This window comes from Lactobacillus sp. ESL0677, from assembly GCF_029392875.1.
Lineage (GTDB): Bacteria > Bacillota > Bacilli > Lactobacillales > Lactobacillaceae > Lactobacillus.
In genome coordinates, this window is record NZ_CP113946.1 from 1,499,457 (window position 1) to 1,960,829 (window position 461,373).

Genomic DNA, 461,373 nt, shown 5'->3' on the forward strand with positions numbered 1-461,373 from the left:
TTGCAATGCATTCATATGAGCTACTTGCAGTTCTTCTAAAACTTCATCTGCATCATAATAATATGAATAAAATGTGCTACGATTAATTCCCGCTCTTTTACATAAATCAATTATTTTTACCCGTTGATTTGGCGTTTCATTAATCATCTTAAGATAAATTTGCTGGATTTTCTGCTTTGCATATTTATTAGCTTGATTACAATTATTTTTCATCACTAATTAAGCATACTATTTGCGTACGGCAATTCCAATGACGGATCAGCATTGAGTGTCATATCAGCAAACTTGCCTTCGTTATAAAGATTATAAGCAGCTGCACCAATCATCGCCGCATTATCGCCGCACAACTTCAGGTCAGGCAAAATCACTTTAGGCCGCATACTCTCTGGCAAGGCCGCAATCTCTTGACTCATGCGATCACGTAACCCGTGATTGGCTGCAACCCCACCACCCATAATAAAGGTCTTTGGTTGATACTCTTTAATTGCCCTAATAGTTTTGTGCGCTAATACATCAACAACAGCGGCTTGGAAGCTGGCTGCTAGATCATACTTGTTCAATTCCTGGTGAATTTGGTCAGCATGGTGACAAGTATTAATAAAAGCACTCTTCAGACCAGAAAATGAAAAGTCATAATCGGCATCTTCCATCATTGCCCGTGGGAAGTTAAACGTGTCCTGACCCTGATGTGCCCAGTCATCAATGGTTTTGCCAGCCGGATATTGCACGCCGAGAACCCGACCAATCTTGTCATAGGCTTCTCCCGCAGCATCATCACGAGTATCACCCACAATTTCAAAATGAGTTGGATCCTTCAATAAAACAATTTCGGTATGACCACCAGAAACTTGCAAGGCAAGAGCAGGATATTCAATTTCATCCGTTAATTGAGCTGCCATAATATGACCCATGATATGATCAACACCGATTAAGGGAATTCCCGTCGCCATCGATGCTGCCTTAGCCGCACTAACACCGATTAAGAGTGCGCCAACAAGTCCGGGACCATAAGTTACAGCAATGGCATCAATATCATTCCAAGTTGCATTCGCCTGCGCCAATGCCTCTTTGGTAATTTGGCTAATCACCTCAATATGATGGCGACTGGCAACCTCGGGAACTACCCCACCGAAACGTTGATGACTCTTAATTTGCGTTGCCACAATCAAACTCTCAATTTTACGACCATTTTTAATAACTGCTGTCGAAGTTTCATCACAGGAACTCTCATAAGCTAAAATTCGAATATCTTTTTGTTTGCTCAAAACTTAATCCCTTTCTTATCTTGCTTTTGTGTTAATTTCAGCACCATATTTAAGCCATCTGTCTGCGTTTCTTGATAATAATTTGGTCGTACAAAAGTTGTACTGAAGCCTAACTGGCGGTACAGCTTTTGCGCTACCAAGTTATCTATCCGAACTTCGAGGCTGACATATTCACAGCCCCACTTTTGCACTAAATCAATCATTATCCGCATTAAATGTGTTCCCAATCCTTGACCCTGCCAATTAGGCGCAACCGTCAAGTTAGTTATGTGCCCTTCAAGCTTATTAATGCGCACACCGCAATAGGCAATCAAGGTTGAAGACTGATAAACAACTAAATATAACAAGTTAGGCTTGGCTAGCTCTGATTGAAACACCTCGGCGTTCCACGGCGTTTCTCCATCATAAGCCTGAGTTTCAAGCAGCAACATATTGGAAATATCATCAGGCTTTGCTCGCATAACTTGAACAGTCTGACCAGCAACGACAAACACAAATGGCTGAAATTCTATCTTAAGTGGCTGTTTTTTAAAATGAGAAAAATAATTATGCTGCTTAAACTTCTTCCACATAATTACTGTCTGGCTCAAACGGCTTGCCCGTCTTCTTATGCCAATCGACCTCTGCCTGCGTCCGCCGTAAATAATTTGGCAGTAATTGGTCGGGATCTGTTGGTGTTGCTGCTAGTGCTAATTTACCAATCAAGCCAGCGTGAATGACATTTTGGTCATCAGTACCATAACTAAAAGGGACACCCAGTGCCTTAATTAATTCTTCTTGCTTAGTAAAGCCAGACCCAACAAAAATAATTTTATTAAGCGGCTTAACAGCCAAATATTCCTTAACTGCTTCGAGTAAAGCTGAAATATGATAGTGACCGTCAGCCAGCACATTAACGGGTTGACCGTCTTCATTAACATACCCACCAGCAAAGTAGTTATCATTGCGGGCATCAATTCCAGCCACAATCAACGTATCTTCATCAATACAGCTGGCAGCCAAAGCTTGCAAGGTTGAAATGCCAACAACTTCCTTATTTAAAATGCTAGCAAACATCTTAACCGTGGTAATGCCAATCCGCAATCCCGTATAAGAACCCGGCCCAATCGCAACAGCAAAGCGATCAATATCTTTTAATTGCAAGTTATTTTCTTGCAAAATTTCATTAATTAACGGATCAAGATGCTCACTATGATTACGCTCATCCTGCTCACTTTTTTCAATAATAACTGATTGGCCGTCATTTAAGGCTACACTCAAGTGATTGGTAGCTGTTGATACACTTAAAATTTTCATTTCAAATTACTTTTCCCTTTTTAAAAAATCTACCTTTTTATTTTAACACGAGAAAGGGCCTGCAAAACAAAGTAGGTAACAAACATTTGCACCCAAGGAGTAATTAATTCTTTAGGCAGCCGCTGAACCAGGGCCGCGTTAAAGTTTAAGCCGTACAAAATATGCACCCACAGAGTATTTAGGCCAAGATTAACAATGATCGTAACTAGCAAAGTTGCCAAGATAATCCGCCAAATTTTAACTGGTCGATGATAAAAAAACAGTCCGTAAATTAGTGGCCCGACCATTGCGCTGATTGTAAAACCAATGAAAAAGCCACCTTGATTACCAAAAATTGCAGAAGAAGCCAAATCACTAATTGCGCCGCCAACACTTCCCCATATGGGGCCAAAAATAAAGCCAAGCATCACGCTGCCGATAAAATCTAGACTGACATGAACAACTGCCGTACCAATACTAAAGCGATGCAAAATTATTTTGATTGCAATTACGACTCCAAGCAAGATTAAGTCACGCAGTTCTAGTTTCAGAGCTTTCTTTGAAATCATAGCCAACACTTCCCCTCATTAAAAAAGCATGACGACCAGTCATGCTCAATTAATTATATTATATTTTGCGCCAAGTTAGTTCACAAACGGCTCTAGACTTGTTTTCATCATCCTCAATCACGTGATAGGACTTAATGTCTTGGCCATCATCCTCAACCTTAACCAAGGCAAATACTTCCTGACCGTAAGTTACTTCTTGATTAAACTTGATGTCAACACTCTGAATGAGGTGCTGTTGTAAAAAGTCCCGATCCAAAGTATCAATGAACCAGCTAAAGTAATGACCATTGGTCATGTGATGATTGGTATCTAAGTCATCATAGCGAACACGGTACTGCCGCTTAGTTTGATATTCCGGTTGTGGCCGCAAGCGCGGAAAGTGAGGCAGCTTTTTCAATAACGGAATACCTAAATCAGCCATCATTTGTTCATCCGTTGACACCATCTTGCGCTTTTTCAAGTCAAACAAAACCCATTCACTCTTGACCGTAATGAGCACATTGCCTTGTTCATCAGCAAAATTAAAGTCCCGATACTCCAAAAAACGATTATAGCCAATGGCATCAGTAGTCACCGTAATCTTATCATTCGGTTGCGGCAAAGACTGAACATCAATATGATATTGCGTGACAACCCAGCCTAAGCCACGTTCAGTCAAAGAATTAGTGCTTGCCTCACCACCACTTAATTGGTGTTCGGAAACACTCATCATCAAGTCAACCATTGCTGGCAGCTTTAAATGTTTATTTTCATCACATTCATAAAATTCAATTCGTTTTTGTTCACTATATTTCATTAATTGCCTCTGTTTTGGTGATATTGATCGTAAAGTTCGTTTTTCGAAACATTGTTTAGCTGCGCCACCTTTTTAATGGCGAATTTTTTGCTTTCACCCTGCGCCACTTGCTCATCGACCAGCTTAATTAATTCCGGCCATGTTAGTTTTTTAGTTTCAGCTGTACTTGGTGATACCAGCATGACGAATTCGCCCCGTGGTGCATTTTCAGCAAAATAATCATTCAGTTCGGCAACCGTCCCCCGAACAAACTCCTCGTGAATTTTAGTTAATTCACGGGCTGCCACAATCTGCCTGTCAGGTGCAAACACCGTCGCCATGTTTTTCAACGTCTTAACCAACCGATGTGGTGCTTCATAAAAAATTGAAGTCGCATGGGCTGCAGCCATTTTTTCAAAATATGGTTTTTGTTCTCCAGCCTTGCGCGGCAAAAAGCCATAATATGTAAATGGTTGTGCATCAAAACCAGACGCAATCAGAGCTGTTGTAAATGCTGACGGTCCTGGCAATGGGACAACTGGAATATTATTTTTGATACATTCTTGAACCAAAATATAGCCAGGATCAGAAATGACGGGCATCCCCGCATCACTGATTTCCGCAATTACCGCTCCCTCTTGCATTAATTGAACTAATTCAGGCGCGCGCTGTTTGGAATTATATTTATGAAAGGACAGCATGTGATTGTGCACACCAATCTTTTCCAGTAAAATACCGCTAGTTCTCGTATCTTCTGCCGCAATATAGTCCGCATCTGTTAATACTTTTTTAGCCCGAATCGTAATATCTTCCAGGTTACCAATCGGTGTTGGTACCAAGTAAAGCTTACCTTTATCATCTGCATAACTACTTTGCCGCTGCATTATATCCGTCCTTTAACGTACTTTCTTTTTCTTCTTTTCACCGAAATTATCAAGAATGTCTAAACAAAACATGCAGTCAGAACTCGGATCACGATGTGAGCCATAATACATGTTGCAAATATGATAACCCGAGTTATAAATCTGCCGTAAAGATTCCAAGCCGCTCTGCGTCTTAACGGTGCCATTATGAGCATTCGCGTTTGTCATTTTGTCCATTTTTTCGCGTAAAAGTTGATTTTCAACCTTTAACTCGGTATTTTCCTTGAGTGTATCTAAAATATCATTTTCCAGGCTTTCGATTGTCTTGGTCATATTCATCATCGAATCGTGAAGCTGTTGTAACTTTGAATAAGAATCCACCATCAAACCACCTACCGTTTCCACTGCAAAGCCAGATAATCCAATAAGTTACGGAAATTAACATTACTATAACGCATTTTGTCAATTTTTAATAAATTTTTGAGCATTTTAGCTCCTGCCTGCTGATCTTTACTATTCAACTCTGCCTGCGCCATCTGCTTCAGCATTAACCAGACATAATCCTGACCGATTTTACTTTTAGCCATATCTGCCAATTGGTGCGCGCTAACGATTGATAAAAGATCGTATTCCAGCATTTCCTGATAAAAATATTTAATCGCTTGATCAAGTTTACGCGTGTCGCCAAGCTCAATAATTTGGTCATTGGTAAACCCATTCTGAACTAAAAATGCGGTTTTACCATCAGCTTGATCGTCAGACACAAAATTAATAATCTGGGTTCTGGAACGCACTGTTGGTAAAATTTGGTCCACATTATTGGTAATCAAAATTGTCACAACGGGAGCAATTGGTTCTTCCAAAAGATTAAGCAGCGCGTTGGCCGCTGGCAGTGTTAATTTTTGTGCTTCATTAATAATGAAAAAGCGGCAACTACTCTGAACTGGGCTTTTAGCCAGTTCTTCCTTTAATGGCCGAATCTGGTCAATACCTAAGCTCTGCTTGCCGGCGGTTGTTACCAGCAAGACATCCGGATGGTTACCCGAAATAATCTGCTGGCAATTTTGGCAAGTACCATCAGGCCGGTTTTCACTTTCGCCAGTACAATTAAACAAACAGGCAAGCCAATATGCCGTATTTACAGCCTCATCTTCATCACGGTCAACAAACAAATAGCTATGAGCCAACTGTTTCTGCTCAAAGGCACGTCTTAAAAAGGCTGCCTCTTTAGCACCCTTCTGGGTAAGATCAGTAGCCATTAAAATTGTTTAAACGCTTCTACTGGTAAAACAAAACAGGTTGCGCCGCCAACAGTAATCTTAATTGGCTGGCTGTTCATGTCAAAGCCGGTCACTACCATATTGGAGTTCATATATTCCTCGCGCGCCTTGGATTCCTCTTTAATAATCTGCAAAACTTCTTTTACATGGTCATCATCAATCCCAATAAGGAACGTTGTATTTCCTTGGCTTAAAAAGCCACCAGTTGTGGCTAATTTAGTCGCACGAATATTTTCTTTAACAAAAGTGTGCTGCAGTCGATTAGCATCTTCTTTTTGCACAATTGCGATTATTAACTTCATCAAAATCAGTCCTTTAGCAATTCTTTTGGTAAACGGTTTGCAATAATTTTAACACAATCTGATACTACTTGACTAAGAGGTCTATCAGCATTCACAACCGCAATTCGGTCGGAATACTGCTGATTGACCTGCTGATAACCCTGATAAACTTTTTGGTGAAAAGTTAATTTTTCTTGTTCCAAGCGGTCTTCTTGTCCGCCGTGATCTTTGGCAATCCGTGCTAAGCCTACCTCAGGCTGCACATCTAAGAAAATCGTTAAATCAGGTTCAATACCGCTCGTTGCAAAATCATTAATTGACTTAACAGCTTCAACTCCCAAATCTCGCCCAACACCTTGATAAGCTAACGAACTATCAACAAAACGATCAGAAAAGACAACCTCTCCCCTTTTTAATGCGGGGATAATCGTTTCTGCCATATGTTGACTTCGCGAAGCTGCGTAAAGTAAGGCTTCAGTCTTAGCACTCATCGCGGTATTGGCCGGATCCAAAATAAATTGGCGAATTTGTTCCGCTATTTTCGATCCACCGGGTTCACGAGTCACAAGATATTGTGGCGCTAATTTAGGAGCGATTTGACTAACAACTTGCTCTAAAACGGTACTTTTGCCGGACCCATCTGGCCCCTCAAAACTAATAAAAAAACTTTTCATAAAACTCTCCATGCCTCTATTTTACAGAAGTTCTTTCTATATTAACACCCCAACGTACTTTTAATTTTCACAAAAATAAAAAAGCCTACGCTAGTAGACTTTTTATTCAGAAATGGCATTCGTGTAACCACTAAATCTTGTATGCCTGTGGCGTGCCTCATTATACAAAAAGGAATACTTAGCCTGTAAAATTTTGTTAGCAATAATATTGTCGTCCGACATATCAAGCGTTGTCGAATCCAAGCTTTTCTGCACAGCCATTTCATCCTGCAACTTTTCAATCACGCCAATTAACTTATCGTCGCCCATTTGTTTAACTTTAGTTCGTGCCATTAGATTGATGTTCTCCCTTGGACTGCTCGTTTTAAGGTAATTGAATTGGCATACTCAATGTCGCTACCGACTGCCAATCCAGCTGCCAGCCGTGTTACCTTAATTCCCGCTGGTTTAATCAACTTGCTGATATACATCGCCGTTGACTCACCTTCTGGAGTTGAGTTTAATGCTAAAATCACTTCTTTAACACTATCCTGCTTTTGCAAGCGGACAATTAGCGACTTAATATTGACTTCTTCTGGGCCAATCCCATCCATTGGCGACAAGACACCATGTAGCACGTGGTAAAGGCCATTATATTCACCCATTTCCTCAAAAGCCATCACATCTTTAGGCTGCTCAACAACCATAATTGTTGACTGGTCGCGCTCGGAATTAGCACAGATTGAGCATGGATCTTGCTCAGTAATATTGCCGCAGATTGAACAACGCCGTAATTTTTCTTTAACATCTTTCAAAGCTGCACCAAAATCATAAACATCATCATCCGGCATGTCTAAAGTATAAAAAGCCAACCGAGTCGCTGTTTTTTCACCAATACCCGGTAATTTCATATATGAATCAATCAAATGCGCAATCGGTGTTGGATATTGCAATTAAATCATGCCCTTCGTGTACTTACCTAAACTAGCTTGGGTGGCTTGGTCAATTGCTGACAAGCCCTTATTAACAGCATCAATGACTAAATCCTGCAACATATCTGGATCATCAGGATCAATCGCTTCTTTGTTAATTGTAATTTCTTTTAATTTGCGATCGCCGCTAAAAGTTGCAACAACCAAGTCATCAGCAGACTTACCAACAAATTCTTGAGCAGTAATTGTTTGTTGTTCCTGCATCATCTGCTCTTGCATCTTCTTAGCTTGCTTCATCATTTGCTGCATATTCATTCCACCCATGCCGCCCATTGCGCCAAAGTTAGGTCTCTTACTCATCTTATTCTCCTTAATTTAATCTTTAATATTAACTGCATCGCCAAACAAGTCTTTGGCTTTCTGAACAACTTCATCATTTGCGGTTTCAATAGACTCACCAGCTGGTTCGTGGCTCGCGCCTTCTTTTTTCTTAGCCAGCAGCTCTTTACCATGCGTTTGTAAAAAGTCCTTGCGTACCTTGAGCCAATCCTCATCTGGTACCAAGACAATCTCATAGTCATGCTTGGTGAACTTTGCAATCTCACTAGTTAACTTGGTCAAAAAGTCATCATCCGCGCTCGCATTTTCAAACCACAAAGTGTACTTGCACTTCATCACCACTTGGTCGGGACTGGCTGCAACTGGCTGCAAAACATCAAGCAAAGCACGCTGAGAGACTGACAAGACTGATTGTAAGTCCGGCCAAACATCTTTCAGCGCAATTAAATCATGCTTAGTGGCATTTTCTAGCACATGATACACTTGCTTACGATTTTGCTCATTAGCACGTTTGGTATTTCGCACGCGTGGCTTCTTCTTAGGCTTTTCAACTATCGAATTAGCCTGTGATGTTTTCTTAACGGGCGCTGATGCTGAGTCAATATGGTAAACCTGATCACGACTATTGCTGCGCGGCTGACTAGATAATTTAGAAAATTTTTCGGTTAAATCGACCACTTGCTTTTTTAAAGCAGTAATTTCAGCTTGTAAATCGCCATTCTTACCAGTAGTTAAAGCAGCTGGACTTGAAGCAGCAGCCGGTAAAGCAGCACCTGACTGTTGCTCGTTAGTACTTGCAACCAGGAACACTTCCAGCGGAATCTGCTGCTGATTAGTATAACGCAAATCATTTAGTGCATCATTAGCCGCCGCAATCAGTTGAAAATAACGCTGCGCAGGAATGGTCGCAATCTGTTGCACAAAATCAGCACTTAAAAAGTTACTCTTGTTCTGCCCGTCAGCCTTGACTACTAGCAAGGCATTAGTCGCCATATCAATCAGTTCGTCCAAAATGTTTTTGGAAGTGGCACCATTTTGCAATTCTGCTTGAGCTAAGGTCAGCGCCTTAGCCGCGTCTTTTTCTAATAATGCTAGCAAAATTTCTTCGATTTTTTCTTTAGCAGCAAAACCGGTAATTTGCAGTGCATCATCGTAATTAACCGTATCTTTTTCATAGCTAAGTAGTTGGTCCAAAATGCTCAACGCATCCCGCATCCCGCCGTCAGCGACCTGCGCAATGACAGCTAATGCCTTGTCCTCATACTTAATCTGCTCTTGGTCCAAAATATACTTCATCCGCTGCTCAAGATCAGCTTGAGCAATTCGCTTAAAATTATAGCGTTGCGTCCGCGAAATAATTGTGGCTGGTACCTTCTGCAATTCGGTTGTCGCTAAAATGAAGACAACATGCTCCGGCGGTTCCTCCAAGGTCTTAAGCAAAGCATTAAACGCTCCCATCGACAACATATGAACCTCGTCGATAATGTAGACCTTGTACTTGCCTTGAGTTGGTGCATATTTAACCTTATCGCGAATTTCACGAATCTCATCGACACCGTTATTCGAAGCGGCATCAATCTCCATAATGTCGGGCATTGCACCCTTATCGGCAGCTAAACAATTAGCACATTCATTGCAGGGCTCGCCGTCTTGCAGATTAGTACAATTCAGAGCTTTGGCAAAAATTTTGGCACACGAAGTTTTACCAGTTCCCCGGGGACCGGCAAACAAAAAAGCGTGCGAAATCGTACCGCGCTTAATCGCATTTTTCAAAGTATTCGTAATATCTTCTTGGCCAACAACACTATCAAAAGTGCGTGGCCGCCATTTGCGGTATAACGCTTGATAAGCCATGTTCATCTTTCTCTAGTAAAAAACTCTTAACTCTTTTAAAGAGTTAAGAGTTTATTGATATCTAATAAAAGGCACATGCCTGAGCAACCTTAGTGCTGCTACCTTCCGGTCCTGACACGCTTCAGAAGTCAAACATTGCCCAATAGATATGATACCGTATTTAGTGTGAATTTTCCACTACTTTGCCGAATTTTTTGCTAATTTTTGCTGGCGCCGAATTTCTTGAAAAAAGTCCTTCAGCATCCTGCTTGCCTCCTCGCGATACAAGCCGCGCACGACATTCGGGTGATGGTTAAACTTCTCTACGCTAAACAAATCAACTACGCTGCCAGCAGCGCCGGCCTTAGGATCAAGTGCCCCGTAAAAGACGTTCTTAATGCGCGAGTTGATAATTGCGCCGGCACACATCGAACATGGCTCCAAGGTTACAAACAAACTGCAATCGATTAACCGCCAGCTATTCAGTTTCTGACAAGCCTGCCTAATCGCCATCATCTCAGCATGCTGCGTGCCATCTTGGTCAAGTTCACGCCGATTATAACCAACGCCAATCACTTGACCTTCAGAATCAATTACTACCGCACCAATCGGTACTTCACCTAAAGTCTGCGCCTTCTTCGCTTGGTCAAATGCCAGTTGCATGTACTTCTTCTTATCTTCACTAGAAAAATCCATTAGCTGTTTACTGCCTGCAAAATATAGTAACCCTTGTCCCGCGTTACAACAGTACAATTGCCAAAAGTAGCATTAAGCAGCTTACGAGCACTTGGCTCCCCCTGCTTCTTCTGAATAACAACCAGCAAGACGCCATTAGCTACCAAATGATCCTTGGCTCCGGCTAAAATACCAGAAACCACCTTCTTACCGGCGCGAATTGGCGGATTAGTTACAATAAGACCAAACTTCTTTTCTTCAGGAACATTTTGATAAATATCAGACTTGTAAATCGTGACATTGCTAATATGGTTTAGTTCCGCATTTTTACGGGCTAATTCTAACCCGCGCTCGTTAACATCAACTAAGTCAACCATTTGCTTGGGCCAAAATTTTGCCGCAAATAAGCCCAACGGGCCATAGCCTGCACCAACATCTAAAATATTGCTTGCTGGGAAAGTCACATCTGCCATTGCCTTAATTAAAACACCAGACCCATAATCAACCCGCATTTTTGAAAAAACACCAGCGTCGGTGTTAAACTTTAAATCCACGCCGCCTATATGATAGTCAACAACATGCTCGTCATGCTTGGCCGTTGGATTAGCAGCAAAATACATTTGATTTTTTTCGTTAGCCATTATTCGCTCATTTCTAAATTAAACTCTTTACTAATCATTTTACTACCATAACAACCGATAGTTAAAATGTTACTTTGGCAAAAATGTCCCCGGCGCAATATGTTGCAAAATACTGTAACCAACTTTCTTTTCCTTGGCTGCACTATTATTAGTTTGGTTCAAAAACATGACAATCCCAGTTTGATTATCAGAAGTTAATTGCACCCACATGCCAAAGTGTGTGCCGTGCAGATTACCATAAGCAATCTTCAGCTTACCAGATTTTTTAATATGCAGCCCGCCGGAATATGCCGTCGTCTTACTTGCCAGATTAGTTAAATATTGAAACTGCTTCTGCGTCAAAATCGTGCCGTTAGTTAAACCGCATTGAATTTGGTAATATTCCATTGGCGTCGTTAGCAGATTACCAGCACCCAGCATTTGTGAAGCAAATGCCTTCGTCAAGTAAACAGGATTGCGGTAATTGGCACCACCATTAGAATAGTATGATCCCGCAATCAACTTGGATTTAGGCAAGGATGCTGCCGTAAATGTACTTGTGAGGCCAAGTGGCTTAACAATTCGCTTACGTAAATTAGTCTGGTAAGATTGCCGCGTCTCCTGCCGGATAATTCCAGCCAGCAAGATATAATTCGCGTTATTATAATGATATTTACCAACCTTCGCAAACGAAAATTGATTGGCATTTGCGATCGTCATCTTAATTGCTGCACTTTCGGAATAATTATGATGCCGCCAAACTTCAGTATTTGGCGGTTTAATCCCCGAAGTGTGCGTCAATAAATTGCCCACCGAGATTTTCTGAGCATTCTTTAGGCTAGGAAACCAACGATCAATTTTTGTATTTTGGTCAAACTCCTGATTGGTTTCTTTTTTCTCATCCATAATTTGCACAATCATTGCACCCGTAATCACCTTTTGCAATGAACCAGTTGGGTACACGACTTTACGATTGCCGTTGCCAATTTTACGATTGCTCAAGGCATAGCCATAGCTAATCTTTTGGGGCACGCCATTTTTAATCACGACAATTGACCCGCGCACATGGTGCTTAGCCATGGTTTTTCTAACAAACTGGCGCAGCGCCTGTTTCTGAGACGTTGCCGCTTGAACCCGAACTGGCTGCACTGTCTGAAAGCTCAAGACACCAGCATTAAGCGTCATCACTAAGCCAATTATTCCAATTTTAAAAATATTTTGCTTCTTCACAGTTCTTCGTTAATATTCCCATTCATTCTTTTTAAACTTTTATTGCCAAACGCATACTCAAATAACAATAATGTTTTTGTTCCTGTTATTCAAGTTTAACAAAAGAGATAAACAGGTGTTTTACCATTTTATCTCTTTTCAGTGACAAAAGATGAGCTTATAATGAAGCTAATTGAATATGGGAGATAGAAAATGAAATTAAAACACACTTTATTAATCGTAACGGCTTTGATTACATTGGGCACCAGTTCGGCAATTACGCCACAGCCTGCTGCAGCAACTACTGTCAAAGCTAAAAAAATCAAATCTTATCCTAAAAATATGCGGGGCACTTGGTATTACTATGATACTTACACGAAAAAGCTCGACAAGGAAGTTTTCACTAAAAAGACCGCTAAGTTTTACGTTGGCAAAAAGAAGGTCGGCTACACCAAATTGCACGCTTATGTTAAGCATGACCCAGATACCAATGATAAGGCAATCTTAAAAAAGACAGCTCGCTGGGTTTATGCTGACGACACGACTACCGTAAATGGTATTATTTGGCTTAACATCCGTGGTTGGAATCAAGGGATGGGCGACGGTGAATACTATAACGTGGCCACCTTTGACGATAACGAAGTGCTGACCAGTGCTAGTGGCGCTAAAATCTGGGTTGACCATCATGCATACCGCACACCTGAACTGGCCAAAGCCTTGAAGAACAAGCATTATCAATATTTTAGTTATCAAAAATAAATAAAAGCACTTCGCAATGAAGTGCTTTTATTATTGTCCAAGATTAACTTGTTTCCTAAATCTGTCGTCATTTTAATTTAATACGTTACCCCAACAGATGAATAAATATAATCGTCTTCGGTTGCTGCACCAACGCCGATTGTCTTGTCATTTGCGTTAAGCAAAATATCCCGGTGACCCCAGTTGGAGTCGGCATCATTATAAATGTATTCATAGATTGCAACATCGGCAATTTCTACTGACGTACCACCAGTTGGTGATTGCTCTAGCTCGTTATTATTATGGTTTACAATCCAGCCCCACGGATCCATTGCGATACATTCGGCAATACTATGATAGTTAATACCTGCATTATCAAAGTAATTTTCCAAAATAAAGTTTCCAGCTGCATCTACGTGGTCAAAATTGCTTGGCAATAATGCAGACCGTTGCTGTACAACTTCGTCATAATGTGGATCTTCTGTTACTGGTGATAGATTGCGCTTCGCACGTTCTGCATTCAGATCCTTTAAAAATTCTGCCCGAAACTCACCAATTGAAAAGTCATCAATTGTATGTTTCTTGGGCTTTTTTGCTGGCTTAGTTGGTGCAGGCTTGGTTGGTGCCGGTTTCGTTGCATCAGCTGGTTTAATTTCACTTGGCTTAGTTGGAGTAGGATTTTCAACTGGTACAGTACTTGAACCTTGATTAGTTGAATTATTATTAGCTGGTGCTGCTGGCTTTGCTTTCAGCAGCTTAACCTTACTAATTAAGACATATCTACCGTGCCCAATTGCATAATACTTCTTGCCCCGAATCTTTTTCGTGCCATAAATTGTAATTTTCTTACCCTTTTTCAGGACTTTTTTACCAACACGATGACCTTTTTTATTGTAGACACGAGCATTTTTCTTAAGCTTAGCTTTCTTAGTTAATGCTGGAACATTCAATGTGGTCTTTGCAGTCACCGTATCGGCATTTACAGCATCATTGCTCAGAGCCAAACTTCCCCAAGTACACCCAAGAGCAACTGTTGCAATCATAATTTTGCGATAATTAATTTTCATTTTTCTCCATCCTTTTAAATACACAATATACTAAATATCATAGTTTTAATTTGGAATTTAGGCAATTTCCTGCAGCAATATTTATTTAATAATCACGCGCATCCCCGTTGGCGCATTGTGATAAAACCACCGCGCGTCACTGGTGCTTAAATGAATACAGCCATGAGAAGTCGGCTTTTTACCCAAACTTTTGGCAACCGACTTAATCGTTTTATGTTGCAAAGTGCACGGATTTTCATGAAACAGATATAGCCCACCTTGCAGCCAACCAACCGCATATCTGGCGCCCATTCCTTCACTAGCTGAATAAAACCACGGTGCGCGATAAGTATTTATCTTGTAATTGCCCCGTGGCGTTTGGTGATGTGCACCAGTAGAAACATAAAATTCATAGCGCGTCTTTTTGCCCCGCTTCAAATATGCCCGCTGCTTCTTAAGAGAGACAATGATGCGGTCCTTTTTGGCACTTAAGTGCTTGGGATACGGCTTAACTTCAGATGATTTTGTGTAGCTAATCGGCTCGCGCATATCCGCCTGTGGCACTTCATCACTAGCAGTGACTGACAATGGTCGACTCAATGCAAGACCGCCAATTACCAAGCTGACGCCTAGCAACCAAACTTTTTTAATCATTAATTTTTCTTTCCTAATTATTTACATTCCGATAAGCAAAACGCATTAACTTAACTGTATCGGAAAATTCATTTTCATCATTTAGCACAACTGTAATCAAGCCATCGCCTTTGCGGCAACTGCCAACAAAGCAGTAGCCAGCTCGCGGCGTCCAGCCAGTCTTCATCCCGTCAAGCTCAAAAGACTTATGGTAGTACTTGTGCCCCGGCAACATTCGGTTCTCGTTGACCAGCCATTGACCCGCAACCTTCATCGACCCAGTGGCAAAATACTTCATCAAACTGGGATAATCATGAGCGACGTGGTAAGCCACAATTGCTAAACTCTTAGCCGATAACAAATTGCCCGAAGTCCTGCCACCCTTGACGTAATAACCGTAACGAGCTAAGTCGTCATTTTCAAGCCCCGATGCTGAGACAAAGCGAGCCTTAATCTGCCACAACTTAGCCTGTTTGTTCATCATCGTAATAAATTTACGGTTTGACCCAGCAACCCACTGCCCTAAGCGAATTGCTGAATTATCGTCAGAGTCAATAATCGCCGATTCTAGTAACTGCTTAACCGTATACTTGCGGCCTTTTTTAGCATGAAAGCCGTCAAATCCAGGGTCAGCCCCCATTTTAATTAATGACTTGGAAAAGCTAAGCCGCTGCTTCCAATCTTGAGGGTAACTGGCCAACTTGCGTCTGGCTAAATAAATCGTCATTAATTTTCCTGTTGATGCAATTAAACGTTGTTTATTGGCATTTTTTTGCAATAAAATCGCACCAGTTTTGCGATTAAGCACAATATATGCCTTTGCTTTAGTCTTCGGCTTTTTAGCTTTTATTTGGTCGCCGCTCTGGCCAACTGTTGCAGCTTGATGATGACTATGACTATATAGCTGTGGATTATTCTCATCAGTTAATCCTGTACTAGTAGCCTTAACAGGAATAACTATGAAAATTAACAAACAAAATATTACAGCTATTCCAAGAGAGTAGCGCCTAGTTTTCAAGATTAAATTCCTCCTCCACGACTATCTATTAATATTTATTTTTAAAAATCAATTCATGTAGTTTATTATAGTATAAAATACTAACTGTGTATCGTATTTTTAAGAAAGGATTCCAATATGTCAATTAAAGTCAAACACTTCTTGACTGCTCTGTTAATCGGCGCGGCCTGTATTTATAGTGCCAACGTCAAAGTCATGGCTGCTACTCAAGAACCAGCACCAACTAATACTCCTAGTCAATCGTCACAAGATAATAACCAGCAACCTGCGCCAGCGAATCCAGCTGCTGCAAGCTCTGAACCTATTATTTATCAGCAACGGGGATCAGGCGTTATCTTTCAAACGCATTATGGCTTCAGCAAAAAGCTAAACAAAAAGGGCAAATCAGCTAAGGACTACTATAATAAGCATGTCAGCTATTCTAAAGTTGCCCAAACTGCTAAGGGGACTTTTGTTAAAACAAAATATGGCTGGCTAAATAAAAAGGCCTTCAATCAATATTTAATTACTAAAAGCAAATTAAATTACAAGATGAAAGTTGTTGCCAATGCTTCCCTGTACAACAAGCCAGCGCATACTAATGGTGCACGTAAAATCTGTAGTATCAAGGAGCTAGGACTGAAAAATAAATGGGTACATGTCAATATGATTGCGCACACTAATATCAACAGTGCTTATTATCGGTTTAGCTTTAATCAACAAAATTATTGGATTCAAGGAGCAAAATTAAAGTTCAATCTGAATGCATTAAAAGGCAGTAATCACCAGTTAGAGCGAGCTATTACCAAGGGTGAAAAGATGATTGGCCATTCTGTTTATAACGAAAACACACGCCATTATGATTGCTCAAGCTTTGTTAATTATCTCTACTCAAGCATTGGTCACCATTTAGGTTCGACAACTTTTAGCCAATGCAATAATGGTCGTAGTGTCAGCTACAAACATAAAAAGCGCGGTGACTTGATTTTCTTTGATGACCAATCTGACGGTCACTTAGCACACGTTGGAATTTATCTGGGCAAGGGACTTTTCTTACACGACAGCCCTTATACAATTACCAGCGGCGTTGATGTTTCTAGTTTACATGACGCATTTTGGAGCTCTCGTACTGCTAAATCCAAGATTGTCCATCATCCTGATGGTATTGTGAGAAGAATTGTTTAAAAGCAAACAAAAGCACTTCGATTTGAAGTGCTTTTGTTAATTATTAATTTCTTTCGTGAACTGTCTTAGAATGAGTCACTGGGAAAATCCGTTTAGCATAATAATATTGTTGGAAGTTAGCAGCAGTTACCGTTACACCCCAATTAGGCCATGAATGCAAAGCCTTGTTATTACCTAAGTAAATACCAACATGATAAACATCTGGTTTTGGTCGACCATAGAAAATAATGTCCCCACGTTTCAAGTGATTAAGACTTACTGTTTGCAAAGTACTGCTTTGGACAAATGAGCGGCAACCCCATTCGTGAGTTGAATGCCATTTTGGATTGGCCGGTGATGGGTCAATTCCAGTTGCATACATACATTGCATAATTAAGCCTGAACAGTCAACTGAAGTTCCCGGCTTCTTAGAAGTAAAGTCAATCCAAGCAGTGCCGGCATTTTTATATTGATAACCGCGTTTGATAAATGCCTTAACATAGTCACTTCTAGTTGATGCATAATTCAAACTCTTATCAAATGGACTAGTATAGTAGCCCTTTAAATGCAAACTCTTCATGTGCAATTGCCGATATTTCTTAGGAATTTGGTAACGACGCACTGTTGAAATGCCGATTTTATCACTCTTAGCTGAAGTTGCATTATCAGTTTCAGGAGCATACAAACGCCAAGTCGTATGTAAGTGGTGATACCAAACTGCAGGATAAGTTACCGTAACTTTACCATCGGCAGTAGTAGTGAATTTCTTTTCATCAACATACTGCTTGCCGTCCCACTTTTGTAAATATACTGGCCGAACTTCCTTACTATTTAAAGAAATTTGGTCTTCAATCTTATCTCCAGCAGTCCACTTATATTTAGTACTTACCCCACTAAAAGCAGTCACTGTTTTGCTAGGTTGAGAAGCATTACTATTGTTATCGGCTGGAGTAGTTGCAGGCTGAGTAGTGTTAGTACTGTCTTGACCCGAATTACTTGTTAGATTGGTTGAACTGACACTATCAGCTTCAACAACTGTTCCCGTTGTTAAACCCCCTAATAACATTACTGCTGCAACACCAGCAAATAATCGTTGGCTATATTTCATCTTTTTCCCTCCAAAATACAAATTTAAACTAACTAAAAAAATAATAGCATTAATTTTACAATAAGAAAACACTAATTTTGATATTTTAGTAACTTAATGCTCTTAAACCATCTCCGCGCCAGTGCTTAAGAAAGCTGCCATCACTCATTGCAGACTTTTTGCCTGTCCAAGGATCATTATAAAAAATTTGTCCATTATGATAGCCAGTCAGTGCCAAGGCATGATTAGAAAAGCCATCAACATCCTTAACCCAAGCAACAACTAAATGTGAATGTAGCAGTTTATTTTTAACGGCCGTTAAACTATCACCGGTCATGACCTTGGCTTTACCCAAGTAATGCTTAACAACACCCTTAATGCCATTCGGTGTTACCCAATAGCCACCTGGATATTCCTTATAAGGCGAACCAATAAAGCCTTTATCTGGATTACTGCTGCGCGGGGTTTTCTTGGCAACCGTAAATTTAGAAACCTTGACACCAGCGAAGTTCAACATCATTGTCACGGCAGTCATCTCGCAACCTGTTGGCAATTCTGGTCTTTGGCTAACTACCTTAGCATTATTTTTAATACCAGTAATCTTACCCTTTTTAATCCAATAATATGCTTTTTTAGTTGAAGCAGAATTTTCGCTCCGTTCACCATTTGCCTTGTAATAGCTATACGTTGTTTTATGTGGCGTCTTGCGAACACCCGTTAGCATCACACCATTTTTATTAAACAAATAATGGCTTTGCCCAATCTTAACGACGCCTTTAGCCTTTTTACCGGATTGATAGTAATATGTGCTCTTACCCTTGACTACCCAGCCCTGCTTTTGTGGCTTAGGCTTTGCAGGAGTAGTCGTCACGCTATTTTCACTAGTAGTGCTATCTTGCTCAGTATCATCAGTTTTACTTGTTTGTTCAACAGTATTCTGACTGTTAGCTGGGTCTATAGTGGCAGCCTTAACTGATGTTGTCGATTTCCAGCCCATTAATGACAAAGCAGCAATCATTGCAAAAATGAGTTTTTTATACATAATTTCCTTTCTGTAATCCTTTAAATAAAATTTAATACTAGTATAATTTACACTTTTATAAATTCAGTTTCAATATAGTTTTTTTAAATTATCATGTGTGCAATTAAGATTTTAATTACAAATAAAAATCCCTCGTGCATTAGCGCGAAGGATTTAATGCTAATTATTTAGCACTGGGAACACATTTGGGCTACAAATTGGCAAAAATAAAAACCGTACAAGCTCTAAATGTTGAGCTTATGCGGTTTCTTATGAGCTTTGTCCAGTTGGACTGTAACTATTTAAGGGTTACAGTAGCTCCAACTTCTTCAAGCTTAGACTTAATGTCGTTAGCTTCGTCTTCAGAAACGCCTTCCTTAACGTTCTTAGGAGCACCATCAACCATGTCCTTTGAGTCCTTAAGGCCAAGACCAGTAATGTCACGAACAGCCTTAATAACCTTAACCTTTTCTTGACCTGCTTCAGTCAATTCAACATCGTAAGTTGACTTAGCAGCAGCTTCGGCACCAGCACCTGCAGCAGCAACTGGAGCAGCAGCAGTAACATCAAATTCATCTTCAATAGCCTTTACAAGGTCATTTAATTCAAGAATTGAAGCACCTTTTAAGTCTTCAATAATCTTTTCAGTATCTAAAGCCATATTTAAGTATCCTCCGAAAAATTAGTATTAGATATAATTACAATCTTTTTATTCTGCAGCCTCGTCTTTTGAATCAGCAACAGCTTTAACAACACATGCGAAGTCGCGAACTGGAGCTTGCAATACAGATACAAGCATTGACAGTAAGCCTTCGCGGCCAGGAATAGCAGCAAGTTCCTTGATTTCTTCTTTAGAAGTCAATTTACCTTCAAGCATACCACCCTTAATGTTCAAAACATCAAAGTTATCTTCAAATTTAGAAACGATCCGTGCAGGTTCTGTAATGTCATCGGCATTATCAGTGTAAACAACAGCAGTAGGACCAACAAAAGTATCATCTAAGCCTTCGATACCGGCCTTAGCAGCAGCACGTCTCAAGAAAGTGTTCTTGATAACCTTCATCTTAACGTCGTTTTCACGAAGTTCCTTACGCATAGCAGTAACTTCTTCAACAGTTAAACCAAGGTAATCAATTACCAAGATGGCCTTTGCAGCTTTAAGTTCTTCAGCAAAAGCATCAACAAGCTTTTCCTTTGCAGCAATAGCAGCTTTACTCAATCGAATTCACCTCCATAAAATTCATTAATAAATCCTAAAAGGCCTAAAAAACTCCATGCCACAAAGACATGGAGTTTCGAAAAAATCTTCATTATCTTCTGGCCTCGGCGGGAAATTAAGGCATGATGCCACCCGAGTCTTAGGTAGAATTTACTTTATTAAGTATAGCAGGCCCAATTAAGTTAAGCAAGTATTTATTCTGCTTTTGGGTCAGCCAGTTCAAATAATTCCCCAGAAACCTTGTAAATAACCCAACTAGCCAAGTTGATAATGTGGTCGCCAATTCGCTTAAGCAATCTAATAATGACAAAATAACTGGCAGAAGCAACTGCCGCATTAGAATCCTTTTCAACGCCGTCAATGATAACTTTTCGAGCCTTTTGATAATTGGCTGTTACCACTTCCTGGCGATCAACCATCGCCCGTGCCGTCTTTTCGTCTTCTTGAACGTAAGCTGTCAAGACTTCGATTAACATTTTGCGAACTTCATGAGTCATCTGCGAAATGATTTTTTCAACCTCAGGAATTCGCGGATTGCCCTTCACTCTAACCGTTTCAACGGCCAAACTAATTGCGTTTTCGCCAATTCGTTCTAGGTCTGTGGCTGCCTTTAAAATACTGATGACAACCCGAAAGTCTGTGGCCACTGGCTGCTGGAGGGCCATTAGATCCAGCGCCTTTTTTTCAATTCTAATGGCCTCTTTTGGTACCACGTAGGCCTCTTTAATCATTTCTTGAGCTGTTTTTTTGTCGTGAGCGACAAACGAACGTGTCCCCTGATCAATCTGATCATTAACTAAGACGCCCATTTCCATAAATTGCGTATTCAGCTTTTTTAATTCATCTAAAAATATTTCGTGCATGGTTTTCCCTCGCTTTAGCCAAACCGGCCGTTTAGGTAATTACTTGTGATTTCTTTTTTAGGCGCTAAAAACATTTCTTCAGTTGTTCCTGACTCAATTAAATTACCATTCATCAAAAACGCAACTTGATCTGAAACCCGACTCGCCTGCTGCAAGTTATGCGTTACCATGATGAAAGTATACTTCGTTTTGAGAGTCATCAAGGTTTCTTCAATTTCAGAACTAGAAATCGGATCTAGAGCAGATGTTGGCTCATCAAGCAGCACTACTGCGGGTCTAACTGCAAGTGCTCGCGCAATACAGATGCGCTGCTGCTGACCGCCGGAAAAGGCCAACGCATTTCGATTCAGGCTATCCTTAGTTTCTTGCCAAATTGCCGCTTGTTTCAAACTTTCTTCGACGCGCTGCTGGATTAATTCTTTATTCTTAATGCCAGCAACTTTCAAGCCATAAGCTACATTATCAAAAACAGAAAACGGAAACGGTGTTGGCTGTTGAAATACCATACCCACATTTTTTCGCAGTTCAACTAAATCAAGGTGTGGCCGATAAATATCTTGCCCAGCCAGTAAAATATCTCCCGTAATCTTAATGTTCGCAATATTATCATTCATCCGGTTAAGACACCGCAGTAATGTTGACTTACCACAGCCTGAAGGTCCAATTAAAGCCGTCAGTTTTTGCTCCGGAAACGCTAGATTAATACCATGCAGCGCCTCAAAATCGCCATAATTTAATTTGACATTTTTGACTTCCATAATGTTCTTCATCGTTACACTCCTTTAGCCAAAACTGCCCTGGATGTAGTTCTCGGTAATTTCGCCCTGTGGATTAGTGAAAATATTGGTCGTTGTATCATATTCAAGAGCACGTCCTAAATGAAAGAATGCGGTATAGTCGCTAATTCGCGAAGCCTGCTGCATGTTGTGCGTCACCATAATCATGGTGTATTTACTGCGCAGCTGCTTGAGCGTATCTTCCAATTTCGCCGTAGATACCGGGTCAAGTGCACTAGCCGGCTCATCTAAGAGCAAAATTTCTGGCTTTAGCGCAATTGCCCGCGCAATACACAAGCGTTGCTGCTGACCGCCAGATAATGCTAAGGCACTGTTATCCAGCTTATCCTTGACTTCATCCCACAAGGCAGCAGCTTTTAGGCTTTCCTCAACAAGTTGATTAAGCTTGGCTTTATCCTGCTCACCATTGGCCCTTAGCGCGTAAGTGATATTTTCCTTAATCGACTTTGGAAAAGGATTAGGCTTCTGGAACACCATGCCGATTGCCTTTCGCAATTCATAAACGTTAATTTTTTTCTGGTTAATGTCAAGTTCATGAAACATGATATTGCCATCAACTTTGGCAACACGATCATTCAGCCTGTCTAAAGAACGTAAAAATGTGGATTTCCCGGAACCCGAGGCACCAATCAAGGCCGTGATGGTGTTCTTTTTAAAGCCCAAACTGACATCAAATAGTTTCTGCACCGTGCCACCATAAAAAACACTTAAATTGTGAGTATAAAGCGCACAATCATCATTATTGAAAGTTTTAATATATTTCGTTTGGTTTTGCCAATTTTCCATATAAATTCCTTATTTTACTTTAGCAGCAGTTAAATTCTTATAGAGCCAGTTGCCCAACAAGCGCGCACCAAAATTAAAGATAATCACAACAATTACCAATAATGCCGATGTCGCTGCTGAAACAAGATTCACATCAGGAATAATCCCCTCGGTGTTCACCTTCCAAATATGAACTGCCAAGGTTTCTGCTGGGCGCATCACATTCAAAAAGCTAGTTGAGCTGAACATGTTCCAGTTAGAATAATCAACGGTTGAACCGCTTTGTCCAGCAGTATAAATTAGCGCGGCTGCTTCACCAAAAACACGCCCAGCACTTAAAATAATTCCCGTAATAATCCCAGGTAATGCCGACGGCAAGACAACGCCGCGAATTGTTTTCCAATTTGATAGTCCCAGCGCCCAGCCTGCTTCGCGCTGTGCTTGCGGCACCCCATTAATTGCCTGCTCAATATTGCTAGTTAAGATTGGTAAATTGAAAAAGGTTAGTGCTAACGCACCGGCAATAATTGAAAAGCCTAGCCCAAACTGAACTACAAACAAAAGATAGCCGAACAAGCCAACAACAATTGATGGCAGCGAGCTTAAAATTTCAATCGTCGTTCTAATTAGTCGCGTTACCCATGTGTCCTGGGCATATTCAGCTAAATAAATGGCCGCTCCTAATGCAATTGGAAGTGAAATCAGCAGCGTTAAAACGAGTAAGTAAAGTGAATTGAATAGTTGGTCACGAATCCCGCCGCCAGCTTCAAATGATGATGAGGCAGATGTTAAAAAATGCCATGATAAATGTGGCACACCAGCAATTAAAATATTGCCTAAAATACCAATTAATACCAGAATAATAATCGCAACTAGCAGGTAAATTACCCCCGTAGCCAGTCGGTCGGTTCTTTTTGAATTCATCAGCTACCTCTTTTTCCAATAAGGCGAACTAGGAAGTTAAACGCCAATGACATGATTAACAATAGTAGTGCCAATGACCACAGAGCATTGTTAGGCAACGTGCCCATAACCGTGTTGCCCATTTGACTAGTCAATTGACTGGTCAATGTTGCTGATGGGCTAACTAGGTTATATGGCATTAAGACGGCATTACCGATAACCATTTGTACGGCTAAGGCTTCACCGAAGGCTCGCGCCATACCAAAAATTATTGCGGTTAAAATGCGTGGCCGCGCAGCTCGCAATACAACATGAAAAATTGTCTGCCAGCGCGTTGCTCCTAAAGCTGCAGACGATTTTCGCAAGTCTTGCGGAACAGCCTTAAAGGCATCAACCGTTAGTGAAGTAATTGTTGGTAAAACCATGACAAATAAAATTAACGTTGCAGCTAAAATACCAAATCCCGTGCCACCAAAAATACTGCGAGTGACTGTAACAATCACTGTCAAGCCCAAAAAGCCATAAACAACTGATGGAATACCAACAAGCAGTTCCATAACTGATTGTAAAAACTGTGCTTGCCTACCGGATTTATATTCGGTCATGAACAAGGCGATAGCAATGGCAAATGGCGTTGCTACTAAGGCAGCTAATAACGTCACCGCAAAAGAAGTAACAATCATTGCTGCAGCACCAACATGATCTTTGCCAGCACTAGGGTTCCAATTACTCGTCAACAAAAAGTTAAAAATGTTCACTTTATCGTCGACAAAAGTTGCAAGGCCTCGCACCCCAACAAAACCAATAATTGCTACAATTAAAATTCCAATAACTGCAATTGCTAGCGATGTCAAGCCTTTACCCCAGTGTTCTTGCCGCGTTTCCTTAGATGGACTAGTTAAGCGGGCAATATCAACACTTTCGGGAACAATCTTTTTAAACTTAACATGTGGTACCTTCTGCTCAGCAATCGCTTGGTCAACAACTTCTTGTAAGTCTTGTTCGTGTTTATTCATGTGCATTACCTATTTTTGTAATTCGATTTTGACTGTCGCGAGTAACCTTCATTTCATTAATGCTTAGATAACCAATTTTAGGTACCAGGTCACGTTGCACTTTTTTACTCAAAATATAAGTAATAAAAGCAGCAGTTTCCTTATCTGGCTTACCTTTGGTATACAGATGCTCATAGGACCAGAGCTGCCATTTATTAGTCGGGATATTTTGATTTGTTGGTCTTGTATGATCAATACTTATTTTTTGAATATTGGGATCATTTGCATAAGGAAAAGAAATATACGAAATTGTGCCTGGCGTTGAACTGACAATCTTTTTAACCGTACCGTTAGAATCCTGCTCTTGCGAATTGACGGCATCCTTACCCTTTAAAATTAAGTCTTCAAAAGTTGTCCTAGTACCACTGCCACGAGAGCGATTAATAACAATAATCTGTAAATTCTTACCACCAACTTGGCGCCAGTTCGTAATTTTACCGGTAAAAATTTCCATGAGTTGTTTTGAAGATAGATTACTAATACCAATCCCCTTATTAACAATCGGAGCAATCCCGACAACTGCTACTTGAAAGTCATGAAGCTTGGCTGCATTTATTCCTTTTTGCGTATCAGCAAACACATCGGAGGTGCCAACTTGCACCGCTCCAGCTTGCACCTGACTTAGACCAGTACCAGAGCCGCCACCTTGAACAATAATATTGCTATCAGGATTAGTTAAGTGATAATCATTGCCCGCTTGTTCAACAAGCGGCTGCAAGGCACTTGACCCCACAATCGTTATTTTGTTGCGGTCTTTACTGCAACCAACCAAAAAAATTGGTAACACCAAAATCAGAGCCATCAATTTACCTAAATGTAATTTATGCATACGTTTCCTCAATTTATAAATTAGATTTTGCTATAGTTTAACAAATAATGCGTAGCATACCAAATGATATCTACCTTTAAGGTATACGAAAAAAAAGCAATTTACAGAAATGTAAATTGCTTTTAATTGATTAATCTATATTAAATTAGTCCAAGTTTAATGGATCAAGCTTGATCCCTGGGCCAAAGGTTGCTGCAACAGCAACACTCTTAATGTATTGACCCTTGGCTGCTGCTGGACGTGCACGTAAGATAACGTCACGTAAAGCGTCAAAGTTTTCTACTAATTGTTCATCAGTAAATGAAACTTTACCAATAGCTGTATGAATAGCAGCTTGACGGTCAACACGGTATTCAACTTGACCAGCTTTAACGTTCTTAACGGCCTTTTCGATGTCCATTGTAACTGTACCAGTCTTAGGGTTAGGCATTAAACCCTTAGGCCCTAAAATACGACCTAAACGTCCAACCTTAGCCATCATCATTGGTGTAGCAACAACAACGTCAAAGTCCAAGTAACCGTTTTGAACTTTTTCTACTAAGTCGTCTGAACCAACTTCGTCAGCACCGGCAGCCTTAGCTTGTTCAGCTTGTGGGCCTTCAGCAAAAACAACAACCTTTTGGGTCTTACCAGTACCATTAGGCAATACAAGTGAACCACGAATTTGTTGATCAGCTTGCTTAGGGTCAACACTCAAGTTGTATGAAACTTCAACTGAAGCATCAAAACCTGCGTATGAAGTTTCTTTAACTAACTTCATTGCTTCAGCAACTGAATATAATTTCTTTGAATCTACTTTTTTAGCAGCTTCGACATATTTTTTACCATGCTTTGGCATGTGATTTCCTCCTTAATATGTGGTCAAACAAGCCCGAGCAGCTCTCCCACCTAAATTGTTATAAATAACAGGATTAGTCTTCGACTTCGATACCCATGCTTCTAGCAGTACCTTCGATCATCCGCATAGCAGCTTCGACATCAGCAGCGTTAAGGTCCTTCATCTTTGTTTCAGCGATTTCCTTAACTTGGTCCTTAGTTACCTTACCAACCTTCTTGGTATTAGGTTCACCAGAAGCCTTGTCGATCTTAGCAGCTTGCTTCAATAATACTGGAGCTGGTGGAGTCTTAGTAATGAATTCGAATGAACGATCTTCATACACAGTAATGACTACAGGGATAATCATGCCTTTTTGATCAGCAGTTCTAGCATTGAAGTCCTTAGTAAAACCAACAATGTTAATACCTGCTTGACCTAAAGCTGGACCAACTGGAGGTGCGGGTGTTGCAGCACCAGCTGGGATTTGTAATTTGACAACGTTAATAACTTTCTTTGCCACGGTCAAAACCTCCTTGATTCCGTGTGTGGTTAAAATGGAGAAGTTACCTACTTCTCCTCCCACAATAATAAAAGTACGTTAGTATCTTATCATCGTTTAGCGATAATTGCAATACTAACTTATTTTAATCAATCTTTTTAACTTGGTCGTAGTCTAGTTCAGTTGTAGTTGCGCGACCAAACATATCAACAGAAACAAATAACTTGTACTTATCTGGTTGAATTTCAGTGATTTTACCTTCAACACCGTTAAAGGCACCATCGATAATTGTAACTGTTTCGCCAACTTCAAAGTCAATTTGTGGCCGTTTAGCTGGTTCACCTTGTTGACGCAATAAGCGGTTAACTTCTTCATCAAGTAATGGTGACGGCTTAGAACCACCACCGTGGGAACCAACAAAGCCCGTAACGTTTGGTGTGTTTCGAACAACAAACCAACTTTCGTCAGTCATAACCATTTCAACTAAAACGTATCCCGGGAAAATCTTTTCTTCGACTTCCTTTTTCTTATCGTGGACAGTTTCAATCTTTTCTTGTTCAGGGACCATTACCCGAAAAATATAGTCTTGCATCCCCATACTTTGCGCACGTGACAACAGGTCAGACTTAACTTTATCTTCATAACCTGAATAAGTATGCAATACATACCATTGCTTCTTTGTTGTTTCAACCATTTAACACAATTTCTCCTTTTGATTTTTGGCAAACAAAAAAACCTCGACTGAGGTTCTTTCAACTAATGTCCATTATAACACGGATTCAAAATTATTTCTATTTACATCACTATCTGTGTCAAACTACTAAATGCTAAGTCAAGTAGACCCAAATATGCCGCAAATAAGATTGAAGTTACGATAACAATTGCTGTATCGTGACGGTTTTGTTTAGCAGTTGGCCAAGTAACTAACTTCATTTCTTGGACAACACTCTTAAAAAACTTAATCATTAACTCCTACCTCGTTTCCTTATGCACAGTCATTTTACCGCAATGCTTACAAAACTTTTTTAGTTCAAGCCGCTGAGTGCGATTTTTACTTGCCGTGATTGAGTAGTTACGCGAGCCGCAGACGCTGCAGGCCAAAGATGCTTTTTTCACTGCCATAATCTCACTTCCAAACTCTTTTATTCTAGCAAAAAAATACGGCATGAGCAATTAATATTGGCCAACAAATTTATTCACTGCGTAACTTTTTTTAAAAAATATCTGGCGCAAGTAGCTTGGTTGAGCAAAGATTTTGCCATCAAAACTAGCTGTATTACGCGATTTTTCAATTATCAATCTGATAAATATCACTATAAACGTTATTCGGTTCACAATATAATGCTGCAAAAGTATTGGTAAAAGCGGTTTCGGTAGCTGTATAATCTAATTGACACCAACATAAGGAGTATACATTATGAATAAACATCCACATTATTTATTAAACCAAATTTCTGGCCCCGATTACCTTAAAAAGTTAACGTTGCCGCAACTGGAAACGTTAGCCGAAGAAATTAGAACACTAATTATTGAAAAGGACACGGCTGTTGGCGGACACTTCGGCCCAGACCTAGGCATTGTTGAAATGACCATTGCCTACCACTACATCTTTGATGCACCAAAAGATAAACTAATCTGGGACGTTTCTCACCAGACTTATCCTCATAAAATGCTAACGGGGCGTGCACAAGCTTGGCTTGATCCCGACCATTATGAAGACGTGTCACCATATACAGACCCAAACGAAAGTCCCTACGATTATTACGCCGTGGGCCATACCTCAACCTCCATTGCCTTAGCAACAGGAATGGCAAAGGCTCGCGACCTTCTTGGCAATCACGAAAATATCACGGCGTTAATCGGTGATGGAGCAATGACTGGTGGTCTTGCTTATGAGGGCTTAAACAACGCGGCAATTGAGCCGCATAATCTAGCCATTGTTGTTAACGATAATCAATGGTCGATTGATAAAAACGTGGGCGGCCTGGTTACTGCTCTAAAGAAATTACGCGACACAAATGGCAAGTCACCAGAAAATCCTTTTACAGCAATGGGATTTGACTACCATTATGTTGCAGACGGCAACGATATTGCGACAATGATTGCAGCTTTTCAACAAATTAAAGACGTTGATCATCCGATTTTATTACATATTAATACGCTCAAAGGTAAGGGCTACACACCTGCGCTTAAAGATGAAGAAGCTTATCACTGGGCTTCTGCTGATCTGCTGTCAGGTAAAGACAAGGCTGCTACTAGTCCGACAGCTAATTCGGTTGCCATTACTACTGTTGAAGATGAAATTAAGGCTGGCAAGCAAGCAATGATTATCAATGCCGCAATTCCACGCAGCTTTGGTCTTGATGAATTTAAAAATAACTATCCTGACCACTACACTGATGTCGGAATTGCCGAGCAAGAGTCCGTTGCCTTTGCCGCTGGCTTTGCTAAAGAAGGCGCAATTCCAGTTTTATTTGAAAACTCAAGCTTCTTGCAGCGTGCGTTCGACCAACTGTCACATGATGTAGCCGCCAACGATTTACCCGTTGTAATGGTCATCGGCAATAATGGCATCACTACCCAATCAAAAACTCACCTTGGATTATTTGATCAAGTGCTAGTAGCCAACTTACCTAACTGGATTTACCTTGCACCAACGTCCCTTACTGAAGAACGGGCCATGCTCAAGTGGGCAATTAGTCAACGCCAACATCCCGTTGCCATTAAGCTGCCAACTAAGCCAGTCCCAGAAGATAGCACTAATATTTTAACTGATTATAGTACCATCCATTACCAAGTAACTCCTGGTAAAAATGTTGCTGTGATCGCACTTGGTGACTTTTACCAGTTAGGCCATCAAGTCGCCGCTAAAATTGGCGCTACTTTAGTTAATCCACTTGCAGCCAATATTTTAGACAAAGCTACACTGGATAAACTAGCACAAGAAAACCAAGTCATTGTCACAATCGAAGATGATCTAATTGACGCTGGCCTAGGACAAAAGATTGCTTCATACTTGGGTAACAAAGACGTTAAGGTTTTAAATTATGGACAAAAGCGCGTCTACACCGATCAGTTGCCGCTTGAAACCAATTACCACGATAACCATCTTACTGCTAACCAAATTATTAGCGACTTAAATTCCTTATTATAATTAATTGCCAAACAAAAAGCAGCTGCTCAAATAAGCAGCTGCTTTTCTAGTGGTCAAACTTAATGCGTAACCACCGGGCGTAGAACATTGTGATAGTCGGATTTACTTCTTAAGATTTTCGTTTACAAAGGATTCGATTTTATCATCAGTATCTTTTAGGAACGGAAGCATATCTGCCTCTGTCTTCATGGTATCTCTACCATTCTTTTCCATAAAATAGTCCCAAAGTGCATCTCTAACTGGAATATCAGAATCACTCCAGTCAAAAACTTCCTTCATGTGACGATCCAACAATGCAGTCTTTTCAATCTCTGCCATCTTAATTACCTCCTAAAAATTAATTCTACAAGGTCTATTATACCGCATTTTTACATAATTATATAATACTATTATTTTTTCACAAAAGTGTCTTACGCATTTTTTGCATTAATCGTGAGCGCGCACGCACTAGAGCCACCCGCTCTATTTGCAATTTCTGTAAAACCTCCTCTTGATGCCAAACACCCAAAACAATTAATAAAGTCTTAATTTCTAAATCCGATAGCTGAGCAAATAATTCGGTGAATTTTTCACTAACTGGAATTTCCGCCAGTTGCGTTGTCTTCTGGTGCAATTGCTCGATTCCCTTTTCCGTTGCTGCCTCAAGCGAGGTTGCCTGCGCAAGCGCGCGCCGCCTATATGCCATATCATGACGAAGCAGTGACCTAGCATGATTATAAAGTCTAGTCTTGAAGTAACTGCCAAACTTACCCTTGCTCTGCTCATAACTTATGGCCGCTTGGTAGCACACAATCAGCGCATCCTGATCCCAATCCTGACCATCATAACAACGCACAAAGTATTTTTGCTTAATACTATTAATTAACGGCCGATAAAAGTAACATAATTCTACCAATAAATCATCATTACCAGCTTGAATCTGCTTAATTAATTTTTGTTCGTATGCTTCTGTTAATTGCATCTCTTTCTCCTTATATTAATTCAAAAAACTAATTAAGGTGAGAATACTGACTTTTTTAATCGCAAAATATCGAACGTGCGTTCAGGCAGCGCAATCATATTTATTTGCTCAGAGCAGCAAAAACAAAAAATAGCTTTTGTTGAAAGCGCGTTAATTCAGAAAAAATTATCAATTTAAACAAAAAAACAGCTGCAATTACAAGCTGTTTAACTATATTATTTAAGTGGATTGCGACTATTTAGCATCTGATACAGTAAGACCCCAGTTGCCACACTAGCATTCAGTGACTGAACATGGCCCACCATTGGTAAAGTGAGCATCTGATCCATTTGCTCTTTCAAAAGTCGAGCAATACCCTTGCCCTCATTACCAATGACGAGCACTGTTTTCCCCTTAGCATTCCACTCACGATAATCAGTGCCCCGCATATCAGTGCCAAATAACCAATAGCCGCGTTTTTTCAACAACTGACTGGTTTGAACAAGATTATTAACGCGCGCAACTGGCACATAATCAATTGCTCCCGTTGATGTCTTAGCAACAACAGACGTTAAACCGGTCGCGTGCCGTTTAGGGATAATAATCGCATCAACGCCCGTTGCATCAGCTGACCGTAAAATTGAACCCAAGTTATGCGGATCTTCAATCGAATCAAGCATTAACAAAAACGGTTCTTTGCCTTGCTCATCAAATTGATCAAGTAGTTGCTCTAGGTCTGCATATTCAAAGCTGGCAACAGTCAAGACCAAGCCTTGGTGATTGCCCCCCTGCACTAACCGGTCAAGCTTAGTTTTAGGGACAGTTTGAATAACAATCCCCTTCTTTTTAGCCAAGCCATAGACCTCATTGGCAAAGCTATCCTGCACACCTTGCTGTAAAAACACCTTGTTAATTCGATCAGCATCCTGTGTCTTTAAGAAATCAACCCCAGCATGCCGACCGAAAACAAAATCTTTATCAATTGAAGTCATAGTTATCAATCCCGCCTTCCTCAACAGTCTGGATGCACCACGTTGTCAATTCACGGACGCGGTCTTTTTTCTCTAACAAATCCAAATAACCCCATACAGCTTCAAAGCCCGTTGACAACTGGTAAGTTGCTAGGCTCGTGTTTTTGGCCTTAGTATGAGTCTTCGCATTTCGTCCCCGGCGAAAAGTTGCCAGTTCATCTTCAGTAAGTAGCTGCTCATCCTGCAACTTGGTAATCAGCGCTGCCTGCGCCTTAGCCGAAACATAATGTGTTGCTTCGCGCTGCAATACCTGCGGCTTCACAATGCCGCCTTTTAATAAATGTCGTCTAATAAATAACTCGTATACAGCATCCCCTAAATACGCCAGCGTCTGTCCACTAAGCGTATCTGGATTAACTTTTTCTTCCGTTAACTTTTTAATTTTAGTCACGTGTCCACCTTGTTCCCTGTGGGGTATCCTGAATTGTAATCCCCAGCTCTTTTAATTGATCGCGCAATTGGTCGCTCTTAGCCCAATCCTTGTTTTTGCGTGCCTCATCGCGTGCCTTAACTAATGCCGTAATTTCCTTATCATCACTTGTTTGCGACTTTTGAATTAATTTAGCCGTATCAATGCCAAAAATGCTGAGCCACGCACCCAATAATTCTTTAGCTTGTGCCAACGCCTCTTTATCAGCTTTCACGCTATTGGCATTAGCGTTAACTAGCGGCAACAAATCATAAATCGCTGCTAAAGCATTTTGCACATTAATATCGTCATCCATTGCGGTAACAAACTTCGTTTGCGTTTCTTGGATAGCCTGCCGCAATTGGGTTGAAGTGCTTTCAGAAGTGGCATCCTCTAAGCGATAGTTAATATTAATTAGCGTATTTTTAAAACGCTGCAAAATATTCTTCGCCTGCTCCAGATTCTCCTGTGAGTAATTAATTTGCTTGCGGTATTGCACACTTGCCATAAAGAAGCGTAATACCTGTGGGTCAACTGTTTTAAGCAAGTCATGCACCGTCACAAAATTATGCAGCGACTTCGACATTTTTTCTTCATCATGACCAACAGTTACAAAGCCATTGTGCAACCAATAATTGACAAACTTTTGACCTGTTGCGGCTTCACTCTGCGCAATTTCATTTTCATGATGCGGAAATTCCAAGTCTTGACCGCCACCATGAATATCAATTGTCTTGCCCAGATATTTAGTCGACATTACTGAACACTCAATATGCCAACCTGGTCGACCTAGTCCCCACGGCGATTGCCACGCAATCTCATCAGGCTGCTTCTGCTTCTTCCACAGGGCAAAGTCGATTGGATCTTCCTTGCGCTGCTGCTCCTCATCATTGACATGCTCAGAGGCACCTTCTTCAAGTTCGGCAATGTTCTGACTGCTTAATTCACCATAATGCTTGAACTTTTTAGCACGGTAATAAACATCACCATCAGCTTCATAAGCATAACCATTTTTAATTAATTGTTCAATAAATTCGATAATTTCAGGAATTTCATGAGTTGCTCGGGGATGCTTAGTTGCTGGCTCCACATTTAGCGCCGTTGTATCTTCAAGGTAACATTTAATATAGCGAGCAGCGAGTTCTGGCACAGTAATGCCCTCAGTTCGCGCTTCATTAATCATCTTGTCATCAACATCTGTAAAGTTAGAGACGTAGTTCACCTTATATCCGCGATACTCAAAGTATCGCCGAATTGTATCAAATGCAATCACACTGCGTGCATTCCCAATGTGAATGTAATTATAAACTGTTGGGCCACAGACATACATCGAGATTTGTCCTGCAACTAGTGGCTTAAATTCTTCTTTTCTCTTTGTCAAAGTATTATAAATTTTCATGGCTAAGCCTCTCTTCTGTTAATAGCTATTCCCATTTTAGCAGAATCCAACCAACTTGCTAACCTCCAGGCAGGAATTGCCATCAATTTTGCTTTAATAGTTATTAAAAAATTATTTTGACTATTATTTTGAATTTTTCTGACTATAATATTAGTATCGAAACTAAATAACATATAGTATATGAAGGTGATAGATATGAAAATTACAATTACTAGATTTTTTCATCAACATTATTTTGTTTCATGCATGATTCTATATACAATAGCTAATTTTATTTTTGACACCATTGGTTTGGCTTTAGGTCACTCGCCTAAGATGTTTTTAGCTGATGCAATATCTGCATTAGTAATGATTGTTGGCGGCTTTTGGGTAGAAAAGCGCATCGATCCTAATAAGAACGAATGGAGCGAATTATTTACAATGGCTGGCTATGCTGTTGTTTATATTGTCATTTGTGTTGCTGTGCGACTTATTAGTATGTATCTTTTGCACGTCTGAGGTTAGATTATGAAAATCGCAATTAAGAACTTTTATTATCGCCATCGAATCGTTTCAGGTATGACATTATATGCCATAATGAATATTATTTTTGACATTATCGGACTATCCTTAGGACATTCACCCAAGATGATTTTAACTGATATGATAACTGCAATTGCATTGATTATCGGCGGTTTTTGGGTAGAAAAGCGCATCGATCCTAATAAGAACGAATGGAGCGAACTATTCACAATGGCTGGTTGCGCTCTACTTTATCTTGTAGTTTGTGGTGCTGTACGGCTTATCAGTATGTATCTTTTACACGTTTGAGGTTAGATTATGAAAATTATAATTAAGAATTTTTATCATAAACATCAAACTATTTTGGTTGTTTTAATAATTGGCCTTTGTAGTTTAGATACATATTGGAAATATTTGTTCTCTAACTCAATTAGGGCAACGATTTGTAGTGCTGTCCTTACAGCGCTAACAATGCTAATTGCGTATTGCGCCCATTTCTTTGCCTTTGACATCAACAATGCCACTTGGAAACAATTACTTTCTGCTGCGGGAATCTTTTTCCTGTGGCTAATTGTCGAATTTGGTGGTCAAGCCTTCCTAATACTAAATTTTTAACAAATAAAAATGCTACTTCAAATTAAATTGAAGCAGCATTTTATTTTACATTCCATGTACTTATTTACACCCACTCTATAAAGTCTGCTACTAAAACCAAGTTGCCGAACTTCGAGCAACATCTTCATTGATGTTTGGCTTACTCAACTGAATCAGCAATTGTACTCCTGCTTTAGATAATTGCCTTTTAAGGGCAAGCTCAGTCAAAGCAGATTGCACATTAGTTTTAACCAAATATAGATTTTCGTGCTGGTTTAATTTAATAATTGCTTGTTTAATAATGAACTGTTCATTGGTATTGGTAAGTTGCTGTTGTTGCAATAATTTAAGTAGCTCAAAGTTATGTTTAGATTTTTTCATTATCGCTCATGCTCCTACTCTTATTTATTAATAATATAACACTATTTTTTGTTTCGATTACAATATTTTGTTTTATAATATTCTTATTAAGATTAAAAACGTATAGTATAAATATAAAGCAAAGTGAAGTAATTACTGATGTTTGAAATTAACTTGACTAAAAAACAAATAATGTGGTTAATAGCAATTTTACAAGTAGCATTTGCCGGAATTGATTATTACATTAATCGTCCAAATGCAGATTTAACCAGTGTTATTGCTTACCTAGCAATTGGTCTTCTATTCTTAGGCTTATCTTTTTCCAAACGCTTAACTTCTGGAGAAACTATTAAAAAAGCCGACATGACCAAAAATCAAAAACTTGAACAAAAATTTGAACTTGGCTTTTTAGTTTTTATATTATTGATGACAATTATCGACTATTCGGATATTGGCTTTAATTTATTGATGATCGATTGCAGCATAATGGATTTACTAATGTCACCTCTACCTGATAAATCAATAGCAAAATAACATAAAAACGTATTATCTTCACCAGATAATACGTTTTTCATTGCCTTTTTTTAATTTCTTCTAAATAAACTAAGCTTGCGTTTTGACCAGTCTTGTTGCAACATCAATCTGCCATAACTCTTGCCAATATAATAGACGGCTAGAATAATTGCTACCATTAACAGCAGCAATGAACCTATAATTTCTATCACATTGACATTGCCGCCAAATACCCGCAAAGGCATAAAGTAAGATGAAAATAATGGTACATAGGACAAAATTTTAACCAAGACTGCATGAGGTTGCGTTGCGTATGTCAGTGCCAGAATAAAGGCAACAACACAAATCATTGTTGGCCATTGTGCCGCCTGAGACGCATTTGCACTAGACTTAGAAATGGCGCCGAAATACGCTGCCAGAATAACATAAGCAGTCACGCCCAAAATAATATACAACATTGCCGACCCTAATAAATTATGCAAAATTTGTCTAATCAAGCTCTGATTAGTAGTTAACCAATTGCGTGCAGACTTTATATGCTGTGCAAAAGGCCATGCAATAAAGCCAAAGGCAATATAAGATACCATTTGGGTAATAATCATTAGTAAAATAGCAATTACTTTGCCACAAAAGTATTTTTCAGGTGTAGTGCTCGAAAAGATAATTTCGATAATCTTATGTCCCTTATCGGCAACAACTTCCTGGGCCATAATTGAGGAATAAATTAAGATCACGAAATACACTACAAAAGTAACTACCATAAACGTAATCATTTTAATCGTCGTGTCATTAGCCTTGCCCGTAACCTGTTTGATTTTAAGCTGAGGCCGCGTTTGCAGTTCTTTGATTTGCTTAACAGTTAAACGAGCCTGCTGAACATTTACTGCAGTCTGCAACGCATTAATACTTGGAGCTAAATCCTCCTTATCAGGCGCATTATCAGAGTCGCCTTGATAAAATTCCGCTTGCAACCTGCCCTGTTTTTCATTAAGTACAAGATAGCCCTGCAGATCGTCTTTTTTAGTTAGCTTTTCTGCTTGTTTACTTGAAGTAACTGCACTTTTAACCTTCAATTTCTTATTTTGGCTAATGAACGCCTGTTTCAACGCCGGCTGCGAACTAACTACCGCAATTTTAGCGGTGCTGGAATCGCCGTTACTTGCCGTAAAGTAGCCTATTCCCATCCCAATAGCCAGAATTAAAAACGGCCCAAAAATTAAGGACAGAAAACTCCATGACTTAACTTGTCTTGAGTAGGTTTCGCTAATAATCGTCCATAATTTACTCATCATTCTTACCTGCCTTCATCCGGAAAATCTCGTCCAAGCTAAGTGCTTCTTGACTGAACTGCTCAATATATTGTCCTTGTGTTAGCTGAATAAAAATTTGCTTACCGGCTTCTGGCGTTGTCAGTTTAAGTAAATAATGTTGCGGCGACAACTTTCTCACACTTTTCACACCAGTAAGCTCAGCTAATTGCTGCTCAGTCCAATCTGTCGTCACAAACAAATTAATTTTACCGAACTGATTGCGCACCTCATTAACGTTGCCACGCAGCACTATCTCCCCTAGGTTGAGCATCACAAGCTGGTCACAGACTTCTTCGACATTAGCCATATTATGACTAGAAAAAATAATCGCGGCGCCATTTTCTTTTGCCGATAAGATTGCTTGCTTGAGCAATCCCGCATTTACCGGATCAAGACCGCTGAAAGGTTCATCAAGAATAATTAGTTTAGGCTGATGAATCAAGGTACAAATTAGCTGCACTTTCTGCTGATTACCCTTAGATAGCAGCTTAATCTTGGTCTTACGATCACCTTTAACTTCAAAGCGCTTGAGCCAATCATCAATTAAGCTCGAGCTAGCATTAAAGTCCTTCAATTTTGCCAGATACTTAATTTGCCGCTCAATTGTCAAATTAGGTAGCAGACTTCTTTCTTCTGGCAAGTAACCGATTTGATCAAAAGCTGATTCAGTAATCATCTGGTCCTGCCAAGTGATATTGCCTTCATAAGAAAATAAATTTAAGATACTGTGAAATAGTGTTGACTTTCCCGCACCGTTTTGCCCGATTAAGCCCAGAATTTGCCCTGGCTCAACAGTAAAAGAAACATCTTTCAGCGCGGCCAGTTCACCGAAATTTTTACTAACATGGTCAATTTTTAACATATTATCTCCTTTCATGACTTATATCAAAATTATATAAAAGTTAATATGTAAATACTAGGCTATTTTTGCTAATATCTTAATATTTATGATGGCGATATAACCAAGCTCCTACTAAAAATCCGGTGCCTAATCCTACCGACATGACAACGCCTCTAACTTGGCCAATAATTAGGCTCAACCCGATTGTTAGCCCAATTACCAATATGACTTCCACGTATTTTCCTTTATTGCTTGTCAAAAATTTCTGCCAGCCATATTCCAAGCCTAAAGATTGTGATTGATCAAAGCTATTTACGTCCATCAAGGCTGAGCACAGCGTCAGGTCGCTAATCCAGAATAAAATCATTGCTATAGTTGAAACATCATCTTTTGCAAGTACTGCACTTAAGCCAACAACTAACATTCCGATAACAGCAATCACCAGTTTTTTCTTAATTTGTTTCAGATTATTAACAACTTCACGCTTTTCCAGATTTTCGCGCATCCCAGAATCCTCTTTCAGCAGTTCATCAAGTGTAATCTGGTAATAATCGCTTAGCTTAATCAAGCTACCAATGTCGGGATAGGATTTTTCATTCTCCCAATTTGAAAGTGTCTGTCTAGTGATGGCAAATTCTTGTGCTACTTGTTCCTGCGTTAAATTTTTAGCGAGCCGCGCTTGCCTTAGATGTTCACCGAACCTCATTATTTGCTCCTCCATTACACCATTAATTTTGCTTAATTTTTGATGAAAGTTCAAGCAAAGATTCTTTGCATGCTGATTTATCAAGGTTTTTGCCAATTAAAAAAGGTCCTATTATTTAATAGAACCTGAATATAAAATCTATTTTGCAATCGTTAAGATAGTAATTAAAATTATACATTAATTTTCATTATAATAGTTAATCCACTCACTACTATTTCCTGCAACTTCAATAAAAATTAAGCCAACAGAGGAGCGCTCTCCTTTAAAATTATACCTTAATCCAACAGAAGCAAAAGAATAATTGTCTTTATATCCTTTTATAATTTTTTGGCCTTCAGTACTTTCTACTAGTCCATCAAACATTTGTTGTGCAACGTGTTCTGGTTGACGATCCTTAATATTAAATGAAATAGGAACAGTAACCTCATTTGCATTGTAATACGTAGGTTCAACAAAACCTCTTGTTCTAGACATTCCGTGTTTATTGAGCTCTGGTAAATAACCAGCTAAATTATCAGTATCTTCAGAGTCAACAGCATATTGGCAATCATATAAACCGTTAGGAGAAGATACTGCATTATTTACAAAATTATCCAACTCTTTATTTACTTTGTAAGCTTTATACCCAGCCTGTTCCCGATAATCTTGAATTTTTTGCCATAGATAACTCTTAATTTGACCCAATTCAGTATTATTAAAGTAAACTGCATAACCTAACTTATCGTTGCTATTTGATAACAAATAATTAATCTGATCTTGCGTTGGTTTATCTCCACCAATTCCATTTTCGAAATCGTTAGTAAAACTAGTGTTATTACTATTTGTCACACCATTGGTATTACCGTTATCAATTTCATTTTTGAAATTATTATTACTATCTATCACACTATTGGTATTGCCATTATCAATATCACTAACTAAAATATAGTGATTACCATCAATCAAATAATACTTCTTATCATTAATCATCTTAGTGCCATAGGTCATTTCCTTTAGCCCCTTTTTCAAAGTAATACCTGTTGACTTGCCTTTGCTGTCATAAACAGACGTTGGTTTATTGACAGTTACATAAAAGTTCTTTGTAGTTGATGCTGTAACACTAGAGCTAGTATTAAATGAAGAACTAGTATTAACTGGCGTTGGATTGCTTACTGTTATTATCTTGGCTTTTTTAGCTGTTGTCGCCTTGATATAGCGTCCTTTGCTAAGGCGGTAATACTTTCTACCATGAATGGTTACTTTGGCGTAGGCGGTGTAATAATGGCCCTTTTTCAAGACCTTCTTATCCTTGCGCTTACCACGCTTAGTGTAGACTTTAGCGTTCTTCTTGAGTTGAATTTTGAAAGTCTTAGCCTTTTTGGCAGCCTGCACCATTTGCGGCTGAATGTTACCATCATTAACAACTGCAACTGTACCAACACTTAATAAAGCTGCTGATGCTAAACTAATTAATACTCGCTTTTTCACAGATAATACCTCTAATCACTTTTTGTAAACATCGTTACGTTTAGCAACTTTTATAACCAAAACAATAAATTCCTGATCATGAATTTCAGCTAATATTCGATATTTACCTACTCTATATCTCCAATATGTCTGTAGATTACCTTCTAAAGCTTTACCCTGAAGCCTTGGATCACTTGTACCCTGAATATGTTCTTCAAGCCATTTTGCAATTCTCTTCTGTACAGACTTATCTAATTTTCTAAACTTATTAAAACCACGTTTAGAAAAAGTCCACGAAAACTTATTTGTCTTCATCGCCAAAAACTTCTTTCATCACTTCTTCTCGTGATACCGTTTCTGTCATGTTCTGGGCTTCCTTAACGCACTCGGCATAATCTTCTTGATCTTCTATTTTTTCAATAATAGCATCTCTCATATATGCCGTAACATTCAATCCTGAAAAATCTGCCGCCTCTTTAATTTTATTGTACACATTTTCTGGAAAACGTATTGATGTAACTGTCATTAGCAATTCCCTCCTTGTTTATATTATAACTCATATTAGACTTCAAATGAAGTCTAATTAATAAAATAAACAGTATAAATTACTTAGTCTTAACTTTAGAAGGAATTTGAAAACTTACAACAAACGCTTTAGATTAAGTTCAAAACTATTTCGTAATCTTAAAAATCTTATTCAGCTTTTCTTTAAAGCCATCATTTTTCTTGTACAAGTAGGTAATTATTCCACCAGCACCGACCAAAAGAACAGCTACAATCCAACCGGCATACTTAAACTCTCAAATCAAAAAAGCATTGCAATATATGCAATGCTTTTTATATTACTTATTTTCAATTTTTAATTTACATTATAAAAGCTTTCCCATTTTGAACTGCTACCAGAAACCTCGATAAAGACCACTCCTACACTAGTTTTCGGAGAAGTACCATGCCAATTATAATGTAATCCTATAGCAGCAAAAGCTAATTGATCATTATCACCCAAAATCATACTATTATAGTCTTTACTTTCTTTAAAACTATTAAAGATTTGTGTTGCAACATGTTCAGGATCTCTGTCTTTAAAATTAAATGAACTTGGTTGACTACTTCCAACTTCACCATGTCCATAATAATTTGGAATATCAAATGAATCAGAAATATCCATACCATTTTTAGACAGACTAGGCAAATACATTGCCAACTGATCAGCAGTTACAGCATTTAAATTGCTTTCATATTTCCATAGATTAGTTTCTGTAGAAGTAACATTGCCTACAAAATCTTCTAACTCCGTATTAGTTTTATAAGCCGGAAGTCCTTTTTCAATTCTATAATTTTGAATATCTTGCCACAAATATTTCTTAATTTTAGTTAATTCATTATCGCTAAAATAAACTGTATATCCTAGCTTATCATTATTAGCCAAAAGATAATCAATTTCTGCTTGCGTAGGTTTATCTCCACTTTCAGGACCATCAGTAGAATTAGGCTTATTATTAGAAATAGTACCAGTATTAACGTTACTAATATCCCTAACTAAAATATAATGATTGCCACCAATCAAATAATACTTCTTGCCATTAATCTACTTGTGCCATAGACTACTTCCTTTAATCCTTTTTTCAAAGTAATACTTGTTGGATTACCTTTACTGTCGTACACAGTTGTCGGCTTAGTTACTGTTACAAAAAAATTCTTTGATGTTGAAGTATTAGTGCTAGAAGAAGAACCAGTGTTAATCGAAGTTGGATTACTTACCTCAACTATATTTGCCTTTTTAGCATTTACAGCCTTGATATAACGCCCTTTACTAAGGTGATAATACTTCTTACCGCGAATAGTTTTTTTACCATAGGCAGTAGACCCTTATTTAAAAGCTTCTTACCCTTACGTTTACCATGCTTAGTAAAAACTTTAGCGTTCTTTTTAAGCTTAATCTTAAATGTTTTAGCTTTTTTGGCAGCCTATACAGTTTGTGGTGCTAAATTCTTCATTAGTAATTCCAACCGCACCAACACTTAGTAATGCTGCAGATAAACCAATTATTATTCTCTTCTTCATAATTTTTTCTCCCCACTTTCTCTAACATCATCTGTTAACAATGTTTCAGTAGATCCTTTTACCATTTTGATGAGCCTTTAACCTTACGCTTTTTAAAAAATTAAATATTTGCATACATCGGAATAATTTCTCTCAAAATATTATAACTCGATTAACCAAAAATTTATTCCAAAAAAATAACACGATTCTGATAAATATCAAAATCGTGTGTTAATAATATATAGAACATTTATTCTGCGTTTTGCCATTCTCGCCGAGAAATCAAATACATCAATAATGGCAAAATCACAAAGCCAAAGACAACTGCTAAAATTGCGTACCAGTTAATGCCAACTACTTGACCATTTACGATTATGCCAAATTGCACGCGCCAGTTATACTCGACTAACATAAATAGCACAATGATGACGGACAATACCGATGCCACCACATCGGTCAGCAAATTCTTATTTGCCGGCAAAATTTCACCTTTATTATGACCACGATAAAATTGAATGACCGCAACTGGCACGACCGCAAATTCCAAGAATCTGACGATAGACCCCAAAGTGACTAAATTAGTCAAATCATACTGGAAGGCCATCGGAATCAAAGTCGTGATTGCTGCTGAGATAAAAAACGTTCTAATTGGAAAATTACGCTTAGTTCTCTTGGTCAAATGCGTTGATAGTTGGTGCTCACGTGCCATTGCCTCCAAAAATCGCGGTGCACTAAAGCTATAAGCAAAATTTATTCCTAGCATTGAGATTAGTGCCCCAGCCAACACAATGTTGTTCAACAATGGACTGGCAAAAATTGTTGCCAGTGCTACCACTTGATTCGTCTTCATTAAAGCATTTGGATTTAGCAGCATAGCCACTGCTAAAACGCCAATGTAGATGAAAGCAATTAAAATTACGGCTAACGGAATTGCCCGTGGCAAATTTTTCTCGGGTTCTTCCATATCTTCAGCACCCGATGCCACGGCTTCAAAACCCGAAAAAGCATATAGTGCCGAAACGACTGCCATCATAAAGGTGCTAATAGTTACCGTCGGAACGATAACTTTGCCACCCTCACGAATGCGATCAACTGCGCTCAAATCATAATTACCACCAGTAGTCATTAAGATAATCGCTCCAGCAACAATTAAAACTACTAATGATAAAGTCTTACAAACTGTTGATAAATTCATAACGTACTTAGTGATCTGCTGACCAAATAAATTGATGATTAAATTCAATAACATTAATAACAATAAGCCAGCAGTAATCGACATAAAACGATTGGGATTGCCACCTAAAATTGCAATAATTGCCTTAACAATGCCAACCGAACTTGTGCACCACACGGCATCATTGGCAAAATAACAGGTAATACCAATATAAAAGCCAAATTTATCACCAAATGCGGCTTTAGCATAAGCATAGGAGGAGCCGGATTTATTAACGTATTTAGATGCGGAGGCAAATGGCAATGCTAGTACAGCTGCAAAAACTGCAGCTAAAAGATAGACCAGCAGTGACTTACTCCCCACCTGTCTAACTATCGTACCAGGAGTTAAAAAGATTCCTGACCCGATAATTAAGTTAATTGTTAAAAAGACAATCGCAATAAATCCTAACTTATCGCTTATTTGTTTATGCTTGCTCATTATCCCGCCCCATTTCTTGAGTATATTGTTAATATTATATTAGATTAATAAAATAATTGCTAGTTAAATATAATATTTTATCATCTTAATTTTGAGTTATATCTATTGCTTTCGAATTACAAAACAAAAAGCTGACCTACTTTAACAGTAAGTCAGCTTTTCATTTATTAATAAATTAAAGACCATTTTCGCTCATTTGCTTTAAGGTCAAGTCAAGGTGTTCAACCACTCTTGCTTTACCCAAAAGTTCCATAGCTTCCCCTACTCCAGGGCCAACCATTGATCTAGTTGTAGCAATTCGAATTGGCATAAACAAGCGTCTGCCCTTAATTCCAGTTTCACGTCGAGTTGCTTGAACGGCATTCATAATTTGTGGCGCCGTAAAGCGTGAAATCAAATTAATCTGCTTCTTAAATTCTTCAATTACAGGACGAGCTTCATCCTTACGGATTTCATCAATTTCTTCATCGCTCAAATCCTTTGGTGCATCAAAGAAAATTTTAGCCAAGTCAACGATCTGCTTAGTATAAGACATTTGTACTGAATAAATGTTAACTAATTGACGAACCCATTCCATCTTTTCTGGTGTCGGGTCTTGCTCAACTAAGCCAGCTTCTTGCAAGTTGTTCAATGACAAGTCTAGCAAGGTATCACGATCAGCCTTCTTGATGTACTGGTTGTTAATCCATTCCAACTTCTTTTGGTCAAAGGTAGCTGGGGACTTGGACAACCGTTCTGGATCAAATTGCTTAATCAATTCAAGTTGATTAAAGATTTCGTTTTCACCACCCGGTGACCAGCCAAGCAAAGTAATGAAGTTAAACATCGCATCTGGTAAGTAACCAAGGTCACGATATTGCTCAATAAATTGCAAGACTGATTCATCACGCTTAGATAATTTCTTACCCGTATCAGCACTGATAATTAAAGTCATATGACCAAACTTTGGTGGTTCCCAGCCAAGAGCTTGGTAAACAGCTAACTGCTTAGGTGTGTTTGAGATATGGTCATCCCCACGCAAAACATGCGTAATCTCCATCAAGTGGTCATCAATAACAACTGCAAAGTTGTAAGTTGGCATGCCATCGCGCTTTTGAATAACAAAATCGCCACCGATAGTGTCAGATTCAAAACTTAAATGGCCCTTAACAATATCGTCCCAAGCATAAGTAACCATTTCTGGAATATGAATCCGGACAACTGGCGTTAAGCCCTTAGCTTCAGCCTTTTCTTGTGCCTGCTTGATTTCATCAGCAGTCATACCTTCATATTCATAAGTGTAGTGCGGAGCAATTCCCATTGCTCGCTGCTCTTCACGTTGCTCTTCAAGCTCTTCTTCAGTCTTGTATGAGTAATATGCCTTACCTTCATCAATTAATTGCTTGATGTACTTGTTATAGATGTCTTTACGTTCAGATTGACGATACGGGCCAAAGTCGCCGCCCTTGTCTGGACCTTCATCCCAGTCAATACCTAACCAGTGCAGATTCTCCATCTGTGACTGTGAACCACCCTTAACGTTACGCTTCTGGTCTGTATCTTCGATTCTTAACACTAAAGTTCCCTTAGTGTGCCGCGCAAACAAGTAATTGAACAGCGCGGTCCGTGCGTTACCGATGTGCAAGTGTCCCGTTGGACTTGGGGCATATCTTACACGAATCTTTTGTTTAGCCAAAATTCATGCCTCTTTCAAAAATAGTAAATTCAAACAATTTTAGTTTACCCGTAATCAGCAAAAAGTTCAATATTTCCTAGCCTAAAACCAACTTTAATGCTTGCGGAATGCTAGAAACAGGAATTACTTCAATTCCTAAGTCCTTCAAGCTAGTCTGCATATTGTGCCGCGGAATAAAAATCCGCTTGAAGCCGACTTTGGCTGCTTCCTTAATTCGAACTTCAATTTTATTAACCCGGCGGACTTCGCCAGTCAGACCAACTTCACCTACAAAACAGTCGGTTGGTAAAATTTCTTGATTCTTATAACTGGATGCAATTGCCATCACAACAGCTAGGTCAACTGCTGGCTCATTCAAACGAATACCACCCGTTGCAGTCAGATAAACATCCTGATTTTGCAGCATTAAGTTGCCACGCTTTTCCAAAACCGCCAATAACAATGCGGCACGATTATAATCAATTCCCGATGTTGTTCTTTTGGCATAACCAAAGGCTGTCGGGGTTACCAACGCTTGAATTTCTGCTAATAATGGCCTTGTGCCTTCAAGCGAAACAACAATCGCCGACCCCGTGGATTTAGGCAACCGCTCATCTAAGAAAATTGCCGATGGATTAGTGACTTCTTGAAGGCCTTCATTGACCATCTCAAACATGCCAATTTCATTAGCAGCACCAAAGCGATTTTTAACAGAATGCAAAATACGATAGGCATGATGCTCGTCGCCTTCAAAATACAGAACGGTATCAACCATATGTTCCAAAATTTTGGGCCCAGCAATTGCCCCTTCTTTGGTTACATGGCCAATCACAAAGACTGTAATTGCATCCATCTTGGCAATTTTCATTAATTCACTAGTAACCTCGCGCACCTGCGAAGCTGACCCCGTCATCGAATCAAGGCTTGGCTCATTCATCGTTTGAATTGAATCAATGACTACAAAGTCAGGCTGCACGTCCGCAATTTGCTGGCGAATATCTTCCATGTCAGTTTCGGGAAACAGCAACATATCACTAGTGCCTAATCCCAAGCGATTAGCACGCAACTTAATCTGGTTAGCCGATTCTTCACCGGAAACATACAGTACCTTATGATCTTTGGCCAGATCACTCATAATCTGCAGCATTAGCGTTGACTTACCAATTCCGGGATCGCCGCCAATTAGAACTAGTGATCCGGGAACAATGCCGCCGCCAAGCACCCGATTTAGTTCCTCGGATTTAGTCTGGATGCGTTCCTCTTTTTCTGCTTTAACACTATTAAGTCGTACCGGCTCATTAACCCCGGTTTTTTTAATCAACCTACTAGGGCTGGCCTTACTTGACCGTGCTACTACCTGTTCAGTTTCTTTTTCAAACTGGTTCCACGCCCCACAATTGGGACAGCGTCCTAAGTAACTAGCCGAGATATAGCCGCACGACCGGCATTTATACTTAGTTTTGATTTTTGCCATTTAGTTTCCTTCCTTATTAGTTGAGCCAAAGCCATTGGTCCGCTGCCGGCTAACCGGCAAGTCATTATCAGTTTTTAGATATTGGACAAAAATCCCCTGTCCAATCCGGTCACCCTTGTGAATCTGCAGCGGCCGAACGCCATAATTAATCACCTGCATAAAAATTTCGCCCTCGTTATTGGGATTATTGTAATAGTCAGAATCAATCACACCAATCCCATTTGGCAGGCTTAAGTTACGCTTGAAAGTATTGGACGACCGGTTGGCTAACAACAACACCTCATTGTCAGGCATATAGGCTTTAACGCCAGTCGGAATCAGCAGCGGCTGCAAGATTTGGTCTGCTAGTTGATAATCAGGTTCATATAAGTGATGCCCGTTTCTAATTAAGCGAAAAATCCGCACAAAATTCAACCGCCAAATGCTAGGAATAATCATGTCCTTAGCGGCTTCTAAGTCATAACCAGCACTGGCGATCGTTTGTCGCCGCGGCAAATTAATATTTTTATTTTCATAACTCGATACGATCTCAAACCCCCGTGTTTTATTCATTATTTACTCCCTTTAACCTTTGTAAAACTATTTTACAATAGATTGCGAGCTTTAATTAAAATCTTCTATAATAAATACGTAAAAAGTCAAATTTATTTTGTAAAGGATACACCAATGGATAAGATTAACAATCCACACCAATTTTGTGAAATTTATGATGAGAACGACGTTCTTCTTTGTCACTGGACAATGGATAAGATTGAGCGCCAAGATGCCACTGTCTGGGTTATGAACCACTTTTTTATCAATCCCGCAGTAGACAGTAAGCAAATTTTAGCAGAGCAAATGGCGTCAGTCTTAGAAATTGCTCAAGAGTCACAACTGCCTGTTTGGCCGCTCGACCCGCTAGTAATTGACTACTTTAATCAGCATCCCGAATTTAACAAAGTTTGGTATCACAAGCCAGCGCAAAAATAGCTGTGCCTGTTAAAATTTAACTAACCCAAAAAATCTCGCAAGTATGATTCTTACGAGATTTTTCAGTAAAAATATTCTATTAATTACAGGAATTCTTGATTAAATTCTTTTGGAACTTAAATAGCAGACAGCAGCAACTGATTATGATTGCCAAGATGCCACTAACCGAGAAGACATTAATTCCGATATTCTTAACCATTGCTGTCAACGGATTAACGACAAACGGGCTAACAACACCGCCAACTGAATAAATGGCAACATAAACGCCTAATGCCATCGATACACTACTATCATCAACGGCAAGTGAAATCAGATAAGGGAACTGTCCCATTGCAATACTCATGGCTGCACCAACTAAAAAGCTGCCAATAAAGACAATAATTAATGAATGGATAAAGCCAATTAATAAATATGCTATGCCATAAAGTAAAAATGAAAGTGCAATTGACGAATATCTGAATTTCTTACCGATGATTCCCACAATTAAGCCACAGAGCATCCCACCAATTAGGGAAATTGTCGAAGTCAATGCGGCTTGCGATGTGGCACCTAAGTGCTGTTCGACAACAAATAATGAGATATTGTTATTTAAGACATTATTTAGCAGCATTGTTAAAAACGCCCATGATGCACAATAAAACACATACTTGTTTAGCTTAATTTTACCCGGTTCTTGATTTTGACTGGTATTACCAGAAACATCTTTGGGATGCAGCGGCAATAACAAGATAACGACTAACAGAATTAACAATGAAAAGAGATAAATCCAATAATTATTAACCCAACTACTTGCGGCGGCTAACTGACCACCACCCATGATGAAGACAACACCGCCAATGTTAATGAAGGTGGTTGAGATGCCCATCGTTGATTCGCGTTCTTTTTTAGGTAAAATTTGTGAAATCAAAACTTGCGTCAAATTAGTACAAGCTCCTTGACCCAAACCAACTAAGCAAGAACAAATTATTAAAAAAGCAAAACTTTCATGGAAGAATACCGGCAATAAGCCACCGATTACAACTAGTAGAATTGAGCCAATAGTTAAATTTTTTAAATTAATCTTGCTGGCTGTTAATTTACCAATGATTAAGCCAGCAACCATCATAAACAGGTTAGGCAGCGAGGTCAGCATCTGTACACTGGTATTGTTTAAAGCAAAATGCTGGGCAATCGCCGCATACGACGGGGTAATGGCTAAGGCTGCCATGCCGATCATACTAACTGCTAAAACACCAATACGCGTTTTAGTAACATATTGTTGAGAAACTTCCACTCTTTACCGCTTCCCTTTACAAATACTCAAGACTGCATTGCGACCAGAAAAGGCAGCATAGCCAGCTGTACTTCCCGGCAAAGTAACGGCGTAAGTATCACCAACTAGCATGCCAGCAGCGTCATTACCAACAGCATAGAGTCCTTCAAGAGGGTAACCATAGCTGTTTAAGACTTCGTTATCATTGTCAACCCGAATACCGCCAAGCGCACATGCCATCCCAACGCCGAGTTCAACAGCATAATATGGGCCCTTTTTAAGTGGTGTCAGATAATCTGCAGCTTTACCGAAGTCACTATCCTTACCTTGACTGGCAACTTCGTTATAGCGCTCGATTGTCGATTCCAAGTTAGGCAAGTTAAGCTTGTCAGCAAGTTCTGCAATTGAATTAGCTTTGGTTAAGTATTTCTCGTTATTTTTAAGATCGCGCTCAATTTCCGCGGTTAAATTATCTAACTTTTCTGGTGAAACCGGTGAGTTACCCAGTTCCTTATATAAGCCAACATTAGTCAAATGGTCCACGGCAGCTTGATCCAAAATTGAAAATATTCTCGCCTGCGTTAAAATACTGCTCCCGGCATGGCACATGTTGTCATTAACATCTTCATTGACGAACCGGTCACCACGCTCATTAACCCATAAGATCGCTTCTTGCGTAGCAGCTGCTGCCAATTGCGAAGCCATGTGCATAAACGGTGGTCTTGTTTTATCAAAAATGGCACCACCACCGTATTGGATTGCGCCCATTTGATAATGTTCAGCTCCTGCCTGCCATGCAAGCTGCATCCCATCACCAGTCGACTTGCCATCACTAACGGATAACAACCGACTGTTAAGTGGCGTCCGCTTCTTAACTAATTCTGGATTATCGATATAGCCACCTGTGGCAAGAATCACATCATCTGCTGCTAATTCGCGCATTTGACCAGTTGCTTCGTTCTTAATCATCAATCCAGAAACATGCCCATTGTGTTGCAAAATCTTTTGCGCACTGATACTTGTTACAATTTCGATTCCAAATTCATTAACTTTAGCTAGTAAAGTCGCAATTGCAGCCATACCACCACCAGTAAAGGTGTGAATTGTAGGCCAGCTCTTTCCTTGCGGACCAACTTTAACAAAGTCAACACCTAAATCATGCAGCCAATCAATGATTGCACCACTTTGGTTAATAAACTTCTTTAAGTGTGGTGCATTAGCTTCATAATGAGAATAATTTAGTTCATCTTGTAAAAGCTGAGTAGGATCAATTTCAATTCCCTCTTGCTTTTGCAAATAACTATCTACACCCATGGCGCCTTCAACATAATTGCCGTCGCCGCCTAATGTCCGGCCTTTTTCAATTATTAAAGTATCAAGATGGTTTTCACCAGCACTGACTGCCGCAGCTAGGCCCGACAGGCCACCGCCGACAATCACTAAATCATAGTGTGCTTTCTTAGGAAACATTAATCTGCCTCCTATTTCAAACCAACTGAAACACCACCATCACTCAGAATGGTTTGACCAGTCATAAAGGTTGCTTCACTAGCGACAAAGACATAGACTTTTGCGACTTCTGCTGCGGTTTCGTAGCGTTTCATTGGGACAGTCGGCAAAATCTTCTCAAGGAAGCCACCATCGTTTAATGGTGTCTTGGTTAAACCAGGGGCAACACAGTTTACGCGAATATTGTTTTCTGCATAATCAATCGCTGCTGCTTGAGTCATCCCCATAATACCGTTCTTGGCAGCGTTATAAGCGCCCATGCCACCTGGATTGTAGATACTACCTAAAGCACCAGCGTTAACAATCGAACCATAACCTTGCTTTAAGAAAAGCTTGATTTCTTCACGCATACATAAGAATGTCCCACGCAAGTCAAGGTTGATGGTCTTATCAAAATCGTCATCGGTTAATTCAGCAAATGGCTTAAGCACACCACCACCGGCATTATTAACGGCATAATCCAGCTTGCCATAAGTGTCGATGATTTTATTTAAACTGTCTACAATACTGTCAGTTTTCATGACATTTAAAACCAAGCCAGTAATTTTACCATCATATTTTTGGTTCAACTCTTTTGCTGCGTCGATAACGCTTAGGTTGTAGTCTGTTAATACAACATTTGCACCCTGAATCGCAAATTCTTCACTAATTGCATAACCAATTCCTTGAGCAGCACCTGTAACCATCGCAACTTTATCTTTTAACATTTTTCTTCTCCTAATTTAAACTCTTAATTGCTTCTTTAGCGGCAATCCAACCTGAAACAAAGGCAAAACCATTCGCAATTCCTTCATAACTTGGATAACCATCTGAATAAAGGCCATTAACATTATTACCAACAATATACAAATCCTTGATTGGTGAGCCATCTTCTCTAACCGGCTCGCAATTGCGATTGACATTCACGCCATCCAAAGTTCCCAAAATTGCACAATGTTCAATAATTGCGTAGAACGGACCATCATGAACACCAAAAAGCAGTTCGTCAGCTGGCTTTAAGAAAATATCGTCAGTTTTATTTTCAACCGCCTTGTTATATGAAGCTAGGCTGCGCTTCAAAGCCGCAACTGGCACATTTAACTTTTGTGCTAATTCTTCAAGCGTATCTGCCTTAACAACCTCACCGGTTTTAATAGCAGCATCAAAATCTTGTTGAATATTTGGCAGTGGGCCAACAGCAGTCCGTGGTTCTTCACCAACATCACAGAACTGTCTTTCAAATGTATCTTCTAACTCAACTTCATGATTCTTGAAGTAATCAAGTGTTGCTTGATCAAGAACAACATAATACTTACCATGAACGTTGTGTGCCGCATTAGCCCACATTGCAAAATCATAAACAACATCTTCATTGACAAAGCGGTTAGCCGTTTGGTCTAACCACAATAACGGCACGTTAGTTAGAGTCTCGACGCCGCTATCACGTTTCATTGGATTAATTTGCATACTTGGTGCACAACCATGAGCAAACAAGACTGGACTATGACGCAAATCAGCACCCAGCTTTTGCGATAACCGAATACCAACACCGGTTGACTTGTGTTCGCCCAAGTTTAGTAACTCGTCAGTGTCTGAATAGCGCTCACGCATCATTTCGTCGCTGCCGCAATATCCACCATCGGCAAAAATAACTTTGCTAGCTTCAATTCTGATTTGCTTACCAGTGCTGTCTTTGGCAATGACAGCCTTTAAGCCATTGTCATAGTCAAGGTCAACAGCTTCGGTTTCTGTTAACACAGAATTCCCCGCTGCTTCAAATTTGGCAGGTAATTTATCCCAATTAGCAATCTTTTTCTTAAAGTCATTGAACTTATGATAAACAAGTGGGTCATTTAAGTGAGCCTTTTGCTCACTTTGCTCAACAGTGACCGGCAAACCCATTTCGGTTAACCGTGCAATATTTTTACCAGATTCTTTTAAAAATCTGGCCAATAACTCACCATTAACAAAAAAGTGGTTATAGTCTGTCAAGCCTTGAAATGCTTCTTGATAGTTATACCTAACGCCTAACTTTTTCTGTTGTTCAGAATTAATTGCAAAGACACCGTGGGCACCAAACTTACCAGCACCTCCAACTTTATTTCCCTTTTCAATGAGAACAAACGGAATATTTTGTTGAAATAGTTCAAAGCTTGCAGAAATCCCGGATGAGCCCGAACCTACAACCACTACTTTTGTTGAAATAGTTTCCATTCAAATTCCACCTTTCTTGTGACTTTTATTACAATAAAAATTGTAAAACCAATCACAAGAAAACGCTAACACATAAAAGTTGCTACCGATAACTTAAAGTTATTGCCTTGGCGATTAATTTAGAGAATTCCTTTTGTTTACTAGTACTGAATGCCACAACAATTTCAAATTTACCTTTCAAATGTTCAGGTGATATTCTGTAAATATTTTCACAATAATCGACAGATTGAAAGGTACTAGGCACCATTGTCATGCCACCTTTATAATTAACATTTAAATACGCCGCAGAAAAATCATTTACCGCCGCTACTTCCTTGTAACCCCAACCATCTTGTGCATATGTCTCAAGCATTGCTGTTTGAATATTTAAAATCCCAGTTGAGCGCCAATCCTGCATATAGATTGTCGAATTTTGTGCCAATTTCTTTAGGTTCTGACCATATTTTTGGACAGCCTTAGAATTAAATACTAAGTCAAAGTCAACTTTCTCTAGCGGCAAAGTTACCACCTTACTGTTACCCGCAAACTCAAGCTGAAAGCCAATTAGTAGGTCATAATTATTTTTAAGCAGCCGACTGATACTGGTGTTGAATGCTTCCTCATCAAAGCTAACGACGTACTTTTTAGGCAAACAACTAGCAAGCCTAGCAGCATTATCCTCTAATCCTTGCAAAAAATGAATGCGCAATAATTTTTCAGGATGCTTATCCGGATTGTGCCAGATTTCGCTATAAGAATTAATAATTTCGACAGCTCGCTCATAGAAAAGTTCTCCAGTTGGCGTTAAAGAAAATTCGCCGGCTGTCCGATTAAGTAACTTGTGTCCTAACTCGTTCTCCAATTTTTTAATTGCTGAACTGACAGCAGTTTCGGAAACATAATTTCTTTTCGCAGCAGAAATAAAGCCATGTGTTTGAACAACATCTACAAAATACTTGACTGGCATTAAATTATAATTCATTGTTCTTCCCTTTTTGTTTAACCAATATATTATCCTTTTCACATAAGATAACATAAATTTACAGCATTAATTCAATTATCTTGTAAGAAAATATTGTTGAATTTACTGTAAGTATTGCGTGCTTTTAGCAAAATTACTTTTAAATTTAATTAATTGAGTAACAACTATGGCTTTTTTTGCTTAATATTCACATGATTAAAATTAGTTGTTGCATAAGCTAATAGACGTTAGCGCTGTTATAGGCTAAAATATTAGTTATACCAATTAACAAGGAGGAATATTTTATGACAAAAGAAATCACAAACGATGCTATTAGCAAATACACCCAAGATCTTGCTAAACATGCTGGTATTAACATTGCCAGTCATGCTGCCCAAGAAAATGGTATTTACAAGGCTAGTCAAAATACGCAAACCAAAATCGACTTAGACCCAACTTTTTCAGTTGAAATTGATACAGGTAAGCCAGCTGACCAAAAGCAATCAGGCCGCTGCTGGATGTTCTCAGCTTTGAACACGATGCGTCACCCACTGCAAAAAGAATACAAGGTTAAGGACTTTGAATTATCCCAAAACTTTACTAACTTCTGGGATAAATTTGAAAAATCTAACTGGTTCTTCGAAAACGTTATTGCCACAGCCGACAAGCCATTAGGCGATCGTAAAGTTACCTTTTTATTTGCTACCCCACAACAAGACGGTGGTCAATGGGATATGCTTTGCGGCTTAATCCAAAAATACGGGATTGTGCCAAAGACGGTTTATCCAGAAACAGCTAACGCCACAAATTCAAGTGCCTTAAACGACACCTTGAACACCTTACTACGTAAGGATGGCTTAGAATTACGCGACTTAGTCAACGATGGCAAGTCCGAAGATGAAATCCAAGCACGTAAGACAGAAATGTTAAATGACGTTTTCCGGATTTTGGCTATTTCACTTGGTGTGCCACCTACCAAATTTGACTTTGAATACAAGGACGATGATGGTAATTACCACAGAGAAGCTGGAATTACACCAAAGGAATTCTTCGATAAATATGTCGGCATGAACCTTGAGGATCACGTTTCAACTATCAACTCACCAACAAGCGACAAGCCTTATCACAAAGTCTTTTCAGTTGAATACCTTGGCAATGTTGTTGGCGGGCGGCAAGTTCGTCACCTAAACTTGAAGATTGACGAAATGAAAGAATTAATTATCAAGCAATTGCAGGCTGGCGAAGTTGTCTGGTTCGGCTCCAATGTTGGTAAGGATTCCGATCGCCAACTCGGCTTGCTTGATACCAACATTTACAAGCGTGACGAATTATTTGACGTTGACTTCTCAATGTCCAAGGCCGACATGCTTGACTCTGGTGAAAGCATGATGGATCACGCCATGGTAATTACTGGTGTTGACCTAGTAGACGACAAGCCAACTAAATGGAAGATTGAAAACTCATGGGGTACCAAACCTGGATTCAAGGGTTACTTCGTCATGAGCGATTCTTGGTTTGATTCATTTGTTTATCAAGCTGTTATCAACAAGAAGTTCCTGCCCGATGACCTGAAGAAGGCCTTTGATGAAGGCAGCAAGGATCCAATTCAACTATTGCCTTGGGACCCAATGGGTGCTTTAGCTTTTAAATAAAGAATTGTAAACAAAAAGCGCTACATTAAGTAACGCTTTTTTTGCTGCAGTAAAACTATCTTGATAATAATGCCAAGCCAAAAATACAAATAATTAGTAAAACATCGGCAACATGAATTTTTTCTTTTAAGGCAAAACTACCAAAAATAACACTGTATAAGTTAGTCATATTGAGAAAGACCCATGCAATTCCCGAATTCGGCGATGACGTTGCTAACGTATATGTCACCTGTGCCAGCAATGTCAAAATTGCCCGCGCTGCATAAATCCAGAAAACCTGTTTAGTAAGTTTTCCTGGCTTAAATTTAAGGCTATGATTTTTTACCCAAAAAGTGATAATTGTGATTATGCACCGAATGTAAATCGTCGCAATCGTAAAATAAATTAAATCAATTGGCTTTACCACGCCTTTAGTCAGAAGCGGTGAAAGAGCCGCCTGCACAATCAATAACGGGCCAATAACCATAAATGTTGTCAGCAAAGTCTTAACGCTTAATTCACTATGGCGTTGTTTAAAAATAATGTAACAAACCACAATTATTGTTGAGACAATTGAAATCAAATAAGCCGACTGACTAAAGTAGCCCATCGTCAAAAAGATTGCCACTGGAATAAACAGGTCGGTCATTTTACTCAAAACAATTGACTGCATAATCGTGACCTTTTTGAACACATAACTATAGCCGTAGGCAACTAATTGCGCAAGCAAGCCATAAATACCAATGTGCCACAAATATTCACCCGTTAATGTTGGCGCCGAAAACCGATTTAGCATCCCCATTAATAGCACGGTTACGAGCGCCGTACTGCACAGATTATTCAAAAAGTTAACATTAATTGAACTTTGCTTGCGATATCCCATTTGGTAGCGGTCAATTACCGAAATAATGCCGCGTGAAAACGACGACACACAAGCAAAAATAATTAACAAAAAATTACTAATAGCCACTAGTCTACCTCCAAAATTGAAGAATTTTCATTCTTCCACTTACTTTTTACCGATTCTGCTCCGTTAAAATGTTAATCATCACGCAAGATTTGCGGCCAAAGCAGTTTAAAGACTAAAGTGGTGTAATAATAGTACCAGCATCATATACTAAAATTACTTAAGTATGCTATCATATCAAAAATCAGTTACTATTTTCAAGTTAATATTTAAAAAAGCGCTACTTTTGCAGTAACGCTTTGTTTATTTTTCGGTAATTGTGACAACATCATCATTAACCATCACTACCCCGTGATTACTAATCGTCTTTAAAGGCAATCGAGAAGAATATTTGGCAAAAACTCGTTGCGACTTCCGTTTAAATGGAAAGCTTAAATAATGCGGCAAAGCATAAAAATCAACTAGGTTTAATGCGTGAAAATCATGTAAATTCGGGGCCTTTTTGGTGCTGTCCATCAAACTAATGTATTCAATATCAGGCGCCGTGATTGCGGCTCCGGCTGATTCGCCAAGATATAGTTTACCGGCATTAACCTCGCGAATAATCAAGCGGTCAGCACCCGTTCGCTTCAATTCCTGCAATAAATAAAAAGTATTGCCACCAGAAATATAAATTACATCGGCAGCTTGCAGGCCGGCTGCAATTTCAGTAGCAGAAGCAACCGCTACATCCAAAACGTTAACCTGCATGCCCAAATAGTTTGCCAGTAATTTACTTTCTGTCCGCACCATCGCATGATGGCCTCTTTCAACATTACTAGCCGTTGGAATATACGCCACGCTTTTACCGTGCAAATCACCCGCAAATTCGGGCAATAAATCACGGACATTATTTAACATTGATGCTAAAAACAATTTTGCCATTATTTTCTACTCCCCCAAGATTTTATTGGTAATCATTAAAGTCGATTACCTGATCATATTGCTTTAATTCATTTGCTTCATAATGATGGATCACCTCGATAAAAGTCAAGTCCGAATTAAGCAAATAGTGGTGAATTTTATTCGCAGTTGCCCGATCAAGCGAAGCATTAATTTCATCTAACAACAGAATTGGCCGTTTAGCTAAAATCGCCCGTGCTAGCTCAATTCGCGCTAACTGACCGCCCGACAACTGGTCGGCATTCTCACCTAATTGGTAATCGAAACCTTTTTCTTGAACTATTTCATCTAACTGCAACATTGAGCAAACCGCCTTAACTTTGGCTGCAGGAATTTTAGCTCCTAAAGTCAGATTAAACCACAAATTATCCGCAAAAATCACTGGCGTTTGGCTGGCATAAGCAAATAAATCCGTGAGCTGTTCAATTGTGTAATTTTGACCATCAACCGAAATTTTAGCAGCTTGGCCAAACTTGCCAGACAATAGAAACTGGAACAAGGTTGACTTACCACTACCCGATGGCCCAATGACTGCTATCTTTTGACCCTTTTTAACTTCTAAATTAATGCCATGAGCTAATTGCTGCTTTCTAGCTAAATCAATTTGCGAAAAAGCAACTATCTGCTTGAAGTCAGTTACCTTGGCAGTCTCACTCTGTTCGCCAAAAGCCAAATATTGTTTAATCTTAGCCACAATATTTTTAGTCGTTGAAAAGTGATTACGTTCTTGCATAATCGTTAAAATTGGGTTCACAAATGAGTTTGACAGCTGAACAACCGCAAACAATGCTCCTAGTGTTGTCTGTCCCTTAACAATTAGGTAGATTCCGACCAAAATTGGCAATAAAAATGTGCCAATTTCGGCAACAAGATTAACTAAAGCCTGTGAATTGTCATTTAACAAATTCATCCGTGCTAAAGCTTTTTCCAACTGATTAACGACTTGCTGGTTTTTAACGACACCACTTTGCTGGCGGCGATATAACCGCAAGGAGTCGGCTCCCGCCAAGAAGTTCTTAGTCTGGTTAACGTACTGTTCATTAGCATCAGTCCAAGAGTCTGATGCTTTTTGCAATGGCTTTTGGAAGAAACCGACAACAAACATTGGCACAGCAGACCCGACAAAGAACAAAATGGTGAGCAGCCAATTAATATAAAACGCGTAGCTTAAGGATAAAACCAGCATGCAGGAGCTCATCGTGATGTTAATTTCAGCACCGAACCGGTTAGTTTCAAGCAGCTTAAAGTCGCTTGTCAAAAAGCTCAATCCTGCTGAGTTTTCTGCTCTTTCTTCGTGCAGCATCCCATTAAAAATCTTAGTTCTTAACGTACTATTCGTTTGCCTAATTGCGTCATTTTTCAAATAATTGTAACCAAGTTTAGCACAAAAGACGATAAGAAAAAGAAGGCAAATCGTTATCAAAAATCGCGGCAATTTTTGCAACTGACCTGTTGTACCAATATTAACCAATGTTCCTGTCATATACGCCATCACGATATTTTCCGTGCTGGCAACAATCCCTAAAATGCACATTAAGACGAGCTTCGACTTAGAGTAGTATTTTATAATCATGAGTTCTCCTTCAAATAATTAAACTCAAATAAATCTATTTAAGTTAATTAAAATCTTTTTCTCAGTTAAGACAATAGTTTCTGTCCAAGTGGTCGCTCACCATGACTAAGTGGTCGTTTTTGCGTATTAAAAAAACGTTGAATTTCTTCAACGTTTATTTACTCTAGTTTAAACCAACACTCTGAGCAAAGCGCATGAATGCCGCTTGCCCGTCCTTTGTTTGCTTGAAGACGCCCGCATCTTCAAGCACTCTCGCAAAGACCTTACCAAGTTCTGCCTGCAAAATGGCATCAACATTGGCTGCTGTAATAGAATTTTGTGCCTTAATCTGTTCAGCCCACAGCAAATGCATTGCTGCAACCTTGTTCTTTTCACCTAGCAGAAACTTCCGCACTTCTTGCATCTCCGGCTCAAGCCGTGGTGGCAAAATCGCTAGCCCCATCACTTCTATTAAACCAATATTTTCTTTTTTAATATGTTGGACATCTTGGTGAGGATGAAAAATACCATCAGGATATTTATCCGAAGTTTGGTTATCACGCAATACTAAGTCAAGTACTAACTGGTCGCCTTGCTTGTGCGCAATTGGTGTAATCGTGTGGTGCGGCGTCTCACCAGTAAATGCCCGAACATCAACTTGTTCATCGCTATAATCGCGCCATGCCAACAAAATTTTGTTAGCCAGTGCCACTAATTGCTGCTTATTTTGACTGCGTAAGCGAATTACAGACATGGGCCACTTCACAATCCCAGCTGCAACATCATCAAAACCGGTAAAATTAATCTTAGTCTTCACCTTGGCTTTCATCATTGCAAAACTGTGACGACCACCCTGATAATGCTCATGAGCAAGAATTGAACCGCCAACGATTGGTAAGTCCGCGTTACTCCCAGCAAAATATCCCGGAAATTGTTCAATAATATTAAGCAGTCTCACAAACGTTTTTTCCGAAATTTTCATTCCTTCATGTTTAGCCGAAAGGAAAATACAATGCTCATTAAAATAAGCATAAGGAGAATACTGAAAACCCCAGACCTCATCGCCAATCTTAAAGCGAATAATCCGATGATTACTGCGGGCAGGATAATTAATTCGACCTAAATAGCCCTCATTCTCCTTGCACAATTGGCATAAGGGGTACCCTGTTGCCTTTACCGTCTTAGCTGCCGCAATTGCCCGCGGGTCCTTTTCCGGCTTAGAGAGGTTAATCGTGATTTCTAAATCGCCATATTCACTAGGAGTGACAAAATAAATATTTTTAGCAATTGCGCGCGTTTTGATATAGTCACTGCGTTTACTTAATTGATAAAAATCGGCAAGCGCCTGTTCCGGCTTTTCTTGATATGTCTGCCAAAATTTGTGGTTAACAACGCTCGGACGCGGCACTAACAAGTTCATTAACTGAGCACCTAACACATCTTGCTCATTAAGGGTCGGACCACAATTACCATTTTTCAAAGCAGCGGCAACCAGTTCATCCTTTAAATCAATTAACGCCGTACTTGTTGTCATCAATTCCCGTGCTTCGTCGCCGACTAACGCTAACACCTGATTAACCAAATAAATCTGATCTAGTTCTGTAGCATCACCTGCAGCAATTACTTGCGTAACAAATTGATCAACTAAATTTGTTTGCATTTTTTACATTCCCATCACTAACTACTTTAATACCTTGGCACCATCTGCAGTTTCAGCAAGATAAAACGATGGCGCGTAACCAATCACTTGCTCATATACAGTGCCGACACTTTGCTTAAATGCCTCTACATCTTTTTTATTAACCAGCGCAATTGCACAGCCGCCAAAACCAGCGCCTGTCATTCTTGCACCTAATACGCCTGGCTGCTGCCATGCTGTATGAACGAGCGTATCTAGTTCCTTGCCTGTAACCTCGTAGTCGTTTTCCAGAGATACATGCGAAGCATTAATTAGCCGCCCAAACTCTGCTAAGTCGCCTTTTTGCAAAGCCTGTTCAGCATATAAAGTCCGCTCGTTTTCCCAGACTGCATGGCGCGCTCTCTTGAGTAGCGTTTCTGAAGATAATAGCGAACTATATTGGTCCAAAGTTCTACTATCAAGCTCGCCTAAAGAATTAATATTTAATTCTTTTTGTAAGTCATGGAGCGCCTGTTCACACTCACTTCTGCGCTCATTATATTTAGAATCAGCTAGCTCACGCCGCTTGTTCGTATTCATAATGACGATTACATTATCCTGTAAATTAAGGGGAACCATACTATAGTCTAAAGTATTGGTATCAAGCAGGATTGCGTGATTTTGCTTACTCATCGCTACTGCAAATTGGTCCATAATTCCTGAATTTACACCAATGAAGTCATTCTCAGTTGAAACACCCATCTTGACAAGATCAAACGCACTAAAGTCAAGGTTAAACTGATCTTTTAAAATCACACCGATTAACATTTCCAGAGCAGCTGAAGAAGACAGACCTGCACCATCAGGGATATTGCCATCGATATAAATATTTAAGCCATGCGTGATTTGCGCACCTTTAGCTAATAAAAAATGCAACATTCCTTTAGCATAATTAGTCCAAGAGTCCTCTTTAACAAAATGGAGGTCATTCAAGTCAACATCAATTATGCCCAGCTCCGCAAAACTGGTGGAGTAAAGACGAAATGTCTGATCAGCGCGGGCACTCACAGCACCATAGATTCCCAGAGTGATTGCACACGGGAATACATGTCCACCATTATAGTCAGTATGCTCGCCGATTAAATTAATTCTACCTGGGGAAAAATAATAACCCTTAGGATTTTCGTGATATATTTCAGTAAACTTATCTTTTAATTCTTCTTTTTGCAATTTCATTCTATCTGCTTTCGTAAAAAACGCTTTCAAAAATATTACTATCTTATTGTACTATTTTTTATGGCTCCAGCAAATTGAAATTAATAAAATTTAAATGGCAAAACTAAGTGAACGTTAATCAATCGTAATATCACCAGTCGAGGAATCGACCTTAAGCGTTGCTTTACTACCGGAGTAATTTTTAATTAAATGATCATCTGCATCATCGCCAAAATACTCAATGTCACCCGTATCAACTGACAAATGGTACGTCATCTTCTTAGTGGCATTGTCAAAAGTAAAATCACCAGTATCTAATGAAAATGAATTATTACCTAATAAGCGCGACGTAGAAATATCCACATCTCCAGTATCAACATCGCCAATAACATTCTTAAGCTGACTAGCATCAATCTCAATGTCGCCCGTATCACTTGATAACTTGCAGCCATTTGCAATGATATGGTTAAAGTCAATATTTCCGGTATCAGAGTCAACTGCTATCTTTTGCAACTGTAAATTATTTAACTCAAAGTCACTTGTACTTGCTTGCGCAGTAATTTTAGTAAGTGAACTTTTGCGTGGAACCGTTATTTCGACCCGATATTTAGCAGTTATGTGCTTGCCATTAATAGATATGCCGCCAATATTGAAAAAGTGATTATGCAGCTGCCCATGCTGAGTAACCACTAATTCACCATTCTTGACATTAGTGGTAATTCTACTCTTCTGATTATCGCTAATCTTTACTTGATATTTCTTACCTTGTCGAATACTGACATCAGCTGTATCAACATCCACTTTGATTTTAGTAAATTTTTGCGGATAAACTATTCTGGTTTTCGTTGGTTGGCTATTTTCCTTACCTGAGCTACTACCTAGATGTCCTAAATAAATAACGGCAGCCAGCAGAACTACGATTAAACAAATTACCAAAGTAATAATTGCTTTTTTATTTTTCTTCATCTTTCACAATTTTCCCTTTCTATGCATACTAGTATGCTAATACACTAAATTCTAATTTATTAATATTCTTTAGTCAACCTAATTTTGCCTGCAAAAAAAGACGCTACATCTAAATGTAGCGTCTGCTAGTTTACCAAATATGCAACAAGCGTTCTGAGTGTAACTTACTCAAATTAAATTGGTGCACATGTTGTGGCCTACTCTGTGGTACTTTGTGCATAAAATCAGCCAAATTAACCAATCCAGTTGAATACGTCCATACACCTTTAACCTTTTTAATCGGATCCAGTAGCTCATTTCTGATCGGATAGGCTGAAATTAAAAAGTGCTTGTGATGAAATTTAAACACAAAATATGGTAAACGAAATTCCTTAATAACTTCCTCTTCTGTCTTACCGATTGTAATCACGTTACGGTAAGTACCATATTTTTCTGTAAAACGATCATTAAAGGAAAAGTAAAAATTAGAAATATGCACATGCGGAAAATCCGCCTCAGCAACCTTATCTGGAACAGCAATGACGTGTGCAAAATGATCTAAATCACTCTCCTTTTGTGACAGCACATTGCCCATCTGATTAGGATTAACTACGCGTGCCCATTCAGGCACCCGCCAATTATCCTTATAGGTCAAATACATTTCTCGAACCACATCTGGCTTGACCCAATCATATTGCCTGCGTACTTGATTGCGATTAAGCAAGTTACGCAAACTCTTGTGGTACATTAAATCAACGACGAATAATTCATAACGATAACGCTCAACCCACGGCTTATAGTGTTCAATACTATCAGAAACAACGTGGGTACTATCAACAATTACCGTTTCGCCGCGCTTCATCTTTTCTTCTACGAGGTAGTCAACTAACCGCTCTGTCTGCTTATTCGCATAGCGCGGAATTACTTGATGTAAGCAATCGGTATCTTCTTCATAAAAATAGGTTAAGTTCGCCAATAATAATCTAATTTGATCACGACTAATCGCGTATGGTTGTAAGTGATGGCGAGCAATGAATGAAGATTTACCGGAGCCGGGTGCGCCTCGTAATAAAAATATTTTACGCATGCCTTTTACTCCAAACTAAGAATGTAAAACTTATATAGTATCGTAATAAATTTTAACATACATCTGCCAAATTCCTTAATCAGAACTAAAAGCAATCTTAAAATTTAGCGTAAAATCTGTTTATCAACAATTTGTAAACGGGCATCTAAGGTATAACTAATTGGCTCTGCATTGGGAACCTCTACCTGCACAATGTCGCGGTCATTAATTCCTTCCATTTTTTTAATTAAGGCGCGCAAACTTGAGCCGTGGGCAACAATTAATTGGTCCTCACCGTTTTTCAATCTACTTGCAACTTCATTATTATAGTATGGCAATAAGCGCTGTTGTGTCTGATATAAGCTCTCAGTAAGCGGCAAACGGTGCAAGTCACAGGTATTATAGCGGCGATCCGTAATCTTTTTCCCTTCCGGCGGGATTGAATAAAAGCCGCGGCGCCATTCTAGAACTTGTTGCTTGCCATAAATTTGGCGAGACAGATCCTTATTGATACCACGGAGTTTGCCGTAATGCCGCTCATTCAGGCGCCACGTTTTGGTAACAGGTAAATACAGGAAATGACAGACATCAGCCACAACATTTGCAGTCACAATTGCTCGCGATAAAACTGAAGTATGAATATGTGTTGGCGCAAAGTCAGGAATTTGCTTAATTAGTTCACCAGCATGCCTTGCTTGATCTCTACCCTTAGCAGTCAGTGGCACATCGTTCCACCCAGTATAGACATTAGCTGAATTGGCCGTACTTTCACCATGCCTGACTAAAACTAACTTGACCATCTACTTGACCCAATGCAAAATCATCATTGCAATACCGCCGATGACAAAAATAATTCCTAAAATCATAAAGACTGTTGTACCACCCTGCTGATTATGCCGGCGGCGATTATATGAAAACGCCATGTCGTAAAGTCCGACAATCAAAACAATAATGGCTGTAAAAAGACTAACTTTCATTTCTATTTCCCCCTAATTTTCGTGATCATGGCCCGGCACAATCATCTCATCATTCTTGCCGCGTTCACACTCGGCTTGAAAATTGATATGATTAATCCCCAATTGCTGCAACTTTTTACTAATTTGCTGCGTTAACTTTTCAAATTCACTAGCAGTTAATTTTGCATCCACGTTAACGTGAGCATCAAGCATAATATAATTGTCGCTATAGCGCCATAAATGCACATGATGAATATTTTTTATCTCTGGAAAAGATAACACAATTTGATTCATTTGTTCAAGGTCAATATCAGGATTTGATTCCATTAAAATATTCGCTGCTTTTTTGGTAATCTGATATGCCTCATGCAGAACAAACACTGACACTAACATCGTCATAACAGGATCAAGCCAAGTAATTTGCCAAAAGTAAATGACCACCGCACCAATAACTACAGCAATGCTAGACAAGGCATCACTCATCATATGCACAAAAGTTGAGCGGACGTTTAAACTCCCCTGTGCATCCTGATACATCGCCAACATAGAAACAAAATTAGCAATCAAAACAATAATTGCGACTATCAGCATAATGCCGCCTTTAATTTGGCTAGGCTGCCAAAAACGCTCAATTGCCTCAACAAATAACGTAACACTGATTAAAATTAAAATAATTCCGTTAGTGAAGGCGGCCAATATTTCGGCGCGCTCATAGCCAAACGTTTTATTTTGATTGCGACTACGATTACTAATTAAATGTGCGACAAATGAAATGATGATCGCACCCACATCACTTAAATTATGGACAGCATCTGACAATAAGGCTAAAGACCCAGACACGAACCCACCAATAAACTCTGCAATGGTAATGATAATATTAAGTAGCGTTACATAAGCATAACGCTTAGTTGTGTGATCTTTCATTTTATGCATTCCTTTCCTTGCATTTAGTGTAACAAAAAAGTCTTACTGCTCCCAGTAAGACTATATATTTTCTGCATTAATATTGTAATCGACAATTTCAAATTTACCATTGTCATGGAGAATGCCGCGACTGACACTACCGTTATCAGGAAAAATAATATCGTGTAACCCATCACTTTGGTTCCAATACTTAATTCCCAAGGTTTTAATAAAGTCACCGTGTGAAACAAGCAAAACGCGCTTTTCATTTTTGGTTAAGTCACTTAATACATTAACCGCACGCACCATTCTAGCGTCAAGTTCTTCCTTATTTTCGGCTAAATGTCGTGGATCAGCTTCTTTGGTTGCCTCCCGAAACTCATAAATACCGACTTGATTAATGATTTTGGTCACGTTATCCTCATGACCCATACCAGCGGCCATGGCAACTTGCTCCCAAGTATGGTGAACATCATCACCCTCAAATGAACCAAAAAAGACTTCCCGAAATTCTGGCAGCTTTTTGATTTTGTTAATTTCAGATACCTGATTGGCATCTTTCATTAAGTGCACGGTATCAATTGCTCGCTTCAAATCTGAAGAATACATATTGTCAAAATGAACCTGACTTAAAGCCTGTGCAGTTCGCTTTAAATCGTTAATTCCTTTAACTGTCAATGGTGAGTCACACCAGCCCTGAACCTTATCAAGCTGGTTAAACATCGTTTCACCATGCCGAACTAAATAAACTTCTGTACTCAATTCGCATTCTCCTTTCACAATAGATTGTATTAAACTATAACATATATGCTTTGTAAAAGAAATACCCCGCCTGAATAAACGCTAGAGCTGCAATGAATATCCGGACAGCATTCGCCGGAACCTTACGTAAAATTCCCATTCCCAAATAACCACCGATAAACATGCCGATGGCAAGTGGAATAGCCTGATTCCAATAAATGTGTGACGTAAAGATAAATACAATTAATGCTACCAGATTAGCCAAGCCACAAATAACGTTTTTGATGGCATTTACAACAATAAACTTTTCATCAGTAATGTAGGTTAACAATACCAGCACAATAACGCCGCCGGCAGCACCAAAGTAGCCGGTATAAACACCCATTACAAGTAACGCTGCAATATAGAAAATTTCTTGCCAGAGCGGTCTTTTGTGTGGTTCTAAACTATGATGCTTGCCGGATGCTAGCACCATAATTCCCGAGCCAGCAATGAAGAACGGCACGAGCTTTTCAAAGACACTTGATGGAAATGATAGCAGCAAAAAGCAGCCTAAAAGCGACCCGACAACTGTAAACAAGCCATAAAAGCCAACTTGCTTCCAGTGTCCCTTAAGTTCCTTAGTTGATGAAATCGTCGAGCCAACGCTGGTCCAAATGAGAGCGGCATCGTTAGTAACATTAGCATAAACTGGCGGAATCCCTACGGCTAACAAGACTGGGTAAGACGCAAGTGATGCCATTGAAGCCACTGATGATAGTAGACCTCCTGCGACTCCTCCCAGCAAAATAAAGATTAATGTAAAAATTGACGGCATTTTTTAGCTCCTTTTTAGCAATAATATCTATTATAATGCAAGTAGAAAACAAATAAAGAAGGTAAACTAACAGTGACAAAGTTTGAAACATTGATAATTATTCCCGAAGGCAGTCTGTTAAATCAAAAAGTAGCCGAAAGAAATGCGCTCCGGCAAACTTTACGTGACCTCGGACGCGATTTTGGGCCTGCTGAACGAATTAGGTACACTAGTCTGCAGGAGCAAGTAAAGTTTCTCGGACAAGATGAGCGCATTCAGTTAATTTTGCAAACGTTCTGCAACGATAATTTACAAGATTCCCAGCAAATTTTTTGGCAAAAAATGACCAAACAGAAACAACTGGTTCAAGATGCAATTGCCTTTTTAGATGAAGTGACAGCTAAAGTTAATTTGGTAATGCTGGCAAAAGAACCACAAAAAATATTAGCACCCCGACTAGCAGAAAGTGAACTGCTCAATTATTTTTCTACCGTTTACTTCCCAGAAAATTCCGCTGCCAAATTGCCTAATAAAAATGTGTTTGTCCCTATTTTTCAGGAACACAACAATTTTAATCCAGCAACCAGTCTAGTTATCGGTACCAATCTCACCGAAGAAATTAAAGGTGCTGAAAATGCCAACTTGCAATCACTATGGCTAGCACCTAAAAAAAGTAAAATTCCAATTACCCCGCATCCCACATTGCACCTTAACAAGTTAAGCGATTTATTATTTTACCTTCAGCTCAGCTAGTTTATAATAAAAGTAACAGATTGTGAGGTATAAAAGATGACTAAAGTTGCGGTAGTCTTCGCAGATGGTTGCGAAGAAGTTGAAGGCTTGAGCGTGATTGACGTTTTACGTCGTTTAGGCGTGCAAGCCGACATGGTAGGATTAACTAGCAAGGATGTAATTGGCGATCACAATATTAGGTTAACTTGTGACAAAATCATCGATGATAGTTTGCTGGATTATGATTTAGTAGCTTTTCCGGGTGGTAAAACTGGCGCCGAAAATTTGCGCGACAATCAACTATTGAAATCTTTAATGGTGCAGCGCCACAAAAATCAACAGTGGGATGCTGCCATGTGTGCGGCACCAATTGCACTAGCGCGCTACGGCGTGTTGAATGACGCCAACTACACCTGTTATCCTGGATTTGATACTCAAACTAAGCATGATGCACCAAGTGGTAACTTTAAAGAGGACATTACAGTTACGGATTCTGATCATCGAGTAATCACCAGCCGGGGACCAGCAACAGCTTGGGCTTTTGCTTATGCAATTGCTGAGGCACTTGGAATTGATACTACAGCACTAAAGCAAGGCATGCTTTACGAGTATCTTGGTGACCACATTCAAGATAGTTTATAATAATACAACCCCACTACTAGATTTAGTAGTGGGGTTTGTATTCTAGGTTAACGCCAACTTAATTTAATTGTTACGCACCAATAAGATTATTGCTTTTTAACATTAATTGCCTCAATAAAGTTAAACTTACCGTCTTCATAGGTAAACTTGAGAATACAACAATTATGGAAGTTAGTTACTCGCTGCTTAATTTCATCATAAGGCAGCCATTTTTGCAAAAACATGAAACATGCTCCACCATGACTAACCGCTAAAACGCGGTGCACATCTGGCTGCTCCATGATCGATGTTAGCGTGCTATTCATTCGCTCCTGTACTTCAATATCAGACTCGCCGCCAAACTGCAGAAAAAAGTCACCATATGAGTGCCGACTACTGTCATCATGGGGATTAAGCTGCTCGCTTTGCCCTTCAAAAACGCCAAAGTTCCATTCCTTCAGGCCCTTTAATCTGGTATATGACTGGTCCGTAATATTCTCCAGGGTGTCACAGGCCCGCTCCTGCGTTGACGAATAAGCGTGGTCAAAGGTAATTTGATGCGACTTAAAGTACTGCCCGACTTCTTGTGCATCTTTAATTCCCTGCTGGGTTAAGGGGGAATCTGACCAACCCTGAATCCTGTGTAATTGGTTAAACAATGTCTGACTATGACGCATTAAATATAATTCTTTCATTTTGAATCCTCATTTAATAATACTGTCCCTGCTGGTGGATTTTCATCGATGGCACCAACAATTTTATGTGGAAAATATGGCTGCTCAATGTAAGCAATATCTTCATTAGTTAGTTTAACAGAAAGCGCATTTACCGCATCATCAAAATGGCTAATTTTGGTTGCACCAATAATTGGCGCTGTTACACCCTTGGACCATAACCATGCTAACGCAATTTGCGACATCTTCACCTGGTATTTTTGCGCTAATTCGTTAACTCGCTTAGCAATCTGCACATCATATTTCTTTGTATGGTCATACTTACCTCGTGCTACCCGGTCAGTCTTACTGCGCAAAGTATCAGCATCCCAATTAGGACGAGCAAGTCGGCCAGCAGCCAAGGGGCTATACGGCATCAGCGTGACACCCATTTGGCGACAAAGCGGTATCAATTCATGCTCATCTTCTCGGTAAAGCAAGTTATAGTGATTTTCCATTGCTGAAAACTGAGTCCAGCCATGATCCCGCGCAGCTAACTGCATATTGTAAAATTGATAGGCATACATCGCTGAAGCACCAAGCGCCCTAACTTTTCCGGCTTTAACCAAATCGTTTAGAGCAGACATAGTCTCCTCAATCGGCGTATCATAATCAAACCGGTGAATCATGTATAGATCCAAATAATCCGTTCCTAGTCGCTCTAAAGTACCGTCAATTTCACGTTCAATCGCTTTACGTGATAGGCGTCCAGGATTGAAATAAACTTTAGAAGCAATCACTACCTGATCTCTGGTAGTGCAATTTTTTAATGCTTTTCCTAAATATTCCTCACCGGTACCTGCAGAATAACTGTTAGCTGTATCAAAAAAGTTAATTCCTAAATCTAATGCATGGGCGACAACCTTCTCAGTATCACGTGGATTTAACGTCCAATCATGCATTGTCCCAGCTTGACCAAAACTCATGCCACCAACACATAATTTAGAAATTTTAATGGTCGTTTTACCTAAATTAGCATATTCCATAACCGCTCTCCTTTGATTTTTTGTAATCATTATAATTATTCAGAGCAATTTATGTCTAATACTTACTTAACATAGCTTATTATAGCAATTAGGCATAGCTAGTACTTCACCATAAAAATCGGCCGATAGCTTGATCAATTTGGGAATTTTCATGAAGTTGACTGTGCTGCCCGCCAGCTCCCTTAATTTCAATTTCGCGATAATTACTTACTTTCCCGCGCAACAAATACCGCAATGAACGAGCCGAAACAACACTAACATCCCCATCAGAATTGGTACCATCGCCTTTATTGCCAAAAATATTTAAGACTTGCACACCACTAGGATAATTTTGCCGATATTTTAATAAATAACGGTACGATGAATTGAGATATTTAGGGCGATTACTGGATAATAAATAATTACGATTTATCTTGTCGTCCATCCCCACAATACCATCAAAATGACCGCCAAGATTAACCTGCTTTTTTAACTTAGGTAATTTAGGATTACTGCCATACTTCACTTGGTAAAACATTGTCGTTAAGTTGCCCATCGAATGTGCTACCGTGTTGTAGTGCTTGATTTGGTATTTCTTCTGCAATAAGACAATAAGGTGGTAAAACCATTCCCGCGTTAAATAATAATTGCCATTTTTATTGTCAGCAAACACCAACTGAATTATCGGGTGCGGCGTGCCTTTGAGCCATGTTCCTCGCAGTACAATCGTACCATCACGCTTAACTTTGGCAGTCAGTACCTTGTGTGCATTGTTATGCTTTTCAGCATACGCAATCATACTGTCTGTTGATTTGCCACTGGCACCCCAACCATGAAGATAAATTGTCGGTGCGCTGTGTGATCGATCCACAACTTGGCCAACCTGATTAGTATTAGCCGAATAACTATTACGATTATTAACCGCATGCCAACAGATGATACCAATACTAAGTAAAATAATCACACTTATTCCAAGCCAAAACCAATTTTTCTTTTTCATTATTTTATTTCCCAAAAGTTTTATACTTATTCTAAAATTATTACCATAACTAACTTATTTCAATCAGAGGAACACAATGGAGCTTAGAGTCTTACGCTATTTTTTAGCAGTCGTTAACGAACAAAATATTTCCCGTGCAGCAGCCAAGCTGCATATCTCACAGCCTACAATTTCACGGCAAATTCATGAACTTGAACAAGAACTCGGAGTCAGATTATTTGAACGTGGCACCAGAACCATTAAGCTGACAGCTGACGGCGAGTATCTTGCCAATCAATCTAGGCAAATTTTAACGTTAGCTGATAAGACAAAAACTAACATCGGTAAAAATGCCGAAATTAGCGGCAGCATTTTTATCGGTTGCTCGGAGGCACCGATGCTCAATACAATAGCAGATGCCATTAACCGATTAAAGCAAATAGCACCGAATGTCATTGTCAATTTATATAGCTGCGATGCTAGTGAGGTACAACGCAAAATGCAAAACGGAGTGTTTGATTTTGGTTTTGTTCTTGATCCTTTTAATAAAACCAATTATAACTTCTTAACACTTCCAGGGGTTACAAAATGGGGTTTATTAACCAGAAATGATTCAATTCTAGCTACTAAAGCTAAAATCCAAGTTGCTGATTTAATTGGCAAGCCAGTAATTCTGCCGCAACGCCACACCAGTCAGACACTGTTAACTAACTGGTTAGGTCAAAGTGACCTTAAATTTCAAACCGTTGCCAAATATAATTTGCTCAACAATGCAGCGATTCTTGCACAGCACGGTGTTGGGGATGTGCTATGCCTTGATGGTATTGTTAATCTTGCTCAAACTAACTTGCTTTTTATTCCGCTTGAACCCCAACTAACTATTCACGCAAGTTTAATCTGGTCAAAAACTGCGGTCCTATCTCGTGCTGCCCAAATCTTTTTGACACAATTAAAAAAGCTGTTAAATCAAGAATAGCAACCAATAGTTGACGAAAATTAACCGCCAGTTTGTAGAAAGCAACTTTGCAATACGCTATACTTTAGTCAATATTAAAATAACAGGAGGAAAGTTATGAGCATTTTAAGTGAGCACCTTAGAGAGCAAAGAATTGCTAATCACTGGTCACAAGAACAATTAGCAAACAAAATGGAAGTTTCCAGACAATCTGTTTCCAAATGGGAGACCGGGGATGCAGTTCCTGATCTAGACAAATTAAAGCAGTTAAGTCAGTTGTATGCTGTATCAATTGATTATTTAGTTGGTAATGAAAAGCAAACGAATAATCAAACTAAGCCTAAATACATAAATCTCAGGGAACTGCAGAAAATTTATTTTATGATAACAACTGTAATTTATTGTGGTGCCTCTCTATATAATAGTGACTTATGGGGCAGCCTTTGGGTTATTTATCTTGTCAGTGGTCTGGTTTTTGAAATTCATAAATTTTGTTTAATTAAATATCTTAACTAAAAAGAACCTATTGATTATCAAATCAATAGGTTCTTTTTAAGCATGATAGCCACCAAATTTATACTTATTTTGATAGGGTACATGGGCCCATTTGGGAACCTCATCCCATGGCACTCTCGTAGCAATCTCATTTGGTACAAAAACAGAATCTGGTGTATTAGCTAAATCATGAGTTGGGGAATAATCATATTCCTCAATAATTTCGGCTGCATTTTGACAGGGATGGTAGCAACCAAAGGTGCATTCCAAGCTGCCCTGACCATGAGTATAATTTCGTACTACTTTAGCATAATTTTGCATTTGCTTAACTGGCGCAGACCCAGTTAAAATTTCAACGTCATCATTAGTACCCAGTTCTGGCTCATTAAAGGTGCCCTTCATTTGCTGAATATCACTAATTGCCCGACCAATTTGCGCTGAAGCAATCTCTAAGCGAAAATTATACCACGGCTCAAGTAATTGACAATTTCCCTTGGCTTTAAGCAGCATCAATCCTTGACGTACAGCTCGCCACGTAGCCTTACGAAAGTCTCCGCCTTGCGTGTGCTTATAATTATAATGCCCACTAACAAAACGGATTTTCATATCGGTAATAGGGGCACCAATTAAGACACCCAAATGTTCCTTATTTCGCAAGTCAAACATTACCTGCTTTTGCCAATTTGGCGCCAAAATTTCATTAGGACAGTCATTAATAATGATTAAGCCACTACCAGGCTTAGCTGGTTCAAGCACCACGTGAGTTTCCGCATAATGGCGTAATGGTTCAAAGTGCCCAGCACCTTCAACTGAATCTGTGACAGTCTCCTTATATAAAATCTTTCCTGTACCAAACTCAATTTTAAGATTATATCTTTCCTGCAACAATTGTTGCAAAACTTCCAGTTGAACTTCACCCATAATGCGCACACTAATGTTTTGACCTTGCTCATTCCAAACAACGTGAAGCTGCGGATCTTCATCTTCCAGCTCCTTTAGAGCCGTTAAGCAAGTATGCGGATCATTATCCTTAATATCAGCAACGTAAGTCAATACTGGCTGAACCTGTGCATCCCGACTGTCTTCTTCAACTCCCAATCCTTGTCCTTGATAAGTCTCACTTAAATTGGGAATAGTACAAATTTGTCCCGCTGTAACTTCTTGCTTAGTAGTAAATTTGTCACCCTGATAAATTCTTAATTGGTTAATTTTTTGATCAGTTAACAAAATTTGCTTTGGTTGCAGACTGCCACTCATTACCCGCAACCATGTTAAACGTTCATCTTTGGCATCGTGGGAAATTTTGAATACCCGTGCACCAAAGTCTGAAGCTTTCGACTGGTACTCCTGACTCCAAAAAGCAATTCCAGAAAGTAATTCTTTGATTCCCTGCAGTTTTAATGCAGAACCAAAATAGCAAGGAAAAACTTGTCTTTTTTTAATCATCTGCCGAATAGTTGCATCGCTGATAGTGCCTACAGACAAATAATCGGTTAAAATATCATCATCTTGAACAGCAATTTGCTCCTGAGTCGCAGCAGGTAGTTGCTTATTTTCTAATTCAAAATCAACACAGCCAGCTGCCAATTCTTTTTGCAATTGAGCAACTATTACTGCTGCTTGCGATTGGCCAGCATCCATTTTATTAATAAAAATAAAAGTTGGTACTTGGTACTGCTGAAGCAATTGCCACAATTTTCTTGTTTGGCCTTGTACACCAGCAGTAGCGGAAATTACTAAAATCGCATAATCTAATACACTTAGTACACCCTCTGTTTGCGCTAAAAAGTCAACGTGCCCCGGTGTATCAAGTAATGTTATCTTCAAGTCCTGATATTCTAAGTTTGCCTGATGAGAAAAAATAGTAATACCGCGCTTTTTCTCTAACCGATCAGAATCTAAAAAGACATTACCATTATCGACACGCCCTAATTTTCTAATTGTTCCCGTTTGATAAAGCAATGCTTCAGATAAGGTTGTCTTGCCCGCATCAACATTTGCTAATATACCTGCAACTATCTGTTTCATAATACCTCCTTTTCACAGCATCTTTATTTGCTTTTCCTTGCATAAACAAAAATCAAGTTAATTTTACTCTAACTTTTGCACAGATAACAGTATGCTTTTAATTTAAACAAAAAAAGATATCCCAATTGAGATATCTTTTTTGATAAACGTAAATCCAAAATTAACGTTTTGAGAATTGTGAAGCTTTACGAGCTTTCTTCAAACCTGGCTTCTTTCTTTCAACCATTCTAGGGTCACGGGTTAAGAAACCAGCCTTCTTTAAAGGACCACGGAAATCTGGGTCAACTTCAAGAAGAGCGCGTGCAACACCAAGACGGATTGCACCAGCTTGACCTGAGAAACCACCACCATTAACGTTAACTCTAACGTCGTATTGACCATCAGTTTCAGTCAAAGTCAATGGTTGCTTCAAATCCTTAACTAAGTTAGGGAATGGAATGTATTGATCAACATCTTTGTTGTTAACAGTAATCTTACCAGTGCCTGGTACTAAACGTACACGCGCAACTGCGTCCTTACGACGACCAGTACCTGCATATGCAACTTGTTGTGCCATTTATTTAACCTCCTAGATTAATTTATTAATGTCTAATTCTTCAGGCTTTTGTGCTTCATGCTTGTGATCAGCATCAGCATAAACATGCATCTTCATGAATTCTTGGTGACCAAGAGTGTTCTTTGGAAGCATACCCTTAACTGACAATTCAACTAATCTAACTGGGTTATTGGCAAGCAAATCACCAGCTGGAACAGCCTTGATTCCGCCACGCCAACCAGAGTGGTGGTAATAAATCTTGTCAGTAGCCTTTTTACCAGTTAACTTAAGTTTAGCAGCGTTGATAATAATAACGTTGTCACCAGTGTCAACATTTGGTGTGTATTGAGGCTTATTCTTACCTCTTAAAATAGTGGCTACCGCAGTAGACAGACGACCTAAAGATACATCTGTTGCGTCAATAACATACCACTTACGTTCAATTTCATTAGGTTTTGCTAATTGTGTAGTACGCAATGTAAATTCCTCCGTTTATACGTTGTTTGAAAACAATAAGTTGCCGGGGCCTATCATGGACAAACATACTGTTCTAGAATACGTCCTTTTTATTAAATTGTCAATATTAATCAACGTCTTGCCGATATTTTTTTGGTAAATCCTCATAAAAGACATGATAAAGAAACAAACCACTTGCCTGTGCGGTTTCTCTCACCTGTTCGCGATCTTTTGCTTTTATTACCCGGGGAATATCATCGAGCGGCCGCTTGCCATTGCCGATTTCTAGCAGAGTAGCAACTAAAATTCGCACCATGTTATATAAAAAGCCCGAGCAAATAAAGTCAAAAATAATTTCGTTTGCTTCTTTATCCTGAACGATATTAACATAATACATCGTTCTTACTTTGTTTTTAATTTGACCACCGCTAGCAGCAAAACTTGTAAAATCATGGGTACCAATCAGGTCGCGAGCAGCCAGCTGCATCCTTTTAATATCGACCGGATAAGGATAGTGTCCAGTATAAAAACGCTTGAATGGATCAACAAAGCGATCAAGACTTGCCCGATACCGATACCATTTTCCTTTAGCGCTATAACGGACATGAAAGTGCTCATCAACGATTTCACATTCTTTAAAGACAATATCTAAAGGCATGATCGAGTTGAGTGCACAGATCATTCTTTCTGGGGGAATGGCATTTCCCGAGTAATCAAAGTGGATTACCTGACCTACAGCATGTACCCCCGCATCAGTTCTCCCTGATCCTTCAACGATTATTTTTTTGCCCTTAGTCATTTTAGTCAGTGCATCTTCAATTGTTCCCTGAACAGTTCGTTGGTGCGGCTGCGATTGAAAGCCATGAAATAAATGGCCATCATACGCAAGTGTCATTTTATATCTTGTAATCATTAATGTGTCCTAAAAATTACTAACAACGCAATTAAAATTGCAAAATAACCTAAGTCTAACAAGTCAAACTTTGACCACTGCAGTATGCGATAGCGCGTTCTACCATTATCATCGCGATAGCCGCGGGATTCCATCGCTGTTGACAAATCAACTGCAGTTTCCAAAGAATTGATAAATAAAGGAACCAGCAATGGTGTAATTGCTTTAGCTCGCGTAATAAGTCCACCATTATTAAAGTCAGCGCCACGTGACCGCTGTGCATTCATAATTTTAACAGTTTCATCAAATAAGGTTGGTACAAAGCGCAATGCAATCGACATGACCAATGCAATTTTATCAACTGGAACCTTAATTAATTTAAACGGCGTTAATAGCCACTCCATTGCATCCGCAATTTCAAGTGGCATCGTTGTTACCGTCATAACTGTTGAAATTAAAATAATAACTGTAAAACGAATGAAAATATAAATTGCATTTTCAATACCATAGCTAGTTATCGCAAAGATTGTCCACTGCCAATAGACTTTACCACCAACTGTAAAGAACAGTTGCAACAGTGACGTAAAAAAGATTAGCCAGACTAATGGTCTAACGCCATCCCAAAATACTTTTGCTCTTAATCCAGTTGCTGCTACCGCAATAAAGCTAAACACGGTGATAATCGCATAAGTCAGCGGATTATTAGCCAAGAAAATAATTAAAATAAAAAAGATGGTTGCAAGTAATTTACCCCGCGGATCCATCTTATAAACAAGTGAATTTCCCGGTACATATCGGCCAATTAAAATTTTACTCACAGACTCACTCCTTTAAATTTTTTTCAATTCCTTGAACCAGCATTTCAGCTGTTAATGGTGGAGTTGAAAATTCAAATCCCGTTAATTTAGAAGCAAATAACGATGCCTGCGGTTCATCAAGATAATGCTGTTGCAGCCAAGAGCGATCATTAAAAATTACCTGAGGCTTATCATGCTTAATCATTTGGCCATGTTCCATTACTAAGACATCATCGGCATAATTTGCCACATCATCCATATTATGGGTTACCAAAATTACTGTATGACCTGCTTTTTGATATTCTGCAAACAAGTTCATCATTTGCTTACGAGCATGTGGATCAAGCCCCGCAGCAGGTTCATCAAGACACAAAATTTCCGGTTCATAAGCTAAGACACCTGCAATAGCTACCCTTCGCATTTGTCCACCAGAAAGCTCAAACGGTGACTTATTCGCAATACTTTCTGGTAAACCAACCTTTTTTAGCCAATTATGAGCAACTTTTTTTGCCTCTTCTTCACTATAACCAAAATTCTTTGGACCAAAAGCAACATCATTTAATACTGTACTTTCAAAAAGCTGCGCTTCAGGAAACTGGAAAACCAAACTGACATGGCGACGTAACTGCTTTAAATTTTTATTTGAGGTTTCCGGGGTAATCGTTGTACCAGCAATCTCAACTTGACCACTAGATGGTTTTAATAACGCGTTGAAATGCTGCATTAAAGTCGATTTACCACTACCAGTATGACCAATAATTGCTGTAAAACTACCATCTTGAAGTTCAAAGTTCACATTATCCAGACCCTTTTTTTCAAGTGGTGAATCTGGTGCATAAATATAACTCACTTGTTTGAATTTAATTGACATAAAAAATTAATCAACTCTTTTTCTGAATTTACAGTTTTAGGAAAATTAATATTCCGTTCCAAAAGCATATCTTTAACTTGCTCAAAAAATGGTACATCTAACCCTAATCTTTTAAGAAGTGTGGTTTGACTAAAAATTTTGCTGCTGGAACCTTGATCAATTAGTTTTCCATCATTCATAACAATTACTTGGTCAGCTAAACTAGCCTCATCAATATCATGCGTAATTGATATAACGGTTAAATCATATTCCTTTTTCATTTGGTGGACAATTTGCAAAATTTTATTACGACCTTCAGGATCAAGCATTGAAGTTGCTTCATCCAAAATGATAATTTTCGGTTTAATTGCAATAATACCAGCAATTGCCACACGCTGCTTTTGACCACCTGAAAGACTAGATGGCTCAGAGTTAGTATAATCAGCCATCCCCACCGCATTAATTGCCTCAGGAACAATTTTTAGCATTTCTTCACGAGGTACACCACGATTTTCAAGTCCAAAAGCTACATCATCTGCAACTGTCGCACCTACAAATTGATTATCAGGATTTTGAAAAACAATACCAACTTTATTTCGAATATCCCATACACTATTGTTATTAAGCTCGACGCCATCAACCTCAATACTAGCTTCTTCAGGATTATCAGGAACAAGCAAACCATTAATTAAACGGATAATCGTTGATTTACCACTACCATTATGACCAATAATTGCTGTCCATGTTCCTCTTTTAATATTAAAACCAATATTATCAATAGCTGGCTGCTTTGTATCTGGATATGTGAAAGTTACATCTTTGATTTTTATAATATTCTCTGTTGCCATTTTTTCTCCATATAAAAAGCCTAACATGATTATACCAAAAAAAAGGCAAAAAAAATCACCCATGAAGAGGGATAATTTACATTATCTAAGCTAGACTAAACTTTCGTCATCATCTTGACGCTTATTCTCACTTTCATGGATAATTCTTAATAGCTATTAAGTTTTGATTATCTTAAATTAAACCAATTCAAGGATAACCATTGGAGCGCCGTCACCTTTACGAGCTTTGGCTAACTTCATAATTCTGGTGTAACCACCATTACGATCTTTGTAACGAGGTGCAATATCACTAAAAAGTTTTTGCAATGCTGATTTAACAACAACTGCATCTTTTTCTTCATGGATATCTGCAAATTCATCACGTACAAAAGCAGCAGCCTTTCTTCTAGCAGCTAAATCGCCACGCTTACCTAAAGTAATCATCTTTTCGGCAGTTTTGCGAATTTCTTTTGCACGGGTTTCAGTAGTAACAATGCGTTCTTTAATGAACAATTGAGTTGTCATTTCGCGCAGCATTGCTTTTCTATGTGCGCTATCCCAACCTAATTTACGGTATGGCATCAGTTTACCTCCTTTATTTTTTAATCTTCTTGACGAAGTGAAAGTCCCAAGTCAGCTAATTTGTTTTTAACTTCTTCCAATGATTTCCGTCCCAAATTACGTACACGCATCATATCTGCTTCAGTCTTATCTGTTAACTCTTGCAGAGTATTGATACCAGCACGCTTCAGACAATTATATGAACGTACAGAAAGATCAAGCTCTTCGATTGTCATCTCAAGTTTTTTCTCTGCAGTATCATCTTCTTTTTCGATCATAACATCGTCAAATTTGGTATTTGCATCAGCAGTTTCGAACACTTTAAAGTGCGCTACTAAAATCTTAGCAGCAAAACTAAGGGCGTCATTAGGCTTGATTGAACCATCAGTCCAAATCTCTAAAGTGAGCTTGTCAAAATCATCTCTTTTACCAACTCGAGTTGATTCAACCTGGTAATTAACTTTTTTAATTGGTGAAAAAAGAGAATCGACAGGAATAACACCAATTGGCATATCTTCACTCTTGTTGTCACTTGCTGCAACATAACCGCGACCGTTCTTGACAGCAATTTGCATGTGCAAGTGACCACCGTCAGCAATGGTACAAATATATTGATCAGGATTTAAAATTTGAACATCAGCGTCAACTTTGAGGTCATCAGCAGTTATAGTAGCTGGACCTTCAACATCCAATTCAATTAATTTTTGCTCATCAGAAAATGATTTTAACTCAAGCTTTTTCAAGTTAAGAATCATTTTTACTACATCTTCTCTAACACCAGGAACTGTTGAGAATTCATGTAAGACACCATCAATTTGAACATAAACAAGTCCTGTACCTGGAATAGATGTCAGTAAAACTCTACGTAATGAATTACCTAAAGTAGTACCAAAGCCTCGTTCAAGTGGTTCAATAACAAATTTACCGTAAGACTTCTCTTGGTCAACAACGGTAATATTTGGTTTTTCAAATTCAATCATTACTAGGCCCCTTTCAAAACGCAACGTCCTTCATTAAGAAAAAAATTATACACGACGACGTTTTGGTGGTCTAGAACCATTGTGGGGAACTGGAGTGACATCACGAATTGCAGTAATTTCAAGACCAGTAGCTTGTAATGATCTAATTGCTGATTCACGACCAGAACCAGGACCTTTGACAGAAACTTCTACATGTTTCATACCTTGATCCATTGCACTCTTAGCTGCTGCTTCAGCTGCCATTTGAGCTGCAAACGGAGTAGACTTACGGCTACCCTTAAAGCCCAATGCACCGGCTGAAGACCAAGCAACTGCATTACCTTGAACGTCAGTAATCATGACTAAAGTATTATTAAACGTAGAATGAATATGGGCAACGCCTTTTTCAACGTGCTTCTTCACACGACGCTTACGTGCTGTTTTAGGCATCAATAAACCTCCTTATAAATTTTATTTATTCTTCTTACTACCCTTACGAGTACGGGCATTATTCTTGGTATTTTGACCACGAACTGGAAGTCCACGGCGGTGACGCATACCACGGTAAGAACCGATATCAATTAACCGTTTGATATTCATGCTAACTTGTCTACGCAAGTCACCTTCAACACGGTATTTATCAACTTCTGCGCGAAGCTTTTCTTGATCGTCTGGAGTCAAATCTTTTGAACGTATGTCTTCAGAAACGCCAGCATCCGCACAAATTTTTTGAGCTGTAGGCTCACCAATACCATAAATATATGTTAAAGCAACAACTATTCTCTTATCTCTTGGTAAGTCAACACCAGCAATACGTGCCATAAATTGCACCTCCTATTTTATTTTTAACCTTGACGTTGCTTGTGCTTAGGATTTGCAGAACAAATAACCATCACACGGCCATGTCTTTTAATAATTTTACAATGTTCACACATTGGTTTAACAGATGGTCTAACCTTCATGTTTACCCCCGTTATTACTTTATAAATCGATACGTAATTCTACCTTTTGTTAAATCGTAAGGAGAAAGTTCCACAGTAACACGGTCGCCGGGCAAAATACGAATGTAGTGCATTCTAATCTTGCCGGAAACATGTGCTAAAATCACAGCTCCATTTTCCAATTCAACTTTAAACATAGCATTAGGCAAAGTATCCACAACTTTACCTTTTACTTCAATGACATCATCTTTTGCCAAAGTCGTTCCTCCGCAATTAAACAGTCATACTTTGAAATTATAACACGGAACAGCAAATAAACAAGTTATTGCTATTTACTTAGTACCACATCAACACTTTCAAAAACTTTCTCAGGAGTTTGTTCACCATCAATAACAGTCAACAAATCTTTCTTTTGGTAAAAGTCTTTCAAAGGTGCATTCATCTTTTCGTTAACTTCTAAACGATTCTTGACCACTTCAGGCTTGTCATCTTCACGTTGATAAAAGTCATGACTACCACAACGATCACAAATACCTTTTTCTTTAGGCATCTTAGTAATCTTATTGTACGTAGCACCACAACTTTTACACATAAAGCGAGCTGACAAGCGATCGATTAAAGTTTGTTCTTTAACTTCAAGCGAAATTACACTAGTCAAAGGTTTATTAAGACGTTTAGTGATACCTTCTAACAATTCTGCTTGAACAGTTGTCCTTGGAAAGCCATCTAAAATATAGCCCTCTTTAATATCAGGTTGAGCTAATCGTTCTTCAACTAATTTAGCAGTAACTTCATCGGGTACCAAATTGCCCTTGTCGATATAACTTTTGGCTTCAAGACCAACTTTGGTTTCATTAGCCATTGCTTCCCTAAACATATCCCCAGTTGAAATATGAGTTAGGTGATATTTATCAACAATTTGCTCAGACACTGTACCTTTGCCAGCACCAGGCAAACCTAAAAGAATTAAGTTAATCATTTATCTATTTCCTATCTGATGAATCCTACATATTCACGCTTCATTAACAAACCATTAATCTGACGTGATAATTCAAGGACAACCCCAATAACAATTAAAAGACTTGTTCCGCCTAACCCAATTGAACTTGGTAAATCCCAAAAATTAGTAGCAAGCTGTGGCAGTAAAGCAACTAAACCTAAGAAAACAGATCCCACAGTTGATAATCTAATTAACAACTTCGAAACGTAATCTTGTGTATCCTTTCCTGGCCACACACTGGGAATATAAGCACCTTGCTTTTGCAAATTCTTTGAAAGCTTCTCAGGATTAACCTGAACAAAAGCATAGAAGAAAGTAAACAAAATAATCAAAAGTGTATAAATTATAACTCCTGGTGTAGTCTGCATACTAAACACGCTGGTCATTATCTTGTACCATTGTTGATCGCCTTGGGACTTTTGAAAGACCATTAAAATAGTTGCTGGTGTGATAATAAACGAACTTGCGAAAATTACCGGAATAACACCTGAAACATTAACTTTTAATGGCAAAAAGCTTTCTGAGCCACTTACAGTTGCTCTCTTTGTATATTGAATTGGAATCCGACGATCCGCCTGTTCAACCCACGTAACTAATTGTGTTACGACGAGAATTGCAATGATAATCGCGATGAAGAACACAATCCCTTGAATTCGATCACTCGCATTATTATTAATAATATCTTCCTTAAAAATCTGATATAGACCTCGTGGAAGACGAGCAATAATACCAGCAAAGATAATTACAGAAACACCATTACCGAGTCCTTTATCAGTGATTTCATCACCAAGCCAAGTCAATAACATTGTTCCAGCTGTCATAATAACAGCAATTTCAACATAGGTCTGCCACGATTGTGACTTTACAAGTCCCATTTGTGTTAAAGCGTTAAACCCAAGTGTAATACCGATACTTTGAACAAAAGCAACTGCTAATGACAACCATCTAGTAACTTGATTAGTTTTACGCCGACCTACTTCACCCTGTTTTCCCCATTCTACTAATGTAGGAACAATATCCATCTGCAACAACTGAATAACAATTTGCGCAGTAATATAAGGAGAAACACCCAGTGAAAAAATCGAATAATTATCCAACCCACCACCAGAAACAGTATCTAGCATGGGAACTAAACCAGTTTGTGCTACTTGAGTGATCGCTTTTGCATTTACACCCGGAACTGTAATATTAGCTCCTATGCGATACAACAGGAGAATAAAGAGCGTAAAATAAATTTTATTTCGAATTTCTTTATCCTTAAAAGCGTTCTTCAAGGTCGAAAACATTAGATCACCTCAACAGATCCGCCAGCAGCCTCAACTGCTTTCTTAGCAGCGGCAGAAACTTTGTTAACCTTTACGTTTAATTTGACTTTTAATTCGCCTTTAGCAAGTAATTTAACGCCTGATAATTCTTTCTTTACCAAACCGTTTTCTTTCAAACTAGCGACAGTTACTTCACTATTATCTTCGAATTTATTCAAGTCGTCTAAATTAATAATTGCATATTCTTTACGGTTAACGTTCTTAAATCCACGCTTAGGCATAGTTCTGAATAATGGCATTTGTCCACCTTCAAAACCTAAACGAGTATGGCCGCCTTGACGGGATAATTGACCCTTTTGTCCACGACCAGAAGTCTTACCGAAACCACTTGAAGTACCACGTCCAACACGTTTTTTAGTTGAGCGTGAACCAGCAGAGGCATGTAATTCATTAAGCTTCATTAATTTGGCACCTCCTCAATAATTATTTATTAACTTCTTCAACAGAAATTAAGTGGGCAATTTTCATTAATGCACCACGAGTAGCAGCGTTGTCTGGTAGAACAACAGTACTGCTGATTCTACCTAAGCCAAGAGCCTTAACAACTTTCTTTTGGTTAGGTAGACGGTGCGCAACACTTCTAATTAAAGTAACTTTTAATTCAGTCATTTATAGTCTCCCTAATCTAAATCTGCGTGGCGAAGCTTTTCAACTTCTTCACTTGTTCTAAGCTTTTTCAAGCCATCAATCGCTGCACGAACAACGTTGATTGGTGTGTTTGAACCAAGTGACTTAGAAGTAACATCAGCAATACCAGCCATATCCATAACGATACGAACAGCACCACCGGCAGCAATACCTGAACCAGCTGGAGCAGGCTTGAATAAAATACTACCTGAACCATAGTGACCAATTACTTCATGAGGAATGGTAGTACCAACCTTAGGAACATTGATCATGTTCTTCTTACCAGCTTCAACGGCCTTACGGATTGCTTCTGGAACTTCTTGAGCTTTACCAGTACCAAAGCCTACACGACCTTTTTTGTCGCCAACAACTACTAGGGCAGCAAATCTCATGCGTTGACCACCCTTGACAACCTTGGTGACACGATTAATTGCTACTAACTGATCTTCAATGTCGTCCTTATTTCTACGATTATTACGAGAATCGTTGCGGTTTGCCATGTATTATTCTCCTTCCCTAGAAATCTAATCCGTTTTCACGAGCGGCATCTGCCAAAGCTGAAATACGGCCGTGGTATAAGTAACCACTTCTATCAAACACAATGTTTGAAATGTTCTTAGCTTTAGCTGCTTCGGCAATAGCTTTACCAACAGCTTGAGCTTGTTCTACCTTAGTTGAACCTTTAATAGATTCATCCAAAGTTGAGGCACTTGCTAGCGTGACACCCTCTACATCATCAATTAATTGAGCGTAGATGTTCTTGTTTGAACGGAAAACACTTAAGCGTGGGCGCTCAGCAGTACCAGAGATCTTGCTACGAATACGTTTATGACGCTTTAAGCGCAATTTGTTTTTGTCTGGTTTTGAAATCACAATTTCACCTCAAAATTTATTTATTATTTACCTGTCTTACCTTCCTTACGACGTACATATTCGTCAACATAACGAATACCTTTACCTTTGTAAGGTTCTGGTGGACGTACATCGCGAATTTCAGCAGCAAATTGTCCAACATTTTGCTTAGAAATTCCTTCTACTTCAATATCAGTGTTTGAAGTAGCGTTTACGGAAACACCTTCAGGTGCAGTCATTACAACTGGGTGAGAGTAGCCAACATTCAAAGTTAACTTGTTGCCTTGTGTAGTAGCACGGTAACCAACACCGATTAACTTCAAAGTCTTCTTGTAGCCGTTAACTACACCTTCAACCATTGATGCTAAATTAGCTCTTTCAGTACCATGAAGTGCTTTATCATTTTCACTTGAACGTGAAAAATTGATCTTGCCATCTTCTTGCTTAAAAGTAATTTTAGGATCGAAGTATCTAGTTAATTCACCCTTTGGGCCCTTAACAGTAATATTGTCACCTTCCTTGGTAACAGTGACACTGTCTGGGACTTCAATTGTTTTTAAACCTATACGGCTCATTGATTGTTCTCCTTTCTGTCAGAATTACCAAACGTAAGCAATAACTTCGCCGCCAACGCCTTTTTGTCTAGCTTCTTTATCGGTAATTACACCAGCAGAAGTAGAAACGATGGCAATACCTAAGCCGTTAAGAACTTTAGGTAAGTTTTCAGCACTAACGTAATTTCTAAGACCTGGCTTAGAAATCCGTTTTAAGCCTGAAATGACACGTTCTCCGTTTGGACCGTATTTCAAGAAAACCTTGATAACACCTTGTTTATTGTCATCAGTAACTTCGTAATCACGGATGAAACCTTCGCGTTTCAAAATTTCTGAAATAGATTTTTTAATATTTGATGCAGGAATTTCAACTGAACTATGCTTTGCCATGTTGGCATTTCTAATTCTAGTCAAGTAATCTGCGATCGGATCTGTCATGACCATTTATGCTATCCTCCTAACCGTATTACCAACTAGCCTTTTTAAGACCTGGGATTTGACCTTTGTGAGCTAAATCCTTCAAGCAAATACGGCATAAGCCAAATTTACGGTAAACTGAGTGTGGACGACCACATCTCTCACAACGTGTATATTCACGTGAAGAAAACTTAGCAGGACGATGATTTCTAATTTTTTGTGATGTTTTAGCCATTAATGTCCTCCATTATTTTGCAAACGGCATACCAAATTGACCTAAAAGCTCACGAGCCTCTTCGTCAGTATTGGCAGTAGTAACGATAACAACATCTAAACCTCTGGTACGGTTAACCTTATCAAAGTCAATTTCTGGGAAAATCAATTGTTCCTTGATACCTAAAGTGTAGTTACCACGACCATCGAATGAACGACTTGAAACACCGCGGAAGTCACGAACACGTGGAAGTGAAACATTGATTAACTTGTATAAGAAATCATACATTCTAGTACCTCTAAGTGTAACCTTAGCACCAATTGACATTCCTTCACGTAAACGGAAGTTAGCAATTGACTTCTTTGCCTTAGTAACTAAAGGCTTTTGACCAGAAATTAAAGTTAATTCTTCAACTGCTTCGTCTAAGTTCTTAGCGTTGGAAACTGCGTCACCAACACCCATGTTCAAAACGATTTTTTCAATTTTTGGTACTTGCATAACAGAATCATATTCAAATTTTTCTTGTAATGCAGGAACAATCTTTTCTTTATATTCTTGAGCTAAATAACTTGCCATTTGTGTCCTCCCTTCTACTTATTAGTTTCTTCTTTTTTGCTTTCACCCTTAGCAATAACTTTAACGTTTGATGCATGAATTGAACCTTCTGATTCAACTACGCCACCGTTTGCATTGCTTTGTGAAGGCTTTTCGTGCTTCTTAATCGTATTAACGCCTTTAACAACCACACGGTTCTTTTTAACGTTAACAGAAAGAACTACACCTTCTTTGCCCTTATCTTTTCCGGCAATAACTTTTACTTTGTCACCAGTTTTAACAAACATCAGTGCACCTCACTTAATTATAAGACTTCAGGAGCAAGAGAGACGATCTTCATAAAGTCGTGCTCACGTAACTCACGTGCAACAGGCCCAAAGATACGAGTACCACGTGGACTCTTATCTGCATTAATAACTACGCCGGCATTTTCATCAAACTTAATGTATGATCCATCTTCACGGCGTGCGCCTGATTTTGTTCTAACAATGACTGCTTTAACAACGTCACCTTTTTTGACAACGCCACCTGGTGTTGCTTGTTTAACAGTTGCTACCACGATATCACCAATGTTACCAGTCTTACGTTTTGATCCACCTAAGACTCTAATAACTAAAAGTTCTCTGGCACCAGAGTTATCAGCAACTCTCAAACGGGATTCATTTTGAATCACTGTATAATCCTCCCCTCACTAAATCCGCAAAATTAAACAGATTTCTTAACAATTTCTACTAAACGAAAGCGCTTTGTACGAGATAATGGACGAGTTTCCATGATACGAACAGTATCGCCAACTTTAGCTTCATTATTTTCGTCTTGTGCATAGTATTTCTTAGAATATCTAATACGCTTCTTGTAAACAGGGTGGTTCTTGTAGGTATCAACTACAACAGTGATAGTTTTGTCATTCTTATCAGAAACTACACGACCTTGGTATACGTGACGATGATTTCTTTCGATTGATTCGCTCAAGTTAATAACTCCCTTCCACTAATCTTTCTTCAATGCTTCTTCACTAAGAATTGTTTTAATTCTAGCGATATTCTTGCGGACTTTACTCAGGCGAGCGGTATTTTCTAATTGACCCGTTGCTTGTTGGAAACGCAAGTTGAAAAGTTCTTCTTTGTATTGCTTTTCCTTTTCTAACATTTGATCAGTGGTTAGTGTTCTGATATCCTTAGCCTTCATTAGAATTGCCACCTACTTCCGAACTTTTAGTCACAAACTTACATTTAATTGGTAACTTAGTTGAAGCAAGACGCAAAGCTTCACGAGCAGTTGCTTCGTCAACGCCACCAATTTCAAACATAATTTTTTCTCTTTTTACTACAGCTACCCAACCAGCTGGTGCACCTTTAGCAGTGTATGACTTTTGTGGGAAAATTCTGATCCAAACTTTACCACCACGCTTCATGTAACGAGTCATCGCAACACGAGCAGCTTCAATTTGTTGATTAGTTATCCAGTGAGATTCAAGGGCTTCTAAACCATATTCACCAAAGGCAATGGTTTTACCACCTTTAGCAGCACCACGCATCTTACCACGGAATTCACGACGGTGTTTTACTCGTTTTGGTACTAAAGGCATTATTTGTTTCCTCCCTTCACAGCTTTTGCGGGCTTCTTGTTCTTAGTAGGCAAGACTTCACCGCGGTTGATCCAAACTTGAACACCAATTTCACCATAAGTAGTGAAAGCATTTACCCAAGCGTAATCAATATCAGCTCTTAAAGTTTGTAATGGAACCCGACCTTCTGTATGCCATTCTCTTCTTGCCATGTCGGCACCGTTTAAACGACCAGAGGTTTGTACTCTGATACCTTTAGCGCCAGCACGCATACTTCTTTGAGTAGCTTGACGGATTGCACGTCTAAAAGCAATACGAGCTTCAAGTTGACTGGCAATACTGTCAGCAACTAATTTAGCATCAAGATCTGGTTTCTTAATTTCAACAATGTTGACATGTACTTGTTTCTTAGTCAAAGCATTCAAGTCTCTTCTCAAAGCTTCAACTTCAGAACCACCTTTACCAATTACCATACCCGGTTTTGAAGTATTGATGGAAATATTGATTCTGTTAGCTGCACGTTCAATTTCAACAGTAGAAACAGAGGCATCCTTCAACTTCTTAGAAATGAATTTTCTGATGCGCAGGTCTTCATTTAAGGTTTCTTTATATCCTCTGTCAGCATACCATTTAGATTCCCAATCGCGAATAACGCCAAGACGGAAACCATTTGGGTTAATCTTTTGACCCATTAATATACCTCCCTTAATCGTTCTTTTCTGAAACTACTACAATTACATGACTTGTTCTCTTGTTAATTGGAGAAGCCATACCCTTGGCACGTGGCCGGAATCTCTTCAAAGTTGCACCTTCATTTACATATGCTTCTGATACGTAAAGATTTGCACTTTCAAGATCATAGTTGTGTTCTGCGTTAGCAATAGCTGAACGTAAAACTTTTTCAACGATTGGGGAAGCAGCTCTAGGCGTAAATTCCAAGATTGCTAATGCTTCAGCAACGTCTTTGCCGCGAATTAAGTCAACGACTAAGCGAGCTTTTCTTGCAGCAATTCGAACAGTTCTTGCTTCAGCTCTAGCTGAACTAATTTGTTCTGCCATTTAAGTGTTTCTCCCTTCTTTATTTTGCAGTGGCCTTATCGTCAGATGTCTTGTGTCCACGGAAAGTTCTCGTTGGAACGAATTCACCTAACTTGTGACCAACCATGTCTTCAGTAATGTAAACTGGAACATGCTTTCTACCGTCGTAAACAGCTATAGTCAAACCAACAAAGGAAGGGAAAATAGTTGAACGACGTGACCAAGTCTTAATAACTTGCTTCTTTTCTGCGTTTTCTTGAGCTTCAACCTTCTTCAACAATGATGCGTCTGCAAAAGGTCCTTTTTTAATACTACGGCTCATTAATTAACCCTCCTTCTATTATTTGCTACCCTTACGGTGACGAATGATCAGCTTCTCGCTAGCTCTCTTACTATTTCTAGTCTTAACGCCGCGACTCTTCTTACCCCAAGGAGTCATAGGTTGTGGACGACCAACTGGAGCCTTACCTTCACCACCACCATGTGGGTGATCGTTAGGGTTCATTACAGAACCACGTGATTGTGGACGTCTGCCTAACCAACGACTACGACCAGCTTTACCTAATTGAATCAATGAATGTTGTTCATTACCAACAACGCCGATAGTAGCACGACAAACTGACAAGATCTTACGAACTTCGCCACTTTGTAATCTGACTAATGCATATTTACCGTCAAAACCTAACACTTGAGCACTTGTACCAGCACTTCTTACCAATTGTCCACCCTTACCAGGTTTCATTTCAATGTTATGAATTGAGGTACCAGTAGGAATGTTCTTTAATGGTAATGCGTTACCTGGCTTGATATCTGCATCTGCACCAGATTCAACAATATCGCCAACTTTTAAGCCCTTAGGTGCTAGAATGTAAGTCTTGATACCGTCAGTGTAGTGAAGAAGTGCAATGTTAGCAGTTCTGTTTGGATCGTATTCGATAGATTTAACAACTGCTTTTGCATTATCTTTATTACGCTTAAAATCGATAACACGGTACTTTTGCTTGTGACCACCACCACGGTGTCTACTTGTAATATGACCATATGAGTTACGGCCTGCTGTATGTGATTGTGATTCAAGCAAGGTACGTTCTGGCTTGCTCGTCGTAATCTCAGCGAAGTCGGAAGAAGTCATATTACGGCGACCATTTGTGGTTGGCTTATAAACTTTAATAGCCAATTGACTGACCTCCTATTACTTATTCTCTTCTTTGTTTTCGTCTTTGAAAATCTTAATGTCGTTTGAATCGTCAGTTAAGGTAACAATTGCCTTGCGTGTACGAGCTGTTTTACCAGCATAGCGACCAACGCGCTTGTCCTTGCCACGAACGTTCATGATGTTAACTTTCTTAACTTTAACATCAAAGATTTCTTCAACAGCGATACGAACTTGAGTCTTGGTTGCAGTTAAAAGCACGTTGAAAGTGTACTTCTTATCATCCATTAAGTTCGTTGACTTTTCAGTAATGACAGGTCTTAAAATGATATCGTGTGCACTCATTTCTTTGAAGCCCCCTCAACATTCTTTTCAATCTTTTCTACAGCATCCTTAGTCAAGATCAACTTGCCGTAGTTAACAACGTCTTCAACATTTACGCCATTAACAGGAACAACCTTAACATTAGTTAAGTTTCTTGCTGAAAGTTGTACGTTCTTGTCGTCTGAAACAACTAAAACCTTACCTTCAACATTCAAGCTGCTTAACATTGACTTAAATTCTTTAGTCTTAGGTGCTGACATTGTCAACTGGTCTAAAACGATTAAATCTTGATCAATCAATTTTTGGGAAAGAACTGACTTAATAGCCAAACGACGTTGCTTTCTTGGCATTGAATATGCGTATGAACGTGGAGTTGGTCCGAAGACAACACCACCGCCGCGCCATTGTGGAGATCTAATGGAACCTTGGCGAGCACGTCCTGTACCCTTTTGCTTCCATGGTTTCTTACCACCGCCGCGAACAGCAGATCTATTCTTAACTTTTGAGGTACCTTGACGTTTGCCAGCTCTTTGTCTGATGATTGCGTCAAACACAACGCTTTCGTTTGGTTCAATACCAAAAACTGCATCATTTAAAGTAACTTCACCAGCATCTTTACCTTTTTGATCGATAACCTTTAAATTAGCCATTCTAGTCCTCCTTCCTATTTATTAATCTTAACAGCAGATTTAACAGTAATTAATGAGTTCTTAGCACCTGGAACATTACCTTTAATCAGCAATACGTTCTTATCTGCTACAACTTTTTCAATTACTAAGTTTTCAATGGTAACTTTCTTCATACCCATGTGACCTGGCAAACGCTTGCCCTTTGGTACACGGTTAATGATGGAACCCATTGAACCTGGAACTCTGTGGTATCTTGAACCGTGAGTTTCAGGTCCACGTGATTGGCCCCAACGCTTAATGTTACCTTGGTATCCATGACCTCTTGTAATTCCAGTAACGTCTACAACGTCGCCTTCCTTAAATGTGTCCACAGTAACTTCTGAGCCGACTTCGTAGTCCTTAAGCTCAACTCCGCGGATTTCACGAATGAAGCGCTTAGGCGAAGTCTTTGCTTTTGCAGCATGACCTTTTTCTGGTTTGTTGCTCAAAACTTCACGTTTATCTTGGTATCCTAATTGAACTGCTTCGTAACCGTCTGATTCAACAGTCTTAACTTGCATAACAACGTTAGGAGTTGCTTCAACAACAGTTACAGGAACAAGGATACCATCTTTAGTAAAGACTTGAGTCATACCGACTTTTCTTCCTAAGATTCCTTTGGTCATGATTACACCTCTTTCTTTTTAAAAATTATAATTTAATTTCGATGTCAACGCCGCTTGGAAGATCAAGCTTCATTAAAGAATCAACAGTCTTAGGTGTAGGATTTAAAATGTCGATTAAACGCTTGTGCGTACGCATTTCAAATTGTTCACGTGAGTCCTTGTTCTTGTGTGGTGAACGTAGAACAGTGAACAAAACCCTTTCTGTTGGTAGTGGAACTGGACCTGAAATTTCAGCACCAGTTCTCTTAGCAGTAGCTACAATCTTAGCAGCTGATTCATCGAGAATACCATGTTCGTATGACTTAAGTCTGATACGAATAGATTGACTTGCCATTGAATTACCTCCTTAACGTCTTCTTTTAAAAGATGACTAGCCTCCGCAAAAATTACCGGCCACACCTCTGTGGCAATGCAGCCTGGTGTGCCGCAACCTTTTGCATCAACGCTTACAACAATTACATGTGTTTAGAGCATAGCACTCCCCCAAACACACAAAGACTAGTATACCTGCTCTTTGTTGAAATATCAAGGATTTAGAGCATTTTAATTTAATTTTTTGCTTTTTCTTTCTATATTACTTAACTTTTTTATTATTATTTTTTTGAAAAAAACAGAAAAAAAGTCATTGGCATTACCAATGACTTTTAAAAATCTTATTTTTTATTTTTTAAACTAACAAGAATTAGTCAGCTTCGCCGCCGCGCTTCTTGATAATTTCTGCTTGAATTGACTTAGGAGTTGCTGCGTAGTGGTCAAATACCATCGTAAATGTACCACGACCTTGAGTTGATGAACGCAAAGTAGTTGCGTAACCAAACATTTCAGCAAGTGGAACCATTGAGTTCAATACCTTAGCACCTGAACGGTCTTGCATATTGTCCATCGTACCACGACGAGCAGTAATTGAGCCCATTACATCACCCAAGTATTCTTCTGGGGTGATTACTTGAACCTTCATAATTGGTTCAAGAATAACAGCACCAGCCTTAGGAGCAGCATTTCTCAAAGCAAGTGATGCAGCAACCTTGAAGGCAGCTTCAGATGAGTCGACTTCGTGATAACTACCATCGTAAAGCTTAGCCTTAACGTCGATCAATGGGTAGCCAGCAAGAATACCGTTCTTCATTGATTCTTGAAGTCCAGCATCTACTGAAGGGATAAATTCACGAGGAACAACACCACCGACAATGGCATCTTCGAATTCGTAGCCTTTACCTCTTTCGTTTGGTGTAAACTCAACCCAAACGTCACCGTATTGACCTTTACCACCGGATTGACGAACGAACTTACCTTGAGCCTTAGCTGGCTTAGTGAAGGTTTCACGGTAAGCAACTTGTGGTTCACCGATCTTAGCTTCAACGTGGAATTCGCGCTTCATCCGTTCGACCATGATTTGCAAGTGCAATTCACCCATTCCGGAAATCAAGGTTTGACCAGTTTCAGCATTAGTTTCAGCTCTGAAAGTTGGGTCTTCTTCAGTCAACTTTTGCAAAGCAACATCAAGCTTATCACGATCAGCCTTTGATTCAGGTTCAATCGAAACTTGGATAACTGGATCTGGAACTTCCAAACTTTCCAAAATTAATGGGTGGTCTGGATCAGTTAATGAGTCACCAGTAGTAGTGTTCTTCAAACCAATAGCACCAGCAATATCACCTGAGAATACTTCTGGAATTTCAGTTCTTGAGTTGGCGTGCATTTGCAACAAACGTCCAACACGTTCACGACTGTTCTTTGAAGCATTCAAAACGTATGAACCTGATTCAAGAGAACCAGTATAAACACGAATATAAGTCAAACGACCAACAAATGGGTCAGTAGCAATCTTGAAAGCTAAAGCTGAGAATGGCTTATCGTCTCCTGCTACTAATTCTTCTTCTTCACCAGTCTTAGGATCGTGAGCGATGTATGGCTTAACGTCAACAGGCGATGGCAAGTAGTCAACCACACCGTCAAGCATCATTTGTACACCCTTGTTCTTGAAAGCTGAGCCAGCAAATACTGGGAACAATTCCAAGTTCAAGGTAGCCTTACGAATAGCAGCCTTTAATTCATCAATGGAAATTTCGTCACCATTAAGGTATTTTTCCATAATGTCATCGTCAACATCAGCAACTTGTTCAATCAAAGCACTTCTACGCTTTTCAGCATCAGCCTTGTATTCGTCAGGAACTGGAATAGTTTCCCACTTAGAACCAAGCTTGTCTTCATCATAAACATCAGCAACCATGTTGATTAAGTCGATAACACCTTCAAAAGTTTCGGCAGAACCGATTGGCATTTGAACAGGTAAGGCATTGGCATTTAAGCGTTCATGTAAAGAAGTAACAGATTTATCGAAATCTGCACCAATCTTGTCCATCTTGTTAACAAAAACAATTCGAGGAACACCGTAAGTTTCAGCTTGACGCCAAACATTTTCAGTTTGTGGTTCAACACCAGCTTGAGCATCAAGAACAGTTACCGCACCGTCAAGAACACGGAGTGAACGTTCAACTTCGATAGTGAAGTCAACGTGTCCTGGGGTGTCAATGATGTTAATTCTGTAGTCTTTCCATTGCGCAGTCGTAGCGGCTGATGTAATGGTAATCCCACGTTCCTTTTCTTCGTCCATCCAGTCCATTTGGCTGTCACCTTCGTGGGTTTCACCAATTTTGTGGATCTTACCAGTGTAGTAAAGGATACGTTCAGTAGTGGTAGTTTTACCCGCATCAATGTGGGCCATAATACCAATGTTACGTGTCTTTTCTAATGGAAATTCACGCTTATTAGCCATAAATTCTTATCTCCTTAAAAAATATACCAATCAAATTAGAAGCGGTAGTGTGCAAATGCACGGTTAGCTTCAGCCATACGGTGAACATCTTCACGCTTCTTAACTGCAGAACCGGTGTTGTTTGAAGCGTCGATAATTTCGTTAGCTAAACGTTCATCCATTGTATGTTCATTACGTAAACGAGCGTATGAAACAAGCCATCTTAAACCTAAAGTAGTTCTTCTTTCTGGACGAACTTCAACTGGAATTTGGTAGTTTGAACCACCGATACGACGAGCTCTAACTTCCAAAACTGGCATAATGTTGTTCATAGCTTCTTCAAAAACGTCAAGTGGTTCCTTGCCGGTCTTGTCTTTAACGATGTTGAAAGCATCATAAAGGATAGAAGATGCCTTAGCTCTCTTACCATCAAGCATCAAGTGGTTGATTAACTTAGTAACAAGCTTTGAGTTATAAACTGGATCTGCTAAAACGTCTCTTTTAGTTACATGTCCTTTTCTAGGCATTATTTAACTCCTCCTTAATCTTTCTTAGCACCGTACTTAGAACGGCCTTGTTTTCTGCCATCAACACCAGCAGTATCAAGGGCACCACGAATAATATGGTAACGTACACCAGGAAGGTCCTTTACACGACCACCACGGATTAAAACAACCGAGTGCTCTTGCAAGTTGTGACCTTCACCTGGGATATAAGCAGTAACTTCGATTAAGTTAGAAAGACGAACACGAGCATACTTACGTAAAGCTGAGTTTGGCTTCTTTGGTGTCATAGTACCAACACGAGTTGCAACACCACGCATTTGTGGAGCTGGGTTGAATACTAATTCTTTCTTCATACTGTTGTAGCCGTAGCTTAAAGCTGGTGACTTTGATTTAGTCGTCTTTGAGTGACGGCCTTTTCTTACCAATTGGTTAATAGTTGGCATTAACTTTTTCCTCCTAAAAAAACTGTTTATTCTGTTCACACATCCAGGAGTTTCTTTTTTAGATCCTGAACTATCTTCAAAACATACAAAGACTATTGTACTCGTTTTTAAAGATAAATCAATCTTTATTCGTTTAAAAGTTAGTGTCAACTTTTTGTGGGTAATAAACTTTAAGCCTTTACCTGCTGCTATTTGTAGTTTTCGCTTTTAAATTATTTGCTCGGGTAAATCAAATATCTGCCCGCCATTAATGATCCCTTGATTCCAATAATGTGTCTTGGCCGTTTCGCCAAAGTCTGCTTGAAAATACTCATAATACGGTCTGTTCTTTGCCTTAAAACGATGGTCTACTTGCCTAATTCTTTGCTCTTTAGCAGCTTTTCGTTGCTCGTTAAGCAAATATTGGCTAATATCGCCGCCATTTAACTGGAAGATAATGCTTCTGGCTACACTTTCAGCTCCTACCTTACTCCAGCCCATTGGTCTTGAACTCAGCCGCTCTGACAAATAATGACTGATGTGGCCTTCAGCGGTGCAACGCTGATAAGCTGCTTCTTGCGTATTTAAAATTGCCTGCCAATTACCTAATAGATAAGTTTTAGCTTGGTTAAGAGCGGCAATTTGCGTTGATGTTAAGTCGGGATCACTAAAGCGAGTTTCAAAGTATAATTCTACTTTGTCCCGCTGACCGGTTAAAGCCCAATGATATAAGCGATAAGCAGCAGCTGCCTTAGTATTAACAGCGGCTTGACGGCAATACTTTAACAAATGAAAGCGATCCAAGACAAACTTACAGTTAGGTAAATATTTAGCGCCCGCCTTAATCCAAGGCGCGCCATCACCAGCAAGATAAAACTGCTTAGCTTGCGGATAATTAGCTTCTAAATAACATAGCACCTCGTCCCACAGTTGTTCATTGGCCATACCAGCATAAGTACCAGTAAAATATTTAGGCTTAATTAAGTGATGGCGCTTCTGGCTTTCATCATAGCCTTCGTGTAAGTACACTAACTTCATAAAATGGTTACTGCCATCTTGAAAGGCGACATGATCTTCATCTGCTTCTAAATAAACAATTTGCTTATTTCGTGCTTGCACCTGATCAGGTTGATTAGGCAATAGCTGGCCTGCACGATGAACAATATTCATGACTGTTGTTTTAGAATGGATTTCACTGTATTTAAGTAAATCAATGGCTGCCTGATAATGATATTTAGCTACGTTTTCTAAAACAGCCGCCTTAAAGCCTAAGGTCATCCGGCTATACTTGGTGAAAGCTAAGGCTTGATCAAGCCAAAAGAAATAATGTTGGTCTTGTTTATCTTGGTAATAAGTACGCTTAAAAGTTAATTGCCCATACAAAGTCTGCTTAATACATGTACGCATGGCTTTAACTTCATACTGCTTTTTGCGACTAGGCAACTGCTTATAACTAGCATCAAGCTGCTCAAGATAAGAACCAATTAGCTTTAAACCCCAATGGCGCAATTTCTGCATGAATGCTTCTAAGACATCATCGAAAGTAAGCTGACAGTCCAGCAGCTTATTAGTATCAGTAGTTAAATTATCTAACAAAAGCTGTAAATCTTGTAGTAAACTAGTCATATAGAAGAAAACCTTTCTGAATGTAAATTTTGTTCAAACTACATTTTAGCAGAAGGTTCTCTTCTATTTTTTATTTTCCCCACAAATACTTTACGCTAACCGTTTAAAAATTCAATTTTCGCGTACCTATTAATGAGGTAACAACATGAACTGGATTTATACACTAACTAATTTTTTAATCGGCACCTGCCTTGCATCCCATGCCGCTGTCGTTTGTGACCGTTGGGAAACTTCTGACTTTTTCTTAACTCGATCGCGTTGCAACATTTGCCAGACCGAACTCAGCATACTTGACGAATTGCCAGTGATTTCTTATCTTTGGCTTCATGGTAAATGCCGCTATTGCAGTCATTCAATCCCAATCAACTTGCCGGTGATTGAAATTTGCGGCGGGCTTGCCTTCAGCCAAATTGACTTCAGCCGAATTAATGGTTGGGCAACTACTATCCTGATTTTCAGTCTTCTACTTGCTGCCATCAGCGATTTTGAGAAACAAGAATTTCATTTGCTGATGCTTGCACCAGCCTTATGTCTAGCACTCTTCAAAAGTAAAGACCTACTTCACTTTCAATTTTTAGATTGTATAGAATTATTACCGATTTTACTATTATTGCTATTCTTCGTTTGGCAGCACAAATTGGGTAGTGGCGATTTGCTCATTTATCTTATCCTCGCTATCTACTTTAGCCCGCACACAGCAAACCTAACCTTTTTAATTGGCTCAGCATTATTAATTGTCCATTTTTACCTGAAAAAGCAAAAAGGGCAAAAGCAACAAGCCATTGCCTTTGTCCCCTATCTCTTTCTTGGACTAACTATTCAACTTTTATTCAAATAAAATAGCGTTCCTACTATTATATAGAAACGCTATTTATTTTTGAACTACTTTTGTGGTTCCTTAGCCTTGTCAGCTTCCTTCATCTTTTTCTCAATATCAGCGATTGAGTAAACAGATTGTGGCTTCTTAACATCAGCCTCAGGTTCCATATTACGGTAAATTGGAAGACCAGTACCAGCTGGAATAATCTTACCGATAATAACATTTTCTTTCAAACCAAGCAATGGATCGTTCTTGCCTCTGATTGATGCATCAGTCAGAACACGAGTTGTTTCCTGGAATGAGGCAGCTGACAAGAAACTATTAGTTTCAAGGGCAGCCTTAGTAATTCCCAAGATAACACTTTGTGCAGTAGCTGGGATACCACCAGAAATAATAACTGACTTGTTGCGTTCCTTAAAGTCACCAATATCCATTACAGCACCTGGCAATAAGTCAGTTTCGCCTGGATCAAGGATCCGAACTTTTTGCAACATTTGCCGAGTTAAGACTTCGACGTGCTTGTCAGAAATGTCTACCCCCTGCATTCTGTAGGCTTTTTGAACTTCAACTAAAATGTACTCTTCAGTTGTCAAGGTATCAGTTACTTGAATTAATTCCTTAGGATCAACAGAACCCAAAGTCAACTTGTCACCACGGTTAACAAAGTCACCTTCGGCAACAGCGACAGAAGCAGTATAAGGAATACTGTAACTTCTGGTATCAATCTTACCCTTAACAGTGATTTCACGCGTATGTTCAGCTGGGTTTTCTTGAATTGAATCAATGATACCATCAACTTCAGAAATGATTGCCCGACCTTTAGGGTTACGAGCTTCAAACAATTCTTGCACACGAGGAAGACCCTGAGTAATATCTTCAGCACCGGCAACCCCACCGTTGTGGAAAGTACGCAAAGTCAACTGTGTACCAGGTTCACCGATTGATTGAGCGGCAACAGTACCAACTGCTTCACCGACTTCAACTTCTTCACCAGTAGCCAAGTTCATTCCGTAACACTTACGACAAACACCGTGAGGTGTATCACAGATCAGGATTGAACGAATCTTGACATCAGTAACACCAGCATCACAAATCTTGTGAGCTAAGTTTTCATCCATCATTTCATTTGGACCAGCAAGTACTTCACCAGTCTTAGGATCCTTAACAGTTTCAGCAGTGAAACGACCAAGCAAACGATCGTACAAAGGCTCGATTAATTCGTCACCTTCCATGATGGCGTGAACGTGAATGCCACGATCAGTACCACAATCGTCTTCACGAATAATAACATCCTGAGCAACATCAACTAACCGCCGTGTCAAGTAACCTGACTGAGCAGTCTTCAAGGCCGTATCAGTCATTCCCTTACGGGCACCGTGAGTGGACATGAACAATTCCAAAACTGACAAACCTTCCTTGAAGTTTGACGTAACAGGAATTTCAAACAACCCACCGTTAGGAGTGGCCATCAAGCCACGCATTCCGGCTAACTGTGTAAAGTTAGAAATGTTACCACGGGCACCAGAGTCGGCCATGATTGTAATTGGATTACGTGGATCATAAATCTGCGCAATTTCGTTTTGAACTTGATCCTTACATTCATTCCAAATGCTAATAACCCGATCGTGCCGCTCTTGCTCAGTAATCAAGCCACGTCTAAATTGTTTAGAAACAACATCAACTTGCTTGTGTGCCTTAGCAACCTTTTCGTCCTTATCATTAATTTCTGGAACATCAGTCATCCCAATGGTAATTCCGGAAGTAGTTGAGCTAGTGTAGCCTAACTTCTTCAAATCATCAAGGTATTCTGAGGTTCTTTGAACCTTGTAATACTTGTAAATTGTCGCAATTGAATCAGACAAAAATGACTTCTTGAATGGTGTTGCAACTAATTCGTCACCAACACTGTCAATCTTTTCATGAATGTCTTCACCAGGTTCTAAGAAGTACTTAGGTGCTAGTGGATTGTTCAAGTTTTCTTCGGTTGGCTCATTAATGTAGAAGTAATCTTCTGGTGTAATTTGGTTAAAAATTACTCGACCATAAGTGGTAATGAAAATACCATGTTCATAACCCTTAGGCCATGATTTCTTCGGCATTGAATCAGCTGACATACCAATGATTGTATGGTAGTGAATATCACCATTATTGTATGCAACTGTAGCTTCTGCAGGTGAGTTGAAAATCATACCTTCACCCTCACGACCACGTTCAGCCTGAGTTAACCAGTAGTTACCCAACACGATATCCTGTGAAGGTGTAACGATTGGCTTACCATCTTTTGGTGCCAAGATATGATGCGCAGCTAACATCAACAACCGTGATTCAGCAACAGCTTCATCTGATAATGGAACGTGGATAGCCATTTGGTCCCCATCGAAGTCGGCATTGTAAGCTTCACAAGCTAATGGGTGCAAACGGATTGATTTACCTGGAACCAAAACTGGTTCGAAGGCTTGGATACTCAAACGGTGCAAAGTAGGGGCACGGTTTAACAGAACCGTTCTTTCCTTAATTACATCTTCCAATACATCCCAGACATCATCGTCTTCACGATCAATCTTACGCTTAGCACTCTTAATGTTAGAAGCAATCTTACGCTTAACTAATTCGTGCATTACGAATGGCTTGAACAATTCCAGCGCCATTGGCCGCGGAACACCACATTGATAGAATTTCAATTTCGGTGAAACGTCAATAACCGAACGACCTGAATAGTCAACACGCTTACCAAGCAAGTTTTGACGGAAACGTCCTTGCTTACCTTTAAGCATGTGTGACAATGACTTCAATGGTCGGTTACCTGGTCCAACAACTGGACGACCACGACGGCCATTATCAATCAAAGCATCGACAGCTTCTTGCAACATCCGCTTTTCGTTTTGCACGATAATGTTTGGTGCGTTTAAGTCAAGCAATCTCTTCAACCGGTTATTCCGGTTAATTACCCGGCGGTAAAGGTCATTCAAGTCGGAGGTCGCAAACCGGCCACCTTCTAGTTGAACCATTGGCCGTAAGTCCGGCGGGATAACTGGAACGGCATCAATAACCATCCATTCAGGTTTATTGCCTGAATCTTTGAAGGCATCTAAAATATCTAGACGTCTAATTGCCCGTGTCCGTTTTTGACCAGTTGCAGTTTCCAATTCTTTCTTTAAATCGGTAACTTCCTTAGCCAAATCAACTTTCCGTAATAAATCACGGATAGCTTCAGCACCCATCTTGGCAACAAAGCGACTACCGAATTTTGCCTTTTGTTCACGATATTCAGCTTCAGTCATTAATTGCTTAAATTCAAGGTCAGTGTCACCCGGATCGATTACGATATAAGCCGCAAAATAAATTACTTCTTCTAGTAATCTTGGTGACATATCAAGAATTAATCCCATCCGTGATGGAATACCCTTAAAGTACCAGATATGAGTAACAGGAGCAGCCAACTCAATGTGGCCCATCCGCTCTCTTCTAACTTTGGCAGAGGTGACTTCAACCCCACAGCGATCACAAACGATCCCGCGGTAACGAACACCCTTATATTTACCACATGCACAAGCCCAGTCTTTCGTTGGCCCGAAAATTCTTTCATCAAACAAACCGTCTTTTTCTGGCTTTAAAGTACGGTAGTTAATTGTTTCTGGCTTCTTAACTTCACCGTATGACCAGCTGCGGATCTTGTTAGGTGATGCAAGGCCAATTTGCATGCTTTCAAACTTATTTACATCGATCAAAAGTTTAACCCCCTACTTATTTAGAAATCTTGTTGTCATCGTCAGATTCGTCAATGGCAGTTTCAGTCTTCTTGACTTCCTTAACTAGCTCGTCTTCACCATCAGATTTGGCAGTTTCTTCGGCTAACTTCTTCTTTTGTTGCTCTTCAGCCATCTTCGACAAAGTATCAATATTCAAATGTTCATTTGAATCATCATCCATGTCACGTAATTCAATTTCATTATGATCCATGTCAAGAACGCGAATGTCCAATCCTAATGATTGTAATTCCTTAACAAGAACACGGAATGATTCTGGAACACCTGGCTTAGGAATTCTTTCACCCTTAACAATTGCTTCGTATGCCTTTACACGACCAACAACATCATCTGACTTGTAAGTCAAAATTTCTTGCAGAGTGTACGCAGCACCGTAAGCTTCAAGAGCCCAAACTTCCATTTCACCAAAACGCTGACCACCAAATTGTGCTTTACCACCAAGAGGTTGTTGCGTAACAAGTGAGTAAGGCCCAATTGAACGAGCGTGAATCTTATCGTCAACCATGTGAGTCAACTTCAGATAGTGCATGATCCCAACTGAAACCCGGTTGTGGAATGGTTCACCTGTACGACCATCGTAAAGAACAGTCTTACCGTCTTTATCGATTCCGGCTTGGTGAACTGTGTCCCAAACATCATCTTCACTAGCACCATCAAATACTGGTGTTGCAACGTGAATACCTAAGCTATTTGCAGCCCAGCCCAAGTGTAATTCCAAAAGCTGACCAATGTTCATACGCGAAGGAACACCCATTGGGTTCAAACAAATATCAACTGGTGTACCATCTGGCAAGTATGGCATATCTTCTTCTGGAACAACTGCAGCAACCGTACCTTTGTTACCGTGACGACCGGACATCTTATCTCCGACTTGGATCTTACGCTTCTGGGCAATGTAAATTCTAACCAAGGTGTTAACACCTGGTGATAATTCGTCGCCCTTTTCACGAGTATAAACCTTAACGTCGCGAACAATTCCGCCGCCGCCGTGAGGTACCCGCAAAGAAGTATCTCGAACTTCACGTGCCTTTTCACCAAAGATAGCGTGCAATAATCTTTCTTCAGCTGATAACTCAGTCACACCCTTAGGTGTAACTTTACCAACCAAAATGTCGCCATCGTGAACTTCAGCACCGATGCGGATAATTCCTTCGCCATCGAGGTCCTTTAACGCATCTTCACCAACGTTTGGCAATTCACGTGTAATTTCCTCTGGACCTAGCTTAGTGTCACGAGCTTCAGATTCGTAATCTTCAATACTGATTGAGGTGTATACATCATCCTTAACAAGTCGTTCTGACAACATAATTGAGTCTTCATAGTTGTACATGTTCCAAGTCATGAAGGCAATTACTGGGTTTTGACCCAAAGCTAATTCGCCGTGATCCATTGTTGGACCGTTAGCAATAACTTCGCCTTCAACAACTTCATCACCTAACTTAACGTTTGGTGTTTGGTTATACGACTTCGAGTTGTTTGACCGACGGTACTTTTCAAGAACGTATTCGTCCAAAGTACTATCAGCACGCCTAATTCGAATAGAGTTAGCATCAACATATTCAACTTTACCTGCAGCCTTAGCAATTAAAGCAGCACCAGAATCGTGAGCAGCACGATATTCCATCCCAGTTCCAACAAGAGAACTATGCGGATTAATTAACGGCGCAGCCTGACGTTGCTGGTTAGCACCCATCAAAGCCCGGTTAGAGTCATCGTTTTCAAGGAATGGGATACATGCAGAAGCAACAGACACAACTTGCTTAGGAATAACGTCCATGTAGTCAATCTTATCTGGACTAACTTCGACGTTGTCCTCCTTTGAACGAGCCAAAATCAATTCATCTTTAAATGAACCATCTGGATTAAGCGGTGTGTTAGCTCCGGCAATAATATAGTTATCTTCAACATCGGCTGTTAAGTAGTCAATCTTGTCAGTAACCTTGTGGGTCTTCCAAGAAACGCGACGATATGGTGTTTCAATAAAGCCATACTTGTTAATCACAGCGTATGTTGCCAAAGAGTTAATCAAACCAATGTTTGGACCTTCTGGCGTTTCAATCGGACATAAACGACCATATTGGGTATAGTGCACATCCCGAACTTCGTATCCGGCACGGTCACGTGTTAAACCACCAGGCCCTAGGGCAGACATCCGACGCTTGTGCGTTAATTCCCCCAGCGGGTTATGTTGATCCATGAACTGTGACAGTTGCGAGGAACCAAAGAATTCCTTGATGCTGGCAACGATTGGACGAATGTTAATTAATTGTTGAGGCGTAACAGTTGATGGGTCTTGAATTGACATTCTTTCCCGAACAACACGTTCCATTCTCGCTAAACCAATTCTGAATTGATTTTGCAATAATTCACCGACTCGACGAATACGACGGTTACCTAAGTGGTCAATATCATCAACATTGCCAATTTCATCTTGTAATAACAAGAAGTAATTGATTGAAGCCAAAACATCAGCAGGTGTTAAGTACTTAACACTCTTGTCAATGTGACCATTGGACATCATCTTGACAACACGTTCTGGATTTACCTTTGAGTAAACCTTGATTTCTTGAACATTAATTGGATCTGGCAGAACACCTTCCTTAGATGGTTCATAAGTAACCATTTTGAAGTCATCGCGGTCAAGGTACTTCTCTAAAGTATCCATTACTTCATGAGTAACAACAGTACCCTTCTTAGCAATAATTTCACCAGTGTCAGGATCAGCCAAAGTTTCAGCTAACGTTTGACCGTATAAACGGTTCTTCAATGATAACTTCTTGTTGACCTTGTAACGACCAACTGAAGCCAAGTCGTAACGACGCGGATCAAAGAAACGAGCATAAAGTAGAGACCGTGAAGAATCCGTTGTCTTCGGCTCACCAGGACGTAATCTTTCATAAACATCCTTTAATGCTTCTGCAACTCGTGAGTCAGCAGGGTTCTTATGTACATCCTTATCCAAAGTGAATTGTAAAGTATCACTTTGACCAAACACATCTAAAATATCACCGTCTGAGCCAATCCCCATTGCTCTGATTAATACAGTCAAAGGCAACTTACGAGTCCGGTCAACACGAACATATGAGATATTCTTAGCATCAGTTTCAAATTCAAGCCATGCCCCACGGTTAGGAATGACAGTTGTGCCAAAGATTTGGCGGCCATTCTTATCATAGTCACCTGAGTAATAAACACTTGGCGATCTAACTAACTGTGAAACAATAACTCTTTCGGCACCGTTAATAATGAATGAACCAGATTCAGTCATTAATGGTAAATCGCCAAAGAAAACATCTTGGGTCTTAATTTCACCGGTTTTTTGGTTAGTTAACTTCAAAGTAACGTGCATTGGTGCTGAATAAGTCGCATCATGATCACGGGCTTCATCAACGGTGTACTTAGGCTTTTGTAATTTATAACCCATGTATTCCAAAGAAAGCTTACCTGAGAAGTCACTAATTGGCATAATGTCGTCAAAGACTTCCTTAATACCTTCATCCAAAAACCACTTATATGATTCGGTTTGAACATCAGTCAAGTTAGGTAGTTTCAGCACTTCTTTAATCCGTGAAAAACTACGTCTTGTACGGTGTTTACCATAGTTCACTACGTGTCCATTTAACAAGGAGAAAACATCCTTTCTGTTAGAGAAAGCAAATATTACATTTCATTTACAAATTCAAAAGGCTGGAATTTTAAGCATAAAAAAGACAAAAACAACATTGTCGTTTTTGTCTTTTATTATTCTGCTGGACAATATATCAGCAAAATTCTGAACTTCAGCCTTTTTAATCACGCTTAAATATAACAAAATTTGCCTATTCTGTCAACTAATTTAGTTTATACCAACTAATTCTGCATCAACTGCTTTAACAACTTCAAACTTCAGCTTGTCATGATTGCTGCCAATCTTGAGTAAATCGCCAGCTTGCAGTGCACCTTTAATCAGCATTGAAGCAACTTCATCTTCAACATCAGTCTGAATTGCTCGTCTAAGCGGCCGAGCACCCATTTCTGGATTATAACCATCCTTGGCAATTTTATCCATTGCTGCTCGGGATAACTTAAGCTGAATACCCTTTTTAGCTAATCTATCGATTAACTTGCGCGTTAAGAGCGTAACGATTTGCCGCAATTGGCTAGCATTCAATTCATCAAAAATAATTGTCTCGTCAATTCGGTTCAAGAATTCTGGTCTGAAGAATTGCTTGAGTGCCTGCTTAACCCGTTCACGCCGCATCTTAATTTGGCTAGAATTATCGGCATTAAAGCCAACTGCCTGGGTTTCAAATAGTGAACGCGAACCTAGGTTAGAAGTCATAATGATAATTGTATTCCGGAAGTCAATTTTTCTTCCCTTAGAATCGGTTAAAAAGCCGTCATCAAGAACCTGCAATAACAAGTTAAACACGTCAGGATGTGCCTTCTCAACTTCATCAAGCAGAACAACTGAATATGGGTGACGTCTCACCTTTTCGGACAGCTGACCGCCCTCATCGTAGCCAACGTAGCCGGGAGCCGAACCAATTAACTTGCTGCTGGCAATCTGATCCATATATTCAGACATATCAATTCTGATTAAATTATTTTCTGAGCCAAACATTGCAGCCGCAATCGCTTTTGCCAGCTCGGTCTTGCCAACACCAGTTGGTCCTAAAAATAAGAATGAGCCAATCGGACGATTTTCATCCTTAATCCCGCTGCGGCTGCGGCGAACTGCCCGACTAACTGCTGAAACTGCCTTGTCCTGACCGATAATGCGGCGGTGCAAATCATTTTCAAGGTTGGCTAACTGCTTCAACTCGTTTCGGTTCATTTGCGTAACCGGAACGCCAGTCCAATTAGATACCACTTTAGCAATATCTTCCGACTTGACCACAGCTTTACTGTCAACTTTTTCTTCCAGTCGATTAGCCAGCTTGTCCCGCTTCAATTGCAAACTGTTTTGTCGGTCTTGCAGCTTAGCAGCTTCAACAAAGTTCTGGTTGACAGCTGCCTGATTCTTTTGATCAATTACCTGCTTAATTTGGTCATTAACCTGCATTAACTGATTGTCAGGCGCCTTGTTCGTCTTAATCTTAACTGCAGCACCGGCCTCATCAATCAAGTCAATTGCCTTGTCAGGCAAATAACGGTTAGAGATATAGCGACTGGACAAATCCACCGCATCCTCTAGAGCAGCCTTAGTAAATTTAACATGGTGGAATTTTTCATATTTAGCTTGTAAGCCAGTTAAAATTGCTAGTGATTCTGCTCGTGAAGGTTCATTGAGTCGAACTTGTTGGAAGCGGCGGGCTAAAGCCTGATCCTTTTCCACATACTTTTGGTATTCATCAAAAGTTGTTGCCCCAATCATTTGAATGTCACCGCGAGCAAGTGATGGCTTCAAAATATTAGCTGCATCAATTGAGCCTTCGGCGCCACCAGCACCGATTAAGGTATGCATTTCGTCAACAAAAAGAATAATTTTACCATCTTTGGTAATTTCTTTAATAATCTTCTTCATACGGTCTTCAAACTCACCGCGGTACTTGGTTCCAGCTACTAAGCCGCCCAAATCAAGCGAAATTACCCGCTTATTTAATAAGTCATGTGGTGCCTTTTTATTCACGATCGCCGTTGCGATTGCTTCAGCAACCGCTGTTTTACCCACACCGGGTTCCCCAATTAAGACCGGATTATTCTTAGTGCGCCGCGATAGGATTTCAATTACTCGAGCAATCTCTTGATCGCGACCAATCACTGGATCAATCTGTCCGTTTTCTGCACGTTCATTTAAATTAACCGAAACTTGGTCTAAAGTCGGCGTCGTGCTCTTAGGCTTATTATTTATTTCAGTTGGTGCTGCACCAAACCAATCATTATCAATTTCTGAGTTGTCCTCTTGACCAAGGCTGCGCTGAGCATCATCTCGCAAACCTTGAATATTAATATTCAGATTACGCAAAATAGTCGCTGCTAAAACTTGCTCACTAGAAATTAGCCCAAGCAAAATATGACTAGTCTTAACCTCGTTTGAACCACCACGCTCTGCTAATGTGCCAGCATATGCTAATGCCATGCTCAAACGCGGTGACATCTCCATATAACTAGTTTTAGCAGCAGAGCCATAACCAGTATAGCGCTCAATTTCTTCGCGAATAGCGGTAGGTGTAGCTCCCCAAGCCCGCAAATCCTTGCCGGCTTCGCCATCTGATTCAATCACCATCGCAAGCAGTACATGTTCAGTACCAATTAAGCGATGATGAAAATTCTGTGCTTGTTCACGTGCAATCTCTAATACTTGATTTGCACTTTTACTGTAAGAGTTCTTCATCATAGCACCACCTTAAAATGACATGAATATTGGTAATCTCTTTAAAGCCAATTGTAAAACCACTTACTTTAAATGGTTACTGTTCATGTCAAAAACATTGCAATTATTATAGCAAAGACAATGTACTTACGCTAATATTCTTTATTATAATCATTTATAGATAACAAAAAAACTGTCCGTTACCGAACAGTTGCTTATCGGGAAAACAGGATTCGAACCTGCGACCTCTACGTCCCGAACGTAGCGCTCTACCAAGCTGAGCTATTTCCCGTTTCAATAAAAAGACTCACCCAAGCGGTGAGTCTTTTTATTATGAAGCGGAAGACGGGATTCGAACCCGCGACCCCCACCATGGCAAGGTGATGTTCTACCACTGAACTACTTCCGCAAGACATTTATTATTATAGCAAATGAATTTGATTTTGCAAACCTTTTTTGCAAGAAAAAAAGGAAATTCTTCGAAAAGAATTTCCTAATTGCCCAAAAAGGCTAATCTAACAGCTTATTTTGCAGAATTATTTTTTGCTTTTTTCTTTAAATCTTCTTGAACTTCACGGTCAACGTCTTCAACTTTTTCTGGACGCATGGTTGGGAACAACAAAACATCCCTAATTGCTGGCGCATCCGTTAAGAGCATTACCAACCGGTCAATTCCAATTCCAAGTCCACCTGTTGGCGGCATACCGTATTCCATTGCCCGCAGATAATCTTCATCAATCAAATCAGCTTCATCATTACCAGCTTCACGTTCAGCCATTTGTGCTTCAAAACGCTCGCGTTGATCAATTGGATCATTTAATTCGGAAAAGGCGTTACCGTACTCCTCACCCATAATATAAATTTCAAACCGGTCAGTGAAACGCGGATCGTCAGCATTTTTCTTAGCCAATGGTGAAATTTCAACCGGGTGACCATAAACAAAGGTGGGGTCAACAATGGTTTCTTCACAATACTTTTCAAAGAAAGCATTAATGATGTGACCAACTTTCCAGAAGCTTTCAACCTTAATGCCGTGATCTTCAGCAATCTTGATTGCTTCTTCAACGCTCATCTTCTTCCAGAAGTCAACGCCAGTCTTTTCCTTAATTAAGTCAACCATGTGTACACGACGATACGGCTTGCCTAAATCAATTTCTGTACCTTGGTAGGTAACTTTACCATCTGGTGAAACAACTTCAGCAGCGGCCCGAATAATGCCTTCTGCTTCATCCATTACATCGTGGAAGTCAAAGTAGGCACAATAAGTTTCCAGTTCTGTAAATTCTGGGTTATGGTGCGTATCAATACCTTCATTTCTGAAGACACGGCCGATTTCATAAACTCGTTCCATGTCCCCAACCATTAACCGCTTAAGTGGCAATTCCAAGGCAATCCGCATATAAAGGTCAATGTCAAGTGCATTATGGTGGGTTACGAATGGCCGTGCTTCTGCACCACCAGGAATATCGTGTAAGACTGGAGTTTCAACTTCCAAAAAGTCTTGTTTATTAAGATAATCACGAATGGCTTGAATAATTTGACTGCGGTGAACAAAACGCATGTAACTATCATGATTGGTAATCAAATCAAGATAACGTTGCCGATAAATCTGTTCAACATCCTTTAAGCCGTGAAACTTATCAGGAAGTGGTCGTAAAGCCTTGGACAAGAAAGTCACATGGGTTGCCCGAATAGTCAGCTCACCTGTGTCAGTCTTCATGACTTCACCATCAATTCCTAAGAAGTCACCAATATCTGACTTTTTAAAAATTTGGTAGTTGTCTTCGCCAACCATATCTTTTCTAACATAAATCTGAATCTTACCAGTACGGTCATAAAGATCAGCAAAACCAACTTTACCCTTACCACGCTTAGCAAGCATTCTACCTGCTACCCTGGTTTTAGGCATATCTTCGTTTAACTCATCCTTATCATCAGCGTGATACTTTTCATTTAAAGTTTGCGCTAAATCTTGCCGCTCAAATCTTCTCATGCCATATGGCTCAATGCCATGTTCACGTAATTCTGCCAACTTTTGGCGACGAACGATCAACTGATCATTCATTTCATTCTTTGCCAATTACTTTTCCTCCATTACTTTATTAACCACGCCGAGCTGTTTTTTGTGCTTGACGCTTCTCATAATCTTCAACAAAATTATCCAGCAAGTCGTAAACTTCTTGTGCTGTCCATACCTCATTTATTTTAGCACGGGTTCGTGCTGAACGGGGAACGCCCTTCAAATAATAAGCAGCCTGCTGTCTAAACTCAGGTACCGCAATTTTTTCACCCTTTAAGTCAACCAAGCCTTGCAATTGGTGTTTGGCAGTTGCTACCTTTTCGCGCACAGTTTGCGGTGTTAGGCGCTCACCGGTTGCCAAATAATGGGTCATATCTTTCAAAATCCACGGATTACCCAAGGCGGCCCGACCAACCATTACTGCTGTTGAGCCAATTTCCTTTAATGCCTTTTCAGCTAATTCCGGTGTTGCAATGTCACCGTTAGCAACAAATGGCACATCAAGCACTTGGGCAACATCATGCAACGTTTCCCAGTCCGCATGTCCCTGATACATCTGTTTGCGTGTTCTACCATGCATTGCTATCATGCTGGCACCAGCTTCTTGAGCCGCTAGTGCATTCTCTACAGCAAAAATATGCTTACGATCCCAGCCAATGCGCATCTTAACACTCACAGGTTTTGACACGTTTTGGACAACTGCATGCACCATTTGATAAATCTTGTTCGAATCAAGCAACCATTTAGAACCGGCATCCGTTTTTGTGATTTTGGGTACTGGACAACCCATATTAATATCAATGATATCAGCATCGGTATGCTGGTCAATGTACTGCGCCGCCTGCAGTAATGTCTCTTCAGTTCCCCCAAAAATCTGAATACTCATTGGGTGTTCACGCGGATCAACCTTCATCATCGACATTGTTTTTTTATTTCGATAAATGATTCCATGATCAGAAATCATCTCGCAAACAACCATTCCAGCGCCAAATTCTTTACAAATCATCCGAAATGCCGAATTTGAAACTCCAGCCATCGGTGCAACAACCACACGATTAGGAATGGTAATATCGCGAATCTTCCAACTATTATCCACCAAATCATCCTTTCAAATACTTTAACATCATAACAAAAAAGACTAAATCAGCAAAATTTCACGGTGTCAATCACTTAAAAGAATAACTTGCAGTTATCTTATTTTGCAATAAAGAAATTGCTAGGAGCTACCCGGTTGTAATAACGCAAGAAGGCTTTTTTGCTGCGATCATCAACTGAGAAGTTAATCACACCAGCATTTTGCGCCTCACCAACTAAGGAAATATGTGGAATCCCTAATACATTTTGAACTAGAGAACGTGAAGCAGTCCCATGAAATACAAGCAGCACCGATTCATTTTCATGTTTTTGCACTAAATCATGCCAAAAGTCCATCAACCGGTCAGCTAAATGTTGATAGCTCTCGCCGCTGCAATAGTCACTGTAATCTTCTGTAAAATATCCTAATTCATCAAAAGCTTGGGGAAATTTTTGCTTAATTTCAAGCGCATCTTTGCCATCCCAATTGCCATAATTCATTTCTTTTAAGCGGTCGTCAAGAATAATTTGGTGCTGACCGCGATCGATAATTTCAGCCGTTTGCTTTGCTCTTGTAAGTGGACTGGCATAAACACAATCAATCTGACTAATATCAAAACTGTCGCGCAAGGCTTCAACTTGCTTAATACCAGTTTCATTAAGTGGCAAGTCAGTAGCAGAACCATTAATTTTCAGGCTTTTATTTGTATCGGTTTCACCGTGACGCACAATATAGACATTTAACATGTTGTTACACTCCTTTTCATCTTTGCTCAACCCTTTTATTATAATCAAAATTGGTATTAACCGCACCCTGATTTTGAATTATACTTAAAAAATAATAGAAAGGATAATGGTTGATGAATTTTATCAAAATAATTACACTTAGCTGCCGCTTTTTATTAGAATGTGCAACAGTAATTGGCATCTTCAGCGGCACGTTTATTAAGCATGACTTTCTAAGCAAAATTACCTTTGCCGCAGTAGAAATCCTTATTTCCTTAGTCTGGTCGCGCTACGGCGCACCACACTCACCTCAAGCCCTGACTGGTATTGCCAAACTAATACTAGAAGTCATTGTTTATACCCTTGGCAGTAGCTGTTGGGTCATCATCTTTGGTAAATCCATTGGCAGCATCTATTCTGCAATTGCAGTAATTGACCTGATCTTAATGTACCTACTCAAAATTGAACAACTCTAATTTCACAGAAGACACCGACTTAATATTCTTTGTCTTCTTTTTTCTTTGCCAAAATATCCTTTAATTCAGCTTCCGTATAGTGATACTTATTCCCGCAGAAGCTGCAGGTTAATTCAGCACCATGATCCTCGGCAATCATCGACTGTAATTGCTCAACCTTAAGGGTTTCCAAAATATCAGCATATTTTCCCTTTGAGCAATCACACTTAAAAGCTACCGGTTCTTTTGCCAAAATCTTGCAGTCAGTTCCTAAAATCTTGCGAGCCAAGTCTTCGGGTGTCATCCCCGCCAAAAATGAAGTTGACAGCGCTGGCAAATCATCAATATGCTTAATCGTCTTGGTAATCAAACTGTCACTAGCTCCCGGCAAAGCTTGCAGCATAAAGCCACCAGCTTCACCGATTGTATTATTCGGATTAACAAAAACTGACAAACCAACTGCTGACGGAATTTGTTCTGACTTAGTGAGGTAGTAAGCAACGTCCTCGGCAATTTCACCAGACACAATTGGCACTTGACCCGTGTATGGTTCCTTTAAGCCCAAGTCTTTTGTGATTTCTAACCAGCCTTGACCAACAGCCTTTTTAACATCGATATGACCATCAGCACGTGGTGGCAAAGCAATGTGCGGATTTTTTACATAACCTTTGACTGTTAAGTCAGACTGGGCCGTAACTATTGTTGGACCAACTGGGCCATTGCCAAGTAAGCGCACCGTCAATTCTTCCTGATCAGTCAATTCGGCTCCCGCTAATAAGACACCAGCAACTAAGGTCCGCCCTAAAACAGCAGAAGACGCTGACCAAGTATCATGTCTGGTCTGAGCTTCTTGGACTAAATCCTTAGCCGTTACCGTTAATAACCGTAAATTTTTTGTTTTATCAATTGCCTTAATTAAATAATCGCTCATTTTAGTTCTCCTAAAAAAATAGAGCCTGCAGTCAGGCCCTATTAATTATTAATCTTGTTGATCATCAGAAGAATGATCGTGATCCTTAGATGAAGAATCGGTATCAGTTTCATGAGTCTTCTCTGGATTTTCCGGATTTTGCTCTCCCACTTCCTCATTCTTCTCTAAAGGAGTTTCGACTACTTCTTCAGAATGAACATGTTTACTATCTTTATCTTCGGTTTCCTTTTCGGCAGTAATAGTTGCCTTATGGTTTTCTTTCTTTTCAGCAGCTGCCTTAGCTTCTTCATAAGTCAAAGCCTTAGACTCACTTGGGTATTCTGGCATCTTTTCTGGCATCTTACCCGTTGTATACAGTGACATAATCTGCTTTTCGTCTAAAGTTTCATACTTCAGCAACGCTTCAGCAATTACCCGGTGCTTGTCGCGGTTATCCTTGACAATTTCCACAGCCTTGGCGTGAGCCTCATCAAGAAGTTCTTTAACAGCCTCGTCAATCTTAGCCGAAGTTGCTTCACTGTATGGCTTAAAGCCGTAAGGATTAGTCTCGCCTTCTTTTTCAAGCTCAACCATTCCTAACGAATCGGTCATCCCATAATTAACAACCATACTGTGAGCAATTTGTGTTGCTTGTTCAAAGTCGTTAGAAGCACCCGTTGATTGGTCACCAACAACAACTTCTTCGCCAGCACGACCGCCCATTAGCCCAACAATTTGTTCCATTAATTGCTTTTTGGTTAATAAGAATTGGTCATCCTTTGGCAACATTAAATTATAACCACCAGTGCGACCATGAGGAACAATCGTAACCTTGCGAACAGTCCGTGAATCACTTAAGACCAACCCACAGATTGAGTGACCTGCCTCGTGGAAAGCAACACGTTCGCGTTCTTTCTTAGAAATCATGCTGTTCTTCTTAGCTGGTCCAGCAATTACTCGGTCTTCAGCTTCATCAAGATCAGAGGCAGTAATTTCAGTACCATTACGCCGAGCTGCAAGCAATGCAGCTTCATTTAGAAGGTTAGCAAGGTCAGCACCAACAAATCCTGGGGTCTGACGAGCAATTTCCTTTAAGTCAACGTCAGCAGCTAATGGCATGTTCTTGGCATGAACCCGTAAAATAGCTTCACGACCACGAACATCAGGTGTGCCAACCAAGACTTTACGGTCAAACCGACCTGGACGCAGCAACGCTGGATCCAAGACATCAGACCGGTTAGTTGCGGCAATTACGATAACTCCTTCGTTACCTTCGAAGCCGTCCATTTCAACCAATAATTGGTTCAAGGTCTGTTCACGTTCATCATTACCACCGCCGCTGGCATTACTGCCACGTCGACGTCCGATAGCATCAATTTCATCAATAAAGATAATACTTGGTGCGTTTTTCTTGGCATTGGTAAACAAATCACGAACTCGACTAGCACCGACACCGACAAACATTTCTACGAAGTCGGAACCAGAAATTGAGAAGAATGGTACGTTGGCTTCACCGGCAACAGCGCGTGCAAGCAAAGTCTTACCGGTACCCGGAGGACCTTCAAGCAAGACACCTGACGGAATTTTGGCACCAAGTTTAGTAAATTTAGCTGGATTCTTTAAGAATTCAACGACTTCAACTAATTCCTGCTTTTCTTCCTCTTCACCAGCAACATCGGAGAAGCGAACCTTATTCTTTTTAGGATCTTCAGGCTTAACGTGTGAACGACCAAAGTTCATTATGCCGCCGCCTGAACCGCCACGGCCACCGCCACCGGCCTGACTAATCATCATCCACATCATGACAATAAACAAGACAGTCGGCACTAACATCACAATTGTTGAAATCCAATTGCCTGATTGCGACTCTCCCTGAGTTGTCATCTTCGTATCGCTTTTTTGAGCTAAATCCTGAACATTAGCGACACTTGAATCATTCTGCAGCATTGTAGTTGAAAATCGTGTTACTTGTGCGCCCGAATTACCACTAAAGAAGTCAAAACTGTTTTTCGATTGGCCCTTACTTCCTTGTGCTGTCTTATAACTGCCTGAAACAGTATAAACCCCGTTAGCAGGCTGAACATTAAAGTTTTTAACTTTGCCTTGACGCAAGTCTTTGACAAATTCAGAGTAGCTAATATTTTCACTGCCACCAGAATTATCAGAGCCGCCAAGAGCCCAGTTGATACCTCCCAATAATAGAAGGAAAACAACTATATAGAACAGGCCATTCGATAGCAGCCGATTCCGGTTATTCTTCATAAAAAACCTCCGCAAAGTTTCTAGAAATATACGAATAAAAGTTTAACACAAATTTCACTAATGCTCTAATATTTTAAAGGATCTTATCATTTAATGTTATAAACATAATATTGGTCTGCGTTAAAACCAGTTTCTTGATTACTGTATGCATTTTCGACAAACAAGACCCGCTTATTGGCAACTAAAGTTAAGCAGTAGGGTCGCAATATTGCAGGAATGCCGTTTTGAGCGAACTTTTTCTTACTTTTGACATGGTGACCATTTTTCAAAAGCAATTTTACCCCTTGTGGTAAAGAGCAAGCTAGTAATTGTGCGGCAATCTGCGCCTTAAACTGCCCCACTAATTGACCAGCTGCATCGTAAGTTTGACTAACCATTAAGTGGCGCGATCCCCAGTTAAATTCGACATCCAATTTAACTGCCGTTGCCTGCGGGCGTGATGGCAACTTAACAGGCATGATGTACCAATATTTTTGATAATTAATTAATTCAAAGCCCGCCAATTTTTCGTTGACCCGAACATGCCACGTCCGCCAAATAAAGTTCTGCCAATAAACAATCTGTTCCTGACTAGAAAACGCGGCAAGCTCAGCCTGATTTTGCCGGTAGGCAAAACTCAGTATTTGTTCAGGCGGAGCAACTGCCGCAAATGCTCTTTTCGCAAGGGTAGTTAAGACGTTCATTTGTTCACTATAACGCAAAGCATTATGACCAATTACCGGATTCTCCTGTTTTAACAGCGGCACAACATGATGCCGCAGGCGATTGCGTAAAACATCATCTTCCGCATTCGTAGTGTCCTGAACAAAAGGCACCTGATGTCTGCCATCATATAAAAGCAGTTCATCCTTATTATAGGTCAGCAATGGCCGCAATAATTTAATTCCTTGCCGCTGACCAACCGCCGTTAAACTATTCATTTCGTTAGGATTACCAGAGCGAATAAATTTTAACAAAATATTCTCCAGCAAGTCATCACAATGATGAGCCGTTAGCAGATAATCGCCGTGCTCTTGCTGCATTACTTTTAACAAAAAAGAATAGCGAAAATCACGCGCGGCTGCTTCTATTCCTTTTCGCGGGTGTAGTTGAATTGGCCAAACAGTATTAATCACTTTAATCTGTCTGTCGCGACAATACTGCTCAATCACTTCAGCTTCCCTTTTAGAATCAGATCGCAATTGGTGATCCAAGTGAGCCGCGATTATTTTCAGCTGATATTTTGCCTGCACGGCGTTAATCATGGCAAGCAGCGCCATTGAGTCCGGACCGCCACTGGTGGCTACCACCAATGTCTTGTTAGCTAACGGCAAATTATTTTGCTTAAAAAAGTCTGCAATCTCAGTCGCCATAATTTATTAGTTCTTGATGCAATTTTTTAATTTCAGCTTCTGCGTCCGTGACTGTTTTAGTCAGTACATCTAAAAAATCGCCCTTTTTTACAGAAGAAAACTGGTTAGTATGATCAACAATTGTCGGGTCATTAACCCGCATCTTCGATAAACCAATTTTCCCTTTAAAATTGTGAATAATTACCACGCGAACGCTCTGACCAACGCGATAATTATGCCGCTCACGATCCCAATTATTGCCAAAATCACTGTGGTGTATTAACCCTGAATGCCGTTTAGGCAATGACACAAAAATGCCTAGATCGGTTATATTATTAACTACACCAGTTATCCGTTGTCCTACTTGATATTTCATTAATTATTATCTTTTTCTTCTGGAATATTGTAGATTGTTTCATTAGGTTTAGAATATAAAAATTTGAACCGCACCAGTTTAGCAACGTAATCCGGATCTTTGAGGTCATCACGTTTTGCAGACAGAGCTTGCTTTTCCTTATTAATCGTACTAAGCGACTTTTTAGAAGCCTGCACCTGACTGTTAATCCGACTAGTCTGCGCGTGCGTAACTGCAATCTGCACACCCAAAAAGACAAAGATAATTACAAAAACGGCAATTATCCGGTTACGCCGTACGCGGTGCACTTCTCGTTCTCTTTTTTCCTGTTTACGCCTTAAACGCGCCATTCGCTCTTCTGGACTAAGCGAATTATAAATACGTGGTCCTTTCATTTTTGATCCCCTATTATTAAAACAATACTATTTTAATTATAACAAGGCCACCTATAAAAGTCATTAATATCGAAAGCGATTAATCAATTAGTTCATAAAGCTCGCTTGCTTCTGCCTTTTTAGTAGTTTCACGGATAGCACATACCTTGGCCTTAACTTGCCGTGAACCATAACCGACCTCAATAATGTCCCCGACCTTCACATCATAGCTGGACTTAACAACTCGGTCATTAACCTTAATTCGTCCTTGATCCGCCATTTCTTTAGCAATTGGCCGTCTCTTAACCAACCGCGAAACTTTTAAAAATTTATCAATTCGCATTTTTAACCTCTATCTTTGAATAATGTCACTTGCTGCAGTCATAAACGTCATCAATTCGTTTGTCAGCATGCGACTATTTTCGTTGTCTGGTAATTCCAATAGAACTACCAGCCGCTTTTGCGGCGACAGACTTATTTTAGCCTTTAAGTTAACGTGTTCCAAGGCTTTAAAAATATTCGGCCCTTCTAATTCACGGCTAGCGTCGGATGAAAACTCGACTTTAACCCGATTAGCTGTTTTAACAATATTTAAGACTTGAGCCGAATCAGTCTCAATCTTTAAATTAGCCATTGCCAGCAGATTTTCAACCGGCTCCGGATAATCACCGAAGCGGTCGATTAATTCATCCTGAATTTGGTTAAGTTCATCCGCATCAGCAGCCTTAATTTTCTTATACGACTCAATCTTCTCTTCTTGATCGCCGATATAAGTGTCAGGAATATAGGCTTCCAGTCCCAAATCAATTTCTGCATTAGTCTTTTTAATCCGCTTTTTGCCCTTGCGCTCGCGCACCGCATCAGCCAGCATTTGCGAGTATAAATCGTACCCTACGCTGTCAATGAAGCCATGCTGCTGCGCGCCAAGCATGTTGCCAGCACCACGAATTGACAAATCACGCATCGCAATCTTAAAGCCGGAACCCAATTCCGTAAAATCACGAATCGCATCAAGTCGCTTTTCACCAATTTCCGTTAAGACCTTATTAGGTTGATACAAAAAGTAGGCATAGGCTAATCGGGCACTGCGGCCAATGCGACCACGCAGCTGATAAAGCTGACTTAAGCCGTAATGATCGGCATCTTCCACAATCATTGTATTCACGTTGGGCATGTCAATTCCAGTTTCAATAATGGTTGTGGTAACCAAAATATCAAATTCACGATTCAAAAAGCGGTACAGGATGTCTTCCATTTGATTTTGACTCATCCGCCCGTGAACACTAGCAATTCGCGCTTGCGGAATCAAATTTTGCAGCTGATTAACAACATCGTCGATATCACCAATGCGATTATGCAGGTAAAAGACCTGCCCGCCGCGCTGCATTTCGCGCAAGCACGCATCTTTAATCACACTCGGAATCTGTTCCATGACATAAGTTTGAATCGGATAGCGATTCGACGGCGGTGTTTCCATTACCGATAAGTCACGCACACCGACCATTGACATGTGCAGCGTTCGCGGAATTGGCGTTGCCGTCAAGGTTAGAACATCAATGTTAGCCTTGAGTTCCTTTAACTTTTCCTTATGCTTAACGCCGAAACGCTGTTCTTCGTCAACAATTAACAGTCCCAGATTTTTAAATTTAACATCTTTGGATAAAATCCGGTGCGTCCCAACCACTAGGTCAATCTGGCCATCTTTTAAACCAGCAATAATCTTTTTAGCTTCTGCTGCGGTCTGAAAACGAGACAGCATCGCAAAATTAACCGGAAAGTCCTTAAACCGATCTTGAATTGTTTCATAATGCTGCTGCGCCAAAATCGTTGTTGGCACCAAAAACGCCACTTGTTTATTATCTTGGATAGCCTTAAAAGCCGCCCGCAATGCTACTTCTGTCTTACCGAAGCCAACATCCCCCACAAGCAGCCTGTCCATCGGCTTATCCTGTTCCATGTCGTGCTTGATTTCCTTAATTGAACGCAACTGGTCCGGGGTTTCCACATACGGAAAAGAATCTTCAAATTGCCGCTGCAGCTCATCATCCGGTGAAAAGGCAAAGCCCTTTTCAGATTCACGTTTGGCATACAGCGCAATTAGATCATCGGCAATATCTTCAACCTTCGACTGTACCTTACGCTTTGTTTTAGCCCATTCGCTGCCGCCCAGCTTGTTAATGTGCGGGTGTTTACCTTCTGAGGCAACATACTTTTGCACCAAGCTTAATTGGTCGGCAGGCACAAACAATTGGTCACCATGCTGGTAGGTAATTGTGATGTAGTCACGCTTAATGCCCTGATTTTCCAGCGTTTTAATGCCTTCAAAGCGACCAATCCCGTGATTAACGTGAACAACATAATCGCCGGGCTTAAGTTCAGTATAATTACGCAAGCGTTGCGCATTTTCCAAAGTTTTAATTCGGCGCTTATGGTGCGTCGTCTTATTAAATAATTCGTGCTCGGTCAAGTAGACCAAATTAATTCTGGACAGTGTAAAACCGCTGTTAAAACCGCCAACAATAATCTGCGTTTGGTGTTCACTAATTGCTTCAGTGTTAACCACGGGCACATCAAGGTCAAACTCTGCCATTGTTTGACTAATCTGACGTGCCCGCTTATCATTATCCGCCTGCAAAACAACCGTTTGCCGCGTCTTTTGGTAAGATTCAATTTCGGTTTTAATCAGTGGCATCTGACTAAAAAATTGTTGTGGCTCACGGGTTTGCCAGTCAAACAATTGCCCCAAGCGAATGCGGCCCATACCCCGTTGAAAGAGCGAAAAGTAAATATGCGCGTGCTGGTCCTTAGTCCAATTTTGGTTAAAATTAGCGCGTAATTCCTGCCCTGGCAAGATTGCCCCAGTCTTTAATTCATCATCAATAAAGCCAGCATTTTGCTCATCAACTGTTTTAACTGCTTGATCAATTAGCGGCCAGTCATCTAGTAAAATTACGCCATCTGGTGCCAAATATGCTGATAGCGTACTCGGTTCCTTAATTAAAAAATCAACTAAAAAGGCATAATTTTGCGGCAGTGTGCCGTCCTTAAGCTCATCAAGCGTCTGCGTGAAATGATCCTTGACCGCTTTTTCTGGTGCCGGCGCATCAGCCATCGCCTTGACAATGGCTTTCGTTGCCCGAGCAAAGTCACTTGCCGTAAAGACCCGATCCTGTGCCGCCGCAACGGTAACTTGATCCAGAGTTGTTTGACTACGTTGACTAGCTAAGTCAAATTCCTTAATTGTATCAATTTCATCGCCGAAAAATTCCATTCTAATTGGATTTTCTCGGTCCAAGGGATAAATATCTAAAATATCCCCGCGTAAAGCAAATTCACCTGGACGAGCAACCAAATTTTCACGGCGATACCCGGTCTGCACGAGCCAATTGGTTAGAGCAGCCAAATCAAATTCTTTACCCGGCGCAAATTTACGCCGCGCCTCTTTGAAGGCATCTGGAGCCGATAACTTATACTGCAATCCTTGCGGTGTTGTTACCACAATCCCCGCTTGCTCGCTTAACAAAAAGTTGAGTGCTTGGATCCGCTGGCTAAGTTCGTCCGGCGAGCTTACCGCGGTTTGCGTGGCAATGGTCGCATCCACCGGAAAGCTTTGCACCATGCCACTAGGCATAATCGCACTTAATTCACTGGCTAACTTTTGTGCCTTGCTCTCATTTTCCTCAATTAACAAAAGCGGCTGCTTTAATTGGTAGACAATCTGTTTTAAAAGCAGACTAAAAGCACCGGCGGTGGCGCCAGTGATCAGGGAATTCTTAACTTGGGTAACTTTTTTAATAAAATCTGTTAGCCCTTGATCTTGCTCAAGTAAATTTGTTAAACGCATTTTAGTTATATTTATTCATCAAATATTGGCTGCTTTCGCCCGCAATGAAGTCATCGATAATCTGACTGCTTTTGGCAAAAGCGGCTGCCATTAACTCTTGCTGCTCCTTATTAAACGGGGACAACACCCAAGAAATCACACTAGCTTCTGTGACTTCTGCGGGATGCCGAATACCAATCTTTAACCGGTTAAAATTGCTCGTGCCTAAATCACGAATAATGCTTCTAATTCCGTTGTGGCCGCCAGACTTGCCATTGGCCCGAACACGAATCTTGCCCAGAGCCATATCCATGTCATCATGAATAATCAAAATATCTTGCGGCTCAACCTTAAAAAAGTGTGCGACTTGTGCAACAGAACGACCAGAGTCATTCATATATGTCTGCGGTTCAAGCAGGATAACATCTGTGCCTTTGATTTTTTGCTTGGTAAATTTGCCTTCAAACTTATCACGTTCAAGCGTAAGCCCATTTTCTGCTAGATAATGGTCTAAGGCCATAAAGCCCGTATTATGTTTTGTGCCATCATATTTTTTACCTGGATTACCCAGACCTGCAATAATTTTCATTAAATTTCCCCTTGTATTTAGTCGTATTAATAATAGCACATTCGCACCATTTATTTGGACCAGCAGCTACAATTCGCTGGCTGATTTTCACTTGAATTTTACAGGTTAGCAATTTGTTTTAATGTTTATTTAATCGTAAAACCATCTATGTTATAATTACGGGGATTATTTATACAAACGGAGGCAATCTCATGCTTATCAAATCTTTAGTTATTAAAAAAGATTACCTAACAACGGTTAACGAACACGCTACGCTTGAAGAGGCACTTAAAATTTTGGAAGATTCCGGCTTTCGGTGTGTGCCAATTCTTGACGATACTGGCACTATTTTCCGCGGTAATATTTATAAAATGCACATTTACCGGCACAAGTCCCAAGGCAAGGACATGAGTTTACCGGTTACTGACTTACTTAAAAATGCTACTAAAACAATTAAAGTAAACTCACCTTTTTTTAAAGTTTTCTTCACAATCAAGGACTTACCTTATATCACAGTTTTAGACGAGGGCGGTAAGTTTTACGGCATTTTAACGCACTCGCGCTTACTGGACATGTTATCCAACGCCTGGAATGTAAAAACCGGTTCTTACGTATTCACAGTGTTAACCGACAACAACCGTGGAAATTTAGCTAAAATGACTAAAGTCATTACTAAATATTCCAACATTGCCGGTGTCATGAGCTTAGACGCAACTGCTGCTGAGTCAGATGGCACCTTTGTGCGTCGGATTCTGTTCACCCTACCTTCAGGTGTTACTCTTGAAGTTCTTAAAACTATTGTGGGTAAATTGGAACACAAGGGGTATGTCGTGACCGAGATCGAAGATCTACAAGCAGGTATGACTATCATGAGTGATGAAAATCCCGGTGTTTATATCAATGATGCTGCAGAAGACAATGAGTAAAATTCACTAACCTAATAAAACCGCTGCTAAAGGTAAATTAGCAGCGGTTTTTGAATTTAAAATTTAATTACTCATGATCATAAATCCGTGGCAACCGATCATCTAATAAACAGGCAACTTCATAATGAATGGTGTCAACATAATCAGCTGCTGCCTTAATATTATTAGGTGCAGCCGGGTTATTATCAATCAGCACTACCTTAGTGCCAGCAGGCATTTCATGCGGCAAGCGCACCATTAACTGATCCATGCAAACACGGCCAACAATCGGGCAATATTCTTCCCCGACCTTAATTTTAAAGCCCTGAAACTTCCGAATAAAACCGTCAGCGTAACCCACGGGAACCGTCCCAATTATTTGGTCACCATCGGCAACATAAGTTGAGCCATAGCCGACACCTTGACCGCAGTGAATCATATGAACCTGTACCAACTCACTTTCAAATGACAGCGCTGGTTGCAATTTAATTTGAGCAGGTAAATCGCTGCTAGCTGGATTTGAAGATGGATTCAAGCCATAGAGACCAATGCCAAAACGCACTAGGTCGCTATGGATTTTTTTACCAAAAATGCTGGCTGCAGTATTATCAACGTGAATCCATTTCGGCTTAACCTTAAGCAAGTCTTTTAAGTGGTTAAACCGAACAACTTGCTGCTTAAAGTAAGAATCATCGCTACTATCAGCCGACGCAAAGTGGGTAAACATTCCTTCCACATAAAAACTGCACTCATGAGCTAACAAGAAATCATTGGCAGCCACAAATTCTTGATCCTCGCTAAAACCAATACGCCCCATACCAGAATCAATCGCCAAGTGAATCTTTAACTGCCAGTCAGTGGCCGCTAACTTTACCGCCGCTGCCTTTAGCCACGCCAAATCTGGCACTGTCAGTGAGACACCGTTTGCCGCTGCTAGAACCGCATACTCAGCTGGGGTTACCCCTAGCACTAAGATTGGCTGCGTAATACCAGCTTGCCGCAGCTCTAATGCTTCATCTAAAAGTGCAACACAAAAGCCCGCGGTACCTTCTTCAGCTGCCACTTGAGCAACCTTAACCGCGCCGTGGCCGTATGCATTTGCCTTAACTACGGCAAACAATTTTTGCCCTAATTCTAAGTGTCTTAATTCTTGTCTAACATTTTGTCTAATTGCATCTAAGTCGACATGAACTGCTGCCGGACGATGTATTCCTGGAACCATTTTATTTCTCCAACACAATTAATGTAATAATTTCGTGATTGTCATGGGTAATACTTGGAAAAATTTTGCCGCTGAACTTAGGCGAAGTCGTTACGGGATGTCCCCAATCATCCCACAAGGTTTCCACATCCTGCAGGCCAAGAGACTTACCAAGGCCTGTCCCCATTGCTTTAGAAAAAGCTTCTTTAATTGAAAACCGGCCACCAAGATATTCAACCTTGCGCTTGCCCTGCAATTTTTGGTATTGGGCAAACTCTTTGGGTGTCAACGCCCGTTTGGCAAAGTTATCACCCTTAGCGACAATCTTAGCAACTCGTTCAACTTCAACCGCGTCAATTCCTACGCCAACAATCATTTTCTCTACCTCACATTCCAAAATTATAATACAAAAAATGAGCTGTTCATCAGAACAACTCATTTTTAAATAAATCATTAATCTTTTTTATTCTTAATCACAAAGTTGTGACCGCCGCCACTGCGACGTGAACGGTTACCGCGATAACCGCCATGACCATGATCCCGATCACCACCGCGATGGTTGCGGTCGCCGCCACGATAACCACTACGGCTGCTGTGACCACCTCTTGAGCCATGACCGTAATGCCCACGACCGCGGCCGCCACTGCGACGACCACCGCCCTTATACGGCAATGGCTTTTCGGAACTAATCTTAACCTCAACCTTTGAAGAATCCTTAGATAAATTCTTGAGCAAGGCAGAAGCAAGATCAACTGCTGAATAGTTTTCTAACAGTTCATTAGCATCTTGGGTATACTTAGACAAGTCTTCCTTCATCAAGTCTTCAATCTTAGACTTGGCAACCTTTAATTGACCACGGAAAGCCTGGTCATCTGATGGTGGACGAAGTGGCTCCATCTTCTTCTTGGTTAGCTGCTCAATTGTCCGCATGTAGCCAATTTCGTTTGGCGTAACAAAGGTAACAGACATCCCATTTTGACCGGCACGACCGGTACGACCAATACGGTGTACGTATGAATCTGGATCTTGGGGAATATCATAATTGTAAACATGGGTTACACCTGAAATATCAAGTCCACGTGCGGCAACATCAGTTGCAACTAAGATATCAAGCTTACCAGCACGGAAACGTTTTAGAACACTCATCCGGCGAGCTTGCGACAAGTCCCCGTGAATACCAGCAGCGTTATAGCCACGTGCTTGCAGTCCACGGTTAACTTCATCAACGCGCCGCTTAGTCCGAACAAAGATAACTGCTAAGTCAGGACTTTCAACGTCAATTAACCGACACATAATGTCGAATTTTTCTGAATCTTTAGCCCGAACGAAGTATTGGTCAATTAAGTCAGCAGTTAATTCTTTTGCCTTAATGCGAACAATCTCAGGATTGTTCATGAATTTTTCACTAATGTGTAAAATTGGCTTCGGCATTGTTGCACTAAACAGCAAAGTTTGCTTGCGGTTTTTAACGTAGCTCAAGATACTTTCAATATCTTGGATAAAGCCCATATCGAGCATTTCATCGGCTTCATCAAGCACAATAGTGTTGACATCTTCTAAGTCAATTGTCTTACGCTTCAAGTGGTCAAGTAGACGACCAGGAGTACCAACTAAGATTGCTGGCACTTGCTTTTTAAGTGAGCGAATTTGGCGGCCAATATCAGCCCCGCCGTATACAACTTGGACACGCGCCTTTTCATCGCGGCCTAAACGGAAAAGTTCTTCTTGTGTTTGGATTGCTAATTCACGCGTTGGTTCAATAATTAACGCCTGAATAGTGTTATGTTGCTTTTCTAAGTTTTGTAAAATTGGCAAAGCAAAGGCAGCTGTCTTACCAGTACCGGTCTGTGCTTGACCAATTACATCTTTGCCCGCTAAGGCAAGTGGAATTGTTTGTTCCTGGATTGGAGTTGCTTCCTCGAAGCCTGAACGCTTAATCGCTTTTAGAAGTTCATCATTTAATCCTAATTCCGAAAATTTCACTAAATTCTCCTTATCTAAGCCGCTCTAATACTTTCTCAAGGTGCATCCCGTGTGAACCTTTTAAGACAACAATGTCGTGCGGCTTAATATCATTCTTCAGTGCCGCAATCATCTGCGGCATCTGATCCTCTTTATAATAATGTAAATTCTCTGGCGCATACTTGCCTTTTAGAGCAGTAGCTAAGTTGTTCATTTCAGCGCCAAATAAATATACTTCGTTAATCACTTGTGGATCAAGGCTATCAGCTAATCCAGCATGCAGCGTATCTGAGCGCTGGCCTAATTCCAGCATGTCACCTAAAACAGCAATGCGGCGGCTGCCTTCTGGAACTTGAATTTGACCAAAACTGGTTAAAACGGCTCGAACAGCGGTTGGATTAGAGTTGTAAATATCACTCATGATATCTTCACCAACGTCGCCTTTTTCCCACTCCATTCTGTTAGCAGTCGGAGTAAAGTTAGCCAATGCGGTAGCAATTTCTTCATCACTTTCGCCGAAATGTCGGCCAACGCAAAGAGCTGACATAGCATTAGAAACATTGTGCTTACCAATCATCGGGATTGAAAACTGCTTTTGTGAACTGTTAATTGTAAACGTAGCGTGGTGCTTATAACTTCTAAAGCCTGTCGCATAAACTGTATCATCTTTTGCAAAACCAAAGGTAACTTTTGCTTGGTTAATTTTAGCACTGCGCTCACGTAAAAGCGGTTCATCCCCGTTATAAATGAATTCCCCGTCCTCACGCAAAAAGTCAGTAATTTCCATTTTGGCATCCGCAATACCTTCGCGTGAACCTAAAAATTCAATATGGGCTTCACCAATCATAGTAATGACACTGACATCGGGATGAGTCAATTCACTTAAATGATGCAATTGTCCAGCGTGATCCATGCCCATTTCCAAAACCAAAATTTCAGTATTTGGCTTCATTTCCAAAATAGTCATCGGCACACCAATTTCATTATTGAAATTAGCATCTGTCTTGTGCACATTAAACCGCTTAGCAAGAACAGCCGCAGTCATATCCTTAGTTGTCGTTTTACCGTTAGAGCCCGTAATGCCGACAACGGTAGGATTAACCTTGTTTAAATAATATTGCGCTAATTTCTGCATGCTAAGCAGTGGATCATCGACCTCTAACACAGCAATAGTCGTTGGCTTATTAGCGTGACCTTTTTGCCACAATGTTGCTGAAGCTCCGTTAGCAATTGCACTATTAATGAAGTCGTGGCCATCGCGCTCGCCCTTTAAGGGTACAAACAAGCCGCCATCTGTTATTTTTCTTGAGTCAAAGGCAACCGAAGTAATAATTGTTTGCTCGTCGCCTTCACAAGTTGAATTGATTGCTTTGGCAATTTCTGCCAGTTGCATTTTCATCTATTTTTTCTCCTAAAAAAAGAAAGTCCATACAGCAATTATTACACTCAATCTTGATTTGGTATAACAATTTAGCTTCACATAAAAAAACAGCCCCAATGGGACTGCTTCCACCAGATCAAAGGTATTACTTGTTGTTCATACCATACTTCTTGTTGAACTTTTCGATCCGACCATCTGCTTGAGCAAACTTTTGCTTGCCTGTGTAGAATGGGTGAGAATCTGAAGTGATTTCAACGCGAATTAATGGGTAAGTTTTACCTTCGTATTCTATTGTTTCCGTTGGCTTCAAAGTTGAACCTGCAACGAACTTAGCTCCTGTAGCTGAGTCCATAAAGACAACTTCTTGGTAATCTGGATGAATGCCTTGTTTCATGTTTATTACTCCTTTTGCCATGACCTTATTTCAAGCCATAGATTAATCGATTAACGTTAACTACTCTAACATTTTTAGCGATAAAATTCAAGCATTAATCTTGTCGAACTTGAACTAGTTTAAAACAATGTCGCTTGGCTTAACTTCACTGCCAAAGTATGGCTTTAATTCCAAATTATAATCATTCACAAAGAATTTGTGTCCGTTTAACTTAGTAATTTCCTTGTTAGTCCACGTTAACAAAGACTTGTTGCCCTTCTTAACGGCTGGAGAAATAAACTGGTTCGGGCCGATATTCTTAATCCCAACAGTGTAGCTTGGGTTCTTCTTAACCCAAGCATAAAGGTAAGAATTGTCATCAGCTAAGGCTGCTGCCCGCTTATTCTTAATCGCATTGAATTGTTGCGTCTTAGAATCAAATTTTAATAAGTTAATGCCGCTCTTTTTAGTAAAGTAATTTTCGGCAGTAGTCCCCTTGGTGACAATTAAACTCTTGCCGGTTAACTGGCTAGCCTTCGTGATTGGTGCGCTCTTAGGTGAAATTACCCCAACAGAAACCTTCATGTAAGGCTTGGCGTAATCAACAACCTGCTTACGTTCCGGCGTAACTGTAAAGTTGGCCAAAACCAAGTCGGCTTTATTGGAATTTAGTGTGTCTACTCGATTGTTCGCATTAACTTGAACAAACTTAATCTTTACACCCATGTCCTTTGCCATTTGCCGAGCCAAACGCACATCATAACCAACGCGCTCGCCCTTAGCATTAACCCAGCCATATGGTGGCAAGTCGCCAAAGACAGCCACCCGTAACACGCCACGCTTCTTAATAGCGGTCACACTGCTATCGTTACTGCTGGCAGTGTGATTACTTGATGATCTGATGCCAAAGAAGGCTGCAATTGCAATAATTACTACAACTACCACACCGATAATTGTGTTTCTTGTTTTATTCTTATTCATTATTTCTCCTTAAAAATCCATACTTGTTAAAAATTCTTGTGCTCGGTCAGTTTGCGGCTTGGTAAAAAATTGCTTGCCCGGCGTATTTTCAATAATTTTACCGTTTTCCAAAAACAGTACTTGATCGGCAATTTGCGCCGCAAAGTTCATCTCGTGCGTCACGATAATCATGGTCATGTGGTCCTTTTTAGCTAAATCGGTCATGATTTGTAAAATGCCGCGCACCATCTCTGGGTCAAGTGAAGCTGTTACCTCATCAAAGAGCATTATTTCCGGATGCATGGCCAAGGCCCGCACAATCGCAATCCGCTGCTTTTGTCCGCCAGATAGTTCACGCGGATAAGCATCAACGTACTTAATTAAGCCCACACGCTCTAAGAGCTGCATTGCTTCAACTTTGACCTTTTCTGCCGGCCTCTTTTGCACTTTAGTTGGTGCCAGCAAAATATTGTCCATCACGGTTAAATTAGGGAACAGATCATAGCTCTGAAAGACCATGCCAATCTTTTGGCGTAAATTCTGCCATTCCTGATCAGTCGGCGTAATCTTTTGGCCTTTAAAGTAAATCGCACCTTCATTAAATTGCTCAAGGCCATTAAGACACCGCAGCAAAGTACTTTTACCTGAGCCTGATGGCCCAAGTAAGGTCAGAACCTCGCCTTCTTCCAACTTAAAGTTGATGTCGTGCAATGCTTGCCAATCACCATAAAATTTATTTAAATGTTCAACTCGTAAAATTTCTTTCGTCATTTATTTCACCTACTTTTTAGCAGCCAATCGCTTGGCCCAAGCTGATAATGGATAGTCGATTACAAAATATAAAATAAAAATCAAGCCATAAATCCAAAAGACGCCGTTGGGATATTGCTGGTTGTTGGCTTCGATAATCTGTTGACCAACTGCAATCACGTCAATGATACTGATTGTCATCAATAACGAAGTTGTCTTAATTACTCGCGTTGCCAAGTTAATGGTTGCTGGTAATTCCAGTTGGAATGCCTGTGGCAACAAGACGTAACGAAACAGTTGCACTCGACTTAAGCCCAGAGCTAGACCAGACTCTTTTTGTGCTAACGGCACAGACTCAATTGCCCCGCGCACAATATCACTAAATTCTGCGGCGACCCACAGGGCAAATGCCAATACCGCCATCCAACTAGCTGGCCAATTAATATGCAGCTGCCGCGGCAAAATATAGTAGGCCAGATATAGTAAGACAATTGTCGGTACAACCCGGAAAAATTCAAGGTAGAGTCGTAAAATAAAGCGCACAATTTTATTAGGTAAGGTTCTTAAAACACCAAAAACTGTGCCTAATATTAGCCCTAACACTAAGCTAACTGCCGCAATCCAGACAGAAGTCCATAATCCCTGCATTAGCCGTGCAAAGTTATCCCCAGCGAAGAAAACATTAATTGCCGAATGTGCCATAACGAACCCTCCTTTCCAAATAATTGAGCAGTAAAATAACCGGAATTAAAATAATCGCGTAAGCAATGACTAATACTAACAAGTATTCGTTAGAGCGGTAATACATTCCAATCAGGTCTAGTGCCGTGTTGGTCAATTCGGGAATGGCAATTACCGAGAAGATTGAGGTTTCTTTAATTAAAAAGATAATGTTCGCAGTCAATGCCGGCATGCTGAGGGCAAATCCTTGGGGAAAAACCACGTAACGTGCTAACTGCAACTTACTCATTCCTAAAGCCTTACCGTTATCAATCTGATTAGCACTGACACCAGTAAATCCACCGGTAAAACCCTCTGCCATATAAGCACCGCCCAAAAAGATTAGTCCAATAATGCCACATGTTTCAGCTGACATTTTTAAACCCAAAACGGGAAATGCATAATATAAGAAAAACAACTGGATTAATAGCGGCGTATTGCGTGCCAATTCCACATAAGCTGTAATAATTTGGCCTAGCACTGGCACCTTAAAATATTGCACCAAACTGCTAATTATACCGACAATAATCGAGCCCACAATTCCGACCAGCGACAACCAAAGAGTTAACACAAATGCTTTGCTAAAAATCGGTAAACTCTGCGTTATAATCTGCCAGCTCATTTCTTCCCCCACTTCCTAACAAAAAGACCTGTCAATTACGCAAATTAACAGGTCTTTATCAAAAAACTGCGAATACATTTAAATTCGCAGTCTTCCAACTATTAACTATCATTAAAGCGAAATTAACTGCAAAAACAGACTGTGGCCATTGATTTTAATTAAACATTCAGTGAGACAGTTTTGTGCTTTTTGCATGATGTTAATTCCTTTCTTACTTATTATCTGTAAGTATCTTATATGCTAACCTTGTACTTACTTTTTGTCAATTATTTAGTCTTGCCAAAATGCACGTGTTTGCATTAGGACACAAAAACCACAACTCTCTAGGAATTGTGATTTTCATTTTATTAAATATGAATTTATTCTAGTTTATTTAATTAGATAAATTCCGTTACGGCAGCAGCAACCAAAATAATGATTAACCCAGCAATCGTCACGGCCATCTCTTTTTTGGTCTTTTTCTGACCTAAGAACCAGATACCAGTTAGAGTTGCTAAAATAACCGAAGTCTGTGACAAGACAAAGCCTGTTGCTAGACCATTCATATTTGGCTGCGCTGAAATCAGATAGGTTAGAGCAGCAAAGGCGAAGAAGAAACCAGCAAAAATTTGCTTGTAGGAAACAACCTCCGTGAATGGATTCCCCTCTTTGTGTTTGACGGCAACATAGATGCCATACACAATCCCCGTCAGCAGCATCCCAATCGCTTGCGGCAAAAAGGCGTGTTGACCATCAATATGAGCAGCTTGTGGTGCAGCCGAGTAAGCCCAATAACCAATCTCACCAAACAATAGCCAAATGGTAGCCTTTTTAAGCAGGTTCGATTTTTGCGCGGTTTTCTTTTCTGACCAGACTGTCATGTAGGCACCAAGAATAATCGCTACTAGAGCAATTGTTCCAACTATCTTGGCAAGGATGCCCGGCCAATTACCCAAGGCAATCACGCCCCATAATGAGGCACCTAATAATTGGAAGGCAGTTGTAATTGGCATTGACCGCGATGAGCCAACCAAGCCAAAGGACATAAAGGTAACAATCTGCGCACTTGCCCAGCCAACTCCAGAAATAATTGACAATAACAGTGCAGTCCCAGTAGGCAAAGCATAGCCACCAACAAGTGCATAAACTAGGCCGAAGATGAAGGTGCCTAAGGTGGTACCTAAAATTTGGTTGGCAGGTTTACCACCAATTTTGGACGCGATTGTCGGGAACAAACCCCAGCCCAAGAGTGGACCAAGACCAACTAATAATGCGGTTGTATTCACTTTTTTCTCCTAGCTTTAAAAAACAACGTTACTTTCGAGTAAAATATTCGCAAATGGCGTCATTTCACCAGTTCTAACAAAAGCCTTACAATCCTTTAAGCTTTCTTTTAATTCATCATGCGTAATAAATTCAATTGGCGTATCTGGCAGGCGTTTCTTAATTTGTGCTAGCATTTCTGGATTTTCCGTTTTAATTTCACTAGCTAAAAAAATCCGTTGAATGCCCAATTCTTCAAGAACATTGTTGAGCACATCCATAAAGCTAGGGATGCCGTTAGTCACGGCCAAGTCAATCTTTTCTGTGCCCTTAGGAACAGGCGTGCCAGCATCACCAATTGCCAGCTTGTCAAAATGTCCCATCGTTGCAATTACTCGCGATAAATCTGAATTAATTACTTTTGTCTTTTTCATCTTAAACTACTTTCTACTATTAAAATTACTTAACTTGGTCGATTTCCTTCTTGTACGGAATTGATGGCTGGGCACCATAACGCTGAACCGTTAATGATGAAGCCTTGTTAGCGAAAATAATCGCCTCACGCAAGTTAGAAAAGTCCGGTTTTAATAAGCTGGACATGGCACCGATAAAGGTATCGCCGGCAGCGGTTGTATCGACAGCCTTAACTTTAAAGGCTGGAACCAACTCGCTCTGGCCGTTAAAGTCATAAAAGGCACCTTTAGAACCAATCGTAATAATTACCGCTTCTACACCAAGATCATGTAATTTGCCAGCAGCTTGCCGAGCGCTAGCCTCATCAACAACTTGAACGCCAGTAATCGTTGCCGCTTCAGTTTCATTTGGCGCAATCATATCAGTCAATTGCAGTAACTCCACTGGAATCTTAGCCATTGCTGGTGCTGGATTTAAAATCGTTTTAACACCGTGAGCACGAGCGATTTCAAAGCCCTTAATTGTTGCCCCAATCGGCGTTTCAAACTGGGCAATGACAAAATCACTATCCGTAATCAGCGCGCTCTTTTGCGCAATTGCATCAGCGTTAAACGCGTAATTGGCACCGGCATAAATCGTAATCGAGTTCTGCCCCTCATCATCAACTGAAATAAAGGCTTGGCCCGTTGACTCATCCTTAATTGTTGCAATTCCAGAAACATCAATCCCCTCTTGCTTGAGCAAGTCTAACATTTCAGTTCCTGGCGCATCATCACCAACAGCCCCAATAAAGCTAGTCGTGCAGCCAGACCGTGCTGCTGCAACTGCCTGGTTAGCACCCTTGCCACCAGCTGCTGAATAGTGTTCCTTAGCATGGATTGTTTCCCCCGGCTTAACCATCCGCTCAACACGCAGGTTGGTATCAAGGTTAATACTGCCGATAACAGTAACTTTATTCATCTTGTTCTCCTTTTAACAAACTGCCAAAGCATTTTAACTAATTTGCTTCTATCAAAATAATATCATACTTGTAATTGCTTTCAAATGTGCTAAAGAAAATTATTACAAACGTTCACGAACCGCAATCTTAGTTTTTTAACGCTATTTACCATATAATGTTGAAGTTACTTTAAATTAGTAAGGACGTAATTATGAAAAGACAACTCACATTATCCGCCGCACTGGCAACCGTCATGGGCACCATGATTGGTGGCGGCGCCTTTTTCAAAATCGCCAGCGTTTCGGCATTAACTCATAACGCTTGGTTAAGTATCCTTGTTTGGCCCCTAGCCGGATTCATTACCCTAATGGCTGGACTCAGCGTGGCCGAACTTGCCGCGATTTTTCCAGAAGACGGCGGCCCAGTTAAATATTTACAAGAAATTTATGGCCCTAAAATTGCCTTTCTCTTTGGCTGGTCGCTGATCATCGTTTATTATCCGGCCAATATTGCTGCCCTTTCAATTGTGTTTGCGACGCAGTTAAAACAAATCCCGAATTTTAGTAATTTTTCTACTACTGGCGTGGCTCTGATCGTCATGCTAGTTATCCTGCTAGTCAATTGGCTGGGTTCCAAATTAAGCAGCGAAGTCCAGAAACTGGCGCTAATAATCAAGCTATTACCAATTGCCGCAATCATCATCTTTGCGATCTTTAGCAGTAGCACCAATCAATTAGCTGGCGCACCATTGCCGCACTTGAACTCTGCTAATGGTGCTGCCTTTGGTCAAGCTCTGCTGGCCGTGCTTTTTGCTTATGACGGTTGGTTAAGCATCGGCAATCTAGCAGGTGAAATTAAAAATCCGGCCAAAACCCTGTCCCGTGCTATTACTTGGGGCGTGTTTGGAGTGACTATTGTTTATACCCTACTCAATTGGAGCTATGTTCGCATCGTGCCGTGGGCAAAAATCACTGGTAACCAGGCAGCCGCGCTACTGACAGCACAACATCTTTTTGGTAACTTGGGCGGTTTAATTATCAGCATTGGCATTCTGGTATCAGTCTTTGGTGCCATTAACGGTCACCTCATGGTCGGTTCCAGAATGCCGTACACTTTAGGACGGCAAGAGAAGTTGCCAGCAGCCCAATTTTTTGGCAAATTAAATCGTAAGACAGTTGTGCCTACCAACAGTATGCTCTTTGAATGCGCAATTGCTGCCGTCATGATCTTTTCGGGAACTTTTAACAGTTTAACCGACATGCTAGTTTATGTTTCGTGGATTTTTTCAATTCTGTTATTTATTGGCGTTTTTATTCTACGCCAACGCCAACCGGAATTAATACGACCATACAAAATACCACTGTTCCCGTGGCCACCAATTCTCGCTATTATCGGTGCCTTGTTCATTGTAATTAACACAACATTAACGCAGCCACTCCTTGCCCTTACCGGTATTTTGCTAACTCTATCTGGCTGGCCAGTGTACATTTGGACACAACACCACAATACTCATTAAAACAAATCAAAAAGGCTAAAAACTTCACGTTTTTAGCCTTTTTTCTATTTAATAACAATATCATCGTCACTAGCTTCAGCTTTAATTGTTCCAACTGAGTTAGCTACTTTCTTATTAAATTTAGTATAGTTAGCCGAGCTGCGATGAACCTTCTTGCCACGGAATTTAATTTGTCCTTCACCGGTTGTCAATAAATCATAGTTAATATTTGCTGGATTATGTTTCATTATTAATGAGCTCTGCTTGAGACCAAAAGTATTTTTACCAGTAAATTTATTGCGTGACATATTTAGGTCTACCTGATCCAAAGAAAATTTCATTGTGTCAACAATACTCTTATTTATTAGGACTTCGCCATCGCTATCAGAAATCTTACCATGGTGAAATTCTGATGAATAAGTTTCAAAGTCACCACCAACTATATTTGCCACTAACTTCTTTTTAACAACTAATTTATTCATTTCCAATACACAATTATCCAAATCAAATTTGCTATTATTAAAAGTACAATTATCAATATCCGTATCAGACATATCAGTACTAATTTGTGCTCGCTCTACCTGCAAATTATGCAGTTGTAAATCATCTTGCTCATTATAATCAGCAATATCAACTATTAATTTTTTCAAGTTTAAATCTGATACTTTTAAACTTCCTTGCGTATTATTATCTTCAATCTTAGTTAAGGCTGCTTTAGTTGGTACCGTAATTTCAACTTCTGGGCGTTGTTTATAAAACTTCCAATCAATCGTAATTGGATAGGTTTGGTGACGTTGACCGATTACGATTTTATCCTTTACTTTGTTAACAACGAGTAAATGTTCTTTAGTATCATTAACCTTGATCTGATACTTATTGCCGCGATGAATTCGATAATCGACTTCGCCAGTATTTAGTTCAACCTGACTAAATTTCTTATAAGATAAGGTTCGTGTATGTGAAAAGGTCTTGGCATCAAGCACTTGAAAGTTGGTTAAATCTGTCCCAACGACTGGTTGCAAACCGCCATTAATATAACCGGCAATTGTTAAAATCAAACCAATTATTAAAGTTGCAGCTCCTATTTTATAAAATCGCTTCATCATTTGGCCTCCTTGTCAGTTTTAGTTTGGTAATAGCGTTTTTTAAAGATTTTTCTACCCAAAAAGCGTGCAAATTGTGCACATTTAGCAGCTAAAAAGCGCACGACTTGGATAATTGCTGGAACAATAAACAGGCAAATGCTAATAACAATCAAGCCTGCTCCTAAATAAAAGAAACCTGGAGCCCAAGAACTCGCAACCAGCAAGTTCAAGCCAATAACAATTCCTACCACACCAGTAACTAGAAGTCCTAGAGTTAAACCAATAAAGCCAACCAAAATTCCAAGAAATGCACAGAATAATCCAAGAAAAATTGCAGTTAAAGTAATCCCGATGATTATTCCCGTTGGAATGGCACAAATACCAACAAAAATGCGCCAAATTGTGTGCAAACTTTGCGAAGAGGATACGGTATCTTCTGTTGTATCAGCGGCCTCAGTTTCAGATTGATCATTGATGACGTAATCAGCCGCAATCTTACGTGCCAATTGTTGCGGAGTACCTAATTCTTTTTCAATTGCAGCACGATTTTGAAAATCACCATCTAGCAAGAACTCACGGTAAAATTCCAACACATCATTGCGATCTCCAAGAGGCAAGGATGACAAATTTTCTTCAACTTCCAAAATGTAGTCATTAATTATTTGTTCCATTTTTCTCTCCCAATATTTGATTAACCTTTGTGCTAAAGTTTAGCCATTCTTTTTGCACAGCTGCTAATAAGGTCAAACCAGTTTCCGTCAACTGATAATAGCGCCGATTACGGCCCTGATATGGCTGATCATAAGTTGTCAGATAGCCGTTTTTCTTTAATCGTCTTAAAACAGGATAGATTGTTGATTCAGAAATATCGAATGTTCCTTGAACCTTCTGTGTCAATGCGTAGCCGTATAAATCTTCACCTTTTAAAAAAGAAAGAACAGCACCATCAAGTAATCGTGTTGGTATTTGAATTGCCATATTGTTTCTCCTCTCTATATTATATTTCATATAATATTATGGCAAACTAAAAAAGTCAACAAATATTTAAATAAGTTGACTTTTTTCTCAATAAAATTATTTAGATTACAACAAAGGAACCACTATTAAACTCAAGTTAAATAGTGGTTCTTAGTTATTAGATCCTATTCCCATTCAATTGTTGAAGGTGGCTTACTCGTGACATCATAGACGACGCGGTTAATGTTCGGCACCTCATCGACAATGCGCGTGGAAATTTTTTGCAAAGCATCCCACGGCAAACGGGCAAAATCTGCGGTCATGCCATCAATCGAGGTTACGGCACGAATGCCAATCGTGTAGTCATAAGTGCGACCATCACCCATCACGCCAACTGACTTGATGCCGGGCAAAACAGTAAAGTACTGCCAGACCTTTTCTTGCAAACCAGCCTTTTTGATTTCGTCTCGTAAAATGGCATCACTCTCACGTACCAAGGCCAACTTATCCTCGGTTACTTCACCTAAAACGCGAATCCCAAGTCCTGGACCTGGGAACGGTTGCCGCCAAACCAAATCGTGCGGGATTCCCAACTTTTCACCTAGTTCACGCACTTCATCCTTAAACAATTTGCGCAAAGGCTCAATCAGCTTAAAGTGCATATCTTCCGGTAAGCCACCAACATTATGGTGTGACTTTATTGTTTGTGCAGTGTTAGTGCCACTCTCAATCACATCAGTATAGAGTGTGCCTTGAGCTAAAAAGTCAGCATCAGGGATTTTTTGTGCTTCTTCATTGAAAACCTCGATGAACTCCTTGCCGATGATTTTACGCTTTTGTTCTGGGTCAGTAACACCCCGCAATTTATTCAAAAAGCGATCTTTGGCATTAACGCGAACAATGTTCACACCTAAGTCACGGCTAAGAGCTGCCATAACTTCATCGCCCTCGTTCTTCCGGAGCATGCCATGATCAACAAAAATTGCTGTCATTTGGTCGCCGATTGCCTTGTGCAATAAGGTTGCCGTCACGCTGGAGTCAACACCACCAGACAAACCCAAAATCACCTTTTTATCGCCAACCTCTGCACGAATATCAGCAATCTTCATTTCGATAAAGTCAGTCATTGACCAATCAGACTTGGCCTTGCAAACCTTGAAGGCAAAATTTTTTAAAATATCCAAGCCATACTGGGTGTTGCGCACCTCAGCGTGAAATTGGATACCGTAGAATTTAGCCGAATTGTTCGCAATTGCAGAAATCGGGCAATTTTTACTAGAAGCAACTGTCGTAAAGCCATCAGGTTCCTTAGTTACCAAGTCGCCATGACTCATCCAAACATATTCATCCTTTGGCAGACCACTAAACAAGACAGAATCAGGAGCTTCAACCTTAATATCGGCACGCCCATATTCCGAATTATCGGCCGGCTCTACCTTGCCGCCCAAGTAATATGACATCAGTTGCATCCCATAACAAATGCCCAAAATAGGAATCCCTAATTTAAAAATCTCGGGGTCAACTTTCAGCGCCTCTTCGGCATAAATACTATTCGGCCCACCAGAAAAGATTATGCCCTTAGGAGCAATTTTTTTGATTTCTGCCATACTAATATCGTGTGGCAATAATTCCGAATAAATGCCAAAATCACGCAATCGCCGCGTAATTAATTGATTATATTGACTACCAAAATCTAAAACAATAATTTCATCAAAATCACTGATATTTTTGTTCACGGCCATCCCCAAATCCTTTGTAAAACTATACTTTAAATTTAGTTAAACCATACTAGGAATTATGATTGCGGTCAACCATTTTCTTCCCAAAATATTTTTAAAAGCGAATTATATCCTATATATGCCAATAATAATTCGTTTTTTAAATAAAATTTATTCTTGCATGCACTGCTCATCTCTGTTAGAATTCATTCAACACATAAATATTAATCTGTATATTGTCGTAATCAGGTCGACAGTTTCTACTCAGAACCGAAATTCTGAACTATGGATTGAGCAGCATCTTTTAGTGGTCGTACTGACTACTTTTTAAGGGCTTCTTTTACCATAGTTTTGGTAGAAGAGGCCCTTATTTTTTTCAAGGAGGAAAACGTGAAGTTACTAGAAGACCGCATTAGACGTGATGGTGAAGTTTTGCCCGGAAATGTCCTGAAAATCAACTCGTTTTTGAATCATCAAGTTGATCCTGAATTGATGATTGCCTGCGGGCAAGAATTTGCCCGACGCTTTCAAGATAATGGCATTACCAAAGTCTTGACTTGTGAGGCTTCCGGCATTGCCCCGGGGATTATGGCTGCTTTTGAATTGCACGTACCGATGGTATTTGCCCGCAAGAAGAAGCCGTCGACACTTAATGATGCGGTTTACTGGGCCGACGTCTTTTCTTACACCAAAAAGATCACTAACAAGATCTGTGTCGAGCAAAAATTCCTGAGTGAAAACGACACACTGCTAATTATCGACGACTTTTTAGCTCATGGTGAGGCTGTTAAGGGCATGATTAATATTGCCGAGCAAGCTCATGCAAAGATTGCCGGCGTTGGTGTGGTCGTTGCCAAAACCTTTCAGGGTGGTAGCGATTGGATTCAAGATCACAATTATCGCTTAGAAGCTTTAGCCAATATTACGAGCTTAAAAGACGAAAAAGTACATTTTGCGGGTGAAGAATAATGGTGCAAAAAGAAGTCAGCCAACAAAAAGCTGCTATCTTAGGCTTACAACACTTACTTGCGATGTATTCCGGCGCTGTCGCCGTGCCGTTATTAATCGGTAGTGCATTAAAGTTCTCTGCTAGCCAAATGACTTATCTAGTTTCAATTGATATTTTCATGTGCGGCTTGGCCACCTTGCTTCAATTATTGCGTAACAAGTACTTTGGCATCGGCTTTCCCGTCATTTTGGGTTGCGCCATTCAAGCCGTAGCTCCTTTGCAGATGATTGGACAGAAGTTTTCGATTAATGACATGTACGGTGCCATCATTGTGGCTGGTATTTTCGTAATTTTGATTTCTAGTATTTTCGCTAAAATCAAGAAGTTCTTCCCCCCAGTTGTCACCGGTACGTTAATCACGACAATCGGCTTAACCTTAATTCCAGTTGCTGTGCAAAACATGGGCGGCGGCAATAGTAGTTCAAAAAACTTCGGCAATTGGCAAAACTTGCTGCTAGGCTTTGGCACCATGTTCATTATCTTAGCGTTTGAAATCTGGGCCAAGGGCTTCTTGCATTCGATTTCTGTCCTGATTGGACTAATTATCGGTACGATTATTGCCGCTTTCATGGGCCTTGTATCTTTTGCGCCAGTTTTGCAGGCTTCATGGTTCCATTTACCACAATTATTTTACTTCGGCGTGCCTCACTTTGAGTGGTCTTCCAGCATGACGATGATTATCATCGCACTGGTTTCAATGGTTGAATCCACGGGTGTGTTTTTTGCGACTGGCGACCTAATTCACCACAACGTTACTGAGGACGACTTGAAAAAGGGCTACCGTGCAGAAGGCTTAGCACAAATTTGCGGGGGACTGTTCAATGCATTTCCTTACACGACTTTCTCGCAAAACGTTGGCTTACTACAATTATCTGGGATTAAAACCAAACGCCCAATCTATTGGGCAGCAGGACTCTTAATGGCAATGGGTTTGCTGCCAAAAGTCGGCGCGTTAGTAACCATTATCCCTACCCCCGTTTTAGGTGGAGCCATGCTTGTCATGTTTACCATGATTGCCATACAAGGAATTAAAACCCTAATCAAAGTCGATCTCAGCGACAACAATAATGTTTTAATTATTGCAATTTCAATTGGCTTAGGTCTTGGTGTCACAATCTATCCACAGATTTTTCAAAATTTACCCCAAACAATTCAACTCTTTCTTTCAAATGGGATTGTGATTACCAGCTTATCGGCAACTATTCTAAACCTATTACTTAAAGGAGGCGGTGCCAGTAAACAATAATCTTTGATAATGTAGGTAAGTTTTCTTGCCCTTGGAAATACTTACTTGCGCCTAAAAAGGAGCTACTTCGAATTGAAGTAGCTCCTTTTATTATGTTATTCAAAATTGGCTGGTTAGTCTTAGTTAATATTACAATAGTGACAAAAATTCCGCACCTTGCGGCGTAGCTAAAAATATTGCGAACAATATAAATGTAATGCCACAAACTAATAATAAGCATTTAATCTTTTTCGACAACTTCTTTGATAAACTCAAAATAATAAAAATTAAACCTATCAAACAAGAAATTATCATTATCCAAAAACCCATCAATATTTTCTCCTAATCGATTTCTTTTATATATCCCTTACTAAGCATTAAGATTGTTCCAATTATTGCTAATCTTTTGTTCATCATAATTTCCTCCTAATTAATACCAGCCATTATATAAATTTATTACATTATCAACTAAAGAATTAAGAGCTCATTCATTCTTTAATTTTGTTATAACAAATCTTTTTCAATTATTGTTCAATGGTTCATATTTTCACATTCAAACATAAAATTTTTATTTTTCAAAAAACGATTAATAGTTTAAAATTTATTTATAAATCGCTTACATAAAACTAGAAAGAGGCTAGCAATGGAAATCTATGAACTACTAAAAAAGTATCGCCTTATTCAACATAAGTCCCAACAGAGTTGGGTTGGTAATATCGTCAGCCGCTCGTTTTATACCAAAGTAGAACAAGGAAAAAGTCACCTATCAGCAAATGATCTACTTGACCTACTTCACTACAATCACATCCCAACCGTTGATTTTTTTACCAAACTAAATGAAGTTGATCGCTCCCAGTATCATCAGAAAACTCAACTAAAAACTTTGATTACTAATGCTTTTTATCAAAATTCAAAGTCTAAATTAAAACAAATCGCAGATAAAATAATTAGTAGTAATTATCCTAATCAAGAAGAACAAATAGCCTTGATTAATGCCTATATTGCGTTAGTAAATAACGATTTTGATAGCTTAGATGAAAAAAGTCGTAGCTATCTGAAAGAAAAATTTTTAAACACAAAATTTCTGAGTAAGGACTACTTAACTATTTATCGCAATCTAATCCCACTATTTGAACTTGATCAAAATATTGCTATTGTCAAAAAAATTCTTAACAAGTTTTTGAATATTAATGAAATTGATATTCAAGCTTCATTAATAGTAATTTTAGCTAATATCACTTTCCTATGTGTCGAAAGCCAAAATTATCAAGATGCTGCCTATTTCATCGCATGTGCTGATAAAATTAATACTAGACCTGATAACTTTTTCTATAAAATGGGGATTTTACTGTCTAAAAACATCCTTGCATATCATAAAAAATCAGAAGAATCTTATCTAGAAAACTGTCAGGAAATTATCAAAATAACCAAGTTAAACGGTATGGACGCATACAGCCATGAACTTGAGGTTTACTTGCAAAACAATATTTAGCACATAAAAAGAGAGAACTATTTAGATTATTAAATAGTTCTCTCTTTTATAGTAATAGAAATTAATGCCAAAATGTTACCAGCTATTAAAATTTATTATTGTCTTTGTTATAATATTATTACAGAAAAGCTAAGGCGGTAGTTATTTGCTTTCAAAGAAAGTGGTGCTGATGGTGATTAAACACCTGCACTTCAAAATTCTGATGAAAGGAGGTAACCCCAGTGTCTGCTGCAGACGCTATTCAATTAATGCTTTCTTTTGGCACTTTCATTGTTGCCTTGATTGCATTAATTGTTGAGATTATTAAATTAATTTCCAAAAAACATTCTAAGCTTAGTGGTGGAGATAAGATCTGATCAATCTTGTCTTCACCACTTTTTATTTATAATAAAAGTGGGCATGAAGCTGATAAGTCGGAGGTTTTTTTGGCGCTTAGTCGTCGTACAAAAACTGGCAGCTTCATGATACTTTATTAGATCTGTTCAAAGAATGTTAAGGACATTAATTGTCGTGTACTAGGAAAGTAGATTAATAAAGCACTTAACACAATTTTATGTAAAGGATGGTATCAAATGGAAATTGTTTTTGGAATTGATATTAGCAGTAAAACCTTTAACGTCGCTATTGGCATTGATAATTCTATCGTTAAGGAATATAAGACGACTAACAATCGTTTGGGATTTAAAGAGCTATTAGTTGATCTTAAACAGTTTGAGCAACCAGAAGTTGTCTTTGAGGCGACTGGAACTTATTCTCGGCGTTTAGAAATGTTTCTTCAAGACTATGATTATGGCTATATTCGTCTTAATCCGTTAGATGCTAAGAAACAAATGGATAATTTTAGACACCGTAAGACCGACATTATTGATGCTAGAAATCTAGCTTTATCACAGTTTCAGTTTAAAAGGAAAAACACCTATCAAGCAAAGCCTGTTTACCAAGATTTAAAGGATTACAATCATTTTTATCAAGAACTCAATAATGATGTTGTTCGTACTAAAGATCGGCTTCATAGTGCTTTACAGCTAACATTTCCTGAAATTGAAACTCTGCTTAGTAAAACCGATAGTAAACTTTATTGGAATCTGGTTAAGAAATTTCCAATAAGCACCATAGTATTTGAGTATTCAATTGCGGAGTTAAAAGAAATAGTGATGCATGCCACTGACAAATGTATTTCTGATAAGCGGGCACTTAAAATCGCTGAAAAGCTATCTAAGTTAGCCAATGAAAGTTATCCTAGTGTAGATGAACAATCCGGTGTTGTAATGCAAGTAACTTATTTTGTAAATCAATTAATGCAGCTTGAGCAAGAAAAAGCTGTAGTCATCAAAGAAATGAGCGCCTTGTCTAAAGAATTGCCAGAATATGAAGAACTACTTAGTTTACCAGGAGTAGCGGCTACTACAGCCAATGAAATTATTGCCGAATTAGGTGATATCAAACGATTTAAGCGCCCTAATCAGATCAATGCTTATATTGGCATTGATCTAAAGCAGTATGAATCAGGAGAATATAAAGCAGCACGTCACATTAGTAAGCGTGGAAACGCTGTGGCCAGAAAGATACTCTATCAGGCAGTGATTAATATGGTATCTGCAGCGACACATGATTCTGGTAAAAATCATATAGCAGACTATTACCAACGAAAAAAGCAATCTTACCCAGTCAAAATGACCAAGAAGATTGCCATTGCTTCAATAGCTCGTCTAATTCGAACTATCTTTAGTTTAGTAAAGAATAGACAGCAGTATACATATTATCCAACTTTATCAAAGTAACACTACAAGACTATTTAAACTAACTATAATTACCATACCACCTTAATCAAAAAAATGTTAAGTTAAGGTGGTTTTTGGCATACAGAAGTGAGAATTAAAAATATGATAGTTGCGAGCAACTATCATATTTTTTTATTTATTACTTGACTAATCGTAGGAAATAAAATCGCCTTAGCTCTAGTGAAGTTAGCGATTTTATTTGTAAATCTATAAGTTTGCTACCGTCTTACGCGGTTTCTGTAAGGAGTTCTATTACTAGTAGAACTCCTTTTCTTTTTTTATTATAACACATTAATTGTACTTAATTGTCTCCCAACTACACTAATTTATATTGGCAAATAGCACTTTCATTGTTGCCTTGATTGCATTAATTGTTGAGATTATTAAATTAATTTCAAAAAAATAAATCGCCTTGGCTCTAGTGAAGCTAGCGATTTATTAATCATCGTTTAACATTGCTACCGTCTTACGCGGTTTCTGTAAGGAGTTCTATTACCAGTAGAACTCCTTTTCTTTTTTATTATAGCACATTAATTGTCACTGCCAACACTTCTGTTTCACCCCCGTTAGTGTCAACTTTTTGTGGGTAATAAACTTTTATCCTTTACTGTAATTAATTTAGAACAAAAAAGCATCGCAAACTAAACAACTGTCATGAAATTATTATTTTTTTAGATTGCCAGACCCAGCCTTCTTTTAATACAATAGTAGTTAAAGCAAACAGAAAGGACCTATTTATGAAACAAACAGAATGTACCACAATTTTAGTTGGTAAAAATGCTTCACTCGATGGCTCAACCATGATCGCACGTAGTGAGGATGGCGGTAGAACCATTATTCCTGAAGGATTTGAAGTTATTACACCAGACAAGCAACCTAAGCACTACGAGAGTGTCATCAGCCACCAAAAGATTGACGATGACGACTTGCCAGCTAATCCATTACGCTACACTAGCGCTCCTGACGTGTCAGGCGAAAGTGGCATTTGGGCAGCTGCCGGAATTAATTCAGACAACGTTGCCATGACTGCTACTGAAACCATCACCACTAATTCTCGGATTCAAGGGATTGACCCATTAACTGCAGAAGGTGGTCTTGGCGAAGAAGATTTTGTCACTCTAACATTGCCATACCTCCATTCAGCTCTTGATGGTGTTAAGCGTGTCAGTTATTTATTAGAAAAATACGGCACTTACGAAATGAACGGCATGGCTTTTGCCGACAATGATGAAATTTGGTACCTAGAAACTATCGGCGGTCACCACTGGATTGCACGTCGCATTCCTGACGATGCTTACGTGATTGCTCCTAACCGGTTAAACATTGACGAATTCCACTTTGGTCAAGATGGCTTCATGGCTTCTTCAGACTTGGAAGACTTAATCGCTGAATACCACTTAAATCCTGACCGTGAAGGCTACAACATGCGTCACATTTTTGGTAGTTCAACTATCAAAGATGCACATTACAACAATCCACGTGCATGGTTTGTTCACAACTACTTTGATCCAGAGTTTGGCGGTCAACCAAGCGATCAAGACCAACCATTCATTTGCCATGCTAACCGCAAAATTAGTATTGAAGACATCGAATGGGTTGAGAGTTCTCACTACCAAGACACGCCATACGATCCTTATGGTACTGGTACTGATGCCGAAAAGAAAACTTTCCGGTCAATCGCACTTAACCGTAATTTTGAAACTCATATTTTACAAGTTAGAAATGACGTTCCTGCCGAATTTGCTGGTGTTCAATGGCTTGCCTTTGGACCAAACAGCTTCAACTGCATGGTGCCATTCTACACCAACGTTTCAACCACCCCTGCTAGCTATCAAACTGGTGCTAAGTTTGACTTGAACAAGATTTTCTGGTTGAACAAGTTGACAGCTCAACTCGGCGACACCAACTTTAAGGTTTATGGCGAGTTAGAAGCTGACTTTGAACAAAAGTCGCAGTCAGAATGTCACATGATCCAACACCAAACTGACAAAAAGGCTAAAGACTTATCTGGTCAAGAATTAGAAGACTTGCTTGTAGAAGCCAACCAAAAGATGGCTAACCAAGTTTATAGCAATACCATTGACCTTCTTGGCAACATGGTTGATGAGGGTCACGGGTTGATGACCTTAAAATATGACTTGTTAGATTAGATTTTAAATAGTAAAAACAGCGGAGTAATTGCTCTGCTGTTTTTTTAGCCAAAAAAGCTTGAAGCATCTCTGCTTCAAGCTCTTTTGATTAACTTATTTTTCTGGTACATCTTGAATGGTAACATCAGCACCAAGCAAGCGAAGTTTCTCTTGGACACGGTCATATCCACGCAAGATATTGCCCGCGTTATTAATCACCGTTGTTCCGTCTGCCATCAAGCCCGCAATCATCAGGCAAGCGCCAGCACGGATCTCTCCGGCTGCCACCGTTGCGCCGTGCAGGTGCTCAGTTGGATGAACTAAAATTATATCATCTTCAGCCTTAATATCAGCACCCATCTTGCGCAACTGCTCAATGTGGCCAATGCGTTTAGGATAAATACGGTCAATAATGACGCCCTCACCAGTTTTTGCCGTTAACAAAAGCGGCGTCACTGGCTGCTGCAAGTCTGTCGCAAATCCAGGATAAGCTCCCGTCTTAATTTGCGTCATCTTAAGTTCACCAGCTGGATAGACAAACAACGAATCTTCATCGGCATCAATCACTACACCCATTTCCTCAACCTTAGCAAGGTATGAATCGAGGTGTTCCTCAATGATGTTATGGATTCGAATACCATTACCAACACAGCCAGCTAGCGAAATATACGTACCAGCTTCAATTCGGTCAGGGATAATTGTATGCGGCGTCTGCGCACGCAGCTGCTCTACTCCTTCAATCCGAATCGTGTCAGTCCCAGCACCACGAATAACAGCACCCATATTATTGAGAAAAGTTGCTAAATCAATAATTTCAGGTTCTTTGGCAGCATTGTCAATTACTGTTTGACCATGCGCGGTTACGCTGGCCATAATAATATTCATTGTTGCCCCGACTGATGGCATTTTCAGGTGAATTGTTGCACCATGAAGTCCACTTGCGGGAGACTTAATTGTTATTTGATCATTTTCATTTTTTACACATGCGCCTAAGGCTTCAAAGCCCTTAATATGCTGGTCGATGGGACGCGGCCCAATATCATCCCCACCGGGGAAGCCCACAACAGCCTTACCAAAGCGGCCGAGTAGTGCGCCCATAAAATAATAGGAAGCACGCAAACTCTTAATCTTACCGCTTGGCAATGGGCTCATCTTAATGTTTACTGGGTCAATATACAATGTCGTTTCGTGAAAGTCACTTACAACATCCATCTCACTCAATAAATCCATTAAGTTGTCGACGTCAGCAATTCTTGGAACACCTTCCAAGGTTACTGGTGTACGCGACAAAATCGATGCTGGAATCAGTGCCACCGTTGAGTTCTTAGCGCCACCGATCCAGACATCACCCTGCAGGGGCTTTCCACCATGAATTATCATTTGCTTCATTGGCGAAAAAATCCTTTTCTATTTTCGATTAATCATAATAATGTTAAAGGAATTTTACAGAAAAAACAAGAGAAGACCTCTGTCTTCTCTGTTCAAAAATCAGATTTTTGTATTATTCAAACTAATTAAAATTTTTCTGCTGGCAAACCACTGGCAGCACCAATGAATGCTTGGTAAAGTCCTTCAGGTCTTTGTGGTCTACTCAAAAACTCTGGGTGATATTGAGCAGCAACAAAGAACTTATTCTTAGTAATTTCAACAACTTCAACCAAATGATTATCAGGTGAAACACCAGAGATAGTCATACCAGCCTTTTCAAAGGCATCACGATATTCATTGTTGAACTCGTAACGGTGACGGTGACGCTCTTGGATAACATCTTGGTTATCGTAAGCAGCAGCCGTCTTGGTGCCCTTCTTCAAGGTAGCTGGGTAGAGACCTAAACGCAAAGTTCCACCGATGTTTTCTTCATCACGCTTGTCAGCCATAATATCAATCACATTATGCTTACCATTAGGCGTTACTTCACCAGTATTGGCATCCTTAATTCCTAAAACGTCGCGGGCAAACTCAATTGTGGTTAATTGCATCCCTAAACAAACGCCAAGAAACGGAATGTCGTTTTCCCGAGCATATTTAATTGCCGTAATCATGCCTTCGTAGCCCCGACTGCCAAAACCACCGGGAACAATTAAGCCATCTGAATCCTTCATCAAGTCAGCAATGTTGTCTTCAGTAACATCTTCAGCTTGAACCTTGTCAACTTCAATCTTGGTATTGTACAGATAGCCAGCATGTTGCAAAGCGTCAGTAACAGAAATATAAGCATCTTCAAGTTCAACGTACTTACCAACTAATGTAATCTTGGTTGTGTACTTTAGATTCTTAGCACGTTCGTCAAGCTTCTTCCATTCTTCCATGTCAGCTGCTGGTTTAGGACTCTCAAGATGTAAGAAATCACAGACTTTTTGATCCATACCTTGCTCTTGGAAGGCAAGTGGCAAGTCGAATAATGATGGCGCGTTAATTGATTCGATAATCCGGTCAACAGGAACATCGGTAAAGTTAGAAATCTTATCCTTATGCTCTTGGTCGATTGGCATTTCTGCACGTAACACTAGCATATTAGGTTGAATTCCAATGCTACGCAATTCCGCAACTGAATGTTGTGTTGGCTTGGTCTTCATTTCTTGAGCAGCGTGTAAATATGGTACCAATGTACAATGAATATACATCACATTGTCTTCGCCAACTTCACGACGCATCTGCCGAATTGCTTCCATGAATGGTGTTGATTCAATGTCACCAACTGTCCCACCGATTTCAGAAATAACGACATCAGAGTCTGTCGTAATGCCGGCGCGCATAATCTTTTCCTTAATCATGTCGGTAATATGCGGAATTACTTGAACTGTCGCACCGTGGTAGTCGCCGCGGCGTTCTTTTTCCAAAACTTCCTTGTAAATCTTACCGGTAGTAACGTTGGAATACTTGCTAGTCCGCACATCCACAATTCGCTCATAGTGACCTAAGTCAAGGTCAGCTTCCGTACCATCATCGGTAACGAAGACTTCGCCGTGTTGGTATGGGTTCATTGTCCCCGGGTCAATGTTAATATATGGATCAAACTTTTGCATGGTTACTTTTAAACCACGGTTCTTAAGCAAACGTCCAAGACTTGAAGCAGTGATTCCTTTGCCCAAAGATGAAACAACGCCACCAGTAACGAAGATATATTTTGTCATTAGCCAAACTCCTTTTTTAAGATATCTAGAAAAATAATTAATAAATAAAAAAAGCTCCCAATAAATGGGAGCATAGTTGCACATAAGGTGCCCAAATAGTATACTAGCGATTTTAAGCAAAGATGTCAAGAAAATTATTCGTCTTCGTCGTCTTCATCATCCTCGTCGTCGAGTTCGGATAATTGACCTTCGATACCATCTGGTAATTCTTCTTCATCGTCATTAGTAGTACCAAAGTCATCTTCATCACCACTAAAGTCGTCGGTATCGTCAGCGGCCGTGGCATCCAAATCTTCGTCTTCTGGATCATCATTATCATAGTCAATGATATCATCACTGCCCGTTGCGCTGGCCAAAAAGGCGTTAACCTTCTTATGGTGTGAACGAGTATCTTCCTCGTCCTCATCTTCTGGGTGGTTAACTTCTTCGTCAACAGATTCGTATGGGAACCATGATCTTAGTGCCCACACATTTTCACCCATTGAAATGAACTCACCATTAGTGTTCATATCTGTATAAAATTGCGGCAAACGTTCACGAATTTCTTCGTCACTTTCACCTAAGAATTTCTGCACGGCATTTACAATATCAGCAAAGGCCATTCTCTTATTATTATCTTCCAAAATTGCGCGAGCAACTTCAATCATTGATAGTTCGTTACGATTTTTGTCTTTAAAGTCGTTTAATCCCACAATTGCATTCCTCTCTTTTACCAATCTTTATTATTTTACTAGGCGTTTAAGTAAAAATCAACGTGACAGTGTAATTACCTACTAAGTATAGACCACTAAAGAGGTCATATTCAATTCGAAGTTCTTGAGAACCATCATTTTTAGAGAAAAATTTAATTTGATTGGTCGTACTAGTTAAGTCCATCTGGTACCCGGCCGCAACATAACAGCAAGGTTGCTGCTCGCCCAAACGAAAATGCAGCTGCGAATAATTTTGCTGGTCAGGTTGCCGGCGGATAATAACATCGCCTGTCTTAATTAAAATTTTAACCGGAATTTTGCCATCTTCAAGATAAGAAACACGGGTAATTGCGCCGTCCCGTCTAAGTTCGCCCTCTGCTTTTTTGGCAAATGATTCCGTCTCATTCTCTTGCCTAATTGTACTTGTGAAAGTCACTGTTACTTTAGCCATCCTGCTAAAACCCCATCTATCTTAAAACTTCGCCTGATTTTTGCTATAATTTAGTCAGTTAAAACTATTCTAAATGATATTTATCTAAAAATTAATAGTCAAGCTTGAGGAATTTTGTAATGGCAGAATTTAATAGTAAAAAATTAGCTAAGGAAGTGGTGCTGCGCGACCCTGTCCACGGCTACATCCACATTGAGGATCAGGTTATCTTTGACCTACTAAAAACCAAAGAATTTCAGCGTATGCGTCGAATTAAGCAATTAGGGCCAATCGCTTATGTCTTTCCCGGCGCAACTCATACCCGTTTTGAACATAACTTAGGCGTTTATGAATTAACTAGACGAATCTGCGATATTTTTGTTAAAAAGTACCCTACGCAGCGCCCAGGAGATGGACTCTGGGACGATCATAACCGCCTACTGGTAGAGTGTGCTGGTATGCTACACGACATCGGCCATGGGCCTTATTCTCATACTTTTGAGCATTTATTTGGCACAAACCACGAAAAGATTGGTCAAAAAATTATTACCGACCCAAATACAGAAATTAATCATGCCTTAAAGCAGGTTGCTCCCAACTTTCCGGAACTCGTTGCTAGCGTGATTGCGAAGACCTATCCTAACCCACAAGTGGTAAAAATGATTTCCAGCCAAGCAGATGCTGACCGCATGGATTATCTCGAGCGTGACGCCTACTTTACTGGCGTTACTTACGGCGAATTTGACCTCTCACGAATTTTGCAGGAGATTAGGCCATACCAAGACGGGATCTGCTTTAATTCGGATGGAATGCATGCCGTTGAAGATTACATTTCCTCGCGCTATCAGATGTACCAGCAAGTTTACTTTCACCGGGTGGGACGGTCAATGGAAGTTCTACTGCAACACCTTCTTGAACGCGCCAAAATCATATACCAGCAACAACGTTTGCAGGTGACACCGAGTTTGGCACGCTTTTTAGCTGGGAATTGGACACTTGCTGATTATCTAAAACTAGATGATGGTGTAATGGAAACCAACTTCTCCATGTGGACTAAGTCTGGCGACCCAATTTTAGCCGATCTTGCTAATCGCTACCTTTACCGCAAGCCGCTGGCAAGCGTCCAAATCGATCAAGAAACTAAGAATTTACTACCTAAATTAAAGGATTTAATTAAGCAAGCCGGCTTTGACCCTACTTATTACACGGCAACTAATTCTGCTTTTGACGAACCTTACGACGCCTATAAGCCATCAGGTAAGAATGCTAATAGCCAAATCGAAATCATGCAAAACGATGGACAACTAATTGAACTATCACAATTAAGTCCGTTAGTCCGTGCCTTAAACGGCACTATTCAGGGTGATGAGCGGTTCTTTTTTCCAAAAACAATGCTCTCAATTAGTGATGAGCCGCAAATCTTTGATCCCCTATACGAGCAATTTCAACGTTATATCAAAAACGGTGAGCTGCGCTATTTAAGACGCCCAAAAAGAACTACTAAATAAAAATTGAGCCTAACAGCTCATTTTTTATTTGGTCACATCTACCCATTCAAACGGTTGTGTATATTTTTCTAATTCTGCTAAAGTCAGCTTAATTGCCGAATTTGGTAGTCCTGCAGCTGGATAGATAACATCATGCTTCTTGATACTTTCATCAAGATAAACCTTAACATCAGGCTTTACGGCAAACGGACAGACACCACCAGCGGGATGACCAATCTTATCCTCTAATTCATCAAACTTAACCATTTTAGCCTTTTGACCAAAGGTGGCCTTATATTTAGCATTGGCAATACGTGCGCCGCCTTCTGTCACAATGACAATTGGATGCTCTTTTAATTGAAACGCCATCGTCTTAGCGATTTGATTAGGCTCTACTCCTAGCATATTGGCGGCTTCTTCAACTGTTGCTGTTGATTCATCAAAAAGATGAATGCGGTCTTGCATATGCCGCTCTTTAAAATAATTTTCAACTTCTGTATATGACATTATTAGGCAACTCCTTAAACTAAACTATATTAAATTATTATGAATTATTATTTAGAATAAGTAAAATAATTTTTTCAGTCAGCTAAGATAAATTTTAAGCAACTAAAACTTGAAAGCTGAATAATTAAAATACAAATTTAAAAGCCCTGTACTTTAGTCAACTTGTACAGGGCTTTTTGAAGCAATTTTATAATGGATGCCGCTTTTTAAAATCATTATAACCAGCAATGAAATTCACAACTTCGTGCATTCGATGATTAACAATTCGATTAATACGTACAAAAACAAATTGTGGATAACAATGATAGTGTCGATGCCGATAATAATCGTCCTTTGCTTGTAAATAGCCTAACTGATAATCATCAGCGTGCAAACTATTATTAGAATAAAATACCGCTTTATCAGCCTTTAAAGGAGCATCATCATAATCGCCTCGCTCATAATGAAATTTTACATAATCGTGTAATGCCTGAACTTTTTTAAGAAACATTTATCTTACCTCGATGATTTTGCCACCAACCAATTACCAAAAGCGGTATTAGCGTGATAATAAATGTTAAGGCAAATAATACTATATCCTCCAGCAGTGCTTTTCCAGCCAATAAATCGTTAAGAACATTATAAATATAATGAAAAGGAAATAGTTTTTGGAAATCAACTAGATGCTTAACAAAACCATTTTGCCAAAATAAATCTAATGGACTAACTAACAGCATCACACAACACATAATGGGAAAGTCCATTGCATCAAGTGTTTCTGCCTGAACTGACATTCCTAGAATAAAGCCAATGATACTCAAATAGATCCCAGCACAACTTAGCAACAAACCAAAAACAATTAACTTATTAGTAAGCGGCAAGCGATTACTTATTGAGCCAAGCCCAATGTTAACTGCAATAATTAATAAATTTAAAATTAATTGTAGTAACACCTGATCAAACAAGTAATGCCCCAATGAATAATATGATGTTTTAGCTTTAAATGCATAATATTGCCGACCAGAATTAATTCTTTTAGCAAAAGTTACAACTGAATTGCCACCAATGCCCCATAAGCAAGCAATAATAAAGATTCCATAATTAAGATCAACATGAGCAGGGGTCATATTCAACATCATGATATACCAAAAAGCAGGAATTACAATCGTAAATAATAAAAAACGTGGATTACATAGGACTTGTTTTAATTGTAGCCATTTAATCATTACTAGCCTCCTTGCCATCATTAAAGTGCCGATACCACTGCTCGATTGTCTGATGATGACTGTGAATGGTATCAACTGAAGCATCTTGAATAATCTCACCATCTTTAAGTAATACAACACGCGAGAAATACTTATCGATTTGATTAAAATCATGCGTAGTTGTCAATACGGTACTATTCACATGGTCTAAACACTGCCAAAAAAAGTCAATCGACTGTAAATCCATTCCAGCTGTTGGTTCATCCAAAATCAAAAATTTGCTTGGCTTAATTAGAGTTAGTAATAGTAATAAACGGCGTTTTTGTCCACCTGATAATTTTTTAATCATAATTTTTGCTTGCTGCTTAAGATTAAATTGCTCAAGCAAAACAGAGATTTGCTTACGATCATAAACTTGATCGATTGCTGCTTCTAGCTGAATTTGCTCATCTACTTTTAAGCCATCAAGTAAGACATTTTCTTGGGGCATAATCTTCAAATCCGTTTGCGGATTATAATAGAACTCAATCTTGCCACTATCTGGTTGTAACAATCTGGCGATAATTTTAATCAAAGTTGATTTTCCAGCGCCGTTACTACCAAGTAATGCAATTCGATCACGTTCCATAATTGTGAAGTTGATTTTTTTAAGTACCGGATAAATAAAGGACTTCTTTAAATCCGTCATTTTTAACAAAATATCACGCTTGGTTGGTGTTCCCAACAATAAATAATCCAGTGACACACCAAAAACTGCCGCGAGCATGATTAATTTGTTAATATCCGGCTCGGTTTCTCCTAATTCCCATTTAGAAATAGATTGCCGAGAAACATACAATTTCTGCGCTAAATCATTTTGCGATAAGCGCTGCTTACGCCGCAATTTAATCAATTGCTCAACAAAAATATTCTCCATTGCCAACATCCTTTCAAATTTGTTAGCCTCATTATCCCTTAATACTATTTTTTGCCAAGCAAATTTTAGCTGCCAAGCTGTCAACCTGCAGTTGCCAAGGCTGCTGCTACAATGTTTATCAAATTGATAATTTTTAAGTGGTAACTTTTTAACTTCCACCCGCATCACAGTTGATTTATATTTTGCACATTAAAATAAATCTAAAATTACTAATAAAAAAGCTGCCTCAATTGAAGCAGTCTTCTTATAATTTTATTTATTTTCTTGATATCTTGTATTAAACAAAGGACTTAATGGCTCGTGACGTTGAATACACTTGATGGCATCCCCCATCAAAGGCCCAACTGATACTAATAATGTCTTATCCAACTTCTTTTCAACTGGTTGATTGATTGAATCCGTCAAAACTAGGTTCTTAATTGGCGAGTCGTTCAAACGCTTAATTGCTGGTCCTGACAAAACAGCATGAGTAGCACTAGCATAAACTTCTGTTGCTCCAGCATCAATCAATGCTTTAGCTGCCAGCGTAATTGTTCCCGCAGTGTCAATCATATCGTCAATGATAATTGCACGTTTACCCTTAACGTTACCGATAATGTTCATTACCTCAGCAACATTGGCACGTGGACGACGCTTATCAACAATCGCAATTGGTGTACCCAAAAATTCAGCTAATTTCCGTGCACGAGTGACACCACCATGATCTGGTGAAACAACAACAGCATCCTTTTCCAAATGATTACTTAAGAAGTAATCAGCTAAGAGTGGTGCACCCATCAAATTATCAACTGGAATATCGAAGAAGCCTTGAATTTGTGGCGCATGCAAGTCAAGTGACAATACTCGTGTTGCTCCTGCTACTTGTAACATATCAGCAACCAACTTGGCTGTAATTGGCTCACGTGGACGAGTTTTACGGTCTTGACGTGCATAGCCATAGTATGGCATTACGATATTAATCGTCTGTGCACTAGCTCGACGAACGGCATCAATCATAATCAGCAGTTCCATCAAGTTATCATTAACTGGGGCACTGGTCGATTGAATCAAATAAACATCTTTACCACGAACAGATTCGTCGATATTAATTTGAATTTCACCATCGCTAAAGCGTTGAACGCTTGACTTACTTAGCGGTACACCAACCCGCTCAGCAATTTTTCCAGCGAGTGGGCCATTCGAATTCAGGGCAAACAACATCATGTTGTCTTTATAAGACATAATTTCCTCCGTAAAAAACATGCTAACAACTTATTATTTTACCAAAAGTTGTCTGAAAAAGTGACTATCTATACTTTATTATTCAACTTTAGCCTTTAACATTCAAGTCTCTAAAATCAGGATAACGCTAATTTGTTAATTTTTATCATTTTTGCAAGCACTAATTGACTCATTATTCAATAAAAAAGTTTTACACTCGTCTTGAAGTGTAAAACTTTTTAATTATTTGTTTTGTAAAACTTGACCAACATTACCATGATGCTCAGCTAGCAACTTAGCAGCCGTATCCCGATCAGTGCCTGTCTTAATCATGACAATTGCTAGAGAAACATTATTGTCTGTTTTCTTTAGTGTTGCCAATGCTTCATCAGTTGAAGCACCAGTTGTGACATTAATAATTCGACAAGCACGATCCACCAACTTAGAATTAGTCGGCTGCACATCAATCATGACATTTTGATAAACTTTCCCCTGACGAATCATTACGCCAGTTGAAAGCATATTCAAAATCATTTTTTGTGCCGTTCCAGACTTCATTCGTGTTGATCCAGTAACAACTTCGGGACCTACAACCGCCTCAATGGCAATATCAGCGTGATAACCAATTACAGAATCAGGAACACAAGCAACTGAAACCCTCAGCGCACCAACTTGTTTAGCATAATCTAAACAGCCAATTACATATGGTGTCCTGCCACTAGCCGCAATACCAATAACTGTATCAGTAGCAGTTAACTTTAGCTTACGCAAATCTTGCTCGCCAAGTTTAGCCGAATCTTCAGCTCCCTCTACCGCACAATACATTGCTTCTTTACCACCAGCAATTAGACCAACAGCCCGTTCAGGCTTAATACCATAAGTTGGTACCAATTCAGCAGCATCCAAAACGCCTAGCCGACCACTAGTACCTGCACCAACATATATTAATCGACCACCGCGCCCATAACGCTTGGCGGCCTCGTCAATTGCCTCAGCAATTTGCTCGTCTTGAGTTCCAACCGCTTCGGCGACCTTCTTGTCCTCATTATTGATTGTCTTAACCATCTCAATAGTCGACATCGTATCAATATGCATTGTTACAGGATTGCGCATTTCAGTTACTAAATTCTTGATTTCCATAATTACCTACTTAGTTCTTACTGTAATAACATTTTGCTCTGCGCTGACCTTACCGGGTACAACTGCAGACATTTGCTTAACTTGATCCATATTGGTCACAATCGTCATCACAACGGGATCCTTGCTAGCTTCTTTCACTGCTGCAATATCCATTTGTGCTAAGGCAGTACCGCGTTTAACTGTTTGCCCTTCCTTAACTTTAATATCAAAAGGAGTACCCTTTAAATCTACAGTATCAATACCAAAATGAAGTAAAACTTCCAAATTACCATTAGCTGACGTCATTGTAATTGCATGTTTAGTAGCCATTACTGTAACAATTGTGCCATCAACTGGGGCCACAATCTTACCGTCTTCTGGAATTACTGCATAACCGTCACCGACCATTTTTTGTGAAAAAACATCATCGTTAACAGCAGTTAATTCTTCAAGCTCACCACTTACAGGACTAACAAAGTTGACCGTTGCACTCTTAGATTGGCTTGGTCTAACAACTGGAGCAGCCTTAACTGGTTCAATGGGTGAACCATCCTCGTTTTTAGCAACCATCGCAGTCTTTGGAACACCAAAGAAGTAAGTAGCTATAAAACCACCAAGGTAAGCCGCAAGCAGTCCTAACATATATTTCAACCACATGTTATGTGCAATTAATGGAATCAAAGCTACGCCCGAAGTACCAATTGCGATTGCACCAACATTACCAAAGGCACCTAAAACGGCACCACCGATACCACCACCGATGCAGGCAGTAATAAATGGCCGACCTAGAGGAAGTGAAACACCGTAGATTAATGGTTCACCAACACCCAAAATACCAACTGGCAAAGCACCCTTGATTAATTTAGTTAATTGTTTGTTCTTACGGCACTTAACCCATAGGGCAATTGCGGCACCAACTTGTCCACCGCCGGCCATTGCCAAAATTGGTAATAGCGGTGTATAACCCATTTTTTGGATCATTTGTAAGTGAATTGGTGTCAAAATCTGGTGCAAACCCAACATAACCATTGGTAAGAAGGCCAACCCTAAGATAAAGCCAGCAACTGGTCCGCCAACTGCTAATACCCAGTTAATACCACCAACTAGTGAGTTAGAAACCCAACCAGCAATTGGCATCGTAATGAAAATGGTAAACAAACCCATAATTAGCAATGTCAAAAACGGAGTAAAGATAATATCAACTGAATCAGCAATATGCCGATGGAAGTATTTTTCAACATAAGATAATAACCAAACTGATAACAGAACACCGATAATTCCACCTTGACCGGCAGCAAGCGGCTGCTTGTCAAAGATATTTGGAATTGTAACTGGCGGAACAACTCCCGGCAGCATTACGATGCCACCGATAATCCCACCAAGTCCTGGTGTTGCACCAAATTCTTTGGCGGCATTAATCCCAACAAAGACATTCAGATAAGTGAATAATCCGCTAGAAAGCACACCTAAAACGGTAATTGCCAATGTCCAGCCGACTGGCAGCATCTTAGCCGTCAGCATGTTCTTCATAATTCCTGATAACCCGGAAATTAACCCGGCACCGATAAATGCTGGAATTAACGGAATAAAGATAGCAGAAATATGTTGCAATGCAGCACGCCACCATGTCTTCTTCAAACTAGCCTTATGAGCTGCATGAACCTCATTGGCCTTAGCCATGACATCATTTTTATCCTGTTCATAAGAACTACCCCTAGTTGCGCCACTTTCAGGGAACGGATCATTTTCCTTAACCCCAGCTGCGTCAACCATGCTTTGCGCAACTTTAGTATTAACTCCAGGTCCTAAAACTATCTCCAACGTTTCGCTTTCAACAACGCCTAAAACGCCATCGATTTTCTTTAGCCCTTCAATATCAACCTTGCTCATTTCACGAATCGAAATTCGAATTCGCGTCATACAATGATACAAAGTCGCAACATTCCCAATACCACCGATATGAGCATAAATTTCTTTACCCATTTCAGTATATTTGTCTGAACTCATTTTTTGCCTCCTAATTAAAAACAAAATTAGTATAGCCTTATTTAGACCAATTTACAATTTTATTTTTAAATTGGTATATATCAGTTACTCATTGGATTATACCAATAATAATAAAACTACTTAACTTTGAAAATTTGTCGGTAGTTTTCTACCTCTCTACGTGAAGCTGTTATTGCCTTTAAACTGCGATCAAAATCACGACTAAAGTAAAGGTAAAACAGTACGTTAATGACATAAAATTGCCCAGTAATCGAATTAGTTGCTCCAACTCGCACATCTGGCTCAATTGGCTTACAGGTTGTTAAGGCTAAATTCGCCTTCTTAACCAAACTGTTCTGACCAAACATCGTTAATGAAATCGTAAAAAGATGATTTTTGCGCGCATAATTGGCTAAATAAATGCACTCTGGCGTTTCACCGGAGTTAGAAATCAACCACAGAGTATCCGCCTTGGTAGCATTAGATAATTGCGGCAGTATAACGTTAATGTCCGTTTCGCAAACCACATTGTAACCAACTCGCGACCATTTTTGATAAATATTTTCAGCAGCAAGTGACGACGCGCCAACGCCAAAGACATAAATTGTGTCTGTCTTAAGCAAGCGTTTGACCACTCCTTGACAGGTACCCTCTTGCAATAATTCCCTGGTGTGATTCAAGTTTTCAATTTCATTTTTTACTAAGTGATTGCAAATTTTATCAAACGAGTCATTAGTTGAAATATCCAATTTTTCGTCAGTATCCTGATCTTTTTGACCAGCTAAATCAACTGAAATCATCACTTTCATTGCCGTATAAGATTCGATTTGCAAGCTCTTCACTAGCCGTGATACAGTCGCTGCACTGGTTCGTGAAGCAACCGCTAATTCATTGATACTCATTTTAACGGTTTTTTTAGGATGACCTAAAATATAGTTAGCAATTTTTTCTTCTGAAGTTGTTAAATCTCTGCGCGTAGCTTCCACACGATTTTTAAAATTCATTTTTGCACCCGATATTCTCTAACTTTTATTTAAATAAAATAACTTGTAATCAAAGTATTTAAACGCCAACCATCATCTTGCGTCTTCTAACTTCTAATCACATATAGTTAATGAATGCGATTTCATTATAAAACATCAAAAAATTAATTTCAATATCAAATGGATTTTTTGATAATTTTTTTCATTAATGCTGAAGGACAAATAATTCAATACATAACAATTTATCCCCAAGTTACAAACTTATTTTAGCAATAATCTGTTCATAAGTCTTAACAAAAATGCAAATATATTTTTTACTTTTGCAAATCAATTAAATGATAGTTAGCGCATAAAAAATTGTTTAAGCAGGAAAACTATGTCCAACCAAACAATAATTACAAAATTTATTCTATTTGCGTGTGCATAATAAAAATATTGGTAAATTAAAAAATAAAAAATGTTATTTTATTATTTTCATTTAAGGTAATTAAGTCTGGAGCTTTAAGTTTATTAGTGGAAAAGCATGAAGCTTTTTTACTATCTAATGTTATTTTATAAAAAAGTATACGCTTTACACCAAGAGAGTGCTACAATCTATATTAGAGAGAAGTTAACGTACATATTAAAAACTTAATCTCTAGGCAAACTGTTTTTAGACTTTTTTCTTAAAGTGGAACCTTTAAAAACCTAACATAATAACGTATGTATAAATTACACATTAACTAACAATCTTAAATACTTTTTTATACTACTCATCCTTCCACTCTATTCTTTGAACCAATTCTTCATTGCTGTCTAAAAATGTTTGCTGCGTAAAAAAGTGCATTACTTAATTTTAAGTAGTGCACTTTTTTATATTATTAATTAATTACTTCAAAGATAATTGTGCGATTAGCATCGATTTGTGCTAAAAGTGGTAAATCTTCCTCTATTACATGTCCGATAACATTTACGCGCTTATCCGCTGGCAAATCTACCTTAGCAACTTGCAACTCGCCTTGGTAACGCAAATAACGACTGTTATCACAAGTAATTGTACCTTGCGGGCGAGACGCAATTTCAGATTGCGGCTCTATGCTAAACAACTGCCGCCTTCTACCCTCAACTAAGCGCACAACATCCCGCGCAACATCAGGTCGATTATGCCACGTTTGTTCTGCTAATTGACTTGGTACCCCAGTTACATGCAAAGTAATGGCATCTTGCTTCAAATAATTGGTAAAACTAGTGATTGTCACAGGTTTAAGGCTAGGATCGCCAATAAACACACGATCACAACCCAATTTTTGTAATTCTAACGCGGCAGCCAACGGATTTTCCCCCCGCTGCTCTTCTAAAGTAGGTAGCCCAGCACCAATTGGTCCCCGCTTAATATTATCACCAGCAACAAAGGCCATCGTCTTCAGCCCATTTTGGTGCAGCCACGCATTCTTTTCCTTGAGCCATTCCCGATCAAGTCCAGTTTCAGGCCGTGGATAATAATTGTGCCAAGCTTCAAGATAATCGAAATTAGCGCCATGCTCACGCAAAGACGCAATGTCATCACTGCTGAGAGTGCTAGCATTTAAAGCAAGCGGCATTTCTTTTGACAATTTAGCAACAAGACTAAAGTCAATTCCATCGTCAATTCTTAAACCAGTTAAATTCAGCGCTTTAACTTGCTCAATATCCTCAATTGCCACGCCCAGTCTTGCCAAACCACTCTTTGACACATCCGCAATTACATCAAGATCAAGATTTTGACACCATTTCGTTAGCTCACTTAACCGCTGCAGTACAACCTGAGCGTCGTCTTCTGGAATATGCAATGACGTAAAAACAGTCGTAAACCCGGCATTCCGCATTGCAATTAAGTAATTATAATCTTGGGCAGTCAAATCAAGTCCCAAGTAGATTGAAAAACCTATCATTTTTTCCTCTTTTTCAATAGCGATGCTTATTTAGCCAATTAATCTTACCACATTTTTCTTCTCAACAAAAAAGCACCATCAAAATTATGATGGTGCAAATTTATTTTGCTTCTTTATTTAGTAGTTGTAGCGTAATCCGCAACATTTAATGTTTGTTGGAAGCCATTGGTACCGCTAATTGTCAAAGTCGTATTGTTATTACTAAATTGAACTGCACTAGCGTCAACATTATTGGCACTTGCTGCTAATTGGACAATTTGACTAGCTTCAGCCATTGTTAAATTGTTTAAATCAGCAACTATCACCTTTTTACCATTAAGGGCACTTTTTGCAGCCGTTAACTTAGCTAAGGCATCCTTAACCTGACTAACAGTTGCAGTTTGTGAACTGTTAACTTGACTAGCAGCTGCTGCAGCAGTGTCATAAGCGTCACGCAAAGACTTAGCAGCTAGCTTATAAGCATCGCTGCTCTTAACTGTTGCATCTTGGTTTAAAGCAGTTTGCAAGTCACTCTTATCCGTAGCTGTAGCAACCGTAATTGCTTCTTGCGCAGATTGTGAGGTATTAACTGGCGACAATTTGACACCACTAAGGGCACTAACATCATCATCCTTGATGAAGCCATTCTTATCACTTTGCAAAGCGTAAAATAATTCTGCCTTATTATCAGCAGCAACCCAAATATAGCGTAATTCAGTTACACGAGCTGTATAACCCTTAGGAAAAGTATTAGTTGCTTGTGCTACACCTTGAGCGTCATAAACGTGACTATCGCGTCCCAAAGTAATTAAAGTTGAGTTAGCATCAGCAGTCGGTTGGCTGTTTGCTGGCTTTAATTGGGTGCCAGTAACTACACCAACGTTACTCTTCTTAATCCATTGGTCCTTACCTGGGTAATTACTATCATTAATACGATAGTAAAGTTTGCTGCCAATATATTGCAATTGATCGACAGTAACCTGTTGGCCTTTTTTAACCAACTTTTTATTAGTATTGCCTTGACCATCATAAATATAGGCGTTGCGGCTCAGCGTAATTACTGTTGCAGCAGTTTGGTTATCACCAGTTGGCTTAGCTGGCTTATTTGGCTTTTGCGCCGGTTTACTATTAACAGGCTTTAATGTAGAAGAAGTAGATGCCACGTTAGCTGACTTGATAAATTGATTACTTTGGCCGCTAATTCTGTAATAGAGCTTAGAGCCAATATAGATCAATTGGTCAACTGTAACTTTAGTATTCTTTTTAATCTTTTTCTTGTTGGTCTTGCCGCTTGCATCATAGATATATGCGTTACGCTTGAGCGTTGCGGTAACCTGTGATGTCGAAGTAGTAGTCACCTTTTTGCCATCAACGTAGCCAACGTTACCTGCCTTAACAAAGGCGCCATTGCCAATTGCATAATACAATTTACCATTGATTCTCTTTTTACCAGAATAATTAACTGATATGCCCTTGGCAATCTTAGTGTACTTAGCTTCACCCATGTACTTCTTCAAGCGCTTGCCATTCTTATCATAAACATAAGCATTATGACTAAATTGAATTGTCCCTTTCTTTGAGGCGCTCTTATTAGTCGAAGATTTCTTGGCAGCTTGCACAGTAGTTGCCTGCACACCACTAACAATTGGGCTAGCGCCAAGCAATACTGCAGCCGAAACCATCATCAACTTATGATTAAACTTCATATATTTTACCTCACATTTTACTTTACCAAATTATTTAGCTTCTATTGTAACCTAAAAAATTACTAAGTAAATCATTGTTATCTATTCTTAATACAAATTAATTTAATTATACAAAATGCCCTACGGACGCAAACCTAATTACCGCTCGTAAGGCATCTTAAATAAAACAATTATTGCCAATCTTCACTCTTTGACAAAGAAAGTTTGTGCCAATAATCTGGCTTATTAACCTGACGACCGCGAGCAATTGCCATGTCATATTTAGCAACGTCTTTTGTAATCGTTGAGTCAGCGGCAACAAAGGCATGATCGGCCACATTAACGGGCGCAACCAAAGTGGCACCGGAGCCAATGAAAGCACGATCGCCAACCGTTGTATGGTCTTTTTGAACACCATCATAATTTGCAAAGATGGTGCCGCAGCCAACGTTAACGTCTTTGCCTAAAGTGGCATCACCAACATAAGTTAAGTGGCCCACCTTAGAATTTTGCCCAATTTCTGCATTTTTAACTTCGACAAAATTACCAATATGAGCACCTTCACGAATAATTGCTCTGGGCCGCAAATGCGAATTAGGACCGATATCAGTGTGGTCGTCCATTTGTGCCTGTTCAAGCGTTGATGAAGTGACTGTGACGTCATTACCAATCTTAGTATCCACAATTCTGGAACCAGAAGTAATCAAACAATCGCTGCCGATAATTGTATGACCCTTAATAACAACGTTAGCTTCAATCACGGTATCATTACCGATTTTGACATCAGTATCGATATAGGCAGTTGCTGGGTCAACAAAAGTTACGCCATTGCGCATGTGTTCTTCGTTAATTCGTTTTTGCATAATTTTGCTAGCTTGCGCTAATGCAATTCGGTCGTTGACACCTAAACTTTCGCTAAAGTCGGGCATCTTATAAGCACCAACACGTTCGCCATTGTTGCGCAAAATTTCCAAAACATCAGTCAGATAATATTCACCTTGAGCGTTGTGATTTGTAACTTGCTTGAGGGCACTAAAGAGCTTTTGGTTGTCAAAGCAGAACACACCAGTGTTGATTTCCTTAATCTTAAGTTCCTCAAGATTGCCGTCCTTTTGCTCAACAATCCGCAAAACATTGTCTTGGTCGTCGCGAATAATGCGGCCATAGCCATAAGGATTAGGTGCTTGCGCCGTCAGAACAGTAGCCGCATTACCCTTTTTTTGGTGGTAGTCAAACAGACTCTGAAAAGTTTGGCTGGTAAACAGTGGTGTGTCTCCAGTAATTACCAGTGTAGCACCATCTTGCCCCGCTAATTGCTCTTGCGCCGTTAAGACCGCATCCCCAGTACCTAACTGCTCTTTTTGCAAAGCAAATTCGGACTTGCCGTCCAGCACCTTTTCAACTTCCTCAGCGCCGTTACCAACAACGGTCACAATTTTATCGGGATTGATTGCTTGTGCAGCTTCAACAACGTGCTCAACCATCGCTTTACCGCAAACTTGATGCAAAACTTTGTACAATTTAGACTTCATGCGCGTACCCTTACCAGCGGCAAGGACAACTACAAACTTTTTCATTAAATTAACCTCGTTCTATTCTTAAATTACAACTAGATTCCAGTATATCATTTAATACTAAAAGCGGTTAAAATCGGTATGTACCGCAAAGTTGCCAGGCTCAGCCAGAATAACGCGTTTAGCAGCATCAACCTTTTTAATTTTCACTAAAGAAAGGTGACCTTCAATTAATTTAACATCATCAAAGTCGGCTTCACACAAAACGCAGATTCCAGCAATGTTACTATTAAATTCTTTAACCAATTGCTGCATCCCTGTTAGTGTCCCACCGGCCATCATAAAATCGTCGACAAGCAAAACGTTAGAATTCTCGCTTAGCACTCTAGTTGGTAATTCCATTTTAGATACCCGATCAAGTGAAGAAGAAATATAGTTAACAGACATGGCAGCACCTTCTGTTACCTTGGAACGCTTGCGGGCAATAATGAAGGGAACATTTAAATAGCGAGCAACTGCCTGAGCCAAGGCAATCCCCTTGGTTTCAATCGTCATGACAACATCAATATTTGAATAGGCGTAACGAGTGGCAATCAATTTACCAATTCGTTCCAAATCTTGCGGATTACCTAAGATATCGGACAGATAAACAAACCCTCCTGCCAAAATACGATCTGGATCTTCGATCCGAGAAGCTAGGTCAGTCAAGTAGTTTTGCGCATGCTTCTTACCCCAAAAAGGAACATACCTTACCCCACCAGCAGCTCCAGCCACTGTCTCTAAAATGCCATCTTGATTAGCAGCCAAAGTGTGCTTCAAAATAGTCAAATCTTCAGAAATTGATGACTTTGCGGCACCATATTGTTTGGCGAAGAATGGCAACGGAATTAATTCGTGTGGTCGCTCCATCAACCGCTTGGTCATATCAACTAATCTCTCTGAACGTTTCATAATTTCTCCTTTCTAATGTTTGCTTTTTTGCTTTTTATTACTATACTCCAAGCCATAAAAAAAGGCACCAACATTTTACAAAATGTCAATGCCAAAAAACTTACTTTTCTAAATTATGCTTCGGCCGCATTAGCTCCATCATCAAATTTTAATGTAATATTTTTGGTTAACAAATCAGTATAACTGTATGAAACATGCTTAAAATTATTTTGATCTTGGTCTAAATCGACAACAAAGACAGCACGAAAAGTTTCTTTCAAAATTCCCCGTCTCTTAGTTATCTTCTTCCGACCGGCTCTTGCGACTACTGTTAAAGGATCACCTAAATGTGAATCTAACTCATGTTTAATGGTAATAATTGATGTTGGCACTAAATAACAACTCCTTTGTTCGGTATTTTACCACATTGTGACAATTATTTCAATTGCTTTTCATAATTACCGAACAAAATTAGATTAGTGCTCTTGTTTAATTACCGCTGCAATTTGTGCAAACTGGCTAATTGAGAGCTGCTCCGGCCGAATCCGAGGATCAACTCCTAAAGAAGTAATCAGCTCTGCCCGCTTATTCGCATCTGAAATTAGGTTCTTCAAGTTGTTATTCAAAGTTTTACGACGTTGGGCAAAGCACATTTTAACAACCCAATTAAAGTGCTTGGCATCCCCAACATCCGGCTTTTGTTTCAGCGGCGTCAAGACCACTACGCTTGAGTCAACTTTTGGCCGTGGAATAAACGAGCTGCTCTTGACAGTTAGTGCTTCAGCCACATTCATCTCAATTTGCACCGCAATTGAGAGCGGTCCGTAAGCTTTTGAGCCCGGTTGCGCACTCAAGCGGTCCGCCACTTCCTTTTGCATCATTAATGTAAGACTAGCAAAATTCAGCTCAGACTCATTCAAAAAGAAAATAATCGGCGTCGTAATGTAATACGGCAAGTTAGCAACAACCTTCACTGGTTTAGTTAAATCAAAAAAATCAGCTAAATCTTTTTTAAAATCAGCCTGCAAGATATCCTTCATCATTAACTCAAAGCGTTCCTTAATTGGAACACCGTCAATTTGCCTTGGTAATTCATTGTTTAAAATTTCCGGCAGATCATCATCAACTTCATAAGCAAAAACCTTAGCGCCAGCATAAAGCAGTTGCTCGGTCAGCGACCCAATCCCTGGACCAATTTCAATTACCTGATCACCCGGCTGAATTTGCGCAGCCTCCACAATTCCTTGGATTGCATCCAAATCAACTAAGAAGTTTTGCCCCAAATTTTTCTTGGCTTTAACAAAGTAGCGGTTAATTATTGCCTGTGTCCTTATCGGCGAGCCAATAGGAATTTCATTATTCATCTTTTGCCTCCTTAACAGCCGCAGTTAATGCCGCAAGCGTTATTCCAAAAGTATGCAGCCTCTTATAAAACTGTTTAGCATTACCATAACCTACACTCAACTTAATTCCAACTTGTTCACGCAATTTACGCGAACCTTGGCCACTAGCCAAGCCTAAATGCTGATAAGCTGCTTTAGTCAAATCACTCTGCTCAAATTTCGCTTCATGAAGGTCACTTAAAGCACGCGTTAATGCTTCTTTAGATGCATGCTCAACCCCTAATGAGTTGCCCCGCTTTTGCGGGACTCCTTCCTTACGAGTGATGAATGCTTGTTTAGCAGTAGGAATTGCTTGCGTCACTAACCGGCGAATGCGTTCACCGTTTAAATCAGGATCGGTCAAGACAATGACATCCCGCTTTTTAATTAGTTCCTTTAATTCTGTTAAAACCGATTGTGGCACATCTGAGCCGTTAGTTTCAATCGTTTCGATGCCCGGAAAAAATTGCTTTAGCCTAATTGTGTCGTCTTTTCCCTCAACGACCACAACTGCATTAAATTGTTTTTTAGTTAAGACCATAAACTCTCACAGTATTTGCGTAAGTTGCCGCAGCAACCTCTTCTATTGGAATATTTTTCAGTTCAGCAATTGCCTGAGCCACATAGTAGACATTCCCCGGCTCATTTTGTCTGCCACGATACGGTTTTGGCGTCAAAAACGGCGCATCCGTCTCGATTAGCAGTCTGTCGAGCGGTGTTTGCCTTGCGGACTCGTGGACTTCGGTTGCCTTAGTAAAGGAAACTACACCAGAGTATGAAAAACAAACATTTAGCTTCATAAACTTCTGAAGCCACGAAACATCCCCGTTAAAGCTGTGCAGAATCGCACCGTATTCCAGATTGCTGCTTTGCAAAATATCATAGCAATCACTAAACGCATCGCGCGTATGAATATCAACCGGCAAATGCAATTCATGAGCTACTTCAATCTGACGTGCCAATACTCTTTTTTGCACATCACGCGGTGATTCGTCCCAATAGTAGTCAAGCCCTATCTCACCCATTGCGACAACACCGGGTGTCTGCAACTGCTCAATTAGCAAGTCTTCAGCCTGCTGATTGTAATCCTTAGCCACATCAGGGCAATAACCGACCATCGCATAGACATTATCAAAGCGCTGACTAAGATCAATCGCCCGCTTGTTAAAGTCTGGGTCTTGCCCCGCACAAATCATCTTCGTAACGCCTAATTGCTTAGCACGATCAATGTAAAATTCTTCCTTACCCCGAAAAGGTTCATCCTGTAAGTGTGTATGATTATCAATTAATTCCATTAACCTAATTGAGCCCCGACTTCGTGTTCATCACCGACTAAGGCCAATTTAACTTCGCCATTCTTCTCACTAGATAAAAGCATGCCTTGACTCAATTGACCAACCATCTTACGTGGCTTCAAGTTAGTTACAGCTAATACTTTACGGTCAAGTAATTCACTAGCATTTGGATAATACTTGCGGATACCACTCAAGATTTGACGTTCATCACCGTTACCAAAGTCAAGTTGGAATTTCAATAACTTACTTGATCCTTGAACTGACTCAACTGACAAAATTTTACCAACCTGGATTTTAACCTTATCAAAATCATCAATAGTAATGTCTGGGTCTTTGCCTTGTTCACTACGGCTTTGCTTCTTTGGCTTAGCCTTAGCCATTTCATCCTTAATGTACTTAATTTCTTCTTCCGGCTTTAGACGTGGGTAAATTGGAGTTGGCTTTTCAGTTACCTTAACATCCCAAGCATAATCGCCAAAGGCTAGTTTCTTTTGGTCATCATTTTGCCAGTCTAAACCAAGTTGCTTAAACATTTCTACTGGTGTTCTGGTCATAATTGGAGCGATTAATAAGGCAACAATCCGCAAACTTTCAGCCAAGTTGGACATTACTAAGGATAATTCTTTCTTCTTGCCTTCCTTGTTCAAAGCCCAAGGGGTTGTTTCGTCAATATATTTATTAGCACGACCAATAAACTTCCAAATGCCCTCAATTGCTTGCGTGAAGTAAAGTTTATCCATGTTTTGCTTGTAATCTGCAATTGTCTCTTCTGCAGCAGCAGCTAGTTGCTTGCCCAATTCATTCTGAGTTGCAGCAACTGGAGCAACGTGGCCATCCTGATATTGGTTAATCATTGACACCGTTCTGTTAAGCAGGTTGCCTAAATCATTAGCCAAATCATAATTGACCCGTTCCACAAAGTCTTCTGGCGTGAAGACACCGTCTGAACCAAATGGCAAAGCACGCATTAGGTAATAACGCAAAGCGTCAACACCGTAACGGCTAGTAATTGATTCTGGATAAACGGCATTCCCCTTAGACTTGGACATCTTACCGTCCTTCATCAAGACCCAACCATGACCAATAACATGTTTTGGCAATGGCAAACCTAATGCCATCAACATAATTGGCCAATAAATTGTGTGGAAACGCACAATTTCCTTACCAACCAAATGAACGTCGGCTGGCCAATACTTCTTAAATAAGGAATCATCGTCAGAATCATAACCTAGAGCCGTAATATAGTTTGACAGCGCATCAATCCAGACATAAACCACGTGCTTAGGATCACTTGGAACAGGGATGCCCCAAGAAACCGTCGTCCGTGTAACTGATAAATCTTCTAGTCCCGGCTTTAAGAAGTTATTAACCATTTCCTTTTCCCGAGAATGAGGCAAGATAAAGTCAGGATGGTCTTTGTAGTATTGTTGCAAGCGGTCAGCATACTTGCTCATCTTAAAGAAGTATGATGGCTCTTTGACCAGTTGTACCTCGTGACCTGATGGCGCTTTACCACCAACTACGTTGCCGGCATCGTCCTTATAAACCTCAGCTAATTGTGATTCAGTAAAGTACTCCTCATCTTCAACTGAGTACCAACCAGTATATTCACCAAGATAGATGTCGCCTTGCTTTAAGAGCTTTTCAAAAATCTTTTGTACACTCTTAACGTGTTCTTCATCAGTTGTCCGAATAAATTTATCGTAAGAAATATCAAGACTCTTCCACAACTTTTTATACATGACCACCATCTTGTCCACAAACTCTTGCGGCTTGATGCCTTGTTTTTCAGCCTTTTGCTCAATCTTCAAGCCATGCTCATCGGTCCCAGTTAAAAAGAAGGTATCATAGCCTTGACTACGCTTATAGCGTGCTATCGTGTCAGCAGCGATTGTGGTGTATGCATTACCGATCGTTAAGCGGCCAGATGGATAATAGATTGGGGTTGTAACATAAAAAGTTTTTTTGTCAGCCATATTTGTTTCTCCTTAAGATTTATTTGTTTTCAGTTCATTATACTACACTAAGATAGCCTAAAAATCGTATTATGAGGATTTTTACGGTATAATCTCATTTCTATTTCAGTAATAATTAAAATATCTTTTAAAATTATCTTCCTACTGATTATACTAAAAAAGTCCAGAGATTCTGGACTTTTTTCTTCTAAAATTAATCTACTAAATTAAGATAATTCAACTTAACTATTCTCTGCCATAAAACAACAACTAATCCTGATATAACTGTACTAATGCCATTTATTAGATAACCTAGCTTAGCTAGGCCTTGTGCCGCAGCAGTAGTCTGGTCATAAAAGCTGTATGGCAGAATATTCAAATAGACTACACGAATTTGCGCATCCGGTGAAGAAATTCCGATCATGAAGTGAACTATTTGGCTTTTTTCAATCTGCCAGAAAAGCGCAATTACAAGTGCAATCACTAAAATAGTAGCAAGTAATATCAGAGATTCGCCAATGGCATTTTTTCTAATGTTCTTAAAAATCATGGCAAAAGCAAACAGTACCATATAAAAGCTTAATAATGATAAAAATTTACTAAGCGCATACTGTCCAATGGCAACTTTAACACCCGAATGATAGTTGTTTACCTCTTGAAAAACTAAACCGAAAATCGTTGTTAATACCGCATACATTATTAATTCAATAAAGGTTAATAATTCATTTGCGAACGGCAAAATATTTATCAGTTCATCACTTCCCAGGTAATAAATTTTAATTAACTGGTAGGTTGTGACAAACAAAATAACGGCGGCAGCTGCGGCATACCATAAATCATGAACTTCCGCGATCATTGCACTACGAGGTTTAGCCAATCTAATTAGACCAAAGATAATTTCAACCCCAATGGGAATAAGAAACAGCGGCAGTATCTTCTTCAACCTGATACTAAGATATTCACTCATCTTCCTACCTCCTCAAAGTAAGCTTCTTCAAGGCTGCTGTATTTATTTAAGATATTTTTCTTCGTATCTTGTAAAAGCAACTGCCCATTCCTCATCAAGATTACCTCGTCAAACATACTACCCAAATCGCGCAATAAGTGCGTAACAATTAAGACAGTACTGTCTTTTCGGCGATAATTTTCAATTGCTTCAATAAAGGCTGCCCGATTAATCGGATCAATCGCCGATAATGGCTCATCCATCACGTAAAAATCTGTATTCCTTGATAAAATCAATGCCAAATGAATTTCCTCGTGATTTCCCTTAGAGCCGTCATGAATTTTCATATTGGGATCGAGTTTAAAATGAGCCAAAATTTTCAGAGCACGCTTTTCATCAAAATCAGAAAAAGATTGCTTAAATAATTTTATTGCCTGTTTAATTCGCAAGTTTTCATAGAGAAAAAATCTATCAGGCATATAGGCAATGCTTTCATCAACTGTTCTTGCTCCTTTAAAGCGATTTAGTCTGCCTATTATTACATTAATCAGCGTCGTTTTACCGGCACCATTTTCACCAAGAATACCGACTATTTTGCCATTATTAGTAAGCCGGATACTTAAATTATTTAAAGAAATATGCTTACCATATTTAACCGTTAAGTTACTTAATTTCATATTGCTTCCTTTCTAATATAATAATGCATCAGTTTTACTGTACTAGAATATTGTAACGCCATTACAAATAGCAAGCAAATTACCAAAAAAATGACTTAGGTAAGAACCTAAGTCACATTTTTTAATATTAACAGTTAAATCAAGAATTTTTCATCCTTTAAGTAGAAGTGCTTGACGATTGTCGTCAATAAAATATAGAGAATCAAAATTCCCAAAATGACCCACATATAGCTAAGTGGCATTGGACCAAACTTGAGTGCATCAGCAACAACAGAGAATGGTAATAGAGTACCGATAATCCCTGCGCCAAAGGTTGCCAAGATGACCGCATAAGTTGCATGCTGCTGGATGAATGGCAAGTGGCGATCACGCAAGGCGTGAATAACCATTTCCTGTGTCCAGAGCGACTCAATAAACCAGCCAGTATGAAACAGAGCCACAAAGGCAACTTGTTGAGCTGGTGAAATCGCAGTATAACTGCCGCCAACAAGTCGCGGACAAATTAGAAAGTATAACAACGCAAACGTCACAATGTCAAAGACTGAAGAAGTCGGACCAAAGTAAAACATAAACTTCGGCAATTTCTTAGTTGACCAAGTCCGCGGCTGCTTCAAATATTCATCCGACATTGTATCAAACGGTAGTGACAAGCAACTAGTACCATACAGTAAGTCTAGAATTAGAAGCTGCAGCGGCAGCATTGGCAGGAATGGCAAGAACGATGAGGCAACTAAAATCGATAAAATGTTACCAAAATTCGAGGATAAGGTAATCTTGATATATTTCATCGTGTTACCAAAGACCTTACGACCAATTCTGACGCCCTTTTCTAGCACATTCAAATCCTTGTGCAGCAAAATAATGTCAGCTGACTCCTTAGCAATATCAACCGCGGTATCAACAGAAATCGAAACATCAGCTGCCTTCATTGCGGGAGCATCGTTAATGCCGTCCCCCATATAGCCAACTGTGTGCCCATTTTGCTTGAGCAAATTAATAATCTTCGTCTTGTCTTCTGGTGACAACTTAACAAAGATGTTGCATTCTTCAACCATCTTAGCCAATTCTTCAGGACTCTTGCCATCTAAATCAGCACCAGAATACACGTTATCAACGTTTAATCCAACTTGCAGACCAACCGTTCTTGTGACCGCCTCATTGTCGCCTGTTAGGATTTTGACATTAATCCCATCTCTCTTTAACTTAGCTAAAGCATTCTTGGCACTTTCCTTTGGTGGATCAAGGAAGGCTAAAAAGCCACACAAAATCAAGTTGCTTTCATCTTTAGTGGAGAACTCACCAACTGGTGCGGGATTAGGCTTATACCCCAGCATAATTACCCGCAGGCCGTCATCATTCATGTTATCAATCTTAGCCATGACCTTTTGCTTGCGCTCAGGCGTTAACGCCAAAATCTGCCCGTCAACTTCGACACGATTGGAAACAGCGATCATTTCTTCTGCAGCACCCTTGGTTACCAAGAGGTGCTCGCCGTGTTCACGGTCCGAGTTTTCAACCACAACACTCATGCGCCGTCTAGAAAAGTCAAACGGAATTTCATCAATCTTATTATAATCACGTTGAATTTCGTTAACGTCAAGCTCATCACCAGCCGCTTCAATTATTGCCTTATCAATCAAATTTTTCATCCCTGTTTGATAATAAGAATTGAGGTAGCCAAGCTCCAAAATTTTAGGCGTTTCCCGCAAATTTAAATCATAGTGTCGTTCCAAAACGACCTTATCCTGCGTTAACGTCCCCGTCTTATCGGTACAGAGCACATCAGCCGAGCCAAAGTTTTGAATTGAATTCATTTTTTTAACAATTGTGCCGTGCTTGGACATCTCAACTGAACCCTTAACCAAGTTAGTCGTCACAATAACCGGCAGCATTTCTGGTGTCAGTCCCACAGCCGTTGCAATTGCAAAGATTAAGGCATCAATCCAGTTGCCCTTGGTCAAACCGTTGATAATGAGCACTAGTGGCGCAATAATTGCGGTCATGGTAATTAATAACTTCGAAATATTTTTAATACCAACGTCAAAGGACGTATTCTTGACATCACTTCTGGCAATGTCATGAGCCAGCTTGCCAAACATGGTATGTGAACCCGTCGCAAAGGCGACACCAAGCCCAGCGCCGGAAACAATCGTTGTCCCCTCATATAAAACATTGGGGTAATCAAGATAATCACGGTCTTTACCTACGCCCGGTCTCTTAGTGGCAATCTTTTCCACAGGGCTTGACTCACCATTGAGCGAGCTTGACGAACAAAAGAGGTCCTTACTTGAAAGCAGTCGCATGTCAGCGGGCACCAAGTCCCCTGCTCCCAGCCGAATAACATCACCGATAACTACTTGATCGGTCGGGATTTCTTGGTCCTTACCATCACGAATAACATCGGTAGTAACTGATACCATCTTCAGCAGCGAATTAACGGCATTAGACGACTTAATGTTCTGGATAAAACTGGTAATCCCAGATATCAAAACCATTGTCACCATAATTAACACTGTACTTAAATCTTTCTGTCCAGCCGGGACAAAAATATAGTCAGTAAACAGCGACAGCGTTGCTAGAACTAACAGAATCAAGGTAAACGGTGTAATAAACGCCTCAGCTAAAAAGCGTAGCTTAGAATCGTGTTTGTTTGAGGCAATCCGATTCGATCCATATTCCTCACGATTTTTATCAGCCTGCTTACTAGATAGCCCGTTACTGCTCGCGTGAAGCCGTGCTAACGTTTCAGCACGTGTCTCCTTGGCAATTGCTTTAACCCGCTGCAAGTCTTTGCTTTCAGCCTGGTTATTAGGTTTTCTCAGCATCCTTACCACTCCTTATTTAAAAATCTCAAACAAACTAAAAAAGCCGCATGCAAAAGCTGCAGGCGACCTTCTTTTAAACAAGGTATCATATATCATAATATACTCGTCGTTCAGTTTTAACACTACGTGACGTAAGCACATGCTAGCTATCTGGATCTCGCCTTAAATCGACGACACCTATTTAACCCGTTGGCATCTCTGGATGTTTCTGGGCGATAGCGTGTGTTCACGTAGGAGTCTCACCTAACAGTTTATTTGTTTTATTGAATTTACATAGTGAGTGTAATCCATAACCTTAGACTAAGTCAACTAATTTAGTCTAAATCGTTTATAAAAAGCAGAATAAAGCTTCCCAATATATTAATCTCTGACTACTTTTGAATTCGGTTTTTAGGTTGCAAATTATGCCGGAAAAAGTAATATAAGCCTGCAACTACAATGACCAATGCTAGGGCAATCGGCAGCGCCAAACGATGCGGATGGGCAATCTGTGAGCGCTCATCATTAGTTAAGTCATACTTATCAAAGGAATATTGATATTGCTGGTCAATCGTGGTTGCACACGCACGAAAAACAAAACGCAGTCCCTTGTTAAACTCGGTCTTACTATTGCTGCGCAATTGGTCCGATTGTGAGCGGATAATATTACCACGCGTATCTGCCGTAAAGGCCGCGTGCAAGTCTTTACTCGAAAAGATCTGCACATTACGCTTTTTACCCTTAGTGCCAACAATGATAAAAACTGTCCGCTTCGATTTCGCCAAATTTTTAGGTGTTAGACTATCAATTCGGTTAAGGGTGCGAACAACAATTTGCGGCTGCTCACCAGTTTGCCAATAGCGATTATTTTTAGCAGTAATTAATGCTTTAGTTGCATGATTTAGTACGTGACTAGTATCCTGAATATTCGCATTTGAAAAACCGGTTAACGTACAAAAGAGACCAATTAAAACGGTAATTAATGTCAGCTTAGTTTTCAGCGTCTTCCAGTTTGTGCGCCAATTGTTCCACATACTTGCGGTCAATTTTAATTTGCTCATAGGGAACCCCACAATCTTTGAATAGTGCAATTGCCAGTGGACTATCATGATAATCAAAATAATAGTTGACTTTTTTAACTCCAGCCTGAACCAAGGACTTAGCACAATTATAACAAGGAAAATGCGTGACGTAGATTTCCGTGTTGTCCGTTGAGACACCATTTCTAGCACATTGAATTAGTGAATTCATCTCTGAATGGATTGTCCGCACGCAGTGCCCGTCAACTAGTTGGTGGCCAACATCATCGCAATGTGGCGCGCCAGTCACAGAGCCATTATAGCCGGTCCCAATAATGCGGTTATCCTTAACTAACACATTGCCAACAAGTGCCCGATCGCACGTTGAACGCTGGGCAATCACTAAGGCCTGCATCATAAAATATTGTTTCCACGGAATTCGATCACGCATTGTGTTTACCTCTTGTCAAAGTAATTTAAGCCAATTGCATCCCGAACTTGTCGCAAAGTCTCGTTAGCAACTGCATTGGCCTTCTTTGAACCCTCGATCAGCATTTCATAAACAGCATCTTCATCTTGAGCAAATTTTGCTCGGCGCTCACGAATTGGTGCTAATTCTGCTTCCAAAACTTTGTTTAAGTAACGTTTAATTTTGACATCACCCAGACCACCCTTTTGGTAATCTGCCTTCAATTGCGCTACCTTATCTTTATCAGGATCAAAAATATCAAGATATGTGAAAACAGTATTGCCTTCAATCTTACCCGGATCCTCAACGTGAACGTGATCTGGATCGGTGTACATTGACATAACCTTCTTTTGCACTGTCTCCGCATCGTCCGACAAGTAAATAGCATTGTTTAATGACTTGGACATCTTGGCATTGCCATCAAGTCCCGGCAAACGACCGCTGCCGTCTTCTGGGAAATAACCCTTCGGCTCAACTAGGACATCACAATTGTACACGCGGTTAAAGGTACGCACAATTTCCCGGGCTTGCTCAATCATTGGTTCCTGATCGTCACCAGCGGGAACAAGTGCTGCCTTAAAGGCAGTGATATCAGCTGCTTGTGAAACTGGATAGTTCAAAAAGCCAACTGGAATTGAATCGTTAAAGCCCTTTTGCTTAATTTCGGTTTTAACAGTTGGATTACGTTCGAGCCGGCTAACAGTTACCAAGTCCATGTAGTAAGCAGTTAACTCAAACAATGCCGAAATTTGTGACTGCACAAAAATCGTGGAAATCTCTGGATCAATGCCAACAGCTAGGTAGTCTAGTGCTACTTGAATAAGGCTGTTGCGGATTTTTTCAGGATTGCGCGCATTGTCAGTCAAAGCTTGCGTGTCGGCAATCATGATAAATGGTTGATACTCACCCGAATTTTGAAGCATTACCCGGTTCTTCAACGAGCCAATGTAGTGTCCAATGTGAAGCTTTCCAGTTGGGCGGTCACCTGTTAAAATAATTTTCTTATCCATCTGTTTTTTGGCCTTCTTTAAAAATTAAAATCTTATTTAATATAATCGTTATACTTGATTTTACCAAAAATCAAGCAACGATTAAACCTAGAGGAAAAATGTGTAATCAATTCCAATTGCCTAATTTAGCAGAAATCAAAAAATATTTAGTATCCGACCTTAACTTACCGTTGACCGAGCCAGCGGTTAACCTCCCGCAAAATCAAGCTGTCTTTCCTAAAAAAGATGCACCTGTCTTGCTCTACCAAAATAGCCAATTACAATTAGTGCCTAAATCTTGGGGGTATCCTAGCCCAGTTGACAATAAAAAAGTGATTTTTAACGCCCGCGTTGAACGCTTTTTTGAAAATAAACCGTCGATGTGGGATTCATCCTTTGCCAAATCACGGTGCATTATCATTACCAAGCAATTCTGGGAATCTGGACATCAAACTTATGCAGTTAATGGTCACACCTATCATGAGCGCTATAGTTTTCGCGACCCCAATGCATCCCTAACTTTGATTGCCGGTATTTACCAAGACGACCATTTTTCAATGGTAACAACTAAGCCCAACGCTGACATGGCACCAATTCATGACCGGATGCCGTTAATCATTACCGCAGCAGAATTGCGCCGCTGGCTGTTTCAAAATTTTACTAGCCTGATTGATCGCAGTCAGCTGCCGTTAGCAGTTAAGAAAATGCCGCAGAGAAAGTAACTGCGGAAAGAAATAAAAAGAACATTAGTTCAAATAGAAAAGCTAATGTTCTTTTAATATGCCAACATATGTTCGAAAAAATAAGAATATATGTTACTTAAACTTAATTTGCTATTGAAGTATAATGGCTGTAATTATTATTTCTATATATGAGGTAAAATACATGAAATTAAGCAAAAAAATCCTTCTTAGCTCTATTGCTAGTGTTTTAATTTTAGGAGCTGGATCCCCAGTATCACAGCGACTCAAATCTACACCCGTTGTTGCTGCAACAACATCCAACAATAACACTCTAAAATTAGTTCATGGAGCTTATGTTTATAATAAAAAAGGTCAACGCCTTACTAAATATCGTGGTAGCCGGTATAACACTCATTTACACAAAGGTACAAATATTAAATATACTGGAACTATCCAACCAATCGAAAAAGACAGCAAACAATACTACTTACTAAATGATGACAACTACAATCAATCATGGTTACCTTATAAAAAAATCAAGGGTAAATATTATTACAACATTAGTCATGGTGGTTACATTAATGCCGCCAATGTCAATAAGATCAACGGTCAACCTCTTTACGTTGCTAACGCTACTGTTACCGTTAAGCCTAAAGACAATCATGGCTTTTCTGGTGGGTATACTGGATCAGGGAATGATAGAACCCTAGTTAAACCTGGTCAGAAACTGAAAGTTGATTGCATTACTAAAGTTCCAGATGGTAATTCAAGCTCAAAAGTTTATCGTATAGCTGGTACAACTGATGCTTTTATTTATATTGGAAATATAAAAATTCAACCTCGTCAAAAATTAGCTACTTACACGATGCATACTTATGTCGATTTAAAGCAAAATAGTAATGCTTATAGCATTGCAACAATTCTTAATCCTGCAATTACTAATAAAAACATTACGCTTGCAAAAAATGAAGATATTCCTGTAATCAGAGAAATTTATGTTTGGGTACCTAAAGATAATAAAGCAGAATTATTTTATCGCTTAAATTATTACTCTCCTGAAGAATCTGGTAATTACGAAAGTGCAATCCAAAATCAACTGTTTTATGTCAAAGCAGCTGATACAAATTACTTATCAGGTCCCCAATTAACACCAGCTAATACCCCTGAAGAAGCTCGCACAGACGCTAGAATTGCAACAGCAGCTGACAAACAAGATCTACAAAAATTAATTGATCAAGAAAAAATAATTACAGCTAGTTCTAACTATAAAAATAAAGACTATGTAAATACTTATAAAGTTCAATATGATAGAGCCTTAAAAATGGCCAAAGATGTCAATTCTTCGACTTCAGTAAGCATTAGTGAGGTTAAAGAAGCTGTTTGGTATTTAACTATGCAACAGCAGGCTTTATTAAACGCTACAAAACCTTTCAATGGACGTATTGAAGGTACCATGCCCGTCAAATAAAATAGATAAAAATAGGTCATTGGGCCTATTTTTTATCTATTCTTTCGAACGTATGTTTGAGAAACGTATGTTCTAGTGATATATTACTTGTGATCTCGAGATTATATTAACTTGTTTTAAAATTTAATTTTATATTTAGAGGAAATAAAATGGACACAATTACAAATTCAAAAATTTCTTTAGCTGCTAATTTAACAACTGGAGGAAGCAAAGGCGTTTACCAAAACGTCGTTCAAAATGGTAAATATAAAAAGGGCAAAACCGGCCCACTAAAATAGTTTGTGAAATTCAAGCTATATAGAATTTTAAAAGCCCAATTTAACGGGCTTTTTATTTTTTGATTTTTTTCAATTTCACAATTAGACAAATTTTATTTTTAGACAAAAACAGCCCAGGAAAACCCAAGCTGTCTTTGCTGTTTTACTTGAGTAACTTATCAAGAATGACAATAATGTCACTTAATATCTGCTCCGTCTTTGTTAAGACAAGGTAAAACATGATGAATGTTAGCATATCCTGCACGATAATCGCCTCCTTTACGAGAAGCTGACTGGACTTCTCAGGATGCGCGCAAGGCGTGCGTTAGCGTAAAGTATTTGTGGGGAAAATAAAAAATAGAAGAGAACCTTCTGCTAAAATGTAGTTTGAACAAAATTTACATTCAGAAAGGTTTTCTTCTATATGACTAGTTTACTACAAGATTTACAGCTTTTGTTAGATAATTTAACTACTGATACTAATAAGTTGCTGGACTGTCAGCTTACTTTCGATGATGTCTTAGAAGCATTCATGCAGGAATTGCGCCATTGGGGTTTAAAGCTAATTGGTTCTTATCTTGAGCAGCTTGATGCTAGTTATAAGCAGTTGCCTAGTCGCAAAAAGCAGTATGAAGTTAAAGCCATGCGTACATGTATTAAGCAGACTTTGTATGGGCAATTAACTTTTAAGCGTACTTATTACCAAGATAAACAAGACCAACATTATTTCTTTTGGCTTGATCAAGCCTTAGCTTTCACCAAGTATAGCCGGATGACCTTAGGCTTTAAGGCGGCTGTTTTAGAAAACGTAGCTAAATATCATTATCAGGCAGCCATTGATTTGCTTAAATACAGTGAAATCCATTCTAAAACAACAGTTATGAACATTGTTCATCGTGAGGGCCCACTACTGCCTAATCAGCCTGATCAGGTGCAAGCACGAAATAAGCAAATTGTTTATTTAGAGGCTGATGAAGATCATGTTGCTTTTCAAGATGGCAGTAACCATTTTATGAAGTTAGTGTACTTACACGAAGGTTATGATGACAGTCAAAAACGCCATCACTTAATTAAGCCTAAATATTTTACTGGTACTTATGCTGGCGCGGCTAATGAACAGCTGTGGGACGAGGTGCTATGTTATTTAGAAGCCAATTATCCGCAAGCTAAGCAGTTTTATCTTGCTGGTGATGGCGCGCCTTGGATTAAGGCGGGCGCTAAATATTTACCTAACTGTAAGTTTGTCTTGGATCGCTTTCATTTGTTAAAGTATTGCCGTCAAGCCGCTGTTAATACTAAGGCAGCTGCTGCTTATCGCTTATATCATTGGGCTTTAACCGGTCAGCGGGACAAAGTAGAATTATACTTTGAAACTCGCTTTAGTGATCCCGACTTAACATCAACGCAAATTGCCGCTCTTAACCAAGCTAAAACTTATCTATTAGGTAATTGGCAGGCAATTTTAAATACGCAAGAAGCAGCTTATCAGCGTTGCACCGCTGAAGGCCACATCAGTCATTATTTGTCAGAGCGGCTGAGTTCAAGACCAATGGGCTGGAGTAAGGTAGGAGCTGAAAGTGTAGCCAGAAGCATTATCTTCCAGTTAAATGGCGGCGATATTAGCCAATATTTGCTTAACGAGCAACGAAAAGCTGCTAAAGAGCAAAGAATTAGACAAGTAGACCATCGTTTTAAGGCAAAGAACAGACCGTATTATGAGCATTTTCAAGCAGACTTTGGCGAAACGGCCAAGACACATTATTGGAATCAAGGGATCATTAATGGTGGGCAGATATTTGATTTACCCGAGCAAATAATTTAAAAGCGAAAACTACAAATAGCAGCAGGTAAAGGCTTAAAGTTTATTACCCACAAAAAGTTGACACTAACAGGCGTGCTATATTATTTTACCAAAAATTATTTTCGTGGTACACTTGCCTTAGATGAATGTTGCATCGTCCTGTACGAAGCAATACGTGCATGCAAGTTTGACCACTTGCAAGCCAGCTGAGCGATCCCTATGGATCGCTTTTTTTTGCTTGTCCAAAATTAATTGAACAAACTTATTAGCAATTCAACTACTAGTAGTAATAGATTTATTATCACTACTGCTAGTAGCTGGTACTACTTTATTGCAAATAATTTAAATACTTCAAAGTAATAAGTTTCTACTATTTCTTAAATAAAAAGAGTGAGTAAAAATAACTACTCACTCTTTTCATTTAATTTACTAATAAATCACTCGGATATTTACCAATTAGAAGTACCGGAGTTTCTGATAAATCATCATGCTTTAAAAAGCATTTTAATTGCTTAATTGAAGTATCAGCTATTTGCTTATCCTTACCAGTTAATGCGGTAGCCAATGTTTGTGCTTGTTCTAATAAAGCTGCTGTAGGCTTGTTATTATCTTTAGCATCCATTGTACTTAATTCAGCGTTAATTAGCGGCTGTAAATTTTGATTAAGCAAATTTTTGTTATAAATACCATTTACATAAGTTGTATAGCCTTTATATTTACCATTCTTGGAAATCAAATCAACCGATATTCCATTTTTAACTCTTGTTAATTTTCTTACTTTAAATAAAGTATGCTGCTTTAGAATTCTTTTGAGTATCTTTTTACTATAAGACTTGCCGCCCTTAGCTGCTGTATTTTTGTAAAGAGCCCCTTTTTTACTATTCGGTAATTCAAAAACATATCCAGCCTTAGCTAATTTTTTAGTCCATACTTTATCTTGTAATTTTTCACTTGATACTGCATGTGCTGAAACTATATTTTTGTTAGTTAAATTAGTAACTGACAAAGTAGTCAATATTAACAATACAGTCAATACTAGTCTAATTGTTTTTTTCATCTGTCTTCCTCTATTTACATTAATTCTTGGTTTTTATAGCAATATAATATACCACAGATGCAATTATAGCAATCGCTTTCAAAAAATAAAACAGATAGCAAATAGTTAGTATACTCTAACTTAGCTACTGCTTGACTTTGTAAATCATAACGTAGATAATTAAAACTATAAAAAAGAAGTTGCGCTGGTAACACAACTCTCTTGACGTAGTACCCACTAAAAGTGGTTTACTACCTGAAAATTATAGGTTTACAAACCGTCTTTTTCCTTGGTAGAGTTAGACGGTTTTCGTTTGCCCAAAATTAATTGAGCAAACTTCTTAGCAGTTCAACTACTAGTGGCAATAGATTTATTATTACTGCCGCTAGTAGCTGGTACTGCTTCATTTTAGCTAATCTAAATGCTAGTCCTACTAATCCAATAGCAAAAAGTAGCATTAAAGCCAAAATGATTTCCAACTACCTGCCCTCCTTTTTTACAATAGATTGGAGTATGAATCCACTCATGCTCATAGGCATCAGTCCTTTCACTCACAGGTAGTAAACCGTCTTTTAACTTTCTACGTCTTAAATATTATAGCAAACAAGCTGATAGTAGCATACATGATTTATAGAAAAATAAAAGCTAAACCTCTATCTATCAAAATTTAGCTTGGCATTATTAGCAAAACATGATAAACTATTTTAGTAACGCGGGTATAGTTTAATGGTAAAACGTTAGCTTCCCAAGCTGAAGATGCGGGTTCGATTCACGCTATCCGCTTAACTAAAAAGGCAATGATTTTTCAATCATTGCCTTTTTTATTTTTATATCATTACCATCAAAATGATGCCGTTGACTACCGCTAAGTAAATCGGCATCCACAACGTCTGGGTATAGAGATAGGACCACGCAAACAATGCGCCAAAGATTGCATTAATCACTAAGAGTGGAACCGTCGTTTGCCAATTCAGCGCACTGAACAGAATACCCGAGGTCGCAATTCCTAAAATTGCCGTTAGCATTGTATTATGTCTGAACGCATAATTGAATAAAAATCCAGTAATTAAAAATTCCTGCAAAATTGGTAGCACAATTCCTAAAGCCACAACCAAAAACCAATACATCGCGACTGATTCATGACGTAAATACATTGTTTGAAAGCCATACAGCTTAACCTTACCATAAGCCTGCAACCAGGAAACAACAATGCGCAACATCGTTACTACTAAGGTTAGACCAATAGTCATGCCAAAATTGGCAAGCCACGATCCCGACAGACTGCGGTCAAAAAAGCGTTGCTCACGATTGAAACGATAAATGAAAAACAGCAAAACCATTAGAGAAATTAATGCAAATAAAATTAAATCCCAAATACGAATTGGTGAATTTATAGTAACTAACTTAACCGTGCCAGCAGCCATTAAATAGCCGATGAAGTAAACAATATAGCGGAATAAGTTGCCCTCTCTTGATGCTGGTGTATTCACAAAAATTACCTCTATCCATTTGTGTACCCTACAAGTCCCATATTATAGCAAAAAAAGACAGTTTTATGAAATTTCAAATTAAATTTTACCATTTTAATTCTATATTATTAATGTCGGTTAAAGCAACACTTTGATTAGCAATAATAATTTTATCTTCATGATAGCCACTCACGAAGCCAACAATATCAGCTGGCATACAATCATTTTCATCGACTATCTTAACTTGTACACGCACTAACTGGTGATTACTGTAAGCCTCTAGCAGCCTGCTACCTATTTCTTCTTGAGTCAGCGTTCTCTTGCTTGGATGCCGAACACTGCGCTTGTCGCGGTCCTTATTTATCGTCATTGTATGATCACTTAGAAAAAAGCCAGTCCATTTTTTCATCCCGCGATCCTGATAATTTTTGAAAAAATCCTGCACAATTTTATCAAAATCACTCATAAGCATTCCCGCCGTTATGTCCGCCCACAAGGCTGCTCCGCTGAATTGCCGTTGCCCCCTTTAGTAAACTTGAAGCCTTAACTAAACTGGTAAAGCCATACCTTTGGCGAATTTTATCAACTGTCATAATAAAATTGCGCTTTTTAATCTGGCGCTCTGGCTGCAAGAAGAAAGTCAGCTGCTGACTAGTATCGGGCACTAACTGACTATAACTAACGCCCAAAGTTCGAACGGTCTCGCCATGCCAATTTTTACGAAAAAGTGCCACTAGCTCTGCTACTAGCAAGTCATTATCGTTAGTTGAGATGATCTTCTGTTGAACATTAAAGCCTTTCCGCTGACCATCCTGCTGATACTGGTTAAAGCCAACTGCCAAATTAACACACCCCGTCTGCAACTGGTGCGCCCGAATCCGCGCTGCCACCTGTTCACCAATTTCACGCAAGACAATCTCAATCTCTTGTTGGTCCGTATAATCCCGCATTAAAACCTGTGAATTGCCGTAGTGCTTCATTTTGGGAACAAACTTGTCGCTGATAATACTGCGGTCAACACCCCAACTCATGGCAAACAGCTGCTCACCAATCACGCCAAATTCTTTAGTCAAAATCGCGGGATCAGTGTGGGCCAAGTCATACATATTATTAATCTGCAACTGCCGCAATCGCTTCGCCGTTCGTTTGCCAATTCCCCAAACATCTTCAAGATTAGGAATCTGCCAAATTGTATCTGGCACATCAATATAGTGCCACGCCGCAATCATTGAGCGCCGGTGCTTAGCGGCAAGATCCATCGCCAACTTCGCCAGTAAAGGATTTTCACCAATTCCGCAAGTTGTGTACAGCCCCAAAGTTTGGCGGATTTCTTGTTGAATTTTGCGAGCAACAAGATAGGGGTCATCGCCAAATAAGTGCCATGATTTAGTCATGTCAATCATACTTTCATCGATTGAGTAAACATGAATGTCTTCCTCTGCTGCGTACTTACGGAAAATCTGCAAGACCTGCATACTACGCTTGATATAAAGGTTCATATGCGGCTCGACCAGCATTAAATCTGGCGCTTGCTTTTTAGACGGCAAATCACGCGCACGCATCACATTAGTTAAGCCATATTTCTTCTTAGCCAAAGGTGACGCTGCCATAATTAAGCCCGAGCCAAACTTAGTATTTGGTTGGTGCGACAAAACTGCTAAAACAGCCTTCATCGGATTAAGCCCAAGCCGAATCGCCTCACAACTAGCAAAGAACGACTTATTGTCAATCATAAAAATTACGCGATGCGGTTCATAACGATAATCATACATAATGGCACTTCCTTATCACAAACATTTGTTCGCTATTAATCAAAATTATTATACGAACTTTTGTTCGAACAGGCAAGAACAATTTCAGAGTAATTAACATCTTTTTGCTCAACCTTCTTATGTTTCTGAACTTAACGCAAAAGGCACAATCCGAAAATTTCAGATTGTGCCTTCTTATTTAATAGCCATAATTGTTACTTGGTATTCCCCTGCCGGAGCTGCCACAGTTACCGTTGTTTCTACCGGCTGCTTCATAATTGCCTGACCTAGTGGCGAGTCAAATGCTATTTTACCCTCGTCTAAATTAGCTTCCATGCGACCAACAATGCGGTATTCTTCGGTTTCAGCATCACCAGCAAACTTTAATGTCACTGTTTTTCCTAAGTCAACCTTGCCATCGTTAGTCTTTTCCACAATTTCGGCATACTTTAATTGCTTATCCAAGTAACGCAACCTGCTTTGCAAGTGTCCCAAGTCGCGTTTAGCCTCTGTGTATTCAGTGTTTTCTGATAAATCACCTAGACTGCGTGCCTCCTGCAAAATCTTAATTCTGCGGGGGCGATCCTTTTTTAGATCTGCAATTTCATTCTTAATTTTTTGGTAGCCTTCCGGTGTCATTTTTTGATAATAAACCACAAATATTACTCCTCTAGTTTTTTAATTTAAAATTATCCACAAGTAAAATAGCTAGTCATAGCAAACTTTCTTTCTTAAATTTAGCACTCTAAAATTAAGAGTGCTAAACATTTCCATTTTTCAAATCTGCCTACTATAATAATCAGTGTAAGGAAGAAATGAAAGTCTTCTTTACCAATAATTTAATTTTTGAAAGGAAGTTTTTACTATGGCACAAGATTTAACGAATCGTCACAATAACTTATTTGACGCAATGAATGATTGGTTTGACCTTCCACAGAAATTTTTTGATGATAACGAAATGGCAAAATTAATGCAGGCAGATGTTGCCGAAAACGACAAGAACTATGTTGTTAAGGTTGACATGCCCGGCATGGACAAAGAAAAGATTAATTTAAACTACAATAACGGGATTTTGAGCGTATCTGGCTCTAGAAAGTCATTCAAAGATTTGTCTAAAGATGACAGTATCATCCACCGTGAAAGAAGCGAAGGACACATTTCCCGTAGCTTTAGATTACCAAATGTAGTTGCAAGTGAGATTCATGCAAAGTATGATAAAGGTGTATTGACTATTACCCTGCCAAAGCAAAATGCTGGCAGCAATGATAACTCGATTTCAATCGATTAACTTATTATTATACTTGCAAGAAGTCTCAGATAAGTTGCCAATACAAGTAATTCTCTAAAACGAGTTCAGCTATTGAACTCGTTTTTCTTTTGCCTTAAAATATTTATTAATAATTAATTAAAAAAGGAGCATTACTTAATGAACCATCAACTATCATTTCAAGAATTGGCAAAATATTCTGCTGACTTCAATAAGCAACCGCAAAATCAGGTTATTGCTCGTGCTACCCAAAAGAATGGCATTTTCGCAGCTTCCTATAATGAACAAAAAGCCAGTAATGACCTTAACCGTGTCTTCTCGACAGAACTTGATGTCGGTCAAGTTACAGCACAAAAGCATTCCGGCCGCTGCTGGGAATTTGCCGCCCTCAATGTCCTGCGCCACTACTTTGGTAAAAAATACCACACCAAAGATTTTACTTTCTCACAAAGTTATAATTTTTTCTGGGATAAAATCGAACGCGCCAATATTTTTTACAACAACATTATTAAAACCGCAGACCAAGATCTCGACTCACGAACCGTGCGCAAGTATCTGGCAAGTGCTGGTCAAGACGGCGGCCATTGGCAATTAGCTGCTGCTTTAGTGCAAAAGTACGGCGTTGTCCCAAGTTACGCAATGCCAGAAAGCTTCAACGCTAACAATACCGATGCCTTGAAGATGGCTTTAGGCAAAAAAATGTGCAAGGATGCCTTAGTGCTGCGCCAATTAAAGCAAGCTGGCAAAGATTCCGAAGTTGTACAAACGCAAGATCGCTTTTTAAGCGAAATTTACCGTATGACGGCGATTGCTGTTGGCGAACCACCTAAAAAATTCGACTTAGAATACCGTGACGACAATAAAAAGTATCATCTGGACAAGGATTTAACGCCGCAGACATTCTATCAAAAGTATCTTGGCGACCTCGACTTAGACGACTACGTTGTCTTAACTAATTCGCCTAACCACGAATATAACAAGTTGTACGGCTATTCCGCTGATAATAATGTAGCTGGCTTATGTGAAATCAAGTTACTCAACGTGCCGATGACCTACCTTGCAGACGCAACAATTAAGCAGCTCAAGGATGGTGAAGCCGTCTGGTTTGGCAATGATGTTTTGCACGAATTAGACCGGCCACAAGGATACCTTGATTCGCAACTTTACCAAATGAGCAGCCTCTTTGATGTTGACTTAAAGATGTCCAAGGCTGATCGCCTGCGAACTGGCGAGGCTAACTTCTCACATGCTATGACTTTTGTTGGTGTTGATGAAGACCAAGGAGAAGTGCGCCGCTGGAAAGTTGAAAATTCCTGGGGCAACCAAGTCGGTAAGAATGGCTACTTTGTGATGAGCAATGATTGGTTTAACGACTACGTTTATGAAGTTGCTGTTCACAAAAAGTATTTAACACCAGAGCAATTAGCTCTAGCAGAAGGTCCAATTGCCGAAGATTTACCCGTTTGGGACCCATTAGGCTAATAACAAAAAACTGAGTTCAGCAATTGAACTCGGTTTTCTTTTAGCTTAAAATTAAAGAGTAATTCAAAAAAGATTAAAAGGGAGAACATATATGGGACACAAATTAACTGTGCAAGAACTCGAAAAGTTCGCTGACAACTTTAACGAGAATCCGAAAAACCAAGTCGTTGCTCGCGCTGCTCAAAAGAGCGGTGTTCAAATGGCTTCATATAATGAACGCGTACAAGGTGAATTAACCCGGGTCTTTTCAACAGAATTAGATACGGAAAACGTCACTAATCAGCGCCAATCTGGTCGTTGTTGGGAATTTGCGACGCTAAATATTTTGCGTCACAACTTTGGTAAAAAATATCACGTTAAGAATTTTACCTTCTCACAAAGTTACAACTTTTTCTGGGATAAAATTGAGCGCGCCAATATTTTTTACGACAACATTTTAGCCACTGCAGATGAGCCACTCGACTCACGGACTGTTAAGGCTTATTTAAATGATGCCGGCGAAGATGGCGGTCAATTCCACATGGCTGCAGCATTAATTGAAAAATATGGTGTAGTGCCAACATACGCAATGCCCGAAAGTTTCAACACCAACAACACAAATGCCTTTGCTAAAGCCTTGGGTGACAAGATGCGTAAGGACGCCCTAGTATTGCGCAACTTAAAGCAAGCTGGCAAGGATGAAGAAATTGAAGAAAAACGGCAAAAATTCTTAAGCGAAGTTTACCAAATGACAGCAATCGCTGTTGGTGAACCACCTAAGAAATTTGACTTGGAATACCGTGATGACGATAAAAAATATCACTTGGATAGGGACTTAACGCCGCTTGAATTTTTACATAAATATATGGGTGACGTTGACTTTGATGACTATGTTGTCTTAACTAATGCTCCTGACCACGAATACGGCAAACTATACGGCTTACCATTTGAAGATAACGTTGAGGGTTCTTACCGGATTAAGTTCCTGAATGTTCCAATGGAATATCTTGAACAAGCTTCTGTTGCCCAATTAAAAGATGGCGAAGCTGTTTGGTTTGGTAATGATGTTGGCGAGCAAAGCGACCGTAAGCAAGGCTACCTTGATACTAACTTGTACCAATTGGACGACTTGTTTGGCATTGATTCCAAGATGTCTAAGGCTGACCAACTGCGCACTGGTGCTGCTGCCTCAACACATGCCATGACATTGGTTGGTGTTGATGAGGATAACGGCCACATTCGCCAATGGAAAGTTGAAAATTCTTGGGGTGAAAAGAACGGCGACAAAGGGTTCTTTGTAATGACTAATGACTGGTTTAAACAATATACTTATGAAGTTGTCGTTCACAAAAAGTACCTAACACCAGAGCAAGTTACTTTAGCTGAAGGGCCAATCACTGACCTACCAGTTTGGGATTCTTTAGCCTAAAATACATTAGATTAATAAAAAACGGGGTTCAGAAAAGGAACCTCGTTTTTTTATTTTTTTAATTTAGATACTGAACTAGTGCATCCCCTTTTTGCACCATAGTTAATAGCGACGCCGCAAGTGCTGCACCGATTACTCCCGAATAACTTTAAGCAGTCATATAAATAGCATTACCACCATCCACGACCGTGACAGGCAATACTAGCAGGCCGGTCGCAGCTGTTGACTCCTTAAATGCCAGTTGTAAAACATTCGGTACGGTATCAAGTAAGACATCGCCAGCGACAACAGTTGCAGTAAAAATAATACCAAATCCAGCAACTTAATTGCTTTATTCTGTTCACGCTTGATAAGCAACAATGTAGCTGTTAATAAGACCGCCAATATGCCGTCAAACGATAACTGCTAGCGCACTATTTGCTTTGCTCCAATAATTCGTCAAAACGCTTGAAGAACAGCTCCTGATTTGCCTTAGTAACCAGAGTAATTTCACGACCATTAGGATCGTCTTCCATTCGCCCTTGAGCAATGCCTGAAGTAATAACGCGTACTTTACGTTGCTCAACTTTAGAAACAACTTCGGGATAGAGCGCGCTAATCGTGGTCAATACATCCCAGAAATAAAGCTGTGCTGTTTGCACCGGTGGATTAACTAACAAACTATAGCCCTGACCAACTAAATCCATTGCTGGATACTTACGTAAACTTGCCCAGTGCATCCGCAGTTCATCAGTCAGTGGTAATTCTTCGCTACTTTCAAGCCCCACAATTTGCATTGGAATGTGTGATACAAACACCCGACTGACAGCCTGCGGGTCCCAATAGGCATTCCACTCCTGCGTGCCATCGGCATTAACCATCACAACGTTGCCGTGACCATCAAGTGAGCCACCCATCCAGTAAAGTTTGGCAATTTTACCTTCAATTGTTGGATCCTCATCCAGCGCTCTTGCTAAGTCCGTCAATGGACCCGTCATAACTAAGGTAACCGGTTCAACTGCATTTTTTAGCTTAGAAATCATATCCAGGTGAGCTGGCAATTCTGCTTGCTTAGTGATCATCTTGCCAGATTCATTTAAAATTGGTAAGTAATTAAAGGAATACGATGCTGTGCGCCATTCTTGCGGAAACTGGTTAACTGCTCGCGAGTCTGACTTAGCGACTTCTAACTTGTCACCCCGCAGATTAAAGCGGTCAGTCATCTTCCGGCAAACTTCAACGGCTGGATCAACATAACCATCGGCGTCAATCGCACCAACACCTAGCAGCTGAATATCCGGTGCCTGCAACAGCAATAAATACGACACTAAATCGTCAATGTTGCCATCATGGTTAAAATAAATTTGTTTCATAATTTCTCCTTATTTCGACTTAATATAATTCTGCCCATCAGCAGCAGGCGCAACTGACTTACCAAAGAATAGCACCAGCACAACAATCGTGATTACGTATGGTGCAATCTGCATGTAAACGGCGGGAATATGGTTGAAAAACGGCAACTGGTTGCCAATGATACTGATACTTTGGGCAAAACCAAAGAACAATGATGCCAACATTGCTCCAATCGGGTTCCATTTACCAAAGATGACTGCTGCTAAGGCCATAAACCCTTGCCCAACAATTGTGGAAATAGAAAAATTCCCAGAAATTGCTTCCGCAAAAATGGCACCGCCAATGCCACCAAGAAAGCCGGAAATCAAAACACCAGCATATCGCAAGCCATAAACATTAATGCCTAAGGTATCTGCCGCCTGCGGATTTTCACCACAAGAGCGCAGCCGTAAACCGAAGCGCGTCTTATAGAGCAGCCACCACAGAATAATAGTAACAATAATTGCCGCCCAGGCAGGTGCAGACGTGTTTTTAAAGAAAATAGGCCCAAGCACCGGAATATTAGCCAAGCCTGGAAACGAAAAGTAGCCGAAACTTTGGTTAATGTTTGCCGTCTGTCCTTTATCATAAATTGCCTTAATCAAGAAAACGCCGAGTGGTGGCGCCATTAGATTAAGCACCGTACCACTAATAATATGGTCGGCGTGAAAGTTAATTGTTGCTACTGCATGGAGCAGTGAAAAAATCAGCCCAACAATCCCGCCAATTAACGCACCTAACCACGGCGTTAGTTTGCCAAAAGTGTCAGCAAAGGTCAGGTTAAAAACAATTGACGAAAAGGCACCCATAGTCATGATTCCTTCAAGTCCAATGTTAGTCACACCAGAGTTTTCACTATAAACACCACCCAATGCGGTAAAAATCAGCGGTGCCGAATAGACAAAAGTCGATGACACTAGTAAAGATAAAATCGCTACCAAACTCATTATTTTTGTCCCCCCTTATCTGCTACGTTCACTTGAGTTTCTTTCTTAACAGCAATTACTTCAGGAGCCTGCTTGTTTTTAAATAGTCGCCCAATCACATACTGAATAGCAATAAAGAAAATAATTGCCGCAATGACTATCGAGACGATTTCATAAGGAATACCAGCAATTGTTTGCATCCCCAAGCCACCAATTTTCAAAATTGAGAACAGAAGTGCCGCCAGCAAAATTCCAATCGCAGTGCCACCACCAAGCAAGGCAACTGACAGACCATCCCAGCCGATGTCCAAACTTGTTGTCTGCGTAAAGTAGTTTTGGTAGGTTCCTAAACCTTGGATAACGCCGCCAAGTCCGGCAAAACCGCCTGATAGCAGCATTGACAACATAATGTTTTTCTTAGTGGACATCCCAGCATAACGGCTGGCATAGGGATTAGCCCCAACCGACCGAATTTCAAAACCCGTGGTCGTTTTCTTCATTAAGTACCAGTAGATGACAACTGCAATTAATGCTAAAAAAATCCCCGCATTAATCCGTGAATCGCCAAAAAAGGAACTGAGCCGATCAATCTTTAAACTGCCATTAGCCGCAATCGTCTTCGTCGTGTCCGTGTCGATCCGCAAACTACTCGACATAATCTGCTGCATCAGATATTGACACGAATAAAGCACAATGTAGTTAAGCATAATCGTAGTGATAACTTCATTAGTGCCAAATTGAGCCCGCAACCAGCCAGCAATCCCAGCAACAACTGCGCCGGCAATGATCCCGGCAACAATCGCTAGCGGCAACAAGACGATTTTGGGTAAATTAGGATTAGCTAAAACCACCCAAATTGAAGCTAACCAGCCTGCCTGTGCTTGACCTGGCAACCCAATATTAAAAAAGCCGGCACTGGAAGCAATCGCAAAACCAATCGCCGTAAAAATCAGCGGCGTTGCCTCCCGAATTATTTCACCAATTCCATTCATGTTGCCCAAGGCACTAGCAAACATTGATGAATAGGCCTGAACTGGATTGTAATTCCAAATTAACATAATTACTGCACCAATTAAGAACCCAGCAAGGATTGAAATAATTGGTACTAAAATTCTTTTAGTTCTGGGCGTTACTTTAAGCAAGAGTAGTGCCTTCTTTCTTAACTCCGGTCATTAACAGGCCTAATTCTTCATCATTAGTTGCTTCTGGCTTAACTTCGCCAGAAATATTACCATCATGGAGCACAATAATTCGGTCAGATAATTGCATGATTTCGTCTAATTCATAGGAAATCAGCAAAATTGCCTTCCCCTTTGCCCGCTCCCGCAACAGTTGCTTGTGGATATATTCAATTGCACCGACATCTAATCCTCGCGTGGGTTGAAACGCAATAATTAAATCACTATCTCGGTCGAGCTCTCGCGCAATAATTACTTTTTGCTGGTTACCACCGGACAAGTCACTAACTGGTAAATTAATGCCAGTAGTCCGAATATCAAACTTTTCCACTAGCTTTTGCGCATGCTGGTTGATAACATCACTATGCAATAAGTGATGGCGAGAAAATGGCTGCTGATAATAATTTTGCAAAGCCAAATTATCGGCAACTGTAAATGGTAAGATTAGGCCATATTTTTGTCGGTCGGCGGGAATGTGAGCTACGCCACTTGCCGTAATCTTACGCACCTTTTGGTTAGTCATGTCGCGGCCATTAATCATAATCTTGCCAGCATTAACGTGACGTAAGCCAGTTAGTGCCGCAACTAATTCATCCTGACCATTACCGTCAATTCCAGCAACACCCAGAATCTCGCCACCACGCAAGTTAAAAGACACACCTTTAAGTGCCGCAACCCCTTGCTTATTTTTAATTTGCAAGTTAGTTACATCAAGAATAGTCTTACCTAGTTCTACTTTTGGCTTCGTTAGACGCATATTAACGTGGCGGCCGACCATCAACTCGGCCAAATTATTGTCAGTAACATCGGCAACATTAAAGGTCCCAACACTTTTACCAGCGCGAATAACGGTTACGCGGTCAGCTGCTCGCTTAATCTCTTCTAACTTGTGCGTGATTAAAATAATTGATTTGCCCTCTTTGGCAAGCTCCTTAATGATTTGAATAAATTCCGTAATTTCTTGCGGGGTCAGGACTGCCGTTGGCTCATCAAAAATTAAAATATCAGCACCACGGTACAACACCTTTAAGATTTCTACTCGCTGTTGTTGTGCCACAGTAATCTCGCCAACCTTTTTGTTAGGGTTAACGTTCAAGCCGTAACGTTTAGATAATTCTTCAACTTGCGTTTGTGCTTTTTTTAAATCTAATTTTGGTCCCTTGGTTGCCTCGTGACCCAAAATAATATTTTCTAAAACCGTAAAGGAATTCATGAGCATAAAGTGCTGGTGAACCATCCCAATGCCCAAGTTTTTGGCAACCGTTGGGTTTTTAACAGTAACTTGATGTCCCCGCACCAAAATTTCTCCAGCTGTTGGCGCGAGTAATCCTGATAAAATACTCATCAAGGTTGACTTACCCGCACCATTTTCACCAAGTAGCGCCAGGATTTCTCCATGATGCAAGACCAGATTAATATCATCATTAGCCTTAAAACCATTGAAATCCTTGACAATATGGCGCATCTCAATCATGTTCGTAACATTTTCCATTTTACTTATTGAGTTCCTTTTTGTTAAAAAACTCTTTGCTTACACAAAGAGTTTTCAATTATTAATTATTTAACCGTTTCATTAACCTTAAATTTTCCTGCGACAATCTTTAATGCCTGCTGTCCAAGTCTTAACAATCAAGTTGCCACGAGTATATCCGAGCTCTTTGCGATAATCCTTAAAGCCTTGCCAAGCACCTTGATTGAATGACCAGTCATCGACCCCGTTACTATCAGTAATTAATGCCACAACCGTTCCTAAATTTATGCTTTATTTTCTATTTCCTATAAAATTACGAACTATTTAGCTGGGTGGATTGGCACCTTAATTTCACCATTAATAACTTGGGTCCGCGCCTTTTGCGCATTCTTCCAAGCAGCAGAACTAATCTGGCCACGTTTAATTGAAACCCCGTTAGTCTTTAAACCGTAAACAAGGTGCTGACCACCGGGAAACTTACCCTGATACGCACGATTAGCAATATCCTGGGTGGCGATATTGACACCGGTAATCACTGATGTCAACACAAAGTTAGTCTTCTTACCATCTTTTGACTTGTAATTACCTAGATATGATTGGTCAACGTCAACCCCAATTGCCCAGACACGCTTAGAAGCCGGTCTATTTTGATTAATTGACTTTGCTTCTTGGAATAATCCATCACCAGTAGAACCTGATGCATGGAAGATAATGTCGGCTTTTTTAGCGTACATTGATTGGGCAATCGCCTTACCCTTATCCGCACTGGTGAAACTACCAGCATATTGATTTAAAAGAGTTATCTTTTTATGCAGCTTTTTAGCTTCATCATTAACACCTTTAGTAAAGCCAGCGTCAAAGAGATCAATAATGTTACCGCGAACCCCACCGATAAAACCAATGACATTAGTCTTGGTCTCAGAAGCAGCAACAACACCTGCAAGATATGCGGCCTGTTCACTTCTAAAGTTAGCCGAAACAACATTCTTTTGACCGTTAATTACTTCGTCAACAATAACGTAATTCTTCTTTGGATTCTTCTTAGCCGCCGCACTAACGGCATCCTTCAAGTTATAGCCAATTCCAAAAATTGTTTGGTAACCTGCCTTGCTAGCTTGCTCAAAGTTGGGAACAAAGTCGGCATCACTACTTGATTGAAAATACTGATAGCCATTCTTGCCGCGCTGTAAATTATGCTGCTTCCCATATGCCTTGAAGCCATTCCACGCTGACTGGTTAAACGAATTATCGTTAACTCCAGCTGCCGTCGTTACTAACGCAATAGAATGTTTAGCACTATCGCCTGCGTTACCACTGCCCCCCTGCTTTTTACCAGAACACGCTGTTAGCATCACACCAGCTGAAAAAATTAGCGCTGCTGCCGAATAAATTTTCTTAAACTTTATACTCATATTATTACCTCTCAAATAATTATTCCAGTTACTAAAATAACAACATTTAGTGGCTATGTCAAAGTCGATCTACAATATAAAGTGTTGATTTATTAGGATTTGTCATTTGGTCTAGATCTCGCTCTAAGTCAGTCACACCATAATTTTTGTATGCTTCAAAGCACAATTTGAAAATTTTTCTAAATTTGTCGACTTATGTAAAATTGACCAAAAAAAAGACGCTTTCGCGTCTATAAAAAATCATTTGGCTGAATTAACCACCTTGACTTGTCCAGTGATAATTCGCGTGCGCTGCTTTTGAACAGCGGCCCAAGTTGAAGAACTTAAATTGCCTCTGGTAATTGAAACGCCATTATCCTTCAAGCCATAGACTAAATGTTGACCGCCTGGGAACTTACTCCTAGCAGCCGCATCAGCCAGTGTCTTAGTCGCAACACCTAACCCCTTTAAAACCGAAGTCAAGGTAAAGTTATCTTTCTGACCATTTTTGGTTTTATAATTACCCAAAGTTGCTTGGTCAACATCAACACCAATTACCCACACTTTTTGAGCCGCGGGTCGTGTTTGATTGTAATCCTTAGCTTCTTGGAAAATGCCATTGCCAGCCGTTCCTGCCGCTTGATAAATGATGTCACATTTATCTGAATACAGCGATTGAGCAATTGCTTTTGCTTTATCCGTCGAGGTAAAGTTTCCAATATATTCAACATTTATTGTTACTTTTTTGTGCAGCATTTCGGCGCCAGCTTGAACACCTTGCCGAAAACCATCCGCGAAGGAATTAATAATGCTTGATTTGGCACCACCAACAAAGCCAACCTTATTCGTCTTAGTTGTATAAGCTGCCGCGATCCCCGCTAAATATGAAGCCTCGTTACTTTTGAAGGTGACTGAAGCGACATTTTTCTGTCCAGTAATCACATCGTCGATAATGACAAAATTTTTCTTAGGATTTTTTATCGCTGCTGCTTTAACCGAATCTTTTAGTGCATAACCAACACCAAAAATCGTTTGGTATCCCGAGCTAGCTGCTTGATTAAAGTTAGGTGTGTAATCTGCCGCACTATTTGATTGAAAATATTGATAACCGTGGCCTTGCTTTAAATTGTGTTCTTTGCCAAAAGCCGTAAAGCCAGCCCAAGCTGCTTGATTGAATGATTGGTCATCAACGCCACTACTGTCAGTAATCAAAGCAATGCTGTTTTTCCTATTTGTACCAGTCGCATTATCCTGCTTCTTACCCGAACAAGCCGTCAGAACCACACTTACTCCCAGGATAATTACACTTAAGGATAACCACTGCTGCCATTTTTTCTTCATTCGTTATCCTCCTGAATTTTATTTTAAAGACTAGTTTTTATTGAAAAATTCCACTAATTTTCCACTTACTTCTGGCGGCATTAGATTAGTCTGAGACAAGTTATTAACTTTTACCCAAGTTGGCAAATAGACGTTAGTTGCACTTGCTCGTTCTGCTTCCTCGCCGCTAATATCAGGTGTGGTTACTTGAGCTGATTCTACATAGAAAAAGACCTCGCGTTCTTGCTCCTGCAAGACAAACAGCTGCTGTAATTCATCTGGCGTTAATACTATCTGTAATTCCTCATGAATTTCACGGATTGCTGTCTGAGCAGGTGTTTCCTGTCCCTTAGCGCCATCACCGGGGACGACCCAATAATCGCGGCCATTCTTCAAGCGGTGAATTAGGAGCATGGCTTACGATTGGCGGTTATAAATAACCACTCTCGCCCGCATTTTACACATCCCATTCTTGCATAAATTCGTCAACAAAATTACGCATATATTCCGTTCTAGCGTGTGCTTCTTTTTTACCGCCTGCGGTATTCATTAAATCTTCCAACTGAAATAATTTTTCGTAAAAGTGATTAATGGTTGTTTCCTGATGCTGACGATACTGATCATGACTAACCAGCTTTTGCGGCTTAATCGCTGGATCATAAATCAAATTGCCGTGCGCGCCACCATAGGTAAAGGCACGAGCAATCCCGATTGCACCCAGGCTTTCAATGCGATCGGCATCTTGAACGTATTGTCCCGAAACTGGCAATTGATAATGATGCTCAATATTTTGCGAAAACGACATGTGCTGCATGGTAAACAAAATATCCTTGATTTCTAAAGCAGTAAAACCAACTTGCGGCAATAATTCTTTAATATTCGCCAGCACAATTTCTGGATCAGCACAAATTTTTTCATCAATTGTGTCGTGTAAATATCCCGCAGCTTCAATAATCGCCACCATGCGACTATCTTGATGGGCATTCGGATTATCTTGCAAGTACATTTTTTTAGCTAGATGAGCCACCCGCTGACCGTGATAAAAGTCGTGGCCTGTTTTTTCATCCTTAAGCTGCTGTTTAACAAAGTTAATTACTTCAGTTATCTCCAATTTAATTTTCCTTTCTATTGTTTAATACTATAATTCTAGCTTATTTAATTTTATAGACCAAGTATTTTCTTTATGAGTGAAATTATCTGTTGTGAACATTAAATACTAGTGCACATGTTATAATATCGTTGTAACTAAAAAGAAGCCCTACTATGAATAGGACTTCTCGACGTAGAGCCGTCTTCAAAGGACGGTGGCTACTGGCTATATTTTAATAAATACGCCCTGTAACTCTCTAAAGTTATTAGTCAGGGCGTTTTTGTTCGTAATTATTTCTTGCGATTGTCGAGAAATGTAACTGATAGCAGCACGATGCAATTGTTCATAAATAAATCTGATAATTATCTATTGTGAACATTAAATTGCTTACTATTCGTGCACATGCTATAATATCGTTGTAATTAAAAAGAAGCCCTACTACTAATAGGACTTCTCTACGTAGAGCCGTCTTCAAAGAACGGTGGCTACTGAACGATATTTTTGACAAATACGCCCTGTAACTCTCTAAAGTTATTTCTCAGGGCGTTTTTGTTTGCGATTATTTCTTGCGATTGTCGATGTACGTCAACAAATCAACGAGAAATGTAACTGATAGCAACACAATTGTTGCTACTTCGTAACCACTCACAAATGACTGACCTTTCTACTAAGAGATTGGAGTATTGGTCCATTAAATGCCATAAGCATCATCTTCTTTCAAACGATAGCCACCGCCCTTTTTAACTTTTCTAAGTTTCTTTATTATAACAAAATTATTTTTATATGAATATAGCTTTTATAAAATATTATTTCGACATACAAATAACGAGCATAAAGCCCGCTATATCAACATTCGTTCTACCAGGTGCGACATTGTCGTGCACGATAACCTTTATTAACAAAAATTAACCTTGATTCATTCACGTAAAGCGTTGATAAATCAGGCCTTATAATTTTGTTCAAGCCGCTAAAGAGCAAAGAATTAGACAAGTAGACCATCGTTTTAAGGCAAAGAACAGACCGTATTATGAGCATTTTCAAGCAGACTTTGGCGAAACGGCCAAGACACATTATTGGAATCAAGGGATCATTAATGGTGGGCAGATATTTGATTTACCCGAGCAAATAATTTAAAAGCGAAAACTACAAATAGCAGCAGGTAAAGGCTTAAAGTTTATTACCCACAAAAAGTTGACACTAACTGAAAAGATTACTAAATTGCCCCACTTTTACGATCATGCTATAATATGACTGTAAACAAAAGAAGCCCTATTGGCATTAGGACTTCTTAACATGAGTTTCCGCATACAGCGGTGACTTAACGATAGTTAAACTAATAACCGCTAAGTATCAGGCTAGAGCGGTTATTCTTTTGCTTTAAATTTCTTTAAAGCAGCCTTTAATTTGCCAAAAGCATTAACTAAATTGGTAGCTTCAGTAATTAAGTTAATTAATTGCTTAACTACTGTTGCCAATACCAAGATAATTACTGCAATGGTTAAACCAAAGGCAATAACAGTATCCATAGGGATACTTGGCCAATCCTTTCTTTCGGATTCTGAACTTAATAGCTTTTACACCATAAGCATCACTTCCTCAGTTTAGAAATTAGCCACCGCTATCTAGCTTCTCTCATGTTCAGCTTTAATTATAGCAAAAATCAGTCGCTAATTTAGTGACATGCAAAATATTTTATTGATTACTAATTATGAATTGGCTAGAGCTGCTGTTCTTGTCAACCACTTTAGCTAAAAAATAGCGCTCTGCGTTCTTCACGATGTGAAACGCAGCGCTATTTTTTAGCTAAGGGGGAGATAATATAAGCTGATTAAATATTTACCAGCCCAATTAATAAATTAGCTATTGACAATAGCAATTTACAGATAGATAATTAATTTGTCGTATGTTAAAGCGTTAATTCGAGTTAATGCTTTAACTAATTATTATTTTATTTGTTTATATTTAGTTTAAATTTATTTGCTTTTGTTTGATACTTAATAATTTAAAAAATTAAAAGCAGCTAATAATTGTATTTGTTAGCTGTTTTTCGTGTGTCTTGTTTAGATTACTAACATAGATACGAAAAAGGAGCTGATCAAAATTGATCAACTCCCTCTTTATTTATAATTGTTTTTAATTGCTACGTTGGGTTCACGAATAGCTGTTTTGAGCTATCCTTTCCAACAAGTTGCATAATTCATTATATGAATTGCTAGTTTAATTACAATAGATTACTAAAAATTACCAATTGTTTTAGCAGGCTTAAAACGTAGACCATTAGGATGACTGGAATCAGGAATCATCCAGCCTGCTCTTACTTGAATGTTTACAGTAAACTTTTTATAGCTTTGCGTAAAGTTAAGTTCTTCATATCTGATTCTTTAATTACTAAGTCTAAGAAGTCGAATGAATCATACTTACCGTCATAGTCAACAATTTCGCGGTAGTAGTTACCATCAACACCTAAGAATGGCTTATCAGCAAGTAGTACAGTACCTTTATGAGTAATTACTTGATCTTTGCCTGTGTTTTCACTTTCACCAGCTACTGTAATTGCATCAGGCTCTTTGAGTGTTCTACCGCCAAAGCCGCGATCATAATTGTAGGCTGTAACAGGCTTGACACCGTTTTTAAGTTCATATTCTTGCATGTGATCGTAGTTAACACCGAGATTAGTTACTGGACGCAAGATCATACGGTTATAGCCACTACCAGCTTTATGTGCTGTTTCATCATTATCTTTAAAATCTTCATCGAACCATTCAAGGCTAATTAAATAAGGCTTACCATTAATATTCTTAGTGCCAATAATGATGTTAGTTTTTGAGCCATTAGCGTTACCTGTGCTATTATCTAGTGCATACTTGCCGCTGAACGACCTGAGCGGGTTGTCATAGACATAGTGTCCCGTACCTAAATCAGCCACGAGAACGCCTTGCTTTAGCCAGTGCGTACCAGGCTTGGACGCGAGGTTGAGAATGTGGTTCACTTTGTTGCCGTCCGCAGCTTTGATCTTGTCATAACCATCTAGCATATCATCAGCATAACCTGATTGGATATTATGATTGTTATAGTAATAGCTATTACCATGTTTACCGTTGGATATATGACGTTTTTTAGCCCGTTTAGCGTAGACCACGGTTTGTGTAGTGGCATTTAATAGAGGCATCCCGGTTGAAAGTAAAGTACCGAAACCATTAACATAGCAGCTAGTTTGTTCTTATTTAACGACATCATTAGAAATATCCTTGAACGTGAACTAAGCACGTTCGCAACGTATTTGATTAGACAGAGTTAAAGTGATATTTGTTTTTTTATTTGTTACTAACTATATTATATGACGAGCAAACAGGCTAAACAATACCTGAAACAGTTAACGTCCAAATTTTTGTAAAACTGTCAAATTAAAATGACAGTTTACGTTGACAGTGGGTAAGTATCCTTAACTCATTATGCTGGTTTTTGGCTTTTTCATGATAAAATTAATTTGCAAGTAGGCAAGGAAAGCCTTTTTTATTAAAACAATCATACTAAGGAAGGATCTGATGAGATGTTGGTAAAAAAGCAAACGTTAAAACGCGTATCGACTAAACTCGGTACGGGTTTTGCTGCGTTAGTGTTACTTGGTGCAAGTGGCATGCCCATCGCACAATTTGCGGCGCAGCCGTGTACAAATAAGACACACGATTTCTCGTGTGTCTTTTAATTTATCTATTAATAAATCGGCAAAAACATATTTCTGCACAAAAAATAGCGTGCTTAAAGCCCGCTATATCAACATTCGTTCTACTTGGTGCGACATTATCATGCACATAGCTAAAAACTATGTGCATTTTTTATGCACGATAAACTTTACTAATAAAAATTAATCTTGATTTATTCACGTAAAACGTTGATAAATCAAGATTTATCATTTTAAATAATACTTACTTAAGCCGCTTCCCAGATTTGAACTGGGGACCTCCTCCTTACCACGGCGGTGCTCTACCTCCTGAGCTAAAGTGGCAATACTATTGTACCAAAAAAAGCATCTCTTAAACTGGAGATGCCTTATTTTTATTCAGATTATATTTTAATCCACAAATTTAACTGCTGTGCCGTAAGCAACAACCGATTGCATATCACTGGCAATTGAACTGGAATCAAAGTGCATCATCACAACTGCATCTGCACCCTTTTCAGCGGCTGCTTGGCGCAATCGTTCTAAAGCCTGTGTACGAGACTCCTCTAGCATTTTAGTATAACTACGGATCTCACCACCAACCATTGACTTTAAGCCAGCACCAAAATCTTTAAGCATATTTTTAGACTGTGTGGTTAAGCCAAAGACCTCACCCAAAACCTCATACTTTTTACCAGGGATCTGTTCTGTCGTTGTTACCAACAGCTCTTTTGTATTCATGATTATCTCCTAACTAAGTTCTAATTTACTAATATTAATATACACTATTTTTTTAATTTCAATTGGATTTTATTGTAATTTTTTATTAGCTTTTTTGATTAAACGGGGGTTAATCATAACTTCAGCTATCACGACACAAACAATATTAGCAATTGCAAAAGTCAGAAAGACGCCAGCGGTACCAAGTGCAGCCATCAAAACTGGGAAAGCCAAGCTAACAACAAAGTTAGTAATCCACATCATTGCCGTACCAATCGAATTAAAGGCTGTCTTTAAATGTTGCGGGAAGATTTCTGCTAGCAGCAAATAAGTTACTGGACTAACAATACCTTGTTGTGTTGCTAAGAACAAGGTTAAAATTAGCAAAACTAAGACGTTAATCTCAGTTTGTGGTAAATTTTTAGCACGCATTACTAAAGTTAATATTGTTAAGGTAACAAAGTTAGCAGCTAGACCTGTAACCAGTAAACGTTGATGATCTAAGTTCGCCAATAATTTTGTCCCCAGCGTAATTGCTAATGAAGAAACCAAACCAATCAAAATATTGCCATATAAAGAAGCGCCGGCACCCATACCGACTTTTTCCAACAAGACCGTGCCATAATACATCACCGTATTAATTCCCGAAGCTTGTTGAATAAAGCCAATTGCAACTCCGGCCAGCAACAGATAGAGCATCGCACGGTTATGAAAAACTAGACGCCAGGAAAATGATTTATCCCGCGCGTTAATAGATTTTTTGGCTTCATCAATCGCTTCATGAATATCTAACTTAGGAAAGCCCAGCTTGGCAAAAGTACGTTTAGCCTTATTGCGCGCACCTTCCATTAATTGCCAAAACGGACTGTTAGGCAAATCAAAGGACAACAGCCACAATAAAAAGGCCGGTACTGCAGCAACTGCCATCATAACCCGCCAGACTGGATGCCAATTCGGCCAAATTGTTGCTAAAATTGCATTAACTGTAAAAGCGGTCAGCTGTCCCACCACAATTGCTTTAGAATTTTTATTAACATTTTCTGCTTTTAATTTATCTGGAGAGATTTCGTTTAGATAAAGTGGCGATAAGCTGGAAGCACAGCCAACCGATAAGCCCAAAATAAAACGTGAAATAATTAACATTTGCACATTTATTGAAACTGCACAAAATAATGTTGCTACAGTAAAAATTACAGCAATTCCCTGCAACAACTTCTTACGACCGATATTATCTGCCAACTTGCCTACGGCCATTGCCCCAAACGCACAGCCCAAAACCAATGAACTTGAGACCAACCCTTGTTCTGCTGAGGATAAGTTCAACTGATCCGATCTACTTAAAAAAGTTAGTGCACCGTTAATTACTCCAGTATCGTAACCAAACAAAAAGCCACCAAGGGCAATTACAAATGCTGTATATCGTAAAAATAAATTACTCTTTTTTACTTTTTTATAAAAAATAACTGTCAACTCCTTAATACTTTTACTAATACAAATAAACTCTTAAGTAACTTCACTAAAGCTTCACTTAAGAGTTTATTTTTAATATTTATATTATAACACTAATTAATTTTTTAGATTTTAACTCTGCTTACAAGCAAAAAACATCCTTATCAGCTAGGAATGTTTATCTGTATTATTTAATTGTAACTAATGTATACTTCTTTTTACCCTTACGCACAATGACGTATTTGCCATCAAATGCCTTGCCTGGGTCAACATCAAAGTCAATAGATTGCTCACGATCACCATTAATGTAGATCGCGCCATTCTTAATATCTTCACGTGCCTGACGCTTGGAATCCTCAACCTTGGTTTCAACCAAGAAGTCAACAATATTCTTAACATTGCTGTCTGCCTGAGCAGCTGGGGCACTCTTTAAGCCTTCTTCAATTTGCTTAACAGATAAGTTCTTGATGTCACCGGAAAATAGAGCGTCGGTAATCATTTGGGCTTCTTTTAGGCCAGCCTCACCATGAACAAACTTGGTTACTTCCTCAGCCAACTTCTTCTGTGCAGCCCGCTTCCACGGCTCCTTCTTAGTTGCTTCATCTAAAGTATCAATTTCTTCATGACTTAAAAAAGTAAAGTACTTCAAGTATTTCACAACATCACGGTCATCTTGATTAATCCAGAATTGATAAAATTCGTAAGGGCTAGTTTTTTCTGGATCAAGCCAAACAGCACCACCAGCTGACTTACCAAACTTGGTACCATCGGCTTTTAGCATCAATGGAATGGTCAGACCAAAGGCTTGTCTGTCTGGACCTTGCAACTTATGAATTAAATCAATTCCGGCCGTAATATTGCCCCATTGATCGCTACCACCGATTTGCATTTGGACACCGTGATTTTTGTTCAGTTCGTTAAAGTCAATTGCTTGCAAAATCTGGTAAGAAAATTCGGTAAAGGAAATCCCATTTTCTAATCTGCTGGCAACAACATCCTTATTAAGCATGTTATTAACTTGGAAATGCTTCCCGTAATCACGCAAAAAGTCAATTAAGGTCAGCTTATCTAGCCATTCAGCATTATTGACGATTTCGAAGTTCTCTGTACCAAACAATTTTTCCATTTGCTTAGTCAAAGCTACTTCATTTTGGTGTAACTTTTCGGCACTTAATAATGTCCGCTCTGATTTACGGCCTGATGGGTCACCAATTGTTCCCGTACCACCACCGATAACGATTACTGGGTGATAACCAGCAAGCTGAAATCTCTTTAAAATCATGAAGGGAATCAAGTGACCAATGTGCAGAGAATCACCAGTCGGGTCAGTACCACAGTACAAGGCTAAGTCATCATGCTCTTTTAAGTATTTACGTAAGCCATCTTCGTCAGTCTCTTGATTAATAGCACCACGCCATTTTAAATCTTCTAAAATATCAAAGTTTGCCATTTATATTCCTCCAACAAAAAACGCCCCTAGATTCAATTCGAATCTAGGGACGACTAAATTACTTTTTAGCCGTGGTACCACCCACGTTTACGCCAATTGCAGCGTCTTATTCGGTCTTTACGGGAACCACCCAACCTGTATTTCATCACTCTCGACCTGTCTAGCTCACACCAACCGCTAGTTCTCTGATCGCTGAATCGAGGTGCTACTTCATTATGATGATAAATGAATAATACTAATTTTTTATTAATTAGTCAACATTATTTTTTAATTATTTGTAAAAGCCTTTAGCCTTTAAACCATATGCTTTACCAGAAGTCATGTCATACTGAACCATTTCGTAATCAGCAAGCAGTTCCTGTTGCTTCTTAGTCAACGTCTTTGGATCAACCATTTCACCTTTGCGGTTAACTAAGTTAAAGCCTTTATCACCAGCAAAATTAATTGTAATTGCTGGCAACTTCTTATGAACTTCTGTTAGCAATGCTTGATATGGCGTAACCTTCGAGTCAGTCTGTTGCAACATCATGGCAATAAAGTCACTACTATTAACAAAGCTATTTGCCTTAGTCGACAACTTCATCTTGGCACCATGTTCACGAGCATACTTATTTGAGTAAATAAAGTAGCGCGTTGAGTGCATTTGCACTGGATACTTCGCTGTGTAACTTTGTGACAAAATACTTGGATAGTGATCACCATAAAAGACTAGAGTAACTGGCTTCTTAAGTTTATCAATTTGCTTAATAAACTTCTTAACTGCCTTATCGGTGTACTGTGTCCCCTTAACATAAGTTGCCATCTGTTCACGGTCTGCGGCAGTCTTGAACAAGTCACCAGTAATCTTACCCATATATTCGTTATTTGGATACCAATTATTGTATGGCATGTGGTTTTGAATTGAAATCAGGTTGATGAACTGTCCACCCTTGCGCGCATTAATTTGATGTAAACCATTAGCATAAGTAGTGAAATCAGAATTGTAGCTACTACGACCTAATTTCTTTTGGTCAATAACCTTGTAACCTGAACCTAGGTAAACAAATTTATTAAATTTGAAAATCCGATAATCACCTATTCTTGAATAATAACTACCAATAAACGGGTGAATAGCAGATTTATAATCAAAGTTCATCCCAATTGTTGGGTAGAACTTGTAATTTGGCACAATTTGCACGTATGGTGTCAGCGTCGACTTAAACATGCCCATATTCAGACCTGTCAACGTTTCCCATTCCATGTTGGCTGTACCACCACCATAACCGGCACTAAGCATTGAGCCATAAGTTGACCGGTTCTTCATTGATTGAATGAACTTAACCGGATTTGGCACATCCCGATCAAATTTAATTGTTGGGAAGGTATATGGATCAACAAAACTTTCACTCAAGTTAAAGACAATCGTTTGCTTATTAATGTCGTTCTTCCGCGTCTTATTAATCTTAGCTGCAACTTTAGCATACTTTTGGTCTAAGTGATTGATTGTTGTTGCTGAATAGCCACTTGGCTGGTCCATAATCTGCAAGTCGATATAATTCAAGAAGTTCAATATTGGACCATTAACCTGAATATCACGTTCAGGATTACGGAATTTCTGATGATTATCAAAGCCAAGATTAATATAATAAATAAAGCCATCATCGTGATTAAACCGCAGCGGTGTTAAGAACAATAGTAAGCTGAGCAGTGCCCAAATACCACGCCGCTTCCATGAGCCACGCTTCTTAATCGGGTACTTCTTCTCCAAAAAAACATCCAGAATAATTATTACTGCCAGAGCAATCAAAATAGCAATTACTAAATTTTTGCCCACCATTGGCAGTAAAGTCTTCCAGTTAACGATTTCACTGATTTCAGTTGGATAAATTGGCTCACCGCGCAAGTTCATCTTAATCTTGTTGGCAACAGCCCAGCCAAGCACAATAATGCTGACCAGCATGTTAGATGTCCAATACCGCGTGGTAATGAAGTAAATGATTGAGAACAAGGCATCAAGGAAGATTGTTGTTAAGACAATCGCAAAGAACTTTGTCCCCAAAAGATAAACAACCGCATTAATATTTTTAGCCGTACTAATTTGAATTCGTAAATTATCGGATTCAATTAAGAAAGACACAAAACTTAAAATGTAAAACCAAGCCCACGTTAACAGATTAACGCGGTTGGTGACAATCCATTTAGTAACGTGGTTCAGTGCAGTTGCACAGATATTAGCCAAATTAGTTTCATGATTGAGATAATCAATGACCTGTGCAAATGGGTGCCATTTAAATAAGTAGCGATCCAGAATAAAGTACCAACCCCAAGCAATTAACATCATTAATACGATCATGATGAGCTTATTAATTGTTGAAGAATTAGTAAACAGAAAGACCTTCATAAATTTAGCTGAAATCGGCGCATCCATGAAGATAATTACCGGAATAAAGTAGCGCATTTCACGTGCGCTAAAGGTCACAATTACCTTTTTGAAAAGTAAAAAGGCAGCTGCAACTATTAAGAACATAAATGGTGAAGAAGGATTATTCAAAAATTCTCTGTTCCAATCACCACCATTACCGGCAATTAGCTGTGACCAATAAACGGCGTCAAATCCCGGCACACCAATTAAAACAACAAAGAAAGAAACAATACCGACAAGTAAAGAAAGTCCCAACATTTTTTTGCTAATTTTGACATTAGCAAGGAACATTCCCCAAGCAAAGAACAAAATCAAATACAAGCCGTAAATCGAGTATTGGAAAGTTAAATTACCAGCACTTAAAGCAAAACCTAATAACGTTAAAATACTCAACACTAGCAGGTTTTGCTTGTCACTTAATTGATGCTGTAAATCATATAGGTATGGCTGAGCCAATAAACTAAAAATTAACCCAGCAAACAAAACTGACGTGCTGGTAATAACTGGAAAGAGCATTCCCCACACGCGCCACATATTAAAGTGACTTGGTGAAATAATAAAAAACAACAGGTAATAAACAATTAAGGTTGCTACTCCAAGCAGCCAATACCTAAAGCTTTCGCTTGCACGTTGCTTTTTCTTACTGTAAACAGCGCCAAAGACCATTGGTACAATCATTATTGTCGCGTGGTACAACATGTTCGGCATAAACCGAATAAATGAAAAGTGTGCTCTTGAAGCAATACCTTTCAAGTTAAACATTTGTACTAGCATGAAGAAAGTCGCAACTAGCAGACAGATAATCTGCACGGTTTTTAACGTTTTTTTATTTTTATTCATGTTTCTAGTATCTATCCTCACTAAAAATTGATTTGATTATTGTACCTTTATACCCAACTTTTTCTTAATTGAGTATAAAACGTCAACCTTTTTACCTTTACCTGCAAAAAAGTCTCGAAGATCATGCCTGAACTTAAACACCATTATTAGTCCAATTACTAATAGAATGATCCCAACCTCGCTAATCTTCGTCATTTCATAACAAGCAAACAAAAAGATAAAAATTAGCGGTGGCATCGTTAAGTTCTTCATGATAATCATTAAAACTAAAGCAATCAGTAAGGTAACAATACCCGCTGGAAAATCATAGATTAAAGCAAATAATCCAGCTACAGCAACACCCTTGCCGCCCTTAAACTTATTTAAAATTGGAAAACAATGCCCCAAAATCAAGCCTAAGCCTGCATAAGCTAAGTTAACACGGCCGGGGAAAAAGTTAGCAACTAATAGCATTGCCACGGCGGTTTTTAAGAAATCACCTAAGCAAGTGATGATACCCCATTTTTTGCCAAAAACGGCACCAATATTAGCTGTCCCAGGATTACCAGAACCAACCTTAGTTGGATCTTGGTGAAAAACAAACCGCCCCAGCAGCATTGCACCAAGCAAGTTCCCCAGTGCATAACCAATTAAAATTGACCACAAGCGTGCCATTAATTATCATCTTCCTCCTGTGAATTTTGCTCTTGATAATCCTGATAAATAGTATAATCCTGCGTGGCTGGATCAGAAAAGTCAAAACCCCTAGCAGTATTACGCTTATTCTGATAAATCTCATTATTGCTGATTGGCATTAAAGTTAATCCCAGTTCGCCACGCAAAAAATCAGACACCCGTTGCAGTTCCTTAGTTGATTGCACTTGATAAGAAGCATCAGCAATCGTTGCGTTATGCCCGTGAAGGTAATCATTCTTAACATTTTTCGTTGAACTACGATAATTCAGCGCGATTTCTTCAAGAGCTTTAAATGGCAAATTAGTCTTAACATTGCCAGAGATTGACGTTAACACGGAATCCAGCTTGGTTAAGGTACTAATTGAAACAGCCTTTTTAATCAAAGTCGTAATAACCTGACGCTGCCTCTTTTGCCGGCCATAATCTCCTTGCGGGTCATCATAACGCATCCGCGAATATGCTAATGCACCACCACCACCCATGTGGGTTAATTGGTTTTTCTTAAAAATATAGCCGCCGTATTCAAAACTAAGCGTCGGCCGGACGTTAATTCCGCCAACATAGCGAATAAGACGCATAATGCCCTTCATATTAACCAAGGCATAGTACTTAATTGGCACATTAATTAACTGCGAAACACTGGCCATTGTCATTTTTGCGCCGCCAATACCATAGGCCGCGTTAATCTTCTCAACCTGAAATTGCTGGGCACCAACCATTTGTGCCATTGTATCACGCGGAACCGACATTAATGTGTACCGTTTCTTCTGCGGATTAACAACAGCTAGAATAATTGTATCAGTATTACCAACTTTTTCAGTTCGGTCAAGTGCTCCCGTATCGGTTCCAAGTAATAAAACGGCGAACCTTTTCTTACCGTTAAATTCGCCTTTTTTAATTTGTACTTGATTATTACTGTCGTACGTATTATCAACTGCTGTCTTGGTTCGATAATAAATATATGCCGAATAAGCAGCCGCTGCAACAGTAGCAACCGCAACAATGCTTATTAACCAAGCCCAAACTTGTCGCCGCCGATGATAATCTTTGGCATGCAATTCTACCCGACTCTTGTTCGGGCGATTATCGTTATGATCCATTTTCTTACCCAAATATTAATTAACAATGAGTGTATTATAGCAAAAAAAGCAAACCGATGCTGGTTTGCTCGCAACTTCTTATTAAAATCATTACCATCTTTAGCTAAGCGCTAAAGTCAGCTGGAACTCGTTATTACTATCTCCTGCTAGTAAACTCTTAGCAATTGAAGCAACTACCTGCTGGCCTTTAGCTGCTAAAGAAAAATTGGCAGAATTTAACTTAATAGTTGCCTCTTGGTTAGTTAATTCAACTTCGTTGACACTTTCCTTAACTGTCCAGCCAGTAATTACCGGCAAAACAAAAGACAAGGAAAATGGCATTTCTTTGTGTGAATTATTTTTTAAATAGCATTTAAGATCAATGCGGTTGCCTTCAAGTGCATAAGTCAAAATCATCTCAAAATGATACGGAAACTTCTTATAGCTTACCGCATCATCAATCAAAGCCAAACTAACACGCGCGTCTCCCTTATCAACAACGGTCCAAGGTAAGAGCTCTGCCAAGTTTTCACCTTGATCCGCATCTGAAAAGACAACCGACAACTTCTCTTGCGCAGAATCCTGTTTGAAATAGTCACACTGATTACTAAGATTTTCCAAACTAAGCATCTGGGCGCCATTTTCATCAATTACAACACGCAAAAGAGAATTTTCAATTGTTTGCATAGTTCACTCCAAACTTTCTCCCAGATAAAAATAGCACTTTAACACTACTTCTGTCAATTCACGCCTTGAAACTGGGCTTTTTAATCAAATAAATACCTTGATTAAATCAAGATCCTATTATAAAGGAAGAAAAAATAATTTTTGGGTAAAAAAGCAGCTTATTTTCAAGAAATAATTGCCCAAATCAATGGCAATCTTACATTTTATATAATATAATAATCGTGTTCCCAAGAATTATAAGTTAGTTTTTGGAACAAGTTAATAAAAGAGCACTCCTGATGGAGTGCTTTTTTATATTTCGTAATTAATCCGGTCACGTGAAGCCTCGGTTAAATCAGCCGAAACCGGCGCAACAAATGAGCCGTCATCAGCCAGCTCAATCTCAGTAATTGTGGTACTCTTAGGTAATACTGCCTTATCATACAGCCGACTAGCCAAAGTATCAGCTGCCATCTTCATTGCTTCGCGCAGACCCTCGCCTTCAGTAATTGCTCCCTTGACATCAGGAAAACTAATTACATAGACATCATCACCAAGTGGTTTAAAAATTGCCGGATAAGTTACTATTCTATGAGCCATTAACTAATCCCTCCGTCCTATAGTGTTACCTAGTATCATGATATACCTAAACTGCATGTTTGCCGCATGAATTTGCAAATTATTTTAAATTATTTATCATATTGCTCATTATTAACATAAGAATTATAATTAGTGAAGGAATACACATTGATAAATATTTTTTGTGGAGGAATTATATTATGAAGATTGTAATTGCCGGCTCTGGTGCAATGGGCCTGAGATTTGGCTTGCTGCTCAAGCGTGGCGGTAATGATGTTACTCTAATTGATGGCTGGGACAAAAACATTGCCGCCGTTAGAAAAAGCGGAGTTAAAGCTGATATTGATGGACAGACTTTGAGCGCTAAGATGCCAATTTATAAACAAGATGAAGTTGCTCAAAAAATCACCAACGCTGACCTCATCATTGTTTTCACCAAGTCAATGGCTCTAGACTCAATGCTCACCAGCATTAAACCAGTAATTGGGACAAACACTTATATTCTTTGCCTGCTCAACGGTTTAGGACATGAGGAAGTGCTCGAAAAATATGTGGCAGAAGACCATATCATTATGGGGGTCACCATGAATGCCGCAAGTATGCCTGCTCCCGGTGAGACCAAGTTTGATGGTAATGGACAAACAGAATTACAATGTCTTAGTGCCAGTGGTCAACAAGAAGTTCAAAAGGTCGTTGATGTCTTTAACGAATCCAAGATTGATTCTGTTTATAGTGACAACGTGCTGTACTCAATTTGGCGTAAAGCTTGCGTCAACGGCGTAGTCAATTCCGTTTGTGCATTGTTAGAGGGAACAACTGTTGATTTTGGTCATGCTAAGAATGCCGATGCAATCACCCGCACTATTGTTGACGAATTTGCTGATGTTGCTGAACGCGAGGGTATCTACCTTGACCGCAAGGAAGTAGTTGAACACGTTGAAAGCACATGGACAATGGACCACTACCCGTCAATGTATCAGGACTTGGTAGTCAACCACCGCCCAACAGAAATTGACTACATTAATGGTGCTGTTTGGCGTAAGGGACAAAAATACGGCGTCGCCACACCATATTGTGCCTGCATTACCAACCTGATTCATGCTAAAGAAGGAATGCTAAACGTTAAATAGTTTTATAAAAGTAAAAAGCTTCGCAATTTAGATTTGAATTACGGAGCTTTTTTAAGTGTGTTTATGTTAGGAAAATTGTGTATATATGTAAGAGAAATTTATTTTGCTTCTAAGTCAAAGTCTGTCTTACCCAAGCCTGTCCAACGGACATAAGCTTGAGTCAAAGCAGTCGCTGATGGATAATCATGACCATCAAATTCGCTGATAATTTGACCTAATTTAACTGACTTGTAATTAGATAAACGTAAATCAATGTTTGCAGCTTCCTTAACTAATTCATCTTTAGTAATTGGGAAGAAGTTAATCATCCCGCGCTTGCTGTTTTCAAGCATTTCACGGTAACTTTGTGCAAAGTAATGTGCATCGTATTGTGCGACAACGTATTCTGCCATCTTATTAGTCCTTTCTGCTATCTAAGCCTTTAAAACCAATGTAATCATGGTCACCAGCATTGGGATTAGCACCACCACGGTGATCATTCAAGTAACCCAAGTCACCCATCATTGATGAGTTTTGTAAGTAACTAGCTTCGCGTGGGTTAAAGGTTGCCATGAACATTTCAGCATTCTTAGAATCTGAATGTTGCAACAATGCACCACCTGGTGCGTAAAGGCCTGAGTGACCAAACCATTGGTAACCATCATCACGTCCAGCTAAGTTAGTGTAAGCAACGTAGAAGTTGTTGTGGTAAGCAGCTTCATGGTTGGTAATCATTGTTCCTTCTTGGTATGGATCCATGTATGCAGAAATCCGAATAACCAAGTTAGCACCATTTTGACGTGGAATATCCCACATTTCGTGGTAATCACCATCGGCACAAATAATTGTTGAAATCTTAGCACCTTCTGGACCGTCAAATGGCATTAAACCTTCGCCCATTCCTGGGTGAGTTGGTTCTGCTGGGTTCCAAGGGTGAGCTTTAGCGTAAATATTAACTACTTTCCCCTCATCGTTGATCGTGATGGCAACGTTTCTTGCTTCATCATCACCTTCAAATTGGTAGTAAGCACCAACAACTAGCCAAACACCCAAGGTCGCACATTTATCTTGCAATTGCTTCATAAACTTGTCGTTTTCGTGCAATGGGTAATCGTGAGCAACCGGACTAAAACCGTGAGTGTAAGTTTCAGGAGTAATTAACATTTGGTAGCCAGCATAAGAAATAGTGGCTCTATCCATGTACTCAAATAATTGGTCCAAGTTATCCTGAATTTGCATTTCTGCAATTTCAGTAGCAGATTTACTTGCCAAATATTTCTTAACTTCTGCCTTTTGACTATCAGTCTTAAAGCGGAGCCATTCGTTCATTGAAGCTTCTGAAACATAACCAGAAACAGGAGTCCGAGCACCGGCTTGCATAAAGACCAAATTTAAATAACCAGGTAATGCGTAATTTGTCGTTAACATAGTTAACTTCCTTTCCTAAAAAATAATAATAAGTTTATTTACCTTCATACAAAGTTACAAAGCCAAATGCTAAAGCAACTAAGATTGCGGAAACAATAAACATCACGCCGACCATACTTGAACCCATGTTCATAATTGAACCGGCAAGTGGTGCTGCAAAGAAGGTACCAGCGTTAAGGCCGATATTCATAATACCGATCGCATTAGCTGATAGCGGTGCTTTCTTAACAGACATTGGTGCAAGCGAATAGATTGTGGTTGGAATTGACCCGTCAAAAATCGGGAAAATGATGATGATAGCCCAAGCTAAAGCTGCTGTATGGATAAAGTTAAAGGCAGCTAAGCCGATAATACCGTATAAAACAGCACAACTCATCCCAAAAATCTTTTTACCGTTTTCTGATTTAATCTTGTCCAAAACTACCCCAGCAAGAATCGTGAAGAAAATCTCCAAGAAGTACATGCTGCTGAGCATCGTATTGATTTGACCACGAGAAAGTCCTGGGACATTTTGTACCCAAACTGACTGAATCCAAGAAACGAATGTAAACGAGCAAAGAGCAAAGAAGAAAGCTGCAATCCCGATGAAGGCTGATGACTTTCCTGCCGCCTTAATTGCCTTAAATTGTGTCTTGATGTTAATTGAGTCAAGCACCTTACGGGCAGTTGAGCGGTTATCCTTGCGGTTTTCGTGTTCTTCCACAATCTCTTGTGGTTGATGAACAAACAATAAGAAAGCAACGAAGCCAACAATTAAGAAGGCAATCGCTAGGCCCCACATACCTTGCCATGAAAAGCTACTGGTAATTGGTGATGCCGTGAAGAAGATGATTACTTGTGAAATCGTCATCCACGATGTCCAAATTGCCATAATGATACTCAAGCCGTTTTTAGAATTAAACCATTGAGTAATCAGCACTGGCCCAATAACAGCAATAATACCAACACCGGTTCCTTCAATAACCCGCGTTAAGAGCATGAACCAGATATTAGTTGAAAACATACCAAGCAGACCACCGACAACCGTAATAATCAAAGCGAAGATACCGACTTTGCGAATTCCGATTGAGTCAGCAAGGTTAGCAGCAGTCATTGACAGCAAAACAGCAATCAATGAAAAGCTTGAACTAATCCAACCAGCAACAGACGCACTGGTGTGGAATTGCGTAATGATCATATTCATTACCGGCGAAACTTTGTTTTGCGCCATGGCTACGGCAATTCCGGCGATAACAACAGACAGGCCAATCAGCCATCTGTTATCGCGCCAAGTTTTGTGCACAGATGAGTGTGTACCTTGTCCCATATGAAAATTCCTTTCGTAATTAACTAAATATTTTGAAAATTAATAAGCATAACAGGGAGCAATTATAAACACGCTGATTTAAGAGCGTCAATTTAACTGCTCACGCCTCTTAGCCTTACTAGCAGTGAGAGCGCTGTTATTTTCCGTGCTATAAAAACGGTTAGCGTATAGTCTTCATCACTAATGAACTGCTTTCAAAAAGTTAGTACATTCGACGAGGAAAGTTTTTTCAAAAAAATTGAGCGAAAATTCGCCAAGAAAGTAAAATTAGTTAGATAGTCTAAGTATTTTTCAGCTAAAAAAAGACAGATTCCTAATTAGAAATCTGTCTTTTTGATTATTTAAATTAATGTTCTAAATCGGATTTTGCTCAGTTAACATTTGACAAAGCAAACGACCCACATTTTGCATAAATTGAACAGCATTTGTCTTTTCATTAGGACTAAATTTGGTCATTACCACACATTCAATCCATGAATCACCTAGTTCTAGTCGTGCCGCATCATGGGCATAATTGAGCAAGTCCCCCGTCTTATTGTAAGACTTGATTTGACTATATTCACCCATTGCTACTGGCCAAACTAGTCGATCATAGAACATTTGTCCATGCATACTTGCCTGCGCCGCTTGCGCATATTCATCATCATACTTAAACGCGGCGGCAAGTAATTGTCCCAGACTCTTTGCATTAGCCAAATTCTCACCGTTTGTTGGTGGCGTCATTAAGCGGCGCTGCAATAATACATTGGGATAATTAGCCTTGAGCCAGTCATTAATGGTCTTCATTCCCCATGTCGTCAGCAGTGCATTAGTCGCCGTATTATCCGACTGAATCAGCATTAGTTGCAACAAGTCTTTAATTGTATATACCCGTGGCGACACTAAACTTAAAGTACCACCGGGAACAATATCTTCCGGTTGCAGCGTAACTTGCTGTTCCAAAAGATGCGGTTGCTTAAGAAATAATTGCTGGCCATATGCCGCAATTCCTAATTTAATTAAGCTAGCAGTTGCCCACATTTGGTCTGTATTGATTTCATATTCCAAGCCCCATGAGCTACGTAAATATAGCTGAAAATTAACGTCATGCTTTAAGCATGCTAGTTCTTGTTCAAAATTAATCATGATTATTTTACCCGTAATTCTGGACCCGCAAGTTCTAATCCCGCGGGAGCTTCCTTAGTCATATAAACCGAATCTAAATCTGCAAATTTTATATTTTCGTGAGCACCGGCAAAGGCAATTGCCGCCTGAATGCTATTAGTTGGCTCAATCATACAACCAATCATACAGCCAATTCCAGAAGCTGCACATAGATCATTAATCTTTTCTGCCTCAGACAAACCGCCAGTCTTCATCAACTTGATGTTAACGTAGTCAACCGCATGTTCTTTACATAAAGTAATCGCATCGGCATAAGAAAATGCACTTTCATCTGCCATAATTGGCAGAATATGTAACTGCGTTAATTCTTTTAGTCCAGCAATATCACCAGCAGCTAGTGGCTGTTCAATAAATTCCACTGGTAAATTTGCAATAGCTAATGCCCGCAATGCCTGAACAGCTTCCATCCGGCTCCAGCCTTGATTAGCATCAAGCCGTAACTTTATCTCGGGACCAACGGCTTCACTAATTGTCCTAATTAAATTAATGTCATTGGTAATCCCGTTAGAGCCAACCTTAATCTTTAAGGTAGTAAATCCCTGCTGAACAAACTCCTTGGCTTCCTGAACCATTTGCTCAAGCGGCTTAATACCTAGTGTCATATCTGTTGTAACAGTAGCAGTCTGACCACCGAGTAAGTTTACTAATGTCGTATGGTAAATTTGGCAGCGCAAATCATACAAGGCAAATTCTAGTGCAGCCTTAGCTGGTTGATTGCCTTGAATCGCATTCTTAATCGTTGCCAGTAACTTTTCCCATGCTTCAAATTCGCAGCCAATCAGGCTAGGAATTAATACATCTGTCAAAACTGCTTGGCAGCTAGCTAGCGTATCGCCAGTAACTACTTCATTTGGTGTTCCTGTACCAACACCGACTAAGCCGTTAGCGAGCGTAATTTCAACTTGAACAGCTTGTGCTGCCGTAACCGTATGCCGCGCGGTCGTAAACGGTGTTTTCAAGGGTAAACTAATAATTTTTTGTGTAATTTTAGTAATTTTGGTCATTCGTTCTACCTTCTTTCATATCCAAAAAGGCGCCAATACCAACTGCTTGGGTCTAGCACTGCCAATCAAGATTGCGGACCAACTTTACATTTTTCCTAACCCAACAATCATGTTAAGCAAATTAAAACTAGCCAGCAATTACCATTTTAAACTCTCTTCCAAATTGAAATATTGGAATAAAATATCATCTTTAATAATTATAGCAAAAAAAGTATTTCATGCCTGATATTATCTAAATAAATAGCATTAATCTTTTTCCAAATAAAATAAAAATAATTGCTAGAACTACATCCAGCAATTATCTCCATTAGGACAGTACAAATGTCCAAATTTTTTATTTCAATTTTGCATTAACATCAACAATGCCATCTTTAGCCATTGCAATTAGCTGCGGCTTATTTAATCCCTGGCCCATCATCGACTGGTTAGCAAATTCAATAATTAATGGTAAGTTAACACCACTGATTACTTGAATATCAGGGTACTCAGCAAACAGTCGAATAACAACATTAGATGGCGTACCACCAAGTACATCAACTGCTACGACAGTTTCCTTATCAGTACCTTGATCCAAAAATTCCTCGGCCTCTTTTTGCAAATCTTCGGGACCTTGATCGGGATTAAGACCAATTGCCTTTACATTATCAAGCTTACCCATAATCAATTCTGCACTGCCTAAAGCTGCTTGAGCCATTTGACCATGACTCATCAATAACATTCTCATATATTTATATCCCTTCAATATTAAACTTTTATTTTTAAGTTTAGCATAGAAAGCATTATTTCTACCGTTTTATATTAATCTTTTTTAAGTAATCGCCAACCACTTAAAACAACCGTAATTAGACAAATAATAATAGAAATTAAAAAGACAACGTGCATCCCATAAATGAAAATTTCCGGTTGCTTAGGTAAGTAGCCAGTTACCCGCGAGCCCTTCTTCGCACTCATTGCCGCAAACAAAATGGTCGTGGCACTAGAAATTCCAATTACCATTCCCAAATTACGAGAAAGTGAATTAATACTGCCGGCAACACCCAAGTCTTTTTGCTCAACAGAACTCATGACAAGAGAATTATTCGGTGAACTAAAAATTCCGCTGCCCAGACCCATGATGGCAATGCTAACAATAAAGAGCCAAATCGGTGACGTTAAATTGCACAGATAGTAACCAATTTGACTGACCAAGAGTAGTAATAACCCGATAAAGGTAATTAATTTCGGACTGATTTTATCAGAAATCGTTCCAGCAACTGGCGCCGCAAATAATTGTACAAGCGGTAAAATCATTAAAATATAACCAGTTTTACTTGGTGCTAAATGCCGTGCATTTTCTAAATAAAATGGCGTCACCACATTAAAGAAGAAGTTAGTAATAAAAATCAGCAACGCACACAATAAACTAACCGAAAAGTCTGGGTTCTTAAACAGACTAAATTGTAACAATGGATTAGTTGCACGATTTTCTGTGTAAACAAACCAGCAAAAGCTAAGTATTCCAACGATTAACATCACTAAAACCGTTGCTGCAGTGAAGCCAAGCTGCTGCCCCAGAAAAATTCCACCAAACAAAGTTACCATCCCTAAGGCAAAGGTAAATGAGCCCTTCTTATCAAGTGGTGCCTTAGTAAAAGTAATATCTTTAGGCAAATAGATGGCGCCAATAATAGCAGCAATTAAACCAACTGGAACATTTAGCCAAAAAATATATGACCATGATAAATGCGACAAAATTACGCCACCAAGACCAGGTCCAGCAATCGAGCCCAAGGCTACAAAAGAGCCAATTGTTCCAAGAGCTTTCCCCCGCTCAGAATGTGGAAAAATTTCCGTAATAATCCCATTATTAGTCGCCATTGTCATGGCTGCCCCAAATGCCTGCACTGCTCGAGCGATCAGTAAAAAGAGCAAATTGACTTTAAAACCAGACATTAACGAGCCGGCAATGAAGAACACCGCCCCTAACCGAAAAATCTTAATTTTACCCTGCAAGTCACTCAGCTTACCAAAGAAAAGAATAAAACTGCAGACAACAATTAGATAAAGGGAAACAACCCATTCCGATTGACTCATTGATATGTGCAAGTCATTGCTAATTACGGGCAATGCAATATTAACGATTGTCCCATCCAACGTTGACATGAAGGTGAATAACCCTACTGCTACTAAGATCAACCAGCGATTTTTTTGCACCTGCTTATCAGTCTGGTAACTTAAATTTTGTGCCATTTATTCCAAGTCCTTTCAAGCGTTTCCAATTTAGTTAGGTACCTTATGAAGATAAATTATACACTTTATTTGGTCTTTGCCAAGTACAAAATAAAAGCAGTTACTCAATAATGAATAACTGCTTTTTGGTAATTTAACTTTGTGCTTCTAAAACTTGGGCAAGATTATTTAAGTTAAGATTAAATGCATGCTTGGCAATTGGGATTAATAATTTTAATGGTAATTTACCTGCAACTTGATCGGTTAAATAAAGACTTTCTGCAATTAATGTCTTACCATTCTGTTTACTAAGTTGAAATTCAACCTGGTATGCAATTTTACCTTGGGTACTAACATAAGTTACCCGATTATTATCGCCAATTATCCTGATTTGCTCGCGTTTATTAGGCGCTTCAGTCATCCGCTCAATCACAAATTGGTCACTTGACTGCTCCGTAATCCTAATTTCTGGTACCCACTTTAATAATGACTGTGGTTGTAATAAAAACTGTTGTACCTGTTCTTGAGTTTGATTAACCAATCTGATATTTGTAAAAATTTTCTGTTCCATATTTAGAACCTCCTTGAATTTATAGTCCTAGTTTATGAAAAAAGAAAATTTAAAGATAATCAGAATACTGATATTAAATTTGATCAAATATTTTTTCAGTAAATAATTCACTTAAAAAGCGACTCTTGTGTTCATTTTCTAATGCCTGATCTTCTTGACCAGTTTTCTGTGCAATTTTAGCAAGTAAAAAGTAACAATTTGCCAGCATGTAATGTGAATTATGCTCGGTAATGTATGTAACTCCTTGATCTAACCAATCCACTGCCGCACGAATTTTACCAGCTTGATAATTAATTAACGCTGCTAGATAAAACAGCACGTTAAGATTTTCAGAATAATTAATTTGGTTAATGTCTGCCATTGCCTTAACTAGTAGCTGCTCTGACTCCTTCTTTTGCCCTTGGTCTAAATTGACCAGACTTAACGAAATTAACGTCAATCGCATTAATACCGAAGTTAAAGACCCCGTTTCATTACAAGCTAATGCAAGCTTAAGATTTTGCTTTGCTGCAGTTAAATTATGATCGATTTGAAAATCCGTTATTGCCAGATAGTAGTAATAAGCTTGTTCTTCTGCAGCTGTTTGCAGTTGATTAATTGTTGACTTTTTTAAAAGAAAAACGCGAAGTTGCTCATAATCATGCAGATTGCACAACCTGTCTAATTTTGCGTTAAGTGAAGGCTGGCTACTAATCGCAAAATTACTTGCTAAGCTAATTGTATTTAGTTCTATTCCCAATCGCTGACAAAGTTCAATTAGCAGCTTGGCATTGGGAACATATTTACCATTTTCAATTGCCGACAGCATTGATTGCGCGCAAATATTCTCCGCTGTTTCTTTTTGTGTCATCTTTTTTGTTTGCCGCGCTGTTTTCAGCGCTTGCCCTAATTGATTAGCCATCTTGTTACCTACTTTATCTGTTTAACAATTAAATTTCCTAAAAGCAAATATCCCTGCTGCCCGAAATGTAAACCATCATTTAACTCACCACGACATAATTCTACTAAGTCGCTCTGATTAATCATTGCCTGATATAAGTTAATAAACTGACAACGATATTGCCGTGCCACATTTTTAATCACTGTAGCATAATCCTTAATTAATTGATTGTTCCGATAGATTTGTTTAGTTTCATCTACTGCCGGAGGCGTAATTAAAATAGTATTTTGCGGATAATATTGACACAGTACGCTTGAAACAATCAAATTCATATTCTGCTCGAACTGCTCAAGTGGCACTTGCTTATGTTGAGCTAAATCATTGGTTCCCAGTAAAATTATTAATTTATCACAACGCCTTTGCTTTAATACCAATTCACTCATCATGGCATAGAATGCTCCGGAATTAATTCCAGAAACTGCCGTGTTATTAAGTTCAAGATTCTGGTGTAACTTTTTTAGTGTTGCGTTTAATCGCGGCTCGTTCAAGCCTTCTTTGCGCGCAATGATGCTATCGCCAGTCAATAATAGTTTCATTTGTAATCCCTCTATTTTAAACATTGAATATATTTTACAGCAAGTAAACAAAAAATACGCATACTTTAAAGCATACGTATTCTTTCAATATTTAGTTAAATGATAGCAAAAATTTGCGTACCTCCTGTGAGGTCTTAGCTTTTAGCAATTTGTTGACGTTCTTTTCACTTCTGATAATATCAACTAATTGTTCTAATGCTCGTTCATGTTCTCGCTGCACGCCAGGGGATAAAACAAACATGCAAATTATAGTTGCTTTTTGACCATGAGCCTGAATTACAAGTGGATGATCTAATAAAACTAGGGATAAGCCAACTGCTTTACTACTACTGCTTGGAGCAGCATGAGCCAAAAAGATATTGCTACTGATTAACATATACGGGCCATACTTATTAATTAGGTCACTAATCTTTTGAAAATATAAATTGTCAATTACTCCATCTCGTTCAAGTAAATCACAACCGATCTGTAAAACCTGCTGCCAAGACAAGTCATTCCTATTATGGATAAATTTTATTCGCCTTGCTGGTAACAAATTACCCAAATTAGGTAAGTCGCTATGACTACTCTTATTGTTTTCAGGAAAAATGAATTTATCTAAACTTAATCTTAAGCCACTTTCATCTTTAACATCCGCATATTCATTAATAATTGATACTAAGCTATCGACTGCACTCGCATTATGTTCAATTTTACGAGGAACTTTCTCACGCAAAAAGCTTTCAATAATGCTCTGATCATGCTTAGTCAAAACTGCTTTAACATTAACAATTGGTATTGGATAAGCAACTGCTTTAAGTGGCGCAGTGCTGACAATTAACCGTGCCTGATATGTATTAGCAAAAATTCGCTCTAAATCACGAATCTCAAGTGGTGGTGAAAATTTAATTAACGGGTACAGGCGACTAAGTTCATGATAGAGCATGGCTGAAGTCCCGATACCACTAGAGCACACAACTAGCACTTCTGCCAAAGATGCTCGCTTGAGCTTATCGCCATTTGAAAAATCTTGATAGCCTTTGCTACTAATTGAGCCAAAATATAAACAAATTAATGCTACTTCTTCAGTTGGCAATTTCTTTTGTAAATATTGTTCAAGTGGCGCACATGCAACCGCAGTGAATTTAATCAGTTCTGGATATTGCCGCTTAATCTCATCAACTTCATTTGAAGAAAAGGGAATCCCAAACTTGACCCTGAAAAAGGTGGCATAAAGATGATTACACAACACTTTAGTAAACAACTTATACGAAATTTGTTGTTCTGTTAACTGTTCATAACGAAAAATTATTTCTTGTGCAATATTGGCGAGGTCATGATATAAACTTGGTTTTACACAAGTAACTTCAGTTGCCTGTGAACAAAGCATTATTTTACTAAGAAAAGTGACTTCACCCTTTAAACAGTCCTGATTAGTTAATTTTAAAAGTAATTCTGAACATGTAGTCAATACACCTTTAGTATTAGCAGCAATCCATGAATAGTCATCATCATTATCTTGAAGATGGTGGTGATAACTGATGCGCCAGTTACTAAACATTAACCAATAAGTTAATTGCTGAATAGAATTTTCAGAAAAATTCATTTGCAGCTTTTGTTGCGTTTGAACAACCAACTTTCTTGTTGCCGTTACTGAATAATTCAACTTTTTAATAAAATTAAATACCAACTCATTATGATGAAGCAATAATTCATAAACAGTCAGCCTAATATCAGTTTCACTACTAACAATTTGATGCCCAGTTCGCGAGCTAGCAATTGTTAATAACGGAAACCGAGACTTAATTAGTTTAAAATCCTTGATAATCGTGTTACGTGAACAAGAAAACTGATCAGCTAATTCGTTAATTGAAACGTTTTTGCCACTACCAATTAAATAAAGAACAATAATCGTTTGTCGGTCTAGTGCACTAACAACTGTCTTTGTTGACTTAGGCACAACTTGCAATCTATTATCATACTTAATTATTACTTTTTTGGTCTGATCGGTCATTTTATAACCATAGCGTGGGATATTAACAATTTCTGCTAAATTATTTTTGTGTAGTTCCTGATTGATTGAGTTTAGCCAATTAAAAGCTGTTCTACGCGAAATATTAAAGGTTTCCATTATTTCTTTCAAACTAATAAAATCAGGTGCTTTTGCCAAATACACCAATAATTTGTTAGCATTTGTTAATTTAACAGAACCATTTCTCGTCACACCAATCACCCTTCAATTACAGCGATATTCTTTTTAGCCAAAATATCCTTTACAGGCTTAATTAAGATCCAACTTATCAATAATGTCGTCGATTACAGCATCAACACCAATATTAGTTAATAATGGTAAGCCATTGATTACTGGAATCTTAATTGCATCATTATCATATTGTGTTGTTGTGATTACCAAGTCATAATCATTTGCGAGTGATTCAACTTGAGCAACTGAAGATTGGCCCAAAGTATATTTATCACTATCAATTCCACGATTAGTTAGTTCTTCTTGCAGCTTATTCATTGCACTAGTACTAGTAACTACTCCTGCACCACAGGCAACCAAAATTTTTTTCATAATATATTCTCCTTTAAATTAAAATTTATTTTTTACTCTTACTTGCTGCTAATTGACTTTCTTCGGCAATAATTTTCTTTCTATTCCACCAACATAAGCCAACAATCAAAATAATCCCAATTACATAAGCAGCAATCTTAAATGGTGCTACTTGAACAATTAACCAAGGATATGGGTTAGAACCATAGTCAATACTTGAAATCATTGATGAGCCTTTTGGCAAAGCGAAGTGAGCAGCCCTAGCACATTTAGTAACTAATGGTGCTAAGTTAGTACCAATCCACAAACCAATAACGACGTTGATTGCACCAATAATAAATGATCTAAAGAAGTCTCCGTGAGTTATTGAAACAATTAATGGGAACATGAAGACAAAGCCAACCAAACCAATAGTTGGTAGGAATTGATTACCTGGCAAAATAAAGGCAAACAGTAACGCTACCGGAATCATTAAAGTAGCACAAGCTAAGACTACGGGGCTACCAATACCAACAGCAGTATCCATCCCAATGTAAATCTTTCTCTTACCAGAGAACTTCTTCTGTGTAAATGCTTGAATGGCGTTTGAAACAGGGACAACACCTTGTAAAAGTAGCGCTGCCATCTTAGGGGTGATAATCATCACAGCTGATAAAGTAACACCCATTAACATAATCTTACCTAACTTAGTTGCAATCGTCATGCCCGGAATGAAACCATAAGCTAAGATACCAATAATAATCCCAATGGCGAATCCCAACAATGTTGGTTCACCCCATGAACCGAACTTCTTATTAAAGTCCTTAGCATCCATGTGAATCTTGTTAACACCCGGAATTTTATCAATAATCCAGTTAAAGACAATGGCAATTGGAACAAAGGAACCTGCATATCCATGAGGAATTGAAATTCCCGGCAAGCCCAAGTATTTTTCCGATAACGGTGCTGTTCTATCAGCGGTTACCATGATCACAATCATATTGACACTAGCCAAGAATAGACTCAAAACAATATCTTTTGTTAGAGCATAAACAAGTGAACCACTGAAGGCAAAGTGCCAAAAGTCCCAAATATCAACATCAATTGTTGAAGTAGTCTTGGTTACTAGCATTAAGATATTAATCGCAATTCCCAACGGAATCATGCTTACGCCAACTGCAGTACCATAAGCAATTGCGGAAGCTGACGGCCAGCCAACATCAATAACTTGCAAGTTCAGGTGCATAACTTGAATCATGTTTTTAATAGCTGGATTCATTACATCAGTTAAAATTGAAACAGTGGCATTTAACCCAATAAAACCAATACCAACCATTAAACCGCCACGCAGTGCTTTAGTAAAAGGTACACGTACGCAAAGACCAAAGATTAGCATGATAATTGGAATTAGCACAGTTGGTCCTAAGCCAACAATATACATGATGAAATCAATAATCGGTTTCATAAATAATTCCTCCCAAATAATATTTATTAAATATGCTTAATTACAGCATCGTAGAGCTGCTTGCTATCAGTAATTTTTTGCAAGCAAGCTAGTAATTCTTGATTCTGAAATAAAGCCATTAGTTTTTGTAACATTTCCACTTGACTATGTGGATCCTTCAAAGCTAACATAACGACAATTCGAACTTCTAACAGCTGATCAGTTACAGCCATGTTATGAAATTCAACTGGATGAGCTAATGTCGCAAAAGTTATTGCAGCTTCATTAACATACTGGACATCGGTATGTGGAATTGCCACCGCGATTTTTCCACTAGGTAACCCTGTTGGATGAATTTGCTCACGTTCTTTTACAGCCTGTTCAAAAGTATCTTTTACCTTACCGTTATCTTTAAGCTGAGTTGCTAAATAGTGAATAACTTCATCAGCAGAATTAGCCTTAACTTGTGCAAAAACCAGCCTTGGACTTAATAATTCCATTTATTCACCTCCCATTTGTCTTCTTACACCAAATATTTAACCATTTATAAAAGCGCTTTATAAGTAACGCCAAGCAACCAATTTTAGTGCAACTAATTGACTAGCAAAACTAAGACCGTTTTGCATGCATCATTGATTGCGCATTATCTTGACCATAATAGGCATTCTCGCCGTGCTTACGATAATAGTGTTTGTCCAACAAATACTGCGGTAATTCACTATTAACTCTAGTTAATTGCAACGTGTGGTAGTCTTCTTCAGCTACAACTTCCAAAACCTTAGCGTTATATACAGCCTTCTGAGGTGTTGCTCCCCAACAAAATGGTCCATGCTGACTAACAAGTGACCCTGGAGTTGCTTCGTAATCTAAATTACGTTCTTTAAACGTCCGGACAATTGCCTTACCAGTGTTGCCTTCGTAGTCTTCCGCAATCTCTTTTTGAGTTAAAGCATCAGCTGCAGGAATTGCATTGTAAAATGTATCGGCATGAGTTGTATTCATTGCTGGAATATCCATCTTGGCAGCCGCAAACGATACAGCCCAAGGCGAATGAGTATGAACAATCCCCCCAATTTTAGAAAACGCATTATACAAAACTGTATGCGTTGGTGTATCACTAGAAGGATTCAACTTGCCCTCTACTACTTCACCCTTAAGATTAACTACGACCATATCTTCTGGCTTTAATTGCTCGTACGCTACACCGGAAGGTTTGATAACAAACAGGCCGCTATCACGGTCAATTCCCGAAACATTCCCCCAAGTAAACGTTACTAGGTCAAGCTTAGGTAATTGCATATTGGCTTCATAGACTTCTTTTTTCAGCTTCTCTAACATGAGTGCTCCTTTCTAAGTAATCGCTTCCTTAATTATTCAAACATGAAGTACCCTAATCGATAAGTCACGCCAATTAATTATTTTTGGTGCAACGAATTGACTAAGCCGGCTTAAACTAGCAAAAGTCTAAATTAACTTCTTTCGCAGGAAGCAATTTTTGTACTACAATTAAACTAATTACTTACCATTAAAATGATTACATTAGAAAGAACAGCAAATGATCGATAACACACCTCAAAAAATCAAGGCCTACCTTGCAGGCGTCAATTTAAATGATCCTAACTTTGACTACTACATGACTGAGCTAGCCAATTTAACCGCAGCTAATAATATGGAAGTCGTTGGTCAATCACATCAAAATGCCGTCCAAGTTGTTGCCGGAACCTATTTTGGCCTTGGTAAAATCAATGAAATTAAGGATATGGCTCGCGGGCTAAAAGCCAAAGTATTAATTATCAATGACGAACTATCACCAGTGCAAATTCGTAATTTAGAAAAATTAACCAAATTACGAGTAATTGACCGAACAGAATTAATTCTCGAAATTTTTGCTAGTCGTGCTCGCTCTAAGCAAGCAAAATTACAGGTGCAACTGGCACGATTGCAATATGAATTACCCCGATTGCACCCTTCAGAGAATAACCTTGACCAGCAACGCGGCAATGGTGGTTCAACTGGCGGTGGTTTTGCCAATCGTGGTGCAGGTGAGTCCAAGCTAGAAATGAACCGCAGAACAATTGGCAAGCAAATTTCCGCAATCAAAAAAGAACTGAAGGCCATCGCTAGTCAAGAAGAAATCAAGGCCAAGCGCCGCAACCAAAACCATATCCCCAAAGTTGCTCTGGTGGGCTATACCAACGCGGGTAAATCAACAACAATGAATGGTTTGCTTCAAGAGTTCAGCACCGAAAACAGCGACAAGCAGGTTTTTGTCAAAAATATGCTATTTGCAACACTGGATACTAGTGTTCGCCGAATTGAATTAGGGAATAATTTTAGCTTCATCTTGTCTGACACCGTTGGTTTTATTTCCAAATTGCCTCACAACTTGGTGGAATCATTCAAGGCAACTTTGCAAGAAGCAAAAGATGCTGACCTGCTGATTAATGTTGTTGATGCTGCTGACCCGAACATGATCCAAATGATTCGCACCACGCAAAATGTACTGGCAGAAATCGGCATCAAAGACATCCCGATGATTACTGCCTATAACAAGGCGGACAAGACCGAGCGCAATTACCCTCAGATTGAAGGCAGCGACATTTTATATGCAGCACCTGACCCAGCCTCAATTAAAATGTTGGCGCAACTGATTACTAAACGCATCTTTGCCAACTATGAACGGTTAAACCTATTGCTCCCTTTAACTGATGGCAAAGAATTAGCCTACTTGCACGAACACGCTCAAGTAATGGACGAACAATATCAAGCCGACGGCATTCACGTTTGTGTTCGCTTAGCTCCAGAAAAGCAGGCTCAATTTCAGAAATATATTATTTAAATAATTACACATAAAAAACAGTTAGGTGATTTTTACATCATCTAACTGTTTTTTAATTAAATATTCTATTATAAAACTCGTTTAGCCACACACGGGTAAAAGTATGAGCTAAGAGTTTGTAAAACTACGCCCTGCTCAGGAGTTGCGGCACTAACATATTGGTTATCACCAACATAAATTGCCACGTGGTAAGGTGCGTCCGTCGACCCCCAAAAGAGCAAATCGCCCGGCTGCAATTGACTCATATCAACTGTCGTGCCCACCTTGACCTGATCCGTTGTAACTCGTGGCAGACTAACGCCGCCAACTTGATTGTAAATATACTGCACTAAGCCAGAGCAATCGAAACTGTCGGGACCATCGCCACCCCAAACATAACTTTTACCAACTTGACTTTCAGCTAAATTAACTACTGCCTTAGCTCGCTGACTAACATTACCGCTGACCACCGTATTGGCAACTGGTATCACAATATTATTAGCAGCAGGCTTACTCTCAACCGGTTTATTAGCTACTGGTGCCTGTGTTTTAGCTGGTTTAGTCTTCTTCGGCTTTTTGACTGGAACCTGTACTTGTGGTTTAGAAGTTGCTGCAGCTGCAGCGTTAGCCGTTACTTCTACGGTATAGCGCGCTTCGATCCACTCATCAACGCCAACTTTATACCATAATTTACCTTTTTTATCGACCGCGGTGTCAGCAACGTTCCACTTGCTGGCATTTTTTGCACGAAAATTAATGAGTTGACCGCCCTCATAATTCGTCCATATTTTAATACTCTTACCGGGTAAATAATTAATCTGAACCTGTTTAATTGGTTCCTTTAATGTTGCCGCGTTAACTGCCTTTTGCGGAGCAATAGTAGCAATTCCTGTTAAGGTTAAAGCCGCCGCTAGCCCCATTTTCAAAAAATTACGTTTCATTAACATTGACTCTCCTTTTTGGTAGCGAAAAGTGCTTATAATTCGGCCTATAACTTTATTTTAATCGACTAAAATTTTTAATCAAGTCATGGCATTTAAGAATACAAAAAGGCACCTAGAAAGATTTTTCTAAATGCCTAATTTTATTTTAGCTTTTAATTAAGAACTCGTTTAGCAACTGATGGATAGAAGTATGAACTAAGAGTTGCCTTAATAACACCCTGCTCTGGTGTTGCAGCATGAATGAACTGATTGTTACCGATGTAAATTCCTACATGATATGGTGCATCAGCTGAACCCCAGAAAAGTAAATCGCCAGGCTTCAAATCTTGCATTGAAACTTCCTTACCTTGCTTAACCTGAGTATAAGTTGTACGCGTTAAATCCTTGCCAATAGCTTGGTTATAAACATACTGAACTAATCCAGAACAATCAAAACCACTTGGACTAGTGCCGCCCCAAACATAAGCCCTGCCAACTTCTGCCTTAGCTAATTTAACAACTTTCTTAGCTTGCTTAGTTGAAGTTGCTACTTGCTTAGCAGCTACACTGCCTTTGACCGTGTATTTTGCTTGAATCCATTGATCAGAACCAATTTCATACCAAACGTTGCCTTTAGCATCTGTTTCACTGTCAATTACGTTAACAACAGTGCCATGTTGAACTCTTTGGCCAGTAAAAGTTGGATTTTCGTAACTATTCCAGATATCAACCCCATATCCCGGAACATAATTAACCGTGACTTTATTAGTCGCAGCTGTAACATTTGATGTCATCGAATTTGCATTAACAGCATTGACAGCCGCAACGCCAGTAATAGCAAGAGCTGCAGCTGTAGTGATTTTAGCTATATTACTCTTAATTTTCAAAATCAAATTCTCCCATTTACACTAAATAGTTGAAGAAAGACCAACTATTATTGTTACACTTCTATCATTACGTTGTAAATTTTACTCGTGTTATGTTACATAAATGTTACAGAATGGATACCAGCATGTAAAAAAGCCCTTTCAGAAAATGATTTTTCCGAAAAAGCTCAGTTAAATTTAATTGTTATGTTGAAAAGATGTACAGCTTTAACTTAATTAAGAACTCGTTTAGCTGCTGATGGATAGAAGTAGGTACTAATTGTTTGTTCAATAACGCCTTGGTCTGGAGTTGCTGCATGGACAAATTTATTATTGCCAACGCAAATCCCAACATGATATGGTGCAGAAGGTGAACCCCAGAAAAGCAAATCACCCTTCTTGAGTTTGTTTAAAGAAACATTCTTGCCCAGTGTAACTTGTGAATAAGTCGTTCTTGGCAAAGTTACTTTACCAGCTTTAAGGTAAACATATTGAACTAAGCCGGAGCAGTCAAAAGAGTAGGGACCAGTCGCACCATAAACGTAACTCTTGCCAACCTGCTTTTTAGCAAGTTTAACAATAGCATTGCGCTTTTTAGTAACTGTACTGGCACTAACAACTTCACTTGTGCTAGCGGCTGCAGAAACGGCAGTACCACTGCCAACAAAGAATAATGATATAACCGTAATTAATTTGATTAAACTATGTTTATGTCCCAAAACTTTCGCTTCTTCCAACTTAATAATCTTTTTATTCTGAAAGTTTCACCATCGCTTTCAACCTACGAGTTATATCTTACTCATCAAATGTTACACGATTATGTCAAACAAGCTACAAAATCATGAGAATTCAATTATAGCCTATTTTTAACCGTTAAAAAGAAAAAGTTAGCCGTGTCAAAGACCTCTAATTATTGTCTTTAGCAGCTTTTTAGTCATTGACCAATCATTATTGACCAAAATATGCGCATCACTCATTAACTCATCTGGCAGCTGATTTAATTCATCCCCACTCATTCGTTCTTGAATTTTATCTGGATCATCCCCGCGCTCAAGCAGTCTTGTTTCTAATTGCTGCTTCGTACTGGTCGTCACATACAAGAAATAAGCCTGTGCTTTTAATTGTTCAAGATATGAGGCTGCTCCTTGAATATCAACAATTAACGACACAACATCACTTTGCTGCCAAGCAGCATCCAAGGCTTCCCTGCTTGAGCCATATTGGTACGAGCCATATTTAACATGCTCAAAAAAGTGTAATTTGCTAAAAGATGTATCATCTTCAAAATGATAAGCCTGATGCTGCTTTTCCCCTACGCGCATTGGTCTTGTCGTATGCGTCACTACTCGTGGAATATTGAATTTCGTGGTTAGATATTCCGAAATTGTTGTCTTACCTGCACCACTAGGACCAACAATTAATATTAATTTTCGCAAAATCTAGACTCCCTTTACTTGAAAACAATTGACTTTTATAATAATATCTTTCTATTATAATGAAACTTGGGAGAGAGAGGAAGACACATTTTGAAAAAAGCAGACGTAAAATTAGGTGACATTGTCAGCGCAAAATCAGAGGAAGAACTTACTAAGCCATTTATTGGCAAGATTGAAAAAATCTACGAAAATTCTGCTATGTTAAAAATTATTGACTTCGATGAAGCCGATAAAACTGCTATTAGTGATTTAAACAACAAGCTTGTTGTCAACTTTAAAAACTTAAAAGCGGCCCCAAAGCGTAAAGTTAAGGAAATTCAATCTTTAGCTGACAATGATGTCAAGATTGAAAAGATCGCTAAAGCCAAGCTGGATGACCAAGAAGTCGACGAAAAAACAAAATAAAAATATTTTTTGCTTAAAAAGCAGTGTTCTTAACTCACTGCTCTTTTTTTTTACACCTTTTTTGCCTAAAATTAAGCTAACAAAATAATTTATTTGAATAATGGAGAATTACCTTGAAAGAAAAAGCAAGAACCATTTTGTTTTGGTTCATTCTCAGTCAACCATTTTTGGACTTATATTGGTTTTATCACGGCTGGCTTGCCAATATTATGCCCTTTACCTTGCCAACAATTATTCGAATTTTAGCTGTTGGCATTTTACTCGGTCTCTTTTTAAGTCAGCGAGAATCATGGCGCAAATTTAGCCAGCGCAAATGGCTAGTGGCCTACTTAATACTACTGGTTATTTATTCGGCATTACACCTTGTCCACGTGCATAATTTTACCAGCATTAACCCCACGGGATACGGCTACTCAACAGTCAGTGAGGTCTTTTACTTAATTCGAATGGCGCTGCCACTGATTGTCTTATTCTTAACCGACGAACTTAATTTTGGGCAAAAGCAATTACGATTGGTAATTGAGGGTGTTTCTGGACTTTTTTCAGGAACAATTGTGTTGTCCAACCTGTTTGTTGTTTCTCTTAAATCTTACGAAACAGGGACAATCAGTGCCAACATCTTTATGTGGTTCTTCAATTCTAATATCGGCTACTCACACATGGCTTCCAAGGGTTTTTTTAATTTCACCAATATGATTTCTGCCGTTTTATTCATGCTATTACCGCTAATGATGTACTACTTATTTACAGAATTTAATTGGCTGACAATTACCCTCAATGTCGTGCAGGCACTTGCCATGATTGAAATTGGAACTAAGGTAGCCGCAATTGGTTTAATTGGTGGGATTATCATTAGTTGCTTGCTGTTTGCTTTTCATAAATACATTATTAAGGATGTTAAAAAAGGTGGCTGGGCCATCCTAGTCGCCATCTTAATTGAATTTGGGTCGTTAGTAATTTTACCGTTTGGTCCCGCTATTCAACGCTACAATTACGAAATTTACCTCGCCAAACAATCCGACCATGACTTAACAGCTGAAACACGCAAACTTAAAGCGGGACTAGCAAAATATCCCCAAGGGAAACAGCGGGACGACTTTTTGCGCAGCTTTATTAAAGAAAACTATCAAGCTTATGCGCTTAATCCCAAGTTTGTCTTCAAGAGCTACCCCTACCAATACGACCCTGAATTTTGGCTCAAAATCATGAACGAACCTGGTCAAACACGGATGCAAAACCGCCACATTGAACAGGCAATGCTCAATCAGGTTGTTAAAACCAATAACAATCGGTTAGACAAATTTTTCGGTATTTCATATACTCGAGAAAACAATATCTTTAACTTAGAGCGTGACTTTTCGGCACAAATATATGCTCTCGGATGGCTCGGAATGCTGCTATTCATTGGTCCTTACCTAGCTGTTCTGACGTACGGCATCTATCAATGGCTAAGATGCCGCGCAGCACGAACCTATCTTGTCAGTTCTCTTATTCTGGCTAGCCTCTTTGTTTTACTTGCCGCCTTTTCATCCGGCAATGTCCTAGACTTCTTGACCGCCAGTTTCCTCCTTGCCTTTATTGACGGCAACTTGCTCAGGCAGGTCAAGCATAATTAATCATACTAAAAAATGGTGACTCCAATTTTGAAGTCGCCATTTTTATTTTTGCTTAATAAACGATGCATCTGGAATTCTAATCAAATAGTAGGTCATCGCGTTGTGACCCGCATGCATCCCAATACCGTTTTGCCAAATTTTCTTATAAGTTGCGGTATAAATCGCAACGTAAGCCTTCTGGTACTTTTTATCCATTTGTTTTAATTGCTCAACCTTATAAGGTACCCGCTCAGCATTCAAATCCAGCGGATTCTTCCCGTAAGCTACCGTCGCAAAGTCACTGGATACCTTAACACGCTTACCTGAACGATAGAATGTGTAAGTTTGCGTGCCCATCTTTTTCTTTTTAGAATTAATCGTCACGTAACTCGAGTTGCCTGTCCCTGTATCCATTACTAGCGGCTGATAAACAATGTGCGAAGAAATTTCACTAGTATCTTCCAAATCAGGATTATCGAGCATGGTCTTAGTAAACATAGCACCAAGTCCAACTAACAAAACAACAACTTCTAAAATATCCAGCAAAAAATTGAGCCAGCTGAAGCGGCGATGCTTCTTGATAATCATCGTAATCCGCCGCTTGCGAATATTCTGAACCACAAATACAAAATAAAGGATAATAACTACCCATAACAAGATGCCAAGTAGATTCCAGCTAAACATAAAAGTCCTCCTGTGATTGCTTCCATTATATTGTAAAAAGTTCATTTTGAATAGCTATCTACAAAAAAGACTGGCAAAATTGCCAATCTTTTTTCTCAAACTGAATAATGATTTTCCTTCAAATTGCGTTCAAGTAAATGCGTGAAGGCATCTTTTTGCAAAGTAGACGAAATATACATCACGGTAATTTGGCTTTCATCCTCAACGATAAACGCGACACGGGCCGAGCCCGTCTTCTTCAAGTTTACCCGGCATTCGTAAACGCAGGCACCGTTAACTCGTTCACTGGCTGCCCGTTTAACCTTCGACATCCCCGTTTCAACCTGAACCGTCAACGCCGAAGCAATGCAATCTTTAATTATCTTAACTTCGTTCTTGTGCTTTTTGAAAAATTGCTTGCACCCCGAACGCTCATACTCAACTTTCACTAGTCATTACTCTTTTTTACTTTTAGCACTGCTAGATTTAGCATTCGTCTTCTTTGCCTTAGTAGTTGTCTTTGCCGCCTTTTTAGTTGTTGTCTTCTTGGCAACAGTCTTTTTCGGTGCCTTTTTGGTTACTAGCACTGGCTTCTCATACTCCCGCACCTGCTTAATCTTTTCAGCAATTGCCGCCGTTAATTTTGCAATAACTGCATCTTCATCTTGCAATTCGGCCTCGGTTGCTAGCTGGTCAATGCGAAATTTCGATGCATTTAAATAGTCGGATGCAGTCTCAAAGTAAATATTAACTGGATAATCTTTACCCTCTTCAAAAAAGTTAGCAATCTTTTTATAGTTACTGTAAGGCAAATTAATAATATTGGATTCCAAGGCGAAAGTTACTGGCCGCTGGCCCGTTACTTCCAACGCGATATGACTCAACGAGCCTTTTTTAACGGCCATCGCCGTCTCTTGTACCATTTTGGCAGCAGCCTCTTTAATCTTTGCCTTTGACTTACTTAAATCGGCATACTTGATGCTCGCCAAATCTTGTAAATAATCTTCTTGTTCAATTTTTTCAGTTAAACTTTTTAAATTAATCTTCAAACTAAAAATTCCTTTTTTTCGCTTTATAACCTAATTCATTATTCTTCTATACGATACTCAAAATTGGCTGTAAAAACAATTTATTTATTTTTATTTTTAAAAAACGTTAATCTTTAGTAAGTAACTATGTAAGCAAATAGGACAAGCATTTTCAAGCAAAAATGCCACTACTTTTAACGCATTTTAGTTTATAATTAAATAACATTTGTCACGATTTTTTCTGAAAACGAGTTTATTTTATAATATTGGCATAAAATCATGATTTTAACCACTTTACAAGCGTTTTCATCAAGAGTAAATTTAAGGCGTAATGAAATTTTTTTACTAAAATTTTTTAACTGAAAGGTAGACGAATATGTCAGATAAAGTTTACACAGATTATTTCTATAATTCAGAGGACTTTGACAAGAATCATGGAATGGGTTACAAAGAACTCCATATTCCTGAAGGCGTTGAAGCTTCTCCGTTAATTGTTCCACCAGTATTGGAGCCAGATAAGGTTGAAAACAACGATGTTTGGTACACCATTGAATCCCAAGAAGGCGACTTTCAATTTTTACCAGGCAAAAAGACCCATACTTGGGGCTACAACTTCCCAGTTCTTGGTAAGACAATGGTCTTAACCAAGGGACAACATGTCCACGTAACTTTGAAGAACAGCTTGCCAGAATTGACTACTTACCACTGGCATGGTATGGAAGTTTCAGGACCAGGTAACGATGGTGCTTGCCACTCACCTGTATACCCAGGCGAAGAAAAGCACATTGACTTCGTTGTTAACCAACCAGCAGCTCTTACTTGGTTACATGCTCACCCATGTCCATCAACTGCTGCTCAAGTATGGATGGGATTAGCTATGGGTGTTGTTGTTACTGACGCCAACGAAGCTAAATTGCCAATTCCTAAGAGTTACGGTAAAGATGAATTTCCAATCATCTTACAAGACCGGATCTTCCATGAAGACAACCAATTCGACTACAAGGCAGACTACAATGCAATGGGTATCTTTGGTGATACTCCAGTTATCAACGCTACTATCAAGCCTTACGTTGATGTTACTACTCAAAAAGTACGTTTGATCTTCTTAGGTGGTTCTAACCGTCGTGAATGGAGATTACACTTCACTGATGATTTGGTTATGACTCAAATCGCTGGTGACGATTCATTCTTGGAGCATCCAGTTAAGATGACCAAGATTTTAATCGGGCCAGGTGAACGTCAACAAGTAGTTGTTGATTTCAAGGACTACAAGGAAGGCGACGTTGTTAACCTTTACACTGATGACTTCAAATTAGTTGAATTCAGAATTCACAAGTATGAAAAAGATGACAGTGTAATTCCTGACACATTGTTCAAGCCATATGACCCAGTTGTAAATCCAAACAAGGAAATCCGCAAGGTCACAATGGACAACCACAACGAAATCAACGGTAGGCAATTCGCTATGAACAGAATTGATATGAAGCAAACCTTGATGAGTGCTGAATACTGGGATGTAACCAACACTAACGACAAGAAGAATGGTATGCTTCACCCATTCCACGTTCACGGTGCTCACTTCTTAGTTGTATCACGTGATGGTCATGCCCCATATCCAAACGAACAAGGCGTTTACAAGGACACTGTTGAAGTTGCTCCTCAAGAAACTGTTCGGATTAAGGTTTACTTCCAAAACACTGGTGTCTTCATGTACCACTGCCACATCATCGAACACGAAGATGCTGGTATGATGGCTCAAATTCAAATTGTTGATCCTAAAGACCCAGACAAGAAGTACCACTTGATGGACATGGAAACTTTGACTAAGGCTTTTGCTGAAGAAAAAGGCATTCCAATGGACGAAGTTTACTGCCCAGGTATGGACGTTGAAGGTATGGATGTTAAAGGCGAAGACCACACCATGGATGCATTTTCAGGTGCAAGTCATCACTAATTCATTTTTCAATTAATAACCAAAAAAAGCACTCATTAAATTGAGCGCTTTTTTTGGTTATATATAGCTTTTTATGATTAAATAGCAACTATGAAGAATACAAAATCATTTAAAAAATTTTTAACTTTACTAATGATGCTCCTACTTCTTGGAGTTATTATTTTTGCCTTTAATTCCAAAAGCCTGTGTAACCAATATGACTGGTTAACCTTAAAGTCTGAGCAAAAACTCGATGTGCCACTTGAAAATCAGTACCCTGACCTGCCTAATGGTTGTGAAGTTACTTCTTTAAGTATGCTTTTAAACTATTATGGTATAAAAGTTACCAAGCTGGAGCTATCGCAAAACATTGCTCACGTTGCTTCATTTACTGATAATGGTCAATATCGCGGTAATCCTCACAAGGGGTTTGTCGGTTACATGAGTCAGGCCAATGCCGGCTGGTGCGTTTATAATGAGCCACTTGAGCAGGTAGCACGAAAATATACTAATCGTATTCAAAATTTCACTGGGCATGACTTTATTCAAACAATGAAGTTAGTTTCAACTGGTCATCCTGTCATGATTATTACAACAACTAACTTTAATCATGTTAGTGACATGCAGACTTGGCGGACAGCTCAAGGCAACGTTCACGTTACCCCCTCTTCCCACGCCTGTGTTATCACTGGCTTTAATAAAAAAGCACGAATTGTTTATGTCAATGACCCATTCGGACATAAAAATGAACAAATTCCGTGGGCTAATTTAGAGCGAAGCTATAATCAGCAAGGAAAACAAGCGTTATACATCAAATAATAAATAAAAAAAGAGCAAGTTCAATTAAGAACTTGCTCTTTTTAGTCAAGACCATTTTTCACAAAAATGGTTGGCTACTTCTGTTCACATCAGGTAGGCCAAACGCCAACACTTCCCGTGCCTGTCAGTTAAGACGGGTGTCCTTGTAACAAAATTACGCATCTCGCGTTTTTTGTCGGCTCGTAGTATTTATTATACATGTTTCTCAATCAAGTGCAACTTTCTTACAGTTAGTGTCAACTTTTTGTGGGTAATAAACTTTAAGCCTTTACCTGCTGCTATTTGTAGTTTTCGCTTTTAAATTATTTGCTCGGGTAAATCAAATATCTGCCCGCCATTAATGATCCCTTGATTCCAATAATGTGTCTTGGCCGTTTCGCCAAAGTCTGCTTGAAAATACTCATAATACGGTCTGTTCTTTGCCTTAAAACGATGGTCTACTTGCCTAATTCTTTGCTCTTTAGCAGCTTTTCGTTGCTCGTTAAGCAAATATTGGCTAATATCGCCGCCATTTAACTGGAAGATAATGCTTCTGGCTACACTTTCAGCTCCTACCTTACTCCAGCCCATTGGTCTTGAACTCAGCCGCTCTGACAAATAATGACTGATGTGGCCTTCAGCGGTGCAACGCTGATAAGCTGCTTCTTGCGTATTTAAAATTGCCTGCCAATTACCTAATAGATAAGTTTTAGCTTGGTTAAGAGCGGCAATTTGCGTTGATGTTAAGTCGGGATCACTAAAGCGAGTTTCAAAGTATAATTCTACTTTGTCCCGCTGACCGGTTAAAGCCCAATGATATAAGCGATAAGCAGCAGCTGCCTTAGTATTAACAGCGGCTTGACGGCAATACTTTAACAAATGAAAGCGATCCAAGACAAACTTACAGTTAGGTAAATATTTAGCGCCCGCCTTAATCCAAGGCGCGCCATCACCAGCAAGATAAAACTGCTTAGCTTGCGGATAATTAGCTTCTAAATAACATAGCACCTCGTCCCACAGTTGTTCATTGGCCATACCAGCATAAGTACCAGTAAAATATTTAGGCTTAATTAAGTGATGGCGCTTCTGGCTTTCATCATAGCCTTCGTGTAAGTACACTAACTTCATAAAATGGTTACTGCCATCTTGAAAGGCGACATGATCTTCATCTGCTTCTAAATAAACAATTTGCTTATTTCGTGCTTGCACCTGATCAGGTTGATTAGGCAATAGCTGGCCTGCACGATGAACAATATTCATGACTGTTGTTTTAGAATGGATTTCACTGTATTTAAGCAAATCAATGGCTGCCTGATAATGATATTTAGCTACGTTTTCTAAAACAGCCGCCTTAAAGCCTAAGGTCATCCGGCTATACTTGGTGAAAGCTAAGGCTTGATCAAGCCAAAAGAAATAATGTTGGTCTTGTTTATCTTGGTAATAAGTACGCTTAAAAGTTAATTGCCCATACAAAGTCTGCTTAATACATGTACGCATGGCTTTAACTTCATACTGCTTTTTGCGACTAGGCAACTGCTTATAACTAGCATCAAGCTGCTCAAGATAAGAACCAATTAGCTTTAAACCCCAATGGCGCAATTTCTGCATGAATGCTTCTAAGACATCATCGAAAGTAAGCTGACAGTCCAGCAGCTTATTAGTATCAGTAGTTAAATTATCTAACAAAAGCTGTAAATCTTGTAGTAAACTAGTCATATAGAAGAAAACCTTTCTGAATGTAAATTTTGTTCAAACTACATTTTAGCAGAAGGTTCTCTTCTATTTTTTATTTTCCCCACAAATACTTTACGCTAACTTTCTTACAAGTACCTACCTTACCACGGCTGTGTCGTTGCGCCAACAGTAATGTCACCTATATTAGTATCCTCAGGCTGATCAATTGCAAAAGCTACGATATTCGCAATTCTTTCAGGACTAATTTGATAGTTATTGTATGTCTGGTGTAATGCTTTCGCCGCTTGCTCATCAGAAATTGTATTCAACAACTCTGTTTGAATTGCTGCTGGATAAATCGTTGTTGTGCGAATATTGGCCTTGTCAGTTGCAGATTCCATGCGCAATACCGACATCAAATCCCGCACTGCATATTTAGTCGCACCATAAACCCCTGTATTAAGATAGGGTTTCACTCCTGCAACAGATGACATTGCAATAATTTGCCCAGACTTTTGTTTGTTAAACTGTGGCAAAACTGAAGCTAAGCCATTTAATACGCCTTTCAAATTAACATCGATCATTTTATTCCACTCAGCGGTCTTTAATGCTGACAATCGTGAACTGGGCATCAAGCCTGCATTAAGAAACATTACGTCAACTTGGCCATATTTTGCCAAAGCCAACTGAACCAACTTTTGATTGTCATTTTCGCTGGTAACATCTGTTACCTGATAACTTGCCCTGCCACCAGCTGCTGAAATTTCTGCAGTTAGTGCCTGCAATTTTGCTTCTCTTCTGGCTGCGAGTACCACTTTGGCACCTTTTTGCGCTAACAACTTTGCTGTAGCCTCCCCAATACCAGACGAGGCACCTGTAATAATAACTACTTTATTTTTAATTGCCATTTTTCTCTTCCTTATCGTTAAGGTAACTTGGCATATTCTTTAGGATCTACCGGCTCTAGCCATTCGGCCTCGCCAGTTGTAATTGCAAGATGACTAAACCAACTATCCTTAGCTGCACCATGCCAGTGTTTAACGCCATCATGCACCACAACTACAGATCCTGGAGTTAATTCTTGTGGCTCCTTGCCCCACTCTTGATACCAACCGCGACCACCTGTGGCTAGCAGAACTTGGCTGCCATCATGGTGAATATGCCAATTGTTATAGCACCCAGGCTCAAATGTAACGTTATTAACGGGAACACTGCTGCCATTTTCTTCTGGCTTAACTAACGAATTGTTGTAACTTTGCCCGACAAAATATTGGTCATAAGCACTATTTTTGGCCCCTGTTGCAAAAACTCCTGGCTGTTTAACTTGATCTTCTTGACTTGACCAAATTTCTTTAGCCCGATTAAAGGTTGACCACGCCTTCGGCCAGCCGACATAGAAAGCCAAGTGAGTGATTTCGGCTACTATTTCTTCTTTAGTAATGCCATTAATTTTGCCAATGTTTAAGTGAGCGCCAATCTGCTCTGTATTTCCCATCGCCATTAACGCGGCAATCGTAATCAACGAGCGATCGCGTGCTGACAACTCCTGTTCTTTTGACCAAACTTGTCCGAATAAAACATCATCGTTTAATGCGGCAAATTGAGGCGCAAAATCGCCTAAATTCTTCCTGCCTGCTGTTTGTTTTTTCATAAATATAAGTCCTCTTTCTTATTCTTTTGTAAAAGTTAGGTTAATATCGCCTAAATTTTGCAAAAATTCTACGCCCTGATCAATATGGCCAATCTTTTGTAAATCACCGATTATCTCGCCAGTTTGCTTATAAAAATAATGATTTTTATTTGTCATTTAACCACCACCTTAATAACTTTATTAAGTCTATTACTTCAAGTTAACTTTAAGTCAAGAGCGTGTTAAGATATTTTTTGAAAAAAGGTGATAATTAATGACTAAAAAATACACGATTAAGGATTTCAGTGCTATGTTCTCCTTGGCGCCGTCAACATTGCGGTATTACGAAGATGAAGGGCTGATTAAGCCCCACCGTTTGACTAACCAACAACGTTACTATACTGATGATGATGTTAATTGGATGCGATTTCTCTTGCACTTGAAAAACACGGGAATGAGCGTCTCTGATCTTAAGAAGTATGTTGCTTGGCGCGCGCAAGGTGAACAAACGATTCCGCAAAGGCTGCAGCTGTTAAAGCAAACTAGGGTAAAGTTTTTAGAACAAATCAAGCAGCAGCAACACCATTTACAAATTCTCAATGATAAGATTGCCTGGTACGAAGGTAAAACCAATGGCAAAATTGCTGACTCTGAAAGTTTTAGCAATTATTTAAAACGATTAAACCACAAAAAATAGCGGGCATGAGCCCGCTATTTCTGTATGTGTTTTTGATATTTTAAAGATTTAAGACTTATTTTTCTCTGCTCTCGCTAATCCAATCTTCTCATTCTTGATCCGTATCTATTTTTCCAACTGGCAAGCTCTTAAAAGAATTATCCAAGACAAACTTACAATATAGAAGAAAACCTTTCTAAATGTGAATTTTATTCAAACTACATTTTAGTAGAAGGATTTCTTCTATTTTTTACTTTCCCCACAAATACTTCTTACGCTAATAACATTGCGTCATCCCTCAACCTAGAACCAACATTCTGTTGAAAGAGTGTCATCAACTTAGGAACCGTTAATTGCCGTTTTTCTTCTCCAGCAAGATTTAATGCCACGCGGCCTTCATGGAGCATAATCAAGCGATTGCCATAGCGAATCGCATCTTCCATATTGTGTGTTACCATAAAAGCCGTTAATTTTTGCTCAGTAATTAATTTTTCGGTTAAGTGCATGACAGTGATTGAAGTCTGAGGATCAAGTGCTGCTGTGTGCTCATCAAGCAAAATTAAGTCAGGACGCTTTAGCGTTGCCATTAGCAACGTAATTGCCTGCCTTTGTCCACCTGATAGCAGGCCAATCTCGGTTTGCAAGCGATTCTCCAAGTTTAACCCTAATTGTGCTAATTCTTTTTGAAAAAATTTGCGTTCTGAACGCTTAACTCCAGGTAAAAAGCCACGATGCTGGCCACGCTTCATCGCCAAAGCCAGGTTTTCTTCAACCGTTAACCTCACTGCCGTCCCCATTTTAGGGTCCTGAAAGACGCGACTAATATTTTTAGAACGCTTGGTCACCGATAACTTAGTAATATCTTGATTGTTTAAAAAAATCTGCCCCTCTTGAACGGGCAATGTTCCCGCCAAACTATTTAATAACGTTGACTTACCAGCACCATTACTACCAATTACCGTAACAAAGTCACCCGCCGCAAGCTCAAGATTAATTCCGCGCAGCACCCGATTTTCGTTAACCGTGTCACGACCAAAAGTTTGGTGTAAATTCTTAATTTTTAATACTTGCGTCATTATTAGTTTCTCCTTTTTTCTTACCAGTTAAGTGAAAATTAGGCAGTGCCAAACAAACAACTAATACCAGCGCCGAAGCCAATTTAGCATCAGACGGTTCCACGTTCATTTGGAATACTAAAGCTAAAATCAACCGGTAGATAATTGCTCCCACAATTAGTGTTAATAGCCGTTTACCAATTGACAGATTACGAACCAAAACTTCGGCGATAATAATTGAAGCTAATCCAATAACCAAAGTTCCCACGCCGGAATTAAGGTCGGCAAAGCCATTGTTTTGGGCTAATAATGCACCAGAAAGTGCAATACAACCATTGGAAATCATAAAGCCTAAAATTTTCATTTGTTCAGTCTTAATACCGTTAGCAGCACTCATCTGCGGGTTATCCCCCGTTGCTCTCATTGCCAAGCCAATTTCAGTTTTAAAAAAGACATCAAGTAAGATAATCACCAATAGGCTAATTATCAGGCCCATCACAATCACTGCATTATTATGTGACAAGCCCCAGCCCTGCACACTGGTAAAAATAGTTGCTTTACCTAAAAGAGAGACATTAGCAGCGTTGCCCATTACTCGCGAAGTAATTGAATATAACCCTGTCATCGTAATAATCCCCGCCAATAATGCTGGTATGCGCAACTTGGTATTCAAAATTCCGGTAACAAGCCCTGCAATTAAGCCACCGCCAAAAGCAGCAATTGTCGCTATAAAGGGATTGACTCCTTTTACTAAACAAATTACGGTAATCGCGCCGCCCAGCGGGAAGCTGCCTTCTGCTGTCATATCGGCTAAGTCTAAGATACGAAAAGTAAGATAAACACCAATTGCCATTAGCGACCATAACAGCCCCTGTGAAGTAGCTGATAAAAATAAATCTTGGAAAGTACTCATCAACGTTAAACTGCCTTTCTATTTAGGAGCTTTAATCGAATTCGGGTTAATACCTAAAGCCTTAGCCATCTTTTTGTTTACAACTAATTTCAAATTCTTTGCCCGTTGAACCGGCATATCTGCTGGCTTAGCCTTACCTGACAAAATTTTGGCTGCCATTTTACCAGTTTGGCGACCTAATGCTTCGTAATCAATTCCAATTGAAGCCAAACCACCAACTTTTACTTGGTCAATTGAGCCAGCTACTAACGGCACCTTCTTTTCCTTGACTACCTTACCTACAAGTGAAGCCGCAGAATCAAAAGTATTGTCGGTTGGCAAGAAGATCCCTTGAACCTTGCTTGCTAAAGTTTCGGTAACTTGTTGAACATCATTGGTTGTATTCGCGGTTTTAACTAAAACTTTTACCCCAGCCTTCTTTAAAGCAGCAATTGCCAAATCAGCCTGAATTTTTGAGTTCGATTCACCAGCGTTGTACATAATTCCAATTGTCTTAGCGTGCGGTACTATTGACAGCAATAATTTTATTTGCTTATCAATTGAAACCATATCGGTGGTTCCCGTCACGTTCTTGCCCGGCTTGGCATCAGACTTAACCAACTTGGCCGCCTTTAAATCAGTCACTGCAGTTACAACCATCGGAATATCCTGAGATGTATTAGCCAAACTTTGCGCAGCAGGTGTAGCTATTCCCAAAATCAGGTCAGATTTTTCATTAACTAATTTTTCACTCATACTTTTGAGGTTGTCCTGACTATTCTGAGCATTTTGGTAATCAATCTTCAGATTTTTTCCTTCAACGTAGCCCTCTTCTTTTAATCCTTCCTTGAAGCCTTTGTAGGCCTTATCAAGCGATGGGTGCTGGACAACTTGCAGAACACCAACATGCTTTACCGCCGTACTTGTTCCCGCTTTTTTACTACTGCAACCACCTAAAAGCAATAAGCCAATCAAACTAATTCCTGCCGCTAATTTTTTAATATTCATGGTTTTTCCTCCAACTTCCAAAAATATTGCCAAATAAAAACACCCACTTATCTCTAAGTGGGTGCTCAAAAATTAACTTTAATCTGATTAAACTATCGCGATTAGCCACTTAGAAGTATGTGGCTAATCAATGTCAAATAACCTTAGCCATCATAGATAAACTCAAACTGTGCTCGGTTTGAATTCATCCTGATGAATCCAAACACTATCTAAAATAGCTAAGATAATAGCAGTTATTCAATTGTAATTCTCGTTTATGATTAATCTCATTCATTGAAAACTACCTCCGACCTTTGATGACAAAATTATAAAATATTTAAAAATTAATGTCAACACCATTTTAAAATTTTAACTATAATTCCAAAATCACGTTAAATACTTCTTGCGGTAATTTAACTTCTCCTTGAGTTGCGCGGCGTTTATTTAAACTTTGCCGTCTTAGTAGCGCTGCTTTTTTGGAGACACTACGTTGCTTGCCGTCAACCGCCGCATTTTTACGCAGTGGCGGAACATCAACGCGAGCAATTGCTTTACCTTCAACAATTGCTTGCACCGGTGTCGGATAAAGCCGGCGCGGTACCGTGTACTTTAATTCTTTGACCAACTTTTGTGCCATTTGCGGTGCATCCCCGCGGTGAACAACAAATGATAGTGAATCGACCGGCGCATAGTTAATATCCACCTCAATTTTAACTAGGTCAGCATCCTCATAATCCAAAAACTCCGTATTAAGTGTGGCATAACCATGCGATACCGACTTTAACTCGGAGAAGAAATGGTAGGCAACTTCAGACAGCGGCATCTTAACGGTCACCAAAATTTGTGCTTCATCATTGTCTAAATCAAGCAACGTGCCCTGATGCTGCTCCACTAATTTTAAAATGGCATTCAAAGTATCACTGGGTGTCATAATTTCGGCTTTAATAAAGGGTTCTGTTACGTGATCAATCAAGCCAAAAGCAGGATATTGCGCTGGATTATTGATTTTCATCGTTTGGCCATTTTTGAGGTAGACGAAGTACGTCACGTTCGGCGCTGTTGTCAAAACATCAATCCCATACTCATCTTGCAACCGTTCACGAATAATTTCCAAATGAAAAGTCCCCAAAAAGCCACAACGAAAGCCTTGTCCTAAGGCTTCTGACCGCTCTTCGACAAAAGAAAATGACGTATCGTTTAAACTCAATTTATTCAGTGCCTGCTTTAATGCTGGAAAGTCATTATTTTTAGGATAAATTCCAGCAAAAACTAACTGTTTAGCTGGTTCATATCCCGGCAGGACCTCTTTAGTTGGTGTCATTTTAGTTGTAACCGTATCGCCAACACGAATTTTTTTTGGATCCTTAATGCCCGTAACAATGTAACCAACCTCACCTGCGTGCAAGTCCTTTTGGGCCTGCATATTCGGAGTTAGTACTCCGATGCCCTTAGGTCGAAACGACAAGTCAGCTTGCATTAATTGCAAATCAGATGCGGCTGTTAACTGACCATCAACCAGGCACACATTAATAATCACTCCTTGGTAAGCATCATAAATTGAATCAAATACTAAGGCTTTAAGCGGCGCGCTACTATCACCACTAGGTGCCGGAATCCGCGTTCTAATGGCCTCAAGTAATTCGGGAACCCCCTGACCAGTTTTAGCAGAAATTAGCAGTGTTTGTGCCGGCGTAAAGGATTTATCCAGCTCAAGTAATTGCTGCTGTGTACGGGCAACATCGGCCGAAGCAATATCCACCTTATTAATCACCGGAATTAAGGCTAAATTGTTTTTCTTAGCAATGCGATAGTTGGCAATCGTCTGCGCCTGAATCCCCTGAGTTGCATCTACTAACAGCAGTGCCCCTTCGGTTGCGGCCAAGCTTTTGGCAACTTCATAATTGAAATCAACATGGCCAGGTGTGTCAATCAGATTATATTCATATTCCTGCCCATCCTGTGCCCGATAAAAATTACGTACAGTCCGCGCCTTAACAGTGACGCCGTGCTCCTGCTCAACTTCCATATCATCCAACATCTGGTCGCTGCGTTCACGCTCACTAACCGTTTTGGTTAACGCCATAATTTGGTCGGCCAAGGTCGACTTGCCGTGATCAATATGAGCAATAATTGCAAAATTACGAATTTGTGCTTGTTTCATTGTGTTTTTGTTCCTCAAAAAATCCTATTAAATAATAACGCATTTGGGCTTCAGCTTCCGCGACTAAATCAATCGTAAAATCGGGATAAGTCAAAGCAACTTGGTGGTGGTTAAAGCTGGCAAGCGAGGACATATTCATCAAGCCACTGATAATTGCGCTTTGGATAATAAATAAATGACTAAATTGTCCTTGAGTTAACAGCTGCTTACTTTTAGTTGCCAGCAATGTTCCCAATTCCTGACTAACCGCATACAACTGGTTGCGGCGCTTAATCGTCTCCGCCATATTGGCTTTACCTTCTAGCACCGGCCCGCGAATGGCATTTAAGCGCACCAATTCCGCATGCCCATTAATTAACTCTCGCGTTGAACTAATCATTAAGTTAGTAAAGTCCGACTGGGTTACTTCACGTTTGAGACTAACCTGCTTGATGATTTTAGTAAAAAAGGCGCAGTAGTCTTCCAGCAAGACACTCATAAATAGGTCTTCCTTGGTTGCAAAATAGTTGAAAACCGTGCCCTTAGCCATTCCCGCTGCATCGGCAATTTGTTTCATCGTAATTTGGGTATAACTTTGCTTGGCAAAAAGCTGCATGGCCGCCTGCATAATTAGTTGGCGTTTGGCACGTTTTTGCTGGACTGTATGAATATTTGGCATTTTTTCACCTCTAACTTAAAGGTATTATTACGCAAAACTGACCAAAGGTCAATTTTAATTAATTAAAAAAGATCAGCTTAACTGATCCTTTTACTTATTGGTTCATCGTTTCAATATCAATTGTCTTATCAACCCAGTCACCTTGGAAAAAGTCGCGCTCGTGACTAACAATAATCACGCCTCCAGGAAAATTAACAATTGCCTTGCGCAGTGCATCCTTAGTATCACGATCCAAGTGGTTGGTCGGCTCATCTAAGAACAACAAGTTGGCTGGTTCAAACTGCATCTTTGCCAGCTTAACCTTTTCTTGTTCACCACCAGACAATTTTTTCAATGGACTCATTGCCTGCTGTGCCGTCACACCCATGCGAGCCAAAGCACCACGTAATTCCTTTGGCTTTTGCCGCTCAAATTCTTCCTGCAAATATTGCAGCGGCGTCATATTGTTATTCGGCCACGTCAAATCCTGCTTAAAATAGGCTAATTTCGCCGTTGTTGATAACTCAAAGTCACCAAAAATTGGTTTTAGTTGCCCTAGCAGAGTTTTAAGCAAAGTAGTTTTCCCAATTCCGTTAAAACCAGTGATGGCCACTTTTTCATTACCGCCAACTGAAAAGTTAAATGCCTCTTTAACAAGAGCGTGGTCATAACCGATTACCAAATCTTGTGTCTGCAGCAATAAGTTAGAAGCCGTTGCAACGTAGGGAAATTCAAATCGCGCACGTCGATTAGACTTCGGTGGTGTCAGAACATCCATGTGGGCTAACTGACGTTCACGTGACTTAGCACTTTTAGAACGTGTTCCCGCCTTATTCTTACGGATATAGGCTTCAGTTTTGGCAATTTTGCGCTGCTGATTAGCATAAGCCTTGAGATAGGTTTCACGATTAGCTTCTTTTTGGCGCATTGCTTGCTTTAAAGTTCCCGTATAGCGCGTGATTGTGCCGACATCAACGTCAATAATGCAGTTGGTAATTCGACCCAAAAAGTCATAGTCGTGGCTAACGACAATAAACGCACCTGCGAAGTCATTTAGATAATCAACCAACCAGTCAATATGTGACACATCAAGATAGTTAGTCGGCTCATCAAGCAGCAAGACATCAGGGTTCTGCAATAATAATTTGGCCAGAATAATTTTCGAACGTTGACCACCAGAAAGCTGCGCCACATCATGATCGTAACCTAGTTCTGCCAAACCAAGTCCCGACGCAACACGCTCGATTTCCGTATCAATACCATAGAAATTATTTTCTTCTAAGTAAGTCTGAACTTTACCGGCCTTTTCAAGTAACTCGGCAGCACCATTCTCGGCATATTTGGCATAAAGCTCATTTAATTCTCGTTCTTTTTGATATAGTGGTGCAAATGCCGTTCGCAAAAAGCCGCGGATTGTTTCACCCGGTGTTAATTTGGCATACTGATCAAGGTAGCCAACATCAACCTTATTCTGCCACTTAACTTGCCCTTCGTCCGGCAACATTTCTCCCGTTAAAATCTTAATTAAGGTTGATTTACCAACCCCATTTTGTCCCGTGACCCCCATGTGATCCTCTTTATTAAGGACAAAATTCGCATTCTCGTACAAAGTTTTATCAACAAAACTTTGACCCAGATTTTTAACCGTTAGTAAACTCATCGTCCATCCCTTTCGAACTAAAACAACTCGCTCTAGTATATAATAAAGTCGCACTTTTGGCTCAAACAAGAAGCTGGCAGCTAAAAATTGTGCCAGCAATCTGAAAATAACTAGCAATAATTACCGTAGCAGACCAACATTAATCATTATGTCACTGCATGTCACTGCATAATAATTAATATTTTTACAATTAGTATTGAATTTCACAATTAATTATGCTTTAATTTATTATATCAAGAAAAGAAAAAATACTAACTATACTATTTTAAAATCTAATAATTTATCAAACTTATAAAATTACTAAATATATAAGTTTTTGCAGTTAAGATCTTGATATTATTAAGTTTATTACCTGCTAGATTAAACACCTAGCAGGATTGAGCAAGATAATATGCTCTATTCATTAAATCACTTACAGAAGCATGCTAGGTTTTAAGCCTAGCATGTTTTCTTTTATAACTAATTCACTAATTACAAAAAAGCCACTGGAATCTTTAAATTCTAGTGGACTTTTTATTTATATCTGCGTTGTTAAAACAGAAAGCATTGCTTCTTAACCATTATTTTTAAAAGTAGACACAAACTTTAAATAAGCTTCCTGCTCGCCAGTTGCGGCAATCTTAATCTGATCATGCGCAAATTCTGCTTCATGCAAGCATTCTTCGGGTAGCGATATCTGGTGGGTCACGGTCGCATTACCAATTAACTCGATCCAGTAACGATTAGCATCAGAGTGGATTTTTGTCTGTACCAATCCCCCAGGATTATAAACTGTCAACAGCTCATCCAGCCCAACCTGCTCTGGATAAGTTAAGTGCCCAGCTAAGCTAGTCGCCGACATTCCCGTTCCACAGGCGTTGGTAAAGCCAACGCCGCGCTCATAAGTCTCCACAAACAACCGATTAGGCGCCAAAATTTGGGCAAAGCTAACATTCACCCCATCTGGAAAATACGGATTAGGTTGATTTAATTGCCGGCCCAACCGGCGCAGTGCTTCGTGAGCCCCATGAACATCATCGACAAAACTGATTAAGTGCGGATTAGGAACCGCTAGCGCAGTAAACTTCAATTTAGCAGCCAGCTTCGGGATCGACTGATTAATAATTTTCGTTAAGGACAAATTATGCCAACCAACTTCACTTGCTGCAAACGACACTGGCGCAATTTCAACACTAAAAGCCGGCACATTAGGGGCCAAGTCTGGATATTGCTGCACATGCAAATTTGCCGCAGCCGTTTGTACTAAAAACTTGCGCTTGTGCAGTTTACTAACTAAATATCGGGTAACTGTGCGCAAACCATTGCCACACATCAATGCTTGTGACCCGTCCTTGTTAAAAATACGCATTCGCGCGACAGCAGTCTGGTTAGTTGCCGGTTCGACAACCAATAGACCGTCGCTGCCACCAAGTAATCCTGTTTTGGTGTCCGTGATTTTAACAGCCAGATGCTCTAATTCAGACGTTGTTAGTGGCTGCACTAGTTTTGTTTGGTCTAGTAAAAAGAAGCTGTTTTGTGACCCATGAACTTTTTCTATATTAATCATTATTCTTTTGCTTTCTGTGTGAAAAAATTATTATAAATTTGTCTAACAGCTGCTGGAGCATCCTTACGTTTAGTTCCCAGCATAATTGAAATTCGTGATGCCCCCTGGTTAATCATGTGAACACCAATATTTCGGGCTGCAAGTGGCTCAATGATTTTAGCCATCACGCCAACTTTGTTCCGCATTCCTTCGCCGACCACCATGATAATGGCATAATCATCAATCCATTCCAGACTATCCGGTTGCAATTCCGTCCGAATTTCCTGACACATCTTTTCGCGAACACCAGCGGTAAATTGGCGATTATCAAAAATCACTGTCAAGTCATCAATTCCTGACGGCATATGCTCGTATGAAATGTGATATTTATAAAAAATTTGCAGCAATTTTAGGGTAAAACCCACCTCTTTGTTTAACAAATATCGGTGTAAGTAAAGTGCCGAAAAGTGGGTTGCAGTCGCTACTCCCGTGATCACGTTGACTGGTTGAAAGTTCTTTGTCGGAACAATCATTGTTCCCTTAAGACGAGGATGGTTAGTATTTTTAACATTAATCGGAATATTAGCCGCAATTGCCGGTAAAATCGCTTCATCGTGAAAAACAGAAAAGCCCGCGTATGATAGTTCTCGCATTTCGCGATAAGTCATTTTGTTAATCGCCCTTGGATGCGCAACAATTGCCGGGTTAGCCGCATAAATTGCGTCAACATCGGTAAAGTTTTCGTACACATCCGCATGAAAGCCGCGAGCTAAAACAGCACCAGTAATATCCGAGCCACCACGAGAAAACGTAGCAATTTGTTTTTGCTTCGTTAAGCCATAAAAGCCCGGCACAATTAGATAGCCAGTTGGCAGATGATACCGCGCTAAATTGTCATAAGTGTCCGGTAAAATCATGGCCGCTTGAGGATTATCTGTCACTTTAATCCCCAATTCTTCACTACCAGCAAAATGTGCATTTAAGTTTAATTTTTGTAATATTAGCGTTAATAAGTGTGCATTTAAGATTTCACCATGTGCTTTAAAAATTGCTAATAAATAATCATCAGTTTGGTATTCTTTTTTTGGTAAGTCCAATAAAATTTGCTTTAGTCTTGTCAATTCTTCACTTGGCACGGAAAAATGATTGCCGATTTCGGCATAGCGTTGCCAAATTTGCTCCTGAATAGCAGACAAACTTTGATTAGCCAGCGTTCTATGCGCGTATTCTATTAGTAAATCTGTTATTTTATAATCATTTTTGTCCCGCTTGCCTGGTGCCGAAGTCACAATGACTTTGCGCTCTGGATCTGCGGTAATAATCTTAATAATTTTTTCAAAATGTGGGCCATCTGCTAATGAACTGCCGCCAAACTTAACTACTTTCATTTTTTGGTCTAATCCTTTTTTATAAAAACTACTGGTAAATTTTTGAAAGATTAGTTGCAATTCTAGCATTTATTTTTTAATCTGCAAGAAAAATATTTTTGGGATTATCAACTGGTTTGATTTTTTAATTAAAATTATTGACAGGTTTCTAAAAATAATATAATATTTAGGCAATCGAAGAGGTCGCGGTGACCATTAGTAAATTAGCTGAGTTTTGCTAAAACTATGAAGCTAATTAAAAGGGGAAACTGCCGAAGCATTAATTTGCAAGCAAAAATTAATAGCTGGGCCATGATTGAACAAATCATGGACTGTCGTAGAAAATCTACGGAGCGCTTCCGACAATTTGATACCAGATATTAATTCAGGTTCTTTTGTTTCAGCGCAAACAAAAGAACCTTTTTTGTTAGCTAATTTGGGAGGAATCAACTTGGTTAACGTTAACTCACAAGGACACTTATCAATTGGCAATTGCGACACACTTGAGCTCGCTAAGGACTTTGGTACGCCGCTTTATGTTTATGATGTCAGCATGATTAGGCAGCAATTACGACACTTTCACAAAGCTTTTGACAAAACCGGTGTCAAATACGCCATCAGTTATGCTAGCAAAGCCTTTGCCATCAGAGCAATCGACCAAGTTATCGCACAAGAAAACGGGCATTTAGATGTTGTTTCAGCCGGCGAATTAATAACTGCTGTTCAAGCTGGATTCCCAATGGAACATGTTAGCTTTCACGGCAACAACAAGTCCCTTGCGGAACTGCAGTTAGCCCTTGACAATCACGTCGGCACAATCATTGTTGATAATTTTTACGAATTAGAATTGTTAAACAAGCTGCTGCCCCAGCAAAAGCAGCCGGTTAACATCATGCTGCGAATTGCGCCCGGTATTTCGGCACATACTCACCGCTACATTCAAACCGGTCAGGTCGACAGCAAATTCGGCTTTGACGTTCAGTCAGGTCAGGCAGAACAAGCACTAAAACAGGTATTACAAAATCCTAAACTGAACTTGCGCGGCTATCACGCTCACATCGGCTCCCAAATTATGGCAGTTGCGGGCTTTACGGCTCTAGTACAAAGAATGGTTCAGCTAGCAGCCACTTGGCAGGAAAAATTTCATTATCAGCCACAGGTTTTAAATTTTGGTGGCGGTTTTGGTATTAAATACACCAACGCCGACCACCCATTAGCCCCGCAGGAGTTTGTTTACGACATGATTCAAACGCTGAAAAAAGAAATCGCTCAAACTAACTTGACTATGCCAGAAGTTTGGCTAGAGCCGGGGCGCTCGATCGTTGGTGAAGCTGGCTACAGCCTCTATACAATCGGGGCGCGCAAAATAATTCCCGGTATTCGCACTTACCTTAGCGTTGACGGTGGCATGGGTGACAATATTCGCCCCGCCCTTTACCAAGCCGAATATCAAGCAGTTTTAGCTGCTAGACCAGAGGCTACGCCAACAGAAACCGTGACAATTGCTGGGCGCTATTGTGAGTCCGGTGACATTCTGATTAAAGATCAGCCGCTACCTGAAAGTACACCCGGTGACATTTTGGCAGTGCTTGCAACGGGAGCTTACGGCTACTCGATGGCTTCCAACTACAATCGTGTAGGTCGTCCAGCCGTTGTCTTTGTGAAAAACGGCCACGCTAAACTCGTCGTCAAGCGCGAATCAATTACGGATTTAACCAGTCTAGACCTAAATTATCTTTAAGTAACATGAGGAAAAGCAATGAAGCAAACTGCACAAGAAATTATTGATTTTATTAGTAACGCACCCAAAAAGACGCCGGTTAAGGTTTACATCCAAGGAAATTTAACTAACCTAACTGTCCCCGAAAGCATTCAGGCTTTTTTAGACGATAAAATTGGGCTTCTGTTTGGTGACTGGGCCGAGATTGAGCCATTTTTAACCGAAAATAAAGCACAAATTACTCACTATCGTCTTGAAAACAATGCTCGTAACTCCGCCGTGCCGCTACTCGACTACACCAAGATTAACGCCCGCATTGAACCCGGTGCGATTATTCGCGACCACGTCAAAATCGGCAAGCAAGCCGTAATTATGATGGGCGCGGTGATTAATATCGGGGCAGAAATTGGCGCTAATACGATGATTGATATGGGAACGGTGATTGGCGGCCGAGCAATTATTGGGCAAAACGTCCACGTCGGCGCTAACGCAGTGGTAGCTGGCGTAATTGAACCAGCATCGGCCGAGCCCGTCAGAATTGGCGACAATGTTCTAGTTGGCGCTGGGGCCACGATACTTGAAGGCATCCAAATTGGCACTGGAGCCGTAATTGGTGCTGGGGCTGTGGTGACCAAAGATGTTGCTCCTAATACCGTCGTTATCGGCGTCCCGGCCAAAGTAATTAAGCAAGTTGACGACCAGACAAAGAGTAAAACTGGTCTGGAAACTAGCTTGCGAAAGCTGTGACTGCATGACCCAATTTAATGAACAAGATTTAATTAAAATTAGACGCCAATTGCACCAAATTCCTGAATTGGCACTAAAAGAAACGGCAACCCAAAAATTATTGTTGCAGCTAATTGATGAATTACCACAGCAATTTTTAACAATCAAGACTTTTCCGCAATTACCAACTGCAATCATGGTTTTTGTTAAAGGGAAAAACACCCAAAAGACAATCGGTTATCGCGCAGACATTGACGGCCTGCCTATTACTGAACAAAACGACCTGTCCTACCAATCGCAGCATCCCGGCATCATGCACGCTTGCGGTCACGACTTACACATGACCATTGCCCTTGGCGCTTTGAGTTATTTTGCCAATCATCAGCCACAAGATAATTTGGTTTTCTTCTTTCAGCCGGCTGAAGAAAGTGAAAGTGGCGCTAAAATCGCGTATGATCAGCACCTGTTTACCGGGCAATTTGCCTTAGACGAAATTTACGCGCTCCACGATACACCGCAATTACCAGTAGGAACAATCGGAACTAGACAGGGAACATTATTTGCTGGAACTACCGAAGTTGACGTTGGTTTCACTGGGCAAGATGGCCATGCCGCCTACCCGCAAAACGCTAACGACATGATTGTTGCCGCTGCGCAATTCATCAGCCAAGTACAAACAATTATTTCACGTAGTATTGATCCGTTAAAAGCCGGTGTTATTACCTTAGGCAAAATGACGGCGGGCAATATTCGTAACGCTATTGCTGGCACGGCACACATTGAGGGGACAATTCGCGGGTTAACTCAAGACATGATTACTTTAATTAAGCAGCGATTGCGCGAAGTAGCTGCTGGCGTGGCCACAAGCTATGGGGCCGACATTAGAATTTGCTTCAATCAAAGCGGCTATTTTCCAGTCGTGAATGACCCACAACTAACTGCAGATTTGATTACTTTTCTTAAGCAATCACCTCAAGTCAACTTTGTCGCAACTGAGCCAGCAATGACCGGCGAAGACTTCGGTTATTTAACCAGCCAAATTCCGGGTGCAATGTTCTGGTTAGGCGTTGGTCAGCACGGCTCGCTGCATTCCGCTACTTTTAATCCTGACGAAGGGGCCATCTTAATAGGCGTCAAAACAGTTACTGGCTTTTTAAAAAGACGAATGAAGAACAATTAATATAGAAAGGATTAACAATGTTATTACAAAATGCAGAGATTTTAACAGCCATCGTCACGCCATTTAACGATGATGGCACAATCAATTATCACGGCCTTGAAGAGTTAGTCAATCACTTAATAGCTCATGGCAGTCAAGGCTTTGTCGTTGGTGGCACCACTGGCGAAGTTGCCACCCTATCTAATGAAGAAAAGCTGGCACTTTATCAAAAATTTGTTGAGATTGCGGCGGGTCGCGTACCGGTTATCGCTGGCACGGGTTCAAACAACACGCAAGCAACAATTGAATTGAGCAAGCAAGTCAGTCAAATCAAGGGACTGGCAGCTCAACTCGTAGTGGTTCCTTACTACAACAAGCCCAACCAACGCGGGATGATCGCCCACTTTACCGCAGTTGCAGCACACTCGAGTTTACCAATCATTATTTATAACATCCCTGGCCGCACCGGTGTCACGATGAGCAATCAGACGATTTTGGAATTAGCTAAAAATCCCCAAATTATCGGCGTTAAGCAGTGCACAACCGTTGAGGACTTGGAATACTTGGTTGAACATGCACCCCATAATTTTCTCATTTTCAGTGGCGAAGACGCGCAAAGTTTAGCAGCCAAAGCAGTCGGTGCTCAAGGGATAATTTCCGTTGCTTCTCACCTCTACGGTGACCAAATGAGCCAAATGTACGCGGCGCTCGATGCTGGGAACATTGCCGAAGCTGGAGCTTGGCAGCGTAAGCTAACACCTAAGATGGCAGCACTATTTATGTTTCCATCGCCATCTGGCGTTAAAGCAGCACTCAATGCCCAAGGCTTTCATACTGGCAGTTGTCGCTTACCCATCGTTAACTTAAATGATGATGAACAAAGGCAACTTGCACACGCTCTTGGAATCGCAAACGGTGACTTAAGTCAGCCAATTAATTTGCAGTTAGGAGTCAACCATGATTAGAGTTTTAATCGCCGGTTTTAACGGGGCAATGGGTCAAAGAGCAGTCAAGTTAGTGCAAAAAGTGCCCAACTACAAGCTAGCTGCAGTCTTATCGCCGCACTTGCATAGCCTAAACCCAAATGACTATAACTTAGACCCTGATGCCGCAGTGTTTACCAGTCTGGCAGACATAACTGGTCAAATTGACATCTGGCTTGATTTCACTACTCCTAGTGCTGTTTATGCTAATACAAAATTCGCACTTGAGCATCAGATGCGGCCAGTTATCGGAACTTCAGGATTAACCGATAAGCAAGTTACCGAACTACAAGACTTGGCTAAGCAACTAAAAGTCGGCGGCATTATTGCACCCAACTTTGGTTTGTCAGCAGTCTTATTAATGAAGTTTGCCAAAATGGCGGCAGCTTACTTCCCTAACGCAGAAATCATCGAAATGCACCACGCTGATAAAAAAGATGCCCCATCGGGCACGGCAATTAAAACTGCTCAGGAAATCGCGCAAAGTCGTGCTTCCCAAGTAGCTGCCAACTTTAACGACAACCCCGCGCGTGGCGGTGACTATTACGGTGTACCAATTCACGCGGTGCGTTTACCCGGTTATGTCGCCCACGAGCAAGTCTTGTTTGGCGGTGCTGGTGAAGCCCTAACTATCAGACAGGACTCATTTGACCGCAACTCATTTATGTCCGGTGTAGAACTAGCTTTAAAGCAAGTTATGCAACTCGACGAGCTGATTGTCGGTCTTGAAAATTTAATTTAACCTAAGGAGTGTATTTTATGCCAGAACTAGCTGCTAATTTAGAACCAATTGTCAATCGCCGGTTATTAACCACGACACCATCAGCCATTCGGAAGTTTGACCAAGAAATCTCTGGAATTCCCGGGATTGTCAAATTAACTGTGGGGGAACCGGACCTAAACACGCCGGAGCACGTTAAACAAGCTGCTATTAACAGTATCAACAATAACGAGTCACACTACGGCAGGCAAATGGGTTCTCTCAAGTTAGATCAGGCAATCAGCGCATACCTAAAACGGAAACAAAATCTAGTTTACGACCCTGAAACAGAAATTATTGTTACAGTTGGCGCAACTGAAGCCATTGCCACCACCATTATTTCTCTCTTTAATGCTGGCGATGAAGTCATTGTCCCTACGCCTACCTTTGCCCTTTACTTTTCGCTGCTGCACCTCTTTGGCATTAAGGCAGTCACCATTAACACGGCCCAAGATGATTTTTTATTGCAGCCAGAGAGATTGACAAAAACGCTAGCAGCTCATCCCCATGCTAAAGGAATTATCTTGAATTATCCTAATAATCCAACTGGCCGTGAATATCCCGAGACTTTGATAAAAAAGCTGGCCGTAATCCTTGAGCAGCACCAGCTCTATGTGCTTTCTGATGAAATTTACAGCGAATTAACGTACGGCACCAAGCATTACTCAATCGCGCGCTGCCTTCCTGAACAAACAATCCTCATCAGCGGTCTGTCAAAGTCCCACGCTATGACCGGCTACCGCGTCGGCTATCTCGCCGCCCCACAAAAAGTAATCAAATTGCTTACGACCACGCACGCGTTACTGGTAACGGCTGTTCCCAATATGACACAAGCTGCCGCCTGCGAGGCATTATCCGTGCGCGGGGATGCCGATCCACAAAAGGCTAACAAAATTTACGCTGAACGCAAAGATCTAATCAGTACCGGGTTAAGTCAATTAGGATTTGAGATTATTCCGCCAGAAGGTGCCTTTTACCTGTTCGCTAAAATCCCCGCTAAGTACGGCACTAACGACTTAACGTTTGCCCGTGAATTAGCACACAGTGCTCGCGTTGGCTGTATACCTGGTAGTGCTTTTGGCGATGGCGGGATTGGTTATGTGCGTTTTTCCTATGCCGCTAGTCCTGAAAAAATTCGTGAAGCACTCAAAAGAATAGCTGATTTTTTAAATAATTAAGGAAGTAATCATCATGAATGGATATAATGTTGCAATTTTAGGCGCCACTGGGGCTGTCGGTGGCCGCCTGATTAGTCAGTTGGCAGAATCGAATATCCCTGTTAAAAATTTACGGCTGCTTGCATCCGCAAGATCGGCTGGCAAAGTTCTAAAATTTAAAAATGAACCCTTAACGGTGGAAGAAACCACCCCGGATTCATTTAAAAATATTGATTTAGTTTTGGCTTCCGCCGGTGGAAGTGTCTCACAGAAGTTCCTCCCCATTGCCGTTCAAAATGGCGCCGTTTGCGTCGACAACACCAGTGCCTTCCGCATGGAACCCGATGTTCCACTAGTAATCCCAGAAGTTAATCGTGCAGCGCTGAAAAAACATCACGGGATTATTGCCAACCCCAACTGCTCAACCATCCAAATGGTAATCGCCTTAGCGCCAATCTACCATGCCTTCGGCCTGAAACAGGTTATCGTTTCAACCTACCAAGCGGTTTCTGGCGCAGGTCAAGCGGCGTGGAACGAAATGTTGCACCAAGCACAGCAGCGCCTGAACAATGAACCAATGACTGCCGACATTACACCGGTTAAAGGCGAGCCGCACCATTATCCATTAGCCTTTAACCTCCTACCGCAAATCGACGTTTTTGAAGATAATGGCTACACGCACGAAGAATGGAAGATGATTCATGAAACTAAAAAGATTCTGCTGGACGACATGGACAGTCCCGACATTAAGGTCACAGCAACCTGCGTTAGAGTTCCCGTCGAATTAGGCCATGGCGAGTCGGTCTACATTGAAGTCGCTGATCAACACGCAACTGCTGCCGACTTACGGCAGCAACTAGCACAGATGCCAGGGGTTGTTGTTCAAGATAATCCGGCAGAGCAGCTCTACCCACAACCATTAACTGCAGCTGGCAAACGTGAAACCTTTGTCGGCCGTCTACGTGCCGATGAAGAAAATCCCGGTGCCTTCAATATGTGGGTTGTTTCCGATAATTTGCTTAAAGGCGCGGCATGGAACACAGTCGAAATCGCTGAATGCTTAGTCGAAGACAATTTAATTTAATCAAAAAAGCAATACCTGATTCAAAATCAGATATTGCTTTTTATATGTGGCTAATTAATCTGCATAAACATACGAAACATAAATTTGACCATTATCCAGTACATGAGCACCAATTCCAATTGATTTCATATCTGTTATCAAACACTTTTTTAATAATGCAAAAGCAGCATCAGCTGTTGTCACAGAAGACCCATCAAATGACAGTGCTCCACTAGCTCCACCATAACCTTCAAGGTTATGCTGATCAAGATAGTAATCAATATCATGAGCTACTTCATCATCATAAGCATGATATTGATCCACATATTCTTGTACTGCATTATCATAATCAGAATTATCTGTTAATACTGCTAATCCCTGGTTCTTACGTTCAGCATTAATATCTTTTAATAGTTCTTGTCTAAAGTCATTGATAGAAAACTTTTTGGCAACACTATCGCCTATATTTGATACAACAATCTGCTTACCATCTGCATCTTTGCCTGGATTGAAGGTGTTGCCGTTACTATCTGCTCCATTAATGAAATAGGATGATACATGAACATAATGAATACTATATTCTGTTCCATTATTCGGATCATCAAGTCTTGTTACACTAAGACCAAAGTAAAATTCTTCATCATCAAATGAACTTGATCCCATAGTTCCAAGTAAATCACCAGCATGATGCCATTCGCAATTTTGTAGATTACTTGGAGTAGTTTCAGCATTAACACGACCAAAAAGCATCATTGTTAAGCCTTGATAAATATGCTTCTTGAGCTCAGACAATGACATCTGCTTACTTCCGTAACCCCAGCCAGTCATATCTTCAATCCAATTATCTTTTATGGTATTTAAACCATTTTCTTTACAGGCAGCAACGATTCCTGGAATATCATGTTTACCATCAAATACTGAAGTACCATGAGCATTATATTGAGCAGCTATGTCCTCAGCTAACTTTTGCACACCTGTACTTTGAATCCATGGCTTTAAGCCTACGTCTGCTCGTGCTTCATTAATTAATCTTAAAGTATAAGAAATTACTTTTTGTGCTTGTTCTGGAGTTAAATTAGTTGGATCAACAATTGTAGTATCATCGCCTACTTCATCAATCACATCCGTACTATCAAAATCATTAGTCTTCATACCCTCTTGACATGCCTTAATGAATGCAGCATTTGTATGACCTTCATACGCCTTACGCAATTCATCTCTAGTATAGCCTGCAGGTAATTTAATTGTAGCTTTTGGACTATTATTTGGCTTATTAGGCGTTGTAGTGCCACTACCTGGTTTATTGTTGTCACTTGGCATTGTTGTACCGGAGTTATTGCCATTACCTGGTTTATCGCTGTTGCCTGGTGTCGTACTGCCGGAGTTACTACCATTGCCTGGCTTATTGTTGTCACCTGGCGTTGCACTGCCAGAGTTACTGCCATTACTTGGCTTGTTGCCGTCACTCGGTTTACTACTGCCAGAGCTGTTGCCGTTACTTGGCTTGTTGTTGTCACTTGGCTTATTACTACCGGAGTTGTTACTATTACCCGGTTTATTGCCGTCACTTGGCTTATTATTATCGGAGTTGTTACCATTGCTTGGTTTATTGCTGTCACTTGGCTTATTACTGCCGTTACTTGGTTTGTTATTGTCTCCTGGCGTTGTACCGGAGTTGCTACCATTGCTTGGCTTGTTATTATCGCCTGGCGTTGTACCGGAGTTGCTACCATTGCTTGGCTTGTTATTATCGCCTGGCGTTGTACTACCTGAGTTACTGCCATTACTTGGTTTGTTATTGTCGCCTGGGGTGGTGCTGCCAGAGTTGCTACCATTGCTTGGCTTGCTGTTATCACTTGGCTTATTACTGCCAGAGTTATTGCCGTTACTTGGTTTGTTATTGTCTCCTGGCGTTGTACCGGAGTTGCTACCATTGCTTGGTTTATTACTATTACTTGAAGTAGTGCCAGAGTTATTACCACCTGCTGGTGCACTGCTGCCACTTGGTGTGGTAGTACCAGAAGTGTTGCCAGATGTACTACCATTGCCTAGTATGGTAGTACTGCCTGAAGTATTGCCACTAGCTGGAGTATTACTATCACTTGGTGTTGTGTTACCAGCTGGTGCTGGAGTCATATTCACCGTTGAGCTATTTTTAGCTGGTATGTACTTGCCGTTACCTAAAGAATAGTACTTCTTGCCTTTGATGGTCTTAGTACCATAGACTTTGACAGTTTTCCCCTTCTTAACTGACTTTTTGCCAATACGCTTGCCCTTGCTACTGTAAATTGCAGAGGTCTTAATTACCTTAACTTTTTGTGCAATCTTAACTTTACTTGCCAAAACATATTTACCATTACCTAAATTGTAATATGTCTTACCCTTAATTACTTTAGTACCATAAACTTTAATAGTTTTGTTCTTCTTTAAAGACTTCTTGCCAATCTTTTTACCTTTACTGTTGTAAAGATATGACTTCTTAATCATCTTGGCAGTCTTTGAAGCTGTCTTGGCCTTTTTTACATCAGTTTGCGTGGTCTTAGGAGCTGCATTAACTACAGTGTTGTTAGTCAATGCCAATCCACCCAGCATCCCGCCAAGCGCTGCAGTTCCTACTAATACATTACGAGTTACTTTTTTGTTATTTCTCAAGAAAGTTTTTATCAACTTTTTCTTTCCCTGATAATTCAATACTAAACCCTCCTATACGAATATTTAATTACAATTTAATTTTAATCTTTTTGTTTCCTTAATCAATAGGATTTTTAATTAAATAATATCGAATAATCTTGCAAAATTATTCAGGTTATAAAATTACTATTTATGCCAAGTAAAAAGTGCTTAGTCCATAAACTAAACACTTCTTAAAATATCTATTGATTTTTATATTATAATCCTGCCTGCTTACGCTCTTTCTCATACTTTTGCAGCGCCTGCAAGACTTGCGGCCAGTAACGTTTAGGCAAAATTAATTGCAATTTGTCCTGATAAATAGGGAAATCACTGGCTTTCATGCCGGTAATCCGTGCTAAATCCTGGTCAGACAAGTGATATTCTCTGGTAATTCGCTTAATTTCAACGGATGCATGTCCACGAAACCACGACCAGACAAAGAAGGCCAGTGCAAAGCCGCCTGCGGTTAAGACTGCATTCGGGAGCGTCCAACCAAAGCTACGCAAACAGATAAAAAAAGCGGCAATAAAGGCAACTAACGCCGAAGCGATGCCATAAATAACGGGAAAAAGTGAGTTCTTATGCATTTTGCCCTCCTAAAAGTCTTAATTGCCAAAAATACTATTGTTGCCATTACTTGAATTACTGCTATTATTCGAATTAGCATCAGTTGAATTATTTGCGTCATTACCATTATCGGTCTCACCAGAAACAACAGAAGAATAAATCTGATAATTAGTGAAGGCATTAGGGTCCTTCCAATTAATGCGATTGCGCTGCTCATTCAACTTATTAAGCCGCGTTTCATCGTTATCCAGAATTTCTGTATCAAGACCCAAGTTCGTTCGCAGCTGATTCGATATTTTTTGCAAAGTATCAGTTGAAGCAACTTGAATTGAAGAGCCATTAATCCATGCATCGTGTCCTTGGATATAACCACTCTTTAGATTGTCCATGCAGCCGCGATAGTTCATCGCCAGAGCAAGCATGTCATTGAAAGTCAAATTGGTCTTCACATACTTAGTAAAGATTTTAACCAACTTGCGATAATTGGTAAGGGTATTGATTGACATTGCCTTATGAACAACTGCCGTTATTACCTGACGCTGCCGCATCTGCCGGCCATAATCGCCGCGAGGGTCATCATGGCGCATTCTAACATAAGCAACTGCGTGCCGCCCATTCAAATGTTGCTTTCCTTTATGAAAGTCACACCAATCATACGAAAATTTAAATGGCACGTTAACTTCAACACCACCAACGGCATTAACCAGATTCTTCAGTGCCTTCATATTGACTTCGACATAGTAATTAATTGGCACATTGACAAGAGCAGAAACCGTCTGCATCGATGCGTTGCTGCCACCAATCCCGTAGGCCGAATTGATGCGGAACATGTTGTACTTGTTGCCGGGATCGCCCAAAATATTAACCAACGTATCACGTGGAATCGAGGTCATCGTTGCCTTATTTTTATCAGGATTAGCCGTTGCCAAGATTAAGGTATCGGAATTCCCCTTATCATGCCGACCTTCAATCCCCTGGTCAACACCAAGAATTAAAACCGAAATCGGTTGTTTATTAGCAATCCTAGCTGACGTCGCTGTGTTGCCGCCCGGGCCGTCAATTGCACTATGCAAGCTAAAATACATGTGTGCTGCCCAAGCCAAGCCGCAACTAACACACAAGACCGCAACAATCCCGACAATGCGCATAAAGGCATTTCCTGTTAAAGTAGCGGCCGGGGCCGCGAAGGCATGATTGCGATGAAGTTTTAAAGAAGATTGACGACGATAATCTTCTCTTCGTTTAGAGTTTGGATTCATTCCTTTATCTATTCCCTTCCAATAACTGTCCAAATGTATTTGTAACACTTTTAAACTTGAATTAAAATATTATCAAATATAATTAATAATATCTTATTTTTTTGCATTTTCGCACAATCATTATTAACATTAATTAGATATATAAAAGGAGAATTTTTAATGACAATTCCAAAAAGAACCGCCGTTCCTGAAGAACTCAAATGGGATTTAACCCGCGTGTTTAAATCTGATACTGACTGGGAACACGAATATACAACAGTTAAAACAAAAATACAAACCTTAAGCAATTTACAGGCGAATTTTGCCAAATCAGGACATGATTTATATGACGGCTTAACCAAAATTTTAGCAGTTGGTCGCCAGCTGGAAAAACTCTACGCCTATGCGACATTAGCAAGTGACGTTGACACGAGTAACACCCATTATTTAGGGTATGTTGCGCAAGTCCAATCCTTAGCTAGTAAATTTGAGGCCGTAACATCTTTTATCAATCCCGCAATTTTAGGTATTTCGGAAGCAGAATTAAAGCAATTTAGGCAAGACGAGCCGCAACTCAAAAATTACGACCACTGGCTTGACCAGATTACGCAAATGCGGCCACATACATTGTCTGCTAAAGAAGAAAAATTAGTGGCAGACGCGGGTGACGCAATGGGCGTTTCCGAGAATACCTTCAACGTCCTCACTAATTCTGACATGGAGTACGGCTACGTTCAAAACGATGATGGCGAGATGGTGCAGCTCTCTGATGGTTTGTACTCACTATTAATCCAATCGCAAAATCGCGACGTGCGCCAAGATGCCTTTGACTCAATGTACGCAACTTACGGTCAATTCGAAAATTCACTGGCTTCCACTCTTTCCGGCGTTGTTAAGGAACACAATTACAACGCGCAGGTTCATAATTATGACTCTGCACGCAGCGCAGCCTTACACGAAAATGGTGTACCAACTGTGGTTTACGACACTTTAATTAATGAAGTTGACTCCCACCTTGACTTGCTTCACCGCTACGTTGCTTTACGTAAAAAGATCCTCGGCCTAGATGATTTACAAATGTGGGACATGTACGTGCCATTGACTGGTAAGCCAGCAATGGCGTACACCTTTGATGAAGCTAAGGAAGAAGCCAAAAAGGCCTTGGCTCCACTAGGTGCTGACTACCTGAAGCACGTTGACTATATTTTTAACAATCGTGTAATTGATGTTGTTGAATCACAAAATAAGGTCACAGGTGCATATTCTGGTGGCTCTTACGATACTGACCCTTATGAACTGCTCAATTGGGAAGACAATATTGACTCACTCTACACACTGGTTCACGAAACCGGCCACTCGGTTCACAGTATGTATACCAGAGAAACTCAACCATACGTGTACGGTGATTACCCGATTTTCGTTGCGGAAATCGCGTCAACAACTAACGAAAATATTTTAACAGAATACTTCTTAGATCATGTTACTGACCCTAAGACACGGGCCTTTGTCCTTAACTACTACCTTGACTCCTTCAAGGGCACACTATTTAGACAAACACAATTTGCGGAATTTGAACAATATGTCCATGAGCAAGACGCCAAGGGGGAACCGCTGACTGCTGACCGCCTTAACGAATTTTATGGCCAATTGAATCAACGCTATTATGGTGACAGCGTTGAGCCTGGAGGCGATATTGCCAAGGAATGGGCACGCATCCCGCACTTTTACTACAACTTCTACGTTTATCAATACGCCACTGGCTTTGCGGCTGCAACTGCCCTTGCCAATAATGTTGTTCACGGGACAGATGCACAACGTGAAGCCTATCTTGGCTACCTCAAGTCTGGTTCAAGCGATTATCCTGTAGAAATCATGAAACGCGCCGGCGTTGACATGACTAAGAGTGCTTATTTGGAAGACGCATTTGCCACTTTTGCCAAGCGCTTGGATGAGCTTGAGAAAATTATCGCAAATAATTTCAAATAAGACTTGCAAGTTGCGAGCACAAATAATATAACTATTAAGGAAACAAAAAAGTTTCTCACATCAAAAAACGACTTCTTATTGAGGGGTCGTTTTTAGTTTGCAAATAATTTAGGCGTTTTAGTTGGCTACTTACTAATTAACTTAATGTCAAATTGAGGCTATATTCACAATTATCATTACGTTCTGGATAGTAATCTACATTTTATATACTTATTAAAAACACCTCTGATACTCAATTTTGAAATCTTATCTCAAAGGTGTTTTAAGTAATAGTAAGCTTATCATTTGTTTGCTTTGGCTTCGACATAATGGTTAAAAAGCCAAAGATCGGTCGCTAGTGCGATGATGTCATAAAATAAGAAGACCCAAAAGTCACCCATTAAGCTAATTCTGGGGACTGTTACTTCCATGTCTTGATAAGAACTTCCAAATAGAAAATGATTGATATTGGCATATACATCCCACCAAATGCTGTAACTAATTACTAACAACCAGCTAACTAGCACAATCATCAACAGCCGTACTAGCCAAGTGATGATTTTATGCGACTTACCCGGCCAAAAGTCAATCACAGCATGACTGCTGAAATTTAAAAGACTGACAGTCAGATAAACAGCTAGGCCAACCAGCAACAATAATAGTGCGGCCAAGAATAATTTTTCTACATTTAATAATGTTAAATGCGATAGCCAATAACCCAAGTCACGCACCTGCCGCCAAGTATCTTTATCAAATGGAGAAAGCATCCCTAACATAATTGCCAACTCAATCCCTAATAAAAGGTCAAGGTAAATAAACGAAAACCCAGAAGAAATTGTGTTAGCTAAATATAATTCGCTATCGTGCATTGGTACCAAGCGCCAAGTTTGTTCTCGGTTAAACTTTTCATTCTGCCAACAAGTAATTCCTAGATAAATTAAATTTGCTAGCAAACTGAACAAAATAAAGGCTGTTTGCAAGCAGTTGGAATATAAGTTTACCCGCTTGGCAGCTGCCGTTGTAAAAAACATAATTAACGAAAAAACTACCGTTGCAAATAACTGCACGCCGATCGTTCGGTGTGTCAACCGACTTTTTTGCTTAAAGAGTACTTTAAATACAGACCAAGAACTTCTCATGAATATTCTCCAATTTCACATGATTATGACTAATCATAGCATTATTATGGTTATAATTTTTTTGTGAAATTATTAAGAAAAATAAAAAGATCCAGTATTTTTCATACTGGGTCTTTTCTCTATTTTGCGTATTCCTGCCAAAACTTCCAAGCTAAATCTTGATAAAGCTTGCAGCCGTCTAAATAATTACTTACCGGTGTGTATTCGTTAGGTTCGTGAGCAACATCTCCCGGTGCTGGGCCCATAATTATGATGGGAAAGTTCCCTTTAGCTCGGATGTATTCCGAAGCATCGGTTGCTCCTGTATCAGCAACAAAATTACCACCGTAATTCATCTTTTCCTTAATAACAGACTGCGCTAATTTAGCAAGTTTAGTGTGCTTTTGGTTAGGTAGTGGCACCTCTGGGAAACTATAACGAATTGTGAGTTCTGCTCCCTGTTGGTTTAACTCTGCCACAATCTCTTCAAGCTCTTGATAAATTTGGTCATTCGGGTAAAGCGGCGTTGTTCTAATATTGCCCGAAAGCCAGGCGCTATCTGGAACTGAATTAATTTGACTGCCGCCTTGGATTTGACTAATTACATGTGTTAAAGGCCCTAATACTGGGTCTACTTGATCATGGCTATCCATCTTGGCTTGGGCTTGCTCAGCAAACTTAATCAGCGGCATGATTGCATTTTTACCTTTTTCAGGTGTTGAAGAATGAACGGTCACGCCCTTGGAAGTTACATAATAATCAATTACGCCTTTGTGCGTCACCACAACATCACAATTAGACGACTCACCAATAATTAAGCCATCAAGGTCATCGGCATAGCCTTCCTTAGTTAGTTGCGCCGCACCATATTCGCCAGTTTCTTCACCAACTGATGCTAGTAAACGAATGCGGCCTGGTAGTTCCTGACCACTTTCTAATAAGTCAAGCATCGCCACGACCATTGCAGCAAGTCCTGACTTCATGTCGCTAGCGCCGCGCCCATATAAATTACCGTCTTTAATTGTCGCGGTAAATGGTGGTGTATGCCAATTATCCAAGCTGCCCGCAGAAACCACATCTTCGTGACCAGAAAAGCCTAACAGTGGCCCCTGCTGACCCATATCAATCACCAAATTATCACGATCTTCGGCATACTGTACTCGCGTGATTTTTACCGGATAATCCTTAAATAAGTTGGCTAAGTAATCAGCCACCGCTGTTTCATGATCGTTAGCCGATTCGATTCCAATTAAATCAGACAATATTTTGAGTGCTTTTTTATCTTCCATAATATTTGCCTCTATGCTTCCAAAACCTTGGCTAAAAATTCTTGTGCCCGCGCCGTCTTTGGCTTTGCAAAAAATTCAGTTGGTGCTGCTTTTTCCTGAATATAGCCATCTGCCATAAACCAAACTTGATCGGCCACATTCTTGGCAAAGCCCATTTCATGGGTAACAACAACCATTGTCATCCCTTTTTGGGCTAAATCCTGCATAACCTTCAATACCTCACCGACCATTTCCGGATCAAGTGCACTAGTTGGCTCATCAAAGAGCATCATTTCTGGATCCATTGCTAGTGCCCGGGCAATCGCCACCCGCTGCTGTTGACCGCCGGAAAGGCTAGCTGGGAACGCATCAGCCTTATCAGCTAAGCCAACTTGTGCAAGTAATTCCTTGCCTTTTGCCGTAGCCGCTTCTTCTGTAACGTGCTTAACTTTCATCGGTGCCAATTTCAGATTTTCCAAGACACTCATGTGTGGGAACAGGTTAAATTGTTGGAACACCATGCCCATCTTTTCCCGCAAAGTATTCAGCTCGTCTTCACTCAAAGAGGTCAGTTCTTTATTTTCAAAAATCACTTTGCCAGAAGTTGGCTGGTCGAGCAAGTTCAAGCAACGTAAAAAGGTACTCTTACCAGCGCCTGAAGGTCCAATTAAACAGATAACCTGACCATCTTTAACTTCGGCGTTAATATCTTTTAAAACTTCGTTATTGCCAAAAGTCTTTTTTAAATGTTCAACCTTAATTAATGGTTCCTCGTTATTCATGCTTCATCTTCCCCTCAAATACTTTCATCAAGCTGGACAAGCCAAATGTAATGATAAAGTACAAAATCATCGTAATTACAAGTGGCATCACGCCCCGGTAAGTATCAGCCTGCACAATTCTTGATTGGTAAATCAGATCTTTAACCCCGATAACTGACACAATCGAACTTTCCTTAATTAAGGAAACAAATTCGTTCCCCAAAGCTGGCCAAATATTTTTCATTGCCTGTGGCATGATAACGTAACGCATCGTCTCTGTCCGCGACAGTCCCAAGGACCGCGATGCTTCAGTCTGGCCCAGTGCAATTGAGTTAATCCCTGAACGAATGACCTCCGCAACATAGGACGCCGAATTAAGCGAAACTGCAATAATACCAGATAGTAATGCGGGAATATTGACCACTAACCCCAAGCCAAAGTAGATAAAGAGCAGTTGAACCATCAAAGGTGTGCCCCGAACAAACTCAATATAAGCTGTTGCAATTGAGTGTGCAATTTTATTACGACTTAACCGCATCAAGGCAAGGATAGCACCTAATAAGAAACCGAAGAAGACAGAAATTGCAGAAATGAATAATGTATAGCCTACGCCAGCAACGAAGAAGTCTTTGTATGCCCACATAGAATTATCAACCTTAGCTGCCTTTTGGGATTTGCCAGCTGTTGCCAGATACTTACCTGCTTTTGGCAAATACTGCTTTTTAATCAAGTTCTTTGCTTTAATTTCATCGATTGACTTGTTAGCCGCATTGACTAGGCTCTGTGCTCCTTTATGAAAAGCAATCGCTGAACCAACTGACTTATCCTTAAAGCCTGAAGGAATATTGATAATGCCCGTTGTATTTTTAACGTAAGCATCAGCCGAAGCTGAGTCAACTGCAACTGCATCAAACTTGTGTGTCTGCAATGCCAGGATTAAGTCGCTATCCTTGTCCATTGTTTTTAGTGTTGCTTTTGGCGCTTGCTTTTTAATTAAATCACTTTGCAAACTACCTGTTTGTGCTGCAATTGTCTTGCCGGCAAAAGAATGATAATCGTGATACTTTTTGGCATCGGCCTTTCTGATAATCAAGTCCTGACCACTAGCATAATAGACTTGACTAAAGGCAACACTCTTTGCCCTCTTAGGTGAAGCCGACATCCCAGCGATTACCATATCGATTTTGCCAGTTTCTAGAGCAACAAGTAACGAGTCAAAGTCCATTGTCTTCACGACCAGCTTTACTCCCATGTCGTGAGCAATTTTTTTACCGACCTCAATGTCCATGCCAAGTACCTTGGACTTGCCGTTAATATTCTTAACAAATTCATAGGGCGGGAAGTCGGGACTCGTCCCCATGACTAATTCGCCCTTTTGTTTAACCTGTTTTAAATAATTATCTGTTGCTTGCGGTGCTTGTGCTGCCTGCACGCCACTAACACAATTGACTAGCATTGTCAGTGTTGCCAGCATCACTAAGGCAGCCTTGAGCCATTTAATTGCCTTTTTCATATTATTCCTCACTTCTTGATATTAATGCGATTAAAAAATGAATTGCCCAAATCACATCGTCGTTTACTTATTAAATTCATTTTTAACCTCCTAAATAAAAAACTCGCCCCTTCTTACATTCTCGTAAGAAGAGACGAGTTTTTACCCGCGGTACCACTCTTGTTGATACAAAGTATCCGCTTATTAATTGACTGCATTATCGCCTAAGCACGCCTTCATTCACCCTCTAATTTGCCTCCCACTCTATGCAAACTCGCTTAATAAAGAAATGAATTACTACTCCTAAGCTATTTAAATAGAAATTATAGCAGAAAAATCTAGATTGTCCATTATTTTTTGCTTAAAAATTAAAAAACAATGATTAAAAAGTTAGATTAAGCCTATTTTACAATGATTGCAAACAAAAACTGGTGAAGAAATAACTTCCACATCAGTTTCTGCTTTTTTAAAAGATATTATCTTTAAGCTTGTGAAGCACCAGAAGTGGCATCTGAGTCGTCTTCCTTAATTTGATTATCCTTAGTTACAGGGTAAGGCTTAATTCTTGAAGGATCAGTGTTTGACTTCAAGTTATCAGCAGTGTAGTTAAAGTGAGTTAATCTTGCATGCTTAACGTCTTCAATTGTCTTGCAACCAGTTAATTGCATGTCAATAATCAATTCATCATTTAATTGCTTGATAACCGATTCAACACCCTTAGCACCACCAAGAGCCAAAGCGTAAAGGTAAGGACGGCCAATACCAACAATATCAGCACCCAATGCCAAAGCCTTAAAGACATGAGAACCACGACGAACACCTGAGTCAAAGAAGATTGGAACACGGTGATTAACTGCCTTAGCAACTTCTGGCAACATGTCAATAGTAGCTGGACCTGAATCAACTTCACGACCACCATGGTTAGTAACATAAATACCGTCAGCACCGGCACCCATTGCAAGGTATGCATCTTCAGCACATACTACACCCTTAACAATAACCGGTAAGCCTGAAATTTCCTTAATCCGACGAACATCATCTGGACCAATCTTTTGTGCAGATGAAGCATACATTTGAGCAACAGTTTGACCTTCACCCTTACCACCTTGGTAACGAGTAAAGAAGTCTAGTGGCACTGGGTAAGCAAACTTAGTTCTAAGGTTAGCTTCACGATAACCAGATACCAAAGCATCAACAGTCAAGAAGATACCCTTGTAGCCTGCCTTCTTAACAGCAGTCAAAACCATCTTGTTGAATTCCCAATCCTTACTTAAGTAAAGTTGGAAGAAACGTGGTGAATCTGGAGCAGCTGCAGCAATATCTTCAACACTCTTGTTGCCGTAAGTACTTGATGCAAACAAAGCACCAGCAGCTGCAGCACCCTTTTGCGTAGCAACTTCGGCATCTTTATGAGCAATACCGTGACATGCAATTGGTGAAATCATAATTGGCGTCTTCAATTTCATCCCCATAAATTCCATATCAGTTTGCGGATCTGACATATTTGTCAATGCCCGTGGAACAATTTGGAAATGGTTGAAGGCTGTGGTGTTGTTACGCCATGTCCATTCATTTTCTGAACCAGAAGCAATGTAGTAGTATGCACCTTCTGGCATAACACTCTTAGCACGTTCCTCAAGTTCATCAAGATTAATCATATTAATTGCTTCATCACGGTCACTTTGTGGAAAACCATTATAATAAGCTGTCATTTTAATAACTCCTTTTCTCCTACATAAATTATCTACACCCCCTATTATACATGGAAATGCTTACAATAGTTAGTGAAATTTTTAAAGAATGTTAAATTAACGCCAACAAAAGTGCTTATTTTTTCACAAGCAAAAAGGAAGCAACTTAACATTACTTCCCAAATTGGTTATTTTCCTATAAATTATGCCTGACTAGATGAGTGAAGTAAGTAACAAGATAAATAAAAACTTCGATCACTGCAATAAAAAAAGTTACAGGTAAATTAGTGGCAAAGCCCAAATATAGTCCTAGCCAGACACCAATTAGAGCAAAAAAGACCGACCACGCAATCATTGAACCGACAGTTCTACCAAGATAATTAGCCGTTGCTGGTGGCAAAGTCAATAGGATAAACACGAGCAATGAGCCAACAATCTGCGCACCAACTGAAACAGACATGGCTAACGCGATTAAGAAAATCACACTAACCAGACCGGTTTTAACGCCATGCGCTAAGGCACCAATGTGGTCAAACGAATCAAAATTAAGTTGTCTTTGAATTAAAAAAATCATTAACAACACAATAATTGATAATCCTACTAACTGAATAACTCCCTGCCTGTCAACACCGATAATACTGCCGAATAAAATATTCGTTGCATAATTGCTATTAGCACCAGAAATAGCCAAAAACAAGACGCCAAGACCAATAAATAATGCAGAGATGGCACTAATTGATGATTCTTTCTGCTCACTATGCAGTGATAATTCGCCAACACTAATTGAACCTAGCAGGGTAAACAGGAGCATCCCCCACAAGGGACCGATCCCCAGCCATACGGCAAAAGCCGCACCAGCAAAGCCAATTTCAGACAAGGTGTGTGCCAAAAAGCTAAAATTGCGCGCCACGACATAAACCCCAACTGTTCCGCAAGTAATTGCAATAAACGTGCTAGCCAAAAAGGCGTTGCGCATAAATGGTAATGCAAACATTATTCGTACGCCTCCTCAAACTGAGACATCTTCCCCTGCTCAATCGAACCGTGATTTAAATACAGATAATCCTTCATATATTTACGAGCTAGTGGCACATCATGGGTCACAAACAAAACTGTAATTCGGTGCTTCTCATTCAAATGCCTAATTAGACCCATTAGTTCATCTTTAGCCGCAGGGTCAAGACTGGCTGTTGCTTCATCCAGAATAATCACATTAGGATTATCAAGTAAAGTCTGAGCCAAATAAGCGCGCTGCTTTTGACCGCCAGAAGCTTCACCCATCCGCGTATTTTTAATAGCGTACAAGTTAGTTTCTTCAAGCTGAGTCTTAATCGCCTGCTTGACTTTTTTTGTTTTAATCACCGGCGCATTCAAGGCAATGAAGGCCTCAATTGACAATGGATACTCTACGTCAATATTTCGAAATTGCGGCACGTAACCCAAGCGAACCCCTTGAGTAAACGCAAATGCCCCGCTTGTTGGCGTTAGCATCTTCATCAGGACGTTAATCAGCGTCGTTTTACCAGCACCATTCGGCCCCAAAAGTGCTGTCATCGATCCTTCTTTCAATTTGAAATTCAGGTCAGTAAAAACCGCCTGCTTATCAAATTTCATACTAAGATTATTTACTTCTAAAATATCGGTCACACTTGCACTTCTTTCTGGTTTACCTTAAAAGTTGCCAACTTTGACAAATTCGTTAACATCAATTTGGTAATACTTATGACCTGCAATCTTCACTCTACCGCCGTAAGTTCTAATATAAGTACGCCGATAAAGCTTGCCCTTGCCAATTCGGTAGCCGTTAGCATTGTATAAATAAGCATTATGCTTAACTTTACGCAATTTACCGTCAACGTTGCTAGCAACGACAAATTGATTTAAGCCGATTTGCAAATACTTTTTACCAGCAATCGTCTTATAGCCATACAAAGTTAATTTAGTACCGGCCGTTTTAGTTGCTGCTGAAGTAGTGTCGCCATTTTCATCATAAACCAAGGCATCATGCATTAAGGTTTTAGTACCAGTAGGCTTCGGTAAGGTTGCAGCCGGCTTATCAGCTTCCGGTGTATCGCTTGGCTTGTTAGCTGGTGTATTAGTAGTTGAGTTGTTATCAGCTGTAGTCCCATTTTGGTTATCATAGTAATACTTCACAAGGTTATAAAAATCATCCATCGTATAACCCCATTTAGCGAAATAGCCGTCGGGATCAGTATGATCCGTGCCGCCTAAATATTGGCTGACTGCATGGTGCGACCAGATCGTTCCTTGCCCATCATGCACAGCATTATCTGGCTGCAAGCCATAATGGTGTAATAGCGCTGCTGCATAAATTGCATCATTATTAACGCCCTTAGCAAAGTCAGCGGCGTTATTTTCCTCACATAATTCTACTTGAATAAACCGATCGTTGGCTTGTGGTCCAGCACCCCAAGTCCCACTATCAGGTGACATCATCTGGATGACACCGGTCTTATCAACAAAGGCATGCACATAAGCGTAAATATTCTTCCATTCACGATTGAAATAAATCGCTTCATCATGAGCCGTTGCGTTTGGCGTTGCCGTCTCATGAATAACGATTCCTTCTGGCTTGCCATTACGGTATGGAATTGCGTTTTCAGCAAAAGAATTATACTTAATTCCTTCTTGAGCTAGCATATTATCTGCATAAGTAACGCCGCCATAACTGTCTTGCTTGGCTAAGTCATTAATTGAACTAGCATGAACTTGTACTGCCAATGGTGCTGCTTGAATTGGCACGGCAATCATTGTTGCTAATGTCAATGCTGTAATTAATTTTTTCATTTTTTAATTTCTCCTCTAATTATTTGTGAGCTATTCGGGCTAACTTTTGATAATTTGTCGTCATCCAAGTTAAGTACGTCATACTATCAGGCAACGTTTCACGGATTTTCAAAATTGGAATCTGTTGTTCCTGAGCTAGCTTAACAAAATTATTAACGGTTGAACTTGAAGTTTGTTCATTATCAACAAAGAATGCAATCTTATGCTCTTTTATCCCCGTTGTCATTTTTTGAACTGTCGCTGGACTCGGATCAGTATTGTTCTGGATTGCTTGTTCAAAGTCTTGATTGGCAACCTTTAGATGAGCTGCTGTCAAGGCATAATCAAAAACGGGTTCACTAACATACACCGGTTTGCTACTTTGGCCGTTAATTTTAGCAGCTATTCTCTTAATTTTAGCTACTTTAGTTAAATAATGCTGACCTCGATTGCGATAATACGCCGCATGCTTGGGGTCCTCCTTACTTAACCTCGTAACTAGATAATTAACGTATTTGACCGGCATCGTTAGGTTATACCAAATATGCGGGTTAGCACCCTTTTTCAAGCCCATCAAGTCTTCACCGACCCAAACCGGCTTCTTTTCAACTGCGGAAGCCAGCTTGTCCATCCAACTATCGTACCCCAAACCGTTAGCTACAACAATATCGGCAGTTGATAATTCCTTGGCATCGTTAGTCGTTGGCTCAAAGTCATGCGGGTCCATTGCCGCCTTTTTGATGAGTGCGTCAGCTTTGCCATATTTACCCACAACATTTTGAGCAATATCTGCATAAATATTTGTTGTCGTGACAATTGTTATCTTTGAACTCTTGAGTGGCTTTTGCACACAAGCACTAAGCGTCAATATTAGGACGGCTAATAAACCTATCACGGTACCCCATTTTTGTAATTTTTTCATATCCATCTCTTTTCTGATGCTTAATCTTGTTATTAGTAATTTTTATTCAATCTATATAAGTATTAATCATAATTAATAAACATTATACACTAAAATCCAGAGTACTATTACCTTGACATTTAATCAAAAATCAGAAACAATTCCTATTGCTCTTAATCGTAATTAATCCTATTTAAGTTAACCGCTATTTAAATTTTTTGTCAACAACCATAAATTTTAATTGCTATTAAGCCAGGTTATTACCTTCAAATTATTAATTTTTAAATCGTAACAAAGTCTATTTATTATCAAGTAAATTAGTTTTTTATAAATAAAGATGGTAAACTAGTAATGCTAAATTTTACGCATAAAACAGGAGTATGACAGATGGATAAATTAACAATTGCGTTAAATATTTTAAAAACTAACCATTATAAGATAACTAAGCAGCGCCAAGAGCTGCTTAGTTATCTCTATCAGTACTCTGACTACTATCTTTCCTTAACCCAACTTGATAAGCACTTGCGACAGCATTTTTCTAAAATGAGTCATGACACCATTTACCGCAACGTTAAGGAAATGCAGGAAATTGGCATTGTCGAAACCAAAATGTTCCCTAATGGGTTACGGGTGAAGTTCCAGTGCGATTTTATCGCTTCTAATCACAGTCACTTCATCTGCCAAGAATGCGGCCGCACAATTGAGTTGCCGTTACCCGACTTTAACAAGGTTAACGTCCAGCTTGTCGGCTTTCAGATTAATGATTACCAGGTGGAAATTCATGGCTTGTGCGACCATTGTCATAAGCAATCATAAAAATAGAGCAGTAAGAATACTGCTCTATTTTTTACTGTTAAATTTTACTTATCCACCGGTTTTTTCCATAAGCCTAGGATCACTCCGGCTACAATCGAACCAATAATTGTTGCAACAAAGTACAAAACAATGTGGTTAGCTAACGGCGATACCCATAAGCCACCGTGAGGTGCAGGGACACCAATCCGCCAAAAGCCAACTAAGGCGCCACCAACGGCTGAACCAATGATACATGACGGAATAACGTGACCAGCATCAGCTGCGGCAAACGGAATTGCACCTTCGGTAATGAAGGAAAAGCCTAAAATCCAGTTGGTCACACCAGCCCGACGCTCATCTTCCGTGTACTTATTCTTAAAGAATGCAGTCCCTATGGCAGTTGCAAACGGTGGTACCATCCCGCCGACCATTACAGCAGCCATCATTACAGCGGCAACAGTTGAATGAGGGTCATTAGCAAAGGCGCCAGAAGCAAAGACATAAGCCGCCTTGTTGAAAGGTCCACCCATATCAATGGACATCATCGCTGCCAAAATTGTAGTTAAGACAACTAGGTTGCCCGTTCCCATTTGGTTTAAGAAGTTAGTAATCGCAAAGTTAATGGTACTGAAAATTGGGTTAACAATGTAATACATAATTAAAGCAATGAATAGCAGACTTAAAATCGGGTAGATCAGCATTGGCTTCATTCCCTCAAGCGATTTTGGCATCTTAGCACATAATTTCTTCAGACCAACTACCAAATAACCGGCAATAAATCCTGAAGCTAAGCCACCCAAGAATCCGGCCGGTGACTTGGCATTAGTGACCACGTTAGCAACATAGGCGCCACCGTAAGAACCACTATAAACGGTCGCCATAAACCCACCAACAAAACCGGGCATCAATGCCGGCAAATCGCCGATGGATTCGGCAATATAACCTGACAATATCGGCACCATAAAGGCAAAGGCCATATTCCCGGCATTATTAAGGAAAATGAAGGCTGGTGATTTCGGCCCGCCGGCATAGTTTTCCACAATAAAGGAAATCGCCATCAAAATCCCGCCGCCGATAACAAACGGCAACATGTGCGAAACACCATTCATCAGGTTTTTATAAATTGAACCCCAGACGCCTTGCTTTGAACTGTCACCGGCGTCAGCAATTTTACTGTCTGAATGATAAACACTGGCCTTGCCATCCAGAACGGTTGCAACTAACTCATCAGGTTTATTAATTCCGTCAACTACCGGCCGACTAACCAATGGCTTGCCATCAAAGCGTGGCATATCAACCTTTTTATCGGAAGCAATCACGACACCTTGAGCACGGCTAATTTCTTCAGGAGTCAGTCGGTCCTTAACCCCTTCTGAACCGTTAGTCTCAATTCTGACATCAACGCCGCGCTTTTTACCGGCTTTAATCAACGCTTCTTGTGCCATGTAAGTGTGCGCAATCCCGTTAATGCAGGCTGTTACCCCAACAATCAGCGGCTTCTCGCCAGTATTTGCTGCCTGAGTTTCAGACCGCTTTTCGGCATCACTCTTAGCCTCAGCTTGTTCAAATAAGGCAATTACTTCCTTAGGCGATTGGGCTAACTTAAGTGCACTGACCAAATCCGGATTAATCAATAGTCCAGACAATTTTGCCAAAGCTTCAAGGTGTGTATTATCAGCGCCAGCCGGTGCAGTAATCATGAAGAATAGGTAAACTGGCTTACCATCAAGTGAATTGAAGTCAATCCCTTTTTCACTTTTAGCAAACAAAACCCGCGCTTTGTTAATTGACTTATTACGAGCGTGTGGCATTGCAATGCCATCACCAATTCCTGTTGTTGATTCATCTTCGCGTGCCCAAATTGACTTAATGAATTCATCTTCATTATTGACAATTCCTGTTTGCACTTCGAGATCGGCCATCTCCTTAATCGCGTCTTCCTTATTCGTCGCCTTCAGCGACATAATCATGGATTCAGGAGCTAAAATATCTTTGATTTTCATAGCTAACTCTCCTTTTTTATGAAATCTGCTCTACTTCGATTTGCGGCAAAACCGCATCAATCTGACTTTTAACCGCAATATCCTTAGTAAAGGCAGTCGCGGCGCCACAAGCCATCCCCATCCGGAAACTTTCTTTTGGATTGCCACTCTTAACATAAGTACCGACAAAGCCGGCAATCATCGAGTCACCAGCACCAACTGAATTAACAGCGGTGCCAACTGCGGCTGGGGCATGATACACATGCTCTGGTGTTACCAAGTAGCCACCCTTAGCCGCCATCGACACCATGACATTTTGTGCGCCCTTATCTAACAACTGCTGTGCACAAGTAAGCATCTCTTGCTCACTATTAAAGGTCGTGTTGAACAAGTCCGCTAATTCGTGATGATTGGGTTTAATCACTAGCGGCTTGTAGCTTAATGTATCTAGCAAAGCACGCCCTGTGGTATCGACCACAAATTCGGCATCAGCTTCTTTAATTAGCGGCAACAATTTTTGATAAAAATCTGCCGGTAAATTCGCCGCTAACGAACCACTTAAAACTACAAGATCGCCTGATTGTAAGTCACTAAGCCTGTCTTCAAAGGCGGTAACTTCTGCTGGGGCAACCGCTGGCCCCGCCGCATTAATTTCTGTTTCCTGTCCGGCATGCACCTTGACATTCACCCGTGTAGTTTCCTTAATTGTCACAAAATCATTGACAATTCGGCGCTGGTTTAGTTGGCGCACCAGTTCTTTACCGGTAAAACCACCAGCAAAGCCCCAAGCCGTGTTTTCAATTCCTAACTGGTTAAGAATTTGGGAAACGTTAATTCCTTTCCCACCAGCCAAAAAGACCGCATTGGGTGTTCGATTGACAGCACCGGGAGTGACTTCACTCAGTTGCATGACATAATCCAAAGCTGGATTAACTGTAACTGTATAAATCATTGCTTTGCCTCCTTTAAATTAATTTTAGTTGGTAATAATTGCCGCTGCTCCTTTGTCAGGTCAGCCGTAATTACATTAACATCTTGACTATCAGCAAAAATCGCAAAGTTGCGTTCGCCGATTTTAGAAGCATCAGTTAGCACATAGGCATGCCGTGCCTGCATAATCTCTAATTTCTTCATCGCGGCTTCTTCTGGGTCAGGCGTGGTTAAATTACCTTCCTGATCCAAGCCGTTAGTCCCGACAAAGCTAGCCGCAAATTTCATCCCTTGCAGCTGAGTAATCGCAGACTGGCCAACAACAGCGTGAGTATCCTCCTTGATGCGACCACCTAACAGGATCGTATCAATCTCGTGATTTAATGCTCCCAGCGCCGTTTCAAGGCCGTTAGTCACAACCGTCACGTGAGGAATATCTGCTAAAAAAGGCACCATTTCGTAAGCAGTTGTTCCCGCATCAATAAAAATATAGTCATTTTCATGAACAAAATGTTCAACTGCATAACGAGCAATCTTAATCTTGGCTTCATGGTTCATACTAAAGCGAATATGTTGCGATACGTCATGGGCAAAATTCTTCACGGATTGCGCACCACCATGAATTCGCTTCAGCAGCCCCTGCTGCTCCAATTGAATTAAATCGCGGCGAATTGTCGATTCTGACGTGTTAGTAATCGTCGATAGGTCCTTGACCTGGCACAATTCGTGTTGATTAACATAATTCTCAATGATTTTTTGCCTTTCTTGCGTTAACATTCTATCCACCTCTTGCAACTATTGTATTCGGTTCCATCGTCAAAAGCAATCATTTTTTGTCAAAAATATTCATTTTTATTCATAAGCACGCATGAATAGCTATCAAAAAAGCACTAACTAAAGAAGCTAGTGCTTTTTGGGTTAAGCCAATAAATATTGCACGGTTGCCGTACCTGCAGCTTTAGCCGCAATTAATAGAGAGCGTTCGTCTAACATAAAGTTAGGACTATGGTGCGGATGAGTCTGACCATCGGCAATATCACAGCCAACATATAAAAAGGTACATGGCTTTTGCAAAGCGTAATAAGAAAAGTCTTCTGACGGATCTTGAGCGCCAAAATCCGTTACTTCGTTAATTTCCGGAATATTCGGCACTTCTTTTTGTAAACCAGCGACTACCCGCTTGGTAAAATCTGGGTCATTGTACAAAACAGGTACATCCTTCGTGATTTCATATTCAGCCTTGACACCAAACATTGCCTCAGTTCCTTCAATTAATTGCTTGAGGCGCTCATGAATAACCTGACGCGTGCTTTCCTTCATAATACGAATATCACCCTTAAGTGTGACTGACTCCTTAATGGCGTTACTGGTGCCAACGCCGTCAAACGAGCCAACGGTAATACTTGCATGATCAGCCGGCTCAATGCGCCGCGAGACAATCGTTTGCAAAGCAGTTACAAAATAAGAACCAGCAACAATGGCATCATTTGACAATTGCGGCATTGAGCCATGACCGCCCTTACCAATGAACTTAATCGTAAAGTTTGAGCGTCCCGTCTGACTTTCACCTAGATGATAGGCAACTGAACCAACGGGCATGGTTGACATCACGTGAATGCCAATGACATTATCAACATTATCTAAGACGCCGCCAGCAATCATCGCTTGGGCACCACTTGGTGCCTTTTCCTCGGCTGGCTGGTGGATAATTCTAACTGAACCGCGCAATTTGTCTTTCACCGCAATCAGATTTTTAGCTAACACCATTAAGTAAGCAGTATGGGCATCATGACCACAAGCATGCATTACTCCGGCATTTTGCGATTTAAATGGTAAATCGTTGTCCTCTTGAACGGCCAAGCCATCAAAGTCAGCTCTAAGACCCAGCTTAGGCCCGGGCTTGCCGCTATCAATATCCACGGTAATGCCATAACCTGAGCCACAATCTTTAACCGTGCAGTCTAACCCATCATAGAAATGCTTAATATAATCATGCGTTTGCTTTTCCTGATTTGATAATTCGGGATGAGCATGTAAGTGACGCCGAATCTTAATCATTTCATCTTGATCATCATCCAAGCGCTTCATTAATTCTTCTTCAACTGTCATTTTATTCTCCTTATAGCTCTAGCACATTACAATTAATTCAATTATACAACACAATTTTGCTAGTACTAAAAATGGACTGGATCTTGTGCTAAAATTAAAAGGTTGTCTTTGATAAAGAAGTAAGGGAGTTTAATTAATGGAAGAAAACGAACCACAGATACGACGACACCACATTTCTGCTAGTCACCACATGAAAATTCAATGGAAAGAATTTTTTAAAAGTCCTGACGACACCTTAATTAAGGACACAACCTTGGTTGAAAAAGGGTCATTAGTCGGCAGAATCGGCATTATGCTGCTGGAGTGCGGAACGGGAGCTTGGCGCGTGCGCGACTCAATGAACACCGTAGCGCGAGCACTTGATATTACTTGCTCGGTTGATATTGGGCTGATTTCGATTGAATATACCTGCTTTGATATTAACAACAAGTCATATTCGCAGACCCTGACTTTGGCAACAACCGAAGTTAATATGAATAAACTAAACAAAATGGAACAGTTTGTTCGTAAATTTGAGAAAAATCATGACCACTTATCCATTGGGGCAATCCACCATAGTTTAAACGAAATTGAACGGCACACAGTTAATTATCCCGTCACTATTTCGGCTTTAAGTGCAGGAATTGCGTGCTGCAGTTTCATTTTTCTGCTAGGTGGCGGCCTGCCAGAGATGATCTGTACCTTTTTTGGCGCATTAATTGGAAATTATGTGCGTGGTGAAATGGGCAAACGCAAAATTACCCTTGTGGCAAAAATTGCCGTGGGAGTTGCCATTTCTTGTGCAGTTTACTTTTTATGCTTTATGCTGGGCCAAAAATTATTGGGCTGGAACCATGATCACGCATACGGTTATATTGGCGCGATGCTCTATGTTATTCCCGGTTTTCCTTTCATTACTTCTGGTCTTGACATGTCGAAGCTCGATATGCGTTCGGGATTAGAGCGACTAGCCTACGCTTGCTTGGTAATCATGACGGCAACGATGGTTGGGTGGGGAATTGCTATCGCTCTTAACCTGACGCCAGGTGCCATGCCTAAGCTCAATCTCGCGCCAGGCATTCTAACTTTTTGTCGAATTTTAGCAAGCTTTGGCGGCGTCTTCGGTTTCTCCGTGATGTTTAACGCTAAGCCGCAAATGGCATTTGTAGCAGCCTTAATTGGTGCCCTTGCCAACACCTTACGCCTCAGTCTAGTTGACTATAATCACTTACCGGCAGCACTTGCCGCCTTTATCGGCGCCCTATTAGCAGGGCTGCTTGCCAGCTTTGTCCGTGAAAAAGTTGGTTTTCCAAGAATTGCAATTACTGTACCGGCAATCGTGATTATGGTGCCCGGACTTTATATGTACCGAGCCGTGTTCAACTTTGGTGTCACAAATATTAATGTCGGTGCCTATTGGATTATGAATGCCTTAATGATTGTGATCGCTCTGCCAATTGGCCTATTGACGGCCCGCATCTTAACCGACACCAAGTGGCGCCATGCTGATTAATTTTAGATAAAAACAAACTAAATTTAAATTTATTAATCAACAAAAATACTAGTATGTAAAAGGCTCTTTCATGTTATTTATGAAAGAGCCTTTATCTATCTTTGCTTATTCAAGACATATTTTTTACATAAAAAAGTCCTTGACAGCAGAGTCAAAGACTTTAACAAGAAAATATTTACAAGCTGGTTAGTGCTTGTAGGTGTTACCTTGATACATTCCATAAAGTAATTATATCGTATTTGTTTTTTGTGTTCAACTTAAACTTCTTTTACGGTAAAATGTTAAAGAAGCACGAAGGTTGGTTACCTTTAATACTGTGCTTCAAAGAAGGTGAAATACCTTGATCACGTTCCTGAAACAACTAGCAGTATTGGTGTTGTTGTGCATTTGGTTAATAAGTTAATTGATAAAAATAGGCTTCTTTAACTTATTAAGTATGCTAAAAGACACGGATAAAACCGTGTCTTTTTTGAATTAATTTATTTTTAGCCAAAATAAAAACAGACAAGACTCCTATCTTGTCTGTTTCTGTGTAAGTAAACATTAGCTATTAAATATTAATAAAACCAATAAATTTTTACAACCTATTTGCTTGTCCCAACTATAAGCCCAACATATGAGCAAAAACTGGAACAAGTAAATTATCAACTAGGCCTGTAGCTACCACCGCAACTGCAGCCATTGCACCTTGAACAGAGCCGAGTTCTAGACCAAAAGCTGAACCGATTGTGTGACCAGCAGCACCTAGACCTAAACCTGTACCCATTGGGTCACTATCAAGTCTAAACCATTTAACCATTTGCTTACCTAAAGCATAGATCACAACCGCATTCAAGATGCAGGCCATTGCAGTAATTGAAGCATTACCACCAATTGATGTCGTTAATGGCATTGCAATTGCTGTTGTTGCTGATTGACTAAGCATTGATCTAATCCCAACTTCATCAAGTCCAACTGCCTTAGAAACTAAAGTAATCAGGATTAATGAAATAAAGGTACCAATGATTAGGCTCAATAAGATGATAACCCAATTTTTCTTTACAACATCATTACGTTTATACAATGGTACCGCAAAGGCAATCGTGGCCGGTGTGATAAACCAAAAGATGATATCGCCACCTGGCTTGTAAGCCTTAGCATAAACTTGAGCTGTTGAAACATCAAAGAACTTGCCCAAAACTACTAAAATCGCAATTCCCAAAACCATTGCAACAAACAAAGGTTGGAAAATAAATAGTCCATGAGACTTTTTAAATAACCACTTACCAATTAAAAAGACGAGCAGTGATAAAAAGACACCGAATAAAGGATTACTGATATAAGCCATTATTTTCCATCTCCAGTCTTAACATCATTAGAAACTGAACCCAACTTAACTGAGGTCAACTTCTTCTTTAACCAAAGCAATGCTCTAGTTGTGTAGGCAGTTACAACTAATAGAATAATTGTTGATAGTAAAATTACTAAGACTAGTTGCACACCCTGGGCCTTCATAATGTCAAGGTTAGCTGCAATGGAAATTCCTGATGGAACAAACATAAAGCTGATTAATGAAATTAGTGCACTGCCAAATGAGTCAACCCACTCAAGCTTAATAACATGAGTTGTTAATAATACGTATAATAGGACTAAACCGATAACTGGTGTTGGTACCGGGAAGTTCTTTGGCATTGTTTCTGAAATTAACTGTGATGCAAACAAGATTGCTGCATAAACCAACATTTGAAATAAAAGTGGGGCTGATTTATGTTCGGGTTCTTTATTTTTCATCTTACTCATCCTTTCTCGTTTCCTTATCTTCACTGATAAAGATACTAGGTAAAAGGCATTTTGTGAGCAAAATTATGCCGAACTGCAAAAATCGGCCGGTGAACTGCATGTGAGTAAAAGTAAAAGTTATTTCTTGTTGTAGCGCTTACATCCCTAAACGCTGACTTAAATCCTTTCTATATGAGCGGCCAACCTGGACCTTTTCGCCATTACTCATAACTAACAAAAGTGTGTTATTAAACCACGGCTGTACTTCTTTGACTTCCTCAACGTTAATGATTGCATTGCGATGAACCTGCATAAACTTAGCTTGATTGAGCCGCTCCTTTAACCAAGCCAAAGTTTCGCGAGTTTTATAATGCTCTTGAGCTGTTGAGATTGTTAGAACTCCACTATTGATTGTCGCCGTAATTAAATCGTTCTTTTTAATGACGATATTACGATCATCGAGTTCAATACTGAGCATCTCATTAACTACATGAGGCTGCTCCTTACTAATCCGCGTTTGTACTCGCGACTCGATAACATTACGTGCTTTAGTTAGGGCCTGGTCTATTCGTTCCTGCTCAAATGGTTTCAAAACATAATCCACGGCGCCAACATCAAACGCCTTGACTGCATACTCATCATAAGCAGTTGAAAAGATAATAATCGGTGAATAATCTGCTGGCTTCAATTCACTGGCTAACTCAAAGCCATTTTCTTCATTAAGTGAAATATCCAAAAACAGCAAGTCAATTTTATTTTTAAGCAGTTCCATTTGGGCCTGCTTAATATCTTCTGCTTGATAGATATTGACTGCCATACCAGCAAGACTTGGGCTTTTTGTAATTAAATATTCCAATTCTGTTCTCGCTAGTGGCTCATCGTCAACCAATAAAATCTTCATTCTCTGTATCCTCTTTTTCAATTATTACCAATCAAATTCGCTGTCGCCTTATTTTTTAATGGAATATTCGTCTTAAAAATCGTACCGTTGTCATCAGTCTCAATCTGCAGCTGACTACTGGTACCATACAAACCTTTGAGACGCATATTTAAATTATACAATGCTGTCCCGCTGCCTTTGGACTCACTAATTGGTTCTTTGCCTAAATGCTTAAAGACAATTGGATCAATCCCGTTGCCATTATCAATAACGGCGATTTCCATGTACTCATTGTCTAGCTGCTTAAGGCGAATAATAATCCGATTGCCCTGCTTACGTCCCTTGAAAGCATGACGAACCGCATTTTCAACAAAAATTTGCAGGCAAAATGATGGCAGTAATGTATCATCAGGAACACCAACTTGGTAGTCAATTGTAAATTTATTCGGAAAACGCAGCTTTTCAATACTCATGTACGAATCAACATGACGTCTTTCTTCCTTGAGCGTTACCTCTTTTTCCTGACCATTGCGTAAGCTTGACCTAAAGAAGACACTCAGCTGCATTAATGCTTGGTGCGCCTTCTCCACATTAACCCGCATTAACGCACTAATTGTATTAATCGCATTAAAGAAGAAGTGCGGATTTATCTGTACCTGTAAGGCTCTAATTTCTGCTTCATTAAGTAAACTTGTCTGCTGCTCAGCGATTCCGATGGCTAATTGCCCTGAAAAAATCATGGCGAGACCGCGAACCAAATTTTCTTCAACCACCGTCATTTTACTACCCTCACAGAAATAAACTTTAAGTGCACCGATTGTTTGGTCATTGACACGCAAAGGAAAAACAATTGCGGAAGTTAACGGACAGGATGGTTCCGGACAGCCAATTTCCTCTTTGGTATATGCCAGCTTTTCTTTTCCTGTTAAAATCGCGCTCTTGGATAAGTCCGTCATTACGGGCTCGCCAGCTATATGATGATCCTCGCCAGCTCCAATATTTGACAGAACATTTACGCGGTCGGTCAAACCCACCGCATCAAAATTAGTATACTTTTTAATAATTCGACACACATGGTCGGCTGAGTCAAAGTCTAAGCCATTACGAAAATACGGCAATGTTTTATTCGTTAATTCCAAAACATCCTTAGTCTGAACCGCCTTTAACTGCCGTTCATTAGATAGATACGTCCGCAGAATTTCAATAAATAAACTCGCACCGATTGTATTCAGCAGAACCATTGGCACAAAAATCAGCTTGATCAGGCCATACCCGTGGAAAGTAAAGATGAATGCCATTTGAATCAATTCCGCAAAGAAGGCCAAGACAGCAACCCAAGGCGTTGATGGGTAAAGATTATCGCCCTTAACGCGGTCGCCGCAGATACCAACAAGATAACCGATTAGAACTGAACTAACAATATAAAAATAATCGGAAAAGCCACCAAAAATAACCCGGTGCAAGCCGCCAACCAGACCAACCAGCATCCCGACGTAGGGGCCACCTGTCAAACTAGCTGCAGTAATCACCAAAATCCGCGTATTCGCTATTGAATCCGATTGCGGCAAACCTGTAATAATCAATGGTGTCACTACTTCCTTAGAACTAGAAATCTCAACACCAGTCAAATTAGCCATCACAACAAAAAGTGCAAAAATAATTGTCAGCCAAATTTGCGACTTAACTGTTCTTTTTTCAATTAAATTTCTAAAAAAGCTCATGTTAACAAGCAAAAATGCTAGCAACATAATAATGCCTAGCCGTTCCATCAGCAAAATCAATAAGTTAAACATTGTTATACTCCCAAATCTTTATCTTATTACATTATTATTGCACAAAATGAAATTAAATTGCTGCAAACTGCTATCAAAAAAAGCTTCATTAAGTTATAACTTAACAAAACTTTTTAATTAATATTTATTTATTTTCTTCCTTAGCTGTTGGCAAGCCAAACGAGCCAATTAAACCAATTACCGCAAAGACTAACATCAGAATAAAGCCCCAATGATAACCTGTTGCCAAAGCCGCACCATTGTTCACACCGGCATTAGCTGACCCCAAGGTTACAACTAGCATTGCTAGGGCTGTTCCCAGCGACCCGCCAATTTGCCGGATTGTTGATGAACCTGCATTAGCATGAGCAGTCATGTTTGCCTGAACCTGATTAATTCCGGCAGTGAAAGTCGTCATCATCGTAAAGGAAATCCCGACCATTCGCAATGCATAACACAGACCGATTACTACCAAACTAGTCTGCGTGCTGAACGTTAACATTGGCAAGGTCCCAATTACTAGCATTGCAAAGCCAAATAACGATAGCTTTTTAATCCCTAATTTGTCATACAAAGTTCCTGATACCGGATTGCAAATAATCATTAACAATGCTCCCGGCATCATTACCAACCCAGAAGTCAGAGCTGATTCGCCACGCGTTGTTTGCAAATATAGTGGCAGCACCAATTCAATCCCGACCATCGCTAAGTTACTAAGCGTGCTTAATAGAGTACATAAATCAAATTTGAGATTTTTAAACACCCGAATATCAAGCAAAGGATCTTGCATGTGTAATTGCCGCAGACAAAAGAGATAGATAATTATGATACCCACAATTAAGACTAAGCCTAACATCAACGTGATTTTGCCAGTATTACCGATTTCTGACAAAGCATACAAGATTAAGCCAAACCCAAAAATTGATTCTAAAAATGAAATCACATCTGTTGTGCTCATGTGTGGGGTAGTAATATTTTGCACCGCAAAAATTGCACAAACAGTCACTATTCCACTAGTTACACTCAAAATGATAAAAAGCATCTGCCAGCCAGAATATTTTAAAATTAACCCAGAAATTGTTGGGCCAACAGCTGGACCAAAGCCAATGACTAAGCCGGTGATTCCCATTGCCATGCCCCGCTTTTCAGGTGGGAACATCATCAAAATCACATTCTGAATAAACGGCATCAATCCACCTGCTGCAATTGCTTCAATAATCCGCCCAGTCAGCAAAACGTAAAAATTAGGTGCAAAAACACAAATTATAGAACCGATGAAGAAGATGCCCATCATCATTAAATAATTTTGCTTCATATTAAATGATTCAAAAATCCAAGCCGACATTGGAATCATTAGCCCAACCACCAATAAGTACGCTGTCGTCAGCCATTGCGCCGTCGATTGACTAACGCCAAAAGCGCGCATAATTGTTGGCAAGGCATTATTCAAGAAGGTCTCTGCTAACAGTGCCACAAAGGCACCAAATAGCAGAACCGCCATCATTAAATTTCGCTTTTTTGTCGAAATTTGTTTTATTTCTTGCGTCATATTTTCTCCTTTTATGTAGTAAGCTACATTTTTAGCAATAATAAGAAATTAGAAGTTAGCGATAATCTGATTTAAAAATGTTTCTAATTGGTTAACATCTTGCGCACTAAGACCAGCGACAATTTGACCATTGATTTTATCCATAATCATATGAATCTCCGTAATGTTTTCATCAATTAGTTTAAATCCAGCGGCCGACAAGGTCAGTACAATTTGCCGTTGATCACTCTGCAAATGTGCTGTTTGAATAAAATCATTATCTGCTAATCGTTTTACAATTCCGCGAATTGTCGGGTGGCTAAGTACAAAAGTATCAGCGATTTCTTTTTGCGTAATTGTTCTGCCCTTGGAATCATATAAATAAACCAAAAGCGAAATTTGCGCTCCAGTTAAGGAATAATTTTGAAATAGACTGGCAAAATGATTGTTTAGTTCCTTCTCAATTAATGTATTGGCAATTTTTATCTTAGGTCCTAAGCGATTTAAAAGTTTATCAGACATACTTAGCTTCCTTTCCGTTATGTAGTATACTACATTTTTATCATGACAATCAACACGCTCAATAATAAAAACAATCATAAGCATTCAGGTAAATAATTTTTTTAGATCCCAAATTCTCTTTGCTCACCAATATAATTAGATTATAATTAAAATAAAATTGGTTTACCGTTAATGATACTACCAAGTTTGAGGTAACTAAATGGACTTATTAACAACTATTCATAACCAAGGATTAATTTTAGACGGCGCAATGTCTGATGAACTTGAAAAGCAGGGAGTGCCAACAAATAATAGACTATGGACAGCAGCTGCATTAAAGGACAACCTGCAGGCCGTGTATCAAGCACACTGGGACTACCTCCAAGCAGGTGCCCAACTAATTATTACTGATACCTATCAAGCAAACATTCCAGCCTTCATTAAGGCTGGTTATAATGAACAAGAAGCCAAAGAACTGATCACTAATGCGGTTAAAATCGCTAAAAAAGCACGTGATAATTTCCAGCGAAAGACTGGCAAACACAACTTTGTCGCTGCTTCCGTTGGCTCTTACGGTGCTTATTTAGCAAACGGCAATGAGTTCTGCGGTGATTACAACCTCACACCTGACGAATATCTTGACTTTCATTTACCTCGTTTAAAAACAATCATCACACAGCAGCCGGACTGTCTTGCAATCGAAACCCAACCCAAATTAACAGAAGTTACAGCACTTTTAACTTGGCTAGCCAAAAATGAGCCACAAATTCCCGTTTATGCTAGTTTTACACTGCACGATACCGTACGCATTAGCGACGGCACTAGCTTAAAAAAAGTTGTTGAAACCGTTAATAACTATCCACAAGTTTTTGCAGTTGGTGTCAATTGCGTTAAGCCAACTTTAGTCACACCAGCAATCAAAACAATTCGCCAATTTACTGATAAAGAAATCGTTGTCTATCCTAATCAGGGCTATGCCTATGACTCATTTTCTAAAACTTGGCTAAAAATCAAACGAACAACCGACTTCTATCAAGGCACCAAAGAATGGTACGAGGCAGGAGCTCATTTAATCGGTGGCTGCTGCACAACTGGGCCAGAACAAACACGTGAAATTGCTCGTGCTTTTCAAGAAATTTAGTTTAACTTAATTATTTTGTATAGCTTTCTTAAGATATTGCGATTAAACTGACAATATATAAATAATCAGGGAGGGCTATAATGGGCTTTATTCTTATGATGGGTGGCTTAATTATCGGTGGTGCTTTAATCTACATCGCACTGTCTGGTACTGCCAACCATACCTTAAAATATTTAACTTTATCAGTCGGCAGTATAGCTTTATTAGGTGGTCTGGTCCTACTATTAGCGCCAGCATTTTCACATCAAATTTATGATTGGTTATATGTATTAATCACAAATCATTAATTATAAGTATAAAAATAGAGTAGCTTTTAGCTACTCTATTTTGTTCCCAATTATTTATATTTTAACTCTTTTTAGCAATTGCCTTAATTGCATTTCTACCAGAGAAGATACAGTATCCAGCATGCGTACCAGGTACATTAACGCCGTATGTATCACCGTAAAGAACGGCTGAACCATCGCTACCAATTGCGTACAAGCCTTCAATTGGACGACCTTTAGTATCCAATACTTCGTTATTAACATTAACACGTAAGCCATCACCAGTAGTGTATGCACCAACGCCTAATTCAATTGCGTAAAATGGGCCATCACCATCAACAGGCAACATGTACTTAGCTGGCTTATGGAAGTCAGTATCTTCACCTTTTGCGGCCATCTCATTGTAATGCTTAACGTAAGCTGGCAAGTTTGGCGTATCAATTTCTTTAGCTAATTCTTCAATTGTAGCAGCCTTGTGTAAGAACTTGCGACCATCTTTTTCAGCCTTTTCAATGTCATCACGCAAAGTTGGGTACCGATCTTCTGGTACCATTGGCTTCATTGAGCGTGGATATGACTTGTCGGTAAAGTCATCCAGAATCTTTTGGCTAAAGATACAGAAGACACGTCTTTGCCGGTTCATGGCATTACCTTCATTAGCCCAGTTAACAACACAAGCGGCCTCATCAACAAAACGCTCGCCAAGTTCGTTAACCCACATTTGTGGTTGGTCACAAACTGAACTCCACATTGCTGTTCCCCACAGCTTAAATGCTGGAATAGTGTCATCCTTAAATTGACCACCAAACATCATTGACATTCCAGTGAAGTACTTCTGAGCTCCCAAGTTCCAAGCAAGACGCAGACCATCACCTGTACTCTTACCTGAGTTAACAGGGATTACATTATCTGGATTTTGGTGAGGGGTACTGCCAAATAATTTCTTATCATTCAGGTAGCCACCGGCAGCTAAGACAACGTTCTTGGCATTAACAACCTTAGTTGCACCATCTTCAACTGTTGTCAAAGTTACGGAATAAGTATGATCGGCGTTTGGCTCAACGTCCGTAACTTTAGTCAGTGTCTTAATAACTAGACCCTTACCCTTAGCGTATGGTTCCAAGCCATTATGAATAGCGTCATGGCCCTTACCTTCAAACAAGTGCCAAGTTCTAACACTAGTACCCATGTTGACAACCATCCAGAACTTAACACCACGATCTTGCAGCCAAGAAACATTCTTGCCGGCATTATCAATGTAGCGTTGCCACATTCTGCCGTCACCCTTATAGTGAGAATAATTTAATTCTTCTTCAAGCAGTTCCTTCTTGTCAATTACGGCGTTGTCTTTCTTCTGCAATTCGGAATCAGCAGCAAACACACCTTCAACATAGTTACCAGTACCACCTGTTGTCTTGCCTTTTTCTACTAATAAGGTCTTCAAGTTGTTATCAACAGCTTCAGTTGCGGCAGCAAAACCAGCAAGACCAGCACCAACAATGACAACATCATATTGTTCTTCTGTCATAATTTAATACCTCGTTTTAACAAAAACATGCACAAATTAAATCACCTTTAATCTGCACATGTTATTACTTTTAATTCTTTTTAGCGGTTTGTGCTGCATCAATTCCGGCTAATCTACCCGAAATATATGCAAAGCCTAAAGTTCCACCTTCAAAGTCAACATATGCCTTACCATACATCCCTGAAGCATCAGCACCAGTTACATATAAGTTTGGAACTGGTTCGCCTTCTGGCGTTAAAGCGTGCATCTTTTCATCAATTGTTGCACCACCAAGAGTACCCAAATTACGAGCAATATATTTAACTGCGTAAAATGGTCCTTCTTCAACTGGAACCATCCGCTTAGTATCCGAGAAGAATAAGTCATCTTCACCCGTCTTCTTAGCGTTATTGTATTGGGCAACAGATTTCTTTAAGTTTTCTTTATCAACGCCCATCTTTTCAGCTAACTCGTCAATTGTTTGACCAATAAAGACAACATTGGTTGACTCAAGCTTATTCAACAAGCTAGTAAAGTCTGTCTTTTCATGTTCACGCTTAATATTCTCTTCAGTATCTGTTGGATAATTGAATTCCATGTAGAATTCACGGTGGTTCTTCCACTTGCCATAATGATCTTCAATGGCTACAGTTCCGCCTTCTTTAATCTTGTCAAGCATTGCTTGGTCAAGAATAACAAATTCAGTTTGCTTAGGTTGCTCAGATAATTCTGCACCGTGAACAGCAAAGTCCAAAGCATGAGTTTCACTAGCATAACGTTGACCGCGATTATTTACCCGCAAGTTCGGGAAGTCTGCCAAAGCATTGAGTGGCATCCAACCTGGGCCAACGAGTTTAGCCATTGCACCAATATCTTCATTACTGAATGTTTGCCAGAAGTAGTGGGTTGAACCATTAATATGGTGAGCAGTACCTGCATCCCAAGCCATGTTCAAACCATCACCGGTGTTTTGCAAAACTTGTCCTTGTGTGCTGACATCACCCAAATATTCTTTACGCATTTCTGGGTTGCCACCAAAGCCACCTGTAGCGATAATGACCTTTTTAGCATGAACTTCAAGTTCACTATCATCACCTTGCGCAACAACACCAGTAACTGCACCAGTATCATCTTGCAACAACTTTTTAGCAGCAAAGCCAAAGTACATCTTACCGCCGATTGACTTAAACTTCTCAATCAACTTAGTAATTGCTTTAGTACCACCTTCTTGGTAGCCGTGCAAGGTTGCAGGCATCCCAATATGGTCATAGCTACCACCAGTACCAGCATCAACTAACTTCATGATGGCACCATTTTCGTTCAGCCAGTCAACTGTCTTACCGGATTCATCAATAATCCGACGAACTAAGATTGAGTTCATGTAACCTTGAGAAGCATCCATATATTCGTCATACAGCCACTTCTTAGAAACAACTTGGTTCAAATCTTTTTGTTGTTGACTATCAGCTGCAAACATCCCACCAGCAAAAGTACCAGCACCAAGTGGTGAAATTGTCTTTTCAAGAAGGGCAACACTTACGCCTTCTTGCTTGGCAGCAAGTGCAGCTGCAGCACCGGCAGAACCAGCACCAACAACAGCAACATCGACATCAATTACTTCTTTAGCTGTACTTGAATTTTGCGCACTATTTTCTTTTAATGCTTCAAAGTCAACGTCAGCCTTACTTAAGGCTTCTTTAACACCCTCTAAGATTCCCCGTGAGGTTTCTGAAGCTCCCGATACAACATCGACATCTGCAGATTGCTTTTTCACAATCTTTTGTGCCATCTTATCAAAAGCATTAGCTTGTAAGCTACCTGGGCTGTATTCGTCAAGCGGTGTTACAGCAGTAATCTTATCAGCACTAACCTCAACTTCAAGGTTAATGATACTTTCCTTACCTTGACCTGAGCCAGTATACTTACCCGGCTTATCCGTAATTTTCTTTGTCATAATTAAAATTCCTTTTATTAATTAAAACTATCTGTGGTGTCTTGCAGCGTTAGCATCAGGCAAAATTGCCATTAAAATTGCTGTTACACCAAAAATTGTACCTTGAATGATAAATGTCAACATGAAGTTTGCTCCCGCAATTGATGAAATAATTACAGGTACAATGTATGACAATAATAATGAAATAGTACCAACTAAACCACCGGCAGAACCAGCATATTTAGGCCCGATTTCTGGGAATTGAATTGGTAATGCTTGGATGATTGGTCCTGTAATAGCGCCAAATAATCCACCTAAAATCAAAGCTACTAACAATACTGGACCAACTGGAATGTACCAAGTTGCTGCCATCAATACAGCAGATAACAGAGTTACTAAAATCATAACAGGTTTAGCTTTACCAAATTTTGAAACAATCGCTGGGCCAAACATTGAACCACAAAGACTACCAATAGTAGCAATAGCAGCAACTTGCCCGGCTTGAGCAGGACTCATTCCTTTAGCAGCAAATGCCTGTGGCAAAATTCCAGAAAAGGCCATCGATGCAGCAGTACCACATCCACCACAAATACCAACGATCCAGGTTTTACCACTCTTAGCGGCAACCTTAAAGTAACTTAATGAAGATTCAGGCTTAGCAGCTTGACCGGCTTGCTTAGGAATTTCTTCACCTTTAGGCACATCTCTAACAAATAATACCCAGCAAACAGCTAAAACAAGTAAAACAACTGATGAGAAAATGTAAGCTGCTTGAACACTTGGGAACATTGGTCCAGTAATCTGTGACAACATAATCCCGACACTAGCAGCAGCAAAGAAAATACCCATCGCTGTATTAGTATCTTGCTTGAACCAGATACCAAAGATTTTAATTGTATTAGCATTTAACAGTGCCATATAAACACCGAACATTAACAGCATTATCATTAACGAGATAAAGTTACTAGCCCACAGTCTACCAAAAGCACCGATAACCGAAATTACTAACCCAACAGTAACAACTTTCTTAGCACCATATCTATCTGCTAATGAACCAGCAGGAATACTCAGGAATACGGCAACTAACATTGGTGCCATTAGTAAACTCGAGAATTGAGCTGGTGTAATATGTAATGCTGGCATAATTTGTGTTGCCAAAGCAGAAATTTGGAACTGAACATAGTTGCTAATCGCATCAAGTCCAGCAGCGATTGCCAAGATCACCCAACGGTAACTTGTCAATTTTGGTAATTGTTTTTCTTTCATTATTTAAAATCCCCTTACTTTTAAATAAAAACTAATTTTCAGCGGCGTATTGACCGGCTAAACGTCCGAATGTCTGTGCATGACTGCATGTCAGACCCGGAACTCTGTCTGGGTAACTGCCCCAGAAGAAGCCACCACTGCAGTTCCCTGCTGCAAACAAATGTGGAATTGGCTTACCGTTCTTGTCAATAACTTGCATCTTAGTATTAATCCGCAAGCCATCAAGTGTTGCAAGTAAACGGCCACCGTAGACAACACCGTAGTATGGGCCATGCTCAACTGGGAACAATCTAAATTGTTCCTTACCCAAATCGGTGTCTTCCCCCTTCTTGCACATTTCGTTGTAGCGTTCAACACTATGAACCAAATTATCCTTTGGCATGTGTAATTTTTCGGCTAATTCTTCGATTGTGTCAGCCTTTTGAACCATACCGTCATCAATCCGACGTTGAATTTCAGCTTTGTTTTCCTCAGTGTTATAAATTCCTGGGAAGCCTAAGCGTGAACAGCCTTGCGTATGGAATTGTGCCAAGTGATCCATTGTTTCTTCTGACCAAATTTCAGCTTCCAAATAACCAGGTTGCTTAGCAGCGGCATTGGTATCAAATTGATAAGGTACGCTTTCGTTTTCGAAACGTTCACCGTTCAAGTTAACCTTGAGCAGTGGATAAGCACCCATCCAGAAGTAACCTTGACCCTTAAAATCGATGAGATAATGCTCTTCAGCCTTAGTGCCGACCTTCACAGCACCACGGTCAAAGATGATTTCAGCAGGTTCTTCATCACGAGCTGCGCCAACTTTCAAACCAGCTAAAATACCTGAACCATCATCACGTGGGCCATCAGAATAAACATTCTTCTTGTAGCCAAGTGGATCCCACTTTTGCATTAATTCAGGATTACCACCGTAACCACCGGTACAAATAATGACACCTTTAGTTGCAGCATATTCAGTCTTAGCACCAGAAGCACGATCACTGGTAATAACGCCAGTAACCTTTCCGCTATCGTCAGTTACTAATTCTTCAAGTTTAGTATTGTACTTCAGCGTTACGCCTAGTTCCTTAACCTTATCAATCATCCAGTCACCATAATGAGCCCAATCATTATCTGGAGTTGTTAAGGCTAATTCTGTATTGAAAGCAGTATTAACGATTGTTTCATAATTAGCATCAGGTTGTACTCGTAAAACAGCGTTGTGTGGCTTCATGATATTATCTTCAAGCCAGTTAGCTGTTTCATCAGTGTGATTAGCCCATGTCCAAAGCAAACGTTCATCAACATTGCCTTGATAGAACAAAGTTAAGAAGTTCATTAACTTAGCTTTATCAACCTTAATTCCTGCTCTTCTTTGAGCATTACTATCCAATGCGGCAAAGAATGAACGAAACAAGAACTGTGAACTACCAGACTTGTCAATCAATAATACCTTGGCGCCTTTTTCAGCAGCAGCCATAGCAGCCATAGCGCCGGCATTGCTGGCACCAGCAACAATTACATCATAACTATTTGCCATTTTTCTCCCTCACTTCTTTTAAAATTTTGTTTTTTAATACGCTTTCATAATACTATGAATAACGTGAACTTCTGCACCATATTTAGAATTGAGGATTACCAAATGGAATAGCCAAACTTTTTAAACAGCAAAAAAAGCCTGCCATTGCAATATTTAATTGCATCAAGCAGACTTTTTAAAATTCATCAAAATTGTGTTAATTATTTTACTTAGGAAGAAATTCCATAATTGATTTCTTAAATATTTCGCAAACCTGTTCCAAAATTTTTACATTAGTAAATGATTCCATATAGGCGATGCCATATGGTGAAATTTCATGATAATCAATTGGAATATACTTTGCGCCACTGTTTTGATAATCAGCGATGAAGTTAGGCAAAATGCCATAGCCCCAGCCAGCTTTAACATAAATATCCATTGCCAAAAAGTCCTGTACGAACCTGACATGGCGCATTCCCATTTCTTCAATTAATGAATTTTGGTATTTTATTTGGACGTTCAGTGAACTATTAGGATCTATCAAAAAAATATCCTTCCCCTTTAAATCCTTAAGAGTAATTAACTTTTTTTGCGCTAATTTAGAATCTTCAGGACAAGCTACCACGAAATGCCCCGATATTAACGGCTCGAACTTAACATCATCGACTATGTCAACATCATCACGAGCAATTGCACAAATATCAACATGGTGATTAAGCAATTCACTGATTGAATTATTCAACACAAAAACAAACTGAACATGCAAATTACTGCCTGACTCACGCAATTTTCGCAAAAACAATGGCAAAACTTCTTGCTCTAACGGCGTATCACAAACACCAATGCGTAATAGATTACCAGCATCATTTTTTTGACTCTGTAAATAAGCCACAGTATAGTCCATATCATCTAGAACATTGCGCGCAACATGATAAAAATATCTGCCAGCATTAGTTAAAGAAATTCGGTGATGTGCACGATTAATTAGAGTCACGCCAATAGTATTTTCCAGGTCCTTAATATTCTTAGAAACAGCCGATTGTGAAAAATTTAATTGCTCGGCAGCAATGGTAAAACTGGAATTATCAATAGCCTTAATAAAGCAGCGTAATTGGGTAAAATTCATTTTCATCATCCATTCAACGTATAGTTTTACTTTATTATACGTTAATTTATAAGGCTTTTCATGAAAAGATGAATTTTCAATATAAAAGGGAAGGTATTTTCCCTTCCCTTTTAACTCTTTTTGATGGTCAATCATCTTTTACCCTTATTCGCATCAGGTAAAATCAACATAATAATGATTGTCATTGCAGTAACAATGGCTTCAATCATAAAGTTAGCTGCAAAGCTGCGACCAGCAATAGCTGAAATAAATACTGGTACAAAGTATGACAATAAAGTTGAAGCCATACCAACTATCCCGCCAGCACTACCAGCATATTTTGGTCCAATCTCTGGAAATGAAATTGGCATTGATTGAACAATTGGACCAGTCATTGCACCCAGTAGACCTCCGATAATTAAGTTAATAATTAATGGTGTCCCCATTGGAACATACCAGGTAATAAACATTGAGCATGCAGCAATTGCAGTTACCGAACACATAAATATCTTAGCGTGCTTCAACTTATTAATAATTGTTGGTCCAACCATTGAACCGAAGAAACTACCAACTGTAGCAACTGCGGCCATCACGCCAGCAGAAGCACTCGACATCCCACGCCCCAAAGTAAAGGCTTGGGGTAAAATTCCTGAGTATGCCATTGAGGCAGCCATTCCACAACCACCACACAAGGCTACTAACCAAGTATTCTTACTCTTAATCGCAACCTTAACGTATTTCATTGCCGGCTCTGATGGTGGTACTACCTCACCTTTTGGCGCATCCTTGGCAAACAATGCCCAACAGATTGAAAGAATTAACAAAACTGTTGATGAAAACATGTATGCTGTTTTTACATCAGGAAATAAAGGATTAGTAATCTGCGATAACATAATTCCGATACTGGCTGAGGCAAAGAAAACTCCCATCGCAACATTGGTATCTTGCTTAAACCAGATACCAAAAATCTTAATCGTATTCGTACTCAAAATTGACATATATACGCCGAACATCAATAACATCAGCATCATAGTCACAAAATTATTAGCAATAATTCTACCATAAGCTCCAAGTACAGAAACAATACAACCAACCATCACAACTTTTTTAGCACCAAACTTATCTGCTAGTGATCCCGCTGGAATACTCATCACTACAGCAACTAGCATTGGCGCCATCAATAAACTAGAAAATTGCGGCTGCGTTAAATGCAGTGCTGGCATGATTTTAGTAGCCAAGGCAGAAACTTGAAATTGAATATAATTACTAATAATATCCATTGAAGCTGCCAAGGCCAAGATTACCCAGCGATAATTAGATAATTTGGGCATTTGTTTAACTTCCATCTTTATTTCCTTTCAACTGAAAATTAATTTTTCGCAGCATTTTGGCCAGCCAAACGACCAAAAGTTTGAGCACGACTACATGCAAGTCCAGGAATTCGATCAGGATAGCTGCCCCAGAAAAAGCCACCACTAGCATTTCCTGCTGCGTACAAATGAGGAATTGCATCACCGGCTTCATTGATTACTTGCATCTTGGTATTAATCCGCAAGCCATCAAGAGTAGCTAATAAGCGTCCGCCCATTAAAATACCGTAATATGGTGCTTGATCAACTGGGAACAATCTAGACGGTTCTTTACCAAGTGTCGTATCCTGCTTTTGTGTGCACATCTTGTTGTAGCAACGAACACTAGCAGCTAATTTTTCTGCCGGTAATTGTAATTTTTCTGCTAATTCTTCAATTGTGTCAGCTTTTTGTGCTGTGCCATCATCTAGTCGTCTTTGAACTTCAGCTTTTGCGCCTTCGATATTATAAATTCCTGGCCAGCCTAAACGAGAACATCCCAATGTGTGGAATTGCTCAAGATGGTTCAAGGTCTCATCATTAAAAATGACTGCTTCAAGGTATCCCGGCTGCTTAGAAGCACTATTAATATCAAATTCATACGGTAAACTTTCATTACTAAACCGTTCACCCTTTAAGTTGACCTTTAACAATGGATATGAACCCAGCCAGAAGTAACCAAAGCCGCGATAGTCAATTACATAATGCTCTTTTGCGTTCGTACCTGGCTTAACGCCACCACGATCAAAAATAGTTTCAGCCGGTTCCTCATCGCGAGCAGCACCAACAGCTAATCCAGCTAAAATACCTGAACCGTCATCTCTTGGACTATCTGAATAAACATTTTTCTTTAAACCTAGCGGGTCCCACTTAGCCATTAGCTCTTTATTGGCGCCATATCCTCCTGTACATAAAATCACACCCTTAGTTGCGTGATATTCAGTTGTCGCACCACTTTCACGATCACTAGCAACAATCCCAGTAACAATACCATCTTCAGCCGTAATTAGCTTTTCTAATTTGGTATTGTACTTTAGCGTTACTCCTAGTTCCTTAACCTTATCAATCATCCATGTTCCGTAATGTGCCCAATCAGTATTATCCTTAGTTGCAATAACATTTTCTGTTGGAAAAGCCGTGTTAACAATCGACTCATAATGTGCATCAGGCTCAGCCATAATATGGCCACCATTAGGCTTTAAAATATTATCTTCAAGCCAATTAACCGTATCAGCACTGTGATTAACCCACGTCCATAAGAGACGTTGATCAACATTAGATTGAGCAAACAACGTTAAGAAATTAATTAGTTTTGCTTTATCAATCTTTATGCCCGCCTTTTTTTGAGCGTTAGAGTCAACTGCAGCAATTGAAGAACGGTAGAGATATTGTGAACTCCCCATCTTATCAATTAACAAAACTTTAGCGCCTTTTTCGGCTGCTGCCATTGCAGCCATACCTCCTGAATTGCTTGCTCCAGCAACGATTACATCGTAAGTATTTTCCATACAAATTCCTGCTTTCCTTTAACAACTTCCAATACACTATTAAATTAACATGTGAATTAGTTATCTTAACAAGCTCATTAGAATTTAAGATAACGAAATGGAATGTCTCAGTCGGCCGGCTAGTCTTCCGTGCTTTTTTGGCAAAACAAAAAAAGTATATTGTCAGTCCTACTGGTAAACCAACAATATACTCTTGCTATCTGTAAATTAATTATTAACAGTTGCCTTAATTGCGTCTTTAAATACCTGAATGATTTTTGAAATATCGACATCCTTGGCTACTGAGCCAATATAAGCCAGTCCATAAGGTGGAATTCCAGCATAATCTAAAGGCACATAAACTACGTCTTTATTTTCAAAATCAGCGATAAAATTCGGCAATATGCCTAAGCCAAAATTTGCTTTGACATAAATACCCATTGTAAAAAAGTCCTGCACAAATCTGATGTGTTCAAGTCCAATTTGAGCAATCAACGAATTTTGCATTTGAAAACTAAAGGAATTATTAGGATCAAACATAAATAATTTTTGATCTTTTAAATCAGCCAAGGTTATCTTTTCTTGTTCACTCAAAGGCGAGCCAGCTGGGCAAGCAACCACAAAGCCACCAGGAATTAAAGTTTCAAATTTAACATCCCCTACAACATCAATTGAGTCGCGAGAAATAACACAGACATCGACGCGATGATTAAGTAAAACCGACACAGTATTAGTTAAAATATCCACAAGTTGAATTTCCAACTTACTATCGGCTCGATGCAATTTCTGTAAAACCAGCGGCATTAACCTTTGCTCAAGGGGTGTATTGGAAAAGCCAATACGGATTAAGTCGCCCACCTTATTTTTCTGGCTTTTTAAATATTCACTAGCATAATCCATATCGTCAACTACATTACGAGCAACTTTATAAAAGTACTTACCAGCATTGGTCAGCGAAATTCGGTGATGGCCACGATTAATCAGTGTTACTTCCAGTTCATTTTCTAAATCCTTAATATTCTTAGATACAGCAGGTTGCGTGAAATTCAAAGCCTCGGCTGCAATTGTAAAGCTTGAATTATCCACAGCTTTTACAAAACAATGTAATTGAGTAAAATTCATTTTTGCATTCCTGTTCATAAACATCTTTTATGTTAATTATATACTAAATGTAAGGCTTTTCAAAAAGTTGTTAAATTGTTTGCTTTTTTGCTATAATACAGTTGTGAGTAGTCCTGTTGGTGTCAGAACTTCTTAACATAGGTTTCCGCTTAAAAAGCGGTGACTTAACGATATTTGACTGATAACCGTCTTTGTCTTTGTGAACTAGAGCGGTTATTTGCTTGCTTTTTACAACCATGCTATAATATGGCTGTAAATAAAAAGAAGCCCCGTTGACATCAGGACTTCTTAACATGAGTTTCCGCTTAAAAAGCGGTGACTTAGACAATTAACTGTTAACCGCCTTTGTCTGCTGAACTAGAGCGGTTATTTGTTTGCTTTAAATTTTTTTAAAGCAGCCTTCAAGCTACTAAAAGCATTAACTAAGCTAGTAATTTCAGTAATTAAGCTGACTAATTGCTTAACTACTGTTACCAATACCAAGATAATCACTGCAACAGTTAATCCGAAGGCAATAACAGTATCCATGTGTACCTGACTAATCCTTTCTTTAGGATTCTGAACTTAATAGTTGTTACACCATAAGCACCACTTCCTCAGTTTAGAAATTAGTCACCGCATTCTAGCTTCATCTCATGTTCAATTAATTATAGCAAAATTAGCTGCAAATTTTGCAACTTTCAAAACATTTTTCAAATTAATATTATAAACAATGTAAATTGCTTGTATCAAAAAAGGTGATGAGCTTTTCGTTCATCACCTTTAATTTTTCTATTACTTAACGTGGTTGGCATCTGGCAAAATCGTGATAAAGATCATCGTTGCAGCAGTCAAAACTGCTTGAATACCAAACGTAACCATGAAATTCTGTCCAGCTATTGCTGAAATAATAACTGTAAAGATATATGAAAGTAATAGTTGAATGGTACCAACTAAACCACCGGCACTACCAGCATATTTAGGACCAATCTCTGGAAATGCAGCAACCATGCCTTGCATCAGTGGGCCATTAGCTGCTCCAAAGAAACCACCAATAACCAAGTTCGCCATCATTAATCCGCCCATTGGCACAAACCAAGTAGCAAAAATTGAAATTGCAGCAACGATTCTAGTTAAAAGCATAAATGGCTTAGCTTTATTAAGATTATTAGTAACAGCTGGAGCAATTAGCGATCCAAGCAAACTTCCGATAGTTGCAACAGAGGCTATCGCACCAGCAGAAGCTACTGCTACTCCTCTACCATTAATCAGCGCTTGCGGCAAAATTCCAGTAAATGACATAGTTGCAGCTGAACCGATTCCTCCAGTAATACCAACTAACCAAGTCTTCTTACTTTTGACAACAACACTCAAATATTTAGTAACTGGTTCAGACTTAGGTACTTGTTCGCCTTCAGGCGTATCTTTAACAAACAAAATCCACAGAACAGTCAAAACCAGTAAAACTGTTGATGAAAAAATATAGGCTGCCTGCACATTAGCAAATAGTGAATTAGTCAATTGCGACAACGTAATCCCGATACTTGCTGAAGCAAAGAAAATTCCCATTGCAACGTTAGTATCTTGCTTAAACCAAGTACTAAAAATTTTAATCGTATTTGCATTCAGCAGCGCCATATAGACACCAAACATCATTAACACTAGCATCATAGTGATAAAGCTGTGTGCAAATAGTCTACCATAAGCACCAATTACCGATACAATACAGCCAATAGTTACTACTCTTTTAGCACCAAACTTGTCAGCTAGCATCCCACTTGGGATACTTAAAAATACAGCAACTAGCATTGGTGCCATTAGCAAACTTGAAAATTGTGCTGTTGAAATATGCAATTGCGGCATAATTTGCGTAGCTAAAGCGGAAATCTGAAACTGAGTATAATTGCTTATCATATCCATTAACGCGATGATTCCCAAAATAACCCAGCGATAACTTGATAGAACTGGTAATTTTTTTGCTTCCATAATTTTTATTTCTTTCCTTAAAATGATTTTTACTTAACGTGGTTGGCATCTGGCAACATTAAAATGAAGATTACTGCACTAACATGCAATAATGCTTGCAGACCAATCGTCATTACTGGATTATGTCCAGCAATTGCAGAAATCATTACCGGAACAACATAAGAAAGCAGCATTGAAACAGTACCACCAATACCACCAGCAGAACCAGCGTATTTAGGACCAATTTCTGGAAGTTGAATTGTCATTCCTTTCAAAACCGGACCTGTCATTGAACCGAACAAGCCACCTAAGGCTAAATTGCACATCATTAATGCTCCACCTGTTAATTTCGTGTTCATGAAGATCATGATACCTGACAAAATAACAGCAAAAAGCATAAATGGTCTTGCATTATTCAGCTTCTTAATGATTGCAGGCCCAACCATGGAACCAACTAAGGCACCCATAGAAGCACATGACGTCATAACGCCAGCTACTGCAGGATTAATTCCCTTAGAATTAATCAAAATCTGTGGCAAAGTTCCGATAAAGGACATTGAAGCAGCACTAACAATACCACCACAAATACAAAGCATCCAAACTCTCTTACTTCTGGCAGCAACGCCAAAGTATTTAGTAACTGGTTCACGTTTAGGAATGGCTTCACCCTTCGGTGCATTTCTAATCAGTAATACCCAAAAACAAGCAACAACTACTAATACACATGATGAAAACATGTAGGCTGCTTGAACAGTCTTGAACAAAACACCCGTCAACTGCGATAAAGTCGTACCAATCGTACCGCAACCAAACCAGATTCCCATTGCGATACCAGTATCTTGCTTAAACCAAGTACCGATAATCTTAGTCGAGTTAGCATTACCCAGCGCCATGTAAACGCCGAACATCAATAAGGCAATCATCATTGTAGCGAAGTTATTGGCAACTAAACGACCGAATGCCCCAATAATTGAAATAATAAATCCGCTAGCAACAACCTTCTTAGGTCCAAATTTGTCCCCCAAGGTTCCGCCGGGAATACTTAAAAATACGGCAACAAGCATTGGTGCCATTAACAAACTTGAAAATTGTGTTGGCGTAATATGAAGCACCGGCATAATTCTTGTTGCCAAGGCTGAAACTTGAAATTGTACATAACTGCTAGTCATGCTCATCAGCGACAAAACCGCTAATATTACCCATCTATAACTAGATAAGGCTGGCATACTTCTTTCATTCTCCATAGCTTTTCTCCTTCAAAATTAAAAAACACTATTTACTTACAACATTCTGGCAATTGTCATATTTAGTTAGTGCACACTATACTAATTAATCACTGCCTATAGAGTTATTAATTGTTACTATATTAATTTTAATACTGGACAAAAAGAGACCTAATCCAATAAATTTCAGAATTAGGTCTCTGCATATTATTGAATTTAGTAGTTATCAAGTAGCGTCCGTTCAATAATTGAACAGATCTGTTTATCCAATTTAGTCACGTTATTTTTGGCTGGATAGATCATTTCAAGGGGTACGGTCTGCTTCTGCTCAAGGGGAATAGTGCAGATTTGACCGGAAATAAAATAATCGTTTCCAATTGATGCCGTCTCCGGCATTACCGTATAACCACGATCGTGGGCAACAGCATTAAAAATAATGTCACGACTTGATAATACATACTGCTGTTTAGGGCCCGCACCATTTTTGTAATCATTTAAGACAAAACAGGTTAGGCCCACAACGTCTGCTTCAGTAATCTCTTTTTTATGTGCTAACGGACTATTTACAGAAGCATAAACTTTCAGCGGTACATCCAGTAATTTTTTATGTTGTAAATTCATTTCAGAGATAATTGTATTAAATAAAGTCTCGTCGTTTTTACGTTTACTGCAGAGAGCAATATCAATCTTGCCATCACGCAGTTGTTCCAAAAGTTTCTTAGGTCGCAACTCTTCCGGTGAAATCTCTAATTTCGGGAATTGTTGGTAAATCTCATTAATAATCTTGAGAAAGATTGATCCCGATATCATCGGTACTACTGCAAGATTAATTGACTCAATGTCTTCATTGCTAATTGCAAATCGCTTAAGTTCCTCCACATTACGTTGGATTTTCTGCACAATGTGATAAACCTGTTTACCCTTTGGAGTTAATTCCACGCCCTTACGAGTACGTTCAAAGATTTTGGAACCCATTTCGTTTTCAAAAGACTTGATCGACTCACTTAATGCGGGCTGTGATATATATAGTTCACAACTAGCCTTTGAAATTGAATGACATTCAACCACTTTTAGAAAATATTGTAACTGGACGAGCTTCATTTTTATCTCCTAATTAAAGTTTATCTACACAGAATGCAGCACCCTTACCATAACCAGTAGCACCTTCAACTGAAACCTTAACATCATCATTGAAGTTAGGATCAGCAGCACCAGGTACTTGGAAATCAGCAATAGCAGGTGGTGTAATTGCCTTAGGCTCTTCCTTGGTCAATTGTGGTACCCATTCATAAGGAATACGGTAAGCACGGTATACTAAATATTCACCAACATGTGGATAAACATATTCCCAAACAACTTCTTTATCAGGAGTAACTTCTAAGAACCGACCTTCAGTACCCTCATCAATCAAGGTATTACCGTTTGGTAAACGCTGTGCGTCACTAACTAGCGGTGAATAGAAGTGGTGACCATGGAACGGAACTTTACTATCAAAGTTAGTTGCGGCAAATGTCCAAACAACTTCTAAAGTAGTTGGGTTAAATTCAATTACTCTTGAAGTATCAATTCGAGTAGTCTTCATTCCCGTCTTAGAAGTTTGATCAGGCAAGCCATATCCGGCCCAACCACCATTGTTAAAGACCATAATGTTACCGGCACCCGGTAATCCTTGTGGAATCATGTGTGAATGGTGCATACCAACAAGTGGTCCCATTAATCTCAAAGCACGAGTAGCAGTGTAATCTGGACCAATTTGCCAAACAATCTTACCGCTTTCATGATCAACAATCCACATAATATTTGCTTCACGAGAATCCATAATAATATTATTAGGATTAAATCGTTCGTCACCTTCATCAAACCAGTGGTTCGGGCCTAAGTAACTAGCACAGTTAACGTGGAAAATGTCGCCTTCACCTTGTTCACCACTTTGTTGGGTGTTAGGATCACGGAACATTGCGTTCTTTTGCACATTAGTCAAATGGAATTCACGGAAGTGATCCAAAATATGCCATGACCACAATTTCTTACCAGAACGGTCAATTTCAATCAAGACATCTTCTAGCAATGGTTGTGGTGAAATCTTGCGCTTCTTAACATTGTTATGTGTCAACAGCAAAACTTTGTTAAAGTCATCCTTACTGTCTTGACCTGGTGCATAGTAACCTACTGGGTTACCTTCAATTTGGTAGTCGTGGTGCTGACGAGCAACCCAGCCCTTGCCAACATCTTCATCGTCAACTTCTTGATTGTGATTAAAGCTCCAAATCGGCTGACCATCAAAGTCGACTTCGGTTAAATCAGCATAATCTTGGTATGCAGCAAAACGGTCACGGCAACGCAGCGAGCCAAAGACTTTACCACCAGGAATCATCTTGTTAGGAAAGCCTTGCAGGTCCTTCCACTCGTGAACAACTTTACCAGACATATCAATTAGCACTGCACCTTCACCAGCAGCATTAAATAGAGTGTAGCCACTCCATGTCTTGTCTGGATTATATCTAACAGTTCCTGTTGGATAAACGCTTCTTCCCATATTTTTTCTCCTTTAATTATTACTCAGAAAGCATATCTGCATATTCATCTTCGGAATGATTACCGCTGAGACGACTAACTGCTTCACCATCATCAAATAAAATCACATGAGGCACGCCCTTCAAGCGCATCTTAGCTTGTAAACCTGGATTTTCCTCAACATCAACGTTGTAAAACGGGATATCTGGAAACTCATCTTCCAAGTCCTCAATCTTTGGGTGAACCTTTTTACAAACAGGGCAGGTCTTACGTGAAAACAAAATCAAGCATTTTTGCCCATCGTCTTCAACAACTTCGTCAAAAAACTCAGAATTAATTTCTTTCATATTTGACACTCCTTTTAAATATTATTATTTTTTTCACAATATTAGTTTAATCCAAAAGCGCTTACTTTAGTATATATGTAAAACTTATATCACATAGGAATCCCCTATATATTAGCGGTTACAAAAAGTTATATCCTATAGATAGTTACAAAATGTGAATAATATCATTTATTTAAAAGGAGAATTCTTATGGAAGATTGTGATGTATTGATTTTAGGTGCTGGCCCAGCTGGCTTATCTGCTGGTCTTTTTAGTGCTCGGTATGGCTTGAAAACCGTAATTTTAGAAAAAGACGAGGTTGGCGGTCGTGCTAACCAAATCACTAAAATTACAACTTACCCCGGAATTTTAGAGTCATCTGGTGAAGATTTAATTGCCAAAATGCGCGCCCATGCCGAAAAGTTTGGTGCCATTATTAAAATGCAAGCACCAAAATCAATTGAAATCCAAGATGGTTACAAGATTGTCCACACTCGTAAAGTTGATTACAAGGCCAAAACGTTAATTGTTGCAACAGGTATGACACCGCGGGTACTGGGCATCCCCGGCGAAGAAGAATTCACTGGAATGGGTGTTTCCTATTGTGCAACCTGTGACGCCGACTTCTACCAAGACCAAAAGGTTGCAGTTGTTGGCGACAATAATGAAGCCATCAGTGAAGGCCTGTTAATTTGTAAATTTGCGAGCGAAGTTGACGTCATCGTTAACAAGCCAGAAGGTCACCTTACCTGCAGCGCTGCTAACAAGGAACGTGCTGACAAAGAACCAAAGATGCACTTTATCTGGAATACAACAGTTGAGGATGTTCACGGCGACATGAACGTTGAAGGCTTGAAGATTAAGGATATGCAGTCTGGTGAAACTCGCGACTTGCCTTGCGATGGCGTATTCTTCTTCCTTGGTATGATGCCTGCAACTGCAGTTGTTAAAGACATTGTTGATCTTGACGACCAAGGTTACATGCACGCCAAAGAAGACATGAGTGTTGGCAACCAAGGAATTTTCGCTGCAGGTGACACACGTAAGAGATACCTCAGCCAAGTTTTGACTTCTGCCAATGACGGTGCCATCGCCGCCGCTGCAGCACAAAAATACATCGCCACACACTAGAAGCCACTGACTTCGGAGAATAATTATGAAAAACATTTCCCACAACAGCATTGTTTTCAAAATTTCTGTACTATCCATTTCTTTGGCGGTAATGCTGGCACCAACCATTTCTCCAGCATTGCCGTTAATGCACTTTCCTGGCGTTACTAAAGAGCAGATTGATACTTTATCAACCATTCCCAATTTAGCTAAAATTTTGGGTATTCTATTCTGTCCTTTACTTATTCGCTGGATTGGCCAAAAGAAAACAATCCTAATTGGGCTGGCTGGAATTGTTGTTTTAGGGATCATTCCCTTTTTCAGTAATTCATACCAAGTTATCTTGGCAGCTAGAGTCATCGTGGGCTTAGCTTTCGGTATCTTTATGCCACTATGTACTAGCCTAATTGTGCAGCTTTACCGTAATGATAAAAACACAATGGCACACATGATGGGTTACCAGAATACGGTTCAGACATTAGGCAGTGCTCTCGGGTCATTCACAGTTGGTAGCCTTGTTGCTTGGGGCTGGCACCAAGCCTTCTTAGTTTACCTAATACCAATCCTACCAATTGTATTGTTTGGGCTCTTTGTCAGTATTGATCGGCCACAAGAAACAACTAAGAAACAAAAAAGCAAGACCAAATTTAAATTCACAGGTGAAATGGCTTTGACTTGTTTCTTTATGTTAGCAACTCTAGTGTTCTACATGCCGATTAACTTTACAATGCCACGGTTGATCATTCAGAAGCAGATTGGCTCTGCTAGTACGGCAGCGCTAGTTGCAGGAATTGTTCAAATTGCAACAATGGCCACTGCCTCACTATTTGGTTATATGATGAAGCATGTTGGTAAAATTATTTTTCCAATCGGCTTCTTGCTAGTTATGACCGGCTACTTTACTCTCTCACAAGCAAATAACATTGTTGTTCTAATCTGTGCTCTGATAATCATGGGCATCGGCAATAGTTTCTGTCTGCCATTCATTTACAATTGGATGGCTCTTCTAACTAACAGTGATACGGCAACGATGGGGCAGTCCATTTTAATGATCGCATTGAATATCGGTACGGTGCTGTCGCCTAAGATTGTCAACGGCATTAACCAAATGATGGGCAGCAACGACCCGTGTAATGTTATGATTATCTGTGCCTGTGGTGACTTATGCATAGCAGTAATTGCAGCAATCAATTACTTGCATAGTAGAAGTAAAAAGCATACGCACGCATTAGCCTGATAATTTTTCAAACTAAAAAAAGCCACCTCAATTACGAGGTGGTTCTTTTAATTAGGACTTAATTAATCCAATTTTTCCTTGTTAGTGACTTTCAGCTTGTCATCGAAGGTGTAAACAACTGGTTCACCAGTCTTCATTTCCAAGTTCATAATGTCAGCATCAGAAATGTTTTCGATGTACTTAGTCAAAGCACGCAATGAGTTGCCGTGGGCGGCAATAATAACGTTCTTACCAGCTAACAAGTCTGGGGCAATGTGGTCTTCCCAGAAAGGCATTACTCTGCCAAGGCAAACCTTCAAGTTTTCAGTCCGCGGAATAATGTTCGGGTCAAGGTCAGCATAACGACGATCATGTACTTGGCTGAACTCTGAATTGTCCTCAATCTTTGGTGGTAACACATCATATGAACGACGCCAAATGTGAACTTGCTCATCACCAAACTTTTCAGCAGTTGCCTTCTTGTTCAAGCCTTGCAAACCACCATAATGACGTTCGTTAAGACGCCAAGATTTGGTTTCCGGAACCCAAAGTTGACCACTTTCTTCCAAAGCATAGTGTAATGTCTTAATAGCACGAGTTAAAACTGAAGTGTAGGCTTGGTCAAATTGCAGACCAGCTTTCTTAATCAATTTACCTGCGTTCTTTGCTTCCTCGACGCCTTTTTCTGATAGGTCAACATCAACCCAACCAGTAAATTTATTTTCAAGGTTCCATTCACTTTGTCCGTGACGGATCAAAACTAATTTTGACATGAAATATCTCCTTTGCAAATTAAATGTTTCACTTACTATTTTACACATTTCGTTTTTATTTTCATAGGGTTTACCATTAAAAATCATTTTTTAGCTAGCGATTTTACGATACAATAAGGGTAACAAGTATTATTAGAAAAGAGCATGTTCACATACTATGAAATTCAAAAAAATAATCATTGGTCTTAGCCTTGCCGCAGCCTTAATTGTCGGCGGTTGTTCTAAGAAGCAGCAGAAGAGCGAGCCGATCTTAACTAAGAGCCAGGTCATTAACGCCTCACAAAAGACATTCAAAAGTGGGCAGGTTAAGCAAACCGTTACCTTGGGTAATGACACTACTAAACAAATTGTCATCACCAATGCGGCTTTTGGCGGCAAGCCAACTGTCTTCCACGTCAATTACCAAACGCAGGCCAAGGGCAAAACTCAAAATTCAGAGCAGTGGGCCGACAACATGAACCACCTCTATCTTAATGGTCAGAGTGCCTGGTACAAAGCTGACCTTGCTAAAATCACGGGCCACTCGTATGCAGATTTGGTTGACGCTGTCTTTAACAACGCCATGTTAATGAGTCCACCAGCTGCCTTAACCAAGGCTTACAAGATGACGCGCAAAGGTAACACTTACAAGCTGACCGCGACAATTAATGACACTAAAATTATGCAAAAAGCCGTTGAGCCAATTTTTACAACCAATACTCAAAGCCCACAGCAGTTAAAGGTCTATCGTAAACTTGAAAAAGCCGGCAAATTCCAGGATATGACTGTTACGCTAGTTGTTAAAAATCGCAAGTTATACTCTTTCAACTACCTTGTTAACATTAGCTTAGGCAAGGCGATGAAGCTCAGTGCCGGCCAAAGTTATGGCAACATGGGACGACAAGACTTCCTGAAGTTGCCAAGCAATGCGTTAAATGCTAAGCCATTACCGAAAAATAATAAGAAATAATATCAATTAATTCAGACCACTTTTATCGGCAAAAGTGGTCTTTTTATCGTGATTTTTATATCAAATTATAAATTAATTATTGTCTATCAGAATTTCAACCTGTATAATGCACTTATACATATAGAATAGCGCTAACATGTAGTGCTATTAGGTAACAACATAATATGAGGTGAAATTATGAAATTCAAGAAAACTGTCATAACATTATTAGCCGCTATTGGCCTTGGTGCTCTTGGCACTACTGCAACACAACCTGTTGCCGCTAGCACAAGCAAGGCTGACGTCATTAAAGTAACTCAGCAAGATCTAGCCAAAGCTACCGATACTAAGGCAGCCATCAAGTTCGGTATTAAAACTGGTAAAAAGCAACTTAAATTCAACGGCACAATGACAATGGGCAACAAGCCAATCGTTGTCCATATGGTTGCTAACAGTAAGCTTTTGCCAACCAGCGTAGAAGAATGGGTTGACAGTGGCACTGGCAAAGTTTACGTTCTAAGCGGTAAAACTTGGATTAAAGACGATATGTCTAAGGAAGACTTAGCTTCATTTACTGACACCACTCAAGCAGCTACCAATCCTGCCTTTTATAAGAAGCTAGCTAAGAAAGCTAAGTTAACTCATTCTGGTGATGCTTATACTGTTAGTGGCAAGATTACCGATCAAAAATGGCTTTCTAAAATTATGCTTGATACAGCCAAGTCTACAAAGTTGTCCAAGAAAGAACAAAAATCTCTTAAAAAGCAACTGAAAAAGACGAAATTCAAGAACGTTAGTGTCAAGATGACAACAACTAACGATAAATTAACTGACTACAAGCTATCTGCTAAAGTTGGCTTGAGTAAGAAAATTTCCTTTACTTTCAGCATGGACATGTCAGAATTTGGTCAACACAGTGATTTAGCTGTTCCAAGTGACATTGTTAGCTCTGCTACCCAAGCTCCTAAAGATTAAATACTAAAAAGATGTCTTAAGTGACATCTTTTTTTATTGCCTAAATTGAATTATGTTAACATAAAGGTAATTAAAAACGTATTTTAGATGGAGGCTTATCTATGAAATTAGGAATTGTCGGCAGCGGCAAAATTGTCCACGACTTTTTAACAACAGCAAATAAAATTGCTAACTTGGAACTGGCTGCAATTTCAACGACTCAGCGCAGTCAACAGATTGCGCGCGATTTAGCTAAACAATATGGCATCAAGGAAGTCTTTGCCGATAATGACCAACTTTATCATGATGCCAATGTCGACACGGTTTATGTAGCTGTCCCTAACTCCTTGCATTACGAGGTAGTTAAAAAGGCACTTGAAGCTGGCAAAAACGTAATTTGTGAAAAGCCATACATGGCAACAACTGCTCAAGCCCAGGAACTCAAACAAATTGCGGACGAACACCACGTAATTATCGTTGAGGCAATTACCAACATTCATCTGCCCAACTACAAGGCAATCAAGCGTATCTTGCCTAAGATTGGGCCAGTTCACATTGTCTCGCTCAATTACACCCAGTATTCAAGTCGCTATGACAACTTCCTAAAAGGTATCATTGAGCCAGTCTTTGATCCAGCAAAAGATGGCGGTACCTTGAAGGACCTAAATATTTATAACATTCACCTCGCCGTTGGCTTATTCGGCAAGCCCGACCACGTTCAATATTACCCAGTAATGCAGAAAAACATTGACACTTCCGGAATTTTGAACCTGACATACGCGGACAAACAGGCAACCTTGGTCGCAGCCAAGGACTGTTATACGACGCCGCGGTCATTCATCGAGGGCGAAAAGGGTTCAATCTACTTCGATGGTTCAACTGGAGTGATTGACAACTTCACCATTGAGTTACGCACCGGTGAAACGAAGAAAGTTAATTTAAACAAATTCGATCACAGAATGGCCAGTGAATTCACCGATTTTGTCAACATTATCGACAATCACGACGTAGATACTGCCAACGAATTATACGACCACAGCATGACCGTTATGGATGTGTTGGCTGCCGCCGTTAAGTCAGTTTAATAATCAAATAAAGCTGCAGTTAACCACTAATGGGTTAACTGCAGCTTTTATTTTGTCTTCGTTTGTGCGATTAAATACGCTAGCACCGGGCTGATGTCCATCCCGTAGCGTAGTTCTTCCTGCTTCTCAGTCTTATTGGCTGCAATTGCCAGATGTGTGGCAGTGACTGCCGTCTTAACGGCAGCAGGTAACGTCCACCCCAAATTAAGTAACCCGGCCAAACTAGCCGCAAACAAGTCACCGGCACCATAAAAATGCCCTGCAGCATATTCCTGACCATAATAGTGCAGTTGCCCCTGCATTAACCAGCAGCAGCCGATCTGTTCACCACGGCGAACACCAGTTACTACCACTTGTAAATGTTGCTTGCTTTGCCCCTCAACTGCCTTAATTGCCTGCACCAACTCTGCATCACTAGCCGTTGCGCGCAACTTATATTTAGTTCCAGATAAAAAATTTAATTCAGTTAAGTTTGGCGTTGTCACGGTCGCAGTCGTTACTAGTTCCTTGACCGCCGCAATATCTGCTGGCACTAATTCAGGATAAAGTTCGCCGTCATCCCCTAGCACCGGATCAACAACTACCTGCTTAAACTTGCCCTGACGACATTCTTCAGCCAGCAATTTACAAGTTGCCCGACTACCAAGATACCCCGTTAATATTGTTGTAAAGTCCAGGTCAGTAATCTGTCGCCAATGTGCAAATGCTTGTGGGATAAACGTTGTTAAGTCAGCTATCCGGGGAGTGCCGAAGCCCTCAGTTTGCGTTGATAAAACCTGCGTCGGCAGACTGCCATACTTAATTCCCAATGCACTCATAACACTAATTGCCGTGGTCGTAGAAATACCGCCAATTGCCGAATAATCTTCCACGAGTAATAATTTCTGCTTTGTTTTCATATTTTCACTTCATTCAGTAATTTAAATTTACTTACATTATAAACTCATGAGGCAACCACTGCAGAACATTTTAAGACTAACGAAAAAATCACTTTAGGAATAAGCTAAACTCCTAAAGTGATTTTATTTAATTAAAATTTGCGGCTTTCACAAATTCAGTAGTATTAATTTGGTAGTAGATCATGCCATTAATCACAACTTTGCCACCGTAAGTACGAACACGACTGCCGCGATAAAGCTTAACACCGTTCGTTCTCTTACCAGCCGTATCATAAACATAGGCATTATGACTCAGCTTCCGCGTCTTACCAATAATGTTGCTGGCAACAACATATTCGTCGGTACCAATTTGCAAGTACTTTTTACCATTGATAGTTTTAGAATTACCAACTGTTACCTTAGTACCAGCGGTCTTCAAAGCTGCACTTGTGCGCTCACCTTGGCCGTTATAAGTGTAGGCATCGTGCATCAAAGTCTGCTTGCCAGTTGGTGCTTGCGAAACTGTTGTTGCTGTATCAGCGGTTGTTCCATCGGTTGTGGAAGTATCAGTATCGGTCGCACTCACATCAGTGTCAGCACCCTGCAAGTTATAGTAATACTTGATTAAGGAGTAAAACTTGCTCATCGAGTAGCCCCACTTGCTAAAGTAGCCGTCAGGGTCCGTATGATTGGTGCCGCCTAAATATTTAGAAACAGCATGGTGCGACCAGATTGTCCCTTTACCAGTATTAACCGCATTACTTGGCGTTAAATCATAACGGTGCAAAATCTTGGCTGCATAAATCGCATCGTTGTTCACACTCTTAGCAAAGTTATCCCGCGTGTTTTCCTCAGCTAATTCAATCTGGAAAAAGCGGTTGTTGGCAACTGCACCGGCACCCCAAACACCGTACTTAGGGGTCATCATCTGAATAACTTGCTTGTGATCAACAAAGGCGTGAACATAAGCGTACATCTTCATCCATTCACGGTTGAAGTAAATGGCTTCGTTATAAGCAGTCGCGTTAGGCGTTGCTGTCTCGTGGATCACTATTCCTTCAGGCTTACCATAGCGATACTTAATCTTATTACCGTTGGCATAAAATTTATTATACTTAATCCCCTCTGTCTGGAGCAATTTGTATAGGTAGGTCACACCCACATAATCGTTCTCTTTCGCAAGCGAATTAATCGAGGCAGCCTCCGCTGTCTCACTTTGACTCATTCCAAAAACAGGCGCAACTAAACCTACTCCGATAGCAATAGTAGTTATTAGTTTCTTTATCTTCATCTAAAATTTCATTCCTTATTACTATGATTTATTTAAAATTACCGGCTTTGACATATTGATGGATACCAATACGGTAATATTTTTGGCCAACAATCGTGTAGGTAGAACCGTAAGTAGCTACAGCTGTACCCTTCTTTTCTGTCGTTTCATTATCACGATTGCCATAATCATTGTAAACATAGGCATTATGCTTCAAAATGCGCATTGTACCATCAATATTGCCGGCAGCAACATATTGATCGTCTCCGATCCGGTAATACTTCTTACCGTTGATCTTCTTGGTACCATAAGTGGCAATGACCTTGCCTTCGCTACCCGCCTTAAGAGCTTTCATGCCCTTAACGCGCGTTAGTTTTGAAGTATAAACATAAGCATTGTGCATCAAGGTCTTCTTAACCTTGGTTTCACCTTTAGGAGCTTGAGATGCTGGTGGCAAAGCACTGCCGAGATTTAGACTTGCGCCATTAACCCAACCTTTGCCAGCAATGTACATTCTCTTTTTACCGTTATAAAATGTGATGGTCTTAGTAACAGTAACGTTATCGCCCTTAGTAATTGAGTTGGTCTTTGCGGAAACCGAATGGTCTGTCGGCCAAGCATAAGTTGCACCGGACTTCTTAACCGTGTAGGCAGCACTGGCGTTAGAAATCTTAGGGTCATATTGCGTTAGGTTATAGGTTGTAATTTGACGGTTCAAGGTTGTGTTGTAATTAGGGTCAGTGGCATAAGTTCCCGTCAGAGCCTTAGTGGCAGCGCCGTAACTAGCCGCATTCTCAAGCCAAGTGCCTTGGTAGCGATCTGGCTGCCAGCTGACACCTTCACGCAGCTTCATTCCATTATCATCAAATGAACCTTGATAGCTTGAATATTTTCTAAATTTGGCAGTTTCATAATAGCTCTTGCCGTTCTTATCGACCTCGCGCGTCTTACTGCTGTAGACATCACCTGTCCAGCTATCGTCGGCCTTCATCCCGAACAGGTTGTTGGCATTAACAGACAGCCCTGATTGGCCCCAGTTAGACTCAATGATTGCCTGCGCAATCATTACTGATGGGTACAAACCATACTTCTTAGCGACCTTCTTTGCTTGTGAAGCAGCAGTAGCTAAAAACGCACTTTGATTATCCGTAGCAGCCTTGACCTTCTCAGCCTTGGCTGGAGAAGTAGCAATTAAGTTGTTGGTAACTGGTATAACGGCTGACGATAATAAAGCCGCGGCAGCAAAACCAGTGATAAATTTATTTTTCATAAAGTATGTGTCCTCCTTAATCGACATCTTTATTGTATCGGGCAAACCTCGACTAGACAATAGTTTCCATTTAATTGTAGTCAAAAAGTAATATTGCCCGTCATTTTATTACAAATTAGTAATCTGCACATCCAGAACTTGACGCAGATGAGCCAATAATTGACGTTTAATCCGTTGCAACTGTACCCGCGTGACACGGGCCTCTTGGACTAACGCACTAATTGGTTCACCAGCAATTAAATTATGAAAAAATAACAATTGTTCTAATTCTGACATCTGCGCAACTTCTCGTTCTAAGATCAAATAGTTGTCCCAGTTATTCATCATGCCCAAATCGCGTGCTTGCTCAAGTTCAGTCTGCCGCTCACTCGTTTTTTGTTCCTTGCGCAGCTGGTCAATCGTATGCCAGATAATCTTGCGAAAACTCCGCCGATCAACTTCTTCTGGAGATAAACTCCCAGGCTGATCTAACATTTGTGCGTAAACGCAAATTCCTTCTTGCAACAAGTCATCATAATTAGTATAGTCCTGTCTAACGTGGGCGGCTTTTAATGCGCCCCGAACTAATCTTTGATTCTCCCAAGCGGCTATAAAAGCCTCTCTATTAATCTTCATCTGTGACATTTCCTCGGTTTCGATATTGTCACAAGCGCTTGTGCACTATTAGATTAGCAAGATTGAGTAATGATTAAAAAGCAAATAAAGTAAGCGATACCAATTAATAAATAAGGCATACAATTTATGAGAATTTTCGCAACTTAAGAATAACTATCGTATAATTAGCCTCTACTTTTGGGTAAAAAAGTCAGAAAAAAAGCACGAATTAGTTAATTCGTGCAGTACAATTAAAATAATGTGTTCGGCCGTCTACTCGAAAGATAAACAGTATGGTGGTCATCTTGAATTAACGGTTGCTCAAGCAGCTTTGCCAAACATTGGCCATAACGCGCATGACTCTTATCCAAGACAGCCTGATAAATATCTTTGAGAGACGATGTATTTAGCGTTGGATGTGGGTGAAAGTAGGCACGCTTATCAAGTAGTGACTTACCCTGCGTTCGCCGCACCTGCCAACCTAAAGAATACTCCAAGTGATTACTCCCAAGCTTGTACATGGCATGGTTGTAGTACAAGCTGCTGTAGACCTGCGTACTGATATAACGCGTGCAATCTGTAAATGTAAAAGTGTACGTCAACCCTCGGCACGTCACCGTATTAAAGGCAATGGTCGACTTGCCAAGAGAGCGAAAATTAGCCATGTGATGCAACGCCACCCAGTCAGTATCGCCAGTTGTGTAGCCATGCATCGAAAAGTAGGCACGCTTGCCAGTCGCAATCACATAATGTGACCTCTGGTTAAGCCAATTGGCAAACTCGCGTTGAAACTCCAACCCACCTAGTAAGTTGTTTTGCGTAAATGAGTTAATTAACGACCGACTGCTGCTGGTGCACAAAACAATTCCTTTTTGTAGGTCAAAAATTGCACTTTTATACTTATTTAACAGTGGCTGCTTTTGAAATTGATAAATGGCAAGCGTATTTTCATTCACGCGATATTTAGCATCATCCACCAGATACCCGCTTAATGCCGGCGATTGTACTTCCTCCTGCAACTTAGCCTTCGACCAGTTACGGTACTTCTTAGCAGTTGGTAAACACCAACCTTGATTTGTCGTTTCAGGCAAATTACTGTCCTCCATGATAATATATTTTAGTATTTGTTGACTTATATAATTATACTAAAACTGTTATCGCTTTCATAGAGCAAAATAAAAAATAGCCAAAGTTTTTATGCTTGGGCTATTAGAGTGCTTGGGTTAAACAAGCTCCAATTATACAAAATTTATTCCTTACTGTTTTTTTAGGATTTAAATATTCAAGTACATCTTCTCTTTTGACATTCAAATTTTAGATTCCAATTACAAAACTCGCCCATCAGCAACATCATTTAAAGAATATGATTTGCTAAATCTGTCATTGTCATGATAATTCTCTCCTGGCACGAAAAATATATTCTATATGAATAATTATACACATTGTACATATTAAGTACGAACAATTTTTAATTTAATAATCAAGTATTGTAGTTCAAGCTGTCTAATTTTAAACATTTTTATCGTTTTGTTACTATAATTCCCCTATCAAAAAAAGCAGCCACTAAAATCACTACCTATTATTTAATGAAATAATAGCAATACTTATCTTTAGTCGCAGGACATATTGTTAAAAAAATTAAAGACAACTAAACAATCAATTTGCTATAATGTTTAAGACGTAGAAAGTTAAAAGACGGTTTACTACCTGTGCATGAAGGGACTGATGCCTATGAGCATGAGTGAATTCATACTCCAATCTATTGTAAGAAAGGAGGACAGGTAGTTGGAAATCATTTTGGCGCTAATGCTACTTCTTGCTATTAGTTTAGTGGGATTAGCATTTTATTTAGCTAAAATGAAGCAGTATCAACTAGTAGCGATATTGATAATGAACACAATACCACTTATAGTTGAACTACTAAACAGTTTGCTCAATTAATTTAGAGCAAACGAAAACCGTCTACTTCTGCTTGGAACGACGGTTTTGAAAAAAACTATAATTTCAGGTAGTAAACCACTTTTAGTGGAACTACGTCAGGGAGTTGTGTTACAGCACAGCTCCTTTTTTATTACAAAAATAGTTTAACACGAAAACTGAAATTTATAAAGACAAGCGATAAATCATTTTGCTATAATATTTAAGACGTAGAAAAAGTTAAAGGACGGTTTACTACCTGTAAGTGAAAGGACTGATGCCTATGAGCATGAGTGGATTCATACTCCAATCGATTATCAGAAAGGAGGACAGGTAGTTGGAAATCATTTTGGCTTTAATGCTACTTCTTGCTATTAGTTTAGTAGGATTAGCATTTAAGCTTGCTAAAATGAAGCAGTATCAACTAGTAGCGATATTGATAATGAACACAATACCACTTGTAGTTGAACTGCTAAGAAGTTCGCTCAATTAATTTTGAGCAAACAAATACCGTCAGATTTTCTACTGGAACTTGACGGTTTTGAAAAATTTTAAATTTCTGGTAGTAAATCGCTTTTAAGTGATCTACGTCAAGGAGTTGTGTGACAGCACAGCTCCTTTTTCATTACAGAATTAGTTTAACACGAAAGTGTAAAATTATAAAGACAACCGAACAATCAATTTGTCATAGTATCCAAGACGTAAAAAGTTAAAAGACGGTTTACTACCTGTGCATGAAGGGACTGATGCCTATGAGCATGAGTGGATTCATACTCCAATCGATTATCAGAAAGGAGGACAGGTAGTTGGAAATCATTTTGGCGCTAATGCTACTTCTTGCTATTAGTTTAGTGGGATTAGCATTTTATTTAGCTAAAATCAAGCAGTATCAACTAGTAGCGATATTGATAATGAACACAATACCACTTGTAGTTGAACTACTAAACAGTTTGTTCAATTAATTTTGAACAAGCAAAAACCGTCTACCTCTGACTGGAATGACGGTATTGAAAGAAATTATAATTTCAGGTAGTAAACCACTTTTAGTGGTTCTACGTTAAGGAGTTGTGTTGGAGCACAGCTCTTTTTTATTACACATATAAGTGTAACATGAAAACTAAAATTTATAAAGACAAGACTAGCCTTACTTTCGAGGAGTGACCATTAAGGAATCATATTTATATGATTTTTTAGTTAGTCATTCTTCACTCTCGCTAATCCAATCTTCTAATTCCTGATCCGTATTTATTTCTTTAGCTGGCAAATTACTAAAAGCATTGGTTAAAGCAAGATGGCGATCAACTTGAACCTGGATTCTCTTTTTATTAGTCGTTGCCCACATATGCATTCTCCTTTCAATTAATACTTATATTTAACTATATGTTTCAGGATATTTAACAAAGATCCTAAATAAATAATCATAACAAAAAGCGATGAAAAATCATCGCAAATCAACTTACTTAAATAAATCTGAACGTGAACCAGTATTAATAAAATCTACATACTCACCATCATATTTATAAATTAGCAACCAGTCTGGCTTGATATGTAAGTCTCGTTCTGGTCTACGGTTAATTAACGGGTAGTCATTATATCTTGCTTCTAACGGTTTATTACATAATAATTTGCGGTAAACTCGCTCAAAATCCTTCGCTTGATATTTGCTACCTTTTAACATCTTCTTGTAATGCTTTTTGAACTGACTTTCAAAAGCAGGTTTATAGACAAAATCACTCATTTAGCCACTTAAGCCCTGCTTCTGGATCATCAAAGTCAACATAATCACGACTCTTAATTGAACGCTGAAGTTCTGGAGCTGGCTCAGTTACTTCAAACGGAATGCCTCCAGCTTCAATAGATTTTTTTGCAAAAATTCTAAAGGCCTCGCCTGGTGTTAAACCAATGTTTTTGAGAACTACTTCAAATTTAGCCTTATCTTCAGAATCCATTCTGAAATGCACTTGACTCGTCATTTAATCAGCTCTAACAGTATGGTACCATCTGATACCTTAACAAACAAGTGATTAATTTTATGACTATATTTAATTACCTAACATTAATCTGCTTAACTCTCCATCAAAAAAGACAGCGACTAAATCGCTGTCTTTCATTGTATTTAATTAAAAGTTAATTTCTATCATAATCTTAATTAAAAATACAAGCTTATTAAATATTTTAGATCTATTAATTTATAGGATGCTTTTCAACATTTACCGTTTTAACATTTACTGTAGGCTTAGGAGTACCATCCGTAGTTGTCCAATTAAGTATATAATCTTTATGATCCACTTCATCTTCGAAACACATTTTTTTATCAAACTTTTTCGTATTAGAGCCATATAACAATCTTTCACCTATATAAAGTTTGATTTCTTTATTTGGTAATATAGCTTTTCTGTTTGATATATCATAATTATAATGCCCAAGTTCACTATATTCTTTATTATTCTCATATGGACTTAAGTATTCATTACCATTAGTTTTTATTTTTAAAATGGCAGCTTGGTTACCTACATTCATACAAATTAAATTAACACCATTAAGTTCATCATTTTCAACTCTAGACTCAACAAAAAATTTTAAGTTTGGTTTTGGATTAAGCTGATTATTTATACTTTCTATTTCTTTATTACACTGCTGACTCGCAATTATATTTGCATCTGTAGATGCCTTGTATGCTTTATAAGCATAATAAAGTGCGATTATAGCTACAATCGCTTCAACCAAATTAGATACTGTATCCAAATTCATAAAATATTTCCTCCCTTAAGTCTATACCTAATAAATATACAATTTAATATATACTTAGTCAATGACTTGGAAGAATATTAGTCCCGAATTTTAAAAAAACGTGATCAAAATTTGTGCTCTAGCTGCTTATCTGAAAAATTATCCCTAAGATATTCAGCTAATAAAAATATGCTGATTTTACACGAAATAGACTGCTTAATTCCCTTAAAGTCTGAATGCTTGGCAACATCATATTAAACTATCTGTTAAAGTAAAACACTTAAGTAAGTTGATTCTCCATCAGAGAGGCCAGCTAATTTACGTATATTACTTAACTTTTAACCATAAGGTATTGCCTTCATGTATCTCTAATCTTGCTTGTACGTATCTATACCTGTCTACTTCTTTTCATTAACTTTACCATTAAAAACTTTATTTTAGCAATTAAATAATATTTTTCATATCATCACAATAATAGTCATAAATAAAGATTTCAATAAAAATACCAATCATACCAATTATTATAAAAAACATCTCAGCTAGAAAATTTTTGTAAAATTGAGAAATTATAAAACAAGAGATAGTAATTATCAATAATACAAACCAAAATATCCTAATAAAAACTGGCATATTATTTATATGCATCTTATACGATAGATAACAACAAATATTAGAAAAAGGAACAATTACTATTAAAGGCAAAAACAAAAAAGAAGCTATTATAACCCCAATATAATTAGTAGTTGGCTTTCTAATTACGCGTATTGAAATAATTGCATAAGCGATCATTATAATAAAAGAAATAATGGGTAAAAATAATGAACGCGTCAAATGTAATTGTATATCTGAATTTAAAGTTAATTCATATTTTGCATGAGAGAAAAACCAAATCATACCTATCACTATGCCATACAATACTCCAATAATGCAGATTGCTGACAGCAAAAAAGTTGTATCAATTTGAAGTTTATTATTATAAATAATTCCCTTTGCAATATCTTTTTTGATAGTTAACTTTATTTTTTGATCTCTACTATTACTGAATGGAATATTTAATAAAACATTTGATAATATTAAACTTAAAAAACTAATACACAGAGAAAACACAGAACTTCTTTCTTGCCACTTTGAACACCACGCAATATTTCTTTTAGTAGTGCCATCACTATTTACATGTTCTATTATTTCCTCTTTAGTAATAAATATTTTTAGTATTTTATCTCTTTCACTAAATTTTCCTTTTTTTCTAGTACTTTTTACCTCTCTTTTTAGCATTAATTAACTTCTTATCTACAACGGGCATTGCCAAGCTATTCGTATCAAATAAATAATTACTTTCATTTTCAAAGTTACTAATTATCACACTTTTAGAATTTTCATAACATTTAAATTTGGGTAATTCTTTTAAAGTCTGATATTTATTATTCAAAATTTCTACTTTATATTGCTTTACACCATTATCAGTATTCTCATAATGCATAATAGCTACATATTTTAATACATTATTAAATCCTAATTTTTCTTTTAACCATTGTATTGGATTTCTTAAGAATCTTGTTTTGGGTATATCTGATATCTTAGTATCCAGAAATTGCTCACTATTTTGTTTAATATTTTTAATCTGTTTGCTAAGTTTAGTAAAATTAGTTTCACTCGTTTTATTAACATTTTCAATTTGCCTACTTATTTTTTCTTGATTCTCCAATATTTTATTTATATTTTCTTTTTCATACTTGTCTTCTTCTATGATCTTCTTTATATTTAACACTAGCTTACCTACTATCTTGTATTACACAACAAAAAAAGCAATGGTTTCCCATCGCTTTTTCTTAGACTAGATTCAATAAATCAATTATTTAACGATATCAGCGTTAACAACCTTGATGTATTGACCCTTACCAATTCTGTAGTACTTTTGACCATTCTTGAAAGTGAATGAAGAACCGTAAACAGTTACAGTTGAGCCCTTCAATAACTTCTTGTGGTTAGCACGTTTCTTGCTTGTCTTGTAGATGTATGAATTATGGTTCAAAGTTACCTTGTAACCATCAACGTTACCAGCATCGATGTATTGACCATCAGCAATCATGTATGCGTCAGTACCATCGTTAAGCTTAGTCTTGTCACCGTAAACAGTAGTGTTGGTGTATGAGCTGATCTTCTTAGTACCTACACGCTTGTGATCCTTGTCGTAGATATAAGCATTATGCATAACAGTTACAGTTGATTGCTTTTGTGGCTTGTATGAACCATCAACATATTTAGATTCAACATATTGATTAGAATCAGCACTATTGATACGCATATATTTCGTACCATTAGCAGTTATTTGTCCATAAGTTGCAACTTGTGTGCCATTAGCAACAGTTGTTGTAGTCTTAGTTACGTTATTACCGTTAATCGTGTATACTGGAATGTCTGTATCAGATTGAACAGTCTTATAATCAGCATTAGGGTCACCAACAGTAAAGTTAAATACAACACTTGAAGTTAATCCATCAGCATTTGTTGCAGTAACAGTTACGGGATATACACCCGCTACTTTAGTATTTACTTTGCTAATATCAGCTTTTACTGACAAAGTATTAGTAGTGTGACCATTTACTGTAGCTACAAAAGCATTTTCAATCTTGCTTTCATCAACAGTACCATTAACACTAGTCGAAGCAAAATCTTTCTTATTTGCACTAGTCAATTCAATAGTTTGATTTTGACCCATGTAACTCTTTTGATTTAACCAAATAACTGGATATACCAACTTGTCATTACTGTTGCTTGATACCTTCATATTAGCAGTTAAAGTAGCAGTTTTACCATTATCTGCAGTCACAGTGATTGGAGCAACAAAATCTGCTGCAGGAACATCAAAAGTACCGTCACTCTTAATAGTAATTCCATTGGTTGCCAATGCTGATTGAATCGCAGATTTCACAGCTGATTCATAAGCTGCTTCTGAAACACTAGCAGTACCTGTAGAAGAAATCTTAAAATTACTTACAATATAGCTAGTAATTCCATCAACACTATCACTTGCACCTTTAACAATAGGAACCTTAATAGATGAAACTTGTTTATTCTTACCATCCAAGAAATATGGAGTACCAGTCTTTGATGAATCCTGAACAGTAAATACTGAACTATTTACAGTTACAGGACGCGTAATACTACCAAATCCATCGGTCTGTCTAGCTTGTCCATTAACAGTAACATTAGCGTTCGCATCTAAGTTACCAACTTGAACTTGTTGTAAGACAGCAATATATGTTCCACCTTTTTCAATCTTTTGAACAGGTGTTGCACCAGCTTTAACTGTGCCATCTTTATTAACATCTGAAGCTTTATAAATATTTGCTTTCTTGTCGTTAGGAATAGCAATTTTCCCAGCATTAGTAGTTAAACTTGCTTTAACTGCTGAAGCAGGTCCTTCAGTTAAACTAGTTGCATTATCAATGTTCAAAGTTACAACTATACTTTTAGCTGTACTAGTTGCAGTACCATTACCATTTACAGAAACTGGTACACTACCATTCGTAGTGTTTGTAGTATCAGCGAATACTGGTGAAACAGCACCAGCAACAACTGGAGCTACAGTTAATAATGCAGCAGCAGCAGCGCTAACAAATCTATAATTTTTCTTCATGTGGTCTTCCTCCTTGTGTATATACAAAATCGTAATAGACTATAGGTTCAGTCGCATTGAGCCTACATTGTTACAACATCCTTCAAGTCAAAATCATAAGTTTATAACTCTTATGAGGTAGCTTATCTGACTGAAGAACCCGCATGCGTACAGGTTTGCGAACCTGAAGCATAGCTATTACTTACCACGCTTCATATTGTACTAACCTTTTAACGAAAATGCAAGGCGTTAAGCAATTTTACACACTTTTGTAATAAACGCTTTCACTAACTTTTTGAAAGTATAATTTCATCACAAATGGTAAAACCTTATTTAGCAATGTATTTAGCGTATTTTCTCACTATTCTTCACATAAGAAATCTCTAGTTTTGCATAAATTTTACAAAATAATAACAAAATTATTTGAAAACTATTCGTTTATGTAATTAACAAGTTAAGTTAAACTGTCGGATCATTTCCTATTGTAATGCAAACAAAAAGAACACTGCTCATCAAAGCAGTGCTCTTTTATATGTATATGGATGACCCCGAAGTTAGTTGTATAAGATAAACTGTTAGAGAAGGTTGTACTACTCAAGCGAGATCATCCCAAAGTGCTAGAAAAGAAAATTTATGAGTAGCATAACCACGTATATTATAGCATTATTTACTGAATAAACCAGTTCATTTTAAATAATTACAGCCCGAATTTAAACATGCAAAAAGCCATATCAAGGTGCAACTTGATATGGCTTTTTGGGTGTTACCCCAATGAGGAATAACACGCCAAATGCTCGTTATGAGTATATTATAGCATGGATTATTCAAAAAAGAACAATTATTTGCTAATTTCATATATCAATCATTAACTTATTTTGATATAATCTTATTTGTCATCGCACCTCCTTAACATGAAGGGAGGTGAGGAAGATGCGCAAAATTATCGCGCAAGTTGCGATTGCAGTTTTGACTAAGTTGATTATTCAATTGGTTAATCTGTTAGTAGATAAAATTATATGCTATCTACGAGATCGCAATAAGCGATGACGTAAGTCATATAACCCAAACGCTTCTTTAAGTGAAAAAAAAGCCATATCAAGGCACAACTTGATATGGCTTTTTGGGTTACCCCAATGAGGAATAACACGCAAAATTATCGCTATGAGTTTATTATAACATGGTTTATTCAAAAAAGAACAATTATTTGCTAATTTCATATATCAATCATTAACTTATTTTGGTATAATCTTATTTGTCATCGCACCTCCTTAATACGAAGGGAGGTGAGGAAAATGCGAAAAATATTCGCACAAATTGCGATCGCAGTTTTGACTAAGTTGATTATTCAATTGGTTAATCTGTCAGTAGATAAAATTATATGCTATCTACGAGATCGCAACAAGCGATGACGTAAGTCATATAACCCAAACGCTTCTTTAAGTGAAAAAAAAGCCATATCAAGCATCCACCTTGATATGGCTTTTTGGGTTACCCCAATGAGGAATAACACGGAAAATATTCGCTATGAGTTTATTATAACATGGTTTATTCAAAAAAGAACAATTATTTGCTAATTTCATATATCAATCATTAACTTATTTTGACATAATTTTATTTGCCATCGCACCTCCTTAATACGAAGGGAGGTGAGGAAAATGCGAAAAATATTCGCACAAATTGCGATCGCAGTTCTGACTAAATTGATTATTCAATTGGTCAATCTGTTAGTAGATAAAGTTATATGCTATCTACGTAACCGCAGTAAGCGATGATAGTATAACCCAAACGCTTCTTTAAGTGAAAAAAAGCCATATCAAGTCGCACCTTGATATGGCTTTTTGGGTTACCCCAATGAGGAATAACACGGAAAATATTCGCTATGAGTTTATTATAGCATGGTTTATTCAAAAAAGAACAAATTTATAGATAAAATTAAAGGGGCATGCATCCCTCAACGGAATCCACGCCCCTTTTAATCTCTATCTGTTAAAGAACTGCTTAATTGTCCTAATTATCTTAGCCAACCTGACTAGGATTAGCAGGCTGTTCTGGCTCACTTGCAGTATCGTCAAACATATCAGTAACAGTTCGTTCAATATATGCAGCAGATTGAGGAATCTTATACAGATCAACTCCATCCTTTTGGAAGGCATCAGCCTTAACGATTGCATCCATTGCTGCCTTAACTGCAGCTGGTTCTAAGTCATTTGCTGCATCAGGCAGAGATAAGCTGGAACGCTTATTTGCACCATTTAAAAATACCAATTGAAGAGTCTTTGTTGTCTTAGTCATAATTATTTACTCCTATTCGTTTCTAGTAATTGCTTTACTTTTCTTAATCTGCCAATGGTACGATTTGCTTTTGAATTAAAGTCGCCGCGCCAAGTGTATCACCTTGCAATGTTGATAAGGCTGCCCCAACATCTGCTAGACCAGCTGCCGTTACGCCCTCCTTCACATTATTTAAGATACGACTTTTGGCACCGCCGGTGTATTTTTCATTCAAAAAAGTGTATTGGATTGATTGGTCTGATAATTCAAAGTTCATAATTGTTACTCCTTAGTAATTAATAATAGCGTTTGTGTAATCGACCTGCGCGCTAGATGTCTTACACTATTACTAACGAATTGAAACCGCCAAGTGTAACATTTTTATTTAAAAACGGAGCAAAATTGTGTGAGATACCAAAAGACTACTGCATTACAGTAGTCCTTTAGTAGTATATTTATTGTTTATCCAAGCAGCCAAAGTTTTTGACTGCTAATGACATTTTTTCATTATAACTTTCTGCTGCTTGCACCTACTCTCGTATCATTTAGGCAAAGCAATAATTATGATGCTCGGACCATTTCTATTAATTGTATTGCCCAACTAATACACTATTCTATATTAGCCAAAAAGTCAACAGCAGCTCAAGAAAAAAGGACTATGCCCCAATAGTCCCCCATTCAGTTATTCAATTACCTGTAACTCATGATTAACCTTGGCGCGGCCATCGGCGTAATCAAAGATATAGTCTGGCTGTACGTTAAATAGATACACGTTAAAGTCCAGACTGCCGTCAGTTGTTACAGCCTGCAGATTGATCCCGCGCGCCATCAACTCATTATCACGAAAAATCGGCGTTGCTTGATAAATTACCCGCTTGTTAGCCCGCAACGCTGCCCTAATTTTACTTTCAAAAATCGTTTGGATCTTTTGATTAGAAAATGCCGTCTGTGTAAAAAGGTTCTTCGGATTATTTTGGTCGCCAGACTTATTATTAGGGTTATAATTTCCCTCCTGATCAATCCCAGCTGACACGGAATAGGCAATCATGTGCCCGCGGTTATAGAGCTGGGTGCTGCCTCGATGATTATAATGCCACGCCGTTGGCTCAACGAACTGCCGCACACGCAAGCTATCATTAGCCACGTTCCGCTTTTCCAAAAAGGCCGTGTTGGAATGTGACGTGCGGTTCAAACTGTCCAAATCAGAATAAATTACCCGGTTGACCTTCCATGCATTCTTAATCAACGTGGAATGGTCATGATTGACCGTAATATAGGCTTTACTACCACTCTTAAAATTCAGTTGCGCCAACTTTTGATAGTCCTTTTGAGCAAGACCACCATAAACTTTTGCTGCTCTTTGTGCCTTACCCACATCAGTAGTCTGCGGCTTTTTGCCAGTCAATTGGTCGACCAAATGATTGCCGCTGGAGTCACTGCCACCCTTAGTCGAGACACCCCACACGAGAGCAATCAAAATAATCACAACTGACCAAAAGTTGCTGCTTTTCTTGCTAGTTCGTTTACTTCGCTTGCGCGCCATAAAATTACTCCTTAATTAATATCAATTAAGTATAACTAATCGAACTGTTGTTTGCAATATGTGCAATAAAAAAGCGCGATTGTCATCGTGCTTAGTTTTAACTTCTTGCCCATTCATCGAGCATGTTAAGAAAGAACTTCTCTGACCAGCGTTTAATCTTACTGCCATCGTGATTAAGCTCCTCAGCCTTGAGCCTTGCCGCATTATTTTTATCAAAGAAATCATGGTCGCCCATAATCAAATAATCGGTATCTGGAGTAACTTCAACCTGTGCTTGACCACCGAGGTTATTAACCAGCTGCATTGCTTCCTCATTAGCCATCCCCAAATTGCCCGCAAAGACAATCTTCTTGTTGTTAACAGGATTGCGAAAACCCAACTGCCACGATTCCAATCCATCTGCCAACAAATCCAGATTTTTTACCTTATCCTTAGCCTGCTGCAGCAATTCATCAGTAAAATGCTCACGAAAATCATCGTAGACCTTTTTGGTATCAATCGAGTCTGCTAAGCCGTGGTGCTGCTCAACTTGTGCAATCCCGGCACGTCTAATGCAGTCAAGCAAGCGATTATGTTGGCGGGGATAATACACCCGCGCTAGTCGCAAGACATCAACGTAATCATTGTTCAACTCAGCCAGCTTGAACTTCTTAGTTAAATCATACAAAAAGTTCAGGTCAAAATTAACGTTATAACCAATAATCACATCATCCCCGATGAACTCGCGAAATTCGGTCATTGCCCGTCTCACAGGGATACCTTCATCAAGCAGCTGCTGCTCGGTAATCCCATTTAGCTTAGTGATAAAGGCTGGCACCTTATTAGACCCGGGATAAGTCACCAAGTTGCTGTATCGAGCAACAATCTTATTATTCCGCACCTTCACGCCGCCTAGTTCCGTCACGTGATCGCGGTAAGGACTAAGACCTGTGGTTTCAATATCCAGCATTGTGTAGTCGGGCAAAAAGCTCGGCAGCTCTTGTCCCTTACCACGCAACTTATTTTGGGCACCAGAAACATGCAGCACCCCATTTTTAATAAAAATACTCATCCTTACTTCCCACTATTTTTGTACTAAACCGGCAATTAATGCCGCAGAACCACTCCCAGTTGCCGCACTACGCTTTTGCAAATCATCCGGCAACAGCTCCGGTGTTAAGTCGGCTGCCACATACGACCACTGCGGAAACTGCTGGACTAAATGCACGATCGGATCAAGTAGCTGCGGACTTGTCGCGTCAACGCCGAGTTCCAAGAAAACCACACGCTTGTCCTCGTTCCCTGTCAAGAACCAACGAAACCGGGTATTGGCAGCAGTATCGGGATAAAAGTGCGCGTTTAACGGCATGTGCAATTCCATTGGCTGCTGGCAAATTTTACATTTAGGCACCATTGCCGCCGTAACTTGGTCAATTTCCTTAGTTGCCAGTTTAGCAACAATTGCGCGATTATCTTTTAGGCCGTGGTTAATCCCACTTGAACATTGCATCTTGGTCCAATCACCAAAGGCATTAAAAATTCGGTTTTCATTAAAGCCTGCAGTTTCAAAGAAATGCCCAAAAGTCGACGTAGCAATAAAGTACTCTTTCTGACCAATCAGTTGCTTTAATTGCCGCATTGCCTTGCTCGGCTGATAAGCCAGCGTATATTTTTGCACCAATTTACTCCAAAACAGCCACTGCTCTTGCCATGACGCGAATCTTTTGTCTAGAGCATCCCCAATTGTATGCACATCATACTTTTGCGCAATTACCGGAAAGTCTTGGTCAAACGTCCCTTGAGCTAGAATGTCCAGCCCCTCAACTTGCGCCATACCATTGCCCGCAGTTACGATGACTACCTCAGCATCTGCTAACAACTGCTTTGCCTTGTCTAAATTTTCCATAGTTTCCTTTTCTAATTATCATGATAACCCGTAAACGATAGCTTGCCATGATTAAAATCGGCTAAAAAGACATCACTCACGTTCTTGAAGCCGGCTTTTCGGGCTTCTTCTGTAAGCCATTCATTATCCTTATGAATTAATTCAAGCACATCTTGATTAACTTGACCATCATTAATAATAGGAAAGCGGACATTTGTCTCATCTTTTTGAATGACAGTTAATTGGCCATTCTTTTCAAAAATACAATTTTTGACATTTTCAACCGAATAAATCCCCTGGCTGCGCAATTTAAACATTAACTCATTGGCAGAGATTCCAGCAGTTAAGCAGTTGCGCACAAGCACCTTACCCTCTTTAATTACCTGAATTGGCTTACCATCAATCACGTTGCGCACCCAATTATTGTGCTCACGCGCATATTTAAGAATGAAAACGACCAGCGTCCAAACAATCAGTACCAGCAAAAACTGCAAGACAGAAATATTGGCATTGTAAATCACGCCGCCGATAATGCCACCAAGGACATAATTTTGTAATTGGTCCAGAGCCGTCGTCGGTGCCAAGTTGCTTTTGCCAAAGACATTAATCTGAAAAATCAGGGTTAACACACCAAGGGCAAATTTAATAAAAAGTTGTAAATAATCCATGAGACTGCCTCCTAATTCTTCACATTAACATCATGATTGATAACGTGAGCTTTACTCAAGGTATAACTGTTATTATCCTCATTTAAGTTAAGTTGATAATCAGTGTCTTTAGAATTAATACGCACAATTATACCATTCTGCAGCGTTGTCGAATTAACCAGAACATCGGATGTCGTCACGCCTTGATCGCGCGCAATTGACTTGATAAACGGCACAATCTGAACCGACTGCGACTTAACCAGCGTTGTTTCCACATACTTTTCGTACTGCGTGCCTACAAACAATAGTAAAAACAGCAGCGCAATAATCCCCAAATCACGATAACGCGTATCAAATCGATGGCGCAAATACAAAACTGCAAACACAATCATCGTTAGTGCCGCCGCCGCAATTAACACGTAGAGAATGGTTTTGCTCGTGCTTTGATTTTGCTCAATATATTTAAGTGTATAAAAAGTCATCACATTGTCATCCTTTGTCCTAACAAACTCAAGTTACAATCTATGCTTTTAGTATAACAAAAAGTGGCCAACTATTAGTTGACCACTACTTAGTGATTTTTAGTTTTCAGAAGCGCCACTAGCTGTATCAGTTGTTGGCTCTGGTTCTGCAGGTTTTTCTTCTTTTGCGGCTTCTGCCTTAGTAGAAGCGCCGGTTTTTGCATCAGGATCGGAATTACGTCTGAAAGTTGCGCCAGTTGTTGCGTCTTCATCGATTACCAGCTTTTGACCAGTAGTTTCACAGAAATATTTTACCAATGGGTATAGGTCTTGAACCCATTCATAAATGCCGGCATAGTTACCTTCATCATCAACCACCCGCTTGTAGTAATGAAGCACCAGTTCCTTCAAGTTACCAGTAGGAACTGGCATGTAAACATCATCGTGACCATCTTGTCTTGTACGCAGTGCATGAACAACCTTCTTGGTCTCCTGAATGACATTGGCAACATGCGGATGAACATCATTCATTGTATCACCAACTTGTTCTGGAACACGTTTAGCCTTCATCTTGGCATTTGGGTCAACTGGACGGTTGTACCACAAGAATTGGTTATTGTCATCGACAAACGATAATTCACCAATCGTGTCGCGCAACATCCAGTTAATTTGATTAACTGTTAACAAACCACTGTCGAGTTTAACGTAATCGTCACCTTCAGCGGCATGGACCTTCTTAGCAGCTTGATCTAACCAGTCGGGGTCTTCCTTATTAATTCCCGTAACTGTGTAGCGGCTCTTGCCTGTAGCATCGAAGTCTTCTTGCATATATTCGTCAGGATTCATGTCCTTCAGCCATTGTGGTTCTGCCATATTTATCTCCTTGTTCAATAAGTAACTTACTAATAGTATAATTGTATTATAAAAGCGCTTAATTTGCACTAGCAATCCAAAAAATATTTTTTATTACTTTGACAATATAAAAAAGCAGTTAAACCCTGATGGCTTAGCTGCTTCACTAAACGTCAAATCCGTGCTATTATTACCTTGATGGTAAAGATAGTAATAGTGAGACGAAGCTATTAGATTGGACTTCGGCACTGCGTCTCAAGGTACATGCCAGTGTACCCCATAGCCAGTGCCAAACACCAAAAGGTTTGTCAAAATAAGACTTCCTTTCATTGTAAACTTTGGGGTACATGATTTCTCATGTACTTTTTTTATTATATCAGAAGTAAGCGGTATCTTTTAACGCGAATTGTTACTAAGATAGTGATCTTCGTAACACCAATAATCCAAAAAATATTTTTTACCGCGTTTGTAATTTTTCTTTCATATAGATATGAGCTAAAATGAAAGTGTAATCATTACATTAAAGGAGAAAATATGAAAACTGGTACTAAAATTATCACTTTAGACAACGGTTACCATTTATGGACCAACACTCAAGGCCACGGCGACATTCACCTTTTGGCTTTGCACGGCGGCCCTGGAGGTAACCACGAATACTGGGAAGATACTGCTGAACAATTGAAGAAGCAGGGCTTGGACATCCAAGTAACAATGTACGACCAACTTGGATCCCTTTATTCTGACCAACCTGATTATTCCGACCCCGAAATTGCTAAAAAGTATTTAACTTACGAATACTTCTTAGATGAAGTTGACGAAGTTCGGGCTAAGTTAGGTCTGGACAATATTTATTTAATCGGTCAAAGTTGGGGCGGCCTCTTGGTTCAAGAATATGCCGTTAAATATGGCCAACACTTGAAGGGGGCCATTATCTCTTCAATGGTTGACGAAATTGACGAATACGTTGCGTCCGTTAACCGTCGCCGGCAGGAAGTCCTCCCACAAACCGAGATTGACTTCATGCACGAATGTGAAGCCAATAACGATTACGACAACGACCGCTACCAAGCTGACGTTAACATCTTAAACATTAACTTTGTCGACCGTAAGCAGCCATCCAAGCTCTATCATCTAAAAGACATTGGTGGCACTGCTGTTTACAATGCCTTCCAAGGTGATAACGAGTTTGTAATCACGGGTAAGCTAAAGGATTGGCACTTTAGAGATCAACTCAAGAACATTAAGGTGCCAACGCTGTTGACTTTTGGCGAGAACGAAACCATGCCAATTGCCACTGCAAAGACAATGCAAAAAGAAATCCCTAACTCACGTCTTGTTACAACGCCAGATGCCGGTCACCACCACATGGTTGACAACCCTGCCGTTTACTACAAGCACTTGGCTGACTTCATCAAGCAAGTTGAAGCTGGCACTTTCAAGGGTGAATAAAATAAAAGAGCGACTCGACTGCGGGTTGCTCTTTTTGTTTATTATTCAGTAATATAATCTAACAATTTAAACATGACTTCCTTGTTCTCTTGCGGAACCGATTGGCGTAAAATGTCGTCTGCCGATTGCTTTAAGATTGACCCCTCAATATAAGGAAAATCATTAACGACCATTTCGCGAACATTATTAGCCTTAGGTTCAAAGTGAAATTGCAGACCAAGCACACGGTGACCGATGACAAAGCCCTGATTTTGGTGATATTTACTTGAAAATAATAATTGGCTACCCTGCGGCAATTCAAACATTTCTTCGTGCCAGTGCAGAGCAAGTAATTCGGTTGGTAACTCAGAAATTGCAGTTGTTTCCAAATGAACGAGTGCCCAGCCCACCTCCTTGACCGCCGCTTTTTTAATAGTAGCACCCAGTGCTTTAGCAATTTGTTGAGCGCCAAAGCAGGCACCAAAAATCGGCTTATCTTGCGCCAGCAGTGTTTTAATTAACTGCCGCTCTTGCTTAATCCACCACAAGTCATCGTTAGAACTCATTGGTCCGCCCAGAATAATCAACATCTCTGTCTCGTCTGCAGTTGGCAAATAACCAAACTGATAGGGATGATACGTATAAACTTCATGATGGTAACTCTCAGCCCAATCGATGATTGAGCCCGGGCCTTCATTAGGTGTATGTTGCAGAATATTAACGCGCATAATATGGCCTTCTTTCAAAATGCTTTACTAATTTCTATCATACAGTAATCTTACACTTTTTGTGTTTAAATAAATTGAATAATCAAATTAGAGAGTTGCTTTTTATTTAAGAAAGCACCAACAGTAGTCAAATATGCCCTAAGCAATTATAATTAGAGTAAGTTAATAAGGAGGATTTTTCCTATTATGAAAAAAACTACGATTTGGACAATTGTGGCAGTTGTCATCATTGTGCTTGGCGGGGGTACCATTTATGGTACCCAAAAAGCCAGCAGTCATCAAGTCAACGCCGCATATACTGAAGCAATGGACAATGGTAAGGACGCGGTAATGGACAAGGACTACATCCGGGCCAGCAGCAATTTTGCTAAAGCCATCAAACTCAAGAATACCGCGACAGCTAAGGTATATAAAGATCAAGCTGACAAGATGCTTACTGCCATTTCCGCCACTAAAGACGGCGAATATACTGATGCATTAAACAATGTCAATAACGTAATTAATGCAAATAACGGCTATGCACTGCTTGCTAAGCAAGGGCAAAAGCTACAGGCAACAATTAAAGATGTCAAAGACAATTACGAGCACGAATTGAAGCCGCTCTTTGACCAAGCCAAAAAGGCTGAGCAAGACAAGCAATACCAGCAAGCTGTTGACCTTTACCAAAAAATTCTTGATTTGCCTTACATTGAAGGCAAATATTATGCTAAATATAAGGAACAAGCTCAAAAAGGCATCGCTAATAACAAAGACGCCGCTAAAGAAAAAGGCACTAGTGTAGCTACTGCAAAAACGACTGCTGGTGACACTGGCAATGCTGGTAAAACCGGTGAAGGTGCAATGGGCGACCACAAGGTTAATGGCAAGACCGTTGGCGCCAGCCAAATTTCACAATTACGCAAAAAATTACAGAGCCTCGGCTTTGACTCAATGTCATGGAGTCCGCAGGACTTAATCGACATGTACAGAAGTACTGGTCACACTAGCCCAAGCCAAATTACCAAGCAAGATGTCCAAAAATACTTAAAACCATAACTTTTAAAGTAACTAATTCTCAGCTCGTCCTTATTATAAGGACGAGCTTTATCTTGCTAGTCTAATTTAAGAGCAAAAACATGATATAATTTAATAGATAATAACAACTATATTTAACGTAATTTACCGCAATAGTTGCTTTTACCGCTTAAACTCGGTAAAATGACTATTGACTTTCACGTTTCCTATTTTTATTAAAGGAGTGTCCGCATTGACTGAACAAGAAAATAACACTAAAGATACTGAACAAGAAAATGATGAACTTAAAGTTGTCATGCCAGATGCCGATTGGTCTACCATGACACAAGAAGAATTTGCTGAGCAGCCTGACTACTTACAAGTCTTCACTGACTTCTACATTTCTCAATTCAATCAACGTGATTTGGAAATTATGGACAGATATGACACCAACGCCAACATGGTTGACATTAACCACTACTTGCTTGACAACATCAAATTTTCACGTAAAGAATTAATCAGACACGTTTTACAATATCATGCAGCCAACTTCCAAAGTTTGATTGACGAAATTGCCAAGAAGGACGAAGTTGACCCAAGTAAAATGACAACTTACATTGACTGGGACAATTGGTATGAAGACCGTCGCAGTAAAATCGAAAATTCTTTGTCATAATTTACTTGTACTACCAACAAAAAAAGAACAAAATAGATACTTAAAGAGAATGCCTTGTTGGACATTCTTTTTTACTTAAAAGTAAATATTATTTTAGTCTATGGGAGTATTCATAACTATGGATCAAAAGAAAAAGCGCATTTCAGCCGCTGGAATGCTGATTACAATTGGGATTGTTTACGGTGATATTGGAACGAGTCCTCTTTACGTAATGAAATCAATCTTAACCGGTAATGGCGGACTGGCAAGTGCTAATCGCGAATTAATTTTGGGTTCAATCTCGTTGATTTTCTGGACGGTTACTTTACTAACCACGGTTAAATACGTAATAGTGGCACTTAACGCAACTAACCGCGGTGAAGGTGGTATCTTTGCCCTTTACGCGCTGGTACGCAAGCGCGCCAAATGGCTGGTTATTCCTGCCTTGATTGGTGGCGCGGCGCTTTTGGCAGATGGGACACTAACGCCAGCAGTAACAGTTACCACCTCAATTGAGGGGTTAAAAAATATGCGGTTCGGCTCTAGTATCCCCGTCCCCAGCCAGACGATGGTCATCGTCATTACTATCGTAATTTTGCTGCTGCTATTTTCAATTCAAATGCTCGGCACCAGCAGTATTGGTAAGGCATTCGGCCCTATTATGCTTGTCTGGTTTACCTTCTTGGGTGCAATCGGCGTGTTAAACATGGCACACGACTGGTCAATTTTGGCAGCACTTAATCCATTTTGGGCAATTAAAATTTTGTTTAGTCCTGCCAACAAGGTCGGTATTTTTATCCTGGGGTCAATCTTCCTGGCAACTACTGGTGCTGAAGCTCTATATTCAGATGTCGGGCACGTTGGTAAGGGCAACATCCGTGGCTCTTGGCCGTATGTCTTCATCTGTTTAGCACTTAATTACCTGGGACAAGGGGTATGGATTTTGCAAAATCCTAATTACCAAACTCACGGGACTGAATTAAACCCCTTTTTTGAAGCTGTACCAGCAAATTTACGACTATTTGCCATTATTTTGGCAACTATCGCCGCAATTATTGCTTCGCAAGCCTTGATTACTGGTTCCTTTACCCTAGTTTCTGAAGCCAGCGGGTTAAAATTCTTGCCACGAATGAATATTGACTATCCAACCACTGAACACGGACAAATTTATATTCCATCCGTGAACAAAATGCTCTGTGTGGCAACCATTGCCATTGTCATGTTCTTCCAGACTTCTGAACACATGGAAGCTGCCTATGGTCTATCAATCACGGTAACAATGCTGATGACTACATTGTTATTGTTTGAATATTTGGGTAACAAAAAGACACCGCTAGTCTTGCGACTAAGCTTCTTACTGGTATTTGGCTTTATCGAAAGCATGTTCTTGATTTCCAGTTTAACTAAATTCATGCGTGGTGGTTACGTAACTGTCTTAATTGCTGGCTTTATCGGTGTTATCATGTTCATCTGGTACTTTGGTAACAAGGTGCGCGATAAGCACGAAGGTGCCAACACTTATGTACGTCTTGACGAATTTACCGACATGTTAACCGACTTGAGCCATGACGATGACTTCCCAGTCTACGCCACAAACCTAGTTTATATGGCAAAAGTTAAATACAATAAATTTATTAAGCGCGAAATTTTGTACTCAATTTTGGATAAGCGTCCTAAACGGGCACATGCTTACTGGTTTGTTTCCGTTAACATTACTAACGAGCCGTTCACGGCAAAATACGCCGTTAATACTTACGATACTAAAAACGTGATTAACGTCCAGTTGTTCCTTGGCTTTAAAAAGCAGACTAGCGTTAACGTCTACTTACGACAAATCGTCCATGACTTAATCAAAGACGGGACAATTGAAGCTCAGCCACAAGAATACACTACAATGCCCGGACGCGAAGTCGGTGATTTCTCCTTCGTTATTGTTAACGACGTTGTCAGTCCATTAACGAAGCTTAAGGGCTTTGACAAGTGGATTGTCCAAGCACGGGTCTGGTTACAAAACTTGTCATCTAACCCAGCAACATGGTTTGGTCTTGAATATACAGATACTGTTGTCGAGCGTGTACCACTCATCTTAGGTAAACCTGAACGCAACTTACATATTAAGCGGGTAGCAACACGCGATTATTCTAATTTAAAGAATGAAGAAAATTAAAAATATCGACAAAAAAGAACGTTAGTACCTGACGATACTAGCGTTCTTTTAGTTAATATTTAGGAGTTGTGTAGTCGCGCTGCTCCTTTTTTATTGCATAAATTCACAATTACCAAATATGAACTCGCTTGTCTGGATCAAGCCACATCCCATCAGTAGGCTTGACGTTAAAGACATCATAGAAGTCATCTTGACATTGAATTTGGACATTAGCCCGTTCAGGACCCGGTGCATGAACATCAACAGCAGTTTGTGTCTTGATTGATTCAGTCAACTGCTTATTAGCCCAAATGCGAGCAAAATTTTCAAACAATTTCTTCAAATCGTCGCCCTCATTCTTAGCGGCTTCAACTGCAGCAGTCAAGCCACCTTGATCGGCAATATTTTCGGAAACAATCTGCTTACCATTCAATTTAACTGGACCGTATTCAATCCCGTCAAAAATGTCAATTTCAGCTTGTGTCCGCTTCTTGAATTCGGCGTAATCTGCATCAGTCCACCAATTAGTCATATTGCCAAATTCATCAAATTGTGCACCATTGTTATCAAAGGCATGAGAAACTTCATGGGCAATTACTGAACCAATCCCACCAAAGTTAGTTGCACGGTCCTGCTTCAAATCATAAAACGGTGCCTGTAAAATAGCTGCTGGGAATGTCAAATCGTTTCTTTGAGGGTCATAACATGCATTAACCAGATTACCCGGCATTGCCCAGATTGTCCGGTCAACTTCCTTGTGCAATTGTTCAATGTTGTACTTTTGTTCCTCAACAGCAAAGGCGCGACCATTTGAATACAAACTGCCACCTTGACTAGCTGGGATAACTTGCAAGCGATCGTAAATTTCTTCAATCTTATCTGGATAACCAATCTTTAATTCTAAAGCTTCCAGCTTAACGATTGCCTGCTTCCTAGTTGCTTCTGACAACCAAGTATTGTTTTGCAAGCGTTCCTCATAAACAGCTAACATCCGGTGAATCATGTCTTCAACGTCTTTTTTGGCATCAGCACCAAAGTAAGTCTGACCATAGTAAACGCCGACAACTTCACTAAAAGCGCCATTAGCAATATGGTATGCCTGCTTTTCACCTGATTGCAGCTCCGGTTGACCTGACAAAGCTTGACTAAACGGAAAGGCAGCTTCACGGAATTCTTGCGATAAGTCTGAGGCTGCATCATTGATAAAGTTAACGATCATCCAACCCTTGATCTCATCAAAGTTGGACTTGTTGATGATTTCGTTAATGTGGTCAAGGTAGCGTGGCTCCTCAACAATAATTCGATCAGGCTCCTCACCGATAACTTCCTTTAAGTAGTATGCAATCTTAAAGTCTTTGAATTTGGCTTCAAAGTCCGCAATCTTCATTGGGTTGTAACAAGCTGGATAATCAGCCCACTCTTCAGCCGACTTAACTACTTTTGCAAGCTTGGCATCAAACTTAATTGCATCTGCAGCATACTTTTCAGCATCAGCAGTTTCAATCCCTGCCATTTCCAGCAATTTAACAGACTGCTTTTGCAAGATTGCTAATAACTTAGCAGCATCCGAAGTCTCATAGGTTGTTGTATCTGGTAAGAAAGTTCCTGGTCCAGCAAAGTTCAACACATTAACCTTGGTGTTCTTCATATCTGGTTCAACACTCAAGCCGAATGGGATTGAAGCAAAAGTAGCTAAGTCTGGAGCATTTAAATTATAATCAGAAAAGTCTCTGATTCCTGTTAATAGCTCTAAGTCTGGCTTAATTGGTGCAGCACCATCTTCGTTACGCTTAGTAAAGTCCTTAGCCAATTTATATAATTCGACAGCCTTAGCCATGTTCGGTACATTAGGAATATCCTTTTTACCTGCAGCAAAGTCCGCAAAGTCAGCCATTAGGTGCTTCTCAACGTTAACATCAATGCCATCAAACGATGCCATCCGCGAACGATCGGATGGAATTTCAGTTTTTTCTAACCATTCAGAGTTAACAGCTAAATACATATTGTCCTGTGGTCTAGTACCCACTTTAGGCTCAATTATATTACCGCTGCCACCTCGAACCGCAATAAGTTTTTTCATATAATCCTCCTCTAGTATTAGATTAAAATAAGTTAAGTTAATCATATCATTTTAATTAAATAACTATTATTAAAAAATATTTACAAAATTACTTGTACATTGTCAGATACTTGCGCATTTTTGCATGCAATGGGATTAGCAAAACTACCATTAAGAAAATTCCGACAGCCGCAACGACAAAAAACGAAATATAACCGGAACGATCAATAATTAAGCCGCCAAATAGTGGGCCAAATGCCTGCCCAATCCCACGAGCCATATTAATTAATCCCTGATACTTTCCCTTGCTCGATAACGGTGACAAATCATTAATATAAGCTGGCACAGCTGGAAAAGCTGTGGCTTCACCAAAAGTCAGAATTAACATTGACAAGGCAAAATGAACAAAATCGCGAGCAAAAATTAATGTCACAAAAGAAATGGCAAACATCAATGTCCCAAAGATAATCTGGTGAAACAGGTTCTTAAACAAGTGCGGATAACGAGCTAGGATTACTTGGATAATCACGATTACCGCGCCGTTTAGTGTCCAGAGCAAACTGTACATATGGAATGGAATCCCCAATGAAACCATATAAACGGATAGGTTAGACTCCCAGTTCATATACATTAACCAAGTTACAGCTAGGGATGTTAAAAAGCCAACAGTGAGCATCATATTATATTTCGGCATCGGTTGTGCCTTTGGCTGCTCACCAGCTGCCACCGTTTTAGCCTGGCGTTTTTTATGAAAGTTAATAATTGGCCGGTAATTAATTGCGGCATTAATTGCAGCAATCGCAAACAAGCTAGCAGCCAAAATAAACAGGAATTCAATTGAGAAGTCATATAGGTAACCAACTAATAATGTACCTGTAACTGTCCCCACATTTTGAGCAAAATAAATCAAATTAAAAACATAGCGTCCCGGATATTTACGCAGACTAGTCGCAATCGAATTAATCATCGTACCATTCCAGCCGCTAATCAATCCAGTTAACGTTAGCCAAATCCAGTAAGCTGGCCAGCCATGGAAAAAGGCCATCAAAAATAAGATAATTGCATCAAGAGCTAGTCCTGTCACAATTAAGGGATAAGGATTACAGCGGTCATAAAAACGCCCGGCCACAAGTGATCCCAAAACGTTGCTTGCACAATTGCAAAATAAGACAACCCCAATCATTGAGAGGCTAATGTGCAATTGCTTGTTTAAATAGACAGACGTCAACGGCCAAACAAAGCTTGACCCAATCCACGTGGCCAATTCACCTAGCAGCAACCAACGTAATTTAATTTCTGTTTCATTATTAGATCCATGTGTAAGTTTCATTTATTCAGTCCTTCCCATTTAAGTTCCAATTACCAGTGTAGCAAGAAGTACCAAAAAAGAACACCCCTTAGCAAAGTGGTGTTCCAAAAAGTTATTTTTCATTATTTTTATGATGATTTTTTTCGATCAATTTTATTAACAGGTCATACAATTCTTTACTAGATGAAAAAATATATTTAAATACAATAGCAAACAAACCTATTAAATTTACAAAAAATCCACCAATTAAAGTACTTTTAACACTATCAGAAAAATTATTCAATAGTACGTAAGCTGTAAAACCTGTAACAAGCAAAAAATATATTGTAAGTCCTATAGTGAACCATTTTTTAGCAATTTCTTTTTCTCTATATTCTTTCTCAACAAAATCATCTATGTGGGTTATTAAATGACTAGTTTTTATTTTCTCGGCTTCTAAAGCTTCTTCAAAAGTATCACGTTCACTATATGAAGTTTCTTCACTAACACTATTTAATTGTTCTGTTGAAGGTGCTGTAGTTTTTCGAATATTTTGTTGATAATTCCTATAAGCCTCGTCAAAACCTAACGTACTCCGCCCATCACTTTTTATGCTTTCAGATATTTCTTGTAATATCTTTTTAGCTTCTTCTTTAGATTTATCATCTACCGTCATCCAACAAAATTCTCCAAATAATGTTTTACTCTAAATCTAGCAGTAGGAGTAGATACTTTATATTTTCTCGCAACATCATTAATTAATTGATCTCCACTTTGCTTATTATCTATTGCCTCTTGAACCATAATCTTAAGCCCTGAAATAGGGATCAAAAACGAAGCAGCAAATTTATTCGCTTCTCTTTCTTTAGCATACTCTTCTTTCGTATATTTAGCTTTTCCACGATAAGCTAATGTATTCAATACATTCTTATTTTGTAATTTTAACTCAGCAGCATCATTATTTGCTCCTGGTATCCAATCATGTTCTAAAATCAAATGTCCTAATTCATGCGCCATAGTAAATCTTTGACGTACTAAAGCATTATTAGAAATACTTACTGTAATAACAGGACATCCTTCATTTTGATCCCATCTTAAATAGCCATCTAAAGCAGGATTACTTACATACCTAACATCTATACCCTGTTGCTCTAAATAAAATTCTAAGTCTTCATAATTTATTGAATCACCAAAAACTATTTTATTAATTCTTTCAGCATATTTTTCAATGTTTTGCATGTTAATCACCCTTTTCTAAAGTAATTTTATCAAAAAAATCAAAATTATCCTATTATTCTTCAAAATATTTTTACAACACAAATAACTTTATTTTTGTGGTTTCTTTTCAAAAAATTGACCCTTGTTTATCTGATAAAACTTCTTATAACGGTCATAATAATTATGGAACATATACTTCATTAACAGCCAGCGCTTAAAATTACGATCCTTATCATAAAAGACAGTGGTACCATAGCGACCCTCATGAATCAATTCTTCGGCAGCCTCTTTAGCTTCATTATCATAAGCATATTCCTTAAAAATCTTAACTGGAACGCCCAGCCATAGAACATGCTTGGACTTTAACTTATTACCGTAAACCGTCGACTTTTCCTTCAAATTATCATTAACGTAATCATCAACATACCATTTAGCCAAATTATAGCCATTCAAAGTTACATAAAAGCTCGACCGGCCCTGACGCAAGTTAATCTCAAAGAACTTGTATTGGCCATCACGCTCATCATACTTAATATCAAAGTTAGCCATTCCGGTATAATTGAGTTTTTCCAAAAAAGCTTCAACTTGCTCGTATAATTTTTCATTATATTCCGGCAAAATTGCCATGTAATTACCAATTGATTGGGGTGTTGGGTCTTCTAACAAAGGATGACCCATACACATCATCTTAACGTGGTGATCCTTATCAACATAAGCATTTAGCACCCGCATGTTAGAGTCATCCCCGGGAATGAAGTCCTGCAGAATCAAGTCGGCTTCATAGCCATTACCGTAGATTTTACCAACAATATCTGTTAATTCAGTTTCATCATGAATCGTGAAAGCTTTTTTGCGCCCCTCAAAGTGAACATCAAGCCAAGAAACAGGATCTTCCGGCTTTAATTCAACTGGATAATCGAACGGCAGCTGCAAATAATTTTCAGCCTGAAAGTCAGCCTTAGTAATAATCTTGGTCTTAGGATATGGCAAGCCATATTCTTCAGCAATTTGATAGAAGCCTTCCTTAGAAATCAATTTTTCAAGCAAGTCATAATCAATATACGGAACAACAAATACGTCTTGTAGTTCGTCCTTGTGTTTAGCAAGCAGCTCTGCATAGCCATCGCCACAAGCAATCAGAATCACTGGTTCTTGATGGTCTTGATAGATTTTCATCTGCTCACGCATCACCGTCATAAAAGTTGGATCTTCACTAAAGCCTTGGTGCAACTCAACTTCAATTATTTTTGAATAACGCGTTGCTGCAAGCTGACTGTCAGCTAGCGCCTTAACCTTAATGCCATAAGCTTGATTAAACGAGCGTGCCATACCATAGACATTAATATCGCTACCCAATAAAATCGGCGTAAATTCTTGATTCATTATCTTGCTCCTATTAAACTAGCTTGCCTTGTTCAATCAAGCTAGCTACTTCCGGCTGCACGTGTTGGTACTTGGCAACAGTGCCCTCATAATCAACAAAGAATAATTTGTACCAAACAAGGAAGGTATAGATTGTCCAAATCTGACGGCGGTGAGAACCATCGCCATTGAAGTTTTCATCAAGTAATTGCAAAATTTTATCTTGCTCAAAAATATCGCTAACAAAGTCTTCACTAAACATTTCTCGTACTTGCTTATCAAATCGTGGCTCTTGCAGCCATTCTTTGATTGGCGTTGGGAAGCCCAATTTTGGCCTTTTAGCCCATTCATCCGGCAAAACTCTTTCAGAAGCCTTACGCAGAGCATACTTGGTGTCATGCTTATTAACTAAATATTCAGTTGGAATCGCGTTTGCTCGCTCAGCAATCTTGCGGTCAAGATATGGTACCCGTAATTCTAGTGAGTGGGCCATTGAAATCTTGTCTGCTTTTTGCTCAATATCATTCAGCATAAAGTGGTGCAAGTCAATGTATTGCATTTGGCGAACATTATCGAGGTCCTTGACCTTCTTAAAGTCAGACTGGTAAATACTGTTAACCGTCAACTTATTGCGGTATGACGGCTTCAAAATGCTGTTGGCATCTTCGGAAGTAAAGATTGTCGGGTAATCCATATCATAAATAACAGATTGACCAACGTAAAACTCACTTGGCTCAGCTAAATTAGTGTACAGATGCACTTTCCCTGGGAAGTTTGGCATCTTCTTAATTGTGTGTGCCAACTTAACCTTGGTCTTCTTCGGCAATTTGGTTAATTGTGATGTAAAGACCTTAATAATGTTGTTATGCGTGTGCATCCCGTAATTGACATAACCAGCAAATAACTCATCGGCACCTTCACCTGATAGAGCAACTGTCACGTGCTTACGCGCCATTTTACACAAGTACCATAGCGGAATAATTGACGGGTTCGCATCCGGCTCATCCATGTGGTACTGCATTTCGGGGAAGTCATGCATTGCTTCATCCGACTTTACTTTATCGGAGAAGAACTTCCATCCCTTAATGTCAGCCAAGGCCTTTGCCTTCGATGCCTCATCATAAGTTGCATCATCAAATGAAATTGAAAAGACATCATCGGGATCCAAAATACTGGTAATGTAGCTAGAATCTACACCTTCTGATAAAAAGGCACCAACTGGCACATCAGCAATTCTGTACAAGTCAACCGTTTCTTTAAGATCGTCATCAATCTTTTTAACAGTTTCTTCAAAGCTCAAATTGTTAGCCTTGTATTCGGCATCCCAATATTGATGGGTCGTCATCTTGCCGTCCTTGTATTCAAACCAGTGACCTGCTGGGAAGCGGTGAACTCCCTTAAAGAAGGTTTCCTCGAGGTCATTATATTGGTTCATTAAATATGGTTTAACTGCTTCTGTATTTAACCGCCGTTTAAAACCCGGGAAAGCAAAGAAGCTCTTCAGTTCTGAACCCATGAGCAAATGTCCGTTTTCGTCACTGTAATAGAGTGGCTTAATTCCGAAAAAGTCCCGCGCACCATACATTGTTTGAGTATTATCATCCCAGATAATGAAGGCGAACATTCCGCGCACACGCTTGAGCAAACCATCCATTCCCCATTCTTCAAAACCATGCAGTAATACTTCTGTATCAGTTTCAGTGGTGAAGGTGTGTCCAGCATCAATCAGTTCTTTTCTTAATGGTTGGAAATTGTAAATTTCCCCGTTAAAAATAATTGCTCGTGTATTATCTTCATTAAAAATTGGCTGACTACCACAGCGTAAATCAATAATTGATAATCTTCTAAAGCCCAGTGCAACCTTGTCATTAGTATACATTCCGTCAGAATCTGGACCTCTGTGTTTAATCGTTGCCATCATTTTACCAATGGCTTTTTGTTTGTCATTTATTTCTGGATCATAAAATGCGACAATTCCGCACATAGTTTATCTTCCCTTAATTAGTTTTCTTAATCTATTAAATTCTTTATTTTAACTGTTTTATTATATGCTAAAAGCCGGACGATTACCAAGATGTCCGGCTCAATTTTACTAAATATAAAAGATTCTGCGTTTAGATGCAGCACCATAACCAAATACTTGGATAGCATGGCGGTGCAAGTCAATATTTACAATATAACCAGCAAATTCAGTATGGTGGTCAATCTGGCGATTCCAATTCTTATTGTACTTGGTCGTCAGCACATGGTTAGGTCCCATCAAAGCCGAGCAGTTAAACAAAATATACTGAATGCCGTTGATGCGATATTGGTCTTCACGGTGGCGGTGACCACAGAAGTAGGCAATAATTCGCGCATTTTTAATATTAGTAAAGTCAAAATCATTTGCCAAGCGAAATTCTGGTGGTATTCCGCGACTAGAATGCATCTGTCCTTTTTCACATTGGTTAAACGCAACAAGAAGCTCATGCAGCGAGCGACCATTGTACTTTAAAGCATTAGTCCCCTTACGGTTAATCGGATTAGCATGGCTCATTAAAATTATTTTTTTATTTGATGATTGCTCTAAAATTTCAATAATTTCTTCAATCTGGTCTTCTCTAACTGCTAGCGTTATTTTAGTATCATACTTCTTTTGCCCCTGGGCATCGAGCTCATAAGGAACATCCGAAGTATTAACGGAAATAAAGCGCAAATCATCAACATCGTAGTAGCAGACGCCATGCTGGTGCGAAATAAAATGAATGTCCTGTTGGGCATACATTTTGGGCCACATAATACTTTCAAATTCATTTTCGGGAAAAGATGCCTTTAAATCATGATGTTCATCATACTTATCGTTTTCGTCATGATTGCCCTTAATCATGATTGATGGAACTTTGTTAGATATAAAGGAATCACGCAGCCTAATCAGCTCACTCTCACTTAAAAATCCTGTGTCTGAGCCATCAATCCAATCACCCAGATGAACTTTAAGGTCAAGCATGCCAGAATCATCCAGATAAGAAAATTCATTAACATGGGTTAATCCGTTCCAACCATAAAAATCACTGCTATTGCGATCCTTATAGTGGGTATCAGAAATCACACTAACATTAACGGAATTCTTACCCTGACGCACGTGATCGTGAACTCGAGTAATAAATTCGTCAAGGTACTGTTCCGTCACATAGCGCCGCCCAGTCTTACGATTAGCAAACGCGCGATAGCGACCTAACTCTTGATTAAACTCCCGCACGTATTCCGGCGCCAATTTTTCCGTACTCTCTAAGCTGAGTGCCTGATGTAAAACGCCGTTCTCATCCTTATAAACAGTCAAGTTATACGGCTGACCTCCCGGCGTCCCCTGCTTACCATCAACGAGATACTCGCCAACCGTCATATACTCCTGCATTGGATCAAGTTCTGTACTTTTATTCTTAAAAGCCGCCCGCTTTTTAACACCAATTAAACGATCAAATAATCCTTCTGCATGCCTAAACACATTCATGATTTTGGCCCCTAACAAAAAAAGCTGAACCAATAATAGTCCAGCTTAAAAATTATGCATTTTCTGCTAAAGCATGTGCTGCCAAGCCAATTGACAAAACCGCATCCTTTGACAATACCCCTTGTAAGTCCTTAAAGGCGATTGCTTGAACCGCACTAATTACCTTAAGACTATATGCGACAACATGATAATCAACTGTACTGTTATAAAAATTATCCTCATAAGGATCTTCATGATTATAAGTCAGATTAATTTCATCCTTATCCACAAAACCATCCACATGATTAGTTAAAATCCGATCATGCAAGTCTGTTAGCTTCTCTGACAATTTAATCAAGGTCAGCTTATGATCACTTTCAGTCTCGTAATATTGCTCTTGCGTCATATCAAAGTAGTCTTTAAGCGGCTTGTTTAAAATATGCAAGCTATCAACTGCACGATAAACAGCATCTGCATCAAACGCTATTTCCTTATTCAAAATCTTTTCTTGGTTCGCGGCCAAGTCATCGGCCAAAGTCATTGTCTCTAACTTATCCATGGTATCCTCCTAAAGTTCAACTTATATTATACCAAAAATAGTTATTAAACTAGTCCCTTTATCACTTCTCAACGATAAATTCTTTAATTTTATTTCAAATTGGCAACTATCTGTTCAGCAATATTTTTAACTTATTCCGACTTGACCAAAAGCGCCCTTGAAATTTCTATACTTTGGCTTCAGCTAGTAACTTGTGTATTGCTCTTATTAATAGGCTAATAGCTATATATATAGTATTACTTTTCATAACGCAAATGATACTTAATTATGTATGACTTCTCCTCGCCCTTTTTCAATTCAATTGCGGAAAAGTCTCGCGCACTGCCAGCTTTAGCCAAAGTCTGCGGCTCAAGCGCAATTCCTTCGTATGGTTGACCCACACCATTAGTTCTAATCAAGTTCATCTCATCTTTAGTAAATGAATTAGCAGTAAACATTACCAAGCCGTTTCTATCGGACTCAATACCCACACTAGTGTCAGTTTCTGGGTCTACTAACTTGGCGATCAAATTGTCATCGTCTGGCTTAACTGCAAAAATATCATCAAAACCTTTTTCAGCAGTATCACTCATTCCAGCAATTGCTTTGCCCAAACTTGTTGGTTGCTGAAAATCAAACGGAGTATGTCCAACTGAAATTTGCTTACCAGTTGGGATCTTATTATTGTCTAACTCCTGAATTTGCGCCGCATTTACCTTCAGTACCTGCCTAGTAATCGTATCATCAATACCTAAATTGAAGTAAACATGCTGCGTTGGGTTAAAGACCGTATCAGCCGTGCTCGTAGCATTGTACTTGATACCAACAATATCATCAGATGACAGGGTGTAAATAATCTTTACTTGTAATTCGCCTGGGTAACCATCATCTTTTTGTAAATGACTCATTTCAATTGCATCACCTTCAGCAGTTGAAATAATTTTGCCCCGCCAAATTTGACTATTAAAGCCTGTTGGTCCACCATGCAAAGTTGTTGTCCCCTCATTTTGTGGTAATTGCGTTGTCTGACCATCAAGGACAATTTGCCCATTCATAATTCGCCCAGCTGTTCGACCAATCGCCATGCAAACATAAAATGGGTTGGCAAGATAGTCTTTACTATGATAGTAATTTAAAACTATATTGTGTGTGCCCTTCTTACTTGGCACCTTGATTTCATAAATTGTTGAGCCTAAAGTTAACAGTGATAATGTCACCCCGTTAGCATTTGTCAGACTCAACTTTTGAATTTTATGACCCTGATATTCGTCAAATTCACTAATTATTCCATGTACGTCTTTCATTTTTATCCTCCTAAAATTTATTTCTTGTATTCGCTTACATTAATATATTACTTTTACTACTCAATGGCAAATTAATTATTAGTACCATAAAATCTGCATTATTATTTCCACCATTTTTTGCGTACTTAATATTAAGCAAGTAAAATAAAGTTCAAAGGAGCTATTAATATGGAAGAACATTTACGCTGTCCATGGGGCGACAGTCAAGATAATTTAATGCAGCAATATCACGACCGTGAGTGGGGCAAACTCAATCTAGATGAACAATATCTCTATGAGATGCTAGTTTTGGAACTGTTTCAATCTGGACTTAATTGGTCTGTTGTCTTGCATAAACGGGAAAATTTTCGGCGTGCCTTCAAAAATTTTGTTCCTGAAGAAGTTGCCCAAATGACCGATGAAGACATTGCAATTCTAATGCAAGATAAGTCCATTATTCGTAACCACCAAAAAATTACCGCTGCCATTAAAAATGCCAAGGCAATTCTAGTTATCGAAGCAAAATATGGCAGCTTTGGCCGCTATTTGCAGGAGTTTATCAGGACGCCGCTAATCCACCACCCTCAGGCAATGACCGATGTACCAACAACTAATGACGTTGCTAAGCAACTAGCCAAGCAATTAAAAAAGGATGGCTTTTCCTTTGTTGGTCCTGTTGTAATTTATTCTTACTTACAAGGTATTGGTCTGATTAATGACCATTTGGAAACCTGTCCGTTTAAATATCACGGGTAAAATCAAAAATTATAAATTAGCATTCCAATTAAAAATATGTTTTTTGCTCAGTTTTAAAACTTTTCAGCAGTTACAGTACTTTAAATATAAAAAATAGCTCAGGGAGACCTGAGCTACTCTGCATAAATGTGCGCACGACTTATTCAATCGTGAGCCGGTTGAGCGATCTTAAAAAGGTCGCTTTTTCTAAATCTTAAATATTATAGCAAAAAAGATCCTACCAAAGGTACCCTATTTTCAAAGAGTTATCATTCATTCAAAATAACAAAAAAAGCAGTGAATCAATATTTGTTCACTACTCTTTTAGCATCTTTTTATTAAACTAGCTTCTTGCGAATCATCCCGGAAATCCAATCAATCACAATTACCATGATAATAATTCCGAGCAAGATAATGCCGACACGGTTCCATTGCCGATATTGCAATGCAATAATTAACGGATAACCGATACCACCGGCACCAACCAAACCAAGGATTGAAGCCGACCGAATTGAAACATCAAACCGATACAAAGTGTTTGAAATCAAAGCTGGCATCAAGTTAGGCAAAGTTGAAAACATCGTAATATTAGTTTTCGAACCACCAACAGCCGTTACAGCTTCGTTAGGACCATCGTCTAAGTTCTCAATTGCTTCTGAGAACAACTTAGCAAGCATTCCAACTGAGTGAAATCCTAACGCCAAAACACCGGCTGCAGAGCCAGGGCCAACTGCCTTAATAAACATCAAGGCCAAGACAATTTCAGGAAATGACCGAATAATTGCCAAGACAATCTTTCCAGTCCGTGAAATGTACCATTTTTTATGTTTGGTGTGAGCTGCCCAAAAGGCAAACGGCAATGAAATAATTGCTGAAATGAACGTACCTAAGAAGGCAATACATACAGTTTGCCATAACTGCGATACTAAGTCTTCACCACTGCCGTTATAAACATATGACCAATCTGGATGGAAAATCCCGTTGAAAATCGCACCAGCAATCTGACCAGCAGTTGCTTTAATACCGCCAAAATCCATTCCCGTGCATGACCAAGCAATAAGAACGATAGTAATGATGGCTAAGCCCCAATGCATAATTCGCTTCTGCATATCAACTGGGCGAGGAGGTAATTTTTTAATATTAGTATCCATTATTTCATCAACGCCTCCCGTGATTTAGACGAAACATAGTCGATTAAAACTACGACCACAATGATAACTAAGATGATTGTCCCCGTCTTAGCATAGTCAAAGACTTGCAGAGTCTGTTGCAGGTAAAGTCCGATACCACCGGCACCGATATACCCCAAGACAGTTGAAGCCCGAACGTTAATTTCAAATGCATACAAGCAATAAGAAATAAAGTAAGTAATGACTTGTGGTAAAACAGCAAAAACAATGATTTGCAGTTTATTAGCACCAACAGCGGTCAAAGCCTCGATTGGACCCGGATCAATTGTTTCGATTGCTTCATAAAAGAGCTTAACAACAATCCCAAAAGTACAAATAGCTAGGGCCAAGATACCAGCAACAGGGCCAATTCCGACAATTGCAACAAAGATTGCCCCTAATAAAAGGTCCGGTACTGTTCTAACAATATTCATAATTACCCGTAAAATACCGGTAATGGCCTTATTCTTAACAATATTACGCGCAATTAATAGCGAATAGATAAAGGCCAAGATAGAACCAATTACCGTTCCCAAGATTGCCATCTTAATTGTTTCAAGCAATAGCGGCATAATCGGTCCAAGGTACGCCCAATCTGGATGTAGCATTTGCAAAAAGATGTCAGTAAATTGATTAAAGTTAGCAAATAAAGCACCAAGATCGGTATGAGTAACATCTGTTGAGACAAATAGTCCAACAATAAAGACAACTACCCAAATCAAGTTCCAAAACTTAAACTTTTTCTTAGGTAAAGTCATGAGTGCTTCCTTATCAGTGTTACTCATCTTGCTCACCACCGTTGTAGATCTTGGTAAAGGTTGACTCCGGCGTTTCGCTCATTTTACCATCATAGATAATTTCACCAGCACGAACGCCAATAACTCGCTTACCAAATTCTTTAGCTAATTCCACACTGTGCAGGTTAATTACAACCGTCATGCCATGCTTTTCGTTTAGCATCTTGAGGTCTTGCATTACCCGACGTGAAGTCTGTGGGTCAAGTGAGGCAGTTGGCTCATCAGCCAAAATAATGTCTGGATTTTGAGTTAAAACTCGCGCAATCGCTACCCGCTGCTGCTGTCCACCTGATAATTCATCAGCACGTGAATAAACCTTATCAGCTAAGTCAACTTGTTGCAAAGCCTCGTAAGCACGTTGCTTATCTTCCTTAGTAAACAGATTAAGTGTGCTCTTCCAAGTAGAATAATAACCCACGCGTCCCGTTAAAACATTGCGCAAAACGCTTGAACGCTTGACCAAATTAAAGCTCTGGAAAATCATCCCAATATTGCGCCGCAGAGTCCGCAGCTCTTTGCCTCTAGCCTTGGTAATTGACTCACCATTGATTAAAATATCACCATCAGTAATGTCAATCAGGCGGTTAATGGAGCGCAAAAGTGTCGACTTCCCAGCACCAGAGAGACCAACAATAACGACAAATTCGCCCTTATTGATAGTTAAATTGACATCCTTTAAACCAACAACGTCTTTACCATAAATTTTTTTAACGTTTTTTAATTCAATAACTGGCTTAACTGAAGAATCTGCCATTATATACTTCCTTTATATATCTTACTTTTTAGTTGACTCAATAATCTTTTCGTATTTACGGACGACGGCAAAGTCACTATCTTTAGCAGGAACGTAACCTTCGTGAGTGTAAATACTTTCGATAATCTTCTTACCCTTCTTAGATTTACCAATATCAATAAAGGCATTAGCTAACTTTTTACGGAATGCCTTTGGCATACTTGGAACTACAGAAATCGTGTCATTAGGAATATTTTTAGTAAAGTAAATCGGCACAACTTGACTCATAATCTTCGGGTTGTCTTTTTGAACGATTGTTCGTGCATCTTCAAAGACAAAGGCAGCATCAGTATCGTCGTTTAAAACGTTTAGAACTGCTTGGTCTTGACCAGTAACAGTAACTAGCTTACAACTCTTAGGTACGTCTAAGCCCTTTTCCTTTAATTCAGCAATTGGGAAAACGTATCCTGCTGAAGAAGTTGGACTTTGGATTGAAATTGACTTACCCTTTAAATCTTTCCAACTCTTAATCTTTGAGTCTTTTCTAACTAAAATTTCTGCCCGGTAAAAGTTAACAAGGTTCTTAGTTGGTTTCCCGCCCGGTTGCTTAACACCATATCTTTGGGCTTGCAATAAAACATCAGCAGCACCTTGCTTGTGTGCCAAAATATAACCGTTTGGTGGCAAAAAGCCAACATCAACCTTCTTAGACTTCATTGCTTCAACAACAGTGTTGTAGTCTGTTGACATTGAAACATGAACCGGAATGCCTAAACGATCAGAAAGCATCTTTTCTAACGGCTTAGCTCGAGCTTGCAGCTTAGTTGCAGCTTGACTGGGGACAAATTGAACGTTCAAAGATTTCGGGGTGGAACTTTCTTGACTCTTACTCTTACCTGAGCAAGCAGTTGCCATCAGCGCTACTAAAAAAACGGCAGCACCAGCTAGCACTTTCTTAAATTTTTTCATTATGTCCTCCTAGACATCAAAAAAAGACTTAATGTAACAACACAAACGGGAATTATATTAAGTCTTTCAATAACTTTTTTGGTTAAAAAACGAACAATGCGACTATTTACAAGAAAGCAAAAAGTCTTAGCTGCAAAAACACCAATGAACGCTACGCGCCGTTCATCTTTTTGCATGACTTTCACTCCCCTTTCAACCGTATTGCATTCATTCTATTAAATAATAGCAGAAATTGGTTGTTTAGAAAAGAAAATTATTTAAAAAACTATTTTCAACCTAAAAATTACTAGCTATTTCCTCAACGAATGGATTATTTTTACTGCTTAGTTGACGCTACAATCTTATTATATTGCCGGATAATGTCGTAATCACTATCTTTAGCCGGGGCATACCCCTCATGATTGTAGACACTTTCGATAATCTTTTTACCCTCCTTAGACTTGCTAATTGCAATAAATGCCTTAGATAATTTTTCTTGGAAAGACTTAGGCAAACTTGGAATAACCGAAATTGTGTCGTTGGGGATCCTCTTAGTAAAGTAAATTGGCACTACCTTACTCATAATCTGCGGTTCATCTTTTAGCACATCATTACGTGCATCTTCAAAAACAAAGGCAGCATCAGTATCGCTGTTTAGGACATCAAGGACAGCTTGATCTGCCCCAGTAACAGTAACTAATTTACATTTCTTAGTAACATCTAGTCCCTTTTGCTTTAATTCAGCTACAGGAAAGACATAACCAGAATCAGAAGTTGGATTTTGAACTGAAATTGATTTTCCTTTTAAATCCTTCCAATTCTTAATTGTAGAATCCTTCTTAACAACAATCTCACCGCGATAAGACTTAACTAACTGCTTAGTCTGCTTACCATTCGGCTGCTTAATACCGTAACGTTCTGCTTGAAGTAACAGGTTAGCAGCCTTTTGTTTATGCGCCATGATATAAGCGTCAGATGGTAAAAAACCAACCTGAACTTTTTTAGACTTCATAGCTTCAACCAAACCATTGTAGTCAGTTGACATTGAAACATGAACTGGAATGCCTAATTGCTTAGATAACAGCTTTTCCATTGGCTTTGCACGAGCTTCCAATTTATTAGCAGCTACACTTGGAACAAATTGCACGTTAATTGATTTAGGTTCCTCACTTTTGTTCGTACTCTTATTCGAGCAGGCTGTTACCCCAACCGCTAAGACCATTAATACTAGACCCATCAACACTTGCTTCAGTTTTTTCATCAGTACCTCCCCAAAATACAAAAGGGCATAGTATGACTCAGTCATAATATGCCCTTGAATATTGTTAACAAAATGCAGCGATCACAGCACTTAAATAAAATCATGATCGTTATGGAAAAATATTAACACAAATATTCGGATTATTGCAAGAAATTAGATAACTTTTTATTAACAAAAAAAGCCAAGTTAAATTAATCTAGCTTAACTTTAATTAACAACTATTTTTGCATATCTTTAACAATTTTTTCGTACTTACGGACTGTATCAAAGTCGCTATCTTTGGCAGGAGCATAGCCTTCATGAGCATAAACCTTCTCAATTAAAGCATGCCCCTTCTTTGTCTTACTAATCTCAATAAATGCATTGGCAAGTTTCTTTCTAAACTTCTTTGACATGTTTGGAACTACTGACACAGTATCGTTCGGAATTCTAGCCTTAGTAAAGTAAATCGGCACAACTTGGCTCATGATCTTGGGATAGTCTTTTAAAACCTTATTACGCGCATCTTCAAAGACAAATGCCGCATCTGTGTCACCATTTAACACATTCAAAACAGCTTGGTCATGACCGGTAACAGTAACTAACTTGCAGCTCTTAGGAACGTCCAAGCCCTTTTCCTTTAATTCGGCAATTGGATAAATATAACCTGAAGTTGAAGTCGGTGATTGAATTGAAATTGACTTACCTTTCAAATCTTTCCAACTCTTAATCTTCGAATCCTTCTTAGCAACAATTTCTGCTCTAAATGACTTGGTCAGCGTTTTAGTCCAGCGACCACCGGGCTGCTTAATATCAAAACGTTCAGACTGCAGTAATACATCGGCTGCCCCCTGCTTATGGGCAACTACATAGCCATCTGGTGGTAAAAAGCCAACATCGACCTTCCTAGACTTCATTGCTTCCATTAAAGCATTGTCACTAGTTGACACTAGCACGTGAACCGGAATACCAAGTTTGGCTGTCAGCAGTTTTTCCAATGGTTTGGCTCGGCCTTCCAGCTTGTTGGCTGCAATACTTGGAACAAATTCAACCGTTAATGATTTAGGCGTATAGTCCTTACTATTAGCCCCTGTACTTTTATTCGAACAAGCCGTTGCTACCATTGCAACTAGCATTACGGCTATGCCCAACAACACCCGTTTTAATTTTTTCATCTTGCCCTCCACGGCTAAAACTAACTGAATATAAAAGGGCATAATGTATCCATATCACATCATGCCCTTGTTAATATTCCTAAATAAAAGCGAACAGTCATCATATACTATGTTCATTATATGAAAGCATAGCACAGAAAAATACATTCAGACAAGAGAATTTTGATAATATTTTTATGAGAATGTTATTAAATTAGTAGCTAGCTATATTGAATAAAAAAGCACCCAGAGTTGTGGGTACTTTAATAGTAAATTATTACTTCTTAAGTGATTGTGCAATCTTATTGTATTTACGAACAATATTGTAGTCACTGTCTTTAGCTGAGTGATAGCCATATTGGTCATACATCTTTTGAATCAGCTTTTGACCGTCTTTAGTCTTACTAATGTCCATAAAGGCCTTAGCTAACTTCTTCCGGAATGCTTGTGGAATACCTGGACGAACTGAAATCGTATCGTTAGGAATTGGTGTTGTAAAGTAAATCGGCACTACCTTTTCCTTGATATTTGGTACATCATGCAGAACCTTGTTTCTTGCATCTTCAAACACAAAGGCAGCATCAGTATCACCACTTAAAACATTTAGCACGGCGGCATCATGACCGTTAACCGTTACCAACTTACAGTCTTTAGTAACGTCTAAACCCTTTTGCTTTAATTCTGCAACTGGGGTAATGTAGCCTAATGTCGAAGTTGGACTTTGAATCGAAATTGACTTACCCTTTAAATCTTTCCATGATTTGATGTTTGACTTTTTACGGACAACAATTTCAGCACGCAAAGTGTGAACCAGCTTCTTAGTCCAAGTACCACCTGGCTCTTTAATCCCATAACGTTCTGATTGCAAAATAACGTCGGCGGCTTTTTGTTGGTGAGCTTGAACATAAGCACCAGCTGCTAAGAAGCCAACATCAACTTTTTTAGACTTCATTGCCTCAATTTCAGCGTTATTGTCAGTTGAAGTTGTTACGTGGACAGGAATTCCCAGTCTCTTAGAAAGCATCTTTTCAAGTGGCTTACCTTCACCGCCCATTCGGCCAGAGGCATCACTAGGAACAAACTGCACATTCAGTGATTTCGGCATATTATTGCTGCTCTTAGTTTCTTTTTTATTTGAACAAGCAGTCAATGCAAACATTCCCATCACGGCCACTGCACCAACTAATACTTTTTTAAATTTCTTCATGATTACCTCCTATAAGTGTCATGAATAAAAAAGACTTAACGTTAATTACAAACGTAACTGACGCTAAGCCTCATAAGCATACTATGTAAATGAATGAATTTTCCCTGTAAAAGAGCTCCCGCAAACGCAAATAACGCTAAACTAATCCGTCTTGTCATAGAATTGCCTTGCATCATGTGTCGCCCTCTTTCACCTAAAATTAATTCATAAAAATAATAGCAGAAATTTAAGCAAAATAAAAGCGTAATCATTAAAAGATTATCTAACAACCCGTTATTTTTGCCTAATTGGGTTGTTGTCAATATCAGTGCGAACAATTAACACATCAGCCAGCGCATGCTGGTTAACATATTCGGTAACTGACCCCATCAACATTCTCTCAACTGCATTCAAGCCAGTTGCACCCATAATGATTAAATTATCGTGGTGATCCTTGATAAAGTCATAGGAAATAACTGCCTTCGGACTACCATAACGAATATGATAATCAATATCATCAAAGTCAAAGTTATCATGTGCCCATTGCTTCAAACTCTTTAAATATTTACCAGTGTCTTGCGTCATCTGGTAAACAGTATCGCCTGAAATTAGCGTATCCTGCATCTCACCCAAAAACTGCCTAGTGTCAATCACGTTCAAAACATCAATATGAGCATTTTCCGTCATTGCAATCTTAACTGCTTTATCAAAAGATCTTTCAGCTGATTCTGAACCATCAACTGGAACTAAAATACTGTCTTTTTTCGTACTCATGTACTCACCTTCTAGAAATATATTATTTTATTTAACACTAATTTTAACATATTTTCGATAGTAATTACTTTTTTTATAATTGTTTACGCCTTAGTTTATTGCTAAAATAGAACGTAAATGTCAAAAGATAAAGGGTGGAATTTATGACAGAAAATTTAACTAATCAATTAATCGGCGTTAAAAGCGGCCGCAACTTCCGTGAACTTGGTGGCTACAAAACTACTGATGGTAAAACCGTTAAAATGCACAAGTTATTAAGAACTGCTAACTTGGGTACTTTAGATGCAACTGACCTTAAGTTCTTACACGACTACGGCGTTAAATACATCGTTGATTTCAGAAGTCAAGCCGAAGTTGACCATGAACCTGACCGCATCCCTGAAGGTGCAGAATACGATTATGATCCTGTCTTCAGCGAGGACTTAACCAATGCTTCTAGAAGTATTGAAGACGTCATGAAGCAGGGGCAAAAGAATCCTCATGCAGGCTTTGAACACATGTTGTTTGCTTATGACGACATGATTACCAGTAAAGCTGCTCAAAAAGCTTACCGCCACTTCTTTGACTTATTATTAGCAAACGATGAAGACGGCAAGAGCTTGATCTTCCACTGTACTGCCGGTAAAGACAGAACTGGGGTTGGTGCACTACTTATCTTAACTGCTCTCGGTGTTCCGCTTGACACTATCAAAAAGGATTATTTATTAACTAATATTGCAACTGCTGACTTCGTTAAAGGCTTTTTAGAAAAAGCTAAGGAAGATGGCGCCGACGATGCAACATTAAATATTTTAAAAGACTTCCAAACCGTTCACGTAGAGTACATTGAACATGTCTTGACAACTATTAATGAAAAATACGGTAGCGTGAATAACTACTTACGTGATATTATGAAATTAACTGATGCGGAAATCAGTAAGTTACGTAAAATTTACTTAAAATAATAGTTAAAGGAGACCTTTTATGACTAAAACAAAGACCGTTTACTTTGGTGCAGGCTGGTTTAACGAAAAGCAAAACAACGCTTATCAGGCAGCAATGAAAGCCTTAGCTGCCAACCCAACCATTGACCTTGAAAACAGTTATGTTCCATTGGACCACCAATACAAAGGCATCAATGTTGAAGAACATCCAGAATATCTGCATGATCGCGAATGGGCAACTGCAACTTATCATGGTGACTTAATTGGTATTAAAGCCAGTGACGTCATGATAGGTGTTTACTTGCCAGAAGAAGAAGACGTTGGCTTGGGAATGGAACTGGGCTACGCTTTGAGTCAAGGCAAATATATTTTATTGGTTATTCCTGATGAAGATTATGGTAAGCCAATTAACTTAATGAGCTGGGGTGTTTGCGACAACGCCATTAAGCTCAGCGAACTAGAAAATTACGACTTTAATAAACCACGCTTCAACTTTTATGACGGTGCTGTTTACTAAAACACATATTACTAACAAAGGATTCTCGACTGAGAATCCTTTTTATCTTGTTATTTAAATTATGCCTTGTAGCGTGACTTACCACTTAAGTAAGTTTCGCTCAAAGTCATGTCTGGATTAAGCACGATAAAGTCTGCATCCTTATCTGGTGCAATTGAACCACACTTATCCAAAATGTGGGCACTCTTGGCTGGAACATACGAAGCCATCATAATCGCTTCTTCAGGAGTTGCCACGTTCCAGTCAACAACATTTTTAACGGCTGTCTTCAATTGCAGAATACTGCCGGCTAAGTTATCGTTGCTCTTTAATCGAGCCATTCCATCTTGAACATAAACCGGTAATTCACCTAGCATGTAGTCACCATCAGGCATCATTCCAGCTTCCATACAGTCAGTAATCAGGGCAACATGTTCAGCACCCTTTAATTGAACTAAAGCGCGCACCATTTCTTTTTTAACATGGTGACCATCGCAAATTAATTCATCGGTTACATTGCGCATTGCCATTGCCGCGTTAGAAATTGATGGCGCGTGGTGCGATGGATCTGGCATCCCGTTAAATGTATGAGTAAACATGGTTGCGCCGTCTTCAATTCCAGCTGCAGCTTGCTCGAAGTTAGCACTTGAGTGTCCTAAAGAAACAACAACGCCCTCTTTGACCGCACTGCGGATGAATTCTCTAGTGCCCTTACGTTCAGGCGCAAGAGAAATCTTATTAAGCATGCCATGTGACTCATCCCGCCACTTATTAAACTGGTTAATATCCGGATCAAGCAAATATTTTGGATTTTCAGCACCAGCATGCTCAGCAGTAAAGTAAGGCCCTTCAAAGTGCAAACCTTGAATTTTAGCGCCCGTTTCTTCGCCCTGATGGTCGCCAAACATCCGACAAATGCGACTTAAGGTATCAGCACCAGCAGTATAAGTTGTTGGCAGCCAACTGGTAACGCCAGATTGCAAAAAGCCTTCAGACAAGCGATTAATTCCTGCCCAGTCGCTCTTCATCACGTCTTCTTTAAGCGAGCCGTGAACGTGAGTGTCAACTAATCCCGGAGCAATCCACTTGCCAGAATAATCAACAATCTTGCCCTCCGGTTTTTCTTGTTCTGAATAATAAAAGCCAAACTGCCCGTTATCTTGGATTTCAAGATAGCCTCCTTGGGTAGTTATATTTTCCATAAAAAATTTATCAGCGTGAATATAATAAGACATTATTTCCTCCCTTTTTACCAAAGTTCACTTCGTCATAATAAGTTTATTTTAAACCATTAAATTGGTATTAACCAGTTTAATCACAAATACTACAGAAAAACTTGTTTTTTTAGTTATAATAGGTATTAAGCAAATTAAATAGGAAGCAAAAATTATGACAGATGATATGCAAACAAGCAAACACCTACTAGGTGCATTAACTGGCGCCAATAGATGTGAAAATTATTATGAATTGCATTACGCAACCGGCGAAGTTGCGCAATTTTATGTTTTAGCTGACGGTATTTTTCGCTTTGTGCTTAATCCAAATACCGATTCCGCAGCAGAGCAAACGTCAGCGCTTCAGCTTAATTTTAGTAATGAATCTTTTGAGCATTCACAAGTACGCGCAACCAGCGACTCACTAATTATCCAAGCGGGCAATTACCAAGTTATTTTTGCGCAAAAACCCGCTGTGATGAGTATCTTTGATGAAACACTGCACCGCACCCGGATGAAGCAGGCACAACCGCTTGAATTAGCAGCTAACCAAACCCGTGAATTTTTAAAGCAAAACAAAAACGAATTTTACTTTGGCGGCGGTCTGCAAAATGGTTACTTTAGTCACAAGGGACGTAAAATCGCCATCAAGAGTGATCACATTACCGGCAAGGGCGGCGTTATTACTCAAGTGCCGTTCTTCTGGTCTAATGCTGGCTACGGGGAATTGCGCAACACTTATTCAAGCGGCAGCTATGACTTTGGCGTGAATAACAGCGGCTTAACCACAATCAGTCACCAAGATCGTATTTTTGATAATTTTTATATTATTGGCGATACGCCGCAAGCTATTTTAGCTAAATACTATACGCTAACTGGTAAGCCAATGATGTTACCAAAATATACGTTGGGCTTAGGGCACGTTGGCAACTTCTGTACAACCTTATGGCAGCCTAGTGAAACCAAAGAACGTAATGCCAACAAATTCGGCAATAATTATTACACCCGAACAAGCGACGCGGACAAAGCTGCCGGCAAGGCTTCACTTAATGGCGAAGAAGACTACCATTTTTCAGCGCGAGCCATGCTTGAGCAGTACAAGGCATTGCACTTTCCACTCAGCTGGTTTGTGCCGAACTACGGCGTGGCTACTCCACCAGTTGATGCTCTTAATTACTTTAACGAGTATGCGCAAAACCAAGATGTTGCACCCGGATTTTGGCATGATGAAAGTTTGTCAGTATTACCAGAGCAGGCTGCTTTTACTCTAACTGGCAATCACGCAACTAACGACCGTGCTCTCTTAAGTAGTGCTTTACAACGCAAAAAGCCGCTTGTTTTGCAAAGCACTGGTTGCCAAGGGATGCAAAAAACAGCAGCCTTAACCTTTGGTGCCATTGGTGGTAATTGGGAAAATATTGCTACGCAAGTTGCCGGCTTTATCGGCAGTAATCTTTCTGGTCAACCACTTGTTGGTGCTGCCGTTGACGGTACCACTGGCGGTGGCAATGCTCAGATTAGCGTTCGCGATTTTGAGTGGAAGAGTTTTACGCCGCTATTATTTAGCCTTGACGATCAGGGTAATTTTAGTAAAACACCATTTGCTTATAACAAAAAAATAACGGAAATCAATCGTTCCTATTCAATTCTGCGAGCACAATTGCAAAGCTACCTCTATACCCTTAATCATCAAGCTCAGGCTGGTAATCCGATTGTGCAGCCACTATTTATCGCCTTCCCCGACGAGCGCAGTAATTATACCGAGCAATTTAGCAGCGAATTTATGTTGGGCAGCAATCTATTAATTGCTCCAATTACTAACGGTCGTGAAGATGAAAACGGCGACTCACGCAAGGACAATCTTTACCTACCTGATAGTCGAACCATGTGGCTTGACCTGTTTACTGGTAAAAAGTATGCTGGCGGTCGTGTCTACAATAATCTATCTTATCCAGTTTGGCACTTGCCCGTCTTTGTTCGTGGTGGCAGTGTATTCGACCTCGGCAAACGTGACTACGTTCTGTATCCACAAGGACAAAGCAGAACAATTGTTTATGATGACGATGATTTGACAGATTTTAATCATAATTATTGTGAAACCAGCATTGATACCAATCAAAATGCCGGGAATTTAACAATTACTATTAATCCGGTCAAGGGCAACTATCCCGGATTTGACGTTGAGCAGCCAACTAACTTAGCTATTATGTGTGATGCCTATCCTGACCAAATTGAAGTCAAAATCAATGATCAAATAATTAAGCTGCAGGAGTACGGCACCATTGATGCCTTCAACCACGCTCGCGAAGGTATTTTCTTCAACACAAATTACAATCCTGTCCCCGAATTTAATCAGTATCACGATGCTAAGCAAACAACATTGCAAATTAAGTTGGCGGATCGCGATGTTACTAACAGCAAGATTAAAATTACAATTCACAATTATACTTATGGTGAAAATGTGTTGGTCCATGCCATTACCGATGGATTACTGCCTTCACCTAAATTACCGGCTGTTGACCCAAGTAAAATCTCGGCGCATTCGTTTGAACTTGCTTGGTCCAAACAAGGTGCTGTTCAAATTGAAATCAATGGTCTTTTGTATGAAGGGATTACTGGCAACTGCTTTACCTTCCATGAGTTATTACCTAATACACGCTATATTATCCGCATGCGTTATGCGGCAGGTAATAAGGTTTCCGAATGGTCAGACCCGTTTGGTGTGATCACTAAGCATGCGGCAATTGATTACGCCGTTAGCGACATTCACGTTACCAGCAACTATCCTAGTAATCCTGCACAACCACTCAGCTACCTAACTGACTTGAAGCTGGCAAGTGAATGGCAAACAGCACAGGCACTAACTCCAGATAAGCCATTGGAATTGACCTTTACCTTTAATCAGGTTGAAAAACTAAGCCGAATGGCATTCGTACCTCATAATATTGACCATTGTTGTGATCCGATTGACATCAGTGTCGCCGTATCAACTGACGGCTTTAATTATGTTACTTATGCCGACCACCTCAAGTGGAAAGCTGATAGCAAAAATAAGGTCATCGGCTTACGTGATGTCCGTGCAAAGGCAATTCGACTAATAATTTATCAAGCTTCAGGACCACTAGTTGCCTCTCGTGAAGTAATCTTTTTTAGAGCGAAGAAGTAAATAATACTTAAATAAATTACATCTCAACTAAAAAATGCACCTGCTAAATTGGAGGTGCATTTTTATGTACAAATTATTTTACAGAAAAATATTTAATGCTTTTTTGGTAAATCATCTCAAGAACAGTAATGGGAACCAAAAGATAAACAGATCTTATTGCGCGATCTGAAAGCTTGCTAAAGATAGTTATACTGCGAATTAATTTCAGTATTTGAGTATCAAACACATTTGACAATGACATAATTAGTACAAAGCAAACAAGATATATAAAAAATATAATTCGTTTCATTTTCTTAGAATTATTTTTATCTTTCATAAATATCTCTCCCCTATTTTTACACAATACATAAAAGTTTAGCTATTTTATATTCGCTTCAAGAAGTGATGCCAAGCATACACAAATGCGCAAAATGCAATTATGTAGTCATAAAGATGAAGAATCTTAGTAAACCCTAGTACAGGTAGAATAAAAACTAGAGCTAAACTAATACTAAAAAATATCGGAATTATAATTTCCAAATTACATTTTGCTAACCAATTTTCAATCGGTAATACTTCTAAAGCCAGAATGATAATTAAAAATATACTCAATCTTTTCCCCTTCTCAATCATTCTTACTGTTTCCATAATCCTTTATCACTTACATTCTTAGTATATTAAAGAAAATCAATTTAAATAAAAAATGGCAAATTTGACAATTTTAGTCATATTCGCCATTTATTTATATTCTTCAACAAAATATTCTTGCATTCTAAAAAGAAACTATTCATCATAACCTGAAAATAAGTGCGTAATACTCTCTTTAGCTGTTTATCAGCTCTTCTAGTTCCTTACCATACTCTGGCATGCCGGCAATTTTGATAGTTTCAGCGATTCCTTTTACTTCATCAAGATACTGCTTATTCTGATCGAAATGATACTTGATGATGTCTTCAAAGGCTGGAGCAATAGCCTTATAAAAGAATACATCTGGTTTAGTTTTTATTTGTTGCTCACTATTAATAAAAAATTCTGTTTCTTCAAATCTCTTATTACGAATACATAAAATCATCATATTAATAATTACAGCTAAGACCAATTTTTGAATTCTTATACTACTTGATCCAATAAATTGCTTTACTAGTCTTTTTGAAATTACCAAGTTACTATCTAAATCATAAAAGCTCATAAGATTGCAATACATATTTAAATTGTCAGAACTAAAATGCGAAATATTAAAAGTTTTTTCTTTCATTTTATCTATAATGTTTTTATCTATACTAGAAAGATCTTTATTAAGCATTGCAATTAAAATATCGATTGTATTTAACTTATCTTCTTTATTTGGAAATTTGCTTTCAGCAACAAAATTCCGTACTTGTTGTAAATCATGGACAGAATCTTGAAAATAGGCTTCGTCAATCATTTTATCAATTTCTTGATTTTCATCGTGGACAGATTGATCCTGATAATTTAATTTACCAAAAAAATCAATTAATGGAACTTTATTAGCATGCAATAAATCAACCAAATCTTCCGCCGAGATTCTGCTTATTTTTTTTTCGACTTTAGCATAAAATGATGGACTTATTATATTTCCAGCCCATTCTTTTTGCGTTTTCTTTTGTTGAATACGGTAATCCTTAAGTAATTCGCCAATTGTCATTATTATTTTCTCCCTTAAATTGTCAGACATGATTACTAATTGTCAAATATGACACTTCTAAATTTTATTATCTATACAAATTCAATTTAAGTTCCAATCACTTTTCACTTTTTGCATAACCTGAGAATGAACGCGTAATACTCTCTTTAGTTATTTGTAAACTCTTCAAGCTCCTTACCATAACTTTCCATTCCAACAATTTTTATAGTCTTTGCTATTTCTTTTACCTCATCAAGATGTTGTTCATTTTGATCGAAATGATACTTAACGATGTCTTTCAAGGCTGATATTACCATCTTGTAAAAAAATATTTCTGGCTTTATAGTGATCAAATTTGCACTATTAATATAAAATTCAGTTTTTTCAAATTGCCCATTTCTAATACAAAAAACAAGCATATTCACAATTATACCTAAGATTACTTTTTGTATTTTTTCTTCATTGGTACTTCGAAATTGCTTTATTATCTTCTTTGATATAAACAAATTACTATCCAAATCATAAAAGCTCATAAAATTGCAATACACAATTAAGTTTTCTTCATTAAAGTTTGAAATATTAAATACTTTTTCCTTTATCTTTTTTATTGTTTTTTTATCTAGACTATCAATACTTTTACTGCCTATTGCGATATATACATCAATTGCAAGTATTTTATCTTCTTTATCGGGTAAATCACTTTCCGAAACAATTTTTCGAATTTGCTGTAATTCTTCTTTCGAGTTTTGATAATATGCTTCTGTAATAAATTGATCTATTTCTTCTTCCTGTTGATGTAATGATTGATCTCCCTGATTTAATTTGCTAAAAAAATTAATTAATGGAACTTTATTAGCATGCAACAAATCCACCAAGTCTTCTGCTGAAATTCTACTTAAATTTTTCTCCACTTTAGCACAAAATGATGAACTTATTACATCTCCAGCCCATTCCTTTTGCGTTTTCTTTTGTTGAATACGGTAATCCTTAAGTAATTCGCCAATTGTCATTATTATTTTCTCCCTTAAATTGTCAGACATGATTACTAATTGTCAAATATGACACTTTTCTCTACTTTTATTATAGCCAAAATATAATGAATACAAGATTAAATAAAGGAGAAAAATTATGGACATTTTTTTAAAGAATAAAAATTATCGAAAATTCACAATTGCAAGTTGGCTATCTAGTGCTGGTAACATTCTTTTCTACTTAGCATTAATGACCTATGCTAGTAAACTTAAAAATTACGCCTTAGCTTTGTCATTAATTTCAATTATGGAAGCCGTTCCTGATTTACTTCAAAGTATCGGCGGCTACTTCGCTGACCGGACCAAAAATAAATTTCAAGTTATTATTCGTTTAGCAATCATCCGCTTTATTCTATATATGATCGTAGGTGCATTATTCGTCACTAACATTGCTGGTTGGAATTTAATATTGCTGGTGATTGCTATTAACTTCATTTCTGATGTTTCTGGCATGTATTCCAGTGGCTTGCAAACACCATTAATTGTTGGTTTAGTTGGGGAAAAAGAAGTATCTGTAGCCGAAGGATTCACAGGTGGCGTCTCCCAATTAATTTCAATGGGTGCACAATTTGTTGGCTCAGCCTTGCTGTTATTTATGTCATATTCTTCTTTAGCCATTGTTAACGCCCTAACCTTCTTAGTAGCTGGTTTAATCTACGCTAATATTGCTAAAAATATTGCCAAGACACCTGCTAAAGATGAACTCCAAACCGTTAATGATCAAAATTTCTTGGCAACTTTTAAATCTTCATTTAATCAGGCTAAGCAAGCTCACGGTTTGCTAACAATCGTTATAGTAGTTGCATTGCTAAATGGCGTTTTGTCTGCACTAGAACCATTAATTTCAATTTCTTTTGCAGCTAATAAAAACATGTTAATTGGTACCTTCAGTTTTACCATTGCAATTTTTGGAGCTGTCGTTTCTATTGGTACAGCACTGGGGAGTGCAATCGGTACTAAGCTACTAAAGGACACATCATTATTTATTATCATCTTACTTGATACGATTTCAGGTATCCTTATGCTCGGATCAATGCTTATGCAAAATTCAATTGCCTGCTTCATCTTCGGTGCTATTCTTGGCTTTTTTGCCGGGACTGCTAGTCCAAAATTGTATCAATGGTTAGTACAGTCAGTTGATCGAAAAATTTTAGCATCTACTATGGGAGCACTTAGTACTATTCTTGTCATCGCCGGTCCTTTAACAAATGCAATTTTTTCAAGTATTGCTGGTACAGCCGGTCTTAATTATGCCTTAATAGGTTTAATAGCACTCAGTGCTATAACATTTTTAATTACATTAATTGTTATGTTTAAAACTAGAAATAACAAACAAGCTGAGGTAACGGCTGAATAAATTAAATAAATTGTCCATAAATAATGTTAATTAAAAAATAATTAAAAATCTACTTGATTTTAATATAGCAAATGATAATATATTTATATATAAAATAAAGTAGTACCTAATGTACTGAAGAAGTGCCTAACAAATGGCAGCTTCCAGAGACATTCTATCAATAAAATGAAAAAACCAATAAAGAAGCCAATGAAATTATACAAAAAAATAACTGGTGAAAAAATCTTTTTAGTCATATGTGCTATATACACAATAGTAATGTGGCTTTCACTAGTTTTTAATTTTTATGCATTTGTTATTGAACTTAAAATAGCTGTATTGATAGCATTAGCATTTTTCCTTATAAATTGGCTTTTTATAAAATAAAAACAATTTATACTTTGAAGTGTCCCATAATAGTTAGATATAAACTAGTTACGGGGCATTTTTCAATTAGCTAGTTAAAATTACTGCAAGCTTTAGGACCTGGTATTAGACCACCACAATCTAAGGTTCTTAAGGGTTATAAATATCCTATTATGAAATTGCATACTTTACCGGATAGAATTTTTTATGCGAGTTATGACGCAAATAAATTTATTTTATTAACCCACTATACAAAAAAGCAGAATAAAACTGATAAGAAGCAAGTTGAACGAGCAATTAGTCTTTTAGAAAATTGGCTAGAAAGACAGTGATTAGATGAAACTTAATGATATTGAGAGTAGTTTTTCATCTATTTCAGAAGATGAAAAAGTAATTATTGACACGCTGGTTAAGCTTTGTGCTGAAAGGATTAAGCGTAATATTCCACAAACAGTATTTGCAAAAAGAATTGGCATAAAGCAGCCACAATTAGCTAAATTGGAAATGTTAGATTCTGTACCAACATTGGCAACATTAAATCGGTATGCAAACGGATTGGGTCCAGCTTAATCAATCGAAAAAACAGACTAAATTCAAAACCAAAAATAGCCCAGGAAAACCTGAGCTATTTTGTTTGTTTTACCTGAAAATCCGTAGAATTTCTTTGAGTAAATCAGCTATTTTGTCGAGCAAATTCGCTAATTTATCCAAATCCGCACCTAAAGCCCGCAAAGCAGGTGTTAGCTCCGTTAGTAGTAAACAAATAAGAATTATAGAAGTGCATATTTATCATGTACAAAAACGGGCTCTGCAAGTTAATTACTTGCAAGCCGGCTGAGCGATCCTAACGGATCGCTTTTTTGTTTTCTAATACACCAAAGTGTTCAGCCTCATGCCATAATCCGCTCAAATTTTTCTTTAACAATTTATTCTCACTATTAGTTAACCGTGTCTTTTGCAATTTTCTTATCCTAAAATAAATTTGTTCATTTGCCAAATACAAGATATACTAATTAGGCCAAACAAGAGTTTGCCCACAATTTTATCTTTAGCAAGGAACTGATTAACTTGAAACTTTTACTTTTAACAGAAAAAGCTAGTGCGGCGAAGAATTTTGCCAAGGCATTAGGCGGATTAAGTGGCAGCTTCAATCATGACAGCTACCAAATTGTCCACGCTCACGGCCATCTTTTACAATTCAAGGAGCCCCACGAAATGGTCACTCAGGATAAGGCCACCAAATACAGCGACTGGCACGATTTGAGCAATTATCCGTGGGACTTACTCGACTTCACTTGGGAAAAAGAGGTCATCCCCGGTATGCAAAAGACCCTGACTAATATTAAGCATGCAGCACAAAAGTGTGATGCGATTGTAATTGCAACTGATGATGATCCGTCGGGCGAAGGTGATTTGCTGGGCTGGGAAATTGTCAACGCTATTAACTGGCACAAGCAAGTTTTTCGTATTCGTTTTGCCGATGAAACAAAAGCTAACATCAAAAAGGCCTTGCAGCAAAAGGTTGACGTTACTAATCAATACCAACAAGGCGAGTTCTTAGAAGCAACTGGGCGCGAACGTTTCGACTTTGCCTCAATGCAGCTGTCGCGCATTGCCTTGATTATTGCTAGACAAGCTGGGTTTCAACCCAAGACTTTGCGGTTAGGACGTCTCAAGTCAACCATTGTTAATCAGGTTTACCAGCAAGAGACAGCTCGGCAAAATTACGTAAAAAAATCCTATTACGAAGTGCGCTTTCGTGATGCCAACCAGAATACTTTTACCCAAGTTAAAAATGCCAAATTCATGACACCAGACCAAGCTAAACTAGAATTATTAAACTTCTACAATTCCGCAATTATTGTTGACGATAAAATCGCCAAACACCAAGCGCCACCAGACCTACTTGACCTAAGTCACCTTGCAATTTTAGTCGGCAAAAAAGGTTATGCTTCCAAAGAAGTGCTTGCAACTTACCAAAAAATGTACGAAGCCGGGATTTTATCCTATCCCCGAACAGAAGATACTAAAATCACGCAGGAGCAGTTCGCAGAATTGCTGCCACTAGTTAAGCAAATCGCTCAAGTTACTCACATTGACCCCAAACTACTAACGCATACAACACTTCGGCGGAAATTTTTAGCTAAAAACGCGACCCACGGCGCTAATCGTCCAGGTCTGAATGTGCCGCGAAGCCTAACAGAAATTGAGCAAAAATTCGGTAACTGTGGCCGAGCAATTTATGAAGCAGTTGCCAAAAGTTTTTTGGCGATTTTAGCCGAAGACTATCTTTACGACCAAGAACGAGCTCACCTTGCTGACTATCCCAAATTTACTTGCACAATTAATTTGCCCCGCAAGTTGAATTACAAGCTGATTTTTGATGAAAATACCCTCAATGACACACACGCTAAGCAAGTTTTACCTTTTGGTCCAATTGCGCAGCCCTTTGTCTACGAAGGCCACAACCCCAAGCCCAAGGCACCAACACACCGATTTATTATTGATTTTCTTAAAAAAGATAAAATTGGTACTGGTGCAACTCAAGAACAAACTTTAGCCAACATCTCAACTGGCAAAGGTGCGCTAATTAAAAATACTAAAGAAAAATATTCGCTCACCTTTCCCGGCTTAGTCCAGTCAATCTTATGCGACCAAACTTACATCGCCTCTCCCCAAGTTACCGAACAATTACAAAACACAATGAGAATGGTCAAACTAGGCAAATTTGACTATCGTAACGTGCCATTTTTGATTAATCAAATTGTTAAGCATGACCTATTAATCGAGCAAAAAAATGCGGGCAATTTAAAGAAAAATCCCCAGCTGGCTAAACTGCAACCAGCTAACAAGCACGCATTTATGCCGAAGACTAAAGTTACGGGAACATGGCGCGGCAAAACTGTCGCAATCAACCAAACCTGGGGCAAACATACTTTTAACGAGCGCGAACTGCGGCAGCTTTTTGCTGGTAAGTCAATTACATTCGTCTTAAATAAACGGACAATCACTGGCAAGTTGGCTAAGCAAACCTATCGCGGTCATCAATTCGTAGGATTTAAGGCGGACTTTAACTAGCAGAATGCTTATTTATACTTTACATAAAATTTCTGCAGTTCCTCACTATATTCTGTCATCCCCGTAAATGCCAAATTGGCAATAACTGCCTTACACTGCTCCAGCAGCTTTTCATCACCAGTTCGGTGATACATAATTATATTTACCATGAATTGCAAGATATTTTTAGAAAAAAATGTCTCCGGCAATACTGTAACTTGGCCTGCATTCTCAATAAAGAAGTCTGCCTCGTCCTCACGTTGCTCCTCGATGCACTGAATGACTAAATTAGTAATCAGTCCCAGAGTAATTGCCTGCAATTTCACCTTTGGAGAATGAATGAACTGCTTAACTACCCTCTTAGAGATAATCAAATTACTATCAATATCAAATAGCCCCATGTAATTGCAGTACAAAGTCAGACTTGTTTCATCAAAATCCGCAACCTTAAAAATCAATTGTTTCAAGGCTTGTTGTTCTTCTGCCGGCAGCTTTTCATCCGTCATTTCCGCAATTTCTGCATCAATGTAGACTAAGTCATCTTCCTTATCCGCAAAATTACTTTCTTTAAACATTCGTCTGATTTTACGCAAATCTTCAACTGAATTTTTATAATTTGCTTCCGCTGCAAAATTAAACAGCTGATTTTCTCGTTCTTTATCTGTTTCTTGATTCTGATTAAGTTGCTTAAAAAATTTATCCGGTGAAATATTATTGTGGTTCAATAGCAGCAATAAATCTTCCGCTGTAATCCGATGAACATTCTTTTCAACTTTAGAATAATAAGATGGACTGACAATATCGCCAACCCACTCCTTTTGTGTTTTTAAGCTCTCTAAGCGGTACTTTTTTAATAGCTCTCCAATCGTCACTGTCAGATACTCCCTAAATTGATCAACTTGCGAATACGACATTTTGTGTCAAATACGACACTTTTGCTTTCTCCTATTTTAACTCAAATATACTAAATATATGTTAAATGAAAAAAGGAGTTATCAATCATGGGCATTTTCTTAAAGAACAAAAATTACCGTAAACTATCATTTGCTAGCTGGCTATCAACTGCTGGCGATATTCTCTTCTACTTAGCACTGATGACCTATGCTAGCAAATTGCATAATTACACGTTGGCTATCTCATTAATTTCAATTACCGAAGCTATTCCGCGATTGATTGAAAGTTTAAGTGGTTATTACGCTGATAGAACTAAGAACAAGTTCAAAATGATTGTTTGGCTAGCCATCATTCGCTTTATTCTTTATCTAATTGTTGGCTTATTATTTGTCACTAACATTGCTGGCTGGAATCTCATTCTGCTTGTTATTGGCATCAACTTTATCTCTGATATTTCCGGAATGTATTCTGGTGGTCTAACAACCCCGCTAATTGTCAATCTTGTTGGGCAAAACGAGGTAGCTGAAGCCACAGGTTTTACTAACGGTATTTCACAAATTATTTCAACAGTTGCCCAATTCGTTGGCTCTGTCTTACTGCTATACTTGTCATATTCCAACTTAGCAATCGTCAACGCACTAACCTTTCTATTTGCCGGTTTGCTCTATGCCAGTGTAGGTCATAGTTACCTTAAAACTCATCCTCAAGAAGACGTTGCAGTTAATCAGCAAGGCTTCTTCACCACCCTTAAGTCATCATTTAGTCAAATCAAAAAGGCCAACGGTCTGTTAACTGTCATTTCAGTTATTGCTTTACTAAACGGTATCTTGATGACCCTTGAGCCACTAATTTCAATTGTTGTTGCTGGGAATAAGAGCATGTTAATTGGTACTTATACCTTTACTATCGCCCTGATTGGGGCTGTAGATTCAATTGGCTTTGCTCTTGGCAGCGCGATTGGCACCATTATTTTTAAGAAAACATCATTATTCGTTATTTCACTAATTGATACGATAATTAGTGCAGGGACCACATTGGCCATTATCAACAAAAACATTATTGCTACTTTAATTTTTATTACCTTGCTTAGTTTCTTTGCTGGTGTTGCCAGCCCTAAAATGATGCAGTGGCTCGTTTCATCAGTTGACCGCACGATTTTATCCTCTTCAGTTGGCGCTTTAAATACAATCTTACAAATTGCTGGCCCATTAATGACCGCCATTTTCACTAGTATTGCGAGTACACTTGGCATCAACTACGCACTATTTGCTTTAATCATTGTTAGTGTAATTGTCTTCGCCATTATTCTTTACGTGATGAATAAGACAAAAAAGGCAACAACAAACGTGCAACCAGCAGAATAACTCATTAATCTAAAAAAGACGAGACTTCATCAAGCCTCGTCTTTTTAGTTTTGTAAATCTTCTTGAGAAATTTCAATTGACGGATAATGACCCATATCTGGCAAATAAGTATCTACTGGGCAACTATAAATCATGTAAAATTCGTCATCACTTTTATGCTCATTTAACTCCGTAAACTTTTGCTTGGCTAGTTGAACATCACTTGTCACATAAACTACACTAACAACGCCAATTGGCTTATTTTCTTTTTGTCCCACATTTCCTTTAAGAATTAACTTTAAATTACCATCCGATTTTAATGCCATCTCTACCATTTCATCAAAGTCCATTTACTAACCTCCGACAGATTAATATCAAAAAATTTTATTCAAACTGATCTTTTTTAATTACGCGGTAAATTGAAATTACTAAAACCAGTAACGCACAGCCCATTGCCACATAAGCCATTGGTCCCACGCTCACCGCCGCTTGTGCCTGCGTGTTTGACATTTGGTTTTCCATTGCGTAAGCCACAATCCACTTGCGCATTAAAGTTGGCGTTAAGACAAAGCTAATCGTGGTCACGGCCGATGCAATCAGCATTGTATTGCGAGAATATGGTTCTCTAAAAAATTGAGCCAATACGCAAAATGCTGGTGCAATCATCAGCAACAACACCCAAATCACAATCCAGCGTCCTGCACTACTGTTCATCATCTGTGCACTATTAGTTGCATACCGATATGTTCCCCACAGTTGTCCACCAGTCAATGTGTTAAGCAAGTTCAAAAAATACGACCCCTGTTGGCCATAAACACCGCCGCGATCAGACAACAATCCCTGCACAATTTGAAAACCATCGGTTGATCCAGCAGATGAAAAATCAACGTTGACCACTTTTTTCATATAAGTCGCCAAAAAGATAATGATTGCCCCACCAAACTGCAGAGCCCGCAACATACTTAATTTGCGCGATGCCTTCAATTTAAATTCCAGACTTAAAACACGATCGGGATGGTGACTGCGCCCAATAAAGTAAATACCAATCACCACCAGCACCATTAATAGAAGCAACAGCCACCACAATTTTGCCATAATGAAGAAAATTGCCAGGACAATAATTGCGACAGCAAGATATGGACGATCAGAGAAAATCTCCCAGAAATTCAACTTTAGATGGCGATAATTTGTCCGCGTTGGCACACGCAGCTGGCGCGATTGCACGTCAGAATTTTGCACCACTTTGTTCTTCTCTGCCTTACTTTCTACATATTGTTTACGATATTCACGCCTTGTTATGCGCGGATCTTTCCCCATAATGTCCTCATCCTTTCAGAAACACTATCCTAACATGTTTGCTAACCTAATTTCTTGTTTTTAGGAAATTCTTAGCAATTTTTATGTGCTAAAATAGAAAAGATTAATATTTTTTCATATAGAAGGATGATCATTTTGACGAAATCTTACAAGTTACCAGCTGGGTGGCATAAATCTTTCTATACCCTCTGGCTCGGCTGCTTTATTACAGGTATGGGCTACTCAATGACGATGCCCTTTATTTCTTTATTCATTGCTGACCTTGGTCATTATAGCAAGCTACAAATTAACCTATATTCTGGGTTAGCATTTGCCATGACCTTCATTGCACAAGCAATCGTTTCTCCTTATTGGGGCAACCTTGCTGACCGTAAGGGACGCAAATTAATGTGTATGCGCGCAAGCGGTGTGATGGCACTAACAATTACTGCTACTGGCTTTGCACCTAATGCTATTTACATTATCGTAATGCGATTTATCCAAGGTGCCTTTTCCGGATACATCAATAATGCTACGGCACTAATTGCCGGTGAAACTCCGCACCAACGCAGTGGGTGGGTCATGAGTCAAATGATGACCGCCGGAACCGCTGGTAACCTAGTTGGTCCTCTGCTCGGCGGCGTTTTGTCCAGTTTCTTCGGTAATTGGCTTGGTGGCGTTTGGGGCTATCGGATTCCCTTCTTTATTACGGGATTCTTAATGTTATTGGTATTCACTGGTTCCACCTTTCTTGTTAGCGAAGAATTTACACCAATTTCTCGTGAAGAAATGAAACCAATGGGCGAAATCATGCACACCTTGCCCAATTTAAAGTTGATTGTCGTAATGTTCATTACCACTTTACTGGTTCAAGCTGCCAACATGTCAATCGACCCGATTGTTTCGCTTTATGTCAAATCAATGATGCCCAATAGCAAGAATATTGCCTTCGTTGCTGGGGTTGTTGCCGCAACTCCGGGTCTTGGGACTTTGCTTGCTGCATCAAGCGTGGGCCACAAAATGGATGAAATCGGACCTTTGAAGATCTTACGTTTAGGCTTAATTGTCGGTGCTGTTCTCTTTGCCCCAATGGCCTTGACCCATTCACCATGGGTCTTAGCCGGATTAAGATTCTTACTTGGAATTGCTAGCGCCGCAATGCTGCCAGCAGCCCAAACGGTCTTAACTCTTAATACACCAATGGAAAGCTTTGGCCGAATCTTTAGTTACAATCAGTCATTCCAAGCTGTTGGGTCTGTCTTTGGTTCCATGATGGGATCAATTATTTCCGGTGTCTTCAATTATGCGACTGTCTTTTGGACAACGGGCTTTACCCTATTAATCAACTTCATTCTGATTATTTTCTTCAGTCTGAAAAAGCAAAGTAAATAACATTTAATGGCATTCAAAAAGTCTGGTCACAATATTTGTGATCAGACTTTTTTACTTTCTGAAAGGGGTAGTTAATAAGTTGATTACCTATCTGCTGCTTTTTTACCAGCATTGAAATACTTCAAATCACCAATAGGTCCTGCTAATTTAAATTTACCATTTTTGTAAACTAATTTAGTAACAGCATCATTAGCTATACCAACGCCTTGGTATTCTGGGTAGTCTTGAGCTGACAAGAACATATTAATCGACATCCCTGAACTAACTACAAGAACATTGCCGCCCTTCTTTTGTTGCTTCTTAGCAATTGCAGTCAATGCGGCAGTCATTCGCTTTTGAACAGTTGTTGATTGCTCAGCGCGATATTGTTCTGGCAAAGTCGTGTTCAATTTATTAGCCTTGTCTAAAGCATAATAACCGTCTTGCATCTTGTTTTGGAACAATTTACCCGTTTTAGCTTGGAAGTCAGCTACATCCTTATAACCATAGTACTCTGCGATTTCTGGGACATTTTTGCCAATATCCTGTCTACCTTCATAACTGCCATAGTTACATTCGCGCAAACGTGGATCAATCTGTAATTTAATCTTCTTATTGCCAGAATAATCCAAAGCACCTTGTGCTGTTTTTTCTTGGCGAGTTAAATCACCAGAATATGCTGCTCTAAATTTAACTCCTTTTAAACCTAAACCGAGGTATTGTGCACCTTTAACACCATTATCAGTCAAAGTGAAATCACTCCAGCCTTGAGCAAGGTGCATTACATTAGCCGTGGTTTCTCCATGCCGTGCCAAATAAATTGTTACTGGCTTATTAGCTGCTTTAGTGCTCTTAGCTTCGGTCACATTTGTACCAACTAAAAACAAAGTAATTACGCTAACAAATGAAATAAGTGTTTTGAGCCATTTTTTCATAATTATTACCATTTATCCCAAATCTTGACCGTTAGTCGCAATTACCTTCTTATACCAGTCAAATGACTTCTTCTTGTAACGCTTAAGAGTACCTTCACAATGATCGTCCTCATCAACATAGATAAAGCCGTAACGCTTGGACATTTCACCAGTTGAAGCACTGACTAAGTCAATACAACCCCATGGAGTGTAGCCCATAACATCAACACCATCATCAATTGCACCAGAAATTGCTTCGATATGTTCGCGCAAATAGTCAATGCGGTAATCATCAGCAACGTAGTGATTTTCGTCCGGCTTATCAATTGCACCAAGACCATTTTCAACAACGAAAACAGGTTTTTGGTAGCGATCAGATAGTTGGTTTAACGCGATCCGTAAGCCAATTGGGTCAATTTGCCAGCCCCAATCGCTACTCTTTAAGAACGGATTCTTAACTCCGCCCATCATATTACCATTAGCTGATTCCTGATTATCATGCGTAACATCAATTACAGATGACATGTAGTAGCTAAAGCCAATGTAATCAACAGGATACTTAGCCAGCAGATCTAATTCTTCTTGCGTGTAATCAATGTCACTCAACTTAACGCCATTACGAGCTAACAGACTCTTAGTATAAGTTGGGTAGTGACCACGTACTTGCACATCAGCACAGAAGAAGTTGTTGGCTTGGTTTTCTTGTAATGAAGCCAATTGGTTCTTTGGATCACAGTCATAACTGTAAGTAGTTGCGTATAAAATCATACATCCAATTTGTAAATCAGGGTCTAATTCATGACCAATCTTAACAGCCTTGCTACTTGCAACAAATTGGTTATGCCATGCTTGATAAATATTCTTTTTGTCGTTAGCACCATTAGAAGCTACCAATCCTTGACCCATTATTGGGAAGTGAGCAGCACTGTTAATTTCGTTAAAAGTCATCCAGTACTTAACTTTGTCGTGGTAACGAGTCAAGACTGTCCGCGCAAACCGCTCATAAAAGTCAATTAATTGCTTGTTCTTCCAAGCACCGTACTTCGTAATTAAATTCAATGGCAATTCATAGTGTGAAATCGTAATTACGGGCTCAATCTTGTACTTCAAACATTCATCAATTAAGGCGTCGTAAAACTTCAAGCCTTCTTCATTTGGTTCAGCTTCATCCCCATTAGGAAAAATCCGTGACCACGCAATTGAAAAGCGGTAGCACTTAAAGCCCATTTCTGCAAACAGTGCAATATCTTCTTTGAAGTGGTGGTAGTGGTCAATCCCAATATGGTTTGGATAAAACTTATTAGGGTCAATCGTAAAATCAAAATCAGGTTCATTAGCAAGCCACATCCGCTTTTTACCGCCTGGTAAAACATCAGGTAGTGACAAGCCCTTGCCGCCTTCTTGATATGCACCTTCTAATTGGTTAGCAGCAGTGGCGCCGCCCCATAAAAAGCCTTTAGGGAAATTATTTGTAGTCATTCTCTTAGCAACCTTTCTTTTATATTAATTTAAAGCCAACAATTTATCGGCAATCTTGACTTGACCGTCGGCAATTACCTTAACCTCATTATAATCCTTTGAGTTAGTTACGATCACAGGTGTGGTAACAACATAACCTGCCTTCTTAATTGCATCAATGTCAAATTCAATTAATGGCTCACCAGCTTTCACTGTTTGCCCCTTCTCAACTAGGGTCTTAAAACCTTTACCATCAAGCTCAACTGTGTCCATCCCAATATGAATCATGACTTCGGCACCATTAACAGATTTAAGTCCAATCGCGTGACCTGTTGGGAAGACCATGGCAATCGTTCCGTCTACTGGTGAACAAACTTTGCCGTCACTTGGTTCAATCGCAACGCCTTGACCCATCGCACCACTTGAAAACACTTGATCCTTAACATCTTTTAAATCAACAACTTCTCCAGCTAATGGTGCAACAACATCTTCCGGAGTTACAGAAGCTTTAGGAGCATCACAGGTAGCCACATCCTTGTCAATTTCTTTCACTTCTGCATTAGCGTTGCTTTCAGCAGTAGCAACAGCTGGCGCAGCTTCGCCATCAAGAGGAGCGTCAACGCTCTTTTTGCCAAATAGCATTTGGAAAACAAAGCCTAAAATTGTAGCAGCAATTATTGCCAAAATATAGCCATAAACTGTTGAATCTACACCATTTTTACCAATAGTAGCTGGGATAGTAAATATACCTAAACCACCCATCATCCAATTCTTAGTTCCAAACAGTCCAATTAATCCACCACCGATGGCTGACGCAATACAACTTAAAATAAATGGTCGCTTTCTTGGCAGTGTCAAACCATAAATAGCTGGTTCAGTAACACCGAAGATCCCAGAGATAAAAGCTGGAAATGCTAAACTCTTGGTTTTTTCATTTTTAGTCTGAAAAAACATTGCCAAAACAACACCAGTTTGTGCAAAAGAAGCTGCTTGACTCAAAATAATAATTGGGTCAAATCCTTGTGAGGCCAAATTAGCCATGGCAACCGCAACAAAGCCCCAATGAACACCAAACATAACAAATACTTGCCAAAACGCACCCATTAAGATACCGGCTAAAATTGGACTAATATTATAAACACCCACACAAATTGAAGAAATAATATTACTTAACCAAGTTGCAACAGGTCCAATAATTATAAAAGTTACTGGTAAAGTAATCAGCAATACCATAAAGGGTACAAGGAAAGTTTTAACAACATCAGGAATAATCTTCTTAGCAAATCTCTGTACCTTAGATGCAAACCAAATAGCTAAAATAATTGGGATAACTGATGAAGTATAGTTCATCGAAATTACTGGAAGTCCTAAAAAGGTTATATGGATTGGTGCTTGAAAGATTGTTCCCTTAAACAAAGTATACAAAGTAGTCTTACTAGTAGTCATAGCTACAATTGTAGGATAACATAGGGCTGCACCAATTGTTGCTCCTAGGTAGCTACTGATGCCAAACTTTTTAGCAGCCGAAATACCTAAAATAACTGGTAGAAAGTAAAACAAGCTATCACCAATTGCATTTAGGATAATATAGGTACCAGAAGTTTTTGTTAACCAACCCAAAGACAAAAACATGGCATTGAAGCCCTTAATCATCCCAGTTGCACATAAGGGACCTAATATTGGATTGAAAATCCCAGAAATCAAATCAATGAAACGATCCATTAAACTCATATTGCTGGTATCAACATAGTCATCAGCAACTGTTCCGCCATCAGAAAAGCCGCCGACTTTAATTAAAGTATCGTACACATCTGCAACATTATTACCAATGACTACTTGATATTGACCACCGGCTTTAACTAACGAAAGCACCCCATCAGTAGCTTTCATTGCGGCATCATTAGCCTTCTTTTCGTCCTTCAATTTAAAACGCAGCCGTGTCGTACAGTGAACAACGCTAGCAACATTGTCTTTACCGCCGACATTGGCAATAATTTTTTGACTTAAATCTTCGTAAGCCATTTTTTCCTCCTAAACTAAGCAAAATAAAAACTCGTGAACATAAAGAGTCTGCCCTTGCTTATTAACAAGTATGCTCTTTTATTGTTCTCGGGTTAATGCCTGCCTTACCAGTAACACACCAGATAAACTATGTTATTTGTCAGTTGTCAGTTGCTTAGTCTCGTCATCAGTATTTGAACTATTCTGTCTATGCGTTACCCGCCAGACATGCAAGGTCAGATAAACCTGATCATCAGGCTGCAACTGCCAACCAGCTTGCTTTTGTAAATAAGTACCAATCTTTAAGACCGTTTCATAAGCTGTCTGATACTTTGCCTTCATTAATTCCAGCAGCGACCGATCAAGCTCACTACCACTTTCATCATTAATACCGCAAATATGGCGAACCATAAAAGCCCGCAAGTGGGTCATGAAGCGGTTAAAATTAAATGATTCCGTGTCAAGCTGCATCCCATATTGATATTCAATAATGGCAATCACACCACGGATTAATTTAGTAATCTTAATCGTATCCTGCAGCTTAGTCTGATCTGAACCAGCATTAATAAAGTGATATGTCAGATAAACAGCTTCACTGCGTGGTAAAGTCATGCCTGTCTTTTTTTCAATCAACTTAATCGCCGTTAGGGCAACATCGTACTCTTTAGGAAATAATTTACGAATCTCCCACCGGACCGTTTCTTGTCCTAAGTCAATGCCTTCATCAGCTCTTTTAAGCAAAAAATCAATATGATCAGCTAGAGCAAAATATTGATAATCAGAAAACTTGGTCTGCAACTTTTCTGAAGCAATCTGAATGACCTCAGTTGTCAGTGCTAATGTACGCGTATCAATATCACTAATACTATTGGCCAACTCAATATTCTTCTCAACTGCGACAAACCGGCGACTAATCTTACTCTCGTCAATCTCATCACCAGCTTTTTTACCAAAGCCAATCCCGTTACCAATAACCACCCAATCAACGCCCGACTCATCAGACACTAAAGCAGCATTGTTATTAAAATTCTTGACAAATTTCACTTTGCTAACCTCTTTTTAATAAAAAAACCTATAAATAACCAATAGCAGATTATGAGTTATTGTTTATTTATAGGTTTATGCCTGATCGAATCAGTAACACGCTTATTTACTCTTAAAATTATAAATCAGTATTAAAGCGATTTCAATAGTTATTTACATATTTTTTATCAGCGTTATTCTTTATTAATTAATTATTCTAGTAAAATTAATTATGCTTATTAACAACTGATGATACATTAGTATCACGAAAGCAAATAGCTTGATACCCCATTTCTAGTTGTTTAAAAAATTCAGTAGTATTTAATTCTTGATGTTGTGCAAATAAATTCTGCCACCACGTTTCCATCACCTGTTTTAATTTAAGTACTTCACTTTTACCGTTAGTTGTAGCTGTAATCCGCTTAACACGTCCATCAGCACTATCTTTATTACGTGTAATCAATTTCTGGTGCAATAATACTTGCAAATCTTTAGCTAACAAACTAGGATCAATCACCATTTGTTGAGCTATCTCACGCTGCATCAAATTAGGATGCTCAACAATAAATAATAGCAAATCACTTTGGGTTGCTCGTAAGTTCAAATTTGCAAGCTGCTGGTTAAATTCATTTTTGGATTGCCGATAAATACCAGCAATAAATTTACTTAAATAATAATATTTCATACATACCTCTAGTCAATTAATGGACTTATCCACTAAATTGATGATAAACTATAATATAAATTAATCATTTATATTATAAAGGAAGTTGCTAATTTGGAAAACAGTTTAATCAAAGCTTTTCACCCTCGTAATCTATTAATTTTATTTTGTGGTCTAAGTATCATGGCAATTGGTGTATCCTTGTCAAAGCTGGCTGCTCTAGGAACATCGCCAATTGCCAGTATCCCTAATGTTGTCAGCTATCTTTTACCAGTATCGATCGGCAATTTAACCATTATTTTTATGATAATCTTAGTTTTATTAGAGGCCCTGTTTTTAAGAAGAGATTTTAGTACTCTCAATTTACTTCAGATTATTCCGGGAAGTTGCTTTGGCTTTTTAATTGATTTTTTCATGAAAGTTTTCAGTTTTGTTAAACCACATAATTACTTAGAACAAATTAGTTTAACAATCTTAAGTATTGTCATATTAGCAATTGGTGTATTCTTAGAGATATCTTCAAGTTCAATTATTTTACCCGGAGAAGGTTTGGCCAGAGCAATGGCTTGGTCATTAAAGAAAAAATTTGCAGTTACTAAAGTAATTGTTGACTTTAGTATGGTCGTTATTGCATTAGCAATTGCACTAATCTACTTTCATTCTTTAGTTGGTATTCGTGAAGGAACAATTATATCCGCTCTTTGTGTTGGCCCACTTGTAAAACTATTTCGCAGTATCAAAAGTAAGTTAAGCTAATAAAATAGCGCTCCTGCTAAGTTAAAAATTATCAGAAGCCCCACTATGTTGACTTCTTAATTTGAAAAATATTATTTTTCAGTATATTACTTTAATAATTAATTTAGTTCAATTTTATTATAAATCTGAAACTTGAAAGCTAGCAGTTACCTAGAATAGCGTGTTAGTGTCAACTTTTTGTGGGTAATAATCTTTAAGCCTTCACCTGCTGCTATTTGTAGTTTTCGCTTTTAAATTATTTGCTCGGGTAAATCAAATGGCTGATCAAGTCACATTTTGCTAGAAAATCTTTATGCCGTTTTGATCAACCGGCAGAAATTACTTTGTTTGGCTACTACCAAACATCAATTGCGGTCAAAAAAATTATTCAGCTTTATGGCAGCAGATGGCAAATAGAGACTTTCTTCAAAGCAGCTAAGCAGTATCTAACTTTAGATAAATCACAGATTCAAAGTTATGATGGAAAATGCGGCTACTTTGCCATTACCGCCTTAACTTATGAGTTACTAGCATGGCAGCAAAGACAGACAGTTGATGAACGAACAATCGGAGATTTGTTCTATCTAATGAATGATGCATTACCAGATTTAGCCTGCGAAGAAGCATTGGTCTACCTGCTAACTGCGCTAAAAGCAGTCAAAGAAGAAATTACAAAAAAGATTGGGCAAGTAATAGATAACTTTATTAAGCTACTACCAAGATTTATCCAAAATCAGCTGGATGGACGCAAATAAAACATAATTTAGGACAAAAAAAGCCAAATCTCACAGAGGATTTGGCTAGTTTTACTGCTTTCAAGTTTCAGTTATATTCAAAAAACTTGGGTCGGGCTTGATCGCCTTGGCTTCTGCAATAATTTTTTCTTTAGTCATTATTTACTTCTAGTTCTACTCATTAACTGGGTACTTATGTCTAAAGTAGTAATAAACACCAACAGAAATTGCTGGAATTAGTAAACCTAACAATGAAGTCACTGGATCATCAAAGAAATTGTTAATCAAAATAATTAAGAAGGCAATAACAGCAATGATAACTGTCCACGGATAAGCCCAAACTTTGTATGGTCTTGTGACATTTGGTTTGCGGTGACGTAGAACCGGAACGGCTAAAATTGATAACAGATTAAAAATTGCTCCACTGAAGACAACTAAGGAAGTCAATTCATTTAAGTCTCGTGTTAAAACGAGCGCAATTGAAATAATCATTTGCATAATTAAGCCGTGATCAGGTGTCCGGTATTTTGGATGAATATGCTCAAATGTCTTCCATAATAAGCCATCTTTAGAAACGGCATAGTAATAACGTGAAAAGGCTAAAATCATTCCGTTTAATGAACTAATCATTGCCAAAACCATTGTTACAGCAACCAAAATTGTACCTGCATAGCCCATAAATGTCTGGGCCACATTAGTCCCTAAGTACAATTGACCAGCCCTAATTGACTTAGCAATTGCTTTAGCAGGTAATGAACGATAAATCGCAAAGTTGAACAACACATAAACAACTGTTGTAAAACCAACCGATAAAATCAATGCTCGCGGCAGGTTCTTTTGCGGGTTTTTCATTTCACCGGCAACTGTGTTCAAGTTAGTCCAGCCCTCAAATGCCCAAAGAGATGCGATTACCGCAAAGGCCACCATTTGAATAATATCAATCACATTACCATGACCAGCAGGTAATGACAGTGACAAATTAGGCATATAGTGACCAAAAAAGACACCCAGACCAATAATTAAAACTAATGGCAAAATCTTTAGCACCGTGAAGAAATTTTGCACCCATTCACCAACATTAACACCAAAATAATTAATAACTGTGAAAATAACAATTAATAAAATTGCAACTGTTTTTACAGTTAAATCATCAAAGTGGAAAAAGGTCGTCAAAGCCATCGGCAATGCAATCGCAATCGCCGCAATTGACCCAGGGCCACCAATCACCATACTTTGAAAGGTAAACATATAACCAATTACTGGTGAATATGCATCTGACAAATAAACGTAAATCCCACCAGTTTCGGGATTCATTGCTCCTAATTCCGCAAAGCACAGACTTCCCATTAATGTAACTAGACCACCAACTAGCCATGCCAAAAGTGCATAGCCCATCGACATTTGTGACCGTTGCAAGACATACGACCCAATGTAAAAAATACCTGAGCCAATCATAATCCCAATTAAAATATTACTCCCACCAAACACACCAATTGTCTTCTTCAGCTGCGGCGCGTTCTCTTCACTCTTTTCCTTCAAAATAACACCTCTTAAAAAATCAGGCCAACTTAAAAAGTTGCACAAACAAAAACCTCATTGTCCTAAAAACAACAAGGCTATAATTAATCATTTTAGACAAATCAAATAGCGCTCCTTGGGCAATAATCCAAGACAGTTTGCAAGATATTGTCCTGCAACCCAACCAAAAACTTGCACAAACAAATTCTTGATTTCGGCGATAATTCTTCGATTAACAATCTTTGCTTTTGTGTACTCCTGCTAAGTTAGTAATTATCGCAACCTCTAATATGTTGGCTCCTTAACTTAAAAAAAGATTAGGACAAAAAGCATTATTTGTCAATACATTGCTTTAATAATTATTTAACTTATTCCAATTTTATTAGAAATAATATGCTATGATAGATTTAATCACTTGAAAGGAGTCCTGCATGGAAATCATTCATCACTTTCACAACGCACAACCTATTGTTGTTAGTAACCAAGCAGCTGTTCTAACTAATGTTAATTTTCAAGTTGCAGTGCCTTGTAAATTAAATCAAGAATTATTAACCGATAATTTAGTTAAAGATGATAGTCAAAATATTTACTTCGATACTTCACAAGGATTGCTTTTATTTAGCGATGCATATTTTAAAGGATTAAATTATTTTAATAAACTTGTACTTTTTACTCAAGTTAAATGGGGAAAAGTCAAAAACTGCCACGGAACTAGTTTTTATTCCCAGCAGCATCAACTACTTAAAAAGTTACCATTAACCAGTAATTTGCAATTTATCGGTCAGGGAGAAGATATATTTCAGCAAACTTGGCTTATAACTTCAGCTGGTACTTGGGTTAATAAATGTGATATCTGGCTTGACGGCGAGCCGTTAATTACACGTACTCATGATTTATGCCAAGAAAAAACGCTGATTGTTAATCCTTGCGGCACAATTGCGTGCAATCACTTAGGGCAAAACTTGCAGAAAATTAACCAAGCAACATCGCTACAGATTAAAGCAATCAAAGAGGATATATTTGGCAATGAATATCTTCAAATTGCTCCCGATACTTTTATTCCGACAACTGATTGCATCTTGCATAACTATCCCAGCCACTTAACCCCCCAGCAACCACACCTGCTTATTACCGAAAATATTAACCAGATGTTTTGGGGCGTTCAAAACGGTTGTGAAGCTGCCGCCTTATTAATGGGACTTCATTACCAGCACAAGTTGGAAACAACGGATTATCAAACTTTTATCGATGAAATGCCGCTGGCTCCAGATTATAATCCGTATCATGGTTTTGGCGGTTCACCTTACGAAAATGTCACGGGACGTTTTGAAGCAATCTTTCCGTCTGCCTTATTAAATTGGGGACGTAAATTTACAGACTTGCGTGACTTAACTGGCGCACACGAGTCAGACCTCATTGCCGCTATTAAACGCGGCAACCCTGTCCTAACCTATGTCACTACTAATTTCACTCAACCAGATCCAGACACTTATCCGTGGGGCAAAACATACAAAAATAACCACGCCGTTTTATTAGACGGCTTTAGCGAAGATTTGTTTCATGTTTCCGACCCAATTGATGGTCATTACTGGCTGACTAAGGCAGCTTTTATGCAAGCATACAAGGTTAGAACATGGGCCATCGAAATTATGTAGAGCAATGTTTTTAAAGAAAGAAGAAAAATTATGGGACTTAATAAACCACTTTTAAATGCACTTAGCGACGCCAAACAAGGTCCGCAAAATTTAATTACTGATGTTGCCGGCATTACTGTTGGTCACAAAACATTAAAAACTGACCGGTTGAACACGGGTGTAACAGTAATTAAACCTTGCCAAGATAATATTTTCAGGGAAAAAATGCCAGCCGCTGTTCAAGTAATCAATGGTTTTGGCAAGAGTACCGGACTAGTGCAAGTCGAAGAACTTGGAACGATTGAAACGCCACTGGTCTTAACTAACACTCTAAGTGTCGGGACTGCTTATACTGCTTTAGTTAAGCAAATGCTTGCCGAAAATCCTGAGATTGGAACGACAACTGGTAGTGTTAATCCAATTATTATGGAATGTAATGACAGTACCATCAACCATATTCGTGATTTAGGTGTAACAGAAGCTGACGTTAACGATGCCTTTGCGGCAGCTGACACAAGTTTTGAAGAAGGACCTGTTGGCGGCGGCACTGGTATGTGCTGTTACGACCTAAAAGGTGGTATTGGTTCTTCTTCACGGCAAGTTGAAATCGATGGTAAAACCTTTACTATGGGGGCACTTGTAATGTCCAACTTTGGCTTTGGCGAAGACTTAAACATTTACGGCGAACATATTGGTCAAAAAATCACGCAAATGAGAAAGGATAAGGAAAAAGGCAGTATTATCACAATTATTGCTACCGATATTCCGTTTAATTCCCGGCAGCTAAAGCGAATTGCACGCCGCTCAAGCGTAGGAATTACCCGTAGTGGCTCCTTCACTGGTAACGGCAGCGGTGAAATCACCCTTGCCTTTTCAACAGCCAATCGTGTAAGTCACTTCCCGGAAACAGAGTTAAGCTCGATTCAAGCGATCACCGATGACAAGATTGACCGCTACTTCCGAATTACCGTTGACATTGTTAATGAAGCCATTCTAAGTTCATTAGCCCACGGTAAAACTTTTATCAATTGCGATGGTAAACCTGTTTACGGTTTACCAGATGCGTTAAACGAGTTGGGTGACGACCCAGATGCAACCAAGTTAAAGGAACAATTGGGACTTTAATTAATCTCGGCTAACACAATAAGTCATGAAGCTTAACTGCTTCATGACTTATTTTTCTTAACGACATTCCTGTTACCGGTAACGACAATTTTACCCTCTAGTTAAATGCTATAATGATTACCAATAATAGCGATTACATTTTATAGGAGAAAATATCATGACACCGTGGTGGAAAAAAGCAGTTATCTATCAAATTTATCCCAAATCCTTCCAAGACAGTAATGGCGACGGAATTGGTGACCTGCGCGGAATCATCTCGCGCCTTGATTATTTACAAAAGTTAGGGATTGATGCCATCTGGCTATCTCCTATTTACCTATCGCCGGGTGTTGATAACGGTTATGACATTGCAGATTACGAAAAAATTGACCCGCAATACGGCACAATGACTGAGATGGAACAATTAATTGCTGAGGCAAAAAAGCGGAACATTCGAATCATTATGGACCTCGTAGTTAACCATACTTCAGATAAACATCCATGGTTTATTGAAGCGCGAAAGAGCAAGACTAATCCTTACCGCGATTTTTATATTTGGCGTGATCCAGTTGATAACCACGAACCTAATGATTTGAAGTCGGACTTTTCTGGATCGGCTTGGCAGTACGACCAGCAGACTAAACAATATTATCTTCACTTTTTTGCGGCCCAACAACCTGACTTAAATTGGAAAAACCCTAAATTACGCCAAAAAATCTATGACATGATGAATTTTTGGTTAGATAAGGGCATCGGCGGGTTTCGCATGGATGTTATTGAGTTAATTGGGAAAGACCCGGATAAGAAAATCCGTGAAAATGGCCCCAAGTTGCACACTTACATTCAAGAAATGCACGAACACACATTAGCTCATCGCAACGTTATGACTGTCGGCGAAACTTGGAGTGCCGACATTAAAGGCGCTACGCAATATTCCGATCCTGACAGGCATGAACTATCAATGGTCTTTCAATTTGAAGATCAAGGAATTGACCAGCAAGTTGGCAAGTCCAAGTGGGACTTGCGTCCTTTTAACATCAGTGAACTCAAGAAAATCTTCATTAAATGGCAAACTGAACTTGATTATAACCATGCTTGGAACAGTCTTTTTTGGGAAAATCACGATATCCCGCGAGTTATTTCTCGCTGGGGCAATGACAACAAGTACCGCGTGCAATCAGCTAAAATGTTTGCAATTGCCCTGCATCTGATGCACGGTACACCATATATTTTTAATGGCGAAGAAATTGGTATGACTAATTGTCCTATCCACGACATCAGTGAAGTCGAAGACCTTGAGAGCATCAATATGTATCATGAGCGGCTTAAGGCAGGCTACACTAAAGAAGAATTAATTCACGCAATTAATGTTAAGGGGCGCGACAATGCCCGCAGACCAATGCAGTGGTTAAATGAGAAGAATGCTGGCTTTTCTAGTGCTAAGCCGTGGCTTGCAACTAACCCTAATTACCGCGAAATTAACGTTAAACAGGCTTTAGCTGACCCTAATTCAATCTTTTATACTTACCAGAAGTTAATTAAACTGCGCCATGAACATGAGATTGTCATTAACGGCAGCTTTGAGCCCATCACTACTAATGACAATATCTTAGCTTACTACCGCCAACTAAATAAAAAGCGCTGGCTGATAGTTGCTAATTTCAGTGATCAAGAAACCGCGTTTTCATCTGCCGACACAATTCAAGAAGTGTTAATTTCTAATTATCCTGAGCGCCAAACTCTTCAAAACATTACCTTGCAACCCTATGAAGCATTTGCTATCAGTGTTAAGTAATAAAAATAAGCCATGAGATTTCATGGTTTATTTTATATTTATAATTATTACTAATTTCTTGTGTTATACTTTTTATGGAATTAATATGATGTTTTGTCTAACACGAAACATTGAATGTGTAACAAGTTAGTCACTTGTTATGTATATGGGGCGATCTCAGTTGATCGCTTTTTTGTTGCATTCAAAAAACCTCTCAGTATTTACTGAGGGGCTTATTTTTTATATTTGCGTTTGATAAAGTGCAGCCGTTTTTTCATCGAATGCACACATTATTACTTCAATATTATATGATGCGTTCTTTTGCAGCCAGCTATTTACCGTTCTAAAAGCAATCATCGCTGCTCGCCGCGCTGGAAAGCCGTAGGCACCCGTTGAAATTGCTGGGAAAGCAATACTATGCAAATGATATTCTTTAGCTAAATCAAGACAGTTAATATAGCAGGTGCGCAAAAACGAATCGTCACTTGCCCGCCCCGAGTAAATCGGGCCAACTGTATGAATCACAAATTTAGCTGGTAAATGATAACACTTAGTTATTTTAGCCTGACCCGTTTTGCAGCCATGCAAAGTGCGACATTCTTCAAGTAATTCCGGTCCAGCAGCCTTGTGAATTGCACCATCAACGCCTAACCCACCTAGTAAAGTCTTGTTGGCTGCATTAACGATCGCATCAACTTTTAACGTCGTAATGTCAGCTTGAATAATTTTAACTGTTGCCATTATTTACCTCCCCTTTCTCTATATTTTAACCCAACTTAATCTCTAGCCATGCAAAAAAGTGCAGCCATATTAGCTGCGCTTTTAATAAATAGATATTTATCCCTTTTCTGCACCAGCGGTAATCCCGTTGACGTAGAATTTTTGCATAAAGACAAACAAAATTGTAATTGGAATAGCAATTACGACACATCCTGCCACAAATTCCGTAAAGAATTGCGTCGCATTCCCTTTAGTGTTATGTACCATATTGTACAAACCATAAGCAATAGTGTAATTCTTCGGGTTACCTGAAGTCGATAAGATAATACCTGAGAAAATGAAGTCAGTCCACGGACCGATAAAAGCAGTCAGAGCTGTATAAACAATCATCGGTTTAGCTAATGGCAAATCAATATGAGTAAAAATTTGCCATTTGGTTGCACCATCAATTTCCGCAGCTTCATCAATCGAAAACGGTACGGTATCAAAGAAACCTTTAGCAACGTAGAAGCCCAAGCCGGCACCACCGACATAAACCAGCAGCAGGCCGCCCAAGTTTAACATGTTCAAGCCCTTCAAAATATAGTAGAGAGCAATCATTGACATGAACCCAGGGAACATCCCTAATACCAAAGCAATCTGCATGAATGGCTTTCTAAATGAAAAGCGTAGACGTGACAAAACATAAGCCACAGAAATCGTTAAAAATGTGGAAATAATCATTGACAATACAGAAATAACCAACGTATTAATAATCCAATTAACTAATGGATATTGGGAGTTAGTAAAAATACCAATATAATTATCTATCGTAAATTTATCCGGCCAAAAAGTTGAAACAAATCCGGTATCATTGTATGAAAAGCTAGCCAAAATAATCCAAACAATCGGCAAAATCCAGACAACGGCTAAAATTGTTAATAGTAAATAACGGAAAATCAGCGAAAGGCGTCTTTGATTTTTATAAGATTTCATCATTAGCCCTCCTTGTAAGCATTAGTATGACGATAAGCAATCAATGAGAAGACCGCACTGATAATAAAGATTAGAATACCTAAAACTGCAGATGCGTTGTACTTTTGCTCTTGGCCAAAAGTCAAATTGTAAAGCCAAGTAACCAGCAAGTCAGTTGACCCAGCACCATTGTAACTATTATTCATTGGCGCACCACCCGTTAGCAAGAAGATAACGTTAAAGTTATTGATGTTACCAATGAACTGTTGGATTAATGATGGTGCCATTACAAATAAAATCTGTGGGAATGTAATTGACTTAAAGACTTGAATTGCATTCGCACCATCAATCTTAGCAGCTTCAATTTGGTCAGTTGGCAGATTCTGAATAATTGCAGTTGAAACTAACATTGAAACTGGAATACCAATCCACATGTTAACCACAATTACAGTAATTCGTGCAACTAACGGTGAGGCCTGACTATCAATAAAGTGAATTGGATGAGCAATCAATCCTAAATTAGTCAGGATTGCATTAAGTGCACCTTGATAATCCAAAAATTGCGCCATCATCAATAAGGAAACAAACTGCGGTACAGCCCAAACAATTACAAAAATTGTCCGCCAAAAACCTTTATGTCTAATCCCTTTAGATTCAATTAATAAAGCTAATAAAACACCAAAGAAAAAAGTAGTTACAGTAGCTGCTACTGCCCAAACTAACGTCCAACCTAATACTGGAAAAAATGTCCCTGATAGATCCCCACTAATGACATTGCCAAAAGCCTGAAAACCAGTCCAAGAAAAAGCAATTGCGTGTTGCCGATCATAGTTAGTAAAGGCCATCGAAATCATAAAAATTGTTGGCAAGATTGTAAAACTAATAATTCCTAAAAGTGGGAAGGCCATTAACGTATCATGCAAGCGAGCATCAAATAAATTAGCCAGTTCTTCTTTGTTGGTCATAATATGTTGACCATCACGCTTAAGAGCGTAATTTTTTCTCGTTGACCTTAGATTGACAATATATAGGTAAATCATCCCTATACAAACAATCAAAGCTAGCAAGCCAAACAACAAAATCAAAACAGAATTTGATGGTTGCTTAGTAATATAGACTCCCTGAGCTTTATCAAAGACAACTTTTTTAGTCTTATTAGGGCCCAAGTTCGTCATCATTGCCATTGCTGAAACACCACCGAAAATCAGCCAGACAATAAAGGCAACTTCAGCAATTAGCATTGCAAGACCTTTAACCCACTGCTTATTTTCTAAGGCATTACTACCCATAATAAAGAACGACAATTTTGTGGCAACACTGCCTTTAGACCAAACTTCATGAAAAGTTGCCGCAGGAGCTGCATGCTTTTTCTTTCTAAACATAATTTCCCCTCTTTTTAAGTAAGAAAAGGCTGGACATCAATCCCAACCTTTTTACTTACAAGATTAACTATTTCTTTTCTGAAGTCTTTTCCAATTTAGCAAGTTGTGTCTTGTATTGTGCAGGCTTAACTTTACCGTCGTATGCACCATTGATTAGTGGTGGAACACCATTCCAGAATTCAGCCATTTGTGGTAATTTTGGCATTAAAACTGAATTATTTGGTTGTGACATTTCAATAACAGCTGTAGCTACAGGATCGTTCTTAACTTCTGGAGCTGTAATTGCACTCTTAAGAACTGGGATTTGACCAGCTGCCTTATGTGTAATTAATTGAGCCTTCTTATTAGTAATAAATGCAGCAAGTTCAGCAGCTGCCTTTGGATACTTAGTATGTGCATTAACAGCAAAGCCTTCAATACCTAAGAATGCTTCCATTTGAACATCCTTACCACCAACATTAATCATTGGATATTTAGCAACGCCAAAGTTCTTACCTAAAATCTTCTTAATGTTAGCTGCGTTCCATGGTCCATCAAGGATTGCTTGAGCATTGCCCTTCTTCAATTGGTTTAACGCATTTGAAGTTTGCATTACACCCTTGTTGTTTCTTTGTTCAGCAAACCATTTCAAAGCATTAACACCATTTTGTGAATTATAGGTTGAGCCCTTTACGTCTTCACCACTATCACCGTATAGCTTAGTTCCTGCTGAGAAGAATACTGGCCACATAACATAAGCATTGGTAAAGTCGGTTGCAACCACACCTTTAGAAGTCAATGTCTTCCAGTTCTTAACATCACTAGGTGACAACTTAGATTTATTATAGTAAATCGTTTGTGCCTGTTGAGCATATGGATAAGCATATACCTTACCCTTCCAAGTTACACCCTTAACAGCAGAAGCAACATAATTAGACTTGATATTCTTGGTATCAGTTGGTGACAGTGGGTTAATGTAACCTGAGTCTGCCATTTGACCTAAGTGATCGTTTGGTGCTTCAAAAACATCAGCAGCTTTTGATGGGTCCTTACCAACATCAGTTTTAGCATTAGCCGAACCTGTTGGACTTTGCGTTACGCGAACCTTAATGTCTTTATGTTCTTTGGTAAAGTCTTTAACGATTTGCTTGTAATATGGCACCTGATTAGTGTCAACCCACAAGGTTAAATTACCGCTGTCGCTTCCCTTACTACTTGATGAACTTGAACCGCCATTAGAACATGCAGCTAGTGTCATTGCAGCCAAAATAGCTGTACTACTTAAAGCAACTTTCTTCCAAATTTTCATGTTAGTTACCTCCTAAATAAAAATAACATGCTTTTTAAAGCCAATGATTACCAAATCATTGATTGATTAACTTAATTAACAATTGCCAAGGTCGTATCCTTATCAAAGAAGTGCGCCTTATTAACATCAAAGCCCATTCTGACCTTTTCACCTGGTTGGTAAAGGTCACGAGCATTAATGTTAGCTACAAATTCAGTTTCATCTACCTTTTGGTATAACTGAATTGTGGCTCCGAGCAACTCTGAAACAACTACTGTTGAATCAACTGCTGAATCTGGCCATGTTTCCAAGAATGCCTGTTCAGCATGGATATCTTCTGGCCGAATACCGAAAACAACATCGCGGTCATTGTAGCCATTTTCTTCAAGCAATTTTGCCTTACCTTCCGGAACGGCAATCTTTAAGCCCTTGCCATCCGAAATCCAGCCATCATGATAATGAACATTAAAGAAGTTCATTTGCGGTGAGCCGATAAAGCCAGCAACAAACTGGTTAATTGGGTGATTATAAACTTCCTGCGGCGTCCCAATTTGTTCGATTTTACCAACCGACATTACAACCACGCGGTCTGCCAATGTCATGGCTTCTGTTTGATCGTGAGTAACATAGATTGTTGTTGTGCCTAAATCTTGGTGCAGCTTAGCAATTTCTGCCCGCATCGACACCCGCAATTTAGCATCCAAGTTAGATAAAGGCTCATCCATTAAGAAAATCGGTGCATCACGCACAATCGCTCTTCCTAATGCCACTCTTTGCCGTTGACCACCGGACAATTCCGCAGGCTTTTTATCCAAATATTCCTGCAAATTCAAAATTTCGGCAGCATGGTGAACTCGTTGATCAATCTCGGATTTTTTATAATGACGTAATTTAAGACCAAAGGCCATGTTGTCATAGATTGACATGTGCGGATACAGCGCGTAGTTTTGGAAAACCATCGCAATATGCCGGTCTTTGGGAGCAACATCATTCATTACCTGATGATCAACTTCCATCGTCCCCTTGCTAATGTCTTCTAGCCCAGCAATCATTCTCAAAGTAGTCGATTTACCACACCCTGATGGGCCAACAAAAACGATAAATTCTTTATCTTTAATGTGTAAATCAAAATCATTAACAGAATATTGATCATTACCCTCATATTTTTTGTACATATGGTTTAAATCAACTTCAACCATTCTTTTACCTACTTTCTTCTGGCCCTTTAGCAAAAACGGCCATTATTTCATCCAACTTCAATTCTTTTGTAGTTGTCACGATATAATCGGCTTGCTTAAGTAGCTGCCGATTGCCAATGCCAACAGCAAATTGACCTGCTGCCTTAATTGCTTCTACACCCGCTGCAGCATCCTCAAAGCTGATCACTTCATCTGTTGCTAATCCCAAAAGTTCCTGTGCTTTGACGTAAATTTCAGGATCAGGCTTACCACGATGTAACGTCGCCGGATCAACAATGTCATCGAACTGGTCTGCAATTCCTAACTTATTAAGAATTTTAGGGGCATTCTTAGAAGCCGAAGCAATACACATTTTTAATCCTGCATCCTGGGCGTCCCTTAATAACTCGAAAATCCCAGGCAAAATATCTTGCGGCGTCATTGTTTGCACTTGCTGTAAAAACTTTTCGTTCTTTTGTTCAGCGAACTTATCTTTTTGCTCAGAAGTATACTTATCTTCCTGATTGCCATAATGCAAAATCAGATTAAGTGAATCCATTCGTGAAATTCCACGCAGCGAATCTAGCTGTGCTGAAGTAAGATTAATCCCCAATTCTTGCGCTAAATTATTCCAAGCTGCTAAGTGAAATTTGGCAGAATCTGTTAACACGCCATCTAAATCAAAAATTAGTCCTTTAAGCACTTAGCTTCACCCTCTTTTAATTTAACTTTATGTCCACTAACTAAAACTGTTAAGTCTTCACCCTGAAGCAAAGTCAGCTTTGTTTCATCATGATTAACCTGAACTTTTATTAAGCGGTTTCGATAATTAATTATAAAACTATAACCATCCCAATTGTTAGGTACAAAAGGATTAAATTTTAATTGGTCATGATCGTAACGCATACCGGCAAAGCCCTGAACAATTGCCAACCATGAGCCACTCATTGACGTAATGTGCAGCCCATCATCTGTATCATTATTGTAATTGTCAAGATCTAACCGCGCCGTACGCTCATAGAACTCAACTGACTGCTGTTTTTTACCTAATTCAGCTGCCAAAATCGAATGTACACAAGCTGAAAGTGAACTTTCATGAACTGTTAATGGCTCATAGAAGTCAAAGTTCTGTTCTTTTTGTTCTTTAGAATAGCGGTCATTTAAAAAGTAAATTCCTTGCAGAACGTCAGCTTGCTTGATAAATGGCGAGCGCAAAATCTTATCCCAAGACCAGTGTTGATTAATTGGTCGCTGTGCAGCTGGAATTTCCGTAGCTGGTCTGATGTCTTTATCTAAGAAATCATCCTGCTGCAAGAAAATACCACGTTCTTGATCTTCAGGTAAGTAGATATTATCAACTATGTCCTGCCACTTGCGCTTTTCTTCTTCAGTTACATTGAGCCGCTCTTGAGCTTCTGGATCAGCTAATGGTAAGCGCTCAAGGGTGTATTGTAACAACCACCGTGCCATTGTACTGGTAAACCAATTGTTGTTAACGTTGTTTTCATACTCATTAGGACCAGTAACACCGTGCATGACATACTTCTTGCGCCACTTAGAATAGTGAACTCGATCAGCCCAAAAGCGAGCTGTCCCAACTAAGACATCCATACCAGCGTTTTTAACGTAAGACTCATCGCCGGTATACTTAGTGTATTGATAAATCGCAAACGGAATATCGCTGTTGCGGTGGATTTCTTCAAAGGTAATTTCCCACTCATTGTGGCACTCAGTTCCGTTAAAAGTAACCATTGGAAAGAGTGCACCATTTAGGCCCTGCTCTTGAGCATTATGATATGCACCTGGCAATTGGTCATGACGGTACTGCAATAGCGCCCGCGTCACGTTGGGCTGCGCCACGCAGAGATACATTGGGAAGATAAAGGCCTCTGTGTCCCAATAAGTTGCACCGCCGTATTTTTCACCAGTAAAGCCCTTAGGTCCGACATTTAATCTCTTATCCTCGCCATAGTAAGTCATGAAGAGCTGTAAAATATTAAACCTAATTCCCTGTTGAGCAGCATCGTCACCGGCAATAACTACATCACTTTTAGCCCAGCGCTTTTGCCAAACAGCTGTATGCTCTGCCAGATTTTGCGTAAATGTTTTAGATTGCAGCTGCTTCATTAATTCGTCAGCTCGCTGAACCTGCCTTTCGGGTTCAACATCACGACTAGTAACAACGATAACGTCCTTTTCTAAGTCGTAACTTTCACCTGCCTGCAAATTGGCGGTCACGCATTCACTTAATTGTGCAGTAGAGGTTGTCACTTTTCCTGTTACTAGTTGGTCAGCATGTCTCAAACTTGCCTTCAATAGAACTGTAAATTGAGGAACTTGATAAGGATTCGGCTTGGTCTTAACTTGGATTGTGCGATCAGCCTTACTTTCGCTAATCGCAAGCCAAAACTGCTCATCATAATTACTATCTTCATTAACAACAGTTCCATCCAAGGTAGAATTAAACGCAATTTGTGCTGTGCCTTCTAAAACTGTCGCCTTAACTTTAATCAAAGCCGCTTCTTTTAAACTAATATGTAAAAAGCGTTCAAATTCAAATTTTACTTTAACGTTTTGTCCTTCATAGATAAAACTACGTGACAGCAACCCTTGATGCATATCAAGTGCTAAGCGAAAATCACTGAATTTATTCTTAGCTAAGTCCAGCTGCTCGCCGTTAATCGTAATGCCAATCCCCAAAAAACTCGGAGCATTGATACTTTTACCAAAATACTTTGGGTAACCGTTCTTCCACCAACCAACTCGCGTTTTATCAGGGAACCATACCCCAGCTAAGTAACTACCCTGCAGACTATCACCAGAGTATCCTTCCTCAAAGTTACCACGTACTCCCATATAATCATTGCCAATTGCCGTGATACTTTCTTGTAGTCGTTTATCGGCTGGAGAAAAGTCTGTCGTAGCAACTTGCCATGGATTAACCTCAAAAATTCGTTTCATTAAATTCGCTCCCTCTTTTGTGAGGTATTCTTTGTTTACGCTTTCATTATTACTGAAATAATTAGTATTGACAATGCCAAAAACGCTGTTACCGGTATCAAAATAACCACTAAAAAAGATGACCTTTTATTTCGATCATCTCTTTTATTAACTATTTAACTGTAATAACAAAGCCTTTTGGTGCAAGTACGCCATTAGCATAATTTTGACTTAAAGCTGCTGGAACTGTAAGTGTTGCAGCCTGATCCGTTGTATTAAAATAAGCTGTTAACTGCTCATTACCAGTCCGTGTTACCTTGATTAAGCCGTCCTCTGTTACTGTCAAGGAAGTTTGACCACCACTTAAGACTGCTTTGTGCTGCAACCGGAACTTAATTAACGCATGAACCTGCTGCCAAATCGGCGAATCAGCTTGTTGCCAATCCATTGGCTTACGACAATCGGGATCCTCACCGCCAGTCATTCCCATTTCAGTACCGTAATAAATACATGGACTGCCAGGCTGCATAAACATAAACGTCAAAGCTTGCATCCCTAACTGTTGATCATCACCTGCAACTGTAAATAACCGCGCTGTGTCATGAGAGTCAAGCATATTAAGCATTGCCCAATTATTATTGTCGCGATACATCATCAATTGGTCTGTTAATGCCTGCGTCAATTCAATGGCGGACTTATTATGCTTAAAGAAATGATCCTCTATCTGCAGTGTGTAAGGATAATTCATCACACCAGAAAATTCATCCCCATTCAGCCACGGCCGTGCATTATGCCAAATTTCACCAACAATATAAAAATCAGGTTTAATCGCTGTTACTGCATCATGGAATCTTCGCCAAAAATGGTGGTCGACCTCATTAGCAACATCTAGCCGCCAAGCATCAATATCAAAGTACTTGACCCAGTAAGTGGCAATCTCTAACAAGAAATCCTGAACTTCCGGATTGGCCGTGTTGAGTTTTGGCATATGTTCCTCAAAGGCAAAGGTATCATAATTTGGCTCACCCTCACCCTTTGTTGGATTTTGGTAAGGACTAACTGGAAAATGATTAATATGAAACCAATCTGCGAAGCGAGACTTGGCGCCATTCTTAACAACATCCTGCCACTGCATTGATTGACTTCCCAAGTGATTAAAGACTGCATCCAGCATCACTCTTATTCCCCGGCGATGAGCTTCATTAACTACTTTAGCAAACAAATCCTTATCGCCAAAGTCAGGGTCGATCTGCAAATAGTCAATCGTATCATACTTATGATTCGAGCTTGCCTTAAATACGGGGCACAGGTAAAGGCCGTTGATCCCCAATTCTTGTAAGTAATCTAACTTATCTAAAATTCCTTGCAGATCGCCGCCGTAATAATCATCTCGGCCAGGGTGATCACTGGAATTCCACGGCTTAGTCCCTTGCGGATCATTGCTCTTATCGCCATTAGCAAACCGTTCCGGAAAAATCTGATACCAAACTGTATCTTTAACCCAAGCAGGTGTCACATCCATGTCGATTTGATGTAAATAAGGCAGCTTGAAGTAGCTGCTATCTGCAAGCAAATTTTGCTCATTATAAGTACTAATTCCTCGATCACCGACAATCTTGTGTTCACCGTCTTGACCAATTACTTCAAACGTATATTTCAAGCGGCGATACGGTGCTGTCAGAGTGACACCCCAGTGATCGCTAACCTGCCCTTGACCTATCTTGGTCATTGCGATTGTTCGATCGGTCTTCGTGTCTAAATAATTATCCGTGTAGTGCACGATAACTTGTTTAACATCATCCTTAGCACTGTGAAACCTCACACGTACATGGTGTGGACTAATTACAAAACAATCTTCACTTTCTGTTCTATGCTTTAAAGCTGCTAATTGCATTTTTTCCTCCATTATTACTTAAGACAACACCTGAATACGGCATTAACAAAAGCTCGTTGCCTGTCAGGTGGTATTGTCCAGCGACCAATTTTTCCTCGTAATTGCCCTCAGACAACGTAATTCTGATTTTTTCACTACTCAATGAAACGGCCACAATTGCCTGTTCATTCTTCAATTTTCGTTGGTATACATAACTATCCTGACCAGTGGAATAAAGATTAAAGTTGCCATCTTGAAACAGTGGTGTCTTTTTCAGCGCAATCAGCCGACGATAAAAGTTAAACGTGCTATTTGGATCTGTAATTTCGCTACTAACACTTGCATGATCCAACTTTTTGCCCGTGAGCCATGGCTTAACTGTTGAAAAGCCGCCTGACTTTTCATCAGTCCACGGCATTGGACAGCGTGCCGGCATCTTATGCGTTTGACTAACTAGCGCTAAAGCCTCTTTTTCACTTTTACCCGCTTGTTCAGCTTGCTTGATAAATTCGTTAACCGAATCATCGGCAAACGTCGCAAGAGCAGTAAATTCATAATTTTTAAGGCCCAATTCTTCACCATAATAAATTATTGGAATGCCGCGCTCTAAGTACATTAGCATTGCCAGACTGCAAATTTGAGTTGGCGTTTTAGCAATTCGCGTAGCGACACGCGGCATGTCGTGATTATTCCAATAAAGAATTGGCTGGGCAATATTCCCTAGGGTCTGTTGCCATACTGCCTGCGTCTGTTTAAAATTCAACCAATCAAGCGGCTTAGGTTGATATTGCGCCGGTAAATTATGATCAAGCTGACTTTCATCATCTGTAAAGTAACGAAAAGTAATTACGTTATCCATCAGTTGCCGATCTTTAGCCGTATAATCAACCGCCAAATTGACATTAGCACTGGCTGCCTCGCCCAAGAGCAAGGTTTCTGGATAATCATGCTTGATTTGCTGGCAAAATGGGCGCAGCCATTCTTGGACTTGTGGTAAATTGGCAAAAAACGGTTCTGCTACTACTGTGTCGTCCTCAGAGCTGTCTAACGGAAAATCCTGGTTCAAATCAGCCTTGGCAATATGGATAAACGCGTCTAATCGCAGCCCATCTATCCCCTTATCAAGCCAATACTCCGCAATCTTAAGCATTTCTTTGCGAACTTGCGGGTTCCGCCAATTAAGGTCTGGCATGTGCTTATCAAACAAGTGAAAGTATGACTCACCGGTTTGCGCTGGATCTGGTTCCCACACACTGCCACCAAAGAAGCTCCCCCAATTATTTGGTCGCTCATTGTTTTTTCCGGCAAAAATATAATAATCACGATATGAACTATCAGGATGCTTGATCGCTTGTTGGAACCAGTAATTTTGGTCAGATGTATGATTCAGGACAAAATCCATAATTACATGAATTTTAGCCTGGTGAAAGGCCGCTATTAAGTCCGTCATTTCGGCCATTGTTCCCATTTGCGGGTCAATTGCCAAATAATCAGCAACATCATAGCCGTTATCAACTTGTGGCGAAACAAAAACCGGATTAAGCCAAACCGCATTAATTCCCAACTTTTGCAAATAAGGAATGCGCTTTTTAATCCCATTCAAATCGCCAACACCATCACCATTACTATCCTGAAAAGACTTAGGATATATCTGATAAATTACTGCATGTTCATACCAATGCTTCATAGTAATCTCCTCCAAGCTCTAGTTTAACGAATAATAGAAATCGGTTTCAACAAAATAATTATTGTTACCGTTACCAAAATTTTGCTCAAAAAAATACTGGTGCTGTTTACACCAGTATTATTATCTCGTTGATTCTCGTCTTACTAAAGTCGGCTCAAGCATTGCCTCACCTTGTGGTGAGCCTTGCTGCATAATCTTTTGTAGCAACATCTTGGCAAGCAACTCGCCCATTTCAAAAATCGGCTGCTTAATTGTGGTCAGCTTCAAGTTAGAAACTTGATCCAAAAAGACACCATCATAGCCAATTACACCAAAGTCATCAGGTACACGTGCCTTTTCATTGAGCAATTGTCGGACAACTCCTGTTGCAATCCGATCACTAGCACAAATAAAGCAGGTGTCTTTTTTGAACTGCTGAAAATTATCCTGAATCACTTTTTGGGCTGCGTGGCTATGGTTAGCAATCCGAAAGATTTGCGGGATTAGCTTATTTTTTTGTAATGTATTGATATAACCTGTTTCTCGTGAATATTCAAAAGGCTCCTGCACGTCAATACCAATAAACACAATATGGCTATACAAGCGTGATAATGCATATTCGGTCGCAATTTTGCCGCCAAGTTGATTATTATTATCAACAAAATCATAGCCGCGATGATTCTCACCAAAGAGAACAAACGGCTTCTGCAGGCTGTCAAACAAGGCATAATCATGAAAACGAGCACCTGTAATCAAATACCCGTCAAAATTACCATCCTTAATCTGCTTACGATTAGTCACTAATTGAATTGCATACTGCTTTTTAGACAGACCGCGAGCAATACCAAACAATAAATTCATATAATATGGCTCAGTTGTATCAATGTCTTCTAACGTAACAAATTTGACCACATTGGTGCGATTATTAACTAACGCTTGGGCAACGTAATTCGGATGATAGTCTAGTTCTGCCATTGCATCATCCACCAACTTACGCAATTCTGCTGTTACTTGCTCGGGATGGTTAATCACCCGCGAAACTGTCATTTTTGATACATTAGCTTTTTTAGCGACATCAAGTAAAGTTACCATTATCTGCCTCTATTCTAAATACATCTGCCTTAATTGAGGTAGGTCATCTGCAGTAAAGCCCAACTGTTTTTTGAAGAAGCTAGCAAAGTCGCCCCAGCCGCCGCGGATGGTCTCTGTAATGCCGCGAATTGCAATGCCCTCACCCTTAGTAACGTTCATCTTTGCAACCATTTGCGAAATATCATCATTACTTGGCAATTGCTTAGAAATAGCAAAATCGTATAGTTCGTTGGTCAATAAATAATCGCGGGCAATTGTATCATCGTCAACGCCTAAAGCCATTAAAATTAAGGCAGACACCATGCCAGTCCTATCTTTACCTGCACTGCAATGATAGACAAGTGCCTCATCCTGTGGTAATTCCAGTAATTGCGCAAAAATGCGGGCAAAAATATCCTGACTATGCGGACTAAGAAGGGTTTGCTGGTATATGCGCCCGATAAAATTATCCTTCATATCTGGAATATGATGCAAAAAGCGGTATACCTTACGGTCATTTTGCTGATCCGCAATATTTTCAGAATAAACGGGAACATCAATAAATTCTCGTTTAGGCCATGACTTATCAGGGGAAGACTCTTTTTCATAGGCCGAACGCAAATCACAATCAACGGTCACGTGCATCGCAGCTAGCTTTTGCTGGTCTTGCGGCGTAAGTGAACTCAGTGAATCCGAGCGATAAATTTTATTCCATTTAACTGTTTGACCATTTTCAGTTTGATAACCGCCAACATCCCTAAAATTAAGTGGGCCATCAAGAGCTACAATTCGTTCATGTGCCATTAGTTTTCACTTCTTTTCACTTAGGCCAACTTGCTATTCGCCATGGGCATAAACTTGGGTTGCCTTAACCGCGCGCTTCCAACCAGCATACAAACGGTCACGTTCTTCTTCAGACATTTGGGCGTCGAAAGTCTTACCAACTACAAAAATATTCTTCAATTCATCGACATCTTTCCAGTAGCCAACTGCTAATCCTGCCAAAAATGCGGCTCCCATTGACGTTGTTTCCAGCGTCTTAGAGCGATCAATCTTAGTTCCTAGAATATCGGCTTGGAATTGCAAAAGATAATCGTTGTTTGAGGCACCACCATCGACACGCAAAGTCGGAATCTTAATACCGGAATCAAGCTGCATTGTATCCACAACATCCCGTGTCTGATAAGCAAGCGACTGCAATGTTGCCTTGATAAAGTCATTCTTACTTGTTCCACGTGTAATACCAAAGACTGAGCCCCGTGCTTCAGAATCCCAATATGGTGCACCCAAGCCGGTAAACGCTGGTACAACATAGACTTCATTTTCAGACTTAGATGCTTGTGCTGCTTTCTCTGATTCTTCCGCCGTCTTAATCATCTTCATCGAATCGCGCAGCCACTGTACAGCACTCCCGGAAACAAAGACTGAGCCTTCAAGGGCATAAGAAATCTTACCATTAATGCCATAAGCAATCGTAGTCAGTAAGTTATTATCAGACTCTGTTGGCTCCTCACCGGTATTCATCACAATAAATGAACCCGTACCATAAGTATTCTTAACCATCCCTTTTTTCAGAGCAAGCTGTCCTACAAGCGCTGCCTGCTGGTCACCAACCATCCCACAAATTGGTACTTTACCGCCAAAAAAGGTGTAAGACTTGGTGTAACCATAAATTTCTGAATTTGACTTAACTTCTGGCAGCATCTTTTTAGGAATATTCAACAACTTAAGAATGTCGTCATCCCACTTCAGGTCATGAATGTTAAAGAGCATTGTTCTGGAAGCATTGGTGTAATCCGTCACGTGTACTTCACCATCAGTTAGCTTCCATAATAACCATGTGTCAATCGTGCCAAACAACAAGTCACCGTTTTCGGCCTTTTCCTGAGCACCCTCAACATGATCCAAAATCCAACGAATTTTAGTTGCACTAAAGTACGGGTCAATAATCAAGCCCGTCTTTTTATGGATCATCTCACTGTAACCATCTTTTTTTAGCTTTTCTGCTAAATCTGTCGTCTGGCGTGATTGCCATACAATCGCATTATAAATGGGTTTACCCGTCTTGTTATCCCAAATAACAGTTGTTTCTCTTTGATTAGTAATTCCGATACCAGCAATTTGCTCTGGCCGTAATCCCGAATTAATAATTGCATTGGCAATCGTTGTTTGCACAGCATGCCAAATTTCTTCGGCTTTGTGCTCAACCCAACCTGGTTGAGGGAAATACTGTGGAAATTCCTTTTGTGAAGACGCGACTTTCTTACCTTGATGATCAATAATCATTGCTCTAGTTGAAGTCGTACCCTCATCAATTGCCATAACGTACTTTTTTGCCATAATCAATTCCTTTCTCAAGAAAGCGGTTTTAATATAATTTTACTTATCTAGCTGTGATTTTACAAGAAATAATTATATCATTGGTACCCTTTTAAGTTATACTGTGAAGTAAAGTTTTGACTGAAAGAAGGTAGTATATTGAAGAAAGAAATTATCGCATTAACAATCGCAGGCAACGACAGTGACGGCAGTGCTGGAATGACAGCTGACTTGCACTCATTTTATGCCCGCGGTGTGTATGGCATGGGACTATTAACCGCCGCGGTTGCTGGCAATACTACCGGTATTTACGCACAGGAAGTTATGCCACTTACATTCATTCAAAAGCAGTTCACGGTTTTGAACGAAGATTTTAAAATTGACGCATTAAAGACTGGTATGCTGGCTAATAAGGAAGTTATCAGCTGTGTTGCCGCTAATTTGCACAAATACGACATGGGGAAGATTGTCCTTGATCCCGTTATCATGACTAAGCATGGCAATACCCTACTTGACGATGACGCATATCAAGCCTTTTTAGATGAATTATTACCAATGGCTGACATCATCACACCCAATTTCTATGAGCAACAAAAGTTGACTGGTCTCGACCTTAATAATATAGACGAAATTAAGCAGGGTGCACGCAAATTACAACAAATGGGCGCTAAAAATGTCCTAATGAAGGGGCGCCATGACGATAATACTCAAGAAGCAGTTACTGATATTCTATTAACTGCTGATGGCGAATTTTATGAGTTCACCAAGCCCTTTATTGATACCAACCGGATTAACGGTACTGGTGATACTTTATCTGCTGTCATCGCAGCCGAGCTAGCCAAAGGTAAGTCTATTATCGATAGTGTTAAAATCGCTAAAGACTTTACTTATGAAGCAATCGCTCACCCAATCGCTGTTGGTTCCAAGTATGGACCAATCAATCATTTTGCAGCACAGCAAGACACGAAGTAATTATTTATTAAAAGTAATAACCAAATTCTATTCGCTTTTTGTTATAATTAAGAAACGTAGAAAAGTTAAAAAGGGCGGTGGCTACCGTTTGAAAGAAGATGATGCTTATGGCATTTAATGGACCAATACTCCAATCTCTTAATAGAAAGGTCAGTCACGTTTCTCGTTGATTTGTTGACGTACATCGACAATCGCAAGAAATAACTGCAAACAAAAACGCCCTGACTAATAACTTGACAGTTACAGGGCGTATTTTAAAAAATACAATCCAGTAGCCACCGTCCTTTGAAGACGGCTCTACGTAGAGAAGTTCTATTGGTAGTAGGACTTCTTTTTATTTATACCGACATTGTAACATGATTAAAATTGGTGTGCAATTTTGCAACAAATTAAGTTAGCAATGATTTTTAATATATTATAATCTATCGAAGTTCAGAATTAATAAGTGCGAATTGCTACATCTTAAAAAATAGTTAATTCGAATAATAATTACTATCTTCCTTTGCCGGACACAAGCTATTTAAGCTATACTAAGAGCAAGATGAAAGGTTGAGACATGATGGCTGACAAGACAATTAAAATTGCTTATTTATATGAAGACTTAATGAACACCTATGGTGATTCGGGCGATGTTAAAATTATTCGTTACCTATTAAAAAAGCAGAATTACACCACTCAGGTTGATAATGTTTCCTTAGGTGATCCGTTCAATGCCTTTGATTATGACTTTGTCTTTTTCGGTGGTGGTCAAGACTTTGAGCAAACCGTTGTTGCTAAAGACTTACCACGACACAAAGAAACTTTAACTGATTATATTAATGCCGGCCATCCAATGCTTGGCGTTTGTGGTGGTTACCAACTTGTTGGCACATATTATAAAACAATTGGTGGCACTACAATTAAAGGATTAGATATTTTACCATTCCACACCGTTTTTAAAGCCGATAAGCGCATGATTGGCGACACTCACTACACTACACAATGGGGCGAGGTTAAAGCGTTTGAAAATCATTCAGGACAAACCTATTTTGATAGTCAAGAGCTGCAACCATTGGGTAAAATGATTACTGGTTATGGTAATAACCCTCAAGATGGGCTTGAGGGCTTGCATTATCACAACTTCATTGGAACATACTCTCATGGGCCAATTTTGCGTAACTTAAATGTTGCTAACGCGATTGTTAAGATGGTACTTGATTGGCATCAAGAACGTATAGCTGATTAAATTAATAATAATCAAAAAAGCAACCCTCAAAGGATTGCTTTTTTGATTTCAAATATTATTCAGCTAAAGGAATAACTGTCATGAGGCCCATGCCAAAAATTTTTTCTAGACCTATGCCATTAGTTAAAGCCTGCTTAAACAAGTTAACATCCTTAACTCGCAGCTTACCCATAAATGTGACTCTACTAAGACGCACTCTACGGCCATCTCGATGCAGTGCAACTGGCCACTCACGACTAGTAATTTTAAACTCAGAACGTTTTAACTGGAAGCCAGCTTTTTCTGCTTGCTCAATAAGCCATTGTGCCTGATCTTTCACAGTAATCGATGGTGTTACCTTCCCTTCAGCCGACTTAAATGATGGATTAGCAGTTAACTGAAAGTTCATTAGTTGATCGAACTCAATACTATCTAAAAACTTATCATAGTTTTTAGTAACTACAGTACCTAAACGTGAAAGCAGAATACTATCTGGCTTATTTTGACTAACGATTAACAAATAATTTTTGTTCACTAAACGGTCAAGCCGCCATAGGTGGGGCATTTGCTCTTTTGAATCAATCTCATCAGGAAAGCTCTGCTCTACCCAATCGTGAAACGCAGAAAGTTGCGTTAATTTCTTAGCATTACGCCAATTATTAACATCAATTTCAACTCTTGATAGATACATTTTCGCTCCCTTCAACAACTTTAATGTCTGCTTAAAAAGCAGCCAATTTAGTCATCAACATCTTCGCTTTGCATTGCTTTAGTCAATGCATCAGTAACTTGCTTCAATAAATCTGATAAGTTACCAGCTTGATTGTTAATTCTTGAAGGATGGTTTGTGAGTATTACATTCATCAACGGTTCTTCGACAAATCTCTTAGTTGCCATGTATTCATCTTCTAGTCTCATAATTGACTTAGAAATGCAGTCTTTTTTGGAGATAATTGGTTCTTCAAAAGCAGAAGCCAAATTAATTGGTGTACCCTCTCTTAAAGTAATCATGATGTAATTTGGTAAAGTCTTATTAGCAAATGTCATGCGTGCAGTTGTAGGCATTGAAAGAATAAAGGCCTTAACAAATTCTGCAACACTCTTAACAATATCTCCACCATTAAGGTTATTAGCCAAAGTATTAACACTTACATTAGCATAACGATACAAAATTGCTGAATCATATTCAACTGCACCAAGCATATCAACATCAGTTGCCTTATCTGGGTGTGAATCATCAAATGCTGTAAAGTAATCGTACTCCGATTTGATCTCATGTGTTGAAATTGCATGTGCTACTTGGGCTGCTGCGCTAACATTCAATCTTGGATTATCTGCAACAATGCGACCAAATAAAGCCAAGTCTAAAGAATTATTAGTTTGCAAAATCCGTGTAACATCATTTTTAGCATTTCGATCAGTAAAATTATCATGAGTTAAGGCATACTGTGCCAATTTTTCAATTTGATCAGGACTAATCATCAAATAGGTATCGGTCAAAACTCTACCAGTACTTTGGTCCCGCTTAAATTTAAGTCCAGCTGCACCTAAAGTAGCAATTGACTTGTCGATTGCTGAATTAGCATCTAAAGATCCATCTAAAGCAGTTAGCTTGTAAGCCAACAACTCGGCAACTTCTTTAGTCTTTGTTGCAACTGCAGCATTTTCAGCTTTAAAGAAATCATGTACAGCCTTTTGCCAATTTTGTGCAGAAACTCGTGCACGTGTTACTCCACCATAAAACGCGGTCTTTGATGCACCAGTAGAATCTTGATTAATATTAAAAGACGGTACTTTCTGTAATATATTCAGATCAAGATATAAATTCGTATTACTCATTCCAATTACTCCTTTTCAGTATTGTTGACCATGTATTTTAAACATTGTCCAGCCTGCACATAATTATATGCAGGATACTCACAAACTGCTAAGATTTACCTAATTTACTGATATGCCAGCTTTCAACTTACCTAAACACAATATAACACTTTATTAAAAGTGCTTCGTATATATTTAAAGTATTTTTTAAATAATTTAAGAATTGAATAAAAGCCTTAATTTATTCGTCAACATACTCTTTATAAAAATATATTATGTAATAAAATCAATTTTTTTGCAAGCTATTTAGCAAAAGCTAAATATAGTATACAAGCGATTTTTCATTTAGCAAATTAGCTAAAAAGTTGATATTGATGAGCTGTAAAGTGTATTTACATTTTATAACTGGTCATATTATATTATAGTATTTTAGTTATTTCTGCTCTTCAATAACGTTAAATATAATTATTCATAAATTAATCTTAATATCTATTATTAATATACTAAATTTAATAAAATTTTATAAACAAAAAGCGCCAATACTATATTGGTACAAAAAAATTACAAATTATCCAATTTTAAAACTAATTTTTATCAATAGCTACTTTTCAAGCTTTTAATAGTATCAAGTAAAACTAGTGTCGCTGAAAAAGAGTAATTATCAGACTAGGCCTCAATATTTTTCACGTATTTTCTTATCTCGATAATGGTCTATTATGCAAATTATGATAAACACAACGATTACAAGCTCCATCACATGAACCCAATTGATTGATAAAATTATGTAAAAAATAAATAGGAACAGTAGACCGCTAAATGTTAAAATTTCCGAAAAAAGTTTTTTCATTGTCTTTAACCTCTGATTTAGAACTGACTCACACAAATGTGGGGAATACCAGAAGATGCAGATCACGCAAGTAAACTACACGGGATCACCCCCACGCATGTGGGGAATACCGCTTATTTGAGCCAGAGGGAGTTTTGAGCGAGGGATCACCCTCACCCATGTGGGGAATACTCTGCTTTGTATTTTTGCTTTTCAACAACCACAGGATTACCCCCACGCATGTGGGGAATACTTGGTAAGATTTTGCAAACCGCTACTGCTAGCGGGATCACCCCCACGCATGTGGGGAATACTATACAAGAATACAAACAAGAATACTTAAATTTGGGATCACCCCCACGCATGTGGGGAATACAACAATTTAAAAATGTGTATTTAAGTTGTGTATTAGGATCACCCCCACGCATGTGGGGAATACTTGAGTTATTCTTGTTTGTTTGTAGCGTTAGGAGGATCACCCCCACGCATGTGGGGAATACCAAGCAGAGGTGGAAGCAATACATACTACCTTAGGATCACCCCCACGCATGTGGGGAATAAGATAGTGTATGATAATATGGTATGAGGAGGTAAGGATCACCCCCACGCATGTGGGGAATACGCCTGTTGACCGCCATAATTCATATTTTGACCAGGATCACCCCCACGCATGTGGGGAATACTGGTCTACAACGTTTTTCATAGTGTCCGCTATGGGGATCACCCCCACGCATGTGGGGAATACAAGATGACGATTTAAAAGCTAATGCACAATTCAGGATCACCCCCACGCATGTGGGGAATACAGCAAACAAAAAAGGACAGTCTTATCACTTTGGGATCACCCCCACGCATGTGGGGAATACCGATCAAGTTTTTCTTGCTCATTTTTGATTTTAGGATCACCCCCACGCATGTGGGGAATACTTTGTACAATCTAGCCGCTTACTCAAGGTGTTAGGATCACCCCCACGCATGTGGGGAATACAAAGCCTTTTGGAGCAACAAATAGTGATTGGTAGGATCACCCCCACGCATGTGGGGAATACAAGAAAGCTTTAACTGGCAGCCAAAAGATGACGGGATCACCCCCACGCATGTGGGGAATACTAAAGCCCAATAGCGATATTGTATTTAGTTCTAGGATCACCCCCACGCATGTGGGGAATACTCAACTAACTATACTAACAATTTAAAAATATGTAGGATCACCCCCACGCATGTGGGGAATACAGGGGCAAAAAGAAGCCGATAAGCAAGACAGCAGGATCACCCCCACGCATGTGGGGAATACTGTATGCACTATCAGATGATTCTGGATTATTAGGGATCACCCCCACGCATGTGGGGAATACATAAAAAGTATATTTTGGACGATTTTCCACGAAGGATCACCCCCACGCATGTGGGGAATACTATAGCGATATGCGCTAATTAAGGAGTTTTATAGGATCACCCCCACGCATGTGGGGAATACACACTTGCTTATCAATGTGGCCATCGTTGTATAGGATCACCCCCACGCATGTGGGGAATACTAACGTCGTTAGCGAGATAACCGGGCAAATTGAGGATCACCCCCACGCATGTGGGGAATACTATGTGACCCCGACGTTGATTTAATTTTTAGTAGGATCACCCCCACGCATGTGGGGAATACAGTAAAAGATCCCTATGATACCAGTATTCCTAAAATTTGATCCTACCGTTTTTCATTAGTTTGTTCGCTAATTCCATTGTAGCCTGAGCATCAGATAATGCATTATGTGGCTGCAAATTTTCAATATTATAAAACTTTAATACTGTCGCCAACTGATAGTTATCAAGAAACTTTTCGGTTTTCTTAACTATCGCCATTAAGTCAATTGTTTTATTATCTAATTCTGCTAAGTTACAAGCAATTAGGCCACAAGACAAAAACGTTTCATCAAAATGAAAATTATACCCCATTAAAACAGAAGACTTGATAAAATCTTTTAGCTGAACAAGAGCTGAACTAAGTGGTATTCCATTATCTGCCAACGTCTTTTCAGTTATGCCCGTAAGCTCGGTTATCGGTTTGGGTATTTTTTGATCGATTTTAATTAATTGATCAAATTTTTGATAACTACCATCTTTTAGCTTTTTAACAGCACCTATTGAAATAATTTGATCACGACCAGCTTTTAATCCTGTTGTTTCGAGATCCAATACAGTAATTTCTGGCTGTGAAATTTTAGCGTGCACCTTTTTCTGATTATGTGCCATCACTTTTGCACGATGAAATTTAGCTGCATTACTGAAGCCATGCTTTATAGTTTGTGGCATATTATCAACATTCAGCCGCATTACTAACGGAATACCATCATAGTCAACAACATCATAATTTCGTCGTGTCGTTTTAATTTCGTAGCCCAACTCGGTATTGGTGCTATAAACCATAGTTGCTTCGCCACTGCCAATATTTTTCTCTACTCGTTGCCACAATAAATCGCGTATTCTTGCACTAACATTGCCAACATAGACACCTGTTTGTACTTCTTGATACCACTTAGTAAGATCGCCTCGCAATGATTGTGGTACTTTAGTTAAGGTAACTACAATCATCAGTCATTGTCCTCTTCAATTTCGTGATACTGTACACCAAATTTTTGCAAGCCCAATTTATCATCCCACAAATTAATTACATTAGCTTCTTTTGCCTCTGTCACACCGAGTAAATTTTGCAAATCAGTTACCATTCGCGTTAATAATTTACCACTAGTAAATATATCCCGCATGGCTAGCCTTGTCTTAGTAGCGATATCCTTATCGTTACCATACTTGGCCGTAATTTCAAAGGCAACAGGTATTGAAATCTCTGCTTTATATAAATCCGCAAAGTCATAAACAAATGCTAAATCATGTCCTGTATGGACAAAGCCTAAGCCTGCAGAAGCGCCTATTGCAACAATAACGCTATAACTCAGACCATATAAAGCTTGATGAGCTTCAGTCAACGCCTTATTGATTGGCGTCTGTGATTCAAAGTCATCAGGATTATATTCACGCCGTGTCCACAAGACGCCAGTTCTTTTAGATTGCTCACGGTATATTCGCCTAACACGACTACCTTCCTTGCCACGCAATTCCTGCATTGAAAGTTGCGAAACGTCTTCATCAGGAAACCGCATTTGGTACATTTTTCTAGCAACTGCAACTCGAGAACGTTTATTAGAAACCAATTTAGCCTGAGCCTCAAGTAAACGTGAAGAATGATTAAGTGAGCGTCCATGAGCATATTGCCGCACGCCGTACTCGCCAACCCAAACTACACTCATACCAGCTTCACCAATTAATTCCATCGCTCGATGAGTAACATCAACACCTGGGCCTAACATCAGTACACTTACAATTGCTGCTGGAACAAAAACAGTACCACGACTATCAGAAACCATTAAGGCACTATCTTGCCTGCTTAACTTAGCATGTTCAAAATAAAGAAATGTTATTCGATCACTAATTCTTGCTAGTTCTGACAGTTCCGGCTTCTTAGCACCAAAGTTTTTTACCATTACTTTTACCTCGGAATAACCGTCATCAATCCCATACCAAAGGCCTTTTCGCGACCAAGTCCATTAACTAACATCTCTTTAAACAAATTGGCATCGGTAACTTGCAGGGTACCCTCAAATGTAACCCGACTAAGACGCACTCTGCGATTACCGCGGTACGATAACAGAGGCCAATCACGACTAACAATGTTAAACGATTGTTCATTTTCAGAATATTTTACCTGAAAGCCAGATTTTTCTGCTCGATCAGCCAGCCACTGCATTTGTTGCGTCGCAGTAACATGAGGGTACACCTTATTTTGATCTTTTGGCCTGTAAGACGGGTTGGCTGTCAGTCTAAACTGCATAACTTCGCCTTGTTTGATTTGACTTAAAAAATTATCATAATTTTTGGTAATAACTGTTCTAGCAACACCATATCGCGACAGTCCTTCTGGATTGGGCTTAGCCTCGCTAAGAATCAGCAAGTATAACTTCCCTGATAAACGATCAAGCCGCCACAAGTGACGCAATCTCTTACCAGCTCTAATTTCATCCGGGAAGCTTTGCTCTACCCAATTATGAAAAGCCGAAAGTTGCGTCAAATCTTTAATTTTTTGTCGATTATTTACATCGATCTCAACTCTTGATAAATACATTTGCGCTCCTTTTTATAAAGCTGACAAAGCATCATGCTCAGTATCTGATTTAAAAACAGGATTGGTAAGTTCAACTGCTGTGGTTTTAACCTCGCGGAAGCCATACTGACGCGCTTTTGAATCAAATGATATAGCTTCATCTTTTACTTCCATACTCGATTTATTAGCATCTGGCAATAAAGCCGCATCCGCAATGATTTCCGCTCTAAATGTAGCACTGCGCCTTTGCCGTTTTTGATACCAATCAGAAGCTCTCCACGGCAATTGCTTTAACACAGAAATTGGATCGCCATCTTTAATATCCATTTGTAAAACACCAGCAGGCGCATTTGCACGTCTGCCTAAAAATAAGGCATAATGCGGGTGCTTTAATGCAAAATGGATTTTTTCAATAGCAGTCTCATCACCACCAACAGCTACAACAAAAACGGCATCTTGCAAGTAGTCACGATAGGTGATCTTTCGTGTATCTTTTTTCCATTCAACCGTCTGAAAATCGGTTAAAGTTATCCCGTGCTGATCAATTCGAACAGCAAATTGTAACTCATTTAATTGCTTAATCCGTTGATCATCGCGACTGTATCCTAATGCTGCGGCAATCATCCCTATTATTGCGCTTTTTGCTGGATAATCACCTGTTGTCCGCCGCTCAAATGATGCTTCATTGCCATAAGACTGCAAAGGCGCAGTCAACCTAATCGTTAGTGTCTTCATCTTGCATAACCTTTGTTAAAGCTGCAGATACCCGATCTAGTAAGTCAGAAAGTTTTGTGACTTTTTCAAGTTGCCCACTACCATCTCGCGAAAGTACAACATTAAGAAGAGGATCTTCAAGCATAATATTAGTAGATTGATATTCATCTTCTAACTTCTGAATAGAACTTTTAACAAAACCACCTTTGGTCACAACTGGTTCTTCAAATGCTGAAACCAAATTAACTGGAGTATCTGGACGCAGCGTAACCATAATATAGTTTGGCAAAGTTTTATTTGCAAATGTATTTTGTTTACCTGTTGGCATTGACAAAGTAAAGGCTTTAATAAAAGCAATTATACTTTGAATAGCATCTCGATTACCTAAATTTTTAGCCAAATCTTTAACATTAATATTTGCATAGCGATATAAAGTCGCAGAATCATATTCAATCGTTCCCAGCATTGCTGCACCATTAGCATCATCTGACTGTAAATCATCAAGTGCTGTGAAGTAGTCATGTTCTGGAACAATTTCATGTGTCGAAATCGCATGGGCAACCTGAGCCGATGCATCAACATTTAATTCTGGATTAGTGGCAACCATCCGACCAAACAAGGCTAAATCTAAGGAATTATCCTTCTTCAAGATTTGCTTAATTTCCTTCTTAACATTTTTATCATCTAATTTATCGTGATTAAGTGCGTAATCAGCCAATTTATCAATTTGTCCAGGACTAATAAACAATAAAGCATCTGGTAATTCGAAATTTGGATTTTTCTTTTTAATTTCTTTTGTATATTTTGAAGGATTAATAACAGCAAATAAAAATTTTTTTGCCTTATTAACTGCAGACACATCATCTAAAGAGTTATCCAATTCTTTTAGCTTCTTTTCAAAAAGATCAGCTACTTTCTTCGTTCTAATTCCACTCTCAATATTTTCGTCTCTAAAATAATCGCGCATTGCTTTTTTCCAGCTTTGTGAAGAAACACGTGCCCGCTTAACACCACCATACAATGCCGTTTTAGGTGCACCAGTATCATCACGATTAATGTTTGAGGATGGCACTGTTTGTAATACATTAAGATCTAGATATAAATTTTTGTTAGTCATTTTCTTCCCCTTTAATATTGTTTGAATTATTTACTTCGAAATATTGCTCGCCCCATGACAAACGAACTTTGCCCGCACGGTGATAATTCGTTTGAAAATCATATAAATCTTGAGCTAATAGTGGATAGTCAATTTTTAATGGCTGCTCAGTGGCTTTTAAAATTTCTACTAGATGCGTTAGCGAATTGATAACACTGGCAATATTATTTGTTGCTAGTAATGGTTGAATACGCCGATCTAGTGCCACTCTAATATCTTCACTCGCTCTTAATTTAGCAAGAGCAGTAAACAAGCTTACGCCGTCAGCCTCTTCAACTTTATTTTTTGTTGCATCACCTGAAACTAATTTTGCAGCATTCTGTTTATCAGTTTTCAAGATTTTTACTAGACGTGTTAAACAGTTAGTAACACTATTAATATTGTCAGTTGTTGATGTTAACCGAATTCGTTGATCCAGAAGTACTTTAATTTCTTTATTCGCTTTTAGCCTATTTATAGCAGTACATAAACTTATACTATTAACTTCTACAATTTCCTTTTTGGTCGAATCACCACAAACCAATTCATCTTTACCTTGCTGTTGAATTGCATAAAGGCGTATTGCCGCAAACACAGCAATTTCACCAATTGTTGGCTCACCATTTTTACTTAAAAATTGTTCTGGTAAGTACTTCATTAATAATGGCCAAACACTTTGTGCTCGCTGACTTGTAATCGTTGCGGCACTTCTTAAGCTCGCTAAAGCAGCTTTATCCAAGTTGCCATTATCATAAAGTCGGTCAATGATTTTGGCTGTTATTTTTCTGATTGCATAATCATATTCCATCAAGTTATCACTCCTTCTTCATCTCTGAATTAACACGATATTTAAAATAGTTATTAATCGTGAAAATATTTCTAAGGCCTTTATCGGTAAGAACCCCTTTTACATCACGTGATGAACTAGTATCCATTACCTTTTTAGCTTCTGCAAAAGCATGCTGTTTAAGCTGCTTTTCCCAAAGAAGTACCTTTTCACCACGTTCGTCATGATTAGTTAAACCTGCAAGCCAATCTTTAAACGGTTGATTTAATCCATAATAAAACTTAGCGCTTAAGCGATTTGCAAACTCTTTAAGCGAGTTGTCTTTAAATCCGCGAATTTCACCAACATCACGTGCAAATTGCCAAAAGTTTGACCCAACTGTCTGCGTCTTTTCAATTACTGCTTCAATTTGCGCTGGCCAATAATCGGCATCATTTTCATCAAAAAGAACATCGGCATTAATACTCATATCATCAGTAACTTCAGCAACCGGAGATTGTGATGTCGCATTACCATCGTCAATCAAATCCACTGACGCCAATGTCAATAATTTATCATGCGGAATTGCTCGCTTTTCTTTAAGTAACCGCAGCCAAACAACAATTCCCGGCTCCCTGTTATCATGAGCCTTATTGGCATTAACATAATTACCGAAGTTGCGCCACATCGCTTTGCTTAATGACTGCAATCCTCTGACTGCTGGCCTATAAGCCGCCGTCTTTTTATCATATTTCCAGACCGTCATCGGTTCAATCATTGCGTTATCACTGACAATTTTGGGTAGTCCTGCACTAAAAATAGTTGGTTCACCAGTATCATCCCATTCAATATGCAAAATCCGTGACCAACTTGTATACAGCTCTGCAATATTATTCGGTAAAAGATTTTTTTGGCGTTCACTCACGTACTCTTTTGCGCTTGCATATTCCCAGACTGGTCTTTGCCGTGCTGGCTCTTGACTAAATAAAACTAGGTTTAACATCAAAGTTTCAAAAAGAGTTTTACCCTGAGCAAAAACAGGATTTAATTTATACAGCCAACCAGGTGAAACTGAGAATTTCTCATCTGCTTTAATCTTAGTTTTATCAGTTACCCCAGTAAAACTTTGGTAAGTAATGATCCATCTAGCCAATTCATCGACTGCAATTTGGTTTTTACCTTCACCAGCTTTTGGTGCGAATAGCGCTGGAGTATTGTTACTTTCAGAAATGCGTCTATTAATTTGCTTAACTGATACTGTTCCCGTACCCTTGGCAACAGCCTTATTAGCTGGAACTAGCTCATCATATTCAGCTTTTGTTACCTGATAAAATGGATGTTCACCAAAGAAAGCAAACTTATCAGCGTAATGCTCTAAATATTTAGTAACAATCTCTGTAAAATGTCCTTTTTGGTATAAACTTTGCCAAGTTTTTACTACTGTCTGTTTAATACGGTTCTTAGGATAAAACTTAATTATCGTAGCATCTGATAAAAATTGCTCGGTGCCTTTTTCTAGCCATTCATAGGGTTTACCATCTGCATCAAAACGCGAGTATACCGTCGTTAAGATTGCTAATAACAGTCGTATAATCGCTAAATCTTGTACTCGCATATCACCAGCTAATTGCCGGTAATTTTGCGCATTTTTAAATAATTCAATTAAAGACACTTTTTTCTCTCGACCAGTCTGTTGATCGATTACTTTAAGCCAAGAATCTGTAATTAGATTAAAGTCTTTTTCAATCATCATCATCATCCTTTGTATAACTTAAACCAAACTGCTCAGAATACTGCAATTTCCACTTACCAAGAGTAGTTGTTAAATTTTCATCTAATGGCAAGGCTAAGGCACCTTTGAGCAAAACACTATTTTGCCAATCGGCACAGTATTTATTAGTAAGTTTTTCTAAGCGTTTAATTACCGCTTCAATTTCATTAGTATACTGGGTAATTGCAGTTGGTAGTCTGATTACTTGCTCTGAAATATCATAATCTGAAACCTGAGCTAAATCTTGACCATTAATTAAAAAGTTGCCCTTAGCTATATGCTTAAGCAAAATAACTTCAATTGTTTCCTGAATATCGCGGACAGACGCACTAGCCTTTTGTTCATCCTTATCAACATCTAATTGATCATAATTCAGCCAGCCATGAATTGATTCTTCAGGGTCAGGATCATTAATTTGAAAATTACCGGCTTTTTGTTCCTCTTTTTCAATATAAAGATCAAATTCTTCTTTTGCTTTTTCAATTCCAGCAACTTTAGAATCAGTTTTAGGATTATAAACTTGCTGGACAAGATTAGAAATATCATCAGGTAACGTAATAGTATCTGGCAAAAAATGATCCGTCTTCATTAACAAATATTTATGATAAATGCTCTCATTGGCTGCGCCATAATCGCCAAAATCGTTAATTCCCATCACATAAAGTTGTGGCTGCTCTAAATTTTTCGGTCTAGTAATTTCATGGCGATGCAAACGCCCTGCCCGCTGCAAAATCAAATCAATTGGTGCAATATCTGTATAAAGAACATCAAAGTCAATATCCAAAGATTGCTCTAAAACCTGTGTCCCAATTACAACTAATTTTTTTGGTCTCTTACCTTTTTTGCCAATCGCATTTTGCAATTTTGTTTCCTGTGCTGTACGTTCTGGCGCTAAAAAGGCAGAATGTAAAACCATGAATTCTACATCGGATTGCGCAACTAATTTAGCCAATGATTGTGCGCGTTTAACTGTATTTACAATAACTCCAGCAATCCCACCAGCTTTTATCTTATTTAAAATAGCAGCTACCAATTCATCATCAGGTAAATTAATTCTTTCAACCTGCAACTTTTGTACTTTCTGGTCGCTTTGACCAGGGAATTCTGAAATTTGCTTTAACTGACAGCCATCCAGAATACTTACTAATGGATATGCTTGATTGTTTTCCCAATCAGCAGGCGCCTTAAATTTTGAAGCAAATTGCCAACCATACTTACCAATTAAATATGATTGAATCAATAACCTTCTCTTTTCTGTTGGCAATGTTGCTGACAGAATTACAATCGGAACATGGTATGTACCTAGCCATGTGATTGCCTTATACAAATATTGACTCATGTATGCATCATAAGCATGGACCTCATCAATCACAACTACTTTGCCGCTCAAACCTAAATGCTTTAAAAACAAATGCTTTTGCTTTAATCCCATCGAAAGCAGATTATCAATCGTACCAATCGTGAACTTAGTCAGGATAGTCTTTTTCCCAGAAAACCAGCTATTAACTGTAACAGCTCCAGTATCTGTATCATCTGCCACATTTTCCGCATCAGGTAGCCTTTTATATTCGCTATTAAACGCTTTTTTACTGTGCATTAATTCAATTGAAAAATCACCGTGTTGCTCATCAGATAGTTTTTGCAGCCAATACCCAACTCGACTAAACATTCCATTACTAGTTGCCTGTGTTGGCAAACCCATAAATAATCCATCTGCGCCGGTAATATAAGCTAACTGTTCAGCAGCAACTAGTGCAATCTCTGTTTTACCTAGGCCCATTGGCGCTTCGACAATGATCATACCCGGATCAGTCGTTTCACCAATTGCTTTAGTTATTGCCTTTTGAACTGGTCTTGCTTTAAACTGCCATCTCTTTTCATACGGGTCAGTTGCTTCAGAAACTTTTTGTGGCTCCCATTCATCGCCAAGATACCAATTGCGCATCGCCTGTTCAAAACGCTCTTCCATATTTAAATCATGCCAAGTTTGATCTAGTCTAATTAACGGAAAGAGCTCTTCACCATTATGTGTGCGCTCACTTGAAGCTAGCCAATCAGCCATAATTATTAGGCCTTCCAATATCACAGCTTGCGGTTGAGTAATGTCCGGAATATCTGCAACACTTTGATAACCTGCAATTGCTAAGCCATATTCAAACAATTCTTTTTGGACTTGCCGCCAAGGCGTTTTTAGGATTTCATTTTGATCACTTTGATAATAATTTGCTGTATGACTCCTAATTTCATCATACGGAGTGGTTGACTCAGGCTTACCATGATGGCCGCCAATCAATGCAGCCACATTTTCTGGCACACCAAATTTTAGTAATAAAGCTTCTCCAGCTCGGTTATGTGGAGATTCTCTTCGGAGCGACAATTCCAAATTATTAAGGTCAGAGAAGCCTTGCCTGATTAGCCTTTCAATCAAAGCATTATCTAAATCATCATCATGAATATATGCCTTTTTAGTTTGAAAAGCTGGTGTGGCTTTGCCAAAGTCGTGGATAAAGCCCAAGAACTTGACCAATTTATGAATTTCGTCATCAGACAAATTTCCTTTTAAAAATTGACGTTGATTATTAGATAACCAATGATTATATAAAAAATTAATTACATTTTTAGTATCTGTTAAGTGAGCAATCAATGGTAACCATTTTTGTTGCCCATCTTCTGTATTTTTCTTTGCCCATAATGCTAAAGTTTTACTTGATAAAGCTGTCATCACTTTAAATCTCCTTAGTTTATTTTTTTATTAATTATTAAGTTCAATATATACTCTTACACGCCTCGTTGCAAGCGCTTTAAAAATAATTTTAAATAAATGGGCTAAGTATGACGCTATAGCCCAGAAATTAGCCCCCACAAATGTGGGGAATACCATATTTTTATTTATTATTAACGGATGACCCTCATTATTATGAGGAATACATCTTTAATTATACCATCTTCAAATAATGTTGCTTCCTTATCCAAATTGACCCAGACAACCTCTCTAAGCAGGATTCATATATTTCTGACTTGCTTTACAATCTGGCATTACCTGGTACTTTATTCTTGATCATCATTTCAGTAAGGTTGCTAATACCATTTCGCCAAGTTTGTAACTGGGACTTAGTATTAACCGAAAATGGGTACCCGGTAATTAACGTTAATCCTTCCAAAAAAGCTCGAGATAAATACATGATGGCATTAGCCACAGCAGAAGCGCCAGAAAATGACCCTCAACCATTTAGAGAACTAATCACTGATTACGTTGAAAAAGAATTAGACTGCAGAATTAAAACTCTGCAGTTAAATGAGAAATATACTCAAGAAGCAGAAGAATCATTTAATCGTAGTGGAATAGACTGGGATAAATTAGAAAAAGAAAGACTTGCGCAAGCAGAATTAGCATCACAATACAAGGCGCAAAAAGGACTTAAACAAGATGTCCCCGAATTAGAATGAAATTCTATAAATTATTGAATAGCAAAAATAGCTCAGGAAAGCCTGAGCTATTTTGTTACTTTATTTAAATATATGCTTGATAAGACAAGGTAGCATAAAACTGAAGTGATGTGCATCACCTGCCGGTAGCAGTCGTAATCGACTGCTGTTTTATGCAAATAGATACTTCTCAGATTAGTTTTTTAGAGGTTATTTTTATCCTGCTTCAATCACAACATTTAATAGGATTAATTTTTAACCCTCACCAGTGTGGGGAATACAGAATGTTATTTTTAGAATACACCATAGAATCACCCCCACCTCTGTAGGGAATACCTCAATACCTACCCATTGATCACCGTCAATGTCAGGATCACCCCCATGCATGTGGGGAATACACTGCCGTTAGTCCCAGTATCCAAGGGTTCATAGGATTACCCCCACGCTTGTGGGGAATACTAAGTGTCAAAGATAGTGAGTAAGCAGTACAAAGGATCACCCCCACCCATGTGGGGAATACGCCAGTGGCGACATGAACGGTGGCTCGTCAGCAGGATCACCCCCACGCTTGTGGGGAATACCATAAGCAGCCTTAATTTGACGATCACTATAAAGGATCACCCCCACCCATGTGGGGAATACCACATTACCCTCAGCAACAACCTCACCAAAAACGGATCACCCCCATGCATGTGGGGAATACTGACACAACTAGTTAGCAGTAACACTGTACCAGGGATCACCCCCACGCTTGTGGGGAATACTTAAATACCAAGCTAGAAGAAGCCAAAAATAAAGGATCACCCCCACGCTTGTGGGGAATACAAAAGGCGCTATCTTAAAAGGTAGCGCCCCGCAGGATCACCCCCACGCTTGTGGGGAATACCGCTGCCGTCTGGATTAAGCCCGTTAATTTTCAGGATCACCCCCACGCTTATGGGGAATACATCTTTTAAGATATTGAGCAAATTATTACTTAGGGATCACCCCCACGTCTGTGGGGAATACTGATATCTAGTATCTGAATTTATTCATTGCTTCAGGATCACCCCCACGTCTGTGGGGAATACCTAACCATGTTATCAGTTTCGACGATTTAGGCGGGATCACCCCCACGTCTGTGGGGAATACTTGTTGAAACTAACAATGGCAGTATAGGCTCAAGGATCACCCCCACGTCTGTGGGGAATACAGTAAAAGATCCCAGCTATATCAGTATCCTTAAAATGGAGAATACACTTTTTTCATTGGTTTGTAAATTTTAATTTATGATTACTTATCTTTAAAACTTTATCTATTGTCCAAGCTCTAGGAATTTCTTTTCTTCTTAGGCGTAATATTCAGCGCCATCGCTGCAGCAACTACCAAAAGGGCGCCAAGCCAATCAAGTGGCGTCATAATTAAGCCGAAGCACAAAACGGATCCAATCGTTGCGGACAATGGCTCAAAAGCATCAAGCAAGCTAGCCGTCGATGCCTTAATGAATCGCAGTGAGTTAGTCATCAATTGAAACGGAATAAGAGTACCAATCACAATTACTACAGCGACGGACAACCAAACTTGTCCTGTTAAATGCGTATGTGGCCAGACTGGATGAATAATTGTCAAACAAATTCCAGCAGAGAGTAATCCCCATCCTGTGACCACCAAACTAGAAACGCGGTGCAATACATTAATTGGAATTAAAGTGTTAGTTGCCACGCCAACTGCGGCTAACAGTCCCCACATAAGTACTTCGGGTGTAATCGCCAAATGACTGAAATCACCGTGTGTTGCAAGCAAAATAACACCAATAAATGCCGTGATTGCGGCTAGCATATCTAACATACGCAGAGTTTGCTGATGGCGAATGATTAAGTAAGCCATCACAAAAAACGGCCCAATAAATTGCAGGATTGTTGCAATCGCCGGATTGGCTTTTTGCACGGTAATAAAATAAAACAACTGCACTGGCAACAAGCCAAAAATACCGTACGCGATAATTACCCACGCATCATGCTTATTTTTCATTGTTGCTATCGGCTTTTGGTCAACAACCCCAGCAACTATTAATAAAACCACACCCGAAACCACCATGCGCATTTGTGTAAGCCAAATTGGTGTGATTTCTGGACTAATGTTAAATAATGACTTGGCAAATAGCCCCGAAATCCCCCACATAACACAGGCTAAGCCCGCAAGAAAGGCCCACAAATGTCTCTTCTTAGCTGATACCATTTCTAACTCTTCTTTTTTATTTTAACTTACCTATAATAACAAAAATCCCGATTAAGCTAAACTAGCAACTAAAAAAAGCATGACCATTCATGCTTTTTTGTTCGCCAACTTTAAGACCAACGCTCTTGTTTATACGCCATCTGCCAAAATTGCAATTCATAATAACTGCTACGAACAAATGCCAGTTGCATCTTTTCACGTTCACTTGCAGAGCTGGAATCAGCTAGCGAGTTGGTTAAGCGCAAAATCCGTTTCACATTAGTCGCATACCAATCGCCATCATAAGTATCAATCCACTCTTGGTAATAGGAAACTGGCGACCCCGAATCTGCTAATTTTTGGCCAATTTCCTGATACAACCAGTAACATGGCACAAGGGACGCAACTGTTGGACCAATTCCATCCCTTTCCAAAGTCATGTCCAAATGATTAACGTAAGCATACGCTGTTGGTGCAATCGGTGTTTGGGCAATTTCATCCGGCGTAATTTTCAATTGCTCGAAGAAGCGCTCACGTACCGCCATTTCACTATCCTTTAAGTCTTGAGCTCCAGCAAGCAAAAATTCTTTAGTTTGCTGATCAGATGTTTTGGCCGCAATTGCGCGATGAAACTTACTAAATTCATTTAGATAATACCTGTCTTGCAATAAGTAAAAACGGAATTTAGTCATTGGTAATTCCCCGCTTTTTAATTCCTGCACAAATGGGTGTACCATACTCTTTTGCCATAAACTATTTGCCGCTTGGTGCAATTGGTCTGTAAATTCTGTCATATCATTCTTCTCCTTAACTACATAAATTTTGCCGTAAAATTGCCAATAACTGCTGTTCGTCACTTGTTAATCGGTGAGTTTTGCGATAAGCAACTGACATATAAAAGTGTGGCTGCTTAGGGTCTGTTAGGTTAACCGTGCACAGTTGATCCGTCTTACTTAACGCAGTCTGCGTTAAAAAGCCGATGCCCAAATTTTGCCGCACCATTGCCTTCAATATTTGAATATCATTGGCTTTATAAATAATACGGGGCTTAATCTGGGCTCTTTTACATAGTTGTTTAAATGCCTGCTCGTGAACAAAAACATTGCTTAACGTGATAAACGGTTGCTTTTTTAAATCTGTAAAGGATACTGACTTTTGTTTAGCCAAAGGATGTTCAGGTGCGACCACAACCTTAAACTCGGTTTTGGCAAACAAATTAACATGCAACTGGTCATTAAATGTTGGTGCGATTGAACCTAGCAATGCCATTTCTAAGTCGCCCGATTCCAAGAGTTCCTGCAAATGTGACGAGCCCGCCTCAATCGTTTCTAGTGAATTGGTTAATCCCGCCTTAAATAATTCCGGAAAAATTTGCGGGAAATAATAGTTACCAATAATCGGTGGCAACCCCAACCTAATTACCTGACGCTCAATCTGCGCAATTTCGCGCTTAGTCAAATCTAATTCCGCTAAAATTGACCGCGCATGCGGCGCTAGTTGCTGACCTGTCGGTGTCGGCCGCAACTGCTGGTGTGAATGATCTCGCACCAGTAAGCTAGTCTGAAAATCATTCTCAAGTCGTTTAATTGCTAGTGTTAACGTTGGCTGTGACACACCACAATCCTTAGCTGCTTGCGAGAAGCTGCGCTTTTCTAAAATTGTTAAAAAATACATCAAGTCCTTAACGTTCAATGAATCCAAATTACTCTCACCCCTTAATCAATTTCCTCATATAACATTTTATTATAAGTTGAGCAAAATTTGACAATAAATTTATTACCCGCGTAAAGTACAGAATTGTTGCTATTAAAAATACTTATTGTATTATATTTGGAGGGCAATTATGGAACAAGGACAAAATATTTTAAACAATCCTTTTTTAAACAAAGGAACTGGTTTTACTAAGCAAGAACGTGAACAATACGGCTTAACTGGACTACTGCCAGCACGTGTGCAAACATTAGCTGAACAGGCAAGTCAAGCTTACAACCAATTTCAAAGTAAAACATCTGCTCTTGAGAAGCGCCTATTCTTAATGAATATCTTCAACGAGAACCGGACGTTATTCTTTTACTTGATGGGACAACATATTGTTGAATTTATGCCAATCGTTTACGATCCCACTGTTGCCGACTCAATTGAGCAATATGGTCAATTGTTTACTAACCCGCAAAATGCGGCTTTTTTATCAATTGACGATGCGGCAAATATCACAGCAGCCCTAACCAACGCTGCAGCAGGTCGCGATATTCGTTTAATTGTTGCAACCGATGCTCAAGGCATTTTAGGTATTGGCGACTGGGGCGTTAACGGCATTGACATCGCCATTGGTAAGCTGATGGTTTACACTGCCGCTGCCGGCGTTGACCCTAGCCAAGTTTTGCCCGTTGTATTAGACGTCGGTACTGATAACCAAACCTTGCTTGATGATCCAGAGTATCTGGGTAACCGTCATCACCGCATTCAAGGTGAACAGTACATGACTTTTGTCGACGAAGTTGTCCAAAATATCGAAACTGTCTTCCCGCATGTTTTGTTACACTTTGAAGATTTTGGTCGCGAAAACGCCGCAACCATTTTAAATAAATACAGAAACGATATTTTTACTTTCAACGACGATATTCAAGGAACAGGAATTGTTTCTTTAGCCGCAGTTCTTGGTGCGTTAAATATTTCTAAGGAAAAGTTAACAGACCAAATCTTTTTAACCTTTGGTGCTGGGACTGCTGGTATCGGAATTGCAAATATGATGCGGGACGAGTTAGTCCGTGCAGGTTTGAGTCCAGAAGAAGCTCGCAAGCACTTTTACCTTGTTGATAAGCAAGGCTTATTGTTTGATGATACCCCCGAGCTGACTGCTGGGCAAAAAGACTTCACTAGAACGCGCAATGAATTTGCTAATGCCGATGAATTGACTAACCTTGAAGCCGTGGTTAAAGCTGTCCACCCCACAATTATGATTGGGACCTCGACACAACCTGGTGCTTTTACCAAAGCTATTGTCCAAGAAATGACAGCACATACAGCTAGACCTATTATCTTCCCATTATCTAATCCAACTAAATTAGCCGAGGCCAAAGCCGAAGACTTAATTAAGTGGACTGATGGTCGGGCTCTTGTTGCGACTGGGATTCCTGCCGATGCAGTTGAATACCAAGGTGTAACCTATGAAATTGGCCAAGCCAATAATGCCCTAGTATATCCAGGACTTGGTCTTGGAGCAATATCCGTGAAGGCCAAGCTGATGAGCGATAAAATGGTCGCAACCGCCAGCCATGCTTTAGGTGGGATTGTTGATCCAACTATTGCCGGTGCTGCAGTTCTGCCGCCAGTTGCGAAACTAACCAGTTTCTCAGCCACAATTGCCGAAAAGGTAGCTCAAACTGCAATTGATCAAGGTTTAGCAGGTGAAGGAATTACTGACGCCAAAAAAGCCGTTCAAGAAACAAAATGGATGCCTAAATATTAATTAACTACAGAAAGAGGAAACTTTTTATGCAAGTCTTTTTGACATCTGTATCAAGCGTTGTCGTGATTATCTTAATCATGGCTCTCGGCTTTTTACTAAAACAATTTAATTGGATTGACGATAAATTTGGTAGTGAAATTTCTAGTATTATTACTAAAATCGCCCTGCCAGCTTCGATTTTTACAGCCGTTATGAAAAACCTTAGCCGTGGTAGCCTGCTGCAATTATCAACCGAATTATTGTTCCCAGCATTGGGCGTAATTATCGGCTACATCATTGCTTGGCTCTGCGTCAAAGTCTTCAAAATCCGTCCTGGCCGCCGCGGCATTTTTATGAACGCCGTGGTTAATGCCAATACAATTTTCATCGGAATGCCGTTAAACATGGCACTTTTCGGTGATCAAGCCATGTCTTACTTCTTGGTATATTACATTATCAACACCGTTTCCACTTGGGCCTTTGGCGTTTTCTTAATTCAAAACGACGACCCAACTGCTAAGGGTAAACAGACTAGCCACAAAATTAATTGGAAAAAACTTTTACCAATGCCACTTGTTGGTTTTATTGTTGCTCTAGTCTGGATGTTATTAGGGATTCCTGTACCTACCTTCTTAAACTCTACATTAACTTACGTTGGGAACTTAGTAACACCACTTTCACTTGTTTATATCGGGATTGTCCTGCATGACGCCGGGATTAAGAACGTCAAGTTCGATCGTGATTCAATCTTGGCCTTGATTGGTCGGTTCATTCTTTCACCAATCGTTTTAATTATTTTAATTAAAATTGGAATGAATGCTGGCTTCAACCTGCCAAGCTTGATGCGGCAAACCCTAGTTGTGCAATCAGCAACGCCAATGTTAGCTGTTTTACCAATTTTAGCTAACGAATCACACGGCGATGTTAAATACGCAACCAACATTGTTGTCGAAAGTACAATTCTCTTCATTATTGTAGTGCCAATTTTGATGACGATTTTACAATTTATCTAACAATTAAAAGAATAAAGGCCAAGCTGTCATCACTAGCTTGGCCTTTATTTTTTTAGCTTTAATACCGCCACTAACTTAGCATTGTATTCTTCATTAAAAATCGGTATAATTGGAAGCGATAACACGAGGGGGGCCTTTTAGGCTGAGATGAAACAACGTTTCAGACCCTTTGAACCTGTAAGCTAATACTTGCGCGAGGAACGTGTCAACTACCTATTGCTTTGACACAACTACGTGCCAAAGCTTTTTTATTAGCTTGGCTCTGAGGACTTCTTCAATTATTTTTAGGAGAAAAATTATGCAGTTAGAATTATTAGATAAATTGCGCAAACAGAACCCCGTTGTTCTTAATGCCGCTAACTTCGTTACCGTTCAAGATGTCGCCAATGGATTGAATGCGATTGGTGCTTCGCCCATTATGAGTAACGAAATTGATGAAACCAGCGAAATGGTCAACATGGCCTCGGCCGTAGCGATTAACATGGGTAGTTTAACTAAATTACAGATTGCGCACATGAAGGAAATGGGCGATTTAGCTCGAGAATACAAAAAGCCAATCGTACTAGATCCTGTTGCTGTTGGCGCTGTCCAATATCGACTTAATGTTGCCCAAGACTTATTATGGAACTTCCATGTGGGTGTGATTCGTGGTAATGCGGGAGAAATCGCCGCTTTAGGTGAATTTGCATGGAATGCTAAGGGGATTGATGCTGGATCAGGCACTGGTAACCTTGACGAAATCACCATGGAAGTAGCTAAAAAGTATCATTGTACTGTTATTGCTAGTGGTGCAACTGATACAATTAGTGATGGCAATAATGTAGTTCACATTCATAATGGTACCCCACTATTTCAAGCTCATGTCGGGTCCGGCGACATGTTAACCAGCATTGTCGCTGCCTTCTGTGCAGTAACCGATAGTCGTTTCGAGGCAGCCCAAGCTGCAACGCTTGTTTTTGGCTCAATCGGACAATTGGTCGTCCAAGATCATCCCGATGTTGGCCCCGGCAGTTTTGGGATGTACCTCATGGACTACTTAGCTAAAGTACAAGTTGCTGATATTAAAAAGATTGCTGATTATGATTAAGGAAGTATTTTATGGCAGAAGAAATTAATTCATTCCCTCAAGTTCTGACAATTGCTGGCACAGATTCTGGCGGTGGTGCTGGCATTATGGCAGACCTCAAGACCTTTCAAATGCAAGGCGTCTTTGGCACTGCGGTTGTGGTCGCCGTTACTGCCCAAAACACATTAGGTGTCCAGGCATCGCACTTACTGCCACTTGAGATGATTGATAAGCAGTGTGCATCTTTAGCTGCTGATTTTAAAATTCGGGCAACCAAAACCGGCATGCTTGGTGATGCTGCCCACGTCCACCAAGTGGCACTTAACTTGCAAAAATATGACTTCGGTCCAGTTACCGTTGACCCTGTCATGGTGGCTAAAGGTGGTGCCCACCTGCTAAGTGAAGATGCAATTACAACCGTAAAGAAGGAGTTATTTCCATTAGCCAACTTAGTAACTCCTAACTTGCCAGAAGCGCAGGTGTTAACGGGCATGACTGTTACTTCACAGCAGCAATATCCCGACCTTGCCCACTCGCTGCAAGAGATGGGCGTTAAAAACGTGCTAATCAAGGGCGGACACTCCACTACTGAAGAAGTTCGCGACTTTGCCCTTCTCGAAGACGGCTCCAGCTTCTGGGTTAGCAGTCCGCGGACACATACTAAGCGCACACATGGTACCGGCGATACCTTAGCTGCCGCAATTACTGCCCAGCTGGCCCTGGGACATGACTTAGCCGCTGCTGTTAAACTCGCTAAAAAATACGTTACGAAGACAATTGAACAAACAATCCAGGTGGGTCATGGTCACGGACCACTCAACCACTGGGCAAAATAGATAGGAAAAACTAATGCAAAAGTTTAATGCAAATATTCTTCAAGCTTACTTTATTTGTGGTACCCAAGATTTACCTGCTGGCAAAACCCTGCCGGAAATCGTTAAAGAAGCGCTAGAAGCTGGAATTACGGCTTTTCAATTTCGTGATAAGGGACCTAATTCAACTTTAAATGATAATGAGCGACTGCCAATGGCTCGCAAGTTGCATGAGCTTTGTCAACAATATCAAGTGCCCTTCTTTATTGATGATGATGTTGCTTTAGCCAAAGCAGTTAATGCCGAAGGAATCCATGTTGGTCAAAGTGATGAAGCCATCCAACAAGTAATTGACGAGGTCGGCGGCCAAATGATTGTGGGTTACTCCTGCTCGACTTTAGCAGAAATTGAAGCTGGCAATCAAATTGCAGGGATTGATTATTATGGCAGCGGACCGATTTTTGCGACCCAATCCAAGGCTGATGCTGACCCTGTAATTGGTCTTAATGGTCTTAGCGAATCGGTAACCAGCAGTGAGCATCCCATCGTTGCTATCGGTGGTATCACGGTAAAAGACCTGCCTGATATTGCTCATACTGGAGCCGCTGGTGCCGCAGTAATTTCAATGATTGCTCAAAGTAGCGATATTAATGAAACCGTTCAGGCAATGCTTGATGCACCGTGGCAATAAAATACTTAATCTTAAATACACATTTAAAGACCTACCAGCAAAAATGCTAGTAGGTCTTATTTATATTCAATAATTAATTTTTTAGTTCTTCAATAATTGCAAAAATCACCTGTAAAATCCAGCCGATATTCCAATACACGATTGAAATACATGCAATACCTAAACACACATCATTCTTATATTTACTATATAATATGGCAAAAATCAGAAAGACAATTAAAGCCAACCAGCTTAACCATTTTAGCGCTCGCGCACCAACAATATTATTAATATAACGATCACGTTCATCATTATCCCATTCATCACGCTTGCCTTTTTTAATATCTTTTGCATTAAAATAACAGCCTAAAGCACAGAACAAGCATACAGCTGCCCAAATAAAATGCTTAATCATAAAAAGACCATCATGATCCTGAACTACCATGATTATTTCGCTTAAACCACCAAGTAAAAACATTAATTGCCACGCAGCGTTTCGTAATAACTTTTTCTTCATTATTAGTTCTCCAAATATTCTTTTAAACAAAATAACTCTTCAATACTTATGCCAAAAAAGCACGCCAACTTATATGCTAGTAATAGCGATGGCTTGTACTTACCCTTTTCTACAGAAATAATTGTTCGTTGTGTAACCCCAACTTTGTCAGCCAGTTCTTCCTGAGTTAATTTATGCTCTAGTCGCAATTTTTTCACTAAATTCGGCATTATTTTCATCTCTACATTCAATATTCAATATGAAGTTTGCTTCATATGAAACTAACTTCATATTATTACATTTGGTAATAAAAATCAATCATAAATAAAAAATATCTATTCCTAATCAGGAACAGATATTTTAATTTACACATAGTTAATTTCGACATCGCCAAACTTACTATTGCCGGTTAATACTAGCGTTGGCCCGCCACCATTAGAGCTGCCATTAATCTCAACATCGCCGAAGATTGACGACATCTGGTCATCAACCTGCCACGATAATGGAATATAAAGCGAGACATCACTCATTGATGAATTAATATCCACAATTATCGTATCAGTTGCCGGTTTAGCCGCATCAAGATAGACCTTGGCATCCCCCATTAACGAATTGATCGTAACACTGCGCAAACTCTGCGAGCGAACATACCGCGAAACATCAGACAGCTTTTGATTAACCACAATGTCTTGCTCATCTACATCCTGACTGCTACTGTCAAAAACATGATCGGCGTGAAATGACTTTTCTGTGCCAAACTTTGACCAACCACCATTGACATTATGCCCGTTAATATACACATGCGTATGGTGCCGTTTGTGTGGAAAAATCATGTGCAGGCCACCAGTGATTAAACATGCCGCAAGTAAGACAGTCCACGGGACAATCTTAGTGATTTTTAGCGGCTGGGCATACACAATTAACAACAAGGCAATTGAAAAAATCGTGCCACCAATACTGCGATTAGTCAGGCCTTCAATCAAGCACGCACCAAAAATAATTGTCCAAAAAATCGTCCAAAAATTTAGCCGAAACGAAAACAAATTTAACTGATTCATGATTAAAAAGATTGCTGCTCCAAGTAATGCTATTCCCCAAAACAGTTCTCTAATCTTTTGCTTTTTCATTATAATGGCCTTCTCTCGTTTAATCGATCACTCAAGCTGTGGTAATAGTGGCGTGAAACATAGACAGTTTTATAAGTATCATGAAAGTGTACCTGGCAATTAGTAATTGACCTAGTCAATGAATACACTTGCTGCAAATTCAAAATCGTGGATTTGGAAACGCGCATAAACTGACTGCTCAATAAGTTCTCTAGTTCGTATAATTTATAATTAACACTAAACGAATCACGTCCCGTATGTGCAACCACTTGCCGATCTTCTGTTTCAAAGAACAAAATGTCGTTTAAATCCAAATAATATGAAACGTCATCTTTATAACATTCAAGCTGGTCGGGTCTCTGACTGACTTCCTGCAGCTGCCGATAGATCCGCTCAATTTCTGGCGACAATTCTTTTGCTTTAATTGTTACTACTGGTTCAGTCACATCAGGGTCAAGGTCAATTTTTACTTTCATGATTCTCACCTGCCTTTCATGATGATTATTAAACGCTAATTTAAAGCCAAAATCTACCCTCTTTGCATAAGTGGTCGCTTTAAGTGCGTAAGTTGCAATTAGAACGACTCTAATTAAAAAGCAGACTCGATTAAGTCCGCTTTTTGTTATTCAAGTCCTACTTGATGAAAGATTTCATCAACATGACGCAAATGATAATGGTAATCAAAGGCATCAGCCACATCAGTCTCGGACAAGTAATTCATAATTTGGCTATCTTCAACTAGCTTTCTAAATGAAATACCATCCTGCCATGATTTAGTCGTTAACTTTTGCACCATATCATAAGCTGCTTCACGAGATAAACCTGCCTCATCAATCAGCTTCAGCAATAGACGCTGTGAATAAATCAGACCATAGGTCTTGTCCATGTTCTTAAGCATTGTTTCTGGGAAAACATCTAGGTTAGTCAAAATCCGGTTAAAGCGGTCAAGCATGTAATCAATCCCAATCGTGGTATCAGGTAAAATTACCCGCTCAGCACTTGAATGCGAAATGTCCCGTTCATGCCATAAAGTTACATCTTCGTAAGCCGTCACAATATTGCCACGCAGCACCCGCGCCATGCCACATAAGTTCTCTGAACCAATCGGGTTACGCTTGTGTGGCATCGCCGATGAACCCTTTTGACCAGCGCGAAAATGTTCTTCAACTTCATGAATTTCCGAACGTTGTAAACCACGGATTTCCGTTGCCCAGTTTTCAATACTTGTGGCAATCAATGCCAAAGTAGCAATATATTCGGCATGCAAGTCACGGGGCAAAATTTGACTGGTAATTGGTTGCCGCGTTAAACCCAATTGCTTCATTACGCTAGCTTCAACAGCTGGCGGCACGTTGGCAAAAGTACCAACAGCACCAGAAATCTTCCCGGATTCAACACCCTTAGCCGCATGTTCAAAACGGTCAATGTCCCGATTAATTTCGGCATACCAACGAGCAAGCTTCAAGCCAAAAGTAGTTGGCTCTGCTTGGACGCCATGTGTCCGGCCCATTTCAACGGTATCCTTATATTTAAGAGCTTTTGCTGCAATCGTTTCTTTTAGTGCGAGCAAATCTTGCCGAATAATTGCATCAGCCTGCTTCAAGATATAGCCTTGAGCCGTATCAACCACATCGGTTGAGGTCAAACCAAAGTGAACCCACTTTTTTTCTGGGCCAAGGCTCTCCGAAACAGTTCTGGTAAAGGCTACTACATCATGATGCGTTACCTGCTCAAGTTCTGCAACACGCTGCGCAGTAAAACTAGCATTTTTAGCAATTTTGGCTGCATCAGCTGCCGGAACCTCACCTAGTTCACTCCAAGCATTGGTTGCCGCAATCTCGACCTTTAACCATGCCGCATATTTATTTTCATCTGTCCAAATTTTACCCATTTCTGGGCGTGTGTAGCGCTCAAGCATCGGTTACATTTCCCACGGATTTTGCAAAACAATGGTTTGCTCACGATCAGGACCAACAGAAACTGTAACTAACGGAATGCCGACAATTTCTTCAACCCGCTTTAAGAATTTTTGGGCATTTTCTGGTAAATCTGACCAAGTCTTGGCCTTAGTAATATTTTCTTGCCAAGCTGGTAATTCTTCATAGACTGGCTTGCAGCGGTAAAGTTCCTTCAGACTAGCTGGATAGTAGTCAATCTTCTTGCCATCTAATTCATAAGCAGTTGCAATCTTAACGGTGTCAAAGCCACTAAAAATATCAAGCAAGTTCAAGCTCAAAGCATTAATTCCAGCAACCCGCTTAGCGTGACGCAAAGCAACAGAGTCAAACCAGCCAACACGACGCGGACGACCGGTAACTGTCCCGTATTCATGGGCAGTATCGCGAATGCGGTCACCAGTTGCATCAAGCAATTCTGTTGGGAATGGGCCAGCACCAACCCGGGTAGTATAAGCCTTGCAGACACCGATAACCGTATGTAAACGGTTGGCGCCCATCCCAATACCACTGGCAATCCCGCCAGAAATTGTATTAGACGATGTAACAAATGGATAAGTTCCCTCATCAATATCGAGCATTACACCCTGAGCACCTTCAAAAAGTACCTTTTCTTGATTATCAAGTGCATCGTTAACCAAGACTGACGTATCCGTAACGTACTTCTTAATCTTTTGGCCATATTCGTAATATTTATCAAAAATGTCTTCAAACTTAAGTGCTGGCTTACCATAAACATTGGTGAACAAAGCATTCTTTTCTGCTAAATTAGCACGCAGTTTTTCTTCAAATGTATCTTTTTCTAGTAAATCACAAACACGAATGCCAATTCTAGAAGCCTTATCCATGTAAGTTGGCCCAATACCATTCTTGGTAGTACCAATCTTATTAGCTCCCTTGGCTTCCTCTTGGTATTCATCCTGCTTGATGTTGTACGGCATAATGATGTGTGCCCGATTGGAAATTCGTAATTTACTGGTATCAATTCCGTTCTTTTCCAGATTTTCCAATTCACCTAGTAAAACCTCGGGATTAATCACAACCCCGTTGCCGATTACAGCAGCCTTATCTGCCGCAAAAATCCCAGAAGGAATTAACCGCATCTTGAATGTTTTACCGTCAATTTCAATCGTGTGACCGGCATTGTTACCACCATTTGAGCGGACTGCATACGCCGCATCCTTACTCAAAAAATCAGTAATTTTACCCTTACCTTCGTCGCCCCATTGACTACCAACAACTGCAACTGCTGTCATTTTGTTCACCTCATAAAAAATATACAAATATCACAAAAATTAGTCTAACAATTTATAAGCTGTTAGTCAAATTAAAATGCGAATTATTTTAGCGATTTAATTTTTAATAGTTCGATTTTTATATTGACAAATTAAAATAAATTGATTATAGTTACTCTCGTTCAAACAGATAAGGAATTAGGAGTCGATTGAATTATGAGTAACTACTTTAGTATGGAAGCCTTTGACTACGATGACATTCAGCTTGTACCTAACAAAGGAATTATTAAAAGCCGCCATGACGCTGATACTAGCGTTAAGTTTGGAAGCCGAACATTTAAAATACCAGTCGTTCCTGCTAACATGGAAAGTGTAATTAACGAAGATTTAGCCGTTTGGCTTGCTAAAAATGGCTACTACTATGTCATGCACCGCTTTCAACCTGAGAAGCGACTTGACTTCATCAAAATGATGCATGAACAAGGACTTTTTGCCTCAATTTCTGTTGGTATTAAAGATAGTGAGTACGCTTTTATTGATTTACTCGTTAAAGAAAATATCATCCCCGAATACATTACAATTGATGTCGCTCACGGCCACTCCGTGTACGTCATTAAGATGATTAAGTACATTAAAGATAAAATGCCAGATACATTTTTAACAGCCGGTAACATCGCCACTCCTGAAGCTGTTCGTGAATTGGAAGGTGCTGGTGCTGATGCGACAAAAGTTGGCGTCGGTCCCGGCCGTGCCTGCATCACTAAACTCAAGACTGGTTTTGGTACTGGTGGCTGGCAGCTAGCTGCTCTTAGAATGTGTAGCAAGGTTGCAAGTAAACCAATCATCGCTGACGGCGGTATTCGCCACAATGGTGATATTGCCAAGTCTGTCCGCTTTGGTGCAACTATGGTAATGATTGGCTCAATGCTGGCTGGTCACCAAGAGTCTCCAGGTAATGTGATTAAAATTGATGGCAAGACTTACAAGCAATATTGGGGTTCTGCTTCGGAAGTTCAAAAAGGCGCCTACCGCAACGTTGAAGGTAAACAAATGCTGGTCCCATTCCGCGGTTCAATCGCTAACACGTTAACCGAAATGCAGGAAGACTTACAATCCGCCATTTCTTATGCCGGTGGTAAAAAGCTTAGCTCCATTAAGCTGGTTGATTACGTAATCGTTAAAAATACCATCTTAAACGGCGACAAATAGTCAATAAATCAACTTTCTAAGTGAAATAACATTTTAAAGTAGCAATGAAATGCCATTTCCGATAAAATGATAATTGTCTCAGCTCTGTTAGGTAGTCAGTGCTGAGATTTTTTATTTCCTAAGAGTGATAACTCTATGCTATACTTAGAAAGTTGTCGCGCCCTTAGCGCAACTGGATAGAGTGTCTGACTACGAATCAGAAGGTTGAAGGTTCAAATCCTTCAGGGCGCATAAATAAAAAGCTAGAAGTTATGCAATAAAATTGCGACTTCTAGCTTTTTTCGTACCCTCGAAAACTGATTATGTTTTTGATAGAATTAATTAAAATTAATTTCATATAATATTGAGGTAATAAAATGAGTGATAAACAATCTGATTTACTATACTATCCAATCGTTTTACATCACGAAGATGAAGGTGGATATAGCGTAGAAGTCTATGACAATCGCCATGATTATACACAAGGAGAAGATGTTGAGGAATGCATGTATATGGCACGCGATCTAATTCAATGTGTCTATTCTTGTCATTTTGATAAAAATACAGCTGGTATGACATTAGAAGATGTATCACCTGATGGCACCAAGTTTGAAGACATCAAAGTTAAAGATAAAGATATAAAGTTAATGGTTGTCATGTCGCTTAAAGAATTGAAGGAAGATAATGACTACTACAAGCAAATAAAGAAAAGTGACTTAATAAATGAGTAAACGAACAGCTTAGACAATAATTCTTGTCTGCTCAATAATAGTAAACAAAGACGCTAGGATTTATAAAAATAAAAAGCTAGAAGTTATGCAATAAAATTGCGACTTCTAGCTTTTTTGCTATTCCAGCTTCATTACCTATCTTACTAAATTCGGGTACAACCATATATCATCTATCCGCAGCACATCGCGATACATCGCTATCTGTTCTTCTCTGCTGGAATGATTTATTAGTTCAGGCACATCTGGAGTACCAACGATATCCATTATCTGCTCTGCCCCATTAATTTTTTTGCTAGCAATCATAAACAAGATTTGAACTCTGCGAAGATGACTAACCGAACTAATCAAGGTTATCTTTTTACTAAAAGCAATCTGATGAGCACAACGCAATGAAAATTCAGCATTTTCAATCGTATTAATTGATTTACTTTCTGTAAAAATGCGCTCGGGAGCTACACCATGATTAACTAACCACTTTTTCATTAGATAGGCTTCTGTATGCCCATTTTCGGGAATACCACCTGTAACAATAACAGAAGAACGTGGATTCTTGATTAATAATTGCAATGCTAAACTCAAACGTTGGTGCAATATTGGGGGAATACTGCCGTCTTTTCGCAAATCATAGCCAAGCAAGATAAACAAGTGCCCATCTTCATAGCTGTTAATTTCTGTAGCTATCTTGGTTTGCCGGATTTTTTCTAAATTAGCAAAATCTTGCATAAACATTGCTGTACGCTTGCTATCCAAAGCTATTAATCGCTTAAGAAGACTAGCAGAAAAGTCATCTTTAACTATTCCTGAATAGACATAATATGACATTAGCGCATCGTAATTATTTGGTGCCTTCTGCAAAATATTTTGCAATAATTCTACCGCTTGTTCAATCTGATTATCAGTAATTAAAGTTGCCGCAAGGTCTTGTTGATAATCAAAATTAGTTGGATCAAATTGGATTAATTCTTTAAAAATTGCTTCTAAAGCATCTTGGTCGCCATTAATACTGACTCCTTTAAAGAAAGTTTTCTCATTTTTCTCTGTCAAATTGCCGTACAAATAATAGTTTTTGGCTCTTGCAAGTAGCTTAGCTATCTGGTCTTCCTTATTCATTCTTAAATCAAGTTCCCTCTATTTAATAATTTTTGACATGGTATCGATTCCATATAGTATTATTGAGTTAAAAGCACAAAATAAAAGGCAAAACAATGACAACCATTAAAGAAATTGCTAAACTATCCGGATGTTCTGTTTCAACAGTATCACGGGTAATCAACCATCATCCTTATGTCTCTGTAGAAAAGCGACAACGAATCCAAGCAGTCATTCAAGAAACTTCTTACCATCCTAATCGAATAGCCCAAGACTTAAATAAGAAAAAGACTCATAATTTAGGCGTAATTGTTCCCTATCTTGATGAGCCTTATTTTGAAAAAGTGACGGCTGGGATTTGTCGCGCTGCTGTCAAACATAATTACAAAATATCTATCTTGCCAACTTACTACAATCGTAAAATCGAGATGAATTATTTTGAAGAGTTTGCTTCCAAATTATATGATGGCCTGATTGTCACTTCTAAAGCTAATAAAATAAGCGACATTTTGCCTTACATTAAATATGGCTCCGTGATTTTTTGCAAAAAAATTGCTTTTAATAATATTTCTTGTATCTACATTAATCGCAGTCAGGCTTTTAAAGACCTGTTCACATATTTTACCCAAAAAGAGATTAACCATATTGGTCTGACGAGCGCGCAAAATAAGGACAAAAGCAGCAGCACAAAACTATTATTTTACATTGCCAAACAATATTTTCCTACCTTTAGACTGAACCGTCTTGTTGAAAATTGTGCGACCTACCAAGATGGTATTAATGCAGGAAAATATTTTATGAACTTTCCGCAAATTGACGGCATCTTCGCCAATGGAGATGAAATCGCCGCTGGAATCATTCAGGCTTATCAAGAAAAAGGACTTCAGCCACCATTAGTCATCGGTCAGGACAATACCCTGGTCAGTAAAATTATGAATTTTTCTTCAATCGATACTTATCCAGAAAAATATGGCGAGGAAATATTTCAGCACTTTATTGAGAAAAAGACGGAGCATGTTAGCATTGATGCCACATTCATTAAACGATAAAGTTTAGCCCAATCACGCAGCTGCCAGACATCAGTATTATAAATCATGAAACCCATCCCAGAGCAAACACTTTTTATATAAGTTATTACTATTGTAAAGGTAGTGAATATAATTGACGAAAAATAGAATTAAGCTTTGGAATAGCCATATTACATTAATTATATAGTGGCGCACGACATACTAGTCATTCATCCTTGGTTAAAAGCTGCACGTAAGCAATTAAGAGAATTTATTGATTATTCTAAGAATTAATAATTACGTGTAATAAAACACAGAAAAAATTAACAAATATTATAAATTAATATTGCAATAACTTCTATTATCAAGATATAATCAATAACGAACACGAGATAAAGTTTTAAAGGGCGGTGGCTGTTTAATTCCGAGGAGATGATTGTCTATGGAAACATGGGGCAAATTATTGAAAGGTATAACAGTTAATGAGCGTCTACGATGCAATTTCTTTAATGTTGCAATTTGGTTTAGTGCTGTTGGCACTGTTGTCTTACATCAACAGCAACAACCACGACAAATAAGAGCAGCAAAAAAGGCCGTCCCACTTAATAACTTTAGCGAGTTATGGGATAGCCTTTAGCTACTCTATAATTAAGCCACCGTTCTTTATACGGAAACTTGTGTTTAAGAAGTCCTATTACCAGTAGGACTTCTTTTTATTCACAGCTATATTTTAGCATGTTCACTATTGGTATTCAATTTATTACATAAATATAGCAACTTATTATCAATATTATATTTTCAAAATTTTAACAACCCCTAAACCAAAACATCGCAAATGGCAATACAAGCAAGAACCGACTACCATCAAAAACTGCACCATATTTATTTTTTCTAGGACCAACAAGCAGGATGCCTGCAATTAAAAACATGATACATGCAAAAATTAAAATCATAAGTTTTTACCAACTTCTAATGAAAAATCTGGGTAATGCCATAACCCAATTGATGATCGCTAAATTCTGGTGATAACAGTTCACGATATAATTTGCGCCCAGCTGGTGATAATTGTTGCTTGATAGCAAGCGGTGTTAAACTGTTCTTCATACTATTAGCAACACTTGCCAAATATTCTTCCTTTTCTAGTCGCTTTTTAGCAAGAAAAATTATATTATATTCATCATTACTTAAATTACTATCTAAACTAGTATTAACTATATTTAGCAAATTAGCTGCTGCTTTTTTAGTATTCATGTTTAAATCACACCTTCCATTCACCTAAATAAATTATTATCACTATTCTAAATAAGTTAGGCTGTTTTTCAAGTGACTTTCTTCAAGCCTGATTCATGATTTTATACTCACAGCGTTATACAATGACAATAATCAAACGAAGGGAATCCTAATCATGAATATCAAGTTCAATCACACCAAGTCATTAGTAGCCATTGCTACATTTACCACACTACTTTGCCTAACTAGCTTGCAGCATTATCCAGTGCAAGCTAGCACTGTACCTAATGTTAACAATATTACCGTAAACGATAATTTAGTTGGCACAGATGGAACCTGTAAATGGAACTATGATTCTAGTTCGCAAACATTGATATATGCTCCCGAAACTTCTAACGCAACTTTGTCATCAACCGAAATTCTTAAGCTCAATCCCCAGTTTGAAAATATTGAACACATTATTTTCACTAAACCAGTGAGCTTGGCATCAGATTCACATAATAAATTTAAAAATTTAACCAAACTCCAAAGTATTCAGGGACTAAATAAAGTTGACACTAGTAACGTCACTAACATGCAAGGGCTATTTGAATATGACCGTTCACTGACTCAGCTTGATCTGAGTAATTTCAACACTGCTCGAGTGACAAATATGAATGCAATGTTTGCTACTATGGATCAGCTCACTTCCTTAGATGTCAGTACTTTCGACACCAAAAATGTCACTAAGATGGATTACTTATTCGAAGGCGAACCTCAAATTAAGCAGTTAGATTTGAGTAACTTTAATACAAGCAAGGTTACTTCAATGAGCGGCATGTTTGCGCGTGACACTAACTTGCAAGACATTGATTTACGCAGTTTTAACACGATTAATGTTCATCATATGGATTACATATTCAGTGATTTGTCCAAAATAACTTCATTAAATTTGGCTAATTTTAATACCGCTAATGCCACTGACTTAAGTTACATGTTCCTTGATGACACTAATTTGGCTAGTTTAGATTTAAGTAATTTCACTACTGAGCGTGCAAACAAGCACGAAAACGGAACCCTCGGCATGCTTGCAAATTGCGGCAATCCTGATGGCTTCATTTTGAAGTTAGGCCGAGGAAAACTTAAACAAGATACATTTATCGGTAATAATATGACTAAAGTTATGGCAGTTGGTCACAGCACTATTCTTAATCCTCTGGGAAAAACTTACTCTCTGAAGCAATTCAAGAAATTAACTAGTCACAACAATAAAAAATCTGCAATTTATCTAATGTTTCGTGGAGCTAGACCACACCTAACAAGCCTTCCGCCTGTAGCAATTGATCGCCAACTCAAACATAATGCATATTTTTACAATAAATCAGGCTCTGCTATTCCTAATATCAAACTTACAAGCGGTGTAACAATTGGAACTTATGAAATAACGACAATTAATCACCGGCAATTTTATGATGTTGGCAATGGCCTTTACCTTGCCGTCAATAACTTTGGTAATCATTCAACAGGCAACGGTCACTTGCTAGTTAACGGTCACCCAGTTAATCAAGGAGCACTTCCAGCAGATACTAATTCACTAAGGATTGTTGTTTTCAAAAATCACGGTTCATTTAAGACGGCAACGCTAGTTAACAAAAATAAGCACAGTTATTATGAAATTGATAACGCACATATATTACCTGCTAAATAGCTAACGTATAAATAATATAAGTTAACATATAACTACTATGTTTATACTGTTCTAAGAATAAAAACTGACATAACGCAGGTCAATTACGCATAAAAATAAGCCTAGTCACTATCGATTAGGTTTATTTTTTGCCTATTTATTCCCCAGCTCTTTTCTTGATAACCAAAACATAATTAACGGTAAAACAATAAGACCAAAAATCATCATGCTGATTGCCACTACCTGCTTGGTCGTCACCAACGTCAGCGGATTTAGCAACATATTTTGCGGCTGCAGCAAAGGAAATAGCCAAAATGGCAGCAATAAAATACACCAATAATGCTTTACTACCAACCTGACTGACTACACTGCCGAGAGTCAGAAAAATTCCCGATCCGATAATTGAGTTTATCGCCAAAAGGACAATCGACCAAAAGCCAAGCTTGTCATTCTTACTTTTCTTTATTAATACGCTCCCTTATGGCTAGTTTTTAATCATGTTATAATCGGAAGTTCCACTATGGGTACGTTATTTGTTTATAAAAAAGGACTGGGCAATTACCCAATCCTCAATAATATTTAGTCTTGTTGGCGCGGCCGTGAAATCAAATACATAATTAGCGGTAAGACACAAAAGCCAAAAAACATGGCAATAATTGCCAGCCAATTAATGCCAATGACACGGCTATTTACGACAATGCCAAATTGCTCCCGCCAGTTGTATTCAACTAGCAAAAAGATAACTAATAGAACCCCAATCACCGGTATGATTAGGTCAGTCCACACATTTTTATTAGGCGTCAAGATCTGCTCCTTGCTTTTACCAAAATAAAAACGAATGACAGATAGCGGTACAACTGTAAATTCCAAAAACCGGACAATCGCACTCAATGTGATTAAGTTCGTCATGTTGTACTGAAAAGTAAAAGGAATCAAAATTGCTAAAACAACAGAAATAGCATACGTTCTGATTGGAAAGTTCCTTTTAGTCCGTTGCGTTAACTTTTCTGACAACTGATGCTCTCGTGCCATTGCTTCTAAAATCCGTGGTGTGCTGAAGCTGTATCCAAAGTTAAGTCCCAGCATTGACACTAACGCACCTACCAAAATTATATCGCGCAAAATTTCATTATTAAAAATTGCGGCTAGAGCAATCACTTGGTTGGTCTTAATCAAGGCTGTAGGATTTAGCTTCAAAGCAACCGTCAAGACACCAATATACACAATTGCAACTGCTAAGATTGCTAGCGGAATTGCCCGCGGGAGATTTTTTTCAGGATTTTCCATATCTTCCGCGCCAGAAGCAACGGACTCAAAACCAGTAAAGGCATAAAACGCGGAAACAACCGCCATGACCATGCCGCTTGTTGTCAAAGTCGGAATAACAGCTTGGCCATGAACGGTCATTTGATCAACTTCATTTAACCGGTGCGATACACCTGTTATCAGCAATACAGCAACACCAGCGGCAATTATTAAGACAAGCGTCATTAGCTTACCAATTGTTGCCAAATTCATCACTCGCTTGATAATTTTTTGGCCAAATAAGTTAACAATTGTAACTAGCAGCAATAAAGCAAGTAGGCCAGCTGTCACGTTACTTACCTTGTTCGGATCACCACCACAGATTGAAATCGTTGACTTAGTAATTCCAACAGAAGCGACGCCCCACACGGCACTAGTTGCAAAGTAGCACGTCGTTCCAATGTAAAAGCCAAACTTAGAACCAAACGCGGCTTTGCTATAAGCATAAGAAGCCCCAGCCTTATTAACATATTTAGCTGCTGCAGCAAACGACATCGCTAGGATTGTAGCAACTACAGCTGCTGCCAAGTAGACCAGTAGTGTTTTGCTTCCGGCCTGCTTAACCACACTTCCTGGTGTTAAAAAAATGCCGGAACCAATCATCATATTAATTGCAAGGAAAACCATGGCGCTAAAGCCTAACTTATCGCCTGCTTTTTTATTTTTCATTTCTAACCCATCTTCCATACGTGGTTTGTAAAATTAAACAACTCTACTATTATATGAAAGAAACGTACCAAACTCCATATTGTATATTGCTAGATAAGCAAATTGCCCTAAAATTTGCTCATTAAAAAGCATCTCAGGCTTTAAAACTTGAGATGCTTCAAACTAAATTATTCAATTATTCCAATTGCTGGACCGCTTTGAAGAATTAAGTTACCCAAAAAATCTTTTTCTATTGGGTTAATACCATTATCAATCACAATTCTTATACCATGCTTTTTTAAATTAGAATTATTTGATAATTTCAATTTATTCAAATCACTGTATTCAGAATTAGGATATAAAACTCCTATAAAGTTTGGATTAGTTTTAATTGAACGTTGATCCTGAGAAGGTATATTGACATTATTATAATAATCATTATTACTATAACTGGTTCCCTTTCCCTCGCCAACATTAATTAATCCATTACCACTATTATAAAAAATATTATTACAAATGGTATGCATGTCCACAGACCGATCTATTTCTTTTTGACCAGCTGATGAATAAATAAAGTTGGTAGGCTGGTTACTCATTGCATAGAACACATTGTTATAAATATCATGCTTTCCTGTATCACCATGAATATTAATATAACTATTCTTTGAACTATTAACCTTACCATTATCTGCAATTACATTATAACGAACAACTGTTGTACTAAATTTAATACCGCAGAGCAAAATGCCGTCACCGTTACCATGGATATAATTATATTGAATAATCATCCTTGTAGTTTCTTTATCAGGATCTATTCCATTAGAGTCAGCTCCGCCAGCTTTAGGAACACTATTTGAAGTGTCATTATGTTGAATTAAAACATTATCACCGTAATAAACTTCAATTCCACTAGTTCCTGCACCCTTAGTAATATTACCTTCTATCTTAGAATCCTTTACGCTAGTTAAATAAATTGCGTCACATGCATATTTAGACTTAGATTGATTAATATAATTATTCGTTACATTTATGTTAGTATGTGGTGCCCAAGTCGAACTTTGGTAATCATTTGACGCTTTTGCATCATCACGAGATGCCCAATTTTCATTTGTACCTGCATTACCTTGCCACTGCTTGAATATAATTCCACCATATGAATTATTATTAATAATATTGTTGTTAATATTCACATTGCTAAATGTAGTTGGCTTTGAAGTAGCTGGTTGCGCAATATCAAAGACTATTCCTCCTGTATCCTTTGAGCGATCCCAACCACCTTTAAAAATTACACCTGGCTTATTATTAGCAACATTTCCACCAATGAAAATATCATTTCCAGTGACATCATGAACATACAAATTATGGAAAAAGTAGCCACTTAAATTTCCTGCATCTTTTCCAACAACGTGAATGCCTCTTAAATCAGCCAATTTGTTACCGTTGACATAGTTAAAGCCTTTAACATTGTTGTTAATATTTAAATTAGAAATTGTAATATTCTTCTGGTTTTCCAGCTTAATAACATCTGCAACTTTTCCCTGACCAGCTAATTTAGGTAAGTTTCCTGTTCCATAACTACTTATGGTCAAGTCGTCACCTTTGGGCATTAAAGTTGTTTGGCCAAGCCATGAATCACCAGCTTTAAACAAAATTCTATCTCCTGACTTGAAGTTTTGTTGATTAACTCTTGCCAGTGAAGCCCACGGCTTATTAGGACTAGTTCCTGAATTAGCATCATTGCCTGTAACAGAAACATAGTATGCTTTACCACTTGTAGTTGGCGTATCCTTATCTGTAACTGTTGGAACTATTCCAGAATCAACTTGTTCTCCAGTTCGATTCAATGCTGCCAGTTGTGATGAAATCGTGGCAAAATCATCTTGTGAAGCAAAAACAACAGACCGTGATAGTAGTATAACTAGCCCAACACTTAAGATTGATAAAAGTCTCTTTAAGCTTTGCACGTATTTCACCTTAATTCTTAATTATTCATCATTTTTCTTCCAAAATGTAATTGAGTCATATTTAACACCAGTTAAGGTTTCACAAACCTTCTTAGTTTCTGGCTTAACATCGCTCATCTTGCCACCATGTTGCAAACGAGTTAATTCATCGGCTAAAATACCAAATGTCTTCTTACTTAAGTGGAAGTGAAGCGCAAAGTAGATAGCAATTAACATCATAATGCCAACACCGCCAGATACAATAAAAATAATCATATGAACTGCACTTGCAGGCTGTGTAACAGCACCACTTGTAGATTGACGGAAGTGAGCAAAGTCAAGCAAATATCCAGCAACAACTGATGCCAGTCCTTGACTAATTTGATTAATAAAGACCATAACTGATGCGAATAAACCTGAACGGTTCTTTCCTGTAACCAGCGTATCAACGTCTGGAATAAATGGGAAAACATTCCATGGCAAGAAGTAAAGAATGTATAGACCTACTTCGTAAAATAACATCCCAACGACCAACCATACCATAACGTTAGCTGGTTTATTAAATGCAATAAATGCCCAATCAAGACAACTAATAATAATTAACGAGTAACCAAAGACATACATTGATCTAGGTGAAATCTTAGTTACCAAATATCCTGCCAAAATCGTAACAGGTACAGAAACAATACTTAAAGATTGTAAAAATCCTGATGTACTAGTAGTTTTACCTACCGCAAAAACAATGTAGTAAACAAATACTGTTGAAAATAAGATTGTACCAAAGTATGAACTAAGGTAAATTCCCATGTGAGTTCTAAAGCTCTTAATCTTAAAGGTTGAGAAGTAATTCTTTAATTCTGCCTTAAATGAACTCTTCTTACCATTGTTTTCAAGAGCAGCTTCTTCATCTAACTTCTTGGCTTCTGCTTTAGTAACAAAGTGTTCCCAAGTAGTATTGTAAGTAATTAAAATCAAGAAGAAAGTTACAACTGAGAACATAACTTGCATAATTAAATATGGCAGTGGCGAAGTTTGTGGGAAAACTTTAAACAATTGTGCTGGAATAAATTGTGCCAGCATGTTGCCTAATCCTGAAATAACCATTCTAGTTGTAGAAAGTTCAGTTCTCTCATTGTAGTCCTTAGTCATTTCATTAGGTAAAGTTTCCCAAGGTATCTGCAAAACTGACATTAAAATCGTGGTAATTACATAAGTGATCATGTAATACCAGTAACTCATCCCTGCGACCCACAATGTGATGGCAAACAAAACCGATGGTGCTGCAGCCAAAATAAAGATATGCCGTCTACCGAATTTTCTACCTAAACGATATTTATAAATATTATCAGAGATATTACCCATAAATAACGAAGCTAAACCATCAGCAACTCTTCCGACTAAGAAGATAGTCGCACCTTGTCCAGCACTCAAGCCACAAAATGTAGTGTAGAAGAACAGCAACCATGCGCCAACAAGGCCCTGCATTGAAATACTAAAGAATGAGAACACACCAAAACCTAGTGAACGAAAAATCCCTATTTTTCCGCGATTTTGATATATTTTCTTCGATTGATATTCATCCCAGCCATCGTGCTGTATGGCTGTCTCATTTTTGTTATCGTCCATTTTCTCCTCCTATTAATCGATATTTTTCCCGCGAAGCCTACTTGCCAACTCTTCATCAGAATATGCTTTGTGTGTATTTGACAAAAGCATTACTTTAGCATCACTTGTTGCCATCAGATATTGTCTTTCCCATTGATCCTGGTCAGGACCATCACCACAAATCCGCAAATAGCTTTCTACTGTTTCTAATAATTCTACTGTTAACGTAACATTGGTATAACAATCATTTTGATAGAAGTAATGCCACTTATCTGACGGATTATTCTGCCATTGACTAACTATCTCTTTCATATTCATCCGAGCTTTATCTACCAGTAAGAATGCCTTCAAATAATCTTCAGATTGATAAGCTGTGTATGCTTGGATTGTTAATTTAAGAGCTTTAATGGAATAACTATGAATAGCAATGCTTAACCATAAGTCATTAAATAAGCGTTGCTTGTCTTCATCACATAGAGTTTGTAATAACGCATTACATTCTTGATTCAATTTAGCAAATGGCTGCACATGATCAACAATCAACTTGTCTACTTCTGCTACCTGATCAGACAAATTGTCGCTTGTTAACATCCATTCCATTTCTGGCATTTTCTTTGCGTTAGTTAACCAAGTCTTAATCAGTTTACGTAATGTATATGTATAAAATTCATCTCCTGCTTTTTGGTCAGCATAATCACGATAATTAAACACCGTTGCAAAATACTTTTCATAGGTGCTAGTAATTTTATCATTTGGCTTAGTATAGTATTCGCTAATATACGCATCTAAATATTCTTTACTTGAGTTAATCTTAAAGTCATTACGCCATGATTTTGCCAGTAACCATAAGAAAAAGATGTGCGGCTTTATACTACCTGTATTAACCATTACCAAGTCATCTAACGTTGCTTTGCGAACTCTTTCTAGTTCTAATGCAACCTCATGTGGATCAATTTGTAACAGTGTCAAAAAGTTTGATGCCTGCAAATCGTGAAACGCAACATGATAATATATTCCTTGCGAAAGCTTAGGATCACCATTCTTCAAGACTTCAGAACGTGGGTCATCAATTCCTTGTCGACGTGACAGCATCTTACCATAGCCGTTATCAGCCCAAATTTGTACAACATCATCAGGAATTTTCAATAGCCCAGCATTATATAAAGCAGGTAATTCACCATAAATGTTCATCGAGCAAATCGCATCAGGATTAGCCTGCTTAACCATTTCATACTGGATCTTGATTACTGAGTTAATTACATCCGCTTTCTTTTCCAAGGTATATTCATGTGGATCATCAGCCCAAAATGGCCGGTCACCTTGTCCTCTAAAGCCAAGATTCCACAAAACTTTATTGCCTTTTTGCTTATCAATACTTTCCTGCCAAATATGTTTAAACAAATCAGGATACTTTAAATACGAAGCCTCAAGATCTGGATATACTCGAGCAAACATTTCTGCACCCAAAGGTTCAGCATGGTGATGGGCTATTATTAAACCCATCTGTGAAGCTAACTCCCGGTGCAAATGAGAATTAGTATCTGTCCCCGGAATCACTATATTGCCACCGCACCGCAATAGAGTTTCAAAAATCATTTTCCAGACATATTTGTTGGATTCACTATAATGCCAATGATTAATTAGCAATTCATCATTTACAAACCAACCACGATATTTAACATGGTATTCTGGCAATTTTAAAGAGCTAAAGTCAGTCCATTCTATAGATTGATGCACCTTAGGTCTTTGATCTAGCCAAAACCAAAAATCTGTTATTCCAAGTATTTCACGTGAAACACTTAAGACACCATACATTACACCCAGTTCAGTCCCAGAAGAAATTTCAACCCGGTTACTGTCGACTTGACAAACCTTAAAAGTATCATTTCTTGGCAACTTCTTATCTACAAGTAAAGCAATAATATTTTCTTGCCCGAGTTCAGTAGTAGTGCGCTGAATATCTCTATTGAGAATTTCTGTCGCATTCCGCAAGACATCATTTGTAAAGTCAGCCTGAACTTGTGTATTTTTATTGATTAAAAAATTATCCATCAAAAAGTCTCCCTCCTTCATATACTAATATATCAAATTAACCGCTTACATATTAAAACGCTTTTTCCTAGTAGTCAATACTATATTTCAAAATCCAAAATAATTTTTGGCATTGTTATATGAAATATCTTCAACAATTTGGCCCAAATAATCATAATCCTCAGGTAATTGACCACGTTCGACCCATTCGCCGATTAAATTGCACAGAACTCGTCTAAAGTATTCATGCCTTGGATAAGATAAAAAGCTACGTGAGTCCGTCAGCATCCCAACAAAATTAGCTAATAAACTTTGTTGTGCCATTGTTCTAAGCTGTCTTTCCATCCCTTCACGGGTATCGTTGAACCACCAAGCACAACCAAGCTGTAATTTTTGAGCACTGCCTTCATAAAAGTCTCCCATGCCAGTTGCTAACTGCATCCAGTCATTAGGATTAAGGGAATACAGGATGGTCTTGGGAATATTGTCCTCATTTTGCATATCAGATAGCAGCCGCATCATATTGTCTGCAATATCAGCTTGTGTTCCCATTGAGTCGAAGCCTGTATCAGCGCCAATTTTAGTAAACATTGGTTTATTGGCATTGCGTAATGCATTAATATGAAATTGCATTGTCCAGCCAAATTTATTATTTAAGCGCATTAAGGCTTCAACCAAGCCAGTTACGTAAGCATCTACTTCAAAAATTCTCAGTTCTTGTTTATCAATTGCCTTAGCGACAATTTTATCTAGTTCTTCAGGTGTAACCTTAACAAAATGGAAAGTATTCAAGCCATGATCGGATAGCTTGCCACAATGAGCTTGGAAAAATTCAAAACGCTTTTCCAAGGCTTTAACCAAACTCTTAAAGTCGGTAATCGAAACTTGAGCCGTATTACCTAATTCTTGTAAGTACTCTGCATACGTTGGCGCTGTTATAGCAAAAGCTTTATCAGGCCGCATTGCTGGTAGAACTTTAAAACCGTTCTCCTGCTCCTCTTTTTGCAATAATTCGTGATAATGCAAATCAGAAGCAGGATCATCCGTCGTACAAACGACTTTGACATTTGAATTCTTAATCAGATTACGGGGTTTAAAGTTTTCTGTGGCCAGCATTTTATTGGCTTTATCCCAAATCTTCTTAACGTTCTTTTCGTTAAAAGTATCATCAATACCGAAAAATCTTTTTAGTTCAAGATGGGTCCATTCAAATAGCGGATTACCAATTGCTTTTTCAATTGTCTTAGCCCAAGCAACCATTTTTTCATAGTCGTCGCCGTCGCCAGTGATTAATTCTTCGGGAACACCATTAGCTCGCATTAGTCGCCATTTATAATGATCACCAAAGAGCCCATCATTAATCCATATCCGGGTTAAATTAGGATAATTTTTATTCTCATAAATCTCTTTGGGATCTAAATGGCAATGAAAATCAATGATTGGCATCTTAGCTGCGTGCTCATGGAACAATCTTTTGGCAGGTTCATTAGTTAGTAAGAAGTCTTTGTTTAATAATGTCATTTTTACTGCCTTTCTAATTTTAATTCTAATATATTAGTATACATGAAATCGATTACATATTATTATTAAAATAAATTTTTGTCAACAAAAATTTTATGCTAATATACTCTACTCAATAATAAAAAATTAGATTTTGGCACATCAAAAAAGAAGAAATAGCCTATCAATTCAACAAATTAATACTATTTCAAAAATAATAAAATTCGTTTTTTGACTATTTCTTCTTTTATTTTTTACCGAATAATTTTTATCAAGTAAATTTTATATTTTTCCATTTAATGATTAATAATTGCATTAAGTGAAAAATTATTTATCATGTCGCGCATATTAGCTGCAATTGCCATCCCGCAATTGTATTCTGCTCGTGTGCCACTCATGTTAAATGCCAAATTTAGACATCCCCCATATGTTGCCACCGCTATTTGATACATTGGTGCAGTTCTAAAACCGCCAGTTAATATTACTCGCTTTATTTTGGCAGCGCCAAAAGCTAACTTACCCTCATCAACAATGCCAAAATTAGTATACGCAATATCGCGAACATGGTAGTTATCCTGCACAACTTGTTGGAGTTTAGTTAACGGTTCTGTATGATATTGCAGCAGCAAATCCTTAATAGAATCAAAACATTGAAAATTATTTTTCAATGTTAGCATTTCATCATGAACTCGAAGCACTAGATCGCTAAAGTTCTCACTTAGCAGCGTCGTAATTGTGATATTGTATCTTGAAGTTAAGTTTGCAACCTGAACGCCGTTAATCTTAGGGCCAAATTTACGCATATCTGTTGGACAGGCCAGCGAAATATCTGGCACGCCAGCAAAACGTTGAATAGTACGACCAAAAGCCGTCATTACAACATCATTAATAGTTACTCCTTTTAGATGAGCTGCCTCAATTAACTGAGTAGTTTCTGTTTTAGTTAGACTAAGACTGCCAACATAGCGGGCTTTCTGACCGTTGCTAGCAATAGCCGGCAATAAAAGTGGATTAACAGGATGGTCAGTTTGTTTTGCCGGGACTTTTTGATAATTACTTATTAATTTCTCCAGCCAAGCAATTTTTTGGTAATTATGAACGTTGCTTAATGCTCGTGGTCCCTCCGAATATGCTTTTGCCAGCAAATACAGTAATTGCTTACTGCCAGCGCCATCTGTCAAAATATGACTTAAGTAAATAACCAACTTAGTTTGCTTGTGATAATCACACCAATAAATCTTAATTTGCGGTTCACACATTAAGTTCCAATTTTTGATATCTTCATCAGGATAAGCAACATTGTACTTAATTACTTGTTCAGCGCTGTCTGCTATTTGAACAAAACTATTTGTAGCAAGGTCATAGCAACACAGTAATTCGGGAACTACTTGTATTGCAGCAGCTAAAGCAGCAGTAAATCGCTGGCGATTTAGTTGTGAAGTAAAATCAAGTTCGCATCTAATAATGGGATACATTGTATCTAAGCCAACAGTATGAAGAATATTTAATGGTTCACCTAAATATTTACGCATTAATAAACATCTTCTTCCAGATTAATTCTTCCAATTCAAATCTTTATTATTCACATTATGAACAAACTTTTCAGTGGTTATCCCCTTAATTGACACGTTATTCAGATGAACATTAGTCGTATTTTCAAACCAAAAGCCAGAATCTGCATATTTTTGTGCATGATCAATCATTTCTGGTTCTTGAGCAAGTGCATTAGGAGCCATCGTTACAGAATAGTTTGAAAGTGTTACCCCATCAACTGGAGATTCTGGTATGCCATAAATAAATCCAGCAACAGAAGAAACATCGGTTGCAGTAATATTAGTCAGACTAATGTTACTAATTACTGGGGTGCCCGAAGTAATCGGCTGCTTGGTATTAGATAAATAATTATTCGCAGTTGCACCACTTTTACCATAAAACTCATTAATTGCTAATGGTGTAATGACACCCTGCATAATAATATTAGAAACAGTAACATTACTAATTTGACCGCCGCGACCGCGTCTTGTTTTCATTCTGATGCCACGATCTGTATGATCAAAAATATTATTACTAATAATGACGTTATGAATGCCGCCACTCATTTCACTACCAAAAACAACGCCTCCATGCCCGTGTTGCATTAAATTATTGCTGATAATAATGTTGTGACTGGAGCTTTTAGGATTGGTCGTTTCAATTCCTGACTTAATTGCAATACAGTCATCCCCATCACTGATTGTATTATTTAAAATTTTGACATTATTCGAAGACTCAGGATCAATTCCATCAGTATTAGGTGAGGTTAAAGGATTATCAATCGTGATCCCTTGGATCAACACGTTCTCACTTTCTAATGGGTGAATCGTCCATGCAGGAGAATTAATTAGTTTAATACCCTGAATTTTAATTTGTGAACTATGGTCAAAAGCTAATAAAAATGGTCTGGTATATTTAAAAGGCGTTGTTGGCGCATTTTTTAATGGTCCCTGCTTAGCCTTTTTGTACATTTTCCACCAAGCTTGACCATTACCATCCAAAGTACCACTACCAGTAATAGCTGCATTATGAACATTATTGCCGTAGATATCTGGATGCCGCATTTTAATAGCTGCACCCTCATATCTGGTATTAACTGCTGGAAAGGCAGAAAACTTATCTGAAAAGACAAGCTTAGCCCCTTGATCTAGGTGTAAATTGACATTACTTTTTAAATTTAAATATTTTAAGCGATATGTGCCGGGAGCAATAGTTACTTTTCCGCCACCAACTTTTGCAATGTGATTAATAGTTGACTGAATTTGTTGCGTCATATCTTTTTTACTTACATGCTTTTGTTTAATTACAACAGTCTCTTTAACCGTTTTAGCTTCTGCACGCAAAGTAAAACCTGCACCACTAAGTATTATTCCCATCGCAATCAGCCCATTAACAAAAATTCTTTTGAAGTTATCCTTCACTTTTACCTCCCATCTTTATAAAAACTAACTATCTCGCTTGATATTTAAAACCGAATTGCGGACAATAATTTCCGGATTAATTATTTTTTGCTCAATTGCTTCTTGCTGGTCACCAGCCATAATTTTCATCAATTGTGAAATACCAAGTAGAACAATGATAGACGTGGGTTTGCGAACAGTAGTCAATGCTGGAACTAAATATTTAGAATAGCTCATGTCATCAAAGCCGATAAAAGAGATATCCTCTGGTATTTTATAGCCTAACTCAATGCATGCATTAATTGCGCCAACTGCCATATCGTCGTTTTCACAAATAACACAAGTTGGGATATTGCTACTCGATAAAATCTGCCGCATTAAAACGTTGCCACTCTTTGGTCGATAATCGCCTTGCTTGATTAATGTAGGATCAAGTTTAATATTATTAGCACGAATTGCAGACATAAATCCTTTAGTTCTCAGTTTGGCTGACTCAAAGGTACTAAGTCCTTTGATTAACGCAAATTTACGATGGCCCATTCTAATAGCATATTCAGTCGCAATTTTGCCGCCAAGTTCATCACCAATCGCATAATTATTAATATCCTTGCGTTTAATTACCCTATTCAAAATAACTAGCGGAATACCAATTTTGTGCAAATATTCAATAAATTGATCATCAGAAGCAGATTGACTTAATAAGATAATGCCGTCAAAGTTGCTAACCGAGACACTGTGGTCTGCCATTGCATTATCAATGCTATTAATTGACAAAGAATAGCCCGTTGGCAATATCTTCTGCGTTTGTTCAATTACATCTGTCAAAAAGCTAGCAGATGTTCCCGTATTTAAATCTGTAAAGAAAATTCCAATCATATATGAGCGATTGGTTACCAAACTTTTAGCATTAATATTAGGAACATAACCTATTTCTTGAGCAATTTTAACTATTTTTTCCCGTGTCTGTGGCTTAACTAATGAACTGCCGTTTAAAGCTCGGGAAACTGTTGTATGTGAAACATTGGCCAATTTAGCAATCGTTCTAATTGTCACAACACTGCCACCTTTATTAATATCTTTCATCACTGCCACTTCCCTTTACATAATGTGTTAGTTTTAGTAAAAATTATTATGGCTGTAACAAAAGAAATGGTCAAGCCTAGAAAAGGCACCTAGAATTATTTATATTTCTAAGTGCCTTTTTTGCCGTTTGATTTTTTACGAAATTGAAATTAGTTTTTTAAAGATTATTTATGTATTTATTTTTTAGAAATTAAAGTAATTTTTAGCATTATTATATGAAATGTCTTGTACTATCTTACCTAATTTCTTAGTATCATCTGGTACTCGTCCTTGTTCTGCCAACTTACCGTAAAAGTTGCACAATACTCGTCTAAAGTACTCATGTCTTGGATAAGAAAGAAAACTACGTGAATCTGTCAGCATCCCAACAAAGTTAGGTAACAAACTTTCTTGAGCGAAAATCCGCAACTGGTTTTCAATGCCTTCAGCGGTATCATTAAACCACCAACCAGCACCTAATTGCAGTTTTTGAACCATTCCCCCCTGGAAACAACCCATCATAGTTGCTAGTTCCATCCAATCATTATTGTTTAACGAATAGAAAATTGTTCTTGGAACTTGATTCTCACTTTGCATTGTCGTGTACAGTTTAGTAATGTGGGTGACAATGTCTGGTTGAGTACCAACTGCATCATATCCAGTATCCGGACCTAACTGGTCAAACATTGGCCGATTTAGATCACGATTAGAATTTATGTGGAATTGCATTGTCCAATCAAATTCATTGTTCAAAGCCATTAACTTTTCTAGCAACATTGTCAGATATTGATCAATTTCTGTTTGACTAAGAGGCTTGTTTTCAATACCCTTTTTGACAATTTGATCTAATTCATCCTTAGTAGCTTCTTTAAAGTGATAAGTTAATAAAGAATGATCTGATAGACGACCGCCCATTTCACTAAAGAATTCAAATCTTTGATGAAGTGCCTTAACAATATCATCAAAACTATTAATCGTCACACCAGAAATTTTGCCTAATTCTTCCAGATATTCGCCATAACCGTCACGATCAATTTGAATTAATTTGTCTGGACGCATTGCTGGCAAGGTCTTAAACCCGTTTTGCTGTTCTTCTTTTTTAAGCAGCTTGTGATACTTTAAATCCGAAGCAGGATCATCAGTCGTACATACAACTTTTACATTCGAGTTCTTAATTAAGTTGCGTGGCTTAAAATCTTCAGTTTGCAGTAATTCATTAGCTTTTTGCCAAATTCTTGGAGCTGATTCTTGGGTAAATTCTTCATCAATATGGAAAAAGCGCCGTAATTCTAGGTGTGTCCACTCATAAAGTGGATTACCATAAGACTTTTCAATGGTTTTTGCCCATTCCACAAACTTTTTATATTCATCACCATCACCGGTGATGTATTTTTCAT

The 461,373-nt window shown here is 39.1% G+C and carries 449 protein-coding genes, 5 tRNA genes, 1 other RNA gene, 2 pseudogenes, 1 CRISPR repeat array, 5 riboswitches and 1 other annotated feature (2 of these 464 running past the window's edge); of the genes and pseudogenes, 91 read left to right on the forward strand and 366 right to left on the reverse strand.

Annotated elements, in window-relative coordinates:
* From OZX76_RS07235 to OZX76_RS07325, 19 genes are all read right to left on the reverse strand, one after another.
* Positions 1-213, reverse strand: partial view of a TetR/AcrR family transcriptional regulator gene (locus tag OZX76_RS07235; protein WP_277181524.1) — the 5' end (the start) only. It extends 333 nt beyond the left edge of the window; the window shows 213 of its 546 coding nt (coding positions 1-213); the start codon lies at positions 211-213; its stop codon lies off the left edge, out of view.
* 2 nt (positions 214-215) lie between these two features.
* On the reverse strand, positions 216-1,265 hold the full coding sequence (gene tsaD / locus OZX76_RS07240; RefSeq protein ID WP_277179097.1) for a tRNA (adenosine(37)-N6)-threonylcarbamoyltransferase complex transferase subunit TsaD: 1,050 nt from the start codon (positions 1,263-1,265) through the stop codon (positions 216-218).
* On the reverse strand, positions 1,262-1,855 hold the full coding sequence (rimI, locus tag OZX76_RS07245; RefSeq protein WP_277179099.1) for a ribosomal protein S18-alanine N-acetyltransferase: 594 nt from the start codon (positions 1,853-1,855) through the stop codon (positions 1,262-1,264). The genes tsaD and rimI overlap by 4 nt, the downstream gene beginning before the upstream one ends.
* Positions 1,821-2,561: a tRNA (adenosine(37)-N6)-threonylcarbamoyltransferase complex dimerization subunit type 1 TsaB gene (gene tsaB / locus OZX76_RS07250; protein ID WP_277179101.1), complete on the reverse strand. Its 741-nt coding sequence runs from the start codon at positions 2,559-2,561 to the stop codon at positions 1,821-1,823. Before tsaB ends, rimI begins: the two co-directional genes overlap by 35 nt.
* A gap of 29 nt (positions 2,562-2,590) precedes the next feature.
* Entirely contained in the window at positions 2,591-3,109 is a 519-nt protein-coding gene (locus OZX76_RS07255; RefSeq protein ID WP_277179103.1) for a folate family ECF transporter S component, read from the reverse strand.
* A gap of 58 nt (positions 3,110-3,167) precedes the next feature.
* The gene (locus OZX76_RS07260) at positions 3,168-3,905 is read right to left on the reverse strand and encodes an acyl-ACP thioesterase domain-containing protein (protein WP_277179105.1); all 738 of its coding nucleotides are present in this window, start codon (positions 3,903-3,905) and stop codon (positions 3,168-3,170) included.
* On the reverse strand, positions 3,905-4,768 hold the full coding sequence (gene rsmI, locus OZX76_RS07265; protein ID WP_277179107.1) for a 16S rRNA (cytidine(1402)-2'-O)-methyltransferase: 864 nt from the start codon (positions 4,766-4,768) through the stop codon (positions 3,905-3,907). Before rsmI ends, OZX76_RS07260 begins: the two co-directional genes overlap by 1 nt.
* A gap of 12 nt (positions 4,769-4,780) precedes the next feature.
* The gene (gene yabA, locus OZX76_RS07270) at positions 4,781-5,128 is read right to left on the reverse strand and encodes a DNA replication initiation control protein YabA (protein WP_277181526.1); all 348 of its coding nucleotides are present in this window, start codon (positions 5,126-5,128) and stop codon (positions 4,781-4,783) included.
* An 11-nt stretch (positions 5,129-5,139) separates the two neighbouring features.
* A complete protein-coding gene (locus OZX76_RS07275; protein ID WP_277179109.1) occupies positions 5,140-6,006 on the reverse strand; it encodes a DNA polymerase III subunit delta in 867 nt (288 codons plus the stop codon).
* Positions 6,006-6,329, reverse strand: a complete 324-nt coding sequence (locus OZX76_RS07280) for a cyclic-di-AMP receptor (protein ID WP_277131676.1) — start codon at positions 6,327-6,329, stop codon at positions 6,006-6,008. Before OZX76_RS07280 ends, OZX76_RS07275 begins: the two co-directional genes overlap by 1 nt.
* A 5-nt stretch (positions 6,330-6,334) precedes the next feature.
* On the reverse strand, positions 6,335-6,982 hold the full coding sequence (tmk, locus tag OZX76_RS07285; RefSeq protein ID WP_277179111.1) for a dTMP kinase: 648 nt from the start codon (positions 6,980-6,982) through the stop codon (positions 6,335-6,337).
* A gap of 102 nt (positions 6,983-7,084) precedes the next feature.
* A complete protein-coding gene (locus OZX76_RS07290) occupies positions 7,085-7,315 on the reverse strand; it encodes a YaaL family protein (protein ID WP_277179113.1) in 231 nt (76 codons plus the stop codon).
* Complete coding sequence (gene recR / locus OZX76_RS07295) at positions 7,315-7,914, reverse strand: recombination mediator RecR (RefSeq protein ID WP_277179115.1); 600 nt, start codon at positions 7,912-7,914, stop codon at positions 7,315-7,317. Before recR ends, OZX76_RS07290 begins: the two co-directional genes overlap by 1 nt.
* Positions 7,915-8,253, reverse strand: a complete 339-nt coding sequence (locus tag OZX76_RS07300) for a YbaB/EbfC family nucleoid-associated protein (RefSeq protein WP_277131683.1) — start codon at positions 8,251-8,253, stop codon at positions 7,915-7,917. It lies immediately after the preceding gene.
* A gap of 15 nt (positions 8,254-8,268) precedes the next feature.
* Positions 8,269-10,086, reverse strand: a complete 1,818-nt coding sequence (gene dnaX / locus OZX76_RS07305) for a DNA polymerase III subunit gamma/tau (RefSeq protein ID WP_277179117.1) — start codon at positions 10,084-10,086, stop codon at positions 8,269-8,271.
* Positions 10,087-10,138: 52 nt separating this feature from the next.
* An RNA gene (gene ffs / locus OZX76_RS07310) (signal recognition particle sRNA small type) lies at positions 10,139-10,238 on the reverse strand.
* Between the two features lie 25 nt (positions 10,239-10,263).
* Positions 10,264-10,761 carry a tRNA adenosine(34) deaminase TadA gene (gene tadA / locus OZX76_RS07315; RefSeq protein WP_277179119.1) on the reverse strand — a complete coding sequence of 166 codons (498 nt, stop codon included), beginning with the start codon at positions 10,759-10,761 and terminating at the stop codon, positions 10,264-10,266.
* Positions 10,761-11,381, reverse strand: a complete 621-nt coding sequence (locus OZX76_RS07320; protein WP_277179120.1) for a class I SAM-dependent methyltransferase — start codon at positions 11,379-11,381, stop codon at positions 10,761-10,763. Before OZX76_RS07320 ends, tadA begins: the two co-directional genes overlap by 1 nt.
* 69 nt (positions 11,382-11,450) lie before the next feature.
* Complete coding sequence (locus tag OZX76_RS07325) at positions 11,451-12,590, reverse strand: serine hydrolase domain-containing protein (protein WP_277179122.1); 1,140 nt, start codon at positions 12,588-12,590, stop codon at positions 11,451-11,453.
* 192 nt (positions 12,591-12,782) lie between these two features.
* Between OZX76_RS07325 and OZX76_RS07330 the strand changes: the two genes are divergently transcribed.
* Entirely contained in the window at positions 12,783-13,328 is a 546-nt protein-coding gene (locus tag OZX76_RS07330; protein WP_277179124.1) for a hypothetical protein, read from the forward strand.
* 77 nt (positions 13,329-13,405) lie between these two features.
* Here OZX76_RS07330 and OZX76_RS07335 read toward each other — a convergent pair whose 3' ends face one another.
* The 3 genes from OZX76_RS07335 to OZX76_RS07345 all read right to left on the reverse strand — a co-directional run bounded on the left by OZX76_RS07335 (position 13,406) and on the right by OZX76_RS07345 (position 16,004).
* On the reverse strand, positions 13,406-14,374 hold the full coding sequence (locus tag OZX76_RS07335; RefSeq protein ID WP_277179126.1) for an SLAP domain-containing protein: 969 nt from the start codon (positions 14,372-14,374) through the stop codon (positions 13,406-13,408).
* An 81-nt stretch (positions 14,375-14,455) separates the two neighbouring features.
* On the reverse strand, positions 14,456-15,007 hold the full coding sequence (locus OZX76_RS07340) for a L,D-transpeptidase (protein WP_277179128.1): 552 nt from the start codon (positions 15,005-15,007) through the stop codon (positions 14,456-14,458).
* A gap of 13 nt (positions 15,008-15,020) precedes the next feature.
* On the reverse strand, positions 15,021-16,004 hold the full coding sequence (locus OZX76_RS07345) for a serine hydrolase (RefSeq protein ID WP_277179130.1): 984 nt from the start codon (positions 16,002-16,004) through the stop codon (positions 15,021-15,023).
* 117 nt (positions 16,005-16,121) lie between these two features.
* Here OZX76_RS07345 and OZX76_RS07350 point away from each other — a divergent pair, with 117 nt between their 5' ends.
* A complete protein-coding gene (locus OZX76_RS07350) occupies positions 16,122-17,168 on the forward strand; it encodes a C40 family peptidase (protein WP_277179132.1) in 1,047 nt (348 codons plus the stop codon).
* 43 nt (positions 17,169-17,211) lie between these two features.
* On the opposite strand, the gene OZX76_RS07355 is transcribed toward OZX76_RS07350, so the two are convergent.
* The 15 genes from OZX76_RS07355 to rpmG form a co-directional block, all read right to left on the reverse strand.
* Complete coding sequence (locus tag OZX76_RS07355) at positions 17,212-18,255, reverse strand: NlpC/P60 family protein (RefSeq protein WP_277179134.1); 1,044 nt, start codon at positions 18,253-18,255, stop codon at positions 17,212-17,214.
* A gap of 85 nt (positions 18,256-18,340) precedes the next feature.
* Positions 18,341-19,276, reverse strand: coding sequence for a C39 family peptidase (locus OZX76_RS07360; RefSeq protein ID WP_277179136.1), 936 nt, complete (start codon positions 19,274-19,276; stop codon positions 18,341-18,343).
* A gap of 277 nt (positions 19,277-19,553) precedes the next feature.
* Positions 19,554-19,916 (reverse strand): 50S ribosomal protein L7/L12, encoded by a 363-nt coding sequence (rplL, locus tag OZX76_RS07365; protein WP_277131712.1) that lies wholly within the window; start codon positions 19,914-19,916, stop codon positions 19,554-19,556.
* A gap of 48 nt (positions 19,917-19,964) precedes the next feature.
* Positions 19,965-20,474 (reverse strand): 50S ribosomal protein L10, encoded by a 510-nt coding sequence (gene rplJ / locus OZX76_RS07370; RefSeq protein WP_277179138.1) that lies wholly within the window; start codon positions 20,472-20,474, stop codon positions 19,965-19,967.
* 35 nt (positions 20,475-20,509) lie between these two features.
* Positions 20,510-20,636: a sequence feature (ribosomal protein L10 leader region), on the reverse strand.
* Positions 20,637-20,668: 32 nt separating this feature from the next.
* Positions 20,669-21,337, reverse strand: coding sequence for a phosphate signaling complex protein PhoU (phoU, locus tag OZX76_RS07375; protein ID WP_277179140.1), 669 nt, complete (start codon positions 21,335-21,337; stop codon positions 20,669-20,671).
* Between the two features lie 14 nt (positions 21,338-21,351).
* Entirely contained in the window at positions 21,352-22,107 is a 756-nt protein-coding gene (gene pstB, locus OZX76_RS07380) for a phosphate ABC transporter ATP-binding protein PstB (protein ID WP_277179142.1), read from the reverse strand.
* A 12-nt stretch (positions 22,108-22,119) separates the two neighbouring features.
* Positions 22,120-22,920, reverse strand: coding sequence for a phosphate ABC transporter ATP-binding protein PstB (gene pstB / locus OZX76_RS07385; RefSeq protein WP_277179144.1), 801 nt, complete (start codon positions 22,918-22,920; stop codon positions 22,120-22,122).
* Between the two features lie 9 nt (positions 22,921-22,929).
* Positions 22,930-23,823, reverse strand: coding sequence for a phosphate ABC transporter permease PstA (pstA, locus tag OZX76_RS07390; protein ID WP_277179146.1), 894 nt, complete (start codon positions 23,821-23,823; stop codon positions 22,930-22,932).
* The gene (gene pstC, locus OZX76_RS07395) at positions 23,823-24,818 is read right to left on the reverse strand and encodes a phosphate ABC transporter permease subunit PstC (RefSeq protein ID WP_277179148.1); all 996 of its coding nucleotides are present in this window, start codon (positions 24,816-24,818) and stop codon (positions 23,823-23,825) included. Before pstC ends, pstA begins: the two co-directional genes overlap by 1 nt.
* Positions 24,811-25,686: a phosphate ABC transporter substrate-binding protein gene (locus tag OZX76_RS07400; protein WP_277179150.1), complete on the reverse strand. Its 876-nt coding sequence runs from the start codon at positions 25,684-25,686 to the stop codon at positions 24,811-24,813. The genes pstC and OZX76_RS07400 overlap by 8 nt, the downstream gene beginning before the upstream one ends.
* 145 nt (positions 25,687-25,831) lie before the next feature.
* Positions 25,832-26,524 (reverse strand): 50S ribosomal protein L1, encoded by a 693-nt coding sequence (gene rplA / locus OZX76_RS07405; RefSeq protein WP_277131727.1) that lies wholly within the window; start codon positions 26,522-26,524, stop codon positions 25,832-25,834.
* A 73-nt stretch (positions 26,525-26,597) separates the two neighbouring features.
* Positions 26,598-27,023 (reverse strand): 50S ribosomal protein L11, encoded by a 426-nt coding sequence (gene rplK / locus OZX76_RS07410; protein WP_046307440.1) that lies wholly within the window; start codon positions 27,021-27,023, stop codon positions 26,598-26,600.
* A gap of 124 nt (positions 27,024-27,147) precedes the next feature.
* Positions 27,148-27,696 carry a transcription termination/antitermination protein NusG gene (gene nusG / locus OZX76_RS07415; RefSeq protein WP_277130644.1) on the reverse strand — a complete coding sequence of 183 codons (549 nt, stop codon included), beginning with the start codon at positions 27,694-27,696 and terminating at the stop codon, positions 27,148-27,150.
* Positions 27,697-27,797: 101 nt separating this feature from the next.
* Positions 27,798-27,968, reverse strand: a complete 171-nt coding sequence (gene secE, locus OZX76_RS07420) for a preprotein translocase subunit SecE (protein ID WP_277130643.1) — start codon at positions 27,966-27,968, stop codon at positions 27,798-27,800.
* Positions 27,969-27,974: 6 nt separating this feature from the next.
* Positions 27,975-28,124, reverse strand: a complete 150-nt coding sequence (rpmG, locus tag OZX76_RS07425) for a 50S ribosomal protein L33 (RefSeq protein ID WP_277130642.1) — start codon at positions 28,122-28,124, stop codon at positions 27,975-27,977.
* 295 nt (positions 28,125-28,419) lie between these two features.
* Here rpmG and OZX76_RS07430 point away from each other — a divergent pair, with 295 nt between their 5' ends.
* Positions 28,420-30,156, forward strand: coding sequence for a 1-deoxy-D-xylulose-5-phosphate synthase (locus OZX76_RS07430; RefSeq protein WP_277179152.1), 1,737 nt, complete (start codon positions 28,420-28,422; stop codon positions 30,154-30,156).
* Between the two features lie 102 nt (positions 30,157-30,258).
* On the opposite strand, the gene OZX76_RS07435 is transcribed toward OZX76_RS07430, so the two are convergent.
* The 5 genes from OZX76_RS07435 to cysS form a co-directional block, all read right to left on the reverse strand.
* Entirely contained in the window at positions 30,259-30,474 is a 216-nt protein-coding gene (locus OZX76_RS07435) for a hypothetical protein (protein WP_277179154.1), read from the reverse strand.
* Between the two features lie 79 nt (positions 30,475-30,553).
* Positions 30,554-31,117, reverse strand: a complete 564-nt coding sequence (locus OZX76_RS07440; protein ID WP_277179156.1) for a sigma-70 family RNA polymerase sigma factor — start codon at positions 31,115-31,117, stop codon at positions 30,554-30,556.
* Positions 31,118-31,332: 215 nt separating this feature from the next.
* Positions 31,333-32,088 carry a 23S rRNA (guanosine(2251)-2'-O)-methyltransferase RlmB gene (rlmB, locus tag OZX76_RS07445; RefSeq protein WP_277179158.1) on the reverse strand — a complete coding sequence of 252 codons (756 nt, stop codon included), beginning with the start codon at positions 32,086-32,088 and terminating at the stop codon, positions 31,333-31,335.
* A complete protein-coding gene (locus OZX76_RS07450; protein WP_277179160.1) occupies positions 32,075-32,518 on the reverse strand; it encodes a ribonuclease III domain-containing protein in 444 nt (147 codons plus the stop codon). The genes rlmB and OZX76_RS07450 overlap by 14 nt, the downstream gene beginning before the upstream one ends.
* Positions 32,511-33,935 carry a cysteine--tRNA ligase gene (cysS, locus tag OZX76_RS07455; RefSeq protein WP_277179162.1) on the reverse strand — a complete coding sequence of 475 codons (1,425 nt, stop codon included), beginning with the start codon at positions 33,933-33,935 and terminating at the stop codon, positions 32,511-32,513. The genes OZX76_RS07450 and cysS overlap by 8 nt, the downstream gene beginning before the upstream one ends.
* Positions 33,936-34,130: 195 nt before the next feature.
* Between cysS and OZX76_RS07460 the strand changes: the two genes are divergently transcribed.
* The 3 genes from OZX76_RS07460 to OZX76_RS07470 are packed head-to-tail and all read left to right on the forward strand — an operon-like array spanning position 34,131 to position 35,051.
* Entirely contained in the window at positions 34,131-34,433 is a 303-nt protein-coding gene (locus tag OZX76_RS07460; RefSeq protein ID WP_277179164.1) for a hypothetical protein, read from the forward strand.
* Between the two features lie 9 nt (positions 34,434-34,442).
* On the forward strand, positions 34,443-34,745 hold the full coding sequence (locus OZX76_RS07465; RefSeq protein ID WP_277179166.1) for a hypothetical protein: 303 nt from the start codon (positions 34,443-34,445) through the stop codon (positions 34,743-34,745).
* 9 nt (positions 34,746-34,754) lie between these two features.
* On the forward strand, positions 34,755-35,051 hold the full coding sequence (locus tag OZX76_RS07470) for a hypothetical protein (RefSeq protein WP_277179168.1): 297 nt from the start codon (positions 34,755-34,757) through the stop codon (positions 35,049-35,051).
* A gap of 90 nt (positions 35,052-35,141) precedes the next feature.
* On the opposite strand, the gene OZX76_RS07475 is transcribed toward OZX76_RS07470, so the two are convergent.
* Positions 35,142-35,411, reverse strand: coding sequence for a hypothetical protein (locus OZX76_RS07475; RefSeq protein WP_277179170.1), 270 nt, complete (start codon positions 35,409-35,411; stop codon positions 35,142-35,144).
* A 138-nt stretch (positions 35,412-35,549) separates the two neighbouring features.
* Here OZX76_RS07475 and OZX76_RS07480 point away from each other — a divergent pair, with 138 nt between their 5' ends.
* A complete protein-coding gene (locus tag OZX76_RS07480; protein WP_277179172.1) occupies positions 35,550-35,924 on the forward strand; it encodes a hypothetical protein in 375 nt (124 codons plus the stop codon).
* A 50-nt stretch (positions 35,925-35,974) separates the two neighbouring features.
* Here the strand turns inward: OZX76_RS07480 and OZX76_RS07485 are convergent, their stop codons facing one another.
* From OZX76_RS07485 to OZX76_RS07535, 11 genes are all read right to left on the reverse strand, one after another.
* Positions 35,975-37,195: an ABC transporter permease gene (locus tag OZX76_RS07485; protein WP_277179174.1), complete on the reverse strand. Its 1,221-nt coding sequence runs from the start codon at positions 37,193-37,195 to the stop codon at positions 35,975-35,977.
* Complete coding sequence (locus OZX76_RS07490; RefSeq protein WP_277179176.1) at positions 37,185-38,075, reverse strand: ATP-binding cassette domain-containing protein; 891 nt, start codon at positions 38,073-38,075, stop codon at positions 37,185-37,187. Before OZX76_RS07490 ends, OZX76_RS07485 begins: the two co-directional genes overlap by 11 nt.
* Positions 38,076-38,151: 76 nt before the next feature.
* Positions 38,152-38,760 carry a helix-turn-helix transcriptional regulator gene (locus tag OZX76_RS07495; RefSeq protein ID WP_277179178.1) on the reverse strand — a complete coding sequence of 203 codons (609 nt, stop codon included), beginning with the start codon at positions 38,758-38,760 and terminating at the stop codon, positions 38,152-38,154.
* A gap of 177 nt (positions 38,761-38,937) precedes the next feature.
* Positions 38,938-40,227, reverse strand: coding sequence for an SLAP domain-containing protein (locus OZX76_RS07500; protein WP_277179180.1), 1,290 nt, complete (start codon positions 40,225-40,227; stop codon positions 38,938-38,940).
* A gap of 15 nt (positions 40,228-40,242) precedes the next feature.
* Positions 40,243-40,521, reverse strand: a complete 279-nt coding sequence (locus OZX76_RS07505) for a type II toxin-antitoxin system RelE/ParE family toxin (RefSeq protein ID WP_277179182.1) — start codon at positions 40,519-40,521, stop codon at positions 40,243-40,245.
* Positions 40,508-40,732 (reverse strand): DUF6290 family protein, encoded by a 225-nt coding sequence (locus tag OZX76_RS07510; RefSeq protein WP_277179184.1) that lies wholly within the window; start codon positions 40,730-40,732, stop codon positions 40,508-40,510. The genes OZX76_RS07505 and OZX76_RS07510 overlap by 14 nt, the downstream gene beginning before the upstream one ends.
* 333 nt (positions 40,733-41,065) lie before the next feature.
* Positions 41,066-41,773, reverse strand: coding sequence for a hypothetical protein (locus tag OZX76_RS07515; protein WP_277179185.1), 708 nt, complete (start codon positions 41,771-41,773; stop codon positions 41,066-41,068).
* A 726-nt stretch (positions 41,774-42,499) separates the two neighbouring features.
* Positions 42,500-43,903, reverse strand: coding sequence for an APC family permease (locus OZX76_RS07520; RefSeq protein WP_277179187.1), 1,404 nt, complete (start codon positions 43,901-43,903; stop codon positions 42,500-42,502).
* 175 nt (positions 43,904-44,078) lie between these two features.
* Positions 44,079-45,578 carry a glutamate--tRNA ligase gene (gene gltX, locus OZX76_RS07525; RefSeq protein ID WP_277179189.1) on the reverse strand — a complete coding sequence of 500 codons (1,500 nt, stop codon included), beginning with the start codon at positions 45,576-45,578 and terminating at the stop codon, positions 44,079-44,081.
* A gap of 76 nt (positions 45,579-45,654) precedes the next feature.
* The gene (radA, locus tag OZX76_RS07530; RefSeq protein ID WP_277179191.1) at positions 45,655-47,031 is read right to left on the reverse strand and encodes a DNA repair protein RadA; all 1,377 of its coding nucleotides are present in this window, start codon (positions 47,029-47,031) and stop codon (positions 45,655-45,657) included.
* The gene (locus OZX76_RS07535; RefSeq protein ID WP_277142713.1) at positions 47,032-47,583 is read right to left on the reverse strand and encodes a dUTP diphosphatase; all 552 of its coding nucleotides are present in this window, start codon (positions 47,581-47,583) and stop codon (positions 47,032-47,034) included.
* Positions 47,584-47,697: 114 nt separating this feature from the next.
* Here OZX76_RS07535 and OZX76_RS07540 point away from each other — a divergent pair, with 114 nt between their 5' ends.
* Positions 47,698-48,000, forward strand: a complete 303-nt coding sequence (locus OZX76_RS07540; protein ID WP_277179193.1) for a hypothetical protein — start codon at positions 47,698-47,700, stop codon at positions 47,998-48,000.
* A 79-nt stretch (positions 48,001-48,079) separates the two neighbouring features.
* On the opposite strand, the gene OZX76_RS07545 is transcribed toward OZX76_RS07540, so the two are convergent.
* The 5 genes from OZX76_RS07545 to OZX76_RS07565 all read right to left on the reverse strand — a co-directional run bounded on the left by OZX76_RS07545 (position 48,080) and on the right by OZX76_RS07565 (position 53,915).
* Positions 48,080-49,273, reverse strand: a complete 1,194-nt coding sequence (locus tag OZX76_RS07545; protein WP_277179195.1) for an MFS transporter — start codon at positions 49,271-49,273, stop codon at positions 48,080-48,082.
* A 3-nt stretch (positions 49,274-49,276) separates the two neighbouring features.
* Complete coding sequence (locus OZX76_RS07550; RefSeq protein WP_277179197.1) at positions 49,277-50,722, reverse strand: FAD-binding protein; 1,446 nt, start codon at positions 50,720-50,722, stop codon at positions 49,277-49,279.
* A gap of 11 nt (positions 50,723-50,733) precedes the next feature.
* Positions 50,734-51,468, reverse strand: coding sequence for an SDR family NAD(P)-dependent oxidoreductase (locus tag OZX76_RS07555; RefSeq protein WP_277179199.1), 735 nt, complete (start codon positions 51,466-51,468; stop codon positions 50,734-50,736).
* Positions 51,469-51,478: 10 nt separating this feature from the next.
* The gene (locus OZX76_RS07560) at positions 51,479-52,954 is read right to left on the reverse strand and encodes an FAD-binding protein (RefSeq protein ID WP_277179201.1); all 1,476 of its coding nucleotides are present in this window, start codon (positions 52,952-52,954) and stop codon (positions 51,479-51,481) included.
* A gap of 82 nt (positions 52,955-53,036) precedes the next feature.
* Entirely contained in the window at positions 53,037-53,915 is an 879-nt protein-coding gene (locus OZX76_RS07565) for a LysR family transcriptional regulator (RefSeq protein WP_277179203.1), read from the reverse strand.
* A 284-nt stretch (positions 53,916-54,199) separates the two neighbouring features.
* On the opposite strand from OZX76_RS07565, the gene pepC reads away from it, so the two are divergent.
* Positions 54,200-55,546, forward strand: a complete 1,347-nt coding sequence (gene pepC, locus OZX76_RS07570; RefSeq protein WP_277179205.1) for an aminopeptidase C — start codon at positions 54,200-54,202, stop codon at positions 55,544-55,546.
* Positions 55,547-55,601: 55 nt separating this feature from the next.
* Here the strand turns inward: pepC and OZX76_RS07575 are convergent, their stop codons facing one another.
* From OZX76_RS07575 to OZX76_RS07630, 12 genes are all read right to left on the reverse strand, one after another.
* Positions 55,602-56,495 carry an EamA family transporter gene (locus tag OZX76_RS07575; RefSeq protein ID WP_277179207.1) on the reverse strand — a complete coding sequence of 298 codons (894 nt, stop codon included), beginning with the start codon at positions 56,493-56,495 and terminating at the stop codon, positions 55,602-55,604.
* 240 nt (positions 56,496-56,735) lie between these two features.
* Positions 56,736-57,356 carry a Type 1 glutamine amidotransferase-like domain-containing protein gene (locus OZX76_RS07580; protein ID WP_277179209.1) on the reverse strand — a complete coding sequence of 207 codons (621 nt, stop codon included), beginning with the start codon at positions 57,354-57,356 and terminating at the stop codon, positions 56,736-56,738.
* 22 nt (positions 57,357-57,378) lie between these two features.
* The gene (locus OZX76_RS07585) at positions 57,379-58,947 is read right to left on the reverse strand and encodes an ABC transporter ATP-binding protein (RefSeq protein WP_277179210.1); all 1,569 of its coding nucleotides are present in this window, start codon (positions 58,945-58,947) and stop codon (positions 57,379-57,381) included.
* 163 nt (positions 58,948-59,110) lie between these two features.
* Complete coding sequence (gene galT / locus OZX76_RS07590) at positions 59,111-60,586, reverse strand: UDP-glucose--hexose-1-phosphate uridylyltransferase (RefSeq protein ID WP_277179212.1); 1,476 nt, start codon at positions 60,584-60,586, stop codon at positions 59,111-59,113.
* A 21-nt stretch (positions 60,587-60,607) separates the two neighbouring features.
* Positions 60,608-61,774 (reverse strand): galactokinase, encoded by a 1,167-nt coding sequence (locus OZX76_RS07595; RefSeq protein ID WP_277181528.1) that lies wholly within the window; start codon positions 61,772-61,774, stop codon positions 60,608-60,610.
* Positions 61,775-61,894: 120 nt separating this feature from the next.
* Positions 61,895-62,725 carry a DUF4097 family beta strand repeat-containing protein gene (locus tag OZX76_RS07600; protein ID WP_277179214.1) on the reverse strand — a complete coding sequence of 277 codons (831 nt, stop codon included), beginning with the start codon at positions 62,723-62,725 and terminating at the stop codon, positions 61,895-61,897.
* 130 nt (positions 62,726-62,855) lie between these two features.
* Positions 62,856-63,791, reverse strand: a complete 936-nt coding sequence (locus OZX76_RS07605) for an AAA family ATPase (RefSeq protein WP_277179216.1) — start codon at positions 63,789-63,791, stop codon at positions 62,856-62,858.
* A 104-nt stretch (positions 63,792-63,895) separates the two neighbouring features.
* Positions 63,896-64,570 carry a 2,3-diphosphoglycerate-dependent phosphoglycerate mutase gene (locus OZX76_RS07610; protein WP_277179218.1) on the reverse strand — a complete coding sequence of 225 codons (675 nt, stop codon included), beginning with the start codon at positions 64,568-64,570 and terminating at the stop codon, positions 63,896-63,898.
* On the reverse strand, positions 64,571-64,747 hold the full coding sequence (locus OZX76_RS07615; protein WP_277179220.1) for a DUF308 domain-containing protein: 177 nt from the start codon (positions 64,745-64,747) through the stop codon (positions 64,571-64,573). It abuts the gene before it with no gap.
* A 12-nt stretch (positions 64,748-64,759) separates the two neighbouring features.
* Positions 64,760-65,650: a cation diffusion facilitator family transporter gene (locus OZX76_RS07620; protein ID WP_277179222.1), complete on the reverse strand. Its 891-nt coding sequence runs from the start codon at positions 65,648-65,650 to the stop codon at positions 64,760-64,762.
* A 60-nt stretch (positions 65,651-65,710) separates the two neighbouring features.
* On the reverse strand, positions 65,711-66,391 hold the full coding sequence (locus OZX76_RS07625) for a histidine phosphatase family protein (protein ID WP_277142742.1): 681 nt from the start codon (positions 66,389-66,391) through the stop codon (positions 65,711-65,713).
* Between the two features lie 34 nt (positions 66,392-66,425).
* Positions 66,426-67,187 (reverse strand): sulfite exporter TauE/SafE family protein, encoded by a 762-nt coding sequence (locus tag OZX76_RS07630; protein WP_277179224.1) that lies wholly within the window; start codon positions 67,185-67,187, stop codon positions 66,426-66,428.
* 72 nt (positions 67,188-67,259) lie between these two features.
* Here OZX76_RS07630 and OZX76_RS07635 point away from each other — a divergent pair, with 72 nt between their 5' ends.
* Both OZX76_RS07635 and OZX76_RS07640 read left to right on the forward strand, forming a co-directional pair.
* Complete coding sequence (locus OZX76_RS07635; protein WP_277179226.1) at positions 67,260-67,919, forward strand: HAD family hydrolase; 660 nt, start codon at positions 67,260-67,262, stop codon at positions 67,917-67,919.
* 36 nt (positions 67,920-67,955) lie between these two features.
* Positions 67,956-68,540 (forward strand): DJ-1 family glyoxalase III, encoded by a 585-nt coding sequence (locus OZX76_RS07640; protein WP_277179227.1) that lies wholly within the window; start codon positions 67,956-67,958, stop codon positions 68,538-68,540.
* 86 nt (positions 68,541-68,626) lie between these two features.
* Here OZX76_RS07640 and OZX76_RS07645 read toward each other — a convergent pair whose 3' ends face one another.
* The 3 genes from OZX76_RS07645 to OZX76_RS07655 form a co-directional block, all read right to left on the reverse strand.
* Positions 68,627-69,214 carry a histidine phosphatase family protein gene (locus OZX76_RS07645; RefSeq protein WP_277179229.1) on the reverse strand — a complete coding sequence of 196 codons (588 nt, stop codon included), beginning with the start codon at positions 69,212-69,214 and terminating at the stop codon, positions 68,627-68,629.
* Positions 69,211-70,218, reverse strand: a complete 1,008-nt coding sequence (locus OZX76_RS07650) for an aldo/keto reductase (protein ID WP_277179231.1) — start codon at positions 70,216-70,218, stop codon at positions 69,211-69,213. Before OZX76_RS07650 ends, OZX76_RS07645 begins: the two co-directional genes overlap by 4 nt.
* Positions 70,219-70,324: 106 nt before the next feature.
* Complete coding sequence (locus OZX76_RS07655) at positions 70,325-71,197, reverse strand: alpha/beta hydrolase (protein ID WP_277179233.1); 873 nt, start codon at positions 71,195-71,197, stop codon at positions 70,325-70,327.
* Between the two features lie 76 nt (positions 71,198-71,273).
* Here OZX76_RS07655 and OZX76_RS07660 point away from each other — a divergent pair, with 76 nt between their 5' ends.
* On the forward strand, positions 71,274-72,152 hold the full coding sequence (locus tag OZX76_RS07660; RefSeq protein WP_277179235.1) for a LysR family transcriptional regulator: 879 nt from the start codon (positions 71,274-71,276) through the stop codon (positions 72,150-72,152).
* Positions 72,153-72,248: 96 nt separating this feature from the next.
* Positions 72,249-72,647, forward strand: coding sequence for a helix-turn-helix transcriptional regulator (locus OZX76_RS07665; protein ID WP_277179236.1), 399 nt, complete (start codon positions 72,249-72,251; stop codon positions 72,645-72,647).
* Positions 72,648-72,683: 36 nt separating this feature from the next.
* On the opposite strand, the gene OZX76_RS07670 is transcribed toward OZX76_RS07665, so the two are convergent.
* From OZX76_RS07670 to OZX76_RS07865, 40 genes are all read right to left on the reverse strand, one after another.
* On the reverse strand, positions 72,684-74,654 hold the full coding sequence (locus tag OZX76_RS07670; RefSeq protein ID WP_277179238.1) for a TetM/TetW/TetO/TetS family tetracycline resistance ribosomal protection protein: 1,971 nt from the start codon (positions 74,652-74,654) through the stop codon (positions 72,684-72,686).
* A gap of 160 nt (positions 74,655-74,814) precedes the next feature.
* The gene (gene rpsI / locus OZX76_RS07675) at positions 74,815-75,210 is read right to left on the reverse strand and encodes a 30S ribosomal protein S9 (RefSeq protein ID WP_277179240.1); all 396 of its coding nucleotides are present in this window, start codon (positions 75,208-75,210) and stop codon (positions 74,815-74,817) included.
* A 12-nt stretch (positions 75,211-75,222) separates the two neighbouring features.
* Entirely contained in the window at positions 75,223-75,666 is a 444-nt protein-coding gene (gene rplM / locus OZX76_RS07680) for a 50S ribosomal protein L13 (RefSeq protein WP_277131824.1), read from the reverse strand.
* A 106-nt stretch (positions 75,667-75,772) separates the two neighbouring features.
* The gene (gene truA, locus OZX76_RS07685) at positions 75,773-76,558 is read right to left on the reverse strand and encodes a tRNA pseudouridine(38-40) synthase TruA (protein WP_277179242.1); all 786 of its coding nucleotides are present in this window, start codon (positions 76,556-76,558) and stop codon (positions 75,773-75,775) included.
* The gene (locus OZX76_RS07690) at positions 76,558-77,355 is read right to left on the reverse strand and encodes an energy-coupling factor transporter transmembrane component T (RefSeq protein WP_277179243.1); all 798 of its coding nucleotides are present in this window, start codon (positions 77,353-77,355) and stop codon (positions 76,558-76,560) included. The genes truA and OZX76_RS07690 overlap by 1 nt, the downstream gene beginning before the upstream one ends.
* A 4-nt stretch (positions 77,356-77,359) precedes the next feature.
* The gene (locus tag OZX76_RS07695; RefSeq protein ID WP_277179245.1) at positions 77,360-78,205 is read right to left on the reverse strand and encodes an energy-coupling factor transporter ATPase; all 846 of its coding nucleotides are present in this window, start codon (positions 78,203-78,205) and stop codon (positions 77,360-77,362) included.
* Positions 78,181-79,032, reverse strand: a complete 852-nt coding sequence (locus OZX76_RS07700) for an energy-coupling factor ABC transporter ATP-binding protein (protein WP_348635182.1) — start codon at positions 79,030-79,032, stop codon at positions 78,181-78,183. Before OZX76_RS07700 ends, OZX76_RS07695 begins: the two co-directional genes overlap by 25 nt.
* Positions 79,033-79,209: 177 nt before the next feature.
* Complete coding sequence (gene rplQ / locus OZX76_RS07705; protein WP_277179249.1) at positions 79,210-79,593, reverse strand: 50S ribosomal protein L17; 384 nt, start codon at positions 79,591-79,593, stop codon at positions 79,210-79,212.
* A gap of 20 nt (positions 79,594-79,613) precedes the next feature.
* Positions 79,614-80,552: a DNA-directed RNA polymerase subunit alpha gene (locus tag OZX76_RS07710; RefSeq protein ID WP_277179251.1), complete on the reverse strand. Its 939-nt coding sequence runs from the start codon at positions 80,550-80,552 to the stop codon at positions 79,614-79,616.
* 45 nt (positions 80,553-80,597) lie between these two features.
* A complete protein-coding gene (rpsK, locus tag OZX76_RS07715) occupies positions 80,598-80,981 on the reverse strand; it encodes a 30S ribosomal protein S11 (protein WP_277130594.1) in 384 nt (127 codons plus the stop codon).
* 21 nt (positions 80,982-81,002) lie between these two features.
* On the reverse strand, positions 81,003-81,353 hold the full coding sequence (gene rpsM, locus OZX76_RS07720; RefSeq protein ID WP_277130593.1) for a 30S ribosomal protein S13: 351 nt from the start codon (positions 81,351-81,353) through the stop codon (positions 81,003-81,005).
* A 23-nt stretch (positions 81,354-81,376) separates the two neighbouring features.
* Positions 81,377-81,493: a 50S ribosomal protein L36 gene (rpmJ, locus tag OZX76_RS07725; protein ID WP_003647815.1), complete on the reverse strand. Its 117-nt coding sequence runs from the start codon at positions 81,491-81,493 to the stop codon at positions 81,377-81,379.
* Between the two features lie 14 nt (positions 81,494-81,507).
* A complete protein-coding gene (gene infA / locus OZX76_RS07730; RefSeq protein ID WP_034980408.1) occupies positions 81,508-81,729 on the reverse strand; it encodes a translation initiation factor IF-1 in 222 nt (73 codons plus the stop codon).
* 71 nt (positions 81,730-81,800) lie between these two features.
* Positions 81,801-82,451, reverse strand: coding sequence for an adenylate kinase (locus OZX76_RS07735; RefSeq protein ID WP_277179253.1), 651 nt, complete (start codon positions 82,449-82,451; stop codon positions 81,801-81,803).
* 11 nt (positions 82,452-82,462) lie between these two features.
* Positions 82,463-83,758: a preprotein translocase subunit SecY gene (gene secY, locus OZX76_RS07740; protein WP_277179255.1), complete on the reverse strand. Its 1,296-nt coding sequence runs from the start codon at positions 83,756-83,758 to the stop codon at positions 82,463-82,465.
* The gene (gene rplO / locus OZX76_RS07745) at positions 83,758-84,198 is read right to left on the reverse strand and encodes a 50S ribosomal protein L15 (RefSeq protein ID WP_277179257.1); all 441 of its coding nucleotides are present in this window, start codon (positions 84,196-84,198) and stop codon (positions 83,758-83,760) included. Before rplO ends, secY begins: the two co-directional genes overlap by 1 nt.
* Positions 84,199-84,220: 22 nt before the next feature.
* Positions 84,221-84,406: a 50S ribosomal protein L30 gene (gene rpmD / locus OZX76_RS07750; protein WP_277130589.1), complete on the reverse strand. Its 186-nt coding sequence runs from the start codon at positions 84,404-84,406 to the stop codon at positions 84,221-84,223.
* Between the two features lie 11 nt (positions 84,407-84,417).
* Positions 84,418-84,924, reverse strand: coding sequence for a 30S ribosomal protein S5 (gene rpsE / locus OZX76_RS07755; RefSeq protein ID WP_277130588.1), 507 nt, complete (start codon positions 84,922-84,924; stop codon positions 84,418-84,420).
* 16 nt (positions 84,925-84,940) lie between these two features.
* A complete protein-coding gene (rplR, locus tag OZX76_RS07760; protein ID WP_277179259.1) occupies positions 84,941-85,297 on the reverse strand; it encodes a 50S ribosomal protein L18 in 357 nt (118 codons plus the stop codon).
* Positions 85,298-85,320: 23 nt separating this feature from the next.
* Positions 85,321-85,851: a 50S ribosomal protein L6 gene (gene rplF / locus OZX76_RS07765; protein ID WP_277179261.1), complete on the reverse strand. Its 531-nt coding sequence runs from the start codon at positions 85,849-85,851 to the stop codon at positions 85,321-85,323.
* A 24-nt stretch (positions 85,852-85,875) separates the two neighbouring features.
* Positions 85,876-86,274: a 30S ribosomal protein S8 gene (gene rpsH / locus OZX76_RS07770; protein ID WP_277131844.1), complete on the reverse strand. Its 399-nt coding sequence runs from the start codon at positions 86,272-86,274 to the stop codon at positions 85,876-85,878.
* A 22-nt stretch (positions 86,275-86,296) separates the two neighbouring features.
* Positions 86,297-86,482: a type Z 30S ribosomal protein S14 gene (locus OZX76_RS07775; protein WP_046307561.1), complete on the reverse strand. Its 186-nt coding sequence runs from the start codon at positions 86,480-86,482 to the stop codon at positions 86,297-86,299.
* Positions 86,483-86,494: 12 nt separating this feature from the next.
* A complete protein-coding gene (gene rplE / locus OZX76_RS07780; RefSeq protein ID WP_277130584.1) occupies positions 86,495-87,037 on the reverse strand; it encodes a 50S ribosomal protein L5 in 543 nt (180 codons plus the stop codon).
* Positions 87,038-87,051: 14 nt separating this feature from the next.
* Positions 87,052-87,303 carry a 50S ribosomal protein L24 gene (rplX, locus tag OZX76_RS07785; RefSeq protein ID WP_277179263.1) on the reverse strand — a complete coding sequence of 84 codons (252 nt, stop codon included), beginning with the start codon at positions 87,301-87,303 and terminating at the stop codon, positions 87,052-87,054.
* Positions 87,304-87,320: 17 nt separating this feature from the next.
* Complete coding sequence (gene rplN / locus OZX76_RS07790) at positions 87,321-87,689, reverse strand: 50S ribosomal protein L14 (protein ID WP_277130582.1); 369 nt, start codon at positions 87,687-87,689, stop codon at positions 87,321-87,323.
* Between the two features lie 32 nt (positions 87,690-87,721).
* Entirely contained in the window at positions 87,722-87,988 is a 267-nt protein-coding gene (rpsQ, locus tag OZX76_RS07795) for a 30S ribosomal protein S17 (RefSeq protein WP_277130581.1), read from the reverse strand.
* An 18-nt stretch (positions 87,989-88,006) separates the two neighbouring features.
* Positions 88,007-88,204, reverse strand: a complete 198-nt coding sequence (gene rpmC, locus OZX76_RS07800) for a 50S ribosomal protein L29 (protein WP_277130580.1) — start codon at positions 88,202-88,204, stop codon at positions 88,007-88,009.
* A complete protein-coding gene (rplP, locus tag OZX76_RS07805) occupies positions 88,194-88,604 on the reverse strand; it encodes a 50S ribosomal protein L16 (RefSeq protein WP_277179265.1) in 411 nt (136 codons plus the stop codon). The genes rpmC and rplP overlap by 11 nt, the downstream gene beginning before the upstream one ends.
* Positions 88,604-89,275 (reverse strand): 30S ribosomal protein S3, encoded by a 672-nt coding sequence (gene rpsC, locus OZX76_RS07810; RefSeq protein ID WP_277179267.1) that lies wholly within the window; start codon positions 89,273-89,275, stop codon positions 88,604-88,606. The genes rplP and rpsC overlap by 1 nt, the downstream gene beginning before the upstream one ends.
* 13 nt (positions 89,276-89,288) lie before the next feature.
* Positions 89,289-89,642 (reverse strand): 50S ribosomal protein L22, encoded by a 354-nt coding sequence (rplV, locus tag OZX76_RS07815; RefSeq protein ID WP_277179269.1) that lies wholly within the window; start codon positions 89,640-89,642, stop codon positions 89,289-89,291.
* Between the two features lie 19 nt (positions 89,643-89,661).
* Positions 89,662-89,943, reverse strand: coding sequence for a 30S ribosomal protein S19 (rpsS, locus tag OZX76_RS07820; RefSeq protein ID WP_277131854.1), 282 nt, complete (start codon positions 89,941-89,943; stop codon positions 89,662-89,664).
* Between the two features lie 18 nt (positions 89,944-89,961).
* Positions 89,962-90,798 carry a 50S ribosomal protein L2 gene (rplB, locus tag OZX76_RS07825; protein ID WP_277131856.1) on the reverse strand — a complete coding sequence of 279 codons (837 nt, stop codon included), beginning with the start codon at positions 90,796-90,798 and terminating at the stop codon, positions 89,962-89,964.
* 15 nt (positions 90,799-90,813) lie between these two features.
* Positions 90,814-91,119 carry a 50S ribosomal protein L23 gene (gene rplW / locus OZX76_RS07830; RefSeq protein ID WP_277131858.1) on the reverse strand — a complete coding sequence of 102 codons (306 nt, stop codon included), beginning with the start codon at positions 91,117-91,119 and terminating at the stop codon, positions 90,814-90,816.
* Positions 91,116-91,748 carry a 50S ribosomal protein L4 gene (gene rplD, locus OZX76_RS07835; RefSeq protein WP_277142784.1) on the reverse strand — a complete coding sequence of 211 codons (633 nt, stop codon included), beginning with the start codon at positions 91,746-91,748 and terminating at the stop codon, positions 91,116-91,118. The genes rplW and rplD overlap by 4 nt, the downstream gene beginning before the upstream one ends.
* 14 nt (positions 91,749-91,762) lie before the next feature.
* Positions 91,763-92,392: a 50S ribosomal protein L3 gene (rplC, locus tag OZX76_RS07840; RefSeq protein WP_277130570.1), complete on the reverse strand. Its 630-nt coding sequence runs from the start codon at positions 92,390-92,392 to the stop codon at positions 91,763-91,765.
* 25 nt (positions 92,393-92,417) lie between these two features.
* Positions 92,418-92,726: a 30S ribosomal protein S10 gene (gene rpsJ / locus OZX76_RS07845; RefSeq protein WP_046327486.1), complete on the reverse strand. Its 309-nt coding sequence runs from the start codon at positions 92,724-92,726 to the stop codon at positions 92,418-92,420.
* A 348-nt stretch (positions 92,727-93,074) separates the two neighbouring features.
* Complete coding sequence (gene fusA / locus OZX76_RS07850) at positions 93,075-95,168, reverse strand: elongation factor G (protein ID WP_277179271.1); 2,094 nt, start codon at positions 95,166-95,168, stop codon at positions 93,075-93,077.
* Positions 95,169-95,203: 35 nt separating this feature from the next.
* Positions 95,204-95,674: a 30S ribosomal protein S7 gene (gene rpsG, locus OZX76_RS07855; protein ID WP_277131861.1), complete on the reverse strand. Its 471-nt coding sequence runs from the start codon at positions 95,672-95,674 to the stop codon at positions 95,204-95,206.
* 14 nt (positions 95,675-95,688) lie between these two features.
* Positions 95,689-96,096, reverse strand: coding sequence for a 30S ribosomal protein S12 (gene rpsL / locus OZX76_RS07860; RefSeq protein WP_277179273.1), 408 nt, complete (start codon positions 96,094-96,096; stop codon positions 95,689-95,691).
* A 207-nt stretch (positions 96,097-96,303) separates the two neighbouring features.
* Positions 96,304-97,701: an ISLre2 family transposase gene (locus OZX76_RS07865; protein WP_277178302.1), complete on the reverse strand. Its 1,398-nt coding sequence runs from the start codon at positions 97,699-97,701 to the stop codon at positions 96,304-96,306.
* Positions 97,702-97,846: 145 nt separating this feature from the next.
* Between OZX76_RS07865 and OZX76_RS07870 the strand changes: the two genes are divergently transcribed.
* On the forward strand, positions 97,847-98,539 hold the full coding sequence (locus OZX76_RS07870; protein ID WP_277179274.1) for an A24 family peptidase: 693 nt from the start codon (positions 97,847-97,849) through the stop codon (positions 98,537-98,539).
* Positions 98,540-98,583: 44 nt separating this feature from the next.
* Here OZX76_RS07870 and rpoC read toward each other — a convergent pair whose 3' ends face one another.
* The 8 genes from rpoC to OZX76_RS07910 all read right to left on the reverse strand — a co-directional run bounded on the left by rpoC (position 98,584) and on the right by OZX76_RS07910 (position 112,424).
* Positions 98,584-102,249 (reverse strand): DNA-directed RNA polymerase subunit beta', encoded by a 3,666-nt coding sequence (gene rpoC / locus OZX76_RS07875; RefSeq protein WP_277179275.1) that lies wholly within the window; start codon positions 102,247-102,249, stop codon positions 98,584-98,586.
* A gap of 16 nt (positions 102,250-102,265) precedes the next feature.
* Complete coding sequence (gene rpoB / locus OZX76_RS07880; RefSeq protein ID WP_277179276.1) at positions 102,266-105,913, reverse strand: DNA-directed RNA polymerase subunit beta; 3,648 nt, start codon at positions 105,911-105,913, stop codon at positions 102,266-102,268.
* A 210-nt stretch (positions 105,914-106,123) separates the two neighbouring features.
* Positions 106,124-108,604 carry an ATP-dependent Clp protease ATP-binding subunit gene (locus OZX76_RS07885; protein ID WP_277181530.1) on the reverse strand — a complete coding sequence of 827 codons (2,481 nt, stop codon included), beginning with the start codon at positions 108,602-108,604 and terminating at the stop codon, positions 106,124-106,126.
* Positions 108,605-108,801: 197 nt separating this feature from the next.
* Positions 108,802-108,875 (reverse strand) — tRNA-Pro (locus tag OZX76_RS07890).
* A gap of 45 nt (positions 108,876-108,920) precedes the next feature.
* Positions 108,921-108,992, reverse strand: a tRNA-Gly gene (locus OZX76_RS07895).
* A 114-nt stretch (positions 108,993-109,106) separates the two neighbouring features.
* On the reverse strand, positions 109,107-110,663 hold the full coding sequence (gene lysS, locus OZX76_RS07900) for a lysine--tRNA ligase (protein ID WP_277179277.1): 1,557 nt from the start codon (positions 110,661-110,663) through the stop codon (positions 109,107-109,109).
* 22 nt (positions 110,664-110,685) lie between these two features.
* Complete coding sequence (gene dusB / locus OZX76_RS07905; protein WP_277179278.1) at positions 110,686-111,699, reverse strand: tRNA dihydrouridine synthase DusB; 1,014 nt, start codon at positions 111,697-111,699, stop codon at positions 110,686-110,688.
* Positions 111,700-111,797: 98 nt separating this feature from the next.
* Positions 111,798-112,424, reverse strand: a complete 627-nt coding sequence (locus OZX76_RS07910) for a histidine phosphatase family protein (RefSeq protein ID WP_277179279.1) — start codon at positions 112,422-112,424, stop codon at positions 111,798-111,800.
* A 113-nt stretch (positions 112,425-112,537) separates the two neighbouring features.
* On the opposite strand from OZX76_RS07910, the gene OZX76_RS07915 reads away from it, so the two are divergent.
* Entirely contained in the window at positions 112,538-112,879 is a 342-nt protein-coding gene (locus OZX76_RS07915) for a DUF2568 domain-containing protein (RefSeq protein WP_277179280.1), read from the forward strand.
* 19 nt (positions 112,880-112,898) lie between these two features.
* Here OZX76_RS07915 and hslO read toward each other — a convergent pair whose 3' ends face one another.
* The 8 genes from hslO to pth all read right to left on the reverse strand — a co-directional run bounded on the left by hslO (position 112,899) and on the right by pth (position 122,502).
* Positions 112,899-113,789, reverse strand: a complete 891-nt coding sequence (gene hslO, locus OZX76_RS07920) for an Hsp33 family molecular chaperone HslO (protein ID WP_277179281.1) — start codon at positions 113,787-113,789, stop codon at positions 112,899-112,901.
* Between the two features lie 48 nt (positions 113,790-113,837).
* Positions 113,838-116,030, reverse strand: coding sequence for an ATP-dependent zinc metalloprotease FtsH (gene ftsH, locus OZX76_RS07925; RefSeq protein ID WP_277179282.1), 2,193 nt, complete (start codon positions 116,028-116,030; stop codon positions 113,838-113,840).
* 86 nt (positions 116,031-116,116) lie between these two features.
* Positions 116,117-117,382 (reverse strand): tRNA lysidine(34) synthetase TilS, encoded by a 1,266-nt coding sequence (tilS, locus tag OZX76_RS07930; protein ID WP_277179283.1) that lies wholly within the window; start codon positions 117,380-117,382, stop codon positions 116,117-116,119.
* Positions 117,372-117,737: a S1 RNA-binding domain-containing protein gene (locus tag OZX76_RS07935; protein ID WP_277179284.1), complete on the reverse strand. Its 366-nt coding sequence runs from the start codon at positions 117,735-117,737 to the stop codon at positions 117,372-117,374. The genes tilS and OZX76_RS07935 overlap by 11 nt, the downstream gene beginning before the upstream one ends.
* The gene (locus OZX76_RS07940) at positions 117,737-118,111 is read right to left on the reverse strand and encodes a septum formation initiator family protein (RefSeq protein ID WP_277179286.1); all 375 of its coding nucleotides are present in this window, start codon (positions 118,109-118,111) and stop codon (positions 117,737-117,739) included. Before OZX76_RS07940 ends, OZX76_RS07935 begins: the two co-directional genes overlap by 1 nt.
* 79 nt (positions 118,112-118,190) lie before the next feature.
* Positions 118,191-118,433 carry an RNA-binding S4 domain-containing protein gene (locus OZX76_RS07945; RefSeq protein ID WP_277179287.1) on the reverse strand — a complete coding sequence of 81 codons (243 nt, stop codon included), beginning with the start codon at positions 118,431-118,433 and terminating at the stop codon, positions 118,191-118,193.
* A 9-nt stretch (positions 118,434-118,442) separates the two neighbouring features.
* Positions 118,443-121,934 (reverse strand): transcription-repair coupling factor, encoded by a 3,492-nt coding sequence (mfd, locus tag OZX76_RS07950; protein WP_277179288.1) that lies wholly within the window; start codon positions 121,932-121,934, stop codon positions 118,443-118,445.
* 1 nt (position 121,935) lies between these two features.
* Positions 121,936-122,502 carry an aminoacyl-tRNA hydrolase gene (pth, locus tag OZX76_RS07955; protein WP_277179289.1) on the reverse strand — a complete coding sequence of 189 codons (567 nt, stop codon included), beginning with the start codon at positions 122,500-122,502 and terminating at the stop codon, positions 121,936-121,938.
* Between the two features lie 191 nt (positions 122,503-122,693).
* Between pth and cbpA the strand changes: the two genes are divergently transcribed.
* A complete protein-coding gene (gene cbpA / locus OZX76_RS07960; RefSeq protein WP_277179291.1) occupies positions 122,694-123,407 on the forward strand; it encodes a cyclic di-AMP binding protein CbpA in 714 nt (237 codons plus the stop codon).
* Positions 123,408-123,474: 67 nt separating this feature from the next.
* Here cbpA and alr read toward each other — a convergent pair whose 3' ends face one another.
* The 12 genes from alr to rbsK all read right to left on the reverse strand — a co-directional run bounded on the left by alr (position 123,475) and on the right by rbsK (position 133,971).
* Complete coding sequence (gene alr, locus OZX76_RS07965; RefSeq protein WP_277179292.1) at positions 123,475-124,608, reverse strand: alanine racemase; 1,134 nt, start codon at positions 124,606-124,608, stop codon at positions 123,475-123,477.
* A gap of 1 nt (position 124,609) precedes the next feature.
* Positions 124,610-124,963, reverse strand: a complete 354-nt coding sequence (gene acpS, locus OZX76_RS07970) for a holo-ACP synthase (protein WP_277179293.1) — start codon at positions 124,961-124,963, stop codon at positions 124,610-124,612.
* Positions 124,964-125,040: 77 nt separating this feature from the next.
* Positions 125,041-126,570 (reverse strand): DEAD/DEAH box helicase, encoded by a 1,530-nt coding sequence (locus OZX76_RS07975; protein ID WP_277179294.1) that lies wholly within the window; start codon positions 126,568-126,570, stop codon positions 125,041-125,043.
* A 10-nt stretch (positions 126,571-126,580) separates the two neighbouring features.
* The gene (murF, locus tag OZX76_RS07980) at positions 126,581-127,948 is read right to left on the reverse strand and encodes a UDP-N-acetylmuramoyl-tripeptide--D-alanyl-D-alanine ligase (protein ID WP_277179295.1); all 1,368 of its coding nucleotides are present in this window, start codon (positions 127,946-127,948) and stop codon (positions 126,581-126,583) included.
* A gap of 127 nt (positions 127,949-128,075) precedes the next feature.
* A complete protein-coding gene (locus tag OZX76_RS07985) occupies positions 128,076-128,324 on the reverse strand; it encodes a type B 50S ribosomal protein L31 (RefSeq protein ID WP_277131904.1) in 249 nt (82 codons plus the stop codon).
* Between the two features lie 114 nt (positions 128,325-128,438).
* A complete protein-coding gene (locus OZX76_RS07990; RefSeq protein WP_277179296.1) occupies positions 128,439-129,284 on the reverse strand; it encodes a transporter substrate-binding domain-containing protein in 846 nt (281 codons plus the stop codon).
* A gap of 9 nt (positions 129,285-129,293) precedes the next feature.
* Entirely contained in the window at positions 129,294-130,034 is a 741-nt protein-coding gene (locus OZX76_RS07995) for an amino acid ABC transporter ATP-binding protein (RefSeq protein WP_277179297.1), read from the reverse strand.
* Positions 130,035-130,043: 9 nt separating this feature from the next.
* Positions 130,044-130,715 (reverse strand): amino acid ABC transporter permease, encoded by a 672-nt coding sequence (locus OZX76_RS08000; RefSeq protein ID WP_277179298.1) that lies wholly within the window; start codon positions 130,713-130,715, stop codon positions 130,044-130,046.
* Positions 130,696-131,355, reverse strand: a complete 660-nt coding sequence (locus tag OZX76_RS08005) for an amino acid ABC transporter permease (protein WP_277179299.1) — start codon at positions 131,353-131,355, stop codon at positions 130,696-130,698. The genes OZX76_RS08000 and OZX76_RS08005 overlap by 20 nt, the downstream gene beginning before the upstream one ends.
* A 377-nt stretch (positions 131,356-131,732) precedes the next feature.
* A complete protein-coding gene (locus OZX76_RS08010; RefSeq protein WP_277179300.1) occupies positions 131,733-132,620 on the reverse strand; it encodes a GRP family sugar transporter in 888 nt (295 codons plus the stop codon).
* 15 nt (positions 132,621-132,635) lie between these two features.
* Positions 132,636-133,031 carry a D-ribose pyranase gene (gene rbsD, locus OZX76_RS08015; RefSeq protein WP_277179301.1) on the reverse strand — a complete coding sequence of 132 codons (396 nt, stop codon included), beginning with the start codon at positions 133,029-133,031 and terminating at the stop codon, positions 132,636-132,638.
* A 25-nt stretch (positions 133,032-133,056) separates the two neighbouring features.
* On the reverse strand, positions 133,057-133,971 hold the full coding sequence (rbsK, locus tag OZX76_RS08020) for a ribokinase (protein ID WP_277131914.1): 915 nt from the start codon (positions 133,969-133,971) through the stop codon (positions 133,057-133,059).
* Between the two features lie 191 nt (positions 133,972-134,162).
* Here rbsK and OZX76_RS08025 point away from each other — a divergent pair, with 191 nt between their 5' ends.
* Positions 134,163-135,467, forward strand: coding sequence for an amino acid permease (locus OZX76_RS08025; RefSeq protein ID WP_277179302.1), 1,305 nt, complete (start codon positions 134,163-134,165; stop codon positions 135,465-135,467).
* Between the two features lie 44 nt (positions 135,468-135,511).
* Here the strand turns inward: OZX76_RS08025 and OZX76_RS08030 are convergent, their stop codons facing one another.
* From OZX76_RS08030 to guaA, 4 genes are all read right to left on the reverse strand, one after another.
* On the reverse strand, positions 135,512-136,552 hold the full coding sequence (locus tag OZX76_RS08030; RefSeq protein ID WP_277179303.1) for a DUF4097 family beta strand repeat-containing protein: 1,041 nt from the start codon (positions 136,550-136,552) through the stop codon (positions 135,512-135,514).
* Entirely contained in the window at positions 136,549-137,202 is a 654-nt protein-coding gene (locus OZX76_RS08035) for a hypothetical protein (protein ID WP_277179304.1), read from the reverse strand. The genes OZX76_RS08030 and OZX76_RS08035 overlap by 4 nt, the downstream gene beginning before the upstream one ends.
* Positions 137,186-137,509 carry a PadR family transcriptional regulator gene (locus tag OZX76_RS08040; protein ID WP_277179305.1) on the reverse strand — a complete coding sequence of 108 codons (324 nt, stop codon included), beginning with the start codon at positions 137,507-137,509 and terminating at the stop codon, positions 137,186-137,188. The genes OZX76_RS08035 and OZX76_RS08040 overlap by 17 nt, the downstream gene beginning before the upstream one ends.
* 164 nt (positions 137,510-137,673) lie before the next feature.
* Positions 137,674-139,224: a glutamine-hydrolyzing GMP synthase gene (guaA, locus tag OZX76_RS08045; protein WP_277179307.1), complete on the reverse strand. Its 1,551-nt coding sequence runs from the start codon at positions 139,222-139,224 to the stop codon at positions 137,674-137,676.
* Positions 139,225-139,415: 191 nt separating this feature from the next.
* A riboswitch (purine riboswitch) is annotated at positions 139,416-139,512 on the forward strand.
* Between the two features lie 84 nt (positions 139,513-139,596).
* On the opposite strand from guaA, the gene OZX76_RS08050 reads away from it, so the two are divergent.
* The 6 genes from OZX76_RS08050 to OZX76_RS08075 all read left to right on the forward strand — a co-directional run bounded on the left by OZX76_RS08050 (position 139,597) and on the right by OZX76_RS08075 (position 146,863).
* Positions 139,597-140,175: a xanthine phosphoribosyltransferase gene (locus tag OZX76_RS08050; RefSeq protein ID WP_277179308.1), complete on the forward strand. Its 579-nt coding sequence runs from the start codon at positions 139,597-139,599 to the stop codon at positions 140,173-140,175.
* Positions 140,175-141,461: a nucleobase:cation symporter-2 family protein gene (locus OZX76_RS08055; protein WP_277179310.1), complete on the forward strand. Its 1,287-nt coding sequence runs from the start codon at positions 140,175-140,177 to the stop codon at positions 141,459-141,461. The genes OZX76_RS08050 and OZX76_RS08055 overlap by 1 nt, the downstream gene beginning before the upstream one ends.
* Before the next feature lie 622 nt (positions 141,462-142,083).
* Positions 142,084-142,932, forward strand: coding sequence for a hypothetical protein (locus OZX76_RS08060; protein WP_277179311.1), 849 nt, complete (start codon positions 142,084-142,086; stop codon positions 142,930-142,932).
* A gap of 221 nt (positions 142,933-143,153) precedes the next feature.
* Complete coding sequence (locus tag OZX76_RS08065) at positions 143,154-143,288, forward strand: putative holin-like toxin (protein WP_277179312.1); 135 nt, start codon at positions 143,154-143,156, stop codon at positions 143,286-143,288.
* A 216-nt stretch (positions 143,289-143,504) separates the two neighbouring features.
* Positions 143,505-144,713 (forward strand): IS110 family transposase, encoded by a 1,209-nt coding sequence (locus OZX76_RS08070; protein ID WP_277178722.1) that lies wholly within the window; start codon positions 143,505-143,507, stop codon positions 144,711-144,713.
* Between the two features lie 737 nt (positions 144,714-145,450).
* Positions 145,451-146,863: a C69 family dipeptidase gene (locus OZX76_RS08075; protein WP_277179313.1), complete on the forward strand. Its 1,413-nt coding sequence runs from the start codon at positions 145,451-145,453 to the stop codon at positions 146,861-146,863.
* A gap of 93 nt (positions 146,864-146,956) precedes the next feature.
* On the opposite strand, the gene OZX76_RS08080 is transcribed toward OZX76_RS08075, so the two are convergent.
* The 4 genes from OZX76_RS08080 to OZX76_RS08095 form a co-directional block, all read right to left on the reverse strand.
* Positions 146,957-148,231 (reverse strand): UDP-N-acetylglucosamine 1-carboxyvinyltransferase, encoded by a 1,275-nt coding sequence (locus OZX76_RS08080; RefSeq protein WP_277131938.1) that lies wholly within the window; start codon positions 148,229-148,231, stop codon positions 146,957-146,959.
* Positions 148,232-148,356: 125 nt separating this feature from the next.
* Entirely contained in the window at positions 148,357-149,976 is a 1,620-nt protein-coding gene (locus tag OZX76_RS08085) for a CTP synthase (protein WP_277179314.1), read from the reverse strand.
* 134 nt (positions 149,977-150,110) lie between these two features.
* Positions 150,111-150,668, reverse strand: a complete 558-nt coding sequence (rpoE, locus tag OZX76_RS08090) for a DNA-directed RNA polymerase subunit delta (RefSeq protein WP_277179315.1) — start codon at positions 150,666-150,668, stop codon at positions 150,111-150,113.
* 46 nt (positions 150,669-150,714) lie between these two features.
* Complete coding sequence (locus OZX76_RS08095) at positions 150,715-151,119, reverse strand: DUF1934 domain-containing protein (protein ID WP_277179316.1); 405 nt, start codon at positions 151,117-151,119, stop codon at positions 150,715-150,717.
* Positions 151,120-151,238: 119 nt separating this feature from the next.
* On the opposite strand from OZX76_RS08095, the gene OZX76_RS08100 reads away from it, so the two are divergent.
* Positions 151,239-152,606 carry an HD domain-containing protein gene (locus OZX76_RS08100; RefSeq protein ID WP_277179317.1) on the forward strand — a complete coding sequence of 456 codons (1,368 nt, stop codon included), beginning with the start codon at positions 151,239-151,241 and terminating at the stop codon, positions 152,604-152,606.
* 24 nt (positions 152,607-152,630) lie between these two features.
* Here OZX76_RS08100 and OZX76_RS08105 read toward each other — a convergent pair whose 3' ends face one another.
* The 23 genes from OZX76_RS08105 to trpS all read right to left on the reverse strand — a co-directional run bounded on the left by OZX76_RS08105 (position 152,631) and on the right by trpS (position 178,055).
* Positions 152,631-153,092: a YbaK/EbsC family protein gene (locus OZX76_RS08105; RefSeq protein ID WP_277179318.1), complete on the reverse strand. Its 462-nt coding sequence runs from the start codon at positions 153,090-153,092 to the stop codon at positions 152,631-152,633.
* A gap of 187 nt (positions 153,093-153,279) precedes the next feature.
* A complete protein-coding gene (locus OZX76_RS08110) occupies positions 153,280-153,582 on the reverse strand; it encodes a hypothetical protein (RefSeq protein WP_277179319.1) in 303 nt (100 codons plus the stop codon).
* Positions 153,572-154,297, reverse strand: a complete 726-nt coding sequence (locus OZX76_RS08115; RefSeq protein WP_277179320.1) for an ABC transporter — start codon at positions 154,295-154,297, stop codon at positions 153,572-153,574. Before OZX76_RS08115 ends, OZX76_RS08110 begins: the two co-directional genes overlap by 11 nt.
* A complete protein-coding gene (locus OZX76_RS08120) occupies positions 154,290-155,192 on the reverse strand; it encodes an XRE family transcriptional regulator (protein ID WP_277179321.1) in 903 nt (300 codons plus the stop codon). Before OZX76_RS08120 ends, OZX76_RS08115 begins: the two co-directional genes overlap by 8 nt.
* A 252-nt stretch (positions 155,193-155,444) precedes the next feature.
* A complete protein-coding gene (locus tag OZX76_RS08125) occupies positions 155,445-156,413 on the reverse strand; it encodes a ribose-phosphate diphosphokinase (RefSeq protein ID WP_277179322.1) in 969 nt (322 codons plus the stop codon).
* 222 nt (positions 156,414-156,635) lie between these two features.
* On the reverse strand, positions 156,636-157,532 hold the full coding sequence (murQ, locus tag OZX76_RS08130) for an N-acetylmuramic acid 6-phosphate etherase (protein ID WP_277179323.1): 897 nt from the start codon (positions 157,530-157,532) through the stop codon (positions 156,636-156,638).
* Positions 157,533-157,538: 6 nt separating this feature from the next.
* Complete coding sequence (locus OZX76_RS08135) at positions 157,539-159,518, reverse strand: glucose PTS transporter subunit IIA (protein ID WP_277179324.1); 1,980 nt, start codon at positions 159,516-159,518, stop codon at positions 157,539-157,541.
* Between the two features lie 116 nt (positions 159,519-159,634).
* Positions 159,635-160,501 carry a MurR/RpiR family transcriptional regulator gene (locus OZX76_RS08140; protein WP_277179325.1) on the reverse strand — a complete coding sequence of 289 codons (867 nt, stop codon included), beginning with the start codon at positions 160,499-160,501 and terminating at the stop codon, positions 159,635-159,637.
* Positions 160,502-161,340: 839 nt separating this feature from the next.
* On the reverse strand, positions 161,341-162,390 hold the full coding sequence (locus OZX76_RS08145) for a MupG family TIM beta-alpha barrel fold protein (RefSeq protein WP_277179327.1): 1,050 nt from the start codon (positions 162,388-162,390) through the stop codon (positions 161,341-161,343).
* 113 nt (positions 162,391-162,503) lie between these two features.
* Positions 162,504-164,075, reverse strand: a complete 1,572-nt coding sequence (locus OZX76_RS08150; protein WP_277179328.1) for an SLAP domain-containing protein — start codon at positions 164,073-164,075, stop codon at positions 162,504-162,506.
* Between the two features lie 170 nt (positions 164,076-164,245).
* Positions 164,246-165,631, reverse strand: a complete 1,386-nt coding sequence (gene glmU / locus OZX76_RS08155) for a bifunctional UDP-N-acetylglucosamine diphosphorylase/glucosamine-1-phosphate N-acetyltransferase GlmU (RefSeq protein ID WP_277179329.1) — start codon at positions 165,629-165,631, stop codon at positions 164,246-164,248.
* Between the two features lie 57 nt (positions 165,632-165,688).
* On the reverse strand, positions 165,689-166,519 hold the full coding sequence (gene purR / locus OZX76_RS08160) for a pur operon repressor (protein WP_277179330.1): 831 nt from the start codon (positions 166,517-166,519) through the stop codon (positions 165,689-165,691).
* A 113-nt stretch (positions 166,520-166,632) separates the two neighbouring features.
* Positions 166,633-166,890 (reverse strand): Veg family protein, encoded by a 258-nt coding sequence (locus OZX76_RS08165; protein WP_277179331.1) that lies wholly within the window; start codon positions 166,888-166,890, stop codon positions 166,633-166,635.
* Between the two features lie 84 nt (positions 166,891-166,974).
* A complete protein-coding gene (gene rsmA, locus OZX76_RS08170) occupies positions 166,975-167,862 on the reverse strand; it encodes a 16S rRNA (adenine(1518)-N(6)/adenine(1519)-N(6))-dimethyltransferase RsmA (protein ID WP_277179332.1) in 888 nt (295 codons plus the stop codon).
* Complete coding sequence (gene rnmV / locus OZX76_RS08175) at positions 167,855-168,421, reverse strand: ribonuclease M5 (protein WP_277179333.1); 567 nt, start codon at positions 168,419-168,421, stop codon at positions 167,855-167,857. Before rnmV ends, rsmA begins: the two co-directional genes overlap by 8 nt.
* Positions 168,408-169,175, reverse strand: a complete 768-nt coding sequence (locus OZX76_RS08180; RefSeq protein WP_277179334.1) for a TatD family hydrolase — start codon at positions 169,173-169,175, stop codon at positions 168,408-168,410. Before OZX76_RS08180 ends, rnmV begins: the two co-directional genes overlap by 14 nt.
* On the reverse strand, positions 169,175-171,151 hold the full coding sequence (gene metG / locus OZX76_RS08185) for a methionine--tRNA ligase (RefSeq protein ID WP_277179335.1): 1,977 nt from the start codon (positions 171,149-171,151) through the stop codon (positions 169,175-169,177). The genes OZX76_RS08180 and metG overlap by 1 nt, the downstream gene beginning before the upstream one ends.
* Before the next feature lie 193 nt (positions 171,152-171,344).
* Complete coding sequence (locus OZX76_RS08190; protein WP_277179337.1) at positions 171,345-172,097, reverse strand: hypothetical protein; 753 nt, start codon at positions 172,095-172,097, stop codon at positions 171,345-171,347.
* The gene (locus OZX76_RS08195; RefSeq protein WP_277179338.1) at positions 172,094-172,753 is read right to left on the reverse strand and encodes an ABC transporter ATP-binding protein; all 660 of its coding nucleotides are present in this window, start codon (positions 172,751-172,753) and stop codon (positions 172,094-172,096) included. The genes OZX76_RS08190 and OZX76_RS08195 overlap by 4 nt, the downstream gene beginning before the upstream one ends.
* Before the next feature lie 134 nt (positions 172,754-172,887).
* Entirely contained in the window at positions 172,888-175,578 is a 2,691-nt protein-coding gene (mgtA, locus tag OZX76_RS08200) for a magnesium-translocating P-type ATPase (protein ID WP_277179339.1), read from the reverse strand.
* Positions 175,579-175,672: 94 nt separating this feature from the next.
* A riboswitch (M-box (ykoK) riboswitch) is annotated at positions 175,673-175,836 on the reverse strand.
* A gap of 113 nt (positions 175,837-175,949) precedes the next feature.
* A complete protein-coding gene (locus tag OZX76_RS08205) occupies positions 175,950-176,591 on the reverse strand; it encodes a TPM domain-containing protein (protein WP_277181532.1) in 642 nt (213 codons plus the stop codon).
* Entirely contained in the window at positions 176,548-177,027 is a 480-nt protein-coding gene (locus OZX76_RS08210; RefSeq protein ID WP_277179340.1) for a deaminase, read from the reverse strand. The genes OZX76_RS08205 and OZX76_RS08210 overlap by 44 nt, the downstream gene beginning before the upstream one ends.
* A gap of 5 nt (positions 177,028-177,032) precedes the next feature.
* Entirely contained in the window at positions 177,033-178,055 is a 1,023-nt protein-coding gene (trpS, locus tag OZX76_RS08215) for a tryptophan--tRNA ligase (RefSeq protein ID WP_277179341.1), read from the reverse strand.
* A gap of 98 nt (positions 178,056-178,153) precedes the next feature.
* Here trpS and OZX76_RS08220 point away from each other — a divergent pair, with 98 nt between their 5' ends.
* The 4 genes from OZX76_RS08220 (at position 178,154) to OZX76_RS08235 (ending at position 182,264) form a co-directional block, all read left to right on the forward strand.
* Complete coding sequence (locus tag OZX76_RS08220; RefSeq protein ID WP_277179342.1) at positions 178,154-178,756, forward strand: SOS response-associated peptidase family protein; 603 nt, start codon at positions 178,154-178,156, stop codon at positions 178,754-178,756.
* Positions 178,757-178,880: 124 nt separating this feature from the next.
* On the forward strand, positions 178,881-180,185 hold the full coding sequence (locus tag OZX76_RS08225) for an SLAP domain-containing protein (RefSeq protein WP_277179343.1): 1,305 nt from the start codon (positions 178,881-178,883) through the stop codon (positions 180,183-180,185).
* Positions 180,186-180,334: 149 nt separating this feature from the next.
* Positions 180,335-180,463: a hypothetical protein gene (locus OZX76_RS08230; RefSeq protein WP_277179345.1), complete on the forward strand. Its 129-nt coding sequence runs from the start codon at positions 180,335-180,337 to the stop codon at positions 180,461-180,463.
* Positions 180,464-180,866: 403 nt separating this feature from the next.
* Positions 180,867-182,264, forward strand: coding sequence for an ISLre2 family transposase (locus OZX76_RS08235; protein ID WP_277179346.1), 1,398 nt, complete (start codon positions 180,867-180,869; stop codon positions 182,262-182,264).
* 400 nt (positions 182,265-182,664) lie between these two features.
* Here OZX76_RS08235 and OZX76_RS08240 read toward each other — a convergent pair whose 3' ends face one another.
* Together OZX76_RS08240 and OZX76_RS08245 are read right to left on the reverse strand one after the other, a co-directional pair.
* Positions 182,665-183,300, reverse strand: coding sequence for a hypothetical protein (locus OZX76_RS08240; protein ID WP_277179347.1), 636 nt, complete (start codon positions 183,298-183,300; stop codon positions 182,665-182,667).
* 302 nt (positions 183,301-183,602) lie between these two features.
* Entirely contained in the window at positions 183,603-183,758 is a 156-nt protein-coding gene (locus OZX76_RS08245) for a hypothetical protein (protein ID WP_277179348.1), read from the reverse strand.
* Between the two features lie 233 nt (positions 183,759-183,991).
* Between OZX76_RS08245 and OZX76_RS08250 the strand changes: the two genes are divergently transcribed.
* Positions 183,992-184,062: transfer RNA gene (locus OZX76_RS08250), tRNA-Gly, on the forward strand.
* A 44-nt stretch (positions 184,063-184,106) separates the two neighbouring features.
* Here OZX76_RS08250 and OZX76_RS08255 read toward each other — a convergent pair.
* The 4 genes from OZX76_RS08255 to greA form a co-directional block, all read right to left on the reverse strand.
* Entirely contained in the window at positions 184,107-184,769 is a 663-nt protein-coding gene (locus OZX76_RS08255; RefSeq protein WP_277179349.1) for a CPBP family intramembrane glutamic endopeptidase, read from the reverse strand.
* 85 nt (positions 184,770-184,854) lie between these two features.
* On the reverse strand, positions 184,855-185,214 hold the full coding sequence (locus OZX76_RS08260; protein ID WP_277179351.1) for a hypothetical protein: 360 nt from the start codon (positions 185,212-185,214) through the stop codon (positions 184,855-184,857).
* On the reverse strand, positions 185,207-186,520 hold the full coding sequence (locus OZX76_RS08265) for a Y-family DNA polymerase (RefSeq protein WP_277179352.1): 1,314 nt from the start codon (positions 186,518-186,520) through the stop codon (positions 185,207-185,209). The genes OZX76_RS08260 and OZX76_RS08265 overlap by 8 nt, the downstream gene beginning before the upstream one ends.
* 174 nt (positions 186,521-186,694) lie before the next feature.
* Positions 186,695-187,156, reverse strand: coding sequence for a transcription elongation factor GreA (gene greA, locus OZX76_RS08270; RefSeq protein ID WP_277179353.1), 462 nt, complete (start codon positions 187,154-187,156; stop codon positions 186,695-186,697).
* A gap of 208 nt (positions 187,157-187,364) precedes the next feature.
* Here greA and OZX76_RS08275 point away from each other — a divergent pair, with 208 nt between their 5' ends.
* The 3 genes from OZX76_RS08275 to OZX76_RS08285 all read left to right on the forward strand — a co-directional run bounded on the left by OZX76_RS08275 (position 187,365) and on the right by OZX76_RS08285 (position 190,656).
* Positions 187,365-187,787 carry an Hsp20/alpha crystallin family protein gene (locus OZX76_RS08275; protein ID WP_277179354.1) on the forward strand — a complete coding sequence of 141 codons (423 nt, stop codon included), beginning with the start codon at positions 187,365-187,367 and terminating at the stop codon, positions 187,785-187,787.
* A gap of 138 nt (positions 187,788-187,925) precedes the next feature.
* Positions 187,926-189,248, forward strand: a complete 1,323-nt coding sequence (locus OZX76_RS08280) for a C1 family peptidase (protein WP_277179355.1) — start codon at positions 187,926-187,928, stop codon at positions 189,246-189,248.
* Positions 189,249-189,339: 91 nt separating this feature from the next.
* A complete protein-coding gene (locus OZX76_RS08285) occupies positions 189,340-190,656 on the forward strand; it encodes a C1 family peptidase (RefSeq protein WP_277179356.1) in 1,317 nt (438 codons plus the stop codon).
* Positions 190,657-191,069: 413 nt separating this feature from the next.
* Here OZX76_RS08285 and OZX76_RS08290 read toward each other — a convergent pair whose 3' ends face one another.
* The 20 genes from OZX76_RS08290 to OZX76_RS08385 all read right to left on the reverse strand — a co-directional run bounded on the left by OZX76_RS08290 (position 191,070) and on the right by OZX76_RS08385 (position 212,944).
* Complete coding sequence (locus OZX76_RS08290; RefSeq protein WP_277179357.1) at positions 191,070-192,008, reverse strand: nucleoside hydrolase; 939 nt, start codon at positions 192,006-192,008, stop codon at positions 191,070-191,072.
* Between the two features lie 9 nt (positions 192,009-192,017).
* On the reverse strand, positions 192,018-192,974 hold the full coding sequence (locus OZX76_RS08295; protein ID WP_277179358.1) for an ABC transporter permease: 957 nt from the start codon (positions 192,972-192,974) through the stop codon (positions 192,018-192,020).
* Entirely contained in the window at positions 192,974-194,095 is a 1,122-nt protein-coding gene (locus OZX76_RS08300) for an ABC transporter permease (protein WP_277179359.1), read from the reverse strand. Before OZX76_RS08300 ends, OZX76_RS08295 begins: the two co-directional genes overlap by 1 nt.
* Positions 194,088-195,623: an ABC transporter ATP-binding protein gene (locus OZX76_RS08305; RefSeq protein ID WP_277179360.1), complete on the reverse strand. Its 1,536-nt coding sequence runs from the start codon at positions 195,621-195,623 to the stop codon at positions 194,088-194,090. Before OZX76_RS08305 ends, OZX76_RS08300 begins: the two co-directional genes overlap by 8 nt.
* 87 nt (positions 195,624-195,710) lie before the next feature.
* Positions 195,711-195,872, reverse strand: a complete 162-nt coding sequence (locus OZX76_RS08310; RefSeq protein ID WP_277179361.1) for a hypothetical protein — start codon at positions 195,870-195,872, stop codon at positions 195,711-195,713.
* A 50-nt stretch (positions 195,873-195,922) separates the two neighbouring features.
* Complete coding sequence (locus tag OZX76_RS08315; protein ID WP_277179363.1) at positions 195,923-197,014, reverse strand: BMP family protein; 1,092 nt, start codon at positions 197,012-197,014, stop codon at positions 195,923-195,925.
* A 240-nt stretch (positions 197,015-197,254) separates the two neighbouring features.
* A complete protein-coding gene (locus OZX76_RS08320) occupies positions 197,255-198,334 on the reverse strand; it encodes a BMP family ABC transporter substrate-binding protein (RefSeq protein ID WP_277179364.1) in 1,080 nt (359 codons plus the stop codon).
* A 30-nt stretch (positions 198,335-198,364) separates the two neighbouring features.
* Entirely contained in the window at positions 198,365-198,727 is a 363-nt protein-coding gene (locus tag OZX76_RS08325; RefSeq protein WP_277179366.1) for an NUDIX domain-containing protein, read from the reverse strand.
* Positions 198,728-198,770: 43 nt separating this feature from the next.
* On the reverse strand, positions 198,771-199,424 hold the full coding sequence (locus OZX76_RS08330; RefSeq protein WP_277179369.1) for an HD domain-containing protein: 654 nt from the start codon (positions 199,422-199,424) through the stop codon (positions 198,771-198,773).
* A 1,343-nt stretch (positions 199,425-200,767) separates the two neighbouring features.
* Positions 200,768-200,929, reverse strand: coding sequence for a hypothetical protein (locus OZX76_RS08335; protein ID WP_277179372.1), 162 nt, complete (start codon positions 200,927-200,929; stop codon positions 200,768-200,770).
* 800 nt (positions 200,930-201,729) lie between these two features.
* On the reverse strand, positions 201,730-202,572 hold the full coding sequence (locus OZX76_RS08340) for a hypothetical protein (protein WP_277179374.1): 843 nt from the start codon (positions 202,570-202,572) through the stop codon (positions 201,730-201,732).
* A gap of 764 nt (positions 202,573-203,336) precedes the next feature.
* A tRNA-Thr gene (locus tag OZX76_RS08345) sits at positions 203,337-203,409 on the reverse strand.
* Between the two features lie 66 nt (positions 203,410-203,475).
* Positions 203,476-203,790 (reverse strand): heavy metal-binding domain-containing protein, encoded by a 315-nt coding sequence (locus OZX76_RS08350; RefSeq protein ID WP_277181534.1) that lies wholly within the window; start codon positions 203,788-203,790, stop codon positions 203,476-203,478.
* 84 nt (positions 203,791-203,874) lie between these two features.
* The gene (locus OZX76_RS08355; protein ID WP_277181535.1) at positions 203,875-205,245 is read right to left on the reverse strand and encodes a sugar porter family MFS transporter; all 1,371 of its coding nucleotides are present in this window, start codon (positions 205,243-205,245) and stop codon (positions 203,875-203,877) included.
* A 175-nt stretch (positions 205,246-205,420) separates the two neighbouring features.
* Positions 205,421-206,683 carry a tyrosine--tRNA ligase gene (gene tyrS, locus OZX76_RS08360; RefSeq protein ID WP_277179376.1) on the reverse strand — a complete coding sequence of 421 codons (1,263 nt, stop codon included), beginning with the start codon at positions 206,681-206,683 and terminating at the stop codon, positions 205,421-205,423.
* A 271-nt stretch (positions 206,684-206,954) separates the two neighbouring features.
* Positions 206,955-209,924 carry an LTA synthase family protein gene (locus OZX76_RS08365; RefSeq protein ID WP_277179377.1) on the reverse strand — a complete coding sequence of 990 codons (2,970 nt, stop codon included), beginning with the start codon at positions 209,922-209,924 and terminating at the stop codon, positions 206,955-206,957.
* A 36-nt stretch (positions 209,925-209,960) separates the two neighbouring features.
* Positions 209,961-210,578 carry a glycerol-3-phosphate acyltransferase gene (locus tag OZX76_RS08370; RefSeq protein ID WP_277179380.1) on the reverse strand — a complete coding sequence of 206 codons (618 nt, stop codon included), beginning with the start codon at positions 210,576-210,578 and terminating at the stop codon, positions 209,961-209,963.
* Positions 210,578-211,699, reverse strand: a complete 1,122-nt coding sequence (locus OZX76_RS08375; protein ID WP_277179381.1) for an LCP family protein — start codon at positions 211,697-211,699, stop codon at positions 210,578-210,580. Before OZX76_RS08375 ends, OZX76_RS08370 begins: the two co-directional genes overlap by 1 nt.
* Positions 211,700-211,798: 99 nt before the next feature.
* On the reverse strand, positions 211,799-212,365 hold the full coding sequence (locus OZX76_RS08380; protein WP_277179384.1) for an aldose epimerase: 567 nt from the start codon (positions 212,363-212,365) through the stop codon (positions 211,799-211,801).
* Positions 212,366-212,656: 291 nt separating this feature from the next.
* Positions 212,657-212,944 (reverse strand): type II toxin-antitoxin system HicB family antitoxin, encoded by a 288-nt coding sequence (locus OZX76_RS08385; RefSeq protein ID WP_277132008.1) that lies wholly within the window; start codon positions 212,942-212,944, stop codon positions 212,657-212,659.
* Positions 212,945-213,123: 179 nt separating this feature from the next.
* On the opposite strand from OZX76_RS08385, the gene OZX76_RS08390 reads away from it, so the two are divergent.
* A complete protein-coding gene (locus OZX76_RS08390) occupies positions 213,124-214,053 on the forward strand; it encodes a 2-dehydropantoate 2-reductase (RefSeq protein WP_277179387.1) in 930 nt (309 codons plus the stop codon).
* Positions 214,054-214,151: 98 nt separating this feature from the next.
* On the opposite strand, the gene OZX76_RS08395 is transcribed toward OZX76_RS08390, so the two are convergent.
* The 15 genes from OZX76_RS08395 to OZX76_RS08465 all read right to left on the reverse strand — a co-directional run bounded on the left by OZX76_RS08395 (position 214,152) and on the right by OZX76_RS08465 (position 228,483).
* Entirely contained in the window at positions 214,152-214,445 is a 294-nt protein-coding gene (locus OZX76_RS08395) for a hypothetical protein (RefSeq protein WP_277179389.1), read from the reverse strand.
* Between the two features lie 4 nt (positions 214,446-214,449).
* Positions 214,450-215,460 carry a nitrilase-related carbon-nitrogen hydrolase gene (locus OZX76_RS08400; protein ID WP_277179392.1) on the reverse strand — a complete coding sequence of 337 codons (1,011 nt, stop codon included), beginning with the start codon at positions 215,458-215,460 and terminating at the stop codon, positions 214,450-214,452.
* A 34-nt stretch (positions 215,461-215,494) separates the two neighbouring features.
* Positions 215,495-216,766, reverse strand: coding sequence for an MFS transporter (locus tag OZX76_RS08405; protein WP_277179394.1), 1,272 nt, complete (start codon positions 216,764-216,766; stop codon positions 215,495-215,497).
* Between the two features lie 354 nt (positions 216,767-217,120).
* Complete coding sequence (locus OZX76_RS08410) at positions 217,121-217,891, reverse strand: serine hydrolase (RefSeq protein ID WP_277179396.1); 771 nt, start codon at positions 217,889-217,891, stop codon at positions 217,121-217,123.
* A gap of 2 nt (positions 217,892-217,893) precedes the next feature.
* Positions 217,894-218,934, reverse strand: a complete 1,041-nt coding sequence (locus tag OZX76_RS08415; protein ID WP_277179398.1) for a dipeptide epimerase — start codon at positions 218,932-218,934, stop codon at positions 217,894-217,896.
* 334 nt (positions 218,935-219,268) lie between these two features.
* On the reverse strand, positions 219,269-219,658 hold the full coding sequence (locus OZX76_RS08420; RefSeq protein WP_277179400.1) for a PTS sugar transporter subunit IIA: 390 nt from the start codon (positions 219,656-219,658) through the stop codon (positions 219,269-219,271).
* 74 nt (positions 219,659-219,732) lie between these two features.
* The gene (locus OZX76_RS08425) at positions 219,733-221,163 is read right to left on the reverse strand and encodes an MFS transporter (RefSeq protein ID WP_277179402.1); all 1,431 of its coding nucleotides are present in this window, start codon (positions 221,161-221,163) and stop codon (positions 219,733-219,735) included.
* A gap of 133 nt (positions 221,164-221,296) precedes the next feature.
* Entirely contained in the window at positions 221,297-221,713 is a 417-nt protein-coding gene (locus OZX76_RS08430; RefSeq protein WP_277179405.1) for an SRPBCC family protein, read from the reverse strand.
* A 73-nt stretch (positions 221,714-221,786) separates the two neighbouring features.
* Positions 221,787-222,614: a helix-turn-helix transcriptional regulator gene (locus OZX76_RS08435; protein WP_277179408.1), complete on the reverse strand. Its 828-nt coding sequence runs from the start codon at positions 222,612-222,614 to the stop codon at positions 221,787-221,789.
* Positions 222,615-222,622: 8 nt separating this feature from the next.
* The gene (locus tag OZX76_RS08440) at positions 222,623-223,189 is read right to left on the reverse strand and encodes an SGNH/GDSL hydrolase family protein (RefSeq protein ID WP_277179411.1); all 567 of its coding nucleotides are present in this window, start codon (positions 223,187-223,189) and stop codon (positions 222,623-222,625) included.
* Positions 223,190-223,280: 91 nt separating this feature from the next.
* Positions 223,281-225,392 carry a PTS sugar transporter subunit IIA gene (locus OZX76_RS08445; RefSeq protein WP_277179412.1) on the reverse strand — a complete coding sequence of 704 codons (2,112 nt, stop codon included), beginning with the start codon at positions 225,390-225,392 and terminating at the stop codon, positions 223,281-223,283.
* Positions 225,393-225,449: 57 nt separating this feature from the next.
* Positions 225,450-225,743, reverse strand: coding sequence for a PTS sugar transporter subunit IIB (locus tag OZX76_RS08450; RefSeq protein ID WP_277179414.1), 294 nt, complete (start codon positions 225,741-225,743; stop codon positions 225,450-225,452).
* 25 nt (positions 225,744-225,768) lie between these two features.
* Positions 225,769-227,166 (reverse strand): PTS transporter subunit IIC, encoded by a 1,398-nt coding sequence (locus tag OZX76_RS08455; protein ID WP_277179416.1) that lies wholly within the window; start codon positions 227,164-227,166, stop codon positions 225,769-225,771.
* Positions 227,167-227,192: 26 nt separating this feature from the next.
* Positions 227,193-227,645: a PTS sugar transporter subunit IIA gene (locus OZX76_RS08460; RefSeq protein ID WP_277179419.1), complete on the reverse strand. Its 453-nt coding sequence runs from the start codon at positions 227,643-227,645 to the stop codon at positions 227,193-227,195.
* A gap of 109 nt (positions 227,646-227,754) precedes the next feature.
* Positions 227,755-228,483, reverse strand: coding sequence for an L-ribulose-5-phosphate 4-epimerase (locus OZX76_RS08465; protein WP_277179421.1), 729 nt, complete (start codon positions 228,481-228,483; stop codon positions 227,755-227,757).
* Between the two features lie 217 nt (positions 228,484-228,700).
* Between OZX76_RS08465 and hflX the strand changes: the two genes are divergently transcribed.
* The gene (hflX, locus tag OZX76_RS08470) at positions 228,701-229,984 is read left to right on the forward strand and encodes a GTPase HflX (protein ID WP_277179424.1); all 1,284 of its coding nucleotides are present in this window, start codon (positions 228,701-228,703) and stop codon (positions 229,982-229,984) included.
* Positions 229,985-230,052: 68 nt separating this feature from the next.
* Here hflX and OZX76_RS08475 read toward each other — a convergent pair whose 3' ends face one another.
* From OZX76_RS08475 to OZX76_RS08490, 4 genes are all read right to left on the reverse strand, one after another.
* Entirely contained in the window at positions 230,053-230,904 is an 852-nt protein-coding gene (locus OZX76_RS08475; protein ID WP_277179427.1) for a C40 family peptidase, read from the reverse strand.
* Positions 230,905-231,059: 155 nt separating this feature from the next.
* Positions 231,060-231,773, reverse strand: a complete 714-nt coding sequence (locus OZX76_RS08480; RefSeq protein WP_277179430.1) for a C40 family peptidase — start codon at positions 231,771-231,773, stop codon at positions 231,060-231,062.
* Positions 231,774-231,985: 212 nt separating this feature from the next.
* Positions 231,986-232,471, reverse strand: a complete 486-nt coding sequence (locus OZX76_RS08485; protein ID WP_277181537.1) for a C40 family peptidase — start codon at positions 232,469-232,471, stop codon at positions 231,986-231,988.
* 177 nt (positions 232,472-232,648) lie between these two features.
* Positions 232,649-233,188, reverse strand: a complete 540-nt coding sequence (locus tag OZX76_RS08490; RefSeq protein WP_277179433.1) for an AAA family ATPase — start codon at positions 233,186-233,188, stop codon at positions 232,649-232,651.
* Between the two features lie 90 nt (positions 233,189-233,278).
* Here OZX76_RS08490 and OZX76_RS08495 point away from each other — a divergent pair, with 90 nt between their 5' ends.
* Together OZX76_RS08495 and OZX76_RS08500 are read left to right on the forward strand one after the other, a co-directional pair.
* On the forward strand, positions 233,279-233,593 hold the full coding sequence (locus tag OZX76_RS08495) for a DUF2187 domain-containing protein (RefSeq protein ID WP_277179435.1): 315 nt from the start codon (positions 233,279-233,281) through the stop codon (positions 233,591-233,593).
* 113 nt (positions 233,594-233,706) lie between these two features.
* Complete coding sequence (locus OZX76_RS08500) at positions 233,707-235,209, forward strand: O-antigen ligase family protein (RefSeq protein WP_277179437.1); 1,503 nt, start codon at positions 233,707-233,709, stop codon at positions 235,207-235,209.
* A gap of 42 nt (positions 235,210-235,251) precedes the next feature.
* Here OZX76_RS08500 and OZX76_RS08505 read toward each other — a convergent pair whose 3' ends face one another.
* From OZX76_RS08505 to OZX76_RS08515, 3 genes are all read right to left on the reverse strand, one after another.
* Positions 235,252-235,872, reverse strand: a complete 621-nt coding sequence (locus tag OZX76_RS08505) for an LVIS_2131 family protein (RefSeq protein ID WP_277179439.1) — start codon at positions 235,870-235,872, stop codon at positions 235,252-235,254.
* Between the two features lie 95 nt (positions 235,873-235,967).
* On the reverse strand, positions 235,968-236,300 hold the full coding sequence (locus OZX76_RS08510) for a hypothetical protein (protein WP_277179441.1): 333 nt from the start codon (positions 236,298-236,300) through the stop codon (positions 235,968-235,970).
* Positions 236,301-236,306: 6 nt separating this feature from the next.
* Positions 236,307-236,900, reverse strand: coding sequence for a hypothetical protein (locus OZX76_RS08515; protein ID WP_277179444.1), 594 nt, complete (start codon positions 236,898-236,900; stop codon positions 236,307-236,309).
* Between the two features lie 355 nt (positions 236,901-237,255).
* Between OZX76_RS08515 and OZX76_RS08520 the strand changes: the two genes are divergently transcribed.
* Both OZX76_RS08520 and OZX76_RS08525 read left to right on the forward strand, forming a co-directional pair.
* Positions 237,256-238,833 (forward strand): multicopper oxidase domain-containing protein, encoded by a 1,578-nt coding sequence (locus tag OZX76_RS08520; RefSeq protein WP_277179448.1) that lies wholly within the window; start codon positions 237,256-237,258, stop codon positions 238,831-238,833.
* A 90-nt stretch (positions 238,834-238,923) separates the two neighbouring features.
* Complete coding sequence (locus OZX76_RS08525; RefSeq protein ID WP_277179451.1) at positions 238,924-239,631, forward strand: C39 family peptidase; 708 nt, start codon at positions 238,924-238,926, stop codon at positions 239,629-239,631.
* Positions 239,632-239,928: 297 nt separating this feature from the next.
* Here OZX76_RS08525 and OZX76_RS08530 read toward each other — a convergent pair whose 3' ends face one another.
* From OZX76_RS08530 to OZX76_RS08545, 4 genes are all read right to left on the reverse strand, one after another.
* Positions 239,929-241,326 (reverse strand): ISLre2 family transposase, encoded by a 1,398-nt coding sequence (locus OZX76_RS08530; RefSeq protein ID WP_277178302.1) that lies wholly within the window; start codon positions 241,324-241,326, stop codon positions 239,929-239,931.
* A gap of 119 nt (positions 241,327-241,445) precedes the next feature.
* Positions 241,446-242,192, reverse strand: coding sequence for an SDR family oxidoreductase (locus OZX76_RS08535; protein ID WP_277179452.1), 747 nt, complete (start codon positions 242,190-242,192; stop codon positions 241,446-241,448).
* A 17-nt stretch (positions 242,193-242,209) separates the two neighbouring features.
* Positions 242,210-242,935, reverse strand: coding sequence for a carboxymuconolactone decarboxylase family protein (locus tag OZX76_RS08540; protein ID WP_277179454.1), 726 nt, complete (start codon positions 242,933-242,935; stop codon positions 242,210-242,212).
* A gap of 18 nt (positions 242,936-242,953) precedes the next feature.
* Positions 242,954-243,091, reverse strand: a complete 138-nt coding sequence (locus OZX76_RS08545) for a hypothetical protein (RefSeq protein ID WP_277179456.1) — start codon at positions 243,089-243,091, stop codon at positions 242,954-242,956.
* A 97-nt stretch (positions 243,092-243,188) separates the two neighbouring features.
* Between OZX76_RS08545 and OZX76_RS08550 the strand changes: the two genes are divergently transcribed.
* Positions 243,189-243,611 carry a MerR family transcriptional regulator gene (locus OZX76_RS08550; RefSeq protein WP_277179458.1) on the forward strand — a complete coding sequence of 141 codons (423 nt, stop codon included), beginning with the start codon at positions 243,189-243,191 and terminating at the stop codon, positions 243,609-243,611.
* Between the two features lie 251 nt (positions 243,612-243,862).
* Here OZX76_RS08550 and OZX76_RS08555 read toward each other — a convergent pair whose 3' ends face one another.
* The 8 genes from OZX76_RS08555 to OZX76_RS08590 form a co-directional block, all read right to left on the reverse strand.
* Positions 243,863-244,666 carry an ABC transporter ATP-binding protein gene (locus OZX76_RS08555; RefSeq protein WP_277179460.1) on the reverse strand — a complete coding sequence of 268 codons (804 nt, stop codon included), beginning with the start codon at positions 244,664-244,666 and terminating at the stop codon, positions 243,863-243,865.
* Positions 244,644-245,558: an ABC transporter permease gene (locus tag OZX76_RS08560; RefSeq protein WP_277179462.1), complete on the reverse strand. Its 915-nt coding sequence runs from the start codon at positions 245,556-245,558 to the stop codon at positions 244,644-244,646. Before OZX76_RS08560 ends, OZX76_RS08555 begins: the two co-directional genes overlap by 23 nt.
* Before the next feature lie 18 nt (positions 245,559-245,576).
* The gene (locus OZX76_RS08565) at positions 245,577-246,545 is read right to left on the reverse strand and encodes an ABC transporter substrate-binding protein (RefSeq protein WP_277179464.1); all 969 of its coding nucleotides are present in this window, start codon (positions 246,543-246,545) and stop codon (positions 245,577-245,579) included.
* A gap of 352 nt (positions 246,546-246,897) precedes the next feature.
* Positions 246,898-248,685, reverse strand: a complete 1,788-nt coding sequence (gene lepA / locus OZX76_RS08570; protein WP_277179466.1) for a translation elongation factor 4 — start codon at positions 248,683-248,685, stop codon at positions 246,898-246,900.
* Complete coding sequence (locus OZX76_RS08575; protein ID WP_277179468.1) at positions 248,663-249,343, reverse strand: TetR/AcrR family transcriptional regulator; 681 nt, start codon at positions 249,341-249,343, stop codon at positions 248,663-248,665. The genes lepA and OZX76_RS08575 overlap by 23 nt, the downstream gene beginning before the upstream one ends.
* Before the next feature lie 94 nt (positions 249,344-249,437).
* Positions 249,438-250,982, reverse strand: coding sequence for an ABC-F family ATP-binding cassette domain-containing protein (locus tag OZX76_RS08580; RefSeq protein WP_277179470.1), 1,545 nt, complete (start codon positions 250,980-250,982; stop codon positions 249,438-249,440).
* A 553-nt stretch (positions 250,983-251,535) separates the two neighbouring features.
* Positions 251,536-252,528: a diaminopimelate epimerase gene (gene dapF, locus OZX76_RS08585; RefSeq protein WP_277179472.1), complete on the reverse strand. Its 993-nt coding sequence runs from the start codon at positions 252,526-252,528 to the stop codon at positions 251,536-251,538.
* Complete coding sequence (locus OZX76_RS08590) at positions 252,528-253,895, reverse strand: aspartate kinase (RefSeq protein ID WP_277179474.1); 1,368 nt, start codon at positions 253,893-253,895, stop codon at positions 252,528-252,530. Before OZX76_RS08590 ends, dapF begins: the two co-directional genes overlap by 1 nt.
* A gap of 169 nt (positions 253,896-254,064) precedes the next feature.
* Positions 254,065-254,241, forward strand: a riboswitch (Lysine riboswitch).
* Between the two features lie 84 nt (positions 254,242-254,325).
* Between OZX76_RS08590 and lysA the strand changes: the two genes are divergently transcribed.
* Genes lysA through OZX76_RS08625 form a run of 7 tightly spaced genes read left to right on the forward strand, consistent with a single transcriptional unit; the run spans position 254,326 to position 261,463 of the window.
* Entirely contained in the window at positions 254,326-255,615 is a 1,290-nt protein-coding gene (gene lysA / locus OZX76_RS08595; RefSeq protein WP_277179476.1) for a diaminopimelate decarboxylase, read from the forward strand.
* 18 nt (positions 255,616-255,633) lie between these two features.
* Complete coding sequence (dapD, locus tag OZX76_RS08600) at positions 255,634-256,341, forward strand: 2,3,4,5-tetrahydropyridine-2,6-dicarboxylate N-acetyltransferase (RefSeq protein WP_277179478.1); 708 nt, start codon at positions 255,634-255,636, stop codon at positions 256,339-256,341.
* Positions 256,342-256,345: 4 nt separating this feature from the next.
* A complete protein-coding gene (locus OZX76_RS08605) occupies positions 256,346-257,500 on the forward strand; it encodes an N-acetyldiaminopimelate deacetylase (RefSeq protein ID WP_277179480.1) in 1,155 nt (384 codons plus the stop codon).
* 17 nt (positions 257,501-257,517) lie between these two features.
* Positions 257,518-258,444 (forward strand): 4-hydroxy-tetrahydrodipicolinate synthase, encoded by a 927-nt coding sequence (gene dapA / locus OZX76_RS08610; protein ID WP_277179482.1) that lies wholly within the window; start codon positions 257,518-257,520, stop codon positions 258,442-258,444.
* Positions 258,437-259,204: a 4-hydroxy-tetrahydrodipicolinate reductase gene (dapB, locus tag OZX76_RS08615; protein ID WP_277179483.1), complete on the forward strand. Its 768-nt coding sequence runs from the start codon at positions 258,437-258,439 to the stop codon at positions 259,202-259,204. The genes dapA and dapB overlap by 8 nt, the downstream gene beginning before the upstream one ends.
* A gap of 17 nt (positions 259,205-259,221) precedes the next feature.
* Positions 259,222-260,400, forward strand: coding sequence for an aminotransferase class I/II-fold pyridoxal phosphate-dependent enzyme (locus OZX76_RS08620; protein WP_277179485.1), 1,179 nt, complete (start codon positions 259,222-259,224; stop codon positions 260,398-260,400).
* Positions 260,401-260,410: 10 nt separating this feature from the next.
* On the forward strand, positions 260,411-261,463 hold the full coding sequence (locus OZX76_RS08625; RefSeq protein WP_277181539.1) for an aspartate-semialdehyde dehydrogenase: 1,053 nt from the start codon (positions 260,411-260,413) through the stop codon (positions 261,461-261,463).
* 54 nt (positions 261,464-261,517) lie between these two features.
* Here the strand turns inward: OZX76_RS08625 and OZX76_RS08630 are convergent, their stop codons facing one another.
* The 3 genes from OZX76_RS08630 to OZX76_RS08640 all read right to left on the reverse strand — a co-directional run bounded on the left by OZX76_RS08630 (position 261,518) and on the right by OZX76_RS08640 (position 265,941).
* On the reverse strand, positions 261,518-264,133 hold the full coding sequence (locus OZX76_RS08630) for an SEC10/PgrA surface exclusion domain-containing protein (RefSeq protein WP_277179487.1): 2,616 nt from the start codon (positions 264,131-264,133) through the stop codon (positions 261,518-261,520).
* Between the two features lie 197 nt (positions 264,134-264,330).
* The gene (locus OZX76_RS08635) at positions 264,331-264,702 is read right to left on the reverse strand and encodes a hypothetical protein (RefSeq protein ID WP_277179489.1); all 372 of its coding nucleotides are present in this window, start codon (positions 264,700-264,702) and stop codon (positions 264,331-264,333) included.
* Between the two features lie 18 nt (positions 264,703-264,720).
* Positions 264,721-265,941: an LCP family protein gene (locus OZX76_RS08640; RefSeq protein WP_277179491.1), complete on the reverse strand. Its 1,221-nt coding sequence runs from the start codon at positions 265,939-265,941 to the stop codon at positions 264,721-264,723.
* 159 nt (positions 265,942-266,100) lie between these two features.
* On the opposite strand from OZX76_RS08640, the gene pepF reads away from it, so the two are divergent.
* Positions 266,101-267,906, forward strand: coding sequence for an oligoendopeptidase F (pepF, locus tag OZX76_RS08645; protein WP_277179493.1), 1,806 nt, complete (start codon positions 266,101-266,103; stop codon positions 267,904-267,906).
* A 281-nt stretch (positions 267,907-268,187) separates the two neighbouring features.
* Here the strand turns inward: pepF and OZX76_RS08650 are convergent, their stop codons facing one another.
* The 9 genes from OZX76_RS08650 to OZX76_RS08690 form a co-directional block, all read right to left on the reverse strand.
* Positions 268,188-269,024: a hypothetical protein gene (locus OZX76_RS08650; RefSeq protein ID WP_277179495.1), complete on the reverse strand. Its 837-nt coding sequence runs from the start codon at positions 269,022-269,024 to the stop codon at positions 268,188-268,190.
* 119 nt (positions 269,025-269,143) lie between these two features.
* On the reverse strand, positions 269,144-270,292 hold the full coding sequence (locus OZX76_RS08655) for an ArgE/DapE family deacylase (protein ID WP_277179497.1): 1,149 nt from the start codon (positions 270,290-270,292) through the stop codon (positions 269,144-269,146).
* A gap of 11 nt (positions 270,293-270,303) precedes the next feature.
* Positions 270,304-271,053, reverse strand: coding sequence for an amino acid ABC transporter ATP-binding protein (locus tag OZX76_RS08660; RefSeq protein WP_277179498.1), 750 nt, complete (start codon positions 271,051-271,053; stop codon positions 270,304-270,306).
* The gene (locus OZX76_RS08665) at positions 271,046-272,545 is read right to left on the reverse strand and encodes an ABC transporter substrate-binding protein/permease (RefSeq protein WP_277179500.1); all 1,500 of its coding nucleotides are present in this window, start codon (positions 272,543-272,545) and stop codon (positions 271,046-271,048) included. The genes OZX76_RS08660 and OZX76_RS08665 overlap by 8 nt, the downstream gene beginning before the upstream one ends.
* Positions 272,546-273,006: 461 nt before the next feature.
* The gene (locus tag OZX76_RS08670; RefSeq protein ID WP_277179502.1) at positions 273,007-274,236 is read right to left on the reverse strand and encodes a lactate oxidase; all 1,230 of its coding nucleotides are present in this window, start codon (positions 274,234-274,236) and stop codon (positions 273,007-273,009) included.
* Positions 274,237-274,411: 175 nt separating this feature from the next.
* The gene (locus OZX76_RS08675) at positions 274,412-275,209 is read right to left on the reverse strand and encodes a metal ABC transporter permease (RefSeq protein WP_277179504.1); all 798 of its coding nucleotides are present in this window, start codon (positions 275,207-275,209) and stop codon (positions 274,412-274,414) included.
* Complete coding sequence (locus tag OZX76_RS08680) at positions 275,209-275,829, reverse strand: ATP-binding cassette domain-containing protein (protein ID WP_277181541.1); 621 nt, start codon at positions 275,827-275,829, stop codon at positions 275,209-275,211. The genes OZX76_RS08675 and OZX76_RS08680 overlap by 1 nt, the downstream gene beginning before the upstream one ends.
* A 57-nt stretch (positions 275,830-275,886) precedes the next feature.
* Positions 275,887-277,023, reverse strand: coding sequence for an SLAP domain-containing protein (locus OZX76_RS08685; RefSeq protein WP_277179506.1), 1,137 nt, complete (start codon positions 277,021-277,023; stop codon positions 275,887-275,889).
* Between the two features lie 19 nt (positions 277,024-277,042).
* On the reverse strand, positions 277,043-277,924 hold the full coding sequence (locus tag OZX76_RS08690) for a zinc ABC transporter substrate-binding protein (protein WP_277179508.1): 882 nt from the start codon (positions 277,922-277,924) through the stop codon (positions 277,043-277,045).
* 366 nt (positions 277,925-278,290) lie between these two features.
* Here OZX76_RS08690 and OZX76_RS08695 point away from each other — a divergent pair, with 366 nt between their 5' ends.
* A complete protein-coding gene (locus OZX76_RS08695) occupies positions 278,291-278,719 on the forward strand; it encodes a Fur family transcriptional regulator (RefSeq protein WP_277179510.1) in 429 nt (142 codons plus the stop codon).
* Positions 278,720-278,763: 44 nt separating this feature from the next.
* On the opposite strand, the gene OZX76_RS08700 is transcribed toward OZX76_RS08695, so the two are convergent.
* From OZX76_RS08700 to OZX76_RS08715, 4 genes are all read right to left on the reverse strand, one after another.
* Complete coding sequence (locus tag OZX76_RS08700) at positions 278,764-280,701, reverse strand: fructose-specific PTS transporter subunit EIIC (protein ID WP_277179512.1); 1,938 nt, start codon at positions 280,699-280,701, stop codon at positions 278,764-278,766.
* A 16-nt stretch (positions 280,702-280,717) separates the two neighbouring features.
* Complete coding sequence (gene pfkB, locus OZX76_RS08705; protein WP_277179514.1) at positions 280,718-281,632, reverse strand: 1-phosphofructokinase; 915 nt, start codon at positions 281,630-281,632, stop codon at positions 280,718-280,720.
* On the reverse strand, positions 281,629-282,387 hold the full coding sequence (locus OZX76_RS08710; protein ID WP_277179516.1) for a DeoR/GlpR family DNA-binding transcription regulator: 759 nt from the start codon (positions 282,385-282,387) through the stop codon (positions 281,629-281,631). The genes pfkB and OZX76_RS08710 overlap by 4 nt, the downstream gene beginning before the upstream one ends.
* Before the next feature lie 141 nt (positions 282,388-282,528).
* Positions 282,529-283,719 (reverse strand): amidohydrolase, encoded by a 1,191-nt coding sequence (locus tag OZX76_RS08715; RefSeq protein WP_277179518.1) that lies wholly within the window; start codon positions 283,717-283,719, stop codon positions 282,529-282,531.
* Positions 283,720-283,855: 136 nt separating this feature from the next.
* Here OZX76_RS08715 and OZX76_RS08720 point away from each other — a divergent pair, with 136 nt between their 5' ends.
* Positions 283,856-285,211: a threonine/serine exporter family protein gene (locus tag OZX76_RS08720; protein ID WP_277179520.1), complete on the forward strand. Its 1,356-nt coding sequence runs from the start codon at positions 283,856-283,858 to the stop codon at positions 285,209-285,211.
* Between the two features lie 601 nt (positions 285,212-285,812).
* On the opposite strand, the gene OZX76_RS08725 is transcribed toward OZX76_RS08720, so the two are convergent.
* The 6 genes from OZX76_RS08725 to OZX76_RS08750 form a co-directional block, all read right to left on the reverse strand.
* On the reverse strand, positions 285,813-286,538 hold the full coding sequence (locus OZX76_RS08725) for an LrgB family protein (protein ID WP_277132090.1): 726 nt from the start codon (positions 286,536-286,538) through the stop codon (positions 285,813-285,815).
* Positions 286,538-286,981: a CidA/LrgA family protein gene (locus tag OZX76_RS08730; RefSeq protein ID WP_277132091.1), complete on the reverse strand. Its 444-nt coding sequence runs from the start codon at positions 286,979-286,981 to the stop codon at positions 286,538-286,540. Before OZX76_RS08730 ends, OZX76_RS08725 begins: the two co-directional genes overlap by 1 nt.
* 145 nt (positions 286,982-287,126) lie before the next feature.
* On the reverse strand, positions 287,127-287,870 hold the full coding sequence (locus OZX76_RS08735; protein WP_277179522.1) for a LytTR family transcriptional regulator DNA-binding domain-containing protein: 744 nt from the start codon (positions 287,868-287,870) through the stop codon (positions 287,127-287,129).
* A 17-nt stretch (positions 287,871-287,887) separates the two neighbouring features.
* Positions 287,888-289,642 carry a LytS/YhcK type 5TM receptor domain-containing protein gene (locus OZX76_RS08740; protein ID WP_277179524.1) on the reverse strand — a complete coding sequence of 585 codons (1,755 nt, stop codon included), beginning with the start codon at positions 289,640-289,642 and terminating at the stop codon, positions 287,888-287,890.
* Between the two features lie 124 nt (positions 289,643-289,766).
* A complete protein-coding gene (locus tag OZX76_RS08745) occupies positions 289,767-291,170 on the reverse strand; it encodes an MDR family MFS transporter (RefSeq protein WP_277179526.1) in 1,404 nt (467 codons plus the stop codon).
* Positions 291,171-291,218: 48 nt separating this feature from the next.
* The gene (locus OZX76_RS08750; protein ID WP_277179528.1) at positions 291,219-291,671 is read right to left on the reverse strand and encodes a MarR family transcriptional regulator; all 453 of its coding nucleotides are present in this window, start codon (positions 291,669-291,671) and stop codon (positions 291,219-291,221) included.
* A 199-nt stretch (positions 291,672-291,870) separates the two neighbouring features.
* Between OZX76_RS08750 and mmuM the strand changes: the two genes are divergently transcribed.
* Entirely contained in the window at positions 291,871-292,791 is a 921-nt protein-coding gene (gene mmuM / locus OZX76_RS08755; RefSeq protein WP_277179529.1) for a homocysteine S-methyltransferase, read from the forward strand.
* Positions 292,792-292,871: 80 nt separating this feature from the next.
* Positions 292,872-293,078: a hypothetical protein gene (locus tag OZX76_RS08760; protein ID WP_277179532.1), complete on the forward strand. Its 207-nt coding sequence runs from the start codon at positions 292,872-292,874 to the stop codon at positions 293,076-293,078.
* A gap of 61 nt (positions 293,079-293,139) precedes the next feature.
* On the opposite strand, the gene OZX76_RS08765 is transcribed toward OZX76_RS08760, so the two are convergent.
* From OZX76_RS08765 to OZX76_RS08830, 14 genes are all read right to left on the reverse strand, one after another.
* The gene (locus OZX76_RS08765) at positions 293,140-294,585 is read right to left on the reverse strand and encodes an FAD-dependent oxidoreductase (protein ID WP_277179534.1); all 1,446 of its coding nucleotides are present in this window, start codon (positions 294,583-294,585) and stop codon (positions 293,140-293,142) included.
* Between the two features lie 70 nt (positions 294,586-294,655).
* Positions 294,656-296,518: an FAD-dependent oxidoreductase gene (locus tag OZX76_RS08770; protein ID WP_277179536.1), complete on the reverse strand. Its 1,863-nt coding sequence runs from the start codon at positions 296,516-296,518 to the stop codon at positions 294,656-294,658.
* Between the two features lie 27 nt (positions 296,519-296,545).
* A complete protein-coding gene (locus OZX76_RS08775) occupies positions 296,546-297,763 on the reverse strand; it encodes an MFS transporter (RefSeq protein ID WP_277179538.1) in 1,218 nt (405 codons plus the stop codon).
* A gap of 31 nt (positions 297,764-297,794) precedes the next feature.
* The gene (locus OZX76_RS08780; RefSeq protein WP_277179540.1) at positions 297,795-299,279 is read right to left on the reverse strand and encodes an FAD-dependent oxidoreductase; all 1,485 of its coding nucleotides are present in this window, start codon (positions 299,277-299,279) and stop codon (positions 297,795-297,797) included.
* Positions 299,280-299,484: 205 nt separating this feature from the next.
* On the reverse strand, positions 299,485-300,384 hold the full coding sequence (locus OZX76_RS08785; RefSeq protein ID WP_277179542.1) for a LysR family transcriptional regulator: 900 nt from the start codon (positions 300,382-300,384) through the stop codon (positions 299,485-299,487).
* 131 nt (positions 300,385-300,515) lie between these two features.
* Positions 300,516-301,709 (reverse strand): MFS transporter, encoded by a 1,194-nt coding sequence (locus OZX76_RS08790; RefSeq protein ID WP_277143123.1) that lies wholly within the window; start codon positions 301,707-301,709, stop codon positions 300,516-300,518.
* A gap of 23 nt (positions 301,710-301,732) precedes the next feature.
* Positions 301,733-303,220 carry an FAD-binding protein gene (locus tag OZX76_RS08795; protein WP_277179544.1) on the reverse strand — a complete coding sequence of 496 codons (1,488 nt, stop codon included), beginning with the start codon at positions 303,218-303,220 and terminating at the stop codon, positions 301,733-301,735.
* A gap of 207 nt (positions 303,221-303,427) precedes the next feature.
* Complete coding sequence (locus OZX76_RS08800; RefSeq protein ID WP_277143128.1) at positions 303,428-304,321, reverse strand: LysR family transcriptional regulator; 894 nt, start codon at positions 304,319-304,321, stop codon at positions 303,428-303,430.
* Between the two features lie 366 nt (positions 304,322-304,687).
* On the reverse strand, positions 304,688-304,849 hold the full coding sequence (locus OZX76_RS08805) for a hypothetical protein (RefSeq protein WP_277179546.1): 162 nt from the start codon (positions 304,847-304,849) through the stop codon (positions 304,688-304,690).
* Between the two features lie 246 nt (positions 304,850-305,095).
* Positions 305,096-306,286: an MFS transporter gene (locus OZX76_RS08810; protein ID WP_277179548.1), complete on the reverse strand. Its 1,191-nt coding sequence runs from the start codon at positions 306,284-306,286 to the stop codon at positions 305,096-305,098.
* A gap of 29 nt (positions 306,287-306,315) precedes the next feature.
* Complete coding sequence (locus tag OZX76_RS08815) at positions 306,316-307,509, reverse strand: MFS transporter (protein ID WP_277132120.1); 1,194 nt, start codon at positions 307,507-307,509, stop codon at positions 306,316-306,318.
* 195 nt (positions 307,510-307,704) lie between these two features.
* Positions 307,705-308,589, reverse strand: a complete 885-nt coding sequence (locus OZX76_RS08820; protein ID WP_277179550.1) for a LysR family transcriptional regulator — start codon at positions 308,587-308,589, stop codon at positions 307,705-307,707.
* 13 nt (positions 308,590-308,602) lie between these two features.
* Positions 308,603-310,024 (reverse strand): aryl-sulfate sulfotransferase, encoded by a 1,422-nt coding sequence (locus OZX76_RS08825; protein ID WP_277179552.1) that lies wholly within the window; start codon positions 310,022-310,024, stop codon positions 308,603-308,605.
* A gap of 19 nt (positions 310,025-310,043) precedes the next feature.
* Positions 310,044-310,349, reverse strand: a complete 306-nt coding sequence (locus OZX76_RS08830; RefSeq protein WP_277132125.1) for a thioredoxin family protein — start codon at positions 310,347-310,349, stop codon at positions 310,044-310,046.
* Positions 310,350-310,538: 189 nt separating this feature from the next.
* Here OZX76_RS08830 and OZX76_RS08835 point away from each other — a divergent pair, with 189 nt between their 5' ends.
* Positions 310,539-311,459, forward strand: a complete 921-nt coding sequence (locus OZX76_RS08835) for an FAD-dependent oxidoreductase (protein ID WP_277179554.1) — start codon at positions 310,539-310,541, stop codon at positions 311,457-311,459.
* Positions 311,460-311,484: 25 nt separating this feature from the next.
* On the forward strand, positions 311,485-312,675 hold the full coding sequence (locus tag OZX76_RS08840; RefSeq protein WP_277179555.1) for an MFS transporter: 1,191 nt from the start codon (positions 311,485-311,487) through the stop codon (positions 312,673-312,675).
* Positions 312,676-312,737: 62 nt separating this feature from the next.
* Here OZX76_RS08840 and OZX76_RS08845 read toward each other — a convergent pair whose 3' ends face one another.
* Complete coding sequence (locus OZX76_RS08845; protein ID WP_277179557.1) at positions 312,738-313,427, reverse strand: 2,3-diphosphoglycerate-dependent phosphoglycerate mutase; 690 nt, start codon at positions 313,425-313,427, stop codon at positions 312,738-312,740.
* Between the two features lie 157 nt (positions 313,428-313,584).
* On the opposite strand from OZX76_RS08845, the gene OZX76_RS08850 reads away from it, so the two are divergent.
* The 3 genes from OZX76_RS08850 to OZX76_RS08860 all read left to right on the forward strand — a co-directional run bounded on the left by OZX76_RS08850 (position 313,585) and on the right by OZX76_RS08860 (position 316,394).
* The gene (locus OZX76_RS08850) at positions 313,585-314,376 is read left to right on the forward strand and encodes a hypothetical protein (protein ID WP_277179559.1); all 792 of its coding nucleotides are present in this window, start codon (positions 313,585-313,587) and stop codon (positions 314,374-314,376) included.
* A gap of 177 nt (positions 314,377-314,553) precedes the next feature.
* Positions 314,554-315,330, forward strand: coding sequence for a DUF6612 family protein (locus OZX76_RS08855; RefSeq protein WP_277179560.1), 777 nt, complete (start codon positions 314,554-314,556; stop codon positions 315,328-315,330).
* 101 nt (positions 315,331-315,431) lie between these two features.
* Positions 315,432-316,394, forward strand: coding sequence for a Gfo/Idh/MocA family oxidoreductase (locus tag OZX76_RS08860; protein WP_277179562.1), 963 nt, complete (start codon positions 315,432-315,434; stop codon positions 316,392-316,394).
* Positions 316,395-316,441: 47 nt separating this feature from the next.
* On the opposite strand, the gene OZX76_RS08865 is transcribed toward OZX76_RS08860, so the two are convergent.
* The 5 genes from OZX76_RS08865 to OZX76_RS08885 form a co-directional block, all read right to left on the reverse strand.
* The gene (locus OZX76_RS08865; RefSeq protein ID WP_277179564.1) at positions 316,442-317,293 is read right to left on the reverse strand and encodes a PfkB family carbohydrate kinase; all 852 of its coding nucleotides are present in this window, start codon (positions 317,291-317,293) and stop codon (positions 316,442-316,444) included.
* A gap of 127 nt (positions 317,294-317,420) precedes the next feature.
* On the reverse strand, positions 317,421-318,563 hold the full coding sequence (locus OZX76_RS08870) for an SLAP domain-containing protein (RefSeq protein WP_277179566.1): 1,143 nt from the start codon (positions 318,561-318,563) through the stop codon (positions 317,421-317,423).
* A 28-nt stretch (positions 318,564-318,591) separates the two neighbouring features.
* Positions 318,592-319,812, reverse strand: a complete 1,221-nt coding sequence (locus tag OZX76_RS08875) for a glucosaminidase domain-containing protein (RefSeq protein WP_277132143.1) — start codon at positions 319,810-319,812, stop codon at positions 318,592-318,594.
* Between the two features lie 108 nt (positions 319,813-319,920).
* Positions 319,921-320,427, reverse strand: coding sequence for a sigma-70 family RNA polymerase sigma factor (locus OZX76_RS08880; RefSeq protein WP_277179567.1), 507 nt, complete (start codon positions 320,425-320,427; stop codon positions 319,921-319,923).
* Between the two features lie 230 nt (positions 320,428-320,657).
* Positions 320,658-321,497: a hypothetical protein gene (locus tag OZX76_RS08885; RefSeq protein ID WP_277179569.1), complete on the reverse strand. Its 840-nt coding sequence runs from the start codon at positions 321,495-321,497 to the stop codon at positions 320,658-320,660.
* Between the two features lie 694 nt (positions 321,498-322,191).
* Between OZX76_RS08885 and OZX76_RS08890 the strand changes: the two genes are divergently transcribed.
* From OZX76_RS08890 to OZX76_RS08900, 3 genes are all read left to right on the forward strand, one after another.
* The gene (locus OZX76_RS08890; protein WP_277179571.1) at positions 322,192-322,347 is read left to right on the forward strand and encodes a hypothetical protein; all 156 of its coding nucleotides are present in this window, start codon (positions 322,192-322,194) and stop codon (positions 322,345-322,347) included.
* Between the two features lie 313 nt (positions 322,348-322,660).
* Positions 322,661-322,816 (forward strand): hypothetical protein, encoded by a 156-nt coding sequence (locus OZX76_RS08895; protein ID WP_277179573.1) that lies wholly within the window; start codon positions 322,661-322,663, stop codon positions 322,814-322,816.
* Between the two features lie 313 nt (positions 322,817-323,129).
* Positions 323,130-323,285 (forward strand): hypothetical protein, encoded by a 156-nt coding sequence (locus tag OZX76_RS08900; RefSeq protein ID WP_277179575.1) that lies wholly within the window; start codon positions 323,130-323,132, stop codon positions 323,283-323,285.
* A gap of 236 nt (positions 323,286-323,521) precedes the next feature.
* Here the strand turns inward: OZX76_RS08900 and OZX76_RS08905 are convergent, their stop codons facing one another.
* The 15 genes from OZX76_RS08905 to OZX76_RS08975 all read right to left on the reverse strand — a co-directional run bounded on the left by OZX76_RS08905 (position 323,522) and on the right by OZX76_RS08975 (position 336,331).
* Entirely contained in the window at positions 323,522-323,665 is a 144-nt protein-coding gene (locus tag OZX76_RS08905) for a hypothetical protein (protein ID WP_277179577.1), read from the reverse strand.
* A 114-nt stretch (positions 323,666-323,779) separates the two neighbouring features.
* On the reverse strand, positions 323,780-324,061 hold the full coding sequence (locus tag OZX76_RS08910) for a type II toxin-antitoxin system YafQ family toxin (protein ID WP_277179578.1): 282 nt from the start codon (positions 324,059-324,061) through the stop codon (positions 323,780-323,782).
* Positions 324,054-324,296: a type II toxin-antitoxin system RelB/DinJ family antitoxin gene (locus tag OZX76_RS08915; RefSeq protein ID WP_277179580.1), complete on the reverse strand. Its 243-nt coding sequence runs from the start codon at positions 324,294-324,296 to the stop codon at positions 324,054-324,056. The genes OZX76_RS08910 and OZX76_RS08915 overlap by 8 nt, the downstream gene beginning before the upstream one ends.
* Positions 324,297-324,507: 211 nt before the next feature.
* On the reverse strand, positions 324,508-325,074 hold the full coding sequence (locus tag OZX76_RS08920) for a hypothetical protein (RefSeq protein ID WP_277179582.1): 567 nt from the start codon (positions 325,072-325,074) through the stop codon (positions 324,508-324,510).
* A gap of 423 nt (positions 325,075-325,497) precedes the next feature.
* The gene (locus OZX76_RS08925) at positions 325,498-326,328 is read right to left on the reverse strand and encodes a hypothetical protein (RefSeq protein WP_277179584.1); all 831 of its coding nucleotides are present in this window, start codon (positions 326,326-326,328) and stop codon (positions 325,498-325,500) included.
* On the reverse strand, positions 326,300-326,821 hold the full coding sequence (locus OZX76_RS08930; RefSeq protein WP_277179586.1) for a hypothetical protein: 522 nt from the start codon (positions 326,819-326,821) through the stop codon (positions 326,300-326,302). The genes OZX76_RS08925 and OZX76_RS08930 overlap by 29 nt, the downstream gene beginning before the upstream one ends.
* 84 nt (positions 326,822-326,905) lie before the next feature.
* Positions 326,906-328,693, reverse strand: a complete 1,788-nt coding sequence (locus OZX76_RS08935) for an SLAP domain-containing protein (protein WP_277179588.1) — start codon at positions 328,691-328,693, stop codon at positions 326,906-326,908.
* Between the two features lie 1,995 nt (positions 328,694-330,688).
* Positions 330,689-330,964 (reverse strand): DUF2922 domain-containing protein, encoded by a 276-nt coding sequence (locus OZX76_RS08940; protein WP_277179590.1) that lies wholly within the window; start codon positions 330,962-330,964, stop codon positions 330,689-330,691.
* Between the two features lie 43 nt (positions 330,965-331,007).
* On the reverse strand, positions 331,008-331,220 hold the full coding sequence (locus OZX76_RS08945) for a DUF1659 domain-containing protein (protein ID WP_277132167.1): 213 nt from the start codon (positions 331,218-331,220) through the stop codon (positions 331,008-331,010).
* Positions 331,221-331,625: 405 nt separating this feature from the next.
* Positions 331,626-332,486, reverse strand: a complete 861-nt coding sequence (locus tag OZX76_RS08950) for a DNA/RNA non-specific endonuclease (protein WP_277179592.1) — start codon at positions 332,484-332,486, stop codon at positions 331,626-331,628.
* Positions 332,487-332,583: 97 nt separating this feature from the next.
* Positions 332,584-333,537, reverse strand: a complete 954-nt coding sequence (locus OZX76_RS08955; protein WP_277179594.1) for an exonuclease domain-containing protein — start codon at positions 333,535-333,537, stop codon at positions 332,584-332,586.
* Between the two features lie 12 nt (positions 333,538-333,549).
* Positions 333,550-334,371, reverse strand: coding sequence for a Sir2 family NAD-dependent protein deacetylase (locus tag OZX76_RS08960; protein ID WP_277179596.1), 822 nt, complete (start codon positions 334,369-334,371; stop codon positions 333,550-333,552).
* Positions 334,372-334,382: 11 nt separating this feature from the next.
* Positions 334,383-335,018, reverse strand: a complete 636-nt coding sequence (locus OZX76_RS08965; RefSeq protein ID WP_277132172.1) for a DUF421 domain-containing protein — start codon at positions 335,016-335,018, stop codon at positions 334,383-334,385.
* Positions 335,019-335,029: 11 nt separating this feature from the next.
* Positions 335,030-335,479 carry a DUF3290 domain-containing protein gene (locus tag OZX76_RS08970; RefSeq protein WP_277179598.1) on the reverse strand — a complete coding sequence of 150 codons (450 nt, stop codon included), beginning with the start codon at positions 335,477-335,479 and terminating at the stop codon, positions 335,030-335,032.
* Positions 335,480-335,578: 99 nt separating this feature from the next.
* Positions 335,579-336,331, reverse strand: coding sequence for a PAS domain-containing protein (locus OZX76_RS08975; protein WP_277179600.1), 753 nt, complete (start codon positions 336,329-336,331; stop codon positions 335,579-335,581).
* A 513-nt stretch (positions 336,332-336,844) separates the two neighbouring features.
* Between OZX76_RS08975 and OZX76_RS08980 the strand changes: the two genes are divergently transcribed.
* Positions 336,845-337,759, forward strand: coding sequence for a prolyl aminopeptidase (locus OZX76_RS08980; protein WP_277179602.1), 915 nt, complete (start codon positions 336,845-336,847; stop codon positions 337,757-337,759).
* A 41-nt stretch (positions 337,760-337,800) separates the two neighbouring features.
* Here OZX76_RS08980 and OZX76_RS08985 read toward each other — a convergent pair whose 3' ends face one another.
* A complete protein-coding gene (locus OZX76_RS08985; RefSeq protein ID WP_277179604.1) occupies positions 337,801-338,466 on the reverse strand; it encodes a type 1 glutamine amidotransferase in 666 nt (221 codons plus the stop codon).
* Positions 338,467-338,652: 186 nt separating this feature from the next.
* On the opposite strand from OZX76_RS08985, the gene OZX76_RS08990 reads away from it, so the two are divergent.
* The 3 genes from OZX76_RS08990 to OZX76_RS09000 all read left to right on the forward strand — a co-directional run bounded on the left by OZX76_RS08990 (position 338,653) and on the right by OZX76_RS09000 (position 342,281).
* On the forward strand, positions 338,653-339,501 hold the full coding sequence (locus tag OZX76_RS08990) for a hypothetical protein (protein WP_277179606.1): 849 nt from the start codon (positions 338,653-338,655) through the stop codon (positions 339,499-339,501).
* Between the two features lie 211 nt (positions 339,502-339,712).
* Positions 339,713-340,135 (forward strand): hypothetical protein, encoded by a 423-nt coding sequence (locus OZX76_RS08995; protein WP_277179608.1) that lies wholly within the window; start codon positions 339,713-339,715, stop codon positions 340,133-340,135.
* Between the two features lie 118 nt (positions 340,136-340,253).
* Entirely contained in the window at positions 340,254-342,281 is a 2,028-nt protein-coding gene (locus OZX76_RS09000; protein ID WP_277179610.1) for a KUP/HAK/KT family potassium transporter, read from the forward strand.
* A 109-nt stretch (positions 342,282-342,390) separates the two neighbouring features.
* Here the strand turns inward: OZX76_RS09000 and OZX76_RS09005 are convergent, their stop codons facing one another.
* From OZX76_RS09005 to OZX76_RS09045, 9 genes are all read right to left on the reverse strand, one after another.
* Positions 342,391-344,340 carry a M13 family metallopeptidase gene (locus OZX76_RS09005; protein WP_277179612.1) on the reverse strand — a complete coding sequence of 650 codons (1,950 nt, stop codon included), beginning with the start codon at positions 344,338-344,340 and terminating at the stop codon, positions 342,391-342,393.
* A gap of 88 nt (positions 344,341-344,428) precedes the next feature.
* Positions 344,429-345,649, reverse strand: a complete 1,221-nt coding sequence (locus tag OZX76_RS09010; protein ID WP_277179614.1) for an MFS transporter — start codon at positions 345,647-345,649, stop codon at positions 344,429-344,431.
* 91 nt (positions 345,650-345,740) lie between these two features.
* Positions 345,741-346,283 (reverse strand): hypothetical protein, encoded by a 543-nt coding sequence (locus OZX76_RS09015; RefSeq protein WP_277132185.1) that lies wholly within the window; start codon positions 346,281-346,283, stop codon positions 345,741-345,743.
* Positions 346,280-346,846, reverse strand: a complete 567-nt coding sequence (locus OZX76_RS09020; protein WP_277132186.1) for an ImmA/IrrE family metallo-endopeptidase — start codon at positions 346,844-346,846, stop codon at positions 346,280-346,282. The genes OZX76_RS09015 and OZX76_RS09020 overlap by 4 nt, the downstream gene beginning before the upstream one ends.
* A gap of 87 nt (positions 346,847-346,933) precedes the next feature.
* A complete protein-coding gene (locus OZX76_RS09025; protein WP_277179616.1) occupies positions 346,934-348,208 on the reverse strand; it encodes a carboxylate--amine ligase in 1,275 nt (424 codons plus the stop codon).
* Between the two features lie 13 nt (positions 348,209-348,221).
* Positions 348,222-350,171, reverse strand: coding sequence for an asparagine synthase (glutamine-hydrolyzing) (gene asnB / locus OZX76_RS09030; protein WP_277132190.1), 1,950 nt, complete (start codon positions 350,169-350,171; stop codon positions 348,222-348,224).
* Between the two features lie 108 nt (positions 350,172-350,279).
* On the reverse strand, positions 350,280-351,677 hold the full coding sequence (locus OZX76_RS09035) for a metallophosphoesterase (protein ID WP_277179618.1): 1,398 nt from the start codon (positions 351,675-351,677) through the stop codon (positions 350,280-350,282).
* A gap of 52 nt (positions 351,678-351,729) precedes the next feature.
* Positions 351,730-352,215, reverse strand: coding sequence for a hypothetical protein (locus OZX76_RS09040; protein ID WP_277132194.1), 486 nt, complete (start codon positions 352,213-352,215; stop codon positions 351,730-351,732).
* A 236-nt stretch (positions 352,216-352,451) separates the two neighbouring features.
* Positions 352,452-353,498 (reverse strand): aldose epimerase family protein, encoded by a 1,047-nt coding sequence (locus tag OZX76_RS09045; protein ID WP_277179620.1) that lies wholly within the window; start codon positions 353,496-353,498, stop codon positions 352,452-352,454.
* A 168-nt stretch (positions 353,499-353,666) separates the two neighbouring features.
* Here OZX76_RS09045 and OZX76_RS09050 point away from each other — a divergent pair, with 168 nt between their 5' ends.
* Entirely contained in the window at positions 353,667-354,233 is a 567-nt protein-coding gene (locus OZX76_RS09050; protein ID WP_277179622.1) for a DNA-3-methyladenine glycosylase I, read from the forward strand.
* 317 nt (positions 354,234-354,550) lie between these two features.
* On the opposite strand, the gene phnE (OZX76_RS09055) is transcribed toward OZX76_RS09050, so the two are convergent.
* From phnE (OZX76_RS09055) to OZX76_RS09095, 9 genes are all read right to left on the reverse strand, one after another.
* Positions 354,551-355,363: a phosphonate ABC transporter, permease protein PhnE gene (gene phnE, locus OZX76_RS09055; protein WP_277179624.1), complete on the reverse strand. Its 813-nt coding sequence runs from the start codon at positions 355,361-355,363 to the stop codon at positions 354,551-354,553.
* The gene (gene phnE, locus OZX76_RS09060; protein ID WP_277179626.1) at positions 355,363-356,166 is read right to left on the reverse strand and encodes a phosphonate ABC transporter, permease protein PhnE; all 804 of its coding nucleotides are present in this window, start codon (positions 356,164-356,166) and stop codon (positions 355,363-355,365) included. The genes phnE (OZX76_RS09055) and phnE (OZX76_RS09060) overlap by 1 nt, the downstream gene beginning before the upstream one ends.
* Entirely contained in the window at positions 356,159-356,932 is a 774-nt protein-coding gene (gene phnC, locus OZX76_RS09065) for a phosphonate ABC transporter ATP-binding protein (protein WP_277179628.1), read from the reverse strand. The genes phnE (OZX76_RS09060) and phnC overlap by 8 nt, the downstream gene beginning before the upstream one ends.
* Positions 356,933-356,953: 21 nt before the next feature.
* The gene (locus OZX76_RS09070; protein ID WP_277132207.1) at positions 356,954-357,880 is read right to left on the reverse strand and encodes a phosphate/phosphite/phosphonate ABC transporter substrate-binding protein; all 927 of its coding nucleotides are present in this window, start codon (positions 357,878-357,880) and stop codon (positions 356,954-356,956) included.
* On the reverse strand, positions 357,880-358,056 hold the full coding sequence (locus tag OZX76_RS09075; RefSeq protein ID WP_277179630.1) for a hypothetical protein: 177 nt from the start codon (positions 358,054-358,056) through the stop codon (positions 357,880-357,882). The genes OZX76_RS09070 and OZX76_RS09075 overlap by 1 nt, the downstream gene beginning before the upstream one ends.
* Positions 358,057-358,196: 140 nt before the next feature.
* Positions 358,197-359,120, reverse strand: a complete 924-nt coding sequence (locus tag OZX76_RS09080) for a phosphate/phosphite/phosphonate ABC transporter substrate-binding protein (RefSeq protein ID WP_277179631.1) — start codon at positions 359,118-359,120, stop codon at positions 358,197-358,199.
* A gap of 218 nt (positions 359,121-359,338) precedes the next feature.
* Positions 359,339-360,274 (reverse strand): phosphate/phosphite/phosphonate ABC transporter substrate-binding protein, encoded by a 936-nt coding sequence (locus OZX76_RS09085; RefSeq protein WP_277179634.1) that lies wholly within the window; start codon positions 360,272-360,274, stop codon positions 359,339-359,341.
* 256 nt (positions 360,275-360,530) lie between these two features.
* Positions 360,531-361,460 (reverse strand): phosphate/phosphite/phosphonate ABC transporter substrate-binding protein, encoded by a 930-nt coding sequence (locus OZX76_RS09090; RefSeq protein ID WP_277132212.1) that lies wholly within the window; start codon positions 361,458-361,460, stop codon positions 360,531-360,533.
* 273 nt (positions 361,461-361,733) lie between these two features.
* Positions 361,734-362,213: a universal stress protein gene (locus tag OZX76_RS09095; RefSeq protein ID WP_277132214.1), complete on the reverse strand. Its 480-nt coding sequence runs from the start codon at positions 362,211-362,213 to the stop codon at positions 361,734-361,736.
* 143 nt (positions 362,214-362,356) lie between these two features.
* Between OZX76_RS09095 and OZX76_RS09100 the strand changes: the two genes are divergently transcribed.
* Both OZX76_RS09100 and OZX76_RS09105 read left to right on the forward strand, forming a co-directional pair.
* Complete coding sequence (locus OZX76_RS09100; protein ID WP_277179636.1) at positions 362,357-363,157, forward strand: tyrosine-protein phosphatase; 801 nt, start codon at positions 362,357-362,359, stop codon at positions 363,155-363,157.
* A gap of 19 nt (positions 363,158-363,176) precedes the next feature.
* A complete protein-coding gene (locus OZX76_RS09105) occupies positions 363,177-363,653 on the forward strand; it encodes a nucleoside 2-deoxyribosyltransferase (RefSeq protein ID WP_277179638.1) in 477 nt (158 codons plus the stop codon).
* Positions 363,654-363,712: 59 nt separating this feature from the next.
* Here OZX76_RS09105 and nagA read toward each other — a convergent pair whose 3' ends face one another.
* Positions 363,713-364,867: an N-acetylglucosamine-6-phosphate deacetylase gene (nagA, locus tag OZX76_RS09110; protein WP_277179640.1), complete on the reverse strand. Its 1,155-nt coding sequence runs from the start codon at positions 364,865-364,867 to the stop codon at positions 363,713-363,715.
* Between the two features lie 154 nt (positions 364,868-365,021).
* Here nagA and OZX76_RS09115 point away from each other — a divergent pair, with 154 nt between their 5' ends.
* Positions 365,022-368,012 (forward strand): TIM-barrel domain-containing protein, encoded by a 2,991-nt coding sequence (locus OZX76_RS09115; protein ID WP_277179642.1) that lies wholly within the window; start codon positions 365,022-365,024, stop codon positions 368,010-368,012.
* 73 nt (positions 368,013-368,085) lie between these two features.
* Here OZX76_RS09115 and OZX76_RS09120 read toward each other — a convergent pair whose 3' ends face one another.
* The 3 genes from OZX76_RS09120 to OZX76_RS09130 all read right to left on the reverse strand — a co-directional run bounded on the left by OZX76_RS09120 (position 368,086) and on the right by OZX76_RS09130 (position 370,646).
* The gene (locus tag OZX76_RS09120; protein ID WP_277132222.1) at positions 368,086-368,328 is read right to left on the reverse strand and encodes a hypothetical protein; all 243 of its coding nucleotides are present in this window, start codon (positions 368,326-368,328) and stop codon (positions 368,086-368,088) included.
* A gap of 486 nt (positions 368,329-368,814) precedes the next feature.
* Positions 368,815-369,657 (reverse strand): helix-turn-helix domain-containing protein, encoded by an 843-nt coding sequence (locus OZX76_RS09125; protein ID WP_277179644.1) that lies wholly within the window; start codon positions 369,655-369,657, stop codon positions 368,815-368,817.
* Between the two features lie 146 nt (positions 369,658-369,803).
* Positions 369,804-370,646: an Rgg/GadR/MutR family transcriptional regulator gene (locus OZX76_RS09130; RefSeq protein ID WP_277132227.1), complete on the reverse strand. Its 843-nt coding sequence runs from the start codon at positions 370,644-370,646 to the stop codon at positions 369,804-369,806.
* A 118-nt stretch (positions 370,647-370,764) separates the two neighbouring features.
* On the opposite strand from OZX76_RS09130, the gene OZX76_RS09135 reads away from it, so the two are divergent.
* The 4 genes from OZX76_RS09135 (at position 370,765) to OZX76_RS09150 (ending at position 375,447) form a co-directional block, all read left to right on the forward strand.
* Entirely contained in the window at positions 370,765-372,024 is a 1,260-nt protein-coding gene (locus OZX76_RS09135; protein WP_277179646.1) for an MFS transporter, read from the forward strand.
* Between the two features lie 449 nt (positions 372,025-372,473).
* The gene (locus OZX76_RS09140; RefSeq protein ID WP_277181543.1) at positions 372,474-372,701 is read left to right on the forward strand and encodes a type II toxin-antitoxin system RelE/ParE family toxin; all 228 of its coding nucleotides are present in this window, start codon (positions 372,474-372,476) and stop codon (positions 372,699-372,701) included.
* A 4-nt stretch (positions 372,702-372,705) separates the two neighbouring features.
* On the forward strand, positions 372,706-372,939 hold the full coding sequence (locus OZX76_RS09145; RefSeq protein ID WP_277179648.1) for a helix-turn-helix transcriptional regulator: 234 nt from the start codon (positions 372,706-372,708) through the stop codon (positions 372,937-372,939).
* A 498-nt stretch (positions 372,940-373,437) separates the two neighbouring features.
* Entirely contained in the window at positions 373,438-375,447 is a 2,010-nt protein-coding gene (locus OZX76_RS09150) for a DNA topoisomerase (protein ID WP_277179649.1), read from the forward strand.
* An 8-nt stretch (positions 375,448-375,455) separates the two neighbouring features.
* On the opposite strand, the gene OZX76_RS09155 is transcribed toward OZX76_RS09150, so the two are convergent.
* A complete protein-coding gene (locus tag OZX76_RS09155) occupies positions 375,456-376,298 on the reverse strand; it encodes an Rgg/GadR/MutR family transcriptional regulator (protein ID WP_277179651.1) in 843 nt (280 codons plus the stop codon).
* Positions 376,299-376,427: 129 nt separating this feature from the next.
* On the opposite strand from OZX76_RS09155, the gene OZX76_RS09160 reads away from it, so the two are divergent.
* Complete coding sequence (locus OZX76_RS09160) at positions 376,428-377,684, forward strand: MFS transporter (protein ID WP_277179653.1); 1,257 nt, start codon at positions 376,428-376,430, stop codon at positions 377,682-377,684.
* Between the two features lie 44 nt (positions 377,685-377,728).
* Here the strand turns inward: OZX76_RS09160 and OZX76_RS09165 are convergent, their stop codons facing one another.
* Both OZX76_RS09165 and OZX76_RS09170 read right to left on the reverse strand, forming a co-directional pair.
* Positions 377,729-378,013, reverse strand: coding sequence for a hypothetical protein (locus tag OZX76_RS09165; RefSeq protein WP_277179655.1), 285 nt, complete (start codon positions 378,011-378,013; stop codon positions 377,729-377,731).
* Positions 378,014-378,047: 34 nt separating this feature from the next.
* The gene (locus OZX76_RS09170) at positions 378,048-378,980 is read right to left on the reverse strand and encodes a cytochrome C5 (RefSeq protein ID WP_277179656.1); all 933 of its coding nucleotides are present in this window, start codon (positions 378,978-378,980) and stop codon (positions 378,048-378,050) included.
* A 126-nt stretch (positions 378,981-379,106) separates the two neighbouring features.
* Between OZX76_RS09170 and OZX76_RS09175 the strand changes: the two genes are divergently transcribed.
* Positions 379,107-380,351 carry an MFS transporter gene (locus OZX76_RS09175; RefSeq protein ID WP_277179658.1) on the forward strand — a complete coding sequence of 415 codons (1,245 nt, stop codon included), beginning with the start codon at positions 379,107-379,109 and terminating at the stop codon, positions 380,349-380,351.
* Between the two features lie 83 nt (positions 380,352-380,434).
* Here OZX76_RS09175 and OZX76_RS09180 read toward each other — a convergent pair whose 3' ends face one another.
* From OZX76_RS09180 to OZX76_RS09200, 5 genes are all read right to left on the reverse strand, one after another.
* On the reverse strand, positions 380,435-381,265 hold the full coding sequence (locus tag OZX76_RS09180) for a histidine phosphatase family protein (RefSeq protein WP_277179660.1): 831 nt from the start codon (positions 381,263-381,265) through the stop codon (positions 380,435-380,437).
* Positions 381,266-381,277: 12 nt separating this feature from the next.
* Positions 381,278-382,723, reverse strand: coding sequence for a 6-phospho-beta-glucosidase (locus OZX76_RS09185; RefSeq protein WP_277179661.1), 1,446 nt, complete (start codon positions 382,721-382,723; stop codon positions 381,278-381,280).
* Positions 382,724-382,747: 24 nt separating this feature from the next.
* Positions 382,748-384,724: a beta-glucoside-specific PTS transporter subunit IIABC gene (locus tag OZX76_RS09190; RefSeq protein ID WP_277179664.1), complete on the reverse strand. Its 1,977-nt coding sequence runs from the start codon at positions 384,722-384,724 to the stop codon at positions 382,748-382,750.
* Between the two features lie 132 nt (positions 384,725-384,856).
* The gene (locus tag OZX76_RS09195) at positions 384,857-385,747 is read right to left on the reverse strand and encodes a PRD domain-containing protein (RefSeq protein ID WP_277179666.1); all 891 of its coding nucleotides are present in this window, start codon (positions 385,745-385,747) and stop codon (positions 384,857-384,859) included.
* Positions 385,748-385,952: 205 nt separating this feature from the next.
* The gene (locus tag OZX76_RS09200; RefSeq protein ID WP_277179669.1) at positions 385,953-386,411 is read right to left on the reverse strand and encodes a MarR family winged helix-turn-helix transcriptional regulator; all 459 of its coding nucleotides are present in this window, start codon (positions 386,409-386,411) and stop codon (positions 385,953-385,955) included.
* 93 nt (positions 386,412-386,504) lie between these two features.
* On the opposite strand from OZX76_RS09200, the gene OZX76_RS09205 reads away from it, so the two are divergent.
* On the forward strand, positions 386,505-387,146 hold the full coding sequence (locus OZX76_RS09205; RefSeq protein ID WP_277179671.1) for a DUF6198 family protein: 642 nt from the start codon (positions 386,505-386,507) through the stop codon (positions 387,144-387,146).
* A gap of 356 nt (positions 387,147-387,502) precedes the next feature.
* A pseudogene (locus tag OZX76_RS09210) lies at positions 387,503-387,763 on the forward strand (transposase); the annotation flags it as partial.
* A 270-nt stretch (positions 387,764-388,033) separates the two neighbouring features.
* On the opposite strand, the gene OZX76_RS09215 reads toward OZX76_RS09210, so the two are convergent.
* On the reverse strand, positions 388,034-389,398 hold the full coding sequence (locus OZX76_RS09215; RefSeq protein WP_277179673.1) for an amino acid permease: 1,365 nt from the start codon (positions 389,396-389,398) through the stop codon (positions 388,034-388,036).
* A gap of 98 nt (positions 389,399-389,496) precedes the next feature.
* A riboswitch (Lysine riboswitch) is annotated at positions 389,497-389,673 on the reverse strand.
* 135 nt (positions 389,674-389,808) lie between these two features.
* Between OZX76_RS09215 and OZX76_RS09220 the strand changes: the two genes are divergently transcribed.
* The 3 genes from OZX76_RS09220 to OZX76_RS09230 all read left to right on the forward strand — a co-directional run bounded on the left by OZX76_RS09220 (position 389,809) and on the right by OZX76_RS09230 (position 393,910).
* Complete coding sequence (locus OZX76_RS09220) at positions 389,809-391,032, forward strand: C39 family peptidase (protein WP_277179674.1); 1,224 nt, start codon at positions 389,809-389,811, stop codon at positions 391,030-391,032.
* A gap of 30 nt (positions 391,033-391,062) precedes the next feature.
* On the forward strand, positions 391,063-392,136 hold the full coding sequence (locus OZX76_RS09225; RefSeq protein ID WP_277179676.1) for a P1 family peptidase: 1,074 nt from the start codon (positions 391,063-391,065) through the stop codon (positions 392,134-392,136).
* 157 nt (positions 392,137-392,293) lie between these two features.
* The gene (locus OZX76_RS09230; RefSeq protein WP_277179678.1) at positions 392,294-393,910 is read left to right on the forward strand and encodes an alpha-glucosidase; all 1,617 of its coding nucleotides are present in this window, start codon (positions 392,294-392,296) and stop codon (positions 393,908-393,910) included.
* Between the two features lie 219 nt (positions 393,911-394,129).
* Here the strand turns inward: OZX76_RS09230 and OZX76_RS09235 are convergent, their stop codons facing one another.
* From OZX76_RS09235 to glpK, 12 genes are all read right to left on the reverse strand, one after another.
* Positions 394,130-394,630 carry an O-acetyl-ADP-ribose deacetylase gene (locus tag OZX76_RS09235; RefSeq protein ID WP_277179680.1) on the reverse strand — a complete coding sequence of 167 codons (501 nt, stop codon included), beginning with the start codon at positions 394,628-394,630 and terminating at the stop codon, positions 394,130-394,132.
* 96 nt (positions 394,631-394,726) lie between these two features.
* Positions 394,727-395,584: a sugar ABC transporter permease gene (locus OZX76_RS09240; protein ID WP_277181545.1), complete on the reverse strand. Its 858-nt coding sequence runs from the start codon at positions 395,582-395,584 to the stop codon at positions 394,727-394,729.
* A 2-nt stretch (positions 395,585-395,586) separates the two neighbouring features.
* Positions 395,587-396,945, reverse strand: a complete 1,359-nt coding sequence (locus OZX76_RS09245) for a sugar ABC transporter permease (RefSeq protein WP_277179681.1) — start codon at positions 396,943-396,945, stop codon at positions 395,587-395,589.
* 67 nt (positions 396,946-397,012) lie between these two features.
* Complete coding sequence (locus OZX76_RS09250; protein WP_277179683.1) at positions 397,013-398,233, reverse strand: extracellular solute-binding protein; 1,221 nt, start codon at positions 398,231-398,233, stop codon at positions 397,013-397,015.
* Positions 398,234-398,304: 71 nt separating this feature from the next.
* Complete coding sequence (gene ugpC / locus OZX76_RS09255; RefSeq protein WP_277143288.1) at positions 398,305-399,411, reverse strand: sn-glycerol-3-phosphate ABC transporter ATP-binding protein UgpC; 1,107 nt, start codon at positions 399,409-399,411, stop codon at positions 398,305-398,307.
* A gap of 4 nt (positions 399,412-399,415) precedes the next feature.
* Positions 399,416-400,093, reverse strand: a complete 678-nt coding sequence (pgmB, locus tag OZX76_RS09260; RefSeq protein ID WP_277179685.1) for a beta-phosphoglucomutase — start codon at positions 400,091-400,093, stop codon at positions 399,416-399,418.
* A complete protein-coding gene (locus OZX76_RS09265; RefSeq protein WP_277179687.1) occupies positions 400,078-402,351 on the reverse strand; it encodes a glycoside hydrolase family 65 protein in 2,274 nt (757 codons plus the stop codon). Before OZX76_RS09265 ends, pgmB begins: the two co-directional genes overlap by 16 nt.
* A 151-nt stretch (positions 402,352-402,502) precedes the next feature.
* Positions 402,503-404,224 (reverse strand): glycoside hydrolase family 13 protein, encoded by a 1,722-nt coding sequence (locus OZX76_RS09270; protein ID WP_277179689.1) that lies wholly within the window; start codon positions 404,222-404,224, stop codon positions 402,503-402,505.
* Positions 404,199-405,890 carry an alpha-glucosidase gene (locus tag OZX76_RS09275; RefSeq protein WP_277179691.1) on the reverse strand — a complete coding sequence of 564 codons (1,692 nt, stop codon included), beginning with the start codon at positions 405,888-405,890 and terminating at the stop codon, positions 404,199-404,201. Before OZX76_RS09275 ends, OZX76_RS09270 begins: the two co-directional genes overlap by 26 nt.
* 120 nt (positions 405,891-406,010) lie before the next feature.
* Positions 406,011-406,961, reverse strand: coding sequence for a LacI family DNA-binding transcriptional regulator (locus tag OZX76_RS09280; protein ID WP_277179693.1), 951 nt, complete (start codon positions 406,959-406,961; stop codon positions 406,011-406,013).
* 9 nt (positions 406,962-406,970) lie between these two features.
* Positions 406,971-407,744: a tyrosine-protein phosphatase gene (locus OZX76_RS09285; RefSeq protein WP_277179695.1), complete on the reverse strand. Its 774-nt coding sequence runs from the start codon at positions 407,742-407,744 to the stop codon at positions 406,971-406,973.
* Between the two features lie 33 nt (positions 407,745-407,777).
* The gene (gene glpK, locus OZX76_RS09290; RefSeq protein WP_277179697.1) at positions 407,778-409,280 is read right to left on the reverse strand and encodes a glycerol kinase GlpK; all 1,503 of its coding nucleotides are present in this window, start codon (positions 409,278-409,280) and stop codon (positions 407,778-407,780) included.
* A 135-nt stretch (positions 409,281-409,415) separates the two neighbouring features.
* Between glpK and thiD (OZX76_RS09295) the strand changes: the two genes are divergently transcribed.
* Complete coding sequence (thiD, locus tag OZX76_RS09295; RefSeq protein ID WP_277181547.1) at positions 409,416-410,231, forward strand: bifunctional hydroxymethylpyrimidine kinase/phosphomethylpyrimidine kinase; 816 nt, start codon at positions 409,416-409,418, stop codon at positions 410,229-410,231.
* Between the two features lie 559 nt (positions 410,232-410,790).
* On the forward strand, positions 410,791-411,456 hold the full coding sequence (locus OZX76_RS09300) for a cobalamin biosynthesis protein CobQ (protein WP_277181549.1): 666 nt from the start codon (positions 410,791-410,793) through the stop codon (positions 411,454-411,456).
* Positions 411,457-411,511: 55 nt separating this feature from the next.
* Here OZX76_RS09300 and cas6e (OZX76_RS09305) read toward each other — a convergent pair whose 3' ends face one another.
* The 10 genes from cas6e (OZX76_RS09305) to cas3 form a co-directional block, all read right to left on the reverse strand.
* Complete coding sequence (cas6e, locus tag OZX76_RS09305) at positions 411,512-412,126, reverse strand: type I-E CRISPR-associated protein Cas6/Cse3/CasE (protein WP_277179698.1); 615 nt, start codon at positions 412,124-412,126, stop codon at positions 411,512-411,514.
* Positions 412,127-412,173: 47 nt separating this feature from the next.
* The gene (cas7e, locus tag OZX76_RS09310; protein WP_277179700.1) at positions 412,174-413,274 is read right to left on the reverse strand and encodes a type I-E CRISPR-associated protein Cas7/Cse4/CasC; all 1,101 of its coding nucleotides are present in this window, start codon (positions 413,272-413,274) and stop codon (positions 412,174-412,176) included.
* Positions 413,275-414,121: 847 nt separating this feature from the next.
* Positions 414,122-415,739: a CRISPR direct-repeat array (repeat unit 28 nt; unit sequence GGATCACCCCCACGCATGTGGGGAATAC).
* A gap of 29 nt (positions 415,740-415,768) precedes the next feature.
* Positions 415,769-416,665, reverse strand: coding sequence for a type I-E CRISPR-associated endoribonuclease Cas2e (gene cas2e / locus OZX76_RS09315; RefSeq protein WP_277179702.1), 897 nt, complete (start codon positions 416,663-416,665; stop codon positions 415,769-415,771).
* The gene (cas1e, locus tag OZX76_RS09320; RefSeq protein WP_277179704.1) at positions 416,665-417,612 is read right to left on the reverse strand and encodes a type I-E CRISPR-associated endonuclease Cas1e; all 948 of its coding nucleotides are present in this window, start codon (positions 417,610-417,612) and stop codon (positions 416,665-416,667) included. Before cas1e ends, cas2e begins: the two co-directional genes overlap by 1 nt.
* Before the next feature lie 5 nt (positions 417,613-417,617).
* Complete coding sequence (cas6e, locus tag OZX76_RS09325) at positions 417,618-418,250, reverse strand: type I-E CRISPR-associated protein Cas6/Cse3/CasE (protein ID WP_277179706.1); 633 nt, start codon at positions 418,248-418,250, stop codon at positions 417,618-417,620.
* Positions 418,251-418,262: 12 nt separating this feature from the next.
* Entirely contained in the window at positions 418,263-418,964 is a 702-nt protein-coding gene (gene cas5e / locus OZX76_RS09330) for a type I-E CRISPR-associated protein Cas5/CasD (protein ID WP_277179708.1), read from the reverse strand.
* Entirely contained in the window at positions 418,945-420,060 is a 1,116-nt protein-coding gene (cas7e, locus tag OZX76_RS09335; protein ID WP_277179710.1) for a type I-E CRISPR-associated protein Cas7/Cse4/CasC, read from the reverse strand. Before cas7e (OZX76_RS09335) ends, cas5e begins: the two co-directional genes overlap by 20 nt.
* On the reverse strand, positions 420,053-420,886 hold the full coding sequence (gene casB / locus OZX76_RS09340; protein ID WP_277179712.1) for a type I-E CRISPR-associated protein Cse2/CasB: 834 nt from the start codon (positions 420,884-420,886) through the stop codon (positions 420,053-420,055). Before casB ends, cas7e (OZX76_RS09335) begins: the two co-directional genes overlap by 8 nt.
* A 7-nt stretch (positions 420,887-420,893) precedes the next feature.
* Positions 420,894-422,594: a type I-E CRISPR-associated protein Cse1/CasA gene (locus OZX76_RS09345; protein ID WP_277179714.1), complete on the reverse strand. Its 1,701-nt coding sequence runs from the start codon at positions 422,592-422,594 to the stop codon at positions 420,894-420,896.
* On the reverse strand, positions 422,587-425,337 hold the full coding sequence (gene cas3, locus OZX76_RS09350) for a CRISPR-associated helicase Cas3' (RefSeq protein ID WP_277179716.1): 2,751 nt from the start codon (positions 425,335-425,337) through the stop codon (positions 422,587-422,589). The genes OZX76_RS09345 and cas3 overlap by 8 nt, the downstream gene beginning before the upstream one ends.
* 332 nt (positions 425,338-425,669) lie before the next feature.
* On the opposite strand from cas3, the gene OZX76_RS09355 reads away from it, so the two are divergent.
* A complete protein-coding gene (locus tag OZX76_RS09355) occupies positions 425,670-426,062 on the forward strand; it encodes a hypothetical protein (RefSeq protein ID WP_277132289.1) in 393 nt (130 codons plus the stop codon).
* A gap of 1,287 nt (positions 426,063-427,349) precedes the next feature.
* Here OZX76_RS09355 and OZX76_RS09360 read toward each other — a convergent pair.
* The 3 genes from OZX76_RS09360 to OZX76_RS09370 all read right to left on the reverse strand — a co-directional run bounded on the left by OZX76_RS09360 (position 427,350) and on the right by OZX76_RS09370 (position 429,938).
* A complete protein-coding gene (locus OZX76_RS09360) occupies positions 427,350-428,258 on the reverse strand; it encodes an EamA family transporter (RefSeq protein ID WP_277179718.1) in 909 nt (302 codons plus the stop codon).
* A 110-nt stretch (positions 428,259-428,368) separates the two neighbouring features.
* Positions 428,369-429,031, reverse strand: coding sequence for a thiaminase II (gene tenA / locus OZX76_RS09365; RefSeq protein WP_277179720.1), 663 nt, complete (start codon positions 429,029-429,031; stop codon positions 428,369-428,371).
* Between the two features lie 13 nt (positions 429,032-429,044).
* A complete protein-coding gene (locus OZX76_RS09370; RefSeq protein WP_277179722.1) occupies positions 429,045-429,938 on the reverse strand; it encodes a LysR family transcriptional regulator in 894 nt (297 codons plus the stop codon).
* A 142-nt stretch (positions 429,939-430,080) separates the two neighbouring features.
* Between OZX76_RS09370 and OZX76_RS09375 the strand changes: the two genes are divergently transcribed.
* The 5 genes from OZX76_RS09375 (at position 430,081) to thiE (ending at position 435,267) form a co-directional block, all read left to right on the forward strand.
* Complete coding sequence (locus OZX76_RS09375) at positions 430,081-431,706, forward strand: malolactic enzyme (RefSeq protein WP_277179724.1); 1,626 nt, start codon at positions 430,081-430,083, stop codon at positions 431,704-431,706.
* Between the two features lie 26 nt (positions 431,707-431,732).
* Positions 431,733-432,698 carry an AEC family transporter gene (locus OZX76_RS09380; protein ID WP_277179726.1) on the forward strand — a complete coding sequence of 322 codons (966 nt, stop codon included), beginning with the start codon at positions 431,733-431,735 and terminating at the stop codon, positions 432,696-432,698.
* Positions 432,699-432,814: 116 nt separating this feature from the next.
* A riboswitch (TPP riboswitch) is annotated at positions 432,815-432,916 on the forward strand.
* An 80-nt stretch (positions 432,917-432,996) separates the two neighbouring features.
* The gene (gene thiM, locus OZX76_RS09385) at positions 432,997-433,785 is read left to right on the forward strand and encodes a hydroxyethylthiazole kinase (RefSeq protein ID WP_277179728.1); all 789 of its coding nucleotides are present in this window, start codon (positions 432,997-432,999) and stop codon (positions 433,783-433,785) included.
* A gap of 11 nt (positions 433,786-433,796) precedes the next feature.
* Positions 433,797-434,600 carry a bifunctional hydroxymethylpyrimidine kinase/phosphomethylpyrimidine kinase gene (gene thiD, locus OZX76_RS09390; RefSeq protein WP_277179730.1) on the forward strand — a complete coding sequence of 268 codons (804 nt, stop codon included), beginning with the start codon at positions 433,797-433,799 and terminating at the stop codon, positions 434,598-434,600.
* 13 nt (positions 434,601-434,613) lie between these two features.
* Positions 434,614-435,267 (forward strand): thiamine phosphate synthase, encoded by a 654-nt coding sequence (gene thiE / locus OZX76_RS09395; protein ID WP_277179732.1) that lies wholly within the window; start codon positions 434,614-434,616, stop codon positions 435,265-435,267.
* Positions 435,268-435,340: 73 nt separating this feature from the next.
* Here the strand turns inward: thiE and OZX76_RS09400 are convergent, their stop codons facing one another.
* The 6 genes from OZX76_RS09400 to OZX76_RS09425 all read right to left on the reverse strand — a co-directional run bounded on the left by OZX76_RS09400 (position 435,341) and on the right by OZX76_RS09425 (position 440,059).
* The gene (locus OZX76_RS09400) at positions 435,341-435,763 is read right to left on the reverse strand and encodes a hypothetical protein (RefSeq protein WP_277179734.1); all 423 of its coding nucleotides are present in this window, start codon (positions 435,761-435,763) and stop codon (positions 435,341-435,343) included.
* A gap of 2 nt (positions 435,764-435,765) precedes the next feature.
* Entirely contained in the window at positions 435,766-435,972 is a 207-nt protein-coding gene (locus OZX76_RS09405) for a helix-turn-helix transcriptional regulator (RefSeq protein WP_277179736.1), read from the reverse strand.
* A 135-nt stretch (positions 435,973-436,107) separates the two neighbouring features.
* Positions 436,108-436,869: a LiaF domain-containing protein gene (locus tag OZX76_RS09410; RefSeq protein WP_277179738.1), complete on the reverse strand. Its 762-nt coding sequence runs from the start codon at positions 436,867-436,869 to the stop codon at positions 436,108-436,110.
* Positions 436,869-437,324, reverse strand: a complete 456-nt coding sequence (locus OZX76_RS09415; protein ID WP_277179740.1) for a LytTR family DNA-binding domain-containing protein — start codon at positions 437,322-437,324, stop codon at positions 436,869-436,871. The genes OZX76_RS09410 and OZX76_RS09415 overlap by 1 nt, the downstream gene beginning before the upstream one ends.
* Positions 437,325-437,470: 146 nt before the next feature.
* Positions 437,471-438,766, reverse strand: a complete 1,296-nt coding sequence (gene purB / locus OZX76_RS09420; protein ID WP_277179742.1) for an adenylosuccinate lyase — start codon at positions 438,764-438,766, stop codon at positions 437,471-437,473.
* A 3-nt stretch (positions 438,767-438,769) separates the two neighbouring features.
* Positions 438,770-440,059 carry an adenylosuccinate synthase gene (locus OZX76_RS09425; protein WP_277179744.1) on the reverse strand — a complete coding sequence of 430 codons (1,290 nt, stop codon included), beginning with the start codon at positions 440,057-440,059 and terminating at the stop codon, positions 438,770-438,772.
* Positions 440,060-440,254: 195 nt separating this feature from the next.
* Between OZX76_RS09425 and OZX76_RS09430 the strand changes: the two genes are divergently transcribed.
* The 3 genes from OZX76_RS09430 to OZX76_RS09440 all read left to right on the forward strand — a co-directional run bounded on the left by OZX76_RS09430 (position 440,255) and on the right by OZX76_RS09440 (position 441,957).
* Positions 440,255-441,247, forward strand: coding sequence for a GMP reductase (locus OZX76_RS09430; protein ID WP_277179746.1), 993 nt, complete (start codon positions 440,255-440,257; stop codon positions 441,245-441,247).
* 157 nt (positions 441,248-441,404) lie between these two features.
* Positions 441,405-441,478, forward strand: a tRNA-Arg gene (locus OZX76_RS09435).
* Between the two features lie 125 nt (positions 441,479-441,603).
* Complete coding sequence (locus OZX76_RS09440) at positions 441,604-441,957, forward strand: type II toxin-antitoxin system HicB family antitoxin (protein WP_277179748.1); 354 nt, start codon at positions 441,604-441,606, stop codon at positions 441,955-441,957.
* Between the two features lie 135 nt (positions 441,958-442,092).
* Here OZX76_RS09440 and OZX76_RS09445 read toward each other — a convergent pair whose 3' ends face one another.
* The gene (locus OZX76_RS09445; RefSeq protein WP_277179749.1) at positions 442,093-443,067 is read right to left on the reverse strand and encodes an ElyC/SanA/YdcF family protein; all 975 of its coding nucleotides are present in this window, start codon (positions 443,065-443,067) and stop codon (positions 442,093-442,095) included.
* 95 nt (positions 443,068-443,162) lie between these two features.
* Here OZX76_RS09445 and OZX76_RS09450 point away from each other — a divergent pair, with 95 nt between their 5' ends.
* On the forward strand, positions 443,163-444,095 hold the full coding sequence (locus OZX76_RS09450; protein ID WP_277179751.1) for a LacI family DNA-binding transcriptional regulator: 933 nt from the start codon (positions 443,163-443,165) through the stop codon (positions 444,093-444,095).
* Positions 444,096-444,859: 764 nt separating this feature from the next.
* Here OZX76_RS09450 and OZX76_RS09455 read toward each other — a convergent pair.
* Positions 444,860-445,006, reverse strand: a complete 147-nt coding sequence (locus tag OZX76_RS09455; protein ID WP_277179753.1) for a hypothetical protein — start codon at positions 445,004-445,006, stop codon at positions 444,860-444,862.
* Positions 445,007-445,022: 16 nt separating this feature from the next.
* A complete protein-coding gene (locus OZX76_RS09460; protein ID WP_277179755.1) occupies positions 445,023-445,304 on the reverse strand; it encodes a bacteriocin immunity protein in 282 nt (93 codons plus the stop codon).
* Positions 445,305-445,458: 154 nt separating this feature from the next.
* Here OZX76_RS09460 and OZX76_RS09465 point away from each other — a divergent pair, with 154 nt between their 5' ends.
* Positions 445,459-446,970 carry a BspA family leucine-rich repeat surface protein gene (locus tag OZX76_RS09465; RefSeq protein ID WP_277179757.1) on the forward strand — a complete coding sequence of 504 codons (1,512 nt, stop codon included), beginning with the start codon at positions 445,459-445,461 and terminating at the stop codon, positions 446,968-446,970.
* Between the two features lie 247 nt (positions 446,971-447,217).
* Here OZX76_RS09465 and OZX76_RS09470 read toward each other — a convergent pair.
* The 10 genes and pseudogenes from OZX76_RS09470 to uxaC (OZX76_RS09515) form a co-directional block, all read right to left on the reverse strand.
* Positions 447,218-447,415: pseudogene (locus OZX76_RS09470) on the reverse strand (APC family permease); the annotation flags it as partial.
* A 113-nt stretch (positions 447,416-447,528) separates the two neighbouring features.
* Positions 447,529-448,923: an APC family permease gene (locus OZX76_RS09475; RefSeq protein WP_277179759.1), complete on the reverse strand. Its 1,395-nt coding sequence runs from the start codon at positions 448,921-448,923 to the stop codon at positions 447,529-447,531.
* A gap of 167 nt (positions 448,924-449,090) precedes the next feature.
* Entirely contained in the window at positions 449,091-450,866 is a 1,776-nt protein-coding gene (locus OZX76_RS09480) for a right-handed parallel beta-helix repeat-containing protein (protein WP_277179761.1), read from the reverse strand.
* 21 nt (positions 450,867-450,887) lie between these two features.
* A complete protein-coding gene (locus tag OZX76_RS09485; protein WP_277179763.1) occupies positions 450,888-452,471 on the reverse strand; it encodes an MFS transporter in 1,584 nt (527 codons plus the stop codon).
* Positions 452,472-452,483: 12 nt separating this feature from the next.
* Positions 452,484-454,502: a glycosyl hydrolase 115 family protein gene (locus OZX76_RS09490; RefSeq protein WP_277179765.1), complete on the reverse strand. Its 2,019-nt coding sequence runs from the start codon at positions 454,500-454,502 to the stop codon at positions 452,484-452,486.
* 87 nt (positions 454,503-454,589) lie between these two features.
* Positions 454,590-456,002, reverse strand: coding sequence for a glucuronate isomerase (gene uxaC / locus OZX76_RS09495; protein WP_277179767.1), 1,413 nt, complete (start codon positions 456,000-456,002; stop codon positions 454,590-454,592).
* Between the two features lie 275 nt (positions 456,003-456,277).
* Positions 456,278-457,513 (reverse strand): condensation domain-containing protein, encoded by a 1,236-nt coding sequence (locus OZX76_RS09500; RefSeq protein WP_277179769.1) that lies wholly within the window; start codon positions 457,511-457,513, stop codon positions 456,278-456,280.
* Between the two features lie 21 nt (positions 457,514-457,534).
* Positions 457,535-458,935 carry a glycoside hydrolase family 28 protein gene (locus OZX76_RS09505; RefSeq protein WP_277179771.1) on the reverse strand — a complete coding sequence of 467 codons (1,401 nt, stop codon included), beginning with the start codon at positions 458,933-458,935 and terminating at the stop codon, positions 457,535-457,537.
* 24 nt (positions 458,936-458,959) lie between these two features.
* The gene (locus OZX76_RS09510) at positions 458,960-459,997 is read right to left on the reverse strand and encodes a LacI family DNA-binding transcriptional regulator (protein WP_277179773.1); all 1,038 of its coding nucleotides are present in this window, start codon (positions 459,995-459,997) and stop codon (positions 458,960-458,962) included.
* A gap of 183 nt (positions 459,998-460,180) precedes the next feature.
* Positions 460,181-461,373, reverse strand: partial view of a glucuronate isomerase gene (gene uxaC, locus OZX76_RS09515; protein ID WP_277179775.1) — the 3' portion only. It continues 220 nt past the right edge of the window; only the last 1,193 of its 1,413 coding nucleotides appear in the window; the start codon falls outside the window, past its right edge; its stop codon occupies positions 460,181-460,183.

Excerpts from the sequence above, each read along its gene's own strand:
- OZX76_RS08775 (WP_277179538.1), bottom strand. The coding sequence starts at position 297,763 with ATGAAAGAAAAACAATTACCAAAATTGACAAGTTACCGTTGGGTGATC.
- OZX76_RS08845 (WP_277179557.1), bottom strand. The coding sequence starts at position 313,427 with ATGTCAAAATTAGTTTTGATCCGTCACGGACAAAGTGAATGGAACCTT.
- OZX76_RS09050 (WP_277179622.1), top strand. The coding sequence starts at position 353,667 with ATGGAAGAACATTTACGCTGTCCATGGGGCGACAGTCAAGATAATTTA.
- OZX76_RS09230 (WP_277179678.1), top strand. The coding sequence starts at position 392,294 with ATGACACCGTGGTGGAAAAAAGCAGTTATCTATCAAATTTATCCCAAA.
- OZX76_RS09180 (WP_277179660.1), bottom strand. The coding sequence starts at position 381,265 with ATGAAAAAATGGCTCAAAACACTTATTTCATTTGTTAGCGTAATTACT.
- OZX76_RS07540 (WP_277179193.1), top strand. The coding sequence starts at position 47,698 with ATGGATAAGATTAACAATCCACACCAATTTTGTGAAATTTATGATGAG.
- OZX76_RS07650 (WP_277179231.1), bottom strand. The coding sequence starts at position 70,218 with ATGGAATATGCTAATTTAGGTAAAACGACCATTAAAATTTCTAAATTA.
- OZX76_RS07655 (WP_277179233.1), bottom strand. The coding sequence starts at position 71,197 with ATGAAAAAGAAAAATTGGTTTTGGCTTGGAATAAGTGTGATTATTTTA.
- OZX76_RS09265 (WP_277179687.1), bottom strand. The coding sequence starts at position 402,351 with ATGAAACGAATTTTTGAGGTTAATCCATGGCAAGTTGCTACGACAGAC.
- OZX76_RS08410 (WP_277179396.1), bottom strand. The coding sequence starts at position 217,891 with ATGATTAATTTTGAACAAGAACTAGCATGCTTAAAGCATGACGTTAAT.
- secY (WP_277179255.1), bottom strand. The coding sequence starts at position 83,758 with ATGTTTTCGACCTTGAAGAACGCTTTTAAGGATAAAGAAATTCGAAAT.
- OZX76_RS08535 (WP_277179452.1), bottom strand. The coding sequence starts at position 242,192 with ATGGCAATTAAAAATAAAGTAGTTATTATTACAGGTGCCTCGTCTGGT.
- OZX76_RS08670 (WP_277179502.1), bottom strand. The coding sequence starts at position 274,236 with ATGACAGCTTATTATAATGGTTTTCCACAAAGTGACCGTGATGAAGCA.
- rpsS (WP_277131854.1), bottom strand. The coding sequence starts at position 89,943 with ATGAGCCGTAGTATTAAAAAAGGACCTTTTGCAGACGCATCATTGTTG.
- phnC (WP_277179628.1), bottom strand. The coding sequence starts at position 356,932 with ATGGCAGATTCTTCAGTTAAGCCAGTTATTGAATTAAAAAACGTTAAA.
- OZX76_RS08125 (WP_277179322.1), bottom strand. The coding sequence starts at position 156,413 with ATGTCTTATAAAGACAACATGATGTTGTTTGCCCTGAATTCGAATGGC.
- OZX76_RS09500 (WP_277179769.1), bottom strand. The coding sequence starts at position 457,513 with ATGCGTAAATATTTAGGTGAACCATTAAATATTCTTCATACTGTTGGC.
- murQ (WP_277179323.1), bottom strand. The coding sequence starts at position 157,532 with ATGGAAATCAAGAATTTAGTAACTGAAATGCGCAATCCTGTAACAATG.
- hslO (WP_277179281.1), bottom strand. The coding sequence starts at position 113,789 with ATGAGCGATTATTTAATTAAGGCAATTGATAAAACAAAAAATTTACGG.
- OZX76_RS08145 (WP_277179327.1), bottom strand. The coding sequence starts at position 162,390 with ATGATAGGTTTTTCAATCTACTTGGGACTTGATTTGACTGCCCAAGAT.
- OZX76_RS07985 (WP_277131904.1), bottom strand. The coding sequence starts at position 128,324 with ATGAAACAAGGCATTCATCCAGATTACCAAGAAGTTGTCTTTATGGAC.
- OZX76_RS07340 (WP_277179128.1), bottom strand. The coding sequence starts at position 15,007 with ATGATTAAAAAAGTTTGGTTGCTAGGCGTCAGCTTGGTAATTGGCGGT.
- OZX76_RS08660 (WP_277179498.1), bottom strand. The coding sequence starts at position 271,053 with ATGAATAACGAGGAACCATTAATTAAGGTTGAACATTTAAAAAAGACT.
- dapD (WP_277179478.1), top strand. The coding sequence starts at position 255,634 with ATGAAGCAAACTGCACAAGAAATTATTGATTTTATTAGTAACGCACCC.
- cas2e (WP_277179702.1), bottom strand. The coding sequence starts at position 416,665 with ATGATTGTAGTTACCTTAACTAAAGTACCACAATCATTGCGAGGCGAT.
- phnE (WP_277179626.1), bottom strand. The coding sequence starts at position 356,166 with ATGAGTAACACTGATAAGGAAGCACTCATGACTTTACCTAAGAAAAAG.
- OZX76_RS08375 (WP_277179381.1), bottom strand. The coding sequence starts at position 211,699 with ATGGATCATAACGATAATCGCCCGAACAAGAGTCGGGTAGAATTGCAT.
- OZX76_RS09280 (WP_277179693.1), bottom strand. The coding sequence starts at position 406,961 with ATGGTAACTTTACTTGATGTCGCTAAAAAAGCTAATGTATCAAAAATG.
- cas3 (WP_277179716.1), bottom strand. The coding sequence starts at position 425,337 with ATGACAGCTTTATCAAGTAAAACTTTAGCATTATGGGCAAAGAAAAAT.
- OZX76_RS08430 (WP_277179405.1), bottom strand. The coding sequence starts at position 221,713 with ATGGAACAGAAAATTTTTACAAATATCAGATTGGTTAATCAAACTCAA.
- OZX76_RS08075 (WP_277179313.1), top strand. The coding sequence starts at position 145,451 with ATGAAACAAACAGAATGTACCACAATTTTAGTTGGTAAAAATGCTTCA.
- OZX76_RS07360 (WP_277179136.1), bottom strand. The coding sequence starts at position 19,276 with ATGTATAAAAAACTCATTTTTGCAATGATTGCTGCTTTGTCATTAATG.
- OZX76_RS08525 (WP_277179451.1), top strand. The coding sequence starts at position 238,924 with ATGAAGAATACAAAATCATTTAAAAAATTTTTAACTTTACTAATGATG.
- OZX76_RS09015 (WP_277132185.1), bottom strand. The coding sequence starts at position 346,283 with ATGACGGTAGATGATAAATCTAAAGAAGAAGCTAAAAAGATATTACAA.
- OZX76_RS07490 (WP_277179176.1), bottom strand. The coding sequence starts at position 38,075 with ATGTTAAAAATTGACCATGTTAGTAAAAATTTCGGTGAACTGGCCGCG.
- OZX76_RS08710 (WP_277179516.1), bottom strand. The coding sequence starts at position 282,387 with ATGTTAACGCAAGAAAGGCAAAAAATCATTGAGAATTATGTTAATCAA.
- rpsL (WP_277179273.1), bottom strand. The coding sequence starts at position 96,096 with ATGCCAACTATTAACCAATTGGTAAGAAAAGGCCGTCACTCAAAGACG.
- OZX76_RS08575 (WP_277179468.1), bottom strand. The coding sequence starts at position 249,343 with ATGCCAAATATTCATACAGTCCAGCAAAAACGTGCCAAACGCCAACTA.
- OZX76_RS09165 (WP_277179655.1), bottom strand. The coding sequence starts at position 378,013 with ATGGACTTTGATGAAATGGTAGAGATGGCATTAAAATCGGATGGTAAT.
- OZX76_RS09245 (WP_277179681.1), bottom strand. The coding sequence starts at position 396,945 with ATGTTTAGAAAGAAAAAGCATGCAGCTCCTGCGGCAACTTTTCATGAA.
- OZX76_RS07440 (WP_277179156.1), bottom strand. The coding sequence starts at position 31,117 with ATGCAATTAACAGAAGCATACGAACAAAAATTAATTAAGCAGATTCAA.
- rplF (WP_277179261.1), bottom strand. The coding sequence starts at position 85,851 with ATGAGCCGTATAGGTTTAAAAACAATTGAAGTCCCAGACAGTGTCACT.
- tsaB (WP_277179101.1), bottom strand. The coding sequence starts at position 2,561 with ATGAAAATTTTAAGTGTATCAACAGCTACCAATCACTTGAGTGTAGCC.
- OZX76_RS09040 (WP_277132194.1), bottom strand. The coding sequence starts at position 352,215 with ATGGATAAGTTAGAGACAATGACTTTGGCCGATGACTTGGCCGCGAAC.
- thiE (WP_277179732.1), top strand. The coding sequence starts at position 434,614 with ATGCAAAAGTTTAATGCAAATATTCTTCAAGCTTACTTTATTTGTGGT.
- OZX76_RS08920 (WP_277179582.1), bottom strand. The coding sequence starts at position 325,074 with ATGAATTTGGATACAGTATCTAATTTGGTTGAAGCGATTGTAGCTATA.
- fusA (WP_277179271.1), bottom strand. The coding sequence starts at position 95,168 with ATGGCTAATAAGCGTGAATTTCCATTAGAAAAGACACGTAACATTGGT.
- OZX76_RS09125 (WP_277179644.1), bottom strand. The coding sequence starts at position 369,657 with ATGACAATTGGCGAATTACTTAAGGATTACCGTATTCAACAAAAGAAA.
- OZX76_RS08140 (WP_277179325.1), bottom strand. The coding sequence starts at position 160,501 with ATGAATTTTAAAAATCGTGTGGAAGCTACGCGCAGAGATTTAACAACT.
- OZX76_RS07610 (WP_277179218.1), bottom strand. The coding sequence starts at position 64,570 with ATGGTCAAGTTAGTTTTAGTCAGGCATGGTGAAAGTACGGCCAATTCA.
- OZX76_RS08030 (WP_277179303.1), bottom strand. The coding sequence starts at position 136,552 with ATGATGAAGCGATTTTATAAAATAGGAGCTGCAACTTTAATAATTGGT.
- OZX76_RS07605 (WP_277179216.1), bottom strand. The coding sequence starts at position 63,791 with ATGCGTAAAATATTTTTATTACGAGGCGCACCCGGCTCCGGTAAATCT.
- OZX76_RS07335 (WP_277179126.1), bottom strand. The coding sequence starts at position 14,374 with ATGAAAATTAATTATCGCAAAATTATGATTGCAACAGTTGCTCTTGGG.
- OZX76_RS09485 (WP_277179763.1), bottom strand. The coding sequence starts at position 452,471 with ATGGACGATAACAAAAATGAGACAGCCATACAGCACGATGGCTGGGAT.
- mfd (WP_277179288.1), bottom strand. The coding sequence starts at position 121,934 with ATGCGTTTAACAAATTTACTTGAGCAAGATCAAGGGCTAACAGATTTT.
- OZX76_RS08795 (WP_277179544.1), bottom strand. The coding sequence starts at position 303,220 with ATGGAAAATACTTACGATGTAATCGTTGCTGGAGCAAGCAATTCAGGA.
- cbpA (WP_277179291.1), top strand. The coding sequence starts at position 122,694 with ATGCTTATCAAATCTTTAGTTATTAAAAAAGATTACCTAACAACGGTT.
- OZX76_RS08135 (WP_277179324.1), bottom strand. The coding sequence starts at position 159,518 with ATGAGTTCAGACAAATATACTGAAATGGGTAAAGAAATTTATGCTCAT.
- OZX76_RS08205 (WP_277181532.1), bottom strand. The coding sequence starts at position 176,591 with ATGTGGAACAATTGGCGCACAAACTGGAAGACGCTGAAAACTAAGCTG.
- truA (WP_277179242.1), bottom strand. The coding sequence starts at position 76,558 with ATGATTACAAGATATAAAATGACACTTGCGTATGATGGCCATTTATTT.
- pstA (WP_277179146.1), bottom strand. The coding sequence starts at position 23,823 with ATGAATTCAAAAAGAACCGACCGACTGGCTACGGGGGTAATTTACCTG.
- OZX76_RS08800 (WP_277143128.1), bottom strand. The coding sequence starts at position 304,321 with ATGAATTTTACTCAATTACATTGTTTTGTAAAAGCTGTGGATAATTCA.
- OZX76_RS09160 (WP_277179653.1), top strand. The coding sequence starts at position 376,428 with ATGGGCATTTTCTTAAAGAACAAAAATTACCGTAAACTATCATTTGCT.
- OZX76_RS09415 (WP_277179740.1), bottom strand. The coding sequence starts at position 437,324 with ATGAAAGTAAAAATTGACCTTGACCCTGATGTGACTGAACCAGTAGTA.
- rpsK (WP_277130594.1), bottom strand. The coding sequence starts at position 80,981 with ATGCCTAAAACAGCACGTAAGCGTCGTGTGAAGAAGCACGTTGAAAAA.
- OZX76_RS08505 (WP_277179439.1), bottom strand. The coding sequence starts at position 235,872 with ATGTTTAGCTGGAATCTACTTGGCATCTTGTTATGGGTAGTTATTATC.
- OZX76_RS07400 (WP_277179150.1), bottom strand. The coding sequence starts at position 25,686 with ATGCATAAATTACATTTAGGTAAATTGATGGCTCTGATTTTGGTGTTA.
- OZX76_RS08905 (WP_277179577.1), bottom strand. The coding sequence starts at position 323,665 with ATGTGGGCAACGACTAATAAAAAGAGAATCCAGGTTCAAGTTGATCGC.
- OZX76_RS08455 (WP_277179416.1), bottom strand. The coding sequence starts at position 227,166 with ATGAAACCGATTATTGATTTCATCATGTATATTGTTGGCTTAGGACCA.
- OZX76_RS07735 (WP_277179253.1), bottom strand. The coding sequence starts at position 82,451 with ATGATTAACTTAATTCTTTTAGGTTTGCCTGGTGCTGGCAAAGGTACA.
- OZX76_RS09135 (WP_277179646.1), top strand. The coding sequence starts at position 370,765 with ATGGACATTTTTTTAAAGAATAAAAATTATCGAAAATTCACAATTGCA.
- OZX76_RS08985 (WP_277179604.1), bottom strand. The coding sequence starts at position 338,466 with ATGCGCGTTAATATTCTGCAACATACACCTAATGAAGGCCCGGGCTCA.
- OZX76_RS08840 (WP_277179555.1), top strand. The coding sequence starts at position 311,485 with ATGAAAAACATTTCCCACAACAGCATTGTTTTCAAAATTTCTGTACTA.
- OZX76_RS07660 (WP_277179235.1), top strand. The coding sequence starts at position 71,274 with ATGGAGCTTAGAGTCTTACGCTATTTTTTAGCAGTCGTTAACGAACAA.
- OZX76_RS09235 (WP_277179680.1), bottom strand. The coding sequence starts at position 394,630 with ATGGCAACAGTTAAAATTATTCAAGCTGACATTACGACGTTAAAAGTT.
- OZX76_RS08970 (WP_277179598.1), bottom strand. The coding sequence starts at position 335,479 with ATGACTTTTTATACACTTAAATATATTGAGCAAAATCAAAGCACGAGC.
- OZX76_RS08320 (WP_277179364.1), bottom strand. The coding sequence starts at position 198,334 with ATGAAGAAAAAATGGCAGCAGTGGTTATCCTTAAGTGTAATTATCCTG.
- OZX76_RS08190 (WP_277179337.1), bottom strand. The coding sequence starts at position 172,097 with ATGAGTGAATATCTTAGTATCAGGTTGAAGAAGATACTGCCGCTGTTT.
- OZX76_RS08875 (WP_277132143.1), bottom strand. The coding sequence starts at position 319,812 with ATGAAAAATAAATTTATCACTGGTTTTGCTGCCGCGGCTTTATTATCG.
- mgtA (WP_277179339.1), bottom strand. The coding sequence starts at position 175,578 with ATGCTGAGAAAACCTAATAACCAGGCTGAAAGCAAAGACTTGCAGCGG.
- rplQ (WP_277179249.1), bottom strand. The coding sequence starts at position 79,593 with ATGCCATACCGTAAATTAGGTTGGGATAGCGCACATAGAAAAGCAATG.
- metG (WP_277179335.1), bottom strand. The coding sequence starts at position 171,151 with ATGGCTGACAAAAAAACTTTTTATGTTACAACCCCAATCTATTATCCA.
- hflX (WP_277179424.1), top strand. The coding sequence starts at position 228,701 with ATGATCGATAACACACCTCAAAAAATCAAGGCCTACCTTGCAGGCGTC.
- OZX76_RS07350 (WP_277179132.1), top strand. The coding sequence starts at position 16,122 with ATGTCAATTAAAGTCAAACACTTCTTGACTGCTCTGTTAATCGGCGCG.
- pfkB (WP_277179514.1), bottom strand. The coding sequence starts at position 281,632 with ATGATTTATACAGTTACAGTTAATCCAGCTTTGGATTATGTCATGCAA.
- OZX76_RS08210 (WP_277179340.1), bottom strand. The coding sequence starts at position 177,027 with ATGCGTGATCGAATTCCGTGGAAACAATATTTTATGATGCAGGCCTTA.
- rpsI (WP_277179240.1), bottom strand. The coding sequence starts at position 75,210 with ATGGCACAACAAGTTGCATATGCAGGTACTGGTCGTCGTAAGGACGCA.
- OZX76_RS08690 (WP_277179508.1), bottom strand. The coding sequence starts at position 277,924 with ATGAAAAAATTACAAAAATGGGGTACCGTGATAGGTTTATTAGCCGTC.
- OZX76_RS08825 (WP_277179552.1), bottom strand. The coding sequence starts at position 310,024 with ATGGGAAGAAGCGTTTATCCAACAGGAACTGTTAGATATAATCCAGAC.
- OZX76_RS09130 (WP_277132227.1), bottom strand. The coding sequence starts at position 370,646 with ATGACAATTGGCGAATTACTTAAGGATTACCGTATTCAACAAAAGAAA.
- rplL (WP_277131712.1), bottom strand. The coding sequence starts at position 19,916 with ATGGCTTTAGATACTGAAAAGATTATTGAAGACTTAAAAGGTGCTTCA.
- rplC (WP_277130570.1), bottom strand. The coding sequence starts at position 92,392 with ATGACCAAAGGAATCTTAGGAAGAAAAGTCGGTATGACTCAAGTCTTT.
- OZX76_RS08555 (WP_277179460.1), bottom strand. The coding sequence starts at position 244,666 with ATGACGCAAGTATTAAAAATTAAGAATTTACACCAAACTTTTGGTCGT.
- OZX76_RS07320 (WP_277179120.1), bottom strand. The coding sequence starts at position 11,381 with ATGGCTAACGAAAAAAATCAAATGTATTTTGCTGCTAATCCAACGGCC.
- OZX76_RS07935 (WP_277179284.1), bottom strand. The coding sequence starts at position 117,737 with ATGAAATATCAAGTAGGACAACGGATAACTGGTGTAGTTAATAATATA.
- OZX76_RS08815 (WP_277132120.1), bottom strand. The coding sequence starts at position 307,509 with ATGGAGAATGAAAGAAGTATGCCAGCCTTATCTAGTTATAGATGGGTA.
- OZX76_RS08725 (WP_277132090.1), bottom strand. The coding sequence starts at position 286,538 with ATGGCTTATATCAGTAATCCTTTATTCGGTGTCTTTTTATCACTGCTC.
- OZX76_RS08285 (WP_277179356.1), top strand. The coding sequence starts at position 189,340 with ATGGGACACAAATTAACTGTGCAAGAACTCGAAAAGTTCGCTGACAAC.
- OZX76_RS08295 (WP_277179358.1), bottom strand. The coding sequence starts at position 192,974 with ATGAGTTTGGTAGCGATTTTATCTTTACTAGTGTCATCGACTTTTGTC.
- OZX76_RS07480 (WP_277179172.1), top strand. The coding sequence starts at position 35,550 with ATGTTTGAAATTAACTTGACTAAAAAACAAATAATGTGGTTAATAGCA.
- rplD (WP_277142784.1), bottom strand. The coding sequence starts at position 91,748 with ATGGCTAATTTAAAGGTTATCGATCAAAAAGGTAAAGATGCTGGTGAA.
- OZX76_RS09220 (WP_277179674.1), top strand. The coding sequence starts at position 389,809 with ATGGAAATCATTCATCACTTTCACAACGCACAACCTATTGTTGTTAGT.
- thiD (WP_277179730.1), top strand. The coding sequence starts at position 433,797 with ATGGCAGAAGAAATTAATTCATTCCCTCAAGTTCTGACAATTGCTGGC.
- OZX76_RS08240 (WP_277179347.1), bottom strand. The coding sequence starts at position 183,300 with ATGAAAAAAACAATTAGACTAGTATTGACTGTATTGTTAATATTGACT.
- OZX76_RS08565 (WP_277179464.1), bottom strand. The coding sequence starts at position 246,545 with ATGAATATTAAAAAATTAGCGGCAGGAATTAGTTTGATTGGCTTATTG.
- OZX76_RS08425 (WP_277179402.1), bottom strand. The coding sequence starts at position 221,163 with ATGGCACAAAATTTAAGTTACCAGACTGATAAGCAGGTGCAAAAAAAT.
- radA (WP_277179191.1), bottom strand. The coding sequence starts at position 47,031 with ATGGCAAAAATCAAAACTAAGTATAAATGCCGGTCGTGCGGCTATATC.
- OZX76_RS07560 (WP_277179201.1), bottom strand. The coding sequence starts at position 52,954 with ATGGAAACTATTTCAACAAAAGTAGTGGTTGTAGGTTCGGGCTCATCC.
- OZX76_RS07640 (WP_277179227.1), top strand. The coding sequence starts at position 67,956 with ATGACTAAAGTTGCGGTAGTCTTCGCAGATGGTTGCGAAGAAGTTGAA.
- OZX76_RS09455 (WP_277179753.1), bottom strand. The coding sequence starts at position 445,006 with ATGATTTTAATTTTTGCATGTATCATGTTTTTAATTGCAGGCATCCTG.
- OZX76_RS08305 (WP_277179360.1), bottom strand. The coding sequence starts at position 195,623 with ATGGAAAATGTTACGAACATGATTGAGATGCGCCATATTGTCAAGGAT.
- dapA (WP_277179482.1), top strand. The coding sequence starts at position 257,518 with ATGTTATTACAAAATGCAGAGATTTTAACAGCCATCGTCACGCCATTT.
- pstB (WP_277179144.1), bottom strand. The coding sequence starts at position 22,920 with ATGGAAAATTGGCAAAACCAAACGAAATATATTAAAACTTTCAATAAT.
- OZX76_RS09085 (WP_277179634.1), bottom strand. The coding sequence starts at position 360,274 with ATGAAAAAATTAAAACGGGTGTTGTTGGGCATAGCCGTAATGCTAGTT.
- OZX76_RS08460 (WP_277179419.1), bottom strand. The coding sequence starts at position 227,645 with ATGGAATTATTAAGTCCAAGGCTGGTTTTTGCACAAGTTAAGGCTAAT.
- OZX76_RS09510 (WP_277179773.1), bottom strand. The coding sequence starts at position 459,997 with ATGAAAGATATTAATAAAGGTGGCAGTGTTGTGACAATTAGAACGATT.
- rplE (WP_277130584.1), bottom strand. The coding sequence starts at position 87,037 with ATGGCAAGTTATTTAGCTCAAGAATATAAAGAAAAGATTGTTCCTGCA.
- OZX76_RS08060 (WP_277179311.1), top strand. The coding sequence starts at position 142,084 with ATGGAAATCTATGAACTACTAAAAAAGTATCGCCTTATTCAACATAAG.
- OZX76_RS09170 (WP_277179656.1), bottom strand. The coding sequence starts at position 378,980 with ATGGGGAAAGATCCGCGCATAACAAGGCGTGAATATCGTAAACAATAT.
- OZX76_RS08335 (WP_277179372.1), bottom strand. The coding sequence starts at position 200,929 with ATGGATACTGTTATTGCCTTTGGTTTAACCATTGCAGTAATTATCTTG.
- OZX76_RS08105 (WP_277179318.1), bottom strand. The coding sequence starts at position 153,092 with ATGTCATATACAGAAGTTGAAAATTATTTTAAAGAGCGGCATATGCAA.
- OZX76_RS07990 (WP_277179296.1), bottom strand. The coding sequence starts at position 129,284 with ATGAATAAGAATAAAACAAGAAACACAATTATCGGTGTGGTAGTTGTA.
- OZX76_RS08735 (WP_277179522.1), bottom strand. The coding sequence starts at position 287,870 with ATGAAGATTTTATTGGTTGACGATGAGCCACTAGCGAGAACAGAATTG.
- OZX76_RS07700 (WP_348635182.1), bottom strand. The coding sequence starts at position 79,032 with ATGGCAACAGAGAATATTATAAAAATCAAAGATGTAACTTTCACATAT.
- purB (WP_277179742.1), bottom strand. The coding sequence starts at position 438,766 with ATGCTTGAGCGCTACACACGCCCAGAAATGGGTAAAATTTGGACAGAT.
- rpmD (WP_277130589.1), bottom strand. The coding sequence starts at position 84,406 with ATGACTGAATTAAAAGTTACTTTAATTAGAAGTGTTGCGCACCGTCTA.
- OZX76_RS07885 (WP_277181530.1), bottom strand. The coding sequence starts at position 108,604 with ATGAAGAACTCTTACAGTAAAAGTGCAAATCAAGTATTAGAGATTGCA.
- mmuM (WP_277179529.1), top strand. The coding sequence starts at position 291,871 with ATGGACTTATTAACAACTATTCATAACCAAGGATTAATTTTAGACGGC.
- glmU (WP_277179329.1), bottom strand. The coding sequence starts at position 165,631 with ATGAAAAAGTTTGTAGTTGTCCTTGCCGCTGGTAAGGGTACGCGCATG.
- OZX76_RS08640 (WP_277179491.1), bottom strand. The coding sequence starts at position 265,941 with ATGAATCCAAACTCTAAACGAAGAGAAGATTATCGTCGTCAATCTTCT.
- rpsM (WP_277130593.1), bottom strand. The coding sequence starts at position 81,353 with ATGGCACGTATTGCTGGTGTTGACTTACCAAGAGATAAGAGAATAGTT.
- OZX76_RS09275 (WP_277179691.1), bottom strand. The coding sequence starts at position 405,890 with ATGAAGCATTGGTATGAACATGCAGTAATTTATCAGATATATCCTAAG.
- OZX76_RS07330 (WP_277179124.1), top strand. The coding sequence starts at position 12,783 with ATGAAATTAAAACACACTTTATTAATCGTAACGGCTTTGATTACATTG.
- rplP (WP_277179265.1), bottom strand. The coding sequence starts at position 88,604 with ATGCCTTTAGTACCAAAACGAGTAAAACACCGTCGTGAATTCCGTGGT.
- OZX76_RS08765 (WP_277179534.1), bottom strand. The coding sequence starts at position 294,585 with ATGACAGAAGAACAATATGATGTTGTCATTGTTGGTGCTGGTCTTGCT.
- murF (WP_277179295.1), bottom strand. The coding sequence starts at position 127,948 with ATGAAAATGCAACTGGCAGAAATTGCCAAAGCAATCAATTCAACTTGT.
- OZX76_RS09225 (WP_277179676.1), top strand. The coding sequence starts at position 391,063 with ATGGGACTTAATAAACCACTTTTAAATGCACTTAGCGACGCCAAACAA.
- glpK (WP_277179697.1), bottom strand. The coding sequence starts at position 409,280 with ATGGCAAAAAAGTACGTTATGGCAATTGATGAGGGTACGACTTCAACT.
- OZX76_RS08420 (WP_277179400.1), bottom strand. The coding sequence starts at position 219,658 with ATGAGAATGTTATTGATGAGTCATGGTCAAATGGCTCAAGCAGCTTTA.
- OZX76_RS08955 (WP_277179594.1), bottom strand. The coding sequence starts at position 333,537 with ATGAGTATTTTTATTAAAAATGGGGTGCTGCATGTTTCTGGTGCCCAA.
- OZX76_RS09440 (WP_277179748.1), top strand. The coding sequence starts at position 441,604 with ATGAGTGATAAACAATCTGATTTACTATACTATCCAATCGTTTTACAT.
- OZX76_RS08340 (WP_277179374.1), bottom strand. The coding sequence starts at position 202,572 with ATGCCTCTATTAAATGCCACTACACAAACCGTGGTCTACGCTAAACGG.
- thiM (WP_277179728.1), top strand. The coding sequence starts at position 432,997 with ATGCAGTTAGAATTATTAGATAAATTGCGCAAACAGAACCCCGTTGTT.
- OZX76_RS08715 (WP_277179518.1), bottom strand. The coding sequence starts at position 283,719 with ATGACAGTTGAAGAAGAATTAATGAAGCGCTTGGATGATGATCAAGAT.
- OZX76_RS08545 (WP_277179456.1), bottom strand. The coding sequence starts at position 243,091 with ATGACAAATAAAAATCATTATTTTTATAAGCAAACTGGCGAGATAATC.
- OZX76_RS08835 (WP_277179554.1), top strand. The coding sequence starts at position 310,539 with ATGGAAGATTGTGATGTATTGATTTTAGGTGCTGGCCCAGCTGGCTTA.
- OZX76_RS08465 (WP_277179421.1), bottom strand. The coding sequence starts at position 228,483 with ATGTTAGAGAAGCTGAAAAAAGAAGTCTATGAAGCCAATATGCAATTA.
- asnB (WP_277132190.1), bottom strand. The coding sequence starts at position 350,171 with ATGTGCGGAATTGTCGCATTTTATGATCCAGAAATAAATGACAAACAA.
- purR (WP_277179330.1), bottom strand. The coding sequence starts at position 166,519 with ATGAAACGTTCAGAGAGATTAGTTGATATGACCAAGCGGTTGATGGAG.
- OZX76_RS07995 (WP_277179297.1), bottom strand. The coding sequence starts at position 130,034 with ATGACGAAAGAAATTTTACGAGTTGAACATTTAAATAAATTTTATGGT.
- OZX76_RS08180 (WP_277179334.1), bottom strand. The coding sequence starts at position 169,175 with ATGGAATTAATTGATAATCATACACACTTACAGGATGAACCTTTTCGG.
- OZX76_RS07460 (WP_277179164.1), top strand. The coding sequence starts at position 34,131 with ATGAAAATTACAATTACTAGATTTTTTCATCAACATTATTTTGTTTCA.
- dapF (WP_277179472.1), bottom strand. The coding sequence starts at position 252,528 with ATGATTAATATAGAAAAAGTTCATGGGTCACAAAACAGCTTCTTTTTA.
- OZX76_RS09105 (WP_277179638.1), top strand. The coding sequence starts at position 363,177 with ATGACTAAAACAAAGACCGTTTACTTTGGTGCAGGCTGGTTTAACGAA.
- OZX76_RS07475 (WP_277179170.1), bottom strand. The coding sequence starts at position 35,411 with ATGAAAAAATCTAAACATAACTTTGAGCTACTTAAATTATTGCAACAA.
- OZX76_RS08110 (WP_277179319.1), bottom strand. The coding sequence starts at position 153,582 with ATGTTTCTTAAAAAAGTTCAGGCATTACACGATTATGTAAAATTTCAT.
- OZX76_RS07535 (WP_277142713.1), bottom strand. The coding sequence starts at position 47,583 with ATGAATAAAACACGGGGGTTTGAGATCGTATCGAGTTATGAAAATAAA.
- OZX76_RS09045 (WP_277179620.1), bottom strand. The coding sequence starts at position 353,498 with ATGAAAGACGTACATGGAATAATTAGTGAATTTGACGAATATCAGGGT.
- OZX76_RS08950 (WP_277179592.1), bottom strand. The coding sequence starts at position 332,486 with ATGGCGCGCAAGCGAAGTAAACGAACTAGCAAGAAAAGCAGCAACTTT.
- rplW (WP_277131858.1), bottom strand. The coding sequence starts at position 91,119 with ATGAGTGCACACGATATCATTTTAAGACCTGTCATTACTGAAAAGTCA.
- tenA (WP_277179720.1), bottom strand. The coding sequence starts at position 429,031 with ATGACAGAATTTACAGACCAATTGCACCAAGCGGCAAATAGTTTATGG.
- rpsJ (WP_046327486.1), bottom strand. The coding sequence starts at position 92,726 with ATGGCAAGTCAATCTATTCGTATCAGACTTAAGTCATACGAACATGGT.
- OZX76_RS08280 (WP_277179355.1), top strand. The coding sequence starts at position 187,926 with ATGAACCATCAACTATCATTTCAAGAATTGGCAAAATATTCTGCTGAC.
- OZX76_RS09190 (WP_277179664.1), bottom strand. The coding sequence starts at position 384,724 with ATGGCTTACGAAGATTTAAGTCAAAAAATTATTGCCAATGTCGGCGGT.
- OZX76_RS07940 (WP_277179286.1), bottom strand. The coding sequence starts at position 118,111 with ATGAAAGGACCACGTATTTATAATTCGCTTAGTCCAGAAGAGCGAATG.
- OZX76_RS08370 (WP_277179380.1), bottom strand. The coding sequence starts at position 210,578 with ATGGCACGCTTGTGGTCAATTTTAATTGGTTATGCACTGGGGAACTTG.
- OZX76_RS09020 (WP_277132186.1), bottom strand. The coding sequence starts at position 346,846 with ATGCAAAACATTGAAAAATATGCTGAAAGAATTAATAAAATAGTTTTT.
- OZX76_RS08605 (WP_277179480.1), top strand. The coding sequence starts at position 256,346 with ATGACCCAATTTAATGAACAAGATTTAATTAAAATTAGACGCCAATTG.
- cas7e (WP_277179710.1), bottom strand. The coding sequence starts at position 420,060 with ATGACTAACAAAAATTTATATCTAGATCTTAATGTATTACAAACAGTG.
- OZX76_RS07435 (WP_277179154.1), bottom strand. The coding sequence starts at position 30,474 with ATGGCAGAGATTGAAAAGACTGCATTGTTGGATCGTCACATGAAGGAA.
- OZX76_RS07355 (WP_277179134.1), bottom strand. The coding sequence starts at position 18,255 with ATGAAATATAGCCAACGATTATTTGCTGGTGTTGCAGCAGTAATGTTA.
- OZX76_RS09185 (WP_277179661.1), bottom strand. The coding sequence starts at position 382,723 with ATGACTACAAATAATTTCCCTAAAGGCTTTTTATGGGGCGGCGCCACT.
- OZX76_RS08675 (WP_277179504.1), bottom strand. The coding sequence starts at position 275,209 with ATGTTTGCATTACCATTTATGCGCAACGCCTTTTTGGCTAGCACGTTT.
- alr (WP_277179292.1), bottom strand. The coding sequence starts at position 124,608 with ATGGTTCCAGGAATACATCGTCCGGCAGCAGTTCATGTCGACTTAGAT.
- OZX76_RS07510 (WP_277179184.1), bottom strand. The coding sequence starts at position 40,732 with ATGACAGTTACATCAATACGTTTTCCAGAAAATGTGTACAATAAAATT.
- OZX76_RS09490 (WP_277179765.1), bottom strand. The coding sequence starts at position 454,502 with ATGGATAATTTTTTAATCAATAAAAATACACAAGTTCAGGCTGACTTT.
- OZX76_RS08720 (WP_277179520.1), top strand. The coding sequence starts at position 283,856 with ATGGAAGAAAACGAACCACAGATACGACGACACCACATTTCTGCTAGT.
- OZX76_RS08435 (WP_277179408.1), bottom strand. The coding sequence starts at position 222,614 with ATGGCTAATCAATTAGGGCAAGCGCTGAAAACAGCGCGGCAAACAAAA.
- OZX76_RS09270 (WP_277179689.1), bottom strand. The coding sequence starts at position 404,224 with ATGCAATTAGCAGCTTTAAAGCATAGAACAGAAAGTGAAGATTGTTTT.
- rpsG (WP_277131861.1), bottom strand. The coding sequence starts at position 95,674 with ATGCCTAGAAAAGGACATGTAACTAAAAGAGACGTTTTAGCAGATCCA.
- OZX76_RS08620 (WP_277179485.1), top strand. The coding sequence starts at position 259,222 with ATGCCAGAACTAGCTGCTAATTTAGAACCAATTGTCAATCGCCGGTTA.
- OZX76_RS08730 (WP_277132091.1), bottom strand. The coding sequence starts at position 286,981 with ATGAAAAATAAAGAACCCGAACATAAATCAGCCCCACTTTTATTTCAA.
- OZX76_RS09100 (WP_277179636.1), top strand. The coding sequence starts at position 362,357 with ATGACAGAAAATTTAACTAATCAATTAATCGGCGTTAAAAGCGGCCGC.
- OZX76_RS08115 (WP_277179320.1), bottom strand. The coding sequence starts at position 154,297 with ATGATTAAATGGCTACAATTAAAACAAGTCCTATGTAATCCACGTTTT.
- OZX76_RS07580 (WP_277179209.1), bottom strand. The coding sequence starts at position 57,356 with ATGGCAAAATTGTTTTTAGCATCAATGTTAAATAATGTCCGTGATTTA.
- OZX76_RS08865 (WP_277179564.1), bottom strand. The coding sequence starts at position 317,293 with ATGAAAACAAAGCAGAAATTATTACTCGTGGAAGATTATTCGGCAATT.
- OZX76_RS08975 (WP_277179600.1), bottom strand. The coding sequence starts at position 336,331 with ATGGCAGAACCACAATGGCTGAAGGACATGAATCCTGACGAATATATG.
- OZX76_RS08405 (WP_277179394.1), bottom strand. The coding sequence starts at position 216,766 with ATGGGACAAGGTACACACTCATCTGTGCACAAAACTTGGCGCGATAAC.
- OZX76_RS08580 (WP_277179470.1), bottom strand. The coding sequence starts at position 250,982 with ATGAGTTTACTAACGGTTAAAAATCTGGGTCAAAGTTTTGTTGATAAA.
- OZX76_RS07665 (WP_277179236.1), top strand. The coding sequence starts at position 72,249 with ATGAGCATTTTAAGTGAGCACCTTAGAGAGCAAAGAATTGCTAATCAC.
- OZX76_RS08855 (WP_277179560.1), top strand. The coding sequence starts at position 314,554 with ATGAAATTCAAGAAAACTGTCATAACATTATTAGCCGCTATTGGCCTT.
- OZX76_RS08275 (WP_277179354.1), top strand. The coding sequence starts at position 187,365 with ATGGCACAAGATTTAACGAATCGTCACAATAACTTATTTGACGCAATG.
- OZX76_RS07620 (WP_277179222.1), bottom strand. The coding sequence starts at position 65,650 with ATGAAAGATCACACAACTAAGCGTTATGCTTATGTAACGCTACTTAAT.
- OZX76_RS08805 (WP_277179546.1), bottom strand. The coding sequence starts at position 304,849 with ATGGATACTGTTATTGCCTTCGGATTAACTGTTGCAGTGATTATCTTG.
- OZX76_RS09240 (WP_277181545.1), bottom strand. The coding sequence starts at position 395,584 with ATGAAATCTTATAAAAATCAAAGACGCCTTTCGCTGATTTTCCGTTAT.
- OZX76_RS08925 (WP_277179584.1), bottom strand. The coding sequence starts at position 326,328 with ATGCTAAAAAGAGAGGTAAAAAGTACTAGAAAAAAAGGAAAATTTAGT.
- OZX76_RS08980 (WP_277179602.1), top strand. The coding sequence starts at position 336,845 with ATGAAAACTGGTACTAAAATTATCACTTTAGACAACGGTTACCATTTA.
- rpsC (WP_277179267.1), bottom strand. The coding sequence starts at position 89,275 with ATGGGTCAAAAGATTAACCCAAATGGTTTCCGTCTTGGCGTTATTCGC.
- OZX76_RS07865 (WP_277178302.1), bottom strand. The coding sequence starts at position 97,701 with ATGACTAGTTTACTACAAGATTTACAGCTTTTGTTAGATAATTTAACT.
- OZX76_RS08965 (WP_277132172.1), bottom strand. The coding sequence starts at position 335,018 with ATGGATTATTTACAACTTTTTATTAAATTTGCCCTTGGTGTGTTAACC.
- ugpC (WP_277143288.1), bottom strand. The coding sequence starts at position 399,411 with ATGGTTGAAGTTGATTTAAACCATATGTACAAAAAATATGAGGGTAAT.
- OZX76_RS09000 (WP_277179610.1), top strand. The coding sequence starts at position 340,254 with ATGGATCAAAAGAAAAAGCGCATTTCAGCCGCTGGAATGCTGATTACA.
- ftsH (WP_277179282.1), bottom strand. The coding sequence starts at position 116,030 with ATGAAGAATAACCGGAATCGGCTGCTATCGAATGGCCTGTTCTATATA.
- uxaC (WP_277179767.1), bottom strand. The coding sequence starts at position 456,002 with ATGACATTATTAAACAAAGACTTCTTACTAACTAATGAACCTGCCAAA.
- OZX76_RS08960 (WP_277179596.1), bottom strand. The coding sequence starts at position 334,371 with ATGGAAAATTTAGACAAGGCAAAGCAGTTGTTAGCAGATGCTGAGGTA.
- OZX76_RS08700 (WP_277179512.1), bottom strand. The coding sequence starts at position 280,701 with ATGAAAATCAAAGATATTTTAGCTCCTGAATCCATGATTATGTCGCTG.
- rpsH (WP_277131844.1), bottom strand. The coding sequence starts at position 86,274 with ATGGTCATGACAGATCCGATCGCAGATTACTTGACTAGAATTAGAAAT.
- OZX76_RS08220 (WP_277179342.1), top strand. The coding sequence starts at position 178,154 with ATGTGTAATCAATTCCAATTGCCTAATTTAGCAGAAATCAAAAAATAT.
- OZX76_RS08880 (WP_277179567.1), bottom strand. The coding sequence starts at position 320,427 with ATGAAGATTAATAGAGAGGCTTTTATAGCCGCTTGGGAGAATCAAAGA.
- OZX76_RS08395 (WP_277179389.1), bottom strand. The coding sequence starts at position 214,445 with ATGGCAGAATACGTTGTCGCACAATACGATGCACATTACTTTGCACAA.
- OZX76_RS08325 (WP_277179366.1), bottom strand. The coding sequence starts at position 198,727 with ATGCTCCTAATTCACCGCTTGAAGAATGGCCGCGATTATTGGGTCGTC.
- OZX76_RS09300 (WP_277181549.1), top strand. The coding sequence starts at position 410,791 with ATGGCTGACAAGACAATTAAAATTGCTTATTTATATGAAGACTTAATG.
- OZX76_RS07520 (WP_277179187.1), bottom strand. The coding sequence starts at position 43,903 with ATGAGCAAGCATAAACAAATAAGCGATAAGTTAGGATTTATTGCGATT.
- OZX76_RS08860 (WP_277179562.1), top strand. The coding sequence starts at position 315,432 with ATGAAATTAGGAATTGTCGGCAGCGGCAAAATTGTCCACGACTTTTTA.
- lepA (WP_277179466.1), bottom strand. The coding sequence starts at position 248,685 with ATGAAACAAGCACAAATTCGTAATTTTGCAATTATTGCTCATATTGAT.
- OZX76_RS08760 (WP_277179532.1), top strand. The coding sequence starts at position 292,872 with ATGGGCTTTATTCTTATGATGGGTGGCTTAATTATCGGTGGTGCTTTA.
- OZX76_RS09285 (WP_277179695.1), bottom strand. The coding sequence starts at position 407,744 with ATGGCACATGAACGAATTGTAGCTCTTGATGGCCCACTTAATTTTAGG.
- OZX76_RS08940 (WP_277179590.1), bottom strand. The coding sequence starts at position 330,964 with ATGACTAAGACAACAAAGACTCTTCAATTGGTATTTTTAAATGGTGCA.
- OZX76_RS09345 (WP_277179714.1), bottom strand. The coding sequence starts at position 422,594 with ATGATTGAAAAAGACTTTAATCTAATTACAGATTCTTGGCTTAAAGTA.
- OZX76_RS08945 (WP_277132167.1), bottom strand. The coding sequence starts at position 331,220 with ATGAACTTTGAATTATCAGACCAATCAATCCAATACACTTTTTTGAAT.
- OZX76_RS07505 (WP_277179182.1), bottom strand. The coding sequence starts at position 40,521 with ATGAAGACAAATAAGTTTTCGTGGACTTTTTCTAAACGTGGTTTTAAT.
- OZX76_RS08685 (WP_277179506.1), bottom strand. The coding sequence starts at position 277,023 with ATGAAAAAATTAATTACAGCATTGACATTAGCAACAATGATTGCCGTG.
- OZX76_RS08745 (WP_277179526.1), bottom strand. The coding sequence starts at position 291,170 with ATGACGCAAGAAATAAAACAAATTTCGACAAAAAAGCGAAATTTAATG.
- OZX76_RS08365 (WP_277179377.1), bottom strand. The coding sequence starts at position 209,924 with ATGAATAAAAATAAAAAAACGTTAAAAACCGTGCAGATTATCTGTCTG.
- OZX76_RS08560 (WP_277179462.1), bottom strand. The coding sequence starts at position 245,558 with ATGAGTACTTTCCAAGATTTATTTTTATCAGCTACTTCACAGGGGCTG.
- OZX76_RS09375 (WP_277179724.1), top strand. The coding sequence starts at position 430,081 with ATGGAACAAGGACAAAATATTTTAAACAATCCTTTTTTAAACAAAGGA.
- galT (WP_277179212.1), bottom strand. The coding sequence starts at position 60,586 with ATGCAAACAAATTTAGTTGATCAATTTGTTACGCAAGTAATTGCTGCA.
- OZX76_RS08025 (WP_277179302.1), top strand. The coding sequence starts at position 134,163 with ATGAAAAGACAACTCACATTATCCGCCGCACTGGCAACCGTCATGGGC.
- OZX76_RS09070 (WP_277132207.1), bottom strand. The coding sequence starts at position 357,880 with ATGAAAAAATTTAAGAAAGTGCTAGCTGGTGCTGCCGTTTTTTTAGTA.
- OZX76_RS08265 (WP_277179352.1), bottom strand. The coding sequence starts at position 186,520 with ATGTATGATTATCGTTATGAACCGCATCGCGTAATTTTTATGATTGAC.
- OZX76_RS08785 (WP_277179542.1), bottom strand. The coding sequence starts at position 300,384 with ATGAATTTTACCCAATTACGCTGCTTTATTAAGGCTATTGATAATTCC.
- OZX76_RS07630 (WP_277179224.1), bottom strand. The coding sequence starts at position 67,187 with ATGCCGTCAATTTTTACATTAATCTTTATTTTGCTGGGAGGAGTCGCA.
- OZX76_RS07255 (WP_277179103.1), bottom strand. The coding sequence starts at position 3,109 with ATGATTTCAAAGAAAGCTCTGAAACTAGAACTGCGTGACTTAATCTTG.
- OZX76_RS09005 (WP_277179612.1), bottom strand. The coding sequence starts at position 344,340 with ATGAAAAAACTTATTGCGGTTCGAGGTGGCAGCGGTAATATAATTGAG.
- OZX76_RS08415 (WP_277179398.1), bottom strand. The coding sequence starts at position 218,934 with ATGACCAAAATTACTAAAATTACACAAAAAATTATTAGTTTACCCTTG.
- cysS (WP_277179162.1), bottom strand. The coding sequence starts at position 33,935 with ATGAAAATTTATAATACTTTGACAAAGAGAAAAGAAGAATTTAAGCCA.
- OZX76_RS08990 (WP_277179606.1), top strand. The coding sequence starts at position 338,653 with ATGAAAAAAACTACGATTTGGACAATTGTGGCAGTTGTCATCATTGTG.
- OZX76_RS09080 (WP_277179631.1), bottom strand. The coding sequence starts at position 359,120 with ATGAAAAAACTGAAGCAAGTGTTGATGGGTCTAGTATTAATGGTCTTA.
- dnaX (WP_277179117.1), bottom strand. The coding sequence starts at position 10,086 with ATGGCTTATCAAGCGTTATACCGCAAATGGCGGCCACGCACTTTTGAT.
- dapB (WP_277179483.1), top strand. The coding sequence starts at position 258,437 with ATGATTAGAGTTTTAATCGCCGGTTTTAACGGGGCAATGGGTCAAAGA.
- OZX76_RS08590 (WP_277179474.1), bottom strand. The coding sequence starts at position 253,895 with ATGAAAGTAGTTAAGTTTGGCGGCAGTTCATTAGCAGATGGCCCACAT.
- OZX76_RS08260 (WP_277179351.1), bottom strand. The coding sequence starts at position 185,214 with ATGAGTGATTTTGATAAAATTGTGCAGGATTTTTTCAAAAATTATCAG.
- OZX76_RS09410 (WP_277179738.1), bottom strand. The coding sequence starts at position 436,869 with ATGAAAAAGCAAAAGATTAGAGAACTGTTTTGGGGAATAGCATTACTT.
- nagA (WP_277179640.1), bottom strand. The coding sequence starts at position 364,867 with ATGTCTTATTATATTCACGCTGATAAATTTTTTATGGAAAATATAACT.
- OZX76_RS09475 (WP_277179759.1), bottom strand. The coding sequence starts at position 448,923 with ATGAAAAATAAAAAAGCAGGCGATAAGTTAGGCTTTAGCGCCATGGTT.
- OZX76_RS08935 (WP_277179588.1), bottom strand. The coding sequence starts at position 328,693 with ATGAAGAAAAATTATAGATTTGTTAGCGCTGCTGCTGCTGCATTATTA.
- rsmA (WP_277179332.1), bottom strand. The coding sequence starts at position 167,862 with ATGAATAATGAAATTCCTATTGGCTCGCCGATAAGGACACAGGCAATA.
- OZX76_RS07300 (WP_277131683.1), bottom strand. The coding sequence starts at position 8,253 with ATGAGTAAGAGACCTAACTTTGGCGCAATGGGCGGCATGGGTGGAATG.
- pepF (WP_277179493.1), top strand. The coding sequence starts at position 266,101 with ATGACAATTCCAAAAAGAACCGCCGTTCCTGAAGAACTCAAATGGGAT.
- OZX76_RS07695 (WP_277179245.1), bottom strand. The coding sequence starts at position 78,205 with ATGTCAATTAAATTCAAACAAGTGAGTTATATTTATGCACCAGATTCA.
- OZX76_RS08040 (WP_277179305.1), bottom strand. The coding sequence starts at position 137,509 with ATGGCAATTCAAATACCAACACGATTACTTGATGGTGCTGTTCTTTCT.
- rplX (WP_277179263.1), bottom strand. The coding sequence starts at position 87,303 with ATGTTTGTTAAAACTGGTGACAAAGTAAAAGTTATTGCCGGAAAAGAT.
- OZX76_RS09120 (WP_277132222.1), bottom strand. The coding sequence starts at position 368,328 with ATGAAAGATAAAAATAATTCTAAGAAAATGAAACGAATTATATTTTTT.
- OZX76_RS09360 (WP_277179718.1), bottom strand. The coding sequence starts at position 428,258 with ATGGTATCAGCTAAGAAGAGACATTTGTGGGCCTTTCTTGCGGGCTTA.
- OZX76_RS08390 (WP_277179387.1), top strand. The coding sequence starts at position 213,124 with ATGAAGATTGTAATTGCCGGCTCTGGTGCAATGGGCCTGAGATTTGGC.
- OZX76_RS07290 (WP_277179113.1), bottom strand. The coding sequence starts at position 7,315 with ATGGCACGAACTAAAGTTAAACAAATGGGCGACGATAAGTTAATTGGC.
- OZX76_RS07275 (WP_277179109.1), bottom strand. The coding sequence starts at position 6,006 with ATGGCTACTGATCTTACCCAGAAGGGTGCTAAAGAGGCAGCCTTTTTA.
- OZX76_RS08440 (WP_277179411.1), bottom strand. The coding sequence starts at position 223,189 with ATGAAACTATTATTGACTGGCGATAGCATCATTGCGCGCAAAGAAGGC.
- OZX76_RS09035 (WP_277179618.1), bottom strand. The coding sequence starts at position 351,677 with ATGAATGTGTTTAGGCATGCAGAAGGATTATTTGATCGTTTAATTGGT.
- OZX76_RS08120 (WP_277179321.1), bottom strand. The coding sequence starts at position 155,192 with ATGGAGAATATTTTTGTTGAGCAATTGATTAAATTGCGGCGTAAGCAG.
- OZX76_RS09090 (WP_277132212.1), bottom strand. The coding sequence starts at position 361,460 with ATGAAGAAATTTAAAAAAGTATTAGTTGGTGCAGTGGCCGTGATGGGA.
- OZX76_RS08520 (WP_277179448.1), top strand. The coding sequence starts at position 237,256 with ATGTCAGATAAAGTTTACACAGATTATTTCTATAATTCAGAGGACTTT.
- rpmC (WP_277130580.1), bottom strand. The coding sequence starts at position 88,204 with ATGAAGGCTAAGGATATCAGAACACTAACCACTGATCAAATGTTAGAA.
- OZX76_RS09465 (WP_277179757.1), top strand. The coding sequence starts at position 445,459 with ATGAATATCAAGTTCAATCACACCAAGTCATTAGTAGCCATTGCTACA.
- OZX76_RS07600 (WP_277179214.1), bottom strand. The coding sequence starts at position 62,725 with ATGAAGAAAAATAAAAAAGCAATTATTACTTTGGTAATTTGTTTAATC.
- OZX76_RS08695 (WP_277179510.1), top strand. The coding sequence starts at position 278,291 with ATGGATAAATTAACAATTGCGTTAAATATTTTAAAAACTAACCATTAT.
- rbsD (WP_277179301.1), bottom strand. The coding sequence starts at position 133,031 with ATGAAAAAGACAAAAGTAATTAATTCAGATTTATCGCGAGTAATTGCA.
- OZX76_RS09095 (WP_277132214.1), bottom strand. The coding sequence starts at position 362,213 with ATGAGTACGAAAAAAGACAGTATTTTAGTTCCAGTTGATGGTTCAGAA.
- OZX76_RS08665 (WP_277179500.1), bottom strand. The coding sequence starts at position 272,545 with ATGAAAAAGGCAATTAAATGGCTCAAGGCTGCCTTAGTGATGCTGGCA.
- OZX76_RS07470 (WP_277179168.1), top strand. The coding sequence starts at position 34,755 with ATGAAAATTATAATTAAGAATTTTTATCATAAACATCAAACTATTTTG.
- OZX76_RS08740 (WP_277179524.1), bottom strand. The coding sequence starts at position 289,642 with ATGTTTAACTTATTGATTTTGCTGATGGAACGGCTAGGCATTATTATG.
- rplA (WP_277131727.1), bottom strand. The coding sequence starts at position 26,524 with ATGCCAAAGCATGGTAAAAAATATGTCGAAGCTGCTAAAAAAGTAGAT.
- OZX76_RS08195 (WP_277179338.1), bottom strand. The coding sequence starts at position 172,753 with ATGAAATTAAGTAACTTAACGGTTAAATATGGTAAGCATATTTCTTTA.
- OZX76_RS07565 (WP_277179203.1), bottom strand. The coding sequence starts at position 53,915 with ATGAATTATAATTTAATGCCAGTCAAGTATTTTGTAGATGTTGTTCAA.
- OZX76_RS09010 (WP_277179614.1), bottom strand. The coding sequence starts at position 345,649 with ATGAAACTTACACATGGATCTAATAATGAAACAGAAATTAAATTACGT.
- tyrS (WP_277179376.1), bottom strand. The coding sequence starts at position 206,683 with ATGGCAAACTTTGATATTTTAGAAGATTTAAAATGGCGTGGTGCTATT.
- OZX76_RS08780 (WP_277179540.1), bottom strand. The coding sequence starts at position 299,279 with ATGGCAAATAGTTATGATGTAATTGTTGCTGGTGCCAGCAATGCCGGC.
- casB (WP_277179712.1), bottom strand. The coding sequence starts at position 420,886 with ATGGAATATGATTATGCAATCAGAAAAATAACAGCCAAAATCATTGAC.
- rpmG (WP_277130642.1), bottom strand. The coding sequence starts at position 28,124 with ATGGCAGTGAAAAAAGCATCTTTGGCCTGCAGCGTCTGCGGCTCGCGT.
- secE (WP_277130643.1), bottom strand. The coding sequence starts at position 27,968 with ATGATTAAGTTTTTTAAGAGTGTTGTCCAAGAAATGAAGTTAGTTACT.
- OZX76_RS08070 (WP_277178722.1), top strand. The coding sequence starts at position 143,505 with ATGGAAATTGTTTTTGGAATTGATATTAGCAGTAAAACCTTTAACGTC.
- OZX76_RS07645 (WP_277179229.1), bottom strand. The coding sequence starts at position 69,214 with ATGAAAGAATTATATTTAATGCGTCATAGTCAGACATTGTTTAACCAA.
- OZX76_RS09450 (WP_277179751.1), top strand. The coding sequence starts at position 443,163 with ATGACAACCATTAAAGAAATTGCTAAACTATCCGGATGTTCTGTTTCA.
- OZX76_RS09445 (WP_277179749.1), bottom strand. The coding sequence starts at position 443,067 with ATGAATAAGGAAGACCAGATAGCTAAGCTACTTGCAAGAGCCAAAAAC.
- OZX76_RS08235 (WP_277179346.1), top strand. The coding sequence starts at position 180,867 with ATGACTAGTTTACTACAAGATTTACAGCTTTTGTTAGATAATTTAACT.
- OZX76_RS07945 (WP_277179287.1), bottom strand. The coding sequence starts at position 118,433 with ATGCGAATTGATAAATTTTTAAAAGTTTCGCGGTTGGTTAAGAGACGG.
- OZX76_RS09145 (WP_277179648.1), top strand. The coding sequence starts at position 372,706 with ATGAAACTTAATGATATTGAGAGTAGTTTTTCATCTATTTCAGAAGAT.
- OZX76_RS08450 (WP_277179414.1), bottom strand. The coding sequence starts at position 225,743 with ATGAAAAAAATTTTGGTTGCCTGTGGTGCAGGAGTAGTTACTAGTACT.
- OZX76_RS07615 (WP_277179220.1), bottom strand. The coding sequence starts at position 64,747 with ATGAAAGTTAGTCTTTTTACAGCCATTATTGTTTTGATTGTCGGACTT.
- OZX76_RS08095 (WP_277179316.1), bottom strand. The coding sequence starts at position 151,119 with ATGGCTAAAGTAACAGTGACTTTCACAAGTACAATTAGGCAAGAGAAT.
- OZX76_RS09250 (WP_277179683.1), bottom strand. The coding sequence starts at position 398,233 with ATGAAAATTTGGAAGAAAGTTGCTTTAAGTAGTACAGCTATTTTGGCT.
- OZX76_RS07430 (WP_277179152.1), top strand. The coding sequence starts at position 28,420 with ATGAATAAACATCCACATTATTTATTAAACCAAATTTCTGGCCCCGAT.
- tadA (WP_277179119.1), bottom strand. The coding sequence starts at position 10,761 with ATGGATTTTTCTAGTGAAGATAAGAAGAAGTACATGCAACTGGCATTT.
- OZX76_RS09460 (WP_277179755.1), bottom strand. The coding sequence starts at position 445,304 with ATGAATACTAAAAAAGCAGCAGCTAATTTGCTAAATATAGTTAATACT.
- rpmJ (WP_003647815.1), bottom strand. The coding sequence starts at position 81,493 with ATGAAGGTTAGACCATCTGTTAAACCAATGTGTGAACATTGTAAAATT.
- OZX76_RS08385 (WP_277132008.1), bottom strand. The coding sequence starts at position 212,944 with ATGGCTCATAGAATAGTAACTTATCCGGCAATTTTTAAACCACTTGGT.
- OZX76_RS08230 (WP_277179345.1), top strand. The coding sequence starts at position 180,335 with ATGGACACAATTACAAATTCAAAAATTTCTTTAGCTGCTAATTTAACA.
- OZX76_RS08915 (WP_277179580.1), bottom strand. The coding sequence starts at position 324,296 with ATGACGAGTCAAGTGCATTTCAGAATGGATTCTGAAGATAAGGCTAAA.
- OZX76_RS08100 (WP_277179317.1), top strand. The coding sequence starts at position 151,239 with ATGGCAGAATTTAATAGTAAAAAATTAGCTAAGGAAGTGGTGCTGCGC.
- OZX76_RS08540 (WP_277179454.1), bottom strand. The coding sequence starts at position 242,935 with ATGAAAAAACAAACAGCAGGCAGGAAGAATTTAGGCGATTTTGCGCCT.
- OZX76_RS08225 (WP_277179343.1), top strand. The coding sequence starts at position 178,881 with ATGGCTGTAATTATTATTTCTATATATGAGGTAAAATACATGAAATTA.
- OZX76_RS08530 (WP_277178302.1), bottom strand. The coding sequence starts at position 241,326 with ATGACTAGTTTACTACAAGATTTACAGCTTTTGTTAGATAATTTAACT.
- OZX76_RS08150 (WP_277179328.1), bottom strand. The coding sequence starts at position 164,075 with ATGAAGTTTAATCATAAGTTGATGATGGTTTCGGCTGCAGTATTGCTT.
- pth (WP_277179289.1), bottom strand. The coding sequence starts at position 122,502 with ATGAAAATTATTGCAGGTCTGGGTAATCCAGGTAAAAAATATGATGGC.
- acpS (WP_277179293.1), bottom strand. The coding sequence starts at position 124,963 with ATGATTGTTGGCGTAGGAATTGACGCGGTTGAAGTTGAACGAGTTGCT.
- tmk (WP_277179111.1), bottom strand. The coding sequence starts at position 6,982 with ATGAAAAGTTTTTTTATTAGTTTTGAGGGGCCAGATGGGTCCGGCAAA.
- OZX76_RS08380 (WP_277179384.1), bottom strand. The coding sequence starts at position 212,365 with ATGCAAACAATTGAAAATTCTCTTTTGCGTGTTGTAATTGATGAAAAT.
- cas1e (WP_277179704.1), bottom strand. The coding sequence starts at position 417,612 with ATGGTAAAAAACTTTGGTGCTAAGAAGCCGGAACTGTCAGAACTAGCA.
- OZX76_RS08475 (WP_277179427.1), bottom strand. The coding sequence starts at position 230,904 with ATGAAACGTAATTTTTTGAAAATGGGGCTAGCGGCGGCTTTAACCTTA.
- OZX76_RS07870 (WP_277179274.1), top strand. The coding sequence starts at position 97,847 with ATGAACTGGATTTATACACTAACTAATTTTTTAATCGGCACCTGCCTT.
- OZX76_RS08000 (WP_277179298.1), bottom strand. The coding sequence starts at position 130,715 with ATGGCACATTCGGCAATTAATGTTTTCTTCGCTGGGGATAACTTTGCA.
- OZX76_RS08055 (WP_277179310.1), top strand. The coding sequence starts at position 140,175 with ATGGTGCAAAAAGAAGTCAGCCAACAAAAAGCTGCTATCTTAGGCTTA.
- OZX76_RS07555 (WP_277179199.1), bottom strand. The coding sequence starts at position 51,468 with ATGTTAAAAGATAAAGTTGCGATGGTTACAGGTGCTGCTCAAGGAATT.
- rplV (WP_277179269.1), bottom strand. The coding sequence starts at position 89,642 with ATGGCAGAACAAATTAGTTCAGCTAGAGCTGAAGCAAGAACTGTTCGA.
- OZX76_RS07670 (WP_277179238.1), bottom strand. The coding sequence starts at position 74,654 with ATGAAACAGATAGTTGCAGGTATATTAGCAAATGTTGATGCGGGCAAG.
- OZX76_RS07280 (WP_277131676.1), bottom strand. The coding sequence starts at position 6,329 with ATGAAGTTAATAATCGCAATTGTGCAAAAAGAAGATGCTAATCGACTG.
- OZX76_RS08810 (WP_277179548.1), bottom strand. The coding sequence starts at position 306,286 with ATGGAAGCAAAAAAATTACCAGTTCTATCAAGTTATCGCTGGGTTATT.
- rbsK (WP_277131914.1), bottom strand. The coding sequence starts at position 133,971 with ATGAATAAAGTTACTGTTATCGGCAGTATTAACCTTGATACCAACCTG.
- OZX76_RS09115 (WP_277179642.1), top strand. The coding sequence starts at position 365,022 with ATGACAGATGATATGCAAACAAGCAAACACCTACTAGGTGCATTAACT.
- OZX76_RS08550 (WP_277179458.1), top strand. The coding sequence starts at position 243,189 with ATGACTAAAAAATACACGATTAAGGATTTCAGTGCTATGTTCTCCTTG.
- OZX76_RS08635 (WP_277179489.1), bottom strand. The coding sequence starts at position 264,702 with ATGCATAAGAACTCACTTTTTCCCGTTATTTATGGCATCGCTTCGGCG.
- OZX76_RS09075 (WP_277179630.1), bottom strand. The coding sequence starts at position 358,056 with ATGCAAAAAGATGAACGGCGCGTAGCGTTCATTGGTGTTTTTGCAGCT.
- OZX76_RS08680 (WP_277181541.1), bottom strand. The coding sequence starts at position 275,829 with ATGAAATTTGATAAGCAGGCGGTTTTTACTGACCTGAATTTCAAATTG.
- OZX76_RS07485 (WP_277179174.1), bottom strand. The coding sequence starts at position 37,195 with ATGATGAGTAAATTATGGACGATTATTAGCGAAACCTACTCAAGACAA.
- OZX76_RS08085 (WP_277179314.1), bottom strand. The coding sequence starts at position 149,976 with ATGACAAAATATATCTTCGTTACTGGTGGCGTTGTTTCATCTTTGGGC.
- pepC (WP_277179205.1), top strand. The coding sequence starts at position 54,200 with ATGACAAAAGAAATCACAAACGATGCTATTAGCAAATACACCCAAGAT.
- OZX76_RS07550 (WP_277179197.1), bottom strand. The coding sequence starts at position 50,722 with ATGTTTCCTAAGAAAGCACACTATGATTTAGTGATTGTCGGCGGTGGC.
- cas5e (WP_277179708.1), bottom strand. The coding sequence starts at position 418,964 with ATGAAGACACTAACGATTAGGTTGACTGCGCCTTTGCAGTCTTATGGC.
- OZX76_RS07710 (WP_277179251.1), bottom strand. The coding sequence starts at position 80,552 with ATGATTGAATTTGAAAAACCAAATATTACCGTTGTTGACCAAGAGAAG.
- OZX76_RS08870 (WP_277179566.1), bottom strand. The coding sequence starts at position 318,563 with ATGAAGATAAAGAAACTAATAACTACTATTGCTATCGGAGTAGGTTTA.
- pstB (WP_277179142.1), bottom strand. The coding sequence starts at position 22,107 with ATGAAGAACATTATGGAAGTCAAAAATGTCAAATTAAATTATGGCGAT.
- OZX76_RS07495 (WP_277179178.1), bottom strand. The coding sequence starts at position 38,760 with ATGAGGTTCGGTGAACATCTAAGGCAAGCGCGGCTCGCTAAAAATTTA.
- OZX76_RS07910 (WP_277179279.1), bottom strand. The coding sequence starts at position 112,424 with ATGTTAAATGTCTATATTGTGCGTCACGGTGAAACCGATACAAATAAA.
- OZX76_RS08005 (WP_277179299.1), bottom strand. The coding sequence starts at position 131,355 with ATGAGCTGGCAGATTATAACGCAGAGTTTACCGATTTTTAGCAAAGCA.
- nusG (WP_277130644.1), bottom strand. The coding sequence starts at position 27,696 with ATGGTTGAAACAACAAAGAAGCAATGGTATGTATTGCATACTTATTCA.
- cas7e (WP_277179700.1), bottom strand. The coding sequence starts at position 413,274 with ATGAGTAATACGAATTTATATCTTGATCTGAATATATTACAGAAAGTA.
- OZX76_RS09405 (WP_277179736.1), bottom strand. The coding sequence starts at position 435,972 with ATGCCGAATTTAGTGAAAAAATTGCGACTAGAGCATAAATTAACTCAG.
- OZX76_RS09200 (WP_277179669.1), bottom strand. The coding sequence starts at position 386,411 with ATGAAATATTATTATTTAAGTAAATTTATTGCTGGTATTTATCGGCAA.
- phnE (WP_277179624.1), bottom strand. The coding sequence starts at position 355,363 with ATGGATACTAATATTAAAAAATTACCTCCTCGCCCAGTTGATATGCAG.
- OZX76_RS08290 (WP_277179357.1), bottom strand. The coding sequence starts at position 192,008 with ATGAAACAAATTTATTTTAACCATGATGGCAACATTGACGATTTAGTG.
- trpS (WP_277179341.1), bottom strand. The coding sequence starts at position 178,055 with ATGGATAAGAAAATTATTTTAACAGGTGACCGCCCAACTGGAAAGCTT.
- rlmB (WP_277179158.1), bottom strand. The coding sequence starts at position 32,088 with ATGACTTCAATTGATAAAGATTTTGTTTTCGGTCGGCATGCTGGGGTT.
- OZX76_RS08750 (WP_277179528.1), bottom strand. The coding sequence starts at position 291,671 with ATGTCTGATAAACTTTTAAATCGCTTAGGACCTAAGATAAAAATTGCC.
- OZX76_RS07775 (WP_046307561.1), bottom strand. The coding sequence starts at position 86,482 with ATGGCTAAAACATCACAAAAAATTAGAAATCATCGTCCTGCTAAGTTT.
- OZX76_RS07915 (WP_277179280.1), top strand. The coding sequence starts at position 112,538 with ATGAATTTTATCAAAATAATTACACTTAGCTGCCGCTTTTTATTAGAA.
- rsmI (WP_277179107.1), bottom strand. The coding sequence starts at position 4,768 with ATGCAGCGGCAAAGTAGTTATGCAGATGATAAAGGTAAGCTTTACTTG.
- OZX76_RS08400 (WP_277179392.1), bottom strand. The coding sequence starts at position 215,460 with ATGTTAACGACAAATTACGCATTACCTGGTTATTTAAATTTGGTCTTT.
- OZX76_RS08850 (WP_277179559.1), top strand. The coding sequence starts at position 313,585 with ATGAAATTCAAAAAAATAATCATTGGTCTTAGCCTTGCCGCAGCCTTA.
- OZX76_RS09425 (WP_277179744.1), bottom strand. The coding sequence starts at position 440,059 with ATGACAGCAGTTGCAGTTGTTGGTAGTCAATGGGGCGACGAAGGTAAG.
- OZX76_RS09430 (WP_277179746.1), top strand. The coding sequence starts at position 440,255 with ATGAGTAACTACTTTAGTATGGAAGCCTTTGACTACGATGACATTCAG.
- pstC (WP_277179148.1), bottom strand. The coding sequence starts at position 24,818 with ATGAATAAACACGAACAAGACTTACAAGAAGTTGTTGACCAAGCGATT.
- OZX76_RS08820 (WP_277179550.1), bottom strand. The coding sequence starts at position 308,589 with ATGAAGCTCGTCCAGTTACAATATTTTCTAAAAGTGGTTGAATGTCAT.
- OZX76_RS07465 (WP_277179166.1), top strand. The coding sequence starts at position 34,443 with ATGAAAATCGCAATTAAGAACTTTTATTATCGCCATCGAATCGTTTCA.
- cas6e (WP_277179698.1), bottom strand. The coding sequence starts at position 412,126 with ATGTATCTATCAAGAGTTGAAATTGATGTTAATAATTGGCGTAATGCT.
- cas6e (WP_277179706.1), bottom strand. The coding sequence starts at position 418,250 with ATGTATTTATCAAGAGTTGAGATCGATGTAAATAATCGACAAAAAATT.
- OZX76_RS08770 (WP_277179536.1), bottom strand. The coding sequence starts at position 296,518 with ATGACAAAGAAAATTACGGATAAGCCGGGTAAGTATACTGGCTCAGGT.
- phoU (WP_277179140.1), bottom strand. The coding sequence starts at position 21,337 with ATGCACGAAATATTTTTAGATGAATTAAAAAAGCTGAATACGCAATTT.
- OZX76_RS08035 (WP_277179304.1), bottom strand. The coding sequence starts at position 137,202 with ATGGAACAAATAATTAATGACTACATTTTGGAAGTTGAAGAAAATTTG.
- OZX76_RS07260 (WP_277179105.1), bottom strand. The coding sequence starts at position 3,905 with ATGAAATATAGTGAACAAAAACGAATTGAATTTTATGAATGTGATGAA.
- OZX76_RS08790 (WP_277143123.1), bottom strand. The coding sequence starts at position 301,709 with ATGGAAGTTAAACAAATGCCCAAATTATCTAATTATCGCTGGGTAATC.
- OZX76_RS08315 (WP_277179363.1), bottom strand. The coding sequence starts at position 197,014 with ATGAGTATAAAGTTTAAGAAAATTTATTCGGCAGCAGCGCTAATTTTT.
- OZX76_RS09400 (WP_277179734.1), bottom strand. The coding sequence starts at position 435,763 with ATGAAGAAAAAGTTATTACGAAACGCTGCGTGGCAATTAATGTTTTTA.
- OZX76_RS08655 (WP_277179497.1), bottom strand. The coding sequence starts at position 270,292 with ATGGAAGATAAAAAAGCACTCAAAATATTGTCTGATTTAATTGGAATC.
- OZX76_RS08080 (WP_277131938.1), bottom strand. The coding sequence starts at position 148,231 with ATGAAGCAAATGATAATTCATGGTGGAAAGCCCCTGCAGGGTGATGTC.
- rplO (WP_277179257.1), bottom strand. The coding sequence starts at position 84,198 with ATGAAGCTTAATGAATTACATGCCTCTGCTGGTTCACGCTCAACTAAA.
- rpsE (WP_277130588.1), bottom strand. The coding sequence starts at position 84,924 with ATGGCAAACCGCAACGATTCTCGTAATAATCGTAGAAATAAGGACGAC.
- OZX76_RS07585 (WP_277179210.1), bottom strand. The coding sequence starts at position 58,947 with ATGATTATAAAATACTACTCTAAGTCGAAGCTCGTCTTAATGTGCATT.
- OZX76_RS08650 (WP_277179495.1), bottom strand. The coding sequence starts at position 269,024 with ATGAGAAGTTCTTGGTCTGTATTTAAAGTACTCTTTAAGCAAAAAAGT.
- OZX76_RS09380 (WP_277179726.1), top strand. The coding sequence starts at position 431,733 with ATGCAAGTCTTTTTGACATCTGTATCAAGCGTTGTCGTGATTATCTTA.
- OZX76_RS09175 (WP_277179658.1), top strand. The coding sequence starts at position 379,107 with ATGATCATTTTGACGAAATCTTACAAGTTACCAGCTGGGTGGCATAAA.
- OZX76_RS09025 (WP_277179616.1), bottom strand. The coding sequence starts at position 348,208 with ATGAATCAAGAATTTACGCCGATTTTATTGGGTAGCGATATTAATGTC.
- tilS (WP_277179283.1), bottom strand. The coding sequence starts at position 117,382 with ATGGCGACTGAGATTGCAGACTTTTTTAAGCAAAATAATTTGCCGTTA.
- OZX76_RS08910 (WP_277179578.1), bottom strand. The coding sequence starts at position 324,061 with ATGAGTGATTTTGTCTATAAACCTGCTTTTGAAAGTCAGTTCAAAAAG.
- OZX76_RS08830 (WP_277132125.1), bottom strand. The coding sequence starts at position 310,349 with ATGAAAGAAATTAATTCTGAGTTTTTTGACGAAGTTGTTGAAGACGAT.
- rnmV (WP_277179333.1), bottom strand. The coding sequence starts at position 168,421 with ATGGTCTTAACTAAAAAACAATTTAATGCAGTTGTGGTCGTTGAGGGA.